The following is a 451,438-nucleotide window of genomic DNA, read 5'->3' as shown; positions in this document are numbered from 1 at the left end:
TGTCGTCCTGCTCGCGGGCGACGACGTGGCGCGACAGGCCATGGACCGCTGGTCCCTGCTCAGCCCGCCGGATCGGCTAGCGTAAACAGCGAAATGAGTACCGACCCCGACGAGATCCGCGCCCAGATCGCGGCGTTACTGGCAGATGTGCCCGACCCTGCCCAGGAGGGTTCCGGATTCGACCAGCTCGCTGAAGCCGACATCGATGCAGTCGCCGCGCGGCTCGAGGAGGCCCACGACCTGCTGGTACGTGCGCTGGAATCGGTCGAGAAGGGCTAACCGCACGTGACGCGGCGCGCTCGTGTTGACGCCGAGCTGGTGCGGCGGGGTCTCGCGCGCTCGCGGCAGCAGGCCGCCGAGTTGATCGGCGCCGGGCGTGTCTCCATCGACGGCATGCCGGCCGCCAAGCCCGCGACCGCGATCGCCGTCACCGCCGCCCTGACAGTGGAGGGCGATGAGGAACGTAACTGGGTCTCCCGCGGCGCACACAAGTTGATCGGCGCCCTTGACGCGTTCGACATCTCGGTCGACGGCCGTCGCTGTCTGGACGCCGGCGCGTCCACCGGCGGTTTCACTGAGGTGCTGCTTGACCGGGGCGCCCGCACGGTCGTCGCCGTCGACGTCGGATACGGCCAGCTGGCGTGGTCGTTGCGCACCGACCCGCGGGTGGTCGTGCACGAACGCACGAACGTGCGGGAATTGACCGCCGACGCGATCGGGGGACAGGTCGATCTCGTCGTTGCCGATCTGTCGTTCATCTCCCTGGCGACGGTGCTGCCGGCGCTGACGTCCTGCGCGTCAGAGAACGCGGATATCGTTCCTATGGTGAAGCCGCAGTTTGAGGTCGGTAAGAATCGAGTCGGTCCGGGAGGGGTCGTCTCCGACCCGGAGTTGCGCGCAGACGCGGTGCTTGCCGTCGCGCGCAAGGCCGCCGAACTCGCGTGGCACACGGTCGGCGTCACCGCCAGCCCGTTGCCCGGCCCGTCCGGCAATGTCGAGTTCTTTCTTCACCTGCGCACCACCACCGACTCTCCGCTGAGGGGTGAGCTGCTTGAACAGGCGGTGCTCAAGGCCGTCGCGGAGGGACCGCAATGACCTGTGAACGCACTGTCCTGCTGGTCGTACACACCGGCCGCGAGGAAGCCACCGAGGTGGCTCGCCGGGTCGAGAAAGTGCTGGGCGACAACAACATTGCGCTGCGTGTGCTTTCTGCGGAAGCCGTTGACCGCGGACCGGTGCACCTGGCGCCGGACGACATGCGGTCGCTTGGGGTCGAGATCGAGGTCGTCGACGCCGACGAACGCGCAGCAGAGGGCTGCGAACTCGTCCTCGTTCTCGGCGGCGACGGGACTTTTCTACGGGCTGCAGAGCTTGCGCGCAACGTCGAAATACCGGTGCTCGGTGTCAATCTCGGCCGCATCGGTTTCCTCGCGGAAGCCGAGGCCGATCACATTGACACGGTGCTCGAGCACGTCATCAAAAAGGACTACCGCGTCGAGGAACGCATGACGCTGGACGTCGTGGTGCGCGTCGACGGCAAGATCACTGACCGCGGCTGGGCACTGAACGAGGCGAGCCTCGAGAAGGGGCCGCGGTTGGGCGTGCTGGGTGCGGTGCTCGAGGTCGATGGACGGCCGGTGTCGTCGTTCGGCTGCGACGGGGTTCTGGTCGCGACGCCGACGGGATCCACCGCATGGGCGTTCTCGGCCGGCGGGCCGATCGTGTGGCCTGATCTGGAGGCAATCCTGGTGGTGCCCAACAATGCTCATGCGTTGTTCGCGCGGCCGATGGTCACCAGTCCGAACGCCGCGATCGCCATCGAGATCGAGGCCAGGGGCCATGATGCGTTGGTGTTCTGCGACGGGCGTCGCGAAATGATTGTTCCCGCAGGCGGCCGACTGGAGGTGACGCGGTGCGGCACCCCGCTGAAATGGGTGCGGCTGGACAGCGCGCCGTTCACTGACCGTCTGGTGCGTAAGTTCCGGTTGCCGGTCACAGGGTGGCGCGGACAGTAGTGCTATCCGAAATCCGCATCGAGTCCCTTGGCGCCATCAGCGCCGCGACCGCCGAATTCGATCGCGGGTTCACGGTGCTGACCGGCGAGACTGGTACCGGTAAGACGATGGTCGTCACGGGTCTGCATCTGTTGGGCGGCGGGCGTGCCGACGCCAACCGGGTACGTTCCGGCGCCGAGCGTGCGGTGGTCGAAGGACGTTTCACCACAACCGAACTCGGCGACGGAGTGGGTGCCCGTGTCGACGAGATACTGGACTCGTCGGGCGCCGAGCGTGACGACGACGGAAGTGTGATTGCCGCCCGGTCGGTCAGCCGTGACGGCCCGTCCCGCGCTTACCTCGGTGGCCGCAGCGTGCCCGCCAAATCGCTGAGCACGTTCACCACCGAACTGCTTGCGCTGCATGGCCAGAACGACCAACTACGGCTGATGCGTCCCGAAGAACAGCGTGGGGCACTCGACCGTTTCATCGACATCGAGTCACAACTCAAGCGCTATCGACGGGTGCGTGATGACTGGCTCGGCGCTCGCCGCGACCTGGCCGACCGTAAACAGCGGGCGCGCGAGCTTGCCCAGGAAGCTGACCGCCTCAAGTTCGGGCTCAACGAAATCGATACCGTCGCACCCGAACCCGGTGAGGACGTGGCGCTCGTCGACGACATCCGCCGACTCTCCGAACTCGATGCGCTGCGCGAGGCCGCGCAGACAGCACGGACGGCATTGTCGGGTTTGGACGACGACCCTTCGGCCGCGTCTGCCGCCAACGGGGTTGGACACGCCAAGTCGACGCTCGAGGCTACCGATGACTCAGCGTTGCGGATGCTCGCCGAGCAGCTCGCCGGTGCGTTGGCCGTCGTCTCCGACGTCTCGACCGAGCTCGGTGACTTTCTGGCCGGATTACCAAGCGATGCAAGCACTCTGGAAAACAAGCTGGCCCGTCAGGGTGAGCTGCGCACGCTGACCCGCAAGTACGCCCCCGATATCGACGGGGTGCTGCAGTGGGCGGCCGAGTCGCGCGAACGGCTTACGCAGCTGGATGTCTCAGAGGAAGCACTGGGCGAGCTCGAACGGCGCGTCGACGAGCTCGAGGCCAAAGTCGTCAGCGCCGCAATCGAACTCAGCAAGGCGCGAACGAAAGCGGCTAAAGGTCTGTCCAAGGCCGTGACCGCCGAACTCAGCGGATTGGCCATGGCCGATGCCGGTTTCAGTGTTTCGGTGGCCAATCTCGCGGCCCGCGCGGACGACTCAGCGCCGCTCAGGCTGCCGTCCGGGGAAACCGTTCATGCCGGACATGATGGCATCGACGCCGTTGAATTCGGCTTCGCCGCACACCGCGGCACCGACATGCTGCCGCTGAACAAGAGCGCGTCGGGCGGCGAGCTGTCGCGCGTCATGTTGGCGCTTGAGGTGGTGCTGGCGGCCTCCGCCGAGGGCACCACGATGGTCTTCGACGAGGTCGACGCCGGGGTCGGCGGACGCGCCGCAGTGCAGATCGGTCGCCGACTGGCCCGGCTGGCCCGCACGCACCAGGTCATCGTCGTCACGCACCTGCCACAGGTCGCGGCGTACGCCGACGTTCACCTGGTCGTCGACAGCGGAGGCCGGAACAAGTCCAGCGGTGTGCGCCGCCTCGACGATGGCGAGCGCGTCGCCGAACTCGCACGAATGCTGGCCGGGCTGGGGGAGTCCGACAGTGGCCGGGCGCACGCCCGCGAGCTCCTCGACGCGGCGCAGAGCGATCGCGCGGACTAAACACCGAGCACGGAGTCGACCAGACGCCTGATGAAGTCGGCGTCCGGCGCATCGGGGGTCATCAACCGCAGGTAGAACATCGCGCCCGCGAGCGCCGCCGAGGCCGCATCGGGGTCGACACGCGAAGGGAATTCACTGGTTTCGACACCCCCGGCAATCGCGTCGGTCAGTCGCCGGCGGCGTCGCGCCGAATAGGCGTGGTGGAAGTCGCGCACCGCGGGTTCTGTTTCGGCGGCGTGCACCAGCGCAGGCACGCAGGCCGACAACGGCGAGTCGCCGAGCGCGTCGGCGAGGTGGCGCAGGATCAACTCCACCCGCTCGCGGGCAGTCCCGTCGGCGAGTTCGCGGGCCGGATCCGGTTGCGCGTTGAGAGTCTCCAGCGCGTCGGCGATCAACGCCGCCTTGTTCGGCCAGTGCCGGTAGACCGTGCTCCGCCCGACGCCCGCGAGGGCCGCCACCGACTCCATCCGGAATCCGCTGTATCCCGCGTCCGCGAACTCCTTCAGCGCAGCGCGCAGAATCACGCGGCGAGACTGCTCGATGCGCGGATCCGGCCTGTACACACTCTGGGACACTTCTGTATCATAACCATCAGGAGGTGCAATGATGACCGAATTCAGTGTTCGCTACATCGTCGAGGACGTCGATGCGGCCGCAGACTTCTACACGCGTCACCTTCAGTTCGAGGTGGTGATGAAGCCGGGGCCGGGTTTTGCCATGCTCCGCAGAGACGGCCTCCGACTCCTGCTCAACACGCCGGGTGGTGGCGGCGGCGCGGGCCAGACCTTGTCAGATGGCTCGACGCCAGAACCCGGCGGCTGGAACCGATTTCAGCTAGCTGTCGAGGATCTGGACGGCACCGTGGACTCGCTTCGAGAAGCCGGCGTGGCCTTTCGCGGGGAAACCATCACCGGCCGCGGGGGTAAGCAGGCGCTCGCGGTCGATCCGTCAGGCAACCTCGTCGAGTTGTTCGAGGCCTATCAGGGCTGACACGAAAACCGTGTTGCAGTTGTGACAGAAAGGCACTTCTGGGGCTGATGTTACGGCGCGCCTCCGACGGATACGCGCAGTTCCTCGACAGAATCGGCCCCTATGAAGATGTCTGCGTTGCTTTCCCGTTCTGCCAGTTCACGGCCGGGCATCACCGGAACCGCGAGGGTTGACCGCGACATCGATCGGCTGCTGAGACGGATCACCCCTGGTGACATCGTCGTCATCGACGCACTGGATCTTGATCGGATCACCGCTGACGCACTCGTCGAGGCGAATGTCGCCGCCGTCGTCAACGCATCGCCATCGATCTCGGGCCGCTACCCGAACCTCGGGCCGGAGGTGCTGGTCGCCAACGGCGTCACGCTCATCGACGACACCGGGCCCGACGTATTCAAGAAAGTCAAAGACGGCGCGCGCGTGCGCCTGTTCGAGGGTGGCGTGTACGCCGGTGACCGGCAGCTGATCCTGGGCACCGAGCGCACCGACCACGAAATCCACGAGTTGATGCACGAAGCCAAAAGCGGCCTGGTGGCTCACCTCGAGGCGTTCGCAGGCAACACGATCGAGTTCATCCGCAGTGAGAGCCCACTGCTGATCGACGGCATCGGCATCCCCGACATCGATGTCGACGTCAATCGCAGGCACGTCGTGATCGTCGCCGAGGACATCAGCGCCGCCGCGGACCTGAAGGCCCTCAAGCCGTTCATCAAGGAGTATCAACCGGTACTGGTGGGTGTCGGAACCGGTGCCGACGTGCTCCGCAAGGGTGGCTATCGGCCGGCGCTGATCGTCGGCGATCCCGACAAGATGAGCGCCGAGGTGCTGCGCTGCGGCGCCCAGGTGGTGCTGCCTGCCGACGCGGACGGCCACGCTGCGGGTCTGGAGCGCATCCAGGATCTGGGCGTAGGCGCGATGACATTCCCCGCCGCCGGCTCCGCCGCGGATCTGGCGCTGCTGCTGTGTGACCACCACGGTGCGTCGCTGATCGTCACCGCCGGACACTCGGCCAGCATCGAGGAGTTCTTCGACCGGTCACGGCAGCAGAGCAACCCGTCGACGTTCCTTACCCGGCTCAAGGTCGGCGAGAAGCTCGTCGACGCCAAAGCCGTCGCCACCCTGTACCGCAGCCGAGTGTCCGGCGGGGCCATCGCGCTGCTGGTGCTGGCGATGCTCATCGCGGTGATCGCGGCGCTGTGGGTGTCACGTGCCGACGCCGCTGTGCTCGACTGGATCTCGGACTACTGGAATACCTTCTCGCTCTGGGTCCAGGGTTTGGTCACCTAGGACTCAGCATGATTTCCCTACGCACACACGCGATTTCGCTTGCAGCGGTTTTCCTTGCGTTGGCAATCGGCGTGGCGCTCGGGTCCGGACTGCTGTCCAACACGCTGCTGTCAGGGCTTCGTGACGACAAGCACCAACTGCAGAACCAGATCAACACACTCACCGACGACAAGAACGCGCTGAACGAAAAGCTCAGTGCAGCAGGTGAATTCGATGCCCAGATGTCGCCGCGGATTCTGCACAACGCGCTCGACGGCAAGTCCGTTGTGGTGTTCCGCACGCCCGACGCGAGCGACGACGACGTCGACGCGCTGACTCGGATGGTGGGCCAGGCCGGCGGCACGGTCAGCGGGACCATCGCACTGACCCAGGAGTTCGTCGACGCCAATTCCGCGGAGAAGCTACTGTCGGTGGTCAACTCGCCGATCGTGCCTGCCGGTGCGCAGCTGAGCACCAAGTCAGTGGATCAGGGCTCGCAGGCCGGCGACCTGTTGGGCATCGCACTGCTGATCAACAGGGATCCAAAGGTTCAGGTGGTCGACGACGCCCAGCGCGACACCGTGCTGGCGGCACTGCGCGACACCGGCTTTGTGACGTATGGCACCGAGCGCATCGGCCCCGCGAACACCGCGCTGATCGTGACGGGCGGCGGCCTCGGCGACGGTGCGGGCAATCAGGGCGCGACGGTCGCCAGATTCGCGGCGGGCCTCGCCCCGCACGGCTCGGGCACCGTGGTCGCCGGGCGTGACGGCTCGGCATCCGGCACCGCGGCGGTAGCGGTGACCAGGTCAGACGCCGGGCTGAGCGGCGCGATCAGCACCGTCGACGACGTCAACGCGGAGTCCGGCCGGATGACCGCTGTGCTCGCACTGGGCGAGCTGATCAACGGCGGACGGCCCGCTCAGTACGGCGTCGGCCAGGGCGCGTCATCGGTAACCCTGCCGCAATAGAAGCCAAGGGCGTGTCAGCGACGGCTTGTCGGCGTCGGTGTTAAGGTGAGATTCCGTGGGTCGGCAGGCCCCAGCTAGTTCAGCGATCCCCTGCCCGTCGTCACGGAGGTTGCTCTTGCCTGACCAGCCAGCACGGTTACGCAAGCACCCGCAAACCGCTACCAAGCACCTCTTCGTAACGGGCGGCGTGGTTTCCTCACTCGGTAAAGGCCTGACGGCGTCGAGCCTTGGTCAGTTGCTGACGGCGCGGGGCTTGCAGGTGACGATGCAAAAGCTCGACCCGTACCTCAACGTCGACCCCGGCACCATGAACCCGTTCCAGCACGGCGAGGTGTTCGTCACCGAGGACGGCGCCGAGACCGACCTCGACGTCGGGCACTACGAACGCTTCCTCGACCGCAATTTGTCCGGATCGGCGAATGTCACCACGGGACAGGTCTATTCGTCGGTGATCGCCAAGGAGCGTCGAGGCGAATACCTCGGCGACACCGTCCAGGTCATCCCGCACATCACCGACGAGATCAAGAGCCGCATCCTGGAGATGGCCGACCCCGACGTCGACGGAAACCGGCCCGACGTGGTGATCACCGAAATCGGCGGCACCGTCGGCGACATCGAGTCGCTGCCCTTCTTGGAGGCCGCCCGGCAGGTGCGTCACGAGGTCGGCCGAGAGAACTGCTTCTTTCTGCATTGCTCGCTGGTGCCCTTCATGGCGCCTTCGGGGGAGCTCAAGACGAAACCGACGCAGCACTCGGTGGCGGCGCTGCGCAGCATCGGTATCACTCCGGATGCCCTGATCCTGCGGTGCGACCGCGACGTGCCCGAACCGCTGAAGAACAAGATCGCGCTGATGTGCGACGTCGACATCGACGGTGTGATCTCCACGCCCGACGCGCCGTCGATCTATGACATCCCCAAGGTGCTGCACCGCGAGGAACTCGACGCCTATGTGGTGCGCAGGCTGAGCCTGCCGTTCCGCGACGTCGACTGGACGCAGTGGAACGATCTGCTGCAGCGGGTGCACGAACCCCAGGAGACGGTGCGAATCGCGTTGGTGGGCAAGTACATCGATCTCTCCGACGCGTATCTGTCGGTGGCAGAGGCACTGCGTGCCGGCGGCTTCAAGCATCGTGCCAAGGTCGAGATGCGCTGGGTAGCCTCCGACGACTGCGAGACCGAAGCCGGAGCGGCCGCGGCGCTCAACGATGTGCATGGCGTGCTGATCCCCGGCGGGTTCGGCATCCGCGGTATCGAGGGCAAGATCGGCGCCATCTCGTACGCGCGCAAGCGCGGGCTGCCGGTGCTCGGGCTCTGCCTCGGGTTGCAGTGCATCGTCATCGAGGCCGCGCGTTCGGTCGGGCTCACAGGCGCCAACTCCGCGGAATTCGATCCGAAGACGCCGGATCCCGTCATCTCGACGATGGCCGATCAGCGCGACGCTGTTGCCGGCGACGCAGACCTCGGCGGCACCATGAGGCTGGGTGCGTATCCCGCTGTGCTGGAGGCGGGTTCGATTGTGGCACAGGCCTATCAGGCCACAGAGGTGTCCGAACGACACCGGCACCGCTATGAGGTGAACAACGAATACCGTGACCGGATTGCCGAGAGCGGATTGAAGTTCTCCGGCACCTCTCCCGACGGACACCTCGTCGAGTTCGTCGAGTACTCCGCGGATGTGCACCCGTTCATCGTCGGCACCCAGGCTCACCCCGAGCTCAAGAGCAGGCCAACCCGGCCCCATCCGCTGTTCGTCGCGTTCATCGGCGCGTCGCTGGACTACAAGGCAGAAGAACGGTTGCCGGGCATGGACATTCCCGAGCAGCACGCGAATGGCGTCGAGCACGACGACAAGGTTTCGCAACTGCTGCAAGAGCCCGCGACCCGTGGCTGAGCACGAGTTCGACACGGTATCCAGCGAAACCCTATACGTCGGCAAGATTTTCGCGCTGCGCACCGATGAGGTCCGCATGCCGCACGGCAACACCGCGCGCCGCGAAGTGATCGAACACTTCGGCGCGGTGGCCATCCTGGCGATGGACGACCAGCGCAATATCGTGATGGTCTACCAATACCGGCATCCCGTCGGGCGGCGGTTGTGGGAACTGCCGGCAGGTCTGCTCGATCTCGGTGGTGAGGCGCCGCATATCACCGCGGCCCGCGAACTCGAGGAGGAAGCCGGACTGGCGGCCGCGCAGTGGCGGGTGCTTGTCGATCTGATTTCGGCGCCGGGTTTCAGCGACGAAAGCGTGCGGGTCTATCTCGCGACCGGAATAACCGATGTCGGCCGCCCGGAAGCTCATGATGAGGAAGCCGACCTGAAGGTGAAATGGTTCCCTCTCGAAGAGGCCAGGCAGATGGTGCTGGCCGGGGAGATCGTCAATTCCATTGCGATAGCGGGCATTCTGGCCGCCCATGACGTCGAAGATCCGTCGTCGCTGCGCACCGTCGACGCTCCCTGGATCGACAGGTCAAAGGCATTCGCGAGGCGGCAGGCCAACCCATGACCACTTTTCGGTCTGCCCTCGAGGACCAAGTGCAGGGCTACCTCAACCACCTCACCATCGAACGCGGGGTCGCTGCGAATACATTGAGCTCATATCGCCGCGATCTGCGCCGCTACGCCGAGCATCTGACGGGCCGCGGCATCGATGATCTGACCAAGGTGACCGAGTCGGATGTCAGCGACTTTCTGGTAGCGCTGCGCCGTGGCGATCCCGATACGAAAACCCTTCCGCTGTCTGCTGTTTCGGCAGCCCGCGCGGTGGTCGCCGTGCGTGGGCTGCACCGGTTCGCGGTAGCTGAGGGGCTGACCGAGGTCGACGTCGCGCGCGAGGTGAAGCCGCCGACCCCGAGCCGGCGACTGCCGAAGAGCCTGACGATCGATGAGGTGCTAGCGCTGCTCGAAGGCGCGGGCGGCGACAGTGAGGCCGACGGTCCGCTGACTCTGCGCAACCGCGCGCTGTTGGAGCTGCTGTATTCGACGGGCGCGCGCATCTCCGAGGCGGTCGGGCTCGACATCGATGACATCGACACTCAGGCACGGTCAGCGCTGCTGCGCGGCAAGGGCGGAAAGCAGCGGCTGGTGCCGATCGGTCGGCCCGCCGTAACGGCACTCGACGCCTACCTGGTGCGCGGCCGCCCTGAGCTGGCGCGCCGCGGCCGCGGCACGCCGGCGATCTTCCTCAACGCGCGCGGCGGCCGGCTGTCACGGCAGAGCGCGTGGCAGGTGCTGCAGGATTCCGCCGAGCGGGCAGGCATCACGGCCGCGGTATCGCCGCACGTGCTGCGTCACTCGTTCGCCACCCATCTGCTCGACGGTGGCGCCGACGTCCGGGTCGTGCAGGAGCTGCTCGGCCATGCGTCGGTGACGACGACGCAGATCTACACCATGGTCACCGTAAATGCACTGCGTGAGGTGTGGGCGGGAGCCCATCCGCGAGCGCGATAACTGATGCAGACGTCGGCTTCCATCGCGATGCGCTGGCGACCGACAGCCGTTGGCTGCCGATGTAGCCCTCTAGATCCTCCCGGGTCAGGAATCCGAGCCGAACCTGCAGATCTGTGAAGCTGAGTGTGAAGGCATCCGCGAGTCTGTGCAGTTCGTCGGCGTTGGGGAAGTCATCCTGCTTGACCCTGCGGTAGTAGCCGCTACTGGACATTCCGAGCGCTTGAGCGATCTGCTGGTTGGTCACCCGACCATCCATTAAATAACTGAGTAGGGCTCCGAGGTGGCGCCCGTTTTCGTCTGTGCGGGGCACCCGGTCACGCTACCGCGATCTGCTAGCTGTGTCTACGAAAGCGTCAATAAAGGTAAAGAAAGACGCGCGTTCGTACTGCGGCCCACGAAGGGCTTGTCCGCTGTTCAGGGGACGGGCGCTATCCGATTAACGATTGCGAGATCAACTGCAGCAATGTAGCCGATGCTGAGCAAATAGTTTGCTGGATAACAGGGCCCGCGGCGCACTTCCAGTGCAGCCGCGCTCGCACGCGCGGTCCAGGCGCACGTTGAACAGTCCGGATGTGATTCCGTTGGAATGGACATGTGTGACGTCGTGACGCTGGGACGCGCCCGGCAGGCTCAAGGTGGATTCGCTGATGCGCACCGCGAATGGCAAAGCGGATCGCTCGAGAGTTGTCAGTTGCCTAAGTATTCCGACTCCAGCACGAGGTCGGGCATCAGCGACTGATACTCGCCGTGCGTCTTGTGCTCAACCGTGTCGAACAACTTGCCCTGCTGCTGGGTCATGAACCCCCGGTATTTCGGTGAGCCGGGAATCAGGATGTTGTCGGCGACGACGATCGATCCCCGATGCAGCCAGCCCCGGTCGATGATGCTCTGCAGGTCGGCCAGATAGGCGGCCTTGTCGTGGTCGATGAACAACAGGTCCAGCTTCCCCGCGGCGAAGCCGTGCTGATCGGCAAGCGCGTCAAGCGTCAGACCGCCGTCGCCGATGGTGCCGACCACACACGTGACCCGGTCATCGACACCGGCATGAGCCCAAATACGCTGGGCCACTTCGGCATTGGCCTGGGAGAGCTCGACGGAAAACACCTTCGCCGAGGGCGCGGCGCGGGCGATCCGCAGCGAGCCGTAACCGCAGTAGGTGCCCAGCTCCAGCGCCACGCCGGGATTGGCGCGGCGGACTGCCGCGTCGAGCAGCTCACCCTTCTCGTCGCCGACGTTGATCAGGAACGACTTCTCGTATGCGAATTGGTCGACCTTGGCGATTACGTCGTCGATGTCGCCCTTGCGCGCGTTGGCGACCACAAATTCGGCGGCGGCTGCCTCGCGTCCGTCGCCGATCTGACCGGTCTTGGTGATGTTGCGCGCGCCGATCGCCAGCCGCCAAAACGACCAGCGCAGGAACGGTGCCCGCTGCTTCAGACTCATGGCGGTCAGCCTATTCGTGCGGCCACCGCGATTGGGTTCCACGTTGCCCGCGGGTCTGCCAGACCAGGCAGGTGCGCACCGTTAAACTTGCCCGGATGTTCGGAATGCCTTCAGCTTGGATGACCAGCGACGGTCGGGCATGACCGACGAAGGCGGAGGCTCCGAGTTCGGTCTGACCGGCCGCACGCCACGGACCATTCCCGAGCCCAAGCCGAAAAGCGTGCACGGGCCGGCCAAGGTCATCGCGATGTGCAACCAGAAGGGCGGCGTAGGCAAGACGACGTCGACCATCAACCTGGGCGCCAGCCTTGCCGAGTACGGCCGGCGTGTCCTTCTCGTCGACCTCGATCCGCAGGGCGCGCTGTCGGCGGGGTTGGGAGTGCCGCACTACGAGCTGGAACACACCATCCACAACTTGCTGATCGAACCGCGGGTCTCGGTGGACAACGTGCTCATCCACACCCGGGTGCCCGGCATGGACCTGGTGCCAAGCAACATCGACCTGTCAGCGGCGGAGATCCAATTGGTCAACGAGGTGGGTCGTGAGCAGTCGCTGGCCCGTGCGCTGTACCCGGTGCTGGATCGCTACGACTACGTGCTGATCGACTGCCAGCCGTCGCTGGGTCTGCTCACGGTGAATGGGCTGGCGTGTAGTGACGGCGTGATCATCCCGACCGAGTGCGAGTTCTTCTCGTTGCGCGGGCTGGCGTTGCTGACCGACACCGTCGACAAGGTCCGTGACCGGCTGAACCCCAAGCTCTCGATCAGCGGCATCCTGATCACCCGCTTCGACACCCGAACCGTCAACGCCCGCGAGGTGATGGCCCGCGTGATCGAGAGGTTCGGCGATCTGGTGTTCGACACTGTGATCACCCGCACGGTGCGTTTCCCCGAGACAAGCGTCGCGGGCGAACCGATTACCACATGGGCGCCGAAATCCGGTGGGGCCGAAGCATATCGGTCATTGGCGCGCGAGGTCATCGACCGGTTCGGCGCGTGAACGACGTCGAATCGTCGGAGGAGACACAGAGCGGCTTCCAGGTCCGGCTGAGCAATTTCGAGGGGCCGTTCGATCTGCTGCTGCAGCTGATCTTCGCGCACCGCCTCGACGTCACCGAGGTGGCGCTGCATCAGGTGACCGACGACTTCATCGCCTACACCAAGGCGATTGGTCCGCAGATGGAACTCGACGAGACGACGGCGTTCCTCGTCGTCGCGGCCACGCTGCTTGACCTGAAGGCCGCGCGCCTGCTGCCCGCCGGGGAGATCCACGACGAAGACGACCTCGCGCTGCTCGAGGTCCGCGATCTGCTGTTCGCCCGCCTCCTGCAGTATCGGGCGTTCAAGCATGTCGCCGAGATGTTCGCCGAACTCGAGGCAGCGGCGCTGCGCAGCTATCCAAGGGCGGTGGCGCTGGAGAAGCGCTACGAGGAACTGCTGCCCGAGGTGATGCTTGGCGTCGATGCCGAGAGCTTCGCCGAGATCGCCGCAGCAGTGTTCACGCCGCGGCCCGTGCCGACCGTCGGCACCGACCACCTGCATCAGGTGGTGGTGTCGGTGCCAGAGCAGGTCACCAATCTGATGAACCTGCTGGAGAGCCGCGGCATCGGGCAGTGGGCGTCGTTCTCCGAGCTGGTCGCCGACTGTGGGGCCTCGATCGAGATCGTGGGCCGCTTCCTGGCGCTGCTCGAGCTGTACCGTGCGCGGGCGGTAGCATTCGAGCAATCAGAACCGCTTGGTGTGCTCCAGGTTTCGTGGACCGGAGAGCGGCCCACCAACGAACACCTCGCGGCGGAAGTGGACCGATATGACTGAAGAAGTTCCGAACGACATCACCACCGACCTTCCCGCGGATCTCGACCTCGGCATCGACGTCGCGACGGCACCGGAGCTCGAGGATTCCGAGCTCGGCGCGGCGCTCGAGGCGCTGCTGCTGGTCGTCGACACCCCGGTGACGGTGGATCAGCTGGCCGCCGCGACCGACCAGCCGGCCTACCGGGTGGCGGCCAAGCTGCAGGTGATGGCCGACGAGCTGGCGGCCCGGGAGAGCGGCATCGATCTGCGCGAAGCCGCAGGCGGCTGGCGGATGTACACCCGCGCGCGGTTCGCGCCGTATGTGGAGCGGCTGCTGCTAGACGGCGCCCGGTCGAAGCTGACGCGGGCGGCGCTGGAGACGTTGGCGGTGGTCGCGTACCGGCAGCCGGTGACGCGGGCCCGGGTCAGTGCGGTGCGTGGCGTGAACGTCGATGCGGTGATGCGCACGCTGCTGGCGCGCGGGCTGATCACCGAGGCCGGCGTCGATCCGGATAGCGGCGCGGTGACCTTCGCGACCACCGAGCTGTTTCTCGAGCGCCTGGGCCTGACGTCGTTGACGGACCTGCCGGACATCGCGCCGCTGTTGCCCGACGTCGACGTGATCGACGATTTGAGTGAAACGCTGGCCGAAGAGCCACGTTTCATGAAGCTCAACGGCGGGGCGCCAGCAGCAGACGCGCCCATGTCGTTCGACGTAGACCAGGAGTGAGATGGTCGCCTCTGAGGGCGTGCGTCTGCAGAAAGTGTTGTCGCAGGCCGGAATTGCGTCGCGCCGCGTCGCCGAGAAGATGATCCTCGACGGCCGGGTCGAAGTCGACGACAGGATCGTCACCGAATTGGGCACCCGCGTGGACCCCGACGTCTCGGTGATCCGCGTCGACGGGGCACGGGTGAGCGTTGACGACACGTTGGTGCACTTGGCGATCAACAAACCGAAGGGTATGCACTCCACCATGTCCGACGACCGGGGCCGGCCCTGCGTCGGTGACCTCGTCGAGCATCGCGTGCGCGGCAACAAGAAGCTGTTTCACGTCGGCAGACTGGACGCCGACACGGAGGGGCTGATGCTGCTGACCAACGACGGCGAGCTCGCACATCGGCTGATGCACCCGTCGTTCGAGGTCCCCAAGACTTATCTGGCAACGGTCGACGGCGCAGTGTCGCGCGGGCTGGGCCGTAAGCTGCGCGACGGCATCGAGTTGGACGACGGACCGGCGCGCGTCGACGATTTCGCTTTGGTCGACAAGGTGCCCGGCAAGACGTTGGTGAGAGTGACGCTGCACGAAGGTCGTAAGCGGATCGTGCGACGAATGCTGGCTGCCGTCGGGCATCCGGTACTGGAGTTGGTACGCACCGATATCGGCTCGGTGTCGTTAGGCGACCAGCGCCCGGGCAGCATCCGGGTGCTGAGCCAAAAGGAGGTAGGGGAGTTGTACAAGGCGGTGGGCCTGTGAGCTCCTCACTCGTGGTCGCGGTCGACGGACCCGCAGGTACTGGAAAGTCTTCGGTGTCAAGAGGTTTGGCGCGATCGCTGGATGCCCGCTATCTGGACACCGGTGCGATGTACCGGATCGTGACGCTGGCGGTGCTTCGGGCCGGCGTGTCACTCGAGGACGTCGATGCCATAGGCGCAACGGCGGCTGCTGCGGATCTTGCCGTGGGTTATGACCCTGACGAAGACCGTTCTTACCTTGCCGGAGAAGATGTTTCGGCCGAGATACGCGGGGACGAGGTGACCAAAGCGGTGTCGGCGGTATCGGCGGTGCCCGCGGTGAGGACCCGGCTGGTGCAGTTGCAGCGCGAACTGGCGGCAGGGCAGGGCAGCGTTGTGGTCGAGGGCCGTGACATCGGCACGGTGGTGCTGCCCAACGCCGACGTGAAGATTTTCCTGACGGCTTCGGCCGAGGAGCGCGCGCGACGACGCAACGACCAGAACATCGCGTCCGGGCTGGCGTCTGACTACGACGCCGTGCTGGCCGACGTGAAGCGCCGGGATCACCTGGATTCGACGCGGGCGGTGTCTCCGCTGCGGGCCGCCGACGACGCTTTGGTCGTCGACACCAGCGATATGACCGAGTCGCAGGTCGTCGCGCATCTGCTGGAACTGGTCAAGCAGCGCGCCGGGGCTTCGCGATGAGCGATGGAACGTGGGCCGACGAGAGTGATTGGGAGCTAGGCGCGGAAGACGTCGCGGAGGCGATCGAGGAGGCCGCGGCTCCGCCGCCTGTGGTGGCAATTGTGGGTCGCCCGAACGTCGGCAAGTCGACGTTGGTGAACAGGATCCTGGGCCGTCGCGAAGCCGTGGTGCAGGACGTCCCTGGCGTGACGCGCGACCGGGTTTCCTACGACGCGCTGTGGTCGGGCCGGCGGTTCGTGGTGCAGGACACCGGCGGATGGGAGCCGGACGCAAAAGGCTTGCAGCAGTTGGTGGCCGAGCAAGCATCGGTGGCGATGCGCACAGCCGACGCGATCGTCTTCGTGGTCGATTCGACCGTCGGGGCTACGACGGCCGACGAGGCGGCGGCCCGGTTACTGCAGCGCTCGGGCAAGCCAGTTTTCTTGGCGGCCAACAAGGTTGACAATGAACGCGGTGAGGCCGACGCTGCCGAGCTGTGGTCGTTGGGCTTGGGGGAGCCGCATCCGGTCAGCGCGATACACGGCCGTGGCGTTGCCGATCTGCTGGACAAAGTCACCGAGGCACTTCCCGCGGTGTCGGAGATGGCGTCCGGCGGCGGCGGTCCGCGCCGAGTCGCCTTGATAGGCAAGCCGAATGTGGGCAAGAGTTCGCTGCTGAATCGGCTGGCCGGTGACGAGCGCTCGGTGGTGCACGATGTGGCGGGCACGACGGTCGACCCGGTGGACTCGCTGATCGAGATGGACGGCAAGGTCTGGCGTTTCGTCGACACCGCGGGACTGCGGCGCAAGGTCGGGCAGGCCAGCGGGCACGAGTTCTATGCCTCTGTGCGCACGCACGGTGCAATCGATGCCGCCGAGGTCGCCATCGTGCTGATCGACGCCTCGCAGCCGCTGACCGAGCAGGACCAGAGGGTGCTGACGATGGTGATCGAGGCTGGCCGGGCCCTGGTGTTGGCGTTCAACAAGTGGGACCTGGTTGACGAGGACCGGCGTTATCTGCTGGATCGCGAGATCGACTTGCAGCTGTCGCAGCTGCAATGGGCGCCGCGGGTGAACATTTCGGCGAAGACGGGCCGGGCCGTGCAGAAGCTGGTGCCTGCGCTGGAGACGTCGCTGGCGTCGTGGGACACCCGAGTGCCGACGGGGCGGCTGAACACCTTCCTCAAGGAGGTCGTGGCGGCGACGCCGCCGCCGGTGCGGGGAGGCAAGCAGCCGCGAATTCTGTTCGCCACGCAGGCGACTGCGCGACCGCCGACGTTTGTGTTGTTCACCACAGGGTTCCTCGAGGCCGGCTATCGGAGGTTCCTTGAGCGGCGGTTACGCGAGACCTTCGGGTTCGAGGGCAGCCCGATCAGGATCAACGTAAGGGTGCGGGAAAAGAGGGGCGCCAAGTCTCGATAGGGTTGGGCAAATGCCCGTCTCGCACATGATCCTGATCGCCCTGGCGGGCGTCGGGGCGGGGGCTATCAATGCGATCGTCGGCTCCGGCACGCTGATCACCTTCCCGACCCTCGTGGCGCTGGGTTACCCGCCGGTGACCGCGACGATGTCGAACGCGGTCGGCCTGGTGGCCGGCGGTGTGTCGGGGACGTGGGGATATCGGCGCGAATTGCGCGGCCAATGGCATCGACTGCGATGGCAGATACCTGCGTCCTTGGTCGGCGCGCTGTTGGGGTCATGGCTGCTGCTGCACCTGCCGGAAAAGGTGTTCGAGAAGGTCGTGCCGGTGCTCCTGGTGCTGGCGCTGGGCCTGGTCGTCATCGGTCCGAAGATCCAGGAGTGGGCACGGCGGCGAGCGGAGCTGTCCGGGCAGTCGCCAGAACATGTGAGCGCCCGGCGGATGGCGGCTCTGGTCTTCGGGACCTTTGCGATCGGGATATACGGCGGGTACTTCACGGCCGCACAGGGCATCATGCTGATCGCGGCGATGAGTGCGCTGCTGCCGGAAGACATGCAGCGGATGAATGCGGCCAAGAATCTGCTGTCGCTGTTGGTGAACATCGTGGCTGCGGTGGCGTACACGCTCGTCGCATTCGACCGGATCAGCTGGGCGGCGGCGGGATTGATCGCGGCCGGCTCGTTGATCGGTGGATTCCTCGGCGCGCATTACGGACGGCGGCTCTCGCCGACGGCGCTGCGGACAGCGATCGTGATGGTCGGCGCGATCGGGCTCTATCGACTGGTAACCGTTTAGGGGCGCGACGGCGGTCTGCGGTAGGCTTTCGACCTGCTGCCGGCGATCCCGGCAGCACCGCGGGCTGTGGCGCAGTTTGGTAGCGCACTTGACTGGGGGTCAAGTGGTCGCAGGTTCAAATCCTGTCAGCCCGACCAATGAGAAACCCGCCGGCGTCAGCCGAGCGGATTTTCTGTTGGGCGGGCGACATGATGCCGGGAGCCGGAGTGCCCTGCGCGTCAGCGGCGGTCATGACGGCGAACCCAGAAATGAGACCGTGTCGGGTCGAACCTGGCAATGGCGTCAAGGACGGCGGTCCCCATGCTGGGGCTGCCGGTGTGACCAGAGTCCTCGATGATCATCAGTTCAGCATCGGGCCAGGCCTGAGCAAGCTCCCATGCCGTAAGCAGTGGACAGGACAGATCGAGGCGTCCATGTATCAGAACTCCGGGGATACCGTTGAGGAGGTGGGCATCCCGCAGCAATTGCCCGTCATCTAGCCATGCTCCGTGGGCAAAGTAATGCGTACAAATCCGCACGAACGCCAGCTTCGCCGCGTCTGGCTTGGCGCTGTACTGACCGGGGCTGCCGAGGGCCTCGTGGGCGATCGTGGCGTCTTCCCATGCACACCAGTCGTGCGCCGCACGAACCCTCACGTCGATGTCGGGGTTCTCCATCAGCCGTCGGTAGGCCTCGACCAGGTTCCCGTCGCGGTCAGGCGCGGGCACCCCGGCCCGGAAGCGCTCCCATTCGATGGGCAACAGCAGACGTAGCCCGTGGTAGAGCCAGTCGGTCTCGCGTGGCCTGGTCATGGTGACCCCGACCAAAATGATGCCGATCACCCGGGCGGGATGACGTTGGGCGTAGGCGAGGATCAGCGTGGATGCCCATGACCCGCCATAAAGCAGCCACCGGTCTATGCCCAGGTGCTCGCGCAGTGCTTCCATATCGGCGAGCAGGTGTTCGGTGGTGTTGTGCGCCATTTCTGTTGCCGGATCAGCCGCATGCGGTTCACTGTCACCGCACCCACGCTGATCGAACAACACGATCTGGAAAACCTCGGGGTCAAACCCTTTATGGGCGCCACGTGGCCTCCCAGAACCCGGGCCGCCGTGCACAACCAGCGCTGGCCGGCCGTTCGGGTTACCCCTGACCTCCCAGTAGATGCGGTTGCCGTCACCGACATCGAGCAGCCCGTGCTCATAAACCTGTGGCTCGGAAAACGATCGACGGTCGGATGACACGACCAGTCACGCTACCGGCGGTCGAACCCAGGCTCTCTTCACCGATTCGAGACTGGAACTGATCACCTGCGAATCTCTAGTTCTGCGACGAGGACCTCGGGAGGCGCACGTTTGTGTGCGGCGCTCACGGAGAGGTTTGATCATCAGCGGTTCAGACGGTTGCGAAGATGCCGACTCCTCGCCAGCTCGGCCCGGGTGCTCGAAGCCCTAGGCGTCGTCCATTTGCGTTATCGCATCGTCCGATGACTTGGGTGTTGCGTTAATCGAATCCGCAGGCGGATCAGCGAAAGCGGGAATCACCTCGTTGGCAAAGGTTTCCGCGTACTTCGCGAACTGCTTGGCCGGAATGCCAGGTGGCAACATCATCATGAAGTGCTCGACGGGCGCTTTTGCGCGCATCGCGTTGAAGAGGTCGATGGCCGCCGCCGGCGTCAGGACCTGCAGTATGCGACTCCCCTTGAATTGCTCGAGCGTCATCGGTTTCAACATCGTGTCGCCGTCGATGCCCGTCGACTTCTTGTCCTCGCTCAGCCACTGCCCGTACGAGTTGTTGACATGGAGGTAAAACGGAGCAAGTTCCTCTGACGCTTGCTCTGGATCGTTCGCCACCACCACAAAGAGTCCCTGAATTCGGATACGGCCCGTTGCAGGATCTTTGCCGTGCGCACGCAGCTTCTCGTTGTACAGCTCAACGAACTCCATGTTGCCGAAGTAGCCGTCGCCGAACTTCGCCGTGCGCTCAATCGCTTTTTCGTTGAAACCCCCGAGATAGAGGGGAATTCGACCGTTCGGAGGTACCGGCATGATCTTGGCGTCCCGCAGCTGGAAATGCTTGCCGTTGACCGTGACGGATTCGCCTCGCCAGAGGCGCAGGAGAATCTCGAGGAATTCGTTTGTGCGGCTGCCGCGCGTTGTGAAGTCGACGCCGTAGCCTTCGGCTTCGCGCCGCCGATAGCCGACAGCAACGGACACATCGAGGCGCGCGTTGGACAGGATGTCGAGCACCGCGCACTCTTCGGCAAAGCGCACCGGGTGATAGAGCGGCGCCAGGGCGACCGCGGGACCGATCCGCATTCTCTTGGTACGAGCCGCAAGCGCCGCCAACATGACCATCGGCGAGGGTTGATAACCATCCTCGGCCGCGTGATGTTCAGGCACCCACGCGCCCTCGAAGCCCAGCGTCTCAGTCCACGTGGCGAACTCCAACGTCTCTGCATAGACCTCTGCCCATGGCCGACGCCACTGGGCGGGGTTCCGGAAATCGTAGAGGTAGCCGAACGTCAGTTTGCTGTTCATTAGTCGCGTTACTCGGTCCGGATGCCCTTATGTCCCAACGGGAATCGCTGCAGTCGCGGGGTAGCCGATCGGAAGGAGCACGTCGCCGGCCGTGGTGGGGTAGTAGACCTCCCACCGGTAGTAGCCGGTGAATGACGACGGGTCGGCCGCGAGCACCGCCGCATAATCGTTGACCGCGTGCACGTAGGCATCGGCGTTGTTGTAACGGTAGATCGCATGATCACGGTCCGTCGCAAAGCCGTTGGCAGCCAACATCCGCCCGGCCGCCATGATGCTGTCGTGCGGTGAGTGGATATCTCCGCCGTCTCCATACGCCGCGAACGTCGACGGCAAGAACTGCATCGGACCTTGCGCGCCCGCGGTGCTCACACCGTTGATCCGTCCGAAGCGTGTCTCGATCAAATTGATCGCCGCCAGGAAGTTCCATCCCACAGCCGAGGCCGACTCTGCCTCGCGGTAGTAATTCAGGAGGTCATCAGCCGGAGCAGGCGCTTCGATTCGCCACGCTGGCACCGCATCTGTGGCATGTGCCAACGTGTCGAGCTGGCGCCGTGCATCCACATTGAGGTCATAGACCTCCAGCATCGTCGCCGGGATGCGTCCTCGCGCCACTGCATCCCATTCGGGATGGTGCCCAATGGCGCGATAAGCCGCCTGCTGTCGGCGCGCCGCCTGCGTCAGCGCCGCCTCCGACGCCGAGGGGTCATGTAGAACCTGCTCGTCGGCGACCAGATCGTCGGCCAGTTGCGCCGGGTCTGCTGCCAGCCGCGGTTGCGCGGCCGCGGGTGCCGTTGTCTCGTCGAGCATGGTCGCGCTGACCGACGGGCTTTCAGCCGCCGTCTTCGGTGCGGCGACGTCCGTTGTCGACGTCGAACATCCTGCGAGCAAGGTCGCGGCGAGCATGAGGCCCGAAAGTTGTTGCAGCACAGTGGATCCTGTCAACTCGACCGTGTGATGCCACGAGCCACAGCGACGCACAGATCAGCGCACACCGCCGCCACCTCGCCCGTGGTCTCCTGCGGATTCTCCAGCCAGGCTCCGATGAGTTGATTGACACCGCCGACCATGAATACGGCACCTCGACGCAAGTCAGCGGGGTCCGGAGTCTCGCCGGTCAGGACGTCCGGAGCGTGCTGGATCACCAGATCGGTGATCATGTCCAAGATGTGCGTGCGGTGCTGCGCCAAACCCGGAACACTGCTCACGTCCCCGGTGGCGATGCGGTGCACGTGAGGATCGGCGGCAATCATGTCGAGGAACGCCGTCAGCGCCGACCGAAGTTTGTCGCCGAGCGTTCCAGGGGCGCCGATCCCGGCGACAACCAGCGCATCGAGCAGTTGATCGCGGACGTCGTCGGAGATGGCGAACAGCAGCGCCTCCCGGTTCGGGAACTGCTCGTAGAAGTAGCGCGAGGTCAGCCCCGCATCGGTGCAGACGCCGCGGACCGTCACCTCGGTGACTCCGGACTCGCCCCACGTACGCCGCCCTGCTGCCAGCAGCTTTCGACGGCGTTCGGCGCGGCGGTCGGTCGCGCTGATGCCGCCGTATTCGCGCACCACCTCCGCGCGCTTCATTGACAGCACGATACCCGCAACCTAAATTCTGACTACGGGCGTTATCCAATATGCTCAAAGGAGAGCAGCAATGAACATTCCGGCACGACACCCCGAGAGGCCGCTCGCCGTTCCTGCCGTGGTTCGGATGTTCGCCCACGTTATGGGTTTGCGCGAGCCGACACCGGAGCAGTGGCGCAGACTCGGCGAGCGGCTGACCGTGGGCGACGAGCCGATGGACAGCCTTGTCGAATGGATGTCGTCTGCAGGCATGCCGCAGATGCGCATCCTGTTCGATCGTGCAGCAGCCGAGGGCATCGACAACGTGCCCGAGGCACCAGAACCGTTGCGCGAGTTCTTCATTGCCGTCGAATCTGCCCCCGATTGGGTGGACTGGGACAAGGTGCGTAAAGGTCAACGCGCGCTGCGCAGAGGTGGCGCAGACGGCATGTACATCGCGCGCGACGTGTCACTGCTCGGCGGGTATCAGTTCTCCGGATTCAACAAGACGCTGCTGCGTACCGGCGCGTTGGAGAAGGGCTCGAACCAGCGCTTCGCTGAGACCATGCAGTGGGCGATGGACGTCATCGCCGACGGCGGTCTGACCCCGTTCGGAATCGGCTACCGATCCACACTGCGCGTCCGGCTGATCCACGCCTTCGTGCGCAGGCATGTGGTCGCGATGCCCGATTGGCGCAGTGATGAGTGGGGTTTGCCGGTCAACCAGACCGACATGGCCGCGACCCTGGTCGGCGCGCTGATCGCCCCACCCGTCGGTGCAATGGGAATGGGAATCCTGCCCGCGCCCGGCGACCTCGACGCCATCGCACACCTGACCCGCTATGTCGGCTGGCTGATCGGCGTGCAGGACGAATGGCTGCCGCACGACTTCCGTGACGGCATCCGCGTGCTCTTTCACACGGCTACCGCGCTGTCGATGCCCGACGACTCGACCCAGCAGCTTTCAGTGCCGATGGCCGAGGATCCGCTGTCGTGGCACTACCGGGGCGCGCGGGGACTGCGCCGCCGTCTGGCATGGGCCCAACACCTGTCGGTGACGAGCGGTTTCCTCGGACCGCGGGCGATGCGCACGCTCGGCCTGACCTACGTGCCGCCGTGGTACCCGCTGTTGCGGATCCCGGTCAACGTAGGCCGCAGTGTCGCGGCAATCGCGCTGCCCGGCGGCAGGGATCGTGCGGCGTCCCGTGGCCGACGCGAACAAGAAGCATTGCTGCGCACCATCATCGGCGACAGCCAGGCGACAATCGGCGACTCTGCTTCACACATGAGCAGCGTCGCGTAGCGCGATTCAAGAACGCATGGAGTCGAGGAAGTAGGCTTCTTTTCCCGTCGGATAGCCGCCGCCGTCGGTTGCGATGTGAACGTGGTCCATGTGGTTGGCGGTTTCGTTGCCGTAGTTCGCCGTCCAACTCGGCGCGGCTTGGGCCGGGTAGAAGCCCTGCCGCCAAATTACGTGGATCACGCCCCACGTCTTCGCCATCGCCAGCGCGTAGCCCGCGATCTGGTTGCCCAGCGCGATGCCCGCTTCGCTGTGATAGTCCGGGATCATCACGTCGATCGCCAACCCGTTGGGATGCCATGGCAACGGGTCCTGCCGATACCCGCCGATCGTCTTGATCTCCGGGAACATCACATTGATCGCACGCGCCACCCAAATTGTGTGGATCTGCAAGCCGTTCTCCGGCGCGATGCCGGCAGGCAACGCGAACTGGAAATCCTGGCCGGCCACCGGCGCACTCGCGGCCAACAAGTCCGCGGCCGAGGGGGTAGCAAGCTTCGTCGCGCTCGGCGGAACGGCTTCCTGCGTTGATGGCGGGACTGCCGCGTTCGCAGGGCTGTGCCGAGGCTCTGCGCCCTGCGCATAGAACATGCCGCAGGCAAGAACAACCGACGCGCCGAGCGCCAACCAGCGACCCCGGCCGTCGGCTAACAGGTTCTTGCCCACGGCCAGCACCCTACTGCCGGATCCGAGACGGAATGGCTACCTTCACCAAAGGTTGAGAGTTACGCAATCATCGGGTCGATCGCCGACCGGGGCACCAGCACCTGCGTCGCCCCTGCCGCCTCCGGCAGCAGTGTCCCCTGGTCGAAGAAGAAGATCACCCCGTCGTTGACGACCGCGAAGTTCTGGTAGTTGTTCGGGTTGTACAACGCCGCAGGAGCAATCGCGACGGGCGGTGGCGCCGCCACCGGCGGCGTTGTGGGCGCTGGGCTCGTGGTCGGCGTCGTCGCCGCAGGCGGGGTGGCCGGCGCGGCCGGCGGTGGAGGTGCCAGCTGCTTCTGCAGTTCAGCCTGCACGATCGGGCCGACGACCTTCAGCGGATCGTCGACTCGCCACAACGGTGTGTTGTTCTTATCGTCCGGTGCGGCCGTCCAGATGATCGCCTTGCGATAGCTCTGGTCCCAGTTGAACGCCTTGAACATCGTCTGCGGATGCGCGCCGCCGACGTTTTGGTACACCTTGAACACCACAGCTTGCGTCCCGCGCGGCGGCACTGCCGAGTTGTACTCCGTCGGCGTGATGTTCAGCTCGTACGGGGTGTCGCGCGGCGCACCGGATTTGGCCACGTTGAGGAACCCGTCGCGCGTCTGGGCAATGTAGTCAGCCACCGACTTCTGGTCGGGATAGTCCAGCGGGATGCTGATGTTGACGCTGTAGCCGGCGTCGGAGAGCTGGATCTCGCACGTCCGGCCGGTATTGCCGCCCTTGAGATCGGCGCAGTAGTCCTTTGGCGCGGCGGAGGCCACGCCGGAAGAGCCGAAGATGGCGACGGCCGCGACCAGCGCGGCCACATTGAAGATGCGCACCCGTATTCCCTCCTGGCAAACTGCGGCGTACGCCGCGGACGAGAGATTAGCGGGTAGTACTACTCATCCGCTAAATGCCCTGGCCGGGCATGCTTGTGTCATGTCGCTCAGCCAGCCCGCATCCGACAGCGGCACGGACGCCGTCACCACACCGGTCGGCCGCGACCGTGCTGTCGACGTCATCCGCATCGCCGCACTTGTCGTCGTGATGTTCGGCCACTGCGCGCTGCTGCTTGCCACCATCGACTCCGGTGGGCTGCGCATCGGCAACCTGCTCGGTGAGATTCCCGCGCTCGCCCCGATCACCTGGGTCGTTCAGGTGATGCCGCTGTTCTTTCTGGCAGGTGGCGCTGCCGGCGCCTACAGCTGGCGCGCCGGAAACCGTTGGGGGACATGGCTATTCACCAGGGCGCAGCGCCTGTGTCGGCCCGTGTTCTGGTACCTCGCGGCATGGTCGGCCGGTCTCGTGGTGGCGCGCATGACCCTTGGCGCCGAATCCGCAGAGGGGCTGGGGCGCGAGTGCGTCGCGCTGCTGTGGTTCCTCGGGGTTTACCTCGTCGTGCTCGCCTTCGTCCCAGGGCTCACAAGGCTTCAGACCGGTCGTGGCATCGCCGTCGTCGTCGCCGCATTGCTCGCCGCAGCGGCGGCCTTCGATGCGATCAGGATCGCCGTCGGCGCACCCATGTCCGCGGCAGCCAACTTCCTGATCGTCTGGCTGATCCCCGTCGCGATCGGGGTCGGATACGCGCGTCGGCTAATCAGCGTCCGCATGGCATGGGCCGTTGCGGTCGCGGCGCTCACCACGCAGGTCGTGGTGGCGATCGCGGGGCCCTACGAAGTGTCTCTGGTGGTCACCGGCACCGAGCGGATGTCGAACGTGACGCCGCCGACGTTCCTGCTCGCTCTGCAGTGCACGTGGTTGTCGTTCGCCTTCGTCGCTACCGCGAGTGTGATCCGGACATGGGCGGCCCGGCCGCGGGTTTGGCGGGCGGTTGCCGTCGGCAATGGGGGAGCGATGACCCTCTACCTTTGGCACATCCCGGCAATCGCAGTAGCCACCTTCACGCTGAACGCGTTCGGTCTCGACGCGTATGACGTTCACGCACAAGGGTTTTGGGCCCGCCTAGCGCTGCGGGCGGTCGTGTTCGCGGCGGTGATGGCCGTGGCTTTCCGACTGCTGTCACCGCTCGAGCATCGCCGGCTGCCGTGGTGGGATACACCGGCCGACGCCGACGGCGTCCGTGCCTACGCCGCCGGAGCGCTGGTTTGCGTCGCAGGCGTTGCGGTCCTGGTGCTCGCCAAGAACGGGCTTGCAGACGCCACCGGGTGGACGGCCCTCGGCGGCTTCGTCGCCGCCGCGGCCGCCGCGCGGATAGCCGCTACACCCCGAGCGCGGGTCCGATAGTGGTGTTCCAGGACTCCTGCATCTCCGACTCGAACAGCCCCCAAGTGTGGGAGCCCTCTGGTCGCACGACGTAGTTGATCGGCACCCCGGCCGCCGCCGCGGAGTCGGCGAACACCTTGGTGCTGTCGGCGACGATGCGTTCGATCAATCCGCCGGTGAAGTTGGGGCCGAAGCCCTCGGGCAGCCGGTCGACGGCACCGACTCCGCCGCTGGCCGATGCGGCGGCATAGACAGCCACTCCCTTGAGCTTGGATACGTTCTTCGACGGGTCGTGGGCCACCCACAGCGGGTCACCGGGCGGGCCCCACATCGCGTCGGCGCTGGCACCGCCACCGGCCAGGGTCAACGACACCTGCTGGGGCTGATCTGAGGGGTTGAGCAGCCCACTGTAGGAGCCGACGGCCCGATACAGGCCAGGCGCCTGCACGGCGTAATCCACGGCGGTGCCACCGGTGCTCGACAACCCGCCCACCGCGTTGCGGCCGTTGGTGTTGTACTGCTTGTTGATCAGCGGCGGCAGTTCTTGCGTCATGTAGGTCTGATACTGCTTGCTTCCGTCAGCGACCCAGTTGGTCCACCAGCTGAAGGCGCCGCCCAGTGGAGAGACCACGTTGACGTTCTTGTTCGCGAAAAACCCCTGAATGTCGGTCATGCCGAACCAGCTCTTGCCGCCGGGCGCGATGCCCCCGCCGGCAATGTCGTCGCCGCCGTCGATGCCGGGCAGCAGATAGAACGTGGGCGCGCCCGACTTGGGGGCCTTGAAGACGTCGTTGACGATGACGGTATTCATCGACGGCGAGTACACCGACACCTTGTCCCACCGGTCGTTGACGTGCTGAATGTCGGTGATGTGTGGACCGCCGCCCGGAGCCCCACCCGGCGGATCTGCCGCCGCGACCGGGACCGACAGGAACGGAAGTACCGAGATCAAGACGACGACGAACACACGGATACGACTCTTCAGTTGGGTCACGGGCTGATTATGTAGTTCAGCGAATCGACAGGCAACTCTTTCCGACTTCAAATGTTGCGTGTCGCTCGATCTCGCCGGCCCGCCCTGACCTGCGGTTCGTAAAATGAAAGTGGCTGTCATAAGACGCCAGTTCTGTTGCATCCCAATCGAAGAGAGCGCCGGTCGAGCTAACCGGATTGCCACTGACGGCAATTGTTGGGATCGGTAGCCGCCGAGGGCGTCTGTACTTATCGCGATGACGACGCCAACGAGGCTGCGCACCACGAAAGGACAACCGTAATGAAGCTCGTGCCCACCCAGCTCGAGGAACAGATCAACCGCGTCGACCGCAACACGGCGCTGGGGATCGGGATCGCAACCGGCCTGACCGCACTGTGGTGCGCATACCGGCTGATCTGGCTGATCTACACGGCAGTCACGTTCTCCAGCGTCGGCTGGTCACCGATTGCACTGGTCTTCCCGTTCGTGATCTGGGGCGTGATCGGTGTGGTCGCCGGGATCGCCGCATTCAGCTTCCTGACCCGCTACGCCAAGGGGACCTAACCCCAAACGACTAGGCCTGGCGCTTGTTCACGACGTGGGCGGGCGCCAGGCCTCGTTACGTCAGGCGAGGGGTGCAATAGGGGGTGCGGGGGGAGCCGCAGGACCCGGAGGAACCGGCGCGGCCTCCAGATGCGGTGCGGGACCGACAGTTCCCGCGGCGGGTATCGTCGGCGCCGCGCTAACCGCAGGCGCGGACAGCGGCGACGGCCCGGGCGTGGCCTGCGGTCCCGGTGCCGGGCCAGTGCCGGGTGGTTGCGCCAACGCGTCCGCGGCCCAACTCGCTTGCAGCTGATTGGCGACGAAAGTGGCTGCCTGATCGGTCATTCCGGCATCGATGTACGTGTTGTGTGCCGAGAAACTCCTGCCGCTGGTATCGCAGACGAGGTCGTTGTCGACACACAGGTCGATGGTCTTGCCCACGTACTGCGGCCCGATAGTGACGGCCGGGTCATTGATCGCACGCATAAAACGTGTCGACGGCTTGCCGAACAGGGCTACCGCTGCGACGTGGTTTGCCACCTCGGGGGGCATCGGTGCCGGCACCTCCGCCGGCGAAACCCCATCGGGCACAACGCTTGCGGTGACGAAGCCCATGACCGCCGCGCCCTGCGAGAATCCGCCGAGCACCATCTTGGTCTTCGGGCAATTCGCGGCAGTGGCGAGGATGTGTGTGCGTGCATCGTTGATGCCGTCGATGGCGGTGGAGAATTCGATGGTCGCCGGATAGTCGACCGCGTACACGCCAAGCCACTTCGGGGCGACCCGCGCGCGCAGTGCGTCGACGAACGCTTCCCCCGTCGGCCCTAGGCCCGGCGCTTCGGTGGTGCCCCGAGCGAACACGACTTCGGCGTCCGGGCACGGCTCGGCCTGCGCTGTCGGAATCGGTGCACTCTGCAGACCGCAAGTCGCCAGTGCCGCAGCGCCGATCGATACCGCGATGTGACGTGGCCTCACGGACCTATGCTTGCATACCTCGACAGGTGATGCGCGCCGAGCGGAAAGCCCTTCGCGCGCCCCGAGTTTGCCCCATTTTCCCAGCACAGCAGCAGTAGCGATGAACTGCAGCTTCGCCATGACTGACCTCCCGACTCGCAACGATGTCATCTATGTCGTGAGACAGCCGCCGAGTATTACGCGGAACCCAGATGCTGCCAGCCTGGCTGAAGTGGATTGCGGTGAATACTACGTAACTCACCGCCGAATACCTAGTCTCTTACCGCCTCCTTAGAGCTTGCTAATCGCACGCTAGCGAAGCGGCGCAAGATCCTCTGCACGCGTTGATGTTTCGCCTTCCTAGATCCGATTCGCCGCGAAAGTTGCGGCCTGATTGACCATTCCGGTCTCGATGTATGCCGTGTGGGCACGCATGTCTCCGCCGTCGGAACAGATGGGGTCGTTCGGCACACACAGGTCGATCGTTCTGTCCACGTACTGCGGAGCGATCGTTGGCAGTGGGCCGGGGGAGAGAGTGTCCGCGAACGCACTCCGCGGAGCGCCGAAGAGCGCGGCGGCCGCGACGTGATCGGCGATCTGGACAGGCGCGGCCGTGGTCGACAGGTCGATCACCGCTGCGCCTTGGGAATATCCGCCGAGCACCAACCGAGTATTGGGGCAATTCGCGGCCGTCGCTTGAATATGGGCGCTCGCGTCCTGTGCGCCGGCCGGGGTACTGGTTTCGAAGTCGCGGCTGGCGGGATAGTTCACCGCGTACACCCCGACCGTGCGTCCGCCCAGTTGCGACCGAAGTGAGTCGATGAAGGTCTGCCCGATGCCACCCGGACCTGGAGGCTCAGTCGTCCCGCGCGCGAACACGACCTCCACATCAGGGCATGGATCGGCGCCGGCGGCCGGGAGGTTGGCAAGAGGCAGTGCCCAGGCAGTCGTCGCCACTGCCGCGCCGACGGTGATTCGGTAGAAGCTCGACGTGCCCATGCTGGTATGTCGCCAGACGGCCCGCGGATGTCACATCAACGAACACATCAGCCCGGTCGGGTCGTATTGCCGACGGACCGCACCCAGCCGCTGTAGGTTCGCGCCGAAGTACAGCGACGGACGGGTGTCCGGCTCCGCATAGTTGACATAACGTCCCACCGAATGTGCTTGAACCGAGGTATGCGCGCTGGTCAGCCAGCGGTGCGCGGTGTCAACTCGGGCAGCCGAGGGTTCGGTGTACCACTGGACGCAGGCGGCCGCACGTCGCCAGGGAAACGCGGCATCACCCGGCCCACCGTCTTGGACAGCACCGGATAGTGACTCGATCACCGCAGTCGCCGAACCCGCGTCGAGCGGCCATGCAGTCGTCGCAGCGGCGATCGATTCCGCGGCTCCGCGCGTCATCTCCCCGATGATGTCGGATCCTGCGACGAACGCTCGCGGACGAGCCGCCTGACTGCCTCCTTCGAAGTACCGGACGAAGTCCATGCGCCCCAACGTTCGGGTGGTAGTGCTCGTGGGCTGCACACCAGCGGCGGCACTGAACTGACTGGCCCTGTGCGGCCCGTCGCCTGCCGGCGTCGCCAGCACAACGGTGCAACCCGCCGAGCCAGCTCCCACGGTGATGTTGACCATGCCCCAGATCGCGCGGTCGGCGCTCTGCAACCAGTCGTGCCAACCGAGGATCACGTCCGCGGTGGCATCTTCAGGGAACTCGACGGTGACGACGTCCCTTTCGGCGGTCGGAAAGGTCCGGAATGTCAATGAGGCGACGACGCCGACGGCTCCGCCGCCCCCGCCGCGCAGCGCCCAGAACACGTCGGCATGCTCATCTGCCGACGCGGTGATGACCTCACCACTGGGCAACACGACGACGGCCGATGCCAGGGCGTCGCACGTCAATCCGGCGCGCCGCGCATCCGACCCGAGTCCGCCGCCCAACGTCAACCCGGCGACGCCAACGGTCGGACAGCTACCACTGGGAATCGAAAGTCCCTCCGCGGCCAGGGCCGTCTGCACCGAATCCAGTTGTGCCGCAGCCGGAATCGTCACCAGCTCGCGGTCGTGGGTGGGCTCGCCGGGCAGTCGCCGTAAATCGATGACCATTGCGCCGTCGGCGGTCGAGGCGCCGATGTAGGAGTGTCCGCCGCTGCGGACGGTGACCTTGATGTCTTTTCGCGCGGCGAACTCGACGGCCTTGCGAATGTCATCGGTCGATTGCGCCGTGACGACGGCGGCCGGTGTCGAGTCGTCGAAGAGCGCGTTGAAAAGACTTTTCGCCGTGGCGTAATCGGGATTGGACGGGAGGAGGACGTGGCCCTCGATGGCGTCGTCGAGCGCCGCCCAGTTCTGCGGGCCGGAAGCCTCAGCCGGGCTCGGTGCGGCCGAATTCGTTGGTTGCACCTGCGGTCCGTGCACGGGTGTCCGGCACGAGGCCAGCGCAGTGGCCGCGGCAGAGCCGAGTGCACCGCGGATGAATACCTGACGTGAGATCTCCCGCGTCATGGCCGGATTACGGCTGGACTGTCAGGCAGCCTGTTCGAAGAGCGGCGTGACCCGCGCTGCCGTCTGCAGGACGACGCGTGGCGACCGCCGATTGCGCGTATGCAGCGTGACCAGTGAACCCGACCGTACGACGCCCAACGGCCCCTGACGTGCGAAACGCGAGATCGCGCTTGTCCGCACGGCCATCGCTGCCTTCGCCTGGCGGTATCCGAACCGAATGCCAGCTCCGGAGATGATCAGAAGCCCGGCGATGCCCGGCAGCGCGAACGCGGCGAGGGCCGTCAGGGAAGCGGGCGCCAGCACGGCCTTGACGGTGTGCTCGAGGAACGACAGGGCGTCGGTCGGGCCGGCGCCGCCAACCGCCAGCGGGGCGGTCCCGGACAGCGACAAGTCGGCGCTCAAGCCCGCGGCCGCAATTCCGCCGAGCGTTGCGGGTGCGATGACGTCGCCGAGCAGCGGCATGTCCCCGCTGGGAGTGAACGGAAGAATCGGGCCGGCGAACGGCGTCGTCGGTGATGTCAGGCCTGCACCTGCTGCAACCGAACGGCCGAGGCCGGAGGTGACGCCGACGGTTTCGACTGGCGTCGTCGCGAGTCCGACCATCAGCGAGTACAGATCGCCCGGCATCTGGGCGAGCGGCGCGACCGCGCCATTGACGGTCACCAGCATGCTCTGCAACGAAGTGATGACGTCGCCGAGCGGATCTTCTGACCCGGGAAGGCCAGCGAAGACGCCGGGCACGGTGAGCGCAACCCCGGCAACTGTTGCCACCGCGTTGGTCACCGGTCGGAACGCCGTCATGCCGGGCGCGACATTGCCCGATGGGGGAGGTCCGCCCGGATCCGCCGCGGCGGCGTCGGCGTTGAGCGGAGTCGCGGCGGGATCGCCGCCCTCCGAGTTTTCACCGGCCTCGGCTGGATCGGTGGTGATCGCGGCCGGAATGGCCTCTGAGGACTCGGTGTTGTCGGCATCGGGGTCGGGCGCAACGACATCTGGCGTCGGTTTCACCGCAACGGGTGGTTTCGGTGCCGGTTTGCCGAGCGAACGCAGCTTCTGAAGGACGCTTTGAAGGGTGGTGTTGAGCGAAGATTTCGGTTTATTAGCGGTGCTAGCGGTCGACGCGGTCGAACCGCCGGCGTCGCTCGATTCACTGACCGACTGGCTCGTGGAGGTGCTCGCACCTGTTGTTTCGGTGTCGGCTGTCGCGATCGCTCCACCGCCGCTCCCGATAAGGAGTCCGGTGGTGAGCACGCAGACACCCGCTGCGAGGCGCAGTTGCGTCGAAATCTTGGTCTCCTCCCACCAGCAAGCGATCTCGTCGGTAGGTAACGAGGGGCATTCTCGCACAGTTTCGGTCTTTAACTACCTCGATTCTGCAGTGAATCCGGCTCAAAAGAAATGGGCAGCAAACAATTTCTTGCAGGGACCCGAAAATGATCTTTGTCCGCACCGGCGCGGGGCGTACGAATTGGGTTTGCTGGCATCGGTTTACGCCGCGAGTTTCCCGGTGGACGCCGAGGTGGCGGGGCGAAAAGGCCGGTCCACCGACAACCCGATCACTCCGCATATGGTGGCGTTGCCGTCGCTTTGGTATTGGTGCATACCTCACGAGCCGCCGGCGGCCGAGGCGTCGTCTTTACGCGACTGAGTTTGCCGCGGATCTCGCGCCCGGGTTCGGCCCGGATCGCGGCGATGGCCGCGGGCTGGTCGGATCATTGCGAATTCAACTCTCGATCGCCCGTGCGAGGGTTGGTACGACTTCTGACCATGGCCTTCGTTCAGTTCAGCGGCGTGACGTTTCACGACCCCGACCTCGCCCACGGCAGTTACGTCCTGTACACCGCCGCCGACGGGATCAGTCGGTTGATCGACCTCGACGGCGTGGTGCGCAACGAGTGGCCGTATCCGGGCGTTCCGGCCAGGATCATCGATCCCGCCCTCAACGGCGGCCGGGTCGGCGATATCGGCGTTCAGCTCACGCAGCTGGCCGACTCGCCGGGCGGCATCTACGGCAATCGGACTGTCGGTCAGCTGTCGTGGTCGGGGGAGAAGGTGTGGGAGTGGGGTACCGAGGCGCCGGATGGTGCGGCCCGCCAGAACCACGATTGGGAGCTGCTCGGCAACGGCAACCGCCTCATTCTGGTGGCGATCCCGCGGGAGGTTCCAGCGCTGGGCCCCCACATCGTGGGGGATCAGGGCATTTACGAGGTGGCGCCGGACGGTCGAATCGTCTGGGAATGGAAGGCGGGCGACCACCTCGACGAATTCGGCTTCACCGCAGAAGGTTTCGAGTACCTACGGCGAAGTGTGGCGCGCCAGCCCGACAACATCTGGGGCTACCTGGAAATCAACAGCGCCAGCACGCTTGGACCGAACCGCTGGCACCGCGATGACCCGGACTCCGTCTTCCATCCCGACAACATCCTGATCAGCTCACGCAAGGCCAACATCGTCGCTCTGATCGACAGGGCCTCCGGTCGGATCGTGTGGCGGCTCGGTCCCCATTTCGATGACGCTCCCGGCGCCGAGCATCAACGCATCAACAGCCACGCGTTGCCGCGGCCACTCGATCAGATCTCTGGCCAGCACAACCCGCATTTCATCGCCGATGGGCTGCCAGGAGCCGGGAATCTGCTTGTGTTCGACAACCAGGGCGGCGCGGGCTATCCGCCTGCACCCCTTGGCATTTACGCCGGTTCGCGGGTGCTGGAAATCGACCCCGTCACCGAGCACATCGTGTGGCAATACACCGCGGAGGACTCGGGTCGCCCACCGTGGACCTTCTTCAGTTCGTTCGTCAGCAACGCGCAGCGCCTCCCCAACGGGAACACATTGATCACCGAGGGGATGCACGGCCGGATCTTTCAAGTCACGCCGTCGGGACAGGTGGTCTGGGAGTACCTCACGCCGTATGAGGACTACGCGGTTGCGGGTGAACCCGAGGTGAAGGTCCCTACCGTCGACGGTGTCGACCGCCCGACCTTGACGCGGATGATCTACCGGTCGCAGGCGGTGCCGTACGAGTGGGTGCCGACGGACACCCCACGGTCGTCGAACGCTGTCGACCTGCGCGTCGCTAGCAAACGGTAAACGGGGGCCGTCCGCGACACATCGAGGCGATGAACACAGCCGGGAACATGCGTGCAAGGTCGACAGTCGCGCCTGTTTCACAGGAGTTTCCCGATGAAACGTCAATATCGAACGGTGTACGACGTGGTAACACCGTCGGTGGCCGTTTCGATAAACGCCACGACGCCGGTGCTGTGCGCTTTCTCGTCTTCACGAGATGACGCGCAGGAGCGAGCAAACTATGCTCGCTTCGGGTGAGCGCCTGACCCGTAACGGCGACGTCGGTTACGCGACGAGAGTGAGGCATTACGTGCAAGCGGTGTTGGGGCTGTCGATGACATCCACCAGCGTTGGGTGGGTGCTTCTCGACGGACAAGGTCCCGATGCCGCCGTTCTCGACAACGACGCGTTCGACTTTCAGTCCGCCGACGGTGGCGCCGAAGGGGACACGTCGCCGCACATCGCGGCCGCCCGTGGCGCGCAGACGATCGCGACGGCCAGCGGTCACAAGGTCGACACCGTCCACGTCACATGGACCGACGACGTCGAGGCCGACGCCGTGACACTGCTGAAATCGTTGGCGGACTTGGGGTTTGACAATGTGCACTCGATCTCGCTGAGCAAAGCCGCGCAGGCGTGGGGGATCGAGGTCGGGCAGCAAAGTGAGCACGCCAAGACCGGGCTGTGCATCCTCGAGCCTCATCTGGCCACGGTCATGATCGTGGCCACCGGAGCGGGCACGGTGCGCACCGCCGTCACCGATACCCGCGAGTCCCCCGAGGACCTTGTCGAATGGCTGAGGACCGTGTTCCGCAAGGACGGCTGGCTACCGGAAAGTCTGTATCTCATCGGGGCGCATAGCGATCTGGATGAAGTGACCCAACCGATCGCCGACGCCCTGCCGATAGCGGTGACCGACTCGGCCGAAACGCAGATCGCGCTTGCCCGCGGTGCGGCACTGACGCCGGTCAGCCAGGGCGAAACGGCCCCGCCGCAGACTGTCGAGCCGACGTGGCGGGTGTCGCTGACGAAGAAGACAGCCGCCGCTGCGCCTGCGACAACGCAATTAGCCGCGACGGCCATCGACACGGCCGTCACACAGGAGATCGCGAAGCCGCGAAAACAGCCGAAGGCTGGTTCGTCGACGCGGCACCGGCCATGGCTGGTGGCGCATGCGAAGAAGCTGACCATCGGTGCCGCGGCGGTCGCGGTTTTCGGCGCGGCTTTGTCGCTCGCCGCCGGTTCGGCGCTCAACGTCGAGAACTCCGCCGCACAGGCCGCCGACCCGGCCCCGGAGGGTGCATCGGTCACCTCGGTGAGCATTCACACGGTTCCGCCGCAGCCCGTGCCAGAGCTTCAACCGATGGCCGCCGAACCTCCACCCGCACCACCGCCGCCACCGCCGCTGGAACCGCTGCCACCACCGGCAGAGCCGGTTGCATCGGTGGCGCCCGAACCGGTCGCGGTCCCTGTTCCCGAACCGGTGGTTACCGTTGTGCCCCACGCTGTTCCTGCGGCCGCTCCGGTTGCTCCGGTTGCGCCGCTGGCTGCGCCGGTTCCTCCGCCTGCCGCAGCGCCCGCTCCTGTCGCCCCGCCACCTGCGGCACCCGCACCGATCGCGTCGCCACCTCCACCGGGCGAGGGTGCAGAGCCGCCGCCGGCGGATCCGATTCAGCAGGTGTTGAGCCCGCTGTTCAGCGGGCTGCCCTGACCTCTAAGGCTTGACGCCGATGGTGATCAAGTCCGAAAGCACCTGCGTCCACGCGGGCCGGCGGACACGGTGTTGATCGCTGATCGCAAAGCCCGCATCCTCGAACAGCCTTCGCATCTCAGCGGGCGATGGGTTGTGCGAGGGGTTGAGCCGGTTGGCGGACAGCCGATGCAAGGGCAGTACCTGCCGCGGGCTCAAGGTTGCCACTGCGGCCAGACCGCCCGGTGCGAGCACGCGGTGGAAATCACGCAGTGCGGCGGGTTGGTCGAAGAAATGAAACGCCGATGTCGTCACGACGGCGTCCAGCGAACCGTCCTCGAAAGGCAGCTGCTCGGCAGGCCCCTTACGCCACTGCACATGTGAGGAGCGAGCCTTCGCCTGAGCCAGCATGCCGTCGGACATGTCGACCCCGTAGACCTCGTCGGGATGCAGTTCGGCGCCGATACGGGCCGCGAGAATGCCTGTGCCACATGCGATGTCGGCCACCCGGCGGGCGCGGCTGTCCTCGAGGGCAGCGATCACCTCGTCTTGCGCCGGGCGATATACCCACTGCTGAAGGAACGGCAGATCGTAGAGCGGCGCCGCGATGCTCCAGAACTGCGTTACCGCGTCGTTGAGAGTCCGGCGCGGCACCGACGTCACCAGGTCCAGACCGTGGGGTCGGTCGGCGGGTAGTTCATGCAGATGTCGGTGCCGTGTGCGGCGACGCCCTTGTTGTTGAAGAACAGCTTGGCCCAGTTGCCCCAGTGGGTGGCCATCTGCTCGTAGTAGACGTTGGTCGCGGTGTCCTCCGAGTACTGCCGGCGGCCGGCGTAGTCCAGGGAGAAGAACCAGTAGATGCGGTCGCGGGCGGCGTCTTGGACGTCGACGGGCCGGTTCTTGTAATCGGTCATGTAGCGCTCGTAGTAGACCGGTTCGACGTCGCGCACGGCGGCCATGTACTGATCGACGGTGCAGGTGGTCTTCAGGATCCGGTTCGGGATCGGGTAGTCGTCACTGGCATCGGCCGCCGCGACCGCCGGAAGTGCCATCGCCGCCACGCTCACCACAGCCGCCGCGACACTCGCCTTGATCCACATCATCTGACTCCTCACTGGTGGGCGGCCGCGTCGAGTACTGGCAGCTTATCGGGACAGTAGTAACGAAGCGATGCCCCGAGGAACTGCCATGCCTGTTCCGTTGTACTGCCTTTCGGCAGTTGAAGGAAGACGAACTTCGCCGACTTGTCGGCATCCTGGTCGAGCCCGTTGTACAGCCGCTTGCAGGTGATCTTGCCGATCCACGCGTTGTAGTCCTTACCGCCATAGATGCCGTACGTGTGGAGTTCGTTGGCGAAATCCGTGTCCGGATCAGCGTGCGCCGGCGCGGCGAAAACCAACGCAGGTGCTATCGCCGCCACGGCAACCGAAGCGAGTCTGAATCCCTTCATCACACACCTATCTGATTGGGCCCGTTGGGTTTTCATCAGCAGTACCGCCACTGCCGACGCTGACTGGGGTGTCGGCCGAATGCCGGGCCGGCTTCGGCCACGGCACCGGCTTTGGCCGGGTTCGCACGTTCTGCGGCCACCAGAACCAGCGGCCCATCAGCGCCGCGATCGACGGCGTCATGAACGAGCGGATCACCAGCGTGTCGAAGAGCAGGCCGAGCCCGATCGTGGTGCCGACCTGACCGACCACGATCAGATCGCTGACCACCATCGACATCATCGTGAACGCGAACACCAGGCCGGCCGAGGTGACCACTGCGCCGGTGCCCGCCATCGATCGGATGATGCCGGTCTTGATGCCGGCGTGTATCTCCTCTTTGAATCGGGACACCAACAACAGGTTGTAGTCGGATCCCACCGCCAGCAGGATGATCACCGACATCGCCAGCACCATCCAGTGCAGCGGAATACCGATGATGTGCTCCCAGATCAGCACGGACAATCCGAAGGATGTGCCCAGCGACAACAGCACCGTGCCCACGATGACCGCAGACGCGATCACCGCCCGGGTGAGCAGGAGCATGATGATGAAAATCAAGCAGAGCGAGGATATTCCGGCGATCAGCAGGTCCCAGTTCGAACCTTCCTGCATGTCCTTGTAGGTGGATGCGGTGCCGCCCAGGTAGATCTTCGAGCCCTCCAGCGGCGTGCCCTTGATGGCCTCGAACGCCGCGTTCTTGATCTGCGGGATCAGCTTGATGCCCTCTGGGGTGGCGGGGTCCGCTTCGTGAGAAATGATGAACCGCACGGACTTTCCGTCCGGCGAGACGAACATCTTCATGCCGCGTTTGAAGTCCGCGTTGTTGAACACCTCGGGCGGCAGGTAGAACGAATCGTCGTTCTTCGATGCATCGAACGCCTGGCCCATGGCGCCCTGGTTCTCCTGCATCGCCTTCATCTGGTCCTGCTGACTCTTCTGGCTCTGATACATCGTCAGCGAGATGTTCTTCATGCTCTGCATCGTCTCGATCATCGACGGCATCAGCGCGACCATCTGCGGCATCAGGGTGTCCAGCCGCTCCATGTCGGGGAGCAGGTTCTTGATGTCATCGGTCATCGTGTCGATGCCGTCAAGCGTGTCGAAGATCGATCTGATCGACCAGCAGACGGGGATGTCGAAACAGTGCGGTTCCCAGTAGAAGTAGTTTCGCAGCGGCCGGAAGAAATCGTCGAAATCCGCGATGTGGTCGCGCAGTTCCTCGATGTCGACCGTCATGCCCTTCATCTTTTCGACCATGCTGTGCGTGGTCGCCGCCATCTGCACGGTGATGCTCTGCATTCGCTGCATCGTGTCGATCGAGGTCTGCATGTCGTTGGCCTGCTTGAGCATGTTGGCCATGACTTTGTCCATGTAGTCCTGGTTCATCTGCTGGGTGGTGCCCTGCATGCTGATCAGGAACGGGATCGACGTGTGCTCGATCGGGGTGCCCTCAGGTCGGGTAATGGACTGCACCCTGCCGACGCCAGGAATGTGGAAGATGCCCTTGGCAATTCGGTCGATCACCAACATGTCCGCGGAGTTGCGCACGTCATGATCGGTTTCGACCAGCAGCATCTCCGGGTTCATCCGGGCCTGCGGGAAATGCCGGTCCGCCGCCGCGTATCCGACATTGGCAGGGATGTCTGGCGGCAGGAAGATCCGGTCGTTGTAGCTCGGTTTGTAGGACGGCAGCGCCAGCAGGCCGACCAGCGCCAATGCCACCGATGCAGCGAGAATCGGCCCCGGCCAACGCACTACGGCGGTTCCCATCCTGCGCCAGCCGCGGGTCTTCATCGCCCGCTTGGGGTCGAGCAGGCCGAACCGGCTGCAGATGGTCAAGAGCGCGGGCGCCATCGTCAGCGCGGCCGCGACCGCCACCAGCATGCCGATCGCCAGGGGAATCCCTAACGATTGAAAGTAGGGCAATCGGGTGAAGTGCAGGCAGAACGTCGCGCCCGCGATCGTCAAACCCGAACCCAGAATGACGTGAGCGGTGCCGTGATACATGGTGTAGAACGCGGTTCCGCGATCCTCACCGCTTTCACGCGCTTCGTGATAGCGCCCCAACAAGAAGATCGCGTAGTCCGTGCTCGCCGCGATCGCCAATGTGGTGAGCAGGTTGACCGCGAACGTCGACAATCCGATCAGGTCGTAAAAGCCAAGCGCAGCAACGATTCCGCGCGCGGCCGCCAGCTCGATAAACATCATCGCCAGCACGATCAGCACCGTGACGATTGACCGATAGACGAACAGCAGCATGATGAAGATGACGCCGATCGTGATGGCGGTAATCAGCTTCAGGCTCTTGTCGCCAGCATGGTGCTGGTCGTAGGTTAGCGGGGCCGGCCCGGTCACGTAGGCCTTGAGTCCAGGTGGCGCCGGGGTACTGGCCACGAGGTCGCGGACCGCTTGCACTGACTCGTTGGCCAGGCTCTCGCCCTGGTTGCCCGCCAGATAGACCTGAACGTAGGCGGACTTGCCGTCGGCGCTCTGCGCACCGGAGGCGGTCAGCGGATCGCCCCAGAAGTCCTGAATGTGCTCGACGTGCTTCTTGTCGGCCTCGAGCTTGTCGACCAGCCCGTCGTAGTACTTGTGCGCGGCGTCGCTGAGCGGCTGGTCGCCCTCGAGGACGACCATGGCCGAGCTGTTGGAGTCGAATTCCTGGAACGTCTTACCGATGCGTTGCATCGCCTGCATCGATGGGGCGTCGTTCGGAGCCAGCGACACCGAGTGCGCCTCACCGACTACTTCGAGCTGAGGGGCGATGACGTTGACGATCACCACCAGCGCGATCCAGCCCAGGAAGATCGGCACGGAGAACAGCCGGATGAACCGGGGGATGATCGGGTGCGCCCCGACATGTGTGTTGCTCACGCGGACTTCACCAAGCAAAAGGTCTGGGCGTTCACGCCGTCGGTGGTCCTCTCGTCCTTGACCACGCCGTCGACGGTGATGCGGCAGGTGATGGAGTTGCCGTCACTCTGGGCGACGATGTTCGGGCTAGCGGCGGGCGCCGTCGTGGTCAGCGTCAACTGCCACGGAATCGCGGTGTTGACCGCTTTCTGAGGCTGCGCGTCGAGGTCCAGATAGTTGATGGTGGCTGTCGCCCCGTCGCCGAAGATCTCGTACTTCACGACTTTGGGGTTGAAGGGCTCGGGGTCGTTGACCAGGCCGGCGCCCGGCTTCGTCAGCACTGTTTGTCCGAAGAACCCGCGGAAGCGGTCTACCACGAACACTGCGATGACCACTACGAGCAGGATCACCAACAGCACCCAAATGCGCTTGGCAAAACGCAACATCAGACGATTCGCTCCCGTGTCTCAAAGGCAGTCGAGGCTATAACTTAGCCGGTATAACTTCTCATCGCGAAACCATTACCTCAAGTGGTTGTGTTGCTGGTCACCTCCTGGTCGGCGGCGCGGGCCGGGTCACTGATCGGCTGCCCCCATGCGGGCATTTCGAACTGGTCGAGGCAGCGCTCGATGAATGCAAGCGCCTGGTCGTGTCCGCGCGTAATGCCGAGACCCTGCTCGTGGATCACCATGCGGGACAGCCCGCCCATGATCATCGACATGACCACCGGCGGGAACTGCTCGAGGTCGATGCCACGGGCCTTCATGGCCAGCGTCACGACTCCCTCTTCAAGGTCGCGGAAGCGCATTGCGTAGGCCGAGATCTCGCTTCGGATGGCCTTGCGATGGTTGGCCATCGCCAAGAACTCGGTGAACAACTGGGCGTCGGTCGCGCTGTTCAGCAGCCACAGCGCGTGCAGCGGTCGCACCTCGGCGATCGCCTCGCGCTGATGTTCCAGATTGCTCTCTGCCTTGTCGCGCAGCACCGCGACGAACAGGTCGTCCATGCTTGGGAAGTAGTAGTGCACCAACGCCGGCTTGACGCCTGCCTTGGCGGCGACGCGTCGTGACGTCGCTGCTGCATAGCCCTCTTCGAGCATGATTTGGGCAGTTGCCTCGATCAGTGCCTCGCGCGTCGCCTCCCGGCCAACTCGTGGCCGCTTGTCAGCGGGGCGCCTGATCATGAAGGCAGACTAACGGTTGGGCGACCGCCCAACAACCGCTACAGGTTTTCGGGCGCGGCGGGCGGCAGTAGCGACTCGAGCCGTCCGAGCGCATCGTCGAGTGCCGCCGCGCGTGGCACGCCGCCTGCGAGCGTTCGGCCGACCGCGCAGCCGATCACAAACGTCGAGAGCGGGGTCATCTTGCGTTCGACGCGGTGTGCGACGTCGCCGGCCGCGTCAAGCAGGCGGGTCATCTCGGCGGACGTCAGTGGTGCCTCACCGAGGCTGCGGGCAAGCTCGTCGATCCAGTTGTCCATGTTGTCTGCCTACTCCTCTTTCGAACTAGCTATTTTTGCTAAGATACGAACTTGTGAACTGGACACCACTTCCCGTTCCGTGGGCAGTCCAGGCTGTGGACCGGATACCCAAGCAGCGCTACTACGACGAAGAGTTCTACGCGCTCGAGGCCGAACTGTTTTGGCCGCGGGTGTGGCAGATGGCCTGCCGACTCGAGGAAATTCCGGCACGCGGCGACTTCGTCGAGTACGAGATCCTCGACCAGTCGGTGATCGTCGTGCGGGTGGACGACGACAACATCCGCGCCTTCTACAACTCATGTCGCCATCGCGGGATGAAGATCGTCGAGGGCTGCGGGTCTCGCCGCAGCTTCGTCTGCCCGTTTCACGGGTGGTGCTGGGGCCTCGACGGCGCCAACACGTTTGTGTTGCGCCCCGAGATCTTCGACGAGAAGAACCTCGACGCCGAGGATCTGAGCCTCGTTCCCGTCCGGGTTGAGCTGTGGGGTGGTTGCGCCTGGATCAATCTCGACGACACCGCGCCCCCGTTGCGCGAGTGCCTCGAGCCGTTCGCGTCCAGGCACGACGAATGGAAGGTGGGCGCACTGCGCACCGAGTGGTGGAAATCCTGCCTGCTGCCCGTCAATTGGAAACTGGCGGCCGAGGCCTTCATGGAGGGCTACCACGTCCCGCAGACACACCCGCAACTGCTGCCCTCGTCGCACAGCCCGGACACGTCATCCGTGCATCCCCTCATCGAGATGAGCCTGCACTTCATGCGCACCCTCGGCTCGGGTATGGGCGGCATGACGCACGAGAATGACGTCCGCATCGCCGAAGGGCTGCAACACATGTCGCTGCCCGACGATCCGGCGGAGGCGATGGCCGCGTGGCGTGGTGCGGTGAACGACGCGGTGACGAAATGGCACCGCGCCCGCGACTGCGATTTCCCGGACCTGAACGATCTGGACCGCCGCGGCGTTATCGACCCGATCGGCTTCTGCTTCCCGCACTACTTTCTGCTGCCGCAGTACAGCAGCGCATCTTCGTATCGAATCCGACCGCTCGGGCCAGAACAGACGCTCTTCGAAATCTGGTCGCTCACCCGCTATCCCGGCGACCGCTCACCCGGTAGGCCCACGCCGCCCGAACCGCTGGCACCCGACGACCCGAGTTGGCCGACCATCCCGGCGCAGGACTTCTCCAATCTGCCTAGGCAACAGAAAGGCTTGCACGCCAAGGGGTTCGACTTCATGCGGTTGTCGACGCAAGTCGAAGGGCTGATCTCGAACTTCGAGCGCGTGATCGACGGCTTTCTGGCAGGTGTGCCGTACGAGCGGCTGGTCGGAGCGATTCAGAAAACGAACACCACGATCGACGTCCCCGTCGCCGACCTCGAGCTGTCCGAAAGAGTCCAAGCATGACGAAGTGGGACAAGTCCGTCGACCTTCTCATCGCGGGAAGCGGCGGCGGGGGCATGGCTGCTGCGCTCGCCGCGCTGGACTCCGGAATCGAACCGCTCATCGTCGAGAAGCAAGCCCTCATCGGCGGCGCGACGGGGATGTCCGGCGGCATGCTGTGGCTGCCGAACAATCCGCTGATGCAGGCGGAGGGCGTCCCCGATTCTCACGAAGACGGATTGGCGTACTTCGACGACGTCGTCGGCGATATCGGTGAAGCGTCGTCGGTTGCGCGCCGCGAGATGTTCCTGACCGCCGGCAACGAGATGATCGACTTCCTCACCCGCAAGGGTGTTCGCCTGGTCCGATGCCCGGGCTACAGCGACTACTACCCGAATCACAAGGGCGGCAACACGGCCGGACGATCCATCGAGGGGATCCCGTACGACGCGGCCGCACTGGGGGACTGGAGCGAGAAGCTTCAGACGATGGACAAGAATTGGAACCGCGGCTTCGTGGTGAAAACCAGCGAACTGGTGGTCGTCGGATACTTCAACCGCTCGCCGCGAGCATTCGCGTTGGCCCTGAAGGTGTTGCTGCGTACCCAAGCCGCCCGGCTTCGTCGCCGCAAGGTCCTCACCAACGGGGCCTCGGTCATCGGGCAGATGCTCGAGGTACTGATGGGCCTCGCCGGTGGCCAGCCGCCGGTCTGGACGAACACCGCGATGGACGATCTGATCGTCGAGGACGGCCGTGTCGTCGGCGCCAGGGTCACTCGCGATGGCGCCTCGCTGAATATCGAAGCGCGCAAAGGGGTCCTGCTCGCAGCGGGAGGCTTCAGCCGCAACGCGGAAATGCGCCGTCGGTACAGCGGCGATCAGCCCAACGAAGCGAAATGGTCGCTTGCCAACCCCGGCGACACCGGTGAAGTGCTGCAGACCGCGATGCAACTCGGAGCGAAGACCGACTTACTGGATGAGGCCTGGTGGCTCCCATCGGTTTTCGTCGCCGATCCCCGTGCACGCGTCGTCGGTCAGGCTCGGCAACGACCGGGGGCGATCTATGTCGACGGGACTGGCAAGCGGTTCTGCAACGAGTCCAATTCCTATGTCGAGGTCGGCAAGGCCATGTACGCCAACAAGGCCGTGCCGTGCTGGCAGATCTTCGACGAGGGTTATGTGCGTCGCTACGTCTCCGGTGCGAACCCGTTCCAGAAGCGGCGACTGCCGGAGGAGGTGATCGAGACGGGCGCCATCATGCGGTCTGACTCGATCGCCGACCTGGCACGTCAGATCGATCTTCCTGCCGACACATTGGAGCAGACGGTCAAGCGTTTCAACGAGTTCGCCGCCAAGGGCCTCGACCCGGACTTCGGGCGCGGCCAGTCGGCGTACAACATCTGCCTCGGCGATCCGGGCCACAAACCCAATGCCGCATTGGGGCCGATCGATCGTGCCCCGTACTACGCCACACGGGTGTTCCCCGCCGATGTCGGCACCTGCGGGGGAGTGATAACCAACGAATACGCACAGGTGCTCAACGAGAACGACCAAGTCATCGACGGCCTCTACGCAACCGGCAACATCACCGCGACGGTGATGGGCCGCACTTACCTCGGCGCCGGCGGCAGCATCGCCCACACCATGGTGTTCGGCTACGTCGCCGCCCGCCACGCGGCCGGTGGGGCTTTGGGCGCGAGCGGGGCAAGTAGCCGCGCGAGCAGACGCAAAAAGCCCTGACACGCCGAAGAAATGGGGACTTTTACGTCTGCTCGCCGGAGGCAGTGTCACCCTGACCGACGAAATCCCTTGGCTTCAAGCCGGACTCGATGAGCGCTCGCCTTCGCTCCTGCACATCAGACGCGGCGCCGACCATATTGGTCAGGATGTGGCTGACCTGAAGGTGGACCCGCATCCCCATCAGCTCCCACGCCCGCTTCACGTTGTTCTTCACGGCCATCAGCGTGGTCATCGGGATCTGCCCGATCTTGCGGGCCATCTCCTCGACGGTGTCCTCGAGGTCTTCACGCGCAACCACCTTGTTGAGCAGCCCCCATTCCAGCGCCTCCTGCGCGGAAAGCGTTGGCGCCAACAGCAACCAGTCCATGGTGCGATGCCAGTTCATCATCAACCACGGCTCGATCATCGTGTGCCCGCCGGGCTCGCCGAGGCTTTGCGCCAGCGGCATCTGGAAATACGCATCCTCCGACGCGACACTGAAATCCGTCAGCAGCCCAAGGTAGATGCCGCCTCCCATGCAGTACCCGTGGATCGCCGAGATCGTGATCTTCGGAAACTCCCACAGATACAAGGTCGGCCACAAAAACAGGTCGGCGGTGCCCTTGTACAAATCCTCGAAGGTGTCGCCGAAATCCGGGTACGGATTTTCGTCGGGACCCCACCGCGCCACATGCCCGCCGCAGAAGCCTTTGCCGTTGGCCTTGAGGATGACGACCTTGATGTCCTTGTCGCGGTCGGCCTCGTGCAGGCAGGCGTCGACCTCCTCGACCAGTTTGGCGTCCTTGGTGTTGGCCCGGTCGGGCCGGTTGAGGATGATCCGCGCTATCGGCGGCTCCCGTTCATAGATGACCGATTCGAGCACGCGCTTCGTCATGGGACCTCCTAGAGAATCGCGCCGCTGTCCTTGGCCGCCGAGATGTCATCCCAGTCGAGATCGAGCTCCAACAGGATCTCCTCGGTGTGCTGTCCATGTTCGGGTGCACGCGCCGGACCCGGGGGAGTTTCGTTGAATTGCACTGGAGCCGCGACGATCTGGTACTCGACACCCTTGTCGTCGACATTCGGGATGGTCAGCCCGTTCGGTGCGACCTGAGGATCGTTCAACGTCTCCTTCGGCGTCGCGAGCGGTGCCCATACCCCTGGCTCGTCAGCGAGGGCCGTGCGCCAGTGTTCGAGGTCCTGGCTCGCGATCGCCTCCCCGACCAGTGCACACGCCTGCGCGGCGTTGGCGATCAGATGGCTCGACGGCACGAAGCGTTCGTCGGTGGCGAGTTCCGGCAGGCCGATCCGCTCGCAGAAGCCCGCCCAATACCGATCGGGTTGCAGGAAGACCAACTGAAGCCACCGGTTGTCTTTGGTTTTGTAGCGATTGACGAGCGGGTTGATCGCCAACCCCGGTGGGGCACCGGGTATACCGTCGATGCCGAACAGGTCGGCCACCGAGATCGACGGCGCGATCGACCACATCGCCTGAGCCAGCAGCGACGAGTCGACGACGGAGGGCTCACCGGTCCGTTCTCGATGGAACAGCGCCGCGCAGACGCCGCCCGCGAGCGTGATGCCGCCCTGCAGGTCGCCGAATCCCGGGCCCTGGACAGCCGGGGTCTCGGTGCCGAACGGAGTCATGGTGTAGGACACCCCGCCGCGGGACAGGTATGTAGCGGCGTCGAATCCACCCTTGTTCGCATCGGGGCCGCGCACACCGGTGCCGGTGCCGCGCGCGATGATCAGGTTCGGATTGAACGAGCGAAGGTCCTCAACGGTGAGCCGCGCACGCTCCAGGGGGCCCGGCAGCCAGTTGGTCAGAAACACATCCGCGGTGGCCAGCAGGCGGCCGAGATATTCGCGACCGGTCTCGGTCTTGATGTCGATGCCGATGCTGCGCTTTCCCCGATTGCCGATCTCGAGGATGAAGTCGACGTCGGCGCGCGCGTTCTGGCGAGTGAAGCCGCCAATCACCAGCGCCCTGCCGGGGTCGCCACCCTTGACGTCTTCCACTTTGATGACGTCGGCGCCCCAATCGGCAAGCGCCGCACCGGCGGACGGCACATATGTCCATGACGCCAGTTCGACGACACGCACTCCGCTCAGCACTCCCGTCATTGCTTCACCTTTCCGACAGCTCTGCCCACTTCTTGCAGATATCTATCCGAGCCGCCGGCGAATGCGCTCCAGCCCAGCAGCCGTTTCAGATAGAGGTGCGCGTCGTGCTCCCACGTGTAGCCGATGCCACCGAAGATCTGAATCGCGGTGTCAGCGACGGTGGCCAGTCGCCCGGCGAATGCCTTGGCACGCACTGCGGCCAGGTGGCGTTCGGCGGCCTGCGCGGCGTCGGCCGCCCACAACGCGTGCAGCACGCCGCTGCGTGCGAGTTCGACAGTCTCGTACATGTCGACGCACATGTGTTGGACCGCCTGGAAGCTGCCGATCGGCTGATCGAACTGCCGCCGCACCTTTGCGTATTCGATGGCGAGATTCATCACCGCGGTGGCGGCGCCCAGCGCGTCGGCCGCATAGGCGATCAGCACGTCGTCCGTGTGTCCGTCGATATCATCTGCCGACCCCAGCCACTGCGCAGCGACCCCGGCGAACCGAACGTCGAAATGTTTGCGCGTCGAATCAACGTGCTCCCGCTCGGTCACATCGACGGACTGGGCGTCGACGGCATAGAGTCCGATTCTGTCGCTATCCACGGCGAACACCAGGATGACGTCGGCGGCCCCCGCGTCAGGCAGCGCAGTGATCTCTCCGCGCAGTACGCCGTTTGCGACCACGGGTAACTCCCCGTTGAGGGGCCCCACGGTCGCAATGAGTGAACCATCGGCGATACCAGTCAAGATCGTGGGGGCGTCTGCCCCACTCCGTGTCAGTGCGCGTGTCGCGGCCACCGCACTCGACATCCACGGTCCCGGGTACAGCGCGGCGCCGAGTTCCTCTGCCACGACGCCCGCCTCGAGCATCGTCATACCCGCGCCGCCGAACTCCTGGGGCACCAGCACACCGGTGGCGCCGATGGCCGCCAACCCGTGCCACACCTCATCGGTGGTGCCCCTGGGGTCATCGAGCATCGGTCGCACATGAGTTGGCAGGCTTGCCTTTTCGGCCAGGTAGCTGCGGACGGTGTCGCGCAGCGCCAGCTGTTCGTCGGTGAGTTCGAGGTTCACTTCCGCGGCAGCCCTAGCACCCTCGTCGCGGTGACGCTCTTGTTGATCTGTGTGGTGCCGCCGGCGATGGTCAGTGAGCGCGACGTCAACCGATACTCCGTCCACCGCCGCGGACCGCCGAGCGGGCCGAGCACGTCAAAGGCCAACGCGGCGAGCTCCTGGCCGATCTCTGCCCACACGCTTTTGGCCAGACTCGCCGACCCCAGTGCGTCACCGCCGTGCAGCGTCGCCGAGATCGACCGCTGACACAGCACTTCCAGGTACTTGATCCGCACCGCCACCTCGCCGAGCCGGCGCAGGGTCACACCGTCCTCCATCAGGCCGGCGTCGGTGAGGTCGGCCACCAGGTCCTGCAGCTGCATCTCCAGCTGGGCATAGAGCCGAGCCGCGCCCGCTCGCTCGTGGCTAAGCGTGGTGGTGGCGACCTGCCATCCCGCGTTCAGTGGGCCGAGCAACGCGTCGGTGCGAACCCGGACGTCGGTGAAGAAGATCTCCGCGAAGTCGCTGGCGCCGTTGATCGTGACCAACGGCCGCACCTCGATGCCGGGCAGGGTCATGTCGACGATCAGACACGAGATGCCCTTGTGCTTGGGCACTTCGGGGTCGGTGCGCACATAAAGCTGACACCAGTCGGCACGGTGGCCCAGCGACGTCCAGATCTTCTGGCCGTTGACAACGAAGTGGTCGCCGTCGCGCAGCGCCCGGGTGCGCAGCGAGGCGAGGTCGGAGCCGGCTTCGGGTTCGGACATGCCCTGACACCAGATGTCGTCGGCGCGCACCATGCGGGGGAGCAGCTCGCGTTTCTGTGCATCCGTGCCGTACTGCATGATCGCCGGGGCGATGTTGTTCATCCCGATCACATTGAGCGGCACCGGCGCTCGCGCGTGAATGGTTTCCTCGGCGTAGGCGAGTTGTTCGAGCACGCCTGCACCGCGGCCGCCGTATTCCTGCGGCCACGACACCGCGCCCCAGCCCGCGTCGGCCAGCGTGGCGTCCCATGCGCGCAGGGTTTCGAAGGTGTCCGGATCACGGCCACGCCGACGACCGGCGGCCACCACCTCGTCGGTCAGGTTCGCGGCCAACCACGCGCGCAACTCCTTGCGGAACTGTTCGACCTCCGGCGGGTAAGAAAAGTCCACGGTGTCCTGTCGGGATCGTTTCTTTATAATTTTAGGTAGTATAGCTACTGCAACACGTTACAGTTGGGGTCGCCATATAAGTCTCCGGAATGGTCACTTCAGGGAGGTTCGGTCGTGGGCCGAGTAGCGGGGAAAGTAGCCCTGATCAGCGGAGCCGCTCGCGGCCAAGGACGATCGCACGCTCGATTGCTGGCCGCCGAGGGCGCCGACATCATCGCCGTGGACATCTGCGAAGACATCGAGACCAACGAGTATCCGCTGGCGCGGCCGGAGGACCTGGACGAGACGGCCCGGCTGGTCGAGAAGGAAGGCCAGCGCGCACACACCGAGATCGCCGACGTTCGCGACCGCGCGGCACTGGCGGCGGCGATCGATCGTGGCGTCGCCGAGTTCGGTCAGCTCGACATCGTGGTGGCCAATGCCGGCATCTGCCCGATGACGGCAGGGCTTCCGCCGCAGGCGTTCGTCGACGCGGTCGACGTCGACCTGCTCGGCGTCATGAACCTCATCCATGCCAGCATCAAGCACCTCCACGCGGGTGCGTCGATCATCGCGACGGGGTCCGTTGCCGCGTTCATGGCGACGGCCGTCAACACCGCGGGGATGGACGGCGGACCGGGCGGTGCGGGCTATGCGTTCGCGAAACAGGTTGTCGCACACTATGTCAACGACCTCGCCCGGACGCTGGCGCCCGAGCAGATCCGGGTGAACGCGATTCACCCGACCAACTGCAACACCGACATGTTGCACAGCCCGCCGATGTACAAGGCATTCCGGCCGGATCTGCAGAACCCGACCCGCGAGGAGGCCGAGGTCGTCTTCCCGATGATCCAGGGTTTCCCGATTCCGTACGTCGAGCCCGAGGACATCAGCGAGGCGGTGCTGTTCTTGGCCAGCGACGCCGCGCGGTACGTCACCGGCCAACAACTGCGCGTCGACGCGGGCGGCTTCCTGAAGATCAAGCCGTGGTCAGGGCCGTAGGAAAGGCGCAGGCATGCCAAAGGGAATCATCTACGTCGAGACGATGCCGGCCTCGCCGGACCGGGAAGCCGAGTACCACAAGTGGTACAACGACACGCATTTGGAGCAGATCCTGTCGGTGGACGGGATCGTGTCGGCCCGCCGGTTCGCGCCGACAAGCGGCGACGGGCCGTTCATCGCCATCTATGAGCTTGACTGTGACGACCTGGATGCGGCCGCGAAGCGGATGGGCGAGGTCAACCTGACCGGCCTCGACAACATCGCGATGGACCCCAAGCCGATCCCGCACGTCTACCGCGAGATCGGATCGCTTGGCCCATGACCTACCCCGCAGACGTCCAGCGGCGCATCTACGCGTTGATGGTGTTGATGAAGGCCGCCGACGATCGACTCTCCAAGGGCATCGGCACCGGCGAATTCATGTGCGTGTACTGGCCGTCGCGCGGCCAGGAGGCCGTTGCCGCGGCGATGGGTGTGTCGCTGCGTGACGACGACCAGTTGGTGACGACGTATCGCGGGCTACACGACCTGATTGGCAAAGGCGTTCCGCTGGAAGAGATTTACGGCGAGATGATGGGCCGCGTCGTCGGCGCGAGCCGCGGTAAGGGCGGCACCATGCACATCGCGAACCCCGACAAAGGCGTGATGCTCTCGACAGGAATCGTCGGGGCCGGACCGCCGGTGGGCGTCGGGCTGGCCATGGCGGCCAAGCGAAAGGGGCTCGACCGGGTCACCGTGGTCAGCTTCGGCGACGGAGCCACCAACACCGGCTCCTTTCATGAGGCGGCGAACATGGCCGCGCTGTGGGACCTGCCGGTCGTCTTCGTCTGCCAGAACAACCAGTACGCCGAGATGACGCCGACCACCGACACGATGAAGCTCGAAAGAGTCGCGGACCGGGCGGCCGGCTACGGCGTGCCGGGTGTCCGCGTCGACGGCAACGACCCGCTTGCCGTCGCGACAGTGCTGGACGAAGCGCTGAGCCGGGCCCGCCGCGGCGCGGGCCCCACCTTCATCGAATGCGTGACGTTCCGCTTCCGTGGCCACTATTTCGGTGACCGGACGCCGTATATCCCGAAGGAGCAACTGGAGGCGGCGATGGCAGCTGACCCGGTGCCGCGCTTCCGCCGGCTGCTGATCGACGACGGCGTCTGCAGCGACGAGGAGCTGAGCCGGATCGACGAGGGCGCACTCACCAAGGTCGAGATGGCGCTGAAGACCGTCATGGCCGCCGATGCCCCTTCGATCGACGAGCTGGATCGAGACGTGTACGCGACCCCGATCTCCTACCCGGTGTGAGGACGACGCGCATGGACGAGAAGGAAATGACGATGCGCGAGGCGCTGAACTTCGCGCTCGATGCGGCGTTGGCGGCCGACGAGCGGGTGTTTCTGCTCGGCGAGGACATCGCCGACCCCGGCGCGTCCGGTCCGACTGCGGGTCTTTCGACGAAATACGGGCACGACCGGGTCCTGGACACCCCGATTTCCGAGGCCGCGATTCTCGGTGCGGCGGTCGGCGCCGCGATCGACGGCCTACGTCCCGTCGCCGAGATCATGATCATGGACTTCATCGGCATCGCGGCGGATCAACTGATCAACAACGCCGCCAAGCTGCGGTTCATGACCGCGGGCAGGACGACTGCGCCGCTCACCGTCCGGACCCAGGTCTACGGCGGACTGGCCACCGGTGCGACGCACTCGCAGAGCCTCGAGGCGTGGTTCATGCACATTCCCGGGATGAAGGTGATCGTGCCGTCGACGCCGCGCGACGGTAAGGGGCTGCTGACGTCGGCGATCTTCGACGAAGACCCCTGCCTGTTCGTCGAGACCATCCGCTTGCAGGGCCAAAAGGGCATGGTGCCAACCGATCCCGGGTTCTCGATTCCGCTCGGGCAGGCCGACGTCAAGCGGCACGGTTCCGACGTCACGATCATCAGCTACGGGCGCAGCGTGCTCGATTCGTTGGCGGCCGCGAAGGTGTTGGAAGAAGAAGGGGTCAGCGCCGAAGTCGTGGACCTGCGCACGCTGGTGCCGCTCGATGTCGAGACGATGGTCGAGTCGGTGCGCCGCACGCGGCGCGCGGTCGTCGCACATGACGCCGTCCAATTCGCAGGCCCAGGAGCCGAAATCGTAGCGACCCTGCAGTCGGAGTGCTTCAGTGAGCTCGCCGCGCCGATCGAAAGAGTGGCGGCGCGATTCATTCCGACGCCTGCCGCCGCCGCGCTCGAGGCGCAGCTCTACCCGTCGCCTGCCCGCATCGTCGCGGCCGCGCAGCGCACCCTCCAAGAGGCGAGAGTTCGTGGCTGACTTCATCATTCGCATTCCGCGCGTCTCGGTCGCTGTGTCGGAAGCGGAACTCATCGAATTCCTCGTCGCCGACGGCCAGCACGTCGAAGAAGGCGCACCGATCTACGTGATCGCAACGGAGAAGGTGGAGCAGGAAATCGAGGCCGGTGCATCGGGCACCGTCCAATGGACCGGCGAAGTCGGCAACGTGTACGACATCGGCGTCGAAATCGGCGTCATCAAGTCATAGGAGAGGGAATGGATCTCAACGAGACCCGCGAACGGATCATCTTCGAAAAGAACGGTCCGATAGCGACGATCACACTGAACTGGCCGGAGAAGGCCAACGCTCAGGACCAGAAACAGGTCGAGGAGATCGACGACGCTTTGCGGGACGCCGACCGCGACTACGACATCAAGGTTCTCGTGATGAAGGCCAACGGGCCAGGGTTCTGCTCGGGACACGCGATCGGCAACAACGCCGTGGACTACCCAGAGTTCGTCGAGGGCTTCAAGGCGACCGGTATGCCGTGGAAGCCGCAGACCGACTTGTTCGTCAAACCGATCCTCAACCTGTGGGAGTTCTCGAAGCCGACCATCTCACAAATCCACGGCTACTGCGTGGGCGGTGGCACGCACTACGGTCTGGTCACCGACATCGTGATCGCTTCAGAGGATGCCTACTTCTCGTATCCGCCTCTTCAGGGCTTCGGCATGCCGTCGGGCGAATGTTCGATCGAGCCATGGGTTTTCATGAACTGGCGGCGCGCATCCTATTACCTCTATACCGCCGAAACCGTCGACGCGAAAAAGGCACTCGAGTACGGCCTCATCAACGAGGTGGTCAAGCGTGAAGATCTGGACGCGCGGGTGGAGTCGATCGCCCGTCACATCGCGCAGGCGCCACTGACCACACTGCTGGCCACCAAGGCAAACATCAAGCGGGCGTGGGAGATGATGGGCATGCGGGTGCACTGGCAGAGTTCCAATGACCTCGTTGCGCTCGCCTCAGTCAGCAGGGACGTCCAGGAGTTGATCCAGCGGGTGTTCGCCGACAAGATCCTGCCGTCCGAAATGGCCAAGCGCCAGGCGGCGGCATCCACCGACGGCAAGGCGACCTAGGCGCGTCGTGCACATTGCCGACCACGCGATCAGCGCCCCGCAGTCGGTGGCGCTGATCGTCGCGGATGGTCCGACAGTTTCATACGGCGACCTGTATGCGAGGAGTCAGCGGGTCGCGGCCATGCTCCACGACGCGGGGCTGCGGCGCGGCGACGGGGTCGCGCTGGTGCTGCCGAACCGGCCGGAGTTCCTCGAAATCACCTGGGCGTGCCAGCTTTCCGGGCTGTACTACAGCGCGATCAACACCCACTTCACCCCCGACGAGGTGGCGTATGTGATCGAGGACTCCGAGGCCAAGGCGGTGTTCACCGAGGCAGACGGGGAGATACGCATCAGCGTCGGCGGCAGGGTCAGCTCATACGAGGATGCCCTCGCCACAGCGGGCGACCCGCCGCCCATATCGGACGGTTCGGAGATGCTGTATTCGTCGGGCACCACCGGCCGGCCGAAGGCCGTGCGAAGGCCACTGCCGGAGGACGGCAACGGGTCATGGGCGCAAAAGGTGTTGGAGTACACGCTGACTCACCGTTACGGCATGACCCCGTCCAGTGTGTACCTGTCGCCTGCACCGCTGTATCACGCCGCTGGGGTCAACTACACGATGGCGGTGCACCGCGTCGGGGCGGGGGCGCTCATCATGCCGCGGTTCGACGCCGAGGCGGTGCTGCGGCTGATCGAAACCCACCGGGTCACCCATGCGCAGTTCGTACCCACCATGTTCGTGCGGATGCTGAAGCTTCCCGACAAGGTCCGTGAGTCTTACGACGTGTCGAGCCTGCAGTGCGTGATCCATGCGGCGGCGCCGTGCCCGGTGGATGTGAAACACCGGATGATGAAGTGGTTCGGCCCCATCATCCACGAGTACTACGGCGGCACAGAGGGATTCGCCGGCACCACGATCGATCCGCAGGAGTGGCTGGCGCACCCGGGTTCGGTCGGCAAACCCTTCACCGCGGTGCACGTCGTCGGCGAGGACGGATCGGAATGCGCCGTCGGCGAATCGGGGGAGTTGTACTTCGAGGGCGGTCCGGCGTTCGAGTACTTCAAGGATCCGGAGAAGACGGCGTCGGTTGCCAATGAACAGGGTTGGCGGTCGCTCGGGGACATGGGATATGTCGACGAGGACGGCTACCTGTATCTGACCGACCGGTCGACGTTCATGATCGTCTCGGGCGGGGTCAACATATACCCGCAGGAGGCGGAGAACCTTCTGGTGATGCATCCGAAGTTGGTCGACGCGGCGGTGTTCGGGGTGCCCAACGAGGAGTTCGGCGAAGAGGTCAAGGCCGTGGTGCAACCGGCCGCAGGTGTGGTGGCCGGTCCGGAATTGGAGGCCGAACTGATCGCGTACTGCAAGGCACATCTCGCGTCGTACAAGTGCCCTCGCACAGTCGAATTCGACCCCGATCTGCCGCGTGACCCGAACGGCAAACTCTACAAGCGGCGAATCAGGGAGCGCTATTGGGTAGGGCGATCGTCACGGATTCTCTGATACCGCGTGCGTCGTGGTTCGCGCACCCACAGTTCGCCATCACCGGCGGTCGGGCCTTGCGCGGCAAGCTCACGCTTGAGCACCTTGTGCGTCGCGGTGGTCGGCAGATCGGCGGTGATGCGCACGTACCGCGGCCACGCCTTCGGAGACAGGTCCGGCTGCTCGGCCAGAAACGCTTCGAAACCCTCAGGCGTCAAGGAAGATCCGTCGTGCAGCACCAACGCGGCCATGATCTGGTCGCCGACGTTCTCATCGGGCACCGCATACACGGCCACCCGGCTGATGTCGGCCAGCCGTATCAGGATTCGTTCGATCGGGGCGGCCGCGAGGTTTTCGCCGTCGACGCGCATCCAGTCAGCGGTGCGGCCGGCCAGGTAAATCCAACCGTCGGCGTCGCGATACGCCAGATCACCCGACCAGTACATGCCGCCGCGCATGCGTTCGGCCGTCGCGTCCTCGCTGTTGTAATAGCCGGTGAAGAACCCGGCGCCCGACGTGTTGACCAGTTCACCGACCGCTTCGTCGGCGTTGATCAACGCACCATCCGCATCGAAGCGGGCGACCGGGCACTCGGTGAGGGTGTCCGGGTTGTATATCGCGACACCCGGAAAGCCTTTGCCGAGCGAGCCTTTCGGGGTGCCTTCCTCACGGGTGATGATGACGGCGTTCTCGCTGGAGCCGAAGCCGTCCCACACCAGCGTGCCGAATCGGCGGCCGAACTCTTCGATGTCGCGGTCGCTCGCTTCGTTTCCGAACGCGACGCGCAGCGGATTGTCGGCGTCGTCGGGCTGCTCGGGCGTGGCCAGAATGTAGGCCAGCGGCTTGCCGACGTAGTTCATGTAGGTGGCGCCGTAGCGTCTGATGTCGGACAGGAACTGCGACGCGCTGAACTTCGCGGGCGCCATCGCAGCACCGGTCGCGATCGCCACCCCCCAACCCGCAACCAGCGCGTTGGAATGAAACAGCGGCATCGACAGGTAGCACGTGTCGTGGGCGGTGACGTCGAACCTCTGCACCAGGTTCGCCCCGGACATCAGCACCATGAAGTGCGACACCTTCACCGCCTTCGGATCACCGCTGGTGCCGGAGGTGAAGATCAGCATGTAGGGGTCGAGCGCGTCGACCTCGCGGTACGGAGACAACTCGCCTGCGGCGTCGAGCAAGCGCGCCCACTCGTCGCTGGAGGAGTCCAACACCGTGACGTCGTCGAGGTCGACACCGTCCAGCAGCGCCCGATGCTCCGCATCCGTCACGACTATCTGGCAGTCGGAGCGGCGAATGTCGGCGGCCAGCGCGGCTCCGCGTCTGGTGGTGTTGAGCCCGCACAGCACGTACCCACCGAGGCCAGCGGCCGCCATCTGATGGAGGAACTCGGGCGTATTGCCGAGCAGCACGCCGATGTGGACCGGCCTGTCACGGTCGACGAGCGCCAGCAGCGCAGCGGCCCGTGCGGACGCCTCGCTCAGGTGCTCCCGCCACGTCCACTGCCGGTCGCTGTACTTCACCGCAATCGCGTCGGAGGCAGCACGTTCTCGAAGCAATTGCTGGATGGTGTCGCTCGGCACCAGTTAGTTTTAGCAAACAGTCAGTGAGGTGGGATATGCGGATCATCGATGCCGACGGGCATGTCGCGGAGGGGCCATCGCTTGCCATCGAGGCGATGAAGCGCTGGCCCGAACACATCACGCCACGCGAAGACGGCAAGGCCTTGATGATCGAGGGCCGCAACTACCCTGAAGCCGACGGCCCCGGCGCCGGATGTCCGCGCGAGCACGGCTTGTCCACCGCAGACGGCATCGACTACTCGTCGGCGCAGGGCGTGCTCGGCGACGCCGATCGCGATCACATCGACACCATGGTGTTGTATCCCAGCCTGGGGCTGTGCGCACCGAGTCTCGAAGACCCCGAATTCGCAGCAGGATTCGCGCGGCTCTACAACCAGTGGATCGCCGACTACTGTGCCGAGTCCAACGGACGGTTGCGCGGCATCGCGGTCACCCCGATCGAGCACGGTGAGGTGGCTGTCGAGATCATGCGCGAGGCCAAGGACCTCGGCCTGGTTGCCACCCACATCCCGCCCGCACTGAAGACTCGCAACCTCGATCACCCCGATCTCGACCGGTTCTACGCGGCCGCCGAGGAAATGGACATGCCGCTGGGCATTCACGGCGCACCGGGCATGCACCTACCGAAGGTCGGGGTCGACCGCTTCACCAATTACATTCAGGTGCACTGCGTCAGCTTCCCGTTCGACCAGATGACCGCGATGACCGCGATGATCTCCGGCGGGGTGTTCGACCGGCATCCGAGGCTGCGCGTCGCGTTCCTGGAGGCCGGTGTCGGCTGGGTGCCGTTCTTCATCGACCGCCTCCACGAGCACTTCGAAAAACGCGGCGACTGGATCGAGAACGGGTGGAAGCGCGATCCGCAGGAATACCTTCAGGCGGGCAACATCTGGACCACCTGCGAGCCGGAGGAGCCGATCCTGCCGGGCGTCATCGACGTTCTCGGTGACGACTTCATCATGTTCGCCAGCGACTACCCGCACTGGGACGGCGAATGGCCAGAGAGCACCAAGCATTTGCGGTCGCGACCTGACATCAGCGAGCAGACGCGGGAAAAGATCGGCGGCACCAACGCCAAGCGCTTCTACAGCTTGAACTGATGTCGCCGAGCGGCCCACTCGGCCTTAATAGGCCCCTCAGTGGGCTGCCGTTCGCCGAAACTGCAGTTATCGTGCATCGTAGTCGCACTATTTCGCGATAACTGCAATCTCGCGACACGGTGGACGGGTGATGGTCAACTAGTCCAGGCTGAAATCGATGACGCCGCGGATGATTTCGCCGTTCAGCAGATCGCGGTAACCGTCGTTGATGTCGTCGAGTCGATAGCGTCTGGTGATCATCTCGTCGAGCTGCAACTGGCCTGCTTCGTAGAGCCGGGCGAACCGTGCGACGTCGACCCGCGGATTGCACGAGCCGTACACGGTGCCCTTGAGGCTCTTGTTCCACAGGATGAACTCCTGCAGGTTGATCGCGATGGAACTGGTCGTCTGCTTGGTCATCCCGGTCAGCACGCACGTGCCGCCCTTGCGCGTAAGGCTCAGCGCCGCTTGCACGTCCTGCTCTGAAATCAGCGAGGGCGAGACGATGACGGCATCGGCCATCACGCCATAGCTCAGCTCCCGAACCACCGCTGCCGCTTCATCGGTGCTGCCTGCGCTATGAGTAGCGCCGAACCGCAATGCGGACTTCTGTTTGAACTCAACAGGATCGACCGCGACGATGTGCGCGGCGCCGTTGATGCGTGCGCCCTGGATGGCTCCAGTGCCGATGCCACCCACGCCCACGACGACGACGGTGTCGCCGGACCGGACCTCGGCGCGGTTCTCTGCCGAACCGTATCCCGTCGGAACCCCGCACGACAGCAGGGCCATCGGGAGCAACGGCAGGTGCGGATCGATCTTGACGATCGAATCCGTCGACACCACAGTGTGTTTGGAGAACGCGCCGACCTTCGATAGATGGCCGAGCTGACGGCCGTCCGCGGTGTGATGGCGGAACGTGCCGTCGGTCGGCATGCCCGGAATCATCACCTGCGCGCCCATGTCGCAGATGTATTCCATGCCCGAGTTGCACCACCTGCACCGGCCGCACACCGCGACGAACGACGTCACCACGTGATCACCCGGCGCGAACTCCGTCACCCCCTCGCCGATGTCGACAACGACCGCCGAACCTTCGTGACCGCCGATCATCGGGAACATCGAGGGCAGGCCGAACGACTGCATCACCTCGTTGCTCGCGGACATGTCGCCGTTGAGGATGTGCTCATCGGAGTGGCACAATCCGGCAGCCACCATCTCGATCAGCACCTCGCCGGCGCGTGGGGGATCCAGCTCGAATTCCTCGACCGACCACGGGCCGCCCACATCGTGCAGGATCGCGGCGCGACTCTTCATGCGATACGACGGAATGTCACCGGCAGATGCTTCGGCGAGCGGAACGGCATACCGGTGATGTTGGTGTCGTCGTCCTCCAAGAGCTGCAGGTCGGTTACCCGGTCGAACAGGCTCGTCAGCATCGCCTTCGTTTCCACCCGGGCCAAATGCATGCCGAGGCAGCTGTGAATGCCGCCCGCGAACGAAATGTGTGCCCGCCGCGGCCGGTGAATGTCGAACACGTCGGGGTTTTCCCATCGCTTGTCGTCGCGGTTGGCCGCACCCATGCACAGATTGACCTGGGCGCCTTCCGGGATCGTGATGCCGTGCATCTCGACATCGCGGGTGGTGTTGCGGGTCACCAGAACAAGCGGCGTCTCATACCGGATGCCCTCTTCGATCGCAGCCGGAATCAGGTCGCGGTCCTGCTGTACCGCCGCGAGTTGGCCGGGGTGGGTCAGCAGCAGCTGCAGCAGGTTTCCCGACGACCGATAGGTGGTTTCAAGCCCTGCGGGCAACAGCAACCGCAGGAACGAGATGATGGCTTCGTCGGTGAGCTTTTCGCCGTCGATCTCCGCGCCGACGAGGTCGCCGATGACGTCGTCGGTGAGTTTCCGGCGCCTCTGGTCTACCTGTTCCTGGAAGTAGGTACCGAGTTCGACCGACGCGTTGAGGCCGGCCTCGATGTCCTCGGTGATCGAGATCAGTTGCAGCGACAGCCGCCGGAACATCTCCAGGTCCTGCTGCGGCAGGCCCAGCAGCGCCGCGGTCACCCGGGTCGGGAACTCGAATGTGACGGCCTTGACCAAATCGACTTCGCCTTGGTCGAGGAACTCATCGACCAGTTGATCGCAGATCGGGTCAATCACCTCGGGTTCCCACTGCGTCAGTGCGCTCTGCTTGAACGCCTTGCTGACCAGGCTGCGATGGTCGTGGTGCTGCTTGCCCGCCATGCCGAGAATCGTCGGGCCGAAGACGAGCCCGATGGTCTGGTTGTACATCTCCGAGGCGAACACCGTGTCCTCACGGAACGCGGTGAATACGCTCTCGAAGTCAAACAGGGTCCAGTTCTCGGGGTTCTTGAGCTCTTCGGGCATCAGGTCGCTCTCCATGAGCGTGCCTCGCCACACCGGCGCCGTATTGCGCATGTGGTTGAAGAATCCGTAGGGATCGGTCGCAAGATCTGGCGCGCTCTGCGAATCGGTGCTGATCGTCACCAGTGCCTCCCGGGGCAGCAGCATCTAGCGGCTCTGTCGCCCTATCTTTACTATTTTAGGTATTCTAGGTCAAGGAAACCGAAGGGACATGATGCAGCGGCGACCGGTGTGTGCCATCGAGGATCTGCCTCCGGGGAGCATGAAGCTGGTGCAGGCTGGCAAGTTCGGGGTGGGCGTATACAACATCGAAGGCGCGGTGTACGCGATCGCCAATTACTGCTCGCACGAGGGTGCACCGCTGTGCGCGGGATACGTCGTCGGCACCAATGAGTACGCGCCGGAGATGCCCGACCAGCTGCGCCGCGTCCGCGAAGGCCGCATCGCGCGCTGCCCATGGCACAACTGGGAGTTCGACATCACGACGGGTGTGAACCTCGCCGATCCGCAAAAGCGCGTTCGCACCTATGAGGTCGACGTGAGCGATGGGCAGGTGTATCTCACCGCATGAGCGAAGCTGTCGGCCCATGATCATCGATGCCAATGTGCAACCGCATTTCCGCTACAACGCGGAGATCCGGAAGTTCCTTGGGCCCGCGCACAAGTTGCGTTCGATCCCTGACGTCGAGCAGCAGTGGTACCAGGCGCCGGGCGGCGATTACCGCCAGGACCTGTACGGCAATGGCTACCCGGGATCCGACCCAGACGTCGTGGCAAGCCACCTGTTCACCGACGGGGGCGCAAGCCACGCGATCCTGAATCCACTCACCCGCGGCAACATCGCCGACTATCTGCTCAACAGCCGGATCTGTGCGGCCGTGAACGACTGGCTGCTGACGCGCTGGCTCGACTCCGATGACAGCGGCCGGTTCCTCGGCACCATTCGGGTCAACCCCGAGGATGTCAAGGGCGCGGTCGCGGAGATCGAGCGACTGGCCGGTCATCCGAAGATGGTGCAGGTCGGCGTTCCTCTGCAGTCGCGCGAACCGTACGGCAAGCCGATGTTCGAGCCGATATGGGAGGCCGCGGCCGCCCACAATCTGCCGGTGGCCGTGCACATCAACGGCGGCAACGGCGTCGACCATGCGCCGACGTTCGCCGGGCACGCCTACACCTATCCCGGATACGCCGCCTTCATGCCGCTGAACTCGTTCGTGCACCTGGCCACGCTGATCATCGAGGGCACGTTCGGGCGAATCCCCGGTCTGCGGTTCGTCTTCGCCGACGGCGGCTACGACATCCTCACGCCGTTGATCTGGCGCTTGGACACGTTCTGGATGTCGATGCGCGACCAAACCCCTTGGGTGGACCGGTATCCCAGTGAATACTTGCGTGATCACGTGCGGTTCTGCTCGTCAGCGTTCGACGGACCGACGGATGCCGGGCTGGCCGAGCGATGGCTCGATTTCAGCGACAAGGCAGACCTGCTGATGTACGGGTCGGGCTACCCGCACTGGTCGACCTCGCAGCCCGACGACGTGGTGGCCGGGCTCAACGCTGAGCAACGGGAAAAAGTGTTGTGGCGCAACGCAAGTGACCTATACGGCGTCACAGAGGGGAGTCTCACATGACGACCGTGGAGGAACGCGCAGACGACTTCGTAGCCCAGGACATCGCCGTGACCATCGTCGACACCGACGTGCACCCGCTGCCGGTGTCGGGTGAAGTGCTGAAGTCGTACGCGCCGGCGGAGTGGAAAGACAAGCTGTGGCCGACGGGTAACGCCGTCTCGCCGGTGCCACATTTCTACGACACCCCGGACTCGTACAAGACGATGTCGCTTCGGGTCGATGCCGCACCCCCGCGTGGCGGAGTCGCGGGCAGCGACCCCGAGTTCGCCGCCAAGCAGCTGCTGGTCGATGCCGGAGTCAGCATCGCGATGTTGGAGCCGATGTGTGATGCCCAGTTGCCGCACGCCGAGCACGTCCTCAAGGCCACTCACAACGACTGGCTGGCCGACGTGTGGCTCGGCGACAACAACTGGCACGGCCGCTGGCGTGGCGCGATCAGCGTCACCGCACAGGACCCGCACGCAGCCGCTCGCGAGATCGAGCGGTGGGCCGGGCACCCGTACATGGCCGAGGTGTTGATGACGCCGCAGACCCGCGGAATCCCGTTCGGCAGCCCGCATTTCGACCCGTTGTACGAAGCGGCCGCGCGCAACAACCTTCCGGTCGCCACGCATCTGATGGGTCAGACGCCGTTCGAGTTGATCCCGATCTACCCGGTGGGCAACCCCGCGCATTGGCACGACTTTTTCGCTTCGTGGCCGCTGCTGTATGTGTCGCATCTGATGAGCCTGGTGTTCGACGGCGCCTTCGACCGGCATCCCGACCTGCGGATCGTGTTCGTCGAGGGCGGCTTCACCTGGGCGATGCCGGTGATGTGGCGGATGGACCGGATCTGGCAACAGCGCAAGGGCGACCTGCCACACGTGCGCCGCAAGCCGTCGGACTATGTGCGCGAACACGTCCGGTTCACCACGCAGCCGCTGGAGGACGTCAACGTCGCGACGTACCGCGAGTACCTCGAGATGATGGATCTCGGTGACTGTTTGATGTTCTCGACGGACTACCCGCACTGGAGTTATGACTCGCCCGAGTGGGCCGTGCGGCGGTTCCCCGCCGATCAGCGTGAGCGGATCATGCGCGGCAACGCCACTGCGCTCTACGGCCTGCCCTCCACGGTCAAGGCGCTGCCGGGTGAACAGCCGCCCGCGACCTGACGTCCCTGACTTGGTCCGGGAGTACGACAAGTGTTGGTCGAGCCTGGATTTCGCCGGCCTTGCCGACCTTTGGGAGCGAGTCGATCCGCAGCCGATCTACGTCGGTGACGAGTACGCCGCCCCATTGATCGGGGCCGACGAGCTGGACCGGCATTGGGCTCGCGTCGCCAGCAGGCTCAAGGCGGCAATCGTGTCGTCGACGCTGCACGAGTGTGACGTGGTCGACGACACAGTGGTGCGGGCCTTGCTGCTCAGCCGTTGGACGTTGACGGGCAGGGAGTCCGACGTCGCGCGGACCGGTGCCAGCTGGGTCACGTGGTTGCTGGTCCGGCGCGGCGAGCGGCTGCGCATCTTTCACCAGATGGAGTCCGAGGTGTTTCTCAGTGACGGCGCAGGGGAGTAGGCCCGCGGCGCTCAACTTCCAACGGCACCACGGGTTCCCGGGCCGACGGGCCGCGGGTGATAGCGTGCAGCCGGATCTCGGGCACGTCCACCGATGGGTCGACGGTGTCCAGCCACGCGACGGCCTCGGCGACGTCCGCGGCCCGGATCGCATACATCTCGAACGGGACGTCCTGCAGCATCTCGGTTTCCACTGGCCCCGGTGTGACGATGTGGACGTTGATACCGTCGCGGTCGACCTCCTGCGCCAGCGCCAGCGCGAACGCGTTCATGCCCGCCTTCGACGCCGAATACGCTGTGCGCGCAGGCATCGGCTCGTGCGCGGCCGATGACGAGACGAACACGAACCGCGAACCTGCCTTCATATGGGGCAGGGCAGCCGACGTGACGACGAAACACGAGTCGAGGTTCGCCGACATCGTCGCGCGCCACTGCTCGAAAGTCTGTTTGCGCGCGTACGTTCCGCCGAGAATGCCCGCCGCGTGTACGACGAGGTCGATGTCACCTGCCGCCTGAACCGCAGGCTGGAATTTGTCCGGATCCGTGGCATCGGCGACGACGTAGCGCGCACCCATCTCCTCCGCCGCGGCCCGCAGCGGCTCCTCGCGGCGTGCGGTCAGCACGACGTCGTAGCCGAGCTCCGCCAGCCTACGGCCGCAGGCTTTGCCGATGCCGCCGCTGCCTCCGGTGATCAAGGCCGTTCGCACGCAACACCTTTCAGCGTTGACGCCGCGCAAGCGCCTGCGGGGAGAGTGCGACGATGCGCCGTTCGGGATCTTCTGCCATGAAATAGGCCTGGGTGTCCGCCAAATGGCGCGCGGATAGCTTGCGTGCGCGTTCGGCGTCGCCTGCCTCGATCGCCTCGGCGATCTTCGTGTGAATGCTCAACGCGATGCGGCGCTTGCTCAGCGCCGGGTACTCGCCTTTGGCAGCAGTCTCCTCGGCCCACCACTGCAGGTGACTGCTCCACAGCGTCTCCAGACTGCCGACCACGGCGATCATCGTGTGATTGCCGCAGCCTCGGACGATCTCGTCGTGGAACTTCCCGCCGATCTCGGTGAAGCGGGCACCGTCCTCGATGTGCTCGGCCATCGCGTCGTTGAGTTCCTTGAGCTTCGGAATCAACGTCTCGCCGCGGTCCGGACGCTTGGCCGCCAGGGCCGCACACATCGGATCGAGTTCCTGTAATGCGGTGCCGAGATCGGCCAACGGCACAGTGTCGCTTTGCAGCAACAGCCCGATCATGTAGGCCGCGCTGGCCTTGGCGGGGGCATGTACGACGGCGCCACCTCGATTGCCGCGACGCACGGACACCAGCCCCTCGGTCTCGAGGATTCGCAAGGCTTCGCGCAACGAGACAAGGCTGACGTTGAACTGTTCGACAAGCACCTCCTGGCGCGGCAGCAGGTCACCGTCGGAAAGCTCGCCGTCGATGATTTGCCGCCGAAGCTCGTCGGCCACGATCTCGGCTGTACGGCGCGCCGACAGCCTGCGGCGTGCCTCGGGGCCGATTCCCAGTGTTGTCATGTCTTGGCAATATTAACAGCGATTCGCCTGCTCGCAGGCACCGCTATCCGACAAAAGTTACTAAGATGATAAAGAAACCACGGGAGGATGTGCGGTTGACCGGCGATTCGCCAACCCCGCTGCATGATCTTCGCGTCGTCGAGATCAGCGACCGGATCGCCGGCGCTTACTGCGGCAAGTTGCTCGTCGCCGCGGGGGCCGATGTGGTGAAGGTCGAGCCTGTCGCGGGAGATGCGTTGCGCCGCTTCACCACAACCGGCGCCGTGCCTGCTGAGGGCATCGATTCGCCACTGTTCAGTTACCTCAATGCTGGGAAGCGAAGCGTAACAGCCGCATCCGAGGAACTGCTGGGCAGCGCGGACGTGTTGATCACCACCCAGAGGAGCGAGCTCGGCTCCACGTCCCCGCAGTGCGTAGTGGTGTCAATCTCCGACTTCGGCTTGACGGGCCCATGGTCGGACCGCCCGGCCACTGAGTTCACGCTGCAGGCCGTCTCGGGGCTGACCGGATTCCGCGGTGATCCTGCTGGCCCACCGATCTCGATCGGCGGGGACCTGGGGGAGTACATGGGCGGAGCCTGTGCCGCCTATGGGGCGTTGGCTCTGCGGCGCCGGGTCCGTCGCGGCGGGCGGGGCGGGCACCTGGACATGTCGATGCTCGAGGCGATCACGCTGATGCAGAGCAGCGAGTGGTTGCATTCGCAGCTACTGCAGGTACCGCCGATCAAGCGTTCGATCGAAGTCCCGTCGATCGAGGAAGCCGCCGATGGCTACGTCGGCATCAGCATGGTCACCGGCCAGCAGTGGCTCGATTTCGCCGCGATGGTGGATTGTCAGGAGCTGACTGAGATCCCGGAGCTTCGCTTCCAGATCGGTCGCTGGGATTACCGGGACTGGATTCGCGAACGCATCGGACCATGGATGCGCGAGCGCACTGTCGACGAGATCGTCGAACTCGGCCAGTTGTTCCGGCTGCCCATCGCCCCGCTCGGCAACGGCGCGACCATTCCCCAGATGGACCACCTGCGCGAGCGCGGTGTCTACCTCGACAACCCGACGGGCTTCCGCCAGCCGCGCGCCCCCTGGCTGATGTCGGCCGCAGCACCCGCCCCCGTGCGGCCGGCGCCGGCCGTAGGCGAAGCGGATGGCGAAACACTTTGGCAGCCAAGAGAATCCGTTGACGTGACCGCCTCCGACCTGCCGCTGGCCGGAGTTCGCATCGTCGATCTGACCGCGTTCTGGGCCGGTCCGGCCGCAACTCATGCACTGGCCGCGCTGGGCGCTGACGTCATCAAGATCGAGTCGATCCAGCGGCCCGACGGCATCCGCTATTCGGGTGGCATGCGCACTGACGTCGACGACTGGTGGGAGTACGGCTGGCTCTTTCAGGCGATGAACACCAACAAGCGGTCGGTGACACTGGATCTGGAGTCACAGGACGGCGTCCGACTCCTCAAGCAGTTGGTCAGTCAGTCCGACGCGGTGATCGAGAACTTCTCGCCCCGGGTGATGGACCAATTCGGCCTTGGCGCAGACGCGTTGCTTGCCATCAAGGCGGACCTGGTCGTGGTGCGGATGCCAGCCTTCGGCCTGACGGGGCCGTGGCGCGACCGCGTCGGTTTCGCGCCGACGATGGAGCAGATAGCGGGGTTGGCGTGGGTCACCGGCCTGCCCGACGGACCGCCGGTGCCACCGCGGGGCGCCTGCGACCCGTTGGCCGGTGTGCATGCGGCGTTCGCATTGCTGTGCGCACTGGAGTTCGCCGAGCGGACCGGCCGCGGCCAGTTGGTCGAGGTGCCGATGATCGAGACCGTACTGAACGTGACCGCCGCGCAGACAATCGAATACGAGGTGTTCGGCGAGATATTGGAGCGGCGGGGCAACCGAGGCCACGCCGGCGCGATTCAGGATCTGTACCGGTGCACGGGCGACGACAATTGGATCGCGATCTGCGCGCAAACCGATGCGCACAAGACGGCGTTGTCGGAATTGACGGGCGGCATCGAGCTGAGTGACTGGTTGGCCGGTCAGGACCTCGACGCGGCCGTTGATGCGCTTGCCCACAAGGGGATTCCGGCGGCCGCCGTCGTCTCCCCGTCGCTGGTGACGGAGAACCCGCAACTTCGGCACCGTGGATTCTTCGAGCGGCTCGACCATTCACGGACAGGCGAGGGTTGGTATCCGACACCACCGTTCACACTGCTCGACGGCAACGAAAGGTGGCTGCATCGCCCACCGCCGACGCTCGGGCAGCACAATGGTGAGGTGTTGACCGAACTATGCGGGCTGACCGGCGAGGATCTCGAGCGGCTGGCCGCCCAGGGTGTGATCGGCACCCGCCCGAAGGGCCTGTGATGGGAGCGTTCGACGTGCTTCTGAATGACGAACGCACCCAACTCGAATCGTTTGTTGAGGAGTACCGCGGCGCCATCGAGAACACACTTGATGGCCTCACCGAGGAGCAGGCTCGTCGTCGGCTCGTGCCCTCAGCGACGACGCTGCTCGGCCTGCTCAAGCACGTCACATGGATGCAGCGAGTGTGGTTCGAGGAGTGCATCGGGGGGAGGTCTCGTCGGGAACTCGGCCTGGTGAACACTCCAGAAGAGTCATTCCAACTCGCCGACCACGACACCATTGCCGCCGTCAAGGCGGCCCACATGCAAGCCTGCGCGACGGCCAGGGCTGCGGTGGCCAACCTCTCGTTGGACGCCGTCGTGACGGGTCATCGTGCGGGGCCCCGCACAGTGCACTGGGTGTACCTGCAGGTTCTGCGCGAGCTGGCGCACCACTGCGGCCACGCCGACATTCTGCGCGAACAGATTCTCGCCGGCTGACCTCTCCAGATCTGGTTCTACCGCGCCCGCAACGAGATCGGCATCGCGTCGAAGATCGACATGTTGTTGGTCAGGTTCGGGTAGGACACGGTCGGCTGGCCGAGTTCGATATCGTCTGCGCGACAGAGCAACTCGTCGAGCACAGCGCGAATCTCGGCTCGCGCGAGCATCGCGCCGAGGCAGTGGTGCGGTCCGCCGCCGCCGAACGTCACGTGCTGGTTTTCCGTACGGCTGATGTCGAATGTGAACGGGTCGTTGAAGACTTCCTCGTCGCGGTTGGCCGAGCGCAGCATCGAGACCACTCGCTCGCCCTTCGGGATGGTGATGCCATCCATCTCGACGTCGACCTTGGTGCTGCGTGTCCAGAACGCGACCGGCGTCGCCCAGCGCAGCACCTCCTCGACTGCACTCGACCGGATCGCCTCGTCGGCGCGGTACCGCTCAATCTCACCTGGATTGGCCACAAATGCCTGCAGCCCGAAGGCCAAGGCATTCTTCGTGGTGTCGCTGCCGGCGAAAGTGAGTACGTAGAAGAAGATCTCGAGCTCGTTGGCCGGAATGGACAGCTGCTCGCCGTTCTCGTCGGTGACGACTGCGGTGGCCAGGGTGCTCCAGATGTCATCGGTCGGGTTGCGCCGCTTTTCCGCGGTGAGTTCGAGCGCGTAGGTGAAGACCTTGCCGAACAGTTCGAGCTGCTCCTGTTCGGTCGCCGTCGCGTTTTGACCATTGGCCGACTTCAGGATCCGGTCCAACGTCTCGAAGATCTCCGGCCGGTCGCTGTCGGGGATTCCGATGATGTCGCCGATGACCGACATCGGCAGCACATCGGCGACGTCCTCGATCCAGTCACCACTGCCCGCCGCAAGCAACCCGTCGACCAACGACTTGGCCCGCGTCCGGATGCCTTCCTCGAGCCTGGCGATGGCCTTCGGAGTGAACGCATGCGACATCACCCTGCGCCGCTTCGTCAGCTCGGGTGGATCCATGTGAATGATCGTTGGAATGTCGGCCATCACGCCGATGGTCTGGATGAGCGGGCCGTCCGCCGCGGTGAACGAGTCGGTATCGCGATGAATCCGCTGGGCGTGCCGGTGTTTGGTCGTCATCCAGAAGTCGCGGTGGACGGATTTGGCGACGCCATCGGTGCGCTCGTGGTGGAAGATCGGGCGTTCGCGACGCAACTCTGCGAACAGATCATCGGGAAAACCGTTCTGCCACAACGCAGCATCGGAAAGATCGACCGGAGTCGTCGTTGGCATGTGAGCTCCTCGTTGGGTGACCTTGACCTAGAATGCCTAAAATAGTAAAAATAGGCAATGGACAGGCCCTGACCTGCCCGGTTGGCGTGCGGACGGAGAGAGCAGTGGCGGACACGGTTGCGGACACCACAGACCCGTCGGAACGCGAGTTCGGGCCCAGTGGCATCAGCCTGTCGAAGTACCGGTTCCCAACGGGATGGTTCATCGTCGGGTTCGCTTCCGAGCTGGCCGCCGGCCAGGTCAAGCGGGCGCACTACTTCGGTGAAGAGTTGGTGATCTTTCGTACCGAAGCCGGCCAGATCAACGTCCTCGACGCCTATTGCCAACATCTCGGCGCGAACATGGGCGTCGGCGGCACCGTGGAGGGCGAGCGGATTGTCTGCCCATGGCACGGCTGGCGCTGGAACGGCGACGGCACGAACGCGCTGATCCCGTACAGCAAGATCGGCTGCAAGCAGAACGTTCGGATCAAGGCCTATCCGGTGGCCGAGTGGTACGGCTTCATTCTCGTCTGGCACGAGCGCCATGGCCGCGCTCCGTATTGGCAGCCGCCGGTGCTGCCCGAGTTGGAGACCGACGAGTATTACCCGCTGCACCCGCACACCCGGATGGTCAACCGGGTCAAGGTGCATGCACAGATGATCATCGAGAACGCGGCCGATCCATACCACGTGCAATATGTGCACAAGGCGGCCAACCCGGCCAACACCGCCTCGTTCGAAGTCAGCGGTTACCACCTGCACGCCACGGTCAACGCCGATTTCGGTGGCGGACGGGCCAAGACCTGGCTGACACCCAACGGGCCCGTCGAAGCCAAGATCATCTACGACAACTACTCGTTGGGGCTGGGTGTCGTGCGCTTCCCGTCGGATCTGGTGGCGACCGTTCAGGTGACCGGCCAGACGCCGGTCGACGAGGACTACACCGACTACTTCTACACCCAGGCCTCGATCCGCGAACCCGGCGACACCGGCGACAAGCCCACCGGTCGCGCGGCGAGGTTCCTGCAACTGCAGCAGGAAGTCATCAAGCAGGACTTCTTCACGTGGGAGAACATGAAATACCTGGAGAAGCCCAACCTCGCTCCGGAGGAGGCGCACGACTACGCCGCCTTGCGGCGCTGGGCACACCGGTTCTATCCCGGTGAACAGCCGGCGGCGGGAGATTTCGGCTACACAGCCGACGGCGAGCCCGACCCGGCTGCAGCGAGGGTGTAATGCCCGACGCGGGCTTCACCGTCCCGGCAGTACTGGATCTGCGCGCACAGCAATTCGGCGACCGCGTGATGATGTCGATCGCCGGAACACCGGTCACCTTCGCGCAGATGCGAGACAGGTCCTGCGCCGCTGCCAATGTGCTCGTGGGTCTCGGCGTAAAGCGGGGTGAGACCGTGGCGCTCTTCACCGGAACGTGCCCGGAATGGGTGTACTTCTGGCTCGGGGCTGGCCGCATCGGCGCGGTCCCCGCGGCGGTCAACGCGGCGAGCAAAGGCGAGTTCCTGTCCCACACGCTGCGGCTGTCGCGCGCAGCGGTGGCCGTCACGGATGCTGATCGACAGGGTCGGCTTGCCGAGGTGGCCGGTGACGTGGACACCTTGAGATCGGTACTGGTGCAAGGTGATTCGCTCGCTGATGCGCTGAGCGCCGCGTCGACCGATCCGCCGTCGGGAGCCACCGCCGAACCCGACGACATCGCGCTGTTCTTCACGTCCGGCACCACCGGGCCGTCGAAGGCGGTAGTCACCACATGGCAATACCTGTTCACTGCGGCGGCCACCGTCGCGTCGACGTGGGAATTCGAGGCGGGTGACGTGCTGTGGACGGCCATGCCGCTCTTCCATCTCAGCGCGGCGCCGACGGTGCTGGCCCCAATGCTGGTCGGCGGGACGAGCGTGTTGGCAAGCGCCTTTCATCCGCGTGAGGTGTGGGACGAGATACGGGCGTGTGGCGCCGTGGGCTTCGCGGGGGCGGGCGCGATGGTGTCGATGCTGTGGAACCTGCCGCCCGATCGGCGCGACGCCGAGATCGGGCTTCGGTTCATCTCGGCGGCTCCCATTGCCGCCGACATGTATCGCGCCATCGAGGAGCGGTATCGCTGCCGCATCGTGACGATGTACGGCATGACCGAGGCGTTTCCGATCGCCTACAAGGCAGTGTCCGACGAAGGAAAGCCAGGCACCTCCGGTCAGATCAATCCGGATTTCGACGTACGGATCGTCGATTTGCTCGGCGAACCCGTACCCGAGGGTATGGTAGGGGAGATTGCCTGCCGGGCGCGGAAGCCACATGCGATCAGCGAGGGGTATGTGGCGTCGGCGTCCGGCGGGCCCCCACTGCAGGTCGAACCCCATCCCGAGTGGTTCCGGACGGGTGATCTCGGTTATCTGGACAGCGACAACAATCTGACATACGTCGACCGGGTGAAGGACTCTTTGCGGCGGCGCGGCGAGAACATCTCCTCGGTCGAAGTCGAACAGGCAGTGATGCGTCATCCGGCCGTGTTGGAGGCCGCAGCGGTTGGCATCCCGAGTGATCTTGGCGAGGACGACATTCTCGTCGTCGTGACGCTGCGGCCCGGCGCGGTCCTGGAGTACGCCGAGTTGCTCGACTTCTGCTCGGCGCGGATGCCGTACTTCTGCGTGCCGCGGTATCTGGAAGTCCTGGACGAGATTCCGAAGAACGTGATCGGGCGCGTGCGCAAAGACGTGCTCCGCGACAGGGGACTGGGCCAAGGCGCCTGGGACCGTGAGGCACACGGCTACGTGTTGAGCCGGTAGGACGGGAGACGACATGACGTTGACGTACCAACAGCAATTCGTGCTGGACGGGCTGGCGGGCCGGGCGGCAATCCTCAATCTGAACGCCCGCTATAACCGCGCGTATTCGGCAGGAGACCTGGAAAGCTGGATCACGACGTTCCGCCACGCGGGTGCCACGGTCGTGCGCGGCGGGGAGAGGTTCACCGACCTGCGCGCGGCCTTCAATGGCGGCGACGGCAAGCGCCTCGTCACCGTCGACCACGAGATAACGGTCGACGGGGTGGAAGCGACGCAGCGGTGCGTCGGCTTGGTGTTCGTCGGCGCCGAACTTCGCGCCACCGGCACATATACCGATCAGCTCATCTACGAGCGCGGTGGTTGGTACTTCACGTCGCGCGAACTCGAGTGGGATCTCGCGCCGCGGGAGAGCGCGTTGCCGGTGTGACCGCAGACCTGTCCTACGAATTCGCGTTCGGCACATACGAGGACGCACTTCGGATGGTCGGCACGCGAACGCAGCCGAGATTCGCAGGCACCGCCGTGAGTGGCGCGCGGATACAGCATTTCGCGTCGATGGTGCGCGACCCCAACCCGTCGTATTGGGATGTCGACTTCGCACGGTCGGCGTGGGGTGGTCTCGTCGCGCCACCCGCGTTGCTCATCGGTCTGCTGATGCCGCCGCCGTGGGTGCCCACCGGCCAGGCGCCGACGGCGTCGATTGCCGTCCGGGTCCCGTTGCCAGGCACGGCGATCATCAATGCGTCCAACGATGCCGAGTTTTTGTTGCCGGTGGTGGAAGGCGACATGCTCAGCGTGGTCGAGGAGGTCGTGTCGGTGTCGCCGGAGAAGAAGACCCGTGTCGGCACAGGGCATTTCATCGAGACGTTGGAGACCTACTACCGGGGCGACGGTGCGGTCGTCGCCAGGTGCACGAACTCGTTGTTTCGTTTCAGCCCCGCAGGTGACCGATGACGTGGGACGAGGTCACCGTGCAGGCGCAGCTGCCAGAGGTGGCCGACCCGATCAGCTACGAACGCGTGGTGATGAACGCGGGTACGACGTGGGACTACGTGCCGTGGCACTTCGACCCGGAGTACGCCAAAGAGCACGGGCACCCAACGATTTTCGTCAACACGATGCACCTCGCGGGGTTCATCGACCGGATCGCCACCGACTTCGGTGGGCCGTACAGCAGGGTGGTCAGGCGCAAGGTGTCACTGCTCGGTTCGATCTATGCGGGCGATTCGATGGTGGCGCGTGGCCGAGTGACCGGCAAGCGCATCGATACGTCCGGCGACGCGCCGCGGCACCTGGTCGACCTCGAGATCGGCATCTTCAATCAGCGCGACGAATTGTGCTGTCCCGCAGAGGTTACGCTCGAACTCCGGGGATAGCTTAGATTGGTCGAGTGGCCAACCGCCCTGAGATCCGCACGACCGCGGGTGTTGTCCGTGGCATGTGGGAGAACGAAGTTGCCGTTTTTCGGGGCATCCCGTACGCCGAGCCGCCGTTCGGCCCGCTGCGGTTCAAGGCCCCTGTGCCAGCTGCGTGGTGGGACGGGGTCCGTGACGTTGCCGAGTTCGGCCCACCGGTTCCCCAAGCGAGCCATACCGACTCCGACGACTGTTTGACGCTCAACATCTGGTCGCCGGAGCTCGCTGCCGCCGGGCTCCCGGTAATGGTGTGGATCCACGGCGGTACGTACCTCGAGGGCACCTCGGGCAATCCGCACCATGACGGTACGATTCTCGCCGGTTCGGGTGTGGTGATGGTCAGCATGAACTACCGCACCGGCTTTGAGGGTTTCGCCCATATCGCTGGGGCTCCGGACAACCGAGGTCTGCTCGATCAAATCGCGGCACTGCGCTGGGTACAGGAGAACATCGAAGTATTCGGCGGCGATCCGGGCAATGTCACGGTGTTCGGGCAGTCCGCCGGCGGCGGCTGCATCGCTGCGCTGCTTGCCATGCCGATGGCTGCGGGCCTGTTCCGTCGCGCGATACCGCAGAGCATGCCGGGCACCTATTTCTCACCGCGCCTGGCGGCCGCCATCTCGGCTGCGATTGCAGCGCAGGTCGATGTGGGTGCCACGGTCGAGGATCTGGCGCGAATCTCGCCGCGTGGGCTGATCGACGCGACGGCCGAGATCCGCGCAAGGATGCCGCAAGGATTCGACGTGTGGGGGCCGATGGCGTTGACGCCGACGCCGTTCTCACCCGTCGTCGACGGTGATGTCCTTCCGAGCGCTCCGTGGCGGGCGTTGGCCGGCGGTGCCGCGCGGGACATAGACCTGCTCGTCGGGCATACACGTGACGAGTACCGACTGTTCGCGTCAGGTCTCGGTCATCTGCCACCCTTTCCGCACGACGCTCATGCTTACCGCGCCGCGTATCCCGCAGCTGACCCCGCACAACTGCGCGAAATCATCAACTCCGACTGGCTATTTCGAATGCCCAGCCTGCACCTGGCCGACGCTGCGCATGCGGGCGGTGGGGACGTTTGGACCTACGAACTCTGCTGGGGCTTCAACCGCGACGAGGATGCGTCGCACAGCCTCGACTTTCTCCTTCTCTTCGGCACGTTGACCGCCGATGTTGTGCGCAACCATCCCGCCGCATACCCGAATGCCGCAGACGAGGCCAGCAGGATTTCCCGGCAGATGCGTTCTGACTGGGTGACCTTCGCGGCCACAGGGCAGCCCGGGTGGGCGCGCTACCACCCCGATACGCGTCTGACTCGCGTCTATACCGCAGAACCCACCACGCAGCCGTATCCCGAGGAGCGGTCGCGCCGGATCTGGGCCACGCACCGCTTCGGCACACTGGATCTGCAGACCTAGCGTCCGGTGAACCGCGGCGGGCGCCGCTCGCGAAACGCTGCGATGCCTTCCTTCGCATCGTCGGTTTCGAAGGCGGCGACTTGATGGGGCCACTCCAGTTCGAGCTGTGCTGGCAGCGAGTTGTCGAGTGAACGCGCTAGCGCTCGCTTCGTAAACTGCACCGCGATCGGTGGCTGTGCCGCAATCTGCTCGGCGTAGCTCATCGTCTCGTCCATCAAGCGGTCGTGGGGGAGCACACGCCGAATCATGCCCAGTGCCAACGCTTCCTCGGCATCGTGCAGACGTCCGGTGTACATCATGTCCATCGCCGCCTCGAGCCCGACGGCCCGCGGCAGCGTGTAGCTCAAGCCCATCTCGGCCACCAGCCCGATCCGCACGAACGCGGTGGTGAACGTGGCGCGTTCCGACGCGAGGCGAATATCATGGAGCATGGCCAGCGCGAAACCACCACCCGCCGCGGCACCGTTCACCGCAGCGATCAGCGGCTTGTCGAAGTCCTTGATAGCCAGCGTTTGCCGGCCGATGCCCAACCGGTCATACGCGCGATCTGCTGTGCTGAGAGTGTCTGTCAGCCCCAGGTTTTCGTGCATGAGCGCGTTGAGGTCCTGATTGCCGCTATCGAGGTCGTCCAGGTCGGCGCCCGCGCTGAACGTGTCACCCTCGCCGGTCGTGACAACGACGCGCACGGCGTCATCACGACGCGCCTCTTCGAGAGCGGCTAGATATTCAATGAGCAGTGTGCCGGTCAGGCCGTTTCGCTGCTCTGGCCTGTTGAGCCGCAGCGCCAAGACAGCGCCGCTTCGCTCCAGCGCTACCTCGCTCATCGCGCTCAGCGCAACTCTGGAAGCTTGTCCGCACTGACCGTCGATTGCAGTTCGACGTATTCGGACAGACCCTCAGCACCGAATTCACGTCCGATGCCGGACTGTTTGAACCCGCCGAACGGAGCGCTGGTGTCGAGTGTGTACATGTTGATGCCGTACGTGCCCGCCCGAATCTTGGCAGCGATCTCCAGCCCGTGGGCGGCGTCGGCGGTCCACACCGATCCGGCCAGCCCGTAGTCGCTGTCGTTGGCGATGCGGACCGCGTCGCGCTCGTCGGTGTACTTCAGCACCGTCAGCACCGGGCCGAAGATCTCCTCACGAGCGATCCGCATTTCGTTGTTCGCATCCGTGAATAGTGTCGGTCGGACGTACCAGCCACGATCGCGCGGTTTGTCGCTGCCGCCCAACACGATTCGTGCACCTTCATCGACGCCGGTCTTGATGTAGCCCTGCACGCGCTCCTGCTGCCGCTGCGCGACGAGCGGCCCGATGTCGGTGTCGTCGTCGGCGGGATCGCCGACCTGCAGCCCCGTCATCATCGCCGCGAGAGCGTCGACAACGTCATCATGGCGGCGCTCGCTGACCAGAATCCGAGTCTGCGCAACACACGCCTGCCCGTTGTTCATCAGGCTGGCCATCTTCAGATGCTTGACGGTGCGGTCGATGTCGGCGTCGTCGAGGATGATCGCCGCGGATTTGCCCCCAAGCTCCAGGCTCACCCGCTTGAGCTGTTCACCGCACAGCGCGGCGATCCGCCTGCCGGTGGCCGAGGAGCCCGTGAACGAGATCTTGTCCACCCCGGGATGGCGGACCAGGGCTTCACCGGTTTCGCGTCCGCCGGGAACGATCGAAACCACGCCCTGCGGCAGGTCGATCTCGTCGAGCATCTCGGCCAACCACATTGCGTCCAGCGGTGTTTCGGGCGCCGGTTTGACGACAACCGTGCAGCCGGCGATCAGTGCAGGGATGAGCTTGGGCATGATCAGGAACTGTGGCACGTTCCACGGCACGATCGCGCCGACGACACCGACGGGCGCCCGACGCACATGCACCTCGCCGAACAAGCCCTGCCGCCGCTCGGCCCAAGGGAATTCGCGTGCCGTTGCGAGGTTGAGATGTATCTGGGCCACCGCGCCTGCGGCCTGCCCCAGCCGGCTGAAGCTGCGCGGGGATCCCATCTCGGCGGTGATCAGGTCGGCCATTGCGTCGGTATGGGCGCTGTACACCGCCGCCAGCTTCTCGATCTTCTCCATCCGCTCGGCCGGCGTCATCCGCGGCCACGGTCCCTCGTCGAACGCGGTCCTGGCGGCGGTCACCGCCTTGTCGACGTCTTCGGGAGACGCTTCGGGCGTCTCACCGATCGGCTCTTCACTGTGTGGCGAGATCACCGAGAGTCGCTGTCCGGTGGCCGGTAGCTGCCAACTGCCACCGATGTAGAGCTTGTCGTAGACAAGGGATCTCACGGATACGCCTCCTCGTAGGATTGCCGCGCCCACGCGCGGAATTCGGTGATCGCGCCTTCGCCGCGGGCCAGCTGCGGACGGTCTCGATAGATCTTGTTCTCCCAGATCGGGATGTCCTGTTCGATCTGCCTGCAAAAGTCTCTGGCGAAGCCGAGGCCCATCCGCGTCATCTCACCCGTCTCCGGTTCGGTCTGCACGAAGAAGGTGTAGCGGGCATCGACGAACTCACCGTCGATCGGGGTGACGGTCAGTAGCGTGCATGACCGTCCGAGGCCGCGGTGTCGGACCACGTCGAGCCCCATGCCGAACAGTTCGGAGTCCACCGCACCCGAAACCGGACCGCGCGGCGTCTGAAACGTCACCTCGGCGACTGCCCGCAGCCGGTGCGCGTCCGTCTCCAGATCGAGGTTGCCGAACCCGGAAACGCCATGCACGGTCGCGAAATGCGCTATGTCAACGGTGTTTTCGAACACCTCTTGCGGATGGGACCGGAAGCGCCAGCGTGCTTCCTCAGGTGCGTGGAACGTGAACGCCGCATCTTCGCTCTCGGGGATCTTCGGCAGTTCCCAATCCGGTTGGGTCGATGCCTCGGAGTGCCAAACGAAGATCGCACCTGCCCGCTCGACGGTCGGCCATGCCCGCAACCGGGCGGTGCGATTGACCGTCTTCGCGTACGGAATCTCGACATTCGACCCGGCGCCGTCGAATCGCCAACCGTGAAACGGACACGTGATGCAGTCGTCTGTCACGGTGCCGCCGACGGCGATGTCTGCGCCGAGGTGCGGGCAGTACGCATCGAGCACGTACGGACTTCCGGATTCGCCGCGGTAGCAGATCAATCGTCGGCCGAAATAGTGCAGGCCGACGACCTGTCCGGCGTCGACGTCTCTGCTGTAGGCGACCTGAAACCAGCCCTTGGGGTAGGCGTCGAACGGAAAGCGCTTGCCGATGTCACTCATCACGGCGTCACCGCCCGTCTGGACCGCTAAAGTTGCTATTGCTGTAAACATAGCAAAAAAGGCAGGTGCAGTGGACAACCGTGATTGGCGTGCGTATCCGTTCGAGCTGGTGCCGACAGACCCACAGCTCAACTTCCCAGCCGCCGAAGGCAATCACCCCGATTTCGAGTCGGACACCTGGTTCATCGCGGGCGAACTGACCGCTGACAGTGGCCGCCGGTTCGCGTTCCTGACGATCTTCAACAAGAACCGACCAGGCCAGTCGATCGTCGCCGACTTTCACACCTTCGCGCTGTTCGACCTCGACAACGGCGAGTACGGCACCTACACCGATTACGACATGCCACCCGCCAACATGGCGCCGGGAGCGAGACCCAAGATGACGCTCGAGGATGGCCACCTCGGGTTGACGTATGACAGCGATGCGGGCCAGGCCGTGTGGCGAACGTGTCGCGACCCGCAGGGTGACTTGGTGCCGTACACCTACGACGTCACCTTGGTCGGCACGGATGCACGGGGCGACGCGATGCGACTGGACCTACATGTCACGCCGACGCGCGCCCCCGTCCCGCTGGGCGGCGCGGCGTACAACGGCAAGGTCGAGTGTTTCGGCCAGGCCGAGACGTATTCCTACTTCCAGACGCGGATGGCCATGACCGGCGCATTGCGCTGGGGAGCGGTGCAGGAACAGGTTTCCGGAAGCACGGGTCACGTCGACCGGCAGTGGTTTCCGCTGGTCGCCAACAGCGGCGGACCGACTGGCGATATCCGCTCACGGGCGCACGAGTGGCGCACGATCAACCTCGACAACGGCCTCGACCTGTCCATCTGGCGTCAGTTCGACCGCACCGATCACAATGCGCTGCAACCATTCTCGGGCGCGACCACATGTGCACCCGACAGTGACCCCGAATATGCCGACGACATCGAGGTCACCATCGACAGCTACGTGCGGTGGCCCGATGAGGTCAAGACGTTGGTCCCCCCACCATCGGCGGTGCGGTACATGCCCGACCGACACCGGCTGACGTCACGGCAACTCGACCTCGAGCTCACGGGTGAGCCGTTGGTGCCTGCGCCCGCACATGGGCTTCCGCTGGAGTACATGGAAGGCCCCTATCGATACCGCGGCACGTTCCGCGGAAAGCCGGTGAGCGGCTTCGCTTTCTACGAGCGGTCGCTGGCGCTCTACCGGGACTGGGAACTGGCCGAGATCGCCTCTTCCCACGTCTGATGGCGGTGTTGTAGCCCGGGTTCGTTACGCCCGAACACCAGGTGCTCGCGGGCGCCGGACTCGAGGTTGGCCTGAAGACCTGCCACAAGCGCGTAGTCCTCGTCGCGGACCGTGGCGTGCGCGTAATCGAAAACCGCTGCGGCACCGGCGGCCGTCGACTCGTCGGACAAGTCCAACGGCGTTGAGTTCTGGTGCACGGTGATCGACCGGCCCGGCACGTCGGTTGGGTAGACGCGGAACAGCTCGCCGTTGGCGATCGTGCAACTGAGGACCACATTGGGAAACAGCGCGTAGATGACGACCATGGCATGCAGCGGATCCCACTGCTCCTCGGGAACGTTCTCGAGATCGAGAATTCCGTTGAGAGGAAAGACAAGTCGGTGGTGCGGGCCGAACGAATCGAACACCGTGCAGTTGCTGCGCGCGATCGTCGCGAACGTGTTCTTGTGCACGGTCGCGAAGTGGTAGTTCTCGGCGAAAGTGTCAATCGCGAGCTTCCAGTTGATCGGGCAGTCGAGCACCTTCTCGCCCAACGGCGCCCATCGCCCGATACCCCAGGATTCCAGTTCGTCAGCCAGCGGCCCGAGGAATGCCGGGATGTCCAGCGTCGCGTCGCGATCCAGTGAGATCCACAGGAAGCCCGCACATTCGGCGGCCGGCAACTCCGTGAGTTTTCTGGCGCCCGAACCTGTTTCGGGGAATCCTTCTTTTCCCGGGATGCCGACGAGGTTGCCGTCGAGGTCGTAGGTCCATGAGTGGTAGGGACAGGCAAGCCGTCGCGCGGCCCCGCAACCCTCGGCGATGCGCGACTGGCGGTGTAGGCAGACGTTGTCGAACGCGCGCACGGTGCCGTCGGCGCCGCGAGTGAGCAGAACGGACCGCCCCATCACCGTCTTGGTGCAATAGGTGCCTGGCCGAGGGAGTTCGGAGACATAGCCGACGAGTTGGGGGCTGGCCAGCAGCATCGCGATGTCCCGCGCGTGGCGCTGCGGCGAGGTGTAGGTATCCGCGGCGACGATGTGCTCCGTCGGCGTGAGGTCAGTGGTCTTGTCGCGTGCGAGCTTGACCGCGCGACGCGTGAGATCGATGAGCTGGTCGCGATCCATACCGCCATTGTTGTTGTTTTTATAACAATTGCCAACCGTCGCCGAAAAGTGACTGGTGATGCTCCTGTTGCGCGTATCGTCCGCTCATCGGGGTCGGGGCCTGAACGAAGGGGCAGCCATGGCGTTCACGGGGTGGATGCGTCGATTCACGATCGCGGCGTTCGCGACTGCGCTGGTGCCGGGGTTGGTCAATGTCGCGGGGGACACCGCTTCGGCGCACGCGTTCTCGAACCCAGCGCTGCCGATCGAGTACCTCGAGGTCCCGTCGCAGGGCATGGGCCGCAACGTCAAGGTCGAATTCTTGGGCGGCGGTGCAACCGCCCACGCGGTGTACCTGCTGGACAGCATGGAGGCCGGTGACGACCTCAACGGCTGGGACATCAACACCCAGGCGTTCGACTGGTTCAACGGATCGGGCCTGTCGCTTGTGATGCCTGTCGGCGGCAAGTCGAGTTTTTACAGCGACTGGTACGCGCCCGCGGTCGGTAACAACGGCACCTACACCTACAAGTGGGAAACCTTTCTGACCCAGGAACTGCCGGCCTGGCTTGCCGCCAACAAGGGCACGCCGCAGACCGGCAACGCGATCGTGGGGTTCTCGATGGGCGGCTCCTCGGCACTGGTGCTCGCCGCCTATCACCCCCACCAGTTCAGCTACGCCGGATCGTTGTCGGGCTTCCTGAACCTCTCGGCAGATCCCGGCCAGGTCGGCATCGCGATGACGTGGAACGGCGGCTTCGGCCGCGACGCGATGTGGGGTCCACCCGGTGATCCGGCCTGGGCCCGCAACGACCCCACGCTCCAGGCGGGCAGGCTGGCCGCCAACGGCACCAGGTTGTGGATCTACTGCGGCAACGGCACCCCGACAGACCCCGCGTTGGCCAGTCCGGACGCACCCATCGGGGGTCTCGGCTTCCTCGAGGGCATGGCCACCGACTCCAACCATGCCTTCGCCGACGCCTACGTCGCCGCGGGCGGGAACAACGCCGTGTTCAACTTCCCCGAAGGCATCCACGCATGGGGTTACGCCGGCCAGCAGTTGCAGCAGATGAAGCCCGACATCCAGCGAGTGCTGGGCGCAACACCGGCCGCGCAGGCGTGAGTTGGTGGGTTGCGCACGCGGAGCGCACAGTGTCCGAGGAGATCCCGGCACCTCCCGATGCGGTCCGTGAGTTCTACGTCGACCTGGACAACATCAAACGGGTGCACCCCCTTGTGGTAGCAGTGTGCGTGACCGGTCAGCGCCAAACCGCGGATGGATACTTCACGAGCTACCGCGTGCAGGACCGGATTCCGTTGGGGCCGTTGAATTTACGGATAAACTACGTGGCACGGCTGCACGTTTCCGACGTCGGCGAAGTACTGGCCGAAGCGGATCAGTTTCCGCGGGTTCGGTTGCGTACGAAGGTGACTTTCGATCCGATCGACGTGGGAACGCGAATCACCGAATGCATGCACATCGAGGCGCCGCGCGTGTTGGCGGCGATGACGGTGCGTGAGGCCGTCAAGGCGCACACCACCATGCTGGCGGGGATGCGCCACTGTTTCGAATGACTACTCGGTGGCCTCAGGTGACGCGCTTTGGTTATCGCCGGCGTCGAGCACACTGACCGCTATGCCGTACGGCAGGAAGCGCACCTTACGGGCCGGGTCGGTGTTGTTCTTGTTCGCTCTGAGCGCATCCAGCTCGGTCGGATACACCTCTTCGATGTGGGCGCTGCCTTCGTCGTCGACGGAGTAAATCGCCCACACGCCGTCGCCGGTCTCGCCGGTGGTTTCGGGCTCGCTTCTGGGCCGCGTGTGCCGCGAGAACTCGTCGAAGATGGTCGCCCACCCGGCCCGCTCACCGGACGTGGTGAAGAACCTGCTGACTCCGTCGAGCGCGTCACGCAGGCCCTCACCGGCCTCGCGGACCACCCGATCAAATTCATCGGGGTCGAACCCGAACGGCCCGTTGCTGCTCATTGCGGTTCCTCCTGCTAGCCATGCCCCGCGACATTGCGGTAATCACAGTGTGCCTGCGCATCGTCAAGTAGTCGACTGAGGCCGGTGGCGAGTGGTAGGCAACCCATATGACCTTCACGCGTGCCGACATGCTGGCGACTGCCGAGCGTTCGCCGGCGGCCGCGGGCGCGCGCGATCGCATGGCTTGGGTGGGACTGTTCACCTCCGACGGCCGCGTCGAGGACCCGGTCGGGTCCACGCCGCACAGGGGAGTGGGAGCGATCGGCGCCTTCTACGACACATTCATCGGCCCACGGGTGATCCGGTATCACCCTGATGTCGACATCGTCGTCGGCCCGACCGTCATCCGCGACGGCGAGCTCGAGGTGACGATGGCCTCGACGCTGACGATGCGGGTGCCGGTATACATCCGCTACGACCTAGCCGACGAAGCGGGTCAGCTGAAAATTGCTGCGCTGTCGGCATTTTGGGAATTGCCGGCAATGGTCGGCCAATTCCTGCGCGCCGGAATCCGGGCAGTGCCGGCCGGCCTTCAGCTGTCAAACCTGCTGCTGCGCAACCAGGGTCTGGTCGGCACGCTCGGATTCCTCGGCGGGTTGCGGGGAATCGGCGGCGGGGCCAAAGGGTGCGTCGCGCGTTTCCTCGACGCGGCATGCGCGGGCGACGAGGTCGGCATTCGAAGGCGGCTCGCAGCCCAGGTGCACATCTCCAGCGGTGACGATGTCGTGCTGAGCGCAGGCGACCTTTTGAAACACCTCTCAGGGGCGCGCTGGCGCAAGCTCATCGGATCGGGCCACGCCGTCGTCGCGGCCACCGAGCGCGCCGGGCAGCGCAGCGTGATCTTTGCGGAAGTGGGTACTGAACCCGTAGCGATCACACGGATTCGCGTGTTCAGCGAGGCGGCTTGAGTAGGACGTGAGACGGTTAGGTCAACATGGACGCCGAAAACTACATGACCTATGAGCAGTTCGGGCGAAGGTTCTTCGAGGTCGCCGTCAGCGAGGAGCGGGTCTGCAACGCGATCGCCGCGATCGCCGGGGACGCCTTCGAGATGGGCCCCATGGGTCAAGGGCCGGGCAAAATCGCCAAAGTGACCGCCAAGGTCAGGATCATGGACCCCAGGGTGACCCGCACAGTGGCCGAAGAGATCACCTTCGACATCCGAATCCCGCTCGAGATCGACATGGTCGTCGACCTGCGCATCGACAAGCCGAAGTTCATGGTGTTCGGCGAGATCACACTGAGCGCTACGGCACGGGCAGCCGAACCGCTTCTGCTGATCCTCGATGTCGAGAAACCGCGGCCGTCCGACATCTCCATCCACGTGACGTCCAAGTCGTTGCGCGCGGAGGTGGTGCGCGTGCTCGGCAACATCGACGCCGAGGTCAGGCGGTTCATCTCGGCGCATGTCTCGGGCGAAATTGACAGCCCAGCTTCGCAAAAAGCCAAGGTCATCGATGTGGCGACCAGTATCGATGCGGCCTGGAGCGGGGTCTGACGCTACGCTTGCGCTGTGTCGCGCAAACGAATCGCCCTCGTCCTGTCCGCCGGTGTGCTGGCTTCCGGCCTGGTGTGGGCCGCTCCCGCGCAGGCCGACACCACCGATGACGCGTTCCTCTCTGCCCTGACCGACGCGGGGATCGGCGCCGTGGACCCGACGAATGCGGCCGCGCTGGGTCAGCAGGTGTGCCCGATGCTGGCCGAGCCCGGTCAGAATGCCGCCGACGTCGCCGCCAAGGTCGCGGACGCGGGCGGGATGTCACTGGGCCCGGCGACCATGTTCACCGGCATCGCGATTTCTCTGTTCTGCCCGACCGCCGTGTCGTCGATCGCCAACGGCGAGTCGCCGATTCCGTTGGGGCTTCTCGGCTTCTAGTTGCTCAGGCGGCGACGGACTGCAGCTGCGGCCGCCTGGGGCCGCGACCGTCACCGGCCGACCGTCCGCGAACGTGCCGCCACAACCACGGCATCAACATGTTCTGGGTCCACAGGGCCTGGGAGTACGCCTTCGAGCGCAGCGTCTGTCTGGCCGGTGCGGAGCCAAGCTCAGCCCAATCATGGTTGCTCCCAGGCAGATTCAACGCCTCGGCGGCCGCCGCGGCGAACAACGTATGGCCACGGGGTGAGCCGTGCACACGATCGGCGCTCCAGGTGGCCGGGTCTGTCATCGACGGGGCGTTGTACAGGTCGACAAGCCGGAAGTCGTACCAGTCTGCCGCACGTCTGATCTCGGCGTTGATTCGCAACACCCGCGCCTCGAGGACGCGGCCGATCGGCACGATCGCAGCGATGTCGGGGAAGGTGGTGGTGACCACGGTTGCCCCGGACACGGCGAGTTGAGCGTAGAGGTCCGCGAGTTCGGCGAGCGCGTCGTCGAAGTAGAGCCCCGGCCGCGTCACGTCGTTCATGCCGATGCAGACGGTGACGAGGTCAGGCCGCATCTCGAGCGCCTTGGGCAACTGATCGTCGAGGAGATCGCATATCCGCTTGCCGCGCACGGCGAGGTTGGCATACCTCAGCCCGGGGTGGTGCGTGTCGACCATCTCTGCCAGTCGGTCGGCGAATCCGCGTAGCCCGACGGAGTCGTCGCCGTCCCAGAGTCCCTCGGTCTGGCTATCACCTATCGCGACGTATCGGGTGTACCCGGTCACACCGTGACTCTAGCGGCGAAGCGCGGCTTCTACCTGCGACGCTCCTGCGGTGGCGGCGAATCCGCGGTGCCGGTCCGTGACGGTGGCGCCACCCGCACGCAGGATGTCGATGACGTCTGCGACCTCTTTCGCCCGGTAGCCGGAATAGCGCACGCCGACCGTGGCCCACCACGGCAACAGTGCATCGAGTCCCCGAGCGGCGTCGGCGCCCAGTTCGACCATCGCCGCGACCGTCGCGGGCAGAATTTGGCGGACCGCCTGCTCGATGGGCTGGGTGCCGCCAGGGGTTGCGGCGTCGATCGCCGCGCCGGCTCGTACGAGGGCGCGGACGATTTCGGGGTTCACGTTGTCGTTGGTGCCGTCGACGACGTGTAGCGGCGTGGCGCCGTCGGAGTCGGTCGCGCCTGGCCGCGTTCCCTTGGCGAGTGCGTGGGCGAGGGCGACAGGGCGGCCGAGTCGGACGATCTCGTGCACGATCGTCGTGTACTTCTCGCCTTGTGCGGACAGCTCGATGCGACGGCCCGCGTCGGCGCCTGCGTCGATCAGCGCGACGACGATGTCCGCCGACAGCGAGCGCACCCCGTACCAAAGCGGTGTCGCGCCACAGGGATCCACGGGATCGGGTTCGGCGCCCCACGCGAGCAGTTCGATGACTTCGGTGCTTCCGGCGCGGGCGCGATCGAAAAGGTCGAGGACTTCGTCGGGCAACGGGTTCGTCCAGTCCGGCCAGGCGACGCCGAGCGCATCGAGAACCATGAGGGCGCCCTCGCGCTTGTCGCCGAGGTCATACCACGGCCACGGGCCTTCGCCCTTGGCGACGAAGTCGGCCACCGCCATGCGGGATTCCTCGGTGATCGTTCTGCCGTAGTCGTCGTATGACGACGAGAACCGGAGTTCGTCGCCATCGCGGGACACGACGACACTCGACGGGCCCTCCTGATAGCGCGCCAGTTCGATCACGGCTACAGCATCACCCAAACACGAAGGCGGGACACCCAATTGGATGCCCCGCCTTGGCGGTGAGACTTACTTCACGTCTACGAAGACCGTCTTGCCGGTGACGGTGGTGTAGATGTCGTTGCCGGCACCGGGAACGCCGGTGTCCGTGCGCGAATATGTCTGGCCCGGCCGAACGGCGACGACGGCCGCCTGGTCGAGCGGTGCCGCGCCGAGTCGGTTGACGATCACGGTGTAACCCTGGGCCTGCAGCTCGTTGATCGTCTGTTGAGCGTTGCCGGGACCGCTCGGCGCAGCGGCTGCCGGAGCCGCCAGCCCGATGATCGCCGCCCCCGCGCCAGCGATCAGTGCTGTTGCGAGTCCGAACTTCTTCATGCGATTTCCTCTCGTAATGTCTAGACCTTTAAACGGGCTGGTCAGCCAATAAATTCCGGCTGCGCACACGTCGGTGACGACCATCACCTCCCGGCGTGGCGCGGCGCGGTTCGGCGGCCGGCTATTTCCAGGCGCTACTTGATCCACACACTGAGATAGGAGCCGAGGTTTCGTCGGGCCGGCGTCGGTGGGGGATTCGTGGTCGCAGCCGCCCCTGCGGTCAGTCTTGCTTTCGGGCGAGTTCCTTTTGCAGCGTCCCTGCAACGGCCGCTTCAGCGATCTCGTGGATGCGCCGCTGAGACTTACGCCAGCCGCGCTCCCGCACCTCGCCCACTTCTCTTCCGTTGCGCTCGACCAGGATGATCCACCGCACTCCGAACCACTTGGCAATGAACCAGGGGGGCCATACCACCGCCAAGAAGAACGTGTCGAGGTCACCGCCGCGGTCGGTATCGGGGAGGAAGGAGAGGTTCCAGTTGGGGAACCACCGGCGATACACCGTCCACTGCACCCCATTCGGACCGGTTACCTTCACCATGCCGCGCGCGAGTCGCCAGCGCTGGCGTAAGCCGGCTTCGGGGGCGCCCACTACTTGGGCCTGCTGACCTCGCGGCTCCTGCTCGGCGAACTGGCGGCCCAGCCCGGCGATGCGTTTCTCGGGGTCATCGTCGCCCACCAGCAAATGATCCCACGCCGCGGGCTTCGGGTGCAGCAAACAGCGCAGGTCCGCCAGTGGGCTATCGAGAGGCGACGGCAAACAGGCGCCACTCGCCGGGCACGCCCTTGAGCTCATGAATGCCACGGTCTTCGAACTCGAGCCCAGACCCGATCACCAGGTCGCGCAGCGTGCTGGACACCAGCACGTCATTTGGCCCGGATAGTGCCGACACTCGCGCGCCGATGTGCACGGCGATCCCGCCGATATCGTCGCCGCGGATCTCGCACTCACCGGTATGCAGCCCGGCACGCACCTGGATGCCGAGCGCCTGCACCGAATCGCGAATTGCCATGGCGCAGCGGATCGCTCGCTGCGGGCCGTCGAACATCGCGAGGAACCCGTCACCCGCTGTGCTGACTTCGCGGCCTCGAAACCGGGCGAGCTGCGACCGTACGACGGCGTCGTGCGCATCGAGCAGGGCGTGCCAGTCACGGTCGCCCATCTCGGCGGCACGCTGCGTCGAGCCGACAATGTCAGTGAACAACACCGTGGCGAGCACCCGATCCTCGGCTACGTCGGCCTGCTCGCCGGTGACGAACTTGGCGATCTCCTGGAAAGACTCGCGCCACGGTTCCACGAAGTGATACAGGTTGCGTCCAGGCAGCTCAACGTATTTCGCGCCTGAAATCTGGTCGGCGACGTACTTGCCGTGCGCGGGCAGGATAAATGGGTCGTCTCTGTGGTGGAGCGCGAGGGTCGGCACGCGGACTGCCGGAAGCACGGCCCGCACGTCGATTTCGGTCACCAGCGGTAGTACCAGCGCGAAAGCCGCTGGACTTGCTGCCAGGCGTTCCTCTCGCGCCCAGGCGGCCCGAATCTCCTCGTTCCATGGCATGTCGGGATTGATCACGTGCTGGAATTCGCCTGTGCCCCACATGGCGGTCATGGCCGCAGCGGCCTCGTGCGTGCTTTCACTCACCGGATCCGCATACCCCTCCAACACAACGAGCGCGGTAGTGCGAGATGGGTGGGTGGCGGCGAACAGCGCCGCTGGGGGCAACGCGCCCACCGACGCGAGCAGAACCGCCTCGGGACTTCCTAGCTCGTCGAGCACCGCGGTGATGCTGTCAGCCCATTGCTCCAACGTCGGCAGCGCGCCCGGGGCGAAGGAATCAGACGCTCCCGTTCCCGGCTGATCAAAGAAGATGAGCCGCCCAAGAGAAGCCATCGCCTCAACCCACTCCCGGAACGAGGCTAGCTCTGGCAAGAGTTCGCAACAGGTGAACCAGTTCGGGACGAACACAATGTCCCTCGCACCCTCGGGCGAGGCGCGATAGGCGACGCGCAAGTCCCCGTTCAACGCGTAGCGCGTCTCCGAGAACATTGCGGAAGTCTAAGCCGCGCACCGAGGCATCGCCGCCAAAAAAGGGCCGCAGAGATGCGGCCCTTTTGCGTTTTTGCGGTCGACGCTTCGGTCGGACGTCAGGGGTGCTTGGCGTAGCGCTGCAGGAAGGCGACGGCAAGGAAGGCACCGAAGGCAATGCCCGCAACCCATTTCACAAAGCTGACAATGAGCGTGCCCGTGGGCACCTCGACGATGGAGAACGGCGAAGCCGCGTACAGCACCACACTGAGCATGACAACGGACCACAGCGCGATGACGATGCCTGCGATTCCCTGCCAGAGGGCAATGTTGCGGGGGATGCGTTTGGTGTAGTTCTCGATGGGTGCGGGCACGATGTTCATTGTTGGGTTTCCTTTCAGATGCGCTGGCGGGCGCCTCTTGTAGTCGACGATCATGAATTGGTGAGGAAAGGATGAACCTGCCCGCTTGGGAAATTCTTGGAAGGAAACAGCCCGTACCTAGAAGAACCGGCCCACCCTGGCAAGATTCAGCGGAACGCCGACGACACTGAGCTGATTGATGATGTCCTCCAAGCGTTTTCGCGGGAGATCCATCCGCCACTCCGGCAGCGTGCCTTCCAGGCGCACCACCCCTGGCGCGAAGCTGATACCGGTCATGGTCAGGCCGTGCGGAAGCTCCGGCAACCGCACCGGATATGCGGGCGTCCGCCCAGGCAGCTTCCACTGCGACTGCCGAACCGCCACCCCGCGCGGCTTGAGCCACAGCGTCGACCCGTCCAGATGCGCCTCGACCTCCACGTGCCCCAGCAGCGGCCTGCGCGCCAGCCGCAGTCGCGCGATCCCGTCGGCACCCACCTCACCGGACAACCGTGGCACCGCCCACCGGAACAGGTCGTCGAGCACCGGCGCAGGGATCTCCAGCGTCAACTCGACGGGAGCGGCCACCAGCACCGGCGGTGCGGTCGGCTTCATGTGGACGTTGTGCAGCACCGCAGTCGCCCGGTCGAATCGATGCCCGTTCCAATAGATGTCACGTGCCGCGAGCCGGACATCGTTGAGCTGGCCCACTGACAACCCACGTACGTCGAGCCGCGAGTCGAATTCGGTGACCGTCAGCATCAGGTCGCCGTCGTCCAACCGAACCGTCAGCCGACGCCCCACGACCAGCCGGCGCAGCGTCATGAACAACGTCCGATAAGCCGCCGCCGCCCCGGTACTGACCGGCGCGACCGCCGCCGTCGACCACAGCGACGTCAGCATGTCGAGCGGCCGGAACGGGTCGAACCGGCGCAGCGGACGCGTCATGCGTCCACCATCCCTCATCCGCGGGGCGGAGTGAAGCTCGATAACAGTGTCCGCATCGACTTGGCGACTGCATGTCGGGTCTCCACCGGATCGGCCGAGTTGGCAATCAGCATCGCGCCGCGGGTCAGCGCGCCGAGCAGCAACCGAGTCACGGTTTCGGGGTCCTCGACCGTGATGGTGCCCGCGGCGGCGGCGGCCGTCAGCGAATGCACGATCGCCGCGTGCGCGTACCGCTCGTCGAGTTCGGTGTAGCGGGCGAGACCGAGCACGGCGGGCCCGTCGACGATCAGGATGCGTTGCATGTCCGGCTGCAGCACGCCGTCGAGGAACGCCTCGAAGGCACGGGCCAGCTCATCGACGCCATCCGTCGCTCCGTGCGCCGCCTTCGCGGAAGCCTTCATCAAGTCGGTGTGAGCCTGCACGAATACGGACTCGAAAAGCGCTGTCTTGGTGGGGAAGTGGTGATAGAGCGCTCCGGTTGTGACGCGGGCCTCGCGCGCAAGGTCGTCGACCGATGTCGCCCGGAAGCCGTGCTCACCGAACAGCCTGCGGCCCGCCGCGATCAGTGCCGCTCGCGTCTGCGCGACCTGTTCGGCGCGCAGCGTAGCGGGCTGATCCGACATCTGGTTTTCCTCCTCGTAGACCGAGAATACCCTATTGACATAGTGACATTATGTGAAATAGTTGCTCTATGACATCAGCCCCCGTGCATCTCAGCGCCCCGGGCGAGGACACCCGGCGCGCCTACAGCCCGACCCTGGCGGCGCTGCGCGGCGCCGTCGCACGCAGCGCCGACCTCTGGCGCAGCATCGACAAACCGGACGCGCCCGCGCCCGGCCTGATCTGGACCGCCGCGGAAACCGCCGCACACGTCGTCGGTGATCTTCGTGACTACACCCAGGCACTGACACGTCACGCAGGTGGCTATATGACTCACCTCAACCGGCCGACGGAATCGCCTTCTGCGCTCAGCGCGAAGGTCAACGCCCGTCACCTCGAGGAGGTGCGCGAGCGCAACCTGCACACGCTGGCCGACATGCTCGAGGTCGCCGCCGACGCCTACCTGACCGTGGCCGCCAACGCCGATCCGAGCGTCGAGATCCAGACTCCCAACGGGTTGGTGATCGGGCCCGCGACGATGGCCTCACTGCTGCTCGGCGAGCAGCTGATCCACGGGCTCGACATCTCGCGCACGGCCAAGCTCGAATGGCCGATCGACAAGGCCGACGCGTTTCTGGTGATTCCCGGCGTGTTGGCCGTTGCGCCGCAATACCTGCGGCCGCAGCGCGCAGCAGGCGCACGAATCAGCTTCGAGTTGCGAATGCGCGGCGGCCCCAGCTACCGGCTGGCCGTCGCCGACGGCACGGCGGTCGTCACTGCGGCCGGCGAGAGGGCCGACTGTGTGATCACCGCGGACCCCGTCGCTTTCCTGTTGCTCGGCTACGGCAGGATCCGGCAACTGTCACCCGTGCTGCGCGGCCAGCTACGCCCCGGCGGCCGCAAGCCCTGGCTGGCAATGAGGTTCGGCACGCTGCTCTACAGCCCGTAGCGCGTATACAGTTGTAGGCGATGGCCTCTGTGGTAATCGTCGGCAGCGGATTCACTGGCTTCGAGTGCGCTCGGCACCTGGCGAGGAAACTGCGCAGACATGATGCGTCGGTCGACATCTCGATCATTTCCCCTGTCGATTACATGTTGTATACGCCGCTGCTGCCCGATGTGGCCGGCGGCGTGGTCGACGCCCGCTTCGTCGCGATACCACTGGCCAATGCGTTGCGCGGAGTGCAGCACCTCCGCGGCAGGGTCGACGGCGTTGACTTCGACGGGCATACCGTCACCTACACCGACCCCGAAGAGCGGGCACGCGTCCTGCCATGGGATCGGCTCGTGCTCACACCGGGTTCGGTGACCAAGCTCTTCGATGTGCCGGGTCTCGCCGAACATGCGCGCGGTCTGAAGTCGACGGCTGAGGCGTTGTACCTGCGCGACCACGTGCTCGAGCAACTCGAACTCGCCGATGTCGACGATGACGCCGGTCGGGCCGCCGCGCGCAGGACGATCGTCGTCGTCGGCGCGTCCTATTCGGGCACCGAACTCGTCCTGCAACTGCGCGCCCTCGCCGACTCTGCGGCCCGACAGATGGACTTCGATCGGGCCGAGGTCAGATTCGTGTTGCTCGACATGGCCGAACAAGTGATGCCAGAGGTGGGGGAGAAGCTGGGCGCCGCGGCGATGCGAGTCCTGAAATCGCGTGGCGTCGACGTCCGGCTCGGCGTCACGCTGAAGGAAGTGCACGCGGAACACGTTGTGCTCAGCGATGATTCACTGATCCGCACCCACACCGTCGCATGGGTGACCGGCGTGACCGGCGCTCCGCTGATCGAGAAACTGGGCCTGCCGACAGAGAAGGGCAGGCTGACGGTCGGGACGAATCTCCAAGTCCCCGACCATCCCGACGTGTTCTCCGCGGGCGACGCGGCAGCCGTACCCGACGTCACGCAGCCGGGCAAGATCACCCCGCCGACCGCGCAGCACGCCATCCGGCAGGGAAAGGTGTTGGCGCGCAACGTCGCCGCGAGCCTCGGCTACGGAAAGCCGAAGAACTACAAACACCGCAACATGGGTTTGGTAGTCGACCTCGGACCGCGCTATGCCGTGGCCAACCCGCTCAACATTCAGTTGTCCGGGCTGCCGGCCAAGGCCGTCACCCGCGCCTACCACCTCTATGCAATGCCGCGCTTCGTCAACCGCTGGGCGGTGGCCCTGGCCTACCTCACCGACGTGTTCTTCGACCGATCGGTGGTGTCGATGGGGTTGGCGTCGGAGGAGGACGCGCAATTCCAGGCGAGCGAGGGCATCCCTATGCCGAAAGCAGACTGATTCAAGTCCGTCGAAGCGGGAACGCTACGGGCATGGCTACGTATCGAGTGTTGAACCCCAAGGGTGAGGTTGTCGACACCAAGGACATCGAAAGCGCCGACGACGCACATGCCTGGTTCGTCGACCAGAAGGCCGACCCAGAACTCGGGTGGCGCATGGAGGTCAAGGCCGACGACGGCGACTGGGCGTTCTTCGACAGCAGCGAGGGCGACCGCAAGTACTAGGCAGCAGCGTATCGGCTCAGTTCGAGGTGACTGCGGGCCCGCAATGGCTGGGTCGCGCTCTGCGGCAGACCCAGCACCCGAACGCAGGCATCCGCAACGTGTTCCGGTAGACCGGCCCGCTCCGGACCCGGCTGTTTGGTCCACATGTTGACCAATGACTCCACCAACCGGAACGGCAGATCGGCAGCGGCCTCATCCACGCCGGTGTCCGCGACGATCGCCTTGCTCACCGCCAGGTAGTGCAGGCGCAGCCGCTCCCGGTCCGACCAGAACGGCTCGAGGCGCGCCCACCGCAATTCGGGCTGCAGGTACAGCGCTCCGAGATTCCAGCGACCCTCCAGCAACTGCCGCCCATCGAACAGTGCCAACGCGTGCAAGTGCTCCGCCGCGGTCAGTGCAGGCTCCGCCGCCGAGAGACTGTCGATGATCGTCAGCGTCGGCGTGACGGTCTGGCTGAGCAGGGCGCACAGAATGTCGTCCTTGGTCTTGAAGTAGTGATAAAGCGACGCCTGCCGGATGCCGACGGCCTCGGCGATGGTGCGGGTCGACGTACCCGTATAGCCCAGCGTGGTGAAGAGTTCACCTGCGGCATCGAGGATCTCGTCACGGGCCGTGCTGCCAGGCCTTCGCTGCGTCGTCAGCCGTGGGCGGCCCGCACGAGTGATCGACATGGCCCCATCGTGGCCTACTGAACAGCAGATATGCGTTTCTGTCACACGACAGAAACGCGGGACACGAATCGGTTACGCAGCACCGTCGATTGGTTACGCCAGCGACACCCACCGCCTTCGCCCGCGCTGAAAACTGTCAAGTGACAGGCGGGGGTGGCAGGAGCGGTGCATGAGTAGTGCAGTGTCCGAGGTCGACGCGGATGCGTCGGCAGACCTTGCGCGGGTGGCGGCGATCACCGATCTGCACGTCACGTTCCGCCGCAACGGCAAAGACGTACATGCCTTGCGCGGCGTGTCCCTGGACATCGCGCCCGGTGAGATTCTCGGCCTGGTCGGTGAATCGGGATCGGGCAAGAGCGTCCTCGGCTTCACGCTGCTCGGCTTGTTGCCGAAGGCCAAGGTGCAGGGCTCGGTGACGGTGACTGGCACCGACATGGTCACCGGTGATGCGAAAACGCTGCGCAAGGTCCGCCGCCTCGACCTCGGCGCCATCTTTCAGGACCCGATGACGTCGCTGAACCCGACGATGAGAATCGGCAAGCAGGTTGCTGAGGCGGCGGGCAGCGACGAGGAAGCGCTCAAGCTGCTCACCGCGGTCGGGATCCCGGAGCCCAAGCGGCGATTCAGGGCCTACCCGCACGAGCTCTCCGGAGGGCTGCGGCAGCGCGTGATGATCGCGATCGCGATCTCAGGCAACCCTGAGCTGATCATCGCCGACGAACCGACCACGGCGCTCGACGTCACTGTGCAGGCGCAGGTACTGCGGCTGTTGCTGCAACTACGCGAAGAAATCGGCTGCAGCATTGTTTTCATCACCCACGACCTCGGTGTAGCCGCGCAGATCTCGGATCGTATCGCGGTGCTGTATGCCGGCCGGATCGCCGAAATCGGCCCCACCGCAGACGTTCTCGATAACCCTGCGCACCCCTATACGCACGGCCTGCTGCGCTCGCGGCTCACGCTGGACACCGCAAGGCACCGCAAGCTGGCCGCGCTGGCCGGGTCGGTGCCCAGTCCGGTGACGCCACTGCCGGGATGCGCGTTTGCGCCACGTTGTGTGCTCGCCACCCCGTCGTGTGAGGCGGCGCCGCCCGACCCAATCACGATCGCCCCAGGCAGGGTCAGCGCCTGCATCCTGCCGTTCGATGCGGTGTCCACGGAACTCGGCTCGCGCCTGACGACCACCACCGAAGACATCGAACCGGAAACGGCGGTCGCCGAGTCTTCCGAGCCGCCGGCAGTGGTGCTGCGCGAGGTGGTCAAGTCATTCGGCAAACTTCAAGCGTTGCGCGGCATTTCGCTGACCGTCGGGCACGGTGAATCCGTCGCGTTGGTCGGTGAGAGCGGATCGGGAAAGTCCACGCTGCTGCGGGTCGTCGCGGGCTTGGAGAAAGCTACTTCGGGGACCGTCGATCTGCAGGGCGGCCAAGGGCCGCAGATGGTTTTCCAGGATGCAGGCGCATCGCTGACGCCGTGGCTGTCGGTAGGCGAGCTGATCACCGAACGCCTGCGGGGAAACGGCTTGTCCCGCAGCCAAAGACAAGACGCGGTCGCCGAGGTGCTGCAGCGTGTCGGACTGCCCCTGGACATCGCGAAGTCACGGGCGGGCCAGCTGTCCGGCGGTCAGCGCCAGCGAGTGTCGCTTGCGCGCGCGACGGTCGTGCCGCCCGCGGTCTTGTTGTGCGACGAGCCGACCAGCGCCCTCGACGTTTCGCTGGCGGCCTCGGTTCTCAATCTCATCGGCGACCTTCGCCGCACGCTGGACATGTCGGTGGTGTTCGTGACGCACGACCTGTCGGTCGCGCGTGTGGTCGCCGACCGGATTGCGGTGATGTACCTCGGGCGCATCGTCGAGATCGGTCCAGCCGATGACGTCATCAACAATCCCGTCCACCCCTACACCCAAGCGCTCGTCGACTCCATCCCCGACCTCGGCCGCGAATCACGCGTGCTCCCAGGTGAACCCGCGAGTCCGCTGTCGCCGCCGTCGGGCTGCGCCTTCCATCCACGCTGTCCGATCGCCATCGACACCTGCTCAGAGAGTGAACTCGACGTCCGGCTCGAAGGGGCGCCGGGAAGCCCGCACCAAATCGCCTGTATCGAGCGGAAGGCGAGCTGAGATGGCCATCGCAATACCCGCGGGCACGTTGACACGAGGCCGGCTACGCGGCCTCTCACTGCCCAAATCCTCACCGATGCTGATGAATTGGGCGGCCGTGAGCCTGGTCCTGATCGTGACCATCGTCGCGGTCGCGGTGCCGATCATCTCGCCGCACGATCCGCTTGTGCCCGCGGGCATGCCGCTGCAGGCGCCCGGTAAGCCCGGCTTCTTACTTGGCAGCGACTCGATCGGCCGCGACATCTTGAGCCGCGTGTTGTACGGCGTGCGCGCCAGTTGGTTCGCGGCATTGGTGGTCGTCGCTGTCGGGCTCCTGATCGGAGGCCTGGTAGGACTGATCGCTGGGGCAGCGGGCGGATGGCTCGACAGTCTGTTGATGCGCATCACCGACGCGTTTCTCTCCCTGCCCGCCCCCGTGCTGGCGATCGCCGTCGTGGCCGCGCTCGGTCCCGGCTTCATCCACACGCTGATCGCAGTGTCGATCGTGTGGTGGCCGTTCTACGCGAGACTGGTGCGCGGCGAGGTGGCACGCCTCGCCGCCCGCCCGCATATCGAGGCGGCCCGGCTCGCCGGTGTCGGACCAATTCGACTGGCCAGCAGACATCTTCTTCCCGGCGCGGTGCCCAACGCATTGGTGGCGGCCAGTCTCGACATCGGCAACCTGATCCTCACCCTGGCCGCGCTGTCGTTCCTCGGCCTCGGCCAGGCCGCGCCGGCGCCAGAACTCGGTGCGGACACCGCGCGCAACCTGACGTACTTCCTTCAGCAGTGGTGGGTTCCGGTGATGCCGGGTATCGCGGTACTCGTCCTCGCCCTCGCCGCCAACATCGCAGGCGACGGCCTGCGCAACCTGATGAAGACAAGCTAGGTATCGGACATGCAGAAGTTCATCCTCTACCGGGTGGCGGCGATGGTGGCCATCCTCGTCGCGCTGATCGCGGTGATGTTTGTGCTGCAACATATTTCGCCGATGGATCCGGTGAAGGCGCAACTCGGTGCGAACGCCTCTGCCGAAGCGGTTGCCGCCCGCAGACACACTCTCGGCCTGGACCAGCCGATTATCAACCAGTTCTGGCACTACCTCACCGGAGCGGTTCAGGGCGACCTCGGCCAGTCGTTTCGCACCAGACACGCCGTCAGCAGCGACCTGGGCGACTTCTTTCCCGCGACGCTGGAGCTGGCGCTGTACGGGTTGGGGCTGGCACTGATCCTGGCCGGCCTGTTGGCCTTCGGCACGACGCTGAAATGGCCAGGGGCGAGCATATTGCGTGCGGTGCTGTTCACCGGCGCGTCCGCACCGATGTTCCTGCTCGGCATCCTCGGGCTGATCGTGTTCTACCAGAAACTGGGGTGGGTGCCCGCCAACGGACGCATCAGTGTGCCGAATCCGCCGACCGGACCGACCGGACTGCTGACTGTCGACGGACTACTCGCCGGGCGGTTCGACGTCGTGACGAACGCGCTGCACCACCTGATCCTTCCTGCCGTGGTGATCGCGCTTGGCCCCGCGGTGGCGATCGGCCGCGTGCTGCGATCCAGCCTGTTGACCGAAGCCGACAGCGACTACGCGAGAACTGCTCGGGCCAAAGGCCTTTCGGAGGGCCGGATCATGGCCGGGCACGTGCTGCGCAACTCCGTCGGCGGAGCGCTGTCGATGACCGGGCTCCAGGTCGGCCTGATGTTCTCCGGCGTACTGGTGATCGAGCAGGTGTTCGGCTGGCCGGGCATCGGCCAATACATCGCACAAAGCATTCCGGTCGCGGACTTTCCCGCGATCGCAGGCGTGACATTGATGCTCGGCGTGCTGTACGTCGCCATCAACACCGCGGTCGACTTCTTGCAGGCGGCGGCCGATCCACGAATAGCGGTAGGAGGAGGTTAAGTGCCAACACAGCCACTGATCGTGGGCAACCCCGTGCTGGTTGTCGTCGACATTCAACAGGGCGGCGCAATGCCCGTGGCGGACGTGGGAATTCCGCACATGCCCGGGCATGCCGAGCGCGTCGAGCGAGCCGAGAAGCTGGTGGCCGCGGCGCGCGCTGCCGGCGTCCCGGTGGTGTTCTTTCAGGAGGTGCACCGGCCCAGCGGTGTGGACTTCGGCCGCGAACTGGACGGCACCGAGGGTGTGCACTGCGTCGAAGGACAGCCGGGCACCGACCTCGAACCGTCGCTGCGGCCCCTACCGGATGAGTTTCACATCGTGAAGCGGCGCTATTCGGGCTTCATCGGAACGGATTTCGAGATCGTGCTGCGCGGACTGCGTGCGTCGACGCTGATTCTGATCGGCGGTCTGACCGACGTGTGCGTGCACTACACCTTCGCCGACGCGCATCAGCGCGACTATTACGTGCGCGTCGTCACCGACTGCGTCGGCGGGTCGTCTCAGTACCTGCATGACGCGGCGCTGGCCGCCATGGAGTACCTGCAGACCGGTGCCATGCGTACCACCGAGGAGATCCTCGCCGCATTCAAACAGCTCGAACAGCCCGTCCTCGAAGGAGCAGCACCATGAACAAACGACTACTCGCAGTGGCGGCAGCCGCGATGCTGACCCTATCGGCATGCGGCGGTTCGGATTCCGGTTCGAGCACTCCCAACGCGGCGCCAACCGACAAGGTGTTGCACCTGTCGTTCCTCCAGGACCCCGGCCAGCCGCCCGACCCGGACATCTACTACGCCGGACAGGGACTGCTGCTGACCACGAACCTGTATGAGGGTCTGCTGCAGTTCAAGGGCGGTCAGGCCAAGGCCGAACTCGAGCCGCTGCTGGCCTCGGAGTACACCGCGTCACCCGACAACAAGGTCTTCACCCTCAAGCTGCGCGAGGGCGTGAAGTTCCATGACGGGACGCCGTTCAAGTCGGACGCTGTCAAAGCGTCGTTCGACCGCCGGCTCGCCGTCAACGGTGGGCCCGCCTACATGGTCAAGGACATCGAATCGATCACCACACAAGGCGATTACGGCGTCACGATCACCCTGAAGAATCCGAACTCGGAGTTCCTCGATTACCTTGCGTCGCCGTACGGTCCGCGGATGATGAGCCCGACCGGTCTGCAGAAGAACGGCGGCACCGACTTCGCTCAGAACTACCTCACCACACACGATCTCGGCACCGGGCCGTACACACTGACCGACGCGCAGGTCGGTTCGCACTACGCGATGGCATCGTTCCCGGATTACTGGGGCGCCAAGCCGTATTTCGAGAAGGTCGAGATGCCCGTCATCACCGACACCTCGGCGCAGCAGCTGCAGTTCAACAACGGTCAGCTGTCGGCGATCCTGCATGACCTGCCGTCGTCAGCGGTCGAGCAGTACCTGAACAACCCGAAGTACTCGCACTACTCGCTGCCGACCATGATGTCGAACTTCCTCTACGTCAACCCGAACAAGGGCATTACGAAGGACCAGGCCACCCGGACTGCGGTGATCGACACCATCGACGTCGATCAGGTGGTCAAGCAGACCTTCTTCGGTCGCGGCAAAGTCGGCGCGCAGATGTACCCGCCGTACGTGCTGGCCGCCGAATACGGGAAACAGAATCTGACCCATGACCCCGCGGCGCTGACGAAGATCGTCGCCGGTCTGCCCGCCGATCAGAAGACGATCACGATCGGGTACGACACCAGCAACCCCGACATGCAGTTGGTCAGCAACCTGGTTCAGACGCAGCTGGCCGCGGCGGGCGTCACCGCGAAGGTGCAGGGCTATCCCACCTCGGAGATCTACGGCTGGATCGGCACGGACATGCAGGCGGCCCCGGAGATCCTGGCCAACACGGTGTGGCCTGATGCGCCGTCTCCGTACACCTGGGGCCACATCTCCTGGGACAAGGACGGCGGGATCAACTACCTGGGTTGCTCGTCGCCGCGGGTCACCGACGCGTTGGCGAAGGGGCTACCGACCGGTGCGCCGCAACCGTATTCGGACGCAGGCGCCGCTGCCGAGGAGACGGGCTGCTGGTTGAACGTCGCCGACATCGACGACTTCGTGGTCGCCCAGCCGTGGCTGAAGGGGGTCGAGCAGGCGCACGCGGTGTCTAATCCGAACTCGCTTCGAATCGCCGCGCTGTCCGTAGGTTAGGCCGATGGGCAAAGTACATCGAATCGTTCTGCTGACACTGGGCTGGGAAGAGCTGCCGAAGGCGGTGTCGGTCTACGGCACTCCACCCGAAGAGCGGCTGCGTGAACCGGTGCCGGGGGTGCTGCTGCAGACCGACGGTGGCTGGGTGCTGCTGGACACCGGGTTCAACACCGCGCTGATCCGGGATCCCGCGCTGTACCGGCGGTTCTACCCCACGGTGGAATACATCCCGGTGCTGCCCGGACCAGGAGAGCCGATCGAACAGTCGCTGCACGACATCGGTGTCGACATCGACGATATCCACACGGTCGCGGTCAGCCACCTGCACCACGACCACGCAGGCGGGCTGAAGTTGTTCGCGGGGAAGGTACCGGTGCACGCGCAGCGACGCGAGCTCGAATACGGGCTGTCGAACCATCCCGAACCCGAACACCACGCGATCGCCAGGATCGACTTCGACGACCCCCGCATCGAGTGGCGGCTGGCCGAGGGCGAAGCGGAGATCGCCCCGGGAATCACCGCGGTGCCGACGTACGGGCACACCCCCGGGCACCAGAGTTTCGTGGTGGAACTCGACGAATCGGTCGGTGGCGACGGCTTCGTGTTCGCGTTCGATGCCGCCGACCTTACGGAGAACATCGAGCACGAGTTGGCCATCGGAGGCTTCATCGGGGTGGAACCGGTGGAGACGATCGAGCCGATCCGCAAACTGAAGAAGCTGGCCAAAGAGAAGGGCTACCAACTGATTCCAGGGCACGATCCACACGTGTGGCCGGAGCTGACTCGTCACTTTCACGACAGATTCGCGTAGTGGATCTGGTCATCCGCGCCGAGAAGGCGGTGATCGACGGCCAGATCCGGACAGCCACCGTCGCCGTATCCGACGGCATGATCCGCTCGGTCGATGTGGATTCTCCGGGCGCGGAGGATGTGGTCCTCGACGGCTCGACGGTGCTGATGCCGGGATTCGTCGACACCCACGTGCACATCAACGATCCCGGCACCGAGTGGGAGGGCTTCGCAACGGCAACCGCGGCAGCGGCGGCGGCGGGCATCACCACATTGGTCGACATGCCTTTGGACAACTACCCGGTGACCACCAACGTGGCCGCTCTGCAGCTCAAACAGCAAGCGGCGCAGGGCAACTGCGCGGTCGATGTCGGGTTCTGGGGCGGCGTGATCCCTGGCAATCTCGATGAGCTCGCCGACCTCGCCAACGTGGGCGTGCGCGGCTTCAAGTGCTTTCTGAGCGACTCGGGCAACCCGAGCTTCCCACCCCTGGACGGCGATGAGTTCCGTCGCGCCGCCTTGCGGATCGCCGAAATGGATGCGGTGCTGCTGGTGCACGCGGAAAGCGATCACGTGATCGCGGACAGTCCCGCGCCATCCGGCCGAAGCTACGCGTCGTTTCTGCGTTCACGGCCCGACGCATGCGAGGAGGATGCCGTCGCCCTCGTCGTCAACACAGCCAGGGAGACCGGCGCACGAATGCACATTGTGCATGTCTCCAGCGGCCGGGTATTGCCGATGCTGGCCGAGGCCAAGCGTTCCGGTGTACGCGTCACCGCCGAAACATGCCCGCACTACCTGACGTTTGCCGCCGAGGACATCCCGGACGGTGCAACGCAGTTCGCGGCATGCCCGCCGATACGCAGCGACGACAACCGCGGACTGCTGTGGGATGGGCTGGCCGACGGCACGCTGGACATGATCGTCTCGGATCACTCGCCGTGTGCGCCGCCGTTGAAGGCAGGCGGTGACTTCGGCAGTGCGTTCGGCGGCATCAGTTCGCTCGAGGTTGGGCCACGCGCCGTGTGGACGCAGGCCGCCGCGCGTGGTTTCGAGCTCGCGCAACTGTGTGCCTGGATGGCGGAACGCCCTGCCGCGCTTGCCGGTTTCGCCGATCGCGGACGGATCGCGGTCGGTCAACGTGCGGATCTGTGCGCATTCGAGCCCGACGTCGAGCAGACGGTGCACGCGGCCGCGCTGCGGCACCGCCACGCCGTCACACCCTACGACGGTGCCGTGCTGCGCGGCTCTGTCGCGCAGACGTGGCTGGCTGGCAGGCCGATCTATGAACGAGTGGGCCAGCTGGCATGAAAATCCTTGTCCTCAACCCGAATACCTCGGAATCGATGACGGCCGAGATCGCCGCCGCGGCAGTGTCCGCAGCCAGCGCGGGCACCAAAATCGTCGCGCTGAACCCGCGCTTCGGCGCGGCGGCCATCGACTCCGCCGCCGAAAGCTACCTATCCGCAGTCGGGGTGATGGACCTGGTGGCGACGATGCTTGCCGCAGGCGAATTCGAGTATGACGCGGTGGTGCTTGCGGGTTTCGGTGAACACGGCAAGGACGCGCTGCAGGAGATGCTGACCGTGCCCGTGCTGGACATCGCAGAAGCCGCCGCCCACGTCGCACATCTGATCGGCAGGCGCTTCTCGGTGGTGACCACACTGGGTCGGTCGATACCACCGATCGAGGACAGGCTGGCACTCGCGGGCCTCGATGGCCACTGCGCGTCGGTGCGGGCCTGCGGGCTCAGTACGGCGGAGGTGGACGCCGATCCCGCGGGCGCGCTCCAGGCGATCGTCGAGGAAGCGGCGAAGGCGGTCGCCGAGGACGGCGCCGACGTCATCTGCCTCGGCTGCGCCGGAATGGCCGGTGCCACCGCGGCGGTCACGGCCAAGCTCGGCGTGCCCGCCGTCGACGGGGTGGCTGCCGCGGTCGGCTTGGCGCAGGCGCTGGTCGGTTTGCGGCTGAGCACCAGCAAGGCCGGTGCGTATGCGGCGGGCCCAGACAACCCACGCAGTCACTGGCCGCTGTCGACGTCATTGGGCCTGTGACGCATGAGTGTGGATCTGGCTTCGCGTGCCGTCGGCGGCAGTGTGGTGGCCGCCAGCGACGAATCGTTCGGCTTCAAGGAGTATTTGATCGAACCGAGCGAACCGGCCTTCGTGCCGGGCACTTATGACTTGCGCGGTGAGGTGGTCGACGGCTGGGAGACCCGGCGACACACCGGAAGCGACTGGGCAATCGTGCGGCTCGGGGTCGGTGGCAGGCTGCACGCGATCGACGTCGACACGCGCTTCTTCACAGGCAACCACCCGACCGGTTGCCGCATCGACGCATGCGTGCTCGATCCGGTCGCAGACCCCACCGCCGCAGCCGTGCCATGGACGACGGTCGTCGAGTCCGTCGCTCTGAAGTCCGACTCCCACAACGTCTTTGCCGTCGACGATCCCCGCCGCTACACACACGTTAGGCTGCACCTTGAATCAGACGGGGGAGTCGCGCGCCTGCGGGTGTACGGCGATGTCATTGCCGACCCCGTGCTGTGGGCGGGCGTCACCGTCGAGGTGTCGGGCGTCGAGCAGGGCGGTCGCGTCGAATGGTCGTCTGACGATTTCTATTCCAATGCATCGGCGCTGATTGCACCGGACCGGCCACGCACCATGGGCGACGGCTGGGAGACCCGCCGCCGCCGTGACATCGGTCCAGACACCCACGACGCGGCCGTCATCTCGTTCGCGGTGCCCGCCGATCTGGCGCGACTAGAGATCGACACCAGCCGTTTCGTGTTCAACGCCTCGCGAGAAGTGGCAGTGCTGGGCAGCCATCGGGTTGATGCGCCGTTCGACGTCGACGTGCTGGCCCGCACCCGTATCGCAGCCGACGCCCGGCAGGTGTTCGTGGTGAACGCCAACGACATCGCCGCGCTGCGGGTGCAGGCGTATCCGGACGGCGGTCTTGCCAGGGTCCGGGCGTTCGGCACAGCCACCGTCGACGGAATGGCCCAGCTGCAAACCAGATGGGAGGCATCGGCATGACCGTGCTGATGGCCGAATGCACCGGCTTGTGGCGACGCACTCTGCTGATCACGGCCGACGGCGCGCGCGACACCGGCACCGAAGTCGTTTGGTTGCAAGGCATCACCGGCTACGTCGACACCCGCGGTTTCGCAGGCCGACTCGGCCAGGCCGACGACGTGTTCGAATGGCAACGCCTCATCGACGTCGAGCCGCCTGGTCCGTTCCCCGATGCGGGGCGAATGCATTGGGAGGCAAACGTATTGATCGAAGTCGGCGTGCACGAGGACTACGTCGAACACTGGGTCCGCCAGGACGGTCCGGCAGAGCCGTGCTGGGCACTGTTCGCGACGGAGGCGACCCTGCTGCGCGCGGGCGCGCGGTTCGGCTGGGCGGATCGGCGCGGTGTGGTCGTCGGCACAATCGGAGACCCACAGTGGACGGCGCTCGATCCGCAGTTCGACGGAAGTGATCTGACGGCCAACGGTGTCCGGTGGTGCATTGAGGATAGCGAAGGAGAAGTGGATCTATGAGTGGCGCAACGTCATTCACGTCCGTGCCGATTGTCGACATCAGCGGACTGAGCTCGCCTGAGCAGGGCGAGCGCGAGCGGGTGGCCAGGGAGATCGGCAAGGCGGCGGCCGAAGTCGGATTCCTCTACATCAGCGGCGCCGGCGTCGACGACGCGGTGTTCGAGCGCATGCTCGCAGCGACGAAGCAGTTCTTCGCATTGCCGCTCGAGGAGAAGATGCGGCACTACATCGGGCTGTCGAAATGTCATCGCGGTTATGTGCCCGCCGGCGAAGAGGGCCTCGCGACCGGAATGCCGGAGATGAAAGAGGCATTCGACACCGCGCTGGATCTGCCGGCCGACGACCCCGACTATCTCGCGGGCAACCCGATGCTCGGCCCCAACACCTGGCCGGACCTGCCGGGGTTCGCCGACGCGGTCACCGCGTACTACCAAGCCGTGCTCGATGTCGGGCACCGATTGTTGTGGGCATTCGCGGTGGCGCTCGGTGAGGACCCCGACACGTTCGCCAAGCACGCGACCAAGACGCCGAGCCAACTGCGGCTGATTCACTACCCGTACAACCCCGAGGCCGTGGACGGCGAGGGGATCGGCGCGCACACCGACTACGAATGCTTCACGCTGCTCAAGCCCACCGCGCCGGGCCTGGAGGTGCTCAATGGCGCCGGCGAGTGGATCGATGTGCCACCGGTGCCCGGCACATTTGTCGTCAACATCGGCGACATGCTGGAACTGTGGACCAACGGTGCCTATGTCGCGACCAGTCACCGCGTCCGCAAGGTTGCCGAGGAGCGCTACTCGTTCCCACTGTTCTTCAACGTCGACTACCACACCGAGGTGAAACCGTTGCCGCAGTTCGCTTCTCGCGACGGCAAGGTCCGGCCAACTTTGCGCGCCGGTGAGCACCTGTTCGCTCAGACCGCCCAGACGTTCGCATATCTGCGCAACCGCGTCGAGGCGGGCGAACTGGTGTTGCCCGACGGCTCGCTGACAGTCGGCCAATTTGGTCAGGAAGCGCTGCAGAAACGGGCCTAGCGTTCGGTAGGTTCGCCATGTGCCTGAGCTGACGAACCGCCAGATCCTGCTGCGCCGCCGCCCGTCCGGTCTGGTACAGCCCGACGACACCGAGTTGGTCGCCACACCCGCACCCGAGCCTGGCGACGGCGAGGCGCTGCTGCGCACCACGTACGTCGGGATCGACGCGGCCGCGCGTACCTGGCTCGACGGGCAGCCGGGCTACCTGCCCGCGCTGCAACTCGGCGACGTGATCCGCGCGGCAGGCATCGGCGAGGTGGTGGCGTCACGTTGCGACGCGTTCGCCGTCGGCGACGTCGTCACCGCCCTGACCGGTTTCCAGGAATACGCGATCATCCGCGACGACGTCTTCGCCACCCCTATCCCCGGCGAGACCGACCAACTCGCGATCATGTCTGTCTATGGCCCGACGGGCGCCACGGCCTACTTCGGCATGACCGACATCGGCAGGCCCCAGCCGGGGGAGACCGTGGTGGTGTCGGCGGCCGCGGGGGCCACGGGGTCGGTGGCCGGGCAGATCGCCAAGGTCGCAGGCGCCCGGGTGGTTGGCATCGCTGGCGGACCGCACAAGTGCAAGGCAGTTGTCGAGGACTTCGGGTTCGACGCGTGCATCGACTACAAGGCTGGCGATGTCGCGGCCGCGCTCAAGGAGCACTGCCCTAAGGGCGTCAACGTGTATTTCGACAACGTCGGCGGGCCGATCCTCGACGCAGTGCTTGGCCGGCTGGCGCCCAAGGCGCGGGTCGTGCTGTGCGGCGTCATCTCGAGCTATCTGACCGGAGAACACCCCGGTCCGGCCAACTACGTCAACCTGCTGTCGAGGACCGCGACCATGCAGGGGTTCAACGCGCTCGACGAGTGGGGCCGCTTCGACGAGGCGTTCGCCGCGCTGCGCCAGTGGGAGGCCGACGGCAAGCTCGTGCACCGCCAGACCATCTTCGACGGCATCGAGTCGTGTGTGGACGCGTTGAACGGGTTGTTCACCGGCGCCAACATCGGCAAGACACTGGTCAAGATCAGCGAACCGACGCCTGCCTGATGCCGAAGCTGAGCGCGGGATTGCTGCTGTACCGAATCACCGACGATCAGGTCGAGGTGCTGATCGGCCATCCGGGCGGGCCGTTCTGGGCACGCAAAGACGAAGGGGCGTGGTCGATTCCGAAGGGGGAGTACGTCGTAGGCGAGGATCCATGGACCGTCGCGCAACGGGAGTTCGAGGAGGAACTCGGCAAGACCCCGCCCGACGGTGAGCGCATCGAGTTCGCACCGCTGAAGCAGCCGAGCGGCAAGGTGATCACCGCGTTCGCGGTGCGCGGCGACCTCGACCTCGACGGCACCTTCAGCAACACGTTCGAACTCGAGTGGCCGAAGGGGTCGGGCAACCTCCGCGAATTCCCCGAAATCGACCGTGTCGGTTGGTTTTCCATTGCCGAGGCCCACGTGAAGTTGTTGAAGGGTCAGCGGCCGCTGCTCGACCGCCTCACGGCTGCCCTCGAAGGCGGCGCACCGGGCGCGTCTCGATAGCGTTGATGGTCAGCGCGCGGCCGTGGATGCGCCACCCCGCGCGGGTGCGCAGATACTCGTCGTCGTAGCGCAGATGCCAGACCAGGTCGGTGATCTGCTCCCCGCTGACTGACCAATGGTGAGCGATGCACGTGATCCGCCCCAGCGCGTAGTCGCTGTCGTCATCCCTCGCGGCATAGACCTCGCCGACGATGGCATGCTCCGTTCGGTTCACCGCCGCAAGTGCGGCCATCGCTGCGCGCACACCGTCGCGCCCGTGCTGACGGCGCACCGGCTCGAGCGATCGGGGTGGGTCGGGCAGCCGTAGTTCCGCGGTGTCGGTGAACAGTTCGACGACATCGTCGAAGCGCCGGTCGTCGACGGCCGACGCGTACAGGTGCACGAGATCGGCCAGTGCGAGGCGGTCGAAAGCGTTGAGGCTCAAGGGATCAGCCCCAGCCGCTGCGCGCATGCCGTGTGCTCGACCACGACGATCGACTCGAAACCGCACACTTCGACGTGCCGGGCGAAGGCGGACATCCATTCCGGATCGGCGTGACGCCCGCTGCGACTGGCGCCATCACGGCGAACTTCACGGGACCGGGCAATGACATGGGCGAATAGTACAGAGGCGGCTGGAGATCCAGCGTCAGATGCGACCGGTGAACGAGGTGTCTGGTAGTGGTTGCCCGGCGCGATGGGTGGGTATACGTCAGCTTCATGGCGGGGATTGCAGACGTGCTCGGTTGGGCCAAGCAGCAGGTCGCGTCGCGGGTGCCGAGGGCCGACCTGGATCAACGCGACCCGGACTACATTCGCGAGCAGCTACCGGGCCTCTGGCTGCTGGCATCGCTGTATTTCCGCGCCGACGTGCGCGGCCTTGACCGCATTCCACGCGAGGGACCGGTGTTGCTGGTCGGCAATCACAGCGGAGGCAACCTTCCGCCCGACACGTTCGTCTTCACGCTGGCGTTCTGTTCGTACTTCGGTGTCGAGAGGCCCTTCTACCAACTCGCACACAATCTGGTCGTATCGATGCCAGGCCTCGGTTCGCTGCGCAAGTTCGGCACCGTGGCCGCCAATCATGAAAACGCCATGCTGGCATTGGAATCCGGCGCTGCGTTGCTGGTGTACCCGGGCGGTGACTACGAGGTCTTCCGGCCGTCGTGGGAGCGGCACGAGGTCGACTTCGGTGGTCGCAAGGGCTATGTGCGGTTGGCCCGCGACGCCGGTGTCCCGATCGTGCCGATCGCCAGCGTCGGCGGGCAGGAAGCGGCCCTTTTTCTCGACCGAGGGCAGTGGCTGGCCAGGCTGCTGATGGTCGACAAGCTCGCGCGCCTGAAAAGCGTCCCTATTCTGTTGGCGCCGCCGTGGGGACTGGTCGTCAGTGACATGGTGCCGCGACTGCCCCTGCCGACGAAGATCGCGATAGAGGTGCAGGAGCCGATTGAGGTCGATGGTGACGACGACGTCGTCCACAAGCAGGTGATGGAGAGTCTGCAGGCCGGCGTCGACCGGTTGGCGGCCGAACGTCGATTCCCGGTGATCGGCTGATGCGCGTCCAACGGCACTGCGTCATCGACGCCGACCGCGACACCGTGTGGAAGGCGGTCAGCGACCCGGACTGCTATCCGGAGTTCATGGCCAGCCTCGAGCGCTGGGAGCACGTCACCGAAGGTGCGGCCGACAAGGGCGCGCGGTACACCGTGCACTGGAAGATCGGCTCGGTCCCGATTGGCGGCGTGGTCGAAGTCTCGGAGTTCGACCCCGCCCATGACCTGGCGTGGATCGGGGTCTCAGGTGTCTCGCTGCGCGGCCGGTTCCGGATTCGCGACACCGGCGACGGTCGCACCAAGGTCGTGTTCCGGCTGGCCTACGAATCGGCAGGCAACCTGCTCGGCATCATCGCCGACCGCGTGGCCGCGCGTCAGGTCGGGCGCAACATGAGCCAGACGCTGAGAAACCTGAAACAGCTGGTCGAGTCTTAGCCCGGAGGAGTGCCAGCGCCCGGTGCGCCTTGGATCGGCACCACCGGGGTCGGGGTCACTGTGGTGACGCCGTTGGAGCCGACGGTCGGCCCACCGGACGGGCCCATGGCTGCGAGCTCATCGGCCGCCTTCTGGCTGCAGTCGAGCATCAAGAGCATGCGGCCGCCCGCGGTCACCTTCTGCTGATCCACCAGGCACTGTGCCTGCGGGAGCACGCTGCCGAACGAGCCGCCGAAGTACGCCTTCACGCCCTGGCTCTTCAGGACCTGCAATGCCTTGTTGTAGGGCTCACCGACCACGTTGAGCGAGCTACCGTCGGGTTGCCCCGGCTGTGAGAGGGCCACCCCGGCGCCGATCAGAGCGACCGAGCCTGCGGCCACGAGGCCACCGCTGAGCGCAACGAGCTTCTTCACGTGATCTCTCCCTAAGTCGGTGCGGTGCGAACATATCGCAGCCGTGACAATTGTGAAACCGGTGACGGACCGCGCAGCGTTACACCGGCGGGTGCACGATGTGGTTCATCGCCCCGGCGAGCGTCGCCGCCCGAGTATCGGTGAAAACGTCTTCCAGCTGCAGTTTCCGGCCGTTGGGCCCCCGCAGCGGCACCCGCCAATTCGGATACTCGTCGGTGGTGCCCGGCTGGTTCTGCGTGCGCAGATCGCCGACCGCGTCGGCAAGCGACAGGGCCAACAGCTTGGACGGGGTGCGGCCCAGATACCGGTGCAGCGCCAGCACGACGTCATCGACGCTGGGGTTGACGCCCGGGTCGTCGCCGAGCAGTCCAACCCGGCGCAATTCGGCGAGCCAGGCCGCCTGTTGAGCCTGGTCAGCGGCGAGTTCCTCCGAGGCGGGCCGGGTCAGCAGCCCGAGCTCTTCGCGTAGCCGCACATGCTCGCCCGCCAGATACCCCGGTGTCGGCGGCAGGTCGTGCGTCGTCACCGCCGACAAACAGAACTCGCGCCACTTCTCGGCGGGCAGCGGTCCGCCCGCTCCGTCGCGGTCAGCCTCGAACCACAGGATCGACGTGCCGAACAGCCCGCGTTCGCGCAGATAATCGCGGACCCAGGGTTCGACCGTGCCGAGATCCTCGCCGACGACGACCGCACCGGCCCTGTGCGCCTCGAGCGCGACGACGCCGATCATCGCCTCGTGGTCGTAGCGGACGTAGGTGCCCTCGGTCGGCGGTGCACCCTTGGGGATCCACCACAGCCGGAACAGCCCGATGATGTGGTCGATGCGAACGCCGCCCGCATGCCGCAGCACGGCGTTGACGAGCGCGCGGAACGGCCCGTACGCGTGGTTCACCAATTGGTCGGGACGCCATGGCGGCTGCGACCAGTCCTGGCCGAGCTGATTGAACTCGTCGGGCGGCGCACCAGCCGTTACGCCGAGGGCGAGCACATCCTGAAGCGCCCATGCGTCGGCGCCATTGGGGTCCACGCCGACCGCGAGGTCGTGCATGATGCCGAGTTCCATCCCGGTCTGGACGGCGGTGGCCTGCGCGGCGGTCAGCTGGTCGTCGAGCTGCCACTGCAGCCAGCGGTGGAAGTCGACGCTCGTGGCGTACTTGGCGGCGAACTCGGCGACCGAGGGGCTCGAAGGATGCTGTAGCTCCTCGGGCCATTGGTGCCAGTCGTTGCCGTAGTGCTCTGCGAGCGCACACCAGGTGGCGAAGTCGTCGAGGCTGCGGCCCTCGCGCGTGCGATAGGCGGCGTACGCGAGTTCGCGCCCGGCCGAGCGTTCGACCTTGTACACGGTTTGCAGCGCCGCGCGTTTGGCCTTCCATGCGGCGTCGCGATCGATCAGCTTGGCCTTCTTGGCCAGCGACTGCACCTCGATGCGGGCCTTGCGGATGCTGCCGCGCTGCCGGACATAGGCGAACTCGTCGATGGCCTCGACACGCAGATACAGCGGGTTGATGAACCGGCGCGACGTCGGTAGGTACGGCGAGGGCTCCATCGGCGGGGTAGGAGCAGCCGCGTGCAGCGGATTGACGAGAACAAAGCCCGCGCCGTGCTGCGACGCCGACCACACGGCAAGGTCGGTTAGATCGGTCAAATCGCCTATGCCCCAAGATCTTTGCGAGCGCACGCTGTAGAGCTGAGTGGCCAGTCCCCACGCGCGGCTCTGGCCGAGCTTTGCGGGCAGTTCCAGCGTCGCGGGGGAGACGATGACCAGGGTGCTGATATCGGCCCCACCGACCTGCAAGTGCAGCTGGTGATAGCCGAGCGGCAGATCGGCAGGCAGTTCGAAGGTGGCCTCGCCGACCATTCGGTCGCCGAGATCGTAAGGCGCCCTGTTGTTTTCGAGCTGTCGAAGACCGGTCCGCACACTGCCGTCCTCGAGTCGCAGCCACAGGCCGACGGAGTCGCCGTGCGTGACGTGCACCCAGAACGACGACGCCGTCCCCGAGCGGGCGATGATGGTCGGCGGCAGCGCGCGCTGCCAGTATTCGCGGTCGTGGGCAGCCAGTGCGGCGGTGCGCTCGTCCTCGGTGGCCGCGGGCACGCCGAGGGCGTCGAGCACCGCGATCAGCGTGGAATCGGCGACCACCGTGTGCCTGCCGGTCCAGTTCTCGTATTCGGTCGCCACGCCGTAGCGGCGCGCCAATTCGACGAGCGAGGCAGGCAGCTCAGTCATGCCGCCATCCTGCCCGCTACTCATCGACATCGCGCATCAACAGGTCGTCCCACGTGTCACGTCGCACCACGAGCCGGGCATACCCATTGCGGGCGAAGACAACCGGGACCCGGCGCGCGCCGTTGTACTGATTGGACATCGTGTAGCAGTAGGCACCCGTGACAGGCACGGCAAGCAGGTCACCGATCGCGGGCCGCTGCAGCGGGACGCCGTCGACCAGTTGATCGCCGGATTCGCAGTGCCTGCCCACGACGCTGACCATCTCGCCGCCGCCGACCCGGTTCACGATCGTCGCCTCGAACCGCTGCCCGGTCAGCGACACCTCCAGGTTGTCTCCCATGCCGCCGTCGACTGCCACGTGCGTCACCAGCCCGCGCTTGATCGTGGTGATCCGGTAGACCGTGCATGCGCTGTTGGCGACCATGCTGCGGCCCGGCTCGACGATGATGCGCGCGCCTGCGGGCAGCAACGCTTTGGCCTGGGTCACCATCGCCTCGGCGTAGTCGTCGAGGCCGGGCGGATGTTCGTCGTAGGTGTAGCGCACCCCGAGGCCGCCGCCGAGGTCGTAGACGTCGAAGGTGCCGAGCTTCGCGATGGGTTCGACCGCCTGCGCAAGCTGTTCGACGTTGAGCAGTTGCGATCCGACGTGGGTGTGCACGCCGTCCAGTCGCAGCTTGGCGCTGCGCTCGATGCGGCCGATCGCGTCGCGGGCGTCGTCGGGCAGCAGGCCGAACTTCGAGCCGGCGTGCCCGGTCGCCTGCGAAGCGTGGGTGGCGGCCTCGACGCCGGGAATGACACGGACGAGGCACGGCTGTTGATGTCCGGTTGGCACGATGCGCTCGAGCCTGTCGATGTCGTCGAAGTTGTCGACCACAACGAGGCCCACACCGTGTTTGACTGCGAGCTCGAGTTCTTCGTCGCTCTTGGCGTTACCGTGCAGCACCAACCTGCCCGGATCGGCGCCCGCCTTGAGCGCTGTCAGTATCTCGCCTCCGCCTGCGACGTCGAGATGTAATCCCTCTTCCACCATCACCCGCTGAACAGCGGTGCACGGGAACGACTTTGACGCAAACGCCACGTCGCAACGCGGCCAGCGGTCGCGGAACGCGGCCAGATAATTGCGCGCCCGCTGCCGCAGCGCATCTTCTGAGACGACGATGGCCGGCGTGCCGAACTGTTCGGCCAGCTCGTCGAGACGACATCCCCCGACCGTCAGCGTGCCGTCACTGTCGAGTGCGCTGCCCGGCGGGAACAGGCCGAGCAGTTCGTCGGTGGTCGCGTCGCCATGGACGGTCGGCTTTAGAGACACAGCTCAGCGTGCCACCGCTTGGACGAGCGCGCACTGGCTTCACGCGGGACGGCCTGCTACCGTCTGTCTGTAATGATCCCTACAGATGAACGACTCACCAAAAAGCAGCAGCAGGGCGCGCAGTCCCGCGAGCTGATCCTCGATGCCACCGAACGGTTGATGGCCACCCGTGGATACGCCGCAACCTCGATCAGCGACATCCGCAAGGCGTGCGGACTGCCGCCCAGCTCGATCTACTGGCATTTCGGGTCGAAGGAGGGCGTGCTCGCGGCGGTGATGGAACGCGGCGCCGACCGGTATTTCGCCGCGATCCCCACCGAGGCCGAAATCGAACGGCAGCTGGCCGCGGTGGTAGCGCTGCAGGAGCAGCATCCCGAGTTCCTGCGACTGTTCCTTCTGTTATCCCTCGAGCGCAGCCACGAGCCGGCGGTCGCCGAGGTGCTGCGCCGCGTCCGTGATCAGGCGATCACCCGGTTCCGCGACGCCATCGCGCAGCTGCTGCCCGACGACGTGGCACCCGCGAAGCGCCGGCGCGTGGTCACAGAACTGGCCGCAATCGCAACCGCCCTCTCCGACGGCATCTTCCTGGCCGAGCATCTCGAACCCGATGTGACTGACGTCGGCCGCATGTACCTGCGCCTGCACCAAACGGTGACGGCCTTGGTTCCGATTCTGTTGGAGGAGAAATGAATACCAGAACGGCCGTCATCACCGGTGCCAGCGCCGGCCTGGGTCTCGAGTGTGCCCGCGCTCTGCTCGCCGCCGACCCGTCGTGGCACATCGTGCTGGCGGTGCGTGACGTGGGGCGGGGATCCGACGCCGTGGCACAGCTCGGACTGCCGGATCGCTGCACGGTGTTGGAGGTCGATCTGGCCTCGTTGAGCTCGGTGCGCTCTTTCGTCGACGCAGTGCGCGCCGCCCCGCTTCCACCGCTGCAGGCCATCGTCTGCAACGCCGGTGTGCAGGTGGTTTCCGGCACCGAGAAGACGGCCGAGGGTGTGGAGATGACGTTCGGGGTGAACCACCTCGGCCACTTCGCTCTGGTGCGGGGACTTCTCGAAAGCCTGGCCCGGCCTGCCCGCGTCGTGGTCGTCAGCAGTGGCACACACGACCCGGCGAAGTTCACCGGTATGCCCTCGCCTGACTACACCAACGCCACCGATCTCGCGGATCCGGCCGACATCACCGATGCAGCCGATGGCCGCCGCCGCTACACCACCTCCAAGCTGTGCAACCTGCTGTTCACCTACGAACTGGACCGCAGACTCGGCCACGGCGCCCAGGGCGTCACCGTCACCGCGTTCGACCCCGGCTTGATGCCCGGCTCGGGCCTCGCTCGCGATTACTCCGCGGCCGGCCGCTGGGCATGGCGCTACCTGTTTCCGGCACTGCGAGTTCTTCCCGGCGTCAACAGCACGCGGACGTCTGGCCGCCACTTGGCCGCGCTTGTGCACGATGAGCGATTCGATGCCGTCACAGGCGCCTACTTCGCAGGCGGCAGGCAGGTTCCGTCGTCGAAGGATTCCCACGACCGCGCCAAGGCGCTCGACCTCTGGGAGACCAGCGAACGGCTGCTGGCACTCGCAACGAAGTAGCAGAAGGCATTTCGGTAGTGTCGGCTCAGTGACGCAGGAGCGGCGGGCGCGGGTCGCAGTCGCTGCACTGTTCCTGACCAACGGGGCGCTGTTCGCCAACTTGCTGCCACGCTATCCCGAGATCAAGACCGACCTGCATCTGTCCAACGCGGTTTACGGGGCGGCGATCGCCGCGTTCTCGGGCGGCGCGTTGGTCGCAGGCCTCGCCGCCGCAACGCTGATCCGCCGGTTCCACTCGTCGCGGGTCGCGGTGGTCGGAACCGTCGGCATCGCAACGTTCGTCGTGGTCGCCGGGCTGGCCACCTCGCCACTCGTGCTCGCCGCCGCGTTGTTCGTCGCAGGCGCCTCGGACGCGATCACCGATGTCGCCCAGAACGCGCACGGCCTTCGCGTGCAACGCATCTACGGCCGTTCGATCATCAACTCGTTTCACGCCGTGTGGGCGGTGGGCGCGATCCTCGGCGGTCTGATGGGAGCAGGCGCGATCGCGATACACCTGCCGAGGACCACGCATCTGCTGATCGCCGGTGTCGTGTTCAGCGCGGTGGTCGTGATCGCGTACCCGTATCTGCTCCGCGGCGCCGACCACGACGACCATCCCGCGGCGCACACGTCCGGCGGAGATCGGGTGGGCTTCGCGGTGTATGCGACTCTCGTCGCCCTCGTGGTGATCGCGATCGCGGGAGCAACCGTCGAGGATGCCGGAAGTTCTTGGGCGACATTGTATTTGCGCGACACTTTGGGCGCGCCGGGAGCGATCGCGGTGTTCGGCTACATCGCGTTGGTCGGGCTCATGTTCGTCGGAAGGACGATCGGCGACCGATTGGTGGACCGGTTCGGTGAACGCGCGGTGGTGCGGGCAGGCGGCTTCGTTTCTGCCGCGGGGATGGGTGCCGCACTGGCGTTTCCGAGCGTGCCGGGCACGATTGCGGGCTTCGCGGCCGCAGGGCTTGGTGTCGCCACGCTGATACCGGCCGCCATGCACGGCGCAGATCAGTTGCCCGGCATGCGCCCTGGCACGGGGTTGACGGTGGTGACGTGGCTGATGCGGGTCGGCTTCTTCGGTGCGCCGTTGCTGGTCGGTGTCGTCGCCGACGCGACGAGCTTGCGCGTCGGTCTGCTCAGCGTTCCGATCGCGGGTGTCACGGTGGTGGCGCTGTCCGGTGCGCTCAGCGGACGGCGCCTGCCATCTCGATCGTGAGGACCCCGGCGATGATGAACCCGATCCCGAGCAGCATCATCGGAGTCAGAGGTTCCTTGAACAGGTAGCGGGCGATGACGGCGACCAGCGCGACGCCGCATGCGGTCCATACGCCGTAGGCGATGCCGACCGGCATGCCAAGCGAGAGCGAAAGCCACAGCAGATAGAAGCAGGCGAGGTAACCCGCGATGACGGGCGCCATCCATGCCTTCTTGCGGAACCCGTCGGAGGCGCGCAGCGACAGCGTCGCGAAGACCTCGACGATGATCGCGGCGGCCAGCGCCAGCCACATCACGACTTGTCCGCGGCGGCTCGCTGCGACCCGAGCTCGACGAGCAGCACGCCAGCGATGATCAGCCCGATGCCAAGCACGACAGGCCAGGTGAACGGATCTCCGTAGATCGCGGCGGCCAGCACCGCCGTCGCCGCCGTGCCGCAGGCCCCCAGATCCCGTAGGCCACCCCCACTGGCATGCCGATCCGCAGCACCATCGTCAGCAGGATGAACGAACCGACATAGCCGACGGCCACGACGAGGAGCCACGCGGACTGATCTTGTGACGCTCGTAAGGACAGCGTTGCTGCCACCTCGACCGCGATCGCCGCGATGAGCAGCACCCATTTCCGCACGCAACGAACGTAACCGAGGGCGGTGACCCGGCGACACGTGAGGAGAATCTCCCGGTTAACCGCAATACCCCTGGGTAGCCTCGAAAGATGAGCACTGTTGTGAAAACCGCCTACGGACCCGTCCGTGGCGTCGACGACGGTGCCGTGACGTCGTGGAAAGGGGTTCGCTATGCGGCCCCGCCGAGGGGCGAACTCCGGTGGCGGGCACCGCAGCCACCCGAACCGTGGACCGACGTCGCCGACGGCAGCGCACTGGGACCGGTGTGCCCGCAGCCCGTCGATCCGCGGATTCCGATCGACCTCGGCGCTCCGCAGGGCGATGACTGCCTGACACTCAACATCTGGGCGTCGTCCGATGTCACAGACGGCGCCCGCAGGCCGGTGATGGTGTGGATTCACGGCGGTGCCTATGTGCTCGGGTCGGCCAACCAGCCGCTGTACGACGGGCGGGTGCTCGCCAAGAACGGTGACGTGATCGTGGTCACCGTGAACTACCGCCTCGGCGCGTTCGGTTTCCTGGACCTGTCGTCGTTCAGCACACCGGGCCGCCGCTTCGACAGCAATCTGGGGCTGCGCGACGTGCTGCACGCCCTGCACTGGGTGCGCGACAACATCGCCGCCTTCGGTGGCGATCCGGACCGCGTCACGGTGTTCGGCGAGTCTGCTGGGGCAGGCATCATCACCACTCTGCTGACGAGCCCGGCCGCAGAGGGGTTGTTCGCGGGCGCGATCGCACAGAGCTCGCCTGCCACCTCGCTGTACGACGTGAGCCGCGGTCGCCGGGTAGCCAAGCAGTTCCTCGCCGCACTTGGCTTGGGGGACAACGACATTGACCGCTTGACCGAGGCGCCCGACGCAGCGCTCATCGAGGCGTCACGCACGGTGTTCAACGAAGTCCCTCTGCAGACGCCCGGCACGTTGGCCTTCGCCCCCATCGTCGACGGCGATCTGGTGCCCGACCATCCGGTGAAACTGGCGCGCGAGGGACGGTCGCACCCCGTCCCGCTGATCATCGGCACGAACAAGCATGAGGCCGCGCTGTTCCGCTGGATGAAGTCGCCGCTGATGCCGATCACCCCCGAGGCGATCAACGCGATGTTCAGTCAGATCGCCGCCGAGCAACCGCATCTGAGGTTGCCGACCGACGACCAGATCAACACCGCCTACCCGGGGCTGAAGGGTAAGGCCCGCGGGATGGGCGTGGCCCGCGACGTCGGATTCCGGATGCCGTCGGTATGGCTGGCCGAGGGGCATAGCGCCGTCGCGCCCGTGTATCTGTACCGATTCGACTGGGCGACACCGATGTTGCGACTGCTGCGGCTGCACGGTGCGCACGCCACCGAACTTCCGTTCGTGTGGGGCAACCTGGTCGCCGGCCCCAAGGACCCCACGTTCCGGCTCGGCGGCATGAAGACCGGCAAGGTGGTTTCCGCGCGGATCCAGGAGCGCTGGCGCAATTTCGCTACGCACGGCAAGCCCCTCGGCTGTGACGGCGAGCCCGAATGGCTGCCGTATCAGGAAGCCGATCGGGCCTGCCTGGTGATCGACCGCGAAGATTCGCTCGTCAACGACGTCGACCTGCACATCCGGTCGACCTGGGGCAGTGAGGTGCTCAGCTTCCGGTAGCGACGGGTTGGCTAGACTCGTCGCGGAGGTGTCGTCGTGGACCTGGCAAAGGCATTTTCGGATGTGCTGCCGCCGCTCATGCACGACCCCGTCATGTACGCGGTCCCGTTCTTCATCCTGTTTCTGATCATCGAGTGGACAGCGGCGCGCAAGCTCGCACACATCGAGGCCGAGCGGCCGCCGGCGGGCGCATATCAGCGCGCCGACGCATGGGCCAGCATCTCGATGGGGCTGGTGTCGGTGGGGACCAGCGGAGTGCTGAACTTCGTCGCGCTACTGGGGTATGCGGCGCTCTATGCCTACGTCGCTCCGTGGCATCTGCCCGCGAACCAGTGGTACACGTGGGTGATCGCGATCGTCGGCGTCGACTTCCTCTATTACTGGTATCACCGGATGGCCCATCGGGTGCGCATCTTCTGGGCCACCCATCAGGCACACCACTCGAGCCAATACTTCAACCTGGCCACGGCATTGCGACAGAAATGGAATATCAGCGGCGACGTGTTTCTGCGAGCGCTGTTGCCGCTCTTCGGCGTTCCCCCGTGGCTGGTGTTCCTGTCCTTCTCGATCAACTTGGTCTACCAGTTCTGGATTCACACCGAGCGCATCGACAAGCTTTGGCGGCCAATCGAATTCGTCTTCAACACGCCGTCACACCACCGCGTCCATCATGGCATGGATCAGCAGTACCTGGACCGCAACTACGGCGGCATCTTCATTCTGTTCGACCGGGTATTCGGCTCGTTTCAGGAGGAGACCACGCGGCCGCACTACGGCCTCACCAAACAGGTGAACACGTTCAACATCTGGAAGCTCGAGACCTTCGAATACGTGGCGATCGCCCGCGACGTGCGCCACGCGAGGCGGTGGCGCGACCGGATCGGCTACATCTTCGGGCCACCGGGCTGGGAGCCCGCCGCGCGCAGGGATGCGACCGCATCGGCGGGGGTGCGCACCTAGCGTAGTGTCGCCGATGTGCAGACGGTGTTTGATGCCCACGTCGATCCCGCGCTGATCGAACGTTCCCTTGCGGCAAGCACCTTCGGTTCGATGTGGCTCGACATCCCGCGTCCCGAATACCCCAAGGCCAGCGGTTCGGTCATCTGTGATCTGCTGGTGGTCGGCGGCGGCTATACCGGCCTGTGGACCGCGTTGCACGCCGCCCAGCGAAATCCTCAGCAGCGCATCGTCCTGATCGAGGCAAACCGTATCGGCTGGGCCGCATCGGGTCGCAACGGCGGATTCGTCGACGCCAGCCTGACCCACGGTTTCGAGAACGGAAAGGCGCGCTGGCCCAACGAGATTCACGCCCTCGAGGCGATGGGTAGAGAAAACCTCGACGGGATGCAGGCCGATATCGAATCGCTGGGACTCGATGCGGAATGGCAGCGCACGGGCATGCTGACGGTGGCAACCGAACCGCATCAGGTCGACTGGCTGGCCGAGTCCGCCGCAGGAGAAGGGCAATTGCTCGGGCTGCGTGAGATCCGCGACGAGGTGCATTCGCCGACCTACCTCGCGGGCCTTTACCACCCCGACACCTGTGCGATCGTGCATCCGGCCAAGCTCGCGTTCGAAGTGGCGCGTGCCTGCCAGGAGGCCGGCGTGCAGATCTACGAGCACACCAATGCGCAACACCTCGACTCCGCGGGCGTCGCGCTGCACGTGCAGGCCGGCGATGCCGCCATCACCTGCCGCACCGCCGTGCTCGCGACGAACGTGTTTCCCAGCCTGCTGCGTCGCAACCGGCTCTACACCGTGCCCGTTTACGACTACGTACTGGCCACCGAACCGCTCAGCGATGCCCAGCTCGACCGAATCGGCTGGCGGCGCAGGCAGGGAATCGGGGACTGCGCCAACCAATTTCACTATTACCGGCTGACCATGGACAACCGGATCGTGTGGGGCGGCTACGACGCGGTCTACCACTTCGGCCGCAAGGTAGACCACCGCTACGAAGATCGGGCCGCCACTTACCAGCGGCTGGCCGCACACTTCTTTCTCACTTTCCCTGCGCTCGACGATGTCCGGTTCACCCACCGGTGGGCCGGCGCGATCGACACCAACACCAGGTTCTGCGCGCACTGGGGACTGGCCCGTGATGACAGGGTGGCCTACGTCAACGGGTTCACGGGCCTCGGCGTGGCGGCGACGCGGTTCGCCGCCGACGTCTGCCTCGATCTGCTCGACGGCAAGCCAACGGCGCGCACCGAATTGGAGATGGTGCGCAAGCGGCCCCTGCCGTTTCCGCCGGAGCCACTGGCCAGCATGGGTATCCAGGCGACGCGGTGGTCGCTGGACCGGGCCGACCACGCGGCCGGAAGGCGCAACGTCCTGCTCCGCACACTTGATGCGCTCGGCCTCGGCTTCGATTCTTGAGTCGTATCGCCCACGGGGACAGCCGAGATCACAGATCTCGGTTGTGTAACGTCGCAGCGCCGAAGCGCGATGACCAATTGCGTGTGCCGTTATCGCAGCTCAGCGGTACGCTTGACAGCCTTGGCACTTCAAGATCGGAGACGACAGTGCGCCGACCAGGCTTGCGAAGGCTCGCGGCGCTGGCCCCGATCTTCGTGCTCACGTTGGCCATCGCACCGGCACAGGCAACGCCAGGCGTGCTCGTCTTCCCCGGAATGGAAATTCGCCAAGGCACGAACGTCTGCACGCTGGGATACGTCGACCCGCAGATGCGGATCGCGTTCACCGCGGGGCACTGCCGGGGCGGCGGGCAGGTGACTGACAGAGACGGCAACGTGATTGGCAGTCTCTCGTTGTTCCGCGACAACACGCCCAACGGCGCCACGGTCGACACCAACCACCAGATCGCAGACTGGGAGGCGATCAGCCTCGCGCCCGATGTCGCAATCAACAACATCCTGCCGGGCGGGCGCGCCCTGATCGCCGATCCCGGCATTGCGCCCGTCGCCGGCCTGCCGGTGTGCCATTTCGGTGTCGTCACGGGGGAGAGCTGCGGAACCATCCAGGCCGTGAACAACGGCTGGTTCACCATGGCCAACGGCGTCGTGAGCCAGAAGGGTGACTCCGGCGGGCCGGTCTACAACCTCACCCCCGACGGCAGAGCCGCGATCGTCGGCATGTTCAACAGCACCTGGGGCCAGTACCCGGCGGCGGTGTCCTGGCAGGCCGCCAGCCAGCAGGCCCGCGAAGACGTGATCTCCGCCGCCGCGGGTAGCGTCGACGCCCCGCCGCCCGTCCCCTAGCGGAGCAGCTCGAACACCGGGATAGCCGGTGCAGCGGCACGCATTTCGTCGACCGTCGACTGCGGGGTCAACCCGCCCACGTGACCCTTGACCTCCCAGTACCACCGATCGAGGTAGCGCTTCAACAGCGGGGGCTTGTCGTCGTCGGCCACCTCGGCGATGCGCACGTCCCGGCTGCGCCAGCGCGGGCCCATCTCGACGACGCCGGCCGCGCGGGCATTGCGCGCCCATTGCGTGTTGCCTCGCGGCGACACGACATAGTCACGTCCATCGACGGTGAGCAGGTTGATCACCACCCCGCGGCGCTTGCCCGTCTTGCGGCCGCGCACCCGCAGTGCACGTGTCCCTGCGATGCTGAGGCCCGCCTCTGCCAGCCATCGGATCAGCTCGTTGCCTGTGCGGGCGGCAAGGTTGGGTTCGTCATAGCGGACGGTCATCGTGATTCCTTCCAATAATTCGAGAGCGGTGCTCTCTAATCAGGGTGGCACGCGTGCGTCGGGAAATCAAGAGCACTGATCTCGCTTTGTGTCACACTGGCCGCATGGGCAAGCGGCAGGAGTCGCGCGAGAAGATCGAGGCGCAGATCATCGAGCTCGGCAGGCGGCACCTGGTCACCGAGGGGGCGGCCGGGCTGTCGCTGCGGGCGATCGCGCGCGATCTGGGCATGGTGTCGTCCGCGGTGTACCGGTATGTGGCCAGCCGTGACGACCTGCTGACTCTGCTGTTGGTCGACGCGTACTCCGAACTGGCCGACGCGGTCGATGATGCGGCGACCGCCGTCGACGGGACATGGCGCGATCGACTACTGGCGATGACGCACGCCGCCCGCGCATGGGCTGTCGATCAGCCTGCCCGCTGGGCGTTGTTGTACGGCAGCCCGGTGCCCGGTTACCACGCGCCGAGCGCACGCACGGTCGGCCCTGGCACTCGCGTGGTCGGCGCACTGTTCGGCGCGGTCGCTGAAGGCATCGCGGCCGGCGAGATTTCACCGTCGAATGTTGCTGTGGCGCAACCGTTGTCGTCGGACTTCGACAGGATTCGGGACGAGTTCGAGTTTTCCGGCGACGATTCTGCGGTTGCGAAGTGTTTTCTGCTGTGGGCCGCCCTCGTGGGCGCGATCAGCCTGGAGGTGTTCGGCCAGTACGGCGCCGACACGCTGACCGAACCCGGCGCAGTGTTCGACACCCAGGCCCGGCTACTGATCGAGGCGCTGACTATCCTGAACTGACGAGGCCAGGAGATGAACCGCGAAGAGCTCTTCGCTTCGATCGTGGCTGCACGCCCCGATCGTGGGGACACCGTGTACCTGGAGCGCCGTGGCGATTCGTATACCTGGCGCGTACTTCCGCTTGACACCGCGGTGACCTCGGCGCCGTCGGACAACCCGGACGTCTGGATGTGCTTTTCTGCGCACTGGCCCGACGATCCGTCGCGGACGCGACCGTTTTTCGACGATCTGTTGACCGAACTCGAGTCGATGGCCGACCGCACCGACCGGTGTCGATGGCCGCTCGACGATCCCTGGCCGCACTCACACTGAGAGCACCCGTGGTTATCCGCATCGATCCGGGGCAGCGTGCAACCTTCAAACGCTGCCGCAGGCAATGGGATTTCGCATCGCGGCGCGGGCTCGAACCACTCGACAGCGCGAAACCCGTATTGGCCGCCGCGCTCAAGGACGCCCTTGCCGTCTATTACTACCCGGGCACCTGGGACTGGCAGCACGATCTGAAGCAGTCGCTGGTCCACAAGGCCGCCTCGCGGTCGCTCACCGAGGCGGCGGCAGACGAGCTCACCGCGTCTGCGGTGGCGGTGCTGGACTGCTATGACGCGTGGGCGCGCACAATAGACGACTTCGCCCCGGTCAAGATCGATCATGATGTCACCGGCATGATCGCCGATCCGGCAGAGCCCGCACGAGGGTTGTTGGCGCCCAACGGATCCGGCGTGGTCTACACCTGCAGGGTGGACCTGCTCGCGGTGAATCACGCCGACGAGTACTGGGTGGTGCGACACCAGATCGTCGACGACTGGCAGGACCGGGACGCGCTGACTCGCGACGAGGAGGCGCTCGCGGCGTGCTGGGCGTGGCAGCAGGACTACGTCGGCATGTCGATCGCAGGCACCATCCACAACGAGGTGCGCATCGGCGATCCGCTCGAGTTTCCCGCACCGGCGGCCGCCCGCCGCGAGCCCGTCGCACAGCACGAGGGCAGCGGAGGCGGCCGGTCGATCCCGCAGCACCAGCGCGAGTCGACGCGGGCAACACGTGACCAGGTCACGACCCGGGTCGAACAACACACGGCAGGGCCGGTACGCCGGACTCTGATCCGCCGCAGCCAGGAGGAGATCGCGTCGGTCGGCACGCAGCTCGCCGCTGAAGCGCTGGACATGATCCGCGATCCCGCTGTCTATCCGAACCCCGGAACACATTGTGCGGTATGCGAATTCGCGACCCCATGCGTTGCGATGTTCGAAGGCGCCGACCCCGAGCCGGTCTTGAACGCGGGGTTTCGTCGACGGTCGGCTGTTGAGCCAAGGCCGCGGCTCGGCCAAGCCACGTGGGGCTTCGGGCGGGGCGCAGCACCGCCGGGGTGGGACAAGAAGTAATAGACTTGACTTATATAAGTACATACTTCTATTTTGGAGACGTGCACGCGTTCGACGTCCTCGGCGATCCGGTGCGCCGTCGCATCCTCGAACTCCTTGCCGGCGGCGAGATGTCGGCGGGCGCAATCGGAGCGACCGTTCAGAGCGAGTTCGCGATCACTCAGCCCGCGGTTTCTCAGCATCTGAAGGTGCTGCGCGACAACGGCTTCGCCTCGGTGCGGCCCGATGGCCAGCGACGCCTGTACGCAGTGGACGGCACCGCGCTGCGCGACGTGGACGAGTGGCTCGACGGGTTCCGCCGGTTCTGGAGCCCGCATCTTGACGCATTGGCCACCGAGATCGCCAGGGGCAAACGGCAACGACGAAGGAAGGCAACATGACCGAGATCGACGTCGAGCATCAGATCAACACGGTTGCGCGCAACCTCGGCACCCGCACGATCGACATCGGGGACGCGCACGTCGTCACCGTCAGTCAGGCCTACGACACCGACCCGGCCGACCTCTGGGATGCGGTCACCAACATCGAGCGGATTCCGCGGTGGTTCCTGCCGATCTCCGGTGAGCTGCGACTCGGCGGTTCCTATCAGCTGGAAGGCCAAGCGGGTGGGACCATCCTGACGTGCGATCCGCCCAAGTACTTCACCGCGACGTGGGAGTTCGGTGGCAACGTCAGCTGGATCGATGTGAGCATCGAGAGCGACGGCCCCGACAGAGCGCGACTGGTGCTCGAGCACATCATGCCCGTGGCCGACGACGAGATCTGGCGGCAATTCGGCCCTGGCGCCGTGGGGATGGGCTGGGATTCCATGCTGCTCGGACTGGCTCTGCATCTGTCGACCGGCGAAGCCGTCGACCCGTCGTTCGGGCAGCAGTGGGTGGGTACCGCGGACGGTCGTCGCTTCATGACGCTTTCCGGCGAGGCGTGGCACGCGGTGAACGTCGCCTTCGGAACGGATCCGACAGCCGCGCGGACGATGACGGACCGCTGCGTGGCCGCCTACCTCGGCGAAGAACAAAACTAGAACACGTTCTAGCCACGGCCGCTACTCGGGGATATTCTCGGTGACGATGCCTGACCAGACACCTGTCCAGATTGCCTGGGTCACCCGTGACCTCGACGCCACCGAAAAGGCGCTGACCACGCTGTTGGGCGCCACAAAGTGGATCCGCATGCCCGGCGTCCACTTCGGCCCCGACGCGTGCACCTACCGCGGCGGCCCCGCGGACTTCGTCGCCGACATCTCGCTGTCCTATGCAGGCGACACCCAACTCGAACTGATCGCTCCGGTGTCCGGCGAGAGCATCTACACCGAGTTCCTGAACAGCGCAGGGCCGGGACTGCATCACGTCTGCATCGAGGCCGACGACGTCGAGCGCGCGGTGGCCGAGCGCGGCGCCGAGGTGGTGCAACGCGGTGTGATGCCAGGCGGCATGGAGTTCGCATATGTCACGGCCCAGGACGCCGGCGTGCCCTACATCGAGATTGCGTACATTCCGTCCGAGATCCGGGCGTTCTTCGACTACATCAAGCAGGAGCAGCAGAAGTGAGCACCCAAATCCCGGAGACCGTCAACGCCGCCGACGTGTCCGCGTGGTCCGACGAGGTCGACGTGGTGGTGGTCGGCTTCGGCATCGCGGGCGGTTGCGCAGCGGTCAGTGCTGCGGCAGCGGGCGCGAGAGTGCTCGTGTTGGAACGCGCTGCGGCCGCAGGCGGTACAACGTCGATGGCCGGCGGCCATTTCTATCTCGGCGGAGGCACCGCCGTGCAGCAGGCCACCGGCCACGCCGACAGCGCCGACGAGATGTACAAGTACCTCGTCGCGGTGTCGCGCGAACCCGAACACGACAAGATCCGGGCCTACTGCGACGGCAGCGTCGAGCACTTCAACTGGTTGGAGGACTTGGGCTTTCAGTTCGAGCGCAGCTATTTTCCCGGCAAGGCCGTCATCCAGCCCAACACCGAGGGGCTGATGTTCACCGGAAACGAGAAGGTCTGGCCGTTCAAGGATCAGGCGGTGCCCGCGCCGCGCGGGCACAAGGTGCCGGTGCCCGGTGACACCGGCGGGGCCAGCATGGTGATCGACCTACTGCTGAAGCGGGCAGAGCAACTCGGTGTGCAGATCCGCTATGAAACCGGGGCGACGGCGCTCGTCCAGGACGCCGGCGCGGTCGTCGGCGTCACCTGGAAGCATTTCAACGACAGCGGCGCGATCCGCGCGAAGGCGGTCGTGATCGCCGCAGGCGGATTCGTGATGAATCCGGAGATGGTCGCCGAGTACACCCCGAAGCTGGCCGAGAAGCCGTTCGTGTTGGGCAACACCTACGACGACGGCCTTGGCATCCGGCTGGGTGAATCAGCGGGCGGGGCAACCAAACACATGGATCAGGTCTTCATCACCGCGCCCGCGTACCCGCCGTCGATTCTGCTGACCGGGATCATCGTCAACAAGCACGGGCAGCGCTTCGTCGCCGAGGACTCCTACCACTCGCGCACGTCGGGATTCGTGATGGATCAGCCCGACAGCGCGGCATTCCTGATCGTCGACGAGGAACATCTGGAACGCCCAGAGGTGCCCTTGGTGCCGTTGATCGACGGTTGGGAAACCGTCGAGGAAATGGAAGCCGCCCTTGGCATTCCGAAGGGGAACCTGGTCGCCACCCTGAATCGCTACAACGAGCATGCCGCCCGCGGTGAGGACCCCGACTTCCACAAGCAGCCGGAATTCCTTGCGCCACAAGACAAAGGGCCGTGGGGCGCATTCGACCTGTCGCTCGGCAAGGCGATGTACGCGGGCTTCACGGTCGGCGGGCTCGCGACGTCCGTCGACGGCCAGGTGTTGCGGGAGGACGGCAGCGTGATCCCCGGCCTCTATGCCGCGGGCGCGTGTGCGTCGAACATCGCCCAGGACGGCAAGGGCTATGCCAGCGGCACCCAGCTAGGTGAGGGCTCGTTCTTCGGCCGCCGCGCCGGAGCGCACGCCGCCGCGAGCTAGACCGGCGCGAGGCGCCATTGGCCGCCGCCAAGCAGTTCCAGTCGCCGGTCGTGATGCTGCTCGACAGTGCTGCGGTGGCTGACGCTGACCACGATGCAGTCGGGCAAGGCCGCGCGCAACGACCGGTACAGCGCGAATTCCTGGCCCTCGTCCAGCGCGGAGGTCGACTCGTCGAGGAACACCACTTTGGGCTTTGCGAGCAGCACCCGCGCGAACGCGATGCGTTGCTGTTCACCCGGCGACAGCACCTTGGCCCAGTCGGCTGTCTCGTCGAGGCGGCTGGCGAGATGACCGAGCGCAACCGTATCGAGCGCGGATTGGATTGCCGCGTCGTCGAATTCGCCTGCGACGGCGGGATACGAGATCGCCGATCGGAGGTCGCCGAGCGGCATGTACGGCAGCTGCGACAGGAACATGGTGCCTTCGGCGGGACACCGCACCGTGCCCGACGTGAACGGCCACAGCTGTGCGAGGCTGCGCAGCAGCGTCGTCTTGCCGGTTCCCGAGCCGCCGGTGATCACCAACGATTCCCCGGAGTCGAGCCGCACGTCGAGCGGATCGAGAAGGCGTACACCTTGCGGGGTGCGGACTTCCACGCCGTCGAGTTCCAGCGAGCCGTCGGCAGTGGGCACAGTCGTCAAAACGGGCAGCTCCCTTGCCTGTTCGTTGGCCGTTACCAGGCCGTCGAGCCGGATGATCACGGCGCGGTAGTTGGCGAACGAGTCGTAGACAGCACGGAAGAATGCCAATGAATCGTGCACCGAGATGAAGGCGCTCGACGACTGTGTCACGTCACCGAGCTGGATTTCGCCTGCGAACAGCCGCGGGGCCTGCACCACTGTCGGCAGCGGGCTGACGATCTGGTTCATCGACCGGTTCCAACCAAGGAACACCAGGGTTCGGCGGACGAAGGCCCGGTAGTTCGCGATGACGGCGGCGAATCTCGTTGTCAGCTGACCTCTTTCGGCGCCCTCGCCGCGGTACAAGCCGATGGCCTCTGCGGCGTCACGCAGTCGCACCAGCGCATAGCGGAACGCGGCGTTGGTGAGCTCGTTGCGGAAGGACAGCCTGATCAGCGGCCTGCCGATCCAGAATGCGACGACCGTCGTGAGGAACACGTACACCAACGCCATCCAGAACAGTGCCTTCGGCACCGTCACACCGAGGATCGTCAGCGGGCCGGCCAGGCCCCACAGGATCGGCGTGAACGAGACGACGTTGACGATGGCGAAGACCGTGCCGAACACCAGGGTTTGGGACGTGCCGACCGTCGGCGTGTTGGTTCCCTCGCCCGTGCCGGTGGTGAACGCGTCGATGTCCTGCTGGATGCGCTGGTCGGGGTTGTCGATCGGCTGCTCGACGAAACGCCCCCGGTAGTAGGCGTCACCGTCGAGCCAGTCACGGGTGAGCCGATGTGTCAGCCACACGCGCCACCGGATGATGAACCGCTGCATCAGGTACACGTCGAGCAGGTTGCGGGCGATATCGGAAACGGCTAGGCCGACATAGAGCAGCATCGCCGCCCAAAAGACCTGGATTGCAACGTCTTTCGCGCTGCCTTGGTCGCTGAAGGCGGCTTGCAGCGCCGAGAACTGATCGTTGGACTGATAACTGAACAACACCCCGAGCCGCACGTCGATCATCACCGACGCCAGCAGCACGCCGAGCAACGACCAGACCGGAATGCTTTGGCGGCCCTTGAAATAATCGCCGGTGATCCGCCAGAACTGCCTGCCCCAGGTGGTGAACCGGGCAAGCAGCGCCAGCAGCAGCAGGGTGCACACCGCCGCGATCGCCCATGCCCGCGCCACCCACAACAGGGAGGTGATCAGCTCGTCGCCCCAATTCAGGGACGGCGTGAACGTTTCCATGCCGGGAAGCTACCCGGCGCAGCGTTAAACCGGGACGGGCTCGTCGCCTTGCACCCGGCCGAGTCGCCATTCGCCGTCGCCGAGCAGTTCGAGCTCGTGGGTGTGGTGTTGCTCGACCGTGCTGCGGTGGCTGACGCTGACCAGGATGGTTTCGGGCAGCTCGGTGCGCACCAGGTTGTAGCAGATGAACTCAAGCCCTTCGTCCAGCGCCGAGCTGGCCTCGTCGAGGAAGACGGCCTTCGGCTTGGTCAGCAGGACGCGGGCGAAAGCGATGCGCTGCTGCTCACCGGGGGAGAGCACCTTGGCCCAATCCAGCACTTCGTCGAGGCGGCCGACTAGGTGAGGAAGCGCCACTTTCTGCAGTGTCTGTTTGAGCGTGGCGTCGTCGATCGAGCCTTCCTCAGCCGGGTAGCTGACCACAGCGCGCAGGTTGCCCAGCGGCACATACGGCATTTGCGAAAGGAACATCGTCTCGTTGGGGCCGCATGGCCTGGTCAATGTGCCCGAGCAGAACGGCCACAACTCGGCGAGGCTGCGCAGCAGCGTGGTCTTTCCGCTGCCGGACGGTCCGGTGACCACCAGCGTGTCACCGATCTCCAGGCGCATGTCGAGGGGCTTGATGAGCTGCTTGCCGTCGGGGGTGCGCACTTCGACGTCATCGAGGACGACTGAGCCGTCCCGGCACGGAGTGGTCGTGACTTCTGGCAGCGCCCTGCCTTCTTCGTTGGCGATGACGAGGCCGTGCAGACGAATGATCGCGGCGCGGTATCCGGCGAATGAGTCGTACGCATTACGGAAGAACGACAGCCCGTCCTGAATGCTGCCGAACGCCGACGCCGACTGCGACATGGCGCCGAGCTTGATCTCGCCGGAGAGGAATCGCGGGAACTGCAGGATGTACGGCACGACCACGATGATCTGGCTCATCGACAGGTTCCAGCCGTAGAAGCCGATCATCCGGTTGACGTAATGCTTGTAGTTGGAGACGACAGGGGCGAACAGCCGTCGCAGGCCGGTGCGCTCGGCGATCTCGCCGCGGTAGAAGGCCACCGCCTCGGAGGCGTCGCGCAGGCGCACCAGCGCGTAGCGGAACGCCGCGTTGAACTTCTCGTTGTTGAACGCCAGCCAGATGATCGGCTTGCCGATCCAGAACGCGATGACCGTGGCAAAGATGACGTAGGTGATGAGTATCAAGAACATCGCCTTGGGCACCTGCCATCCGATGAGGGGCAGTGTGAGCGTGCCGGACAGGTTCAACAGGATCAGCGTGAAAGCTGACATCGACGTGACCGAGGAGACAGCGCCGAAGAGCAGGGTGGCCGCGGACGTGTTGTTGGGTGTGTTCGGCAGCGGTCCGACTCCGGCGGTGAAGATGTCGATGTCGGTCTGGATGCGCTGATCGGGGTTGTCGATGGTGTCGTCGATGAAGCGGGCCCGGTAGTAGGCCTTTCCGTCGAGCCAGTCGCCGGTGAGCCGGTCGGTCAGCCAGGCGCGCCACCTCAGCATGAACCGCTGCATCAGGAACAGGTCCAGCATCACGCGTGCGACGTGGATGGTGGCCAGGATGCTGAACACCAGAATGGAGAACCAGAAGCCGTCCTTGCCCGAATTCTTCACCGCTTCGTCGCCGGTGCTAAGGCCCGCCGCGACCGCCTGGAAGCTGCTCATCATGTCGTTGCCCTGGTAGGACAGCAGGACATCGATGCGGACGCCGGCAATTACTGATAGCAGCAGTCCTGCCAGCCATATCCAGACGATGACGCTGTCGCGCCCCTTGAAGTAGTCGCCTGTGATCCGCCAGTACTGCTTGCCCCACTTGGTGAACTGGACGATCAGGATCAGGATGAGCATGGTGATGACGGCGGCGATGGCCCACGCCCTGCCGACCCACACCACCGTCTTCCATAGCTCGTTGCCCCAGTCGAGCGTCGGGACGAACATGTCCGGGTTCATTCCGGCAAGGTACCTCCACAAGCTGCCGCGAGCGTTTTGGAGGGTCTAACTCCTGGTAGGAAGCGCGTCGAGGCGCCATTCGCCGTCACCGACCAACTCCAGGTGACGGGCGTGGAACTGCTCAACCGTGCCGCGATGGCTCACGCTGACCAAAACCGCGTCGGGAAGCTCGGTTCGGATCAGTTCATAGAGCATCAGCTCCAGGCCCTCGTCCATCGCCGACGTCGACTCGTCGAGGAAGATGGCGCTGGGCCTGGCGAGCAGAATGCGGGCGAACGCGATGCGCTGCTGCTCGCCGACCGAAAGCACCCTGGCCCAGTCGCGGGCTTCGTTGAGCCGAATGACCAGGTGCGACAGCGCGACCTGGGTCATGGCCTGCTGGATCTGCCGGTCACTGACCTCGCCTTCGCGGTGCGGATACGAGGCCACCGCCCGTAGGTCCCCGAGCGGGATGTAGGGCAGTTGGGGGACGAACATCGCCTGGCCGCGGCTCGACGGTAGGCGGATACGGCCGGATGCGAACGGCCACAGCCCGGCGAGGCTCTGCAACAGGACCGTCTTGCCGATGCCCGACGCACCGCTGATCAGCAGCGTCTCACCACGGCCGACGGTGAAGTCGAGTCCGCGCACCAGCGGTTCGCCTTCGGGGGTGCGGACTTCGACGGCGTCGACCTCGAGGGCTCCTTCGCCGGAGACGGCCGTCGTGATGCTGGAGAACGCCCGCGCCCGCGAGTTCTCGTCGACCAGCCCGTCGAGGCGGATGATCGCCGCACGGTAGCTGGCGAACTGGTCATAGGCGTTGCGGAAGAACGACAACGAATCGTGGATCGCGCCGAACGCCGTCGAGGACTGCCAGACGCCACCGAAGGAAATTTGGTTGGCGAAAAGCCGTTGCGCCTGAACCAGCCACGGTAGGGGATTGATGGCCTGACCCACCGACAGGTTCCAGCCGGTGAACAACACGACACGGTTCAGCCACTGCCGGTAGTTGTCCATCACCGACAACAGACGGCCGGTGAGGACGCTTCGTTCGACGTTCTCACCGCGATAAAGACCGATCGCTGCGCCGGCATCCCTGACCCGAACGAGCGCATACCGGAAGCTGGCATTGCGAAGTTCGTTGACGAAGCTCAGCCGGATCAGCGGCCTGCCGATCACGAACGCGATGACGGTCACCACGAACACGTAGGCGATGACGATCCAGAACAACGCCTTGGGAATCGTGATGCCCGCCAACGTCAACGGGCCGGACAGCCGCCACAGAATCACACCGAACGAAAACACCGACAGCACAGACTCAATCGCACCGAACAGCAACGTGTTACCCGAGTGGTTCGCGGGGTTGTTCGGCTGTCCACCCACACCTGCGGTGAAGATGTCGATATCCTGTTGGATGCGTTGGTCGGGATTGTCGATGGGTTGACGGGAAAACTGACTGCGGAAATAGGCATGATCACCGAGCCAGTCGCCGATGAAGCGGCGGCTCAACCAGATTCGCCACCGCATCAGAAACCGCTGTGTCACGTACAGGTCGGCGAGCAGTCGCACCACATAGCAGGTGGCCAGGATCGCGAACACACCCATGGTCGACCAAAACCCTTGTATGCCAGTAGTTCTGGCCGCATCGCCTTGGAAAGCGACCTGAAGCGCGGTGAACAGGTCGTTGACCTGATAGCTCAGCAGCACGCTGATCCGAACCGAAAGGATCGCCGACACCAGCAGCACTGCCAGCAGCGCCCACACCGGAAGGCTCTGCCTACCCTTGAAGTAGTCGCCGCTGACCCGCCAGAACTGGCGTCCCCATTCGGTGAACCGCCCGACGAGGATCAGCACCACGAGCACCCCTACGGTGCTGAGGACGAACATCTCCACCACCCACACGGCGGTGTGGAAGGCCTCGTCGCTCCAATCGATCGACGGCCTGAACGTGGTCATGGCCGCGATTATGCTGCGGCCATGAGCATCGACGCTCCAGTTACGGTCAATGCCGGACATCTGATCGCGCGAAGGCTGCGCGCGAGCGGCATCGACACGATCTTCACGCTGTCCGGCGGACATCTGTTCTCGATTTACGACGGATGCCGCGCCGAGAACATCCGGCTGATCGACACCCGCCACGAGCAGACCGCGGCGTTTGCCGCAGAGGGCTGGTCGAAAGTGACCAGGGTGCCCGGTGTCGCCGCGCTGACTGCGGGGCCCGGGGTGACCAACGGGATGAGCGCGATGGCGGCCGCACAGCAGAACCAGTCGCCGCTGGTGGTGCTGGGCGGGCGGGCGCCGGCGCTGCGCTGGGGGCAAGGGTCGCTGCAGGAGATCGACCATGTGCCGTTCGTAGCGCCGTTGACCCGGTTCGCCGCGACCGCGCAGTCGGCGGACGCGGTGAGCGCGTTGATCGACGACGCGCTGCGCGCCGCGGTTGGCGCGCCGTCGGGCGTTTCGTTCATCGATTTCCCGATGGACCACGTCTTCAGCGAGGCGCACGACGCAGGCGGTCCCGGTGCGCTGTCGACCCTTCCGGATGCGGCCGATGCGGACGGCAATGCGGTGGACGCGGCCGTGCGCCTGTTGGGCGACGCGCAGCGCCCGGTGATCATGGCGGGCACCAACGTGTGGTGGGGACATGCCGAGCAGGCGCTGCTGGAGTTGGCCGAGGCGTTGAGGATCCCGGTGCTGATGAACGGCATGGCGCGCGGCACAGTGCCGGCGGACCACGAGTTGGCGTTTTCCCGCGCGCGGTCAAAAGCGTTGGGGGAGGCCGATGTTGCGCTTGTCGTCGGAGTGCCGATGGATTTCCGGCTCGGCTTCGGCGGGGTGTTCGGCGCGCAGACCAAACTGATCGTCGCCGATCGCGTCGAACCTGACCGCGCGCATCCGCGCGAGGTCGCCGCGGAGCTCTATGGCGATTTGAGCAGCGCATTGAAGGCACTGGCCGCTGCGAGGACAGCCGAGCACGACGGCTGGATCGACGAACTGCGTGCCGTGGAGGACGCCGCGCGGGCCGCCGAGCAGGCGGAGTTGGACGATGACCGCACGCCGCTGCACCCGATGCGGCTGTACGCCGAACTGAAGCCGCTGCTGGACCGCGACGCGATCGTCGTCATCGACGCCGGTGATTTCGGTTCGTATGCGGGGCGGGTCATCGACAGCTACGTGCCGGGCGCGTGGTTGGACAGCGGCCCGTTCGGCTGCCTTGGCTCTGGACCCGGCTATGCGCTGGCCGCCAAGCTAGCGCGGCCGGATCGGCAAGTGGTGCTGCTGCAGGGCGACGGCGCGTTCGGATTCTCGGGCATGGAGTGGGATACGTTGGTGCGCCACGGTATTCACGTGGTTTCCGTGATCGGCAACAACGGCATCTGGGCGCTGGAAAAGCATCCGATGGAGATGTTGTACGGCTATTCGGTGGTCGCCGAACTGCGGCCGGGCACCCGCTACGACGAAGTGGTGAGCGCGCTTGGCGGGCACGGCGAATTGGTTTCGACGCCCGCGGAAATCCGGCCCGCGCTGGAACGGGCGTTTTCGTCGGGTATGCCTGCAGTGGTGAATGCGCTGACCGATCCCGCCGTCGCGTACCCCCGCCGCTCGAACCTGGCCTAGTTTTTACTACCGCGAGCGTGCGTGTTTGCACACGACACGCCGCGAGATTCTGTACAAACGTGCACGCTCGCGGGCCGTAAATCGGTGGACGCCTTAGCGATTGGTGGCCATCCTGGATGCATGGAGGTCAGGCTGCATCATTCGGTGGACGAGTTTCGCGACATCGCGGAACCGTTGTACCGACGCGACCCCGTCGTGCACACAATCGAGCTCACCCTGTTGCGGGCAGGAGCGTTTCCCGACGATTCGACGATGCTGACGATCTGGAACAACGGTGGCATCGTGGGCGCGGCCCTGCAGACACCTCCATATCCGTTGGCGTGCAGTGGAATTCCTACAGATACTGCGTCCGCGGTCGCATCGGCACTTGCCCGGTTGGACCCGTCGCTGCATGGCGTCCGTGGGGTCGAACACACCGCCGTCGCGTTCGCCGATGCGTGGCGTGACGTCACCGGACAGTGCGGCACGGTGACGTCTGGCGACAAGCTGTATCGGTTGGGTGCCTTGCTCGTTCCACAAGGCGTTGCAGGGTCGCCGCGGCTCGCGACCGACAGCGATCGCGCCCTGCTTGTGGACTGGGTGGAGCGCTTTTTCGCGGACGCCTTCGGGGATCCGCGCGATGACGACCCCGGTGAACGGTTCGTCGACAACGCCTGCCGCGTTGGTGATCGCTTCGTGTTGTGGGACGTCGACGGCTCACCCCGCAGCATGGCGATGCTGCGGGCTCCCGCCGCGGACGTGTCGCGGATCGGACCGGTGTTCACACCGCGCGACGAGCGCAGCCACGGCTACGGCTCGGCCGTCACCGCGGCCGCCGTACAACTGGCGCACCGCAGCGGCACGGCCGACGTCGTGCTGTTCGCCGATATCGCCAACCCGACGTCGAACGCCATCTACCGACGGATTGGCTTCGAGCCGGCCAACGACTGGGTGCGGATCAGCTTCGTCGCGCCCGACTGACCCCGAGCGTGCGCAGACTGCACGCATATCGCGGCGTGTCGCGGTGCAGACACGCACGTCCCCTACTCACGTGTGGGCCCACGCGGTAGTGGAAGGCGCAGGTACGGTAAACGTGTGGCGAAGACGAAAAACCGCACCTCAGGTCGTGTCAGCAACAGGTTCTGGAAGCTGCTCGGCGCCAGTACCGACCGCGACGAGGTGAAGTCGATGTCGCTCGTCGACAAGTCCTCGGACTTCGGCGAGAAGGCGGCCGACCTCGACGACGAGCAGCTGCGCAAGGCCGCCCGGCTGCTCAATCTCGACGACCTGGCCGAGTCATCCGACATTCCGCAGTTCCTGGCGATCGCCCGCGAGGCGTCCAAGCGGGCCACCAACCTGGAGCCGTTCGACGTCCAGCTGCAGGGCGCGCTGCGGATGCTGGCCGGCGACGTGGTCGAGATGGCCACCGGTGAAGGCAAGACGCTGTCAGGTGCGATCGCGGCCGCCGGCTACGCGCTCGGCGGACGCCACGTTCACGTCATCACCATCAACGACTACCTGGCCCGCCGCGACGCCGAATGGATGGGGCCGCTGATCGAGGCGCTTGGGTTGACGGTCGGCTGGATCACCGCCGAGTCCACTCCCGAGCAGCGCCGCGAGGCCTACAAGTGCAACATCACCTACGCGTCGGTCAACGAGGTCGGCTTCGACGTGCTGCGCGATCAGCTCGTCACCGACGTCGAAGACCTCGTCTCGCCGAACCCCGACGTCGCGCTGATCGACGAGGCCGACTCGGTCCTCGTCGACGAGGCGTTGGTGCCCCTGGTCCTCGCGGGCACCACCCACCGCGAGACTCCGAAGGTCGAGATCATCCGGCTCGTCGGCGAACTGATCGCAGGCAAGGACTACGACACCGACGCCGACAACCGCAACGTCCACCTCACCGAGTCCGGCGCGCAGAAGCTGGAAGCCAAGCTCGGCGGCATCGACCTGTATTCCGAGGAACACGTCGGCACCACCTTGACCGAGGTCAACGTCGCACTGCACGCGCACGTGCTGCTGCAGCGCGACGTGCACTACATCGTCCGCGACGACGCCGTGCACCTGATCAACTCTTCCCGCGGCCGCATCGCGCAGCTGCAGCGCTGGCCCGACGGGCTGCAGGCCGCCGTCGAGGCAAAGGAGGGCATCGAGACCACCGAGACCGGTGAGGTGCTCGACACCATCACCGTCCAGGCGTTGATCAACCGGTACCCGCGGGTGTGCGGCATGACGGGCACCGCGCTCGCGGCCGGCGAACAGCTGCGCCAGTTCTACAAGCTCGGTGTGTCGCCAATTGCGCCTAATACTCCCAACATTCGCGAAGACGAGACCGACCGCGTGTACATCACCGCGGCCGCCAAGATCGACGCGATCGTCGACCACATCAAGGAAGTGCACGAAACCCAGCAGCCCGTGCTGGTCGGCACCCACGACGTCGCCGAATCCGAGGAGCTGCACGAGCGGCTGGTCAAGGCAGGCGTGCCTGCGGTCGTGCTGAACGCCAAGAACGACGAAGAAGAGGCCCGCGTCATCGCCGAGGCGGGCACGCTTGGCAGCGTCACGGTCTCCACGCAGATGGCAGGCCGCGGCACGGACATTCGGCTGGGGGGCTCCGACGAAGCCAGCCATGATGAGGTGGCCGAACTCGGCGGGCTGCACGTCATCGGCACCGGGCGCCACCACACCGAACGGCTGGACAACCAGCTTCGCGGCCGCGCAGGCCGCCAGGGTGATCCCGGTTCATCGGTGTTCTTCGCCAGCTGGGAAGACGACGTCGTCGTCGCGCACCTCGAGCCCAACAAGCTGCCCATGGAGACCGACCCGGAGAAGGGCGACGGCCGCATCGTCAGCAACAAGGCCGCGACGCTGCTCGACCACGCGCAGCGCGTCGCCGAAGGCCGGATGCTCGACATCCACGCCAACAACTGGCGCTACAACCAGCTGATCGCCCAGCAGCGCGCGATCATCGTCGAACGCCGAGACACGTTGCTGCGCACCGCAACTGCCCGCGAGGAGCTCGCCGAGCGCGCACCCAAACGCTACGAGGAGATCGTCGAGACACTCGGTGAGGAGAAGCTGGAGAAGATCTGCCGGCTGATCATGCTGTATCACCTCGACCGCGGATGGGCCGACCACCTGGCCTACCTCGCCGACATCCGCGAGAGCATTCACCTGCGCGCACTGGGCAACCAGACCCCGATCGACGAGTTCCACCGGATGGCCGTCGACGCGTTCGCCTCACTGGCTGCCGACGCGATCGAGGCGGCGCAGCAGACGTTCGAGACTGCGCCGTCCATCGAGGACGAGCCGGGCATCGACCTGTCCAAACTCGCCCGCCCGACGTCGACGTGGACGTACATGGTGCACGACAATCCGCTGGCAGACCAGACCATGTCGGCGCTGAGCCTGCCAGGAGTCTTCCGATAGGTTTAGCCCATGGCGGGCCCTGCTGGCGACGTGCGCAACCGGGTGCTGACGGTGCCCAATGCGCTGTCGGCGCTGCGCCTGGTACTGGTGCCGGTGTTCCTGTACCTGCTGCTGGTGGCTCACGCCACCGGATGGGCCACCGGCCTGTTGATGTTCAGCGGCTTCTCCGATTGGGCCGACGGCAAGATCGCCCGGCTCGTCGACAACCAATCGTCACGGCTGGGGGAATTGCTCGATCCGGCCGTCGACCGCATCTACATGGTGACCGTGCCTGTGGCGCTGGCGATTTACGGCGCGGTGCCGTGGTGGATCGTGCTGACACTGCTCGGTCGTGACGTGATCCTCGCCGCGACGCTGCCGGTATTGCGCGGCCGCGGATTGACCGCGCTGCCGGTCACCTACATCGGCAAGGCCGCCACCTTCGCGCTGATGTCGGGCTTCCCGCTGATCCTGCTCGGCCAGTTCGATGCGCTCTGGAGCAGGGTCGTGCTCGCATGCGGCTGGGCCTTTCTGATCTGGGGCCTGGCCATGTACCTGTGGTCGGGGGTGCTGTATCTGATCCAGGTGTCCATGGTGGTGCGCCAACTGCCGAAGGTTGTGCGATGAGCGCCTGCGCGAAGAGCCGAGGACACGCGTGACGACATTGGGCGGCTACGACCCCCAAGCGGGCCGCAACGCTCACGAGGCCAACACGCCGACGCTGATCCCCGTGCCGTCACTGCTGAGATCGCTGCTGTCCGATCATCTCGATCCCGGCTACGCGGCAGCGGCCAAGGCGAAGGAGGCGGGAAGGCGCCGCAAGTGGTGGCAGGCGTGGGCCTGGCAGATCTGCGGTGCTTTTTTGATCGCCGTGGTGTTCGCCGCCGCCGTCGCGCAGGCACGTTCGACGGCGCCGGGCGTGCGCGAGTCGCAGCACGTGCTGGCGGGAAGCGTCAAGTCCGCTGAGGCCGCCGCCAACGACGCCAGCGCCAAGCGCAACGCGCTGGCCGCCCAGGTGGATGCCGAGCGGCGCAGCAGGCTCGCGGGCGACGAACGCGGTCAGCAGTTGCTGGGCAGTCTGGATGCGGCCAACTTCGCCGCCGCCACCACGGCCGTGATCGGGCCCGGCCTGACCATCACCGTCACCGACCCCGGGATGTCGAAAGACCTCAGCGACGTCTCCAAGGAGCGGCTGCCCGGCAGCCAGCAGGTGATCCTCGACCGCGATCTGCAGTTGGTGGTCAACTCGCTGTGGGTCAGCGGAGCCGAGGCCGTCTCGGTGGGCGGTGTCCGGATCGGCCCGAACGTGACCATCCGGCAGGCGGGCGGGGGCATCCTGGTCGACAATCAACCGATCAGCAGCCCATACGTCATTCTCGCGATCGGACCGCCGCACGCCATGGCCGACGTGTTCGACCGCAGCCCCGGCCTGCAGCGACTTCGCCTGCTGGAGACCAGCTATGGCGTCGGAGTCAATGTCAGCGCCGGCGATGGTCTCACCGTGCCCGCCGGTTCGTTTCGGGATGTCAACTTCGCCAAGCAGATTGGGCCCTAATGACGGGACACAAATGATCGGTATCGCCGCACTGGTCGTCGGGATCGTGCTGGGTCTGGTGTTTCACCCCAGCGTCCCCGAGGTCATCCAGCCCTACCTGCCGATCGCGGTGGTGGCCGCGCTCGACGCGGTGTTCGGCGGATTGCGGGCCTATCTGGAACGCATATTCGACTCGAAAGTGTTCGTGATCTCGTTCGTGTTCAACGTTCTGGTCGCCGCGTTGATCGTGTACGTCGGCGACCAACTCGGTGTCGGCACGCAGTTGTCCACCGCGATCATCGTGGTGCTCGGCATCCGGATCTTCGGCAACGCTGCCGCCTTGCGGCGCAGATTGTTCGGCGCATAAACCCATGTCCGATCAGCCCCCGCAGCATTCGGCCGAACCGGACCATCACGGCCGCCACGAGTTGCCGCCAGACGAGCCCGCGCCCGCGATCGGCGATCTGAACGCAGGCGGGGTGAAGGGCGTGGCGCGCCGGGGCCGATCGCAACTCGCCTTCGGCGCCTTGGCCGTCCTGCTGCTTGTGGTGCTCGGGATCGCGATCGTGACGCAGGCGCGACAGACCGAATCGGGCGACGCACTGGAGACAGCGCGGCCCGCCGATCTGCTGGTGCTGCTGGACTCGCTGCAGCAGCGTGAAGCCGCGCTCAATACCGAAGTGGCCGACCTGCAGCGCAACTTGGCGCAATTGCAGGCCTCCGGCAGCAGCGATGCGGCCGCGATCGAAAACGCGCAGGCGCGTCTGGCCGCGCTGTCGATCCAGATCGGCACCGTCGCTGCGACGGGTCCCGGCGTGACGCTGACGATCGAGGACACCACGCCAGGGGTGCCCGCTGAGACCATGCTCGACGTCATCAACGAGTTGCGGGCCGCAGGTGCCGAGGCGATGGAGATTCGGGGCGGGTCGACGTCCGTTCGAGTCGGCGTCGACACGTGGGTGGTCGGCAACCCCGGTGCGCTCGTCGTCGACAATGCGACGCTTGGCCCGCCGTATTCTGTTCTGGCTATTGGTGATCCGGCTACGCTGGCCGCCGCGATGAACATCCCTGGCGGTGCGATGGACAGTGTCGAGCGCGTCGGCGGCAAGATGGTGGTACAACAGTCCGACCGCGTCGACATAACCGCCTTGCGGCAACCGAAACCCCGCCAATACGCTCAGCCAGTCAAATGAAGCCACATGTTTGCCGCCGACAAATAGGAGCGCCGTGAGCCAAATCCCAGCCGACCTGTCCTACACCGAGGAACACGAGTGGGTGCAGCGCACCGGCGACGACACCGTCCGGGTCGGCATCACCGACTACGCCCAGTCGGCGCTCGGCGACGTGGTGTTCGTGCAGTTGCCCGACGTCGGCGCCGAGGTGACGGCGGGGGAGTCGTTCGGCGAAGTCGAATCGACGAAGTCGGTCTCCGATCTTTACGCGCCCGTCAGCGCGAAAGTCGTTGCGGTCAACGGAGATCTGGAAGCAAACCCGCAACTGGTCAACTCGGATCCCTACGGCGAAGGTTGGCTGGTCGATCTGAAGATCGAGGGCGGTTCGCTGGACGATGCGCTGTCGGGGTTGCTGGATCCGGACGGCTACCGCGCCACCGTGACCGAATGACGAGTTGTTAGGGTTTTCGCGACCAAAGTCCAACACAGGCCGATCCGGCGGTGGTGGACCCAATGATGTCTACTGCGCGGTACGGTCAACACCAGACGTGTAATGACGGCTGGGGGGCCCGGCCTGATATCGCCACAGCAGCCAGTGAGGAGCAGCGGGTGACGGAAAACCACAACTCTGGGGCTGACCAGTCCGAGGATGTCACTGTGGAGACGACATCGGTCTTTCGCGCCGACTTCCTCAATGAACTGGACGCTCCGCCCGCGGCAGGCGCCGAGGGTGCGGTCTCGGGTGTGGAGGGCCTGCCCGCCGGGTCGGCCCTGCTGGTCGTCAAGCGCGGCCCCAACGCGGGATCGCGATTCCTGCTCGACCAGCCCACCACGTCGGCGGGTCGACATCCCGACAGCGACATCTTCCTCGACGACGTCACGGTGAGCCGTCGGCACGCGGAGTTCCGGCTGGAAAGCGGCGAGTTCCAGGTGGTCGACGTCGGCAGCCTCAACGGCACCTACGTCAACCGGGAACCCGTCGATTCCGCGGTGCTGGCCAACGGCGACGAGGTCCAGATCGGCAAGTTCCGCCTGGTGTTCTTGACCGGGCCCAAAGGCGACGACGACAGCGGCCCGGGAAGCTGAGCGTGACCGCCCCCGACAGACCCGCATTGGCCGGGATGTCGATCGGAGCGGTGCTCGATCTGCTGCGACCGGACTTCCCGGACGTAACCATCTCCAAGATTCGTTTTCTGGAGGCCGAGGGGCTCGTCACGCCTGAGCGCACCCCGTCGGGGTATCGGCGGTTCACCGCCTACGACTGTGCGCGGCTGCGGTTCATCCTGACCGCGCAACGCGATCAGTATCTGCCGTTGAAGGTCATCAAGGCCCAGTTGGACGCCCAGCCCGACGGCGAGCTGCCCAGCAGCGGATCTGCTTACGGCGTACCGCGTTTGGTTCCGGTTGATGCGAACCCGGAGGATGACGGCGTTGCGGTGGCGCAGTCGCAGGTTCGGCTGCGCCGCGAGGATCTGCTCGCGCGATCGGGCATCGATGACGCGATGCTCAACGAGCTGGTCAAGGGCGGCATCGTCAAAACCGGCGCCGCGGGCTTCTTCGACGACCATTCGGTGGTGATCGCGCAGTGCGCCAAGGCGCTGGCCGAGTACGGCGTCGAGCCGCGGCATCTGCGGGCATTTCGCTCAGCAGCCGACCGCCAGTCCGATCTGATCGCCCAGATCGCGGGTCCGGTGGTCAAGGCGGGCAAGGCCGGGGCCCGCGACCGGGCCGACGATCTGGCCCGCGAGGTGGCTGCCCTGGCGATCACGTTGCACACGTCGCTCATCAAGTCCGCCGTACGCGACGTTCTGGATCGCTGAGGATTAGACTCGTTTTCAAGGCTTCTTAGCGGGCTTCTTTCGTGCGGAGGGCAGACACAAATGGGTGAGGTTCGTGTGGTCGGCATTCGCGTTGAGCAGCCGCAGAACCAGCCGGTGCTACTGCTGCGGGAAGCCAATGGTGACCGCTATCTACCGATCTGGATCGGACAGCCGGAGGCTGCTGCGATCGCACTCGAGCAGCAGGGACACGAGCCCGCGCGTCCGCTGACCCACGATCTGATCCGAGATCTCATTACGGCACTTGGTCATTCGCTCAAAGAGGTGCGCATCGTCGACCTCCAGGAGGGCACCTTCTACGCGGACCTGATCTTCGACCGCGACATCAAGGTGTCGGCTCGGCCGTCGGATTCGGTGGCCATCGCGCTGCGCGTCGGCGTGCCGATCTACGTCGAGGAGGCCGTGCTCGCCGAGGCCGGACTGCTGATTCCCGACGAGAACGACGAGGAGGCCGCCGGCGCGGTCCGCGAGGACGAGGTCGAGAAGTTCAAGGAGTTCCTCGACAGCGTGTCGCCCGACGATTTCAAGGCGACGTAGTTCCCGTAGGAGTACGGGCCCGGTCGCCTGGGGTTTTGTCACGGAAACGTCTCGTCGCGCTCGACACGCGGTGCGGGTTTCTTCGAAGTATGAATTGGGCAGCCATACTTGGTTGCGACGAGCAGTAATGGCTCGACGGGAAGCGTATGCTCGACACATTCGATCTTCGGCAAACGTGCGCCCATGCAGGTCACAGACGCGAGTTCGATCGGCGAGAGGATTGGCAGAGTGGGAGACACGCCACGTCAAGAGCAGCTGGATCTGTCCACCAGCGGGCCCGCCGAATCGCCGGCAACCGCCCCCAGCGAACCCGTGCAGGCCGGTCTGTTCCCCGATAACTCGGTGCCCGACGAACTCGTCGGCTACCGCGGTCCCAGCGCCTGCCAGATCGCCGGAATCACTTACCGGCAGCTGGATTACTGGGCCAGGACCTCGCTCGTGGTTCCGTCCATTCGCAGCGCGGCCGGGTCGGGTAGCCAACGCCTTTACTCGTTCAAGGACATCCTCGTCCTCAAGATCGTGAAGCGGTTGCTGGACACCGGCATCTCGCTGCACAACATCCGCGTCGCGGTCGATCACCTGCGCCAGCGCGGCGTCCGCGATCTGGCCAACATCACGCTGTTCTCCGACGGCACCACGGTTTATGAGTGCACGTCGGCCGAGGAAGTCGTCGACCTGCTGCAGGGCGGCCAGGGTGTGTTCGGCATCGCGGTGTCCGGCGCCATGCGGGAGCTGACCGGGGCCATCGCCGAATTCCCCGGCGAGCGGGCCGACGGTGGCGAGTCGATCGCAACCCCCGAGGACGAGCTGGCCTCGCGTCGTAAGCACCGCGACCGCAAAATAGGCTGACACGCCGCCCGTTCTGCCTGCCGAAATCGCCGCTGAGCGGTGGTGACGGTAAACTCGTCAGCGCATCGCCCTTGTGTGGGAGAGTTCCGTGACCGCCAGTCACGGACGCCGAAGGAGCAACACCTCTCCGTCAACCTCTCAGGCACCCAGGACCGCGCAAGGCCCCGATGCCTCTGGAGACGCCCAGCCGGGTTGACGACTGAGGGGGAGGAACGTTCCTCTCCGGGAGTGCACCTCAGTGTTCGATCACTACCAGCCCAACTTCGCCGATCGCCACATCGGACCGGACGCCGATGCCGTCACGACGATGCTCAAGACCATCGGAGTGGGATCTCTGGACGAACTGGCCGACAAGGCCCTGCCAGCGGGCATTCTCGACGCGCTGTCCGCCGACGGCGTCGCACCAGGGCTTGACCAACTGCTGCCCGCCGCCAGCGAGCACGAAGCGCTTGCCGAACTGCGCGAGATGGCCGACTCGAACACCGTCGCCGTTTCGATGATCGGGCAGGGCTATTTCGACACACTGACGCCACCGGTGTTGCGCCGCAACATACTTGAGAACCCGGCGTGGTACACCGCCTACACCCCGTACCAGCCGGAGATCAGTCAGGGCCGGCTCGAGGCGCTGCTGAATTTCCAGACGATGGTCGCCGACCTGACCGGGCTCGAGGTCGCCAACGCCTCGATGCTCGACGAGGGCACCGCCGCCGCCGAGGCGATGACGCTGATGCACCGCGCCGTGCGGGGACCGTCGAACCGACTCGTGATCGACGCCGATGTGTACAGCCAGACCGCCGCAATCGTGGCCACCCGCGCGGAGCCGCTGGGCATCGAGATCGTCACCGCAGACCTGCGGGCGGGCCTGCCCGACGGCGACTTCTTCGGGGTGATCGCCCAGCTTCCCGGCAGCAGCGGCGAGGTCGTCGACTGGGCCGAGTTGGTGGCCGCAGCGCACGAGCGTGGTGCGCTGGTGGCGATCGGAGCCGACCTGCTGGCGCTGACGTTGATCGCATCGCCTGGCGACATCGGCGCCGACGTCGCATTCGGCACCACCCAACGTTTCGGTGTGCCAATGGGATTCGGCGGCCCGCACGCGGGCTACCTCGCGGTGCACGCCAAGCATGCGCGCCAGCTGCCTGGCCGACTGGTCGGCGTGTCCGTCGATGCGGACGGGTCGCCCGCCTTCAGATTGGCGCTGCAGACGCGCGAACAGCACATCCGCCGCGACAAGGCCACCAGCAATATCTGTACCGCGCAGGTGCTGCTTGCGGTGATCGCCTCGATGTACGCCAGCTATCACGGCGCGGACGGCTTGACCGGCATCGCGCGCCGCGTGCATGCCCGCGCCGAGGCGATCGCAGGCGCGCTCGGCGAGGCGTTGGTGCACGAGAAGTTCTTCGACACCGTGCTCGCGAACGTTGCCGGTCGTGCCGACGAGGTGGTCGTGGCGGCCAAGGCCAACGGCATCAACCTGTGGCGCGTCGACGCCGACCACGTGTCGGTCTCGTGCGACGAGGCGACAACCGACGAGCACGTCGCCCGCGTGATCGAGGCGTTCGGGTTGGCGCCCGCCGAACCGCGTCGCTCCGAAATCGCAACGCGCACTTCGGAATTCCTCACCCATCCGGCGTTCACGCAGTATCGCACCGAGACTGAGATGATGCGGTACCTGCGATCATTGGCCGACAAGGATATTGCGTTGGACCGCAGCATGATTCCGCTCGGGTCGTGCACGATGAAGCTGAACGCCGCGGCCGAGATGGAGCCGATCACCTGGCCGGAGTTCTCCCGCCAGCACCCGTTCGCACCCGCGTCGGACACACCGGGACTGCGCAAGCTGATCTCCGATTTGGAGAGCTGGCTGACCGCGATCACCGGCTATGACGCGGTGTCGTTGCAGCCCAACGCCGGGTCTCAGGGGGAGTACGCCGGGCTGCTCGCGATCCAGGCGTATCACGCTGAGCGGGGCCAGCCCGATCGCGACGTGTGCCTGATCCCGTCGAGTGCGCACGGCACCAACGCGGCGTCGGCGGCACTGGTCGGCATGCGGGTCGTGGTGGTGGCGTGCCGGGCCAACGGCGATGTCGACCTCGACGACCTGCGCGCGAAGGTGACCGAGCACGCGGATCGGTTGTCGGCGTTGATGATCACTTACCCGTCGACGCACGGCGTGTACGAGCACGACATCGCCGAGATCTGCGCGGCGGTGCACGACGTCGGCGGCCAGGTGTACGTCGACGGCGCGAATCTCAATGCGCTCGTCGGGCTGGCCAGGCCCGGCCGGTTCGGCGGCGACGTCAGCCATCTCAATCTGCACAAGACGTTCTGCATCCCGCACGGTGGCGGCGGTCCCGGCGTCGGGCCCGTCGCGGTGCGCGAACACCTGGCCAAATACCTGCCAGGCCATCCGCTGGCCGAGGAGTTGCCCGAGAAGTACACGGTGTCATCGGCTCCGTACGGGTCGGCGTCGATCCTGCCGATCACGTGGGCGTACATCCGGATGATGGGCGCGGGAGGGCTGCGTGCGGCGTCGTTGACCGCGATCGCGTCGGCCAACTACATCGCGCGGCGCCTCGACGACTACTACCCGGTGCTGTATACCGGCGAGAACGGCATGGTCGCCCACGAGTGCATCCTCGACCTGCGGGGCATCACCAAGGACACCGGCGTCACCGTGGACGACGTGGCAAAGCGCTTGGCGGACTACGGTTTTCACGCGCCGACGATGAGCTTCCCCGTCGCGGGCACGCTGATGGTCGAGCCGACGGAGAGCGAGAGCCTCGCCGAGGTCGACGCGTTCTGTGACGCGATGATCGCGATACGCGGCGAAATCGACAAGGTCGGTGCGGGCACGTGGACAGTCGACGACAACCCGCTGCGCGGTGCGCCGCACACCGCGGAATGCCTGCTGGTGGCCGACTGGGAGCACCCGTACACCCGCGAGCAGGCGGCGTACCCGCTCGGCAAGGGCTTCCGGCCGAAGGTGTGGCCACCGGTGCGCCGCATCGACGGAGCCTACGGAGACCGCAATCTGGTCTGCTCGTGCCCGCCTGTCGAGGCGTTCGCCTGACCCAGGTCCGCCGAGTGTGGGCTCGACGCACGTTCCGCGGGCCCGAAGCGTGCGGGTAACCCACGTTCGGCGGCTAGGGTCCGTGGTGTGCTACCCCCAAGCGTGGCGAAGTGGCGTGACGGCGGCAGTTGGCTGACGACGGCTGCGGGCAGGCTGTTCGTTCGCTCGGCACCCGGCGATGGTCCGACGGTGCTGCTGCTGCACGGCTACCCGTCGAGTTCGTATGACTATCGCGGCGTCGTGCCGCACCTGGCAGGGCGGGCGTGGCTGACACTCGACTTCCTCGGCTTCGGCCTGTCGGACAAGCCGCGACCGCACCGCTACAGCCTGCTCGAGCAGGCCGACATCGTGGCTGACGTAGTCGCCGCAGAAGCACCGGGACCGGTGGTGCTCATCGCACACGACATGGGCACATCGGTGACGACAGAATTGTTGGCCCGAGATATCAAGGGCGCCTTACCGTTTGACCTGCAACGCGTCGTTCTCAGCAACGGCAGCGTGATCCTGAGCCGCGCCAGCCTACGACCCGTCCAGAAGCTGCTACGCGGTCCGCTCGGCCCGCTGGCCGCGCGGTTGTCCACCGGCGGCAGGTTCGTCAAGGAGTTCGGGCGTTTGTTCAGCGCGAACCATCCGCTGACCGCAGAGGAGGCCGACGCGCAGTGGGCGCTGATCGCCAACAACGACGGGCATCGCATCGCGCACCTGCTGATCTCGTACCTCGACGAGCGCGAACGCTACGCCGACCGCTGGCACGGCGCAGTGCGGGACTGGCCCAAACCGCTCAGCTTCCTGTGGGCCCTCGACGATCCGGTGGCCACCACGAACGTGCTCGACGGCCTGCGCGAATTACGGCCAGCCGCAGACGTTGTCGAGCTTCCCGGCGTCGGGCACTACCCGCAAGTGGAGGTGCCCGAGGTGTTCACCCGCGCCGCGTTGAGCCTACTGACGACGGCGTCGCACTAACCGATGAACTGCGTGATCGCGGCGGTCAGGTCGGGCGAGGCCGAGCTGCCAAGGTTCTGATAGCTGCCGCCGCTGGCCTGTGCGACGGCCTCCCATGTGGCGCGGTCGGGGTCGTTGCCGAAGTCGATCACGTTCACCGCGATCGGGCGTCCCTGATCGAAGGCGCCGCGAATGTACTGCTGCAGGCCGGGACCGTCCAGCGACTGGTCGGTGTGCGGGCCCGCCGTGATGAGCAGCACCGAATTACTTTGTCCCTGACGGTAACTCGCCTTCGCCTGGTCGTAGAGCATCCGCAGCGTGGTGAACGAAACCGCACCACCACCGGACGCGGTCTGCGCGTTGAGCGCACCGGTCAGCGCTGCCGAACGCGGCTGCCCGTTGACCTGATCCGACAGCGGCCCGGTGCTCACTTCGGACCTGCCTTCGACGCCGTCGAACGTCCACAACCCGACCGCAGCGTTGCCCGGCAGTGCCTGCACCCGGGCGTTGAGCGCAGCGACCACATTGGCCAGCCGCGACTTGCCGCCCTCGTCCGTCGGCATCGACTGGTCGAGCATGATCGTGACGGCGGGGGTCTCCGCCGGCGCGGTCAACGCGTTGGCCAGCGTCGCCCGCATCGAGGCGTCACCCACCGACAGCGGCGCCGACACCGGCGCAAAGCTCGTCACGTCGCTCTTCGGCGGCGCGCCGCCCTCGGTGCGGAAACCGGCCTTGGACAGCTGCGCGAGCTGCTCGGACTTGCGCATGAACCGCGCGAATTCGCTTGCCGCGCTGACCTGTTCCTGCGACAGCCAATTGCCGCTGAGCAGCACGGTCGGATAGTCGGCCACAGCCGTCGGACCTGGCGGCAGCCACGCGGCGAGCTTGGTCTTGGCGTCCGGTATCGACGCGGCCTTCTGGAACAACTGCTGCTCGGTGGTGACGACGGAGTGCACTGGTGCGGTCGCCGGATCAGACGAATTCAGTAGTGCGTCCATCGCGGTGGACCACTTGTTGTCGGCGAGCTTGGGCTGCGCACCGACCAGTGTGTTGACCGCTCCCGCTCCTGCGCTGGCCGGTTGGCCCGCGGGGGCCGACGCCGCCGCCACGGCCTCGGCCGCCAGATAGGAGGCGTCGCTGTCGCCGCTCAGCGGCAAGGACAGCCGCAACGACCCCCAGCCGGGCAGATTCAGCGCGTCCAACGCCGACTGATTGGTCTGCAGCCCCGGCAGCGTGCCCCAATTCTGCTGGGCCAACGCATCTTTGAGCTGTGGCCGGGTAGCGAGCAGAACCGGCGAGGTGACAAGGGAGCGGCTGTCGCTGACGGTCTGAGCGCCGGCCGCGGCCTCGAGCCGGGCTTCCGACACCGAGCTGGCCGGGATCCACAGCGCAGGCCGCTCTCCGAGTTCGGCGGGCCATTTGCCGATGAAGCCGTTGACGACCTGGTCGGAATCGGCGGGCCGGACACCGATCTTCACGCATTTGTCGGCGACGGGCGCCGCGCTCTTGTTGTAGGCATCGGCCAGCTTGTGCACCTCGTCTGCGATCGAGGGGTCCGCGACGACAGCGACCGCGAGTTCGCCGTCGACACACCGCGCGGCGAGCGCATCGCTGCGATGCGAAAGGGCGTCGCCGAAGAACCGCCACAGGATGAATCCACCGACTATCACCACCACGGCCACAAGTGCCGCGATTACGCCAACGCTGACACCGCGCCTGCGGGTTGTGATCGCGCGGTGGCTACCCGTCCACTCGCCGCCTTCCCATTCGCCGCTGTGCTTCTGTCCGGACCGAGGCGGCGGGACGGCACCCCGCGCGGACTCCGGTCGCTCATAGTCCTCTGCGGGCTCATCGAAGTCGGCTTGGCCGTAGTCGTGCCCGTAGTCGGGCTCGTCATAGCTCGGCTCGTCATAGTGCGAGTCGTCGTAACCCGGCTCTTCGAAGTCCCCGTCGGGATACGGGGTGGACGGGTAGGCGGGCTCGTCGTAGTCGGGTCGGTCATACCCGGCGGCGCGATAGCCATAGCCCGTACCTCCGGCGAAGTCGTCGGGTTCCGGCGGCGGCTGACGACTGAAGCGCTGAGTCGGCGGCTCCTCGGGCACGCCTTCGTCGGCCGAGTCCTCGGGATCGGGAGCGCTATGCCTTCCCACTTAACCCCTTGTGCTCACTGCGCTGCGGCCTTGTACTCGCGTCGACGTCGGTGCAGGATCGGCTCGGTGTAGCCGTTGGGCTGCGCGCCACCGGCCAGGATCAACTCCTGCGCGGCCTGGAACGCGATGCTGCCCTCGGGATCCGGTGCCATCGGGCGGAATTCGGGATCCTTTGCGTTCTGCTCGTCGACGACCGCGGCCATCCGGCGCAGGCTGGCCTTGACGTCCTCTTCGGTGATCACGCCGTGGCGCAACCAGTTTGCCAGCAGCTGGCTCGAAATGCGCAGTGTCGCACGGTCTTCCATCAACGCCACATTGTGGATGTCAGGCACCTTCGAGCAGCCGACGCCCGCGTCGATCCAGCGCACGACGTAGCCGAGGATCGACTGGCAGTTGTTGTCGACCTCTTCGCGGATCTCCTCTGGCGCCCACGCCAGCTCCTTGGCCAGGGGGACCGTCAGCAGCTGGTCGACGGTCGTGCGTCGCTTGCCTTCCAGCTCCTTGTGCACCGTGTACACGTCGACCTCGTGGTAGTGCATGGCGTGCAGGGTGGCCGCGGTCGGCGACGGCACCCACGCGGTGGTCGCACCCGCCTTCGGCTGACCGATCTTCTGCTCGACCATGTCGGCCATCAGGTCGGTCATGGCCCACATGCCCTTGCCGATCTGCGCGCGCCCGGAGAAGCCGGTGGCCAGGCCGACGTCGACGTTCTGATCCTCGTAGGCGGCGATCCACTGGGTGCTCTTCATCGCACCCTTGCGGATCATCGGCCCCGCCTCCATCGAGGTGTGGATCTCGTCGCCGGTGCGGTCCAGGAAACCGGTGTTGATGAACACGACGCGGTCCGCGGCCGCCTTCACGCAGGCCTTGAGGTTGAGCGTGGTGCGGCGCTCCTCGTCCATGATGCCGACCTTGAGCGTGTTCTGCGGCAGGCCGAGCACGTCCTCGACGCGGCTGAACAGCTCGCAGGTGTAGGCCACCTCGTCGGGTCCGTGCATCTTGGGCTTCACGATGTAGACCGACCCGCTGCGGCTGTTCACCAGCGGCCCGTTGCCCTCTCCCTGCTTCAGCCCGTGAATCGCGATCAGGCTGGTGAACAGGGCGTCCTGAATGCCCTCGAACACCTCGTGACCCTCGGCGTCGGTGATCGCGTCGTTGGTCATCAGGTGACCGACGTTGCGCACGAACATCAGGCTGCGTCCCGGCAGCGTCAGCTCACCCTCGCCATCGGGTGTGGTGTAGGTGCGGTCCTGGTTGAGGACGCGGGTGAACGTCTTGCCGCCCTTGGCCACCTCTTCGGTGAGGTCGCCCTTGTTCAGGCCAAGCCAGTTGCGGTAGCCGAGCACCTTGTCGTCGGCGTCGACCGCGGCCACCGAGTCCTCGAAGTCCATGATCGTGGTGATCGCGGACTCCAGCACGACGTCCTTGATGCCGGCTGCGTCGGTCGAGCCGACGGGGGAGTCGGGGTCGACCAGGATCTCGACGTGCAGTCCGTGGTTGCGCAGCAGCACCGACCACTGCGGCGAGCCCAGCTCGCCGGTGTAGCCGACGAACTGCTCCGGCGACGCCAACCCGGTCGACTCGTCGCGCAACTCGATGACCAGCTGACCGTCGTCGATCTTCAGCCCGGTGGCGTCGCTCCACGCCCCGGACGAAAGCGGCACCGCGGTGTCGAGGAACTTGCGCGCATAGGCGATGACCTTGTCGCCGCGCACTTTGTTATAGCTCGTGCCTTTCTCGGCGCCGTCCTCTTCCGAGATGACATCGGTGCCGTACAGCGCGTCGTACAGCGAGCCCCAGCGGGCGTTGGCGGCGTTCAGCGCGAACCGCGCGTTGAGGATCGGCACCACCAACTGCGGACCCGCGGTCGTGGTGATCTCGTCGTCCACGCCTGCGGTGGTGATGGTGAAGTCGTCCGGCTCGGGCTGCAGATAGCCGATCTCGGTGAGGAACTGCTTGTAGCCGTCCGGGTCGAGCGGCTCGATGACGTGCTGGCGGTGATATTTGTCGATCTGCGCCTGCAGGTCGTCGCGGCGCGCCAGCAGGTCCTGGTTCTGCGGGGACAGGTCGGTGACGACCTTGTCGACTCCCGCCCAGAAGCTGTCGGGGTCGATGTCGGTGCCCGGCAGCGCCTCGTTGTTCACGAAGTCGTAGAGCACCTGGGCGACGCGCAGGTTTCCCACCGTCACGCGGTCCGTCATATTTCCTCCCTAAAGCCGTCGATCCAGCTTACCCAGCGGTAACTGGGGCTATTCGCCAGCAGCCATGGTCAGCAGCAGGTCACACCGGTCGGCCAGGGTGGCCCGCAGTGGTGTGGCCCGCTCAGCAATGCTCTGCTGGGCACGGACATACTCGGCGCGACCGGCCGGCGTTTCGACGGCGATCGGCTCGAATCCGTAGTCGCGGAGATCATAGGGGCTCGCGCGCATATCCAGCGAACGGGCATCGGCGGCGAGTCGCAGACAGTCCATCACCAGGTCCGAGCAGACCAGCGGCCCGAGCTTGAACGCCCACTTGTAGAGATCCATCGCGGCGTGCACACAGCCGGGCTGCTCACTGGCCACCTGGCTGTCGCGGGTGAGCCGTTCGGTGTTGCGGCGGGCGGCCGGCTCGGTGAAGAACCGGAACGCGTCAAAGTGGCTGCAGCGCAACGGCATTGACTCGACGACGGCATCGGTCCCTGCCGCGCCCAACCGCAGCGGCACCTGGCCGTGGCGCACCGCGGGCGCTTGGTAGACCATCGCCCACTCGTGCATGCCGAAGCAGTTCATCCGCGCCGGGCGTGCGGCCGTCGCGCGCAGCAACCTGGCGATGAACCTCACCGTGTTGGCTCGCGACGCCATGTACGCGTCGGTGACGGTTACGCCGCAGCGCCCACGCCCGTAGCCGCTGCGCTGGAGATAACGCTCGGCCGCAGCACCGCCGAGGGCGGCGCCGAACCCGGGGTGCCAGATCCGCAACTGCCGCGGCCGCAGGCTGTAATAGGTGAACAGGAAATCCCAGACCGGGTGCGTTTGTCCGGTTCGGGCTCGCCTGCGATGAGGTTCACAAAAGTCGTCGACGCGTTCCTGGTGCAAGCGCTCGCGGGTGGTCCAGTCGGCTTCGTCGAGCACGACGACATCAGCCACCGTCGTGCAGACATCAGACACGGTGCGTCCTGTCGCGAACGGCGCCGACCACGTCCTCGACCAGGTCCTCGAGCGTGACCATCGCCGACACCCTGCCGTCGGCGGCGGTGACGACCGCGAGGTGGCTGTTGTTGCGCCGCAGCAGCGACAACGCGTCGGGTAGCGAGGTCGCGTCGGGCACCTCCGGCAGTGGTCGCACCGCCGTCGGGTCCACCACTGCATCGGGATCGCCGACGAGTGCAAGCACGTCCTTGATGTGCACGTAGCCGATGAACCTGCCCGCGGAATCGGCGACCGGGAAGCGCGAGTAACCGGTCTCGGCCAGCGCGCGCTGGATCGCCGCCACCGTGGGGCCCGACGCGTCATCGGCCGCCCGCACCGCGTGCACCGCGCTGAGCGGTACCGCCACGTCGCGGACCACTCGGTTGCGGATCTGCAGTGCCCGCGACAGGCGGTTGTGCTCCTCGGGGTCCAGGAGGCCCTCCGACACCGACTCGGCGATCATCTCGGACAGCTCGACGGTCGACACCGTGTTCTCCAGTTCGGTTTTCGCTTCCACCCCGAACATCCGCAGGATCACGTGGGCGCACCAGTCGTACACCGCGATGACGGGCTTAGCCGCGCGCACCCACAGCAGGTACGGCGGCACCAGCAGCATGGCCGCGGACTCGGGGCCGGCGATGGCGATGTTCTTCGGCACCATCTCGCCGAGGAGGACGTGCAGCACCACGACAATCGTGATCGCGATGACGAACGACACCGTGTGCAGCACGGTGTCTGGAATGCCGAACAAGTGGAACGGCCGCTCGAGCAGATGTGCCACCGCCGGTTCGCCGACCCGGCCCAGCAGGATCGAACAGATCGTGATGCCGAGCTGCGCGCCGGCCAGCATCAGCGGCAGGTTCTCGCCTGCGCGGATCACCGCGACCGCGCTGTGCTTGCCCTGTTCGGCCAGCGTCTCGAGCCGGTCGCGGCGGGCCGAGATCAACGCGAACTCCGCGCCGACGAAGAACGCGTTGGCCGCCAGCAGCACGAAAGTCAGGATGACGCCGAGGAAGTCACCCATCGGTACCCTCCGGCTCGTCCTCGCGCCTGCCAAGCTGTGTCAGCTCGAGCTGGTCGATGCGCCGCCCGTCCATCCGCACCACGGTGGCCAGCCAGCGCGCCGGATCGTCCAGCGGGGCGTCGGGGTCGAACGCGGTCAGCTCGACGGACTCACCTTCTTCGGGGATGTGGCCCAGTTCCTGAAGGACCAGACCGCCGATGGTCTCGTACTCGCCCTCCGACGCCCGAAATCCGGTGGCCGTCGCGACTTCGTCGATGCGCAACAGACCGGACACCTGCCAGCCCTGACCGGCCTGCACGACGTCGGCGGTCGGTTCGTCGTGCTCGTCGCGGATGTCGCCGACGATCTCCTCGATGACGTCCTCGACGGTCACCATGCCCGCGGTGCCGCCGTATTCGTCGACTACCAGCGCGGTCTGCAGGCCGTTGGCCCGCAGCTGCGCCATCACGTCGTCGCCGTCCAGCGTCGACGGCACTCGGGCGACGGGCTGGGCAAGGGTGGCCAACTTGGTCGTTTTGTGCCGCTCCGGCGGGATCTCGAAGACCTGCTTGACGTGGACGATGCCGGTGGTCTCGTCGAGATCGCCGTCGACGATCGGGAACCGCGAATACCCGCTGCCGATTGCCGCTTCCACCAGATCGGCGACGGTGTCGTCGACCTCGAGGGTGACGATCTCCGTACGGGGCGTCATCAGTTCCTCGGCGGTCCGCGAGCCGAACTGCAGCGAGCGGTCGACCAGCGTCGCGGTGACGGGGTCCAACGATCCGCGCCGCGCCGAGTTGCGCACCAGCGAAACCAGCTCCTGCGGTGAGCGCGCCGAGCGCAACTCCTCCGCGGGCTCGATGCCGAGCCGACGAAGAATCCAGTTCGCGGTTCCGTTGGTCAGGTGGATCAGCGGCGTGAACAGCGCCGAGAACAGCAACTGGGGGCCCGCCACCACGCGCGCCACCGGCAGCGGCTTGGCCACCGCCAGGTACTGGGCAACCAGCTCGCCGAACACCATCGACACCGACGTCGCAATCAGCAGCGCCAACGCCAGCGCCAGGCCGCCCGACACTTCGGGCGACAACGACGTCGCCGCGAACACCGGCTCCAGCAGATGCGCGACGAGCGGCTCGGCCAGATAGCCGGTGATCAGTGTGGTGATCGAGATGCCCACCTGGGCGCCGGAGAGCTGAAACGACAACGTCCGATGGGCCCGCTGCACCAGCTGGTCGCGGCGTCCGCCGCTGCGCGCGTTCGCGTCGACCGTGCTGCGCTCCAGCGCGGTCAGCGAGAACTCGGCGGAGACGAACACCGCGGTGCCCGCGGTCAGAATCGCGAACGCCAGCAGGGCAAGCAGGGTGTACACGACGCTCATCGCGTTCTCACCCTCGGGTCGCCGGGCCGCACGCCCGGCCGACTAGGGGACGGCTCGGCGTCGGGGGCGCCGCTCGCGGCGGAAGCCTCGTCGCTCCGCTCAGCCCGGAAGCCGACGGCCTCGACGGGTGCCTGCGGCACGGGGTCCCTTTCGCTTGGCTGGCAATGAATTCCCTATGTTAGCCGTCTAGGCCGCCGCAGGGCCTCACCATCCGGTCGGCAGCGGGTGGCCTTCGGCAAACCCCGCAGCGGACTGCACCCCGAGCACGACCTTGTCGTGGAGCTCGGCGATGCTCGCAGCGCCGACGTAGGTGCACGTGCTGCGCACTCCGGAGGTGATGTGGTCGAGCAGGTCCTCGACCCCACCGCGCGACGGGTCCAGCCCCATCCGCGAGGTCGAGATGCCCTCCTCGAAAAGCGCCTTGCGCGCACGGTCGAACGAGCTGTCGGCGGCGGTGCGGGCAGCGACGGCGCGCTTGGACGCCATGCCGTAGCTCTCTTTGTAGGGCTGGTTATCGCGGTCGCGCATCAGGTCGCCGGGCGACTCGTAGGTACCTGCGAACCATGAACCGATCATCACGTTGGCTGCCCCCGCTGCCAGCGCCAGTGCCACGTCACGCGGATGCCGCACACCACCATCGGCCCACACGTGGCCACCGAGTTGCCTTGCCGCAGAGGCACATTCAACCACCGCGGAGAACTGCGGCCTGCCAACGCCGGTCATCATGCGCGTCGTGCACATCGCGCCGGGCCCGACGCCGACCTTGACGATCGACGCGCCCGCGGAGATCAGATCGCGGGTGCCCTCCGCGGAGACGACGTTGCCCGCGGCAATAGGCAGCCCCAAGTCGAGCGACGACACCGACTTGATCGCTTCGAGCATCTTGAGCTGATGACCGTGGGCGGTGTCGATCACCAGCAGGTCGACACCAGCTTCGGCGAGCGAGCGGGCCTTGGCGCCGACGTCACCGTTGATGCCGACGGCCGCCGCGATGCGCAGCCTGCCCTTTGCGTCGACCGCGGGGGTGTAGATGCCGGCGCGGACCGCCCCGGTACGGGTCAGCACACCGGCGAGCGTGCCGTCCGGTTCGGTCAGCACCGCCACGTCGACGGGCGCGTGGTCGAGCAGGTCGAACACCTTGCGCGGGTCGGTGCCCGAGGGTGCGGTGACGAGTTCGGTTATCGCGATGTCGCGCACGCGGGTGAACCGGTCGACGCCCGCGCAGTTGGCCTCGGTGATCAGACCGATGGGACGGCCCTCGAACACCACGACCGCGGCGCCGTGTGCCCGCTTGTTGATCAGCGCCATCGCGTCTGACACCGAGTCGTCGGGGGACAGCACCACCGGCGTGTCGACTACCAGGTCGCGGCTCTTGACGAAGTCGACCGTCTCCTTGACCGCCGAAATCGGCAGATCCTGCGGCAGCACGACGATGCCGCCGCGGCGGGCGATCGTCTCGGCCATCCGGCGACCCGCCACCGCGGTCATGTTGGCCACCACCACCGGGATGGTGGTGCCGGACCCGTCGTGTGTCGAAAGGTCGACGTCGAAGCGGGACTGTACGTCCGAACGTCCGGGGACGATGAAGACGTCGTTGTAGGTCAGGTCGTAGGCCGGCGGATGGCCCTCGAGAAATCTCATGTCAGGTCGAGTCTAGTGGGTCACCGTCGTCCGGCGAGCAGACGCAAAAGTGCCCGAATCTGGCCGAAAAAGGGCACTTTTGCGTCTGTTCGGCGAAACCTAGGCGGGCACCTCGCTGCGGTCGCCGCTCCACAGGGTGTGGAACCGCGCGTCGCGGTCGGCGTCGATGCGGCCGTAGGTGTGGGCCCCGAAGAAGTCGCGAAGACCCTGGGTGAGTGCCGCGGGAAGCCGTTCGGTGCGCAGCCCGTCGTAGTACGACAGCGCCGACGAGAAGCCGGGGATCGGAATGCCCAGTTCGGTGGCGGTCACCACGACGCGGCGCCAGCTGTCGATCGCGGCCTCGATCGCCTCCCGGAAGTACGGGGCGGCGATCAGCGTCGGCAGGTCCGGGTTCTCGTCGAAGGCCTCCGTGATCCTGTTGAGGAACTTCGCCCGGATGATGCAGCCGCCACGCCAGATCCTCGCCATGTCACCGGGCGCGATGTTCCAGTCGTACTCGGCGCTGCCTGCCTGAATCTGGTTGAAGCCCTGTGCATAGGCGATGATCTTGGACGCGTACAGCGCCTTACTGACATCGTCGATGAATCGTGCTGCGTCGCTGGGCTTCTCGCCGAGATCGCCCGATGCCAGACCGGTCGTGGCCTTGCGCTGGGCCACCGAGCCTGACAGCGCGCGGGCGAAGACCGCCTCGGCGATGCCGGTCACCGGCACCCCGAGGTCCAGCGCCGACTTCACCGTCCAGCGGCCGGTGCCCTTCTGCTCCGCCTCGTCGAGGATGAGGTCGACGAGCGGCTTTCCTGTCTTGGCGTCGGTCTGACGCAACACCTCAGCGGTGATCTCGATGAGGAAGCTGTCCAGATCGCCGGAGTTCCACTCCGCGAAGATGTCCGCGATCTCGGGGGCGGTCTTACCCAGGCCGTCGCGCAGCAGCTGGTAGGCCTCGCCGATCAACTGCATGTCCGAGTACTCGATGCCGTTGTGCACCATCTTCACGAAATGCCCGGCGCCGTCGGGGCCGATGTGGGTGCAGCAGGGCACGCCGTCGACGTGGGCGGAGATCTCCTCGAGCAACGGGCCCAGCGACTCGTAGGACTCGGCAGGGCCGCCCGGCATGATCGACGGGCCGTTCAGCGCGCCCTCTTCGCCGCCGGAGATGCCAGCGCCGACGAAGTGCAGGCCACGCTCGCGCATCGCCTTCTCGCGGCGGATGGTGTCGGTGTAGAGCGCATTGCCGCCGTCGATGATGATGTCGCCCTCTTCCATCGCGTCGGCGAGCTCGTTGATGACGGCGTCTGTCGGGTCGCCCGCCTTGACCATGATCAGTACCCGGCGCGGCTTCTCAAGGGCGGCAAGGAATTCCGGAATCGTCTCGCTGCGAACGAATTTGCCCTCGGAGCCATGGTCGGCGAGCAACGCATCGGTCTTGGCGACCGACCGGTTGTGCAGTGCCACGGTGTAGCCGTGCCTGGCGAAGTTGCGTGCAATGTTGGAGCCCATCACGGCAAGACCGGTTACGCCGATCTGAGCGGTGCCGGTCGTGTCAGAGTTAACAGAGTCGCTCATTCAGGCGGCCTTCCGTTCTTTTGTTGTGGTGAGTTACGGCTACTTATCACTACGCGGTGAACAGCCGGTGTAATTCCGTCAGCCAGGGCACGGCCAGCGCCAGAGTAGGTATCACCAGCACGGCGGCCGCGGCGAGGTAGGCGCTCGCGGCGAGGGCGCGGCTGTTCGGCGCTCCGCCGAGTCGGCGGACCCGCAGCAGGGTCGTCGGACCGCCCGCGGCCAACGCACCCGAGGGGGTGCGCCCTGCGGCGCAGGCGACCAGCGCTCGGGCTAGGGGAGTAGGTCCGGCCGCGCGCACGGCGGCGTCGTCGGCGAGCATTTCGACGAGCAGGCGCACGGCGTCCAGCGCATTGCCGCTGCGGACGAACCGCGGGAACGCGGCGTGCACCGCGGTGAACATTTCCAGAACCAGGTCGTGACGGGCCCGCAGGTGCGCGCGTTCGTGGGTGAGAATCGCGTCAATCTCGCTGTCGGACAAGGATTTCAGTGTTCCCTCGCTGACCACCACACGGCTGCGCACGCCAGGCAGGCAATAGGCCAGCGGCTGCTTGACATCGAGGATGCGAAGACCGCTGGCCTTGGTACAGACCTGAGGCGGGTTCGACTCGTGTGACATGTCGAGGAGGTCGACCATCATCCGGTGATGGGCGCGCCTGCGCCGGGTGGCGATGGCAACCTGCACGACGGCGAACGTCAGCCGGGCCCCGATGACAAGGGTCAGCGCGAAGACGGCCACGAGGGCGCCCCACAGCGGCCAGCCCAGCGCCTCGATCTCACTGGTGACGGTTGCGGTCGGGCGACCGTCGGGCCCCGGCACGAACAGCCTGCTGGCGATTGCGATTCCGGCGGAGAATGCCGACAACACCGCGGCAAGTGCGATGGACTGCCACAGCACGATCGCGGCCCGCGGTGCGCGCTGCGGCCACGACGCCCGCGCCAGCATTGCCGGGACTGGTCCCGACAGGACCAGCGCGACGATGGTGAAGGCCAGCGCGGACACGCTGTCAGTATTTCTCAGCCGGTGCCCGGATTACCAGCGGGCGGGGATTGACTGTGTTTGCTTTCCAACTCGGCCAGCGCTCTGCGCAGTGCCGCGGCCTCGTCGGCGCCGACGCGTTCGACGAAGTGCACGAGCGCGGCTTCGCGGCTGCCGGAGTCCGACACCTGGTCGAGAGCGTCGACCATCAGCCCCGCGACCAGCTCGTCGCGGCCGTGCATCGGCGCGTATCGATGGGCGCGGTCGTCGCGATGCTGGACGACGAGGTTTTTCTTCGCCAGCCGCTGCAGCACGGTCATGATCGTTGTGTAGGCCAGATCGCGTCGAGCCGACAATGCCTCGTGGACCTGGCGCACGGTTTGGGGCTCGCCGGAGGACCACAGATGGTCCATCACAGCGCGTTCCAGTTCCCCAAGACGCGTCAGTTTTGCCATGTTCCGTTCATCTCCTACGGGCAGTAGATCCAGGGTACTACGGCGTTACTACGTTGCGTCGTATCGAACGCGTCAGCACAACGGCGCGGCCTCCCCGCCTTGTTCCGCCAGTGGTCATCAACATCGCCGCCTCGTCTTGTGAGTCGAGTCACAGGCGCTGGCCTCGCATCACCGCATGACTATAGTAAGGCTAACCTAACTGGACTTTGGGAGGTTCCCATGTCGGTGCTGATCGACGACCCGCTCATCTCGAGCATGACGATCAGGCAGACGCTGCCGCTACACGAATCCAGCGGCAGACTGCGCGCGCTCTACCCCGAATGCCCGCGGGTCTACGGCGTCGCCGTGATGGGCGACCTGTCGCGACGACGATGGTGGCCGCTGGCCGAGGCGGTGACGGCAGATCGACTGCAGGCGATGTACGACATCGCCGCGGCCGAGACCGACAGCCGGGCGGCCGTGGCCCAGCAGCTGGCCGCCACGCTCGCGCATGTCGTCGTGGGACGCGTCGTGCCGCTTCTGGTGGTCGAGGGCCGCGCATGGGACACCGGCCTGGAGAACCTCTGGGTGCACGTGGATTCCGAGGGCGCCATCGATTGGGTCGGCGTGGCCGATCCGCTGCTGCGGGCGCTGCCGGACGATCCGGATCTGGCCGGTCCCGGCATCGTCGCGTTGCCGAGCGAGGCGGCGCTGACGACGTGGGTCGCACACCGCTGCCACCGCGCACTCGATCCGCTGTTCGCGAGCCTGTACGAGGTGTGCGCCGGCGCCATGTCCGTCGCGTCGATGTGGCACATCGTCGGCGGCGCGGTCGTCAGCGCCGCAACACAGGTCCCGCTGCTAGCCGGTTCGAGCGAGTTGACGAGCATGCGGCGCGCGCAAGCCGTGCTCGACGCGCTGGTCGGCTTCGGCCTGCCGGTGCGCGGCACCAGCAGATCAAGTGCGCGGAAGGCCTTGCTAAATTAGGCAAGCCTTGCCTACTCTTAGCGAGGCTGCCAACCAAAGACCGAACCACCGGACCGCGCCGGAGTCCTGAGGGCTGCAGAGACTCCCGGTCCATTCGAAGGACGGGCCCCGCGCCATCGGCGTGGGGCCCGTCCGCTTTCATCGATCACTTGTCGACGGGACCGCCTGCCTCCGCCCAGTCCTTGAACGCACCGAGGTTGTAGACCTCGGCATAGCCCAGTTCCTTGAGCGCCTTGCCGCTCAGCGCTGCACGTCCACCGGACGCGCAGTACACAATCACCGTCTTGTCCTTCGCGAAACTCGGGTCGTGGTAAGGCGATTCGGGGTCGGCACGGAACTCCAGCATGCCGCGCGTGACGTGCACAGCGCCCGCCACTTTGCCGCTCTGTTCGACTTCCGGCGCGTCTCGAACGTCGACGACCAGGGCATTGCCCTTCGCGATCAGGTCCTGGGCCTGCTGTGGCGAGATCTTGGGGACGACTTCATTGGCAGCTGCGACGAGGTCTTTCGCGGTTTTGGCCATGCCCGACGATAGCCCCGGGCCGCTCGCATCGAAGTCGTCTGCGCCGTGTAGACAAAACCACGTGACGACAGACGTAGCCGGCCAGCTGGGCCAGGGATTCGACAATGAGCTCGGGCTGGAGTACCTCGAGCTCACGCCCGATGGGGGCCGGGCGCGACTGGATATCAAGGACAAGCTGTTGCAGCCGTGGGGCATCGTGCACGGCGGTGTCTACTGTTCGATCGTCGAAGGCGTCGCAAGCGTCTCCGCGCAGGTCTGGCTCCTCGAGAACGGTGGCGGTCACGTCGTCGGCGTCAACAACAACACCGACTTTTTGCGTGCGATCTCCTCGGGAACGGTCACCGCGGTATCGACGCCGATCCATCGGGGCCGCCGCCAGCAGCTGTGGCTGGTCACGATCACCGACGACGATGACCGCGTCATCGCCCGCGGCCAGGTGCGGCTCCAGAACATCCCCGCGGAGTAGCCCGATCTCGCGTGCGCTGCTGACTGCCGCGCTACGTGGCAATATCGCGCACTATGCGTCTGACCCCGCATGAGCAGGACCGGCTGCTCATCTCCTATGCCGCGGAGCTAGCTCGCCGCAGGCAGGCCCGCGGCCTGCAGTTGAACCACCCCGAGGCGGTCGCCGTGATCACCGACCACCTGCTCGAGGGCGCCCGCGACGGGCGCACCGTGGCGGAGTTGATGGTCAGCGGCCGCGAGGTGCTGTCGCGCGAAGAGGTCATGGAGGGCGTACCCGAGATGCTCTACGACGTCCAGGTGGAAGCCACGTTTCCTGACGGCACCAAGCTCGTCACCGTCCACCAGCCGATCCCGTGAAGCCGGGGGAGATCCTGTACGGCGACGGCGATATCGAGATCAACGCCGGAGCAGTGCGGTTGACCCTCGATGTGGTGAACTCCGGCGACCGCCCGGTTCAGGTAGGCAGCCATGTACACCTGCCGCAGGCCAACGCCGCGCTGCAGTTCGACCGCGATGCCGCATACGGTCATCGGCTTGATATTCCCGCAGGCACCGCTGTGCGGTTCGAACCCGGTGTGGCCCAACAGGTTTCGCTCGTTCCACTGAGTGGGTCGCGCGAGGTGCATGGGCTGACGCTCAATCCTCCTGGTCGATTGGACGCCTCATGACGGAGTTGTCGCGCGCCCGCTACGCGGCGCTGTTCGGGCCGACGACCGGCGACCGGATCAGGCTAGCCGACACCGACCTGTTGATCGAGATCACCGAGGACCGCAGCGGCGGCCCCGGCCTGGCAGGCGACGAGGCGGTGTTCGGCGGCGGCAAGGTTCTTCGCGAATCGATGGGCCAAGGCCGCGTCACCCGCGCCGACGGCGCCCCCGACACCGTCATCACCGGCGCGGTGATCCTCGACTACTGGGGAATCATCAAGGCCGACATCGGCATTCGCGACGGACGCATCGTCGCGATCGGCAAGGCCGGCAATCCGGACATCATGGACGGCGTTCACCGCGATCTGGTCGTCGGGCCGTCCACGGAGATCATCGCGGGCAACGGCCGCATCGTCACCGCGGGCGCCATCGACTGCCACGTGCACCTCATCTGCCCGCAGATCATGGAGGAGGCCCTCGGCGGCGGTATCACCACGATCATCGCCGGCGGCACCGGCCCTGCCGAAGGCAGCAAGGCGACCACCGTCACGCCAGGTTCCTGGCACCTGGCCCGGATGCTCGAAGCGCTCGACTCGTGGCCACTGAACATCGCGCTCCTCGGCAAGGGAAATACCGTCAGTGCGGAATCGATGTGGGAGCAATTGCGCGGCGGCGCAGCGGGATTCAAGCTGCATGAGGATTGGGGGACGACGCCTGCCGCGATCGACGCATGCCTTACGGTTTCCGAATCGGCAGGCGTGCAGGTCAACATCCACACCGATACGCTGAACGAGGCGGGCTTCGTCGAAGACACGCTGGCCGCCATCAAGGGACGCTCGATACACGCCTACCACACCGAGGGCGCCGGCGGCGGCCACGCACCCGACATCATCACGGTGGTCTCGCACCACAACGTGCTGCCGAGTTCGACGAACCCGACCCGGCCGCACACGGTCAACACGCTCGACGAACACCTCGACATGCTGATGGTGTGCCATCACCTGAACCCAAGTGTCCCTGAGGATCTCGCGTTCGCAGAGAGCCGCATCCGGCCGTCGACCATCGCCGCCGAGGACCTGCTGCACGACATCGGCGCGATCTCGATGATCGGCAGCGACGCGCAGGCGATGGGCCGCATCGGCGAGGTGGTGCTGCGCACCTGGCAGACCGCGCACGTGATGAAGCGCCGCCGCGGCGCACTCGAAGGGGACGGCAGGGCGGACAACAACCGGGCTCAGCGCTACGTCGCGAAGTACACCATCTGCCCGGCCGTCGCTCACGGCCTCGACGACCACATCGGCTCGGTCGAGGTCGGCAAGCTCGCCGACCTGGTGCTGTGGGAGCCTGCGTTTTTCGGTGTGCGCCCGCACGCGGTGCTCAAGGGCGGCATGATCGCTTGGGCCGCAATGGGAGACGCCAACGCCTCGATCCCGACGCCGCAGCCCGTGCTGCCACGGCCGATGTTCGGTGCCGCACCTGCAGCAGCCGCGGCCACGTCGGTGCATTTCGTGGCGCCACAGGCGCTCGAGGACGGATTGGCCGACCGGCTCGCCGTCAACCGGAAGCTGGTCGCGGTCTCGGACGTCCGCAAGATCGGTAAAGCCCAGATGCCGCACAACGACGCGCTGCCGCGCATCGAGGTCGATCCCGACACGTTCACCGTGCGCATCGACGGCGATGTCTGGCAGGAGCAGCCGGCAGCCGAATTGCCCATGGCGCAAAGATATTTCCTGTTCTGATGACCAACCTCTCGACGCTGCTGACGCTGACCGACTCGCGACTGCCAACCGGCGGGCACGTGCACTCCGGTGGTGTCGAAGAGGCGGTCAGCTCCGGGATCGTGGTCGACCTCGCGACACTGCGGGCCTACTTGAGCCGTCGCATCCGCACCGCCGGCCTGGTGACGGCGTCGCTGGCCGCCGCCGTGCATGCAGGCACCCTGACGATGTCCGATGCCGACCGCGAAACCGATGCCCGTACACCGGCTCCGGCGGCGCGGCAGGCGTCGCGGGCACAGGGCCGCGGTCTCGCACGGCTGGCGCGCCGGGTATGGCCCGACCATGACTGGCGCCCGCTCGGGACGACGCCGCACCTCGCCGTCGCCGCAGGCACCGTCGGCCACGCCGGCGGCTTGAACCCCGACCAGACCGCGCTTTCGGTCGTCTACACCACGATGACCGGCTCGGCGACCGCCGCGCAGCGACTGCTCGCACTCGATCCCGCCGACGTTGCCGCGCTGACGTTCGAGCTGTCGCCGCTGTGCGAGGCGACGGCCGCCGACGCCTGCAAGGAGCTTGCCGACCTGTCCGACCCGCTGCTCGACGTGCTGGCCCAGCGGCACAGCCAACGCGAACGCCCACTGTTCGTCTCCTGAAAGGCACAGGATCTTCGATATGCCACCGCATTACCTCGACGGCGAACCCCACGCACACACCGCGCGTCCGCGCCGCCAGCGGCAGCCGGGCGAACCGCTGCGCATCGGCGTCGGCGGTCCCGTCGGCTCCGGCAAGACCGCGCTCGTGGCGGCGCTGTGCAGGCAGCTGCGCGACGAGCTGTCGCTCGCGGTGTTGACCAACGACATCTACACCACCGAGGACGCCGACTTCCTGCGCCGCCACGCCGTGCTGGCCGACGAGCGGATCGCCGCGGTGCAGACGGGCGGCTGCCCGCACACCGCCATCCGCGACGACATCACCGCCAACCTCGACGCGATCGACGACTTGATCGCGCGCAATGACCGCCTCGACCTGATCCTGGTGGAATCCGGCGGCGACAACCTGACAGCCACGTTCTCCTCGGGTCTAATCGACGTGCAGATCTTCGTCATCGACGTTGCCGGCGGTGACAAGGTGCCGCGCAAGGGCGGGCCAGGGGTCACCTTCTCGGATCTGTTGGTGGTCAACAAGACCGACCTGGCGCCGTTGGTCGGCGCCGACCTCGACGTCATGCGCCGTGACGCGGCCAAGGTCCGCGGCGAGCGGCCGACGGCGCTGATCTCGTTGACGGAAGATCCCGCCGCGAGCGCGGTGTTGGCGTGGGTGCGCGAACAGCTATGCGTTCCGACGTCCTGATCGTCGCGCAGCGCGACCGCGCGCCGCGCATCGAATGCGGGGGAGGACTCGCGGCCCGCCGCACCGAACCCGATACCGTGCACCTGGTTTCGGCGGCGGCCACCCCGCTTGGCGGCGACGCGATCCACGTCCGGGTCGTGGTGGAGGAGGGCGCGCGACTGCGGGTGCGTACGGCAGCGGCGACCATCACGTTGCCCGGATCGGCGACGCCGGAGTCGCATGCGTTCTGGACCCTCGAAGTGGCGGGCGATCTCGACCTCGATCCGCAGCCGACCGTCGTCGCAGCCACGTCGCGTCATTTCACCTCGACCCGACTCGAGTTGGCCGCATCGGGCCGGATCCGCCTGCGCGAGCGCATCCAGATCGGCAGATCCGATGAGCGGCAAGGCTTTTGGTCCAGCTCGTTACACGCCGACGTGGACGGCTGTCCCTTGTTACGGCATCGCATCGAGCTTGGTCACGGCACAGTGGCCGACGACGCACTGGGCACGCCGATGGCATGCATCAGCGAATTCCACTATCCGGACAGCGACGTGCAGACCGAAGGGGTTGCGCTGGCGCTGGCAGGCGGGGGCTGCCTGTCGACCTGGCAGGGCGACAGGCTCTAACTGGCCGCCTTCTCTTTGTCCTGCACGGACGCCGCTATCTCCTGCAGCTCTTCAATCCTGGTGCGCGCGTAGGCCTGCTGCTCGGTGATGGTCAGGTTGCCGCGGGCCGTCGACAGGAACGTCACGGTCCACGACAGCAGCGTGGTGATCTTGGTCTTGAATCCGACGAGGTAGACCAGGTGCAGCACCAGCCACGCGAGCCACGCGATGAAACCACCGAATTCCAGCGGACCGACCTTGGCGACCGCGGAGAACCGCGACACAGTCGCCATCGAGCCCTTGTCGAAGTACTGGAACGGTTCGCGCTGCGTCCGGTCGGCGCCCTTCAGCTCGGCCTTGATGGCCTTCGCCGCGTACTTGGCGCCCTGGATCGCGCCCTGCGCCATGCCGGGCACCCCTTCGACAGCCGCCATATCACCGACAACGAAGACATTCGGGTAGCCCGGGATAGTCAAGTCCGGCAACACCTTGACGCGCCCGGCGCGGTCCAACTCCACCTCGGACTGCTCGGCGAGGTCGCGACCGAGCGGGCTCGCAGACACACCGGCTGACCAGACCTTCGTCGAAGACTCGATGCGGCGAATGCCGTTGGCGTCCTTGACCGTGATGCCGTTGCGGTCCACATCGGTGACCATCGCGCCGAGCTGAATCTCGACACCCATCTTCTCCAGCCGGGCCTTGGCCTTGTTGCCCAGCTTCTCGCCCATCGGCGGCAGCACCGCCGGTGCGGCATCGAGCAGGATCACCCGCGCCTGCGTCGAATCGATATGGCGGAAAGCCCCTTTGAGCGTGTGGTCGGCGAGTTCGGCGATCTGCCCGGCCATCTCGACACCGGTGGGACCGGCGCCGACAACGGTGAATGTCAGCAGCTTCTCGCGCCGGGCGGGATCGCTGGAACGCTCCGCCTGTTCGAACGCGCCAAGGATGCGGCCGCGCAGTTCGAGCGCATCGTCGACGGTCTTCATCCCCGGCGCCCACTCCGCGAAGTGGTCGTTACCGAAGTAGGACTGGCCCGCCCCGGCCGCGATGATCAGCGTGTCGTAGGGCGTGACGTAGTCGTGGCCGAGCAGCTCGGACTTGACCGTCTTGTTGGCCAGGTCGATGTGCGTGACGTTGCCCAGCAGCACCTGGACGTTCTTCTGCTTGCGCAGAATGATCCGGGTGGGCGGGGCGATCTCGCCCGACGAGATGATGCCAGTGGCCACCTGGTACAGCAGCGGCTGGAACAGGTGATGCGTGGTCCTGGCGATCATCTTGATGTCGACGTCGGCGCGCTTGAGTGCCTTGGCGGCGTTCAGCCCTCCGAACCCCGAACCGATGATCACTACCTTGTGTCGATCAGTTGCAGTGGCTCCGGGATGGCTCATTTTGGGCTCCTCGACGGACTACACGTGCAGTTATACAGACACTACGGTAGCCGCCCCGCATCCCGACAAAACGGTGAGATTTGCCACCCCGCCCGGGATTACCCGAGCAGCGGCTTCAACTTCTCGGCCACCGCCGTGATGCCGCCGGGCTGGTACCCGTTCAGGCTCGTCACCGGGCTGAGGATGACCCCGTCGACACCCGCGTCGATGACCTTGGACTGAATCTGGTCGGCCACCGACTCTGCGCTGCCCACCGCTGCACGGTCCTTGAAGTCGTCCGGTACCAGATCGGGACCGACCTTCTCATCGATGACCGCCATCACCAGCATGCTGGTTTCCAGCGTCGACGGATCGCGACCGATCTCCTCGCAGCGCTCCTTGACCACGGCGACTTTGCGCGGCAGCTCGCTGAACCCGGCGATGATGTTCAGGTGGTCGAAGTACTTGGCCGCCAATGGAATTGTCTTCTTCTCGCCGCTGCCGCCGATCATCAGTGGGATGTGGTCACGGAACCGCGGCTCGGCCATCGCCTCCTTGGTGCGGTAGTAGCGGCCCTCGAAGGTCGGCCGCTCGCCTTTGAGCATCGGCAGGATGATCTGCAGCGCCTCATCGAGCTTGTTGAAGCGGTCGGTGAAGGTGCCGAACTCGTATCCGAGCGAGTCGTGCTCGAGTTCGAACCACCCGGTGCCGATGCCGAGAATGGCGCGGCCCTGGCTCGCCACGTCCAGCGTGGTGATCGCCTTGGCCAGCAGCGTCGGGTTGCGGTAGGTGTTGCCGGTGACGAGCGTGCCGAGTTGGACGTTCTTGGTGACGGTAGCCAGCCCGCCGAGGGTGGTGTACGCCTCGAGCATCGGCTGATCAGGCGTGCCAAGACCGGGCAGCTGATAGAAGTGGTCCATCACGAAGACGGAGTCGAAGCCGGCCGCGTCGGCTTCTTGCGCCTGGGCGATGACGGTCGGGAAGAGCTGTTCGACGCCGGTGCCGTAGGAGAAGTTGGGGATCTGAAGTCCGAGTTTGATGGTCACGCCTTCACGCAACCACAATTAAGCGGGGCGGTCACCCCGTTTAGCTTCGGGCGAACGAGGGAATATTCAGCCGAACTGTGCCAGCGCGCCGTGACTGACGTGCAGTGTCTGGCCGGTGATGTGCCGCGCAGCAGGAGTGGTCAGGAACAACGCCAGCCGAGCGATCTCCTCGGCGACCGGAGCCGGGGTGCGGGAGAGGCCGTCGTAGCCGGGCTCGGCGTTGCGTCCGGAGGCCACCGCGTTGACGGTGATCCCGCGGGTGCCGAAGTGCGTGGCCTGGCCCGCGGTCCAATCGGAAATCGCGGCCTTCACCGCGGCCTCGGCGCTGCCCTCGCGGGGCTGCTCGGGGATGACGTTGACGATCGACCCGCCGGAACGCAGGTGATCGCCGAGGATCTGCACGGTCAGCACCGCAGACAACGCGGTCGAGTCGAGGGTGTTCCGCCATGCCGCGGCCAGGTCGGCCAGCGTGTAGGTGCGCGGATCGCCTGCGTCGAAGCGCGGCGCAGGCACGTTCACGATGGTGTCGAGGTGGTGGGGGAACTGGCTGCGCGCCTCTTCGAGGCTGACCGGGTCGGTGTTGTCGAACACGATCGCGTCGACGTCGAGCTCCTTGGCGGCGACCTCGAGGTCGTCGCGGCGGGCGCCTGCAATCACGACTCGGTGGCCTGCGTCGCGGAAGCCCTCCGCGACCGTGCGCCCAAGATCGGTATCGCCGCCGGTGACGAGCACCTCCATCACAAGGACCTCCCTGCCTTCGTTCAACGCTGAACCCCAGCGATCCTGGCTCATGTTACTGGACAGTAGCTAGGGCGTGAAATTCGACACGACAACAGTTCGGTGTACGTGTCATAGGGTCGGGATTTGTGCTGCCCCGCTGGATATACGTCCCCGCGGCGATGGGCGCGCTGTTCGTGGTCGTGCCATTGATCGCGGTCGCCGCCAAGGTCGATTGGCCGCGCTTCTGGTCGCTGATCTCCAGCGAGTCGTCGACCACGGCGCTGCTGCTCAGCCTCAAGACCGCGGCGGCCAGCACGCTGCTGTGCCTGCTGCTCGGCGTGCCGATGGCGTTGGTGCTGGCGCGCAGCAATGCCCGCGTGGTTCGGATCGCCAGGCCGCTGATCCTGTTGCCGCTGGTGCTGCCGCCGGTGGTCGGGGGGATCGCGCTGCTGTATGCGTTCGGCAGGCTCGGGCTGCTCGGCGAGTATCTCGACGCCGCGGGCATTCAGATTGCGTTCACCACGACGGCGGTGGTGCTGGCGCAGACTTTTGTCTCGCTGCCGTTCCTGGTCATCGCGTTGGAAGGCGCCGCCCGCACCGCGGGAGCCGACTACGAGGTGGTCGCCGCGACGCTCGGGGCCAAGCCGACGACAGTGTGGTGGCGGGTATCGCTGCCGCTGCTGGCGCCAGGGCTCATCTCCGGTGCAGTGCTGGCGTTTGCGCGGTCGCTGGGGGAGTTCGGTGCGACGCTGACCTTCGCCGGTTCCCGTGAGGGTGTCACTCGCACACTGCCTTTGGAGATCTATCTGCAGCGCGAGAGCGACGCCGACGCCGCGGTTGCGTTGTCCCTGCTTCTGGTCGCAGTCGCCGCGGTCGTCGTCGTCGGACTGGGCAGTCGGCGGCTGCGGGGCACCGATGCCTGGTAGCCGACGATGACCGGGGTTGCGTTGCGGGCAGTCGTCGAAAACCGCGGTGTGGACCTCGAATTCGACGTCGCCGCCGGCGAAGTGCTGGCTGTGCTCGGGCCGAACGGGTCGGGCAAGTCGACGGCGCTGCATGTGATCGCCGGCCTGGTGCGGCCCGACCGCGGGGAAGTGCGCGTCGGCCAGCGCGTGCTGACCGACACCGCGACCGGTGTACACGTGCCGACCCACGACCGCCGCGTCGGTCTGCTGCTGCAGGACGCGTTGTTGTTTCCCCATCTGACCGTCACCGGCAACGTCGCGTTCGCCCCTCGCAGTTCCCGTGCCGCCGCGGCACATTGGCTCGCCGAGGTCGACGCGGCCGAACTCGGCGACCGGATGCCGAGGCAGTTGTCGGGCGGACAGGCTCAGCGGGTGGCATTGGCGCGGGCGCTGGCCGCAGAACCCGACGTGTTGCTGCTCGACGAACCGCTGGCGGGCCTCGACGTCGCGGCGGCCACCGCGATGCGCAAGGTGCTGCGCCGCATGCTGGCCCGTGACGGCCGATCCGCCGTTCTGATCACCCACGACCTGCTCGACGTGCTCACCCTCGCCGATCGGGTACTCGTGCTCGAGGCCGGCCGGATTGTCGAGAGTGGTTCGGCTGCAACGGTTTTGGCTACCCCGCGGAGCCGGTTCGGCGCGCGCTTCGCTGGCGTCAACCTCGTCGGCGGCACCGCGGACGCCGACGGCGTACTGACGACGCAGTGGGGGACCTCCTGGCATGGCAGCCCGGGGCCGGACCTGGGGGCCGGTGAATCGGCGGTGGCGTTGTTCAACCCTGCCGCCGTCGCCGTATACCGCGACAAGCCGCATGGCAGTCCGCGCAACACCGTCGAGGTGACGGTCGCCGAACTCGACAGTCGTGGTGCGGTGGTTCGCGTACGCGCCGACGAGCAACCTGACGGCGCTCCGGGCCTGGCCGCCGACATCACCGCCGAATCTGCGGCCGAGTTACGTCTGGTGCCGGGCGATCGCGTTTACTTCTCGGTGAAGGCTCAGGAGGTCACCGTGCATCCGGGCCCGTAACGGACCGGCTGGCGGGCGCGATCAAAACGTTGCGAATCGGCCACAAAACCGGGGGCATCAGTGAGAACACACGCCCCGCGCGACGCGCGGGGGCCTCGCCATGCCAGCAATCATCTGAAATAGGTTCTCTCAGTAACTATTTGGTATACAGCAATCTTTCAGCTGAGCACTTTTTGAGCAACTCGCACTTGCGTCACGGCCGTAACACGGTAGTTTCTTCCACATGCTTGAGCCGGAACACCGCAAGGGCCTCTCGAAGACACTGGCGATCGCTGCGCTGACCGGTGCCTCCGTGGTGGTGCTGTCACTGCCGTCGGTGGCCAATGCCGATCCGACGACGCCGCCTCCGCCGCCACCGCCCTCGGGCAATACGTTCCTCAACGGGCCGCCTCCGGAGGCGCCTGCGCCGCCGCCGCCCGCCGATCCCAACGCACCTCCGCCGCCTCCCGCCGATCCCAATGCGCCGCCGCCGGATCCGAACGCGCCGGTGCCGGCACCCGCTCCACCGCCGGAGCCGGGTCGGGTCAACAACTCAGCGGGCGGCTTCAGCTATGTGGTGCCTGCGGGCTGGAAGGTGGCCGACGCCACCCAGCTGTCCTACGGGCAGGCACTGTTGAACAAGATCCCGCCGCCGGAGGCAGCCCCCGGTCCGAACGGGCAGCCGGCACAACCGCCCAGCGACACCAGCGTGCTGCTCGGCCGGCTTGACCTGAAGCTGTTCGCGGGCGCGGAGACGGACAACACGAAGGCAGCCCAGCGGCTCGCATCCGACATGGGTGAGTTCTTCATGCCGTTCCCCGGCACGCGCGTCAACCAGCAGACCGTTCCGCTCAACGCGGGCGGCATGGACGGCGTTGCGTCGTACTACGAGGTGAAGTTCACCGACGCGAACAAGCCGGTCGGCCAGATCTGGGCGGGCGTCGTCGGAGCACCGACCGCGCCCGGCACACCGCGCGGACAGCGTGCCCCTGAGCGCTGGTTCGTGGTCTGGCTCGGCACCGCCAACAATCCGGTGCCGAAGGACCAGGCCGTGACGCTGGCTCAGTCGATCCGGCCCTACACCGCGCCGCCACCGCCGCCGCCGGACCCGAACGCGCCTCCGCCACCCGCGGGCGGTACCACCGCGCCTGGGCAGAATCCGAACGTCGGCGTGCCGGTCCCGGTCGACCCGAACAGTGCGCCCGGGATGATGCCTGCGGGCTAAGCGCTAGCGGCGGTCGGCTGTTACGGGCCTACCCACGGCGGTTGGCCGTTCAGATTATTGGCGTCGACGACGAAGCAGGGCATGCTCCCGCCGAAACCCAAGACGCCGACGGTCTGGCAGCGCTGGAAGGTGCCGTCGGGTGCGATGGGTCCGTCGCATATCTCCCCGCCGCCCCACGGCGTCCATCCGCTCTGGCATCCAGCGTTGGCCGGAGCGGCCAACGCGACGCCGCTCGCTACCAACCCGCTGACCGCTAGTGCGACAAATGCTTTCATTGTTCACCCCTTATTTCGCTGTCCCCGGCCCGTTATATCCAGGTTATGCCGCCGTGACCGATTGCGAATCGGGATTTTTCCTACGGATTCCGCGGCGCTCGACGACCTGCGGAAACAATTGACGTTCTGGCCCATTTCGGGTCAGCAACCTTACCCGCGGCCGGGATACCGTCTATATCATGATTTGGCACGTCATCTGGATGCTCATTCTCGGATTGATTGTCGGCGCGATCGCTCGATTCATCGTGCCCGGCAAGCACGACATGGGCTTGATCCTGACAGCGCTCCTCGGGATCGTGGGCGGCTATGTCGGCGGCACGTTAGGCAGCGTTGTCTTTCCGCCGCACGAATTCACGGTCACCCCACCGATCAATCATTCCTTCCTCGGCGCCCTCGTTGGGGCAGTGATCCTGTTGCTGGTCTTCGGCTTCGTGAAGGGACGAACGTCTAAGACTTAGCCCGAGTCCCGACGGGCGCGCACCATAGGTGGATGGCCGCCCCAACCATGACCGCGTGGCGGGTCCGTCGACCGGGCCCGCTCATCGCTCGCCCGCTGGATCGCGTCACTGTCGGGATGCCCCGGCCGGGGCCGGGCGAACTCCTGGTCGCCGTGCACGCCTGCGGCGTGTGCCGCACCGATCTCCACGTGACCGAAGGCGACCTGCCGGTGCACCGCGCCGGTGTGGTCCCCGGCCACGAGGTGGTCGGGGAGGTCGCCGAAGTCGGCCCCGATGCCGGCGACGAGTTCACCGTCGGCGACCGAGTCGGCATCGCGTGGCTGCGCCACACCTGCGGGCAGTGCAAGTTCTGCATCCGCGGGCAGGAGAATCTCTGCCCAGAGTCTCGCTACACGGGCTGGGACGCCGATGGCGGATACGCCGAATTCGCCACTGTCCCTGCGGCTTTCGCGCATCATCTGCCCTCGGGGTATTCCAACACCGAATTGGCTCCATTGCTGTGCGCGGGCATCATCGGCTACCGCTCACTGCAGCGAGCCGAGCTGCCTGCGGGCGGCCGGCTCGGCATCTACGGGTTCGGCGGCAGCGCCCATCTCACTGCCCAGGTGGCCATCGCGCAGGGCGCAGAGGTACATGTCATGACCCGCGGCGAGCATGCCCGCGAGTTGGCGCTGTCACTGGGTGCGGCCTCGGCGCAGGGCTCCACCGACCGGCCGCCGGCGCCACTGGACTCCGCGATTCTGTTCGCGCCCGTCGGCGATCTGGTGCTGCCCGCGCTCGAGGCCCTCGACCGAGGCGGCACGCTGGCGATCGCGGGCATCTATCTCAGCGACATCCCGGCGCTGAACTACGAGCGCCACTTGTTCCAAGAGCGTCAGGTGCGATCGGTGACGTCCAACACCCGCAACGACGCCCGCGAGTTCCTCGCGTTCGCCGGTCAGCACCACATCGACGTGACCAGCCCGGAATATCCGCTCGCGCAAGCGGATACGGCACTGTCGGACCTGAGCGAGGGCCGCATCGCAGGCGCAGCGGTGCTGTTGGTCTAGAGCGCTGCCAGTGCCGCGCCGAGCCGGCCACGCAGGTCACCCTCGCCGTACCAGTAGAGCGGGCCGCTGCCGTCGGAAAGCACACGGCGCAGCCGCGCCATCCCGCGTGCGCACACCGGCTGAGGAGAGTGCAGCCGCAACGTGATCGTGTCGATCAGCTCTTCGGCCGCCGCAATGTTGCGGGCGTGCAACGGAATCCGCGATGAGAAGACGGCTCCGGTGTGGGAGTCATTCACGGCTGTCCGTAGCGACCGGGCAATGGCTTCGCGTTCGGCGGTCGACGTCAACCGTGCCTGATGCGCAGCGAGCGCGCTGCCGGCCGGAGCCGGAACGCCGACGGCAAGCTGATGGTCGAACGTGTCGGCACGCAACCGCGCGATCAGCCGAGCGACCAGCGACGGCCGCGACGCAGCGCTCCGCCACTCGGCGTCGCTCACGACGGAAAACAGATCGGGCGAAATCCTGTTGTTCGACATCTCCACTACCTCTTGCCTGGAAAACCGCGCTCAAACCTCGTGACTATCTAACACGCTATACCGGTCATGCATGACCAGTCAAGTTGATTTAACGGTCATGCGCGTCTAGACTGGCCGCATGACGAGAGCGCCTGGGCGCTGGACTGGCGACAACGAGGAGAGACCTGCGCCGGCCCCGCTCGATCGGATCCAGTCGCTGGTGAACACCATCGACATCGAGATCGGGCAGGACCGCCTGGCGGACCCCGACGATGCCCTGCCGTGGCTTGTCGACAACAACCTGCTGGCGCCGCGGGCCAACCTGTCGCAGGAGGACCTTGACCTCGTCCGTGCTGTGCGCGAGGCGCTACGAACAATGTTGGTACACAACGCGGGCGGGCCGCCACCGAATAAAACAGCGCTGGGCGTGTTGAGGGCCGTCGCGGACACCGGCAGCGCCCGCGCGGATCTCGGCGACGACGGTGAAATCCGCTTAGCGGCGGCCGGTGATTCGTTGCGCGAGCGACTGGTCGACCTGCTGCTGATCATTCGCGACGCTCAGCGCGACGGCAGTTGGGCGCGGTTGAAGGCCTGCGCAAACGACGAATGCCGGTGGGCGTTCTACGACCGGGCGCGCAACCACGGCGGCACCTGGTGCGACATGGCGGCGTGTGGAAACAAGTTGAAAAACCGAGCGTTTCGCGCCAGGAGCAAGGCGCGCTAGTCAGGTCGACAGGTGCCACACCAGGGCGGCGGCCAATGCGCCCAGCCCGTTGAGCGACCAGTGCAATGCAATCGGGGCGATCAGGCTGCCGCTGCGCCTGCGCAGCCAGGTGAACACGAAACCAGCGAACGCCGTCGCCGCGACCGCAAGCACCACACCCGCGACCGTGCCGAACACGCCACCGCCGAAGATCCGGGTGAAGCCGACGTTGCTGCTGGTCAGGCCCAGCGAGGTGGCGATGTGCCACAGGCCGAACAGCAACGAGCCCGCCGCCGCCACGCCCCGGAAGCCCCAGGCGCGGTTGAGTGCGCCGTGCAGAACGCCGCGAAACGCGAGTTCCTCGGGGATGACGGTCTGCAGCGGGATGATCACCATCGAGGCGATCAGCGCGCCCGACACCGTCGCGTAGTTGTTGTTCATGAACATCGGCCGGGTCCAGGGCAGCAGCATGCCGACCGCGATCACGGTCAACACCACCGCTACAGCGGCAACCGCGTAACCGGCGCCTGCCTTCCAGTGTTCGCGGCTCAGGCCGAGTTCAGCCCAGCCGAGACCACGCGAACGCACCAGGATCAGCAGGCCGACCGCGGCCGCGGGCACGGTGGCGATGCTGGCCCACGGCGTCGTGAAGTGCGCGATCACATTGGTCAGCGCCAACACCACCACGACCACGCCGATGTCGACATAGGTGCGCATGTGGTGCAACGCAGCCAACTGGCCCACGACGGGGGCAACCACCTGCTCGGACATTGCACCCGAGTATACGGGTGACCGCTGTCACCGCTCGAAGGCAGAATCCCAGGTCCAACCCGATATCTTCGGGTCGTCCTCGCCGTGCTCGCGGGTGTAGCGCCGGGCGGCCAACCGGGCATCGAGCATCCGCTGACGGAGCACTGCGGCGCGGTTGGCGAGCCCGGGCACCCGGTCGATGACGTCGAGCACCAGATGGAACCGGTCGAGGTCGTTGAGCATCACCATGTCGAAGGGTGTCGTCGTGGTGCCGCGCTCCTTGAACCCACGCACGTGCATCTGCGCGTGGTTGGCCCGGCGATACGTCAGCCGGTGAATCAGCCACGGGTAGCCGTGGTAGGCGAAGATCACCGGCGTGTCGGTGGTGAACAACGAGTTGAACTCGTGGTCCGAAAGCCCGTGCGGGTGTTCGGAATCCGGTTGCAGCCGCATGATGTCGACGACGTTGATCACACGGACCGCCAACTCGGGCAGTTCGCGCCGCAGGATGTCGGCGGCGGCCAGCGTCTCGAGCGTCGGGATGTCGCCCGCGCATGCCAGCACCACATCCGGCTCACCGGTGGCGCTGCTGGCCCACTCCCAGATCCCAAGGCCGCGGGTGCAGTGGGCGATCGCGGCGTCCATGTCCAGGTACGTCAGCGCCGGTTGCTTACCCGCCACGATCACGTTGACGTAGTCGCGGCTGCGCAGGCAGTGATCGGCGACCGAGAGCAACGTGTTGGCGTCCGGCGGCAGGTACACCCGTACCACTTCGGCCCGTTTGTTCGCGACGTGATCGATGAACCCGGGATCCTGGTGCGAAGCCCCGTTGTGGTCCTGACGCCAAACATGGGATGTCAGAAGGTAATTCAGCGACGCGATCGGCTGCCGCCATGGCAGTTCCCGGTTGCGGGTCAGCCACTTGGCGTGCTGGTTGAGCATCGAGTCGACGATGTGCACGAACGCCTCGTAGCAGTTGAACAGTCCGTGCCTGCCGGTCAGCAGGTAGCCCTCGAGCCAGCCCTGGCACAGATGCTCAGAGAGCACCTCCATGACGCGGCCTTCGGGCCCGAGGTTCTCGTCGTCGGGCCCGGTTTCCGCCAGCCACGCCTTGTCGGTCGCCTCGAAGACCGTCGCGAGCCGGTTCGACGCGGTTTCGTCGGGCCCCATCAACCGGAAGCGGTCGGGGTTGCGGGCGATCACGTCGCGAAGGAAGGCGCCGAGCACGCGGGTGGCCTCGGCGGTTGACGCCGCGGGGTTGTCCACGGCGACGGCGTAGTCGGCGAAATCGGGCAGATCGAGATCGCGCAGCAGCAGCCCGCCGTTGGCGTGTGGATTCGCACTCATTCGGCGCTGCCCGGTCGGTGCCAACGCCCGCAGCTCGGGCCGCAGCACGCCCTGCTCGTCGAACAGTTCCTCGGGCGCATAACTGCGCAGCCACGTCTCGAGTTGCGCCATGTGCTCGGGGTTGGTGTGCGTCTCGGACAACGGCACCTGATGCGAGCGCCAGGTGTCCTCGACCTTCTTGCCGTCCACCTCCTTCGGGCCGGTCCAGCCCTTGGGGGTGCGCATGATGATCATCGGCCACAGGGGCCTGCCCGCCTCACCGTCCAGCCGCGCCGCCTGCTGGATCGCGCCGATCTGATCGAACGCCTCGTCCAACGCGGTGGCCAGCTGCTGATGCACGTTTGTCGGATCGTCCCCGGCGACCGTGATCGGCCGGTAGCCGTATCCGTAGAACAGCGATTCCAACTCCTCCTGGGGGATGCGCGCCAGCACCGTCGGGTTGGCGATCTTGTAGCCGTTGAGGTGCAGGATCGGCAGCACCGCGCCGTCGGTGACGGGGTTGAGGAACTTGTTCGAATGCCAGCTCGTCGCCAGCGGACCCGTCTCGGCCTCGCCGTCGCCGATCACGCACGCCACGATCAGATCCGGGTTGTCGAAGGCGGCGCCGTAGGCGTGCACCAGCGCGTAGCCGAGCTCACCGCCCTCGTGGATCGAGCCTGGCGTCTCCGCGGCGACATGGCTGGGGATGCCACCGGGAAATGAGAACTGGCGGAACAACTTTCGCAGTCCGTCGACATCCTCCTCGATGCCCGAGTACACCTCGCTGTAGGTGCCCTCCAGATATGCGTTCGCAACCAGGCCTGGACCGCCGTGGCCTGGACCGGTGACGTAGATGACGTTGAGGTCGCGGTGCCGGATGACACGGTTCAGGTGCGCGTAGATCAGGTTCAGCCCTGGCGTGGTGCCCCAGTGGCCGAGCAGCCGCGGTTTGATGTGCTCGGCGACCAATGGGTCACGCAGCAGCGGGTTGTCGAGCAGATAGATCTGGCCAACCGACAGGTAATTGGCGGCGCGCCAGTAGGCGTTGATCAGTTCGAGTTCGCGATCGGACAGCGTCGGGGAAAGGGCTTGGGCGGTCACTTGGTTCATCATCGTCTCGGCGGGTGAACAGCAGTAGGGGCCTAGTACCCGAATCGCTGAACCTCAAGCATTAGCCTGACGGTCGTGCTCGGATTCGCGGTGCCGCAGTTCGGGGAGTCAGCCGCCTTGGCCGTCGGCGAGCTCGCCCGTTTCGCGTCGACAGCCGAACAACTCGGCGCCGACAGCCTCTGGGTCGGGGACAGGCTGCTGGCAGCGGTCAATCCGACCGTCGGCTACGTCGGCTCAGACACCGTGCCCGAGCAGTTCCGCACCAACCTGGATCCGTTCATCGCGCTGACGGTGGCTGCTACCGCCACCACCACGGCCCGGCTGGGCAGCAGCGTGTTCGTGGCGCCGTGGTACCCGCCGGTGCAGTTGGCCCGGCAGTTGACGAGCATCGACGTGATCAGCGGCGGCCGCCTGCTGCCCGGGTTCGGCATCGGCTGGTCACCCGAGGAGTACCAGGCCGCAGGCGCACCGTTTCGTCGCCGCGGCGCACAACTCGACGAACTCCTGGACACCCTCCATGCGCTGTGGACCGCCAATCCGGTTCGACATGACGGCGACCGGTGGGCCATCCCCGAATCATGGGTGAACCTCAAGCCGATTCAGCGTCCGCACCCGCCGATCTATCTGGGCGCGTTCACGCCCGCCGGTCTGGCCCGCATCGGCAGGCGCGCCGACGGCTGGATGGCCGGGGTGAACGTGCCGGCAAACGTGAGCCTCGACATGCTGCGCTGGCAGCGGCACACGATCGACGAGGCGGCCCGCGCCGCCGGCCGTGACCCTTCGACGATCCACACCTACGTGCGGGTCAACGTCGCCGAGGGCACACCGGTCGACACGGTCGCCGATGCCGTTGCGCTGCTGGCCGACAACGGCTATCCCGACGCGTTCGTCGACCTGCAGTACGTGGCGACCGACACCGACGCCCACTTGGCCTGGGTGGAACGGCTGCTGGCCCGGTGAGAAAAGGACTTCTCGAGGGCGTTCGGGTGCTCGACAGCGGCGGCGCGGACTCCGATGCAGTCAGCCGGCTGTTCGCCGACCTCGGCGCCGACGTGCTGAAAATCGAGCCCCCGCAAGGCAGTCCGGCGCGACAGGCGCTGCCCAGCATGGGCGGCGTGAGCATTCCGTTCGCGTTACAGAACGCCAACAAGCGCGGCGCGGTACTCGATCCAGGCGATGCCACCGATCGCGAACGGCTGATCGAGCTGGCAGGCTCGGCCGACATCGTGGTGGACGACGGGACGTTGGCCGCCTATGGCACCTCGTGTGCGGCGCTGGCCGAGCAGTTCGAGCAGCTGGTGGCAGTGTCGGTCACGGATTTCGGGGCAACAGGCCCGCACGCGTCGTGGCAGGCGACCGACGCGGTGCTGTACGCCATGTCGACCGCGCTGTCGCGCAGCGGTCCGACCTCGGGCACGCCGGTGCTGCCGCCGCTCGGAATTGCGTCGGCCACCGCAGCGGTGCAGGCCGCATGGGCCGCCCTCGCCGCCTTCTATCGCCGATTGCGTTGTGGCACAGGTGAATACATCGATTTCTCCCGATACGAGGCGGTGGTGCAGTCGCTCGATCCGCCCTTCGGCTCGGAGGGTCAGGCGGCTGTGGGGCTGAAGAAGTCCAACGAGTTGTGGCGTGGCAGGCCGCGAAATCAGCAGCTGTACCCCATCTTTGCGTGCCGGGACGGATATGTGCGCATCTGCCTGCTGTCACCACGGCAGTGGCGGGGCATGCGCGGGTGGCTGGGCGATCCCGAGCAGTTCGTCGACCCGAAGTTCGACACCATCGCGGCGCGATACGCGGCATCGCGCGAGTTGAACGAGGCTCTCGCGGATTTGTGCGCCGGGCAGACGATGGCCGACCTGGTTGCCGAGGGGCAGCGCCGCGGGGTGCCGATCGCAGCGGTGCTCACGCCCGCGCAGGCGCTGTCGTCCGAGCATTTCCAGGCCGTCGGAGCGCTGGTCGATGCCGAACCGGGCGTTTCGGTCCCGGTTGGGCCGTTCGTCGTCGACGGCGCACACGCCGGATACACCGACCCTGCGCCGTCGCTGGGAGCCGACGAAACAGCCTGGGCGACAGAGCGTCCCGAGAGGACAGCGGCCGATCCCATCACTCGGCCGTTCGAGGGAATGCGGATCCTCGACCTCGGTGTGATCGTGGCCGGCGGGGAGCTTGGCCGGTTGTTCGCCGACCTCGGTGCCGATGTCATCAAGATCGAGAGCGCCGCGTATCCCGACGGCTTGCGGCAGACCCCGCCCGGCATGGTGATGAGCAGGTCGTGGGCGTTGACCCATCGCAATGAATACAGCCTCGGCCTGGATCTGCGGCATCCCTCGGGTGGCGCATTGTTCGAGAAGTTGGTCGCAGGCGCCGACGCGGTGTTCGCCAACTTCAAGCCGGGAACGCTTGCGTCGCTTGGTTTTTCCTACCAGCGGCTGCGTGAGCTCAACCCGCGCATCGTGCTGGCGGAGAGCAGCGCGTTCGGGGCCACCGGCCCGTGGAGCGAGCGGATGGGCTACGGCCCGCTGGTGCGGGCCACCACCGGCGTGACCTGGCTGTGGACCTCGAAGGACGCACCGCTCGGCAGCTTCTACGATGCGACCACGATCTTCCCCGATCACGTGTCGGCCAGGCTCACCGCGGTCGCGGCATTGGCCGCGCTGATCGGCCGCGACCAGACCGGATCCGGCGCGCACGTACATATTTCACAGGCCGAGGCCGCGGTGAACCAACTGGCCACCTCCTATGTCGCCGACGAGGCCCGCGCCGCGGGCCAACCGATCGTCGACGATCCCGCGGTGCATGTGGTTTGCCCGTGCGAAGGCGACGACGAGTGGTGCGTGATCTCGCTGCGCGACGATTCCGACCGCGCGGCGCTGTCGGCGGTCACCGGCGGTCTGGAACCCGCTGACTGGACGCGGACCCGCGACAAGACGGACGTCGCGCATGCACTGCAACGCGCGGGCGTGCCCGCCGCCCCGATGTACCGGGCCGTCGATGTGCTGGCCGACCCACAGCTGACGCATCGAAACATGTTCAGCGACATGGCTCATCCGCTGTTCGACGCGCCGATGCCGACCGAGACCGGACCCGCGCCCTATATCCACATCCCACCCGCAGAACTGCGCCCTGCCCCGATGCCCGGCGAGCACACGCTCGAAATCTGCCAGAAGCTGCTGTCCCTCGACGCGGACGAGACCGATCGACTGCTCGCCGACGGAGTTTTGTTCACTCACCAGGAGAGACCAAACTAGACCCATGCCCATCGACCCAAGGACGCCGGTACTCATCGGCTATGGCCAGGTCAACCAGCATGACGACCACCCAGGCGTCGAGCCCGTCGACCTGATGGTGGCGGCCGCTCGCGCCGCGGCCGACCCCCGGGTGCTCGAGGCAGTCGACTCGATCCGTGTCGTCGACGTGCTGTCCTGGCGCTACCGCGATCCTGGGCTGCTGTTGGCCCAGCGGCTGCGCGCCAAGGACGCCGCGACCCGCTACACCGGGGTCGGCGGCAACGTCCCGCAGACGCTGGTCAACCAGGCGTGCCTGGACATCCAGGCGGGCCGCGCCGATGCGGTGCTGATCGCGGGCGCCGAAACCTGGCGCACCCGAACGAGACTGCGCGCCAGCGGCGCCAAGCCGGAATGGACCAGCCAGGACGAGTCCGTTCCGATGGCCGAGCGTCTCGACGAAGACATGCAGATGGCCGGGCCCGCCGAGCTTCGGATCAAGCTGGACCGACCGGCCTACGTCTATCCAATGTTCGAGCAGGCCCTGCGGATCGCGGCGGGGGAGTCAGCCGATGAGCATCTGCGGCGCATCGGCGCGCTGTGGTCGCAGTTCAGCGGGGTGGCCGCCAAGAATCCGCACGCGTGGAGCCGGGAGCCGCTGGCGCCACACCAGATCTGGCAGCCAAGCCCCCGCAATCGGATGATCAGCTGGCCCTACACCAAGCTGATGAACTCCAACAACATGGTCGACCAGGGCGCGGTGCTCGTGCTCACCTCGGCCGAGAAGGCGACCTACCTGCAAATTCCTTCCGAGCGTTGGGTTTTCCCGTACGCGGGCTCCGATTCGCACGACACGTATGCCATCAGCGAACGGGCCGAGTTCCACCGCTCACCCGCGATCAGGATCGCCGGGCAACGGGCCATGCAGCTGGCAGGCGTCGGCGTAGACGACCTCGACCTGATCGACGTGTACTCGTGTTTCCCCTCTGCGGTGCAGGTGGCCGCCAACGAGCTCGGGCTACCGCTCGGTGACCCCGGCAGGCCGTTGACCGTCACCGGCGGCCTGACGTTCGCGGGCGGCCCGTGGAACAACTACGTCACCCACTCGATCGCCACCATGGCCGAGCGCTTGGTCGCCAACCCCGGCCAGCGCGGACTCGTCACCGCCAACGGCGGATATCTGACCAAGCACAGCTTCGGCATATACGGCACGCAGCCGCCGCGCCACGAATTCCGTTGGGAAGACGTGCAATCCGAGGTCGACCGCGAACCGACGCGCGATGGGCTGGTCGAATGGGCTGGGGTCGGCACGGTCGAGGCGTGGACCACCCCGTTCAGCCGCACCGGCACCGCAGAGAAGGCCTTCCTTGCCGTACGCACACCCGAGGATGCCCGGGTGCTCGCGGTGATCGCAGAGCCTTCGGAGGCCGAAGCGACCATCCGCGACGACATCGCGAGTGCCAAGGTGCAGGTCAATGCCGACGGCACCGCGAGCCTGATCTAAACCAGATCGGCCAGCAAGCCTTCCACGCGCTGTTTCACCACCACGTCGGTGTGTAGGCCGACGATCGCGTGCACGCGGTCGGCCTCGACGGCCTCGATCGCGGCCTGGGCCACGATCGCGGGGCTGATCGCTCCTGCGGGCATTCCGCTGCCGTCGCCCGGTGTCGCGGCGGCATCCGGAGGCACCAGTCGGGCCGAGTTGGCGCCCAGCGGTGTGTCGACGAGGCCGGGGCACAGCACGGTTGCGCCCAAAAGGCTTGACACCGAGCGTAGTTCGGCGTTCAGCGTCTCGGTCAGTCCGACCACCGCGTGCATGGTCGCGGCGTAAGGCGCGAGCATCGGCAGCGCCATCAACCCGCCCGCCGAGGCGGTGTTGAGGAAATGCCCTGACCCCTGTGCGATGAACAGCGGTGCGAACGTACGGATCCCGTTGACGACGCCCATCAGCTTGACGTCGACGAGCCAGCGCCACGTCCCCGGTCGCTGTTCCCATGTCGGTGCCTGTTCGCAGACCACCCCGGCGTTGTTGCAGACGAGGTCGACGCGGCCGAACCGTTCGACCGTCGCATCAGCGAGGGCGTCCAGGGCGGCGTCGACGCTGACGTCTGCCCGCACCCCGGCGGCATGACCTGGCGAACCGGCCAGCGCGTCGACCGCGACGGGAATTGCGTCCTCACGGATGTCGGCGATCATCACGTTCACACCGCGAGCCACCAGCGCTTCAGCAATCGCAAACCCGATGCCGCTGGTTCCGCCGGTCACCACCGCGGTCTGTCCCGCCTCGATTTTCACGGCGCTCCTTCTGGCACGTCGGTGTATTGCGGTGTGAATCCGTCGGCGGAGAAGGTGAATCCCTTGCCGCTCAATTCACTCAGGCAGGACACGCCGGATTCCTGCACATTGCAGCGGAATCCGGCGGCAGCAAGAATTCTGTTGAACGGCAACGCCTTTGCCGGTCCGGACTCCAACGTGAATTCCGGTTGATCCAGTGTGACGAACTGCGGTTCGCCTTGTTCGTCGACGACGATCGCGTTCGTCGAGTCCGGCTCGCCCTCGACCCCAAGGCCGGATTGCCAGCTGCTCGACGCCTGGCAACCTGCCTTGATGCGAGTCAGGATCGCGCAGCGCCACTTACCGCTTGGCGTGGTGAAGTAGTAGCCCGTGATGTCGCCTGCCTGCCCGACGTAGTCGAACGCGTTGACGAGGTGTGCGTTGCTCGGCGCCGGCGACGACGCGACGGGCGCGGCGGCAGTCGGCTCACCCGACGTCTCGGAGGTGTTGACCACGGTCGCACCGGAACAACCGGCGAGCATACCGACCGCGGACAACGCGGCCATGATGTGGCGGATCAAGCGTCTCCCAACGGTTCACGGGACCGGATCAGCGACTTGATGTCGTCAAGCCCTTCCCAGATGTTCACATTCATTCCTGCCAGCACCCGGTCGTCGCCGTCGAGCCAGAACGCGGTGAACTCGCGCCTGGACAGGTCGCCACGGAAGACGACCCTTTCATAGCGCGGCGCGTGGCCGACGTACTCCATGCCGAGGTCGTACTGATCGGTGAAGAAGTAGGGGAGTTCGTCGTAGGACACCTGCTTGCCGAGCATGCCCGCGACGGCGATCGCGGGCTGCTTGAGCGCGTTGGCCCAATGCTCGGTGCGGATGCGGGTGCCGAACAGCGGATGCTCGGCGGCGGCGATGTCGCCGACCGCGAAGATGTCGGGATCGCTGGTGCGCAGCGACGGATCGACGAGTACGCCGCCGTCGGCGACGGCCAGGCCGGCTTGCTCGGCAAGCCCCGTGTTGGGCGCCGCGCCGACCGCGACCAGCACAGTGTCGGCGTCGACGGTGGAGCCGTCGCCGAGCGCGAGCCCGGTCGCCTTGCCACCCGTGGTGGTGATCTCCGAAACCGAGGCGCCGAGGCGGAGGTCGACGCCGTGTTCGCGGTGCAGGTCGGCGAAGACCTCGCCGACTTCGCGGCCGAGGGCGGCCATCAGCGGCAGCTCGGCCATCTCGACGACGGTGACTTTGACGCCGCGGTCGCGGGCGCCTGCGGCGACCTCGAGGCCGATCCAGCCGCCGCCGACGACGGCAAGCGAAGAACCTTCGACCAGTGCGGAATTCAGCGCGTCGGCGTCGTCAAGCGTGCGCAGGTAGTGGACACCGTCGGCGTCGGCGCCGGGGATCGGCGGCCTGCGGGGTTGCGAACCGGTGGCGAGCAGGAGCTTGTCGTAGCGCACGGTAGCGCCGTCGGGACGGGAGACGGTATGACCGGCCGGGTCGATCGCGGTGACCTCGGTGCCCAGCTGCAGTTCGATGTGGTGATCGCGATACCAGGCCGAGGAAGCCGGCGTGAAGTCTGAGACTTGTTTCTTGCCTGCCAGGTATTCCTTGGACAGCGGCGGACGCTCATAGGGCAGGTGCTCTTCGGCGGCGAACAACACCACGTGACCGTCGAAATCGTTGTCGCGCAATGCTTCTGCTGCCTTGGCGCCGGCGAGGCCACCGCCGACGATGGCGAATGTGGACGACGTTGTCATGTCATCCGACCCTACTCGCAGGCCGGTTCAGCCGACACGTGCCGCGAGCAGTTCCTTGAGGGTGCGTGAGTTGCGGATCGCGTGGCCGCCGAGGTCGTTGTTGAAGTAGACGAGCACCCGCCGACCCTCCGAATGCCATTCGGATAGCCGGTCGGCCCACTGCCGCAGCTCGTCGTCGGGGTACGAACCGGAATACATCGAATCCTGCGGCGGTCCGTGCATCCGGACGTACACCAGCGAGCTTGTCGCGCGGGGGACACACCGCAGCCCCGCGCCGCTCATCACCACATATGCGGCGTCGTGACGTTCCAGCAGCGCATAGACGGCCGGATCGTCCCAAGACGGATGCCGCAACTCCATTGCGACGGGAATCCAGTCAGGCATCGCGCTCAAGAAATGATCGAGTCGCTCGTCGTTGCGTTCCATCCCGGGATGCAGTTGAACCAGCAGCGCTTCGCGCCGATCACCGAGCGCGGTCCAGCACCGCTCGAATCGCTCGACCCACGGTTCGGGTGTGCCCAGCCGCCGGTAGTGCGTCAGCCCGCGATGGGCCTTGACCGACATCGTGAAGCCGGCAGGCAACCGCTCCCGCCAACCGGAAAAGGTGGCGTCTTTCGGCCACCGGTAGAAGCTGGCGTTGAGTTCGACGGTGTCGTACTCCTCGACGTAGCGGGCCAGCCTCTTGGCCACCGGCAGCCCGGGCCGATACAGCACATCCGCCCAGTGGTCATAGGACCAGCCTGAGGTGCCGATGCGGATCTCGTTACTTCGGCGGGAGGCTTTTCGCGTAGTCGACACCGCGGCTCACCCAGCCCGCAAGCTGGCGTTTCGTCTTGACACCGTCGATGGATACCCGAATCCAGCCGCGAGTCTCACGCCCCGCCATGATCATCGGTTCGACGTGGTCGCGGGCCACCAGCTTTTCCGTCTCGTCCGGAGGAACGCGCACCATCAGCCCGCCGCGGCCGCTGGCGGCCACCGACATGTTGCCGTTGATCAGGAACGCCAGCCCACCGAACATCCGCTTTTCCTCGACGCCGCGTTCGGCGGCGATGAGCTCACGGATCCGGTAGGCCAGGTCTTCGTCATAGGCCATGGGAGGACGTTAGCGCTCGGCCCCGACATTCGGCGTCCAGCTCAACTTCGGCCCCAGCTTCTCCGCCATATCCGTCACGATCTGGACATAGTCGTCCTCGTCGAACGTGAACGGCAGCGCGAACGCCACCTCGTTGGCACGTTGGAAGCCGGCGTGGTTGTACAGCGTCTCGGCAAGTTCGTCGGACGTGCCGACGTAATCGGGGGAGAACATCATGCCGCGCGGGCCCTGCGGTGACTTTGTGCGTTCGAAGCGGGACGCAGCGTACGCGCGGTACTTCTCGATCTGCGCCGGCGAAGCCGAGTCGGTCGGAATCACGACAAGGCCGTGTGACACGCGTCCCTCTGGATGATGCGCCAGGAACGCATCGATGTGCTCACCCTGAATGGTCGCGAAATCGCGGGACTCGGTGCCTTCGATGCTGACCACCGAACTGGTCATGTAGTTGATGCGCTGCTGGCCGGCCCAGATCGCGGACGACAGCCCGCCGCCGTACCAGACCCGCGAAGCCAGGCCGGATGAATGTGGCTGCACGTTGCGGGTGAATTCTTCGATGCCGACCTTGCCCTCGAAGTCGCTCACGGGGTCGCCGCGAAGGCACTCCAGCAGCCGCAGTACCCGATCCTTCGAAAAGTTCTCCAGCGCATGGGTTTCCGGGTAGAGACTGGTCTTGTAGTGGTCGTAGAGCATGGGCGTGCCAACCGAGACGCCGGGATTGATTCGGCCACCCGACAGGACGTCGACCGTCGCGAGGTCCTCGGCCAGCCGCAGCGGATTCTCCAGACCGAGCGGGATCACCGCCGTGCCCAATTCGATCCGGCTGGTGCGTTGAGTCGCTGCCGCCATGATTGCGACCGGCGACGAGATGCCCGGTTGCAGGTGCCGACACCGCAGCCAGACGCTGTCGAAACCGAGCGCTTCAGCGCGCTCGATCATCGACAGCGTCAGCTCGTGCCCGGGTCCTGGATCGGCCGCATCGAAACGGCCGATCGTCAGGAATCCGAGCTTGCGCAACGGCTTTCCGGGTGCGGGCATCAGGCGGCCACGGTAGCCGGACTGTCCGCAGGCTCAAGCGCCTGCGCGACGATGTCGGCGACGTCGGTCATCGGCTTGACGTCCAGCGACTCGAGGACATCGGCCGGGACCCCTCCATGTTCGGGGTCGAGGTCGGCCTCGTTGCGTTGTGGGATGAAAACCGTTGACAGCCCTGCCCGTTGCGCGGCAAGCAGCTTCTGCTTCACACCACCGATCGGCAGCACGCGGCCGTTCAACGTCACCTCGCCGGTCATGCCGACATCCGAACGCACCTGACGCCCGGTGGCCATCGACACCAGCGCGGTCACCATCGTCACACCTGCCGACGGCCCGTCCTTGGGCACCGCACCCGCAGGCACGTGCACGTGGATCCGGCGGTCCAGCGCCTTGGGGTCGACGCCCAACTGTGCGGCGTGACTGCGGACGTAGGACAGCGCGATCTGCGCCGACTCCTTCATCACGTCGCCCAGTTGACCGGTCAACTGCAGCCCCGGTTCTCCATCGGTGGCGCCGGCCTCGATGTAGAGCACATCGCCGCCGAGGCCCGTCACCGCCAGACCCGTCGCCACACCCGGCACCGCCGTGCGTTCCTCCGATTCCGGCCTGAAGCGCGGACGGCCAAGGTAGCCAACGAGATCCGGCTCATCGATGACGAGGTTGGTCGATCCCTCCGATGCCAGTTTCGTGGTCGCCTTGCGCAGCGCCTTGGCCAGCAACCGCTCGAACTGCCGAACCCCTGGCTCGCGGGTGTAGTCGGCCGCGATCTTGCGCAGCGCATCCTCGGTCACGGTGACCTCGTCGTCAGTCAGTGCGGCCCGCTCCCGCTGCCGGGGCAGCAGGAAGTCGCGCGCGATCGCGACCTTGTCGTCGGCGGTGTAGCCGTCGATCTGGATCAGCTCCATCCGGTCCAGCAGGGCCGACGGGATGTTCTCGATCACATTGGCCGTCGCGAGGAACACGACGTCGGACAGGTCCAGATCCAGCTCCAGGTAGTGGTCGCGGAACGTGTGGTTCTGCGCAGGGTCCAGCACCTCGAGCAGCGCCGCCGACGGGTCGCCCCGGTAGTCGGAGCCGACCTTGTCGATCTCGTCAAGCAGCACAACAGGATTCATCGACCCCGCCTCGCCGATCGCACGCACGATGCGACCGGGCAGCGCGCCGACGTAGGTCCGCCGGTGGCCACGGATCTCGGCCTCGTCGCGAACACCGCCAAGGGCCACGCGAACGAACTTGCGGCCCAACGCTCTTGCGACGCTCTCACCAAGCGACGTCTTGCCGACGCCTGGCGGACCGGCCAGCACCATCACGGCGCCGGAACCGCGGCCGCCGACGACCGCCATGCCGCGCTGTGCGCGACGGGCCCGCACGGCCAGGTATTCGACGATGCGATCCTTGACGTCCTCCAGCCCGTGGTGGTCGGCGTCGAGAATCTCGCGCGCCGACTTCAAGTCGGTCGAGTCCTCGGTGCGCGTGTTCCAGGGCAGGTCCAGCACGGTGTCCAGCCAGGTGCGGATCCAACCGCCCTCCGGACTCTGCTCGCTGGATCGCTCCAGCTTGCCCACCTCGCGCAGCGCGGCTTCGCGGACCTTCTCGGGCAGATCGGCTGCCTCGACGCGGCTCCGGTAGTCATCAGAAGATCCGGCCCCGTCTTCCGATTCCCCGAGTTCCTTGCGGATGGCCGCCAACTGCTGACGCAGCAGGAACTCCTTCTGCGTCTTCTCCATGCCTTCGCGGACGTCTTCGGCGATCTTGTCGTTGACCTCGACCTCGGCCAGGTGGTCGCTGTTCCACTCGATCAGCGCCCGCAACCGCTCGGCCACGTCGGGTGTCTCGAGCAGTTGGCGCTTCTGCACCTGCGTCAGGTACGACGCGTAGCCGGCCGTGTCCGCCAGCGCCGACGGGTCGGTCAGCTGGTTGACGAAGTCGACGATCTGCCACGCCTCCCGCCGCTGCAGGTAGGCCAGCAGCAGCTTCTTGTATTCGGCGGCCAGTGCACGGGTCTCGTCGGTCGCGGCGGGCTCGGTGACTTCGGTCACCTCGACCCACAGGGCAGGCCCCGGACCGTTGGCGCCAGCTCCGATCTGGGCGCGGCTGTTGCCGCGCACCACCGCTGCGATGCCCCCGGCGACCCGGCCGACCTGCACGATCGATGCCAGCACGCCATAGGACGGGTATCGGTCCTCGAGACGCGGGGCGATCAGCAGCTCGCCGGACTCGCTGGCCCGGGCGGCATCGACAGCGGCACGTGCCGCGTCATCGAGCTCGATCGGCACGACCATGCCGGGCAGCACGATCGAGTCGCTCAAGAACAAGACAGGCACGGATTTGGCTTCAGCCATAGCTCCTCCAAAGTTCAGTCAGATCGACTCAACCCTGGACGGCGCTCCTTTGTTCCCATCGCGCGTGCGCGCGGCCCCCGATCGCGAATGTGGCCGCCATCAGCACGCCGATCGTCGCCCAGGAGACGATCGAGGTCACACCGTTCGCGACGTCGACGGAGACCCTGGCGATGATCACCAGCCGCGCCGCGACCTCGATGAGCAGCCCGACGCCCCACATCGCGGACAGCAGAATGTGGACGCGACGGCGATAGGCCTCCGCGCCCGGTTCGTCCGTGCCTTCGTCGTCAGCCGGCCGGAACCGTTCGGCCACCACCTGCGTCAGTGGAGTCCCGATCACGCAGCTGCCGAGAAAGATCAGCCCGCTGATCCCGTTGACCGCCGTGTTGCCCGACAGGATGAGCTTCGGATCGGTGGTGGCCAGTGCCACGGCCAGGCTCAGCCCGAAGGTGAGCACCAGATAGCCGGCGAACGGATCCAGGCGCCGCGCCTTGACGGCGTCGTAGGCGACCTTCAGCCCGGACAGGATCGTGGCCGTCAGCAGTGCGACGTACTCGGATGCCCCTGCAGCGCGCAGGCCGTAATAGCCGATCAGCGGCGGGGCGATATCGAGCGCAATGCCGAGAAACATCGCGCGCCGCCGGGATTCAGTCATCGAGGCCACATTACTGAGATCGGAATAGCGAAGGGATGAGTGAGGTCGTAGCTCACATGACCAAGACCGTCATCGCCATCACCGGGGCCAGTAGCGGCATCGGGGAAGCCACCGCCCGCGTGCTCGCCGCTCGCGGCGCGGCCGTGGTGCTTGGCGCGCGCCGCACCGACCGGCTCGACCGCATCGCCGCCGAACTAGGCGGCGGCGGCGCCGAGGTGGCGACCGCCACGATCGACGTCACCAGACCCGAGGATCTGCAGCGCCTGGTTTCGACCGCGGTGTCGGAGTTCGGCCGCCTCGACGTGTTGGTGGCCAATGCCGGCATCAGTGTCATCGGGCCGACGGCCGACGCGGACCTGGCCGGCTGGTCGTCGATGATCGATGTGAACCTGCGCGGTGTGCTGAACGGAATCGCCGCGGCCATGCCGGTGTTCGTCTCGCAGGGCCGGGGCCATTTCGTGACGATCGTGTCGACCGCGGGCCTGAAGATCACGCCCGACATGGGCGTCTACGCCGGCACCAAGAACGCCGTGCGCACGGTGATGGAGGCGCTGCGGCAGGAGTCGACCGACGGCGCGATCCGGACCACGTCCATCTCACCGGGCTTCGTGCGCACCGAGTTGGACAGCTCGATCACCGACCCCGCGCTGCGGGCCCAGATACGTTCCAGCATGGACACTTTCGGGCTTGCGCCCGACGCCGTGGCCCGAGCGGTCGCGTTCGCCATCGAACAGCCCCACGACGTGGAGATCGGCGACATCACCATCCGCCCGACGGTCCAAGGCTGACGGCGACCCCCGAACGAGCAGGGAGCCTGCCGTTCGGGGGTGACGGCAGGCTCCCTGGTTGTGGGTGGTCGTTACGCGGACGCTTGCGCCCCCAGCACCCGCTGGATGTCCGGCAGCATCTGCTGCACCTGCTGGCCCCAGTAGGCCCAGGTGTGCGTGCCCTGCGACGGGAAGTTGAACACCCCGTTGCTGCCACCGGCCGCGACGTAGTTGTCCCGGAACGTGACGTTGGTCCGCAACGTGAATCCTTCGAGGAACTGCGCGGCCATCAGGTTCTCCGATGAGCTACCCGAGTCGAGATCCGACGGGGTGCCGGTGCCGCAGTAGATCCAGATCCTGGTGTTGTTGGCGACCAGCTGGGCCATGTTGACCATCGGGTCGTTGCGCTTCCACGCCGGGTCGGACGACGGACCCCACATGCTCTCGGCGTTGTAGCCACCGGCGTCGTTCATCGCCAGCCCGATCAGCATCGGCCACCATCCCTCGGAGGGGTTCAGGAAGCCCGACAGCGATGCGGCGTAGATGAACTTCTGCGGGTAGTAGATCGAGTACGTCAGCGCCGTGCTGCCGGCCATCGAGATGCCGACCACCGCGTTGCCGTTCTGCGAAACACCCTTGTTGGCCTCCAGCCACGCCGGGAGCTCCTGGGTCAGGAACGTCTCCCACTTGTAGGTGTAGTCCTGACCGTTGCCCCGCGACGGCTGATACCAGTCCGTATAGAAGCTGGACTGGCCGCCCACCGGCATCACGAGCGACAGACCGGAACCGTTGTACCACTCGAACGCCGGGGTGTTGATGTCCCAGCCGTTGTAGTCGTCCTGGGCGCGCAGACCGTCGAGCAGATACACCGCATGCGTTCCGCCACCCTGGAATTGGACGCGGATGTTGCGGTTCATCGCAGCCGAGAACACATCCAGATATTCGACGGGCAGACCCGGTCGTGAGAACGCATTGGCAGTCGCCGAACCCCCGACGAAGCCGATCAGTCCGGGCAGGATCGCCGCCGCAACGGCACCCACCGCCAGTCGGCGCGACCACTTGGTCCGAAACCTCTCAATTAACTTCATAACGGCAACCAACCCACCTTTCATTACGTGTCACAAAAGCAATTGCCGTCGCTTTCCTGCGTAATGAAACAGGCCGAGGCCGCGTGAGTGGTGGCGCGACACCGTGTTGTGAAGTCGCGGTTGGCTAACGATTCCGACTCGGCGCGGACTCGAGAACAGCCGATTTGGTGTGTGACCTGTGAGAACAGAGTTACAGCTGTGACTCGCCGTCGGCGCTTGGCGCGGCGCGCCCCATCCGGTACAGCTGTGTCACGTGGTGCGGCGTCAGCTCGTCGAGCGACGTCACACCGAGCAGCCGCATCGTGCGGATGACCTGCGCGGAGAGGATTTCGACGGCCCGGTCGACGCCTGCCTCACCGCCTGCCATCAACCCGTACAGATAGGCCCGCCCGACGAGCGTGAACCGCGCGCCGAGCGCGATCGCCGCGACGATGTCCGCGCCCGCCATGATCCCGGTGTCCAGCAAAATCTCCGTGTCGCGTCCGAGCTCCCGGGCGACGGCAGGCAGCAGGTGGAACGGGACCGGCGCGCGGTCGAGTTGGCGACCGCCGTGATTGGACAGCAACACGCCGTCGACACCGAGGTCGACGACAGCGCGGGCGTCGGCCAGGGTCTGAATTCCCTTGACCACCAGCTTGTTCGGCCATTGCGCCTTGATCCACGCCAGATCCTCGAACGTCACCGTCGGGTCGAACATGGTGTCCAGGTACTGCGCGACGGTTCCGGGCCAGCGGTCCAGCGACGCGAACGACAGCGGTTCGGTGGTCAGCAGGTCGAACCACCAGCGTGGCCGCGGCACCGCGTCAAGGATTGTCCGCATCGTCAGAGTCGGAGGAATGGACATGCCGTTTCGGGTGTCCCGCAGCCGCGCGCCCGCTACCGGAACGTCGACCGTCACCAGCAGCGTGTCGAAGCCAGCCGCGGCCGCGCGCTCGACCAAAGCCATCGACCGATCGCGGTCCTTCCACATGTAGAGCTGAAACCAGTTGCGCCCGTGCGGGTTTGCCGCCTTGACGTCTTCGATGGAACAGGTGCCGAGTGTCGAGAGAGAAAACGGAATCCCGGCGCGGGCCGCGGCGTGGGCGCCTGCGATCTCGCCCTCGGTCTGCATCAGCCGGGTGAAGCCCGTCGGCGCTATCCCGAACGGCAACGCGACGTGATCACCGAGCACCGTGCGGCCGGTGTCGACCTTCTCGACGTTTCGCAGAATCGACGGGTGGAACTCGATGTCGCGGAACGCCTGCCGGGCGCGGGCCAGTGACAGCTCGTCTTCGGCGGCGCCGTCGGTGTAGTCGAACGCGGCCTTCGGTGTGCGACGCTTGGCGATTCGGCGCAGGTCCTCGATGGTCAGTGCAGATTGCAGTCGGCGCTTCGTCACATCGAGCTGGGGTCGCCTGAAGCCGATCAGCGGGGCAAGCTCACCCGGTCTTGGCACGCGTCGCTTCATGACGCGGTCCCTAGTCGTCCGTGGCGGCCAACGCCCGCTGGATGCTGGCACGCCGTTGTTCGATGGTGCGGCCGATGTCCTGGAGTAACAGCGGCTTTCGGCCAACTAGTTCTTCGACGTATTCGCGGTCGATCTGCAAAACGGTCACCTCGTCGAGTGCGTAGGCGGTGGTGGCGGCGGGCTCCCTGGTGAGTGTCGTGCTGCCGAGGAAGTCACCCTCCTCGAGGGTACGCACGGGTATGACGGCGCCCTCGTCATCGGTGATGGCGAGCTGGACGTGGCCGTTGACGATGAACGTCATCCGCTTTGGCACCTGACCGGCGACCTGAACGTACTCGTCCGTCGCGTACCTGGTTAGGCGGGCACGGGGGAGCAATTCCTCTTGCTCTGCCTGCGTCAGTCGCAGGGTCGGCGAGATGATTTTTATCGACGCCTCCAGCCGGTCGCGGGTTTCGAACTCATCTTCCGCCTCGTCGAGATGCAGACCTGCGCGACGCGATGCGTACCAGACCCAGCGCAGGAACGTCGCCCGCGTGACGATGTCGTCGGCCGGTGACCGCAGCGGGATCACCGTGCGGTATTCCATTCCTCCTGCCGGCCGGCTGACCGGCGTCGAGTCAGGTCGCAGCTGCGGCAACGCCGACGCCACGCGGGTCAGCATCGCGCAGATGTCGTCGGGCGCGTCGTCGAAGCCGAACTGCGTGGTGACGACCAGCGAGTGGGTGCCGGGCGGTCGGCTGAAGTTGGTGAACGATGCCGCCGCGAGTACCGAGTTCGGCATGATCAGCAGCCCGCTGCCGGTGTCGATATGCGTTGCCCGCCAGTTGACTTCGACCACCCGGCCGCGTGCGGTCGGGGTTTCGATCCAGTCGCCCAATTGAAACGGTTGCTCGAATAGCACCAGCAGACCCGAGATGATCTGCCCGACGGAGTTCTGCAACGTGAGGCCGAGCACGATCGACGACACACCGAGCGCGGTGAACAAGCCACCGATGTGGGCGCCCCAGATGTAGGCCAGCATCAGCCCGACACCGATGGCGATCAGCGCGAACCGCGCCACGTCGAGGAAGATCGACGGAATCCGCTTGCGCCACGAGCCTTCCGGTGCACCCTGAAACAGCGTCGCGTTGGTGCCCGAGAGGAGCAGCACGAGGACCACGAAGCCGAATACCGTCGCCACCACACGGACCGGCGTCGTCTCGCCGGAAATCTCCATCGCCCCGACTAGCAGGACCAGCAGCGCGCCGAGGGGGAGCAGGTAATTGCGCACCAAATGCACGGGCCGCGCGAGAAAACTGCCGCGACGCCGCAGCGCGTTCTGGAGTTCTGTGAGCAGCACCAGGCAGACGGGGAAGGCGATCGCGACGCCGATCGCCCAGTAGAACCATGGTGCCGCCAGTGTCACGGCTGACGCTCCGCCAATCGCCAGATCGGCTCTGCCTCGCCGTCGACGGTGATCTCGCCCGCTGAGGTGAACGTGCGGGTGTCGCGCATCGCGTCGTAGACCCTCGAGGTGACGTAGACGCCACCCTGCGGCGATCCGCTCTGCACCTGATACGCCAGGTTGACCGCAGACCCCCACATGTCGTACGCGAGCGTGGAGCGGCCGACGAGACCACTCGTCACGGTGCCGGTGTCGATGCCTGCCCGCAACTTCAGGTCGTTTCCGGTCTCGGCGTTGAAACGGTCGATGGTGCGGTGCATCTCGATCGCGAAGTCGACTGTGCGCCGCACATTGTCAAGGCGCGGCGTACTCAAACCGCAGCTGGCGAGGTAGCCATTGTGCAGGGTCCGAACCTGTTCGACGCCCAGATTCTCTGCAGCAGCATCGAATTGGCGAGTCAGCCGATTCACGATCGTCAGCAGCTCTTCGGAACTCAGCTCGGCGGCCAGCTCGTCCAAACCGACGATATCGGCGAAGATCACAGTCACGTTCTGATGATCTTGTGCAATCGTCTCTTCGCCCTCGCGGTAGCGCTGCACAACCTGCTCGGGCATCAGCGAGCGCAGGAGGCGGTCGTTCTCGCGTCGCTGCTCGGCGAGCAACTCTTCCTTGATCGCCAGGTTGCGGCTCATGTCGTTGAACGCGACGGTCAGGTCGCCGAACTCGTCGCGTGATTTGACCGGCAGCGTGACGTTGTAGTCGCCTGCGCTGATCTGCTGAGCACCGGCTTCGAGCCGCCGGATCGGCCTGACGAACAGCCGCGCCAGCAACATCGCGGCCAGACAGACCACGAAAATGATTACCGCCGTTGAGATTACGAGAGTGCGGGTAAACGTGAACACCGGCTCAAAGGCCTCGGTCGAGTCGATCTTCGCGATCATCGACCAGTGCAGCCCGCGCAGGTCGACCGGCGCGTAGGCCTGCAGTGTCCGGTGCCCGAGATAGTCGTCCTCGATCAGGGTGCCGCGCTGCCCACGCTGCGCCAGCCGGGTTGCCTCGTTCTTCACCGGCTGCACGAGGGTGGTGCCATGCTGACGGATCGACTCCTGTGCCACGTCGGGCGGGGTGCCCGCGTTGATCACATCACGTTTGAACTGATCGGGGTTCTCCAGGAACAGCCGCGAGTCGGACCGCATCAGGTCATCCGGTCCCACCAGGTAGGTCTCGCCGGTCTTGCCCATTCCGGCGGCTTCCCACTTACCGTTCACCGTCATCAATGCGTTGATCTTCGATATCGGGAACTGCAGCGCCAGAACGCCTTCCGCCCGGCCCGGCGGGCCGACCGGCGACACCATCCACGCGGTGGGCTCATCGGCGGGCTGGTAGTCGCCGAAATCGGTGATCCCGACGTAGTCCACGGCGTGGGAGGCCAGCGCCTTCGAGTAGGCGTCACTCAGCTCGTTCTCGCGGTACGGGCCGTTGAGGATGTTGGTGCCGAGATCGACACCCTTGTAGGCGCTGTAGACCACGTTTCCGCGGGTGTCCAGCAGCAGCGCGTCCTCGAACTCGAAGCGCAGCACGATCTCTCGGAAGAAGTCGTTGAACCGCGCATTGGCGGCCGACCACGCGCTGCCGTCGCCCGCGTCTTCGAGACGTATCGACTGGTTCCAGTCCGTGAAACGCGTCGTGTAATTGGCCTGTAGATATTTCTCCGCATTCGAGGTCGGTAACAATCCGTTGATGTCGACTTGATTACCGGTCTGCGCCTCTTCGGTCTTCGCGAATTGGTTGCGGTAGTAGTCGACGACCGACTGCCATTGGGGCGGGGTAACGGTCGCACTGTTCAATTGGTCGAAGGCCGCGGTGAACCCCTCGATGGCCTCGGTCGTCGTCGCGCCCCTGGTGTAGATGACAAGAGAGTCCTCGAGGTCGTTGAACTTGGCCTCGAGTTGGCGCGCCTGCGATTCCCTGATCTCGGTCAGCCGGTCGAACGCCGATGCCCGCAATGAGGTCCGCCCGGAGTGAAACCCGATGGCGCCGACCACGGCAGCGCACACGACACTGGTCAGCAACAGCATCACCAGCAGCTTGGACTGGATGCTGATCCGGGACAGGGCGCGGCGACGCCAGCTTCGCGGCTTGGCCGCAGGCGCGGGCTCCGGCTCTGGTTCGACCGAGGATTCCGTGTCGGTGGTAGTCGTCATTGAATCCCGAACATTAGCTTGCAAAACTTGACGATGAAGTGACTGTAGGCAAATCGTTGTCCGCGACTGGTGCAGATCCGTTCGATCTGCATCGCTTTGTCGACGCGCAGCAGCGAATCTATGACACGGTGCTCGCCGAATTGCGCGCCGGCGCCAAGCGCAGTCATTGGATCTGGTTCGTGTTTCCGCAGCTGCGAGGCCTTGGTCGCAGCCCCACCGCGCAGCACTACGGCATTTCCACGCTCGACGAGGCGCGGGCGTATCTGGCACACCCTGTGCTGGGAGCCCGACTGCGCGAGTGCACGGAGTTGGTCGCGGCGATCGACGGCCGCTCCGTCGACGAAATATTCGGCTGGCCCGACAACCTGAAGGTGCGGTCGTCGATGACGCTGTTCGCGCGTGCATCCGACGAGCCCGGAACCGAGGCCGGTTTTCGGGCGGTGCTCGACAAGTTCTACGGCGGCGAAGAGGATCCGGCCACCGTGGAACTGCTCAACACGGCGCGATGATCAGCCAGCCGTGCGGCTCGATCACATGCTCGGTGACGACCTCCTGCGGCGGCGCGCCCGACCCCGCCACAAGCCGACCCTGCCCGAAGCCGAGCTCGCCAAGTGACACCCGCATCGGCGCGTCGTCGATGTTGAGAGCCACCACCAGCACGTCGGCGCCGTTACGGGTCGCGTAGGCGAATTGCCGATTGGTCAGCTGCAGCTTCGTCGTTCGTGCGGTGTGCAGCCACGGATGGCGGCGACGCAACCCGATCAGGTACTGGTGCAACCGATAGATGGCGTGGCCGTGTTCGTCGACACCCGCTAGGGGAGCGGTGAATTCGGGCCGCACGGCGTCGTCGCCGCCGAACCGTTCCTCCTTGACCCCGCGGTACGCCGCCTCGTCCCCGGCGTACACGCTCGGCGTACCCCCTGTCGTCAACAGGAGCACCAGCGCGTGTTCGAGGTGGCGGGTGTCGTCCAGCCGGCTGGCGATCCGGGTGACGTCGTGGTTGCCCACGAATGTCAACGGCACGAAATCGTCGAGAAACTCGTTGTGGCGCACCAGTGCCCAGTCGAGTTCGTGGAAGTTGCCGTCGTTGAGGCTGCTCCAGATCGCCTTCCACAGCTCGTATTGGGTCACGGAATCGAAGCCGGAGTTCCGCACCCGCGCGACGTAATCCCCGTGGATGACCTCTCCGACGAACCACGCGTCGGGAAACTGCGCGCGGACCCGGGGGAGGACGGCGGCCCAGAACCGGTCAGATACCGCGTAGGCGGCATCCAGGCGCCACCCGTCGGCGCCGCGGCGCAACCAGTGCGTCATCACGTCGACGGTGTAGTCGATGACGTCTGGGTTGTCGTGGTCGAGCGCGATCAGCTCGCCGTGGCCCTCGAAGGTGTCAAAGCTGTTGCCGCGCTTGCGAAACCACTCGGTGTGCGCGAAATCGGCGGCGACGTGGTTGAACACCCCGTCGAGCAGCACCCGCAGCCCGCGGCTGCGGGCCTCGGCGATCAGGTGGTCGAAATCGGAGTCGTCGCCAAGGCGTGCGTCGATGCGGTAGTGGTCGGTGGTGTCGTAGCCGTGCGTGCGAGACGCGAAAACGGGACCGAGAGCGACGCCCGACGCGCCGAGCGCGATGGCGTGGTCGAACCAGTCGGCGATGCGGCGCATCCGGTGTTCGTCGGCGGCAGGCGGCGGATCGGCCGGATAGGCGCCGACGAAGCCCAGCGGATAGACCTGCCACCAGATCGCGTGCTCGACCCAAGCCGGTTCTGTCATGCCCGGAACTTCGCCTCGTAGAGGGCTTTCATGGTCTCGGCGAGTTCGGGTGCGGGCCCGTCGACTGGCACCCTGGGCGCGACGGCGTTGATCGGCAGCGGCGCGACGGGTGACGGTGGTGCACCCCATTCGGTGCGCCATTGGGTCAGCTGCTCCGACGAGGTGGCGTAGACGATGCGGCCCAACCCGACCCACGCGTGGCCGGCCGCGCACATCGGACAGTGTTCACCGGAGGTGTAAACAGTGGCGACGGCGCGTTCGTCAGGCGTCAGGTTGTCGACGGCCCACTGCGCGATCGCGAATTCGGGGTGGCGGGTCTGGTCGCCGTCCTTGACGCGGTTGCGGTCCTCGAAACGGACGGCACCGTCACCGTCGACCAGGATCGAGCCGAACGGCTCGTCACCGTCGTCCAGCGCCACCTGCGCGAGTTCCACGCAGTGGCGCAGCCGTTCGAGGTCGTCGTCGCTGATCGCCACAGGCCGCAGTTTACGCAGTCAGTGACAGACCTCGAGTCGGCACGCGCATGACGCCGCGATCGGGACGTCGGCGCGCGCCTTCAGCAGGTCGAGTTGTTGACCGATGATCGCCGCCTCATCGGTACGGCCCAGCCGTTGCAAGCATTCGTGATAGCCGTGCAGGCTCCACACGTTGCCAGGGTGTTGACATGGCCGCGCCAGCGTGGGGTCGAGTCCCAGATCTGCGGCGTACACCTGTGCGGCCTGCTCGACGTGGCCCTGCTCCAGCAGCAGGGCGCCGTATGCGTGGCGCGTCGGTTGCATCCAGCCCCAAGGTTCGTCGTAGGGCAACGAATCGTCGAGTTCGATTGCCCGCCTTAGATGTTGAAATGCTTCATCAAACCGTTGCTCGCGGTAGGCGATCTCGCCGTCGAGCATCTCGGCAGCGATCGCCAGGATGTCTCGCGCGGTGTTGTTGAACAGGTAGCGGCTGTCGGGGATGCGGGTATACGCCTCTCCGAAGGCCTGTCGCTCGGCATGTGCCTGCGGCAGTTGGCCTTTGGCGGCGTGTGCGACGCCACGGCCGTAGTGGATGGTCGCGGCGGTGGTGCAGTACAACTGGACATCGTCGGGAAGAGGTTGCGCGATCAACTCGTCCCACCGACCGAAGCGCACCAGCACGTGAATCCGCAACGGCACGAACGCCTCCAGCCAGTCGGCCATCGGCGGCGACTCGATGGCCAGCAGGTCAGGCGTGAGCTGTGCTGCGAGTTCGTCGGCCGCCTCGAACGCCGCCCTCGAGTTGCCTTCGAACATCGCGGAGTAGACGATGAAGTGCAGGTTGTGCGCACGGTACAGCGAGTAAAAGTTCAGCGGTCCCTCGCGCTCGACGAACTGCCGATCGGCCTGCACCGCAGACAGATTCGCCACGACCGAGTCGCGGTAATTGCCGCACAGCACGTCGATATGGCTGGGCATGTGCTCCAGGTGACCCGCGTCCGGGACCAGACCGCGCAGCAGATCGGCCGCGGGCAAGGCGTCCTGCGGGGTGCCCGACATCTCCATCGTGTGCAGATACAGGTGCAGGACCCCGGGGTGCTCGCGGCCCGCCGCTGTTGCCAGCGCGCCATCGAGTATCCGCTTGGCCTCAGCCACCCGTGAGCCCGGTGCGGGCGCGCCGGTTCTGGTGTCCCACAACGCCCATGCGGTGATGTTGACCAGCGCGTCGGCCGTCAGCGCCTGCACGTCGATGTCGTCGGGGTAGGCCGCACCGAGCGCGACCATCGCGTCGGCGTACGCGGCGTGCCCGGCCTGTAGCGCTTCTGTGTCGTCGGGATCGTCGGTAGGAAAGCGGGCCAGCAGCGCCTCGATCAGAGCATGTTCGACGGCGGATGCGCGTCCTTTGCCGGCAAGGCCGAGTTCCATCCGCGCCCGCGCCAGCGACACGGACAGATCGACGGGGTCGAACGCCTCCCACGCCTTGTTGTAATTCGGCCCGATCGAGTAGGCGATGCCCCAGCGCGCGATCGACAGATCGGGATCGAGTTCAAGAGCGCGGTCGAAGCAGCGGATCGCCTCTTCGTGGTTGAACGCGTAGGCCCAGACCATCCCGCGGTCGAACCAGATCTGGGCCTGCGGCGAGGGCGTATCAGTCGGCCGGTGATAGGACCCCAGGTCGTAATACGGCTCGGTCGCGGACAGCGAGATGGTCATGGGTCGCACGATAATTCACCCGCGAGGCGGTCGCGGCGATAGCGAGCACGCAGCCCGCCGCACCCCAGATCGCCAGCGTCACAAGCGGCGCCTGCGCGCCGTTGCCGCCGAAGTAGGAGACGCTGCGCAGCAGCGAAACCCCGGAGCCCTGCGGCACGATCGTGGTGAACGTCGAATAGAAGCCCGACAGCAGCGGGCGGCCCACCGGACCAGCGGCCGCGGCGTTGCCGATCACGACCAGGAAGGCCGTCAGCGCCATCGACGCGACCGACCCGAACGCGGCCGCCACACCCGTGATTGCCCCGCCGACTGCCATCGCATACAACCACAACGCACCGAACACCTGCCAGGTGTGCCCGGTCAGCGCACCAAGAATCACGTCGACGTAAACGGTCACCGCGCCCGCCAGCAGCGCCGAGAACCCGGCCAGCGTCGCGGTCCGCAGCGCCAGCGTCAGCGGTGTGCGCACGGTGCCCATCAGGCGACCCAACACCGTGGCCCCGACGGACGCGCCGATCGAGATGAAGATGATCGCGTAGAACTCGACCGTTCCGGACGGGTCACCGGCCGATGCCGGCGCGACGTCCTCAACCGACGGGTTCAGACCTGCCTTGGCGGCGATGCTCCGGCCGACGGTCTCTGCTGCGGTGGCAACGCTCTTGCCGCCGCCGCCCGCGACGTAGATCTTCAACTCACCGGGCGCGGCGACCGCGTACGCGGCGTCGGTCTTGCGCTCGTAGACCTGCTGGCGCGCGGCCGCTACGTCGCCGACTTGGGTGACCGACAGCGTGTCCTGGCCGCGGATGCCGTCCACGAGTTGCTGTGGGCCCGCGACAGCGACGGACATGTGGTGCAACGTCGGTTTGGCGAACGCGCCGGAATAGCTCGCAATCATGGCGAGCACGAAGAGCGTGAGCCCGACCATAGCGAGTGCCACGGTGCGCACAGCGGCGCGATCGCGCACCGGGTGCCGCTCGGGGGCCTGATGCTTAGCCATTCTGGGGACCTTTCGAAGAAGTGGTGAGGCCGAGTAGGGCGTTGACGGTGTCGAGCGCCGCACTGGCGCGGCCGCTCAGGTCGGTCGAGTCGGGGTCTTCCATCCACGCCCGCAGCACCTCCATGAACCCGCCGACCAGAAATCGGCTGACCGATTCCGGGGTGAGGCTGGCGATCGGTGAGACCACCGGCATGCCGTTTGTCGCGATCTGGACGCACGCGGGCTGCAGTTCGGCGCGGAACGCCGTCACCACCCGTTGCGTCACCGCGCTGGGCACGATGTTGCGGTACATGGACCGGTGCTCGGAGGCGAAGTCGAACAGCCGCAGAATACGGGCGCGGGCGTCACCGTGAATGTCTGCGGTCGCCGCGGCGAACGCGACAGTGAATGCGGTCGAGATCGCGTCGTCGCGATCGGTGAAGTGTTGGTAGAAGACCTGCCTGCTGACCTGAGCGCGGGCGACGATGTCGCCGACGGTCAGCTCGTCGACCGGCCGCTCGTGCGCCAACGCAAACGCTGCCTCACGCAGGCGGGTGCGGACCCGTTCTGCGCGGGGATCGATGCTGTGCGCTCGTGCGGCCATACGAGCAGCGTAAGCGACTTCGTAGACAGCTGACTACGAAAGTTTAGGTAATCTAAGACACCTGTTTGATCAGGTGTGACGGCCGCTACTTCAGAGCGTGTGCAGTACGGCGGTGGCGACCGCGAGTGCGAGCCCGATCACGGCGGCCGACGTGTCCTTGACGCCATCGGAGGCCCGCAGATGAAACGCGATGGCCCCGATCGACAACAGCGCAAGGCCGATCGCGGCGGCGATCCCGATCGGGGCCCAGAGCAGACCGACGAGCGCGCCGGCCACGCCTGCCAGTTCGCACACCCCGATCAGCCGCCATTGCAGCGGTTTGACGCCGAGGTGGTCGCGGATGGCCAGCGACTGGGGGACACCGAGCAGTTTGATGCTCGCGGCGAATGTGAAGAGCACGGCGAGCAGGATCGTCACGACAACGGTGGCGGTGTCCATCTTCGAGCAGAGTAACTGACTAGCGTTCTTCGCGTGCTCCAGATAATCCTCAACTACGTAGGCATTGCGGTGTTCGCGGCGTCAGGTGCCACTGTGGGTGTTCGTAAGGGCTTCGACCTGTTCGGCATCGCAACGCTGGGGGTGCTCACCGGCGTAGGCGGGGGCGTGCTGCGCGATCTGCTGCTCGACAGACCGCCGTATTCAATTCAGCACTGGCCCAACATCACAGTCGCACTGCTCGCCGTCGCGGTCGCAACGCCGTTCGCCCATCTCGTGTTGCGGATGAACACCGCGGTGTTGGTCCTTGATGCGATCGGGATGGGCTTCTTCGCCACCTCGGGTGCGGCCATCGCGGTCGACGCGGGCGCCAGTTGGTTCGCGGCGGCCATCATTGGCATGCTCACGGCCATCGCGGGCGGCATGCTGCGCGATGTGATCGCTCGCGAGGTTCCCTATGTCATGGGTCCTGACGATCTGTACGCGCTGCCCGCGTTGCTCGGCGCCGTAACCTACGTGACGATCGACTATTTCGGGCCGCAGTGGGTGGGTGTTGCAGTCGGCAGCGCGCTTGCGACGCTACTGCGCCTCGCTGCATTGGCGTTCCACTGGCGGCTCCCGACCGGCCCACGCGAGTTGATCATGCCGGATGCCTAGTCAGTGGCCGGCGGCGACGTCCGCCTCGTCGACTACCACCGGCTCCTTGGCGCCGGGCAGGAATGAGTAAGCGACACAGACGATTCCGAAGGACACGTAGCCCAGCGCGACTTGCGGGTTGGCCGCCCACGCCACCTCGGGCGCGTGAATGAGACCGACGAAGGACAACACCGCGCCGACGAACGACGCGATCGCGGCATAGACGAACTTCTTTTCCAGAATGAAGGCCACCATGGTGCCGAGGACAAGGCCGACGAGGATGGCGCCCTCGCCGAGTGTCTGCAGCCCCTCATACACGACACCGGCCTTGTTCAGCGCGTCGACGCCGACCTTGGGCGCAGAGGTGCCCGCCGCATTCAACGCGTTGTCGATGAGTCCGCTGGCCCACTGGGCGAGGTTGGGCAGCAGCGCCGCGACGACAGCCACGGCGTGCAATCGCGGCACGGCCTGAAAGGCCTGGGCGCCGATCAACAGCCCGATGTAGAGCAGGATCGGCACGATTGCAGGCACCGGCAGCAGGCTGTCGAGCACCCCGAAAAGCCCTAGGAAACAGAGGATTCCGATCACCACGCCGCTGGCAAGTGAATAGTTGGCGCGCCCGCCTGCGTCCTTCCAGCCCGGGTGGCCGATGTAGACGGCTGGCGGAAACGGCGATCCGAACGCCGAGCCGATCACCGCGCCCGCCCCATCGGCGAGCAGCACGCTGCGCAGGTTGAAGTTGTCGCCCGCGGCGGCGGCGCTCTCCACGTTGCTCATCGCCTCGGTGAAGTTGTAGACGCCCAGCGGAATCGCGGTGCCCAGCAGGGGCGCCAAATTCGAAAGGCCGTGGAACAGCAGATCCAGCCGCAGATCCGGAATGCCGATCGCGATGTCGGAGATCGCCTTTCCCACATCGGGTGCCGACATGTAGCCGCCGATCCAGCCGATCGTGGTGCCGACGAGCAAAGCGGCAAGTCCGACCGGGATACCGAACGGCAGCTTCACGTCGGTGAAGAAGCCGACCAAGATGATGGCCATCACGGGCAGGCCGATCCACGCCGCCTCCCACATCTGCGCTGCGGGACGCATCGAGATGAATGTGATCGAAATTCCGGCCAGCGTCCCGAGCATCGCCGCGCGCGGGGTGAGCGCTCGGATGTAGGGGCCGACGAACGCGCCGATCATCACGATCACACCGATCATGAAGGCCCACGCCAGCCCGGCAGACCACGCTTGAATCGGGTCTTTTGTGTTGAGGTACACCGGCAGCATCACGACGAACACCACGATGAACATGTGCGGCACGCTTGGGCCGTACGGCAGTGCGGTCACGTCGTCGCGGTTCTCCCGACGGGCCAGCCGGCGCGCCAGAAACGTGTAATACAAGTTGCCGAGGATCAACGCCACCCCGAGAGCGGGCAACACGGTGCCGAGGACGTCGCCTGCGGGCACCGACACGACGCCGATCATCAGACCGGTCAGCGTCAGGACGTTGACCAGAATGTTGAACCCGAGCCCGAAGAACGCGTTGGTGTCGCCGCGGGTCCACGCGGGCAACGACGTTCGTGGCGGATCGACCGGCGGGTCGGCGGCTGGCTTCGTGACGTCGGTCGTCATTGAGAGTCCTTTCAGGCGGCGGCGGTGGTCAGTGCGTGCAGCGCAGGTATCACGGCGGCGGTGTCGGCGACCCATCCGAAGATGCCGCCCTGCGCCTTGATCATGTCGAGCCCGACGCGCTGGAACTCGGGGAAATACGAACCGACGCAATCGGATACGACGAGGCACTCGTAGCCACGGTCGTTGGCCTCACGGGTGGTGGTGTGCACGCACACCTCGGTGGTCACACCGGTGACGAGCAGCTGGGTGATGCCGGCTTCGGTGAGAATGTCCTGTAGTTCGGTGGCGTAGAACGCGCCCTTGCCGGGTTTGTCGATGACGACCTCGCCGTCGATCGGCGCAAGCTCGTCGACGATGTCGTGTCCGTACTCGCCGCGGATCAGGATGCGGCCGTATTTGCCGTCGTCGCCGATGCGTTTCGACGGGGCGCCGCGATTGAGCTTGGCAGGCGGGCAGTCCGAAAGGTCGGGCTCATGCCCCTCCCGAGTGTGTATGACCATGACTCCCGCGTTGCGGGCCGCGGCGATCAGGTCGGCCAGCGGAGGGACGACCTTGAGCAGCTGGGCGACGTCGTTGCCGAGGCTTTCGCCAAACCCGCCCGGCAGCAAGAAGTCTCGTTGCATGTCGATCACGATCAACGCGGTCTGGCCGGCAATCAGTCGAAACGACGAGGGTTCGGCCGGCACTTCGATGGGGCTCATACCCGCTCCTCGGTCATGGTCGTTGCGGCCGACGACGTTCGCGGCTCGTCGAGAATCTGCGCGGCGAGATGCAGAACGGTGTCGTCCGTGCCTGCCGCACCGAGAAGCATTGCGCTGTAGGGCCGCCCATCGCTGGTGAGGCCAAGGGGCACTGCCGCCCCCAGCAGGTCGAGCAGGTTGCCGAAGTGTGTGTAGTGGCCGAGCATCGTGTTGCAGTCGATCGGCGCGGCAAGCACCTGCGCGACGTTGAATGTGGTGCCGATGGTCGGCACCACCAGAACATCCATCCGCTGCCAGAGTCGCGCCGCGGCCGCCTTGAGTTCGGCCAGCCGCTGGAGCGCAGCGAACGCGTCGACCGCGGTGTACTTCTGCCCGCCCCGCAGAATCTCCCTGACCACGGGATGTATCGAATCCGGTTGGGCGGCAAGGAAATCACCGAACTCGACGAGCCGCTCGGCCACCCACGGGCCCTGGTAGAGCAGCTCGCCTGCCGCCAGGAATGGCTCCAACGAGACGTCGACGATGGTGGCGGTGCGAGCCAGGTGCTCGCGGAATCCCAGGTGGGCGCGGCACATCGGCTCGTCTCCGAAGAACTCGAGCTCGTCTGCGGGCGGTAAGCCGACCCGGATCGGTGAGCCGTCGTAGCGCGGCCCGCGATCGCGTGACCAGGCATCGTTGTCGTCGCGGGCCGCTACCACGTCGAAGACGCGGTCGACATCGTCGATCGAGCCCGCCATCAGACTGATGCAGTCCAACGACTTGCATGCGGGGACGAGTCCGACCGTGCTGATCACGCCCCGCGAGGGTTTGAATCCGACCACGCCGTTGAGAGCGGCGGGAACCCGGCCGGAACCCGCGGTGTCGGTGGCGACGGCGAACGGCACCTGGCCGAGCGCGACCGCCAGCGCGGAGCCCGAACTCGAGCCGCCGGAGATCATCTCGCCGCCGTAAACGCTGCGCGGGATCGGATAGGGCGTGCGGGTGCCGTTGAGTCCGGTCGCGAACTGATCCAGATTCGTCTTGCCGACGTACAAGGCGCCCGCGTCGAGCAGCCGGCGCACCACCGGCGCCGTCGTCGTCGCCACGTATGCGTAGTCGGGGCACGACAGGGTGGTCGGCACGCCCTCGACATCGATGCTGTCCTTGACGCCGAAGGGAACGCCGTAGAGCGGCAGAGTGCGTGCGCCTTCGCGCTTTTCGATCTCTTCGGCGGCGGCCAACAACTCATCCCTTGGCACCGTCGAGAGCCAAGTGCCGTCGTCACCACGGGCGGCGATCGCATCGGCCACCCGGGCCGCCGTCTTGGTTGGTGAACCGGTGCCGCCGGCATGTGATGCCAGTATCTCGGCGACGGATGGCCCGACGGACGGTCCATGCACGTTAGCTGCCATCCGGTAAATATTCGTGAGCTTGATGGCGATCGCGGGTCGAGCGTGTGTCGTTTGTGTTAGCTGTGCTGTTCGGGAACTCTCGGAACGCCACGGGCCGTTGTGTTCACCGTGGCCACTGCGGAGTCGTTGCTTGTCGTGCATCAGGATCTTGCCACCGCGTCGTCGCTGGCACCGCTGCTGCGCCTCAACGGCAAACCGGGCTTCGTGGTGGCAGACATGACCGACGTCGACGACTTCGCACCGATCCCGTCGGTGGTGTTGCCGGATGCGCCGCGCTATCTGCTGCGCGACCTCGACCGCGGTGATGCGATGGCCAACTGGAGTCCAGAGGAGGCGCTGCGCGCCATCGAGGACGCCGGGCGGACGCCGCTCACGCTGACCGAAGGATTGCAGTGGCTGCTGCAGCAGCCCGATGTGCTCGAGCGCAACCACTGCTTCATGACCATCGGATCACGCCGTCGCAAGCCCGACGGCTCCCTTGACCCCAGGACACCCGCGGTGTGGATCAGCAACGGCACCGGGCGCGACGGGCCTGCGAACCGCAACGCGCCGAAGGTCGGCTGGTGCTGGGCGGGCAATCGGCACACTTGGCTCGGATTCGCCTCTGCCGGCGGCAGATTCAGCGTCGACTGATCAGCGCCGTGTCGACGAAGGGTGTGACCGTGTCGAGCCAAGCCTGCGGCTCCGACGAGAACACCACGTGACCCGTCGGCAGTGTCGCCAACCGGGACCCCGGGATGGCCGCCTGCACCGCCTTGCCCCATCGCAGCGGCGCGGTGATGTCCTTGGCGCCCCAGGTGATCAGCACCGGCACGCTGATCTGGGCGGCCCGCCCGCGCAGGTCGTGACCGGGGTCGGTGAAGCTTCGCCACAACGCCGCCGCGGTGCGCGCACCGCCGTCCGTCTTGGCGCGCGCGACGACGCCGTCGACGACGGCCCTGTCGGTCGGGTTCTTCGCGCGCATGTACGCGCGGACAAACAGCGGGAACACGACCTTGATCACGGCGGGGTGACCCATCACGCCGCAGAAGAACCGGGTGAAGACGCTGTGCGGGGTGAAGCCGCCGTTGTTGATCAGCACCACACCGGCGACGCGCTCGGGCCGCTCCAGCGCCAGTCGGCATGCCGCGTAACCGCCGACCGAGTTTCCGACGACGACAGCGTTGGTGAGGTCCAGTCGATCCGCGAATTCGATGAGCAGATCGCCGAATTCGACTGCGCGCAGCGGGGTAGCGGGCAGGGGAGACTCGCCGTGGCCGGGCCAGTCGAGCGCGATGACACGCCGGCCCTTGCCCAGGCATTCGGTCACGGGGGCGAAATCGGTGCTGTCGTGCAGCGCCGCGTGGAGCAACACGATAGGCGGGCCGGAGCCCTCATCGGTGTAGGAAACGGTGCCGAGTGCGGTGTGCATGGTTGCCATCGCCGAACCTTTCATTGACCGGTCGGTCGGTCAGTTACACTATCGCATGTGGAAGTGGCGAACAAGAGAGTTGCCGCCGCGCAGCAGACCCGCGCGAAACTGATCGAGACGGGGCTGGTGCTCGCAGAGGAGCTGGGACTGGAAGGCTTGTCGGTGAACGCCGTCGTCGCGAGTGCTGGGGTGTCGAAAGGCACGTTCTTCCATCACTTTCCGGATCGGGTGTCGTATCTGGTCGCGCTGCATCGGCGCTTTCACGATGTGCTGTTCGACGAGGTGATGTCGGCCATCGCCGAGATGGCGCCGGGCAAAGACCGGCTCACCGCGGTGGCCGCCACCTATTTGGACGCGTGTCTGCGCGACCGCGGCGTTAAAGCGCTACTGCTGGAGGCGCGAGGCCATCTGCCGATCGCCGATGAGGTCATGCGCCGCAATCGAATGAACGTCGATGTGGTGGCTGCCGACTTCGAGGCACTCGGTGCGCGCCATCCCCGGGCATCGGCGCGGTTGTGGATCGCTGCGACGGCCGAGTGCGCGTTGATGGAGCTAGAACTCGGCCGTCGCGATTCGGCGGCCCGGGCAGCGCTCGGCGCGCTGGTGCGATGAGCCGCGGTCAGCAACTCGACAAGCTGCACTAGAACGTGTTCTAGTGCAGGTGTGCTGGAGTGGACCCTGGAGAACCTCAGTGCCGACGAGGTCGCACGGATGCGCTCGATATATGAGCCGCTCACCGAGTCCGTGCGCGCGCTGATCGACGCGACCATCCGCACCGAGGTCGGCGCCGAAGCGGTTGCCGCCGCCAAGGCCGAGATCGATGCGGCCACAGCGCGGCTGCGCAGTCAGCAGGTCGACGGGTCATATGGCATCCGGTTCACCGCAGACGGCGACCAAATGCCGTGGGGCAACGTCGTGATCGGTGTGCGCAATCCCGTGGCCCCACCCTTGGAGATCCTGCACAGCGACGACGGCGGCGCGTTCACCGACTTCCATCTGGGCGCTGCCTATGAAGGGCCGCCAGGACACGTGCACGGGGGAGTCGCGGCTCTGGTGCTCGACCATGTGCTCGGCGCCGCGGCCAGCAGCCAGGAGAAGCCACGCCTCACCGGCACCATCACGTTGCGCTACCGGCGACTCACCCGGCTCGGCGATCTGCACGCCGAAGCCAGGATTGCCCGCACGGACGGTGTAAAGACCTATGCCGTCGGCCATCTCGCCGACGACGAGGGCATCACCGTCGAAGCCGAGGGCGTCTTCATCCGGCCACGTTGGGCTCGCGACTGACCCGAAACCTGTTGATTCCCAGCGTTATTCCTCGTAGCCTGGTGGGTCGGGGTTGCCGTGTAGGAGTTCTTCGGGGTGGTGGGCGTGGTTGATCTCGGGTGCCGTGGTGCCGTCGGTCCAGGCCAGTCGGCCGTTGTGGGTGATGCTGGTCTGGTAGTGGCCGTTTGTGATGAGTTTGTGGTCGGGTCCGCAGGCAATGAACAGGCAATCGGCGTCGGTGCGGCCCTCGGGTGTCCAGTCCGGGCAGTGGTGGACCTCGCTGTGATAGCCCGGCCGGGTGCAGCCGCCGTCGCGCGCATAGCAGATGATCCGTTGATCGGCCGTGGCGATGCGAGTCTGGCGCCCGAGGTAAATGGGCCGTTCGGTGTGGTCGTCGAACACCGCCAGATAGTGGATCGAATCGGCGGCCAGCCGGATCACATCACGCATCGGCAGCACGCCCTGGCCGCCGGTGCGCGCCGGCGAGGGCATCGGGATATCGGGGTTGGTGACCGCGTGAGCGGCCTGGTTGAGTTCGGCCAGCGTGGTGCGCGCGATCACCGTCACCGGATGACCGCGATGGCTCCCAGCCCACCGGCAGCGATACCGGCCTTGAGCCCGAGTTTGACCCCGTCATGGCAGCGCTGAGGGCCACTGCGCTCATCGACGACCTCGGCCATGCGTCCGTCGGGTAAGTGGCGGCCGGGGCGCACCGCGGCGGTCACCGCCTCCACATAGGCTCGGGTTTCGGGGTCGATGTAGCCCGACAACCGTGACATCCCATCGCGGCCCTGCGGCCCCAGGAGCAGTCCGCGCCGCCGCTGCCGGTCGGCTTCATCGAAGTCACCGTCGGGGTTGAAGATCTCATCGATACGCCGCGCCAGGGCCCGCACGATCTCGGCGTCCTTCTTGGTGGCCTCGCGCACCAGGCTGGCCTCGACGTCCTCGCGATCTGTGCCCGACACCGCCGAGGGCAGCGTGTCGATGGCCCGCGCGATGACCCGCAGATGATCCTCACCGATCACCCCGGCGGCCAGCGCGTCGGCCACCTGGGGTAGTTCCGGTGCCAACGGCGGACCCGACAGACAGCGCCGCGGCACCAAACGGGCCGCAGTCTTCATCCGGCGTTTGACCTCAGCCGGCGCGATCCGCAGTCGCGCGGCCAGACTGTTGACCAGTGCAGGCACCATCGCGGTTTCATCGGGCGGATCAGCGATCTCACCGAAGAACCGATACATCAACCCCCGATTGGTGCGCTCCTGGGCCTCCAACCGCTCGGCGAGGGCCACCCGAAACTCGTTGCCCACCTCAGCCGACGACAACCCACGCATCTCGGCGTAGGCGGCGTCCACCGCATCAGCCAGCGCGTCAAACCGCTCCCGCGCCGCGTGTGCAGTGACGAATTCGCCCATGGCACAACACTATCGAACACCTGTGCCAAATCCCCGGCACTCAACTGCCACCTGTGGATGAATTCGCACCTGGGGACAACCCACCACCCACAGCCAAAAAATGTCAGACCCACATGCTAAGCCGTGAGCTGGCGCTGAGCCGCAATGCCGGCCAGGCTCCTGGTGATCGTCGCGACTTCAGCCACCAGCACTCGCGCACCAGCGTTGTCGGCGGCAAGCCGTGCCCCCTGCTCGCGCACTTGTTGATTCGCCGCGGTCAGCTCGTCGAGGTCAACCGTCCACGGCCTGGCCGGACTCGGCGGTGCGCCGCGCAGGGCGTCGACGTAATCATCAACGGCGGCAACGAATTCCGGGGTCAGCGCGGTCGCAGGCTCGCTGGTCAGACTGCTCTCCAGAGTCGTGCACGCGCTGGTCACTGCGTTCAACGCAGCGCGATACGACCGCAGCCAGCGCCGCAGCTCGCGGGAATCCGCCCGCGTCGCACCGGAGGCCGCCTCGAACGCCGCGCGGGCACGGAACGCTCGCTGCCAGGCCGCCGACAACGCCTCGGCGGGATGCTCCAGCTCATGCACGTATGCCTTCACAACCGCTGCGGCGTAATCGATTTCAGATTTCAGCAGTTCGCCCGCACGCTGGTGCAGCCGGATCAACGCGTGATCGGGCAGCATCACATGGGCGATGACGGCCAGCCCGCAGCCGATCACCACCGCGAACAACGAGTCCTTCAGGTCCCCGCCTGCTGACGCGGGGTTGATGTCGAGCAAGAACACCACCACCGCCGCCACTGCGGCGCTCACCGCGAGGTAGCCAAACCGGATGACCAAGTAGGCCAACGCAAGGAACACGACCGCCACCACCGCCGCAGGCGAACCCGTCGGCTGCCACACCAGAGTCACCACCGACGCGACCACGATTCCCAGCGCGATGCCGGCCGCCCTGCCGACACAGCGCGTGTAGGTGTGTGCGGTTTCGGGCCGCAGCACCATCAGCACGGTCAGTGCGATCCAGTGGCCGTGCGACACCGCACCGAAGCGATCCGCGGCCACCCCCAACGCGGCAGCCGACGACAACCGCACCGCGTGGCGCAGCACCGGTGAGGTCCACGTCAGGTGGTCGCGCGCGACGCCGACCGCGGCGAGCAGCGAGCCGACGAGGTCGGGGCGACGGAACTCGCCGAACCGGGAGGCGAAGGCCTCATGCATCTGTGGTGAAAACCGTTGCGCGGCGGCCGCATGCGGACCCGTGACGGCCGCAGCCGCAGCATCGACACGCGCCAGCGCGAATTCGGCGTCCCGTCGCGCGGTGTGGTGGTGGTTGGCGATCGCGTCCAAGAAATCGGCGGCGGGCGTCAGCAGCAACGCCACCGCCTCGTCGCCACCGCGCAGTGCGCTCAGTGTCGCGGCGATCCGCTCGGGCAGCCGGTAGCCGCCGTGGTAGGCCAGTGGGCGTCGAGTCGCATCGCTGTCGACGAACGCCTCGCGCAGCCAGGTGAGAGGGGCAGTGGTGGCCACGACGGCGTCCCGGTCGGCGGCGACACGGCGGGCATCGGCAGCGAGCCCGCGGTAGGCACGCGTCAGCGCATCGCGCTGCACCCGCCAGCGCTGCGGTGGCCACACCGCGATCAACGCCGCCTGAATGCAGCCGGCCGCCACGGTCAGCAACGTCGCAAACACGACGGCCGAAGCCGTCGGCGCCACCGGAGGCGAGATCACCAACAGCGCTGCTCCCGCGGCGGCCACCAGAGCCGGTTTGCTGCCGAGCGCCCACTGCATGCCAGCGGCGAAGCACCAGATCGCGACCGCGGCGATGAACACCGGCGCGTAAGACGCGGTCACAGCTCCGAGGAAGACGACGGCACCGAGTTCCAGCGAAACGACGATGACCAGCGAAACTCGCCCGGCGGGGCTGTCCTGCATCGCGATCGCCCCTGCGATCGCCGCGGCCCCCGAGGCCCACACGGCTGCGGCAGGCGACGCCGACGCCAGTGCGACCGCCGCTATCGCGAGGACCCCGAGCAGGCTGCGCGACACCGCGCCGATGTCCGGTGTCGTCTGTCGCAACGCACGGGTCCACGCCCCGCCCGGGCTGATCACCCCGCCGGTGGTCATCTGACCATTTTGACCCCACCAGTGTCACCAAACGGTCAGCACACGCGGCAATTTCGGAATTGAAATTTCGTCGCCGTCAAAAGCTTTGCGGCACAGCGCGTATCCGATTTGACCCCACGAAATGCGTTTGTGGCGGTACCGTCAGCTAACCGGATCAGTTCAGCGACGCTGGAGGTGCCGATGGCCGACGACGCGGTCGTCGATGACAGCGTTGCTGGTTTTTCTCGAATACTCCGGATCCCATCGAATTCGCGCCATTGTGCGCCATCCGTATTTTGCACAGTCAGTCCGAAAAGCGAAGGGGGCTCCCATGAGTACGGCCGCTGAGCGTGCAGCCCAACTGGAACTGGTCGCCAGGCTCAAGTCCGCCTATCCCGAGCTTCCCGATGCGCCGACGCCGGACATGTTGGACCACGACCGCATCACCGCCTACTTGAAGCCCGTCCACGACGTCGGCGGTGAACCGGACGCTCCGATGAAGTACGAGAACAAGCAGTACGAACTCTGGGAGCACATGACCTATGTGATCTGCGAGGTCCTCGGCTGGCGCGGCATCTGGCTCTCGGAGGAGCGGCGCCGAATCGGCAATGTCGACGTCGGGCGCGCCGAGTACCTGGGGCTGCCGTACTACGGCCGCTGGTTGATCGCCGTCGCCCGCGTCCTGGTCGAGAAGCACCACATCGGGCTCAGCGAATTAAGCGAGCGGATGGCCGAGGTCAAGACGCGTTACGCGGGCGGACTGGAGGGTAAGACGCTCGAGGCCGAGCCGAAGTCCGAGGGCGACGGGTCGAAAGTCAAACGCAACCAGCACGCCGAAGAAGCGCAAGGCAAGGGCGATCCGCAGTGCTACGCCGGTCAGGCAGGCGAGGCGAAGTTCAAGGTCGGCGATCCGGTGGTCGTGCGCGAGCTTCCGGTGATCTTTTACACCCGCACACCGGAGTACGTGCGGGGCGCCAAGGGCGAGATCGAGGCGGTCGCGTACGAAAGCCCGGCCGCCGAGGACGAGACCTGGGACCGTCCCGTGAAACCGGAATGGTTTTACGTCGTGAAGTTCAACATGGCCGAATTGTTCTACGGCTACACCGGAACGGCTCACGACGTGATCTCGACCGAAATTCCCGAACGTTGGCTGCAATCCGCGAAATAGGCTGCGCAGAAAGGGTTTTCCATGCCTGACCACGACCACGACCACGACCACGATCACGATCACGAGCGCACCGTCGCACCGATGGTCGACGAAATCACCGACTTCGAAGTGCTGGAGATCGCGCTGCGCGAGTTGTGCATCGAGAAAGGAATCTTCACCGCGGAAGAACACCGTCTGATGACCGAGTTCGCCGAGCAGATCGGTCCGACGCCCGCCGCGCATCTGGTGGCAAAGGCGTGGCTGGATCCCGAGTTCAAGAAACTCGCACTCGCCGAACCGATGACGGCGAGTAAGGAAGTGGGTGTCGATTGGCTGCACCCAACGGGGTGGGGGACACCAAGTGACTTCACTGCGTTCCAGATCCTCGCGGACACCCCGACAGTTCACAATGTGATCGTCTGTGCGCTGTGTTCCTGCTATCCGCGCCCGATCCTCGGCAACTCGCCGGAGTGGTACCGCACCCCCAACTACCGCAGGCGCCTGGTCAGGTGGCCCCGCCAGGTCCTCGCCGAGTTCGGGTTGTATCTGCCCGACGAAATCACGGTCCACGTCCAGGATTCCAACCAGAAGCACCGATTCATGGTGATGCCTCTGCAACCGGAGGGAACCGAAGACTGGTCCGAGGAACAGCTTGTCGAAATCATCACCCGCGACTGCCTCATCGGTGTCGCGCTGCCGAAAGCGGGTGTCACCACCAACGTCATCACCGACACCCGGCCTGCGATTCATCCGGGGAATGCGGGATGACCGAGCGAATCAAGACACTCGACGAGATCGTCGAGCGCAATCAGGTCTGGCCCGTGATGGCCGCCAAGTGGGGTGTGGAAAATCCCGTGCCGCCGTGGAAAACCAGCCTCGACGGTCTCTGCGATGCGCTCGACCGCGCCGCATGTGACGAGAACGTCCCCGACTTCAAAGCACGCCGCGACGAGGAGGATGCGCTGTCGGCATCCGTTTACGCGAACCTGCCGTACCCGGAGAACCAACTCGTCGCGCTGGCGCATTCGTTGGTGGCCCGCGGCGTCATCGACGAGGCAGAACTCAAACAACGGCTCGCCGTCATCCGCGAAAGGCTCGAGGCCTAGATTCGACTCGTGGAGAAAGTCATCCTCACCCTGCGGGGCGCCGAGGCCGACGACGCGTGGTGTCGCCGACTACGTGACGATGTCGCCGCCGAACTGCTCGACTCGGGTGTGCCCGGGCTTGCGGTCAATGTGCGCGACGGCGAGGTGCGCGACTCGCTGATGACGTTGACGACGCTACAGCCGCCGGTGGTCGGGTTCGTGACCGTATGGACGCAACAGTCGTACGGCGATCAGATGCGCTCGGCGATCACCCGACTGGAGAAGGAGTGCGACGATGTCGCGGGCTATCTGGTGACCGAATCGGTGCCGTTGCCGCCGCCGGAGACCGCCCCCGGCGAGCGCACCCCGGGACTGGCGAACATCGCGCTGCTGCGCAGGCCGGCCGACCTCGACGAGGCCACCTGGCGACAGCGCTGGCACATCGACCACACGCCGGTGGCCATCGCGACACAGTCGACATTCGGGTACACGCAGAACACCGTGGTGCGTCCGATAACCCCCGAGGCGCCCGTCATCGACGCGATCGTCGAAGAACTGTTTCCGATCGAGGCGACGTCCGACCTACACGCTTTCTTCGGGGCCGCCGACGACGATGAGCTGCGCGACCGGATGGAGCGCATGGTGGCCAGCACGGCAGCCTTCGGCGCGAATCGAGACGTCGACACGGTGCCGACGAGTCGGTATGTCTTCCGTACTCCGTTCGCGGGGAAGGGAATCCGATGACCACGCTGGACGACGCGGTCGCGCTGGCCTCCGACGAAAGCGGGCTCGCGGTGATCTCCACGCTGCGTGCCGACAACACCATCCAGGCCTCGCTCGTCAACGTGGGGAAGTTGCCGCATCCGGCCACCGGCGCAGACGTCCTCGGGTTCGTCACCTACGGCAAGGTGAAACTGGCGAACCTGCGGGCGCGTCCCCAGCTCGCCGTCACCTTCCGCAAGGGCTGGATGTGGGCGACGGTCGAGGGTCAGGCTGAGATTGCCGGGCCCGATGATCCGCAGCCGTGGCTTGCCGACGGCGAGCAGCTCCGGCTGCTGCTGCGCGAGGTCTTCACGGCTGCGGGCGGAACCCACGACGACTGGGATGAGTACGACCGCGTGATGGCCGAGCAGCGCCGCACCTTGGTGTTCGTCGCACCCACCCGGGTGTACAGCAACGGCTAACGCATACGCTTCTCGCGTGATCCTGCAGATCTCCGACGAGAACCGGGTGCGCACGCTCACCCTGAACCGGCCCGACGTCCTCAACGCGTTCAACGAGGAGCTGTATCACGCGACGGCGGTCGCGTTGGGTGACGCGGCGGCCGATCCCGATGTGGCGGTCGTGTTGCTGACCGGGGCGGGCCGGGCATTCTCGGCGGGCAACGACCTCAACGAGATGCAGAGGCGCATCACCGATCCGACGTTCAACAACCAGGGCAGCCACTTCTCCACGATGATCGAAGCGCTCGCCGACCTTCCCAAGCCCCTCATCTGCGCCGTCAACGGTGTCGGAGTCGGTATCGGCGCAACGATTCTCGGTTACGCGGATCTGGTGTTCATGTCCTCGACGGCGCGGCTGAAGACACCGTTCACCAGTCTCGGCGTCGCGCCCGAGGCGGCGTCGTCATATCTATTGCCGCAGTTGATGGGTCGGCAAAATGCTGCCTGGCTGCTGATGTCGTCGGAGTGGGTCGATGCCGACGAGGCCCAGCGCATGGGGCTGGCGTGGAAGGTGTGCGAACCCGACGATCTGCTGCCCGAAGCTCGTCGCCACGCCGAAGTCCTTGCCTCCCGGCCGATTTCGAGTCTGATGGCCGTCAAGCAGACCATCGTCGAACCAACCCGCGGGGAGATCGCGGCCGCCACCGCCAGAGAGATCGCGCACTTTGCCGAACTGCTCGGCGCGGCCGCCAACGCCGACGCGCTTGCCGAGTTCACCCAAAAGCGCACGAGCTGACATGGTGTCCCGTCCCGCAGCGGACGAGATTGCCGCGCTGCTAGAGCCGATCGTCTGCCAAAGGATCGCAGGTGCCGCGGACGCGCACATCACCAATTGGTGCGCCGCCGAGCGCGGCCTGTCCACCGAGACGTTCCTGTTCGACCTGGAGCGAGACGGCGACGAGGGCCCGACGACGTTGAAACAGTTGGTGTTTCGGCGACCGCCCGATGTCAATATCTTTCCCGACTACGACCTGACCCGTCAGGTGATGGTGATGAACCGGCTGCGCGACACCCCGATCAGCGTGCCGGCGGTTTACTGGCTGGACCGCGAAAGCGCCGACCTCGGCACGCCGTACTACGTGATGGAGCAGTTACCGACAATCGGCACCGCGAGCGACTTCCCGTCGTATCACTCGCAAGGCCTGTACTTCGAAGCCACGCCCGAGCAACGATCCACTATGTGGTGGGGCTGCGTGCAGGCGATCGCCGACGTGCACGCGCTGGATTGGCGCACGCTGCGGCTGGAGAAGCTACTGATGCCGCAGCGCGGTGACCAGCCGCTGGAACAGGTCGTGGAATACTGCGCCGAGTTGCTGAGGTGCTGGTCGGAGAGCAGACGCCAGGAACTGGTCGACGCCGTGGAGTGGTTGCGCGACAACATCTATGAGCCCGAGTACCTCGCGCTGTGCTGGGGTGACAGCCGGCTGTCCAACGTGCTTTACGGGCCGGACTACGAGGTCACCGCGGTGCTCGACTGGGAGCTCGCCTACATCGGCGATCACGAAGCCGACCTGGCGTGGCTGCTGTTCGTCGACTGGGCCTGCACGGAGTACCAGGGCATACCCCGCTTGGACGGCACCCCGTCCCGCGAGGAAACCGTCGACCGATACGAGCAGCTGTCGGGACGCGCGGTGCGCAATCTGCACTACAACGAAGTGCTCGCTGCGGTCGAGCTCGGCATCCCGGTATCCAGGCTGCAGTCCCGGCTGCGAAACCAGGGACTACTGATCGACGACATGGATCTGGCCGGGTTCTGTGTCGAGCGAATTCGCCAGCTGCTCGACTAGCGGCCGACGGATTCCACTGCGCGCCCGGCGTAGTGGGCTTCGATCATCGCCCGCAGTGTGCGCCTGCAACGCCCGCAATCGCCGCCGGCTCCGCAGGCCTCGGCGATCTGCTTGGAGGTCTTCGCGCCGTTCGCAACGACCTCGTTGACCACGTGGCTGGTTGTCCCTGTGCACAGGCAGACGAACATCAGACCGCCTCGCCAATGCTCATGAGGTGTGCGAACCTGCCGACGAACTGGGTGGGGTAGGCGCCGAAGCCTGCGCCCGACATCCACTCTGCGGCCGCGTCTGGGTGGTCGATCCACTGCCTGGCGCTGACCTCGTGGGCGATCTCCTGCAGGATCAGCACTTCGCGTCCGTCATCGAGTGCCTGATAGACCCAGATCTTTCGAACACCGCCGCCTTTGAACCGCTCCAGGCCGTCGTGCACCTTGTCCATCAACGACGGCACGTCGTCAACAGACGCCATCACGCCGACCACCACCCGGCCGACGTGGCCTTCGGGCGTCGGGCCGTCGAGGTCGATCTTCTCGACGACTTCACCGCCGAATATCGGCGGAATATCGTCGGCGCCGGAGATATCGAACAATTCGAATATCGCCGGGGAACGAAGTACTTCGCGCACGGATCCGGCCTGCCGAATGCCGATTGTCACCAATACCCGGTCGGGCTCCCAGATGGAGGTGTAGAGCACCACATGATGGGCGCCGATCACGGCCAGCGGCTCGCGATGTTTGTTCAGCCATTTCCACATCCGGTCGACATCGTCGACCCGGAAATCACAGGCCAGGATGAATGAGTGCAAGTCGTACTCACCCATCGATGTCCCTGTCTCGTCGAAGCAGCTGGAAGTGTTAGCGCAGTCTAACCTTACTTAGCCCGGGCGGTCCAGGCCGCCCGAAACACGCCTCTCTCAACGGCAAAGATGCGCTCGGTCGAGCGCGAGGCACTAGATTGGTGAGGCGCTACAGACAGCCCCAGCTTGATCCAGCCCCTCACGTTGCTTAGGAGCGACCATGCAAGGCGATCCGGATGTTTTGAAGTTGCTCAACGAGCAATTGACAAGCGAACTCACGGCGATCAACCAATATTTTCTGCATTCCAAAATGCAGGCGAATTGGGGATTCACCGAGATCGCAGAACACACCCGGAAAGAATCGTTCGAGGAAATGCAGCATGCGGAGGCAATCACCGACCGCATTCTTCTGCTGGACGGCCTGCCGAATTATCAGCGGCTTTTCTCACTGCGCGTCGGTCAGACCTTGCGTGAACAGTTCGAAGCCGACCTCGCCATCGAATACGAGGTGATGGCGCGCCTCAAGCCGGGCATCGTGATGTGCCGCGAGAAGGAAGACGCCACCACAGCGAACCTGTTCGAGAAGATCCTCGCCGACGAAGAGGAACACATCGACTACCTCGAGACCCAGCTGCAGCTGATGGACAAGCTCGGCGAGCAGCTCTACCTCGCACAGTGCGTGTCGCGGCCGCCGTCCTCGCTGTAGGCCCTGTTTCGCATCTGCCCGCGCGGTAACCCTGACTCCCGGACCGCGACTGTAACTTTCCTAGCTTAACTAACGATATGGCTGGAGAAGTTCAAGTCGTCCCAGGAGAGGCAGGTATGACAACAACGGCACCGACAGCCGCCGCCGCGGATCCCCAGTCCGGCGGCGCCCTGATCAGCCCTCAGCGCCGCAACGTGATCTTTGTTGCGGTGCTGCTCGGCATGCTGTTGGCCGCGTTGGACCAGACGATCGTCGCCACGGCGCTGCCGACGGTGGTGGCCGACCTCGGCGGCGCAGGCCACCAGTCCTGGGTGGTGACCAGCTATCTGCTGGCCTCGACGATCGTCACCGCCGTCGTCGGCAAGCTGGGCGACCTGTTCGGCCGCAAGGTCGTGTTCGCGGCGGCCATTCTCTTCTTCCTCGGCGGATCGGTGCTGTGCGGGCTGGCCGGGTCGATGACCATGCTGGTGGCGTCGCGGGCACTGCAGGGCATCGGCGGCGGCGCCATCATGGTGACCGCAACGGCGCTGATCGGTGAGGTCATCCCGCTGCGGGACCGGGGCCGGTATCAGGGTGCACTCGGAGCGGTGTTCGGCGTGACGACGGTGGTCGGCCCGCTGCTCGGCGGCTTCTTCACCGACCACCTCAGCTGGCGCTGGGCGTTCTGGATCAACGTGCCGGTGGCCGTCGTGGTGTTCTTCGTGGCGATCGCCGCGATACCTTCGCTCGGCCGGACCGGCCGCCCGTTGATCGACTACGCCGGCATCGTGTTCGTCGGCGTCGGCGCATCGGGTCTCACGCTGGCCACCAGTTGGGGTGGCACGGAGTACGCGTGGGGTTCGCCGGTCATCATCGGACTCTTCGTCGCGTCGATTGCGGCGCTGGCGGTGTTCGTGTGGGTGGAAAGCCGTGCGGCAGAACCCATCCTGCCGATCCGGTTGTTCCGCAGCCCGGTGTTCACCGTGTGTTGCGTGCTGTCGTTCATCGTCGGGTTCGCGATGTTGGGCGCGCTCACCTTCCTGCCGACCTTCATGCAGTTCGTCGATGGGGTGTCGGCGACGACGTCGGGTCTGCGGACGCTGCCGATGGTCGCAGGCCTGTTGCTGACGTCGATGGGCAGTGGCGTGCTGGTGAGCCGCACCGGCCGCTACAAGATCTTCCCCGTCGTGGGGACCGCGGTGATGGTCCTCGGATTCCTGCTGTTGTCGCGGATGGACGCCGCCACACCGATGGTGTTGCAGTCGCTGTATCTGTTCATCCTCGGCACCGGCATCGGAATGTGCATGCAGGTGCTCATCCTTATCGTGCAGAACACGTCGAACTTCGCCGATCTGGGGGTGGCCACCTCAGGTGTCACATTCTTCCGGACCATCGGAAGCTCTTTCGGCGCAGCCATTTTCGGATCGTTGTTCACCAACTTCCTCAACGCCCGCATCGGTCCCGCGTTGGCCGCAAGCGGGGCACCACCCGCGGCGGCCCAGTCGCCGCAGGTGTTGCACAAGTTGAGCCACGACGTCGCAGCGCCGATTGTCAACGCGTACGCGGATTCTCTTGGCACGGTGTTTCTGTGCGCTGCACCGGTGGCGTTCGTCGGGTTCATCGTGGCACTGCTTCTCAAAGAGGTTCCGCTGCGCGAGATGGACGCCGTGAACGCCGTCGATCTCGGCGAGGGCTTCGGCATGCCGAGCACCGACTCGCCGGACAAGGTGCTGGAGACCGCCATCGGCCGGATGATGCGAAATTCACCGGAGATCCGGCTGCGCAGCATCTGCGAACGGCAGGGCTGCGAGCTCGATGTCGCGCGTTTGTGGGCGCTGATCACGATCTATCGGCACAACCAGGTCTTCGGCTCGGCGCGGCTGACCGAGATCGCCGACAGGTTGCGGGTGCCGTGCGAGGTGCTCGCGCCGACGTTCGATCGACTGGTCGACACCGGTTACGCGCTGCGCACAGGTGATCTGCTGTGGCTGACTCAGCCCGGCGCCAAGCAAGTCGACGCGGTGTCGTCGGCGCTGATCAACCGGATCATCGAAAAACTCGCCTCGTCGCCGACCTTCGAGGGGCGCCCGGACCGCATCCAGGTCGAGGCCGCGCTGGAACGCATCGCACACCGCGTCCTGGTGCAGCGGGATTGGGACGACGAACACAAAGAGCTCGCCACAGCCGGCTGATCAGCGGCTTACGTGTGATTTCTAGAACGCGTTCCACTTTTGCCGCCGCCCGCGTACGATTCGGCCATGAGCCGAATTGGACCCTTCGCTGACGACGACGCGGCTGCCTGGGTGGCGAAATCCCCCGACATCGGGGTCGCCATGGCCGGCTTCACCAATGCGGTCTACCACAAGAACCGGCTGCCGATGCGGGTCCGCGAGCTGGCGCGGATGGTCATCGCCCTGGACAACGAATGCGTGGTGTGTCAGAACACGCGCGACTCCGATGGCATGGCTGCGGGTGTCGACGAGGACCTCTACGACCACGCTGCCGAATGGCGGACCTGGCCCGGCTACAGCGCGCAGGAGCGCATTGCCGCAGAGTTCGCCGAGCGCTTCGCCAGCGACCACACCGGCCTGCGCGACGACGAGGACTTCTGGGCCCGCTGTAGCGAACAGTTCAGCGACGAACTATTGACCGATCTGGCGCTGTCCTGCGCGATGTGGTTGGGCATGGGCCGGATGCTGCGCACCCTGGACATCGGTCAAAGCTGCAAGATCACGCTGTAGTTCCGACCGGCCACTGCAGAATGGCTGGGTGAGTTCTAGGGCAGCCAAACCCCTCGCCGCTGCGGCCATCGCCCAACTGGAGGCCGACGGCGTCACCACGCTGATCGGCACCGTCGTCAACCCGGCTGGGCTGATGCACGCCAAGACCGTGCCGCTGCGCCGAATGGGGACGTTTGCCGATCCGGGCCTCGGCGCCAGCCCGGTGTGGCACGTGTTCGCCATCGACCAGGTCGGTACCGTCTTCGGTGAGAAGACCGGCGTGGTGGGGGATCAACGGGTCCGTATCGACCTGAGCGGTCTGCGCATCTTGGGCGACGGGTTTGCTTGGGCCCCAGGCGCTTTCTTCAACCAGGACGGCTCACCCGACCCGTACTGCAGCAGGGGAGCGCTGAGCCGGGTCCAGCAGCGATTGCTCGATGCGGGCATCGAAACCGTCGTGGGACATGAAATGGAGTTCGTGCTCGTCGCGCCCGACGGCAGCCGGCTGCCTGCGCACATGTGGGCGCAGTACGGGCTGGCCGGCGTGCTGGAATTCGAGGGTTTCGTGCGCGACGTGACCAACGCCGCAACAGCTTCCGGCGTCGCGATCGAGCAACTCCATCCCGAGTACGGCCGCAATCAGTTCGAGATTTCGCTGTCTCCGCTTCCCGCCGTCGCGGCCGCCGACCAACTGGTGTTGATGCGCATCATCATCGGGCGGGTGGCGCGGCGATACGGGGTGCGCGTCAGCCTGTCCCCGGTGCCTTTCGCCGGTAGCGTGGGATCGGGTGCACACCAACACTTTTCGATGAAGCGCGGCGAGGCGCCGTTGTTCTCCGACGGCGACGGCGTCGCAGGGATGACAACGGACGGCGAGGCCGCGGTGGCGGGTCTGCTCGCGGGTCTGCCTGAAGCCCAGGGCATTCTCTCCGGATCTGTGGTGTCCGGCCTGCGGATGCATCCGGGACTCTGGTCGGGCGCATACGTGTGCTGGGGCACCGAGAACCGCGAAGCCGCGGTGCGCTACCTGATCGGCGGTCCGAGCAATCCGCAAGGCGCGAACGTCGAAGTGAAAGTCATCGACCCGTCGGCCAACCCGTACTACGCCACCGCAACGATTCTCGGCCTCGCGCTCGACGGCATCGAACGCAAGCTGCCGTTGCCACCCGAGACCACCGTCGACCCCGCCAAGCTCACCGACGATCAACGCAAGCAGGCAGGCATCAAGCTGCTGGCCTCGAGCCAGGCCGAGGCGCTTGCTGCCCTCGACCAATCGGCCTTGATCCGCGGCATTCTCGGCGACGAATCCGTCGACGCGGTGCTCGCGGTGCGGCGCTATGAACAGCAGCACTACGGCCACCTCGGCCAGGACGAACTCGCCGACAAGTTCCGGCTGGCCTGGAGCGTATGAGGTTGTCCACGCTGGCCGAGCACATCGAAAACGTGCCGCTGGTGGACCATCACGTGCACGGCTGCTGGCTGGGGACCCCTGGCCGCGCCCGGTTCGAAAACGGTCTGAACGAGGCCAACACCGAACCGCTCGCGGAATTCGATTCGGCATTCGACACCCAACTCGGGTTCGCGGTGCGGGCACACTGTGCGCCGTTGCTCGGACTACCACGCCACGCCGACGCCGACGCGTACTGGCACCGCCGCAGCCAGCACACCGAGGAGACGCTGGCGAGACTGTTTCTCTCCCATACCCGGGTATCGGACTGGCTGGTCGACACCGGATTCGCCACTGGGGTAGCAGATCTCGATACGTTCACCGTTCTCTGCGACGGGTATGTGCATGAGATCGTCCGCCTGGAGTCGGTCGCCGAAGAGGCGATCAAGCAATCCGATGACTATGCGACGGCGTTCGCCCGCCTTCTGGATGAACGGATGAAGACGGGCATCGCCACCAAGTCGATCCTCGCGTACCGCGGCGGGTTCGACGGCGATCTGTCCGAACCGACTTCCGCGGAGGTCGCAGATGCCGCGCAGCGTTGGCGCGACAGCGGAAGCGCCCGGCTGACCGACCGCGTGTTACTGCGTTTCGGTCTGTACCAGGCACTGCGCGTAGGCAAGCCACTGCAGTTCCATGTCGGCTTCGGCGACCGGGATTGCGACCTGGCCAGAGCGAATCCGCTTCAGCTGCTTGACTTTCTGCGAATTAGCGGCGACACCCCGATCATGCTGCTGCACTGCTATCCCTACGAACGCGAGGCCGGATACCTGGCGCAGGCGTTCAACAATGTGTACCTCGACGGCGGGCTGGCCATCAACTACCTCGGCGCACGGTCAGCGTCGTTCATCGGCCGACTGTTGGAGATGGCGCCGTTCCGCAAGATCCTGTACTCATCCGACGCATTCGGCCCCGCCGAACTGCACTACCTCGGCGCGCGGCTGTGGCGCGACGGAATGCGGGATGCGCTGCAACGCTTCGTCGACGCGCGAGAGTGGAGCGAGGCCGACGCGATCCGCGTCGTCAACCTGATCGCACACGGCAACGCGCACCGCGTCTACGGACTGGTGTGACTAGCGCACACCCCGGATCAGCCGCCCAGGCCGGGCGCCGGTGTCGACGCCGTGGCGGCGGGTGACCGCTCCGCTGACCACGGTGGCGTCGTAGCCCCGCGAGCCCTGGATCAGCCGACGACCACCGGCGGGCAGGTCGTAGGTCATCTTCGGCAACTCGAGGTTGAGCGCAGCCATATCGATGACGTTGATATCGGCCTTCTTCCCGACCTGGATCACCCCGCGATCGGACAATCCGAAAAGCGTTGCCGTGTCCAGGGTTTGCTTGCGCACAACGTACTCGAGCGAAAGCTTCGGACCGCGATGCCGATCGCGCGCCCAGTGGGACAGCAGGAACGTCGGATAGGACGCATCGCAGATCAGCCCGCAGTGCGCACCGCCGTCGGACAGACCCGACACCGCGGCCGGATGCGTCAACATCTCGTGGATCGCGTCGTGGTTGCCTTCGGCGTAGTTGTAGAACGGCAACATCAGCATCGCACCCGCGTCGGACTCCAGCATCAGGTCGTACATGGCTGCCATCGGGTCCTGGCCGCGGCGCTCGGCGATGGCGGCGACCGTCTGGTCGGGTGTCGGTTCGTAGTCCAGCGGAAAGCCGAGCGGATAGATCTTGTCGGCACTGTGTTGGATCAAGCCGTACATGGCGTCGAACAGCACCGCCGGGTCCGGCGGCAGATCCGGCTCGGCCAGAATCGCCGCGCGGACAGCGGGATCCGCCAGTCGGCGCGCCAACTCATCGCGATCCAGTTCGGCCTTCAGCCTGCGGAAGGTGGGCCGATGCGTGAACGCGTGGTATCCCGGGAAGCCGAACAGCATCCCGAACGGCCTGGCCGCGATCTGCGCGTAGACCTCGATGCCGTTCTCGACCGCCTTGCCCGCGCGATCCAGCATCTCCTTCCACAGATCCGGCGCGCCCGGCGTCTGGATCATCGCGAACGACACCGGACGCTCGATCTCGGCTGCCAGCTTGGTCATCCATTCGAGTTCGCGAATCGACGCCTCGGCCGGACTCTCACCCGCCACGCCCTGCGGTGCGACCTCGAACACCGCACGGCCACCGGCGGCCATCGCCCGGCCAAGACCGAACAGTTCCTGTTCGGCGGCGTAGGTCCCGGGCACGGCTTCGCCGTCGATGGCGCGGTGCCCCTCGGTGCGTGACGTCGAGAAGCCAAGCGCCCCGGCCTCGATGGCCTCCTGGACGATTCGGGCCATCGCCGCGATGTCGTCGTCGGTTGCCACCTCGTTGCGGGCGCCCCGATCACCCATCGCGTAGCCGCGCACCGCGCCGTGCGCGATCTGGGTGCCGAAATCGATTGCCAGCGGTCGCTTCTCGATCGCGTCGAGGTACTCGGGGAAGCTCTCCCATTGCCAGGTGATGCCCTCGGCCAGTGCGCTGCCTGGAATGTCCTCGACACCCTCCATCAACTCGATCAGCCACTGTTCGCGACCGGGCCTCACGGGTGCGAAGCCGACGCCGCAGTTGCCGCCGACCACCGTGGTGACGCCGTGCAGGCTTGACGGCTCCAGCAACGGGTCCCAGCTGACCTGCCCGTCGTAGTGGGTGTGGATGTCGACAAAACCTGGCGCGACGATGCGACCCGTCGCGTCGACGGTCTCGGCGGCGTCACCCTCGAGGCCGGTGTCGTCCCCGTTTCGCCGCCGCACCTCGACGATGCGCCCGTCCTTGATGCCGATATCGGCGGGGAACCGCTCGGCACCCGTTCCGTCGACGACCGTTCCGCCGGTGATCTTCAGGTCGAACATCGCTTCTCCTCAGACCAGGCCGGTCGCGTCGAACATCCACGACATGTCGGCGTTCATCAGATCCTCTTGCCACGTCGGCGGCGCGGAATTGGCCAGCGTCGCCATGTCCCAGTAGTCCTTCCACAGGGTGATCTTGCCGTTCTCGACCCGGTGCACGGTGACGAACCTGTTGATCGCGGATTCGCCTGTGGGCCAGTGCCATTCCTCATGGTGCTCGTACATGACGTCGGCCCCGTTGGTCAGCAACAGACCGTCGAAGTTCTCGTAGTCCGACAGGTGATCGAACGCGATCCTGATGCGTTTGACAATGTCTTCGGGGCCGCGCGCGGCCGCGGCGGGCCCAACCGCTACGTCGTAATATATGCAGTCGTCGGACAGGAACGGCTTCATCCCGTTCCAGTCCCGAGCCGACAGCGCCTTCCACATTCCACGAACGGTTTCTTCAACTGACACTTGCCAACTCGCTTTCCGCAATTGCAGGGGTCTGGTGTGCGGCGCGCAGGAAGCGGCCGGTGCGCTGCTTGCCGACGATGTCGGTGGCGTTGCCGTCGAGGAACACCGCGCGACCGCCGACCAGGACCGCGGTGACGGTGTCGTCGTTGCGGTTCACCATTCGCGACAGCCCGCCGTACCGCTCGACGCTGCTCTCCGCGTAGTCGTCCAGCGCCGCGTCGAGGCGTTCGGGGTCGATCACGACAACGTCGGCGCGGTCGCCGATGCGCAGATGGCCGGCGTCGATGCGATACCAGTCGGCCAACTCGCCGGTCAGCCGGTGCACGGCCTGCTCGACGGTCATGAATGGGCTGCCTGCCTTCTGCGCGTCGTTGACATGGCGCAGCAGTCGAAGGCCCATGTTGTAGAACGCCATGTTGCGAAGGTGCGCGCCTGCGTCGGAGAAGCCCATCTGGATACCGGGCTCGCGTGCGAGTTTCTTCAGAACCTCGGGACGGTGGTTGGAAATCGTGGTGCGCCAGCGCAACGCGGTGCCGTGCTCCAGCACGAGATCGAGGAAGGCGTCGACGGGGTGCAGGCCGCCGCGGTCCTGGCCGACCTCGCCGAAGGACTTGCCGATCACCGATGCGTCTGGGCAGTCGACGATTTCGGCATCGAAGAAGTCGCGCTGCCACACCCGCACACCGAATTTGCTCTCGTACTGCTTGCGGAATTCGCGGCGGTAGGACTCATCGCGCAGCAGTTCGTTGCGCTCCACCTCGTCGCGCAGATGCAGCGCCGCCGCGCCCGCGCCGAACTCCTCGAACACCACCAGATCGATGCCGTCGGCGTACACCTCGAACGGCACGGGCAGATGCTGCCAGCGGAAGTTGCCGCCGAGGCGGTTGATCAGCCTGGCCGCAGGCCCCATACCCCAGATGGCGTAGGGGTTCGACTTGACGTCGGCCGCCGACAGCAGGCTGGTCTTCAGAGGGTTTCGGAAGAAGCCGAGCGACTGTGCGAGTTGCGAGCCGAGGTTGACCGGGTTCGCAATATCGGGCCCCGACTGCAGGATCCGGCCTGCGCGCCGCAACAGCGACTTCAACCGGCGCAACTCGCGCGGCTTGGCATACGTCGACGGCAACGTGCGTGACCGGCAGATCTCACCGTCGAGCTTGTCGAAAAGCAGCTGTTGAGAAGACATTCCGACGAAGCCGGCCCGCAGCGCCTCTGCGAGCATCTCCTCCATCCGGGCCTGCTCGGTTCTGGTCGGTCGCACGCTCTTCTGCGTCGCCCGATCCAGGCCCATGGTGGCTGCCCGCATATCGGAGTGGCCGATGAACGCGGCCACGTTCGGGCCGAGCGGTCGCGCTTCCAGCGCCCGTATGTACTCCTCGGCGTTCGTCCACGACTTGTGCTCGTCGACCGCGGCGATGACGTGTTCGCGCGGGATGGCCTCGACCCTGCCGAAGATGTCGCCTGCGTCCTCGCCGTCCACGTAGATCGTCGACAACGAGCAGGATCCCAGCATCACGGTCGTCACACCGTGGCGGAGGGACTCCGACAGCGACGGACCGTTGAGCACCTCGACGTCGTAGTGGGTGTGGATGTCGAGCATGCCGGGCAGCACCCACTTGCCGGTCGCATCGATGACGCGTTGGCAGTCCTTGTCGTCAAGATCATCCGGTGAGATCGCCACGACGTGGCCGTCGCGGATGCCGACGTTGCGCACCGCCGAAGGGGCGCCGCTGCCGTCGAACCAGCGGCCGTTTCGGATGATCGTGTCGAAGCTCACCAAGTCATAGAACAGCCAAGGTCGATGGGTGTCAACGAAATCGGTGAACAGATTTCAGAAAATGTCTACTTTGGTTGCTGAGCTGGCCTTATACCTCGGCCCACCCGTCCGGCTGCTGGCCGTCGATGTCGGTGAACCCGTACTCGCGGGCCAGCTCTGCAGAGGTGATCGAGCACTGATTCCAGCGCGCGCGGTTCTCGTCGGCGGCGATGGCGGCCACGCCGCGTCCGACGAACCGCGGCGACTCCGAGACCGCGAATCCCGGGGGAGCGGTTGGGCCGTCGGACCGGTTCGGGTCCAGTGCGGTCTGCCAGTTCTCTTCGGTGACACCCCAGTTGTCGAGCATCATCTCCGAGCGCAGCCAGCCCGGCGTCACGGCGACGGCGGTGGCACCGAATTGTGCGAGATCGTGGCCGAGGCTGTACCCCAGCCTGTTCACCGCGACCTTCGACAGGTCGTAGAAGACCGAGATCCGATACTCGCGGTCGTTGTATTCCTTTGTGCCGTCAGTGACTTCGACGTGCAGGCCGCCTGGGCGCGCGATGAGCAGCGGCAGCAGACAGTGCGCGGTGATCAGATGGGTACCGACGCCCAGCGACAGTATTCGTAGGCCGTCGTTGAGGTCGTGCTCCCAGATGGGCCGGTTCCACGTCGGCGGGTGACCCTTGAGCACCTCGGCACCCCAGATGTCGTTGACCAGGATGTCGATGGCGCCGTGGTCGTTGCCGATCCGCTCGGCGAGCGCCTGCACTTGCGCGATGTCGAGATGGTCGACCTGGATCGGGATGCCGACGCCGCCGAGGGAGGTCACCAGTTCGGCTGTCTCTTCGATGGTTTCCGGGCGGTCGTAGTCGGACTGCGCGTTGCCCGCGACGCTGCTACGTCCGGTGCAGATCACGGTCGCGCCTGCTTCGCCGAGTGCCGCGGCGATACCGCGCCCGGCCCCGCGCGTTGCACCAGCGACCACCGCTACGCGCCCGCGCAGCGCATCCGCATCCGGCGTCCAGTTCATACAGGCATACTCGCCAATGTGACCCCGCTACAGCGCTATATCGCCGAAGAAATCGCCACGGATCATGTCGACGGTTTGTTGTCCAGACGCGAAGCCCTGCGCCGGCTGGCACTGCTCGGGGTGAGCACGGCTGCGGCCACCGCATTGATCGCCGCGTGCGGGGACAACAAGAAGACGACGTCGAACGCGCCGGTGACGTCGAGCGGGGCCGCGACGTCTCCTTCCGTGCCGCCGGGGTCGGCTAAGGCGCTGCCCACCAAGCCGATCACGTGGGCCGGCCCGCAGGGTCAGCTGCAGGCCGCGTGGGCGGAAGCGCCGAATGCCAAGGGCGGCATCCTGGTCATCCACGAGAACAAGGGCCTCACCGACTGGGTCCGGTCGGTTGCGGGTCGGTTCGCAGGCATCGGCTACTCGGGGCTGGCGATCGATCTGCTCTCCGGGCAGGGCGGAACCGCGAAGTTCACGGACCCGGCGGCGGCCACTGCGGCGCTGGGCAACATCCCGCCGCAGGAGTTCATCGCCAACCTGCAGTCGGGCATCGGCGAACTGGCGCGTCGCGTTCCCGGCAAAAAGCTGGCGGTCGTCGGGTTCTGCATGGGCGGCGGCTTGGTCTGGCAGCTGCTCGCGTCCGGTGCATCACAACTGGCTGCCGCATTCCCGTTCTATGGGCCAGCACCTGACAAACCTGACTTCCGCGGCTCGAAAGACGTTGCCGTGCTTGCATTCTATGGCGAGCAGGACCAACGGGTGAACGCCACCGAGCCGGTCGTCAGGGCTGCACTCGAGCAGGCCGGGATGGTGCACCAGCTCGTCACCGAACCCAACGCCAACCACGCGTTCTTCAATGACACGGGTGATCGCTACAGCGCCCCCGCGGCCGACGACGCGTGGCGCAAGGTACAGGAGTGGCTGACCCAATACGTGGGCTGAGTTTCCGCGCGAGCTGGGCCCACACCGCGAGCAGACCGAAAGTGCCCCTTTTTCCCGGCGTGTCGGGGCCTTTTGCGTCTGTTCGCCGTTAATTCGCCTGCCGGTTGATGTCGCGTTGTTGACCGAACACGCGTGCCGGTTCTGATTCATCACATGCGGGTTGTGCAGGTTGCCAATTTCTACGGCCCGCGCTCGGGGGGCCTGCGCACGGCCGTCGACCGACTGGGCGCCGAGTACTGCGCCGCGGGCCACGAGGTCTTCCTCGTCGTCCCGGGACGGTACTCGGAGTGGCGTGAGCTGCCGACCGGCGTCGTCCGTATTTCCTTGCCCGCCAGGCTGATCCCGTTCACCGGCGGCTATCGCGCGGTGCTGCCCGGTCCGGTCACCTCACTGCTCGGACGGCTGGCACCGGACGCGCTGGAGGTGTCGGACCGGCTGACCCTGCGGTCGCTCGGCGGCTGGGGCCGGCGACACGACGTTGGCACCGTGATGATCTCCCACGAACGTCTGGATCGCCTTGTCGGACAGATACTTCCGGCACGCATCGCGCGGTCGATCGCGATCGTCGCCAACCGCCGCACCGCCGCCAGCTACGACGCGATCGTCTGCACGACGGCGTTCGCCCGCGAAGAGTTCGACCGCATCCACGCGACCAACGTCATGACCGTGCCACTCGGCGTCGACCTCGACCAGTTCCACCCACGCAGACATTCAGCGGATCTCCGGCAGCGCTGGGCCCGACCCGGCCAGACACTGCTGGTGCACTGTGGTCGGCTCTCCGTGGAAAAGCATGCCCATCGCAGCATTGATACCGTTGCCGCACTGCGTGATTCGGGTGTCGACGCCAGGCTTGTGGTGGTCGGTGAGGGTCCGATGCGCGCCAGGCTCGAACGTCAGGCCGCCGGCCTGCCCGTTGACTTCACCGGCTTCATCGGCTGCCGCGACACCGTCGCGACCATCCTGGCCACCGCCGACGTAGCGCTTGCACCGGGACCGCACGAAACATTCGGGCTGGCGGCGCTGGAAGCGCTCGCTTCCGGCACACCGGCCGTGGTGTCCCGCACGTCGGCGCTCGCCGAAATCCTGACCACCGACAGCGGCGCCACCGCGGACAACGATCCCGACGCAATCGCCAGCGCCGTCACCTCGATCATCAGCAGGCCCGAAGCGCTGCGCCGCGACAGCGCACGCCGGCGCGCCGAACAGTTCACCTGGCCCCGGTCTGCGGCGGGCATGCTCAGCGCACTGGGCGCAAGCTAACGCTACTTTGGCCGGATGGCCGCGGACACCGAGCGCACGAGAAGCCTGTGGTTCGCGCTGCTGCTGACCCTGGCCAACGGGTTCCTCGACGCACACACCTACCTTGCGCGCGGCGGCGTGTTCGCCAACGTGCAGACCGCCAACGTGATCTTCGGCGCCATCGACACCTCGAAGCGGGAGTGGACCTTGGCGCTCGCCCATCTCTGGCCGCTGTTGGCGTTCATCGCCGGCGTCGGGTTGGCCTCGCATATCAAGTCCGGCCGCGCGCATCACTTCGTGGCGCGCCCGCTGGTGTGGACGATGGCTGTCCAGGTCGTCGCCCTCGCGGCGATCGGCTTCGTGCCGGCGTCGGTCCCGCACAGCTACGTCACCGTGCCGATCTCGTTTCTGGCCGCCATGCAGATCGGCCTGTTCCGCAACGTCGGTGAACTCGTCTATCTACCCGTGGCCACCACCGGCAACCTGATGCGGTTCGTCGAGGCCGGATACGACGGCTTCGTCGAGAAGCACGCGGAGTCGCGCCGGGCGTTCGGGGTGTACGGCACGCTGATCGTCGCGTTCGCGGCAGGGGCGCTGATCGGCGCGTTCGCCAGTCGGGCCTGGGGTGTGCACGCGATCTGGCTGCCCGCCGGGTTCCTTGCGGTCACACTATGTCTGTTCATCGTCGATGAACGGCACCTGCGGTGAACTACCATCCAGACATGTTCCGGTCGTCGATGGTCCTGTTCGCCGCGGTGACGGTGGGCCTCGCAACCGTCGCGCCCACCGCAACCGCCGAACCGGCCCAGCCGCCGTGCCAATACACGCTGTCCCCGCCGCACGTCTCGCCGCTCGGCAGCGGCACGGCCGTGACCGCGACACTCTCGCTCGCGGCGTGTGACCAGTCGGTCGGGTACATGACCGTGGCGTGCGTGCAGTTGCAGGGCGGCGACGGCCCCGGCCAGTGCGCACAGCAGAACGGGATTCTGACCGCGCAAGTGTTCTACCAGCCGTACCGGCCAGGCGCGACGTACATCGCGACGGGACGGGGCTGCGCGAACACCGGCAACCCGCCGCAACCGGTCTGCCGTTCGATGGGCCCGCTGACCGCGACCCTGTAAATCGTCAGGCGGCGAGGTATCGCACGCCGGGGGCCGGTTCGAACCGGTAGCCCCGACCGCGGATGGTCGTCAACACCCGCGCGTACTGGCCCAGCTTGGCCCGCAGTCGCCGGACATGGGTATCGATCGTGCGAACCGAAACCTCGCCACCGGGCGCCCTGTCTTGCCACACCTCGCGCATCAGCTCGGCACGTGCAACTGGGCGCCCAGGAAACTCCGCCAGATAGCACAGCAGCTCGAACTCGCGATAGGTCAGGCGCAGCCGCTCGCCGTCGAGACGCACCTCACGGTTGACCCTGTCGATCGTCAGGCCGGCCGACGGAAGGGTGGCCGTCCGCGTCGGGCCAGCCGTCACCACCGCCCGGTGGGCGCGCACGCCCGGCAGCGACTGCACGATCACGCGGCCGAACTCATCGGCCAGTTGCGCTGTGCGCCTAGACAACCCGGCAGAAGAGGCGGGCACGTCGAGCACCAGCACCACCCTGACGGTCTCGACAGACGGCCGTGCTGGCTGCGATGCCGCTTGGTACACCCGATCACTCTCGCGGGCCAGCACCCCAGGTGACAGGGTTAACGTCGCGCTGAGCGCAATTCAGAACGCCGCCAGCACCTGCCCGGCATAGGTGTTGGTGATGAACTCGCGGGTGGACTCGCAGTTCAGCGCCTCCGCCAGCGCGCGGACAGCCGGGCTATGGCAATTGTCCGGCCGCGCCACCAGATATTCCGCGTACGCCGGGTTTCCCCGGTCGCAATACAGCGCAGTGCCGGTGTCGACACCCCATTCCATCGCCTGGTTGCCGAACAGGAACACCACATCGAAGTCCCGTCGCACGTCGCCGAGCAGCCAACTGGTCAGCTCCTTGAACACCAGTCGCCGTGGATTGGACCGCACGTCACCGACGTTCGCCAGGCCCCGGTCGGCAGGCCGGCATTCGATCAGCCCCAACTCGTCCAACATCACGAGCGACCGGTCCACGTTGACCGGATCCGACGGCAACGCAACCTCGGCGTACTCGGGAATCGCAGCCAGCTCGGGAATCGTCGTCGAATACAACCCGAACGGTTCGATGTGAACCGGCGCCACCGGCACCAGCCCGTTGCCGGTGCGACGGTTGAAATCGTCGAGAAACGGCAGGTACTGAAAGAAGTTGGCGTGCAACCGGCCAGCGACCAGGAGATCGTTCGGCTCATCGAAACTCTCGAAGATCTCGATCTGCAGATCGATGTCTAACGCGGCGAGTGGCTCGCGAACGAAGTCCAGGATTTCGGCGTGAGGTACCGGCGTGGCACCAACCCGCAGCGGTCGCTTGCCCAAGCTGCCGACGGCACGCACCGAGCTGCTCACCGCCCGAACACTACCGACACACGCGCAGCCCGCAAGCCCGGCGAATGTGTCCAATTGTGACGACATATGACTCACGGTGACTCCAGATGTGGTGTCGCCCATGGTGTTGTCCCTATCGTCGGCTCAACTACCACCGACAGGACGGTCACCCATGTCCGAAACCACCACCACCCCAGAGGCTTTGGCGGAGCGTTCACCAACGCCGGTGCGCCAGCTGAAGGGCAACCTCGGCGTTGCGGCGATCGTGTTCATGGTCGTCGCCGCCGCCGCACCACTGGGCGTGATCGGCGGCGTGGTGCCGCTCGGTCTCGCTTCGGGAAACGGTGCAGGCTTCCCGGCGACCTTCATCGCCTCCACGGTGATCCTGCTGTTTTTCGCCGTCGGATTCACCGCGCTGACGCCGTATGTCGAAGATGCCGGCGCTTTCTTCTCCTACGTGCGTAAGGCATTGGGATTTCCCGCAGGCATCGGCATCGCGTTCGTCGCCCTGGTGAGCTACGTGGCGATCGAGGCAGGGGTCTACGGCCTACTCGGCCCTGCGGGCGCCGCCGTCGTCGAGCTGTTCGGCGGGCCTGCACTGCCGTGGTGGCTGTTCGCCGCAATCGCATTCGCGGCGACCACGTTCCTGGGCTACCGCAACATCCAGCTCTCCAGCCGGGTACTTGCCGTGCTGCTGACCGCTGAAATCGCGATCGTGTTGGTGCTCGACGCCGTCATCGTCGGGCAGGGCGGGGACCACGGCCTGTCGACCGGCATCGTCAACCCCGGCGCGATTTTCGGCGGCTCGGTCGGTATCGGTCTGCTCTTCGCGCTGATCAGCTTCGTCGGTTTCGAGGCAACCGCGATCTTCCGCGACGAGGCACGCACGCCTGAGCGCACCATTCCGCGGGCCACCTACGCCGCGCTGATCCTGATCGGCGTCTTTTATGCCGTGACGAGCTGGGCGCTCGTTTCCGGGTGGGGCGACGAGGCGGCGGTCAGCCGGGCCACCGATGCGGGCAGCACCTTCCTCTCCGACACCGCGCAGCGCTACATCGGCGTCGCAGGCAATGACATCATCACGGTGCTGTACTTCACCAGCCTCTACGCCTGCATCCTGTCGTTCCACAACGTCGCGTCGCGCTATGTCTTCGCGCTGTCACAACAAGACGTGCTGCCTGCGTCGCTGAGCTACCCGCACACCAAACACGGTTCACCGCACCAGGCTTCGCTGTGGATCTCCGGTGTCGTCGCGGTCAGCGTCGTTCTTGCGGTGATATTCAAACTCGACCCGGCAGCGCAGTTCTACACCTGGTTCGCCGGCGCGACGACGGTCGGATTCGTGGTGCTGCTGATCGCGACCAGCGTCGCCGTGCTGGTGTTCTTCGGCCGCGACAGGCGGGGGCATTCGCAGTGGCGCGTGCGCATCGCGCCGGCGCTAGGACTCGTCGGACTGGTCGGGTCGCTGGGCCTGATCCTGGCCAATCTCAAGGACTTGGTCGGCGGCTCGAGCATTCTCGCGTGGGTGATCATCGGCCTGCTGGTCGGATCGTTTGCCGCCGGGGCGGCTGTGGGCGCCAGGGCCACCCGGGTGACGGCATGACGCAAACCGACCTGCTGCAAGTCCTCGCCGACGGCTCGCTGACCGAGATCGAGGTGGCGTGGAGCGATCCGTTCGGCCACGCGCAGGGCAAGCGGATACCCGCGGGGCAGTTCCTCGACCGCGCGAAGGGGCACGGTTTCGCGTTCTGCGAAGCCTCGCTGGGGTGGAACGCCGACGGCACCGTCATCGACGGGTTGGGGTTGACCAATTGGGACGGCGGCTATCCCGACGTGTTCGCGGTGCCCGACTTCGCCACGTTCCGGCCCCTGCCGTGGCGGTCGGGTGTCGGCCACGTCATCGCGGATATCGTTGCCCACGACCGCAATCCGTCGCTACTCGATCCGCGGGCCGTGCTCAGGCGGGTGCTGTCCCGGCTGGCCGGGCTCGGCTACACCGCCAAGGTGGGCGTCGAGCTGGAGTTCTACCTGCTCAACGCCGACGGCACACCGTTCCAGAACGACATCCACGCGTACTCGCTGGAGAACGCCAACGCGCTCGACCCGCTGCTCACCGAGCTCAACGAAACCCTCGGCGCCTTCACGCGATTGGAGGGCATCCAGACCGAGTACGGCCCGGGCCAGGTGGAGACCAACCTGGTCTACACCGATGCGCTGGAAGCCGCTGACGACGCAGCGCGGTTGAAATACGCCGCGAAAGAGGTGGCGCGCAGGCACGGCAAGGTCGCCAGCTTCATGGCCAAGCCGTTCTCCGAGCACTCCGGCAGCTCCCAGCATCTGCACATCTCATTGTGGCGCGACGGCGAACCGGCCTTCGCCTCAGACGACGGCAACGAGAACGAGGTGGCGTTGCACGCGATCGCGGGGCTTCTCGAACACCTGCCATCCATCACCGTGTTCGGGGCGCATTCGGTCAACGCGTATCGGCGGTTCGTGCCCGACTCGTTCGCGCCAGCGACGGTGACATGGAGCCGCGACAACCGCAGCGCCGCAGTGCGATCGCTGATCGAGGCTGATCCGTCGGCAACCCGCATCGAACTTCGCAGCGGCGCATCGGATGCCAACCCGTACTGGTTGGTGGCCTCTGCGCTGGCGGCCGTCGTCGCCGGGCTGGAGGCGCGGCGTCCGCCGCCGCAATCCGAAGGCGGGAACCTGTACTTCACCGGCACGCCGTTGCCCGAATCCCTCGGCGTTGCGCTGGCGCTGGCCACCCAGGACGACACCATCCTCGACATTCTCGGCGAAGCGTCCGTCCGCGACTTCGCCGCCATCGCCGGCAGTGAATGGCAGCAGTACTCGAACCACGTCAGCGACTGGGAACGCCATCGCTACCTGACCAGTTCATGACGTCCCCGCGGTTCGGAGTGTGGGCACCGGTGTACGGAAACCACGGCGCGCGTGACCATCCGGCCGACGCGCCCGACGCGGGTTACCGGCGCAACCGCGACCTGCTGATCCGCGCAGAGCAGGCCGGATTCGACTCAACGCTGTTGGCGCAGCATGTCATTCACCCCAGCAATGTGGAGGACGACGTGCTCGAGACGTGGTCGACGCTGGCGGCGCTGGCCGAGGCCACCAGCCGCATCGAGTTGATCGGCGCCATCAAGCCGCTGTTGCTCAACCCGTTGGTGTTCGCCAAACTTGCGGCCAATGTCGCCGACATCTCGGGTGGCCGACTCGCGATCAATGTCGTCAGCGGCTGGTTTCTGCCCGAACTCGAGGCGCTGGGCCTTGACGCCACAGATCACGACGATCGGTACGCCTACACCCGCGAATGGCTGGAAACGGTACTGGACCTGTGGACTGGCAAGCAGGTGGACATCACGGGCCGCGGCGGCCAACCCGCCCTGATCCGTCCCACGCCCGAGGAAGCATTGCCGGTGTACTTCGGCGGCGAGTCCGAACCGGCCCGCGTGCTGGCGGCCCGACATGCCGATGTGTTCTTCATCAACGGCCGACCGCTGCCGGAGACGATCGACCTCATCGACGACTTACGGGCGCGGCCTCGCGACCGCGCGCCGTTGCGGTTCGGCTTGTCCGCCTTCGTGATCGCACGTGACACCGAGGCGGAAGCGCTAGCCGAGCTGCAGTATCTGCAGGCTCTTGTCGACGCTGAACGGCGGCCCGAGATCTCTTCGGGCACCGACCCCAACACCCAGATGTACAAGGTGCTGGCCGGCGCCAGTCGCGTCGGCTCCAACGGCGGGACACTCGCGGGGCTGGTCGGCAGTTACCGCCAGGTCATCGAACGCATCGAGGCGTTCAACGGCGCAGGCATCGAGCTGTTCATGTTGCAGTTCCAGCCGCTGGAGGCGGAGCTGGAACGGTTCGCGGACAACATAATCCGGCATTTTCGCTAAAGGAGACGACATTGACGCTTGAAGCGATCGGGGCCCGCCCCGCATTTTCTGCTCAGCCGCTCGGCGGCTCGATCGCTGAGCGGTTGGCGCGGTTGCCTGACATCGTCGACGAGTTGCGCCGCGCGGACGCCGACGCCGAGCGCGAACGCGTGCTGCAGTATGGCGCCGTCGAACGACTGCGCCACGCCGGGCTGCTGAGCCTGCGGGTTCCGGCCCGCTACGGTGGGCCCGGCGGGGCCGCGCGCGATGTGTTCACTGCTGTCATCCAGATTGCTCGCGGCAGTTCCAATGTGGCGCAATCACTTCGGGCTCACTACGGATTCTCCGAACGGTTGCTGAGCAACAGGGCTGCCGAGGCCGAACGTGAGCGCTGGTTCCCGAAGGTCAACTCCGGGTTGGTGTTCGGCAACGCGGTCACCGACGCCAACGGCAAGGCCCCCGGTAGTTCCGACACCACGCTGCTCGCCGACTCGGGCGGGGTGCTGCGGCTCAACGGCTACAAGTTCTACTCCACCGGCACCCTGTTCGCCGACGTGATCGCGGTCTCGGCCGTGGATGCCGATGGCAGGGATCTTCAAGCGATCGTGCCTGCCGACCGACTCGGCGTCGAACTCTACGACGACTGGGACGGTTTCGGCCAGCGGCTGACCGCCAGCGGGGGCACCCGGTTCACGGATGTTGTCGTCGAGCCTTTCGAGGTGACCACGGTGTCCGACGGCAAACATCTGGGCCACTCGACGGCTTTCCTTCAGCTCTACCTGGCCGCGGTGGCAGCAGGCATTGCGCACGGTGTGTACGACGATGCGGTCGCATACGTGCGGGACCGGGCCCGGCCCGCCTCGCATTCGCTGGCCGACTCCGCGTCGGGCGATCCGTTCATCCTCGCCGCGGTCGGCGATATCGCCGCCAACGCCGCCGCCGCAGAAGCCTTGGTGCTCACCGCCGCCGCGGCGATCGACGCAGTGGTCGACACCGGACGGCAGGCCGACCCCGAGACCCTGGCCGAACTGTCGATCACGATCGCCAAGGCGCAGCTGGTCGCCGAAAGACTCACGCTCGCGGCGGCCGAGCGGCTGTTCGAAACCGGGGGAGCGTCAGCAACCGCGCGCAAACTGAACCTGGACCGACACTGGCGCAACGCCAGGACGGTGGCGAGCCATAATCCGTTGGCCTACAAGGCTTATTCGGCGGGCAACTACGCGGTCAACGGGGTATGGCCGCCAGCCAACGGCTACTTCTGAGCCACTCGACGCCCAGGCGAATGTGAACTAAACCCACCGGGTACTCGTGTCTCTCCCGAAGGTCCGATCGAGAGGGGTCACGATGAAAAGATTCGGTTTGTTCTGCGCAGGCATTTGTCTGGTTGCAGCACTGGCCACGGCATGCGGCGGGTCGAGCGGTGGTTCCCAGGATTCGCAGACCGGCACGGCAACCGCCACCTCGAGTCCGTCGGGGGAGGCAACCAAGTCCAGCGCGCCCGCGGCGTCAACCGCAGCGACGATCACCATTGCGGACATGAACTTCGGCGCTCCGATCACCGTCACCGGCGGGGCGCAGGTCAACGTCAAGAACAACGACACCGTCGAGCATTCGGTGACCTCAGACGCCGCGGGTAAGTTCGACATGGATGTCGACGGCAAGGAGCAGGGCTCGTTCACGGCGCCGACCGAACCGGGCGAATACGCTTTCCACTGCAATTATCACCCGTCGATGCACGGCACCCTGATCGTCAAGTAGCCCTTGGGGAGAACCGCTCCCACGCCGACTGGCGGGTCATGCCCAGCGCTGTGCCGATACGCGCCCACGAAACGCCGCGCTCGCGCAGTTCCCCAACACGATCGCGAAGGCCCGCCTCGATGTTGGCGGCTGACGCAGCGATGAACGGAATACGTTGCAGCAGTTCGTCATCCGATAGCGTGGCCCACTCGGGCAGCGATGGCGGCTCTGTGTGCGTCGCCTCGGCCATGACGTCGACGCAGAGATTGACGCACTCATCGCAGATATAGACACCGGGCCCCGCGACGAGCTTGCCGACCTCTGTGTGCTGCTTGCCGCAGAAGGAACAGCGCAATTCGGACATCGTCGCCACCATGCGTGTCAGGCTACCCCTGACATGCCCGGTGATACGGGATTTCGGTTTAGGCGTGGGCCCGGTAGGGCATCCGGCGAATTAGCGGGTTCGTCAATCACGAAGCGGCCCGACCGACAGAAGGAGCCGACGTGGATAGCAACTCTGTTATCTGGATCGTTGTCGCCGTGGTGGCGGCGATCATAGTAATTGCACTGGTGGCTTTCCTGGCCCGCAGCGCCCGCAACAAGCGCAGGCATGCGCAGGCAGAACAGTTGCGTGAGGAGATCGGCCAGAAGAGCGAGCATGTCCAAAAGCGCGAAGCCGTCGCCGCCGAGACCGAGGCGAGGGCGCGCGCGGCCCAGGCCGAGGCCGAAGTCAAAGCCGCCGAAGCGGCGCGCCTGCAGGACACCGCGCGCACCCATCGCGACGCCGCGAGCGCCTCACGCGAAGAGCTGGAGGCACACCGGGAGCGGGCCGACGCCCTCGACCCCAAGCGCAGCGACGATCAGGGCCCCAAGGGTGAATTCGACGGCCCAGAAGGTGCCGAGACGCAGCAGGTTCGGACGCAGACGCCGACCACCAAGCGGCATCGGTTGTGACCTCGGGAGGCAACCGGCCAGCCGTGCTGTTCGACATCGACGGCACCCTGGTGGATTCCAATTATCTGCACGTGCAGGCGTGGTATCGAGCCTTTGATGAGGCCGGAGTCGACGTGCAGGCCTGGCGGATTCACCGGTCGATCGGGATGGACGGCTCCACGCTGGTGAAGACGCTGGCCGACGAAGCCGACGAGGACACCCGCTCGCGCCTGAAGGACCTGCATTCCCGGTACTACAAGGAGATGGTGCCGCTGTTGCAGCCACTGCCAGGGGCACGTGACCTGCTGCGGGCGGTCGACGGGCTCGGCCTGCAGGTCGTGTTGGCGACGTCGGCACCCGAGGACGAGCTCAAGATCCTGCGTGAGGTGCTGGCCAGTGACGGTTTGGTGTCGGCGGTGACGTCGTCAAACGACGTCGACACGGCCAAGCCCAAGCCCGACATCGTGGACGTCGCGATGGAACGCGCCGGCGTGGACGCAGACCACGCCGTGTTCGTCGGCGACACCGTATGGGACGTCGAAGCATGCAATCGCGCCAAAGTGCCCACCATCGCCGTCCTCAGCGGCGGCGTGTCACGCGGCGAGCTCGAAACGGCCGGTGCCCAAGCGGTTTTCGAGGACGCTCAGGAGCTGTGCGAGCACATCGGCGACACGCTGATCGCCAAACTGGCGAAGTAGTTCACCGCAGGGGGTGGGTTCTGGTTATCCGCCGAGCAGGCGTCGACACAGGTCTTCTGCCAACCATTCCTCGAATCTTTCAGCGGCCCAGCCGCGCATCCGAACCAGCCGGTCGAACAACGCCGGGTCCATCGCCAACCACACCAGGTCGACTGCCTCCTCGTAGGTGAGGTCGCCGGTCAACGCGTCGAGATCCCGCAACCGCTCGGCAACCCTGCGGGCATCGCGGAGGCGGCGGCGGTGCGACTGTTCGAGCACGGCACGCGCGCCGTGGTCGGTACCTGCGGCCGCCTCCAACGCGCCGTACAGCGGCGCGACACGGACGCTGATCGCGGTGAACGAGTGCGCCAATCCGGTCAACAGGATGCCGGGATCGCGCTGCTGCAGAAGTTGTCGCATCGTCGTTCGATCGGCGAGCGACACGGGCTCGTCGTCGCCGGCCACCGCCCAGTCCACCGCGGTGGTGAGCAGATCGAGTTTGCTTCCGACGGCGGTGAACACGGTCTTACGGCTGACGCCTGCGGCCTCAGCGACCGCATCGACCGTGGTGGTCCCGTATCCCTGCTCGACGAACAGCCGAGCCGCGCTGGCTACGATCCGCCGTCGCGTCTCGACCGCCTGGGCTGCCCGCAGGTGCGAGCGGTACCCCCGCTTGACAGGCGCCGTCATCTAGGTGACCCTGAGTGTATTCATTACACTCAATGATACCTCAATATGGAGGCGGATGTGCGGACAGTGGTCGTCGGGGCGGGGCCGACCGGCCTGTTCACCTCGATCGGGCTGGCTCGGCGGGGGCATGAGGTCGTCGTTGTCGACCGCGACCCGGGTCCGCCGTCGGGAGCGCAGACCGTCTGGCAACGCCGGGGCGTGATGCAGTTCGACCACGCTCACACATTCCGGCGCCAGGTCATCGATGCGCTGAGTGCCGAAATGCCCGACGTGCTCGACGGCCTCGTCGCTACCGGGGCGCGGATCGCCACTGTCGCCGAGAACCGGCCCGTCGCCCTGTTGTGCCGCCGGGCCGTTTTCGAGCGCGTGTTGCGGAACCACGCAACGACCGAACCGGGTGTGACGCTGCATTGTGGCCATGTCGACCGGATCGAACAGGACCGTGGCAGAGCAATCGGCGTCACGGTGGATGGGCGGACGGTGTCGGCGGACTTGGTGATCGATGCGTCGGGCCGGTCCAGCCGGTTCACCGACGGTATCCGGCCGAAGCCCGAAGGCGGTGACTGCGGCGCGGTGTACGTCACGCGGCAGTATCGGCTGCACGACGTTGATGACGCGGGGCCGATGAACTCGCCGATCGGCTTGTCGCTGAGCTTCTCCGGTTATCTGGTGATCGCGTTTCTTCACGACAACGGCACGTTCTCGATCACGTTCATCCATGACGGGATCGATAAGCGGCTACGGATGTTGCGGCATGACGAGGCGTTCGACAATGCGGTGCGCGCCATTCCGCAGCTCTGCGAGTGGATCGATTCGGCACGCGCACAAGCTGTTTCGCGTGCGCTAGCGGGTGGTCGGCTCTACAACACCTACCGCGGACAGTTCAATGGTTCGGGCCGGCCGGCCCTACCCGGTCTGCTCTCGGTCGGCGACGCGGTGTGCACGACTACACCGCTGGCCGGCCGCGGCGTCTCGTTGGCACTGATGCAGGCCCGCGAGCTAGTTGCCATCCTCGATCGTCCCCGCGCCGATATCGACACGGCGACAGCACAATTCGACAACTGGTGCGTTGGACACATTCGGCCGTGGTTCGATGACCACCAGCACGCTGACTCCGATCGGCTCCGCCGGTGGGCTGGCGGAGATGTCGATGTCAGCCGACGACTGCCCTCCGACTTGATCGTGGCAGCCGGCGCGGTCGATGCCACGCTGAACGACATCGTCGCCGGCTATGCCACGATGGACGCGCTGCCCGCCAGCCTTGCACCGGCCCACGCCCGCGCGCGCGAGATCTACGCGTCGGGCTGGCGCCCGCCCGTTGCGGACGGGCCGACGCGAGCAGAACTCAGCGAGGTGGTGTCCAGGACACCGGTAGCCGCTTGATGCCGTGAATGAACGCCGAGTGCAGCCGGTCCGGTTCTTCCGTGGCGGTGATGTCGGGAATCTGCCGGTGTAGTTCCTCGAACGCCAGCGTGATCTCGCGACGTGCCAGGTTGGCGCCGAGGCAGAAATGCGCGCCGCCGCCACCGAAACCGACATGCGGGTTGGGGTGGCGGCGCACGTCGAAAGTCCACGGGTCGGTGAACTTCGATTCATCGCGGTTGGCGGAGCCGTACCACAGCGTGATCTTTGCGCCTGCATCCAGTTTCACGCCGCCCAACTCGGTGTCACAGGTGGTGGTGCGACGCATGTAGGCCACCGGCGAGGCCCACCGCACGATCTCCTCGACGGCCGTCGGCGCGACCTCGTCGTAGCTGGAGAACCAGTCGTCGCGTTGCTCGGGATAGCGGCTCAGCGCAAGGATCCCGTGGCTGATCGCATTGCGGGTGGTCTCGTTACCCGCGACGACGAGCAGGATGAAGAAGGAAGCGACTTCCGCAGACGTCAGTCGCTCGCCGTCGACTTCGGCCTGCACCAGGCTTGTCGTCAGGTCGTCGCCGGGGTGGGCACGACGCTCGTCGGCAAGCGCCGATGCGAATGCCCCGATTTCGACCGCCACGTCGAAGAATTCGTTGGGGTCGGTCGCGATGTCGGGATCACCGAAGCCGAGGATCACATTCGTCCAGTGGAAGACCCTGTCATGGTCCTGTTCGCCGATGCCCATCATGTCGCAGATGATCTGCAGGGGCAGCGGACCCGCCAGCTCGGCGACCACATCGCCCGTGCCGTCCGGATGATCGCGGACCATCGCCTCGACCAGTCGGCGCGCACGGTCGCGCACAGAGTCTTCGATCAGTGCAAGCACCCGCGGCGTGAACGCGCTGCGGACGATGTTTCGTAGGCGGGTATGCCGAGGGTCGTCCATGGCGATCATCGAGCCGAAGTACTCGGCGAGCTCTGGATTCTGGTCGCCGATCACGATGCCCCTGGCAGAGCTGAAGATCTCGGGATGGCGACTGGCGTAGAAGACGTCGTCGTAGCGGGTGACCGCCCAGTGACCGGCGACGTGAACCGTCGGGTCTACGACGAACGCCGGATGGAAGGTGATCGGCGCCTCGCGGCGCAGCGTGGCGAAAGCGCCGTCCCGGATGTCGTCGTCGAGTGCCCAGAAGTCCCATGAGCCCAGGTTCACGTCGGAAAGCGGCACGTCCGGGGGAGCCGTCCCGTTCACCCGAGCCGCGATACCCACGTACCGAGCGTAGGTGGCGGCTCAGCCGTCGTCACGGATTTCTGAAACATGTTCCAATCGCCGATCCGGCGTGGTAGCACCGTCTGGTGCGTAACCCACATGCAGGGCAACCCTTTACGTCATCGGACGAGGAGATCGCGCAGGCACTGCTCGACGTCAGCATCCCGACGTTGATGTTGTCCCTGGTCCACATGTCCGGCGACCCCAGCCTGATACGGGGCGACCTGAAACCCGCTGGGCTGTTCCTCAACGAGGTGCAGGGCTACATGTCCGAGGAGGACAAGGCCGCCGCGCGCAAGATCGCGCTAGAGGTCATCGCGTCGTATCGCGATCGCGGCTGCCCCGAGCCCGAGCCGATCGGCCCCGAGCTGCTGCAGGAGATGATGCAATGGCTGGTCTGTGAGCCGGTGCCGCCCGAATACGTGCCGATGCTGCTGGAGGAGATGGAGCTCGACGGCAAAGATGCGCGCGCGGTTCGCGGCACCCCTGCGGACCTGCCGGTCGTCGTGATCGGATGCGGGGAGTCGGGTCTGCTGGCAGGCATCCGGCTGAAAGAGGCGGGCATCCCCTTCACGATCGTCGAGAAGAACGCCGGCGTCGGCGGAACCTGGTGGCAGAACGCCTATCCCGGTGCACGTGTGGATGTCGGCAACCACTTCTACTGCTACAGCTTCGAGCCGACCGACCAGTGGACGCACTTCTTCGCCGAGCAACCCGAGCTGCAGGCGTACTTCCAGACCGTGATGAACAAACACGACATCGGCAGGCACGTGCTGTGGGAAACCGAGGTGACCGAGGCCTGCTGGGACGACGACTCCGCCACGTGGACCGTGCACGCGCGCGACCGCCACGGGGTGGCGACGACGTTGTCGGCGCGAGCGGTGATCAGCGCCGTCGGGCAGCTCGACCGGCCGCACCTTCCCGACATCGACGGGCAACGGGATTTCACCGGACCGGCATTTCACTCCTCGGAGTGGGACCATTCCGTCGACCTGCGCGGCAAGCGGGTCGCGATGATCGGTGCGGGTGCCAGCGGATTCCAGATCGCACCGGCCATCGCGGAGACGGTGGATCACCTGACAGTGTTCCAGCGCACTGCGCAGTGGATGTTCCCGAACCCGAACTACCACGAAGCGGTCGGGCCGGGCGTGCAGTGGGCACTGCGGCACCTGCCGTTCTACGGCCGCTGGTACCGGTTCCTGCTGTTCTGGCCGGGGTGCGACAAGGGGCTTGAAGCCGCGTACGTCGACCCGGACTACCCGGATCAGCAGAAGGCGGTCAGCGAGATCAACGAGATCACCCGAATCATGTTCACCGAATGGATCACCAGTCAGGTTGGCGACGATGCGGAGCTGCTAGCCAAGGTGGTGCCCGATTACCCGGCGACGGGCAAGCGCACGCTGCAGGACAACGGCAGCTGGTTGCGCACGCTGACCCGTGACAACGTCGACTTGGTCCGGACCGGGATCGACCGCATCGAATCCGACGCCGTCATCACCGCGGACGGGGAACGCTATCCGGCCGATGTCATCGTGTACGCCACCGGATTTCAGGCGACGAAACTGCTCTGGCCGATGACGATCGTCGGACGTGGCGGCGAAATCCTGGCCGAGCGGTGGGGGGAACGGCCGTCGGCGTACCTCGGCATCACGGTGCCCGGCTTCCCGAACTTCTTCTGTATGTACGGGCCCGGTACGAATCTCGCAAGTGGCGGCAGCCTGATCTTTCACTCCGAGTGTCAAATGCGTTACATCACACAGTGTTTGGAGCTGCTGATCGACGGTGGGCACAAATCGATGGAACCGCGCGAGGACAAGACGGCCGACTGGCATGAGAGAAGCCAAGCCGAGATGCGCAGGCTGGTGTGGTCACAGCCGTCGATCAAGCACTCGTTCTACAAGAACAGCTTCGGCGAGGTGCACGGACTGAGCCCGTGGCGGCTCGTCGACTACTGGACCTGGACCCGCGAACCAGACTCGGGCGACTTCCTCATCCGTTAATATTTGAATTCGCAAAAGACTCCCTGTGAGGTTGCTGCGGTATAGGTTGGCGATCGTGGACTGGGGGAGCAGGCGCGCAGCATTCTTGGTGGCCATTGCGATGGCGCTGGTGTTCTGCGCGGGGTGCGAGTCAAGCCAACCGGCCCCGAACAACACATCGAGCGCCCAGGCATCGCCATCGTCGAGCACAGCGACCAGCACGCAGGCGCCAGCCGCACCGGCAGCGTGCAACGCCGGCACACGCGGCGCGCCCGACGTCGAGGACGTGTACTCGGGTCAATTGCCGAGCTATTTCGGGATCAGGGAAATCTGCGCCGGCGACGTCGGTCCCGGTCTCGCCGGCGCGGATGGCGTCGCTGGGCTGTCTGATCTGACCGCAGCCGAAATCACGGACACGTATCAGTCACCCGATGAGGTCGTCCTGAAAGCCCTTGTGGGTAAGGCCGAATCCGGTAATGGTGGCGCCTTCGCCGACGCGTTCCTGTCGCGGGTGGGTGAAACCCGCAATGACACTGTCACGCTCGACGGGCACACCGTGCGGTACTTCAACGCTCCCGGCGCAGAGGGCTACGCCTACGCCGAGGGGCCCACCGTCGTCATCGGCTTCATCACCCCCACCCCACCCGGGTTCGATCGGGCGGGGAATCAAGAGATTGGGAAAGAACTCTTCACCAGAGTGATGGCCGCGGCGACGGGCCGGCCGATCCCCGCGAACTCGAACGATCGAGCGCGCAGCGGCATCGAAGGTTATTCACCCGGCCGCGGCCGCTACACCACACCGGACGACCCGGGCTGGATCTTCTTCAAGACCGAGAGCATCAAGGGAGGGCCGTCGCACTTCTGCGGAATGGGGCCGGGCGGCACCGTGGCCGGTTGCGACCTCGTACCCGGCAAGGATGTGCCAGCCGGCATGAACCAGACCGTCGTCGAGACCGGCGCGCCGGCCCGTTACGTTCACTCCGACACACCGACATTCACCCGTGACGTCGACGCCCTGCTCGAGGGGCACCGCCTCGACAACGGGCAGGCGAGTTGCGGCCGGGGCTACCAGGGCACGATCCAATGCGTGATCGGTGCGCACAGCTTTGTCGTGTCAAGCGACTACGGAGTTCTCGAGTAATCCGTTACGCCAGTTCCCAATTCATGTTCTTGGCAAAGGTTTTCGCATCGTCGGAGATGGTGCCGAGTTCGTGGCAGCGCTTGATGTAGCCCTGGATCATCAGCATGAAGTTCATCGGGTTGTACGCGTCTTCCTCGTAGCTCCACTTGCCACCGCCGGCGTACTCGAGCACGGTGATGACCGCCGCGCCATGCACACTGCCGTCGCCGGGATCCTTCATGGTGTTGATGTTCTTGAAGATGACCCAGCCCTTGTCGGCGTCGATCGAGTACCACTCCACGGGGTACGACGGCATCTCGCTGCCGGGAAACATGTTCATGGTCGACACGATCCACTCGCGGATGTTTTCGCGGCCTTCCATGTTTCCCAGGGCGTGTTCGACGTACTTCGCATCCTCGGTGAAATGATCGGCGTAGCTTGACCAGTCCCAGGTCTTGCCGACGTCGATCACATCTTGCTGGTAAGCCTGGAATGCCTCTTCGAGTTCCTCGCGTGACCACTTACCCATAAGAGTCTCCTTCGGCTCACCGTGCAGAACTAGAACTTGTTCTACCAGCCTGGCGGCCGCAGCGGAGCGGATTCAGGACACCGTCAAAGTGCGCAACCGCGGCCAGATCACCTCCCACGACTGGCGTTGTCCCGTCAGCAGATACGCGCGCATATCGTCGCCGACATCGCTGACTGCGCGCACCTCGGAGAAGTAGGGCGACAGTGCGCTCGGGTCCCGCCCGACGTAGAGAACCGTGTCCTTGTCGTTCGGCGGCGGCGGGAAATAGCCGTAACTGCGGTTGCTGCTGTAGGCGATTGGCAAGTGGTATCGATCCGCGTACCGGTCGATATAGGCGGCGACGATGTAGGACTCACCCATGAGCACGGTGTGGTCACGCTGGTCGCGCGGCAATGTCCGGTAGGCATCGGCGGTGCGCTGCGCCATCTGTTCGACGACACCCGAGTTGACGGCCGCCACCGACACAATCAACGCGCCGATCGCGAGCGCGACACTCAGTGCGTACGCGGGCCATGCGAGCCATTTTCGCCGCACGCGGCCCGCTTCCCTGCGTCGCTGCAGCCCGAGCGCACCCATGGCAGCCAGCGGAGCGTAGGTCCCGATCAGGTAATACGGGCGGCCCGCGGCGATCACGAAAAGCAAATACATCGCGATGAAAGTGGCTGCGATGAAGCGGTATTCGCGCAGCTCGTCATCGCGGAACGACCGCCACAGCCCGTACAGCACGAGCACCACCCCGGCGACGCCGGCGTAGCCGATCAGCATCACGGCAATCCCCGGACGACCACCGGATAGTGCATCGGCCTCGCCCGCCACCACCCGCGTCATCTTGAGTTGGGGCCAGCCATTGGCGAACTGCCAGATCAGCGTCGGGGCCGCGAGCAATGCCGCGATGACCGCGCCCACCCACAACAGCGGACGCCGCAACAACGCTCGTGGGCCGAAGACCGTCACCGCCGCGAGCAGCATGACGCACAGCAGCAGCACCTGAAACTTCGTCTGCGCTGCGACGCCGACGATCACCCCTGCTGCGATCAGCAACCGATCGTCGCGCAGCCGGATCCAGCGCACCAGCAACCAGAACAGCACCAGCCACTGGACCGGTTCCAGCGTGTACGGGGTCAGCCAATGACCGGCAAACGTGGTCCACGGGCAGGTGGCCTGCACTGCGGCGGTCAAAACCTGTGCGCGACGGTCACATCCGAGTTCTCGGGCGATGAGCCCTGCCACAAGCACCGCGCATCCGGTCGCAAGGGCAGCGGGTAGCGCAAGCAGCACCTGAGAACCCGGCGCCAGCCAGTCCATCAACGCGGCCAGCGCGGGCGCCAGCGGCGGCTGATCGGCGGACCCCCAGTCGAGGTGGTTACGGCCGATCGCCAACATGTAGACCTCGTCAAACCAATGGTCTTTGCCCAATGTGCTTGCGACGCAATGCAAAAGTGTGACGACGGCTGCGATCGGAATGACGGCGGTGGCCGCGAACGGAGGGACGCGCCGATCGGTAAGCGTATCGATCGCGGTGTCTGCCACGTGTTCCCACGTTACTGTCGCAGGCATGGCACTCGGTATCGACGCGCAGGTGCAGGCGGGGCTCGCCCCCTTGATGGAAGCCGTAGGGCAGGCCGAAGCGCCGCCGATCGGCGACGTCGAAAGCCGCCGGACCAACGGCCACCGGATGTTCGACTACGTCGCAACGACGTGGCAACCGGTCGCCGGGGTCGAGGTCGACAAACACACCCTGACCACAGATGATGGCGCGACGTTGGACCTCACCTGGTACCACGTTGCGGAACGTCGGCCCGGCAGTGCGGTGTTGTACCTGCACGGCGGCGGCATGATCTTCAGCCTCGAACACCTCGGCCGCGTCTACGACCTCGCGGTGCGCGAATACGTTGCGACCTCGGGCGTACCGATGCTGATGGTGGACTATCGGGTCGCCCCCGAGCATCCGCATCCCACCCCCGTGGAGGACTGCTACGCCGCGCTTCGCTGGCTCGCCGACAACGCGTCGAGCCTGGGCGTGGATCCCGCCCGCATTGCACTGATGGGAGACAGCGCAGGTGGCGGCCTGGCGGCAGGGGTGGCCCTGCTGGCCCGCGATCGCGGCGGCCCGGTCGTCGCCGCGCAGATCTTGATCTACCCGATGCTCGATGACCGGGCGCAGACCCCAGATCCCGACCTGCTGCCGTTTCTGACGTGGACCTACGACGACAACATCACCGGCTGGGCGGCGCTGCTGGGCGAGAGCACGGGCACTGACGCCGTATCGGCCTATGCCGCCCCTGCGCGCGCGACGGATTTGACCGGGCTCCCGGCAACCTACATCGACATCGGCGACCTCGACATCTTCCGCGATGAGGACGTCACCTACGCACGCCGGCTGTCCGATGCCGGGGTGCCAACGGAGTTGCACCTGCATCCCGGTTGCCCCCATGCGTTCGAAGCATTGGCCCGCGAAGCCGACGTTTCACAGCGAGCAATCGCCGATCGCATCCGTCGCCTGCGCGCCCTCTGATTTCCGCAAAATCCTGATCCACCAACAACATCCGATTGGTAACGGCGTCGCCGCAACAGCCGATATCGGTGTAGGAGCAGACGTTTGCGTTTCTCCAGGTTGGGAATGAATAGTGACGTTCCGGCGTCGCATGCGACGATGGAACTTCAAGGTAGGAGTTAATTGACGATGGGGCTGTCGAAATTCGTGTCAGCAGCCATGATCGTCGGCGCGCTCGGCTTCGGGGTCATCGGACCCGGTGGGGCCGTGGCGTCCGCCGACCCGGTTGCGCCGGCACCACTGAAGCCGCACGACGATTTCTGCCCACCATGGTGCGGTGACGGCAATGGTCGCGGCAATGGCCATGGGAACGGCAATGGCAACGGCAACTACTGCCCGCCGTGGTGCGGCAACAACGGCGCCGATTGGAATGGCGACAAGGGGCCGTGGTGGGCCAATAACCGCCACGACTGGTGGGACGACCGCAATGGCCCGCCGCCGTGGGGCTGGGGCCCGCCGCCAGCGTTCCAATGGGACGGCGGCCCGCCGCATCCGTTCAACTACTGGGGCTACAACGTCAACCCGGTCTGGGATAACGGGTTCGGGCAGTGGGGCATCTGGCTGTTCGGCCTCTGGATTCCGATCTTCGGCATCGGCGTCCAATAAGAGTTAGCTAGCCACCCTCGGGCGCTTCGACCACAGCTTTGATGCGCTCGAGGGTGGTGCGCATGTCGCGCACGTTGCGCCGTCGGCGCAGTTGGCCGCCGAGTACGGAAAACAGCTTCGCGAAGAGGCTGTCCGGCATCCGGAACGACTCGGTGACGTCGGTGCCGCCCTCGGTCGGCGTCAGCTGGTAGTGCCACGTGTTGGCTACCGTGTCGCCGACCAGCACGTCGAAGCCGAATTCGCGGCCGGGCTCACACGCCGTGACCCTGCAGGTGGTCCAATACACCGGGCCAATCTCATTGCGCTTGACGTGTCCGCGGAACCGCGCACCCAACGCGGGCCCGGTCGCCCCGTCGAGCCATTCGGCCTCCATCACCTCCGGTGAAAACTTGCCGGTGTTGCGAACATCGGCGATCAGGTTCCAGATCTTGTCGGCGGGCGCCGACATGGACACGGACGCAGAACCTTGCATTTGTGTTCCTCTTTCAACGTGGCATCTGCGGACCAAGCGAGTAAACGTGGTCCGGCGTCAGCACTTTGGTGATCGCGGTTGCCAGCGTGGTGCTCGGTTTGCCGCCCCGATATTCGATATCCGTGTTGGTCAGGATGACCAACGAGGTCTGTTTCTGCGGCAGGTAGACCACGACGGCCTGATAGCCGGGAAGGCTGCCGTTGTGCCCGATCCAGCCGCCGAGGTTGAAGATGCCCAGCCCATATCCGTCCTGCGGCGGCATGCCGGGCGAACCGACCGTCTGCAGTCGCTGCTCCTGCATCTGCGGAGTCAGCAGCTTGCCAGTTGCCAAGGCGGGCGCCCAGATTCGCATGTCGTCGAGGGTCGAGATCATTGCTCCGGCCGCCCATGCCCACGACGGGTCCCAGTCGGTGGCGACGGCTTCCTTGCCGTCAGCCGTCTGCTTGGTGTAGCCCTGCGCGTGCGGTTCGGGAAAGGCGTTGGTGGTCGGGAAACTGGTGTGGCTCATGCCCAATGGGGCCAGGATGTGGTCATGGATGTAGGCGTCCAACGGTTGTCCGCTGACCTTCTGCACCACCATGCCGAGCAGCACCGTGTTGGTGTTGCAATATTCGAATCCTTGGCCCGGCGGGAACGTATTCGGCTGCGTGAACGCGAAATCGATCAACTCGTGGGGGGTGAACGGCCGGCGCGGATCGGTAAACATCGCCTTCTGGAACTCCGGAGTCGCGGTGTAGTTGACCAGCCCGGTCTGCATCCTGGCCAACTGGCGCAACGTGATCCTGTTACCAAGGGGAACCCCGTCGATGAATTCGGCGATCGCGTCATCGAGGCCGAGTTTGCCCTGATCTGCGAGTTGCAGGATAGCGGTGACCGTGAATGTCTTTGTCACACTGCCGATTCGGCTGTAGAAGTCGGTTTTCATGGGTGCCCTGGCGGCTTTGTCGGCTACCCCGAAGGCACGCACGTAGTCGCCGTCGGGCCCCCAGATACCCACGATGGCACCCGGCACGCCGGCCGCTGTCATGGCCTGGTCGACGGCCGCGTCGAGTCGCTTCGCGAGGGTGTCGTCGATCGGTTTGGTGATCGCGGGAGTGGACGGGGGAGCGGGCGTCGGCGATTGCGATACCGACTTCTCACCGCACGCGGACATCGTCAGCAGCAGTGCCGCCGCAGCGGCGTAGACGATCATCCGTGATTTCATCGCCCGCCAGGTTATGTCCTTCAGGCCTATCGCTCCGCGGATTCGTCCTCCGGAAGGTCGTGCCGCACAACCCGCACCTGACCGTGGGCCAGACACGCCGCGTAGCCATGTCGCTTGCCGTAGAGCTCCCACGCAGTGCGGCGCTCGTCGCTGTGCGCGTGGATCTCGTGGCCATCGGAGAACCCCAAATGCAGGCTGCCGTCCTCGTCCCAGCTCGCGTTGGTGCATATCGATCCGGCGAAGTCGAACAGCGCACGATGCTCGGGCCGCGCGATCATCGGATCGATGAGCACCGCCTCTTCCTCGTCGCGTGCGGTCTTGGGCAACGTGAAGTAGAAGGGCACCGAGATGACGAGTTCGTTGTCGTCGAGGCTGAGCTCCAAACCGCCGCGAAACATGATCCGCTGGACCACACAGCCCCGGATCCACGGTTCGCTCATATTTTCACTCTGGCCCGTGATGCAACGGCGCACAAGGGTTAGCGGACCGTTTCACCTAGCATCGGGTCGTGAAGATTCGCTTCGGCATCGGGCTGGGCGCGGACACAGGCCCTGAGCAATTGGCCGGCATCGTCGACCACCTGGAGGCGACGGGGGTCGATTCGCTCTGGTTCTCCGAATTGGTGTATTCGAAAGCCGTCGAGCCGTTCGTCGGGATGGCCTTCGCACTGGCCCGCACCACACACCTCAAGGTCGGCACCTCGGTGGTGGTGCTACCCGGCCGCCATCCCGTGCTGGTGGCCAAGCAGCTGGCGTCACTGGCCGCACTCGCACCGAAACGTGTGCTGCCGGTATTCGGTCTGCGGTCGGCGATTCCGGCGGAACGCGAGATCTTCGTGGTGCCCGATGGGAAGCGCGCCGGCGTGTTCGACGAATCGCTGCGGCTGCTGAGATCTGTTCTGGAACAGCAGGATGTCGCATTCACGGGCGACTATTTCACGGTCAGCTCCGCGGGGGTGCAGCCTCGGCCCGCCAAACCGCTCGACATCTGGCTCGGCGGGTCCGCACCGGCGGCCTTTCGCCGCATCGGCGCGTTGGCCGACGGCTGGCTCGGCAGCTTTCTCACCCCGGAGGAAGCGCGCAGGGGCCGCGAGCAGATCCAGCAAGCCGCCGCCGAGGCGGGCCGCGAAATCGAACCCGATCATTTCGGGATCAACCTCGCGGTCAGCGACGGTTCAGTACCGGACGCGCTGGTCGCCGCCGTGAAACGGCGCAGGCCCGACGTCGATCCCGCCGACCTCATCGCAGCAGGCTGGCCGCAACTGCACCGTCAACTCGACGCATATCTGGCCGCAGGTCTGACGAAATTCGTGATCCGGCCCGCCCTGCCCTCCGACGTGAGTCAATTCATCGATCGGTTCGTCGCGGAGTTGGTGCCGCGCCAGAACTGACATCGTGAACCGCGGTCGCGATGCCATCGTGTCTATGAGTGTGCAGCGAAGGAGACGACGGATGAGCACTCGATTCTCGCGACAGATCAGATCCCTCGTGGTTGGCGCGGCCGCCGTCGCGCTGGCGTTCGGGCTTGTCACTGCGCCAACGGCCGTCGCGGACGACCGACTGAACTTCACCGCCACCACGCTGTCCGGTGCGCCGTTCAACGGGGCGAGCCTCGGCGGCAAGCCTGCGGTGCTGTGGTTCTGGACCCCGTGGTGCCCGTTCTGCAATGCAGAGGCGCCGAGCGTCAGCCAGGTCGCTGCGGCCAATCCCAAGGTCACCTTCGTCGGTGTCGCCGCGCGCTCCGATGTCGCGGACATGCAGGGCTTCGTGTCGAAGTACAACCTCAATTTCACGAACCTCAACGACGCCGACGGGTCGATCTGGGCCCGGTACAACGTGCCGTGGCAGCCTGCTTATGTCTTCTACCGTGCCGACGGCTCGTCCACCTTCGTGAACAACCCGACCTCGGCGATGCCCCAGCAGGAGCTGTCCGACCGGGTGGCGGCACTGTCGTAGGCCGCAGCGCACTGTGGACCAAGACCTGGTGGGCTTGGCCTTCGGCGCTGGACTGGTAGCGGCGCTGAACCCCTGCGGATTCGCCATGCTGCCCGGGTATCTGGCGCTGGTCGTGCGGGGCGACGATGTCGGGCGGCGCGCGGCTGTCGGGCGCGCGGTGACGGCCACGGCCGCGATGGCCGTAGGCTTCATGATCGTCTTAGGTGGGTTCGGTGTGCTCACCGTTTCTGCAGCCTCGACGGTACAGCGCTACCTGCCGTACGTCACGGTCGTGATCGGGATTGTGCTTGTCGCCCTTGGTATTTGGCTGCTCGCCGGTCGCGAGATCGCGCCGCTGCGCGGTGTGGCGCGCGGGGCGCGGTGGGCACCGACGGCGCGGCTGGGTTCGATGTTCGGCTATGGGGTCAGCTACGCGATTGCATCGTTATCGTGCACGGTGGGGCCGTTTCTCGCGGTGACCGCGGCCGGACTTCGAGGCGGCTCGGTCGTGGGCGCCGCGACCGTATACGCGGCCTACATCGCGGGTTTCACGCTCGTCGTAGGCGTGCTTGCGGTGGCGGCTGCGCTGGCGAATTCGGCGGTCGTCGAACGAATGCGCCGAATTGTGCCGTATGTCAACAGGATCAGCGGGGCACTGCTGTTGCTTGTAGGCAGCTACGTCGGCTACTACGGGCTCTACGAGATCCGGTTGTTCGCCGGCAACGGCAATCCGCGAGACCCCGTGATCGCGGCCGCGGGCCGGTTGCAGGGCGCGATCGCGGGCTGGGTTCATCAGCACGGCGCTTGGCCGTGGTTGGCTGCGCTTGCCGTGTTGATCGTCGCGGCGGTCGCGTGGTGGGCTACTGCGCGCGCGAGATATCGCCGTGCAGGTCGGGCCACGGCGGGCGACGAACCATAGCGATGCCCGCGAACGCCGCCGATACCAGCCCGACCAGGATGCCCATCATCGCGATCCGTCCCCCGTCGACCGCCGGCACCCATGACGCCTCGCCGTCCTTGACCACGAACACGCCTGCGGGCTGGTGGGATCCGCCGCGCACCTTGGTGACCGGGATGACCGTCGTCCCGTCGGCGATCTCGTAGACCTCGCCGAACACGCGCGCTGCGGCGGGATCGGTCTCGAGCGCGCCGACGACTTGGCGTGCCTCACGAAGATTCATGGCTTCCTCGGTGTTGTGCGGTGACTTCGGACCCGAACTGCAGTCATACCAGGTGACGGTTCCAACCTATAGACGAAGGAGGTCCCCGGTGGTGATAGTCGCTGGACACCTCGTGATCGACCCTCAGGATCGCGACGCCTACCTGGCGGGATGCGTCGAGGTCGTGCGCCAGGCCCGCCGCACGGCAGGCTGCCTCGACTTCGCGCTGTCGGCCGACGTCGTAGACCCGGGCCGGGTCAACATCTTCGAGCGATGGGAGTCACAGGCGGCGGTCGAGGCTTTTCGCGGCAGCGGCCCCGGCGACGAGCAGGCCGCGTCCATCCGGGCCGCCTCGGTCACCGAATACGACGTCGAGGGCACCCGCAGGCTGATGTGATCATCAGCGAAATCTCAACTCCCACAATAGGAATGGGTGGAGAAGTCGAGTGCCTGCTGGTAAAGCGGATCCAGCGAGCGGGCGGCGGTGACCGCAGTCTTCGCGTCGGCGAGCAAGCGGCCGCAGTCGGGGGAGTGCAGCACGGCCCACTGCATCGCTATCTGGTCGACCATCTCCGAGTTCAGTCGATCGATGGTCTCGCGCGACGAGGTCAGGTCAGGCGCGACGCCTGGCGCGGCCGCCGGATCGAGCTTCCACTGCGCGAATCGGGAGTACTCGAGCGCTTCGGTGGCATGCACCTGGTCGGTGAAGACCCCTCGGACGTAGTCGGGTTCAACGCCTTTGCGAGTGGCGTCGGCGGCAACGGCGGTCAGTACTTGCTCGACACGCGGTGGATCCTCGATCGAACCACCGGTGAGCCATTTGGTCGCCGCCACCGGTTCTGCTGTCTGAAGCCGTTGGGTAGCGGCGTCGATGAGGGCGAAAAGCGGGTTGGCATCGTCACCATCCGCCTGCGCGGTCACCGGCAGCACCGCGAGGGCCACCACAGCGCCTAATCCGGTCGCGCAGCGTCGAATCCGATCGAGAGGGGCCATTCGTCCATCATTGAGCAAACCGCTCCGCAACGCCGCCGTCCGCAATAAAATCTGCGTATCGGGTGTCAAGGGGGACAGCCATGACGGTCACGACGGAACCGACCAGCCTGTCGGCGCTGCTGAGGGAACTGGGGCTCAAGCAGGTATCGGTCGACAAGCAATTGCCAGTGCTTCGCGGCTGGCTCGCCAGCCACGTGCCCAGCCAGCCATTGCGAATCAGCTTGTGTACCAACGGCTATGGGTTACTTCTGCGCGAGGAGTCGGTCGCGCACAACTGAGTTCGCGAGCGCCTGCGCCTAGGGCGCGCGGTGCCGCGCGTCAGCCGCTTCCTGTTCGGCCGGCGTGACGACGAGCGCATCCGGACCGGGGTACACGGTCGCGATGTGATCGCTGCTCAGCCACCGCACCACATACGGCGGCGACCCGTCATCCGAGCGGACCTCGGTGATCACTCCGCGCTGATCATGCTGCTCGACCGTGGTTCCTTTGACCACCAAGTAATCGCCCACTTTGGCCTTCATCGCCCGCCCCTTTCATTCGCCGGTCGCGGGTTACACGCGATTTCGATTGTCCTCTCGTTGCGGTGTAACTGAGTCCCGATGGCGCGCGATTAATCCGTTGTCGGGACGACCGAAGTAGGACAATGAACATTTCTCACCAGGCAACAAGTAAATGGGTCCGCCGACTGACGGCGGCTTTCTTCGCGGCGGCGCTGCTGCCGGCACTGATCGGCATCACGGGTGGGACCCCGACCGCCAAGGCGGCGGTCGAAGTTCTCAGCGTTCCTTCGCCATCGATGGGTCGGGACATCACCGTGCAGTTCCAGGGCGGTGGCCCAAAGGCCGTCTACCTTCTGGACGGGCTGCGCGCCCGTGACGACCGCAACGGCTGGGATATCGAGACCGGCGCGTTCAGTTGGTTCGACGGCTCAGGCGTGTCAGTGGTGGCCCCCGTCGGCGGTATGTCCAGCTTCTACACGGACTGGTATCGGCCCGCCGTTGGCAACGGCACCACGCAGACCTATAAATGGGAAACCTTCCTGACCTCTGAGCTGCCCGCGTGGCTCGCGGCGAACAAGGGCGTCAGCCCGAGCGGCAATGCCGTCGTCGGCCTGTCGATGTCGGGGAGTGCGGCGCTGATCCTCGCTGCCTATCACCCGGGCCAATTCGTGTACGCGGGGTCGCTGTCCGGATTCCTCAACCTGTCCCGCGGGCTGTGGCCCGTGCTGGTGGGCATCTCGATGGGTGACGCGGGCGGCTTCAACGCGCTCGATATGTGGGGGCCCTATGGCGGGCCCGCCTGGCAACGCAACGACCCGATGCTGCAGATCGGCAGGCTGGTGTCCAACGGCACCCGCATCTGGGTGTACAGCGGCAACGGCAACCCGACCGATCTGGACGCCGGGCTGGGTAATGCGCAAATTCCCGCGCAGTTCCTGGAAGGCCTGACGATCCGCACGAACAAGGACTTCCAGGCGGCCTACACGCGAGCAGGCGGCAGCAACGGGGTGTTCAACTTCCCGCCCAACGGCACGCACAGTTGGGGTTACTGGGGCGGACAACTGCAGGCCATGAAGCCGGACATCCAGCGGGTGCTCGGCGCCGGGCCCACCGCCTAGAGATCTCGCGACCAGTACTCGCCGACGAGGTCGCGGCCGAAACTGTGGTGGGGCTCGCGGCGGTCGCACTGAAAGCCGGCACGGTCGTATATGCGCCGAGCGGCTAGTAGAACGTCGTTGGTCCACAAGGTGATTCGCCGGTAACCGGCGCTCCTGGCAAACCGCAGACATTCGTCGACCAGCCTGGTGCCGACGCCGGCCCCGCGCGCTGACGGCTCGACGAGGAGCAGTCGCAGCTGCGCGGTGTCCGCAGCGGCGGGATCGCTGGCGGCGGTGCAGAACACGCAGCCGACGCGCTCGCCGTCCAACTCGGCGATCCACGCCGCCTCGCGTTTGATGTCACCGCGGTCAGCAAAGTCGGCGACGATCCGCGCAACCAGGGCCTCGAACGTCGTGTCCCAGCCGTACTCGGTCGCATATCGATAACCGTGTCGCTCCACCACCCATCCGAGGTCACCCGGGGCCGGCGGGCGAAGCACGAGACCACGAACCCGGGTTTCGTCGCCAAGGGCGCGGCGAATCCGTCCCATCGAGGCGACGAGCTCGGCGCGCTGGCCGTCGTCGAGTGGCGCCAGCATCGTCGAGATCGCACCGGCCTGCAATCGATCCAGCTCGTCGAAGGCGCGCCTGCCATCCTCGGTCAGGCGCACCACCTGGCGACGGGCGTCGGCTTGCGACTTCTCTCTGGCCACGAGTCCGGACTCGGTGAAACCCGACAGGATGCGGCTCAGATAGCCGGCGTCGAGGTCGAGGTCGCGGCGGAGGTCGGCGACCGCAACCTCATCGTGGTGCGCCAATTCGAACAGCACCCTGGCCTCGGTCAGCCCGAACGCCGATCCGGCCAGATCTGGCCTGAGCAGGCCTAAAACCCGGGTGTAGAAGCGGTTGAATCCGCGGACATCGTCGACCACACCAATCATGGTTGACAGCGTCAAACAATCCTTTGATTCTGTCAACTATCGGGCGCTGAACAGGTCCTGAGAACCGTTCACATCGGCGTTGCGTACACTGCCCTCACGACGGGGGTGGCTCTCGAAACGCGCGGAGCCCGGTCCAACTCAATTACAAAGCCAAAGGCTCACCTTGCCAGATACCACGAGCGACACCCAGAACTTGAAGCCTCACTTCGAAGACGTGCAGGCGCACTACGACCTGTCCGACGAGTTCTTCCGGCTCTTTCTGGATCCGACGCAGACGTACAGCTGCGCCTACTTCGAGCGTGACGACATGACACTCGAAGAGGCGCAGATCGCGAAGATCGACCTGTCCCTCGGCAAGCTGGGCCTGCAACCCGGCATGACTTTGCTGGACATCGGCTGCGGGTGGGGCGCGACGGTGAAACGAGCGCTGGAGCGCTACGACGTCAACGTCATCGGCCTCACCCTGAGCCAGAACCAGAAGGCCCATGTCGAGAAGGTCCTCGCCGCATCGGACAGCCCGAGAAGCAAGCGCGTGCTGCTTCAGGGCTGGGAGCAGTTCGACGAGCCCGTCGACCGCATCGTGTCGATCGGCGCTTTCGAACACTTCGGCCGCGACCGCTACGACGACTTCTTCAAGAAGGCCTACCAGCTGCTGCCCGAGAACGGCGTGATGCTGCTCCACACCATCATCAAGCCGACCGACGAAGAATTCGCCGAGTCCGGGTTGCCGCTGACCATGAAGCTGCTGAAGTTCAGCAAGTTCATCATGGATGAGATCTTCCCCGGCGGGGACCTGCCGAAGCCGACGACCGTGCAGGAACACGCCGAGAAGGTGGGCTTCGAACTCACGCGTGCACAACGGCTTCGGCTGCACTATGCGCGGACGCTGGAGATCTGGGCGGCTGCACTCGAGGCGCGCAAGGACGAGGCGATCAAGATCCAGTCCCAAGAGGTGTACGACCGGTACATGAAGTACCTGACCGGTTGCGCCGAGCTATTCCGCGACGGTTACACCGACATCTGCCAGTTCACGCTCGAGAAGAACTAGGCGCCGGCACCGATCTTCTCGATCGCGTCGATGACGGCCTCGGGCGCGTCCAGCGACACGAATGTGCGCGCCTTGGGCACCTCGATCAATGCGCAATTCGGGAACTGCGCGGCGAGCCGCCTGCCCAGCGCCGGAGTGAACGCGCGGTCGCCCTGGCCCCAGACGATCGTCACGGGCTTGGTGAAACGTCCGAGCCGGGTCGAGACGTCGACCAGGTCGGTCTTCGCCACGTTGCGCAGGAGGGCGGCGAGATTGCGGCGGATCCGGGCATCGGTGCGCCCAGGCTCCAGCCAGGAAGCGGTCAGTTGGGGATCCGGACGCACGAGCAGCCCGAAGCCCAGCGGAGAGTGCCGCAGCGCCTTGACCCGCATCTGCTCGAACAGCAGCTTGATCGACACCGGCCCGCGCAGCAGCGCGAAGACGAGTGTGAACGGGAACGGGGGGAACTTGTCGAACGCGTCGCAGTTGGTCAGTACCAACCGACCGATTTTATCCGGGTATGCGTCGATGACGAGTTGGCACAGGCCCCCGCCGGTGTCGTTGCCGACAAGCGTGACGTCCGACAGGCCGAGTTGGTCGACGAAATCGCGGATCATCGTGGCCACACCCTGGGGCGAGAGTGCGCGCTCATCGCCGACCGGAATGGTGTGCGAGCCCAGCGGCCAGTTGGGTAGATAACAACGAAATCCGCGCTGTGCCAAGCCTTCTGCCACCCGGTCCCATAGCCGGCTGTCGACGAGGATGCCGTGCACGAACAACACCGGCGGGTGGGGGGAGTCCTCGGGACCCAACACGCGGTAGTCGATCGTTGCCTGGTCCAGCGCGATCTGCGGCATCTTCGCTATCCTTCCGATCAGACTTACAAACACTTAGTATGAAAGTTACGTGCAGCCAGTATGAAAGTCAACGACGAGTCGGTCGTCGAAACCCCGGCCAGGCGCACCCAGGCCGAGCGCACCGCAGCAACCCGGGCGGTGCTGATCGATGCTGCACGAAAGTTGTTCGCCGACAAGGGATTTGCCGAGGTCTCCACGCAGGCGATCGTCGCGGCGGCCGGGGTGACGCGGGGTGCGCTCTATCACCAGTTCGACGACAAGGCTGCGCTGTTCGCGGCGGTCTACGAGGACGTCGAACGTGATCTGGTAGCCGACATCGCCCAGCAGATCATGGCAGAACAACCGCCGGACCCGTTGGCGGCCATGCGCCTTGGCGCGCGATTGTTCCTCGATCGGTGTTCGGCCCCCGACGTGCAGCGCATCGTCCTGATCGATGCGCCCGCCGTCTTGGGCTGGGATCAATGGCGTGCCGTCGGAGTGAAATACGGCCTCGGCGTGATCGAGGGAATGTTGGCGCATGCGATCGCTGAGGGCGCCATCCCCGAACAGCCGCTGCGCCCGACCGCGCACGTCCTACTCGGGGCCCTCGACGAAGCCGCGCTGTTCGTCTCGCGCGCCGCCGACCCCGATCAAGCCCGCGAGCAGATGGACGCGGTGTGCGACCGGTTGATCAGCGGGATCGCGGGGCGGTAGGCAGCAGCAGAGCGCTGTCGCCGAATTCGTGCCACAGATATCCGGTCGCGATCGCCGCCTGGTACGCGGCGCCAACCAGCTCGGGACCCGCGATAGCTTCCAGCAACAGCAGGTGCGAGGCGCCCGCGTCGTGCCAGCCGGTGATCAGCCCGTCGACGACTCGGGCAGGACGCTGCGGCCCGAGCACCAGATCCGTCCAACCCGATGCGGCGTGCACCATGCCATCGGCGTCGGTCGCCGATTCGATCGCGCGCGTCGCCGTGGTGCCCACGGCGATCACCCGCGCTCCTGACGCGCGCGCCAGGTTGATCAGTCGCGCCGTCGAAGGCGGCACCTCGAACGCTTCTGCCCCCGGTGGTTCACCCGGCTCTGCCGACGACACGCCGGCGTGAAGCGTGATCGGCGTGATCACAATACCCGCCGCGACGAGCGATGCGACCAGTCGCGCACTGAAAGGCCTTGCTGCGCTAGCCATTTCGGCACTTCCCTGCCGGCGCGCGAACACCGTCTGATAGCTGCTCAGCGGCCAGGCTCGGGGCACATAGCCATACTTGATGGGCCGGCCGTATCTGGCGAGAAATGACATGACATCGCCTTCGATCGCCAAACGTGCGGTCCACAGCCGACTGCCTGCGATGCCCCGCCGCGGATAGGACGCGAGCACCACGAGCGCGGCGCCGTCAGGCAGCACGATCCGCTCGCCGGGCTCGACATCCGGAAGATGGCCGGTCGCGCCGGCGGCAGGTCGCAGTTCGACGACCCACACGTGATCGGCCAGCGCCGTCGAGAAGTGCACGGCGACCGGCGTGTTGTTGCGCATGCCGTCGACCGCAGCGGGCAGCGTCGCGGAGTTGTTCACGATCAGCACGTCGCCAGGGACCAGGTGGTCTCCGAGATCGGTGAACAGCCGATGGTGGACAGCGCCGGGCGTCGCGATCATCAGTTTGACCCCGTCGCGGGCAACGCCGCGGGCCTCGGGAGGCTCGGCGGCGTCTGAGCCTGGTGGCCGCTCGAAGCGGTTGTGTGGCATCGGGATTCTCATGCGTCGGCTCCGATGGAAACCAACTCCTGCGCACGGTAGCGGCCCGACGCGGGCCGGGTATCGAGGAGGCGCAGCAGCGCGGGCACGACGGACTCCGGATCGGGACGATCGGAGATGTCCTCGCCAGGGAAGGCCGCCTGGTGCATCTCCGTCCGCATGTCGCCTGGATCGAACGCGTACACCCCAAGGGCCGGGTGTTCGGCCGCCAGGATGGCACTGAGATGGTCGAGAGCCGCCTTTGACGAGCCGTAGCCGCCCCACCCCTCGTATGGTTCGACGGCCGCGTCGGAGCTGATGTTGACGATCGCCCCGCGACCGGCTGTCAGCGCGGGCAGTGCGGGCTGGATCAACTGAAGGGGAGCGAAGACGTTCGCGTCGTAGACGGCACGCAGATCGGCCGCCGAATAGTCGGCGAGCCGCGGTTGCGGGCTCGGCCCGAGCCGACTGGCGTTGTTGACGAGCAGTCGAAGCGGTGCGGCGGCCATGGCGGCGGCGACCAGTGCAGCCCTGTGCGCGGAATCTGTGATGTCGCCTGCAACAGTGATCAGGCGCTCGGAGTTCAGTTCCGCCGCGGTCGCCGCGAGGTCCTCAGTGCGCCTGGCGTCGGTGACGACGGTCCAGCCGCGGCCGAGCAGGGCCGTGGCCAGCGCCCGGCCGAAACCGCGGGAGCCGCCGGTGATGATCGCGACAGAAGAGATGTGTTGGGAAACAGTCATACTGGCATACTGATAGTTGAAGTGAACTTCAAGTCAAGAGCTGAGGTGCGCGCGATGGAAAGCCGAGATCTGCTGACTGTCAGTGAGGTGGCCGAGCGCAGCGGTTTCGCGCCGTCCGCGATCAGGTTCTACGACAAGCAGGGCCTGATCAACGCCACCAGGACCAGTGGCGGCCAGCGACGCTTCGAGCGAAACATGTTGCGGCGGTTGGCGTTCATTCGCGCGGCCCGCAACGTCGGATTGACCCTCGACGAGATCGCGGCCGCGCTCGAGATGCTGCCGGACAGTCGTACGCCAACGCGCGCGGACTGGACCCGGCTGTCGAAGGATTGGCGGCAGCGACTGGACGAGCAGATCGCCGGACTGATGGCCCTGCGGGACAAGCTGGATTCCTGCATCGGCTGCGGTTGCCTTTCGTTGAAGCGGTGCGTGATCTCGAACCCCGCCGACAGCGCGTCGGTTGCCGGTCCCGGCGCGGTGTACCTCCCGAAATCGTTGCGCCATCCGGCGTAGATTCGGTGCGGGGCCGAAATGAAAACCTTGCGCCGTTCGCAGCGATACGTGGTGCTGACACTGGCAGCACTGATAGTGATGTGCGCGGTCGCGGGTGTCCTGCTGTGGTTCACCGATCGACACGCAGGCGAGGTGCATGTCCAGGGCGAACCGATGACCGATGCCCAGGCGGCAGGACAAGTCGTGGCGTCCGCCAAGCAGATCGTCAGTGTCGCGCAATTACGGGATACCTCGGGCGGCTACGCGTTCGTGTCCTGCCAGAATTCGAACGAACCGCCCTACCAGGCCGCGGTGTATCTGAACTTCCGGTTGCCGCAGGACAATTCGGTGAAGTATCTGCGCGACGTCGCCGCTTCGCTGACCGCGCACGGCTGGGCACCCGCAGCGTCGACCAGCGAACACTTCGGCCAGAAGCTGACCAAAGACGGCGTGACGGCGATCATCTATCGCAGCGTCGACCAGACCGACTTCGCCACCATGCGCCTCTACGGCGAATGCCGCAACACCTCCGACCACCGCAGCGACAACCCTGTCTGGCGTGAAGTCACCGACCAACTCGGCTGACGCGCGTCAGCACAGGGATCGCTGAAGGAGCACGGTGTCCAGCCACCGGCCATGCTTGAAACCGACGGCGGTCAGCCGTCCGGCATCGATGAATCCGCGATTGCGGTGCAGCGCGAGGGAAGCCGCGCCGTCGGCGTCGGCGATCACCGCGATGACCTCGCGGATACCCGCGCTGGTGCAGTCGGTCAGCAGCGCGTCGAGCAACCTGCCGCCGATCCCGCGGCCGACCGCGTCGGCAGCGAGGTAGATCGAGTCCTCGACGGTGTAGCGGTAGGCGGGGCGGGTCTTCCACGGTGCGCAGTAGGCGTAGCCGGCGATCCGGCCGTTTAGCGTCGCGGTCAGAAATGGCAGTCCACGATCGGTGACCGACTGCAGCCGGTCTCGCCATTCGGATTGATCGGGTGCGTCGATCTCGAAGGTCGCCACGCCCGTTTTCACGTGGTGGGCGTAGATCGCACCGACGTCATCGAGGTCGTCGAAAGTGGTGGGCCGGATCGTGATATCGGTCTGGGGCACACCATATTCCGCGTCTTCAGCAGGCAACGGGATGCGACTCGCAATACGGCGTGGTGCCGGGGAAGCGGTAGCGATGGTCGGCGATCCACCGGTACACGGCGTTCTGGATGGACCGGATGCCGGGAACGCGGTAGATCCGCAGCGGCAGCCGTGTGCCGAGCGCGACCGAGAGCGCCGCGTTGATCGCCTCCGCGCCGCCGTATACCTCGCCGGATTCGTCCAGCCACCAGGACATGTCGAATAGGTGCGACGGGTCCACACCGAGGCGTTCTGCAACACCTGGTGCCTGGAACGGCTCCGTATGCAGATTTCCCGTCCGGTCGAGCTTGATGAGGAAATAGACCGACCGCGTACACATCCCGCAGGCTCCGTCGAAGTACAGCACACCGTTCATGCCTTCATTGTTCACCGCGGCGTCAGGTCAGTCACTGCCTGCTGCGCAGATATGACCGACGTCATCCTCAGCACTGTCTCACCTGCATACAGCGCCATCCGGTCCACCATCGAATCGGGCATTCCCATCGTCGGCGCCATCGGCGAGAACATCGGTAGACCGGGCCGCTGCAAGCCGAGCAGCGGCGCGATCGCCCGATCAGGAAGCCTGGCGAACTTTCCGCTGCCCGCATTGATCAGTCTCGGAACGACCTTGGCGCGCCCGTCGTCGCCGCACCACCGCCGCGTAGCAGCGTTGGGTACCACCCGGTGCGGCAGCGGCCAACCGAGCCCGAACAGCGTCGTACGAAACGTCTTGTCCGCCTTGAGAATACGGCTGACATACTCCGGATGGGGGCGTGCCTCGTCGGTCAGCAGGAAGCGGGTGCCCGCCACCACACCCGCGGCCCCGGCAGTCATGGCCGTCCGGGTGTCGTCGGCGGCGGCGATACCACCCGCCAGCAGCACCGGTCGGCCACGCGCGATCTCGAGCACGCGCGGCAGCAACTCGAGCGCCGGCGTCTTGCCTGCGATGTGTCCGCCCGCCTCGCAGCCCTGGGCGATCAGCCCGTTTGCGCCGCACACGCACGCCCGGCGCGCCTGCTCCTCGGTGCCGACCATGACGAAGACGAAGACGCCCTGCTCGGACAGCCGACGCAACATATCCCGGTCCATGCCGAACGCGATGACCGCCACGTCGATGCGCGCCTGCACGCACACGTCGACGTGGCTGCGGCGGACAAACGGCATCAACAGGTTGACCGCCACCGAACGGTGGGGGACCGCGTCGCGCACCTGACGGATCGCCTCCCGCAAGTCCGGCGGCGGAAGCAACCCGAGCGTGCCAAGGGCCCCGGCGGCGGCGACGGCAGCGGCCAGCTCGGGGCCTGCAAGGCCACCGCCCATTCCAGCCTGTGCCACCGGAACGTCGAGGCGGAGCCGATCTAGCAGGTCCACGAGCGCACGCTAACAGGCCCGCGGCGTGCGCTAGCCGTAAAGCTTGGCGAGAATTTCGCCGGCTTCGTCGTCCTCGAGCACCGGCGTGGCTGAGATCTGCATGTACTCCTGCCACTCGGAAACCAACGAGAAGACGCCCTTCGGGTCGGTCGCCTCGACCACCGAACAGCCCGAGCCGTTCAAGCCGAACCACCGGCCCAGCTGCGTGACGCCCTCCGGCGGTTTGCCACCGGTCTCCAGGAACCGTTTTGCTGCGGCCCGAGTCCCATCGGGTTCCAGCGTCCATTGAACGAGATATTTCATGTTTCGTTACCCCCTATGGTGGCTCCCTTGCGCGAGCCCCTACAGCAGTATGCGACCAGGTTCGGGTGAAGTTCGGCGATTGGGCAAGCTGCGAAGAGGGTGATTCCCGTTGCAACGGTCAACGCCGTCAACGCGGCTCGCTCAGCAGCCAATTCCCTTGGAGCGCACGGGGATACGGTGGGTTGCGTCCTAGCGGGCGGGCGGACCGGGCTTCGCCTGTGCGGCGTCGCGGCGCCGGGCGGCCATCCCCGCAAGCGCTTCGAACACCACGCGGTGCGCGGCGTTCACGGTCAACTCGGCGTGGTCGTAGGCCGGTGCGACCTCGACCACGTCGACGCCTGCGACGTCGTGTTCGTAGCAGAGTTGGCGCACCATCCGCAGCAGGTCCGCGCTGGTGATGCCGCCAGGTTCGGGCGTGCCGGTGCCGGGCGCGTGCGCAGGGTCCAGTACGTCGATGTCGACCGAGACGTAAAGCTTGTCTGCCTTGGCCAGCGCCTCGCTGACCGCATCACGCATCACCGCCTTGAACCCGCGGTCCCAGATCTCCTGCATGGTGTGCCATGTCATGCCCTGTTCGAGCATCCACTCAAAGGTGTCTTGCGGAGGCCAGTAGCCCCGCAGGCCGACCTGAACGAAATGGGTGCCGGGCACCGCGCCCGACTCGATGAGTCTGCGCATCGGCGTGCCGTGGCTGGCCAGGTTGCCTTCGATCTCGTCGGCGGTGTCGGCGTGCGCGTCGAAGTGCACGATGCCGACGTTGCCGTAACCATGCACGTCGGCCACCGCCGTCGCGGCGGGCCAGGTGATCGAATGGTCCCCGCCGAGGATGACGGGAACGATGCCACGCGACGCCACAGCGTGCACGCGTTCGCGAATGTTGTTGTGCGACACCTCGGTCTGGCCGTGCGGGCAGTAGGCGTCACCGAAGTCGACAACTTCCAGCCAGTCGAAGATCTCCAAACCGAGATCCAGATGATAGGTGCCGGGTTCGTAGGCCGTCGACCGGATCGCCCTTGGCCCGAACCGGGCACCGGGCCGGTTGGTGGTCGAGATGTCGAACGGCGCGCCGACGATCGCGGCGTCGGGGCGCCACGACTCCAGCTGCTCGACTTCTGTCAGAAACGGGCGGTGCCCGAACGACACCATGCCGGCATAGGCCAGTTCGAGTTGCTCGGCCATGCCGGGCGGGAGGTCGCGCTGGTGATCATGGTCGTGGCCCATCCGACGACCGTACCGTCCGGCGGGCCCACGTGTCGCAGCGTCGGCCGACGAACACGGCGGCGGCGATCGACTCACGATCCAGCCGCGCCCCGGCACGAAAACCGTTGCCGACCAACTCCATCCTCACGACTCCGGGAACGAGTAGGCAGCCCTTGCTGCGCACGCTCCGACCCGATCGCCGGCCATGTCAGGTGTCGGCGGCGAGGGCGTTGCGCAGCACCTCGGGGACCGGTCGCTTGGCCCAATCATCCGTGGAGACAACGACGTAAACGTTGTGGCCACGCACCGCGGCTTGCTCAGCGGAGTCGCCGTTACGTCGTTGCACCGTGAATGCGAGCGTGAAGCTCGTCGACCCGATCCGGTCGCATTGCACCGCGACCCGCACCGAATCGCGCCACCGAACCGGTGTCAGGTAATCGATGTCGCTGTGAACGACCTGCACGTCGTGGCCGGTCGCGATCAAGCCCGGATACGTGACGCCGAGGTGGTCGAGGAATCCGGTGCACGCCTCGTCGAACCAGGTGAGGTAATGGCCGTTGAACACCACGCCTTGTTGGTCGACTTCCGCGTAGCGCGGCACCACAGGCAACGAATACGCGCTCACCCCATCACCCTAGCGAGTTTGCTGTAGCCGCCATCCGGGGCGGTGAGCGACGCTACGATCTTCGCGTGGCAGGCGAGCAATGGCAGGCGCCGGCCCCGGCCAGCGACGGGCGCCAGGCACGGCAAAAACCGGAAGACACCGTCGAGCGGCGGATCACGTGGTGGCAGAGGGCCTTGCGATGGATCGCGTGGCTGACGTTCCTCGGACTCGCGGTCTCCAATTCCGGGAGCGTGTCCTTCTCGGCGCGCGAATGGCTGGGGTTGATCGCCGCTATCGGGATCACCATCTGGTGCATGGCGAAGCCGCTGGGCGGACCGAAGTACGAGCTGCTGGAGCCGACGCACCTGCTCGGCGCGTTCGTCTCGCGAACCAGTTGGGGTCTTGTGCTGTTCGGCGCGATCCTCACCGTTGGTGGGGCAGCGGGCTCGATGGCGGCGATCTACGACGTCTCCACCGGGCGGGCCAGCGTCGGCGAGGTGTTCAAGGACATCGCGATCTTCATCGAGGGCTGGATCGCTGAACTGATCGCGCCCACCTATGACGCCGAGCTCGAAAAGACACGCGCCTACGCATTGTTCGTGCTGCTGATTCCGGGATTGCTGCTGCTGTTCTTCAACCTCGTCCCGTTCTTCAAGCGCGGCACGGAGTTTCAGGTCCACCCCGACGGGTCGGTGACGGTGCGCAGTGGGGACAGCTGGGAACCGCTGATGGAGTACCAGTACTCGACAGTCACGGCCGACGGCACGACCATCGAATTCACCCCGCCGCCCGACGGTCCGCCTGCGATCGTGCTGCCGCAGGACCGGGTGTTCTCGCGCGAGTACGGTGCACGGCTGCCCGCCAAGGTCAGCGCCGAGTTCTTCCGGCGGCTGCTGGCGGGCAGGGGATTCGGGGTGCAGTCGGCGCCGTCGAGCAGTAGCTTCACCGCACAACGGAAGTGACGAGCGTCCGGTCGGGCAGACTGGTCGCGTGCAGCTGGTAAGCATCGATGACATCCGCGCGGCCGCGGAGCTGATCCGGCCCTATGTCCTGCGCACGCCGCTGGTTCCGGCAGGTTGGGCCGACGACGAGCGGCCGCTGTGGATCAAGCCGGAGAACCTGCAGTCGATCGGGGCCTTCAAGGTTCGGGGCGCCTTCAATGCGATCGGACATCTCGACGAATCCGTGCGCACCCGCGGCGTCGTCGCCTATTCGAGCGGCAACCACGCGCAGGCTGTTGCGTACGCCGCGGCGGTGTACGCCGTGCCCGCCCATATCGTCATGCCTCGCGAGACACCAGGCATCAAGGTCGAGGCGACCCGAAGCCACGGCGCCGAGGTGGTGTTGTGCGGTGCGGGCCAACGCGAAAAGGTTGCCGCCGAGGTGGTCGAGCGCACGGGCGGCGTACTTGTCCCGCCCTTCGACCACCCCGACATCATCGCCGGGCAGGGCACCATCGGCCTCGAGATCGCCGAGGATTTACCCGCGGTCGACAACGTGCTGGTGCCCGTCAGCGGCGGCGGCCTCGCGTCGGGCATCGGCACCGCGATCAAGGCGCTCTGCCCCGACGCGCGCGTCTTCGGCGTCGAACCGGAATTGGCGGCCGATACGGCAGACAGCCTTCGGCTTGGCCGTCGGGTGGACTGGTCGATCGAGGACAGGAACCGCACGATCGCCGATGGCCTGCGGTCGCAGCCGTCCGAGTTGACGTTCGCGCACCTGCAGCATGTGCTGGATGGCCTGATCACGGTGTCGGAGAACGAGATTCGCGCCGCCGTGCGTGAACTCGCGCATCGAGCGCACCTGGTGGCCGAACCGAGCGGCGCGGTCGCGCTGGCAGCCTACCGGCAGGGCACGACGCCGCCCGGTCGCACGGTGATGGTCCTGTCCGGCGGCAACATCGAACCGCCGATGCTGCGAGAGATTCTGGCGGGCTGAGTCAGGCGGAGACCGGGATCACCAAGGGGACGGCGATCTCACATTTCTGGTGCATCGAGTGCACCCACGCGTCCTGCTCGGCCGCGGCCTTCAGACAGCGGCGGCGGCCCGTCCAGCCGCAAGAGCACGTGGCAGTCGAATGCCCGAACCCGAAATTGTGCACGGCCACCACGCCTTGCGACAGGACGTCGGGGCCCGGGAAGTGCCCGACGTCGATTACATCACTCGGTGCAGCTACCGACATCAGTGCGCCTCCTACGTCGACCCGACCTCGTTGTCCTGTCAGACGCGCGAACTCGCGATCCGGTTCCCATGCTGAACCGGGTTGTGGGCGAATTCGGTTTCGGCCGGATAACGACTTGGCCACGCCGGGTTAGTGGACGCCCTCCATCAGCCTGCTGATCCACGGCCCGAGCGCGAACACCACGACGCCTGCGAGAATTGCGACGCCCCCGATGATCCCGAAGTAGCCGAATTCGCGGGCCGGATCATAGTAGCGGGCCAGCACTCCCGACATGGAGGTGCCAAGGCCGACCGAGAAGAAGTACAGCGCCATCATCTGAGCCCGAAACGCCTCTGGCGCAAGCTTTGTCGTGACCGACAGTCCGATCGGCGACAGCAGCAGTTCCGAGATCGCGAACACCGCCATGATTCCGACGACCAGCAGGGCCGGCACCGTCTTGCCGGTCGAAGAAGACATCGGCAGAAACAGCAGGAACGCCAAGCCCATTCCGATCACGCCGTAAGCGAATTTTCGCGGTGTGGTCGGCGCGCGGTTGCCCAGTCGCGTCCACATCATCGCGAAAAGCGGTGAGAGGACGATGATCCAGACCGGCTCGATCGAACCGATCCAGTTCGACGGAGCGGTCCACCCGAAGATCGACCAGTTCATCCGCTCGTCGGAGTACACCGCCAACACCGTGAAAATCTGCTGAAACAGCGACCAGAACACGGCGTTTGCGATGAACAGCGGAATGAACGCGCGCACCCGGGTCCGCTCGACTGCTGCCACCTTCGAACTCGTCAGCATCACCGCGAAATACGTGATCGATGCGGCGATGATCACGCCCGTCGTCACCTGAGAAAGGTTGGCCAGCTTCACCAACCCGGTGGCGAAGGCCGCCGCGACGACAGCCACACCCACGACTGCGATCCCGGCGACCCAACCAATAGCGCTGCGGGGCAACGGATTCGGTACGGTGCGGCCGTGCGTACCCAGATTGCGCCGAAATAGCACGTACTGAGCGAGGCCGAGTGCCATGCCAACCGCGGCTGCGCCGAAGCCATAGTGAAATCCAGCGCGGGTCTGCAGCAGACCGGTGATCAACGGCCCGATGAACGCACCAAGGTTGATCCCGAGATAGAACAGGGTGAAGCCGCCGTCGCAGCGCGCGTCACCCTTCTCGTAGAGTGTGCCGAGCAACGACGAGGCATTCGCCTTCAACGCGCCGGAGCCGAGCGCGACAAGGACCAGGCCGACCGCGACGCCGGTCAATCCCGGCAGGATCGCGAGGGCGATATGGCCGCACACGACGACTACACCGCCGTAGAACACCGTGCGCTCCATGCCGAGGAGCCGGTCGGCGATCCAGCCGCCGAGCACCGTCGACAGGTAGACGAGCCCGCCATAGGCGCCGACGATGCCGGTCGCCGTGGCCTTGGGCAGCGCCAGGCCGCCCTCGGTCACCGAGTAATAGAGGTAATAGCCGAGGATGGTGAGCATCCCGTAGAACGAGAAGCGCTCCCATAACTCGACTCCGAAGAGGTTGACCAAGCCAACCGGGTGGCCGAACAGTGTGCGTTCGGCGGAGCCGCCTTCCGTCTGTTCAACTGCTGTCATGTGGGGGAGGATGCCACGCCGCCGATCGCTTCGTGGCCGATAACGTCCACCTATTCGTGGGCAAAGGGGGTACTAGGTGATGGGCAGGAGTTTCATGCGGCACAGCACATTTCGGCATCCGGATAGTCGGTCCGGGCGCCACGCCCGACGAGCCCCGACCAACGGGTGCAGGTAGTGTCACCCCGATAGGTGGACGTCCGAAGGGATGTGAGTGGACGCCGTACTCGGCTTATCGGTAACGCCGTCTGCCGTCGGCCTCGTTCTCGTCGAGGGGCAGGACGCCGACGGCGCCACCGTGGACCGCGATGCATTCGAGGTCGGGGTTCGCGGTCGGTGCAGTGCCCTGCAGACCTCAGAACAAGCGGCCGCAGCAGTATTACGCAGTGAGGCGATCGCCGCGACGCATGGTCACCGGCTGCATTCCATCGGTGTGACGTGGAGTGACGACGCCAACGCCGAGGCCTCGCTGCTGCTGAAGTCGCTGAGCGATTCCGGTTTCGACAATGTCGTCGCGGTGCGCCTCCCCGAGGCGACAGAGGCGTTGGCGCGCGGGATCGCCGAGGTCATCGGCTATGGCACCACCGCGGTGTGCGTGCTCGAGCCTGAGACGGTGATCGCGTTGATCGTGCATCTGCGCGACGGCTCGGTGCAGACCTCGGTCAACCGCAGGATCGTCACCGAAGAAGACCTGGTCCGGTGGCTGAGCACCCTGTTCACCCGCGCCGACTGGCAGCCAGAGGCCCTCGTGATGGTTGGGTCCGGCGGCGATGACGAGCTGATGCCGATCCTGGAACGGGCACTTTCGGTGCCGGTCTTCGCGCCGGCAGAAGCCCAGCTGGCCCTCGCGCGTGGCGCGGCGATGGCATCTGCGCAGAATGTCGAGTCCAGCTTCGTCGACGAGGCCCATCAGTTCGAGGCCCATCACTTCGAGCAGCAAAAACCCGAGGAGCGCCGGCGTCGGCCGCGGGGACAGACCGGCCCGCTGGCTCTACTGGTCGCGGGGGTGCTGACGTTCACCGTTTCGGCGTCGGTCGCGGTCAGCCTGCAGCTGGTGCCCAAGAAGGAGACGGCCTCCTCCGAACCGCAACCCGCGGCCAAGGTCTCTCCCGAGCCACCCGCCGTCGTCACTCAGATGCAGGCGCCGCTCCCGGTCACTCCACCAGTCGTCGAGCCCCCATCGGAGGTCGTCCCTGCGGAGGCACCGCCGACACCGGCCTCCAGCGAGACTCCGGTCGGCCTTCCCGACGTCACCGGCGCGGCCGCAGGCGAGCCGCCCGTCGAAGCTGTTCCTGCCGACCCTGCAGCGGCCCCGCCTCCTGAGAGCGCTCCGCTGGCGCCCGAGCAGCTGCCCCCGCCGGTGGCACCCGTGACGACCGAACGCCCCGGCATCATCAGCCGGATCAGGGACCGGCTGCATCGGGACGACGAGGGAGCCCCGGCTGCCGACGCCCCACTCCCGGCCGCGCCGGCAGAGCCGTTACCCGCGCCACCGCCTGGGGACGCCCCTCCGGTGCTGCCGCCCGGCTGATCGGCATACCGACGCGCGCTGTAGCTACGATGCGCCGGCGCGACATGCGGATGCGCGCTGACTTGCGGTTACCCGATGTCGCAGCACAAGCCATCTAGGATGAAAGCTTGCTGACCGCCCATCACGGAGGAATGTCAAAATTGCGTAGAGCCGTTCGAAATCTGCTTGCCGTGGTGGGCATTACAGCGATCGCGACCGCCGGGTCCGTCGCCACGAGTGCGGCCAGCGTCCCCACGCCTACCGAAGTGGTCAGCATTTCGCCGAAACCCGGCCAGAAGGTAGGGGTGGCGATGCCGGTGACGGTGACGTTCGCGCAGTCCATCGCCGACCGCGTGGCCGCCGAGCGCACCATCTCGTTCACCTCGCCCGCCACCCCCGCAGGCTCGTTCACATGGCTGAATGACCGTGTCGTGCAATGGAATCCGAAGGGATTCTGGCCCGCTCATTCGAATATCATCGTGACAGCAGGCGGCGCCAAGACGTCGTTTGAATCCGGGGCGGCCACCGTGGGCGTCGCCGACATCGATGCGCACACCTTCACCGTCAGCATGGACGGCCAAGTCGTTCGCACCATGCCCGCCTCGATGGGCAAGCCAAGACACCCAACCCCGATCGGATCGTTTTCTGCGCTGGAGAAGCAGGCCAGCGTGGTGATGGACTCGCGCACCATCGGCATTCCGCTGTCCGATCCGGAGGGCTACAGGCTGACCGTCAGCGACGCCGTGCGGGTCACCTGGGGCGGGGTCTACGTGCACTCCGCGCCGTGGTCGGTGGCCTCACAGGGCAATTCGAACGTCAGCCACGGCTGCATCAATCTCAGCCCCGAAAACGCCGACTGGTACTACAACACCGTCAACATCGGTGACCCGATCATCGTTCAGCAATAGCGTGCAGGTTCTTCGCGGTCGGTGAGGTCGCGACGGTCGCGATATCGGGGTAGGTGCCGAGCACGCGATCGGCGGTGCCCGAACTGGTGACAGTGAACCAGTAGTGCTCGTTCTTGTAGTGGTGATTGCGGTGGTTGCGCCAGATAGCGCGGTACACAGTGGTTTTCGGCTTGTAGTCGCTGTGGATGAGATAGTGGGTCCACTCGTAGACCATACCCATCGCGGCGATGATGACCAGATAGGTCAGCCCCATCCCGAGTCGTGGAAAAGCCAGCAGCGCAACGGCAACCGTAAGCGGAAGCACCCACGACACCAACGACTTCCAAGGGATGAAGATCAACGGAACGCTACGCGGGTCGACGTGATGCGCCCGGTGTTCACGGGAGAGCAGCGGATCGATGGTCAGCGGACCGAGACGCTTTGGGCGCCAATGCAAGACGAACACGTGAATGATCCACTCGAAGAACGGAAACACCGCGATCATCACCAGCGGCACCAACGCGTCGGTGATCTGCCAATCTCCGACCGCGACCCGCGCGGTCAGGGCCGCGACCAATACGGCGCCAATCATCCACGGGGACGGGTGTTTCCAGAATTCGCGGCCTGCGTCGGCGAGCGTGAAACCTCTGCGCGTGGACCGCTCGGACGTGGTGGTCAACGTTGCTCCTCCAGGTTGTCGATAACGGTAAGCAGCCCGACGGTCGCGGGCTCGAGTAGGTCCTGCGCGGCTTTGCGTGCCCGCGCAGGATCACCCGCCGTGATGGCGTCGGCGAGTTCGCGATAGGCCGCAGGTCGACCGACCTCGTCGGCCATCACGGTGGCCAGCGCGGCGAGGGCGGGCTCATAGGTGGCGCGAAGCGTGTTGTACATCAACCGAAACGCGATCGAGTCCGCGCCGTCGACCACGTGGTCCCAGAACACCAGCGCGAGCCGCTGTTGCTCGACGGGGTCCTTCTCGTCGGCCAGCTTCTGCAGCACGTCGTCGAACAGCGCAGCCAGTTGCGGGTCTCGCCGCGCTGCCGCGAGCTCGGCGACCTTGGGCCCGTTGTGAAGTCGCGTCTCCAGGATGCTGCGCACAACGGACAGGTCGAGCTCGCCGCCGCGGATCAGCAGGCGAGGGAGCAGGTCGAGACCGGCGTGGCGGCGAAAGTCGCGCACGTGCGTGGCGTCGCCCTGACGCACCTCCACCAGGCCGGCTGCAGTCAGCCGCTTGAGCGCCTCGCGCACCGCGGGCCGGGACACCCCGAGCACCTCGGCGAGCCTGCGCTCGCTGGGCAAGGTCTCGCCCGGCTGCATCTCACCGCTGAGCACCTCGGCGACGATCTGGTCGAAGACGTCCTCGGGCACGGATCGCCGGTTGACAGGTTGCAACGCCATACGGCCACCATGCCAGGCAGATGGCCAGGGGTCAAGTGGTCTTACCAGTTGCTGTTAGGCCCTGGCGAGCTGTGCCTTCATCGCCTCGGCCAGCGCGAGCATGCCGGACATCGGGCGCACCATGACCATGAGTTCGCTGATCGCGCCGTCCTCGTCGAGTTGGATGAAGTCGCATCCCTCGACGTGCCTGTCACCGACGCGGGTCTCGAACACCAGCGCGTGATCACGCGCATCCGCGGCGCCGATTTCGCGCGTATAGCGGAAGTCCTCGAACACCGCCATGACCGCCTCCAACAGCCGGCCCACTGCGTCGCGGCCCTGATACGGCTTGAAGACGGCCGGACTGCGAAACACCACGTCTTCGCGCATCAAGGCGACTGCGGCATCCAGATCACGGGCTTCGATTGCGCGACGGAAGGGGTGCACCACTTGACCACCTCATTAGTCAACAAGTTGAATAGGTGCAAACGATACTAAGCGTTGTCCGGGAGGCCGTCTAGATGGCGTTGCGTCACGCACTGCTCGCCGCGTTGCTGGAGGGCGAGGCCTCGGGGTACCAGCTCGCCAAGCGCTTCGACGTATCAGTCGCTAACTTCTGGTCGGCCACCCCGCAGCAGCTCTATCGCGAACTCGACCGCGTCGAAGCCGAGGGCCTGGTCCACGCCCGCCTGGTGCGCCAGCAGCGGCGGCCTGACAAGAGGGTGTTCACGCTGACCGACGCCGGACGGGCTGAGCTGCACCGGTACACCGCCGCCCCGGCCAAGCCGGTGGCGATGCGCGACGAGCTGCTGGTCAAACTGCAAGCCGTCGACGTCGGCGACGCGCCCGCTGTCACCAAGGAACTGATGGCCCGGCTAGAGCGTGCCCGCGCGAAGTTGGCCACCTACGACCGTCTGCTCGCCGACATGCTCGACGGCCGCGACGAACACGCGTTCACGCGCGACTCCGACCGGATCGGGCCCTATCTGACGCTGATGGGCGGGCGGATGTATGAGCAGACGAACATCAACTGGTGCACCGCGGCACTCGAGGTGCTCAGCACTGAGCGTCGATCCGGAACGTCGCGGTGACGTCCTTGCTCGGGTTGTCGGCGAAGTTGCCGTCGGCGGACCCGGTGATGGTGTACTTGCCGCCGGTGCCGCTCACCTCGGCCTTCCCGATGTCGCCCCATGAGGTACCGGAGAAGCCGCTGAAGTCACGGAAGTCGACCGACTTGACGCTGACCTTGTCGCCGGTGTCGATGACCGCGGTGAAACCCTTCGCTTTGTCGGGGGTTTCGATGGTCCACGCCCACCCCGTCTGAGAGCAGGTCACCGCGTGCGGGTTGCCGGTGTCCTTACCGTCGATCGTCACCTTCGCCGTCGTTCCGCCAAGCGCGGGCGGCTGCCCGCCGCAGCCGGCCAGTCCGAGAGCGAGCACCGCCGCGGTCACCGCAATGTGTCGGGTCTGCATGTGGCCAGACTCTATTACCCGCGCAGTGCTGCGGCGGTCGTTTCGTCCGCGGGAAGAAACGCCTCGATGCTCAGCTCCGCTGCGGTCAGGTCCAACGCGGTGCCGAAGGTCGTGACGGTACTCAGGAACGTGAGCACCTGCCCGTCGGCGCCGTAGAGCTCAAGAGGCACCGCGACGCCGCCGAGTTCGCGGGTCTCCTCGAAACCGCCCGGGTAGGACTCGATCTCGTCGAGCAGCCCAGACAGCTCGCTCGACCCGCTGACCGAAACCTCGCGACGCAGCCGCTCGATGAGGTGGTGGCGCCACTGGCCGAGATTGCGAATGCGCGGCGCCATCCCTTCGGGGTGCACCGCGATTCGCAACGCGTTCGGTCGCTCGAGCAGATGCGGGGCGACGCCATCGAGCAACACAGCGGCGCCTGCGTTGGCTTGCACGATCTGCCAGCCGCGGTCGACGACCACGCAAGGAAATGGGTTGTACGCGTTGAGGACTCGCTCGACGCCCGCGCGCACGGCGCCCATGTCGGGGTCGTCCAGCGGGCGTTCGCGGTAGACCGGTGCCAGCCCGGCGGCCATCAGCAGTTGGTTCTGCTCGCGTAGCGGCACGTCGAGCACGCCGGCCAGCCGCAGCACCATGTCGCGGCTGGGCGCCGACCTGCCCGTCTCGATGAAACTGACGTGGCGAGCCGATACGTCGGCCTCGATCGCGAGGTCGAGTTGCGAGAGCCTGCGGCGCTGCCGCCACTGACGCATCAGCGAACCGAACGGCGGGCTGGAGACTTGCGCGACGGTGGTCACGCGCCAAGTGTTGCGTACCGCGGGGGAGCGCAGCCACTACCTGAGAGGTAATTGCGGCGCCTACCTCAGCCCAGCACCGCGCGAGCCGCTGATCCGCAGGGAAAGCCGGCGGCGCTGTCCGCCCAGTGCCCCACCACCGGGACCAGGGACGGCCGGTAGGCAAGAACTGCTGCGGCGATTATCACGCCCATGTCGTGCTGAGAGACACGCTGCTCACCGGTACTGACTATCGAAGCCACACTGGCGTCGTCCTGCGGGGCGGCGCTCAGTTGGTCCACGAGCTCATGAGCCCAAGCGACCATCGCGTCGGGATTGGGGGAGGCCACGCCGTTCTGGTCGAGCAAGTGCAGATAGGACGCGTCGGCCGGGGTGTTGGGGGCGGCCGACGCCAGCACCGGAGCGCCGACCATCAGGCCGAGCACCGCTGCCAAGAGTGCTACCGCCGTTTTCAGAACAGTCATGGTGTTCTCCCTGATACCACCGTGCCAACATCGCGGGCGAAGCGCCACAGTCACTACGTCTCAGGTAATTGCGCCGCTTACCTCAGGGCAGGACAGTCAAGACATGTCCGATCAGGAGATTCCCCGGTGGTTGCGCTTCGTGCTGATCTCGGACCGCGCGGGATCGGCGTGGTACATCGGCGCAGGCTTCTTCTTCGCCCCGGCACTGGCCGTGCTGTCGCCGTGGCCGACGCTCACCGCGGCGTGCTGGGTGATGATCGGCCTGGCCGGGTTGTGGCTCGGACTGCTCGGCATCGCGATGGCCACCGGTCTGGCGATCGTGCTGCGAACCGGCGCCGAAATACCAGAGGACTACTGGCGGTCGATCATCGACTATCCGGCTAGTGCGCCATCGCGTGTTTCCCGGTGTAGTCCACCTGCCAGTGCTTGATTCCGTTGAGCCAGCCAGATCGGAGCCGTTCGGGCGGTGAGATCGGCGTGAGGTTCGGCATCTCGTCGGCGATCGCGTTGAAGATCAAGTCGATTGTCATCCGCGCCAGGTTCGCGCCGACGCAGTAGTGTGCGCCGGTTCCGCCGAATCCCACGTGCGGGTTGGGATCTCGCAGGATGTTGAACGTGTACGGATCGTCGAAGACGTCCTCGTCGAAATTGGCCGAACGGTAGAAGATCACCACACGTTGGCCCTTCTTGATCTGCACGCCCGAGAGCTCGGTGTCCTCCAGCGCGGTGCGCTGGAACGACGTCACCGGGGTGGCCCAGCGGACGATCTCGTCGGCCGCGGTCGCAGGGCGCTCCTTCTTGAAAAGCTCCCACTGGTCCGGGAATTCGGTGAACGCCATCATGCCCTGGGTGATCGAGTTGCGCGTCGTCTCGTTGCCTGCGACCGCAAGCAGAATGACGAAGAAGCCGAACTCGTCGTCGGTGAGCTTGTGTCCCTCGACATCGGCCTGGACGAGTTTGGTGACGAGGTCGTCGCCCGGATTCGCGCTTCGCTGCGCGGCCATCTGCATGCCGTACATGATCAGTTCGATCGACGCCGCCATCGGGTCGTTGCCGCCGAACTCCGGATCCTGGTCCCCGACCATCTGATTCGACCAGTCGAAGAGCTTCTTGCGGTCCTCCTGCGGGACGCCCATCAGGCCTGCGATCGCCTGCAGCGGAAGCTCAGCCGACACCTGCTCGACGAAATCACCGGAGCCCTCGGCTGCGGCTTCCTTGACGATGTTGTGTGCCCGCTCGCGAAGCTCGTCGCGCAGCGACTCGACGGCACGCGGGGTGAATGCGCGCGAGATGATCTTGCGCAGGTGCGTGTGGTGCGGCGCGTCCTGATTGAGCAGCACGACTTTTCCCCGCTCCAACGACTCGGGGTCGGCATCCTCGCGGTATCGCGGTAGTGCGGTCTGCTTGTTACTGGAGAACACGTCGCTGCGCAGCGACACCTCCTTGACGTCCTTGTGTTTGGTCACCACCCAATACCCGGTGTCGCCGAAGGCGCGATACTCCTCGCCTCGTTCGTGCCACCAGATCGGCGCCACCTTGCGCATGTGCGCCAATTCCTCGATGGGCAGGCGTTCGGCGTAGACGTCTGGATCGGTGAAATCGAAACCGGGTGGGAGGTCCGGAGACGGCATAGATTCACTCCTGGTGGTGAGATTGTCTAGTGCTCTAACGCATTGCTACACCACAGATAGGGAGCGGTGCGGCGGGTTAGGCGAATCTCCAAGTGAAACGTGTTCCCGAAACGGGAAAATCTAATTAACCGCTTCGTCACAGCAACCCCAGATGTAACAATTTTGTCAGCCAGACGGAAGCACCTAGTAGCAACGCGCTATCCGGAAGGGGGCACGGGTGAGGACGAAGAGCGGAGCAACAACCACGCTCGCTGTGGCGTCGGGCGCACTAGGAGTCATCGCAGCGATGACCTTCGGCGCGCCGACTGCGCTGGCCGACCCCGTCCCGCTCATTCCCGGACCCCCTCCGGCGCCGGCCGAACCGGCGGCCCCCGCGCCAGGACCGGCGCCTGGGCCGGCGCCTGATGCCACCGTGCAATCCGCCGCCGGCACGCTGCCGACCCCGCCCGACGGCATACAGCACCTGTCGAGCCCGGACAACCTGCCGCCCGGCACGACTGACGTCCCCGATCCGCAGCAGGGCGGTTCGTATCTTCGCGACCTCTGGCACGCGTACCAAACCCAGGAAATCACCGGGCGCGATGCGCTGCTGCTTCTCGCACAGCGACCGATGGCGTCGAATACGGCACCGCCCGCGGGCATGCCCGCGAATCCGGCCCCACCGCTGGCACCCGGCGCCGCGCCGCCGCCTGCACCGGAACCTGAACCGGCGCCTGCGCCGCCGCCACCGCTGTTCCCGTGGCTGGCCCCGGCGCCCGAGCCCGCGCCTACGTCCTGAGTCGCCGGCCGGCCTGAGCCAGGATGTCGCGCACGACGCGAACGTGCACCGGTTCGGTGACCGCCCATACCGCTCGCGCGATCAGATTGCGCTGCGCCACGAACGTCGCGAAAAGCAGTGCGTCGTCTTGTTTCCTGAGCAGCAACTCGCCGGGCATTCCAATGCGCGAGTCGGCGCCCAGAAGAACATGATCGGGCACTGAGCGGCGAACATCCCACCCGAGCACCGCACCCTGCGACCCGCTGCTCACCTTCAGCCCGATCGTCGACCACCCGGACAGCAGCTGAGTTCGGACGGCCAGCGAAGAACCCTCGAGAACTTCGCGGATCAAATCCTCGGCGTCCTCGTCGCGACGCGAACCGACATCGAATAGAAACGCGTCGCAATAGTCGATGCGGGGCAGCGTGCTCAACGCCCGTACCGAGGATGGCACATCGATTTGCCGGACTTCAGCGGTCATCGGTGTGCTCCTGCAACCGACCAGGCGCGCCCGATGTCGCGCAACATCAGCGGATAGACGACTAGGTGACGAAACGGGGCGATCGCCGTCAGATAAGCAGCCCCGAGAGCCCCGTTCGGTTTGACCAGGACTGCCATCTGGCCGCGGTAGCCACCTGTTTCGTCGGCCACCCAGCCGATGTGCATGAGCCCGTGCACGGTCTGGTTTGCCATCTCGAGCGCAAGCTCGTTGTGTGTGAGGTACAGCGGTGTGAACAGGTGGGCGTCCAAATCACTTGGGGGATCGGCTAAATCGGATGGCAGCCGATCGCGGAGGCTTCCGACCCGCACGCCCAGACCCGTTTCCTGGTCGTCGAGGCCGAACATGCGGCCCAGTGTCCAGCGGATCGCGAACAGCGCTCGCACCACGACGGATGTCTCGGCCGGATCGAAGTCAGTCATCAGCCGGACCAACCGCGGAAAGTCGTCCGGGCCGCCCGGCGTGGGCAAGGCCCATACGTCAAGGACGCGAAAGTCCTTGGCGATCTCATGAATTCGCCACGGCCGTCTGGTGTGCTCAGCGGTGGCCAGGTGCGTAGAACCAAACATACAGTACTGTATGCTTGACGACGAACAGCAGTCAAGCCCCCGATCGAAATGGGAGAGGTGATGGTCGCCCAGATCCGCACACCCCACAGCACGTGGATCGACGCCGGACTGCAGGCGCTGGCGGCGGGCGGCCCCGATGCGGTGCGGGTAGACCTGCTCGCAAAGGCCCTCGGCGTCACCCGCGGCGGCTTCTACCACCACTTCGCCGGCCGCCAAGTGTTCCTCGACGCGCTGCTCGACGCATGGGAACAGCGCTGCACCGACGACGTGCTGGCGCGTGTCGAGGAGGAGGGCGGCGACGCCAGAGCCAAGGTCCGCAGGGCAGGCATGCTGACCTTCTCGCGCGAACTGCTGCCGATCGACCTGGCGGTGCGCGACTGGGCCCGCCGCGACAAGTCGGTAGCCCGGCGGTTGCGGCGCGTCGACAACCGGCGCATGGATTATCTGCGCGCGCTGATCGGCACATTCAGCGACGATCCCGACGAAATCGAGGCACAGGGGATGCTTGCCTTCTCGCTGGCTATCGGCAGCCACTTCATCGCGGCCGATCACGACGGGCGCAGCCGGCAGGAGGTGCTGGAGCGGGCGACCCGGCGGCTGTTGGCCTAGTTACGATCGGCCCGATTTCGCGATCCGTGCGCAGTTTCGAGCGTCGGGACTAGAGGAAGGACTCACCATGCTCAAGGACGGTCGTGTCGCCACCCGACTGCCCGCCCAGGATCTCGAGCGGGCGCGGGCGTTCTACTCCGAGAAGCTAGGGCTCGAGCCGAGCGAGGAACGACCGGGCGGCCTGCTCTACAAATGCCAAGGCGGAGTGTTCGCGCTGTTCAAGTCGGCGGGCGCCTCGTCGGGAACCTTTACACAGATGGGCTGGGAGGTCGACGATCTGGCGGCAACGGTCGCCGAATTACGCAGCCGCGGAGTCGTTTTCGAACACGTCGACGTGCCGGGCCTGAAAACTGTCGATGACATCGCCACCGTGGATGGCAACTACCCGAGCAAGGGCTCGGGCGAAAAGGCCGCGTGGTTTCGCGACAGCGAGGGCAACATGCTCGGCATCGGGCAACCGATTCCGTGATTACGCCGTGCTGAGGACCGCCACCGGCTCGATGCGCGCCGGCACATGCTTGTGCCACGGAGTGCCCGCATAGGCGTCACGCCAGTCGCTTGACGTGAGCGCATTGGGCGCCACGCCAGGCACTGTCGCACGGCCATCGCCGTCGATGTAATCCAGGCCGAAGCCGTTCGGCAGTGATGCGTGACCCGGCAGCATCGTCTCGCTGATCTCGACGCTGGCCTCCGCGCTGCCTGCGGCGGTGGTGATCCGCGCACGCCCGCCATCGGTGAGGCCCAGCGCCTCGGCGTCCTCGACGCTGACACGCAGCGCGCCGTCGGCGTCGCGCTTGCGCCAGGACGGATCGCGGAAGATGTCGTTGGCGGTGTAGGCCCTTCGCTCACCGGCCGACAACACGATCGGGAACTCGGGCGTCGTCAACTCGGTCGGCGCGTCGGCCAGTGCGCGCATCTCGTCGAGCATTTCCGGCATCTCCAGGGCGATCTTGTGGTCGTCGTGTGTCACCAGCTGCCAGTCGTCCTCGTACTCATGCGCGGTGAACGTGACGCCGGACCGCCCGGCAAGGATCGCCTCGAACAGCGCATTGCCGTCGGCGTGGCCCGCCCGGCGCACAGCGTCGGGATAAGTCATGGCCGCCTTCTGCGCCAGACCCCACAGCGCCGCAGCGCCCGCGAGACCGTCGGGCAATGTCGGGCCGAGGGTCTCGTACAGCACGAACGGCAGCACCTTGTTCAGCATCGGATTGGCGCCGACCGCAGTCAGAAATGCTTGCGCATACGCATCCAGGCCTTGGCGTGCAGCATCACGCAGCGGCTGCAGCTCGGCGTCGTCGATCACGCCGAGTGCGCGCGTCAGCCGCGCCCAGATCTCGGGTTCGGTCAACGTGCCCTCGAGCGGCTCGAGCAGCGGGTGCCGAAGGTGGAAGGTGTTGTGCGGGAACTCCAGATTGAAGAACGTCGCCTCGGCCTTCTCGTACTGGCTCGCCGCGGGCAACACATAGGTTGCCAGCCGGGCCGTCTCCGTCATCGCGACATCGATGACCACCATCAGCTCGAGCGACGCGAAAGCCTCGCGGCAGGCCGCCGAATCAGCAAGGGAGTGAGCGGGATTGCTGCTCTCCACGATCATCGCGCGGAAGCGGTCGGGGTGATCTGTCAGCATCTCCTGGGGAACTGCGTTGCTCGGGATCAGTCCACCGACGATCGGCGCCCCGGTCACCGGGGTGCGGCCGACTCCGCGCGTGTGACGGAACAGCGGCCCGAACGACGAATGCAGGTGCTGCCCACCGCGTTTGGCGAAGTTGCCGGTCAGGATCCACAGCAGCTTGTTCAGGTAGGAGCACAGTGTGCTGTTCGGCGCCTGCTGGATACCGAGGTCCTCGAACACGGCCACACTCTCGGCTGCGCCGATACGTCGTGCCGCGGTCCGGATGAGTTCCTCATCGACGCCGCACCGCAGTGCGTATTCGTCGATGGGCACATCGCGCAGCGCGGCGCGCACCGGTTCGACGCCGTTGACGTGCTCGGCCAGAAACGCCTCATCGCAAAGATTTTCCTGCACCAGCACGGCGGCCAGTGCAGCGAGGCACCAGGCATCGGTTCCCGGCCGTACGCGCAGATGAATATCGGCCATCTTCGCAGTGTCGGTGATCACGGGATCGATGACGATCATCGAGCGAGCCGGATCCTTGGCGATCTCGTTGAGGACGGTGCGGGCACGGGGGAAACTCTGCGACATCCACGGGTTCTTCCCGATGAACACCGACACCTCGGCGTGCTCGAATTCGCCGCGGGTATGGCCGCCGTAGAGGTGCGCATCGACCCACGCCTCGCCGGTCTTCTCCTGCGCCAGCGCGTTTGAGCGGTAGTGCGAGCCCAGCACCTTGAGGAACGCTCCGCTGTAGGCGCCACCGAGGTGATTGCCTTGCCCGCCACCACCGTAGTAGAAGATCTTGTCCCCGCCGTAGGCATCTGCGATGCGCTTGAACCCCGCGGCGATCTCGGAAATCGCAGTGTCCCAATCGATTTCCTCATAGCTGCCGTCGGAACGTCGACGCATGGGGGAGGTAAGGCGGTTGCCGTTGTTCTGGTAGTGGTTGAGCCGCAACGCCTTGTTGCAGGTGTAGCCCTGCGAGGCAGGATGGTCCTTGTCGCCACGGATCTTGGCGAGGTTGCGGCCGTCGAGTTGCACGACGATGCCGCAGTTGCACTCGCACAGGATGCATGCCGTTGACTGCCATTCACCGACCATCGCTGGACTTCCTTTCCGACACTTCGGCCTGCAGCAGATCGCGCAGTTGGCCATGGACACTCTCGAGTGGTTCCAGCTCACGCGATGCGCGGGCCACGATCAGCGCGCCCTCGATCGCCGTGGTGCACAGCATCGCCAGGTCGCGGGCGCGTTTCGTGGACACGCCGTCGGCCACCAACCGCTGCGCTATGAGGTCGGTCCAGCGGGTGAACGCCGCCGCAGCGCGATCGATCACCGGCTTCGATTGGTCCTGCTTGGCGGGATCGCCCGCCTCTACGGTGACGGCGACGACGGGGCACCCGGCGCGGTAGTCGGAGCTCAGCAATTCCTTGCGGTAATACGCGACAAGCCCGTCGAGGGCGGCCAACCCGTTGTCGGCCCTTTCGATTTTGGCTGCGACATACTCACCTGCGTAATCGATTGCCTCACAGAGCAATTGCGTGCGGCCACCAGGGAAGTAGTGGTACGCCGAGCCACGCGGCGCGCCGCTGTGCTGCAGTACATCGGCGATCGCGGTTGGCTGCGCACCGCGTTCGCGGATCAGCAGAGCGGCAGAGATCACCATCCGCTCGCGGGGGCTTGGCATGAGGCTGGATCCCTTCGTCCGAGCCGGCTATGTATGTCACCTTACATAATTCCAAGGCGCACGCCTAGCCCCCGCCGCAACAGGGAGTGTTCGGCGACTCGTTACGCCGCGGTCATCCACAACGCGAGAAACGCCGACATCAGGACCAGGCAGACGATGTGGTCGCGGCAGATCGCCCTGGCCAATCGCGACTGCTCGGCCGGTGTGCCCGCGCGGTTACCCAGCGCGACGGCGTTGGGCACCGTTCGCGTCATCGCAAGCACGATCGGAACACCGGTCAGCAGGCCCGAAGCCGCCAGCAGCCACCACGGGTCAGAGGCACCAATAGCCCGAAAAGCAATGCTGCCCAACAGGATCGCCATCACCAGCGCGATCAGGTAACTCATCGGACGCGAGGTCGTCGTCGCGCGGTGGTAATAGCGCGAGATCGAGTCGAGCACCGGCTCCGGCAACTCGCCGCCGCCGCGATGGGGAAGAACCTGACTGTCGAAGATCAGGTCCATCCACAGCACGGCGAGCAGAAAGCCGGCGCAGGCGGCAGGTATCAGACGCTGGCGGCTTCGTTGAGCTCGTTAAGAGTGTTGGTCGCCTCGAGGTATTCCTGCACCCAGCGCTCGATCACCGCCGAAGACTTCTCCACCTTGGTGAACTGACCCACGACCTGACCGATCGGGTTGAACGCGACGTCCACGCTCTCATTGGGGTACTTGTGCGTGGCGGCGACCGCCATGCCCGACACCATGTACTGCAGCGGCATGCCGAGTGGCTTCGGGTTGTCCGGGTTCTCCCACGCGTCGGTCCAGTCGTTGCGCAGCATGCGCGCCGGCTTGCCGGTGAACGAGCGGCTGCGGACGGTGTCCTTGCTGGTGGCCTTCGCATACGCCGCGTGCTGCACGTCGGTGTGCTCAGATTCCTCGACCATCACCCACTGCGAGCCCGTCCACGCTCCCTGCGCGCCGAGCGCGAGCGCCGCAGCGATCTGCTGGCCGCTGCCGATACCGCCTGCGGCCAGCACCGGAACCGGCGCGACCTCCTTGACGACCTGCGGCCACAACACGATCGAACCGATGTCGCCGCAGTGTCCGCCCGCCTCACCGCCCTGGGCGATGATGATGTCCACGCCTGCGTCGGCATGCTTGCGGGCCTGCGACGGGGAGCCGCACAGCGCCGCGACCTTACGGCCGGTGTCATGGATGTGTTTGATCATGTCGGCAGGCGGCGTACCGAGGGCGTTGGCGATCAACGTGCACTTGGGGTGCTGCAGCGCCACCTCGACCTGCGGGGTCGCGGTGGCCTCGGTCCAGCCCAACAGCTGCAGGGCGTCGTCGTCGCTGTGATCGACGGGCACGCCGTGGTCGGCGAGGATCTTCTTGGCGAACTCGATGTGCTCCTCGGGCACCAGGGCGTTGAGCTGTTTCTTCAGCACCTCCGGCGACAGGTCGGTCGCGTCCATGCCCTCGTACTTGTTCGGGATCACGATGTCGACGCCGTACGGATGGTCACCGATGTTCTCGTCGATCCAGTTGAGCTCGATCTCGAGCTGCTCCGGCGTGAAGCCGACCGCACCGAGCACGCCGAAGCCGCCCGCCTTGCTCACGGCCACAACGACGTCACGGCAGTGAGTGAACGCGAAGATCGGGAACTCGATGTTGAGCTCGTCGCAGATGGGGGTGTGCATGCGTGCTCCTCCGGTGGGGCCATAGCCAAACTGAAACGTGTTCTAGTTTAGCTTAGACGCCAGGCCGTGATCCAGGAAGGACCCCCGGTGCTGCGACTTCGGCCATTCGCGTCCCGAGCGTAGGGAATATGACGAAATTCGGCCGAAATCGGTCACATATCCGACGCTCGGCGCGCTCAGCGACCTAGTCGTAGCCGACCAGCCTGCGCAGTGACCGTCGCCTGCGGCCGCCCGATCCGATCACCCTGAGCACCGGCCATCCGTTGGCGGCGGCCAGCGCGGCGAGGCCGGGTCGCGGGTTCACCGGACGGGGGCAGCCGACCAGCTTCATCAGCGCTGCGTCCTCGTCGCCGTCGGCGTAGAAGTAACTACGTTGCAAATCAACGCCATTGGCTTCGCTGAACTGCTGCACCGCGGACGCCTTGTTGCGGCCCCACACGACGGGCTTCGCGATCCGGCCGGTCAGACGGCCGGACTCGTCGAGCTCGAAGTGATTGCACAGCACGTGGTCGATCTCGAGGAAGCGCGCCACCGGCTCCGCATGGATCGTCATCGCCGACGAACTGAGCACCACGGTATGGCCGCGCGCCTGATGGGCTTGCACGATCTCGTGCATCGCGGGGAACACCCGCGAGGAAACACGTTCGACGAACAGTCGCTCGCCCAGCTCGTCGAGTTCGGCGAGCGATTCACCCTGTAGATAGCCCGCCGCCCTGGTCAGCAGATGCTCGAAACGCATTCTGCCGAGCCGGTAGCGCGCCGAGGCCTCGATGACGCCAAGCACCTCGCCGATGCGCGCTTGCCTGCGCCTGATTCGATCGCTGGCGTGTGCCGTCGCGGTGAATCCGTCGACCAGTGTGCCGTCGAGATCGAAGAACGCACCGACTTGCGGCCCGGGTGGGCTCGCGGCGATCTCCGCAATCGGGTCTGCTGCAGGCGCGCTCATCGCATCTAGCGTACTTAGCTGCGGTACAAGCCCTTACCGGTCACCAGCGGCATATCGAGCGTGGTCCTGATGCCCGGCGCCGCGGCCACCACATCGGGGATCGCGTTCACGATCCGGCCGGCCGCGGCGAGGATGGCCGCGTAGTTGTGGTCACCGTTGCGGCTCGTCGGGCAGATGTCCATCACGTACGACGGTTCGCCGGTGATCTCGACGCGATACGAGCCGCCCGGCTGAGCGGGTTGCGCCCAGTCCGGTCTCAGGTCGGGGCGCAGCCGGGTGACGTGTTCGACGACGATCACCGGCTTGCCCTTGACCATGCCTTCGATCTGGAAGCGCACGGCCGCCACGGTGCCCTTCTTGATGGTGCCGACGGCGACGTCGAAATCCTCGGGTGCCGGTTCCTGTTCGACGGCGTCCTTGATCTCGTCGACCTCGATGCCGAGGCCCGCCGCGAGCTGCCGGATCGCGGTGCCCCAGGCGATGCTCAGGATGCCCGGCTGGTAGAGCATCGGCAGATCGCCGATCTCGTTGCCGAAGCCCATCACGTCGAACATCACCGTCGCCCCGTCGTAGGTGGCGTAGTCGGCGATCTCCATGGTGCGCACCTGCTCGATGCGCTGGCACGTCCCCGCCAGCGCGAAGGGCAGTAGATCCGTCGCGAATCCCGGATCGACGCCCGTCATGAAGACGGTCGAATTCCCTTCTCGCGCAGCATCTTCGATCCGCTCGATGTATTTGTCGGGGATCACCTGCCAGGGATATTGCAATACGCCGAGCCCTGACCCGACCACGTCGATGCCTGCAGCCAGGATCTTGCGGACGTCGGCCATCGCGTCGGGCAATCGGGTGTCGCCCATCGCGCAGTACACGACGCAGTCGGGCCTGGCCGCGATGATCGCGTCGAGGTCATTGGTCGCGGCCACACCAGTCGTCGTGTCGAGCCCCGCGAGCTCGCCCGCATCGCGGCCCACCTTGGCGTCGGTCGACACCCACACGCCCACCAGATCGAAGCGCGCATCCTCGACGAGTTGCTTGAGCGCAAGGCTGCCGCAGTTGCCGGTGCCGATGAGCGCAACCCGAATCGCCATCCTGTTTCCCCTCGCCGACAACTGGAACAGGTTCTACTTGTAGCACGCACGCACGGTAGCCTGACCCCTCATGGGACGCGTGGACGGAAAAGTTGCACTTATCAGCGGCGGGGCCCAGGGCATGGGAGCCGCAGATGCCTGGGCACTCGTCGCCGAGGGCGCCAAGGTCGTGATCGGCGACATCCTCGACGACAAGGGCAAGGCGCTTGCCGACGCAATAAACGCGTCCACACCGGACTCTGTCCGCTACGTCCACCTCGACGTCACGCAGGCCGATGAATGGGACGCTGCCGTCGCCACCGCCATCGACGAGTTCGGCAAGCTCAACGTCCTTGTCAACAACGCAGGGACGGTGGCGCTCGGCCAGATCGGTCAGTTCGATATGACCAAGTGGCAGAAGGTGATTGACGTCAACCTCACCGGGACGTTCCTGGGCATGCAGGCATCGGTGGAGGCGATGAAGGCCGACGGCGGCGGCTCCATCATCAACATCTCGTCGATCGAGGGCCTGCGCGGCGCCGTCATGGTGCACCCCTACGTGGCGTCCAAGTGGGCGGTGCGGGGGCTGACGAAGTCGGCGGCGCTCGAACTCGGCGCCCACAACATCCGGGTGAACTCGGTGCACCCCGGCTTCATCCGCACCCCGATGACCAAGCATTTCCCCGACAACATGCTGCGGATTCCGCTGGGCCGGCCCGGTCAGCCCGAAGAGGTGGCGACGTTCGTGGTGTTCCTTGCCAGCGACGAGTCGCGCTACTCGACCGGAGCGGAATATGTCATGGACGGCGGCCTGACGAACGACGTGCCGCACAAGTAGCCCTTTGGGTGAAAGACTTCGGCCATGCACGAGGTCGACCAAACCACCGAGCAGATGGTGCGCAGTGTGCTCGCGTACGCCGAGAACCGGCTGCGGATGAACCCTGTGCCGCTCGACAAGGGCGTGCTGCCCGCCGAAGAGTTGTACGACCGCCTCGACGGCGTGATCCGCGATCAGCCACGGCCGCCCGACGAGGTGCTCGGTGTCTACACCTCGGTGATCGCGCCGAGCGTGATCTCGGCCGACAGTCCGCGGTTTCTCGGCTTCATTCCTGCCGCCCCGACCAAGGCCGCGCTGCTGTTCGACATGTTGGTGTCGTGCGCGTCGATACAAGGCATCTCATGGCTCGAGGCATCGGGCGCGATCGCGGCGGAGAACAGCGTGCTGCGGGTGATCGCGCACGAGGCAGGCCTGCCGACCACCTCGGGCGGATGCTTCGTGTCGGGCGGGTCGGCGGGCAACCTGTCCGCGCTGGCCGTCGCGCGCGAGACCGCCAAGAGACGCGGCGCGACGGGCAGGCTCCGCGTCGTCGTCGGCTCGGATGCGCACTCGTCGATCGTCAACACGCTGCGGCTGCTGGAGATGGACGCTCTGGTCGTCGACACCCCCGACCATCGGCTCACCGCCGATAGCGTCCGCGACGCGGTACCTGCCGACGCCGCCAACATCGCCGCGGTGGTCTGCACGTCGGGCACCACGAACGCGGGCATCGTCGACGACCTGGCCGGCGTCGGCGCGCTGGCACGCGACCGCGGCTGGTGGTTCCACGTCGACGGCGCCTACGGCGGATCCGGAATCTTCGCGCCCTCGCTGAAACCGAAGTACAAGGGCCTCGAGCAGGCGGACTCGTTCATCCTCGACCCGCACAAGTGGTTGTTCACCCCGTTCGACTGCTGCGCACTGCTCTATCGCGAGCCCGAACTGGCCCGCGCCACCCACACCCAGGACGCGTCGTACCTCGATGTGATCCATACGTCGGACGGCGAGTGGAACCCGTCGGACTACGCCTATCACCTGACCCGGCGGGCCCGCGGGCTGCCGCTGTGGTTCTCGCTGGCGGTGTACGGGTTGGATGCCTACCGGCAGGCCATCGAGGTCGCCGCGACGCTGGCGAAGCAGACCGCCGAGCTGATCAAGGCCGCCCCCCAGCTGGAGTTGATCCGCGAGCCCGACCTCGGAGTGGTGCTGTTCCGTCGGCTGGGGTGGAAACCCGAGGATTACGACGCCTGGGCGCAGCGGCTCCACCACGATCAGGTCGCGTTCATCCCGCCGACCAAATGGGAGGGCGAAACGGTGGGCCGATTCGCATTCCTGCATCCAGACACCACGCTGGAGCTGGTGCGGGAGGTGTTGGCGCGAACAGAGTGACCGACACCAATTCCGTTGCGCTGCTTGACTGAGCCTGCAACCGGGGCTGCAGGTACGGTGATCCGGTGGACGGGGAGCAGATGTCGGTTGAACGACGTCGGCACATCGTCTTGAGAATCTTGCTGTCGATGGCGCTGTTGCTGCTGCTCTGCGCCGCGGACTTCCCCGATTTCGCGAAGCCGGGGCCGCCGCCGGGCCAGATCGAGCTGGCACAGGGCTGGAGCCTGGTCTCCGCTCGCAATGTGGCTGCCGACGGGGCCGCGCTGTCCAAGCCGGACTACAAGGCCGCCGGCTGGCACGCCATCCCGCGGATGCCCGCGACGGTGCTGCAGACCCTCCAAGAGGACGGCACGTACCCCGACCTGTACTACGGCACCAATCTGGGCGCTGTCCCGCAGGACCTTTACCAGCAGGACTGGTGGTATCGCACCACATTCACTGCGCCTGCCGGCCACACCACCTACCAGTTGGAGTTTCCCGGCATCAACTACCGCGCCGAGATCTGGTTGAACGGCCACCTGATCGCGGGCAACACGCAGATCGTCGGCATGCACACCGCCCACGAACTCGACGTGTCGCGGTGGGTGAACCAGGGCGAGGCCAACGCACTGGCCGTGAAGATCACCCCGGAGCGGGCACTGCAGGACGTCAACGGCGTCGAGTTGGCCGACAGCTGGTATGACTGGATCAACTGGAACTACCTCGGCTACCAAGGACCGGGAAAGAACCCCGGCAACGGGAATTCCTTTGTCCCCGACCGCAATGCGGGCATCTGGAAACCCGTCTACCTCAAAACGTCCGGCGCTGTGGCCCTCGGCTCGGCCACCGTCAATTCCGAGTTGCCGCTACCGCGAACGAATTCCGCGAAGCTGACGATCTACAGCAACCTGCGCAACGCCTCCGCACAACAGGTCCGCGGGGTGCTGCGGGCGACGATCACCCGCCCCGGCAAGCCCGATGTGCAGCTCGAGCAGCCGGTCACTCTCGCGGCCGGTGAGCAGCGCGAAATCAGCTTCACTCCGGATAAGTTCTCGCAGTTGACCGTGGACAATCCAGACCTGTGGTGGCCGTACACCATGGGCAGACCCGACCTGTATGACCTGAACCTGGAATTCCGGCAATTCAATCGGTCGGTCGACACCCAGCATCTGCGGTTCGGCATCCGCTCCGTTCAGCAGTTCCGCGACCAGGACGAGCAGTTCCCTGAACTGGGTAAGGGCGGTAACTTCTACCTGAAGGTCAACGGGAAAGACTTCCTGGTCCGCGGCGCTGCGTACACCCCCGACCTGTTGTACGCCAACGACCCGAGCCGCGACGCTGCGATCCTGGGCTATGTAAAAGACCTCGGGCTCAACATGATTCGCCTCGAAGGCAAATTCCCCGGTGATCACATCGCCGAGATGGCCGACGAGATGGGCATCCCGTTGATGTACGGCTGGATGTGCTGCAACCAGTGGGAGAAATGGAGTCAGTGGGGCGACGAGGACAGCCGCGTCGCACAGGACAGCCTTCGGTCGCAGATCGAGGGGCTTCGTAGTCATCCCTCGGTTTTCGTGTGGGCCAACGGCAGTGACGGCAGGGCCCCCGAGAACGTCCTGTCCGAATACCACTCGATCCTGTCAGGATTGCACTGGCAGAACGCGACCGTCGACACCGTTTCCTCCCTGGCCGTCAAGGATTTGGGGGAGCGCGGCTGGGACGGCATCCAGATGGCGGGCCCGTACAGCTGGCGACCACCGAGCTACTGGTTCTCCGGCCGCTACCCGGCCACCCGCGGGTCGACGGCCGAACAGGGCGACAACGAGAGCATCCCGCCGTTCGCCAGCCTGAAGAAGTTCATCCCGCCCGACAAGCTCTGGCCGATCAACGACGCATGGTTCTTCCATGCCGGTTCCGATCCGAGAAACGCAGAGCTGACCAGTATTCGGCGCGCCGTCGACCGCAGGTACGGGGCGTCCGACGACGCGGAGGAGTTCACGCGCAAGGCGCAATTGGCCCACTACGAGTCGACGCGCGCCCAGTTCGAGGCGTTCGCCGCCGGCGGCTGGGACAACCACAAGATGACGATCTACTGGATGCTCAACAACCACTGGCCGTCATTCTTCGGGCACATCTTTGACTACTACCTTCGGCCCGGCGGCGCGTATTACGGCGCGAAGAAGGGACTGCTGCCGCTGTCCGTGGTCTTCGATTCGTACGCGACGGGCAACCACGACCACGCCAACCTCACCGTCGTGAACCAAACCCCAAGGCAGCAAACAGGTTTGACGGTACGGGTGCGGACCTACGACCTGCAGGGCCGGGTGCGCGACGATCGCAGCGCGGCCAATATCAACGTGATGCCCGGGGGAGCGGAACTGGCGCTGACGCTACCGCGAGTCGCCCGCGATTCCAGTGTGTACTTCGTGCGCGCGCAGTTGCTCGACTGGGCCGGAAAAGTCGTGTCCGACAACACCTATTGGCAATCCCAACAGCTCGACGACGTCGGCGATCCGCGCAACGATTCGGCGTTCGAGCTCAACCAGACCAGCTGGGCGAACATGACGGGGCTGAACTCCATGGCTCAGGTTCCGCTCGATGTCACCGCGTCGAGGTCGACTGACCCCGGCGACAATCGCGTGACGATCCGGCTGCACAACCCCTCGCAACGGGTCGCGTTCTTCGAGCGCGCCGAACTCACCCCCACACCCGAGGGCGACGAGATCCTGCCTGTCGAGTACAGCGACAACTACGTCACGGTGTTCCCCGGTGAGACGGTCGAACTGTCGGGACAGGCGTGGACCGGGGTGAGGCCGAACTGGGTGCGAGTGACGGGCTACAACACGCCGGCGCAACTGGTCGCGATCAAGTAGGGCTGCTAGTCCACCGCGGCGAAGTTGACCGTCGCCGTCGCACCGATCTCGTCGTCGTTGGCCCGGTAGATGTCCACCTGTACCACCACCGACCGCTTGCCGGTGCGCAGGATCCGCGCGACCGCGCGCGCTGGCCCGACCTTGATGGGCCGCAGATAGCGGATGAACAGGTCGGTGGTGGCGATGCGCATCCCGAATGGTGTGGCTCGCGCGGCCAGTTGGCCGGCCGTCACGTCGGCCATGGTCGCGACCAGCCCGCCCTGGAGGCCTCCTGCCGTGTTGACCGTTCGTTCGTCGACGGGCATCTCCATGGTCACGGTGCCGTCGTCCGACGGAACCTCCTGCAGGCCGAGCTGATCGAACAGCTCGCGGAGGGACTTCGGCGCCGTCATGGAGAACGACGTTACCGGGCTGCCGTAATGTCGGTGGACGTGAGTGCACGCGCCGGCATCGTTGTGACGGGCACCGAGGTGCTGACGGGACGAGTCCAGGACCGCAACGGCCCCTGGATCGCCGACCGGTTACTGGAACTCGGCGTCGAATTGGCCCACATCACGATCTGTGGCGACCGCGAGCGCGACATCGAGGCCCAGCTGCGCTTCCTCGCCGACGAAGGGGTCGACCTCATCGTCACCAGCGGTGGCCTCGGTCCGACGGCCGACGACATGACGGTGGCGACCGTCGCGAAATTCGCAGGCCTCGAGTTGGTGCTCGACCAGGCCCTCGAGGACCGCATCACCGACATCCTCAAGCGATTGATGGCGCGCTTCGACAACGTCGACATCGACGCAGTCCGGGTCGCCAACCGCAAGCAGGCGATGATCCCCGTTGGCGCCCATGTCATCAATCCGGTCGGGACCGCGCCCGGTGTCGTCGTGCCGGGCAAGCCCACGATCGTGGTGCTGCCGGGGCCGCCGCGCGAGCTGCAGCCGATGTGGCCGCTCGCCGTCGAAAGCGATGCGGTGCAACAGGCGATCGCCGGTCGCACCACGTACCGCCAAGAGATGCTGCGGATGTTCGGGTTGCCCGAATCCGGGCTGGCCGAGACGCTGCGCGAGGCTGAGCAGAGCGTCGACGGTTTTGACCGGCTCGAGATCACCACCTGCCTGCGGCGCGGCGAGCTCGAGATCGTCACTCGCTACGAGCCCGACGCCGCGGCCGTCTATACGAAGCTGATGGAGCTGCTCCGCGAGCGGCACGGGCGGGAGATCTTCTCCGAAGATGGCTCACTCGTCGACGATCAGATCGCACAACTGCTGGCGGGCAGGCGGATCGCGACGGCTGAATCATGCACCGGCGGAATGCTTTCCGCCCGCCTGACCGACCTGCCGGGTTCGTCGGCATACGTCGCCGGGGCCGTCGTCGCATACGCGAACGAGGCGAAGGCCGAGCTGCTCGGCGTCGCACCCGAGCTGATCGCCGAACATGGCGCGGTGTCCGAACCGGTCGCCGAGGCGATGGCCGATGGGGCCTTGAGCCGGTTCGGCGCCGACACCGCGGTCGCGATCACCGGAATCGCCGGACCGTCGGGCGGCACGGAGGACAAGCCACTCGGCACGGTGTGCTTCACCGTGAAATTGGCCGACGGCGACTCGTCCACCCGCACCCTGCTGCTGCCCGGTAATCGGTCCGACATCCGCGAGCGCTCGACGACGGTCGCGATGCACATGCTGCGCCGCGCGCTCAGTACACGACTTCCTGGGTGACGCTGTCCACGCCGTTTTCGCAGTCGATGGCCAGCTTCCACTTCGTCCCGGTCTGTACGCCGGGGAACCAGAGATCGTGAGTTCCGTTGGCCTGCAGGTAAAACGGGACTTTGTACACCGGCGCGGGCGGGACGACACCTGGGGGCACCTTGAACGGCACGGCGGTGTACGTGCACAGGCCGCTGCTCGCGGGTTGACCAAACGAATGGACGTGGACGGTCACGCCCAACGCATCGGTATTCGTGACTACGTAAGCCAGAGCGTGTGCGGATCCGGCGGCTCCGAACAACAACGCCGCCGTGGTCACGGCTGCAGCGCCCAGCGCGGCGGTCAACTTCTTCTTCATGATGTGCTCCTTCTCTGCGGTCGCGGCCCCGGTTGGGCCGCCTTCATGGGTAGGAGCCGGCAGCGGAGGTAGGTCTTACACATTTTTTGGGTATGCATTCGGCGCTATGACGTCAGAACGCCTTGCGCAGCAGCTCACAGCGGTCGGCGCCGGTGTGATGCGGCCCGCCGAACTCAACGCGTGCCTCGGCGTCGGCGACTCGGCATGGGCAGAGTTCGCGGCGCACTGGGACGACCTTGCCCCAGATCGCTATGCCGCGGACCTGGGCACCCAACGGCTGCGCCGCTACGGACACTTCATCTTCAGTCCGGCAGACGGGAACTTCGAACTGACGACGCACGACGCGTTCATTCAGCCAGAAGATTCGAACCCGCTGTACATCGGAACCGGCCGCCACTTCGAGCCGCTGACCGACGCATTCGCCAAAGACCAACTGCTGCACCGGATTCTGACGGTGCTGGGCGGGCTGGCCACCGCGTTGGCCGAGGCCGCTGAATGGGATGTGAAGGTGACCCCGTTTCGGGTGCTGGCCACGGCCGACGGCGCGGGCCAGCCGACGCCGGAGGGCATGCATCGCGACGGGGTCACGCTGGTCACCTCGCTGTTGGTCGGCAGGCGCAACGCCGCCGGCGGCGAAAGCACGGTCACGGATATGGCAGGGCGGCAGCTGCTGAAGACCACGCTGCAGGAGCCCGGCACGCTGCTCTTCGGCGATGACCGCAGGACCTTGCACGGCGTTTCGGCGATCCGGCCCCGCGATCCCTCGCAGTCTGCGCAACGCGACGTGCTGGTGGTTACGTTCGCGCCGTCAAGCTGACGAGATCGTCGACGACCCCTGCAAGTGATCCGCGCCCAGCCAGACTGGCGTGTTGCATCTCTGCACCGGTGCCGCGCTCGGCAAGCCGCCCCACGAGTCCGTCCACGATCGCGCGGTCACCGTGTCGCCGCAGTGCGGGCTCGAGTTGATCGACAAGGCCGGCCATTTGCACCGATGCAGGCATTACCTCGCCGGATACCGCGTCCACGCCGTGGCCGGTCCAACCGTCTCTGGCCGCCCGCCAATACGCGGCGCGGAGCACCTCACTGTTGGGTTGGGGACCGGGATCGCCGGCCAGCGCCTCGTCGGTTGAGACCGAGACCAGCGCGCGGATCAGCATCGCCAGAGCGACGGCGTCATCGATGTCGGCGACGACATCCATGCAGCGAATTTCCAGCGTCGGAAGTTTCGGGTTCGGCCGGATGTCCCAGAACGGTGTCGCGGCGTTCAGCATCGCACCCGAGTCCGCAATCATGGCCGCGAGTTCCTCGTGGTGGCGCAGGGATTCGGCGTATGGCGGCGGTCCGAGGCAGGGAAACCGGCTGCGGATCACTGCGCGCCAGTCCGCGTAACCGGTGTCATTGCCTTGGTGGAAGGGCGAATTCGCGCTCGCCGCGATCAGAAGCGGCAACCGGGGCCGCAGATGGTTGCTCACCCGCACGGCAAGCTCACGGTGCGGCAGGTATACGTGGACGTGCATCGAACAGACCATGAAGTCGTCGAGCATCGCACGGTACTGCGCCACACCGGCGCGATACCGCGGGTGGTCGGCGACGGGGGCGGGTTCTGGTGCGACGACGGGGGTCCCGGACGCGCACAGCCGCAAGCCTTCCGCGACGGCCGCTCTCGCGACCGCCGTCCGGAGCCGGGCGAGCTCGTCTCTCAGCTGACCGGCTTCGGTGCACGGTGCCGTCCTGACCTCGATCTGGCTTCTGGTGAACTCACCGCACACCTGGTCGCCCAGATCCGCTTCGGCTCCCGCGACGACGGCGGCCGCGGCCGGCTGCGGACGACCACTGTCGGGGTCGACGAGCAGGAACTCCTCCTCGACGCCAACGGTCGCGATATCGCCGGTCACTGTTCCAAAGCCGTGCAGAACGCCTGCTCGGCCTGGCCGCCGTGCACGGCGATCACCACCCTTTCGAGCGACCGGGGCTCATGGTCGCGTACCGCGTCGACCATCAGCCGTGCTGCCTCTGCAAGGGGGAAGCCGCCGACGCCGGTGCCGAACGCGACGAGAGCCAGCGACCGGCATCCGAGGTCATCAGCCTTCGCCAAACTCGAACGGGTCGCCTTGGCGATGATGTCTGCCGACGTCGGCCCACCCAGTTCCATCGTCGCGGCGTGGATGACGTAGCGCGCCGGCATGTCACCGGCCGTGGTTTCGACCGCCTCGCCGAGTTCGATCGGGGCCTTCTCGGTGGATTCGCGCTGTACCGCAGGACCGCCGGCGCGAGAGATCGCGGCAGCCACCCCGCCGCCGTGCCTGAGCTGTGTGTTGGCCGCATTGGTGATCGCGTCGACGTCGAGCCGGGTCACATCGGCCTGCTGAACCTCGATAGCGATCACCGCTGTATCGTCTCATCGATGACTGCAACCGACGAGCGGCAGACGCTGGCTGACCTCGCCGACTTGGGCGGGTGGGAACGTCGGGATGTCGAGCGCACCGACTATTACGCCAAGGGCATCGTCCGGGTGCAGGTGCTGTGGCACGGCAACGAAGCGATCAGCGGCGGCTCGCTCTACCACGATGACATCCTCACCGCGTACTCGCGGGATCTCAAAACCGTCAGAAGCTGGATCAAACGCTGATCAGCTGAGCGCGGCCTTGGCCTCCGCCAAGTTGTCGGCCGCCAGCACCAGACGGGTATTGGTCGCCAAGTAGGCGGTGGTCAAGTTGACCTTGGCGTCGCCGAGTTTGCGCGCCACCTCACCGAGGGCACCTGGCCGATCCTCCATGTCGAGCACGATCACCTCCTGCTCGGAGGCGATCTTGATGCCGGCGTCCTGTAACGCCTCGAACGCCGACGTGGCGTCCTGGACCAGGATGTGCACCTCGGCCTGCCCGCCGCCCGTGGTGAGCGCACACAACCCGCCGATGTTGGTACCGGCCTTGCCGAGGACGTCGCCGACTCGGGCCAACTCGCCGGGTTGGTCATCGAGGTAGAGCGTCAAATCGGTCGCCATGGCGAGCGCTCCTTCCGTGCAATCCAACGGTATCGGCTTGGCGAGAAATTCGGATGCGCTCGGGCAACGGGTTGTGGCACCGTCGAATTCTGTGCTCGCTTCCGCCACTTCGGCCTCAATAGAGATTCGTTCCGCCGCCGACGCCGACTGGCCGGCGATCGCGCTGTTGGACGCCACCAGCTTCGGCCGGTTCGGGCATCCCGAGTCGTTGGGCGCGTGGCGGTCGATGATGCCGCCCGAGGGCACGGTCCTCGCCTGCGATGACGGCGACATCGTCGGAATGGCGCATTACCTCGATATGCGACTGACCGTTCCAGGCGGTGCGGCGCTGCCGATGGCAGGCGTCACGATTGTCGGCGTCGCGCCCACGCACCGCCGGCGCGGCATTCTGCGAGCGATGTACCTCGAACTGCACAACCGGATCGCCGAGGCGCAGTATCCGTTCGCAGGCCTGACCGCCAGCGAGGGCGGGATCTACGGGCGCTTCGGATACGGGCCTGCGACTATCGAGCAGGAATTCACGGTCGACCGGCGCTTTGCCAGGTTCCGCGACGATGCTCCCGACCCCGGCGGTGTTCGGTTGATCAAGCCTGCCGACCATCGCGACGCGCTCGAGCAGATCTACGATCGCTGGAGGCAGCGCACACCGGGCGGTCTGATTCGCCCGAGCGCATTGTGGGATGAACTACTCGCTGATCGTGAGTCGGACCGCCGCGGGGGAACGGAGCTGTATGCGTTCCTGCATCCCGACGGTTACGTGATGTACCGCGTGTTCGGCGACCACCCGATGTATGTGCGCGTCCGCGAGTTCGTCACGGCGACCACCGAGGCCCGAATTGCCTTGTGCCGCGCGCTTTTCGGACTCGACCTCATGGAGACGGTGCACGTCGGTACGAATCCCGCCGACCCGCTGCCATACCTGCTGACGGATCATCGGATAGCCCGGCTGACCCACCAGGAGGACGACCTGTGGTTGCGGATCATGGACATCCCGGCCGTCCTCGAAGCGCGCAGCTATGCGGCGGACCTCTCCGCGGTGATCGAGGTGTCGGACGGGTTCCGCAGCGACGGCGGCCGATTCGCACTCGATGTGCGCAACGGCCGTGGCCGCTGCACACCGACAAGCGCAGAGCCCGACATTCGGCTTGGCCTCGACGTCCTTGGCAGCCTGTACCTGGGGACGCACAAGGCTTCGTCGTTTTCCGGCGCCAACCGGTTACACGCGAGTGTAAACAGCCTTATCGAGCGTCTGGACGTCTCGTTTAGCACTGATACGCCCGCGGTCCTCGGATACGGTTTCTAACCACGACGCCTCGGCGGTATGGAAGCATTCGGCGGTTGCATACATTATGAGATGCGAGGCCTAGTGGCTTGGGAACGGAGCTCGGATGGATCGACGGACGTTCGGCGCGGCGCTCACGCTCGGCAGCGCCGCCGTGCTTATCGGGGCGCAACGCGCGTCGGCAGCGCCACCGCCCAGCCCAATGCCGCAGGCCCGCAACGTGGTGCTGGTGCACGGCGCGTACGCCGACGGCTCGTGCTGGGCCGACGTCATCCCGTACCTGCAGGCGCGGGGGCTGAACGTGGCGTCTGTGCAGAACCCGCTGCGCACCCTGGACGAAGACTGTGAGTTCGCCCGTCGCACACTGGCTTTGATGGATGGCCCGACAGTGCTTGTCTGCCACTCCTATTCGGGCATGATCGCCACGGAGGTCGGGGTCGACCCCAAGGTGACGGCATTGGTGTACATCGCCGCCCGCGCGCCCGACGTCGGCGAGGACTACACCGCACTGGCGGCGCAGTACCCGACGCCGCCGGCAAGCGCGGGTCTGGTCAAGGCGCCCGACGGATACGCACAACTCTCGGAGGAGGCGTTCCTCAACGACTTCGCGCAGGACGTCCCGGCAGCCAGGGCCAAGGTGCTGTACGCCGTGCAGGGCAGAATCTCCGATGAGTTGTTCAACGGCCGCACCACCAACGCGGCCTGGCGCGACAAGCCGACGTTCTATGCGGTGTCGAAGAACGACCGCACGATCAATCCGGACCTCGAGCGGTTCATGGCGCAACGGATGAACGCCAAGACGATCGAACTCGATGCCAGCCATCTGTCGATCGTGTCGAAGGCCCGCGACGTGGCCAATCTGATCATCGAGGCCGCTGGCGGGTGACCGCGCAGACCTGGACCCGCCGCAGAGCCGACAAGCACGATCGGCTCTCGGCGGTCGCCGGTTACGTCGACGGCAAGGTGATCGAACCGAGGCGGTTGCGCGACACGTTGGAGGCGCTGCTGCGGCCGGGCGATCGCGTCGCGCTCGAGGGTGACAACCAGAAGCAGGCCGACTATTTGTCGCGCACACTCGCCCAGTGCGACCCCAGCGCGGTCAACGGCCTGCACATGCTGATCTCCTCGGTGTCCCGTCCTGAGCATCTCGACCTTTTCGAGCAGAAGATCGCCGCCACACTGGATTTCGCCTACGCCGGTCCGCAGAGTGTCCGCATCGCGCAGATGGTCGAGGACGGCCAGGTGCGTATCGGCGCGATCCACACCTACGTGGAGCTCTATGCGCGGATGTTCACCGACCTGACGCCCAATGTCGCGCTGTTGTGCGCGACGAAGGCCGACCGCGACGGCAACCTGTTCACCGGGCCGAACACCGAGGACACACCGACGATCGCCGAAGCCACCGCATTTCGCGACGGCGTGGTGGTTGTGCAGGCCGACGAGATCGTCGGCACCGGTGAGCTGCCGCGCGTCGACATCCCGGGGGACTGGATCGACCTCGTCGTCGAGGCCGACCGGCCCTTCGCACTGGAACCGCTGTTCACCCGCGACCCGCGACTGATCGGGCCGGTCGAGATTCTCAAGGCGATGATCGCCATCCGTGGCGTGTACCAGCGCCACGAGGTGACGTCACTCAATCACGGGATCGGATTCGACACGGCGGCAATCGAATTGCTGCTCCCGACCTACGGTGACCAGTTGGGGCTCAAAGGCAGGATCGCGAAACACTGGACGCTGAACCCGCATCCCACGTTGATCCCGGCGATCGAATCGGGCTGGGTGGAATCGATCCACTGCTTCGGCGGCGAGGCCGGGATGGAGCGCTACACCGCGGCCAGGCCCGACATCTTCTTCACCGGCCCCGACGGCTCGCTGCGCTCCAACCGGGTGCTGTGCCAACTGGCCGGCCAGTATGCGGTCGACATGTTCATCGGCTCGTCCTTACAGATCGACCGCGACGCCAATTCGTCGACCGTCACCGACGGCAGGCTGCCGGGGTTCGGCGGCGCACCGAACATGGGTCACGATCCGCACGGCCGCAGGCATTCGTCTGACGCATGGTTGAGCCTCGCGCACGGGGATGCCAACGCGATGCGCGGCCGAAAGCTGGTGGTACAGATCGCGCAGACGTTCCAGAAGGGTGGCATTCCGACGTTCGTCGAATCGCTCGACGCAGTCGAGGTGGGCAGGCACGCAGGGATGCCGATCCCGCCGGTGATGATTTACGGCGACGACGTCAGCCATGTCGTCACCGAAGAAGGCGTGGCGTATCTGTACAAGGCGCCGTCGCTGGACGACCGCAGGGCGGCGTTGTCGGCGATCGCCGGGGTGACACCGGTGGGTCTCGGCGCCGATGCCGCGCGCACCGACCAGCTGCGCCGCGATGGATTGGTCGCGTTCCCAGAAGATTTGGGTATCGCTGTGCGGCAAGCGGATCGGTCGTTGCTTGCCGCACGCAGCATCGAGGATCTGGTCGCATGGTCCGGCGGGCTCTACGAGCCGCCCGCACAGTTCCGGGATTGGTGAAGCTGATGACGACCGCTGTCCGTCTGCCCAGCGAACAGATCGCCGACACCGCCGTCGACGCCCTGCGCACCGAGGCGCTGCTGACACCGAAACCAGGGCTTGTCGACGCGGCCGACCGCCACAGCCATCCCGACATGAGCCTGGCCCTGCTGGCCTGCTCTGCCGAGACACTGCGAGAACCGTTGCGGCAGTGCGCGGACGCCGCACGCGATATGCCGCTCGGGCCCGGCCTACGGGCGCGCATCGGCGCCATCGGACGCGCGGGTGAGCGCCGCATGCTCGCCACCACCGGCGGCGTCAACACTCACCGCGGCGCGCTGTGGGCGCTCGGCTTGCTCTGCGCGGGTGTCGCGGGTTCAGAAACCACCACCGCCGCCGTTGCTTTCGCCGCTCACCTGGCGCGGTTGCCGGATCCCGCGCGCGGACATTCGCTGTCCCATGGCGAGCGCGCGCGGTTGCGCTACGGTGCAACAGGAGCGGCCGGCGAAGCGCAGCAAGGTTTTCCACACGTGGTCGCCCGTGGCTTGCCGATGCTGCGGTGCGGTCGACACAGCGGTATCTCCGATGATGCGGCGGCCCTCAATGCGCTGATGGCGATCATGGCGCGCCTGGATGACACCTGCGTGCTGCATCGCGGGGGTCGGCGCGGCCTGACCTTCGTGCAGCGTTCGGCGGCAGGCGTGCTCCGCAGTGGCGGCTGCGCAACGCCTGCGGGCAGACGGCGCCTCGAGCGGTTCTGCCGCGCGGCGGACCGGCGCGGTCTGTCGATGGGCGGCAGCGCAGATCTGCTCGCCGCGACGTTGTTCCTTGACTCGGTGGCGCCGGAAGGACCGATATGCAAACGCTGAGGTATCAATTCCCGGCCAGCCGAACCACGCGCAGGCGTACCCACATCGGCGTCGTGGCGTCCGGTGACCTGGAAGTGTTGCTGGAAGAAGCGTCCGACGCCGACATCGCAGAGGTCCGGGTTCGCACCAGCGTCGACGGCTTCGACACCGTGTGGCACGCAACGCTTGAACGCTTCTTCACTCACACCCCACTCGCCGGGCGTTGGGAGCTCAACGACTTCGGAGCCACTCCGGCCGTCGTCACGTTGCGACTGCGGCAGGCCGCCGAGGCGGCGCAATGACATCGGTCGCGTCGCGGGACTGGCAGCAGATCCTCGCCCGGCGCAGTTTCCTCGAGGGCGACGCGCTGCAGCGGGCAAGTGCGCTGCTCGACCCGGATAGCGTTGCGGTGCTGTGTGGTCCGTTCGACCGCATCGAATCACCGTGGCTGGAGCCACAGGGCATCGTGCCGCAGGCTGACGACGGCGTCGTGATCGCCCGCGGCACCCTCGACGGCCGACCCGCCGTGGTCGCGTCGATCGAACAGGGTTTTCAGGGCGGAGGCACCGGTGAGGTGTCGGGCGCCAAGATCAGCCAGGCTCTGCGACTGGCGGCCGAGTCCAGCCGCGCGGGGACGCCGACGGCGGCGGTGTTGTTGTTCGAGACCGGTGGGGTCCGGCTGCAGGAAGCCAACCTCGGTCTGAACGCGGTCGCCGAAATCTGCTCGGCCGTACTGGATCTGCGGCCGCTGGCTCCGGTGATCGGCCTGGTGGCCGGCGAGGTCGGGTCGTTCGGCGGCATGAGCATCGCCGCCGGGCTGTGCACGCGGCTGATCATCACTCCGCAGGGCAGGATCGGGCTCAACGGGCCCGCCGTCATCGAACAGGAGGCGGGCATCACCGAATTCGACGCCGCCGACCGTGCGTTGATCTGGAGCATCGACGGCGGCGTACAGCGGGCCGCAATCGGCTTGGCGGACAAGCTCGTTGACGACGATCGCGACCTGATCCGTGCTGCGATCATCGAGGCGGTCGCCGCCGGGGTGCCACCCGCGGGAACCCATCGTAGCGAACGCGTCGACGTTCTCGGCTCGCGGTTGGCCAGCATCGATCCGCGCAATGCCCCTGCACCGCAGGACCTTCGGCAGCTCTGGGGCCCGGCGTTCGAGCCGGTCGACGGCGCCGGGCCGGCGGCTGCCGCAACACCGTCGGCAACGGCCAGCCGGGGTCGGCTGTGGTTGACCGCTCTTGCCGGTGTCGAACCCGTCGCGGTCATTCCTTCTGTGCTCCGGGCCGACACCACCGATGCCACCTACCTGGCGGTCGTGCCGGATCCGGGCAACCCATTCCATCGTGCCCGCAACGGCGAGGTCGGCCTCACCGAATCCTGGGCCCTGGCCGCCGCGATCGACGATGTCATCGCGTCGAACACGAATCGCGCCATCGTCGCCGTAGTAGATCTGCCAAGCCAGGCATACGGTCGCATCGAGGAGATGGCCGGTCTGCACCAAGCCATCGCCACCGCCGTCGACGCCTATCACCGGGCTCGCAACGCCGGCCACCCGACGGTGGCGATCGTGGTCGGGCACGCGCTGTCCGGCGGCTTCCTCGCCCATGGCCTGCAAGCTCAGCAGATACTGGCCCTCGACGATCCCGGTGTGGAGATCCATGCGATGCACAAGGCTGCTGCGGCCCGGATCACGCTGCGCACCGTGGACGAACTCGACGAGCTCGCCAAAACGGTTGTGCCGCTGAGCTACAACGTTCGGGACTGGGCGCAGCTGGGACTCTGCGACGGACTGTTGAAAGTATCCGACGCTGAGCGGCCCACCGCAGAGGACGTCGACAGTGTGCGCAGTGCGGTCGACGTCGCGATCGCCGCCGCCCGCAGCGGCCCGCGGGATTTATCGAACCGCCTTGATTCGCCGGGTGCGCTGACAAACCGTAAGGCGTCACGTGCGGTCCGCGACGTGATGTCCGCGCAGTGGCCCAGCACCGAACGGCCATGACCGGACCGCGCCCGCATGACCTGGTGCGCATCAATTCGGTCGCCCGACTGTGCCGGATGGGCCCGGCGTGGGTGACGCCCGCGCTACGGGATGCGCCGTGGGTTGTCGTCCGGCGCGCCAGGTGCGCGCCCGGCTATCTGCCCGTGGGTGTTCGCGGTCCGACCCGATCACAGCGACATGCGACGTTGATCGAAAGGACCGCGGTGACCGAAGTCCAGTCTCCCGCGAATCTTGTCGACCGAGTCGATCGGCTGCCCGACCAACCTGTCACCGAAGCGCTCCGCGGGGCCGCAGCGGTGCTGGCACCGACCGGGTTGCGGTGGGGTCCCGGCGGAAGTGTCGGATTCAGCCTGGCGACAGGGGTTTTCGCGGCCACAGCGGCCAGCGACCTCGACCTGGTGATCACAGTCGACGACGTGCCACCGCTGACACTGCTCGCGGATCTTCGGGATGCGTTCCGCGAACTGCCTGCACGCGTCGATTGTCAGCTCGATCTGCCGATCGGCGGTGTCGCGCTCGACGACCTTCTCGGACAGGGCGACGAGGTGCTGGTACGCACCAACGACGGGCCATCGTTGATGAGGCTCGACCGGCTGGTGTCATGATCGCATTCCTGTATCCGGGCCAGGGTGCACAACACGCAGGCATGCTCGCAAACCTGCCGGACACCGCAGCAACGCGAAGAACGCTGGCAGAAGCGGCAGAGCTGCTCGGCCCGATCGACGAGCTGGATACCGCAGCATCGCTGGCGTCGACCACGAATGCTCAACTGGCCCTGCTGATCTCGGGTGTCGCGACGGCCCGGACGCTCGATGACGACATATCTCCCGACATTGTGGCAGGCCACTCGGTGGGCGCCTTCGCTGCCGCAGTCGGGGCCGGGGTGCTCACGTTCGCGGAAGCCGTTGCGGCGGTGCGACTCCGCGGAGACGCCATGGCGCAGGCGTGCTCGTCCGGTCAGTGGGGGATGGCGGCGCTCACCGGATTGCGGCTACGTGTGGTCCGCGACCTTATCTGTGGCAAGGCCGCCGAAGATCAGCTGTGGATTGCCAACGTCAACGCCGCCGACCAGGCGGTGCTCGGCGGGACGGTCGACGCGCTGGAGCTCGCACGACGGGCGGCGGAGCGGGCCGGCGCGCGCCGTTTCGAAATGCTCGACGTCGCCGTCGCATCACACGGGTCACTGCAAGGCGGCACCGCACGTGTTGTCGGCCAATATCTTTCGACCATTCCCCGGCGCGAGCAGCAAGTGGCCTACGTGACGAACGTCGGCGCCCGAAGGATTCGCAACGACTCCGCTGCGGTGCTCGACGACCTCGCCGCGGCTGTCGCCCATCCGGTGCGGTGGTTCGACATCGTGCGGCTGCTGCCGGAGCTCGGAGTCGTCGCGACCGTCGAGATGCCGCCAGGGCACGTGCTGAGCCGGCTCGTCACGGCTACGACACCGGCGGTCAGCGCATTCAGTATGAGCGACACCGGACTCCCGTCGGTCATCGCGCGGCTGCGGTCACTTCTGGTCTATGCGGTCCCACAACCCGAGCATGGAGTCGAGGATCTCCTCGGCCCGACCTAAGCCGGCCAGGTGGCTTTCCCCTGGCAGATGGGTCAGCTGCGCATCGGGCAGCCGGGACACCACGTGCTGCCCGTGCTCGAACGGGACGATGTGGTCGCGGTCGCCGTGCCACCAGCGCACCGGCACCTTCACCTCGTCGAGCCGGAAACCCCAATCGCGGGCGAACACCACCACGTCGGCGAACGGCGCGGCGAGTTGCTTGCGGCTGCCGTTGAGCAGGTCGTCCAGGAACATCGCCCGGAACTCGGGACGGACCAACAGTTGACGGTCGGCCGCAGGCGAGATGGCGGCATATGCATAAAGCGCCGGCTCGGCGACGGGCCGGATCAGCCGGATCAAGGTGCTCGCGGCCAGCCGCAGCGGCGCGCCCGCGATCTGGACCACCGGCGCCGCGGCCGAGATCAGTGTCGAGATGCCGCCGCTGATGGCGTCGACACCGCGCACCGGAGCCACCCCTCCGAGTACCCCGGCGGCCACCACTCGGTCGGGCATCGCCGCTGCACACGCCAGCGTGTAGGGACCGCCGCCGGAGAGGCCGATGACCTCGAACCTGTCGATGCCCAGCGTGTCGGCGATGGTGCGCAGGTCCTCGGCGAACGCGAAGATCGTGTCGTACTGATAAGGCGTGGACGAGCCGATGCCCGGCCGGTCGACCCCGATCAGCCGGATCTGCCGCTGCTCGGCGTAGACACGCGCCTCCACCGGGATCTGCCTGCGGGCGCCCGGCGTGCCGTGCAGCCAGAACACCGCGCGGCCCTGCGGGTCGCCGAACTCAGCAAACCCGATCTGACGGTCATCGCCGACGGCGATGGTGCCTTCCAGCTTCGGACGGGCAATTGCGACAGCCATGCCGAAAGTGTCTCATTGCGCCGATCGCAGCAGATACGACCCCACGGTCGTGACGCGGTCGCCGTTGCCCTCGTCGTACATGACGGTGCGGACTGCGACCGTGCCGTCGGCGCCGCGTATCGGTTCGGCCTCTACGCGAAACGGACCCGTCTTGGCGCGTGCCATGAACATCACGTGCGACGAAACCCCCTGGATGCGGTCGGTGCCTTTAGTCGCCGCGGCTGCAGCTTCCATGGCGGCGGTTTCGAGGATGACGAACTGCGGCCCGATGTGCAGTGCGGCGTCGGGCGAGGCCACCTCGACGGCGAGTTCGGGCAAAGCCCAGCGACCGTCGGGGCGGCGATGACCGCCGAACACCTGCCACAGTGGCGGCAGGTCGGGGGAGTCGACGACCTCGAGCGGATTGGCCGCCATCTTCTCCAGGCCGTCGGGCGGTGTGCCGATGCTGATGCCCTGGCCCTGGGTCAGCGCCAGCACGCGGTCGGGTCGGTCGGCGTCGACGATCTTCGTCCTGCTGTAGCCCATCTGGCGGCCGCGCTTGAGGTCCTCGGACACCATTTCGATTCGCTGCACGTCGCGGCCGGGGTCGAGGATCTGGCAGGAATGGATGACGGGGTTCGGCACCGCCTCGAGATCGGACATGTGGCCGCCTTCGGGCGAGGCGATGCCCAGCACGGCCAGCAGCAGTCCGCCCGCGCCGTTGCGCATGTCGCGGCGGATCGTGACGGTGTTGTCCTCCGGCCCGAGGTCCATCTGTGCATAACTACGGCCGATATAGCGGTAGCTCAGCAGCCCGCCCCACCGCCGGCGCAGCTCGTCGGCATAGGCCTCTGGCGAATCGGTCAGCTCACGAATGTCGCGCACCATGCAGCGACATTACATTCTTGGCCGCCGTTGTAACCATGGCGTCGCGGTTTCCAGCTGCGCGGCGAGCTGAAGCAGGATCGTCTCGTCGGGAGCCATCAACTGCACCCCGATAGGCAGGCCATCTCCCGTGACGCCCAGCGGCAACGAGATCGCGGCCCAGCCCGTGACATTCGCCAGCGATGTCCAGCCGGTGGTCGCGAACTCGACATCGAAGAACGCGCGCGTGGTACCGCGCGGTTGGTCCAGCAGTCGGTAGGGCGGCGGCGGCGTCAACAGCGTGGGCACGAGCAGCACGTCGTGTCCGGTCATTCCCGCAGCGAACCGGCGCGTCTGTGCGTGCACCGCGCCGATCGCCTCGGCGTATGCGAGACCGGTCGTGGTGAAGCCCTCGCGGACCATCACCCAGGTGCTCGGTTCGAACTCGTCTTCATGCGGTTCGCGCCCGAGATGGGCCGTCGCCAACGCGTGCAGTTGGGCATTGCTGACGTTGTGCAGTACGGCGATCGCGTCGGCGACGGCCTCGGCGTCGACAGTTGGCGCGCCCGACTCGACGATGTGTCCGAGGCCTTCGAGAGCCTTGCCCGTCTGTTCGACGGCCGCCACGACCGCGGGGTCGGTGACCGGACCGGGGAACGGCGATGCGGTCGCGATGAGGATGCGCACGGGTGCAGGTTCCTGCGTAATGGCTTGCAGGAACGGTGTTTTGGGCGCAGGTGCGGTGTACGGGTCACCAGGCGCCGACCCCGCGACGGTGTCCAACAGCGCGGCGCTGTCTCGTACGGTGCGGGTCAGCGCGTGCTCATTGACCAACCCCTCCAGTCCGTGGCCGGCGCTGGGCGCGAAGGAGGTACGGCCGCGTCGCGGCTTGAGGCCTACGAGGCCACAACACGATGCGGGCACGCGGATAGAACCGGTGCCGTCACCGCCCGAGGCCGCGGGGACGACCCCGGCCGCCACCGCGGCGGCCGATCCGCCACTGGACCCACCGGGTGTGATCGACGGCGACCACGGGTTCACCGTCGGCCCGAACAATGAGGGCTCGGTCGTGCAGTGATTGCCCCATTCGGGTGTGTTGGTCTTGCCGAACACGACGAGTCCGGCCGCGAGATAGCGATCGACGATCCACGCCGAGTCGGCCGCCACGTGGGTGCGCAGTGCCCGTGAGCCCATCGCCTCTGGCGCACCGGCAAGCGAGGCTCCAAGATCCTTGAGTAGGAAGGGAACTCCGGCGAGCGGACCGGAAGCAGTCAATGTCGCGGCCTGCTGCCGACCGCGATCGAACAGGTCGGCGATGACGGCGTTCAGGTGCCGCGTGGATTCGAGGCGCAGAATCGCTGCCTCGAGTAGTTCCGTCGCGGTCAGTTCGCCCGAGGCGACCAACTGCCCCTGGCCGATGGCGTCGACATCGGCGAGTGCGAAGGCATCGGTGGTGTTCATTGGGACGGATCATTCAACGGGCTTCAGGTCGCGGCAACTCGAAGCCAGTTCCAGGGCTGACAGCGACGACTGTGCGATTTCATACTCAACACACCGAAAGCGGCGTATGAATACGCACAATCAATCGACGGATGCCTCCGCCTGAGCGGTCACAGGATGGGGCGGCGGGGTGACCTTCCCATTTCATAGCCGGCGGGAAACGACATCTCGATGACCCGAAGCTGGTCGTTGGCCTTTGATTCCAGTTCCAGGACGACGCAACCGCCGCCGAGGACCTTGGACTCCAGAACGATGTAATGCGCACCGCCACCGTTGACGTCGGTGACGTGTTCCCCCGAGCGCAGCGCCTCAACGGGCACCAGCTCAGGGGCCTTTAAATGGTCTGGTTCCACCTTGGCAACCGTAGGTGAAAAGGCCGTGCCTGCGGGCCGGTTTGGCCCGACACGCGCTATCCGACGGCCATGGTGTACCCGACGACCCCCAGGCCGACGGCCACCACACACAACACCAGGGTGCCGACGGCGAACGGCCATGCCGCTTTGCGTCGATACAGCTGAATCACCGAGACCACCAGGCCGACGATTCCGATTCCGAGCGCGGCGAGCAGTGCGGTCCCGACCGCGGTGGCCGCGCCCTCCGCACTACAGCTTTCCGGCGGGCAGTAATCCAGGAATGCGAGCGAGAACAGCCCCATGAACGCGGCGACCAACCCGAACGCCACGGTGAGAACCAATGCTCCGATCGAGACCCACAGATCAGTGGTCGCGATCGGCGGTTTCGGCGGCGGGGGCGGCGGATAGCTGGGGTACGCCATGTCACGCGATGCTAGTGGTTATCGCCTGTTTAGCGGATTCTTGCCGATTGGCTGGCCGATCGACAATCATTGCCACGGGGGTGTGCACATGCAGAGCACAATGCAAGACTTTCCGCTTACCGTGACAGGGATTCTGCGGCACGGCACAGGGTGGTACTCGAATCGACGGGTCACGACGGTCACTGCCGACGGATATCGAGACATCAGCTACGGCGAGTTCGGCACGCGGGTGGCCCAGCTTGCTCACGGACTGCGTCAGCTCGGCGTGGCCCAAGGCGATCGCGTCGCGACGTTCATGTGGAACGACCAGGAGCACTTGGAGGCGTACTTCGCCGCCCCGTGCATGGGGGCAGTGCTGCATACGCTGAACGTCCGGCTGACCGCCGAACACGTCGCGTTCATCGCCAATCAGGCCGAGGACCGCGTTGTGCTGGTCGACATGTCGCTGGCGGCAGTGCTGGGTCCGATATTGCCGCTGCTGAGCACGGTGCGCACAGTCGTCGCTGTCGGGGACGGGGATGTCGCGCCTCTGTCCGCCCCCGGGATCACGGTCGTCCGTTACGACGACCTGCTGGACGGACAGCCACTCGAATACAGCTGGCCCGAACTAGACGAAAGAAGCGCCGCCGCAATGTGTTACACCAGCGGCACAACCGGAAACCCGAAAGGCGTGGTCTACAGCCACCGGTCGAACTACCTGCATTCCATGTCGGTGTGCTCGGCCAACGGTTTCGGCTTGCGTGACGGCGACCGCGTGCTGCCGATCGCGAACATGTTCCACGCCAATGCGTGGGGCCAGCCGTATGCGGCGGTGATGGCGGGGGCCGACCTGTTGTTGCCGAACCGTTTCCTGCAGGCGGACGCGCTGGTCAACATGATCGAACAACGCCGTCCCACCGTGGCCACGGCGGTTCCGACGATCTGGAACGACGTGCTGCAATACCTGAATGCCAATCCAGGCCACGACATCTCGTCGCTGCGGTTGGTGGCGTGCGGAGGCTCCGCCGTGCCGCTGGGGATGATGAAGACCTACGAGCAGACCTACGGCGTGCACATCCGCCAGGCCTGGGGGATGACGGAGACGTCCCCGCTGGCGGCGTTGGCGACCCCGCCGCCGGAGGTCACCGGGGAGGACCACTGGACGTTGCGTGCCACCGCGGGCCGGGTGGTCTCGGGGGTCGAGGTTCGCCTCGTCGACGATGCGGGCTGCGTGCTACCCAACGACGGTAAGGCCGTGGGCGAGATCGAGATTCGGGGGCCGTGGATCACGGCTTCCTATTATCAGAACGCCGATCCGTCGAAGTTCGACGACGGCTGGCTTCGCACGGGCGATGTCGGCCGGATCGATCCGCAGGGTTTCATCACGTTGACGGATCGCGCCAAGGACGTCATCAAGTCCGGTGGTGAGTGGATTTCATCAGTCGAGTTGGAGCTGCTGCTGATGGACCATCCGGCGGTGCTGGAGGCCGCCGTGGTTGCGGTGCCAGATGATCGGTGGCAGGAGCGGCCGTTGGCCGCGGTTGTCGTCAAGAAGGACGCGACGGTAACCGTTCAGGAACTACGAAAGCATCTGTGCGACAAGGTCGCCCGGTTCTGGCTGCCCGAGCGCTGGACGTTCATCGATGAAGTGCCGAAGACGAGCGTTGGCAAGTTTGACAAGAAAGTCGTCCGGTCGCAATATGCCGATGGCGCCTTCGATGTCCTCGAGTGTCACGACTGAGCCGAGTCAGCGCCCGCGGTCATCGCCCATCGGATACCGCCGACAACCACCCGTCCCGCGATCCGGATGACTGTGGCCTCGACTGGCGGAAAATAGGGCAGCAGCAACGGCATTCGCGCCCACGACGGCAACATCGACACCGACGCCGCGGCCAACAGCCCGTACGGCGCCCGTGCCGCGATCGGCAGCGGGGGAGTCAACAACAGGAACCGCGCGGCGTCGCGCGCCGCCGCGGTGCCGGCCAACTCGGGCCGGAACGCCTGAATCCGTTCGTGCAGTTCCCGTTCCGTCACCGGTGGGTCGACCACCCCGAGCGCCGCTGCGACGCGGGCGGTGTCGGCCACGTACCCGTCGCGGCCGCCTTGGTCGAGCGGATGGGCGCCGTAGAGCCGGTGCGCCAGAAGGAAGCTGTCGACCTCGGCGACGTGCACCCATTCGAGCAAGTGCGGATCCGTAGCGCGGTAAGGCCTGCCGTCGGGCGCGATGCCATGGACGCGCTGGTGGATTCCGCGCACCTTGTCGACCGCACGCTGTGCGTCGGCAGCGGGGCCGAATGTCGTCACCGCGAGGAACGTGCTGGTGCGCTGGAGCCGACCCCACGGATCACCGCGGTAATCGGAATGTTCTGCGACGCCAGCCATCGCCAGCGGATGCAGTGACTGCAGGAGCAGCGCTCGCAGGCCGCCGACGAACATCGAGGCGTCGGCGTGCACGTGGCGAATCGGACGGTCTTCGCCGAACCAGCGCGGGCCCGGGCTCTGGTGGATGCGCGCGCGGTTGGCCGGCCCGTCCGGCCCGGCAACCATGCCGAACAAGCTGCGGCCCAGGGTCTCGCGGACAACACCGAGGTCCGGCAACACCGTCATGCCTTCGACGGTACGCGAGCGGATCGGCGGTTTTGCCAGTCGAACTCCGCGTTAATTATTAATGTCGGTGGCACCTGGACACAGACCATGGGGGGCGCAATGAGGCGTCAGCGAGTTCGCCGCGTTTTGGCCGCAATGGTTGTGGCGATGCCGGCGGTTTTGACGATTGGAACCGGGACCGCGGCCGCCGACGGCCCGACCGGCGCCGGGGGGACAGCCGGGGGCGGAACCTTCGTCGCATTCACCCAGATTTTCAGGCGGTGCGACTTCAGTACCAAGACGCACATCGGGCCCACCGGATATGCGGGATCGAGCGCCGTGGTGCGCACCACGGGCTCCGAGGTGATCGCCGACGTGCAGGTCATCAGGGCGATCCCCGGCACGGTTTATGTCGTGGGGTTGGTCGAGATGCCGCACTCGTCGGCTGTGGGCTGCAATCCCGGCGATCCGGGCGTGATCTCTGGTGTGCTCACCGCCGATGACTTGGGCAACGGCAGCGTGACTCTTCGCGGACCGATTGCCTCTGGCGCCACGGGCGCGTGGATGTACGTCAGTAGACCTGGCTATCTGTCGCAGACACCCGACGAGTTCTACACGTCCGACTTCATCGTGCCGATCTAGCCTCGCGGCCCGCGGTAGTCGACCATCGGCTCCTGCCTGAGTACCGCGCCGCCGGCGGTGATGCGCAACTCGGCCGGTGAAATCGAGTAGGTGACGCTCGCGTTCTGCGCAATGAACTCGTGGGTCGGAGTGGTATGAGCAGCGGTCTTGAGTACCGCATCATCGCTGAGCCGCATGCCCCGGTAGCCGTAGCGACCCTCGCTGTCGCCACAGATCACCACAAGCGAACCCGGCGTTCGGCCGATCGCGATCGCGGTTTGGTTTCCATCGCATCGCGCACCGGTGTTGACGAAGCCTCTGTCGTCGACAGCGAACCGGACTCGCGTTGCGGGCGGTTGGATCGGCGGGCTGGGCGGTTCGGCCGCCGGTGGCGGCGGGTCGGCGGGCACGGTCGTCGAAGGCAAGGCGCTCGGCGGGGTGACCGTCCCGGGAGCTGCCCACTTCACGACGGCGCCGACCGAGACGATCAGCGTCGCGAGCAGGACCGCCGATCCGCCGAGCGCCAGTCGCTTACGCAGTAGATGTCGACCGGGAGGAGGCTGCTTTCGGTGTCGGCCGCGGGTTCGGGAAGTGCGTGTCAGATACCCCGAGCTGGTGACCAAGGTCGCTCCCGTCATGCAACTTCGTGCACTGGTTGTGCGGAACATTCTGCACGACAAGGCTTATAGGGAATGCCAAGGCCACCCGGTATTCGGCAGGCGCGAATCTTGTTGATTCACTGCGTAATTTGCTAGCTACGCTTTGACGGGGTCGCAAGTGTGGTTACGGTATCGGGGTGACCGTCTATGCCATGGCTGCGCTGAAGTTCACTGATCGCGATGCCTACGACCGCTACCAGGCGGCGTTCATGGAGGTCTTCCTGCGCTACTCGGGAACACTACTTGCGGCCGACGAGGCGCCACAGGTCATCGAAGGCGATTGGGACCGGGAAAAGGTCGTGTTGATGAGCTTCCCGCACGAGGAGGCGTTTCGCGAGTGGGCAGAATCGCCTGACTACCAACGTATTTCGGCAGACCGTCGCGCTGGCGCTGACACGGTGGTGGTGCTGGTGCAGGCTATCCGGGGATGACTACGGTGAGCTCGTTGCCCTGACGCTCAACCCGCATTCCGGCTCGCCGAGCGACGGCGGCCACCTGCGCTGCGTCGTCGGGCTCGGACTTGGTCGTCGCCAATGCGCGGGCCAGTCGGCCCTTGTGCGCCTTGTTGAAATGGCTCACCACGCTGCGCGAGCCGTCGGCACGCTCGGCCAGCACGTCGACCTTGACAGCACCGGGCAAGCGGCCGAGCGCGGCATACGAACCGGACCGCAGATCGACGACGAGCTCAGCAGACGCAAGGCGCGCGAGCACCGGCTCGAGCACGGGTCGCCATCGCGCGGCCAGCGTCGGCTGCCCTGGCAGCTTCGATGTCGCCGAAAGCCGATAGGCGGGCACTGGATCATCCGCGCGCAGTAGTCCGAACAACGCAGAACCGACCGCGAGTCGAGTTCGGGCACGGGCCGCAGCGGCACCACGCAGTGATCCGATATCCAGTGCGTCGTAGAGCACGCCGGTGTAGCGACTGATCGCGGGCATCGTCGGCGCAGTGCGCAGCACGGCGTTGCGCTCGATCTCGGCGTGCTGCGACGCGGAGATGCCGAGCGCCCGACGGCAGGCGTCATGGTCGGCTGCCAGCACGACGAGTTCGTCGATCAGCGCTTCACGCAATGGCCCGAGTTCGGGCGCACTGAGCGTCTCCAGCCGCAGGGGCGGGCCGTCACCCCCGACGTGCTTGGTCTCGGAGGGGGGCAGCAGCACGATCACGGTCGAGACGGTAGCCGAGGGCGGAAACCGTCACGAACGCCGAGTACTGCGTCAGGCCGGCGGCAGATCGGCGGGCGGCGGCGCGGAGGGATCGGCGGGCGGCGGCGGCGCGAACGGGTCGGCCGGGGGAGGCGGTGCCATCTCAGGAGCCGGGGCCTCCTGGGCCATCAACACGACCGGAGCCTCTGGGGCGGGCGGCGGCACCATCTCGGGCGAGGGCGGCATGAAAGGCATGCCATCGGGGGCGGCCATCGCGTCCGGCGCGGGCGGGGCGTCTTCGGGAGCGACCGGCAGATACATGTGGTGGCTGAACTGTCCCTGGAACGCGCCACCGCCGCCGATCCGCACGCCGCCGCCCTCACCGGAGGAGACAGGGGTGCCGTCGGGCAGCGTGGCGGCGGTGTGCCCGCCGTTCCAGCCGACGTTGAGGGCGCCGGGCTGCGTGCCGTACTTGAAGCCGCGCGCGAGCAGAGCCCTCTCGATGTTGCCGGTGTTGAACCGGTCGCCGTAGATCGGCCGACCAGTTGCCGCATTAGCGACCCACGAAACCAAGCCCGAGCAGTCCGTGCCCCTGGGCGAGTCTCCGCCGGAGATGTACGGTGTGCCCGAAACCGAGCTCACAAGCGTCAACAGCGTTACGGTAGCAAACATGCGGCCGGACGCTACTAGAGGTTTTTGTAACGCACCAAAATCTGTGATGCCCTTCACAACTCGCAGTTGGAGCGGGCCAGTTCACGAAATGTCACGGACTGCCAAGTGAACCAATCCGACAGCGCCGCTTCAGATTTCATACGAACATGCTGGTAGTCGCAGGTAGTTACACGCGCAATCACCTTTGTGCGACAGACATATAGATGTGCAAGCGTTGCGAATTCGTAGTCGATGCGCATCGGAAGAGGTACGTCGAACACGGCTGATGAGTGGCCGGTATCACATTTCAAGATCGAAAAATGTGGCCTGGGCCACAGCCGAAAGTCGTTTGAAATCGCGATCTAGCGGTACACCAGCGATACCGCAGGTATCGCAGTGCGCCTGACAGCTTCCCGGTCAAAGACTGGGAATGGGCCAATACCAGACATTTACATTGTCAATTCGATGTATTCGTATTCAAACGTGCTGTTGCACAGCCGAATACATCCCGCTGTAAGCGAAACCTACTGCGCTGCAGCAGATTTACTGGTCGTTGTACGCAAGTAGCAGAGGCACGCGCTGCTCGGCCGTCGTCAGCGAACCATGCTGACCAATCAGTGCCGACAACAGTGGCTCCGCGGTCCGCCGCATGACGCCCGCGGTGCCACGCGCTGCGGCGACAACGTCGCCGATGCGGAACCGCGCGGCGGCGCCGACTCTGTCGCCGAACCATCCCGCGGCGATCGCTTCGTCGCGGGACGCCACCCATGCCCGCTGTCCCAACGTCTCTCGCCACGCGGAGAGCACCGCGTCCGCCGCCCCATCGGCAACGTAAACGTGTCGAGCGCGCGGCTCGCCGGCGATCGCGTCGACCCCGTCCAGCATCGGCTCGCAGGCGTCGACATCGACAACCTCCGAAGCGTCGATCGACACCATTCCGTGGTCGGCGACGACTGCGAGCAAACCGCCGCGCGGCAGTCCCTCCACGATCGACTCCACCAGCCGGTCCACCTGGCGCAGCTGCATCCGCCATGCCGGCGAGCCGGGGCCGTAGACGTGTCCGAGCAGGTCTAGCTCCGAGTGATAGCCGTAGCAGAAGCCGCCGTCGGCGACCGCGGAGCGCACGCAGGCGGCCAAATCGCCCAGTGCGTGCACGCCGACATAACGGCCGCCGCGCAGCACGGCCCGGGTCAGCCCGGAGCCGCTGAATTCCGAGCCGGAAATGACGCTGACCGCGATCCCGGTCGCGGCGGCCCGCTCGAACGTCGTCGGCTTTGGTTGGACCTGCTCAGGCGGGAATTTCTCACGCAGATCACGCCCGGTCGGATGCGGTCGCCAGCCGAGGGCGTTGATCACGTCGGTACCGGGCAGCCGAAACGAGAGCCCGACCATCCCGTGCTCGCCCGAGCGAGCGCCGGTGCCAACGGCCGCCAGCCCGGACGCGGTCGTGGACGGGAATCCGACTTGAAGTGTCCGCCCCCGCAGAGCAGCCAGGACAAGTGCGTCTGCGGCATAGGTGTCCAGCAGTTCGGCGCCCAGTCCGTCGACGAGCAGCACGCACGCGCCTGCCACCTCACCAGGCAGTGGGATCGAGCCGTCGAATCCCGCGACGCCCATCGCCGCCAGCACCGATGGCACAACGTCTGCCAGGTGGGGAAGGTCGGGATCCGGTGTGGGCAGGTCCACAGCGCGAGCCTGCCACACCTCGGCGCCCTCCATCCTCGTGTCGCCCACGTGACGCAGTGCTCCGACATCGGCCGGATGTTTGACGACTCAACAAAACTGCTCCGGCTGGGCCTTTACTGCTTCTTGACCACGCGTTGAATCGCCCTTCTGACGATGGTCACGTGACTACGCTTCAAACGGTGGAGCTGGGGGTTCTGGGGACTCTGCAAGTCCGGCAGTATGGCCTGCCGGTCGCCATTCCCGGCGCCAAGCCCCGCGCCATTTTGACGATGCTCGGACTGCACGGCGGTGGCGTCGTCTCAGCAGACACACTCGTGGAACTGCTGTGGGGCGACGATCCGCCACGCACCGCCGCCAAGGCACTGCAGACCCACATCTCCTCGCTGCGGCGCACCCTTGGTGACGGCTTCGTGCTGACCGAGGGTGCCGGCTGGGTGCTCAACACCACCGAGACTGATGCCACGCGTTACAAGCTGGCCGCCAGGCTGGGCCGCGACGCGGTGGCCACTGGAGACCCGACTCAAGCGATCGCCCGCTTCGACGAGGCGCTGGCCCTCTGGCGCGGTGTCCCCGAACTGCCCGATGGCCCGCGGGGTGTATCGGAGAAGACACGATGGATCGAGGGCCACGCGGCCCTCGTGGAAGACCGCGCCGATGCACTGCTTGCGACGGGCCGTGCAGCAGAGATCATCGGTGAACTCGAAGCTGCCGTGGCAGACGCACCGCTTCGTGAAAGGCGTTGGGGCCAGCTGATGCTCGCCCTCTACCGCGCAGGCAGGCAAGGGGAGGCGCTTGGCGCTTACCAACGCGCACGATCCCTGCTGGCCGACGAGTTGGGCGTCGACCCCGGACCGGAGTTGCGTCGGCTAGAGGCCGCCATCATCACGCAGGATTCCGCATTGGAAGTCCCTGTGTCACAGCAACTCTCGGCGGTTACCCGGACGGTGACCTTCTTACTCACCGATATCGAGGGGTCGACCGCCGCGTGGGAGGCGGACGCCGAAGCGATGGCGGCGGCACTCGCGAGACACGACGAGATCGTCGAACAAGTTGTCACGGCGCGGGGCGGGCGCCTCATCAAGACGCGCGGTGAGGGCGACGCAACGTTCTCGGTCTTCGACCGGCCCTCGGCGGCCGCGACTGCCGCGATCGACTTGCAGGAAGGGATCTCTCACGAACCGTGGGAATTGGCAGAGCCCATGCGCATCCGCGTAGCGCTGCACACCGGCGAGGTCGAGCTGCGGAACGGCGACTACTTCGGCCGGGCGGTCAACCGGGCGGCCCGACTGCGGTCGCTGGCGGCCGGGGGCCAAATTCTATGTTCAGGCGCGACCGCCGAACTCGTCGTCGACTCGCTTCGAGACGACGTTGTGCTGGCCGACCTCGGGAGGCGTCAGCTCAAGAACCTTGCCCGTCCCGAACACGTCTTCGAACTTCGGCTGGATGCCGCTGACGAATCCCGTGCTCCCACAGCAGATACACCCATCGAACGGCCGGCGCTGCCAGCCGTTTTAGCCGGCTCCGGGCCGTTCGTCGGGCGGGCCAGCGAACTCCAGCAGCTGCTGTCGATTTGGCAGGCCACACTTGCCGCCGGCACGCGCGCGGTGATGATCGCCGGAGAGCCCGGCGTAGGTAAGACACGTCTGGCCGGTGAATGGTCCCGCCACGCTTACGACGGAGGTGCCGTCGTCCTCTACGGCCGTTGCGATGAGGACCTCGGCGCGCCGTACCAGCCGTTCGCGGAAGCCCTGCGTGCGGTCGTACCTAGTCTCGGCGCCAACCGGATTCGCGGGTTGCGCGGTGTCGAAGCACTGCTTCCACTGGTGCCGGCACTGAGCGAGTTGTTACCCGATCTGGCAGCGCCGCCGCGTGCAGACGCAGACACCGAGCGCTACGCGCTCTTCGATGCAGTCGTCGCACTGTTGGGCGTTGCCTCAGACGCCGCGCCAGTGGTGCTGGTCCTCGATGACCTCCATTGGGCGGCCAAGCCCACGCTTCTACTGTTACGACATCTCCTTCGCTTCGGCGAGCACGCCCGCGTTCAGATCGTCGGCACGTACCGCAGTACCGATCTCGACCGCTCCCATCCGCTGGCGGCCATGCTTGCCGACCTGCACCGCGACGGGTCCGATAATCGCCTTCAGTTGCGCGGGCTGGACGAGGACGATGTGAGCGCCTATGTTGCCGAAGCCGGGTACGACGATCAGGAGCTGGCCCGGGCGTTGGCGACCGTCACCGGCGGCAATCCTTTCTTCCTCATCGAGGCGCTGCGTCATGTGGACGAAAGTGGCGGGCGTTGGGACCCAAGCACTTTGCCGCAAGGTGTTCGAGAAGCTGTAAGCCGCAGACTTTCTCGGTTGCCGGAGGGAACGAACAAGGCCCTGGCGGCTGCCGCGGTGGTGGGCAGCCGGTTTGCCCTGGATCTGGTAGAGCGCGTGGTCGGGGATGATCTCGTCGACGCTTTCGACGAAGCGTCCAAAGCAGGCATCGTCATCGAAGAATCGGGCGGCCGTTACCGTTTCAATCACGCCCTCGTCCGGCAGTCGCTGATCGCCGAATTGGCATCGGTGCGCCGTATGCGATTGCACCAGCGCATCGCGGCGACGCTAGAAGCCGAGTCCGGCCCCGACGACGAACGACTAGCCGAATTGGCGTACCACTACTTCGAATGTGCGTGGGCGGGAAACGCCGCGAAGGCCGTCGAGTATTGCAGGCGTGCAGCGGAGCAGGCGATGGCCCGCCTCGCTTATGAAGGCGCGGCTGACCTGTACGACCGGGCACTGCACGCGCTCGAGGAGCTTGACGACGAGCTGCCCGACCGGGAGGACCAGCAGGCCGAACTGTTGGTGGCGCGGTGTGAGGCGCTGTTGGCGGCCGGTGATGTGGCGTCGGCGGCAGGCGCGGTATCGCAACTGCAGGAAGCCGCAGGCGATTCGGCCAGGCTCACGGCGTGGGGCACCTGTTTCGATGGCCAACTATCGATGCTCACCCATCCCGAGCGCCTGGACGACATCGAATCCGCGCTTGCCGTCGCCGCCGAGGAACTGGCCAGACTGGACGACGCGGCGGGGGAGGCCAAGGCCCACACCGTTCGCGCCGGATGCCTGGCACGCCTCGGTCGCATTGGGGACAGCGAAATGGCGCTGGATCACGCGCTGACCGCCGCGCGCCGCGCCCGTGACCACCGACGCGTGAACGCGGTACTGGCCGGGGCGCCACTAGCTGCGTTATGGGGTCCAAACCCGGTGCCGCGCGCGGGTGGACGGTGTCTCGATGTGGTGCGGCTGCTTCGCATCACGACGGGATCGGCCGTCGTCGAGGCAACGTCGACGCGATGCCAGGGCGTGCTGGACGCATTTCGAGGTCGCCCCGAGGCCGGCCGTCGCCTGATCGACTCGGCCCGGCGCGCGTTGAACGACCTTGGCATGCGCCACGCGTTACTCGAGGTCGAACAGTTCGCAGGCATAGTCGAACTGGTAGCCGACGAGCCCGCGGCTGCCGAGACGCACCTACGGCAGGCCTACGACGGATTCCGGCGCATGCGCCTCGATGCGGATACAGCCGAGACCGCCGCTTTGTTGGCGCGCGCTTGTCTGCTTCTCGATAGAGACGGCGACGCCGACGAATTATGCACGGAGAGTGAACGTCTCGCCGGGCATGCGCTGAAGGCATCGATGACCTGGCGGACGGTTCGGGCTCAGCTGTTGGCGCGAAACGGTGCTCACGACGCGGCCCGGCAGGTGGCCCAGGAGGCTGTCGCTATCGCTGCGGGCACCGACGCTCTGGTCGACCACGGCGATGCCTGCCTGGCGCTGGCCACAGTGTTGGATATCGTCGGCGACCTCGCCGGTGCACAAGCGGCCGCCACGCAGGCTGCCGAGTTGTATGAGCGCAAAGGCGCAGCGGCACTTGCGGACAAGGCCCGCCGCCTTCTCAGCGGACGTGATGTTCCGGCGCTCGCGCCCACCCTGGAAGCCCCGGCCGCGAAGCTCGACAACCTTTGCGTCCGGGTGATGCATGAGGTGGAATCTGCCTTCGAACGCGGGGACTGGGGCGAATGCGAGAAAACCTATGCACCCGACGTCTTCGTCGAGAGTCGCCGCAAGGTGGTCGGCTTCAGCCAGAACGATCTTCGGCCGGGTGACTGGCCACGAGTTGCCAGACATCTTCGCGAAGGATGGGCGTGGCAGCGATGGGCAGTCATCGCCGTCCGAGGCGAGCGCCTGGCCCTCACTCGACTCGACCTCGGTACCGACGATGCGAGCCCGGGAGCGCCGCACGAGGAGATGCTCTTGTTGTGCGGTCTCGACGAAGACGGTCGGATCGCGCTGCAGGTGATGTTCGATATAGATGACATCGACAGTGCGATGGCCGAACTGGAAGCCGCGCACGCGCGGTTTGAGGCCGCACGCCCACGGGCGTTGCTCGAAAATGCAGCGAGCCAAGTGGACGAACGCTTCTGGAGATACTTCCCGGCCCGCGATTGGGACACCATGGCGGAGATTCTGAGCGATGACTTTTCGCTTGATGATCGTCGTCGCACAGTGAGCGCCGGCGTCCGGCAGGGTCGCGATACCGAAATCGAGAACCTCAAGGCCATGGCCGATCTCGCCGACAGTGGGAACGTAACGTGCAATATCATTGCCATCCGCGGTGACCGCCTCGCCCTCCGTGTTCTTCGTTTCTCGGAGCAGGACCGACAGCGCGAGAGCTTCTGCAACGAGATGGTCGGCGTAGTCGAAATCAACGCCGACAACCGGCTTGCGTCGCACGTCGTGTTTGACCCCGACGACTTCGACGCTGCCTTCAACGAGCTCGATGCTCGCTATCTCGCCGGTGAGGCGGCACCGTACGCAGACGCCTGGCAGAGCGTGATGGATACGCTTGGTGAGGTGAATCGTCACGAGCTGGGACCCATCATGGGCGGACTCAGGTACGTCGATCATCGCCGGATTTCGTTCGGCTCTAATGACTTCGGGCGGGCGGTTGAGGAGCTGTGGGCACTCGTGCCCGATGCTCGGTATCGAGTGACGGCAATACATGCGCTTGACGCGCACGGCACCGTCGCCAGCCTCGTCATCGAAGGCACCGACACTCGTGGGAATGAACTGCAGTGGCCTCGCATCGTTGCGCTTGTTCCCGAGGAACAGCGGATGGACGTGTACGAAGAGAACGACCTCGACGCGGCGCTCGCCACGTTTGAACGGTTCAGCCATCCGACGACGCGCCTGCAGAATGCAGCAAGCCGAGCGTACGAGCGCGCGAAGAACGGCCTTGCGACCCGCGACTGGGCTGCGATTGCCGAAATCCTCGCCGCCGGTGTCGCTACCGAGGACCGTCGTCGAGTGGTGAATGCCGGCCGTCGGCAGGGAAAGGATGCAGCGCTCGCCGAATTCCGCGCCACCGCCGAAGTCATACAGGACTGGACGTCACAGGTCATTGCGACCAGGGGCGAGCGACTCGTGCTCAATCGTGCACAAGTCTCCGGTTTAGGTGTGGGTCCGGAGACATTCCGCGTCGACGTCCTCGACGTAATTGAGACCGACGACGACGGGCTTGCTGTCGGCCGAATCGTCTTCGATCCGGACGATTTCGAAGATGCGCTTGCAGAACTCGACGCACGCTATCTCACCGGCGAAGCTGCGGCTCACGCCCGCGTCTGGTCGCTCATAACGCAACGCCATGCCGCGGCACTGCATCGACACGAAATACACCCGACCCCGGCCGACTTCATCAACATCGACCACCGTCGCGGAATCGCATTCGCGCCAGGCGACCTTGTGGCGTACATCCACGCCACCTGGGATCAGATTCCGGATCTCGGCTTCTTCATCGAGGCTGTGCATCGGCTAAGCGACCTCGGGACCGTCTACACCCTGGTGCTGAGCGGAACCTCACGCGAGGGCTTGCACGCCGAGTGGCGGATCGTCGAAATGGTCACAGTTCAAGGTGATTTGATCAATCGCACCGAAATTTTCGACGAGACCGACCTCGACATTGCGCTCGCGACGTTCGATCAGCTCAAGCCTCCGCCGCCACGCGACCACAACGCGGCGGGCTCGGTGGCTGAGTCGTTGGCGACATGTTTCGCCGCGCGGGACTGGGACGCCGCGGCGGAGCTTCTCGCCGACGACTTTTCCATAGAGGATCGTCGACGCGTCGTGAACGCTGGGGTTCGACACGGTCGTGAGGCGGAGCTCGACGATTTGCGCGCGGCAGATGATGTAGGTATCGCGGACGTGACACCGACCGTCATCGCCACACGGGGCAGACGCCTCGTGCTGGCTCACGCCCGCTTCTCCGTCGCCGACCAACGACCCGACGCGTTCCAGAACGAGGGCCTCACTCTTGTCGAAATCGACTCCCAGGAGCGGGTCACCGATGTTGTCATGTTCGACCCCGACGACATCGACGCCGCCTTCGGGAACCTCGAAAGCCGTTATCTTGCAGGCGAAGCGGCGGCATACGAGCACACTTGGTCGCGGATTGTGGAGGCACATGCCGGGCTCAACCGGATGGAGCTGCCCGCGACGACTCCCGACTGGGTGAGCATCGACCACCGCAGAGGGACGGCGTTCGGCTCTGGTGACCTGTTCGCATACATCCGCTCCGCGTGGGAACTGATGCCCGACATTCATGGCCACATCGAGACGGTGCACCGATTGAACAGCCTCGGGGCGGTAGTCACTCACGTGATCACTGGCACTTCGCAAGACGACTTCGCCGCGTCGTGGCGGCAAATAAACGTCCTCACCGTCGAGGGTGATCTGTTCAATCGCATCGAGATTTTCGACGAGGCAGATCTCGACGACGCGATCGCAGCTTTCGATGAACTCAGTCAGCCGTCGCCCCAGCTGGAAAACGAGGCGAGCCGAGTCGTAAAGCGGTACGCGGCACTTTTCGCAGCTCGCGACTGGGACACCATGGCCGGCTTGGTGGCCGACAGCTTCACGACCGACGATCGTCGCCCGGTGGTAAGCGCGGGGATTCAACACGGTCGGGATGTCGAGATGGCGAATATGCGCGCCATCGCCGAGGTGGGGTTTGAAAGCATCACGACTACGGTCATCGCCATCCGAGGGGAACGCCTTGTGCTTTTCGGGAGCTCGTTCTCCGTTCCCGATTGGCCCGGCGAAGAATTCGCGGTGCTAGACCTGGCCGAGATCACTGCTGAGGGTCAGATTTCTAGACATGTAATATTCGAACCGGACGACCTCGATGCCGCATTCGCGGAACTCGAAGCACGGTACATCGCGAGCGAAAGGGCGGCCCGCGCGCACACGTGGTCAGTGATCGCGGCAGCCTACGTGGATCTCAACCGTCACGAAATCTACCCAGCGACACCGGACTTGGTGAGTATCGATCATCGGCGCGGCGCCATGGCATTTGCACCGGGCGAACTCATCACATACCTCAACGCTTCCTGGAATCAACTTCCGAACTTGAGCTTTCGCGTGGAAGCTGTGTGTCGGCTCGGCGATCGGGGGGCGGTCTATACGCAGGTGTTGAAGGGCACCTCGCAGGAAGGCTTCGCCGCCGAGTGGCGGATAGCCCAGATCATGATGGTCGAAGGCGAGCTGGTCAGTCGCGCCGAGATCTTCGATGAGACGGACCTCGATGCAGCGATCGCACGTTTCGACCAGCTCACCGCAGCGACATCGACACTGGAGAACGCCGCGAGCCGACTGAACAAACGATTCAACTCGTATTTTGCATTGCGCGACTGGGACGCCATGGCGAAGATGCTCGCCGATGACACGTCCGTGGAGGATCGGCGTCGGGTAGTGAACGCCGAGACACTCCGTGGCCGTGACGTCGAAATCGCAAACCTGCGGGCCATCGCCCAGCTCGGAAGCCAAAGCGTGACAGCGCTCGTCATTGCGACTCGTGGCGAGCGCCTCGCTCTCACTCGTACCCGCTTTGCGGGCGGCGACCAGCGTCCGGACGCATTCTGCACTGATGCGCTCGTCATTGTGGGGATCGACGCCAACGAGCTGATCACGGCTCGCGTGGCGTTCGACCTCGACGACATCGACGCCGCATTCGAAGAACTCGACGCGCGTTATATTGCTGGTGAAGCGGCCGCACATGCGCACACTTGGTCGATCATCCAGGGCGCCTACGCGGCGATCAACCAGGGTGAAATCCCCGTGATTTCGCCGAATTGGGTCAACGTCGACCACCAGCTGCGCGCGACGATCGAGGCAGGTGACTTGACCGCGTACCTGGGCGCCGGTTGGAATCTCACGCCAGGTTTCAAGATTCGCGTCGCGGCTGTGCATCGGTTGACCGATTTTGGAGCGGTGGTCACTCACACAGCATGTGGCATCTCGCAAGAGGGCTTCGAGGCAGAGTGGCAGATGATCGCCGTCCTGACCGTCGACGGCGACCAAATCGGCCGCTGTGAACTATTCGCCGAGACAGACCTCCACGCCGCTTTAGCCAGGTTCGACGAACTTTGCAGGACGGCACCACGATTGGAAAACGCAGCGAGCCGCGCATACGACCACTTCAACGTGCGCCTCGCGGCTCGCGACTGGGATGCCATGGCGCAGATGGTGACCGACGATGTCTGCGACGACGATCGTCGTCGCGTGGTGAGCGGTGGCGTCCGACGCGGCCGGGATGCCCAGATGGCGAACTTGCGCGCAGTGGTCGGAGTCGGTGTCAGAAATTACGAATCAACCGTTATCGCAACCCGCGGGGACAGGCTCGCGCTCACCCGTTCGCGCGTATCGGGCAGCGGCCAGGCTGCCGAGGCATACGCCCTCGAGATGCTCACGCTCATCGAAATTGACACCGACAACCGGATCTCAGCCGGCGTTGCGTTCGATCTCGACGACATCGATGCCGCATTCAGCGAACTCGAAACCCGTTATATCGCAGGCGAAGCCGCCGACCACGCCCGCATCTGGTCACTTGTCACGCGCGCCTTCGCAGCCGTCAACCGGCATGAGCTGGCAGCGCGGACGACAGATTGCGAATTCGTCGACCGGCGGCGGCTCGCGATGGTCGACACGAGAACGATGGGCGCGTCGTTCAATGTGGGGTGGGATCTCGCGCCGCAAGGCAGCATCTACATCGACACTGTTCATCGGCTGAGCGACCTCGGAGCTGTTGTCACTCACTCAATGCGCGCAACCTCGCAGGATGGATTCGACGTCGAGTGGCGATCAATCGATCTGTTGACGTTCGAGGGCGACAAATTGAAGCGCTCTGAAACCTTCGACGAGGCGGACCTGGATGCCGCACTCGAGCGCTTTGACGAATTACAGCCGACAGTTACGCGATTGCTGAACGCGGCAACTCGAGTGTACGAGCGTTTTTGGGCCTCCTACGATGCTCGCGACTGGGACGCTATCGGGAAGGCGTTGACCGAGGATATCTACACCGATGATCGACGTCGTGTCGTGAACGCCGGGATCCAGCGAGGACGCGATGGCGAACTCGCAAACATGCGAAGCCTCGCGGATGTCGGGGCAAACGTTACGTGGACCGCCGTTGCGACACGCGGGCAGCGCCTCGTCCTCAGTCGTTTCTCCTCGGCGAACCAGGATCTCCAGCACGGTGAGTTCGCTGTCGAGATGTTTACCGTGATTGAAGTCGACAGCGACGACCGGATCGTGGCGGCTGTTCTGTTCGATGTCGACGACATCATCGACGCAATCGAGGAACTCGACGCCCGTTACCTCGCAGGCGAGTCAGCAGCACACTCCCGTACGTGGTCGCTGATAATGCGCACCTTCGATGCGCTCAACAAACAAGAAGTGCCCCCGACGGCGCCACACTGGGTACACCTCGATCATCGACAGCTCGCCATGTACCAGGCGAACGATTTGCCCGCATACCTCGGGGCCACATGGGATCTCACACCAGAGTCCAGCACCTACGTCGAAGCCGTGCATCGGCTGACTGACCTCGGCGCGGTGCTTACCATCGCCTCGCAGGGGACCTCTTCAGACGGCTTCGAAGTCGAATGGCGAGAGGTCAGCCTGGTCACGTTCGACGACGACAAGATCAGCCGCGGCGAAGTTTACGACGAGGCCGACTTAGCAGCCGCACTCGCCCGGTTCGATGAGCTCCATCGGTCGTTGCCCCATCCAGAAAACGCGGCGAGCCAAGTAACTGAGCGCTTTTGGGCGTTGTTCTCCGCCCGCAACTGGACAGCAATGACGGAAATGCTCGCTGAGGGAACATCGTCGGACGATCGTCGCCGACTGGTGGGCGCGGGTTTGGTAGAAGGCAGAACGGCATGTATCGCGGACTTGCGAGCCATTGCCAGCGTCGGGGCGAAAAGCTTTGGATCAACGGTCATTGCGACTCGCGGGCAGCGGCTTGTGCTAGGGCACTTCCGCGTCAAGGGCCCAGAACAACAGCCCGAGGCCTTCGAGGTGGAAATGCTTGGCCTCATCGAGATCAACTCCGACGACCAAATCGTGGCACGAGTCGCATTCGACGTCGACGACATCGTCGACGCAATCGAGGAACTCGACGCCCGATACCTGGCCGGCGAAGCCGCCGCCGATGCGCGCACCTGGTCGCGCGTAGCGGCCGGCTACGCCGCCCTCAACCAGCGTCAACTACCGCCGACCACTCCTGACTGGGTCAACATCGATCATCGACGCCTCGTGACGATTGAGGAGGGCGATCTAGGTGCGTCGCTTCGAGCCGTCTGGGACATCACATCGCAGGCAACCATCTACGTCCAGGCAGTGCACCGACTGACTAGCCTCGGAGCCGTCGTCACCCACGCCGTACGCGGAACTTCGCAGGAGGGCTTCGAAGCCGAGTGGCGAGAGACCGCATTTCTCACGTTCGATGGCGAAAAGATCAGCCGTTGTGAAGTCTTCGACGAAGCCGACCTAGAAGCCGCGCTCGCACGGTTCGACGAGCTCAATCGCCAAGTGCCGCAATTAGAGAACGCGGCAACTCAGACCTGGACACAACTAGCCGATGCATTCAACCGCCGCGAGGTGGACGAATTTCAGTCGCTGATTACCGCGGACTGCCACGCGGAGGATCGGCGTAAAGGCTTGCGCGCCTCCTTCGAGAGGCTGGGACCGCGCGACGCCACGCAGGCGATGTTCGATGCCACCCCGAGCTGGCGATCGGAAGCGGACGTCGTCGCGATCAGGGGTGCGCGTTTTGCGTTGATGCGCAACCGTTTCCGTGACACGGCCGAGCCTGACGCGCCGATTGCCGCGGAGTACTTGACGGTTGTGGAAGTCAGCGACGACGGCCTTCTGCGCCGCTCCGCGCGGTTCGATCCCGATGACATCAACGAAGCGTTCACGGAGCTGACAGCTCGCTGGATCGCATCCGGAGAAGTCGAGCATCCGCAAGCCATTGAGTCGCACCTGAAGATTCTGCAGGTACTGAATCGCCATGACTGGAATACCTACCGGGCTAGCTTGGCGCACGCCACCGGCGTCAACCACCGCCAACTGGCAACAGGCACGACGGTCGCTGATTTCATCAAGTCCGTCGACACGGTGGCGTCGCTGATCCCGAATTTCTGGGTGGAGCCGACGAATATTCTTCGCTACTCGGCGTCGGGAGCAGTAGGTGACCTGCTGGCGAAAGGCACGTCGTCTGACGGAGTCGAGGTCGAGATCCCGATGGTGATGCTGGGCGTGTTCGACGGCGATCTCCTTACCCATTTCGAGTTGTTTGACCCTGACCAGCGGGACCTCGCGCTGGTCAGATTCGACGAGTTGAACCGACCAGCCTGAAGCGATTGACATGCAGCCGGACGGCTGCATATAGTCGGACATGCAGCCGATCAGCTGCATGTCAGGAAGAATGAGATGGACGAGGTATTCAAGGCACTGGCCGATCCGAGCCGACGTCTTCTGCTCGACAGCCTCAACGAGCGCAACGGGCAGAACCTGCAGGAGTTGTGCGCGCGACTATCGATGGCGCGGCAGTCGGTCAGCAAGCATCTTGCCGTCCTCGAAGCAGCCAACCTGGTCACCACCGTGTGGCGGGGGAGGGAAAAGCTGCACTACCTCAACGCAGAGCCGATCAATGCGATCGCCGATCGCTGGATCACTCAATACGACCGTGCGCGGGTACAGGCACTCGCGGACTTGAAAACAGCATTGGAGACCGAATCAATGAGCAGCAGTAAAGAATTCGTCTACACCACCTACATCCGCACCACGCCGGAGAAGCTGTGGCAAGCAATTACCGACCCCGCATTCTCGCACCGCTACATGGGCCACGCGATGGTGTCCGACTTCCAGAAGGGATCGACGTACGCCTGGGAGGACCACGGGCTGAAGATCGAACACCCCGAACAGGTGATCCTCGAATCCGACCCGTATCGCCGGCTCGCCTTCACCTTCCACACGTTCGTCCCCGAACTCGCTACTGCCGTCGAACAACTCGACGAAGAGACTGTCGCCACGTGCGCGGCCGAACGGCGCTCGAAGGTGTCCTTCGACCTCGAGCCCGAGGGCGACATGGTCAAGCTGACCGTGATCCACGACGACTTCGGCCCGGACAGCACGGTGCTCGGACTGATCTCCGGTGGCTGGCCGTGGAAGCTCTCCAACCTCAAAACAGCTCTCGAACAGTCATGACCGCGAAGCCCCGACTGGTCGATCGGGCCACGTTCCAGACCGAACTCGATGGGCTGCGAGTCCGCGAGAAAGCGCACACGCGTGAGGGAGACGCGATCGCCGCGGCGCGCCGACGACTGCCGATGGTCGAAGTGGACGCGACGACGCCGCTCGTCGGGCCCGCGGGAACCGTCACACTGCTCGACGTGTTCGACGGCCGCTCGCAGCTGATCGCGTACTACTTCATGTGGCACACCGGCCATCCGGCAGCCGAGCAATGCGAAGGGTGTACCTGGTGCACCACCCATGTCGCCGAGTTGTCCTATCTGCATTCCCGCGACATCACCTACGCCGTGCTGTGCCAGGGGCCGTTCGACGAGAGCAACCGCTACCGCGACTTCATGGGCTGGGAAATGCCGTGGTACTCGGCGCAGGATTCCCTCGAGACCCTGGTCGTCGGACGCCAGAAGGGCCTGATGCATCTGGTGTGCTACTTGCGCGACGGCGACCGCGTCTACGAGACGTACTGGACCAACTACCGCGGTGTCGAGGCCATGGACTACAGCTTCGCGCTGATGGACCTCACCGTGTACGGACGCCAGGAAGCGTGGGAGGACTCGCCACCCGACTGGCCGATACGCCCCGTTACCAACAACAGCGAGCGAGTGCGCATGAATGGGCGCCCGATCGCACAGTGGTCGCGCCTGGAAGCCGGGCGTTCCGACGCGCTGCGATGAGTGAAGAAGGGAGACAAGGCAAATGCAAACACCACCAATTGTGTCGTCGCAAGAATGGGACGCGGCGCTCAAGGAGATGCTCGTAAAGGAAAAAGAAGTGCAACGGGCGCGTGATGCGCTGGCCGCGCAGCGCCGCCGAATGCCATGGACGCCAATAGAAAAGCAGTACACATTCGACGGACCCGACGGGAAGGCGAGCCTACTCGACCTGTTCGAAGGTAGACGCCAATTGATCGTCTACCGCGCGTTCATCGAACCTGGCACGGGCGACTGGCCCGAACATGGCTGCACGGGCTGCTCTTTGATGGCCGATCATGTACCCAACCTCGCCCACCTCAATGCTCGGAACACCACATTCGTCTACGCATCCCTCGCATCGCAGCCCGAACTCGAACGGATGAAGGCGAAGATGGGCTGGCAGCACATCCCTTGGTACACAATGACCGACGATTTCGCCAAGGACTTCGGCGTCGACGACTGGCACGGCACGACGGCGTTCATCCGCGACGGCGACCGGGTGTTCAAGACGTACTTCATCAACGGCCGCGGGGATGAGGTGTTTGTCAACACCTGGAACCTCCTGGACATGACGGCCCTTGGACGCCAGGAGGATTGGGAAGACTCACCGGAGGGTTATCCACAGACCCCGCCGTACGAATGGTGGAGCTGGCACGACACCTACGCCGAGCACACCCCGTGGCGGTGGTTCGGCGATCCCGACCCTGATGACCCCAACGATCAGCGCCCGCCGCGCAAGGACAGCTAGGTGACGACCGCGGCGATCCGCGCGGCCACGTCGGCGGCCACTTCCAGCACGTCGGGATCCTCCGCCGCCAGATAGCGATCGTGAGTGCGGTCATATACCGCGCCTGCGATCGCTCCGTGGTCGGCGGCCAGCTCGACATATTCGACCGGCCACTCGTTGTCGTCAAGCGTCGCCGCGAACGACCGACTCACCTCGGCAGGCACCACATCATCGGCGGTGCCATGCAGCAGGGTGAACGCCGAGGGCTCCGGCGGCAACTTCGTCGGCAGCGGGGCCCCGGTGATCGGATTACGTGCAATGAACGCGCCGGCAAGGCAGATGGTATGGGCGACAGGCACATCGAGTCGGCGCGCGGATATGGCCAATCCGGCCGCTGCGGCACCACCCAGCGACCACCCGACCAGAACTAGCCCGCTGGAGCCGAGGCCCTCCCGCGTGAAATCAACCGATGCGAGCAAGTCGCTGCGTCCGCCGTCGTCGGCGTGTGAGTTCCAGTCCGGCACCGCCACTGTGAGCCCGTGACCGGCGACCAATTCGGCGAGCGGTCGCATCGCACCGCGGGCGTCGGTCTGCGCGCCGTGCCACATCAAGACAGAAGGCGCTCCCTCGCCGAACACATCGACGGCTCGGCCCGGGGCGTAATCCAGCGTCTGCATAGCCGGAGTCTGCCCACGCGACGCCGCCGTTAACCCCGCCGGCGGGTCTCCTGCGTGTAGGCGGCCCATGTCTGCGCCTCGCTGGGCAGTGGCAGGTAGGTGTGGCCGCATTCCAGGAGCCAGGCGCCAGGGCCAGCCATCCGGGTCAACCGGAAGCGATTGCAGTATCGACAGTGCGCCATGATCCAACTCCTTTCGTTCGGCGACGTGCTCGTGTGAAACCACGGTATGGAGCCGAAGGACCCGCCGAAACGGGCGATGAACCCCTCCTGCACGGACGCACCCGGGGCGTTCGCGTGGGCGCGACGTTGGGGGATTAGGGGATGTTATTTAGTGCCGAAGATGCGGTCCCCGGCGTCGCCGAGACCCGGAAGGATGTAGCCGTGCTCGTCGAGTTGGCGATCGATCGCGGCCGTGTAGATCGGCACGTCGGGATGGGCGGTCTGCATGGCGTCCAGGCCCTCGGGACAGGTGAGCAGGCAGACGAACTTGATCGACTTCGGGCCGCATTCCTTCAGGCGGTCCACCGCTGCCACGGCTGAGTTACCCGTGGCCAGCATCGGATCGACCACCACCACGTCACGTTCCTGGAGTTCACCGGGCATCTTGAAGTAATACTCAACGGCAACAAGTGTTTTGGGATCGCGATACAGGCCAATGTGCCCGACGCGGGCCCCGGGCACCACGGTCAGCATGCCGTCCAAAATTCCGCTGCCTGCCCGCAGGATCGAGACGAACACCAGCTTCTTACCGTCGATGACCATTCCGGTTGTGCTTTCCAGCGGAGTGTCGATCTCTATTTCGTGCATCGGCATGTCCCTGAGCACCTCGTAGGCCATCAAGGCCGAGAGCTCGTGCAAAAGCAGCCGAAAACTATTGGTGGAGGCGTCTTTACGACGCATCAGGGTGAGCTTGTGCTGAACCAGGGGATGGTCGATCAGATGAACGCCTGCCATGGCTTCAGAAAACCGTCCCGTCGCTTACGACCGACAGTGGGGGACGACCGTCCCGCAGGCGCGCGGCGATCGCGCGGCCCGCTGCCCATGTTCCGCCTTCGAGCACGCACGCCAGCGGCATCTGCTCAGCGTTCACGCCCAGGCGCTCGCGCACCAGCGGGGCCAGTTCGTCCAGAAGCGCCACCGTCAGGGCTCGCCACTCCACCACCAGTTCATCGCCGACATTCCAGGGCTGCTCCGCCCAGCCCGGGTCGCGCAGGTGCAACACACCGGTGTCGAGCAGCAGGCCACCATTGCGGTACTCAGGCAGGCCGGTCAACGCGTCCAGACTCTCGACGCGGACCCCCGCCCATTCGAAGGGCTCCAGCAGCGAGTACGTCAGCCACTGTGACAGCTTGTGGAACGGCATCCAACCCTGCGTAAGCCCCGGCCCGGGCAGCGCGTCATGGCGCCAGCAGTCGCCGAGCGCCTGGTCGCCAATGCTGTTGTCCGCCAACCAGATCCCTGACAGCGACGCGAGCACCCGACTGAGAATGTCGTGCGCGGCGATCCTGTTTCCTTCAGTGAGGTCGAACAGATCACTCGGCCGACCGTGTGGGCCCAGCGCATCGCCAAGCCTGTGCAACACCGACACCCGACCGTCCACACCGACCAGCGGATTCGTGGGTCGGCACTGGAAGGCCTCGGCCAGCCGCTCGGCCGTCACGCCGCGTAGGCCGGCGGCATCCGCCTGCGACGGCCGCGCCGCATCGGTGGAGAAAAGTCCGCTGCAGAACGCGTGCCAGCTCGCCACACCCAGCCCCTCGGATCGGTTGAAGCGCTGCCCGGTAGAGGTCTCCAGGTATGACCAATCCGGCCCGGCACCTGCGTCAAGCAGCACGCTGACGACGGTCAGATCGACCATGGCCGGGCCGTCCAGCTCGGCCTTGCGCTGCACGCCGCCGGCCTCGAAGTGCCGCCAGCGGCTGTGAAACGGGATGTGCAGATCCGGGTAGCGCGCCAGGGTCAGGTCGGCGACTTCGGCCGCCGCCCCGGCCAAAGAGCCGTCGTCGACCTCGAACCAGGGGGAGTCGCCTGCCCGCGCGCGGTGCAACAGGAACCGCGCGCGCTCACGGATCGCAACGCTGCTGCGCAACACCGCCGCCGCGCCTGCCGGCTTGCTTGTGTCGTGCTCGACGTCGACGCCCGCGAGGCTCATCCGTCGAGCTCCCGGCCCTTGACCTTGCGCAGTTCCTCGATGTCGGGCACCGGCCCGGGGGTGAAATAGCCGGCCGCCATCTTGGCGTCGATCTCCACCCGCGCGTCGGCGGGGATCAAGTCGTCGGGGATGTTCACCCGTTCACCAACCTCGATTCCGGAACCGGTGATCGCGTCGTACTTCATATTGCTCATCGAGACCAGGCGGTGAATCTTGCGGATGCCCAACCAGTGCAGTACGTCGGGCATCAGCTCCTGGAACCGCATGTCCTGGACGCCTGCCACGCACTCGGTGCGCGCGAAGTAGGCCTCGGCGGTATCGCCGCCCACTTGGCGCTTGCGGGCGTTGTAGACGAGGAACTTGGTCACCTCGCCCAGCGCGCGACCCTCCTTGCGGGAATAGGCCACCAACCCGACGCCGCCACGCTGGGCGCCCAGGATGCACTCCTCGATGGCATGCGTCAGGTACGGCCGGCAGGTGCAGATGTCCGATCCGAATACGTCCGAGCCGTTGCACTCGTCGTGCACGCGCGCGGTCAATTCCACAGTGGGGTCACCCAGGTCGCGGCCGTTGCCGAAGATGTAGATGGTCTGTCCGCCGATCGGCGGCAGGAACACCTCGAGGTCCGAGCGTGTGACGAGTTCGGGATACATGCCGCCGGTCTCTTCGAACAGCACTCGGCGCAGATCCGTTTCGCTGCAGCCGAATCGGTGGGCCACCCCGGGCAGGTACCACACGGGCTCGACAGCCGCCTTGGTGACCAGCGCGGCACCGGTGGGCAGCAAGATCCGGCCGTCGGGGACCAGGCGTCCCTTCTGAACGGCGTCGATGACCTCCGGCACGATCACATGTGCCTTGGTGATCGCGATGGTCGGGCGGATGTCGTAGGCCTCGGCCAAGGCCGGAGCGAATACGTCGGCCACCATCGCACCCCACGGATCGAGGCTGACGATCTTCTCCGGCTCACTCCACTGCGGGTACGGGCCGATGATGTCGGTGGGCGACGTGTCGGTGAGGTCCGCCTTGTGCTGACGCGACAACGCGCCTGAGGCCACCGCCAACGCCCGGTACACGCTGTAGGACCCGCTGTGCGTGCCGATCACATTGCGATGGGCACGCGTGGTGGTTGTGCCGATGAGCGGTCCGCGCTCGGCCGCGGTCGGCGCACCCCAGCGAATCGGTGGGGCGTCAAGACCGCCGCTGTGAGACGTCAGGCGGATATGGCCGGAGGCGCTGTTCGACTTGGCAGGCGACGGCGCGGCGGCGCCAGGTTCAGCAGACATAGTCGTCCTCCGTCAAGAAGGCGCAAGCATATCCACTCTGCCTGCTCGCCGCTGTTCTTGCAGATGCGCAACCGGCGGCAAACAATACGCGTACCATCGGCACATGCTGCGGGAGGACCTCTCCGGCCGGTTCGACTACCTGTTCGAGCCGCTGGAAGTCGACAAGTCGGCCGGTGACGGACTCGACGAGGATCCCAGCGCGCCCGCAACGAACGCCGACGAGGGTCGCTGGTCGCGCGTAATAGTGCTGACGGGCGTCGTCGTAGCAACTCTTGCGGCGGCCGCCGCCACGGCGGTCGTAATGCTTCAGCCGGCCCAGCCCGCCCCGCCGATCGTCACGCCGACCGACGCCACACCAATCTCGACACCGATGTCGACACCGACATCTCCGGTACTGCCCAGCCCCACGCCCGCCGCGACGGAACCGCCGGTTCCCGTCTTGCCTGCGACGGTCAGTACCTCCGCGGCGCAGGCGCCGACTGCGACTCCGACCGTTCAGCAGCCAGCCCCACCGCAGCCTGCGGAGCAGCCGACCACCATTGCCACCGAGCCTGCCGCCACGATGCCGCCCGCCCCGACGACGCGCGCCCCGATCAGCGTCAGCCCCGAAACGCGCACGCCGTTTCCGAATCAGCCGACGCCCGGCAACAACAACCAACGCGGCGGGCTACTCGGCGGACTGCTTTAGCTGACGGCCCGCGACACACCGGTTCGCAGGAATCGCACAGCATTCCGGTCGCGCGAATCGGGCGACCGCGCTGATATTCTGCCAAGCGCCGGTAGGTATAACTGCTGGCAGCCTGACCCGAAACTGCAGAGTCCCTCACGAAAAGAGTTTTGTGCGCACCGGAGAGATCAAAGCCCTATCCGGCTTGCGCATCGTTGCTGCAGTGTGGGTGGTGTTGTTCCACTTCCGGCCGTGGCTCGAGGTTTCGGCGCCCGGCATTCGATCAGCGCTCGCCCCGGTCATCAACTGCGGCGCACAGGGCGTCGACCTGTTCTTCATGCTCAGCGGGTTCGTGTTGACGTGGAACTATCTCGACCGGATGGGCGAGTCGTTCTCGATCAAGGCCACGCTGCACTTCCTGTGGCTGCGGCTGGCCAGGGTGTGGCCCGTTTACGTGGTGACCCTCCACCTCGCATTGGCGTGGATCATCTTCACGCTCTATGTCGGTCATCTGCCCTCACCGGTCGCAGACCAGCTCAGCGCCGTCAGCTATGCCCGTCAGGTGTTGCTCGTCCAGTTGTGGTTCCAGCCATTCTTCGACGGGTCGAGCTGGGACGGACCCGCCTGGTCAATCAGCGCGGAGTGGTTGGCGTATCTGCTGTTCGGGGTGTTGATTCTCGCGGTTTTCCGCATCTCGAGGGCGACCAGGGTCAGAGGCTTGCTATGGCTGGCCGTCGCCGCGTGCCTGCCACCCGCACTGCTCCTGCTGGCGACCGGTCACTTCTACACGCCATGGAGCTGGCTCCCTAGGATCGTCATGCAGTTCACCGCCGGCGCGCTGGCCTGCGCGGCGGTGCGCAAGATGGAGCTCTCGGACGCGGGCCGACGTCGAGCCGGCTACGTGTCGCTGGCGCTGTCCGTCGGCATCATCGGAATCCTGTACTTCCTCGACGCGCATCCAATCCCCAAGGTGTCCGATTCCAGCGGGCTCGTCGACGTGCTCTTCGTGCCGCTGGTGGCCTCATTGGCGGTCGGCATGGGCAGTCTGCCGAGGCTCCTGTCGACCCGAGTGATGGTGTACGGCGGGTACATCTCATTCAGCCTGTACATGGTGCACGAGTTGGTGCACACCGCGTGGAACTGGTTCACGGCGCAATTCGAGATCGTCCTGACGCCCGGCTGGTCGGCCAAGCTGATCATGGTTGGCGTGTTCGCCGTCGCCCTCCTCGGTGCGGTACTTCTGTACCACTTCGTCGAAGAACCGGCCCGCATCTGGATGCGCAGGATGGTCAAGGAGCGGCATCTTCCAGTTGCCGATCCGCACTCAGAGGCGCTCGACCCGGCGCAGAGCAAGCTGCAAACCATCCATGGCCCACGACAAGTGGCTGCCAACGCCGTCACCGCGCGCGCGGGCTGAGTCATGGTACAGAGCCCAATTCCGCTGTCCGCGATGACAATGCAGCAATTGAATAACGCCTTGCGTACGATTTCGTCCGCGCAGGCGTTTTTGGAAATTGGGCCGTAAGCTGTTCCGGTGAGTCGTCTGGTCACGTTCGCGGTCGCGATCGCTCTGCTCATCGGCCTTGTCAATGCCGGATCAACAACGGTGAGGCACAACGACATAGTGTCGTCGGACGCCTCGCTGAACCGCATCGCAGTGGTCGGGGACTCGTATACGACCGGTGGCGAACTCGGCGGGCTCGGCTCGAAAGGCTGGACCACGCGGGCCTGGCAGCTCTTGGCGCGCCAAGGCATAGCGGTTGCTCCCGACGTGGCCGCCGAGGGGGGAGCGGGGTACGGCACCCGCGGAAATCACGGCAGCGTGTTCGAGGACCTCACCGCCGACGTCGTCAAGCCCGACGATGCGCTGGTGGTGTTCTTCGGCTCCCGCAACGACCAAGGCGTCGACCCGACGCAGCTGTCGGTCCTGGCGTGGGGCACATACCAATTGGCCCGTCGCACAGCGCCATCGGCTAAATTCCTGGTGATCGGACCGCCGTGGCCGACGGCTGACCCGCCTGACGCTGTACTGCGGATCCGCGATGCCCTCAAATACCAGGCCGGCGTCGCGGGCGCGACGTTCATCGACCCGATCGCCCAGGGTTGGTTCGTCGGCAGGCCCGAGTTGATCGGCAAGGACGGTGTGCACCCGACCGACGCGGGCCACGCCTACATGGCCGAGAAGATCGCGCCGCTGATCGGCGCACAGCTGGCCCGACAGATTTAGAAAGAACAACACCCCGCAAGCCGGATTGACTTGCGGGGTGCTGTCTTTGGTTGATCAGGCCAGGTCGAACCGGTCGTTGTTCATGACCTTGACCCACGCGGCGACGAAGTCCTCGACGAACTTGTCCTTGCTGTCGTCCTGCGCGTAGACCTCGGCGATGCCACGAAGCACGGAGTTCGAACCGAACACCAGGTCGTTGGCGGTGGCCGTCCACTTGATCGCACCCGACGAACGGTCCCGTCCCTCGTACACGTTCTCCGACGTTTCCGACGGCTTCCATTCGGTGCTCATGTCGAGCAGATTGAGGAAGAAGTCGTTGGACAGAACGCCCGGCCTGTCGGTGAACACGCCGTGCTTGCTACCGCCGTGGTTCACGTTCAGCGCGCGCAATCCACCGATCAGTACGGCCAATTCAGGAGCCGTCAGGTTGAGCATGTAGGCCCGCTCGACCAAAAGCTGCTCCAGCGGCGCCTTCTCACCCGGCCGCGAGAAGTTGCGGAAGCCGTCCGCGCGCGGTTCGAGCACCGCGAACGAGTCCACGTCGGTCTGCTCCTGCGACGCGTCGGTGCGGCCTGGTGCGAAGTGCACGTCGATCTCGAAGCCGGCGTCGCGCGCCGCCTTCTCGACCGCCGCGGAGCCACCGAGCACGATCACGTCGGCCAGCGAAACCTTCTTGCCGCCACTTGCCGAGCTGTTGAAGTCCTGCTGGATCCTCTCGAGCACAGGCAGCACCTGAGCCAGCTCCGAAGGCTCGTTGGCCTCCCAGTTCTTCTGCGGCTCAAGGCGAATCCGCGCACCGTTGGCGCCACCGCGCTTGTCCGTGCCGCGGAAACTGGAGGCGGACGACCACGCCGTCTTGACCAACTGCTGCACGGTCAGGCCGGAGTCGAGCAGCTTGGCCTTCAGCGACGCGACGTCAGACTCGTCGATCAGCTCATGATCGACGGCAGGCACCGGGTCCTGCCACAGTTGCGGCTCTGCGACCCAGGGACCGAGGTAGCGCTCGATCGGACCCATGTCGCGGTGCATCAGCTTGTACCACGCCTTGGCGAACGCCTCGTTGAGCTCCTCGGGATGCTCGAGCCAGCGCCGGGTGATCTCGCCGTAGATCGGGTCGACCCGCATCGAGATGTCGGTGACGAGCATCGTCGGCTTGCGGTTCGGACCGCCGAACGGGTCGGGAATCGTCGCCTCGGCGTCCTTGGCCTCGAACTGCCAGGCACCGGCCGGGCTCTTGGTCAGCTCCCACTCATGGCCGTAGAGGATTTCGAGGTACGCGTTGCTCCACTTCGTCGGCGTGTTGGTCCACACCACCTCCAAGCCACTGGTGATCGTGTCACCGGCCTTGCCGGAGCCGAACGGGCACTTCCAGCCCAGGCCCTGCTGCTCGATGGGGGCGCCCTCGGGTTCGGGGCCCATGCCGTCGTCGGGGCCCGCGCCGTGCGTCTTGCCGAGAGTGTGGCCGCCGACGATCAGCGCCGCGGTCTCCTCGTCGTTCATCGCCATCCGGCCGAACGTCTCGCGGATGTCGTGCGCGGCTGCCAGCGGATCCGGCTTGCCTTCCGGCCCTTCGGGATTGACGTAGATCAGGCCCATGGTGGTGGCGCCGAACGGCTCGGCCAGCTTGCGATCGCTGTCGTTGGTCCCGCCATAGCGCTGGTCGGTGCCGAGCCAGGTGTCTTCCTGGCCCCACAGCATCTCCTCGGGCTCCCAGATGTCCTCGCGGCCGAACGCGAACCCGAACGTCTTGAAGCCAGCCGACTCGAGCGCGGCGTTTCCGGCGTAGGCGATCAGGTCGGCCCAGGAGATCTTGTTGCCGTACTTCTGCTTCACCGGCCACAGCAGCCGACGCGCCTTGTCCAGGTTCGCGTTGTCGGGCCAGCTGTTGAGCGGGGCGAAGCGCTGCGCGCCCTGCCCGGCGCCGCCGCGGCCGTCGAAGATCCGGTAGGTGCCGGCCGCGTGCCAGCTCATCCGGATGAACAGGCCCGCGTAGCTGCCGTAGTCGGCAGGCCACCAGTCCTGCGAGGTGTTGACCACCTCGATGACGTCGCGCTTGAACGCCTCGACGTCGAGCTTCTTGAACTCCTCGGCGTAGTTGAAGTCCTCACCGAGCGGGTTGCCTTTCTCGTTCTGCTTGTGCAGCACGGAAACGTCGACCTGCTCCGGCCACCAATCCCTGTTGGTCAGCGGAGCGTGCGTCTTCGGCTTCGGCGAATCGATAGCCGGGTTCTCGCTCTCGCTATGACTAGCCGTCTTGGCGTCGTCGTGCGGTGGGCGAGCGTCAGATGTATCAGATGACACAGCATTCCTTCCGGGGGTGGGTGTTACGGGCTGTGATCACGGGTGTGATCGCGCTGTTTGGGAAGCCGAGCAGTCGGGGCACAGCCCCCAGTAGATGACTTCGGCCTCGTCGAGCACGAAGCCGTCCAACGCGCCTTCGTGGTCTGACGGATTAAGGCACGGTGCCTCTCCGACCGCGCAGTCGACGTCGGCGATGACGCCGCACGACCGACAGACCACATGGTGGTGGTTGTCGCCGACGCGCGACTCGTATCGGGCGACGGAGCCCGACGGCTGGATTCGCCGGACCAACCCGGCTGCGGTCAACGCGGCGAGCACGTCATATACCGCCTGCCGCGACACGTCCGGCAAGCCCGACCGGACTGCGCCGAAGATCGACTCGGTGTCGGCATGCGGATGGGCGTGGACCGCTTCCAGCACCGCCAGGCGAGGGCGGGTCACCCGTAGATCAGCGGCACGTAGCTGATCCGCGTAATCGGGTGCCGGGGTCACGGCACCCAATATCGTCGCTTTTCTGGAACCAGTCAAGTCTTTCCGACGATGATTTCGCGAGTCGCGGCAAAGAAAGAATCGCGTCGATTCCATGGCTCCCACAGCGGACGTAGATACGGCATGGTGACCACAACATTTGCTGCACGCGAATCATACGGGCGCGCAAGGAATGACCGCGCGCCGACACATTCGACGTCCGTTTGGAAGGCATGCCATGGCCCTACTCGCCCCGCCGGCGCCCGTCGCCGCGCCGTCGCGTCCGCGCGACATATTTCTGCCTGGCGATGCCCGGCGACAGTCCCGGCTCGGCAGCCTGCGACGCCGACTGCGCTGGCCGCTGGGGATCTACACCACCCCGGTGGCAATCGTGTTTCTCTGGGAGATCCTCGCCCGGTCTGGTGTCCTCAAGCCGACGTACGCGCCCGCGCCATCCGACATCTTCAGCACGACCGTGGAACTGTGGCAGGACGGCGTACTCGGTCCCGATTTGACGATTTCATTGCAGCGGGCCGGGATTGGCCTCGGACTCGGCCTGGTCATCGGAATCGTGAGCGGCGTGCTCGGCGGCTTCCTGCGTACGGGCGAGTATCTGTTCAACGGTGTTGCACAGATACTCAACACGATCCCGCTGCTCGCGGTGTTACCGCTGTTTGTGGTGTGGTTCGGCATCGACGAACTGACGAAGGTCTTGTTGATTGCGTTCGGTGCCGGGGTGCCGATGTATCTGAACCTCTTCGCGGCGATCCGTGGCGTCGACCAACGCCTCATCGAAATGGCCCGCACCACCGGAGCAGGCCCATGGCGCATTGTCACCCGTGTGCTCGTACCCGGCGCGCTGCCCGGTTTCCTTGTCGGCCTGCGCTTTTCGCTGGCCTACAGCATCTTGGGCCTGGTCGCAGCGGAGACTGTCAACGCCGACGAGGGCCTCGGATTCTTGATCACTCAAGCCCAGACATATCTGCAGACCAACAAGGTTTTCGTCGGCCTGGTGATCTACTCGATTCTCGGCCTGCTGGCCGACCAGTTGGTCCGGATTCTCGAGCGGGTGTTGTTGCGGTGGCGGCCAAGCTATGAGGCGCGATGACCACCGCGCTGGGCACGCAGACGGGCGTCGTCGTCGAGCAGGTCGTCCGCAGATTCGGCGATCGCCTCGTCCTGGACCACCTCGACCTCGTCATCGACCACGACGAACTCGTCGTCCTCCTCGGGCCGTCCGGATGCGGTAAGAGCACCCTGCTTCGCCTGCTGGCGGGGTTGGACAAGCCAGACGGCGGTCGCATCGAGGTGCCCGTCAACCGTGCGATCGTGTTCCAGGGCGACCGACTACTGCCGTGGCAACGTGTGCTGCGCAACGTCACGTTGGGTCTTAGTGGCCCAGACGCCGACGAGCGGGCGCGCAAGGCACTCGCGGAAGTGAACCTTTCGGATCGTGAAAAGGCTTGGCCCAAGCAGCTTTCCGGCGGGGAAGCCCAGCGCGTCGCATTGGCCCGCGCGCTGGTCACGCAGCCCGAGTTGGTGCTGCTCGACGAGCCGTTCGCGGCCCTTGACGCGATCACCCGGCTGAGAATGCATGATCTGGTGCGCGCGCTGCGTCGCCAGCACCACGCGTCCATGCTGCTCGTCACCCACGACGTCGATGAAGCCATCGCGCTTGCCGACCGCATCGTGGTGATGAGCAACGGACGTATCGGCGATGCGCATGCCGTCCACCTCTCAGCCGCCGAACGGGAGGCAAGCGTCGCTCGCGAAGAGTTGCGCGCCGCGCTCTTGGTCGATCTCGGCCTCGCCAGCCGGCACTAATCCACTCACAGGAGAAGCTATGTCCCACAGATCTTTCCGTCTCACTGCCGCAGCTGTGCTGCTCACCGTGGCGAGTGTGCTTGCCGGCTGCTCTTCACCGAAAGGACCCGACGCACCACTGAGTAGCGCCGGAGGTTCGACGGCCGCCAACCATCCCGAGTGGAGCCAGTACACCTTCACCATCGGCGACAACGGCGGCGACGGTAACGAGGAACTGGCAAAGATCACGGGCGCGTTCAATGACGCGCCGTACAAGGTGAAGTTCGCTCGGTTCGACTACGGTCCACCACTCGTGCAGGCGGCGGCATCGGGCAATATCGACCTCGGGTCGGTGGGTGACGTTCCACCGATCACCGGCGCGGCAAAGCAATTCGGGTTCAAGATCATCGCCGTCCAGCGTGGTGCTGATGCCACCAAGGCGCCCGAGAACATCATCGTGCCGAAGGATTCGCCGATTCATACTCTCGCCGACTTGAAAGGCAAGCGGATCGCGGTCCCGCAGGGCAGCTCCGCTCACGGCTTGGCGCTGCTTGCACTGAAGAGCGCAGGGCTGACGCCAAAAGATGTTGAGTTCGTCTACCTCAGCCCGGCCGCAGGCGGTACCGCCTTCAACACCGGCAAGGTGGACGCGTGGTCGATCTGGAACCCGCAATCCGCGCTCGCCGTCAAAGACGGCGCCCGGATCATCGCCAAGGGCGTGCCGCCTATCGACCAGGTCAACAACTACTACGTGGCCAGCGAGAAGTCGCTCAACGATCCAGTGCGGCGCGCTGCACTGGCCGACGTGCTCACCCGCGTCGCCCGCGAATTCAATTGGGCGCAGCAAAATCCGGACCAATACGCCAAAGCGATCGCCAAGGAGACCGGTGTTTCGCTCGAGGATGGGAGGGCGACCGTCGACGCGTATCCCTTCAAAATCACGCAGTTCCTACCCGAGGACCTGAAGGCTGAGCAGGCGCTGTCCGACGCGTTCTTCGAGGCCGGCGAAATCACGAAACAGGTCGACGTGAACACCATCGCCGACAACCTGCTGCCCGACGGCTTCGACAGCTCGAAGCTGACATGAGCGGACGTCGCGAGCTTCATCTCAACGCGTTCCTCATGGAGGCAGGCCATCATGAGGCGGCGTGGCGACTCCCGCAGAGCAATGCGCGCGCCGACTTCGACCTGAGGCACTGGATCGAATTGGCCCGACTGGCCGAAAATGCGAAGTTCGACTCGCTGTTCCTCGCCGACGGTCCGTCCTTGACTGGCACCGGTGCGTTCCGGCCACCAGGACAACTCGAGCCGCTGACCCTGCTGACCGCGCTGTCGCAACACACCAGCCGGATCGGTCTCATCGCCACGGTCTCGTCGACGTACAACGAGCCGTACAACCTGGCACGCAGGCTCGCAACCGTCGACCATGTCAGCGCCGGTAGGGCCGGCTGGAACATCGTCACCTCGGCTACGCCGGAGGAGGCTGCGAACTTCGGCCTCGATGACCGCCTCGATCACGCGTCCCGTTATGCGCGGGCTGACGAGTTCCTCACTGTTGCAAAAGCGTTGTGGGACAGCTGGGAACGCGACGCGGTCATCGGCGACAAAGCCTCGGGCCGGTATGCGGACGTGACGCGTTTGCATGCCATCGACCATCGCGGTGAATATTTCAAGGTCGCGGGCCCACTGAACGTGGAGCGGCCGCCGCAGGGTCATCCGCTGCTTGTGCAGGCGGGGTCCTCGGAGGATGGAAAGGGCTTCGCGGCGCGGCATGCGGAGGCGATCTTCACCGCACACCAAACCTACGAGCGGGCCGCCGACTTCTACGGCGACATCAAGGCACGCACGAAGGCCGCGGGTCGCGATCCCGATGGTGTGCTGGTGCTGCCGGGGATCGTCCCGATAATCGGTTCGACCGAGCGCGAAGCCCAGGAGTTGGCCCGGGAATTGGACGAGCTTCGGGTTCCGGAATACGGACTGTGGCAGTTGTCGAACATCCTCGAGGTCGACGCCTCGGAGTTCGACCTCGACAGTCCATTGCCCGCAACGGTTTTGGCGCGCCCGCACCTCGAAGGTGCACAGAGCCGGGCAGACCTGATCATCGAATTGGCGAACCGCGAAAGCCTGACTGTCCGCGAGATCCTGTCCCGGCTTGGGGGCGGACGCGGCCACTTCACCTTCGTCGGCACGCCAGACCAGGCCGTCGACACGATCGTCGCATGGTTCGAAGGTGGCGCGGCAGACGGATTCAACATCATGGCCGCCGCGCTACCGTCGGGACTGCAAACCTTCATCGACCACGTGCTGCCGATCCTGCGGCGAAAAGGACTGTTTCGCGAAGACTACGCGGGCACAACCCTGCGCGAGCACTACGGATTGCCGGTGCCCGTCAATCAGTTTCACTGAGTACGGCGGCCGCTCGTTCGCGAAAGTAATGCCCTTCGTCCAAATCGTCGAGCAAGCCGACCTGCGTCGGCTGCCATCCCAACAGTTCCCGCGTCTGCTCGCTCGACGCCGGGACGTCCAGCGAGAAGAACGTGCCAAGCCAACCGAAGTGATCGAGCGCCTTTTCCGCCGGAACCGTGGCGACGGGCACGCCAAGGTGCCGGCCGATGGCGGCCGCAATGTCGCGGACTGGCACCCCCTCGTCATCGATCGCGTGCAACCGAGCGCCCGAGGGTGCTGCCTCCAGTGCCAACCGAAACAGCCGAGCCGCATCGAGGCGATGCACGGAGGGCCAGCGGTTGGTGCCCTCACCGGGGTAGGCGGCGACGCCCTTCTCCCTGGCGATGTCGATCAAGCGCGGCACGAACCCGTGGTCGCCTTCTCCGTGTACCGAGGGTGGCAGTCGCAGCACTGAGACTCGCACCCCGCGCGACGCGAACTCCAGCGCTGCGTGTTCGGAGAATCGGGGCGATTCGGGGGAGGCAGCGTCGTCCTCCGTCATCGTCCGGCCAAGTCCGAAGCCGGCCAGCCCAGAGGTGACAACCAGCGGACGGTCCGTCCCGGTCAGCACATCACCAAGGGTGTGGATGGCGCGCCTGTCGAGTTCGGCGGCGCCGGCGTAGTCCGTGAAGTCGTGTTTGAAGGCAAGGTGGATGACTCCGTCGGCGGACTGCGCCCCCGCACGCAAACTCGCCATGTCCTCGAGATCGCCTAGGTGAACCTGCGCGCCCGCCGCCTCCAGCGCCCGGGCTGAGGAGTCGGAGCGGGCCAGGCCGAGGACCTGATGACCTGCGGCGAGGAGCTCGGCGGTGACCGCCGAGCCGACGAATCCGGACGCTCCTGTGACAAACACGCGCATTGCAACCTCCCATTGATGTCAGTAGCTGTCATCACGATAACGTCGATGACAGTCGCTGTCATTCCCATAAGATCGCGGAATGAGTCGGTGGGAGCCAAACGCCCGCGGTCGCCTCGAGGAGGCGGCGCTGGATCTCTACACCGAGCGTGGGTTCGACCAGACGACCGTCGCGGAGATCGCCGAACGAGCGGGGTTGACCGAGCGAACGTACTTCCGACATTTCGCCGACAAACGGGAGGTGCTGTTCGGGGGGCAGGACGCGCTGATCGAGTTGGTCACGACGCACATAGCCGAAGCCCCTGACTCGGCATCACCGATCGAGATGGTGCGTGGCGCACTGCGTGGGGTCGGCGACATGCTTGCGGATCGCCGGGCGCACGCCCGTCGACGCCAAGCGGTCATCAACGCCAATCCCGGCCTGCAGGAGCGTGAGTTGATCAAGTTGGCTTCGCTCTCCGCTGCGATGGCGGAGGGTTTGCAACGCCGCGGCGTGACGGAACGGACCGCAGCGCTCATTGCCGAAACGGCGATCGCGGTCTTCAAAGTGGCCTTCGCACGGTGGCTGGACGCCGGACGGGACAGCGACCTCAGCGAAGTCATCGGCGACTCGCTCGACGACCTGAAGGCACTGACCGCCGGCGCATGACGGCCGGCGTCGCTCACGTCTGAATTTGTCCCGGTTACACCAGTCCAAACCGGGGTGCCGAGAGCCGTTGGTGTTTGCCCATCATCGATGACCGAATTCCGTTGACAACACAGGCAGTTCGCAGACTCGCTGACCTCTCCAAACACGCCATCGCACAGTATTGTTCTCGGGGATGCAGGGACCCACGCGCGCCGCACGCGCCGAGTTCGACGATCTGGCGAGTTCGCTGGGCTCGTTCGGCCGGATCGGATGCTTCGTCGTGCGGCGGCCGCTGGCCGTCATCGGATTGTGGCTCGCGCTGGCCGTCGCGTTGTTCATCCTGCTGCCGCCGCTGGCGAAGATCGCGGGGGAGAAGCAGCCCGAGTTCCTCCCATCCGACGCCCCTGTCCTTGTCGCCAACAACGCGATGATCAAAGCCTTCGACGAATCGGACTCGCAGAACAGCTTGTTGGTCGTGCTGAGCAACGACAACGGCCTGGGTCCCGAACAGGAGGCCGTGTACCGCAAGCTCGTCGACAACCTTCGCGCCGACCATCAATCCGTTGTGATGTTGCAGGACTTCATCACCACCCCGGCATTGCGCGACGTCGTCACGAGCAAGGACAACAAAGCGTGGTATCTACCGGTCGGGCTGGCGGGAGAACTCGCCACGCCTCCTGCGGCCGAGGCGTACAAGAAAGCCGTCGAAATCGTCAAAGCGTCGACGGCAGGCACCACGCTTACCGCACACCTGACCGGGCCGGCGGCAACGGTCGGTGACATGACGGCCGTCGGCGAACGCGACGTCCATGTGATCGAGATCGCCACCGCGCTCATGGTTTTGACCATCTTGCTGCTGGTCTACCGAAACCCACTCACCATGGCGCTGCCGCTGGTGATGATCGGCATATCACTTGTCGTGGCGCAACAGGTCATCGCGTGGCTGCTGGAGTTGGGCTTGACCATCTCGCCGCAGGCGATGGTGCTGGTCAGCGGAATGATGCTGGGAGCCGGCACGGATTACGCGGTCTTCCTGATCTCGCGCTACCACGAATATCTGCGGATGGGCGAGGAGTCGGACGCCGCGCTGGTGCTGGCGCTTGGCTCGGTCGGCAAGGTGATCGCGGCGTCCGCGGGGACGGTCGCGATCACGTTCATGGGCATGACGTTTGCGAAGCTGGGCGTGTTCTCGACCATCGGTCCCGCGTTGGCCGTCACCATCCTCGTCGGGTTTCTCGCTTCGATCACGCTGTTGCCCGCGATGCTTGCGCTCGCCGGACGACGCGGGCTGTGCAAGCCCAGACGCGAACTGACCAGCCGGCTTTGGCGGCGCTCGGGAATTCGGATCGTGAAACATCCGGTCGGCCATCTGGTGGCCAGCCTCATCGTGTTGGCCGTGCTGGCCGGGTGCGTCGGCGCGATCAAGTTCAACTACGACGACCGCAAGAATCTGCCTGCCGACGTCGACAGCAATGTCGGCTACGCAGTGATGGCGCAACACTTTCCGGTCAACTCGAGCATCCAGCAGTTCATTCTGGTGCAGTCGCCCCGCGATCTGCGCAGCCCGAAGGCGCTGGCCGACCTGGAGCAGATGGCCCGCCGCGTCAGCCAGGTGCCAGGGATCGCCGCCGTCCGCGGTATCACGCGGCCCACCGGAGACACCCTCGAACAGGCCAAGGCCACTTTTCAGGCGGGCGCCGTCGGCGACAAACTCAGCGAGGCATCGACCGAGATCTCCAGCCGCGATGCCGATCTCGATCGGCTCACCGGCGGTGCGCACCAACTCGCTGACGCGCTCGGCGACGTCCGCAACGGTGTGCTGGACGCGATGACGTCCGTCAGCGGATTGACGAATGCGTTGGTCGAAATGCAGGCCCGCTACGGTCCCAACACGACGATCGCTGACATTGACCAGTCCGCGAGACTGGTCAAGAGCATGCGCGCGATGGGTGATGCGTTGGGCGTCAACCTCACTCAAGTCGACGACGTGTATCGGTGGGCGGTGCCCATGATGGCTGCACTCAACTTCAACCCGGTTTGCTCGATCGATCCGGCCTGCCAGAACTCGCGGGCGATACTGCAGCGCCTCATCACCGCGCACGACGACGGCTCGCTTCAGTCGCTCTCCGATCTGGCGCATCAGTTGCAGTCCGCCGATGGCACTCAGCCGGTGAGCACCACCGTCGGCGAGCTCCAGCAGAAGCTCGAGGCCGCCACCGAGGCCGCGCAGAAATTGGGGCTCGACAAGCCCGACGGCATCAAACGCAAACTGGCTGAACTGCAGAACGGCGCCAACACGCTCGCCGACGCGAGTCGGCAACTCGCCGACGGCGTGCAGTTGCTTGTCGACCAGGTCCGCCAGATGGGGCCCGGTCTCGGTGATGCCTCGTCGTTCCTGATGGCCATGCGCAACAACGCCCGAGAACCGTCGATGGCCGGCTTCTACATTCCGCCCCAGATCCTGACCAACAGCGAATTCAAGACCGCGGCAACCATGTTCGTCTCGGCAGACGGCCACGCGGTGCGCTATCTCGTGCAGACCGACCTCGACCCATTCGGGACACAGGCGATGGACCAGGTCGGGCAAATCATGGACGCAGCGCGCAGCGCGCAGCCCAACACGGAACTGGCCGACGCAAAGATTTCGATCGCGGGCTTGCCCGCCGTGAACGCGGATATCCGCAACTACTACAACCACGACATGCAGTTCATCCTCACCATGACGATCCTCGTCGTGCTGTTGATCCTGATCGTGCTGCTGCGGGCCGTGGTCGCACCGCTCTATCTCATTGCCTCGGTGGCCATCTCGTTCATGTCGGCGCTTGGCATCGGCGTGGTCGTCTTCCAGTTCATCCTCGGCCAACACATCGCATGGAACGTGCCGGGTACGGCGTTCATTGTGCTGGTGGCAGTGGGAGCGGACTACAACCTGCTGTTGATATCCCGCATCCGCGACGAGGCCTCCCGCGGCATGCGTACGGCCGTGATCAGGACTGTCGGCGCGACCGGCGGGGTGATCACGTCCGCGGGCATCATCTTCGCCGCAAGCATGTTCGGCCTGACGTTCGGCAGCATCATGGGAATGGTCCAGGTGGGCTTCATCATCGGTGTCGGCTTGCTACTGGACACCTTCCTGGTCCGTACTGTGACCGTGCCCGCATTGGCGGTTCTGGTCGGCAAGGCGAACTGGTGGCCGTCTAAGAACCTCACCCCCCTGCACGGGGAGCTAAATCATTCTCGGCCCGCCAAAGCCGGGAACAGTGCCGATCGGGACGAGCGCAAGGACGATGACAAGACAGATGAAAAGCCGCAGCGCTTTTGGCGTCGGCGGATGCTCGATCTCTGGTCTGCGCGCCGCAAAAACCAGGTAGACGATCGCAACGTCATAGGAGATGACGACCAGCCAACGGGTCCAGTCGAAGCCGGTCAGGAACACCGGGACGACCAACAGCAGACCTGCGACCACCCATGCGAGACGGCCACGGAACTCGTCAACGAAGGCGCGCACCGGAACTCCTGACAGCGTGCTGATCCCGTAGACGGTGGTGAGAAGCGCCACTGCGCCGAACACCAGGGACATCGCGAGACCGACGACACCGATGTGCGCGACGATGCGCATCGCATCCACGATCCCGTAGTCGTAGATGGGCATGATGTTGCGGCACACCCAGTCGTGGTAGTCGGTCTGGCTCGGCTGTCCACCCATCACGTACTGCGCTAGCGTCGGCAGCGACGTAACCGACGCCAGCGGGTTCGGCATCGGGTGATGCGGTACCGCCGAACATAATTGGGAGGCGACGTCGTGACGGCCGAACGCCGCCACCACCACCGCCGTGAAAACGCCGGGCATGACGGCCAGCAGCACACCTCCACGCCGTGCGGACCCCAACGCACCACCTAGGACGACGATCGCCAGCACCGCGCCAAGCGCGAACTGCAGTCCGATCGCCTCGTGCACCAGCGTCAGAACCGCAATGACGACGCCGTAGGCCACACACCACGCCACCGCAATCGCCCGTGAGCGCGCGACCGCCACTGCCACGGTGAACACCGCCAGCGCGGCCGCACCGAACAGGTCAGGCCGCGCCGAGTACGCTGCGAACGGAATTCCGAAGGGCAGCAACGGAATCAGCATCGCGACCATCAGCCTGCGCTCGGACCGTCGCCGCGCGAACAGCACGACGCCCGTCACCAACGCCAGGCCGGCCAGGTAGACGGCAGTCGACAGCCAGCGCAGTCCGAGCGAAACCGTGAAGTAGTGTCCGGGCGCCAGGCCGACCAGTTCGCCTGCGAGGCCGCGACGGACGAAGCCGAATGTGTAGTCGACGGCGTAATACGACATCCAATACACGTCGAGCGGAACGATATTGATCGCGAAGCACAAAACTGCCGCCGACCAGATCGCGATCGTGACCGCGATGCCGACATACAGCAACGGATGCGCGCGCTGATTGGATTTGACGCTCAGGTTCACCATCACAATGCCCTAGTAGACGGTTGTTGCGGACAGATTCAGGTCGGCCAATGCGCCCTGCGCGAGCTCATGCGTCGATGCGGACGTGTTCGCCATGCCGCTGTCGTAGACCACGACGGTCAGAAACCGGTTGCCGTTGATTGTTCCTGTGCCGCAGAACAACTGGCCGTTACACTGCTCGACACGATTGCGGCTGATGCCCTGCTCGGCCAACCGCATGGAGACCTCGCAGGCGTCCTGTCCGTCAACGCGGCCAACCAGTACGTCGAGGCTACCAAGGTTGGAGCAGCCCGCGGGCAGCTGCGCGGACGCCATGGCGATGCCTTCGGTCTTGCGGACCAGCCACCGTGGCGTGAACGGGATGAGCGGAAGCCCCGCGAGCATTTCATTGGGTTGCTCGGCCAGCGACCTGAGCCGGGTCTTCACCTCTGCGCGCACATTCGTCATGTCGGCGGCCACCTTTTGGCAGTCGACGTCGAGCGTGATCGAGGTCAACGCATTCGCACGATCATCGTCACCACCGCGCTCGCTGACCGGGAGTACCACCGTCACGGTGCTGCCGTCTGGGTGCACCCTGCCGATTCGGTGGGCAAGCCGAGCGGCGAACGCGACGAAAAGCGTGTTGCTGCTTCCGTTCAGTTCACGCGCGCGGGCATCCCACAAAGCAGCGTCGGTCTGCATCGTCACCGATGGCAGCTCGAAATCGTCTCCAGCGACTTCGCGCGGCCGCGCCGCGGTGGAATGGCCCGCAGGAGGACTGAGTCTCAGCAGGATCAGCAGCGTCGCGATCAGGGCGCGAAGCACGGCAGGCAACGCCAGGACGGCATCGGCCAAATCCTCTGACAGCGCACGCCACCGATCGCGTGAATTCGGCTGGGAATACGCGAAATCGCGGCGCTCACCTTTGACGGCTTCAGCGATCGCCGTTGCCAGGCCGAGTCCGTCGGCGACGCAGTGTGACGCCACCAACGTGACCGCGCATCCGCCGTCATCAAGCGGCAGCAGGCCCAGGTGGAATGTCGGCCCCCACTCGGGGTCGACCTGCACCCGCGCACGCTGCTCGAGCCATGCGCCGATCTCGGCCCGCGGCCGCTGCGTTGTGAGGGCGATGTCAGGTGATCGATCGTCGAGCACCCATCGATGCCTGCCGAATGGCAGTGGTGAACGCTCGATCCGGCGACCGAGCAGTCCGTGTCCGAGATTGCGGTTGAAAGCGCGCAATTCGTCGATGTCGACGTCACGATCGTATGTCCACGTGCACTGAACCACGCTGCCCTGACCGGTGGCCCGCAATCGGAGGTACGCGGCCTGATCGAGCAGCGCGAGCCTGCTCACCGGCAGCCCGCCTCTGCGGCGGCCCGATAGCCGCGGACCGCCGTCGGCCCGAAGATCGCGACGAGCACCCCCGCCCACACCGTGGCCTGCGACAGCGGCCACAGCACCGGCCCGCCCTCTGCGAGCCCGCGCATCGCCTCGATCGTCGGCGACATCGGCTGAAGCCGCACCGCCGGCTGCAGCCACGAGGGGAACACTTCCGCGGGGGCCACCCCGGTGTTGAAGAACAACAGCACCACGCAACCCGCACCGAGCCATGTCACCATGGCCCGGCCATCCGCACGAACGGCGATCGCAACGACTGCGGTCGCGACACCGACCGAGATCAGCACGGGCACAAGCACAAAGGGCACGGAAGCCTGCCAGCCGCCCGCGAAACGCAGACCAAGCGCGACACCGAATGCGGTGAGCACGACGGCCGAAGCGATGGTGCGGGTAGCCTCGGCGAGCAGTCGACCGGTCAACGGGCTGGCCCGATGAATCGGCAGCACCCACAACCTCGTCAGCAGACCCGACTCCCGTTCGGCAGGCAATGCCAGGCCGGCGCCGAGCGTGCCGAAGACCGCACCGACCACCGCACACATCGGCACCAGACCGTAGAGGCTGTCGCTTCCCGTCACGGCGAGCACGGCCTTGCCGACGAGCAGCTTGTAGATCACCAGGAGAAAAGTCGGAAACAACAATGCCTGCACCGCGACGATCGGGTCGCGTCGCCAGCGCCGCAGCAGTCGTCCCGCCTCCAGCGCGCTCTGCCGAATCATCATGCGCGCCTTTGCATGCGCAGGGCGAGGCTGCCGAACACGGCCAACAGGGTCACGCACCAAGCCGATGTCACCGCCAAGCCGACGGCCGTGATATGCCCGGCCGCGAGCTCGCGCAGAGTCTCGGTGACTTGCGATACCGGCTGATAGCGGACGAACGGACCGAGCCAGGCCGGAAACGACTCGACAGGTGCGATGCCAGTGGAAAGCAGCACCAGCACCAACTGGGGCAGTAGCAGCACTTGACTGGAGGACTCCACCGAACCGATCCGTGAGCCGAGCGCATCGGCACCGAGGCAGACCGCCATCGCGAACGCCAACACGATGAGCACGAACAGCACGGCACAGCCAAGACCGCCGACCATCCGGAAGCCGAATATCGACGCGACGACCATGCCGGCGACCAACGCAATCACCGCGCGGATCAAGCAGTAGAGCATCCGCGCGGCCAACGGAATCATCGCCGAGATCGGAAGGGTGCGAAGCCGAACTCCGAACCCCGACAACCGATCCCGGGCGGCGCGATCGGCGGTTGTCATCGCGCCGAACAACATGGCCTGCACCACGACGACCGGAAGCACGTACTGCGGGTATGTGATGCCGCCGGTGTCGATGAGGTTGCCCAACGCCAGGGTGAACCCGAGGAAGCAACCGACAGGGGCCAGCACCGCGAACAGCAGGTCGGCGTCGCGCAGGGTGCCCGACATCGTGCGCAGTGTGAGTGCCGCCAGAGCACTCATACGGTGACCGCCGGTGACGTCAGACTGAGGAACGCCTCGTCCAGCGACGGTCTGCGCAGCGAGATGTCGACCAGTTCGATGCCCAACCCATCGAGGCGGCGGAACACCTCTCCGAAGGTCACCACACCGTCGGGCGCAGGCACGGATACCGCTGCCGCCTGCTGGTCGATCAGGGCATCGCAATCGGAGCCCGCGAAGTCGGCCAATGCCATTGCAATAGCGGACAAATGGACCGGATCAGCGGGAGTGACCTGGCAATAGCTGACGCCGACGCGGCACTTCAGATCATCGGCGGTGCCGCTGGCCACGATGCGACCGGAGTCCAGCACGATGATCGAGTCACTCAGGACGTCGGCCTCCTCGAGGTACTGCGTGGTGAGCAGCACGGTGACGTCCTGGTGACGCAAAGCCGATACCAAGTCCCACACTTCGCGGCGACTGCGCGGATCCAGACCGGTGGTCGGTTCGTCGAGGAACAGCACCCTGGGCGGAACGACCAGCGCGACGGCGATGTCGATGCGTCTGCGCATTCCGCCGGAGTACGTGGACACCCGTCGGTCGGCCGCGTGACCCATGCCAAACCGCTCGATGAGCTCGTCGGCCCGACGTCTGGCATGCCGGTGCCGCAGCCCGCGCAGCTTGCCGAACAGGGTCAGATTCTCACGGCCGGTGAGCAATTCGTCAAGCGCAGCGTACTGGCCCGTAACCCCGATGCACGCGCGAACCTCGCTTGACTGGCGCACCACATCGAATCCCGCGACGGCCGCGGACCCGGCAGTCGGCCGCAACAGCGTGGACAGGATGTTGATCGTTGTCGTCTTGCCTGCGCCGTTGTGACCGAGCAGCGCACAGACCGATGCCCGCGGAACCGTGAAACTCACACCTTGCAGCGCCGATGAAGTCTTGCCGAATGACTTTGCCAGCTCACGGCATTCGATCGCAGCGTCAGGCATGCGCGAGCTGCTCGACGCCATCGGCCACCCGGGTGAACTCGGTTCGCATCGCCTCGACATAGCGCAGGACCGATTCACGGGCGACGTCGGTGCCGGGGTAGGCGACCACCAACTGCGTCTTGTCGCGCATGCGGTTCACCCACATGCACACCGCCTCTGACAGGCGGTTGTCTCCCCAGATCCCTATCCGCAGTCCGTCCCAATAATCACTGAACGGCAGCTTGCGAATATCGATGTAGGACAGCATGGGAACCGGACGATCCGGCACTGCAAGCGGACCCGATGACGACGACTCCGGCATCTCGAGCAGATGGTAGTAGGGCACGGCGCCGAGAGTCGTGTTCAGGTCGAACGACGACTGCGCGGAGTTGACCACCTCTTCGAAGGGCGCGCCTGCCGTCGGAATCGCCAACGGCACGAAGCTCGCCAACCAGCCGACGGTGGTCGCGAATGCGGGGTCTCGCCGGTTGTCGAACGGCGTGAGCCCGAAGTACGTGCCCGCTCCGGTCAGTCGGTGTTCGGTGAGGGCCGCGCAGGCGAAAACGCCTCCGCTGAAGCGTGCGCCCGCGGCGCGGCAGGCCGCTTCGAAACGCCGTCCCTGGTCCTCGTCGATCAGGTCGAAGACGTCGATGGCTCCCGGTGTATCGGGAGTCGCCTCGCCGAGTTCCAGTGGAAAGGCCGGTAGCGCACCGCCGTTCGCGGCGACGAAATCTCGCCACGACCGGATCTGAGGTGACTGCTCGTCCAGAGCCGCGGTGTAGGCGCGCTGGTTGGTGCAGTAGTCGCGGTGGCTCGCCGCGGGCGTCAGCACGGCAGGTGCGCTCTGCAGGCTGGTGAAGTACGCCGTCTGGATGTCGAGGAAGATCACCCCTGCCGACATGCCGTCGGCTCGCAGGTGGTCGATCGCAATGTAGACGGTGAACCGGTCCTCGCCCTGGATGATGCCGAACGTGAAGCAGTCCCACTGCAGGGGATCGGGGGTGTCGAGCAGGAGCTTGCGGATCTGCGGGGGAGTCATCATGCCGTGATCGGTCGGGGCCAAGGTGATGGACTCGGGATCGTCGATGACGTAACGGTGAATCTCGTCGTTCTCGTCGAATGCGAACCGATCGTGGTAGGTGTCGTGCCGTCGCACATGAGTGTTGACGGCCTCGGTCATCGCGTGGATGTCACAGGTACCCGCGATCTCCCAGACACCGATGCACAACCGCGGGATGTCACGGCCAAGGCTCGTCTGTCGCCGGTAGTAGTGAAGGTGTTGCGATTGCTGATAGCTCGCGGGGGCCGGATGGCGTGCCGCCTGGGCGGCGCTCGCATAGCTCGCCGCGGTGGGGTACCAGGACACGACGGTGCCCTCGGCGGTCCAGTCGTCAACCGTGCCCAAGAACATGCGTTTTCCTTTCGTGTTCGTCAGCTCGTGACGACACTCCCGATGGCGTCGGCGTCACCGCAGAGGGTCTGCTGAATATCGTTGAGCGCCAGGGACAGTCGTTGTCCGCAAGGCAATGTCTGCCAGACCGCGCGAGCGAAGCCCGCCCGGCGATGCCACGCGGTGACCGTCAACCGGGCGCAGCCCCGCAATTGGCATGCGCGAGAAAATAGCAGGAATCAATCGCAATTGTGCAACTAGACATTGCAGATTCAGAGTTCAAACATTACCGGCTAATACAGTGCCGTTTGCTGGATTTACGCCATTGCAGAATGGCCGGTTCACACCAATTCTTGACGCGCCCGGCACTGCGATAACACGCGGCCGTCTGGTACGCAACAGCTATGCGGGCGAGATGTCGGAGGCGGTCAAAACCTTGCTGTCCAAGCGGATTTCAGCGACTTCATCAAGCTAGCGAGGCTAAGTTGACGCGCGTCACTATTGCCAACGACCGCGGTCGGTACTCCGGCGACCATGACATGCCCGGTTGTCGAATTCGTCCGCGATTGTAAACAGCATTATTGACGTTCAGCACAATTTTTGGAATGTGACCGTTATTTGCCGAATTGCGAGGCGCCCACGCGCGTCTCACCACACCCGAAAGATGCCAGTTGGGCACTTCAGCAAACTTTAGGAGATTTGTCTCCCGCGTGCGCGGTTCCGGCGTTTCGCGCGTGTGCGCGGGAGCCGCTGCGCCACAGTCGGATACGCGGTAGGCGACAGCCGTCGCCGATTCCTGCCTAGTCGAGCCGGATGTATCTCTCGGCGAACCGTCGCAGGATCGTCGGCGGATGCTCGACGCTCCGGTCGAGTGCTGCCAGCTTGAGCGACTCAGCGGTCTCCGGTGCGAAGTAGCCGTAGTCCTTGTAGACGTCGATGCGCGTGCAGATCCCGTCGGCGTCGAGTTCGGGGTGAAACTGCGTCGCATAGACGTTGTCACCGACGCGGAATGCCTGGATCGGACAGTCGGCCGAGTATGCGAGGGACGCCATATCCGACGGCAGCGCACTGGCACCTTCCTTGTGGCCGCCGTAGGCGTCGAAGACGTCGGGCAGATCCGCGAACAGCGGGTCGTCTCGTCCCTGCTCGGTGAGTGTCACCGTCATGGCGCCGACCGACTCGGGGTAGCTGCGGTCGACGGTCGCTCCGATGATCGAGCCAAGCGTGCCGACGCCATAGCAGCATCCGAGAAACGGGAAGTCCCGGTCGACGATCCGCGCCATCAGGGGGAGAAGTTCCGATTCGACCCGCAGCTGCGTCTGCGATTTCAACTCCGGTGGGTCGCTGACGTTGTACGGTCCGCCGCCGAGGATGATGCCGGACCAGTCGGCGAGGTCGATCTCGCCAAGGGGTCGATGTGTCAGCCGGATGCGCTGCATCCCGTCGGTGTCCAGACCGGCGAAGCGCATCATCGCCGCGTACTCGTCGTCGGCCGCTGCATCTTCGGCGCGAATCGACAACAGCAAGAACGGGGCGTGTCCGGCGTCGATTGACATGGTTCGCTAAATCTAGCGGCAGAAGTATGGGTGTTCATCGTTCTGACGGCGGGTACACCCTCATGTCGCGCATGCGAGCGATCACCGCTGTGCCGGTGATCCGCTGAGGCTGCATCGGGCCCGTTCGGGGTTTGCTGAAAATTCTTAGTTGATCAGCAATACCGCCTTGCGCAGTGCTGCGGGGTTCCAAATATCGAAGACCGGCCAGTTTCTGCCAGCAGTTCTACACATCAGTTAATTAGCAAGCCGTTCTAGCCGCCACTTCTTAGAATTTGGTGTGATTTTGCTCTCGATGGTGGGTACCTCCGTCTCACAGGTAAAGAAGGGCTGACTCGGCGCCACGAGCACCGGGATCTGACGCAAGACGGAGACAGAGAAATGAGTCACGAAGGACTGACCCCCGACGAACTCCAAGCCGAGATGGGCATCGCACTGCCGGCCAAGGAGGTCGTATCGATCATCGATGTCAACGCCGACATCAACGTCGGCATCGACGCCGCGTCACCGATCGACTTGTCCGCGGCCGCCAACCTGAACGTGGCGGCGCCGATCCAGGCTGCCGCCGGCGCCAACGTGCTGACGTACGGCTCCGATGCCGATTCCACCGCAACACATTCGACGGGCGGCGGCATCGTCATCACGCAGACCATGGGCGATGTAACCGCCGACGCAACCTCGGTCCAGGACAGTGGCATCGATCAGTCCGGCGACACCAGCGACTCCGGTACTGGCACGGATACGGGCACCGGCACCGGCAACGGCACCGGCACCGACACTGGTACCGGCACCGATACGGGCACCGACACCGGGACCACCGTCGATACCAGTACGGCAGGGTTGACCGAGGGCGCTCTGCTGAACGTCGATGTGAACGTCGACCTCAACGCCGATCTCGCCGCGCCTATCGCCGGCGCAGTGGCTGCCAACGCGAACGTGGCGGCACCGATCAACGCCGGCGTCGCCGCCAACATCGGCTCGATCGACTCGACCGCCAACGCCGTGACCATCCAGGACGCCACCATCACGCAGACGATGACCGACGTCCATGCCACGGCGGATTCCGATCAGACATCGAACATCGCACAAGGCTCGGATACGACGGGCGGCAGCACCGCTGGTACGTCGAGCGCTGGCACCAGTGGTGGCACCTCGAGCACCGGCACTTCCGGCAGCGGCGCGTCAGCCGGCTGACGCTGACACGAACCGTCCATGCTGCCAACAAGACTGGGAGCACGAGCGTGACTGCGACGACCGAGCATGCCGGGCCATCGGGGGCGGTGCTGCGCCATGCCGACGGTGTCGAGCTGATTGGGGAAATGGCGGGATCTGGTTACAAGGTTCCGCCTTCCCTGGTCCGCCGCGCCGACGGGCAGACCATCCAATTGACCCCGCTGCTGTACGCGACGTTGCGGGAAATCGACGGCGAGCGCACCGCGGCCGAGGTGGCCGATTCGGTTTCCGAGTCAACCGGCCGAACGGTGACCGAGGACAACGTTCGGCACCTCGTCGACAAGCAACTGCGGCCGCTTGGCCTCTTGGTGGCCGAAGACGGCAGCCAACCGAAGACGAAGGTGCGAAACCCGTTGCTGGGCCTACGGTTTCGGTATGCCGTCACCGAACCCGAGCGCACGCGCCGGCTCACCGACCCGTTTCGATTCCTGTTCCGGCCGTGGATGGTCGTGCCCGTCCTCGCCGCGTTCGTCGGGGTGTGCTGGTGGGTGTTCTTCCGGAAAGGGTTGGCGCACGCCGCTTATGACGCCTTTGAGCGCCCCGGCCTGCTGATCCTCGTCTTCGCGGTCACGATCCTTTCGGCGGGCTTCCACGAATTTGGGCACGCCGCCGCGGCGCGCTACGGCGGTGCGACACCGGGAGTCATGGGCTTCGGTGTCTACCTCGTCTGGCCGGCGTTCTACACCGACGTCACCGACACGTATCGACTGGGGCGCGGGGGACGGGTACGCACCGACCTCGGTGGGCTCTACTTCAACGCAATCGTCGCGGTCGGCATCACCGGCTTGTGGTGGTGGTTGCAGTACGACGCACTGCTCCTGGTCGTGGCGACGCAGATCCTCCAGATGGTCCGTCAACTCGGTCCGATGGTGCGGTTCGACGGCTATCACGTGCTGGCGGATCTCACCGGCGTGCCGGATCTCTACTCACGGATCAAGCCGACGCTGCTCCTACCGTGGCGGTGGGGCGACCCGCATGCGCGGATGCTCAAGCCATGGGCCCGCATCTTGGTGACCGTGTGGGTGATGCTCGTCGTGCCACTGCTGCTGTGCACGCTCGCGGGCGCCGTTCTTGCACTGCCTCGACTGATCGGCAGCGCGTGGTCGGCACTTGGCAAGCAAGCAGATGTGTTGACCACGGCATGGGCGGACGGCGACATGATTCAGGCCACCGCACGGGTGTTGGCGATCGTCGCGATCCTGATCCCGGTCGCAGGCGTCATCTACATGATCGTCCGGACAGCGCGACGAAGCGCGCTGTCCGCCTGGCAGGGCACGGCCGGCAAGCCTGTGATGCGCACTCTGGCAATGCTTCTCGGCGCGGTGGTGGTGACTGGTATCGCGTATGCGTGGTGGCCGGGTGAGGGCAATTACCGGCCTATTCAGCCGTGGGAGCGCGGCACGGTCGGAGACATCGCGTACGCGTTGGGCGTTGAGCGGCTGGGCCACCGGCAGGCCACGGCCACCCCGAGCCCTGCCGCGGCTTCTCGGCAACTCGTCAAGGGGCAGCGCGGCGTCATCTCATCTGTGTGGGACACCCGTACCCCGCCGCCGACATTCACCCAGCCTCAGCTTGCCGTCATCCTGATCCCCAAGGCGGTGCCTGGCGCTCAGGTCGGCGGCGGTGGCGGCAGCGTCGCGACCCCGACTACGACGGCCGACCCCGGCTGGGTCTTCCCGGTCAGCAAGCCCTTGGCTCCCGGGCCAGGTGACACTCAGGCATTGGCGGTCAACACGACCGATAACACCGTCGATTATGAGGCCGCCTTCGCCATGGTCTGGGTCGACGACAACGCCGACGCGATGAACGTCAACGAAGCGCAGGCCTACGCATCATGTGACTCGTGCGCGGCGGTTGCCGTTGCCTACCAAGTGGTCTTCGTCATCGAAAGCGACGAAACGGACAACAACGTGGCGGCGCCGGAAAACCTCGCCGGTGCACTCAACTACAACTGCGTCAACTGTCTGACCTACGCGCTCGCCGAGCAGGTGTTCATCACGCTCGACCGGCCTCTGACAGACGAGGAGATGGCAAGACTCGACGAAGTCTGGGCGAAGATCGACGACCTGGAGGCACGAATCAACAACGATCAGTTGACGCTGGACCAGATCGACACGATCGATGACGAACTCGCGTCGTACACGACGCAGATCAAAGAGATCGTCGCGCCTGCGATGGCGACGTCGACCGCCCCGTCGACCGCGGTTCAAACAGCTGCACAGACGGCGGTCCAGTCTGCTCCGAGCACGGCGTCGACGGTGTCTGGAACCACGACGCAGCCGTCGACCGCCGTCACCACTGCGGCGCCCAGTCCCTCGCCGACCGTGTCATCGACCGCTACCTCGAGCCCCTCGCCGACCTCGTCGACAAGCGCGCCGACATCGAGCGCGGTCTCGTCAGCGCCATCGAGCACGAGCGGCCCGACGGCGTCGACGGATCCGACGTCTGGTGCAACCTCTGGCTCCACCACCAACGGCACGACATCTGGCGGGTCCACATCTGGTGGGTCGACTTCTGGTGGAACGGCTTCGTCGCCGTAGCGGCAGAACTAATATTTTCGTTTGTGACAACCTCGTCACAGCACCTTCTGACGCACGATCGGGCACTGACCCGCGGGCAGGCCCGACGCATGAGCCGGCGCTTCGGGGATGTCGGCGTCGTGATTCCGGCGACGCGACTGCGGCAGATATCCGCGGGGGCGCGTGCGGGCGAGGCTGAACTCACCGACGTCAGCTTTGCGATCGCGGCTACAGAGATACAGCGCGAGGAGCGGCAGGCCAAGCTGAAGCGCAACCAACGGCGGCTCGTGCGGTGGCTCATCGTCGCGGGCTTGGTGCTGCTCCTGCTCAACGCGCTGCTGTGCATGGCCTACGTGTTCTTCAGCATGGCCCTGCACGCCTATCCGTACTAGGGCGTTGAGGATCCACCAAGGGCGTCAGCGAATTCTGTGTGAGACACAGCAGCAGAAACTCTCATACGCAAGGAATTTCGGATGCCAACCACGACACCGCCGCGCCGGGCCGGTGCGAACTATGTCCATCTACGCGGTAGGTCCCTGGCGGCCATCACCACAGCCAGTCACTCGAGGTCCTGGATCAGTCACACTGGCAAATGGCTACCGGCACGGCTTCTGTTCGTCCTGACGTTGTCGGGGATGCCGATACTGGCGATCGCGGTAGACGTATTCGGCATTGTGCCACAACGTATTTCGGCGGTTGTTATCGTGGCGATGCTGGCAGGCGTGTTCGCGATCATGGCGATCTGGCCGCACCGCACCGACGTGATCGTTGGTCGGGCGCTCGTCGCAGGCATGGTGGCGTGCGCGGTGTACGACGCATTCCGGCTCTTCGCGGTGCACATCCTCGGTTGGATGGGTGACTTCATTCCAGCGATGGGCTCCTGGATCACCGGCGACGGGGACACGGCGGGCAGCGCCATCGTGGGTTACGTATGGCGCTACCTCGGTGACGGCGGCGGACTCGGCGTTGCGTTCTACCTCGTTGCGCTCGCAATTGGCCTTGACCGCTACCGTGCGCGCACCATCGTGCTGGCGGCCGTGGGCTACGCCGTGTTCCCGGTATGGGCCGGGCTGATCGCGACCGTGGCGCTCGCACCGCGCGGCGAGGAGCTGATGTTTCAGCTGACGCCGACCACGCTCACCACCACGCTCATCGGACATCTGATCTTCGGTGTCGTCCTCGGGTTTGCCTTCGTTCGCACGCAGCGCGATCGGCAGGCGGTCGGTTGGCCGTGGCCGCCGCTGCGCGAGCTGCTGGGCCTCTATCGGGCGCGCCGTCTGCCGGTAGCATCACGCGGCCGACGGGCGACAACGAATTGAGAGATACCGCGCAAATCCTGCTCGATGTCGATGAGTCCGGCGGCAGTGAAAAACGTTGGGACAGTGCTGCGGTCGAAAACGCGGACCCCGCAGATGGTAGCGCCGAGTTCGAGTCCCTTGCGCAGCAGGAAGGATTCGCGGCCATAGGTTGTCATGACCGCGATGCGACCACCGGGGGAGAGTACCCGAACCATTTCATGAAGCACGGCGAGCGGCTCGGGCATCAGGTGCAGAGCGGCAAAGCAGCTGACCGCGTCGAATGCGTGGTCGTTGAACGGGAGATCGAGCGCATCACCGCGCATGTAGACAGCGCGCGAGCAGGCGTTGTCCCGCGCCGCGCGTTCCATCATCGGCACCGAGTTATCCAGGCCGACGACGAACCCGTCCCCGGCAAGTTGTTTCGCAAAGAACCCGGTGAAGTTGCCGGGACCGCAGGCGACGTCGAGAACTCGCTGCTGGCCTTTCAGACACAATGCAGCAGAGGCCCTTTCGCGCTCTGCGTCGATGGAGATCCCGTGCAAACTCAACGCCGCGACCATGATCGGGCGCCAGAGGTGTTGATAGATCGCGGCCACCGCCGGGCTGTTCATTGCGCGTTGCGCGAGGCTGCGCCCGGCGGGGGCGCTGCGCCCCAGCAGGTCGGTATAGCCGTCGCAATATCGCATCGACCGCAGCGCATCGTGGCGGATCAGTCCGCGCGCGAGCGCCGGTACCCATACTGCATCGGCTTCGGTTTCCGCCCCCGACCGTTCAACGGTCATAGTTGTGTCACGCAGCAGGTCGCCGAAAAGTTCACCGCATCGCGTCGTCGACTTTCGCAGGCCACCAAATTCGCGGGCCTATCACCGTGAACAGCGCCGGGATCAACACCGTGCGCACGACGAAGGTGTCGAGGAGGATGCCAAGTCCGACAATGACTCCCAGTTGTGTGAGCACTATCAACGGCAGCACCCCCAGCACGCAGAACACCGCTGCCATCACGATGCCTGCGCTGGTGATCACCGGCCCCGTGGCAGACACTGCCCGGATGATCCCGTCACTAGTCCCGTACTTGGGAGTCTCTTCCCGCGCACGGGTGACGAGAAAGATCGTGTAGTCCACACCGAGTGCGACGAGGAACAGCGCCGCGAAGAGAGGAGTGGTGTAGTCCAGCGCAGGCATGCCGAGCAGGTGCACACACGTCCAACCGCCTACTCCGAGAGCCGAAAGCGCGCTGAGCGCCATCACCGCGACCAACACCAATGGCGCCAAAGCCGCACGCAGTAGCGCATACAGCACGATCAGCACGACGGCGAGGATGGCCGGGATCAGCACGCGACGGTCGCGCAGGGCGGCGTCCCTGGCGTCAAGCGCCTGGGCGTCGGAGCCGCCGACCAGCGTCGTCGGTTCCACCGTTCTGACCGACTCCCGCAGCGCGGCAATCGTTTTGAATGCATCTGGCGACGCAGGGGCGGCGGCGACGATCACGTCCCATTGCGTCAGCCCCGCAATCGACGCCCCCGCCTCACTGACTGAGACCACTCCCGGCGACGTCGCGATCGCATGCGCAATCGCCTCGGCGCGATTACTGGCGCCGATCACCCGGGTTGGGTCGGTCAGGCCGCTTGGGAAGTGCGCCGAAAGCACTTCGTAGCCGGTGACCGATTCGGCCCGGACCCGGAATTGCTCGATCTGCGACAGACCGATCGGCAGACCGACCACACCCACGCCCAGCAACACGAGCACCGCACAGGTCACCACCGAGACGCGACCGGCGTGATCTGCAACCCAGGCCGCGGTGCGGTGCCAGACGCCGGTGGTGACAGCAGAAGGGTCTCCGCCGCGCGGGATGAACGGCCAGAACAGCCGACGACCGAACACCCGTAACAACGGCGGCAACACCAGCAGCACGAACAACACGGCGATCAGGAGTCCGCACGCGGCGTGCACTCCGAGGCTGCGTGTCGCCGGGGCGACACCGAAGACCAGAACGAGCAGCGCCAAGACGACCGTGGCGTTGCTGGCGACGATCGCGGGCCCGGCGCGGCTGACCGCGGCGCGCAGCGCATCGGCGTGATCATCGGTCTGCCTGAGTTCCTCCCGATAGCGCGAGATCAGCAGCAACGCGTAATTCGTGCCCGCGCCGAAGACCAGCACGCTGGTGATGCCGGACGTGGCTCCGTCGAACGGCAATTCGGTGAGGCGTGACACGACGGTGCCGACCGATGTCGACAATCCGTCGGCAAAACCTATGACGGCCAACGGAACAAGCCACAGAACCGGCGAGCGATAGGTGACGATCAGCAGCACCGCAACCACCGTCGCCGTGACAGCGAGCAGAGTGATGTTGGCATTGCTCATCGCGTCGGTGATGTCGGCGATGAACGCCGGGCCGCCGGTCAGGTGGACGGCGAGATCCCCCGGAGTGCCGGCCGCCGCGGCAGTACGAAGCGCGGTGATCATGTCGCGCAGCGCGAATCCGGAAAACCCTGCAGCAAGGGGGACGGGCGTGACCGCGGCACTGCCGTCCTGCGACGTGGCAAGCGGCGGACCGACGGGGACCCCGGCACGCAACAGCACGCGCTGTCGCGCAGCTGCTGCGGCCGCCAAGTCCGAAGCACTCAGTCGTGCACCATCGCGACGAGATATCACCAGAATCGCCGGCGGTTGGTCTTGGCCGGGAAAGGCCGCCAACAATGCTGCCGCCCTGGCTGATTCGGCAGACGGCGGGAGTTGCAGCGGCGGCTTGTCGGCACCGGCGTTGGCCCCCGCGAGTGCGATGAAAACCCCGCCGCCGACCGCGATCAGCAGCGCGATCATCCAAGAGCGTCGGTGTGTGACGACTGCGGCCACGCGATCCCACCCGGCCATAGCTGAACGGTAATGGACCGAGCTGCTCGCATCGGTGAACCTCGCGCCGGCGCCTGCCGTATCAGAGGTATGGACGCTTGCGACGCGACCGGCGCTGACGGACGCGCCAGCGTAACCGTTGACCGCAAAGGCATCATCCGGAAGTGGGGCGAGGCGGTCACCGATGTCGTCGGCTACTCAGCCGACGATGCGCTCGGCCAAAGCCTGGATGTCGTGATCCCACCGGCTCTTCGGCCCATGCACTGGTGGGGTTTCGACCAGGCCATGAAGTCAGGCCGGCTGAACAAGGAACTGTTCAAGGTCCCTGCCGTGTGCAAGGACGGACGCATCATCGTTGCGCACGCAACCATCGACTTGATCGCCGGCAAGGCCGGCACCGAAGGCGCTGTGGTGACCTTCGTCGGCGTCGGGTCTCCCTGGCAGGGCAGGGCATGGCAAGCCGCCCTTGCGCCCGTCGATGCCGCACGCCGCCTCTGGCGCCGGGTGCGGCCCAGCCGCTAGTCCTCCTTGCGGATCAACCGGCCCAGCGCTTGGCGATCCGGCGCGAGCAGCTCGTCGATCCGTGGTTGGTTCACGTCGGCGACGATGATCTCGCCGACCTCCTGGTACACATCGCTGAAGATGCCGTGCGACTTCATCTTCTCGGTTTGGTAGATGTTGTCCTCGGTCGGCGTGACGTAGTAAACGATTTCCGGCTTGAAGCGGTGGATCAGCCACAGATGGATGACGTCCATCAGGCGCTTCTTGCGCAGCTTCTCGGCGAACGTGTTCTGGTCGCGCACAGTCAGAATGCTGCGACCGTGCCGGTCCTTGATGGGGTCGACGATCACGTTCGCGAGCTTCTCGTCCTCGCCGCCTTCGCGTTCTCCGAAGATGCCGAGTTCGAGGACGTCGGAACCGGGACGCGTCGGCCGCAACTGCACACGTAGCTTCTCGCCGATCTGGTTGTGCTCGCCCCACATCGCCAGCCACTCCTCGAGCAGCTTTTTGGGCACCTCGGTTTGCACCAGATGCTGATGCTGGGTTGAGCCCTTGCCCATCGCCTTGGTGGTCGCGGTGCGGCCGGACGACGCCGCCAGCGCGGCATCGCTGCGCGGCCCACCGACCAGGGTTTGCGGTGTCCGATAAGGCGATTCGACCAACCGCATCTTGCGCTGCAGACGCGCCAGCGCGAGCATGCCGTCCTGCCGCAGCGCGGTGGCGAACTCCTCGGAGGCGACACCGTCGACCTGGTGGCCGCCGTAGGTGATGAAGTTGAAGACGAAACCCATCTTGCCGAGTTCCTCTGGGAACGCCCGCATTTCGTCGTCGGTCATGCCGGTGGTGTCCCAGTTGAACGACGGGGAGAGGTTGTACGCCAGCATCTGGTCGGGATACACGGCGTGGATCGCGTCGGCGAACTCGCGGGCATCCGCGAGATCGGCGGTCTTGGTCTCCATCCAGAGGATGTCGGCGAACGGCGCGGCCGCCAGCGACTTGGCGATGGCGTACGGGATACCGCCGCGCACCTGGTAATAGCCCTCGGGCGTCTTGGCGAGCTCACAGTCCCAGCCCACCGCGGCGCCGAGTTCCCTCGCCTTTTCGCGGGCGGTGTACATCGGCGCCCGCTGTGCGAATTCTCGCCATTCGGCGACGCTCATCGCGGGCGGCTCGCCTTCACTCTCGCGGAACTCGAGCAGCTCGGCGACGGCCTCGCCGTAGGTCATCAGCCCGGCATCCACCTGCCAGGCGTCGACGAACTCCGACTCGACCTTGTCGAAGAGCGCATCGATCGAATTGTCGGCGCGGTCCTGGTAGGCCGAGGCGGCCTCGCTGACCGCGGCCGCGATGCCGTGGCGTTCCAGCCACGCGTCGGCGGCCGCGTATTCACCTTCGGGCAGCGCGTAGAGCAGGTGACCGTTGATCTCGCTGACGCCCTGGTCGTAGAACCGCCGCACCATCGCCAGGAAGCAGGCCTTGTACGACGGAATCTTCAAGTTGGTGACACCCAGCAGGAAGGGCTGGTCGCGTTCATCGGCACGGCTGTCGGTGAGGTTGGCCGCCTCGGCGTCGGTGCGCGCGACGATGATGCCGGGCACCCTCATCACATCGAGCTGGAACCGAGCGGTGTTGAGCCGCTTGATCTGTTCGTCCGACGGAACCAGCACCTTGCCGCCCTGATGTCCGCACTTCTTGGTTCCTGGCCGTTGATCCTCGATGTGGTAGCCGGGCACGCCCGCCTCCACGAAGCGACGAATCAGGTTGCGCACGTGAGGATCTCCGCCGTGGCCGGTGTCGGCATCGGCGATGATGAAGGGGCGGAAGTCGGTCGCGGGCGTGGTGGCACGCTGCTCGTCGGTCATCTGCAGGCGCAGGTACTGCTGATTGCGATCGGCGGTCAGAAGTGCGCGCACCAAGCCGGCTGCTTCCTCCGGTACCTGGCTCAACGGATAGCTGGCCAGATCGGGACCCGGATCCTCGGTCGTCGACCCCTTTGCGGAGGTGGCCCAGCCGCCGAGGTAGATGCCCTCGATACCCATTCGCTTCATCGCCACTGCCTGGCCCGGCGAGTACGGGCCGAAGGTGGTGATGCTCTTCTTCTGGGCGAACAGTTCACGCAAGCGGGGATAGAAGGCTTCTGCGGCCTCCCGCGCCACCGTGTAGTCGGTGGGAATGGTGCCGCGTTGCTCGACTACCTGGCGTGCCGAATAGAGACGAATGATCCCCTCGAACCGCGGGCTGTCGAAGTAGCGCTGCGTCTCGGCGACGGCGCGCTCGTAGGGTGTCTGCGGTGCTGCGTCCGCTTCGATGATGGCCATGGGTAAATGCTCCTCTTTGAGCCAGTTCGCATCGCCGGCCCCCCGGTGGGCCGCTACAAGACCTGACGATACGGTGCGGCTTTCACCGGCGATGCGGTAATCAGCAAGCGCTGACTTCCGGCAAGATGGCAGACATGTACGGTCCGGCGCGGCGAGCGTCCTAGTGCAACGCGGCCAACTGCAGAATCTGCTGCTGACGCGCGTGCTCTCGCTGCGCATCATCGTCATCGTCGCGGCGCTGTCCGTCGTCGCCCTGGTCATCACGCTCGGCGCGTGGGTCTGGATCGGGGTGACCAACGACCAGTACAGCCAACTGGACCGGCGGCTCGACTCGGTGAGCAGTCTCGGCGACATCAGCAGCCTGCTGCGTAGCGCCCAGAACCAGACGCCCGACCAACTCACCCCGAACGGGGCTCTGGTGCGGACCGCACGCGTCGGGCGCGCCACGGTGTCGGTCCCGAGCGACATCGTGTTACCGCAGTTCGACAACGGCTACGCCAACACCACGATCAACGGCGTCGAGTACCGCGTCCGAACCTTCAACGCGGGGGTCGCCTCGATCGCCGTCGGTGCGCCGCTGGCCGAGACGCAGCACCGCATCGACGATCTTCACCGACGCGTCTTGTTGATCTGCAGCAGCGTGATCGTGGGCACCATCCTGGTCGGCTGGGTGATGTGGTTGATCATGATCAATCCGTTCCGGCTGCTGGCGCAGCAGGCGCGCGCCATCAACGCCCAGTCCAAACCCGACGAGGTGCAGGTGCGCGGCGTGCAGGAAGCAGTCGAGATCGCCGAGGCCGTCGAGGGAATGCTCGCCCGCATCGGTGACGAACAACAGCGCACCAGGGCTGCCCTTGAATCCGCCAGGGACTTCGCCGCGGTCGCCTCGCACGAGCTGCGCACGCCGCTGACGGCGATGCGCACGAACCTCGAGGTGTTGTCGACGCTTGACCTCAGCGATGAGCAACGCAAAGAGGTGGTTGGCGACATCATCCGGACGCAGAGCCGCATCGAAGCGACGCTCACGGCGCTCGAACGGCTCGCGCAAGGCGAGTTGACCACGGTTGACGACTTCGTCCCTGTCGACATCACCGAACTGCTCGATCGTGCCGCGCACGACGCGATGCGCAACTACCCGAATCTGCATGTGTCACTGGCCAGTTCCACCACCGTTCTCATGGTGGGGCTGCCCGCGGGCCTGCGGTTGGTGATCGACAACGCGATCACCAACGCCATCAAACACGGCGGCGCCACCGAAATCCGGCTGAGCGCTGAGAGTTCCAGCGACGGCGTCGAGATCGCCATCGACGACAACGGCGACGGGGTGCCCGAAGATGAGCGAGCCGCGGTGTTCGAGCGGTTCTCGCGAGGGTCGACGGCGGCACGCTCGGGCTCGGGGCTCGGACTCGCGCTGGTGGCCCAGCAGGCCGAATTACACGGCGGCACTGCGGCATTGGAAGCCAGCGCGTTGGGCGGGGCGCGTCTCGTGCTGAGGTTGCCGGGTCCCAAGTAGCGACCTCAGGCCTGGAGCGCGTCCAGGTCACGCTCGGCATACAGTCGGTGGTGCCATTCCTCATTGAGCACGATGAGAAGGCATTCCTTCAGCGGGAAGTCCGCCAACCGCGGCCATCCGGGCTCCGAGCGTGTCACTTCGGTAGCAAGCTGCGCGTCGGTCAGTGATTCGAGCAGCCGCCGGACCATGGCCTGGCGTTCGCGGCGGACGGTGAGGACTTCCTCGAGTGAAGGTTGAGCTTCGCGGTCCCAAGGGATTCCGTCCCAGCCGGGTGCATCGTCCCATGGCAGATCGAGCGGATGCCACGGCGAGGCGTTGCCGAGCGCCATCCGGCCTACCCAGGCCGCGCTGGCGAAGTTGAGGTGGCGCAACGTCTGAATGAAGGACCACTCGTCGTCGACGTTGTCGTGCAGCATGGCTGCCGGAAACGTCTTCGCCCGCGCCACGGTGCCCTTCCACAGTTGTTCGAGGATGGCCCACGCCTCGCGAAAGCCGTCGCTGTCGTCGGGGCGCATCTTCGCCCGCTGCGGCATGCGGCGATTCAGTTCGGCCTCGACGAGCGGGGCGATGTCGACGCCGTTGACGACGACGTTTTGCACCTCGCCGCTGATGTCGACGTCGACGAGTTCGACGCCGCGCATCCGGCAGCCGCTGAAGTCGACTGCCCTCATCTCGGCGTTACGGAGACTGACGCGCTCGAATCGGGCTCCCGTCAGGTCCTGGTCGTGGAACGCGATCATGCACATCACGCTAGTGCGTGAAACAGCAACTACCTGAGCAATATTCGGCGATCGGTCACGGATCGTCACCGGGGTGGTCACGGTAGGGCAAAGAATCCCTGGCCGAGCTGGGAAGAAGCTGGGAGGTGGGAATCTTCTGTTGCAAGAGTGAATATAGTGACTGGTGTTAATTAGATAGTCGCCGCGGTCATGGATGCCCGCAAACCGCATATACGAGTTGGATGTGGCAGCCACGCCACAGGATGAAGGAAGCACGAATGAAACGCATCTGCGCCGTGATGATCGGGTTGGCATTGCTGATCGCGACGCCAGGTGTCGCGACTGCCGACACAACGCATCAACAGGCGATCAACATCGTGATCCAGCGGGCACTTTCACAGCGGGGAGTGCCGTTCGCATATGGCGGAGGCAACGTCTCGGGCCCCAGCCTCGGCACTGTCGCGGTGGATGCCGCGGTCGATCCCGCCGCACCCGCCCTCGGGACCGCTCCGCTGACCGCGGCCACCCCGGCGCCCGCCACCGCGCCACTGCCCGCGAACGCCGGGGCCACGGGCCTCAGCCTTACCCCTGTGACGACTCCTGCACCTGCCGCTGAACAGCGGGTGAGCCGTGTCGGTTTCGATGCCTCCGGGCTGATCGTCTACGCATTCGCGGGCGCCGGAATCAAGATGCCGCGGTCCTCGGGCGAGCAGTACAAGGTCGGCCAGAAGGTGCTGCCGTCTCAGGCGCTTCCGGGCGACTTGCTGTTCTACGGACCCGACGGCAGCCAGAGCGTCGCGCTTTTCATCGGCAACGGTCAGATGGTCGAAGCGACTGACGCCGGGGTCGCGGTGTCGCCGGTCCGGACCAACAACATGGCTCCGTATCTGTCGCGGATCATCGCCTGAGGCGGGCCTTACCGCTTCTCTGTCTGACCTGACGCAACGGCATCCGCCGCTTTCGTCGCAGCGGCGCCTGCGAGTCGGCCCGAGATCTCCGGCGCCATCATCGCGAGGCGGGCCAAGACGCGCTGACGAAGCGGGGCCACTGAGATCTCTGACCTGTCGTGCTCGATCGCACGGACGACGGCGTCGGCGACCTGCTGCGGCGTCCCCGTGCCGAGGCCGGGCGGCGCTGCGGCGCCGCTTTCGGCGAACATGCCTGCCTCGCGAATCAACCCCGGCGTGATGACCGAAACGCCAACACCGCTGCCGCGCAGGTCTTCTCGTAGATTCAGCGCGAAGCCACGCAGGCCGAACTTCGTGGCGGCGTATAGGGACGCCCGCGGCATGGCCGCGAAGCCCGAGATCGACGAGACGAACACGAAGTGCCCGCTGCCCCGCTCTTGCCAGCGGGGCAGCAACTCGCGTGTCATGCGCACCGGCGCCTCGAGGTTCACCCGAAGCGCGCGGCTGATGTCGTACTGACTGAAGCCATCAAGGCGCCCGGACGCGGGCAGTCCCGCATTGGCGACCAGCACGTCGATATCGCCGGCCTGCTCGAGCAACGACAACGACGCACCGTCGTCCGCGAGGTCAATCGCGATCGTGGTGTGCCCGCCTCCGGGTAGAGATCGCGCAAGCTTCACCAACTCCTCGGCCTTGCGAGAACTCAAGATGAGCCGTGCACCCCGCGCCGCCAACGCAGTTGCGATCGCCCTACCCAAACCGCCGGTCGCACCGGTCAGAAGTGCAGTTCTGCCCCCAAGGTCCATGTAGGTGAACCTACCTCCGGGCGACCGCGGATTCACAGGTTCAACAGCAGCACAATGGCTGTCGTCGCAAACACCAGTACCAGCGCGGCGACGGCGAGGAGGCCGACGACCGTCGCGGGCCGCAGCCGTCGCCGCGGTCGCGGCGCTGGCTCGGATAGACCCGACGTCTGCGCCGAATCCGGGGGAGTGGCACCGGGTGCGACGCCGCCGCCGGGCTCGAGACCGGGGGTTCGTGCCGGATCGGGGTCCGGGGGTTGGGCAGTCATACGACGACCGCATACCCCGTCGCACTTCCCCTACACCTGAGACCTCGGATTGCCTCTTACGCGAGGTGCGGCTCCAGTTCGGCAACCAGCTTCGCCTTGCCGCCGAAGCCGATCACCCGGTGGATCTCCTTGCCGTCCTTGAACATGATCATGGCTGGGATGCCGCGGAAGTTGAATCGCTCCCAGATGCCGTCGAACTGGTCGACGTCGATCTTGCGTACCACGATCCGTCCGGCCCATTGTTCGGCGAGCGCGGCGAGCACCGGTGTCACCATGCGGCACGGCCCGCACCACTCAGCCCAGAAGTCGACAAGCAGCGGCACGCCGGTCGAGCTTTCTGCAGGGATGTCCTCCGGCGTGATGGGCGCCAACTGGTCACGGGCTACCAAGTACGCCTGCTTGTCCTTGGCCTCCTGCGCCAGAACGTCGGCCGGTACCGGCTCACCGTTCGAGCGCACCCAGCTCGTGATCTCTTCGAAGCGCGGGCCCGGTGCATCGGGCACCCCGCAGGCCTCGTTGATGGCGGTGTTGAGGTTTTGCAGTGCCTGGCCGAGTCGCTGACCGCTGCCTTCCAGCCCGAAGGCGCGAACGGCGACGGTGCCGCCGGCCCGGTGCACCTCGGCGTCCGCGAACAGCCGGATCATGTACTGCTCGTCGTCCGTCAGGGCCCACCGGATCGACATTTCGCGCAGTTGCGCCAACTCCCTGGCTGCTGCCTCGTCTTCCGACAGCCGTCTGCCATGCTCGCGCACGTACGCCGCAAACGGCTCGAATTCCGAAGACCCTGGACCCGCACCCAACTGCTCCCGCAGACCTCCGAGGAGCTGTTGGTAGATCTCGTCCTCGTTGGCGCCCTTTGCATCCAGGCTGAAGGCGGGCCAGTGGCCGACGACGACGCCGTCTCGTCGTTCGATCTGCACGCCCTCGAGCAGTTTGATCACGTACGAACCGTCACCGGTCAGTTGGACGGTGAACTCGTGATTGCTCTCCATGCGGACCTCCCCGAAGACAGTCCCAACCCAGCGTGCCAGCCAATACCGATTTGGGCAAAGATCAAATCGCCATGGGCACCCTTGCCGATCGGCGCCGCCAATATCGGCGCCTGCGTGCAAACCGTTGGGGCACAGTCGTTTCTAGTGAGAATCACTGCCCGCTGAGGATGAGCGCCAGGGCCTAACGACCTGTTAGCAGCTTCATCTCGGCCAGGTGCCGCGGCAGCGCGTCGATGTACTCGGCGAGCGCGGCGCGCTCCATCGAAACCACCGGCAACAGTGCATCGATGAGCGCATCGCGATCACGTGTGCCGTCCAGCAGCGGCAGCACGTGGCGGTCCAGCGGCGACAACAAATGTGTCTCGTGCCAAATGTTGAATGTCGAGGCCTGGGTCTCAGTGTCGCTCAGTTCCACCATCCGGCGCGCCGTCTCGTCGAGCCGCAGCGGTTCCGACGCCGGAGTCGGCGAGACCGGATCAAGCCGGTACCGCGACTGGCCCTGCAGGATCAGCACGCCCATCAGATTCTCGACGACGTCAGACAGGCCGTCACTCGGGGTGAGGCCCGCGTCGACCAGCCGGCTGTGCACCGCATCGACGAGCTCTTGGCGTGACAACGTTGACGGCCACCGCTCGCTGAGCGCGTCGAGGGCAGCCTTGATGCCTGGGTCGTTGGTGAACAGCGTCGCACCGTCGGCTTCGCGGAACTCCTGTCGGGAGTTGTCGAGGCGAGTCGGCCCGTCGACGGGAGGAACCCACGCCGCGATGTGCAGGTCGCGGATGCGAGTTCGGTCGGGGTTGTACCGGATCTGCTGCTCACGTTCGGCGTGGACGAGCAGCGATTCCCGGAACATTCGGTTGACGACGAAATCGATGTACTGCTCCACCAGTACCTGCACCCCGCCGCACTTTTCGAGCAGGTGCTCTTCGACCTTGGGGCCGTAGTTGCCGGGAAACATCGCTTCGGGTCTGGCTTCTCCGAGGAACGCCAGGCCGTGCGCACGGGCACGCGCCAGCATCTCGGAGAAGTAGCACGGCGAGTTGAACGTCTCGAGTTCTTCGTGCAACAGGTACGAATCTCCGAAACCCTCTGAGTGGGAACGGAATTCGGCAACAACTCGCGACAATACACCGTCGGAGGGCGCCACCTCCTCGAGGAAGTCGACCACGCCGCGCGCCTCGCGCGCCTTCTCCGCGGGAGAAGTGGCGCCGCCGCTGGCCAGCAGCATGGCGTCGCGAAGGACCTCTTTGGTCTTCCATCCCGGATACACGTTGTAGCTCATGTAGGCCACTCCGTCGGGCGCCAGCAGCGTGCGGAAAGCCGCCAGCAGAGCTTCCTGCACGTCTTGGGGCACCCAGCTGTACACGCCGTGGGCGATGATGAAGTCGAACTGGCCCAAGGTCGTCAGGTCCATCTGCGCGATGTCACCCGCGACGAATTGCACATTGTCCAGGCCCAATGCGTCGACCTTCGCGCGGCCCAAGTCGACCTGCACCTGGGAGAGATCCAGCCCAACGACACGTGCTTGCGGATGCGCAGCGGCAAAGGGAATGATGTTTCCGCCTGTGGCACAGCCGATTTCGAGTACTCGGGCGGTGGATACGTCGGGTGTTGCCAAGCCGAAGAGATGCGCTACCGCGGCCAGCTGGCCCGGTGCGGACGGCGGAAACGAGACCGAGGTGTACGGCGTTGTGTCGTAGTCGGCACGTAGCCGGTCGATAGCGTCGTCGACGTCGTCAGTTGGTTGAAGCACGCCAACATCGGATCACAGCCGTCTTAACAACAGGTGACGCGTCAGTACGCCCGGGCAACGTAGGCGAGGGCACCCGCATCGTTATCGGCGTCGGGTAGGGACCCATCGGCGCGCTGCAGGCATCGCACAGTGAGGCCGCTGGCGGCCAGGTCCTGCTCACCAGCCGTGCCGACCAGCTCCCACGGCAGCCGAGCGACGCCCGTCTGCGCGACCTCGCGCACCTGCTCGAACGAGGCGCAGTCCGTGATTGCGGCTTCGCGGCGCGCCGTCGCCGCCGCGAACATGTCGTCCTGAATCTGGGACGTCAGCCGTTGTACCTCGTCTGCGACCTTGTCGATCCCGACCTTGACCTTCTCGCGGGTGTCGCGCCGGTAGCACAAGGCGGCGTTCTCGGCGACGTCGCGCGGCCCGATTTCCACCCGGATCGGTACACCTTGCAGGTCCCAGTCGGTGGCGCGCCACCCGAACGCCTGATCGGTGTTGTCATCCAACCGGGTGCGCACTCCGCGGCGGGTGAGCTCCTCGACCACGACGGAAGCGGCGCGACTGACGTCGCCATCGGTGTCCTTGACCACCACCACGACCGCCTGCACGGGTGCCAGCGCCGGCGGCAGCACCAACCCGTTGTCGTCGCCGTGGCACATGATCAGCCCGCCGAGCATCCGGGTGGACGCACCCCACGACGTGGTCCAGCACAACTGCGCCGCGCCTTCGGCATTGGAGTAGCTGATATTGAACGCGCGGCTGAACCTCTGGCCGAGCTCATGTGAGGTGGCCATCTGCAACGCCTTACCGTCGCGCATGATGCCCTCGCACGTCATCGTGTTCTCCGCGCCTGCGAAGCGCTCCTTGGCAGTCTTGCGGCCAACGATCACCGGCATCGCCAACACGTTGCGCAGGAAATCCTGATACACGTCGTGCAGGATGCGGCGGGCATACTGCCGCGCATCGGCCTCCGTAGCGTGGGCGGTGTGGCCTTCCTGCCAGAGAAATTCGGTGGTGCGCAGGAAGATTCGGGGCCGCAGCTCCCATCGGACGACATTGGACCACTGGTTGAGAAGCAGCGGTAGATCGCGGTAGCTGTCCACCCATTTGGCCAGGTATTCACCGATGACGGCCTCGCTTGTCGGGCGGATGGCCAGCGGTTCGGTCAGCTCCTTGCCGCCGCCGTGCGTGACGACCGCGAGCTCAGGGCTGAAGCCCTCGACATGCTCGGCCTCGCGCTCGAAGAAGTTCATCGGAATCAGCAGGGGGAAGTAGGCATTCAGCGCGCCCGCCGCCTTAATGCGCCCGTCGACCTCGGCCTGCATCCGCTCCCATATCCCGTAGCCGGTGGGCCGGATCACCATGGTCCCGCGGGCTGGGCCGTTCTCAGCCAGCTTCGCCTTGGTCAGCACATCTTGGTACCAACGCGGGAAGTCGTCACGCTGAGGAGTCAGGACCGCCATACGCCAAGACTAAGGGCGGGGGAGAAGCGATATTTTCTGCCAGATCTTGTCGGAGAGCTCGGTCGTAAGGGTCTCGATGTAGGAGATGGTTTCGAGCACCACGCTGTCGGTGCTGTACTCGCCGCACAGCGCGGCGGTTTTGGCGGTGAGGCTCAGCATTTCCGAGCAGTAGCCCAGATAGTGGTAGAGCTGGTCGGCGTCGAGACCGTGCACGATGCTCTGTTCGGTCGGCGTGTAGGTCGGACTGAGCTGCTCCGGATCCTTGGACAGCTGGTGCATGTCGATGACATGGGCCAGTGATCGCATCCGGTGTAGCAGGCGCAGCATCGTGCGCCGCTCCAAACGCTCGGGGAAGGCCCACAGGAAAACGACCGCGATCGCCGCGAACACCAGATCGTTGATGATGCTTTCGACGAGCGGCACCCAGTCCGCAGTGCGAGCCAGTCCGTCGATGACGACTGAGCGCAAGCTGTAAACGAGCGCCGCCAACGTGACCGCGACGATCGTGATGCTCACCGCGCGGGCCACCAGCGTGGTGCGTCGAAGTCGGTCGTGTGACTCTTCGGCCTGGCGCTGGACCGAAACGACCAAGTGTCCGAGGTCGCGGGCCGCCTTGGTCAAGCCCCGCTCGCCGAACCGCGCTTGGATGCGGCGTTCCAGATGGCCGACGGTCGCCGCGACATGGTCAGCGGCTAGCTGGACCTCGTCGCCCGCCGGGCTCGTACGCGCCACGTCATGACTGTAAAGGGGCAGTAGCCTTCGTGACGTGAATCGTCGGCGGTGGTTCCCGTTCGCATTGGCGCTGATCGTTGCCACCGCGGGGGTGACCGCCGGACAGGCGGGCGCCGATCCGAACGCACTGTGGACGATCGTTCACGACCAATGCGTCCCTGATCAGCAGGCCAGCGGCAACCCCGGCCCCTGCTCGCAGGTGAACATCGTCGCGGGGGAGCAGCGCGGGTATGCGGTACTCAAGGACCTCGTCGGCCCGACGCAATTCTTGCTGATCCCTACCGAGCGGATCCCCGGTATCGAGAGCCAAGTGCTTCTCGAGCCAGATGCGACCAACTACGTCGCATCGGCTTGGGATGCAAGGAGTTTCGTCGACGAGCGGGCAGGCGTCGACATTCCGCGCGACTGGATCAGCCTCGCGATCAACTCTGCGGTAGCGCGGTCGCAGAACCAACTGCACATTCATATCGACTGTGTGCGCGCCGACATCCGGGACGCCGTGAAACGCCGGATCTCCGATGTCGGCCCGGATTGGGCGTCGTTTCCCGAACCACTGCGCGGACATCCATATCAGGCGATGGTCATTGACGGTGAGACGCTCGATTCAGCCAATCCGGTCCAGCTACTCGCGAAACACGCCGACGATATGGGACTCGAGACCCTTGTTGTGGTCGGCGCATATCTGCCCGATGGAAAACCGGGGTTCGTCCTGCTCGCAAGTCGCGCCGACCCGGCTGCGGGAAATCCAGGGGCAGGCGAGGAACTGCAGGATCACGCCGCCTGCCCGCCGCGCGGCCTATGGGGCAAGTAGCCGACGACGGTGACTGAACTGTGCGGCCCTGCCGAACGTGCCTTACGTGCAGGGTCCGCCACGACCGCGGACCCGGGACGGAGTTCACCGATGTCTTGGAAGATCGTCACGGCCGTCTGTTCGTCCGGCCTGATCATCGCCGGCGCCGCGGCGCTGGGAAGCGTGCCGGGAAATACGGGACCGCCGCTGTCGAACTCGACCACTACCACGAGCACAACGACCCCGCCGAGCACCATGCAACACTCGCCGGGATACATGGGCGGCTACTGACGGAGCCGCCAGTTGGACTACGCCAGCCGCGTGACGCGACCGGCGAAGCCCAGCGCGTGCTCATAGGTGTCGAGGTTGTCGCGTGAGATCTTCGCGTGGACAGGACGTTCCAGCAGGAACCGCAACACCGGGTTGTAGGCGTAGTACGTCTCGTGGAACGTGAGAATTGTTGTGCCGTCGGGTTGTTCCTCGAGTTCGTGATAACCCTCGGCTCGCGACCACAGCGGCTTGCCCACCGCGGTGTAACGCGACAGCCTGTTCAACTTCGCTTCGGTCACTGTTTCCCACGACCGGCCCTTGCCGCCGGACAGCAGATATTTGGGCACCTCGAAAATGCAGGTGCGCACCAAACCCTCACCCGCCTCGTCACCCTCGTTGAGGATCTCCATGCTGCCGGTGGGCCATTTGAGCACCCGCGGCTTCGGGGCGTTCGGCGGTACCGGGGGATGCAGTACCCGCCATACCCGTTTCGGGGGTGCGTCGATGTGAAATCGCACTGTGTAGGACTGCATTACGGTTCTCCCCAAGTATTCCAGAACGTGATGCTTTCCGCGGGCGGCCGCGCAGCCGGCCGGAAATCGGTGCCGATCGTGTAGGCAACCGGGAACAGCGCCGCCTGGGTCACGGTGTCGGGTATCCCGAGCAGATCGCCTACCTCGCGCTCCTTGGCCAAGTGCATTGTCGTCCACACCGATCCCAGACCGCGTGATCGCAGGGCCAGCAGGAAACTCCAGCCGGCAGGAATGATCGACGCCCATGCCGAGGCCGCCACAAGTTGGTTGGTTCCGTCGAAACGGGTTGTCAAACAAGGAATTACATGGACAGGTACCTTGGCCAGCGTCTCGGTCAGCCCGAACGCGCTCTCATACACGCGCCGGGTCTGGGCATCCGATGCGGTCGAGGCGGCCTGAGCCAGGTACTCGGCTCCGATGCTGCGGTAGATCTCGGCGATGGCGGCGCGCTTGTCCGCGTCGGTGACGATCACCCAGCGCCAGTCCTGCGCATTGCTCGCCGTAGGCGCCTGCATCGCGAGCCGCACGCACTCCAGGATCACGGCACGATCGACCGGCCGCGTCAGGTCGAGGCGCTTGCGCACCGACCGCGTGGTGGTGAGCAGTTCGTCGACCGAGGCGATGTCCACCGGTCAGACGTCGATCGGACAGGATTGGTCGACGCCGAGCACGGTCAGTGACCGCCCGAGGCCGAGGAACACGGCGATGCACAACGTCAGGTCGAGGATCTCTTCGTCGCTGAACGACTCCCGTACTCGCGCGAAGAAGGCGTCGTCAATCGAGGCGTGTGCGGTGGCGAACCGCTCGGCATACTCGATGGCCAGGCGCTGCCGCGACGTGTAGCTCGGATAGGTGGCGTAGTCGGCGACATTCTCGTAGAGATCGGGTGCGATGCCCGCGTCGAGCACGGAAGGCGCGCGGAAGTCCGAGCATGCGACGCAGTCGTTGATTTGGGCTATCCGCATCCTGGCGAGCTCGCGTTCATCGGCCGGAAGAATGCTTTCCTGGTACGCCCCGCGAATCATCCGCTCGACCATCGCGCCGAGCTGCGGCCGCAGGGTCCAGATCATCGCGGCTTCACCGCCGGGACCATCCGGCACATCAAGCCTTGCCATGAGCGAACTTCCTGCGCGTGAGGACCGTTACCCTTTTGAGGAAACCAGATTCTCAGCGTCGCTGTCCAGATGCAGCGGCTGCCCTTGGAGGTCTCGGCAGTGTTGTTCATGCATGAGGTGCACCACGTACGCGGGCGCACGGAAGACGCATTCGAGGCCGCTTACCGCGAGGGCTGGATGCCGCTGCTCGCCGCCGGGGAGGACGCCCGGCTGCTCTGGTACGCCAACCACGCCCACGGCAGCGGGCCCGCCTACACCGTCGTCACGGTGACCGCCGTCCGCGACGGCGCGTCATGGGAGCGTCTGGCCTTGCGGATCCAGCAGGGCGACCTTCGGCAATGGATGCGCGACCTCGACGAACTCCGCTACGACGTCGACGCGAAATTGCTTGTCCCGCTTGACTGGTCACCGATCAGGGACGTCGACTTCGACGAAGTACCGGTCGACGGCCGCGAACACGAGCTCACTTTGTACATGGAAGACACGATGTGGCCGTTTCCGAACAGGGTCGGCGAATACATCGAGCGCTGCGGCGAGGTGTACTCCAAGAGCCTGGATCGGCCCAACCCGCTGCTCACCATCGAGGCGGCGTTTCAGCCTGCCCTCGGCAGCCAGCGTCGCCGGGAAGTGTCCCTGATGCAGCGAATCCACGACCCCCAGGCCCTTCTCCGGCTGCTGCAGACCGACATTCCACCCGAATACCGTGGACCGGGAACGTGGATGCACGACGCACTCGAATTGCGCGACCAGTGGACCAGCCGGCTGCTGCGGACATCGTCATGGTCACCCCTGCACTGAGGCACCCATGAACATCGGAACGATCATCGACGCGGCCGCAGCAGGCGATCCCGGTCGCAGCGCGCTGATCATCGACGAGCGCGTCATCAGTTACCGGGAACTGGCCACCGCCACCGAGAACTGTGCCGCGCGACTGGCCGACGAGGGATTGGCGGGCGAGCGCGTCGCCGTCGTCGACACCGGAAGCCTCCTGTCGATCGCGACGATGCTCGGCGCTGCGCGGATCGGCGCTGCTGCAGCACTGATGAACCCCGCCCTGACGCCGCCGGAATTACGCGCGCTGGTGTCGAACGCCGGTTGCGCCACGGTGGGCGTCGCGGGGGAACCATTTGCCGACCGACTCGTCGGGGCGGGCGTCTCCACGGTGTTCACCGCCATTGATCTGCTGGGTGACGCCGACACGACACCGGTCGCCGTGGACGTTGATGACGTCGACGCGCTGGTCCTGTTCACCAGTGGCACGACGGGGCTGCCGAAATCCATCGCGATCTCGCAGCGCCAGCTGAGCGCCCGAATCACCGCAATCACCACACCTTTTCGCCCAGATGCGCCACCCACTGTCAGCATGATGAGCGTCCCGTTCTTCCATGTCGGCGGTGCCATCGGGGTGCTCGGCAACTTGTATGCGGGCAACACCTATGTGATACAGCAGCGGTTCGACGCCGGACAGTGGCTGCGTCTGGCGCAGACACACCGGGTCACGACGACGTTCATGGTGCCGACGATGCTGCAGCGGATCCTCGACCATCCCGACTTCGACTCCACGGATTTGTCATCGTTGACCGCAATCGCATACGGAGCTGCCGCTGCACCTGTCACGTTGGTGCGCAGGGTGATGGCGGCGCTGCCGAATGTGGGGTTCGCCAACGTGTTTGGTCAGACTGAGACCTTGGGCGCCTACACGACGCTGCTGCCAGACGACCATCGCGACCCCAACCGGGTGGGGTCGGTGGGTCGGCCGTTGCCAGGCGTCGAGGTTCGCGTGGTTGACCCGGACACGGGAATCGACGTCGAAGCGGGCGGGGTCGGAGAGTTGTGGGTCAACACGACAGCACATGTCGGTGAAGGTTGGCTACACACGGGCGATCTCGCGCGCCAGGACACGGATGGCTACATCTATCCCAGCGGCCGGTTGAAGGACACCATCAATCGTGGGGGAGAGAAGTTCGGGCCGATCGAGGTCGAAGATGCCATTCGGACCCACCCCGCCGTCAGCGATGTTGCGGTCGCAGGAATCACCGATCACGAGATGGGCCAACGGGTAGGCGCCGCGGTGGTGATTGACTCCCCGCTGACGCTCGAGGAGCTGCGGTCGCATTGCCGCGAGTTGATCGCCTACTTCAAACTGCCGGAGCGGCTGAAGATCGTCGACCACATCCCGTACAACGACACCGGCAAGGTCAACCGCCGCCAACTCGCCGCGCTGATCGCCGACGAAACCTGAGGACCGGCAATGCTGTTCATTCATGAAACCCACAAGGTGGTCGGCACGCGCGAAGACGACTTCGAGGCCGCCTACCGCGACGGCTGGATGCCGACGCTCGCTCGCGACGACGATGCGCGACTTCTGTGGTACGCCAACCACGCTCACGGGTCCGGGCTGTCCTACAACGTCGTCACCATCACGGCAGTCACCGACGGCTCAGCATGGGAGCGGCTAACTCACCGCGTTCAATCGGGAGATTTGCAACCGTGGATGCGCGAGCTGGACACCATGCGCCACGATGTCACCGGCAAGATCCTGCTGCCCGTTGAGTGGTCACCGCTGCAGGAGGTCGACTTCGAAAGCGTGCCAACGGATGGGTCGACTCATGCGTTGAGTCTGTTCATGGAGGACACCGGCTGGCCCGACGTCGCGCTGGACGATTACATCCGGTCGTGGGACGAGATCTACTACCGGCCGCTGTCCAAGACGTCGCAGATACTCGACATCCAAGCCTGCTTCCAGGTCGCGCATGGCAGCTACCGAAGGCGGGAAGCGATGCTGTGGCAGAAGATTTCGCCGGCCAATAACTACGCCACTCTCGTGCACCTGCTGACCTCTGACATCGCGCCCGAACACCGCGGCCCGGGCAGCTATATGTACGAGGCGCTCAAGTTCCGCGACCAGTGGGAGAGTCGGCTACTGCGGACCTCGGCATGGTCGCCTCTCTATTAGACGCAGAGGTTGAACAAGCAGACGCCGCCTGCGGGCTCCCACCCGCCGTTCCAGCCGCCTGGAATCGGGCCGCCCTGCCATGCGGGCGGCGCCCATCCGCCAGGACCCGGTCCGCCCCAGCCTGGTCCGTTCTGCCAGGGAGGCGGCGGTCCCTGGTGCCAGTCGACAGGCACCGCGCCCGGGCCGGGGTCAGCATTCGCGACACCCGCGCCGATTCCTACTGCGCCAGCGGCAAGTCCGCCCGCGATCGCCAGGCCGGCCACGATCTTCACATGTTTCATCGTCACTCCTAGTGCTTGCTCGGTTAGGACACAAAGACGATGTTCGTCAGCGAACTTAAGCTGCGACTGTGCGCGGATTCAGCATCTGCTATCTAATGCGGGCTGATTGTCGTAACATTGGTCGCGGTGACCTGAACTGCGCGAACCAACTATCGAGGTCCCCGACTTTCGGGGTATGCAGGCGCTCAACGCCTGGCTTGTCGGGCACGACCACGGGCTGCTACTGCAGGGCCCCGATCCCGACAGCGCCGAACCCATCATGCATGGCATCGTCGTCGACCAAGAGCCTGAGCCGAAAAGTCTTCTGCGCCGCTGGGATCCAGTGACGGTTTGGATCGAGCCGCCTCCCGATGACGACAGTGGTGTGCGCGAGCCCGTGCGGCCCGTGCCGCCGCTGCTGTCGAATCACGGCTATTTCGATGACGATTCGTGATTTCGCCGTCATCCGAGAATGATCGGCAGCCTCACAGCGAGATCGCCGAGCGCAGCCGACTCTGCATCAGTTGGTGCACGACGGCCGGTCCCGATCAACAGCGCATCGGTGTCGGAGAACGACGGCGGAAACACCGCAGTGGTGATCTTCTCCAGCATCTTTCGTGACCTCGCAAGGCCCTCCGCAGGTGGTCTGGGCGCGTGGGGGAGGTAGGCGATCAGGTCGAGGTGATGCAGCGTCGACTCCATGACATAGGCGGAGAGGTAGTCGGCCGCGGTGAGAACTTGATCGCGGGTGATGACACGACCGGCGGGATCGGCGAGGCCGGCAGCGCGCCCGGCAGCGGCGCCGACGTCGTCGAAATGGAACTTGAGCAGCCAGGGCTCCTGGTACGCGCCGGCCAACCGGACCGTGAGCGCATCGAGCGGGTCATCCCCGCGCGGCGGCTCGTCGGCGATGTCCCAGTAGGTCACTTCGTCGCGGGTGGGTTCGGCATCGGTCGGCGTCGCAAGTGTGATCAGCACATCCTGCGCGTCAATGATCAAGTGGCACACCAGGTCCCGTACCAGCCATCCGGTGCAGCCCGACGGCTGCGTGAAGTCTTCGTCCCCGAGTCCGGCGACCACCGCGAGTAGCGCCGTCCATGACCTGGAGAAGTCGGTTACCTGTTGCACAGCGGGCAGCACCGGGCGTCGTCGACGTTGAGGTTGTGGAGATAAACCGCATGCCGTTGGCACATGGCGCGATCGGACCGCAGCCCGAGCGTCGACCACGCCGACCCCAACGGTTCCTGCGGACATGCCGAAGCGGGAAATCGTTCAATGAGTTGGCGGAATTCGGCGAGGCATGGCAGCAGGCGGTCGGTGCGCGGCTCGTAGTCGAGGACGTCCCAGCGCTGGCCTGCGATGGCACCGTCGACCGTCTTCAGAAGGAAGCGTTTGTGGTCATCGAACCGTTCGGCCGTCCACCCGAGGTCGGAAACGTCGAATCCGACGATGCCCAAACCGACTATGGACTGATCTCGTTCGGCGAGCGAGACAATGGTGGCGACTTCGGAGTCGGAGCGGGCCAGATCGGAGCCGCTCAGCAGCAGGACGTCCAAGAACACTGAGGTCAGGCCGTTGCTCATCATCACGTCGCCGGCGACCGGGTCGTGATCGGCGCTGATGATGTTGCCCACGTCCACCATCCAACACGAATCCTCAACAGGCTCTCCAGTAACAACAGTGGCCAGTCGCCGATACTCCAGGGGAGGGCCAACCAGGTGACGTCGAACGCGGCGAGGCGCTAGCCTTGCTCGGAAGTCGGGTCCGGCGCTTCACGTGCTGCTCCTGAACGGGTGCGCGCAGGGCGCCACCAGAGAGGACTACCGGGTTATATGACCGAACGAATCCGCGTCACATCGGCGCCCAAAGTCTTGCGGACCGCCGTCGCGGGCGTATTCCTCGCCGGAGGAGCGCTGGCGATAGCCGGACCTGCCGCAGCCGATCCCGCGCCGCCCTGCTCGACGCCGACGCCATCTGGTCCGTGCACCCCGGCTCCCGGCCAACCGGTACTGACAACGGATGTACCGATCGCTGCGCCGCCACCCGCGCCCGCAGGCCCACCAACCGTGCCGGAGATCCAGAACCCGGTGTACGGCGCAGGACAGACGCCCGGGCAGCTCGGATACCTGCGGGATATTTGGCACACCTTCCACAGCGGTAATCCGTTGGAGAACCTGACCGCCCCGGTCGAAGAGGCACCCGGGCCGCCGCCGGGCGCCGGTCCAGCGCCGCAGCTGCCGCCGGGATACATCTCGATTAATGCGCCGGAGTCGAATGGCCCACCGCCGCAGGGACCAGCGACCGGCGGGCCACCGCTGCCGCCGGGCTACTATCCGCTGAACGGGCCGCCGCCCCCGGGGTATCTCGACGCGCCGCCACCGGCCGATCCGGCCGCGCCGTCCACGATCCCGCCGGCTCCGCCGATCCCCTGACCGTGCAGGCGCGCTAGTCGCCCGTCCGCTCGAAGGTGTCTGTGAATGCGCCGCCGCCGGTGCATCCACCTCCGGCCGCGACGGTCTGATTGCCGCGCCCGGTCAGCACCGAGAGCGGATCGTCCAACTGTGCGGGCATCGGGTACTCCGCGGTGATGGTCACCTGTGCCGTACCGCCTGCCCCGCACATCGTGGTGCCCTGTTCGTCGCGAGTCCACTTGTCGTTTGCGAACATCAGCGTGACGGCGCCGTCGGGATTGTGAAACAGGCTCATGCACCGATCACCGGTGCGCAGGCAGTACGTGTTGGCGGTGAGAACGCTTCCGGGAGTGGCGTTGCCGTTCGCGAAGGTGGTCGTCTGCCGGTAGCTGCCGCGAAGTGCTTCGGCGGGGCTGACCGACCGCGGCGGTAGGACCCCCGGATCCGGAACCTTGTTGAGGTCAGGATCGCCGATCCGAGTGAATTTCACCGTCCGTTTGGCGGCACAGGCGCTGTTGGTGGACGCTCTGACCGACTCGCCGGACAATGTCCCGTCGGGTTGCGGTTGCAACGTGAACACCACCCAGAGCTCAGCCGGTGCATCACCGCATTGTGCAGACGCCAGCCCTACGGCCACCCAAGTGCCGCCCACGCGATCGAAGGTGAGATTCGACAACAGCGCCATGCTGGCGCCGCTGACGTTGGCTGCGGTCGCCGTGCAACCGCTGGCGCCGCAGGCTGATCGGACGCTCCAATTACTGGTGGTTGCAGGTGCATTCGGGACCGGCTTGCCTTCAAGATCGCTGCCAGGTCCATAGTCGGCTCGATACGTTCCGGCGAAATCGTTGCCGTCCGTGGCTGCCGCCGGTGGTGCGGTGGTCTTGGGTTCGTTGTGCCCGGTGAGTGCGACGACGGCCACCACACCGCCCACAACGACGAGCGTCACGATGAACACCAGCGCTCCTATCAGCACGCCATAGCGCCGGCCTGGCCGCTTCGCAGGTGGAACAGGCGGCGGCACATGCAGATTCGGGGCGCTCAACTGAGTCGGCATGAACCGCGACGGTCCGCTGTCGGGAGGGGGCGGGTATTGAGACCAACCGCCATGGCTCGGTGGAGCGGGCGGCATCGGGGGAGCGATGTTGGGCTGACTGGACGAAGCGATGACTTGTCTTGCGGCGGCGGCCATTTCAATCGCAGTCGGATAGCGGTCGGCGGGTTGCTTGGCGAGGCCGGTCGCGATCACCTGATCCAGAGCGGTGGGAACCGTTCGGCTCTTCTCCGAGGCTCTCGGCGGCGCGGTGAATATGTGGCCGCTGGCGACTTGCTCGAGGGTCTTGCCAGGGAAAGGTTGTTGTCCGGTGAGGCATTCGTAGAGCACGCACGCCAGCGCGTAAATGTCCGAGCTGGGGTGGATTTCGCCGGTGTTGAAGCGTTCGGGTGCCATGTAAGCCCATGTGCCGATCGCCGCACCGGTCACGGTCAGCCCGGTTTCCTCGGCGGTGCGGGCGATTCCGAAGTCGATGAGATAGGCGAAGTCATTCTCGTCGATCAGGATGTTGGAGGGTTTGACGTCGCGGTGCACCAGCCCGGTTCGGTGCGCTCGTTGTAGCGCGGACGCGATCTGCTCGATGATCGCCACAGCGCGGCGCGGTTCGAGCGGGCCGGACTCGAGCAGGGTGTGCAGGTCGGTGCCTGCGATCAGCCGCATGGTCACATACAGCCGGCCGTCGATCTCGCCGACGTCGTATATGGGGACGACGTGCGGATCGTCGAGGCGTGCGGCCGCGCGGGCCTCGCGTCGGAACCGCTTTTCGTAGTCGGGGTCTTGGCTTATCTGAGGGAGCAGCATTTTCAGCGCGACGATGCGGTCGATTTCGCTGTCGTAGGCGCGCCATACCTCGCCCATCCCGCCGCGGCCCAGCAGTTCGATCAGCCGGTAGCGGCCAAATGGCGTCCCCTCCACGGGCTCACGATAACGGTCAGCGGGGTAGCTGTGGCGCGATAGGGATCGGTCAAGGGGCAGCCAGGTGCTGTCCTCGGACTCTCAGGAGCGACGCAGAATCCGGTCCTACCATCGCGGTAATGAAGATCGTTGGTCTGGAAGAACACTTCGCGATACCTGAACTGATCGACGCCTGGCAGGCGCTGGAACCGCAATGGCAGGACGTCGGCATCCCCGATAGGGCTGACGACGAGCTCGGTCGGCGGCTGGTGGATCTCGACGGCGAACGGATCGCCGCGATGGACGACACGGGCCTCGACGTCTCTGTCGTCTCGATGACGACACCGGGATTGCAGAACCTCGAGCCGCGCGATGCCGTGGCGCTACAGGGCGTCTGCAATGACAGGCTCGCAGAAGCGATCCGTCGCCATCCCGATCGGCTGCAGGGTTTCGCGACGCTGGCGACGCCGACTCCGGATGCGGCGGCTGCCGAACTCGACAGGGCGGTACGCGAACTCGGGTTCAACGGCGCCATGTTGTATGGACGCACTAGAGAGCGCAATCTCGATCACCGCGACTTCTGGCCGATCTTCGAAGCGGCCGAAGCGCTCAAAGCGCCGTTGTATTTGCATCCGCAGCCGCCACCGCCTGCCGTGCGGGCGGCTTATTACAGCGGATTGGGCGACGAGGTCGACGCGGCGTTGGCCACACACGGGTACGGATGGCATTACGACGCCGGCCTGCAACTGCTTCGGCTCATCCTCGGCGGGGTGCTCGACCGGTTTCCCGGTCTGCAGCTCATCCTGGGGCACTGGGGTGAAGTGATGCTTTTCTATCTCGACCGCATCGACAGGATGACGGGCATCGCCGGCCTTGACCGGCCAGTGTCCGACTATGTCCGCGACAACGTCTTCGTAACGCCGGGAGGGGTGTTCAGCCAGCGCTACTTGCAGTGGACACTCGACGTCATCGGCGCCGACCGCATCCTGTTCGCCTCGGACTACCCCTATGTGATGGTGCCCGACGGGGGCAGCAGACGATTTCTCGATGAGGCCGCGATCAGCGAAACGGATCGAAAAATGATCGCTTCCGGCAACTGGGAGAAACTCTGCGCTGACATCCGACGGTGAGGACAAGCAGCCGGCACCAACGCAGGACGATCCGTTAGGTAAGGTGATTAAGTCGGCTAAGGATCCGTCTCAACCCTGGAGTCATGCTCATGACCTCGATCAAGACCACGCTGTCCGTCCTCGCGCTCGCGGGCGGGATCGCCGCAGCCGGCTTGGGCGGCGCTGCGCTCGCAGGCGCTGAGCCGCCCCCGCCGCCACCTGCGCCCGTCCTGGGTGAGGAGCCGCCTGCCTGGGCGCCGCCAAAGCCTGCTGAGGTTTGGGACGGTCAGCCCGTTGTGTGGTACTCGGGCTGGGGAGGTCGCTGGGGGGTATGGATCAACGGCGGCTTCATCCCGCTGACGTCAAACCCCGTCACCGGCGGCGGCTAAGGGCAGGGGGAGGGCAGGCTAGATCTGCCAATCCTCGGTGCCGTCACCTTGCGTGGCCGGAACCGAGTTCGTGATCACGATCGGATCGCCGACACCGAAGTTGTCGTAGAACCATTTCGCGTCCGTCGGGCTGATGTTGATGCAGCCGTGGCTGACATTGCGGATGCCCTGATCGGCCACCGACCACGGCGCACTGTGCACGTAGTTGCCACTGTTGTCGAACCGCACGGCGAGCTGAACATGAACCCGATACCCGTCCGGCGACGAGTTCGGAACTCCATACGTTGCGGAGTCCATCACGACATCCAGGGACTTGTCCTGAACGTAGTAGGTGCCGTTGGGGGTATCGCGGCCAGGCTTGCCCATGGACATCGGGAATGTCTGTTCCACGATTCCGTCGCGGGTGACGGTCAATTGGTGAGTCTCGTTGTCGGCGACGGCCATTAGCGCATCCCCGGTGGCAAAACTCGACCGCGTACCACCCGCGTCGATGTTGACCGTCGTGTGGGCGGGCCAGAAATCGAAGGGCCGCCACCGCACTTGGGAGTCGTTCATCCAATAGAACTTGCCGGGCACAGGCGGATCCGAGGAAATGTGTATCGCTTGTTCGGCCATCGCACGGTCGGCGACGGGCGCATTGAAGCTGATCACGATCGGCTTGGCAATGCCAACGGTGGCGCCGTCGCTGGGTGAGACCGTCGGCGGCTCAAAAGGAGCCGCGCCGACGAACGGCGTCGGGTCTTGCCCCTCGGGCGTCCCGAAGGGGATCGCGAATGGAATCGGGACAGGGGCCGCCTCGGGCTCATCCGATAACACCATGTGCTCGAGGACCTCAGGAGTGGGCATGGGATCGACCGGCGCAACATCGTCGGGATCGGCCAGCGCGCGCGGCACGGCGCCGGACGCGAGCAGCACCGCGACTGCGATCATCACAGTTGCGGTGCGGACACGAGCGGGCCCAATCGTCATAGACACTCCACACAGGGTTACGAACTTGTGCCACAGCGACGTCAAGGGCCGGTCTCGGTTCGGCAGCAAAGGTCGCCACTGACCACGAACCTGCCGCGGGAGTGCCTGCGCGCCTATGCGAACGGGCTTAGTCGGGCGCGAGGATTCGGATCAGAATCAAGTAGTGGAGTACTCGGTTCACAGCAGACGTCCAGAAGTACTGTTTCTTTGCACCGTCAAGAGCAACCAGCGCTACGCCCAACGGCGGTAAGGAGATTCGATGAGCGCGTCAGGTCAGCTCGGCCGCATCATTCATCACGACCCCAAGTCACGCGAGCACGCCTTCACCGCGGCCGCGGGGCGGCCGAAAAGCCATGTCCGGCATGCACTCAACGCGCCGCACGTCGACCAGTTCTTTCTGTCGGGCTGCGTCGGCTTCAGTGGTACGAACATGCTCAACACCACCGCGGGGATTCGCAGCCGTCGCAAGTTCAACGCCATCGTTCCGATCGGAAGGGCGGGCTCGAGCTACCTCGGCAACGACGACGGGATCCGCAACTACCACGAGGCCACGCTGCGTGATCCGTACCCCGGCCAGTACCCGCCCGACGACGAAGGCTCCAGCGCAATCGGATTGATGAAGTGGTGGAAAGCCGCCGGGATCATCTCGAGCTACGCCTGGACGTTCACATTCGACGCTTTCCTCGCGGCGCTGTGGCGGCAGCCGGTTCTGTGCGGAACCAATTGGTACGACGACATGATGTCCACCGGATCGGACGGCATCATCCACAGCACCGCGTCGGGCGAGAAGAGCGGCCATGAATACCTCGCCACCGAGATCATCCCGTCGAAGAAGCTGCTGGGCTTCGAGCAGAGCTGGGGCGAGCATCCGCACGGATTCGGCGACGGCGGGGGCCGCTTCTACATGTCGTATGACTTGGCGGAGGAACTCATAATTCACCAAGAAGGCGACGTCGCTGTACCGAAGCTCCTCTGAGGTCAGTGCTGCGCCGCCGTCAAGCGCCGCTTGACGGACTTGTAGTTGTCAAGTGATCATTGACACGTGCCTGATTCATTCACCGCGACGGGTCAGCAGCTTCATCGCCAACTCGGCCAAATGCTCGCCGCCCCCGTCCTGCGCGGCGATAACGATCCGCTCGAACGGGTCCGGGCAGCACACGAGGTTCAGGACCGGGCGGAGGCGTTGCTGGCCGCGGCCGTCCAGCACGCACGAGAGGCAGGCCGAACGTGGCAGGAGATCGGCGACGTGCTCGGGGTATCGCGTCAGGCCGTCTTCCAGCGTTACGGCAAACCCATCGATCCACGAACCGGAGAAGTCATGAATACAAGCTCACTTCCTGGAGCCGACCAACTCGCGACGAGTGTCATCGATGATCTCGCTGCGGGCCGGTGGCCTGCTGTCACCGCACGCTTCGACGCCACGATGCGCGAACGGCTCACCGACGAAGGGCTCGCCGAGGCATGGGCTCATATTGCGGGATTGGCTGGTGCCTACGAGAGCCACGGCGAGACCGACGTCGTGCGCGCCGGCGACTTCACCATCACCAACACGCCATTGATGTTCGAGGCTGGTGATTTCGTCGCCCGCATCACCTTCCGTGACGATCGGACAATTGCCGGGCTGTACATTCTCAACCCCGATGTTGCCGGCGGCGCTGGTGGACCCGGCGCTAAGTGAGTCCGGGTGAGTCACTCAGTATTTCACTCGGAAGTTGCCGACCAGTTGGATCTTGTTGTTGTCGGGGTCGGTCACTGGGCAGAGTCGTACCCCTTTGTTGGCGGTGATGATTTCAGCCGCGTTGATCCCCAACTCGCGGAGTTCCCTAGCCCCGTCATCGATGTCGGACACGGCGAGGTTGAGCATCCCGTTGCCGGCACGCTGAGGATCCTCGGTGACCTGCACCCAGCCGCCGTTGGTGACCTGCCATTCGATGAGGTTTGGCATCGGATTGTTGTCAGGTTCGCGGCCGAATAGCTTTGTGTACCAGGATTTGCCGACCTCGATGTCGCTCACCGCGACGACTGCCAGCACGTAATCGACGTGAGCCATGATCAGTTCTCCTTAGCGGTTGTGGTGAACTCCGCGGCCAGGGCGTCCAGTTGCTCGGCGGTTCCGTGCTCACGCCAAGCCGGTTGCTCTTGGTCGGGGAGGTAGATGCCGTGCTCGGTCAGCACGAGCAGAGTGCCGGCGTCTTCTTCTCGGAATTCGACGCTGGTGACCGAGACTGTCGACAGTCGGTCTCCGGTATGCAGGGTCGACGTCGTGAGAATCCGTTCATTGGTTGCGATCTCGGCGTAGCGCGCTTCGTAGATCAGCGGGCGGCCCTGCGGGTCGAATCCCTTGACGGTCTCGAGGCCGCCGACCGTGAAGTCTTGCGAGTGTTCTGCTCCTTGGGCCATCCATCGCTTGCGTGCCTCCGGATTTCCCCATGCTTCAAATACTTGCTCGATCGGGGCGGGGTAGCGGCGTTCCAGCGTGAACGTCGAGTGCGTTACTTCCATGATCACTTTCCCTTCAGGTAGTCGTCGAGTTGATCAAGTTGCCGTTCCCATTCCGTGCGTTGACTGCTGAGCCAGCGTTCGGCGTCACGCAGCGCCTTCGGTTCGATCCGGCAACTGCGTACTCGGCCGACTTTCTCGGTGACGATGACGCCCGCGTCTTCCAGGACCTTGAGGTGCTGCATGACCGCAGGCAGGGACATCGCGAGGGGTTGGGCCAATGCCTTGACCGGCGCCGGCCGTTCGACGAGACGTTCCACGATCGCCCGACGGGTCGGGTCGGCAAGCGCATGGAAAACGCGGCCGACCTGGTCAAACCCGGATTGGTTAGGCACATGCTTAACTATTGTCGGCGATCGGAAGAAAGTCAAGCATTTACTTAACCATTCGGGCGAGGTTGGCCATCCACCCCGGCTGGCGCAATCGCGGCGGATCGTTGCATCCGGCGTGTTTGCCAGGTGCTGAGTGGGGGTACTTGGGAGCAGCGGCGAAAGCGGCAAAAGCCGACTTGTGCCAAAATCACGTCCGTGTAATTCATCCCCATTGTGGAGAACAGTTGGGGATAAGCGTTGCGTTCGGTTGAGTAGCGGGCGGCAGCAGCCCGGAGCAGCGACGCCTGGCGACTGTCGGTGGGATAATTGCTGCGTGGCGCGCATGGAGAAATATGTGCCGGAGTCTGAGACCGGGACGGATGGCGTCGTACCCGGTGACCTCGATAAGGCCCTGCTTGGCGGAACGCCGCAGCGGGTGGGGCGGTTCGAATACCGGTATGACACCGACAGTTGGATCTGGTCAGACACGGTTGCCCGTATGCATGGCTACGAACCCGGCGAGGTTGTCCCGACGACCGAGCTAGTGCTGCGCCATAAGCATCCCGACGACCTCGTCAGGGTGAAGGCGTTGCTCAAACGCTCGTCGGCGCCATTCAGCAGTCGGCATCGCATCCGGACCGTCTCCGGCGAGGTCCGCAGCGTCGTAGTCGTGGGCGAGATCGTCACCGACACCGACGGTGACGTAGTCGCCACTCGCGGGTTCTACATCGACGTCACAGAGTCGGTTGACGAGGAGTTGCAACGCGAACTGGGGGACAAGCTTGATGTGATTGTGGCCGATCGAGCCGTCATCGAGCAGGCCAAGGGCATGTTGATGGCCGTCTACAACGTGGATGCCAACGCGGCGTTCGACATTCTCCGTTGGCGGTCGCAAGAACTGAACATCAAACTGCACCACGTCGCCAGGGGAGTTGTTGAGAAAGTCCCCGCACTGCTGACTGACTCATCCCGCGGCCCGGTTGACCACTTTTTGATGACGATGAACTCCGACTGACTGATTTGAGTTTGACGCTGCAGTTGGTGGGGCAGGCTGTCCGCAGCGTCGGCGCTGTCGGTAGGTCACACCAAAGGTCCGGTGCGAGGCGTTCGGCGGGGTGACCCCTGGTTCAGCAGAGAGCCAGGCTTGTCGTCCGCCGACCTCGTTGACGATGGTTCCCGTGTTCACACTTTGTCGGCAGCAGCGCTGTTTAGGGGTTGGTCGCCCCACCCCACCAGATCGAAGAATGTGATGGATGGAGAGCCGTTGATCAACTCGTGTAGGTGAGCAGGAAATGAGAAGGGAGGGGCCTTCATTGGGTTGGCTTGTGCATCTTGAGCGATCAGTCCGGCGATCGCGTAGCCAAGACTGTGACGTGGCCATGTTTGGTGGACCCGTGCTGCGAAGCCTGGTGGGAGTAGGTGCTTTTCCATCCCGTTGACATCCAGGCTGATGCCGAAATGTGCGACGGCTTGGTTGGGACCGAACCGGTCGGCCAAGCCGACACTCGTGTGCAGAGCGATCGTTTCCCACACCGTGCGAGTTCGACCATCGGAAATCCCGCGCTCGCTGAGGAAGCGCGCCGCGACATCGGCTCCGTCGACCTCGAACCGCTGGTCGCCGCGACCGTAGTCGGTGACGCCGAGGTCATGCAGGATGCAGCCGAGGAAGACCAGTTCGTCGTCATAGTCGACGCCTCTACGCAGGCCTTTAGCGGCTGCCAGTTCGCGGCCGAAAAGGTAACTGCGGACGCAGTGGTTGGCGAGGAAATCGGGGGAGACGGCCGACACCAACTGCAGTGCTGCTGAACAGATTTCGGAGTCCGGGAGGTCCCAGCTGGACGGATTGCGGGGATCGCTTTGAATTGGGCCTTGCTTCAGGTTGCTCATACCGACACATTTCCGAAACGCGACCGGGTGGACTAGTGGCTAAATGGTCATCATGCGCACGATTTCGGACATACCGGAAAACTTCACCGACTCACTTAGCGTGACAGCGCAACGGGCGCCGGACCTCAGTTGTGGATGACATGTTTTCACGCGATTGCGGACACCTTGGCCCGCGTGGGTTGCTATGACGTTAATGCGGCGAGCGGCATGCGGTTTGGCTTCCGCGCGGCGGCCCGGCGCGGATCTGGTCGGGGCGGGATGACGCCGACTGCTGCTGTGGGTTGTTGAAGGGTGCGCGCCTACGGGAATTGAGCGACCGTGTCTTAGTTGGGCGGAGCTAGGTCGAACGCGCGGCTCGTCCAACCGTGCGTCGGCTCGGAGACCTCGCGACCATCATGTGACAAGACAAACGTACGCACACGCCGATACCGTTGCGGCGGATCGTGAAAGGGCAACAGATCATCGCGGCGCGGGTCCGAGCTGCCGTGGGTAAGGAAGTTGGCGCGGCCCTGTGTCAGGCTCACGTCGTGGTTGGGTCCGCCGACTGTCTCGGCGTCGTCGTTGTCCGTGCCGTCGTCCTCCCACCAACAGACGTGGCATATGTCGCTGCACCCGCGCGCGTCCAGCGTCGCGTAGCCACAGCATGGGCACGCTTCGGCCGCCGGTGGCTCTCCGACGACCTCATCTACTGCGTCTACTGCGATTCCCAGTGTTCGCGCGTAGTCGCGCAGGAAGTCGTTGGTTGTGAGCCGATAGCGGGTGCGAAGCCACATCAGCAGCGCGCCGTCGTAGCGTGACGAGGAGGCCGGATGTTGCAACTCGCCCTCTTCGAGCTCTCGGCGAACGTCGTGGGACAGCGCCGACCAGGCGGAGTCCTCGCTCCAGTTCTCACCGCAGATCGTTTCGAGCTGCTCTTGGCGTTCGGCGGCGCTCAACCCGCCGAGCTCGATCTGGGCGATGTGCTCGATGATTGCATCCCTGGCGATGGTTCTCATATCTAGGCGACATCTGTTTCGGCTGATTCCCCCGGCGCGGTGGGTGTGATGTCAACTTGGCGTCCAAGGAGCTTGCCTTTGTGGAATATCGCACCGGCGCGGACCAGGGCGACCAGGTGCGGTGCGTTCACTGCACGCCACCGGGTTTGCGCAGTCTCAATCGGCTTGTAGGCCATAGCGATTCCCGCTGCACGGGCGTAACGCCGCTGCCAACATCGCCCTAGCGCCATCGCGGACGATCTCGTCAAGCAGCGACCGGCCGTCGTCAGTGTTGCCTGTGGACTGATCCACATCATGAACTACCGTATCGAGATCATCCTCGGGAAGGTGCGCCTCTTTCACATCATCCCACCCCGCGGGTCATCCACAACATCTGATCATTGCTCCGGACCTCATCGCCTAGCTCTGTCTTCGAGTTTCGAGGTCAGGCCGAAAGTCTCGACGAGTGTCAGCCAATCCGCGGCCGAGACCCAATATGCGGGTGGTTCTTGCCAATCCAGCGTTCCGACGCGCCATGCAAAGCGATCCGAACTCTCGCGCGGGACCCGCCCCCAACCCAGGCCGCGGGCAACGGGACATCCGATGCTCAGCATCTCCATATCCGGAATGCGCAGCACCAGCGCGACCCGGGGAAAGCGGCTGCCCTTCTCGCCTTCTCGAAAGATCCAGTGTGCGGGTTGTGCCCTCACCTGGCCGAGCCGAGCCGAGCCGACAGAAGCACTGTTGTTGAGGTGAATCACCGAAATCGCATCTCTGCCGACGTCGACGGCAATTCTTGGGCTCGGTAGCGAGGCACTGAACCCGTACGACGATTTTGGAATCAGCAGACACCGGGTGGGCACCTCGGGTTCAGGCGTGCGCGCATCCGGCCAATATCGCGGGCCGATCATCGCGAGAAGTGCTTCGAAATCTTCAGGCCACATCCATGCTTGGACACTGTTCGTGGGCGGGGCTTCGCGTCCTGTTCGCGCGTCCATGCGGTGATCCCGTCCGCCGAGAACAAAGCTCTCGGCGTCGCGCCACAGGTGAAGCGCGGTGCCCGCCGTCATGCCGCTCCAGAAATCCCATGGGCCCAGCTGCGCATCGCCGAATGAGCGAACTTTTCCGCGACTGGGAGTGATGGTCAGTTGGTCGCCGGTCACCGAAATGACAATGTTCCGGCGAGGCGCTCGCCCGACGAGGTCGGGGAAGCCGAAATAGAGCACACACCCGCCGACCGCCCAGATGCCGATGGAGATTGCCAAGCTCGCATTCGCGTAGGTGTGGGGGACCACGGCATGCACAGCGACCGGCAACAACATCGACACCGCCCACATCCCGAAAACGAAAGCCACCATACGCCCGGAGCCCGCCGGGGCAGCGAATGCCAGGAACCGGGCGGACGTAGGCGCGACGTCGGGGCTAGCGGATGGCAGATCTGTACCGCGCCGCCGCTCAGCAAGCTGATGCTCGAGGTCGGCGATGCGTTTCTCGGAGTCGTCCGCGTCCATCAAAAAACGGTCCCCTCAACTCGTCCGCCCTGAACAAAATGGTGCTGGCCACGCATCGAGGGCGATCTAACCAACGCGCCAATCATGAAGATTCCCATGCAAATAACGCCAAGCGATGCCACGGCCGCAGTAATCCTCAACAAGGGCGAGGGCAATCAGGGCCCCTTGAGTTCGACGATGCGGTGGTTGCCGTCGTCGACGACATACACCTCGCCCGCTTCGGTCACTGCGACGCTGATCGGATGGCTCAGCCCGTCGAACGGCAGCACGGCGGGTTTGTCTGCGCCAGCCGACAGTCTCATTACTTGATTGCGTTGTCCGTCAACCACATACACATCGCCAGCGCTATCGACCGCGATATCGCTCACGCTCTGAAGGTCTGTGAAGGGTAGTTCCGTCGGACTGGTCGCCCCTGTGGGCAACGCCAGCACGCGTTTGCGGTTGTTGTCACCCACATACAGCGTGCCCGCACTGTCGGTCGCCATGCCCCCGAGGCCGTCGATATCCTGAAATGGCAGTACGTGAGGCTGGGTCGACCCTGGTGCGTCCTTCACCACGTGAACGGGAATACAGCAGCCGCCGCCACGCACCTCGCCACCGCCGATGACGCCGTATACATTCCCTGCGTCGTCCAGTGCCAGAATGTCGCCCCGAATACCGATATCGGGCATCGGCAGCACGGTCTGCTGGTCCGAAACGGGCGCCAACTTCACCAGACGACCGTGCAGCGGCCCGTCGCCATTGACCCATACCGCGCCGGAGGGCCCAGCGAGCAGAGTGCTGCGCGTAAACGGCAGTGTCTTTTGGGTTTTCGATGCGGCCTCCCACTTGATCAGCCGGTTGCTCGTCGAGCCTTCGCCCGGCGAGATGTCGGTGACGTACACATTGCCCGCCGAGTCCACCACGACTTTGTCGGGCCGTTCCAGGCCCGTGAACGGGATCACGCTCTGCGCGGGTGCGGGATCGGGCGCAGGTGTGGGTGCCGAGGCGGACGCGGGTGTAGACGACACCGTCGACGGGGCGCTGCACGCTGTCGCGCCCAGAGTCCCAACGGCGAACACCAAGACCGCCGTGATCACGCGGTGCATCAGCTTGTCGCCAACTTCACGACCTGACCGAAGCCGCTGTTGTCGACGACGTACACGTTGCCGGCGCCATCAACTGCCACATCTTCGGGTCCGTAGAGGACGGTGGACGGCACCGCGCTCTGGTCGTTCGATCCGGCCGCGACCTTCACCACTTGACTGTTCTTGCGGTCGATCACGTAGACGTCGCCTGCGGTGTCCACCGCGATACCGTCGGGGTATTCGAGGCCGGTCAACGGCAGGACAGTCTGAACGGTCGATCCAGCCGCCAACTTCACCACCCGATTGTTCGGGCCGTCGTTGACATAGACGCTGCCTGTGCTGTCCACCGCCACGGCGTTGGCCGACGTGATACCGGTGAAGGGCACAGTCTGGTCGTTCGACCCAGCCGCCAACTTCACCACCTGGGTATCGCCGCCCCTGCTGTTGTTGGCGACGTACACGTTGCCGGCGGTATCGACCGCCACATCCTGAACGTGACTGAGGCCGGTGAACGGCAACACCGTCTGCTCGTTCGATCCGACCGCCAACTTCACCACACGGCTGTTGGGGACGTTGAACTCGGTAGCGGCGGTGACATAGTCGGTGATGTAGACGTTCCCACGGGAGTCCACCGCAACAGCACCTGGGCTGTGCAGGCCGGTGAACGGCAGCACCGTCTGGTCGTTCGACCCGGCCGCCAACTTCAGCACCCGGTCATTCCCGGTGTCGGTGAGATACACGTTGCCGGCCGCGTCCACTGCCACGCTGGTCGGATAGGTGAGGCCGGTGAACGGCAACACAGTTTGTCGGGCCGCAGGCGCATTCGAAGGAGTCGTTGCCTGCTTCGATACGGTAAAGGGCAGGTCCGCCTTGCCGATCTGAACAAGGTCATCGGGCACTACTGCGGTCGCCTGTACAGCGCCCTTGCCGTCGGTCATCGAAACGTCGAGCGCAACGCGGTATTTCAGCTTCACTTGCTTGCCCTTGGCCAGCGGCTGCATGTCGGTGAAGCCGCCGAGGTAGTCCGCGCCGGTGGTGATGACCGGATGCTCCAACGGGATCCAGCGCCCGGTGGCCGGGTCGTAGTGGTCGGCTGTCCCCTTAGGGAGCCCGCTTGGGTAGATCGCGCAGCTGCACTGCGTCAGCACGAAAACGACGCCGACCTTCGGGTAGTCCACCGGCGAGTTGTTGCACAACGTCACCTCGACCTCGGCCGGTTGGTCGCCGGGCTTGATGGTGCCCGACGGAATGCCGCTCAGCGATACAGAGATTCGGGCGTCCGGCGACACCGGGCGGTATTTCTCGGCGGTCGGCACCGGCTGCGTCTTCTGGTTGACCGTGCACTCACCGCCTCGCGCGGCTGAAGATGTGGTCGGGCTGCTCGATGCTGCCTGTTGGTGACTCGTCGAGCATCCCGCGAGTGCAACGGTCGCCGCGACAGCAACGCTTAGCGCGAGCCGCGAACGGCTCCTACTCATGGCCGCCTCGTTCACCGAGCAAGCCCGTGCCGGCGTTGACACCGACACTGCCGGCTGCAGCACCGCACGCCCGGTATCCACACCGCTGGTTGGCTTTTCGCCCCGCAGTAGACCAGTCCCGGGCCGGCGGCATCAGCGCACCGACGCGGCGATAGTCAGTGAAAGCCAGCCACCCGATCGGCCATGGCGGCTCAACACGTACTACCGCCGCCCCCACAGTCGCGATCACACTTTTGTTCATATGCGTACTGTGCCCGAGCAAGCCCGCCTCGGCCTATGGGGCGTTTGCCTCATATTTCGAGAGGATTGCGAAGGCGGAGGTAATCCGCCGTATTCCGGGCGGCGGGGGACAGGTGACATATCTGTCAAACGTTGATTTCCAGTACCGAGCCCGCTGGGCGATTTCATGATTGGGTCAGGCTCGAGTTCGACCATCGCGGAGTGTGGTCAACCCACACATCAAGAGTCCAGCAAGCCTTCGAGGAAAATCTCCGTCATGCGTTCGTTGAATGACGACGTTTCGCCGGGCACCGGTTGGCATATGAGGGCAATCGTGGTCAGCACATCGCGTGCCGACACGGTGTCGCGGCTTCGCGCGCTCAAAGGTGCCCGTTCGAGTAGCGAGTCCAAGACCGGCTCGAGACGGTCCAACAGAGTCTGGGCTAGACCCGCGTAGGCGGGATCGCCAGAATGCAGCGCGTTCGCAAGGCCGTGTTTGGTGCGCACGAAGTCGGCGAATCGGTCGACCCAGGCTTTCAACGCCTCGCGGGGTTCCAAGCGTGCGGTCAACTCGTGCGCGGCCTCGATGCAGTCACCGATCTCGTGCTCAACGACGGCCAGGATGAGATCAGATCTGCGTGGAAAATGCCGGTATAGAGTCCCGATACCGACACCGGCCAGGTCGGTGATGGTCTTGGCCGGAACATCGACACCGCGAGTCGCAAAGGTTGTCTTCGCCGCCTCCACAATCGCAAGGACATTGCGATGAGCGTCGCTCCGTTGGCGACGTCCAACGCCAACGGAGGCGGATGCCGTGGTCGTGCGCTCAGATCGACTCGACATTGGCCTAGCTTATCTGGAAAAGTTTTCCGTATATTAACCGGAAAGCGGTTCCGCTTGAACCGTGCGATCCAGCAGGCTCGTAGGCACCACCAGAAACGGAGTTACGCCATGAGATACCGACCGCTCGGCCGGACCGGCATCCAGGTGAGCACCCTCGGCCTCGGCGCGATGATGTTCGCTACCCGCATGGGCAATTCAGAGCAAGAATCGATCAACGTGATTCATCGCGCACTCGACGCCGGCATCAACCTCATCGACACCGCCGACGCTTATGAAGACTCCGAAGACATCGTTGGCCGCGCCCTCAAGGGCCGCCGCGACGATGTCGTCCTCGCCACCAAATTCGGTAGGCCGGTTGACGACAATCCCAACCATCGCGGCGGATCGCGGCGATGGATCCATGCCGCGGTGGAGAGGTCGCTACGCCGTCTGCAGACCGACTACATCGATGTGTACCAACTACATCGCCCCGATCCCGAAACCGACCTCGAGGAAACACTGTCGGCTCTGACCGACCTCGTCCGCAGCGGGAAGATCCGGACTTTCGGGACTTCGAACCTGCCAGCCTCGAACCTTGTTCAGGCGCAATGGATCGCCGAGCGACGGGGATACGAGCGGCCGCACACTGAGCAGCCACCGTACTCACTCCTGAATCGCGGTATCGAGCGCGAAGTACTGCCGGTAGCCCAGCAGTACGGTCTAGGTGTCCTCGTATGGGGTCCACTGGGGCAAGGCATGCTCACCGGGCGTGTACGCCAGGGTCGCGATACCGACGTCATTCGCGCTCAACTGCTCTCGTCGTTTCACGACCAACGCCGTCTTGATGCAGTCGAGCGCCTCATTGCCGTTGCCGCACAGGCGGACCTGAGCATGCCGCACATGGCTATGGCATTCGCGATCGCGCATCCGGGCGTGACCAGCGCACTTGTGGGCGCGCGGACTATGAGCCACCTCGAGGATCTGCTCGACGGTGCCGATACCCTCCTCGGCGAGGATGTCCTGGACGAGATCGACGACATCGTGCCTCCGGGGACCGACGCTGGGCCCCTGGACCAGGACCACGTTCCACCTGCCATACAAAAGGCCGCACTTCGTCGACGCCCGCTCGCTGACCGTGCCGCAGCATGATTTCCAACGCACTATAGAGGGCATGAAATCGTGCTTCTCGCAACGGATTCGATAAAGGAGTAGTCGATGAGTGGCGAGCCACTTGCCGAGGCCTACCGTCGGTACCTTCGTTGCCTCAACGAGAGGCGGTGGGATGATCTCGGCGAATTTGTGTCCCATGACGTGGTCCACAACGGCAGGCGCCTTGGACTCAGCGGTTATCGGGCAATGCTGGAGGCAGACGTCGCGGCAGTACCGGATCTCATGTTCATCACCGAATTGATTGTGACTCAAGGTGATGTCGTTGCCTGTCGGCTGGGCTTTCAGTGCACCCCGCAACAACAATTTCTGGGTTTCGATCCGCCCGGAACACTGATCTCCTTCGCCGAGCACGCCTTCTACCGGTTCTGCGACTCGAAGATTGTCGAGGTGTGGTCCGTCATCGATACCCAAGCCATTGCCGCACAGACCGCACGTTGAATACCGATCCCTAGTTGCCCTCACCTGAGCCGGGGATTGGCACACAAACACCGACATACTGTTGTCGCGGCAGTGTCTGATGCTGGTGGCATGAACGAGAACACTGACATGTTGGAGACGAACTGCGCTGCGGCAGACGCGGCGCTCGCGGTGTGGCTGGAGATGTGGAACACCGGCGGCGAGATTGCCCGTCGGATTTGCAGTGAGGACTTTCTGATTCACTTCTTGAACTCCGAGACGGACGGGTCGAATCCGGGCGACGACGTGCTGGGCGCGGAAAGTTTCGCTCAATTCCTGGATACCTATCGCGAGCTGCATCCGGGCGTGGTGTTCACCGAGGTGGCGCGGGCCGTGGACGGTGCGCACGGGCGGATGCTGTGGAATGTGCGCGATGGGGACGCTGCCGCGGGCGGGGTCGACGTCTTCGACTTCACCGAGGATGGGTTGATCCGCGAGGTCTGGTCCGTGGGCGGGACGCGCGCGCACCTGACCTGATATCGGGGGAGACTCGCAGTCATGAGGCGAGCCGAGAGGTTGTATGCGCTGGTCGATCTGCTGCGGGGATCGCGCCGGCCGTTGTCGGCCGCTCGACTCTCGGAAGAGTTTGAGGTGTCCAAGCGCACGATCGAGCGTGACATCCAGTCGCTTCAGCTTGCAGGGGTCCCGATCTATGCCCACCACGGGGTGTCGGGCGGGTACGCGATCCTGCGGGAGCATTCCTTGCCGCCGCTGAATCTGACGGCGCCGGAGTCGCTGGCGGTGCTCGCCGGGCTTGGCCTACTGGAGACGTCGCCGTATGGTGCGGCGGCCCGGCGGGCCCGCGCGAAGGTGCTTGCGATCAGCCGCGAAGATCAGCTCGCGCCAATCGATGAGGCGTTGGCGTCCATGTACGTCATCGACGCTCCGGCACCCTCGGAGGCGGCGACCTCGCTTCTGCCCGAGGCGATCGCCGCCCGCCGGGTCGTACGGTTGGCGTACACCTCCGAGGACGGCCAGACCCGCACCACCCGGGACGTGGAGGCGATGGGTCTGCTGCGCGGAGGCGATGCGTGGGTGTTCGTGGGATGGTGTCGGCTGCGCGCAGGCATCCGCGGATTTCACCTCGATCGCATCCGGCACCTGGAGATCACCGAAGAGGTCTTTCCCGAACGGGACCCTGCGTTGCTCGACGCGGATCTGTCGCGGTGGCGCACTCGGCGGCTCGGGTGAAGAACGTGGAGGCAATTCGACCAACTCGACCTAGCGCGTCGGGCGAGGGCCGCGGCGACCTTAAGTTGACATAATGTGGCTTATCGGTGTTCGGGGGTCTGAGGTGCGTTACGTGAAGGTGCTGGCACCCCACCGACGAACTGCATTGGCGCAAGGCCGCTGAGACACCGCGGCGGGCCACGCAGATGTTCGGAATATCCGTCGCGCGTGGTTGCATGTATGTGCGCCAATGATTGCAGTTGGGTGAACCTTGAGCGTGCCAGCTGTCCAGTCGCCCTGAGATCCGCTTTCGACGACCGCTCCTCCCTCCGACGCATCCCCGTCGATACGTCACGGTGACGAAATAACTTGGGCCACAGTGCTATTGGTATCGGGCGCCGGTCGGGTCCGGGATCGATCTCGACGACTGCGAGCACGCGCCATTCAGGTCGGCGGCCGGGGCCCCGCCGCACTTGCCCAATCGGGCAGCCGGAACTGCCCTACCGTCTGTTCCCCCGCATCGCCACCGATACGTCACGGTGACGAATTAACCTGAGGTGCAGGGCTTTTCAAACTCTGAGTTGACGGCACCACCGAGTCGTACCTTCTCGCTTGGTAGTTCGACGGTAGCGAAAACGTTACGGTGTTCAGATGCCGAGCAGCGATGAAACCCATCCGGACAATTGCCCGGGCGACCGCTACGCGGGCCTCGACGACGACGAACGTGCGCAAGCGGTCGCCCATGAAGCCGAACGGCGCGATGGTCAGCGGCGCGGATGGCTGCTTTACGGTGAAGTGCCGACCCAACCCGGAACGGTTCTGACCTACCGTTCGATATGGGGCGCTGTGGCTGTCGTCGTAATGGCGTTCTTCGTGTTCGGTGCCGTCGTCCAGAATGCTCCGTTGATCGCCGCCGCCGGCGCCGTCTTAGGTATCGCGATGTTCGCCCGCGGCCGCGGACCCGCTCGGCGTATCGAAGTGTCCGAGCACGGCGATCTGATCATCTACGGCGGGCTTTGGGGGCGAACGGTTCGCCTGACCGACTTCAACTGGGTGCGGGCCTACAAGACACTGCGCGGTGGGGCAACACCGTATAGGCCAGCATCAACGGTGGTGTTAGAGCACCGACCGGGACGCCACGTGTTCAGCAAAACCATTGGGGTGTGGTTTCCAACGGTCTCCAGCCGCCGAGCCACCATAGTGCTGGCGTCGTTATGGCGTTGTCCCGCAATGGGACAACGAGTCAGTGACGACGCCCTGGTGGAGTTCATTCGGACCGCATGCCGCGACTCCGGCATGCGCGTCGCTGCGGGCAGCGGAGGGAAAATCTGGACCGCCGAAAGACCGGTATGAGCGGAGACTGGTTGTGCCGCGCCCATAATCATCGCTGTGCCCGCCGACGGGCGGACAACGTCATCACGCCGAAGGCGATACCGCCAAAGAGAAAGGGGGCGCCAAAGGCGCCGAAGGCGGTAGGCAGAAACCATATCTGCCAGTACTGGTCGATTCGCGCGTCCTGCGGGTTGGCCGGGTCGTAGCGGACCCGCACACGTTCTCCGACACTGAACGCCGGCGGGTTGGAGCCCAACTGGCTGGTGAACCGGGCGGGGCTACCGCTGGCTGGCCGGAATTCGACGATCGGAGCATAGCTTTTGCCGGTATCGGTGATGTCGACGACCGTGCCGTCGGCGTATCGGTCCGCCGAGATTGATTGGGCTATCACTGCAGCACTGATGCCACTGGCCAAGCCTGACGCCAGTCCGATCGATGTGAACACGACAGCCAGAATCGCCCTGGCACTGCGGCGCTTTCGAACTCCCCTCTGCACGTCCCATTCCAGTTCCCGCAAGGAACTCGCCAATGATCCTCCGGCCGCTATGGGTTGGGCGCCGACGGTACTGAGGCTTGCGATCCAGGCAGCATTGTCGCCGACGAAAAAGCCGATATCGCCGGATCCCGTCTCGATGATCAGGTATTGCCGGCCGACCGTCCTGGTCGTCTTGAACACTTTGGCTTCCCGCACACCGGTGATGTCGGTGACAGGTACCTCGATCACCTTGCCGGTCAAGGTATGAAAGATCAGTCGCTTATCTGAGAGTGCGATCATCCCGTCGTTGTTCACGATCGGATAACCATCGATGGTCGCACCCCGGTAATTGCCCGGTTCAGGTGAACGGATCGTCGTCTCGTCCGCCAACTCGGACTCCAGCCGACTGGCAATGACCCGGCGCCGGCGCCGAATCCACACGAGGACAGAACTCGACACCATCATCAGCGCAGCCAGAATTCCAACGACCAGCACAACGACAAACACGCCTGCACTCATCTGTGCCGCCTCTATCGGTTGTCCCTGCCGTGACCAATTCCCACCATGCGACGACGGCCTTGGCAAATCCTCAAGACGGGCGGCGATCCTGAATCTATTGACCGCCGTGTCCTCCGACGCCGACTTGGGTGACCTCGGCACTGGAAGAAGCCGGAAAAGAGCGGTGCAACCTGATCCAGTTCCGGTTCGCTGGATACCACTGCTCGTCTTAGCGTGTCGTTAGTGTTGGCTGTGTGTCAGCACTGTCCCCCGCGCGCGCAGAATAGTTTGCTACTGAATCTCCTTTCGTAGCGAAGCAATGTCGTCTTCCACAATATAGTGAACACAGATTGGCTAGAATGGGATTGCTGGGTGGTGTCGCGTCGGCGAGCTTGATTGACGCCATATGCACGTTGATGGACGAGAAATAAACGCGGAGGCCGCTTTGCTGGCAGGTACGAGTAGCTTCGCGGTGTTTGCCCGTCTTGTCGGCCAGTGGTGGAACGCGCCTGTGGACTATGCCGCGCAGGTGCAGTACTTCGCCAAGCGTTCGATGGCCGAGGCGATCCGCGTGATGATCGGGGTGGGCAACGGGATGACCGTTGTGATCTCCCTGGCGGTTCTGCTTCCCTGGGTCAGCTCGGACGGCCTCGCATCGCAGGTCGTCGTGGCATCGTTCGCAGTTCTGACGATGTTTTGGTCGATCGCATGGTGTTGTCGCCCGTGGCCGTCTCGGCGGATGTCCCTTGCGTTTGTCATCTCGTGCGATATCGGCATCGCCGTCGTGGCTTTGCACGACCCCACGTGGCTCGTGGGCCTGTACGCTTTCAACGCATTTGCGGCCATCTCGGTGTATTTGCTGTTCTTCGACGGGCCGAAGCTGCTCGCCCTGCACACGCTGTGGATATTGGTTTCGACGACCGCGTTCGCCGTGCCGATGGGCGCGGCCGCGCACTTCGACGGTGTTGCCTTCGCTGCCAGCACCTTGGCCGCGGTGTCACCGGTGGTCGCGACACCCTTGGGAATTCAGTTCGGGATCTGGACGCTACGTAACGACGCCAACGACGCGGTCACCGATCCGCTGACCGGCCTACTCAATCGACGGGGTCTGCACCTTCATTTCACCGAATTGGTGCGTGCTCATCCCGCCCGTGGCGGGCACCTTGTCGTGATGGTCGTGGACATCGACCGGTTCAAGGACATCAACGACACCTTCGGTCACGCGACCGGCGACGATGTCTTGATACGCACCGCCCGACGGATCGAATCTGCCGTGCGCGGCAGTACGTTAGTGGCTCGAGTCGGCGGAGAAGAGTTCATCGTCATCGACGTCACCGAACCCGGTCACACACAACGAATTGCCGAGCGAGTCAGGCGCGCGATCGCCGCGCCGGCCGATCATGCGCCAGTCACCGCCAGCGTCGGCGTCACTCACGCCGCGCTCCGCATCTTCACCGCACCAGAGACTGATCCCGTGGCTCTCCTCGACACCAGCATTGTCACTGCCGACCATGCGATGCTCGACGCGAAACGCAACGGCGGCAATACCACGATCCACAAACCACCGGTTCAAGGGAGCAGTTGGGGTTAGCTGCACCTCGAGCGCCCATCCCCCTCGCGGGTCACCTGTGGTAGGCGACGTAGGGTGGCGCTTGCGTTGCGGAGGCGTAGGCGGCGTGCCCGCCTTTAGCGCAAATCGCAGACAGGGCCGTCGGTGCGCGGCATGGTTAGTAAATGACGAGCCACAAGGTTCCGACCCCAAAAGAGATCAAGGCCGCCGCACAAGCAGCCGCCGAGACCGCGCAGTCGGTCGCCAGCGGAGCCATGCGCATTCCGCCCGCGTCGATTCAACTAGCCGGCCAATTGCCGGACCTCATCGAGAATCTGGCGGTCGCCACGGAACGCCTCAACACTGCGATCGACCGCGCAGAACGATATCTGGCGCTGGCCGATCCGATGATCCGAACGATGGATGCATTGCTGCCTCAGCTCGAAGCGCTCGTCGCGACGGGCAATGACGTATACAACGCGGTGTCGTCACTGCCCGGCGCCTCAACCATCAGTCGATTTGCGACCGCAGGCGCATCATCGGTAAGAAAGAAGCCGACACGAGCTCGAACCACCGACAAGAAGGGTTGAGCCTGCCCCGTAACAGGGTGCGCCGTCAGACTTCTCGGTCCGTTGTGCTCGCCTCGCCTAAGCCGTCAACTGCGTCGTAAAGGGCGGCGGCGAACCGTGTTTCGGTGAACTGCTCGGCGTGCTTGCGGATGGTGCCTGCGTCGAAATCCATTGTTTCAAATCGGTCGAGCGCCTCGGCAATCGCAGCCGGTTGCGGCTCGTCGAAATAGATTCCGGTGACAAGTTCGTCGACAGTGTCGAGGTAACCACCCCATCGCAGCGTTACCGACGGCTTTCCTTGGGCTGCGGCCTCGATCGGGGTCAGCCCGAAGTCTTCGTAGCTTGCCGCGATGAGGGCCTGGCACCGCCGGTAGAGCCAAGTGATTTGCGCATCGCGGAGTCCGGACAGCATCAACACATTCGGGGACGCGAGCGCGCTCAGGCGTTTTTCCTCTGGACCCGCCCCGACCACAATGAGCCGACGATCAGTCGCCGCGAACGCCCGAATCACGCGGTCGACGTTCTTGTACGGCAATAGCCGTGCTACACAAAGATAGAACGTGCCATCGGGCTGCGACCAACGTCGAACGTCGTCGATTGGCTCCGCCGTGTCGCTTGCGTCTGCAACCGGCGAGTGCAGAATGTCGGCGCGGCGACCGTAGGCGCGTTCGATTCGGCGTTGTGTCAGAGTCGAATTCGCCAAGTAGACGTCCGCGGACAGCGCTGCGCGCCGATCCCATCGTTTGAGGTAGGGCGACATCGTCGTCAAGCCGATGCGTTCCGTCCAAGGCGCCGACTCACCCAGATACTCTGCGGCCATGTAAAGCCAATGCGCGGGCGTGTGGCAGAACACGAGCTTGCGACCCCGGGTCTGCATTCCGTGCGCCCAGCCGCTAGTGCTGATCACGACGACGTCGGCGTCGATGAACATCGATTGCGCGGCTGTCGCGAGGACTGGAAGCGCAACGCGGTGATGCCTGCGAAAGGGCGTAATCGAGTTCAGTCTCGACACACGGATGTCGCGCTCGGCGAACTCGGGGTAGGTACGGGGCGGGTCGTAAAGCAACGTGTAAATCGGAGCGTCGGGGAAGGCGCGGCTCATGGACAAGACAACCCGCTCAGCACCGCCGCGCTGTGTCAGGTAGTCATGGGCGATCGCCACCCGCGGGCCGTCGGCCCCGTTGTAGCGGCGAGGTGAATTCACGCCTAATGCGAGACTCGATAGTCCGCCAGCGCCGGCGTCGTGCATCCGACGCGCCGTGCCTTTGGCGCGCCGAAACGGACAGCGGCCTTCTCGACGACAAACGCCTCGGCATACCTGCCGCGGCACTGGACCCCACGAAGCCTCAATATCGACAGGAACGCCATCTCGTCCCACCAGTCTCGGAAAGCCTGAGAGGGGTAGTGCTTTTCAAGCAACCGCACTTTGTCGTGGACGGTGGCGTCATCGAGCGTATGGAACACCGTTGGCGCCGGAGTGTCGACATCGCACTTGACGATCTCGTATCCCATGACGAGGTGGTCGCGGAACTCCCCCGGTATCAGTTCGGCAAGTGTGCGGTGATCCGGGTGTGCGTCACGGCGTTGCGGCGCGAAGACGATGTCGGGTTCGCAACCCGCACGAAAACTCCTGACTGCGTTCTTCGTTCGGTCCCAATGGGCTTGCACCCGGGTATCGGGAAGGTCGAGCACTGAAACCGAGATCGAAGCGCCGGGACAAAAGGCGGGCAGCGCCGAAAGCTCTTCGTCTTCGCGTTCCGTGCCTGCGCCCGTCAATACCAATGCGTGGACCGAGAGCCCGGGATTAGCTCTGGCCAATGTGAGCAGTGTGCCGCCCATGCCCAACGCAATGTCATCACAATGCGCGCCGAGCACGGCGATCTGACGTGTTTCACCCGTGAAGAGGTCTATCACTGGCAACGTTCCTGATCGAAGAAGGCTGTCTATCTGATGATTTCGGGTTTCTGTAGACAGACTTAGCACACTCTGTGCCGCGCCGCGGCAACTTCGGCGAGCATGACGGCAACCCTGTGAGAAAGCTGCGAGCGGTGTTGCGGGCCCGGAAGTGTTCACTGTCAAGCGATTTGGTAAAACGAGACGCGGTCCTGGTACAACAGCAAAATTAACGAAGAGGCTTCAAAACTATGCAGCAGGCTCTGCTCATGTTGAGGTACGGGTTGGCAAACAGGGTGCCGTCAGCCGAAGTCGATTCGCACGATTGCACTGTCCGGCCAGACATTTCGATGGCGCATACGTCGCAGCTTCTCACCGAGCGTCAGATCTTCGTGAACGTTGGTGACACCCGGGATCTTGAACATCGGGACGACGTTCCACTGCCAGCCATAGCGCCGATGCAATGCCCGGTTGGCGGCTTCGGCCTCACCACCGGACAGAATCGTCGCTCGGCCTGCGAACGTCCGCGCACCGCCGCGGACGCCACCGCGATGATCGCATGCAGTCAATTCGACGTCCGGATGCGCTGCCATGCGCTTGGTCTTTGGCCCGACCTTCGTTCTGAACACGACTGAACTCCCTTCGACTTCGAACCAGATCGGAGTGTCTACCGCCGTCCCGTCTCGCCGATAGGTCCGCAGCAGCGCATAGCGGGCGCCGGCCAACTCGCCAAGGACATCAACTTGATGAGGGTTCTTCTGCATGGTTCCAGTCAACGACTTAGAGTTGGCTCTAAGTCAAGCCCGATTCAAAGGAATAGCCATGACCGCCAGCCTGACGATCGGTGAACTCGCGCTCCAGGCCGACGTGGCAGCGACCACGCTGCGCTACTACGAGAAAATCGGCCTCATCCACTCTCCCGCCCGCGTCGGCGGTCAACGCCGCTATGACGGCTCCATCGTCGCGCGCCTCGATGTCATTCGGCTGTGCAAGGCCGCCGGGTTCGCGCTCGACGAGATCCAGCTGTTGTTCGCCGACGACGCTCCCGGCCGGCCCGCCAGCCGGGCACTCGCCGAGACCAAGCTCGCCGAGATCGACGCACGAGTCGCCGAACTGAAACGCGCCAGGGAGATCATCGAATGGGGCATGCGATGCACATGCCCCTCGATCGACGACTGCACGTGCGGCATCCACGGCAACAAGGCCGTCAACGCTACGAGTTAACGCGGCGCCGGGCCAGTTCCTTGATCTCGTCGGGCAACGCATCGGCTTCGAGGACCAACGGCAATAACTCCGGTTCCAGTGTCAGCGCGCGGAATACCAGGCCGACCGTCACATCGTGATCCGGCCGATCGACCACCACGATGGGGTCTCCCGCCCGTACCGTTCCGCTTTCGATGACCCTGAGGTAGGCGCCTGGCGTCGCCGCCTTCGTGAACGTCTTGACCCACCCTCGAATCGACAACCAGGTTGCGAACGTCCGGCACGGGATACGCGGCCGCGTCACTTCGAGCACCAGGCCATCGTCGCCGACCAGCCACCGCTCTCCGACGCGAGCGCCGGTGACGTCGAGCCGTTGCGTGGTGAAGTTCTCGCCGAACTCACCGTTTTTGAGGTTGCGCTGTAGCTCTCGTTCCCAGGCGTCGAGATCCTCGCGGGCATACGCATAAACGGCTTGGTCGTCACCGCCGTGGTATTGCTGGTCGCCGATGAAGTCGCCGAGCAGACCACTGCCGAGGCCGCCGTGCATCGGTCCGGGGGCGCGGACGGTGATCGCGTCGTCGGTCGGCCGCTTGTCAATGCCGGTCCGCAATGACCCCTTGTCCGCATTCGGCCGCGGGTAGGCCAGATTGACCGTCAACACGTTCGCCACGGCTGGAGCCTACTTACCGACCCAGTCGCCCGCACATTCAATTTCGGCTACGGGCCGTTGTGAACCCAGTCGCGCGGACGTAGCCGCCATGTCGCTCGCGCATAATCGAGTTCCGAATACGGCCATTGGGTGACGATCCGGCCGGTGGGCGAACGGTAATAGCTGTCGCACTGCGTCCAGATGGTGCGCTCCAGATCGGAGTTGACCTCTTCATTGAAGCGTTGCTCGGCTTCTGGACGCACGTCGATGAAGCCACCTCTGCGCGCAAGTCGGCTGACCGCACTGGCGACCAGGCGTGCGCCGGCCTCCAGGATGTAGATGATCGAATTCGCACCCTGGTTGGTGTTCGGGCCGTACAGCATGAAGAAGTTCGGAAATCCGCTCACCGCAACGCCGAGATACGCGCGAGGATCCGAACCCCAGCGCTGGTGCAGCCGCTGGCCGCCGATGCCGATGACCTCGAGACCTGAGAGGTAGTTGCTCGTTTCGAACCCCGTCGCCAACACAATCGCGTCAACGTCGACCGCACCGCGGGATGTGATCACCGATGTGGCGGTGATCCGGTCGATCGGATTTGCCACAAGGTCCACATGTGCGTGTTGCAGTGCCGTGTAATACTTTTCGCCGAGCAGCACGCGTTTGCACCGGAACGGATAGTGCGGTGTCAATGCCTCTCGCAGAGAGTCGTCCTCGACGTGGCGCCGCAGGAAGTTCTCCGAAATCTTCTGCACCGTGGCCAACCGCGGATGACCCGGTGTCAGCGCCGTGTTGTCGTGTTGCAGCTTCCACAGCCGCCAGCGTTCACGCAACGCCGCCCGCGGGTGCCTGCGGAAGCGTGCCAGTTCCTCAACCGTGTACAGGCGGTCCTCCTTGGGCACCATCCACGGCGGAGTGCGCTGAAAGACTGTCAATTGCGCGGCAGTGGCGGCAAGTTCGGGAACCACCTGCACGCCGCTGGCACCGGTGCCCACGACCGCCACGCGCTTGCCGGTCAGGTCGACGCTGGCGTCCCACTCAGCGGTGTGCATCAAGTCCCCGGCGAAATCGGTCAGCCCCTCGATAGCGGGATACCGCACGGCACCGAACAATCCGACCGCGCTGACGACGACATCGGCGGCGATGGTTCTGCCGTCGGCCAGTTCGACTCCCCACCGTGACACCTGTTCGTCCCAGACCAATCTGTGCACGCGCGTGCCGAGCATCAAGTGCCGGCGCAGATCGAAGTCGTCGGCGACTTTTTCCAGATAGGCGAGGATCTCCGGCTGGTAAGCGTAGGTGCGTGTCCAACCGCGGTTGGGGGCGAACGAGAATGAATACAGGTGGCTCTGGATATCGCAGGCCGCGCCGGGGTAGATGTTCTGCCTCCAGGTGCCGCCGACGCCGTCGGCGCGTTCAATGATCAGCAGATCGTCGATGCCCTTGCGCCGCAATGCGACTGCAGTCGCCAGTCCACCGAAACCCGCACCGATGATGACCACCTTCGGCGAACTGCGGTGGCGCAGCGCCCGCGCTCGACCGGCGAGGTATCGGCGGCGCGAACTCATCGAATCTCGAACCCCTCCGGCGTGCCGGTTGCCCTCGACGCCTCCAGGATGCTGGCGTACTCCGTCGGAGCACCGTAAAAGAAGCTGCCCTGGCGCGTCACGGCGTTCGCGTGACCCTCCCGGTTGTAGTACCCGGGTGTGCAGGCCTTGGCCCGCCCGGCGCTGGCCGCCGAACGGTCGATCACCGTTTGGACCCAAGCATCCTCGGCGTCGGACGAAGCCTCCATCTCGGTCACGTCGTGGCTCAGTGCCCAGGCGATCACCGCTGCGGTGTGACGCGCTTGCACGTCAAGCAGATACGGAAAGTTCACGGTGAAGCCAGCCTGAGCGATGCTGAGCACGAAACAGTTCGGGAAGCCGTTGACGCTCAGCCCGTGCAGCGTGCGAATCCCGTCGCGCCATTTGGCCGTGAGCGACAGGCGGTCTCGGCCGATGATCTCGAAACCGGTGCGTCGCGCGTAATCGGTGCCGACTTCGAAGCCGGTCGCGAAGATGAGGCAATCCACCGCGTGCTCGACGCCGTTGACGACGACACCATCGGGGGTGATCTTCTCAACACCCTTGCCCTGGGTGTCGACCAGTGTGACGTTGGCGCGGTTGAACGTGTGTAGATACGCATCGTGAAAGCACGGCCGTTTGCAGAAGTACCCGTACCACGGTTTGAGCGCTTCGGCGGTCGCACGGTCGGCGACGATCGAGTCGACTCGCGCCCTGATTTCCTCCATCTTGGCGAAGTCGGCCATTTCCACTGTGTGCAAACGCTGTTCGTCCGACATTCCTTCGATGCGGGTCTGCCGCATCACGAACAGCTTCTTGACGATGCTGGTCCACGCGTCGTCGACGAGATCCTCCTCGGCGGAACCGCCCGCCGTCAGCAGCTGAAAGTTCTCGATGCGTCGCTGCTGCCAGCCATCGCCCAGGCTCGCCGACCAGTTCGGATCGGTCGGCCGATTGCCACGGACGTCGACGGTAGACGGCGTGCGCTGAAACACCAGAAGGTGTTCCACCGCATTGGCAAGGTGCGGCACGCACTGGATGGCGGTGGCGCCGGTCCCGATGATTCCTACGCGCTTATCCGACAGCTTCGCCAGATCGGCCCCGGTGTAGGAGTAGTCCCACCGGCTGGTGTGAAACGCATGTCCCCTGAAGTCGGAGATGCCGTCGATGCCAGGAAGTTTCGGCTTCTGCAGGTACCCGTTGGCCATCGCCACAAATCGCGCTCGGATTGCGTCTCCGTGGTTGGTCGAGATGATCCAGCGGGAACGTTCTGCCTCCCAACGAATTCCGTTGACCTCGGTCTGCAGGCAGATATCGCGGTACAGGTCGTAGTGTTCGGCGATGCGTCGACAGTGAGCGAAGATCTCGTCACCCTTGGCGTACTTCTCCGTCGGGATGTAGCCCAACTCCTCGAGCAGCGGCATGTACACATATGACTCGACGTCGCACGCGATGCCTGGATAGCGGTTCCAGTACCAGGTGCCGCCGACGTCGGCGGCCTTGTCGATCAGCCTGATGCTCTGCACACCCAAGTCGCGCAGTCGAGCTCCGACAAGCAGCCCGCCGAACCCGGCGCCGACGATCGCGACGTCAACGTCATCAGACAACGGGTCGCGGGTGAAGTCCGGATCGCTCCAGGGGTCCTTCGCAAATCCGGCAAACGGGCCCGCGATCTCGACGTACTGCGCGATCCCGTCGGGCCGTAATCGCCGGTCCCGTTCAAAGGCGTATTTCTCCCGCAGAGCATCTGCGTCGAATGCCACGCGGTGTCCTCCACCAGGGTCCAGCTAATTACCGTTCCTGGGCATCTTCAATCACATCGGCAGCCCTGGCAAGAGTCCTACGCTTGTTCTATGTCGCCTCGGCTGGTGGTGCTTGCGTTCGCGCTGCTGGTGCTCGGCGGAGAGGGGCAGGCTTCGGCGGCGCCACCGGATCAGCCTGCCCCCACGATCCCGCTGCCCGCCGAGATCCCGACCGTCCAGCTGCCCGCGGATGTCCCCGCGCTGCACCTGCCCGCCGACGTTCCGCCTATCCAGCTTCCGGCGCCGATTCCCCCGGGCTTGTTGTAGCTGTCAGGCCCCCGACGTACTCGGCTAAGTGCTCGCCCGTGAGGGTCGAACGGTCGGCGACGAGGTCGGCAGGGGTGCCCTCGAAGACGACGCGCCCGCCGTCGTGGCCGGCACCAGGGCCCAGGTCGATGATCCAGTCCGCGTGCGCCATCACCGCCTGATGATGTTCGATCACGATGACCGACTTACCTGAGTCCACGAGCCGATCGAGCAAGTCGAGCAGCTGCTCGACGTCGGCGAGGTGCAGGCCGCTGGTCGGCTCATCGAGGATGTACAGCTCCCCTTTATCGGCCATCTGCGCGGCGAGCTTGAGCCGCTGACGCTCGCCACCCGACAACGTGGTCAGCGGCTGGCCCAGTGACAGGTAGCCGAGGCCGACGTCGGCGAGTCGCTCGAGAACCTTCTGCGCGGCAGGCACTTTCGCGTCCCCCTCACTGAAGAAGGCCAGCGCGTCGGTCACCGACATCGCGAGCACCTCACTGATGTCGCGACCGCCCAGCTTGTACTCGAGCACGGATGCCTCAAACCTCTTGCCGTCACACACATCACATGGTGTCGCAACCCCGGCCATCATCGCCAGATCGGTGTAGACGACGCCCGCGCCGTTACAGTTCGGGCAGGCGCCCTCGGAGTTCGCGCTGAACAGGGCCGGCTTCACACCGTTTTGTTTGGCGAACGCCTTGCGGATGGGCTCTAGCAGTCCCGTGTACGTCGCGGGATTGCTGCGTCGGGAGCCACGGATCGGCGTCTGATCCATCGCGACCACACCATCCAAGCCGGCGACAGATCCGTGGATCAGCGAACTCTTGCCCGAACCCGCAACGCCTGTCACGACGACCAGCACGCCCTGCGGGATGTCGACATCGACCTCCCGCAGGTTGTGGGCGCTCGCACCGCGGATCTTCAACGCGCCGTTGGGTTTCCGCAACGACTTCTTCAGCGTGGCGCGGTCGTCGAGGTGTCGTCCGGTGAGTGTGCCGCTGCCCCTCAGCCCCTCGACGGTGCCTTCGAAAACCACCTCGCCGCCCGCAGCGCCGGCCCCGGGGCCGAGGTCGACGACGTGGTCGGCGATCGCGATCGCCTCCGGCTTGTGCTCGACGACGAGCACGGTGTTGCCCTTGTCCCGTAACTGCAGCAGAAGGTCGTTCATCCGCTGAATGTCGTGCGGGTGCAGGCCGATCGTCGGCTCGTCGAAGACGTAAGTGATGTCGGTCAACGCCGACCCGAGGTGGCGAACCATCTTGACGCGCTGCGCCTCACCGCCCGACAGCGTTCCCGACGGCCGGTCGAGCGACAGGTAGCCGAGCCCGATTTCGACGAACGAGTCGAGGCTGTGTTGCAGCGCTGCCACCAGCGGCGCGACTCCGGGGTCATCGAGGCCCTTGACCCATTCGGCGAGGTCGCTGATTTGCATCGCGCAGGCCTCAGCGATGTTGGTGCCGTTGATCTTCGAAGACCGCGCCAGCTCGGAGAGCCGGGTGCCGTCACACTCCGGACAGGTGGTGAACGTGATCGCCCGGTCGACGAAGGCGCGGATGTGCGGCTGCATCGCGTCGACGTCCTTGGACAGCATCGATTTCTGGATCGTCGGGATCAGACCCGAATACGTCAGGTTGACGCCTTCGACCTTGATCTTCGTCGGCTCCTTGTACAGCAGGTCGTTCAATTCCTTCTTGGTGTACTTGCGGATCGGCTTGTCGGGATCGAAGAAGCCGCAGCCGCGAAAGATCCGGCCGTACCACCCCTCCATGCTGTAGCCGGGGATGGTCAGCGCGCCGTCGTTGAGCGACTTGCTGTCGTCATAGAGCGCCGACAAGTCGAAATCGTTGACCGCGCCCCGGCCCTCGCAGCGCGGGCACATGCCTCCGGTGATGGAGAAGCGTCGCCGCTCCTTCACGGTTTTGCCGCCCTTTTCCAGCGTGACGGCGCCCGCGCCGCTGATCGAGGCGACGTTGAACGAAAAGGCCTGGGGTGAACCGATGTGCGGCTTGCCCAGCCTGCTGTACAGGATGCGCAGCATCGCGTTCGCGTCGGTCGCGGTGCCGACAGTCGAACGAGGGTCAGTCCCCAGCCTGTCCTGGCCGACGATGATCGCTGTGGTCAGCCCGTCCAGAACGTCGACGTCGGGTCGCGCCAGCGTCGGCATGAAGCCCTGCACGAACGCGCTGTAGGTCTCATTGATCAGCCGCTGCGACTCCGCGGCGATCGTGTCGAATACCAACGAGCTCTTGCCCGACCCCGAGACGCCGGTGAATACCGTCAGGCGGCGTTTCGGGATCTCGATGCTGACTTCCTTGAGGTTGTTCTCGCGGGCGCCATGCACCCGGATCACTTCATGACTGTCAGCGGCATGCAGTGCAGGCGAGCGGGTGGACTTCGTTGCCATGCGTCAGCGCAGCTCCTGGATTCGGACCATGTTTCCGGCGGGGTCACGCAGCGCGCAGTCGCGAACGCCGTACGGCTGCTCCGTCGGCTCCTGGACCACCTCGACATCGCCGGCCTGCACGCGCTCGAATGTCGCGTCGAGGTCCTTGGTAGCCAGGTTGAGTTGGCCGTACGTGCCCTTGGCCATCATCTCTGCGATGAGGCGGCGCTCGTCGTCGGTGAGGCCCGGCGTGGCGGCGGGCGGGTAGAGCACGACATTCGTGTCGGGCTGGTTGGGCGGGCCGACGGTGATCCAGCGCATCTTGTCTCCTCCGACGTCGAGGCGGACCTCGAAGCCGAGGACGTCGCGATAGAACGCCAGGGATTCTTCCGGATCGTCGTGCGGCAACATGCTGGAGTGAATGGTGATGTCCATGTGCCTCACGGTAGATGCAGCCGAGCGGCGGGCGCTTCTCGATTCCTGATCGGTCTGGTGACCTGTTTCTCCACACATGACGGCATCCCGGGCGTCACGCCCGCGGTCTGTTCCCGATAAGCACTGGGCGGCATCCCGACCAACTCGGTGAAGCGGGTGCTGAACGTGCCCAACGACGAGCAGCCGACGGCGAAGCAAATCTCAGTCACGCTCATGTCGCTGCCTCGCAGCAGTGCCATCGCACGCTCGATGCGGCGCGTCATCAGATAGGAATACGGCGACTCCCCGTACGCGAGCTTGAACTGGCGCGACAGATGACCCGCCGACATGTTGACGCCGCGCGCCAATGCCTCGACATCCAATGGCTGTGCGTACTCGCGGTCCATCCGATCGCGGACGCGGCGCAGCAGTTTGAGGTCGCGTAGCCGCTGCGCATCCGGGGTCACACCCGGATCGTAACCTCGGGTGCGCTACGTCCAGAATTCGTTCATGGGTTGCGCGTAACGGTCGTTGTCGGTCAGCGGCGGCAGTCCGAGTGAATCCTCGATGGTGCGCAGCAGGCTGTAATGGTCATAGCGGTCATCGGCGACGAACGCACCGTCGCGCATACCGCTAGCGACGGCGCCGGGCGACGGGATGACGATCGTGACGATGTGGTTGCCTTCGTTGCCGTTGCCCAGCGAGAGGTTGTTGTAGTCCTCGTCGAATGTGAGGAAGATGGCGCTCTTCTGCGTGGGGTCGTTCCACGTATCCGAATTCATGATGATGGGCAGCGTCTCCTGCAGCCATGCGTCGCCTGCCGCGACGTTGTACTGGTGTCCGCCAAGGAATTTCGGCGTGAGCTGGCTCAGCGCCCACTGGATGACTCCAGGCAGGGTGGTGGTTGGACCTTCCATGTTCGTCGCGTCGTCGGCGGCGAACCAGGCGAAGTTGGGAGCCGAAGCGGGATAGGCGAGGTCGGTTGCCATCTCCGACAGGTCGAACAGGTGGCTGTTCACTCGGCTCGGGTCGTCGTAGATGTCGTGGAAAGCGAGGAACGGCAGCCTGTCGGTGGGGGTGCTGTAACCGCCGCCACCCTCCATGTAACCGGCCCAGGTCTTGTGCGCCAACTCGATGTTGTCAGCCAGGTTCAGCGCGGGATCAAAGCAGTCGGCCGGGCAGTTGTAATTGAGCCCGAAGTCCGAACCACCAATGATCGGATAGTAATTCGGGTCGCTCGGGTGAGTCAGCGCGTAGTAGTTCGAGGCCAGTCCGTAGCTGTCGATCAGGGCGTTCAGGTACGGCGCGTTCGGGCTACCGACGATGTCGCTGAAGCCCTTGTTCTCCATGTAGACCATGAACACGTGATCGAGCGGGCCGACGTTCGAAGCCGGTCGTGTGAGTGGCGCCGGCGCCAGTCCCGCCGCACCGACTGTGAACGACAGGTTGTCGGCGTAAGCGTTGTTGTAGTTGCCCAGCACCGGGTTGCAGTCCTTCAGCGTCACCACCACACGGGCGGCGCGGGTGCCCACCGGCACGGTGCCTGCGGTATCGCGTTCGAGGAATCTGGTCAGGAACAAGCGATCGAGCACGCCTACCGGCCGGATCCCGCCGGTACCGATCGTGTCCCCGTTGGCATTCAGGAACTCGACGCGGACAGACGCGGCGGAGGGGTCGATGGTGAAGCCGCCGAGATCTCCGCTCAGCGTGTAAGGCACTGCGCCACCGTCGATCTCGGCTGCCGCGGCACTGAGATTCACGGTCTGGCTGAGCGTGGACGTGGCAACGGGCCCACCGCCGAAGAATTGCTCACCGCTATCGGGTGGCGCGCAAGCCGCACTGGGGAATCCGAGAAATGCCGGGAACGTCGGCCCCGGAGAGGACGTCGGCCACGGGAAGCGGCGCGCAGTGCCGTATTCGATGACCGTCGGCGTGCCGGTCACCGTCCAGCCTGGCACGGTGACCGAGCTGTATCCGGACAACGAAGGGTCACCGAGTTCGGCGCCCGGATTCACCAGCAAGTTCGGGCCTACGACCGGTTGTACGGCGACATGCTGGGCGGCTGTCGGCGAAAAGCCGAGCAGGGTCTGCTCGATCTCGCGTCGCGCGAACGCCAGCAGCGCCCACAGCGCCGGCTCGTGAACGGGCGCAACGGGACCGGCGGTCATCGATGGCCCCAGCCCGGCCCACCCAAGCAGAGACGAGACGATATTCGTGACCACATTCAACGGCGCCAGCGGCCCGCTGAACGGTGCGGGATGCGGTTGCGGCGGAATCGTTGCGATTGAGTTGGCTGTCACCGTGATTGGCGACGCCACCGTGGTTGGTGCAGCGAGGCTCGAGGTGCGGACGTCGACGGTCGGCACCGTGCTGGTGAGTCGAATTGCGCTCGGTGACTGCACTGTCGAGGTCGCTGCGACCGAGAGTTCTTTCGGCAGAGAGAATGTCGAGGCTGCCGTCGTCGTGCTTCGCGACGATGGCTTGACCGTCTTGCGGGTGCCACCTTTGGAGGACGTCGGGGGCGTGGTCGGAGCATCGTCGTCGCCGGCGGATGGGCTGCTCGTGGCCGCGGCGGGCTCGCCTTCGACCGTTGTCTGCGCCTCGGGCGTCGGTGCCTTCTCCGAAGACGTGGCATTCGACTCCGTCGACGAGGTCGACTCGACCGGCTTCGTCTTGTCCGTTGTCGAGGTGGACGAGGAATCGGCCGCACCAGTCGAGGCCGACGACGTGGTACTCGAGTCTGTTGGCTCTGCCAACGCCACCGCGGGCGTGGTGGCTACCGCCCAACCCACTCCCAGCGCGACAGCCAATGCGCCGACCCGGCCGACATAGGTGACGTGACCCATCACCGCTCCTTGTTCGATAGGGCAGTTCAGCGTCAAGAAATGTACGCCGCGGCCGATCAACGAGGGGCCGAACTGAAGCAATCGGAGGGCTTACCCGCCCGATCCCCTGGCGAAGATGCCGATAATCCGTCGGCAGTTCCGGCAAATATCGCTTTCATAGCCCGCGCACAGATGCCGTCCAGCGCAATTGTGGGGTGGCTCACTCGATCGATTCACCCACACGACATCGGTTCAAGATCACGTATGCTTCTGCGACCATGACGCAGCCGATCATCGAATATGGCGACCCACGCCTAATCGCCGAGCAGTTGGACGAATCCGGAGTGGTGTGTCTCGAGGATGCGGTTCCGCACGAATGGCTGGCTCAAGCGCGCGCCGACGTCCAGGATCGGCTGCTGAACCACGGCGTCCACGACCAATTCATTCGGTCGCCTCAAGGCGAAGAACACAGCGCCGCAGAGGCTTTCATCAACAGCTCTTCGGTGCTGTCGCTGCTGACGGACATTGTGCGCACCCGCTTCCCGGAAGGACCGGCCGAGCTGGAGCTGACCGGCTCGGCCCTGCGCGTGATCGCAGGCCCGCGCGGCGAAGGCGACGCGTATTGGTTTCATTACGACGCCAGTGTGGTCACGATGGTCGTCCCGATATTTCTGCCGAATGCCGAACAGGGCAACTCCGGGGAATTAGTGGGACTTTTCAATAAGCGCCCTTTCCGACGCTTTGTTCTCGCGAACATCATCGACAAAGCCGTCGGGCAAAGCCAGTTTTATCGCCGTCATATCTTGCGCCGTCTCGACGACAGCGACTATCTGCACAGAGTCGATATGGAAGTCGGCAATCTCTACCTGTTCTGGGGCTATCGCAGCCTACATGGCAACATGCCGTGCGAATCGGGCGCCCTGCGCGCCACTCTGCTACTGCATTTCGGCCGCCCGCACGGCTCCAGCGACGCGTTGACGGCCGCGGTGCGGATCGGGCAGTCGCTGCGGACCCTCGGACAGAAGCGTGCAGGCACGGAGGTCACGGTCGGCGCGTACTGACCCCGATGAAAGCCGTTGACCTCGCGTGATTTGCCGCTGTCTCGCACGTGAGCGATAGCATCGAGGCGTGACTGAGCGCGAAGCCCCGCCGGATTGGGGCTTCGATCACCCGCAGGACCCGTACGACGCCGACGGGTGGTTCGGTGGTGGGCAGGTAGCCGAGCCAACTTTTGTGGACGACGTTCCCACCCCACCGCACGGTGAACCCGCAGTCCCGACCGTCGAAGCACCGTATAAAGCCCCGAGCGAGGCCACTCCGCCACCTCCTCCGCAGCCAGTGCGACGGGCTCCTTCCTCGACGGTCAACACGTGGACAGTGAACGGTCAGCTGCGCGCATCGGATACCAGCACCTTGACCTTCCGGGCTCCCCCGGAGCCGTGGTACCGCGCCAGACAGGCCAGGATCGCGCTGACCGTCGTCGCCGCCGCCGCAGTCCTTGCGCCCGTTGTCCTGCTCGCGTGGCCCGATAGCTCGTCGACGGCCCCCGGCCCGTCGACCTCGGTCGCACCTGCGCCATCAACCACTGCGCCTGCCATCAGCAGTGCTGCACCCTCACCGATCAACCTTCCGCCGCCACCACCACCCCCGCCTCCCCCGCCACCACCACCGCCGGAGCAAACCGGTTCGGCCCCGTCCTACAACGAGCCGTACTGGAGGCCGTCCGCTCCGGAGCCAACCAAGGGGCCGGACGTGGATGTGACCCGCGCACCGATCAGCGTGGCGCCAACGCCGCGACAATCACCGGGCACCAACTCGGCCAATCCCGGCGACGGCCGGAAGGGCTTCCACTGTGGCGGCTGGTGCTGACCGCCGGTCGCTATTCGTAGTTGAGACCCTTCAACAGCGTTCTCTGGGTCGAAAAGTCTATCTGCGCAGCGGGATTGGCTACTGCGGTGACCATGCCCGAGCCGAAGGCGCCTTGGGAGTCGAAAAGCGTCGCCGTGCCGACCGAAATCCCATCCGCCGTCCAGTGCGAATCCGCTTGGATGGCGATCCAATCGTCAACAGGCAGCCGGGCGAGCGCAGCCGTCAGGTCACCGTTGATATAGCCGATGCCCTGCGTGCCGAGGTTGGTCACCAGACTCGTCGCTTCGGCGATCATCACGGCGCGGACGAACGGAGAATTCTCCTCTCCCGCAAGAACTTTGATGCCGTCGTTGAAGAAGCGCTTTCGGGAGTCGTTCTGATGGGCCGCCGGCGACCGTGTCCAGCCCGCTTCGTCGCTTCCGACAAAGGGAAGTACTGAATCGTCGGGCGGCGGCGGCGCTACGAGCGAGACGGGCGCCGTCCACTCACGACCGGGTGGCGCGGTTGAGCGTCGGTACTGCACCAGCGTGGCCCGAGTCACGGTGCGGCCCTCCTGCACTACATCGCATTCCGCGCTGCGCACCCGCCTTCCGTCGCGGACCACTCGCACGTCGATCGTCGTCGGCACATTGCGTGCCGCACGGAACAAATCTGCGGTGAATCGTGTCGGCATGAATTCCGGTGATCCGCAATTATTCTCGAGTTCGCGGGCGGCCAACCCGACGACCGCTGGCCCATTCAGATGATCGTCGCCCCAATGACTCTGCGCGAACGGCGTTGGCACGTACGCGCCGCCCTCGGCCAATGTGAAGTGCGCCGGCTCGTTCGACATCCGAACATCGTCGCATAGCGCCTGATCGGCTACGTGTTGCGCCCGCCGTTGACGCCCAGAATCTGCCCCGTGATGTAACCGGCCTCATCAGAGATCAGGAAAGCGCATGCGGCAGCGATGTCTTCGGGTTTTCCCATCCGGCGGACTGGCGTCGCGTCGATCGTCGCTTGGACATTGCCGAGCCTGCCGCGAAATTCCGCATTGCGCAGCATCGGCGTATCGATGAAGCCCGGCGGCACGGCATTCACCGTGACGCCCGCCGGTCCGTACTCCAGGGCCAGTGACTTGGTCAACCCGTTGACCGCCGACTTCGCTGCGACGTAGTGCGACATGTACGCAGTGCCGGAATGGGTGCTCGACGACGAGATGTTGACGATCCGCCCCCAGCCCGCGTCGATCATGTCGGGCAGGACCGTCTGGATGCAGTGGAACACCCCGTTGAGGTTGACGTCCACCACCTTGCGCCACTCATCGAACGTGATGTCGGTGAAGCGCTTGAAACCGTCCAGGCCTGCCGCGTTGACCAGGATCGTGATCGGCCCGAGCTGCGCGCGGATGGCCGCCAACGCCTGATCGACCTGGGAGCGATCGGTCACGTCTGCGGTCTGTGCGAACTCCTCATCGGAGGCGGTCAGGTCGATCGTGGCCACGTGGTAGCCGTCGGCCCGCAGCCGTTCCGCCACCGCCCGGCCGATACCCGAACCGCCTCCTGTCACGACAGCCGTCTTCATCGATGTCTCTTCCTTCCCGAAATCGCTTGAATATCTTGGTAGTTGATGTCAACTGCGTCGTGGCGCCCGCAGGCCCAGCGTGCGACGGCCCGCATCCACCAGATGCTCTTGCAACGCCGCGTCAGCGAAAGTGCCCCATGTCGGCCCCGCCGCGCCTGCCATTCCGGCGAAGACCATGGCCGCCTTCACTTCGCCGGCGGGTCCCGGATCGACATCGGCCAGCAGGGCCAGCTGTCGCTTGATCAGATCGCCCCATTCTTCGCGCTCGATGAGCACTGCTGCGACGCTCGGGTCCGCTGCTAGCACCGCAACCAGTCCCCTGTTGCGCACCGTCAGCGCCGCGTAGCCGCTCAGCATGTGCTCTGCCCGTGAGTGCGCGGTACGCCTCGTCTCGGCAGAGTCCACGATGGTCCGCAACTCGGCGAGGATCGGTTCAAGGACAGCGGCCAGCAGTTGCTCGCGGGTTCGAAAGTGGTGGTAGATAGCAGCTTTCGTCAATCCGAGTTCATCGGCGATCATCTGCAGCGAGGTGCCCGCGAAGCTGTGTCGGGTGAACAGGTCGACTGCGACCTCGATCAGTCGCGTCCGGGTGTCGGTGGTCTCCAACGCCGCTGTCGCCATCGCCAGCTCCTCAGGTTCGGCTTTACGATCGTATGGTACTGTACCGTCCATTCGTAAAGCTAGCTCCTTTACGATCGACTAGGCTCCACGAGCATCCCCCTATGAGCGACTTCCGGGCCTCGAACTCATCACTAGCCTGCGCGCCTGAGATGCCGGCCGAAGAACGGGCGCGCATCTTCGGTCGCGAAACTGGGTACCTGGCGATGCCCTCCCGGGAACGCACGCAACAGTTTCTCTTTCGAGGCGAAGGCGTCGAACAACGCCAGACCGTGTTCGCGGCCGATCTCCTGGTCATCCCACGGCAACAGGAACTCTATGGGCGCGGTGATCTGCTTCGCCGCTGCCCTCAGCGCGTCAGATTCGAACATCGCGCCGAAAACCGCAGCGGCGATGCGTGGTTCGGCTGCCGCCAACGGAATTCCGATGGCGGTCGCCAGCGTCATGCCGCAGTAGCCGACGCCGGATTCGGCGCCGATCTCTGGCAGAGTCAATAGGGCGTCGATGGTCGCCCGCCACTCCGGAACGGCACGTTCAGCCAGCGACGCGTTGAAGTCGATCACGATCGGGCCGATTGGTTCTCCCGCCGAACGGGCCTGACGAAGCGCGGCGACCCACTGGTTGTCCTCGGCGTTTCGCGGCCGCTCACCGTGTCCGGGGGCATCGATTGCGGCCACCGCGAATCCACCGGTGGTTACCCAATAGTGAGCGCGGGACACTAGTCCGGGTGCCTTCTTGTGAAGACCCCCACCATGACCCATCAGGATCAAGGGCGCACCGTCGGATGACTCAGCGGGTGACCAGAGCACTCCGGTGACGTCGTCCAGGATGAAATCACGCTCGACGATGCCGTTCGACGAAGTCTGTGAGTTGAAATGCATAGGTAGTTGCCTTTCGGGATTGCCTTGTTGTCCAGGCGCTCCCGGCGACCACCTACCTCAATCGCCTGACCGTGGAAAGACGAGGAGCACCCATTTCGGTACCGCATGCATGGGTTCTCACCTCCTCGATCGACGTCACGGTGTCCGAGAGGCTACCAACCGCTGTCCTTGCCCGCCAATTCTTTTTCGGCTACGCAGCGACGGTGAGTACGCCGTCGGCCGTGGCCTCGACGCGCGTTCCGAAACTGCTGCTCATCTCTACGATGCTGGCGTGCAACCACGCAGCGTCCCGCTCAGGCGCACGCTCGAGCCGCATCCTTCGCATTCTCACCGGCACCATGCGCAGGACACTGTCCGACTTGTCGACAGAAGCGAAATGCAGCAGCCGCAACTCGTGGCGAAACGTTTCGTAGGTGGAGATGCCCTCGTAGTCGTCGATGGTGTCGCCACATCCGTACATGATCAGCTTTCCGCGGTATATCTCGATTGGCCTCGGATGGTGCGACGAATGGCCGTGCACCAGGTCGACGCCGGCCTCAATCAGCCTGTGCGCGAACCTGATCTGTGCGCTGTCGACGACATAGCCCCAATTCGAGCCCCAGTGCAGCGAGACCACCGCGACGTCGTCGGGTCCCGTCAAGGCTGTCACTCGATCAGCGATCAGGTCGGCGCTGTCGTCGGTCATGTCCGGCACGTACGCAACTCCGGGCCGGTGTGCCGTCGCTGCCCACCCCGGTGGAATGCCGCTCGAACTCATGCCGCAGGATGCGATCACCACCCGCCCGACGACAGCGGGGCGCTGCGCACTTTCGGCATCCAAACCCGCACCAGCACTGCGTATTCCGGCACGGTCGAGCGTTCGCAGTGTGTCGGTCAGTCCCTGATACCCGAAGTCGAGGATGTGGTTGTTGGCCAGCGCACAGACGTCGGGCCGGATTGCCGTCAGACAGCCGATGTTGTCGGGATGCATCCGGTAATGCACCGCCTTTCCGCGGGCGAACTCACCGCCTGTGGTGATGCTCGTTTCCAGGTTCAGCAGTCGGACGTCGGGCGCGAACTGCTCGACGATTTCCAAAGCGTCGCCCCACGGCCATGAATACTCGATCGGCGCCGGGATCGGACCGTTTGTCTGCTCGGCAAGCGAAATATAGGTTCGCGCATCGGAAACCACGGATTCGCACAGAGTCGGATCACCGGGATGCGGCAACAGTTGATCGATCGCACGGCCGGTCATCACGTCGCCGGTGAGGAAGATGACCGTCACGACGACTCAGCGAGTGCCGGCCTGAGCGAGGTCGGCAACCGAGTTGATATTGGTCTCGTCGACGAACGACGGCCCCGTCAAAGTCGGCTGACCACCACCGATCACGTTCTTGTTGGTGAAGTACAGCCAAAGCGAGTCGACCGCGAGATATCCCTGCAGGAACGGCTGTTGGTCGATGGCCCACTCGATCCTGCCGTTCTTGATCGCGTCGACGACACCGGCGTTGGTGTCGAACGTCGCCACCTTGGCATAACTGTTCACTTCGGCGACAGCCTCCAAGGTGGCCAGCGCCACTGGGGCGCCGAGCGTGAGGACACGGTCGATGCTGAAGTCCTGCTGAAGCTTTGCCATCACCGCGCTCTTGACAGCGTCCTTGTCCACGCTGTCGACGTAGAGCTTCTGTGTCTTGCCCGCGAATCCGCTTGTCAGCCCGTCACATCGGGCTTCGAGCCCCACATGCCCCGGTTCGTGAATCACACAGAGCGCGTTCTGGGCGCCTTCGTGGGTGAAGCGTTCGCCCGCCGCCCGGCCGGCGATCGTCTCGTCTTGCCCGAAGTACTCCATCACGCCAAGCGCTTTCCAGTCGGCGATACCGGAGTTCACGACGACCAACGGAATGCCCGCAGCGATCGCGGCCTGGACCGCGGGCGTCATCACCACAGGGTCGGCCAGGGTGACCGCGATGCCTGCCACCTTTGCGCTCACCGCCGCCCGCACCAGGTTGGCCTGGGCCGCCGCGTCGGGATCGTGCGAGTACTGAAGTTCGACGTTGTCCTTGGCCGCTGCCGCCTCGGCGCCCCGACGGACCAGGTCCCAGAACGTGTCGCCAGGCGCCTGATGGGTGATGAGGGCGACGGTCATGCGGGCCGAGGTGCCGTTGTGAGCACTAGAGGTGGGCGGCGTCGAGCCATGTTCACCGCCGGAACAGGCCGCCACCGCAATCATCAGCACCGAGAGGATGTACGCAAACGACGTTCGGGCCATTGATTCGCCCCTCCCACGCGAGCCGGTGCGAGCCCGCCGCGCGACAGCAGGTCGCTCCCCAATCGTCGCAGCTAATCGGGCCGGCGTGGCGGGATTACCGAGAGCGATTCAGCTGCCAGATGCGGGTGGACAGCAGCGTCGCGAACGCACACCACGCTGGATAGGCGGCGAGAACACCGGCACGCGGACCACACGCCGCGACGGACCGTCGCGTGAGATCGGCACTGCTCACCGTCAGCGCGGCCGCCGCCACGGCCGACGTCCCGAGTTGGCGACGTGTGAAGAACAGCCACGTCCAACCGGCGTTGAGCGCGAGGTTGACGGCCAGCAGCCCGGCATAGGTGCGGGCCTGCCTGCGATCCGCGGCGCCGAGGTGGTCCAGCGTCGAGGCCGAAACGGCAGCGATGTCCGCGTAGAGCAAGGGCCATACGACAGGAAAGGCCTGCCGCGGCGGCTGAAAGCTCGGCTTGTGCAGGCCGGCGTACCACGCTGACTGCGCGGGTCGGCTTGCCAACCCGCCTACCAGTGCCGTGACGAATGTAGCTGCAGCGGTGCTGACCAGTGTCTTCAAGCGCATGGCGAAATTTACCCCGAAGTCGATGTCACGAATCGCGGCGCTGTTTGCGTCTGGTGCATATCAACCGCCGACAAGAAAGGCAGAACGATGACCGAGATCCTGATTCTGGGCGCCGGTTACACCGGGATGGCCGCCACCGCCGGGTTGGTGGGCCGCCTGAAGGGTCGCGACGACGTTTCCATCACGATCGTCAACCCGCAGACCCGGTTCACCGAACGCCTGCGCTTGCATCAGACCGCCTCCGGGCAGACCTTGGCCGATCTGCAGATTCCAGATCAGCTCGAGGGCACCGGCGTCGACTTCGTCCAGGGCTGGGTGACGGGCATCGACGCCGACGCGCAGACCGTCCGCATCGATGACGCCTACCCGCTGCGCTACGACACGCTGATCTACGCCCTCGGCAGCGTCGCCGACACCGAAACGGTTCCCGGCGTTGACGAATTCGCCTACACCTTGAACAGCGCGCAGGACGCGATGCTGCTCGCCGACCATCTGCACCGCCTCACCGACGGCACCGTCGTCGTGGCAGGCGGCGGGCTCACCGGCATCGAGTCCGCGGCGGAGATCGCCGAACAGCATCCACAACTCGACGTCGTGCTGCTGAGCCGCCAGGTCCCCGGTTCGATGATGGGCGACAAGGCGCGGGCCCGACTGCACGCAGGCCTGGAGCGGCTTGGTGTGCAGGTGCGCGCCGGTGTCGACATCGTCAAGGTGATGTCCGACGGTGTGGCGCTGGACGACGGCGAGGTCGTCAATGCGCAGGCGGTGCTGTGGACGACGGGCGTGCGGGTGTCGCCGATCGCCGCGGCCGCCGGCTTCGACGTCGACGACCGTGGCCGCATCGTCACCGACGAGGCGCTGCGTTCGGTGTCACATCCCAACGTCTACGCCGTCGGGGACGCCGCCGCGATCCAGCAGGGCTACGGTGTCATCCACGGCACCTGCCAGAGCGGTATCCCGACCGCACTGCATGCGGCGGCATCGATCGTCCGCGAGCTTAAAGGCAAGCAGCCCAAGAGGTTCCGCTTCGGTTACGTCCATCAGCCCGTCAGCCTGGGCCGCAACGACGGCGTCATCCAGTTCACCCACGCCGACGACACTCCGGGGCGGTTCTACTTGGCCGGCAGGTTCGCCGTCGCGTACAAAGAGACGGTGAGCTCCAGCCCGTGGACCACATACCGCCTGCTCAAGGTGCTGCCAGCGCTGGGGGCGGCGACGTGGCGGCGCGGCGGCCGGAAGACTCGATGAACGCCGACCAGCAGACGTTCGCCGACCACAGGACCTTGTTGTTCTCGATCGCCTACCGGATCCTCGGCTCGGCCGCGGATGCCGAGGACGTCGTCCAGGACGCCTGGTTCAAGTGGTCGGCGGACGACCGGTCACAGGTCTCCGATCCGAAGGCCTACCTTGCGCGCATCGTGTCGAACTTGTCGATGGAACGGCTGCGGTCCACCCGCCACCAACGTGAAACATACGTCGGCCCATGGCTTCCCGAGCCCATCCTCACCCAACCCGACGCCGCAGAGGACGTCGCCACCGCCGAATCCGTTTCGATGGCGATGCTCGTGGTGTTGGAGACACTGAGCCCGTTGGAGCGCGCGGTGTTCGTGCTCAAGGAAGTGTTCGCCTTCAGCTACGCCGAGATCGCTCACGCCGTCGAGCGGTCGGAATCTGCCGTGCGTCAGGCCGCCCATCGCGCCCGCGAACACGTGCAGGCACGCCGGCCCCGCTTTCAGGCCGACCGCGTCAAGAAACGCGAGGCCACCGAGCGGTTCTTCGCCGCCATCACCGGCGGTGACATCAACGAACTGATGGAGTTGCTCGCACCGGAGGTCACGCTGTGGACGGACGGCGGTGGCAAGGTCCGCCAGGCGATGCGACCGATCGTCGGTATCGACAACGTTGCGCGCTGGATCGCCGGTGCGAGTGCACGGCCCTATGAGGGGGTCGAAATCGCTGATATGGCAGCAGAAGTCGTCGAGATAAACGGCGGCCCCGGCATCCTGTTGACCGGTGCCGGTCGCGTCATCGCCACGCTGACCGTCGACCTGGACGCAGCCGGCCGCATCGTCACCGTGCACAACGTCGCCAACCCGGACAAGCTGCGTGCGGTCGCCGACGGGGTGAAGCACATCTAACGTGGCGTCGTGACCGAATGGCAGGTGCGCACCGGAAGCGCCGCGGATTTGGACCTCGTGGGACCGCTGTGGGTGGCGGTTCATCATCAACACGCGCAGGTCATGCCGCACTTGGGGCCGTATGTCAGCGACGACGAGACCTGGCGCGTCAGGCGCGCGTTGTATGAGGAGTTGCTCGCCAAGCCCGACACCCTGCTGCTGCTCGCGTTGGACGGCGATACGGTCGTCGGCTACGGCCTCGCCCACGTGATGACGGTGGACGATAGCTGGATCGCGGACACCTGGGTCACCGGCACACGGATCGGTGAGATCGAATCCCTCAGTGTGCTACCGCAATACCGCGGCAGCGGGTTGGGTTCGGCGTTCCTGGAGCGGCTCGAGCAGCACCTGCAGGCGATCGGCGTCGAGGACATCATCCTGGGTGCACTGCCCGGCAACACCGATGCCATCCGACTCTACGAGCGACGCGGCTATCAGCCGACCTGGCTCTATCTGTCACGCTTCAAGGCCGGAACTAACATGAGCCGGACAACGGCAGAGGGGGGAATCGGTGACCGCTGAACTCAAGTACCTGGAACTGCACGGCGACCGCATCGCATACCGGGATGCGGGCACCGGCGAGACCATCCTGTTGATCCACGGGATGGCGGGAAGTTCGGACACCTGGCGGGCGATGATCCCGCAGTTGGCCAAGAAGTACCGCGTCGTGGCGCCCGACCTGCTCGGTCACGGCCGATCGGACAAGCCGCGCGGGGACTACTCGCTTGGCGCGTTCGCGGTGTGGCTGCGGGATCTGCTCGACGAACTGGGTGTCACGCGCGCGACGATCGTCGGCCAGTCGCTCGGCGGCGGCGTGGCCATGCAGTTCGTGTATCAGCATCCGGACTACTGCCAACGGCTGGTGCTCATCAGCAGCGGCGGTCTCGGCCCCGACGTCGGATGGACGCTTCGGCTGTTGTCGGCCCCAGGCGCCGAACTGATCATGCCGATCATCGCGCCGCCGCCTGTGTTGAAGGCCGGCAACAAGCTGCGCTCCTGGTTCAGTTCGGTCGGTGTCCAGTCCCCGCGCGGCGCCGAAATATGGAGCGCCTACTCATCTTTCGCGGACTCACAGACGCGGCAAGCGTTCCTGCGAACGCTGCGGTCGGTGGTCGATTATCGCGGTCAGGCCGTGAGCGCGCTCAACCGGCTACACGTGGCGTCCGAGTTGCCCATCATGGCGATCTGGGGTGACAAAGACCAGATCATCCCGGTCTCTCATGCTTACGCGGCCCAGGAGGTGCGGCCGGAAAGCCGACTCGAGGTCCTCGAGGGCGTCGGCCACTTTCCCCAAGTCGAGCGGCCCGCCGAAGTGGTCGACCTGCTCGACGACTTCATCACCTCGACAAGCGAGACCGCGAACGAACCAATCGATAGCAGCCGTACAGCAGCGCAGCCACCGACAGATTGACGAAGTACGCGATGTCGGCGCCGTGCCACGCCTTGGCGATCGGCCCCTCGAACAGGGGTGCCGTGTTCATGAACGGAATCGCCACGGCGTAGGCGAGCACGAACGCGATCACCGCGGCCACCGCATCGCGGCGGTCGGTCGGTTCGGAAGCGGGGTCGACGATGGCTCGTCCGCGTACCCGAAGCAGCCAGTCGATCACCACCACGGCGACGAACCCCGGAATCCAATAGCTGACCAACAACAGCACGTTCTGAAAGCGGGTGGCCGTGTCGGCGGCGTTCAGCCAGAGAATGAGCGGATAGGCCAGGGCCGCGACGATCACCGCTGATACTGGTCGCCGCACCCGCACACCGATCGTCTGAAGCGCCAGCGAGCCGCTGTAGTCGTTCATCACGCCCGAACCGATCGACGCCAGCGCGATGATCAGCAACGCCAGCCCGCCAAGCAGGCCGCCTCCCATCACCGTTCGGACACCCTCGGCCGTCTGCTCGGAAACGACGTTGCCCGCGGCGACGCCGATGCCCTGAATGAAGGTGTAGGCCAACACGATTCCGGCGAAGGTGAACCCGAACACCCTCGCGCGCGACGAGTCGGCAGGCAGGTAGCGGCTGAAGTCGGCGGCGTAGCTGGCCCACGACACGGCCAGGCTGAAGGCGATGGTCACCTCGAAAACGAACGCACCCGCGAGGTCTGCGCCTGTGACACTGGCGGGTGTGACGATCTGCTGCCCGGCAATGAGTTTCACTGCAAACACGACGAACGTGGTGAACAGCACGACGGTCAGCACCGCCTGCATCCGGTGGATGACCTCGTAGCCGAAGAACCCCGCAACGGCCTGCACGCCGAGCACGATCAGCACCGCGAGCCAGAACGGGATTCCGAGCAGCAGCGACAGCGCCTGACCGCCGAACAGGCCGACGAGTGCGTCCCACGCGATGGTGCCCAGCCATTGCAGTACGGCGGGCAACACCACCCCGCCGCCGAATGCCATCCGTGAGTTCGGCAGCTGACCGGTGCCCGTGCGTGGGCCCCACGTCGACAGGTATCCGACGACGAGTGAACCGAGAACGGTCCCGATCACCATCGCGAGCAGACCGAGCCAGAAGCCGAGCCCCAGCACGATCGCCAGCGCGCCGGTGAACACGCCGGTCATGTTGACCTGCGGCGCGAACCATACCGTGAACAGCCGGGCGGGCGACCCGTAGCGCTGGTCTGCCGGGATGGGCGCGATGCCGTGCGTCTCGACGGACAGGTCCCCAGCCGCAGATGGTCGGTGGCCGGCGAACGTCGGCTCGGTCAAAGCACTGGAACTCATCCGTCCATTCGATCACGACCCCCGTCGCGCTGACGCACTACTGTCGCCTGCATGCCGGAGCAGCGATCGATATGGGGTGGCGGCGTGGCTGGCTGGGGCGGCGGCGCCTACGACTTCGCCGTCGAACGCGAATGGCTTGCCAGGCCGGGCGGAGTGGTGCTGTGGGGCACCGACACCCGGATGCTCTACGACAGCTTCCACACGATCGGCGAGCTGGCCGACGGTGCCGCGGTTCTCGACGTCCCGTGTGGTGGCGGGGTCGCGTTGCGCGGGCTGCGACCAGACCAGGGCGTGCGCTACGTCGCCGCCGACATCTCCCCCGAGATGCTCGCGCGGGCTCGCGCCCGCGCCGCCGGCTTCGGGCATGACGACGTCGAGTTCGTGGAAGCCGATATCGAGCGAATGCCGTTCGACGACAACGAGTTCGACCTCTGCGTGTCGTTCAACGGTTTGCACTGCCTTCCCGACCCGGCCGCCGCAGTTCACGAAATCGCCCGCTGCCTGAAGCCGGGGGGTCGGCTGGTCGGCGACTCACTCGTACGCGGCGCCGGGTGGCGTCAGGACGTAGCGCTCAAGATCGGGCGACGGCTCGGGGTCTTTGGCGCCGGCGGCACGGTCGATGAACTGCGCGGTTGGCTCACCGACGCCGGCTTGAACGTCGACCGTATGGATCTTTCCGGTGCGATCGCACATTTCACCGCGACGGCCGCATGACCACGCCCCAAACCCACACCACCGACGGCCGGCCGCGGGCTCGCGGGCTCGGCATCGACCTGCAAGGCCGGCCAGGACCGCTCAACGCGATCACCGACGTCCCCGGCATCGAGGTCGGCGTGACGACGTTGATCGAGGAATCGTCGGTGCGCACCGGAGTCACCGCGATCCTCCCCCGCGGCCGCGACGGTGTCGGGCAGCCCTGTGCGGCGGGCTGGTATTCGCTCAACGGCAACGGCGAGATGACCGGCACGACGTGGATTGACGAGGCCGGATCGTTCAATCTGCCTGTGGTGCTGTCGAATACGCATGCCGTCGGCGCCTGCCATACCGGCGTCATCAGCTGGGTCAACCGCGTCAACCCGCGGCTCGCCAAGCAATGGCTACTACCCGTCTGCGCGGAGACGTGGGACGGCTACCTCAACGACATCAACGGCGGCCACGTCCGCCCCGAACACGTCCAGGCGGCACTCGACACAGCGACCGCAGGCGCGGTGGCCGAGGGATCGGTCGGTGGCGGCACCGGGATGAACTGCTATGAGTTCAAGGGCGGCAACGGCACCGCGTCGCGACAGGTCACCTACGGGCGGCGAACGTTCACGGTCGGAGCATTTGTGCAGGCAAACTTCGGCTCCCGGTTCGAATTGACCGTTGCCGGAAGGCATTTGGGTCGCGACTTGCTCGACGACAATCCCCTGACTGACGACTGGTTCGAGGTCGACCTCGGCTTGAAGCCACCACCCGGTGCAGGGTCCGTCATCGCAATCGTTGCCACCGACGCCCCGCTACTGCCCGGCCAGTGCAAGGCCCTGGCGCGGCGCGTTCCGCTGGGCCTTGCCCGCACCGGGACAGCGGGCAGCCACTTCTCCGGTGACATCTTCCTGGCGTTCTCCACTGCGGAGGTGCCCGGCCTGGCCAGTGCGTTCCCGGTCGGGCCCGCCGGCTCCCCCGGCCAGGACGAGTTCGGCACGCTGAGGTTCGTACCGTGGGGCCGGATGGACGACCTCTACACCGCGGTGGTGCAGGCCGTCGAGGAAGCGGTGCTCAACGCGTTGGTGGTCAACCAGGACATGGTGGGCCGCGACGGACACCGCTCGCCGGCCCTTCCCCATGCTCGGCTGAAAGCGCTCTTGGCCCTCGGTCCATAATCGGAAGAACTGCTAACGATCGGAGCCGGGCGTGGTCGAGACCGACGCGAAACGCACCGCCTTCGATCACCGGCTCGGGCGGCCCACGCTACTGGTGGCGGGGCTCAGCGTCGTCGTTCTCACCGTCGCGGTCCTGCAGACCGCGGTCGTTCCGGTGCTCGGCATCATCGCCCATCAACTGAACGCGTCGACCGTTGCGGTCAGCTGGGCCGTCACCGCGAACCTTCTCGCCGCGGCAGCGGCCACCCCGCTGATCGGCCGGCTCGCTGACCTCCACAGCAAGAAACGCGTGCTGCTGACCGTGCTCGTGATCGTGCTTGCGGGCTCGGTGCTGGCGGCGACCACGACGTCGCTAGCGCTGCTGATCGTCGCCCGGGTATTGCAGGCCGCGTCGTACGGTCTCTACCCCATCAGCATCGCGATCCTTCGTGAGGAGCTGCCCGAGGAGCGGATGGGCTCGGCGATGTCGGTGCTCTCCGGGACGCTGGGCTTCGGCGGCGGCACGGGCCTCGTGGTCGTCGGCCTGCTGATGAGCGGGCACGCCGGATATCACCGCGTGTTCTGGCTGACGACGGCGTTCACCGTCATCGTCATTGCGATCGCCGTGCTGGTCGTGCCCGCGCGGGAGCGCACTTCGACAGGAACCATCGACTGGCTCGGCGCTACCGGGCTGGCACTGGGTCTGTCGGTCGTGCTGCTGGCGATCACCCAGGGGCACTCGTGGGGCTGGACGTCGCCGGCCACGCTGGCGTGCGCGGTGTGCGGCGTCGTCGTGCTCGGCGCCTGGTGGTTCTGGGAGCGACGCGCCACGCAACCGCTGGTGTCGACCGAGATGATGACCCGGCGAGCGATCATGCTCACCAACCTCGCGACCGTTTTCGTCGGCATGGGGCTGTACTTCGCGTTCCTGGGGCTGACGCAATTCGTCCAAATCCCCCATGCCGCAGCGGGATACGGCTTTGGTGCCACCGTGCTCGAGGCCAGTGTCGTCTATCTGCTGCCGGGCGCGGTCACCGGCTTTCTGGTGGCCTTGGTCAGCGGCCGCTTCATCGACCGGTACGGGGCCCGGCCAGTGCTGATGACCGCGGCGGTGGCGGGCATCGCGGGCTTCCTGTTCATCGCGCTGGCTCACCATGCGCCGTGGCAGATCATCGTGGCCAGCATTCTGGCCAACGTTTACTTCGCGCTCGGATACGGCGCGCTGCCCGCGCTCGTCGTCGCGGAGGTTGACGCCGGGGAGACGGGCGTCGCCACGAGCATGAACGCGATCGCCAGGACCGTCGGCAGCTCACTGGCCGCGGCGATGGTCGCGGTGCTGCTCGGCCGGACCTCTCACGGCGTGCCGATGGAGAGCAGCTTCGTCGCGATCTTCGTCGGCGGTGCGGCGACCGCAACCCTGGCGATGGTGTTGATCGCGTTCACGCGTCCGCGGCGCAGAGCTATCGAATCAGTTGAGGCGCGCTACGAATCTCGTGCCATGAACCACGAGTGGGGTTAACCGAGTGCCGCGAGATTCTCGACGGACTTGCGCACATCGGATTCCAGCACCTTAGCGACAAGTCGGCCGACGGGCGTGCTGAGCAGACCGCCGGATAGATCGGCGACGACTTGGAATGTCGACCCCGGCTTGTTGTCGCGCACGCAGAGCGTCAGCGCGATGCGGATACCGGGCCTGCCCCGGCCCACAATCTCGATCAACTTCGGTTCGTCGTACCGCGTGACGCGCCAGTGCACGGTGTTGCGGAAACCCTTGACTTTGATGCACGAGGATACGCAGGTACCTACCTCGATCTGCGGAGGAACCTCGCTGCGCCAGCCCGCGAAGATGGTGAGCCATTCATCGAAGCGACTCAGATCGGACGCCAAGGCCCATGCCTTTTCCGGACTGACAGCCGACGAGACCGAGACATCAACCTTTGCCATCTCACAGCACTACCCGAAGACGCGGGCCGGGTAAACGGCGTCGTCGGTTTCCACTGATCGCGGCCGCGCGGGCTGGGAGACTGGAGGCAATCGTCCCAGCGCATGTCCAGCCTCCTGTCAGTAGCCAGGCGGTGGCGGACGACGCCCGATTCAGCGGATTTTCTCGGTCTCAGGCGTGGATGACGAAGGATTCCATTGTAAAAATGTAAATTCGTTGCGGAATCGCTTGCGCAGGACCGCCCGATCCGCGAAGGTTTACCCCACAGCTGCACGGCTGTGTCTTGAGGAGGATTCGCCCTGACCGGCATACACACCACACCCGTCGAGCAAGCGGCGGGATCTGACGGGACCACCCGCCCCAAGGGCGGCCCAGTCATCGAGATCGACCACGTCACCAAGCGCTTCGGCGATTACGTCGCGGTGGCCGAAGCCGACTTCTCCATCGCATCGGGTGAGTTCTTCTCGATGCTGGGCCCCTCGGGCTGCGGGAAGACGACCACGCTGCGGATGATCGCCGGGTTCGAGACGCCCACCGAGGGTGCCATCCGGCTGGAAGGCGCCGACGTATCGCGGGTGCCGCCGCACAAGCGCAACGTCAACACGGTGTTTCAGCACTACGCGCTGTTCCCCCACATGACGGTGTGGGACAACGTCGCGTACGGCCCGCGCAGCCAGAAGAAGGACAAAGCCGAAGTCAAAAAGCGGGTCGACGAACTGCTGGAGATCGTGCGGCTGACCGACTTCGCCCAGCGCAAGCCCGCCCAGCTCTCCGGTGGCCAGCAGCAGCGGGTCGCGCTGGCCAGAGCGTTGGTGAACTACCCCAGCGCGCTTTTGCTCGACGAACCGCTGGGCGCCCTTGACCTCAAGTTGCGCCAGGTGATGCAGTTCGAGCTCAAACGCATCCAGCGCGAGGTCGGAATCACGTTCATCTACGTGACCCACGATCAAGAAGAAGCACTGACGATGAGCGACCGGATCGCGGTGATGAACGCCGGCAACGTCGATCAGATCGGCACGCCGACCGAGATCTATGACCGCCCGTCGACGGTGTTCGTCGCCAGCTTCATCGGACAGGCCAACCTGTGGGCCGGTAAGCAAACCGGCCGCACCAACCGTGACTTCGTCGAAGTCGAGGTGCTCGGGACAACGCTGAAGGCACGCCCGGGCGACACCACGATCGAGCCGGGTGGTCAGGCGACGTTGATGGTCCGGCCGGAGCGGGTGCGGGTCTCGATGGATGCGCCCACCGGTGATGTCGCCACTGTGCGTGCGACGGTGAGCGATTTGACGTTCCAGGGCCCGGTGGTGCGGCTGTCGCTGACGGCGCCCGACGAGTCGACGATCCTCGCGCACATCGGCGCCGAGCAGGATCTGCCGATGCTGCGGCCCGGCGATGAGGTGCATGTCAGTTGGGCGCCCGAGGCGTCGCTGGTGCTTCCAGCGGCCGACATCCCCACCACCGAGGATCTCGAGGAGATGCTCGACGACTCGTAAGCCTTGGCTGTAGTCAGTCCCCCTCCCCCCTTCATCGAAAGGCACAGTCGCCATGCCCCCCAACGAGTTTGATCCCCAGGTCCTCAATCGCCTTGTCGCCAACCGGACTTCGCGCCGGCGCTTCATCGGCGGCGGTGCCGCGGCCGCTGCCGCGCTGGCCGTCGGCGGATCGTTCCTGGCCGCGTGTAGCTCGGACAACAAGTCCGCCACCGGCACCACGTCGACGCAATCGGGTCCGGCAAGCGGCACGCTGCGGATCTCCAACTGGCCGTTGTACATGGCCGACGGCTTCGTCGCCGAGTTCCAGAAGGCCACCGGCATCACGGTGGACTACAAGGAAGACTTGAACGACAACGAGCAGTGGTTCGCGAAGGTGAAGGAACCGTTGTCGCGTAAGCAGGACATCGGCGCCGATCTGGCGGTGCCGACGACGTTCATGGCCGTGCGCCTGCATGGCCTCGGCTGGCTCAACGACCTCGGTGACATTCCGAACAAGAAGAACATTCGCCAAGACCTTCTCGAGGCGAGCGTGGATCCGGGCCGCAAGTTCAGCGCGCCATACATGTCGGGCATGGTCGGGCTGGCCTACAACAGGGCCGCCACCAAACGCGACATCACCAAGATCGAGGACCTGTGGGATCCCGCATTCAAGGGTCGGGTCAGCCTGTTCTCCGACGCCCAGGACGGCCTCGGCATGATCATGATGTCGCAGGGCAACTCCATCGAGAACTCGAGCATGGAGACCGTCCAGAAGGCAATCGACGTAGTCAAGGAGCAGAAGGAGAAAGGCCAGATCCGCCGGTTCACCGGCAACGACTATGCCGACGACCTGGCGTCCGGCAATGTCGCTATCGCCCAAGCGTATTCGGGCGATGTGGTCCAACTGCAGGCCGACAATCCCGACCTTCACTTCGTCGTTCCGGAGGCGGGCGGGACCACGTTCGTCGACACGATGGTGATTCCCTACACCACGCAGAACCAGAAGGCTGCCGAGGCGTGGATCAACTACGTCTACGACCGGCCGAACTACGCCAAGCTCGTCGCTCACACCCAGTACGTGCCCGTGCTGTCTGACATGACCGACGAGCTGAACAAGATAGATCCGAAGCTGGCATCCAATCCGCTGATCAACCCGTCGAAGGAGACGCTGGCCAAGCTGAAGGGCTGGCCCGCACTCACCGACGAGCAGACCAAGCAGTACAACGACGCCTACGCCGCGGTCACCGGCGGCTGATCGATGGCAGGTGCAGCAACCAGCAATAGACAGCGGAGCAAGCTCGCCCCGTACTTGATGATCCTGCCCGCGCTGGTGTACCTCGGGATCTTCTTCGTGGTGCCGTTCTATTCGCTGGCGCGCACCTCGCTGTCGTCCTCGGGCGGCTCGGTGTATCTGCCGACGCTGGAGTTCAATTGGGACTTCGGCAACTACCTGCAGGCGTTCAGCCACTACCAGGATCAGATCATCCGGTCGTTCGTGTATGCGACAACCGCGACTCTGCTCTGTCTGCTGTTGGCGTTTCCGCTGGCGTACGTGATCGCATTCAAGGCGGGCCGCTACAAGAACCTGATCCTCGGATTGGTGATTCTGCCGTTCTTCGTGACCTTCCTGATCCGCACCATCGCGTGGAAAACCATTCTGGCCGACGACGGTTGGGTGGTTCAGGCGCTCGGGTCGGTGGGGTTGCTGCCCAGTGAGGGACGGCTGCTGTCGACCAGTTGGGCGGTCATCGGCGGCCTGACCTACAACTGGATCATCTTCATGATCCTGCCGCTGTATGTCAGCTTGGAGAAGATCGACCCGCGGCTGATCGAGGCGTCCAAAGACCTGTACTCGACGAACCGGCGCAGTTTCACGAAAGTGATCCTGCCGTTGGCCATGCCCGGTGTGCTGGCGGGCAGCCTGTTGGTGTTCATTCCCGCCTCGGGCGACTTCATCAACGCCGACTATCTCGGCAGTACCCAAACCACGATGATTGGCAACGTCATTCAGAAACAGTTCCTTGTCGTCAAGGACTACCCTGCCGCTGCCGCGCTCAGCATGGTCCTGATGTTGATCATCCTGGTCGGTGTGCTGCTTTACACCCGGGCTCTCGGCACCGAGGACCTGGTATGACAACCCAGGCAATGGCCGAGGTCGGCACCGCCGAGCCGAAAAAGGTCAAAGGCAGCCCCAAATGGGGCGACCTGCTGTTGCGAATACTCGCGGGCCTGGTGCTGCTTTATCTGTTCCTGCCGATCTTCGTGATCGTGCTGTTCTCGTTCAACGACCCGAAAGGCAAGTTCAACTACTCCTGGCAGGGCTTCACGCTCAAGAACTGGGCTGACCCGTTCAAGTACCCGCCGTTGACCGACGCGTTGAAGCTGTCGTTGAACGTGGCGGCGGTTTCGACGGCGGTCGCGTTGGTGCTCGGCTCACTGGTGGCCATCGCGCTTGTGCGCCAACGCTTCCGGGGCCAGACCGCGGTGGACACATTCTTGGTGATCCCGCTCACCGCTCCCGAGGTCGTGATGGGCGCGGCGCTGCTGACCCTGTTCCTCGACTTCGGCTGGGAAGCCGGATACACCACCATCGTCATCTCGCACATCGCCTTCGAGATCAGCTTCATCGCGATGACGGTGCGCGCGCGGATGCGCGGGTTCGACTGGACACTCGAGGACGCATCCATGGACCTCGGCGCGAGCCCCGGCCGCACCTTCTTCAAAGTGACTCTGCCGCTGATCGTTCCGGGCATTGTGGCCGCAGGCATGCTGTCGTTCGCGTTGTCGCTCGACGACTTCATCATCACCTACTTCGTCAGCGGCTCGACGGTGACCTACCCGCTGTACGTCAACGCCGCCGTCAAGGCCGCGGTGCCCCCGCAGATCAACGTGCTGGCAACCGCGATCCTCGGCATCAGCCTGCTCCTGCTGGCCGTCGGAACGCTCTACCGACGCAAGCGAATCGAGGGTTGACCCTCACACGTCGTATCGGTGGATGTCGAACTTTTCCTGCGGCGGCGGCGGGTCGCTACTCGACCTTCGAATAACGCTGCGCGAGAACATATATTGCGACCAGCACTGTGGCAGACTCGGCGAGGACCGCGACCACGCCAAGGGGTTCAAACCAGTTGCCGACGTCGTCGGCAAGGCCCGGAAATCTGACCGCTCTGGTCGCGATATAGGTGGCCACCGCCAAACCACAAGTGATGGCGGCGACGGCATACAGCGCGGTGCTGTCCCAGGCCGGGGCCGCGATCGCGATGAGTAGGCACGCGACGATCAGCACGATGAATTCCACCCCGATATAGGGCACCTCGTGCAAGTGTTCGCTCAACACAGGTAGGTGGGCGGCTGCGCTGATCACCGATAGCCCGGCAAGCGGCCACCGCAGCGAGGACCGCAAAGGGGCCCAGAAGAATTCGTCGGTCACATTCCCTCCATATGCAACGCGAACGCGTGCGCCAGATCGTTGTCGGGGACGAAGAACACGTGCATCATCAACGCCTGGCCGAGAAGCTTGTCGTGATAGTGCCAACGCATGATCGGGCCGCCGGGATCCGGCGGCGCCTGCGGATAGACCTCGTTTGCCGTGAACATCACGCCGACGACCTTCCACGCATTGTGGCCCTGGTACTCGTACATCAGCACCTCGGGTGCGGACGGATCGAGCACCTTGCCATCGTGGAGGTTGGCCTTGTTGGCGACGTGCACCATCGGCATCCGTTTCGGCTGCTGCCCCGCATCAACCGCCTGGATGAGCGCCGCGAGCCGGGGCTGCATCTGTTCAGCGTGCGCGATGCCGGCGTCGAGATCGAAACCAGCCGCCTTAGCGGCCGTGATGTCCGAATAGGCTGCGGTCGCAGACTCGCTGCGCGACAACAGATCCGCCGCCGCTGCCTGTTGCTCGGGGCTTGCCGACGCGACGTCGGGCAGATTGGGCAGCGTTGAGAATGCCTGACCGTATTGCTGCGCCCACGCTTTATGCGCCGGATCGGACTTACCCATCGAGGCGATCGCGGTGTGGTCGTGGTTGCCCTTCGTCGACTGCATTTGTGTGACGTCGCCGGCGATCTGATGCATATCTCCCCCACTTGCCGTGGCGGACATGCCGATTCCCACTCCCGCAGCGACGAGCAACGTCGCTGCGGTGCCCATGACGGCGAATCGGGCGCCCCGGCCCAGGGTTCGTGGCGGCGGAGGCGTGACGGGAAAGGAAGTTGTCGGGTTGTCGTCCTGGTACGGGTCCATGGCGTCGACCATCGGCGCTGCACCTGAAGACGACCTGAAGTCGCGGGCCGATGCGGCAGATCCTCAGTCGATCTTCAGGTTCGGTCAGGAAGCCAGAGGACGAACACCGCGCCACCACTACCTCGGGGCGGCGATTCACAGGTGACATCGCCACCGTGTGCCCGTGCGATGCCACGGGCGATGCTCAACCCCAGGCCGGCGCCTCGGCTTGTTCGATCCCGAGCGGTGTCGAGTCGGACCAGGCGGTCGAAGATCCGCTCCCGGTCGGCGAGGGGTACGCCTGGTCCCCCATCATGCACGGCGACACGCACACCGCCCGACCGCCGAGAGAGCACGACCCGAACTGTTCCCCCGGCTGGAGTGACGGCGCAGGCGTTGTTCAGCAGATTCGCGACGACCTGGCCAATCCGTGCCGCATCCACGGTCGTCGTGGTCGGTGGACCGTCGCAGAACAACGACAGCTCCGGATGCAGCAATCGGGCTCGCTCGACTTGTTCGGTGGCGATCTTCTGGATGTCGGCGGTGTCGTAGTGCAGGCTCAGGCCGCTGTCGATGCGAGCCATGTCCAACAGGTCGTCGATCAGACGACCGGCGTGGCGGGATTCGCGGCCGAGGACAAGCAACAGCCTCTGCCGAGTCTCGGGATCGGTGTCGACGGGTTGCTGCAGCACAGCCTCCGCTGCCGCCCCGATCCCTGCGATCGGGGTGCGCAATTCGTGTGCTGCGTCGGAGACAAACCTGTGCATGCTGTCCCTTGCCGCCAACGCACGCCGTTCGGCGCCTTCGAGCGCATCCAGCATGTCGTCGAAAGCCGTTGCAGTACGGCCGAGTTCGGTATCTGCCGGGGCAGGCCATAGCCGTTCACCGCGTTGTCCGCCCGCGACACCGCGAGCCAACCGCGTCATGGCGTCCAGCGGAGCCAGTGCGAACTTGGCCACCAATGGCACGATGACAGCGACGGCAACAAGTGCCGCTGCCGCGACGATGAGCAGGACACCCATCACGCGGGCGCGGGCCCCGGCGAGGAGCCGGCCGTCGGTTTCGAGAGTCAGCTGCGAACCGTTCAGCGGGCCACGTGGAGCTGACAGTTCGATGGTGACCTTCCGTGCCGTCTGCTCAATCTGGGCGCGGGCCGGCTGACCCAGGACACGACCGTCGGGCAGCACCAAGCTCGCGCGGACCGAACGTGTCTCGAGCCGATCTATCAACTCCTGCGGGGGCGTGTCGTGGGCGGCGAGTTCGCGCGCATATTGGGCCTGTTCCTTCAGCAGAGCGGTGACGGACCTGTTGACGATGATCGAGAAGGCCCCGTTGACGACGAGGATCAGCGCAACGAGAACAACGACGAACACGGCGATGACCGCGACGGTCACCCGCCGGCGCAGCGACACCGTGCCGAGACCAGAAGCGCGTCGCGCCGTCACGAGGCGCCGTCCCGCAACACATAGCCCATGCCTCGGACGGTGTGCAGCAGCCGTGGACCGTGCGCCTCGAGTTTGCGCCGCAGCGCGCTGATGAAGACTTCGACGAGATTCGGGTCGTAGGCGTCGAAACCCCATACCGCCGAAAGGATTTGTGTCTTGCTGAGGACCGATCCGCGGTGCTCGGCGAAATAGCACAGCAGCTTGAATTCGGTCGCCGTCAGTCCGATGGACACCTGACCGCGTCGCACCGTGACAGCGGCAGGGTCGATCACGAGATCACCGACGGTGAGGGCTGCGGGAATGCGCCCCATCCGTCGCAGCAGGGCATTGACGCGTGCGACGAGCTCGGCGAGGACAAACGGCTTGATGACGTAATCGTCGGCACCCGTTGTCAATCCGCGCAGCCGGTCTTCGACACCGTCGCGCGCGGTGAGCATGATGACCCCTGCGCTGGTTCGCGATCGAACCGTTTCCAGCAAGGCGAAACCGTCACGGCCCGGCAGCATCACGTCGAGAATCACGACGTCGGGCCGAAACTCGTCGAGATGCTGTTCCAGGTGTGCGCCGTCGGGACGCGTCAGGACGTCATGGCCGTCGGTGGCCAGTCCGGACTCCACCGCGATCCTGATCGCTTCCGCGTCCTCGATCAGCAGGACCCTTGTCATGCCCAGAGGCTAGTGCCTAACTGTCGAGGGTCACCGCGACCTTGACGCGGCCTCTCTCGTCCCGGCTGGCGATCGCGTGGCCCGTGCGGTCTTGGCCGTCGAGCTTGAGCAGCGTGATCGGGGCGCCTTCACCGAGGAAGTTGCGCCACCACGTCTTGTTGTCCGGCGACATCACGTTGATGACGATGCCGCGATCGCCGGAGCGCTGGTAGCCGACCGGCGTTTGAATCGTCTTGCCCGAACGACGTCCGACGTAGCGGATGTTGATCAGGCCGCGACGCACGACTGGCCCAACGAGGGGCGCGTCGATCAAAGAGACGAACAGCTTGTTGACGATTCCGACGATGGGCGAATCGAAGATTCCAGATGCCATGAGGCCCAGCCTATGTCAGCCGACCTCGGCGGGCACCGGCTGCGTGCGGGCACCGGTGCGCGCTGCACCGATGCCTGCGGCTACCACGAAGCAGATGCCGACGGTGCCCGCCGGGCCGGGGATCTGGTGCAACACGATGAGTCCGACGATCATCGCGAATGCGGGTTCGAGTGCCATCAATGTGCCGAACGCGGCGGTGGTCAGCCGCCTCAACGCCATCAGTTCCAACGCGAACGGCACCACCGGAAGCAGGATCGCCAGGCCGATGCCGATCAGAAGGATGTCCGGTGTGATTCGGGGCAGCACTGCAGGGCCGACGACGATGGTCGCAACCAGACCGGCGACGGGCATCGAGACGGCAAGCGCGTTGATACCGGAGACCTCATCGCCGGCGCGCTGGGTGAGCAGGATGTAGCCCGCCCAGCAGGCCGCCGCGCCGAGTGCGAACACGACACCGATCGGGTCGACGGTGCCGGCCCACGGTTCGGTCAACAGCACGACGCCGACGGCGGCGAGCCCCGGCCACACGAAGCGGTGGCTGCCTTTGCCATGTGCCACCGCGACGCCGAGCGGGCCGAGAAATTCCAGCGCGCTGGCCGTACCGAGCGGGATGCGATCGACCGCGGCCATGAAGAGCAGCGTGACGGCCGCGGTCACCAGGCCGAGCAGCACGCACACGCGGAAGGTGGCCCAGGTGAACGACGCGAACCGCGGTCGGACGATGACGAGCATCAACACGCCGGCCCACGCGAGTCGCAGCCACGCCGCACCCTCGACGCCGATGCGGTCGATCAGCGTCACGGCGATCGCGAGGCCGACCTGCACGCACAGCATCGACCCCATCGCCATCATGGCGCCGGTGCGGGCTTGAGTCGCGGCCATTCCTGCATTGAACGGGACGGCGACCGTTCACGTCCACTTAATTTTTTTGGACATACCGTTCACAAATCGTGAACAATCTCTGGGATGGACACCCGTCGCCTGCAGCTGTTGTTGTCGCTGTCCCGCTTGGGTTCGATGCGGGCGGTCGCCGAGACGCACCACCTCACGACGTCCAGCGTGTCGCAACAGATCGCCGCTCTTGCGAAAGAAACCGGTGCCCAGTTGATCGAGCCGGAGGGACGACGCGTGCGGCTCACCCCGGCGGGGCAGCGATTGGCCGATCACGCCGTGACGATCCTGGCGGCCGTCGA

The 451,438-nt window shown here is 65.5% G+C and carries 461 protein-coding genes, 1 tRNA gene, 5 pseudogenes and 1 riboswitch (2 of these 468 running past the window's edge); of the genes and pseudogenes, 242 read left to right on the top strand and 225 right to left on the bottom strand.

Annotated elements, in window-relative coordinates; translation table 11 throughout:
* The 5 genes in view from J3E61_RS32450 to recN are tightly spaced (at most 8 nt apart) and all read left to right on the top strand, a layout consistent with a single transcriptional unit that may run on beyond the window.
* Window positions 1-85 carry the final stretch of an HAD-IIA family hydrolase gene (locus J3E61_RS32450; RefSeq protein WP_192722502.1) on the top strand. Its footprint begins 938 nt before the window's first position, so the window shows 85 of its 1,023 coding nt (coding positions 939-1,023); its start codon lies beyond the left edge, outside the window; the stop codon is at window positions 83-85.
* Window positions 86-93: 8 nt separating this feature from the next.
* Complete coding sequence (locus J3E61_RS32445; RefSeq protein WP_210086681.1) at window positions 94-279, top strand: hypothetical protein; 186 nt, start codon at window positions 94-96, stop codon at window positions 277-279.
* A gap of 6 nt (window positions 280-285) precedes the next feature.
* A complete protein-coding gene (locus J3E61_RS32440; RefSeq protein ID WP_210086680.1) occupies window positions 286-1,095 on the top strand; it encodes a TlyA family RNA methyltransferase in 810 nt (269 codons plus the stop codon).
* Window positions 1,092-2,015, top strand: a complete 924-nt coding sequence (locus tag J3E61_RS32435; protein WP_192722505.1) for an NAD kinase — start codon at window positions 1,092-1,094, stop codon at window positions 2,013-2,015. The genes J3E61_RS32440 and J3E61_RS32435 overlap by 4 nt, the downstream gene beginning before the upstream one ends.
* The gene (gene recN / locus J3E61_RS32430; protein WP_192723832.1) at window positions 2,015-3,766 is read left to right on the top strand and encodes a DNA repair protein RecN; all 1,752 of its coding nucleotides are present in this window, start codon (window positions 2,015-2,017) and stop codon (window positions 3,764-3,766) included. The genes J3E61_RS32435 and recN overlap by 1 nt, the downstream gene beginning before the upstream one ends.
* Here recN and J3E61_RS32425 read toward each other — a convergent pair.
* Window positions 3,763-4,341: a TetR/AcrR family transcriptional regulator gene (locus J3E61_RS32425; RefSeq protein ID WP_210086679.1), complete on the bottom strand. Its 579-nt coding sequence runs from the start codon at window positions 4,339-4,341 to the stop codon at window positions 3,763-3,765. The genes recN and J3E61_RS32425 overlap by 4 nt on opposite strands.
* 31 nt (window positions 4,342-4,372) lie before the next feature.
* Here J3E61_RS32425 and J3E61_RS32420 point away from each other — a divergent pair, with 31 nt between their 5' ends.
* The 6 genes from J3E61_RS32420 (at window position 4,373) to xerD (ending at window position 10,441) form a co-directional block, all read left to right on the top strand.
* A complete protein-coding gene (locus J3E61_RS32420; protein ID WP_210086678.1) occupies window positions 4,373-4,756 on the top strand; it encodes a VOC family protein in 384 nt (127 codons plus the stop codon).
* A 102-nt stretch (window positions 4,757-4,858) separates the two neighbouring features.
* Window positions 4,859-6,043, top strand: coding sequence for a thiamine pyrophosphokinase (locus J3E61_RS32415; protein ID WP_192722508.1), 1,185 nt, complete (start codon window positions 4,859-4,861; stop codon window positions 6,041-6,043).
* An 8-nt stretch (window positions 6,044-6,051) separates the two neighbouring features.
* A complete protein-coding gene (locus J3E61_RS32410) occupies window positions 6,052-6,993 on the top strand; it encodes a copper transporter (protein ID WP_192722509.1) in 942 nt (313 codons plus the stop codon).
* A gap of 115 nt (window positions 6,994-7,108) precedes the next feature.
* Window positions 7,109-8,884 carry a CTP synthase gene (locus J3E61_RS32405; protein ID WP_210086677.1) on the top strand — a complete coding sequence of 592 codons (1,776 nt, stop codon included), beginning with the start codon at window positions 7,109-7,111 and terminating at the stop codon, window positions 8,882-8,884.
* Complete coding sequence (locus J3E61_RS32400) at window positions 8,877-9,497, top strand: NUDIX hydrolase (protein WP_210086676.1); 621 nt, start codon at window positions 8,877-8,879, stop codon at window positions 9,495-9,497. Before J3E61_RS32405 ends, J3E61_RS32400 begins: the two co-directional genes overlap by 8 nt.
* Window positions 9,494-10,441, top strand: a complete 948-nt coding sequence (gene xerD / locus J3E61_RS32395) for a site-specific tyrosine recombinase XerD (RefSeq protein ID WP_210086675.1) — start codon at window positions 9,494-9,496, stop codon at window positions 10,439-10,441. The genes J3E61_RS32400 and xerD overlap by 4 nt, the downstream gene beginning before the upstream one ends.
* Here xerD and J3E61_RS32390 read toward each other — a convergent pair.
* On the bottom strand, window positions 10,386-10,751 hold the full coding sequence (locus J3E61_RS32390) for a winged helix-turn-helix transcriptional regulator (RefSeq protein WP_192722513.1): 366 nt from the start codon (window positions 10,749-10,751) through the stop codon (window positions 10,386-10,388). The genes xerD and J3E61_RS32390 overlap by 56 nt on opposite strands.
* Window positions 10,752-11,128: 377 nt before the next feature.
* Window positions 11,129-11,884, bottom strand: coding sequence for an O-methyltransferase (locus J3E61_RS32385; RefSeq protein ID WP_210086674.1), 756 nt, complete (start codon window positions 11,882-11,884; stop codon window positions 11,129-11,131).
* A 139-nt stretch (window positions 11,885-12,023) separates the two neighbouring features.
* Here J3E61_RS32385 and J3E61_RS32380 point away from each other — a divergent pair, with 139 nt between their 5' ends.
* The 8 genes from J3E61_RS32380 to J3E61_RS32345 all read left to right on the top strand — a co-directional run bounded on the left by J3E61_RS32380 (window position 12,024) and on the right by J3E61_RS32345 (window position 18,166).
* Window positions 12,024-12,884, top strand: a complete 861-nt coding sequence (locus J3E61_RS32380; protein WP_210086673.1) for a ParA family protein — start codon at window positions 12,024-12,026, stop codon at window positions 12,882-12,884.
* A complete protein-coding gene (locus tag J3E61_RS32375) occupies window positions 12,881-13,699 on the top strand; it encodes a segregation/condensation protein A (protein ID WP_210086672.1) in 819 nt (272 codons plus the stop codon). Before J3E61_RS32380 ends, J3E61_RS32375 begins: the two co-directional genes overlap by 4 nt.
* Window positions 13,692-14,408: an SMC-Scp complex subunit ScpB gene (gene scpB, locus J3E61_RS32370; RefSeq protein ID WP_210086671.1), complete on the top strand. Its 717-nt coding sequence runs from the start codon at window positions 13,692-13,694 to the stop codon at window positions 14,406-14,408. Before J3E61_RS32375 ends, scpB begins: the two co-directional genes overlap by 8 nt.
* A gap of 1 nt (window position 14,409) precedes the next feature.
* Window positions 14,410-15,153, top strand: coding sequence for an rRNA pseudouridine synthase (locus tag J3E61_RS32365; RefSeq protein WP_210086670.1), 744 nt, complete (start codon window positions 14,410-14,412; stop codon window positions 15,151-15,153).
* Entirely contained in the window at window positions 15,150-15,836 is a 687-nt protein-coding gene (locus J3E61_RS32360) for a (d)CMP kinase (RefSeq protein ID WP_210086669.1), read from the top strand. Before J3E61_RS32365 ends, J3E61_RS32360 begins: the two co-directional genes overlap by 4 nt.
* A complete protein-coding gene (gene der, locus J3E61_RS32355; protein WP_192722520.1) occupies window positions 15,833-17,236 on the top strand; it encodes a ribosome biogenesis GTPase Der in 1,404 nt (467 codons plus the stop codon). The genes J3E61_RS32360 and der overlap by 4 nt, the downstream gene beginning before the upstream one ends.
* A gap of 10 nt (window positions 17,237-17,246) precedes the next feature.
* Window positions 17,247-18,029 (top strand): sulfite exporter TauE/SafE family protein, encoded by a 783-nt coding sequence (locus J3E61_RS32350; protein ID WP_210086668.1) that lies wholly within the window; start codon window positions 17,247-17,249, stop codon window positions 18,027-18,029.
* Between the two features lie 60 nt (window positions 18,030-18,089).
* Window positions 18,090-18,166, top strand: a tRNA-Pro gene (locus tag J3E61_RS32345).
* Window positions 18,167-18,247: 81 nt separating this feature from the next.
* Here J3E61_RS32345 and pip read toward each other — a convergent pair.
* From pip to J3E61_RS32325, 4 genes are all read right to left on the bottom strand, one after another.
* The gene (pip, locus tag J3E61_RS32340; RefSeq protein WP_210086667.1) at window positions 18,248-19,252 is read right to left on the bottom strand and encodes a prolyl aminopeptidase; all 1,005 of its coding nucleotides are present in this window, start codon (window positions 19,250-19,252) and stop codon (window positions 18,248-18,250) included.
* A gap of 207 nt (window positions 19,253-19,459) precedes the next feature.
* The gene (locus J3E61_RS32335) at window positions 19,460-20,548 is read right to left on the bottom strand and encodes an LLM class flavin-dependent oxidoreductase (RefSeq protein WP_210086666.1); all 1,089 of its coding nucleotides are present in this window, start codon (window positions 20,546-20,548) and stop codon (window positions 19,460-19,462) included.
* A gap of 27 nt (window positions 20,549-20,575) precedes the next feature.
* Window positions 20,576-21,451 (bottom strand): lytic transglycosylase domain-containing protein, encoded by an 876-nt coding sequence (locus J3E61_RS32330; protein WP_210086777.1) that lies wholly within the window; start codon window positions 21,449-21,451, stop codon window positions 20,576-20,578.
* Between the two features lie 35 nt (window positions 21,452-21,486).
* Entirely contained in the window at window positions 21,487-22,122 is a 636-nt protein-coding gene (locus J3E61_RS32325) for a TetR/AcrR family transcriptional regulator (RefSeq protein ID WP_210086665.1), read from the bottom strand.
* Between the two features lie 70 nt (window positions 22,123-22,192).
* On the opposite strand from J3E61_RS32325, the gene J3E61_RS32320 reads away from it, so the two are divergent.
* A complete protein-coding gene (locus J3E61_RS32320; RefSeq protein ID WP_210086664.1) occupies window positions 22,193-23,404 on the top strand; it encodes a DUF2236 domain-containing protein in 1,212 nt (403 codons plus the stop codon).
* A 6-nt stretch (window positions 23,405-23,410) separates the two neighbouring features.
* Here J3E61_RS32320 and J3E61_RS32315 read toward each other — a convergent pair whose 3' ends face one another.
* Together J3E61_RS32315 and J3E61_RS32310 are read right to left on the bottom strand one after the other, a co-directional pair.
* Window positions 23,411-24,076, bottom strand: a complete 666-nt coding sequence (locus J3E61_RS32315; RefSeq protein ID WP_210086663.1) for a glycoside hydrolase — start codon at window positions 24,074-24,076, stop codon at window positions 23,411-23,413.
* A gap of 50 nt (window positions 24,077-24,126) precedes the next feature.
* On the bottom strand, window positions 24,127-24,936 hold the full coding sequence (locus J3E61_RS32310) for a DUF3298 domain-containing protein (protein ID WP_210086776.1): 810 nt from the start codon (window positions 24,934-24,936) through the stop codon (window positions 24,127-24,129).
* Between the two features lie 94 nt (window positions 24,937-25,030).
* Here J3E61_RS32310 and J3E61_RS32305 point away from each other — a divergent pair, with 94 nt between their 5' ends.
* Window positions 25,031-26,335 carry an acyltransferase gene (locus J3E61_RS32305; protein WP_210086662.1) on the top strand — a complete coding sequence of 435 codons (1,305 nt, stop codon included), beginning with the start codon at window positions 25,031-25,033 and terminating at the stop codon, window positions 26,333-26,335.
* On the opposite strand, the gene J3E61_RS32300 is transcribed toward J3E61_RS32305, so the two are convergent.
* Window positions 26,310-27,308: an esterase family protein gene (locus tag J3E61_RS32300; protein WP_210086661.1), complete on the bottom strand. Its 999-nt coding sequence runs from the start codon at window positions 27,306-27,308 to the stop codon at window positions 26,310-26,312. The two genes, J3E61_RS32305 and J3E61_RS32300, sit on opposite strands and share 26 nt — an antisense overlap.
* A 279-nt stretch (window positions 27,309-27,587) precedes the next feature.
* Between J3E61_RS32300 and J3E61_RS32295 the strand changes: the two genes are divergently transcribed.
* Window positions 27,588-27,851 (top strand): hypothetical protein, encoded by a 264-nt coding sequence (locus tag J3E61_RS32295; protein ID WP_192722532.1) that lies wholly within the window; start codon window positions 27,588-27,590, stop codon window positions 27,849-27,851.
* A gap of 60 nt (window positions 27,852-27,911) precedes the next feature.
* On the opposite strand, the gene J3E61_RS32290 is transcribed toward J3E61_RS32295, so the two are convergent.
* The 4 genes from J3E61_RS32290 to J3E61_RS32275 form a co-directional block, all read right to left on the bottom strand.
* A complete protein-coding gene (locus tag J3E61_RS32290) occupies window positions 27,912-28,925 on the bottom strand; it encodes a cutinase family protein (protein ID WP_210086660.1) in 1,014 nt (337 codons plus the stop codon).
* A 219-nt stretch (window positions 28,926-29,144) separates the two neighbouring features.
* Entirely contained in the window at window positions 29,145-29,783 is a 639-nt protein-coding gene (locus J3E61_RS32285) for a cutinase family protein (protein ID WP_210086659.1), read from the bottom strand.
* Between the two features lie 30 nt (window positions 29,784-29,813).
* Window positions 29,814-31,289, bottom strand: coding sequence for an FAD-binding oxidoreductase (locus J3E61_RS32280; RefSeq protein WP_210086658.1), 1,476 nt, complete (start codon window positions 31,287-31,289; stop codon window positions 29,814-29,816).
* Between the two features lie 21 nt (window positions 31,290-31,310).
* Window positions 31,311-32,297: a hypothetical protein gene (locus J3E61_RS32275; protein ID WP_210086657.1), complete on the bottom strand. Its 987-nt coding sequence runs from the start codon at window positions 32,295-32,297 to the stop codon at window positions 31,311-31,313.
* A gap of 64 nt (window positions 32,298-32,361) precedes the next feature.
* On the opposite strand from J3E61_RS32275, the gene J3E61_RS32270 reads away from it, so the two are divergent.
* The 3 genes from J3E61_RS32270 to J3E61_RS32260 all read left to right on the top strand — a co-directional run bounded on the left by J3E61_RS32270 (window position 32,362) and on the right by J3E61_RS32260 (window position 36,069).
* Complete coding sequence (locus tag J3E61_RS32270) at window positions 32,362-32,937, top strand: hypothetical protein (protein ID WP_210086656.1); 576 nt, start codon at window positions 32,362-32,364, stop codon at window positions 32,935-32,937.
* 119 nt (window positions 32,938-33,056) lie between these two features.
* A complete protein-coding gene (locus J3E61_RS32265; RefSeq protein ID WP_210086655.1) occupies window positions 33,057-34,379 on the top strand; it encodes an aryl-sulfate sulfotransferase in 1,323 nt (440 codons plus the stop codon).
* Window positions 34,380-34,599: 220 nt separating this feature from the next.
* The gene (locus tag J3E61_RS32260; RefSeq protein ID WP_210086654.1) at window positions 34,600-36,069 is read left to right on the top strand and encodes a hypothetical protein; all 1,470 of its coding nucleotides are present in this window, start codon (window positions 34,600-34,602) and stop codon (window positions 36,067-36,069) included.
* 3 nt (window positions 36,070-36,072) lie between these two features.
* Here J3E61_RS32260 and J3E61_RS32255 read toward each other — a convergent pair whose 3' ends face one another.
* The 7 genes from J3E61_RS32255 to J3E61_RS32225 form a co-directional block, all read right to left on the bottom strand.
* Entirely contained in the window at window positions 36,073-36,711 is a 639-nt protein-coding gene (locus tag J3E61_RS32255) for a methyltransferase domain-containing protein (protein ID WP_210086653.1), read from the bottom strand.
* On the bottom strand, window positions 36,708-37,148 hold the full coding sequence (locus J3E61_RS32250; protein WP_192722539.1) for a DUF5078 domain-containing protein: 441 nt from the start codon (window positions 37,146-37,148) through the stop codon (window positions 36,708-36,710). The genes J3E61_RS32255 and J3E61_RS32250 overlap by 4 nt, the downstream gene beginning before the upstream one ends.
* An 11-nt stretch (window positions 37,149-37,159) precedes the next feature.
* Window positions 37,160-37,498 carry a DUF732 domain-containing protein gene (locus J3E61_RS32245; RefSeq protein WP_192722540.1) on the bottom strand — a complete coding sequence of 113 codons (339 nt, stop codon included), beginning with the start codon at window positions 37,496-37,498 and terminating at the stop codon, window positions 37,160-37,162.
* 7 nt (window positions 37,499-37,505) lie between these two features.
* On the bottom strand, window positions 37,506-40,412 hold the full coding sequence (locus J3E61_RS32240) for an MMPL family transporter (RefSeq protein WP_210086652.1): 2,907 nt from the start codon (window positions 40,410-40,412) through the stop codon (window positions 37,506-37,508).
* On the bottom strand, window positions 40,409-40,837 hold the full coding sequence (locus J3E61_RS32235; protein ID WP_192722542.1) for a hypothetical protein: 429 nt from the start codon (window positions 40,835-40,837) through the stop codon (window positions 40,409-40,411). The genes J3E61_RS32240 and J3E61_RS32235 overlap by 4 nt, the downstream gene beginning before the upstream one ends.
* 80 nt (window positions 40,838-40,917) lie before the next feature.
* On the bottom strand, window positions 40,918-41,574 hold the full coding sequence (locus tag J3E61_RS32230) for a TetR/AcrR family transcriptional regulator (protein ID WP_210086651.1): 657 nt from the start codon (window positions 41,572-41,574) through the stop codon (window positions 40,918-40,920).
* A 38-nt stretch (window positions 41,575-41,612) separates the two neighbouring features.
* The gene (locus J3E61_RS32225; protein ID WP_210086650.1) at window positions 41,613-41,870 is read right to left on the bottom strand and encodes a molybdopterin-guanine dinucleotide biosynthesis protein MobA; all 258 of its coding nucleotides are present in this window, start codon (window positions 41,868-41,870) and stop codon (window positions 41,613-41,615) included.
* Between the two features lie 53 nt (window positions 41,871-41,923).
* Between J3E61_RS32225 and J3E61_RS32220 the strand changes: the two genes are divergently transcribed.
* A complete protein-coding gene (locus J3E61_RS32220) occupies window positions 41,924-43,273 on the top strand; it encodes an aromatic ring-hydroxylating dioxygenase subunit alpha (RefSeq protein ID WP_210086649.1) in 1,350 nt (449 codons plus the stop codon).
* On the top strand, window positions 43,270-44,988 hold the full coding sequence (locus tag J3E61_RS32215; protein ID WP_210086648.1) for an FAD-binding protein: 1,719 nt from the start codon (window positions 43,270-43,272) through the stop codon (window positions 44,986-44,988). The genes J3E61_RS32220 and J3E61_RS32215 overlap by 4 nt, the downstream gene beginning before the upstream one ends.
* Window positions 44,989-45,010: 22 nt before the next feature.
* Here the strand turns inward: J3E61_RS32215 and J3E61_RS32210 are convergent, their stop codons facing one another.
* The 4 genes from J3E61_RS32210 to J3E61_RS32195 are packed head-to-tail and all read right to left on the bottom strand — an operon-like array spanning window position 45,011 to window position 49,291.
* Window positions 45,011-45,862 carry an enoyl-CoA hydratase/isomerase family protein gene (locus J3E61_RS32210; protein WP_210086647.1) on the bottom strand — a complete coding sequence of 284 codons (852 nt, stop codon included), beginning with the start codon at window positions 45,860-45,862 and terminating at the stop codon, window positions 45,011-45,013.
* An 8-nt stretch (window positions 45,863-45,870) separates the two neighbouring features.
* Window positions 45,871-47,091: a CoA transferase gene (locus J3E61_RS32205; RefSeq protein WP_210086646.1), complete on the bottom strand. Its 1,221-nt coding sequence runs from the start codon at window positions 47,089-47,091 to the stop codon at window positions 45,871-45,873.
* Window positions 47,088-48,152 (bottom strand): acyl-CoA/acyl-ACP dehydrogenase, encoded by a 1,065-nt coding sequence (locus J3E61_RS32200; protein ID WP_210086645.1) that lies wholly within the window; start codon window positions 48,150-48,152, stop codon window positions 47,088-47,090. Before J3E61_RS32200 ends, J3E61_RS32205 begins: the two co-directional genes overlap by 4 nt.
* Entirely contained in the window at window positions 48,149-49,291 is a 1,143-nt protein-coding gene (locus J3E61_RS32195; RefSeq protein WP_192722550.1) for an acyl-CoA dehydrogenase family protein, read from the bottom strand. Before J3E61_RS32195 ends, J3E61_RS32200 begins: the two co-directional genes overlap by 4 nt.
* A 114-nt stretch (window positions 49,292-49,405) precedes the next feature.
* Here J3E61_RS32195 and J3E61_RS32190 point away from each other — a divergent pair, with 114 nt between their 5' ends.
* Genes J3E61_RS32190 through J3E61_RS32160 form a run of 7 tightly spaced genes read left to right on the top strand, consistent with a single transcriptional unit; the run spans window position 49,406 to window position 55,174 of the window.
* Window positions 49,406-50,272 carry a mycofactocin-coupled SDR family oxidoreductase gene (locus tag J3E61_RS32190; RefSeq protein ID WP_192722551.1) on the top strand — a complete coding sequence of 289 codons (867 nt, stop codon included), beginning with the start codon at window positions 49,406-49,408 and terminating at the stop codon, window positions 50,270-50,272.
* A 13-nt stretch (window positions 50,273-50,285) separates the two neighbouring features.
* Window positions 50,286-50,594 carry a hypothetical protein gene (locus tag J3E61_RS32185; protein WP_210086644.1) on the top strand — a complete coding sequence of 103 codons (309 nt, stop codon included), beginning with the start codon at window positions 50,286-50,288 and terminating at the stop codon, window positions 50,592-50,594.
* Window positions 50,591-51,571, top strand: a complete 981-nt coding sequence (locus tag J3E61_RS32180; protein ID WP_210086643.1) for a thiamine pyrophosphate-dependent dehydrogenase E1 component subunit alpha — start codon at window positions 50,591-50,593, stop codon at window positions 51,569-51,571. Before J3E61_RS32185 ends, J3E61_RS32180 begins: the two co-directional genes overlap by 4 nt.
* 11 nt (window positions 51,572-51,582) lie before the next feature.
* Window positions 51,583-52,581, top strand: a complete 999-nt coding sequence (locus tag J3E61_RS32175; RefSeq protein WP_210086642.1) for an alpha-ketoacid dehydrogenase subunit beta — start codon at window positions 51,583-51,585, stop codon at window positions 52,579-52,581.
* On the top strand, window positions 52,574-52,810 hold the full coding sequence (locus J3E61_RS32170) for a dihydrolipoamide acyltransferase (protein WP_192722555.1): 237 nt from the start codon (window positions 52,574-52,576) through the stop codon (window positions 52,808-52,810). Before J3E61_RS32175 ends, J3E61_RS32170 begins: the two co-directional genes overlap by 8 nt.
* Before the next feature lie 8 nt (window positions 52,811-52,818).
* Entirely contained in the window at window positions 52,819-53,682 is an 864-nt protein-coding gene (locus tag J3E61_RS32165; protein WP_192722556.1) for an enoyl-CoA hydratase/isomerase family protein, read from the top strand.
* 7 nt (window positions 53,683-53,689) lie between these two features.
* Entirely contained in the window at window positions 53,690-55,174 is a 1,485-nt protein-coding gene (locus J3E61_RS32160) for an acyl-CoA synthetase (protein WP_210086641.1), read from the top strand.
* Here the strand turns inward: J3E61_RS32160 and fadD1 are convergent.
* Complete coding sequence (gene fadD1, locus J3E61_RS32155; RefSeq protein WP_210086640.1) at window positions 55,141-56,739, bottom strand: fatty-acid--CoA ligase FadD1; 1,599 nt, start codon at window positions 56,737-56,739, stop codon at window positions 55,141-55,143. The genes J3E61_RS32160 and fadD1 overlap by 34 nt on opposite strands.
* Window positions 56,740-56,774: 35 nt before the next feature.
* Here fadD1 and J3E61_RS32150 point away from each other — a divergent pair, with 35 nt between their 5' ends.
* On the top strand, window positions 56,775-57,839 hold the full coding sequence (locus tag J3E61_RS32150; RefSeq protein ID WP_210086639.1) for an amidohydrolase: 1,065 nt from the start codon (window positions 56,775-56,777) through the stop codon (window positions 57,837-57,839).
* A 138-nt stretch (window positions 57,840-57,977) separates the two neighbouring features.
* On the opposite strand, the gene J3E61_RS32145 is transcribed toward J3E61_RS32150, so the two are convergent.
* Both J3E61_RS32145 and J3E61_RS32140 read right to left on the bottom strand, forming a co-directional pair.
* Window positions 57,978-59,135 (bottom strand): Zn-dependent alcohol dehydrogenase, encoded by a 1,158-nt coding sequence (locus J3E61_RS32145; RefSeq protein WP_210086638.1) that lies wholly within the window; start codon window positions 59,133-59,135, stop codon window positions 57,978-57,980.
* Window positions 59,132-60,331, bottom strand: coding sequence for a cytochrome P450 (locus J3E61_RS32140; protein WP_192723835.1), 1,200 nt, complete (start codon window positions 60,329-60,331; stop codon window positions 59,132-59,134). Before J3E61_RS32140 ends, J3E61_RS32145 begins: the two co-directional genes overlap by 4 nt.
* 91 nt (window positions 60,332-60,422) lie before the next feature.
* On the opposite strand from J3E61_RS32140, the gene J3E61_RS32135 reads away from it, so the two are divergent.
* Genes J3E61_RS32135 through J3E61_RS32120 form a run of 4 tightly spaced genes read left to right on the top strand, consistent with a single transcriptional unit; the run spans window position 60,423 to window position 63,396 of the window.
* The gene (locus tag J3E61_RS32135) at window positions 60,423-60,779 is read left to right on the top strand and encodes a Rieske 2Fe-2S domain-containing protein (RefSeq protein WP_192723836.1); all 357 of its coding nucleotides are present in this window, start codon (window positions 60,423-60,425) and stop codon (window positions 60,777-60,779) included.
* Window positions 60,780-60,795: 16 nt separating this feature from the next.
* On the top strand, window positions 60,796-61,839 hold the full coding sequence (locus tag J3E61_RS32130; RefSeq protein ID WP_210086637.1) for an amidohydrolase family protein: 1,044 nt from the start codon (window positions 60,796-60,798) through the stop codon (window positions 61,837-61,839).
* Window positions 61,836-62,993: an amidohydrolase family protein gene (locus J3E61_RS32125; RefSeq protein ID WP_210086636.1), complete on the top strand. Its 1,158-nt coding sequence runs from the start codon at window positions 61,836-61,838 to the stop codon at window positions 62,991-62,993. Before J3E61_RS32130 ends, J3E61_RS32125 begins: the two co-directional genes overlap by 4 nt.
* Window positions 62,971-63,396 carry a hypothetical protein gene (locus J3E61_RS32120; RefSeq protein WP_210086635.1) on the top strand — a complete coding sequence of 142 codons (426 nt, stop codon included), beginning with the start codon at window positions 62,971-62,973 and terminating at the stop codon, window positions 63,394-63,396. Before J3E61_RS32125 ends, J3E61_RS32120 begins: the two co-directional genes overlap by 23 nt.
* Here J3E61_RS32120 and J3E61_RS32115 read toward each other — a convergent pair.
* Window positions 63,374-64,102, bottom strand: coding sequence for an SDR family NAD(P)-dependent oxidoreductase (locus tag J3E61_RS32115; protein ID WP_192722564.1), 729 nt, complete (start codon window positions 64,100-64,102; stop codon window positions 63,374-63,376). The genes J3E61_RS32120 and J3E61_RS32115 overlap by 23 nt on opposite strands.
* A 10-nt stretch (window positions 64,103-64,112) precedes the next feature.
* On the bottom strand, window positions 64,113-64,922 hold the full coding sequence (locus tag J3E61_RS32110; protein WP_192722565.1) for an FCD domain-containing protein: 810 nt from the start codon (window positions 64,920-64,922) through the stop codon (window positions 64,113-64,115).
* Between the two features lie 65 nt (window positions 64,923-64,987).
* Between J3E61_RS32110 and J3E61_RS32105 the strand changes: the two genes are divergently transcribed.
* Together J3E61_RS32105 and J3E61_RS32100 are read left to right on the top strand one after the other, a co-directional pair.
* On the top strand, window positions 64,988-67,276 hold the full coding sequence (locus J3E61_RS32105; protein WP_210086634.1) for a CoA transferase: 2,289 nt from the start codon (window positions 64,988-64,990) through the stop codon (window positions 67,274-67,276).
* Window positions 67,276-67,755 carry a DinB family protein gene (locus J3E61_RS32100; RefSeq protein ID WP_210086633.1) on the top strand — a complete coding sequence of 160 codons (480 nt, stop codon included), beginning with the start codon at window positions 67,276-67,278 and terminating at the stop codon, window positions 67,753-67,755. Before J3E61_RS32105 ends, J3E61_RS32100 begins: the two co-directional genes overlap by 1 nt.
* A 17-nt stretch (window positions 67,756-67,772) precedes the next feature.
* On the opposite strand, the gene J3E61_RS32095 is transcribed toward J3E61_RS32100, so the two are convergent.
* Entirely contained in the window at window positions 67,773-69,014 is a 1,242-nt protein-coding gene (locus J3E61_RS32095) for a cytochrome P450 (RefSeq protein WP_210086632.1), read from the bottom strand.
* A gap of 86 nt (window positions 69,015-69,100) precedes the next feature.
* On the opposite strand from J3E61_RS32095, the gene J3E61_RS32090 reads away from it, so the two are divergent.
* The 6 genes from J3E61_RS32090 (at window position 69,101) to J3E61_RS32065 (ending at window position 74,611) form a co-directional block, all read left to right on the top strand.
* Window positions 69,101-70,231, top strand: a complete 1,131-nt coding sequence (locus J3E61_RS32090; RefSeq protein WP_210086631.1) for a Rieske 2Fe-2S domain-containing protein — start codon at window positions 69,101-69,103, stop codon at window positions 70,229-70,231.
* The gene (locus tag J3E61_RS32085; protein WP_210086630.1) at window positions 70,231-71,790 is read left to right on the top strand and encodes an AMP-binding protein; all 1,560 of its coding nucleotides are present in this window, start codon (window positions 70,231-70,233) and stop codon (window positions 71,788-71,790) included. Before J3E61_RS32090 ends, J3E61_RS32085 begins: the two co-directional genes overlap by 1 nt.
* A 13-nt stretch (window positions 71,791-71,803) precedes the next feature.
* Window positions 71,804-72,217 (top strand): nuclear transport factor 2 family protein, encoded by a 414-nt coding sequence (locus J3E61_RS32080; protein ID WP_210086629.1) that lies wholly within the window; start codon window positions 71,804-71,806, stop codon window positions 72,215-72,217.
* Window positions 72,218-72,270: 53 nt separating this feature from the next.
* Complete coding sequence (locus J3E61_RS32075) at window positions 72,271-72,744, top strand: MaoC family dehydratase N-terminal domain-containing protein (RefSeq protein WP_210086775.1); 474 nt, start codon at window positions 72,271-72,273, stop codon at window positions 72,742-72,744.
* Complete coding sequence (locus J3E61_RS32070) at window positions 72,741-73,166, top strand: hypothetical protein (protein WP_210086628.1); 426 nt, start codon at window positions 72,741-72,743, stop codon at window positions 73,164-73,166. Before J3E61_RS32075 ends, J3E61_RS32070 begins: the two co-directional genes overlap by 4 nt.
* A gap of 62 nt (window positions 73,167-73,228) precedes the next feature.
* Window positions 73,229-74,611: a carboxylesterase/lipase family protein gene (locus J3E61_RS32065; protein ID WP_210086774.1), complete on the top strand. Its 1,383-nt coding sequence runs from the start codon at window positions 73,229-73,231 to the stop codon at window positions 74,609-74,611.
* Here J3E61_RS32065 and J3E61_RS32060 read toward each other — a convergent pair.
* Genes J3E61_RS32060 through J3E61_RS32050 form a run of 3 tightly spaced genes read right to left on the bottom strand, consistent with a single transcriptional unit; the run spans window position 74,608 to window position 77,857 of the window.
* Window positions 74,608-75,435 (bottom strand): enoyl-CoA hydratase/isomerase family protein, encoded by an 828-nt coding sequence (locus tag J3E61_RS32060; protein ID WP_210086627.1) that lies wholly within the window; start codon window positions 75,433-75,435, stop codon window positions 74,608-74,610. The genes J3E61_RS32065 and J3E61_RS32060 overlap by 4 nt on opposite strands.
* A 5-nt stretch (window positions 75,436-75,440) precedes the next feature.
* A complete protein-coding gene (locus tag J3E61_RS32055) occupies window positions 75,441-76,898 on the bottom strand; it encodes an aldehyde dehydrogenase (protein WP_210086626.1) in 1,458 nt (485 codons plus the stop codon).
* Window positions 76,895-77,857 carry a Rieske 2Fe-2S domain-containing protein gene (locus tag J3E61_RS32050; RefSeq protein WP_210086773.1) on the bottom strand — a complete coding sequence of 321 codons (963 nt, stop codon included), beginning with the start codon at window positions 77,855-77,857 and terminating at the stop codon, window positions 76,895-76,897. The genes J3E61_RS32055 and J3E61_RS32050 overlap by 4 nt, the downstream gene beginning before the upstream one ends.
* On the opposite strand from J3E61_RS32050, the gene J3E61_RS32045 reads away from it, so the two are divergent.
* A complete protein-coding gene (locus J3E61_RS32045) occupies window positions 77,847-79,091 on the top strand; it encodes a secreted hydrolase (RefSeq protein ID WP_210086625.1) in 1,245 nt (414 codons plus the stop codon). The two genes, J3E61_RS32050 and J3E61_RS32045, sit on opposite strands and share 11 nt — an antisense overlap.
* Here J3E61_RS32045 and J3E61_RS32040 read toward each other — a convergent pair.
* Window positions 79,046-80,197, bottom strand: coding sequence for a Rieske 2Fe-2S domain-containing protein (locus tag J3E61_RS32040; RefSeq protein ID WP_210086624.1), 1,152 nt, complete (start codon window positions 80,195-80,197; stop codon window positions 79,046-79,048). The two genes, J3E61_RS32045 and J3E61_RS32040, sit on opposite strands and share 46 nt — an antisense overlap.
* A 118-nt stretch (window positions 80,198-80,315) precedes the next feature.
* Here J3E61_RS32040 and J3E61_RS32035 point away from each other — a divergent pair, with 118 nt between their 5' ends.
* Complete coding sequence (locus J3E61_RS32035; RefSeq protein WP_210086623.1) at window positions 80,316-81,299, top strand: esterase family protein; 984 nt, start codon at window positions 80,316-80,318, stop codon at window positions 81,297-81,299.
* Window positions 81,296-81,751, top strand: coding sequence for an SRPBCC family protein (locus J3E61_RS32030; RefSeq protein ID WP_210086622.1), 456 nt, complete (start codon window positions 81,296-81,298; stop codon window positions 81,749-81,751). The genes J3E61_RS32035 and J3E61_RS32030 overlap by 4 nt, the downstream gene beginning before the upstream one ends.
* Here the strand turns inward: J3E61_RS32030 and J3E61_RS32025 are convergent, their stop codons facing one another.
* Window positions 81,752-82,162, bottom strand: a complete 411-nt coding sequence (locus J3E61_RS32025; RefSeq protein ID WP_210086621.1) for a hypothetical protein — start codon at window positions 82,160-82,162, stop codon at window positions 81,752-81,754. It lies immediately after the preceding gene.
* 107 nt (window positions 82,163-82,269) lie between these two features.
* Here J3E61_RS32025 and J3E61_RS32020 point away from each other — a divergent pair, with 107 nt between their 5' ends.
* Genes J3E61_RS32020 through J3E61_RS32010 form a run of 3 tightly spaced genes read left to right on the top strand, consistent with a single transcriptional unit; the run spans window position 82,270 to window position 84,038 of the window.
* Window positions 82,270-83,070, top strand: coding sequence for a hypothetical protein (locus J3E61_RS32020; RefSeq protein WP_192722579.1), 801 nt, complete (start codon window positions 82,270-82,272; stop codon window positions 83,068-83,070).
* Window positions 83,071-83,096: 26 nt separating this feature from the next.
* On the top strand, window positions 83,097-83,660 hold the full coding sequence (locus J3E61_RS32015; RefSeq protein WP_192722580.1) for a hypothetical protein: 564 nt from the start codon (window positions 83,097-83,099) through the stop codon (window positions 83,658-83,660).
* 15 nt (window positions 83,661-83,675) lie between these two features.
* The gene (locus J3E61_RS32010) at window positions 83,676-84,038 is read left to right on the top strand and encodes a DUF732 domain-containing protein (RefSeq protein WP_192722581.1); all 363 of its coding nucleotides are present in this window, start codon (window positions 83,676-83,678) and stop codon (window positions 84,036-84,038) included.
* 4 nt (window positions 84,039-84,042) lie between these two features.
* On the opposite strand, the gene J3E61_RS32005 is transcribed toward J3E61_RS32010, so the two are convergent.
* The 8 genes from J3E61_RS32005 to J3E61_RS31970 form a co-directional block, all read right to left on the bottom strand.
* A complete protein-coding gene (locus J3E61_RS32005) occupies window positions 84,043-84,813 on the bottom strand; it encodes an SGNH/GDSL hydrolase family protein (protein ID WP_210086620.1) in 771 nt (256 codons plus the stop codon).
* 9 nt (window positions 84,814-84,822) lie between these two features.
* Window positions 84,823-85,773, bottom strand: coding sequence for an ankyrin repeat domain-containing protein (locus J3E61_RS32000; RefSeq protein WP_210086619.1), 951 nt, complete (start codon window positions 85,771-85,773; stop codon window positions 84,823-84,825).
* A 66-nt stretch (window positions 85,774-85,839) separates the two neighbouring features.
* Window positions 85,840-86,145, bottom strand: coding sequence for a hypothetical protein (locus J3E61_RS31995; protein WP_192722584.1), 306 nt, complete (start codon window positions 86,143-86,145; stop codon window positions 85,840-85,842).
* A gap of 220 nt (window positions 86,146-86,365) precedes the next feature.
* Window positions 86,366-86,683 (bottom strand): hypothetical protein, encoded by a 318-nt coding sequence (locus J3E61_RS31990; RefSeq protein ID WP_210086772.1) that lies wholly within the window; start codon window positions 86,681-86,683, stop codon window positions 86,366-86,368.
* A 199-nt stretch (window positions 86,684-86,882) separates the two neighbouring features.
* Window positions 86,883-88,187 carry an adenylate/guanylate cyclase domain-containing protein gene (locus tag J3E61_RS31985; protein ID WP_210086618.1) on the bottom strand — a complete coding sequence of 435 codons (1,305 nt, stop codon included), beginning with the start codon at window positions 88,185-88,187 and terminating at the stop codon, window positions 86,883-86,885.
* Between the two features lie 98 nt (window positions 88,188-88,285).
* Window positions 88,286-88,540, bottom strand: coding sequence for a hypothetical protein (locus J3E61_RS31980; protein ID WP_192722586.1), 255 nt, complete (start codon window positions 88,538-88,540; stop codon window positions 88,286-88,288).
* Window positions 88,541-88,666: 126 nt separating this feature from the next.
* Window positions 88,667-89,473: a hypothetical protein gene (locus J3E61_RS31975; protein ID WP_192722587.1), complete on the bottom strand. Its 807-nt coding sequence runs from the start codon at window positions 89,471-89,473 to the stop codon at window positions 88,667-88,669.
* Between the two features lie 14 nt (window positions 89,474-89,487).
* Window positions 89,488-90,096, bottom strand: coding sequence for a TetR/AcrR family transcriptional regulator (locus J3E61_RS31970; protein ID WP_210086617.1), 609 nt, complete (start codon window positions 90,094-90,096; stop codon window positions 89,488-89,490).
* Window positions 90,097-90,164: 68 nt separating this feature from the next.
* On the opposite strand from J3E61_RS31970, the gene J3E61_RS31965 reads away from it, so the two are divergent.
* From J3E61_RS31965 to J3E61_RS31955, 3 genes are read left to right on the top strand one after another with little or no spacing between them, the layout of a single operon-like run.
* Window positions 90,165-91,022 carry a maleylpyruvate isomerase N-terminal domain-containing protein gene (locus tag J3E61_RS31965; RefSeq protein WP_210086616.1) on the top strand — a complete coding sequence of 286 codons (858 nt, stop codon included), beginning with the start codon at window positions 90,165-90,167 and terminating at the stop codon, window positions 91,020-91,022.
* A 20-nt stretch (window positions 91,023-91,042) separates the two neighbouring features.
* Window positions 91,043-92,353: an NAD(P)/FAD-dependent oxidoreductase gene (locus J3E61_RS31960; RefSeq protein WP_210086615.1), complete on the top strand. Its 1,311-nt coding sequence runs from the start codon at window positions 91,043-91,045 to the stop codon at window positions 92,351-92,353.
* 32 nt (window positions 92,354-92,385) lie between these two features.
* On the top strand, window positions 92,386-92,577 hold the full coding sequence (locus tag J3E61_RS31955; protein ID WP_192722591.1) for a hypothetical protein: 192 nt from the start codon (window positions 92,386-92,388) through the stop codon (window positions 92,575-92,577).
* Here the strand turns inward: J3E61_RS31955 and J3E61_RS31950 are convergent.
* On the bottom strand, window positions 92,574-93,248 hold the full coding sequence (locus J3E61_RS31950; protein WP_210086614.1) for a TetR/AcrR family transcriptional regulator: 675 nt from the start codon (window positions 93,246-93,248) through the stop codon (window positions 92,574-92,576). The two genes, J3E61_RS31955 and J3E61_RS31950, sit on opposite strands and share 4 nt — an antisense overlap.
* Window positions 93,249-93,417: 169 nt before the next feature.
* Here J3E61_RS31950 and J3E61_RS31945 point away from each other — a divergent pair, with 169 nt between their 5' ends.
* From J3E61_RS31945 to J3E61_RS31885, 13 genes are read left to right on the top strand one after another with little or no spacing between them, the layout of a single operon-like run.
* Window positions 93,418-95,367: an ABC transporter ATP-binding protein gene (locus tag J3E61_RS31945; RefSeq protein ID WP_210086613.1), complete on the top strand. Its 1,950-nt coding sequence runs from the start codon at window positions 93,418-93,420 to the stop codon at window positions 95,365-95,367.
* A gap of 1 nt (window position 95,368) precedes the next feature.
* Window positions 95,369-96,235 (top strand): ABC transporter permease subunit, encoded by an 867-nt coding sequence (locus J3E61_RS31940; protein WP_192722594.1) that lies wholly within the window; start codon window positions 95,369-95,371, stop codon window positions 96,233-96,235.
* A gap of 9 nt (window positions 96,236-96,244) precedes the next feature.
* Complete coding sequence (locus J3E61_RS31935) at window positions 96,245-97,249, top strand: ABC transporter permease (RefSeq protein WP_210086612.1); 1,005 nt, start codon at window positions 96,245-96,247, stop codon at window positions 97,247-97,249.
* Window positions 97,250-97,879 (top strand): cysteine hydrolase, encoded by a 630-nt coding sequence (locus J3E61_RS31930; RefSeq protein ID WP_210086611.1) that lies wholly within the window; start codon window positions 97,250-97,252, stop codon window positions 97,877-97,879.
* Window positions 97,876-99,447 carry an ABC transporter substrate-binding protein gene (locus tag J3E61_RS31925; RefSeq protein WP_210086610.1) on the top strand — a complete coding sequence of 524 codons (1,572 nt, stop codon included), beginning with the start codon at window positions 97,876-97,878 and terminating at the stop codon, window positions 99,445-99,447. The genes J3E61_RS31930 and J3E61_RS31925 overlap by 4 nt, the downstream gene beginning before the upstream one ends.
* Before the next feature lie 4 nt (window positions 99,448-99,451).
* Window positions 99,452-100,258 carry an N-acyl homoserine lactonase family protein gene (locus tag J3E61_RS31920; protein ID WP_210086609.1) on the top strand — a complete coding sequence of 269 codons (807 nt, stop codon included), beginning with the start codon at window positions 99,452-99,454 and terminating at the stop codon, window positions 100,256-100,258.
* Complete coding sequence (gene allB, locus J3E61_RS31915; RefSeq protein WP_210086608.1) at window positions 100,258-101,547, top strand: allantoinase AllB; 1,290 nt, start codon at window positions 100,258-100,260, stop codon at window positions 101,545-101,547. Before J3E61_RS31920 ends, allB begins: the two co-directional genes overlap by 1 nt.
* Window positions 101,544-102,290 carry an Asp/Glu/hydantoin racemase gene (locus J3E61_RS31910; RefSeq protein ID WP_210086607.1) on the top strand — a complete coding sequence of 249 codons (747 nt, stop codon included), beginning with the start codon at window positions 101,544-101,546 and terminating at the stop codon, window positions 102,288-102,290. The genes allB and J3E61_RS31910 overlap by 4 nt, the downstream gene beginning before the upstream one ends.
* Before the next feature lie 3 nt (window positions 102,291-102,293).
* The gene (locus J3E61_RS31905; RefSeq protein WP_210086606.1) at window positions 102,294-103,274 is read left to right on the top strand and encodes an allantoicase; all 981 of its coding nucleotides are present in this window, start codon (window positions 102,294-102,296) and stop codon (window positions 103,272-103,274) included.
* A complete protein-coding gene (locus tag J3E61_RS31900) occupies window positions 103,271-103,786 on the top strand; it encodes a hypothetical protein (RefSeq protein WP_210086605.1) in 516 nt (171 codons plus the stop codon). Before J3E61_RS31905 ends, J3E61_RS31900 begins: the two co-directional genes overlap by 4 nt.
* Window positions 103,783-104,820 (top strand): isopenicillin N synthase family oxygenase, encoded by a 1,038-nt coding sequence (locus J3E61_RS31895; protein WP_210086604.1) that lies wholly within the window; start codon window positions 103,783-103,785, stop codon window positions 104,818-104,820. The genes J3E61_RS31900 and J3E61_RS31895 overlap by 4 nt, the downstream gene beginning before the upstream one ends.
* A 19-nt stretch (window positions 104,821-104,839) precedes the next feature.
* Window positions 104,840-105,859: an NADP-dependent oxidoreductase gene (locus J3E61_RS31890; RefSeq protein WP_210086603.1), complete on the top strand. Its 1,020-nt coding sequence runs from the start codon at window positions 104,840-104,842 to the stop codon at window positions 105,857-105,859.
* Window positions 105,859-106,344: an NUDIX domain-containing protein gene (locus tag J3E61_RS31885; RefSeq protein WP_210086602.1), complete on the top strand. Its 486-nt coding sequence runs from the start codon at window positions 105,859-105,861 to the stop codon at window positions 106,342-106,344. The genes J3E61_RS31890 and J3E61_RS31885 overlap by 1 nt, the downstream gene beginning before the upstream one ends.
* Here J3E61_RS31885 and J3E61_RS31880 read toward each other — a convergent pair.
* Window positions 106,301-106,768, bottom strand: coding sequence for a nuclear transport factor 2 family protein (locus J3E61_RS31880; protein WP_210086601.1), 468 nt, complete (start codon window positions 106,766-106,768; stop codon window positions 106,301-106,303). The genes J3E61_RS31885 and J3E61_RS31880 overlap by 44 nt on opposite strands.
* Before the next feature lie 29 nt (window positions 106,769-106,797).
* Window positions 106,798-106,919 (bottom strand): annotated as a pseudogene (locus J3E61_RS31875) (LLM class F420-dependent oxidoreductase); the annotation flags it as partial.
* Between the two features lie 124 nt (window positions 106,920-107,043).
* On the opposite strand from J3E61_RS31875, the gene J3E61_RS31870 reads away from it, so the two are divergent.
* Both J3E61_RS31870 and J3E61_RS31865 read left to right on the top strand, forming a co-directional pair.
* Window positions 107,044-107,877: an acyltransferase family protein gene (locus J3E61_RS31870; RefSeq protein ID WP_210086600.1), complete on the top strand. Its 834-nt coding sequence runs from the start codon at window positions 107,044-107,046 to the stop codon at window positions 107,875-107,877.
* The gene (locus tag J3E61_RS31865; protein WP_192722608.1) at window positions 107,877-108,311 is read left to right on the top strand and encodes an SRPBCC family protein; all 435 of its coding nucleotides are present in this window, start codon (window positions 107,877-107,879) and stop codon (window positions 108,309-108,311) included. Before J3E61_RS31870 ends, J3E61_RS31865 begins: the two co-directional genes overlap by 1 nt.
* Here J3E61_RS31865 and J3E61_RS31860 read toward each other — a convergent pair.
* From J3E61_RS31860 to lysA, 3 genes are all read right to left on the bottom strand, one after another.
* Window positions 108,308-108,724, bottom strand: a complete 417-nt coding sequence (locus tag J3E61_RS31860; RefSeq protein WP_192722609.1) for a hypothetical protein — start codon at window positions 108,722-108,724, stop codon at window positions 108,308-108,310. The two genes, J3E61_RS31865 and J3E61_RS31860, sit on opposite strands and share 4 nt — an antisense overlap.
* A 79-nt stretch (window positions 108,725-108,803) precedes the next feature.
* Entirely contained in the window at window positions 108,804-110,951 is a 2,148-nt protein-coding gene (gene malQ / locus J3E61_RS31855) for a 4-alpha-glucanotransferase (protein WP_210086599.1), read from the bottom strand.
* Between the two features lie 16 nt (window positions 110,952-110,967).
* Complete coding sequence (gene lysA / locus J3E61_RS31850) at window positions 110,968-112,260, bottom strand: diaminopimelate decarboxylase (protein WP_210086598.1); 1,293 nt, start codon at window positions 112,258-112,260, stop codon at window positions 110,968-110,970.
* Between the two features lie 72 nt (window positions 112,261-112,332).
* On the opposite strand from lysA, the gene J3E61_RS31845 reads away from it, so the two are divergent.
* Genes J3E61_RS31845 through J3E61_RS31835 form a run of 3 tightly spaced genes read left to right on the top strand, consistent with a single transcriptional unit; the run spans window position 112,333 to window position 115,056 of the window.
* Window positions 112,333-112,950, top strand: coding sequence for a TetR/AcrR family transcriptional regulator (locus J3E61_RS31845; RefSeq protein ID WP_210086597.1), 618 nt, complete (start codon window positions 112,333-112,335; stop codon window positions 112,948-112,950).
* Entirely contained in the window at window positions 112,947-113,855 is a 909-nt protein-coding gene (locus J3E61_RS31840) for an SDR family NAD(P)-dependent oxidoreductase (protein WP_210086596.1), read from the top strand. The genes J3E61_RS31845 and J3E61_RS31840 overlap by 4 nt, the downstream gene beginning before the upstream one ends.
* A 28-nt stretch (window positions 113,856-113,883) precedes the next feature.
* Window positions 113,884-115,056: an MFS transporter gene (locus J3E61_RS31835; RefSeq protein ID WP_210086595.1), complete on the top strand. Its 1,173-nt coding sequence runs from the start codon at window positions 113,884-113,886 to the stop codon at window positions 115,054-115,056.
* On the opposite strand, the gene J3E61_RS31830 is transcribed toward J3E61_RS31835, so the two are convergent.
* Both J3E61_RS31830 and J3E61_RS31825 read right to left on the bottom strand, forming a co-directional pair.
* Complete coding sequence (locus J3E61_RS31830; protein WP_210086771.1) at window positions 115,025-115,348, bottom strand: multidrug efflux SMR transporter; 324 nt, start codon at window positions 115,346-115,348, stop codon at window positions 115,025-115,027. The genes J3E61_RS31835 and J3E61_RS31830 overlap by 32 nt on opposite strands.
* Window positions 115,348-115,685 (bottom strand): annotated as a pseudogene (locus J3E61_RS31825) (QacE family quaternary ammonium compound efflux SMR transporter). Before J3E61_RS31825 ends, J3E61_RS31830 begins: the two are co-directional and overlap by 1 nt.
* An 87-nt stretch (window positions 115,686-115,772) precedes the next feature.
* On the opposite strand from J3E61_RS31825, the gene J3E61_RS31820 reads away from it, so the two are divergent.
* The 4 genes from J3E61_RS31820 (at window position 115,773) to J3E61_RS31805 (ending at window position 120,532) form a co-directional block, all read left to right on the top strand.
* A complete protein-coding gene (locus J3E61_RS31820) occupies window positions 115,773-117,311 on the top strand; it encodes a carboxylesterase/lipase family protein (RefSeq protein WP_210086594.1) in 1,539 nt (512 codons plus the stop codon).
* A gap of 36 nt (window positions 117,312-117,347) precedes the next feature.
* Window positions 117,348-118,271, top strand: coding sequence for a sterol desaturase family protein (locus J3E61_RS31815; protein ID WP_210086593.1), 924 nt, complete (start codon window positions 117,348-117,350; stop codon window positions 118,269-118,271).
* Window positions 118,272-118,286: 15 nt separating this feature from the next.
* A complete protein-coding gene (locus J3E61_RS31810) occupies window positions 118,287-119,690 on the top strand; it encodes an FAD-dependent oxidoreductase (protein WP_210086592.1) in 1,404 nt (467 codons plus the stop codon).
* A gap of 146 nt (window positions 119,691-119,836) precedes the next feature.
* A complete protein-coding gene (locus J3E61_RS31805; RefSeq protein ID WP_210086591.1) occupies window positions 119,837-120,532 on the top strand; it encodes a hypothetical protein in 696 nt (231 codons plus the stop codon).
* On the opposite strand, the gene J3E61_RS31800 is transcribed toward J3E61_RS31805, so the two are convergent.
* A complete protein-coding gene (locus J3E61_RS31800; RefSeq protein ID WP_210086590.1) occupies window positions 120,529-120,969 on the bottom strand; it encodes a nitroreductase family deazaflavin-dependent oxidoreductase in 441 nt (146 codons plus the stop codon). The genes J3E61_RS31805 and J3E61_RS31800 overlap by 4 nt on opposite strands.
* Before the next feature lie 104 nt (window positions 120,970-121,073).
* Between J3E61_RS31800 and J3E61_RS31795 the strand changes: the two genes are divergently transcribed.
* From J3E61_RS31795 to J3E61_RS31765, 7 genes are read left to right on the top strand one after another with little or no spacing between them, the layout of a single operon-like run.
* On the top strand, window positions 121,074-121,760 hold the full coding sequence (locus J3E61_RS31795) for a WHG domain-containing protein (RefSeq protein WP_192722622.1): 687 nt from the start codon (window positions 121,074-121,076) through the stop codon (window positions 121,758-121,760).
* A gap of 42 nt (window positions 121,761-121,802) precedes the next feature.
* Complete coding sequence (locus J3E61_RS31790; RefSeq protein WP_210086589.1) at window positions 121,803-122,072, top strand: hypothetical protein; 270 nt, start codon at window positions 121,803-121,805, stop codon at window positions 122,070-122,072.
* Window positions 122,073-122,080: 8 nt separating this feature from the next.
* Window positions 122,081-123,142 (top strand): hypothetical protein, encoded by a 1,062-nt coding sequence (locus J3E61_RS31785; protein ID WP_210086588.1) that lies wholly within the window; start codon window positions 122,081-122,083, stop codon window positions 123,140-123,142.
* A 41-nt stretch (window positions 123,143-123,183) separates the two neighbouring features.
* Window positions 123,184-123,522 (top strand): metalloregulator ArsR/SmtB family transcription factor, encoded by a 339-nt coding sequence (locus J3E61_RS31780; protein WP_192722625.1) that lies wholly within the window; start codon window positions 123,184-123,186, stop codon window positions 123,520-123,522.
* A complete protein-coding gene (locus J3E61_RS31775) occupies window positions 123,519-124,166 on the top strand; it encodes an SRPBCC family protein (protein WP_210086587.1) in 648 nt (215 codons plus the stop codon). The genes J3E61_RS31780 and J3E61_RS31775 overlap by 4 nt, the downstream gene beginning before the upstream one ends.
* A gap of 46 nt (window positions 124,167-124,212) precedes the next feature.
* The gene (locus J3E61_RS31770; protein WP_210086586.1) at window positions 124,213-124,692 is read left to right on the top strand and encodes a VOC family protein; all 480 of its coding nucleotides are present in this window, start codon (window positions 124,213-124,215) and stop codon (window positions 124,690-124,692) included.
* Complete coding sequence (locus J3E61_RS31765; RefSeq protein ID WP_210086585.1) at window positions 124,689-126,137, top strand: FAD-binding protein; 1,449 nt, start codon at window positions 124,689-124,691, stop codon at window positions 126,135-126,137. Before J3E61_RS31770 ends, J3E61_RS31765 begins: the two co-directional genes overlap by 4 nt.
* Here the strand turns inward: J3E61_RS31765 and J3E61_RS31760 are convergent.
* From J3E61_RS31760 to J3E61_RS31750, 3 genes are read right to left on the bottom strand one after another with little or no spacing between them, the layout of a single operon-like run.
* Window positions 126,134-128,008, bottom strand: a complete 1,875-nt coding sequence (locus tag J3E61_RS31760; protein ID WP_210086584.1) for an ABC transporter ATP-binding protein/permease — start codon at window positions 128,006-128,008, stop codon at window positions 126,134-126,136. The genes J3E61_RS31765 and J3E61_RS31760 overlap by 4 nt on opposite strands.
* Window positions 128,009-128,032: 24 nt before the next feature.
* Window positions 128,033-129,961, bottom strand: a complete 1,929-nt coding sequence (locus tag J3E61_RS31755) for an ABC transporter ATP-binding protein/permease (protein WP_210086583.1) — start codon at window positions 129,959-129,961, stop codon at window positions 128,033-128,035.
* A gap of 45 nt (window positions 129,962-130,006) precedes the next feature.
* Window positions 130,007-131,896: an ABC transporter ATP-binding protein/permease gene (locus tag J3E61_RS31750; protein ID WP_210086582.1), complete on the bottom strand. Its 1,890-nt coding sequence runs from the start codon at window positions 131,894-131,896 to the stop codon at window positions 130,007-130,009.
* Window positions 131,897-131,917: 21 nt separating this feature from the next.
* On the opposite strand from J3E61_RS31750, the gene J3E61_RS31745 reads away from it, so the two are divergent.
* The 14 genes from J3E61_RS31745 (at window position 131,918) to J3E61_RS31680 (ending at window position 146,905) form a co-directional block, all read left to right on the top strand.
* Window positions 131,918-133,555 carry an acetolactate synthase gene (locus J3E61_RS31745; RefSeq protein WP_210086581.1) on the top strand — a complete coding sequence of 546 codons (1,638 nt, stop codon included), beginning with the start codon at window positions 131,918-131,920 and terminating at the stop codon, window positions 133,553-133,555.
* Between the two features lie 120 nt (window positions 133,556-133,675).
* Complete coding sequence (locus J3E61_RS31740) at window positions 133,676-134,515, top strand: GNAT family N-acetyltransferase (RefSeq protein WP_210086580.1); 840 nt, start codon at window positions 133,676-133,678, stop codon at window positions 134,513-134,515.
* A gap of 114 nt (window positions 134,516-134,629) precedes the next feature.
* Window positions 134,630-136,963: an accessory Sec system translocase SecA2 gene (secA2, locus tag J3E61_RS31735; protein WP_192722634.1), complete on the top strand. Its 2,334-nt coding sequence runs from the start codon at window positions 134,630-134,632 to the stop codon at window positions 136,961-136,963.
* A gap of 9 nt (window positions 136,964-136,972) precedes the next feature.
* The gene (locus J3E61_RS31730) at window positions 136,973-137,569 is read left to right on the top strand and encodes a CDP-alcohol phosphatidyltransferase family protein (protein WP_192722635.1); all 597 of its coding nucleotides are present in this window, start codon (window positions 136,973-136,975) and stop codon (window positions 137,567-137,569) included.
* A gap of 28 nt (window positions 137,570-137,597) precedes the next feature.
* Complete coding sequence (locus tag J3E61_RS31725) at window positions 137,598-138,497, top strand: DUF881 domain-containing protein (RefSeq protein WP_210086579.1); 900 nt, start codon at window positions 137,598-137,600, stop codon at window positions 138,495-138,497.
* A gap of 13 nt (window positions 138,498-138,510) precedes the next feature.
* Window positions 138,511-138,843: a small basic family protein gene (locus J3E61_RS31720; protein ID WP_067800834.1), complete on the top strand. Its 333-nt coding sequence runs from the start codon at window positions 138,511-138,513 to the stop codon at window positions 138,841-138,843.
* Between the two features lie 4 nt (window positions 138,844-138,847).
* Complete coding sequence (locus tag J3E61_RS31715; protein WP_192722637.1) at window positions 138,848-139,669, top strand: DUF881 domain-containing protein; 822 nt, start codon at window positions 138,848-138,850, stop codon at window positions 139,667-139,669.
* A gap of 34 nt (window positions 139,670-139,703) precedes the next feature.
* Window positions 139,704-140,099, top strand: a complete 396-nt coding sequence (gene gcvH, locus J3E61_RS31710; protein WP_192722638.1) for a glycine cleavage system protein GcvH — start codon at window positions 139,704-139,706, stop codon at window positions 140,097-140,099.
* A gap of 158 nt (window positions 140,100-140,257) precedes the next feature.
* A complete protein-coding gene (locus J3E61_RS31705) occupies window positions 140,258-140,734 on the top strand; it encodes an FHA domain-containing protein (protein WP_192722639.1) in 477 nt (158 codons plus the stop codon).
* Window positions 140,735-140,736: 2 nt separating this feature from the next.
* On the top strand, window positions 140,737-141,468 hold the full coding sequence (locus J3E61_RS31700) for a MerR family DNA-binding transcriptional regulator (RefSeq protein WP_192722640.1): 732 nt from the start codon (window positions 140,737-140,739) through the stop codon (window positions 141,466-141,468).
* Window positions 141,469-141,528: 60 nt separating this feature from the next.
* Window positions 141,529-142,023, top strand: a complete 495-nt coding sequence (locus J3E61_RS31695) for a bifunctional nuclease family protein (protein ID WP_015307149.1) — start codon at window positions 141,529-141,531, stop codon at window positions 142,021-142,023.
* Window positions 142,024-142,251: 228 nt separating this feature from the next.
* Window positions 142,252-142,872, top strand: coding sequence for a MerR family transcriptional regulator (locus J3E61_RS31690; RefSeq protein ID WP_192722641.1), 621 nt, complete (start codon window positions 142,252-142,254; stop codon window positions 142,870-142,872).
* A gap of 66 nt (window positions 142,873-142,938) precedes the next feature.
* Window positions 142,939-143,037: riboswitch (glycine riboswitch) on the top strand.
* Between the two features lie 73 nt (window positions 143,038-143,110).
* Window positions 143,111-145,942 carry an aminomethyl-transferring glycine dehydrogenase gene (gcvP, locus tag J3E61_RS31685; protein ID WP_210086578.1) on the top strand — a complete coding sequence of 944 codons (2,832 nt, stop codon included), beginning with the start codon at window positions 143,111-143,113 and terminating at the stop codon, window positions 145,940-145,942.
* Between the two features lie 87 nt (window positions 145,943-146,029).
* Window positions 146,030-146,905: an alpha/beta hydrolase gene (locus J3E61_RS31680; RefSeq protein ID WP_210086577.1), complete on the top strand. Its 876-nt coding sequence runs from the start codon at window positions 146,030-146,032 to the stop codon at window positions 146,903-146,905.
* Here the strand turns inward: J3E61_RS31680 and J3E61_RS31675 are convergent.
* The 9 genes from J3E61_RS31675 to J3E61_RS31635 all read right to left on the bottom strand — a co-directional run bounded on the left by J3E61_RS31675 (window position 146,902) and on the right by J3E61_RS31635 (window position 159,223).
* Window positions 146,902-149,034, bottom strand: a complete 2,133-nt coding sequence (locus J3E61_RS31675; protein WP_210086576.1) for a hypothetical protein — start codon at window positions 149,032-149,034, stop codon at window positions 146,902-146,904. The genes J3E61_RS31680 and J3E61_RS31675 overlap by 4 nt on opposite strands.
* Before the next feature lie 14 nt (window positions 149,035-149,048).
* Window positions 149,049-151,235, bottom strand: a complete 2,187-nt coding sequence (locus J3E61_RS31670) for a malate synthase G (RefSeq protein ID WP_210086575.1) — start codon at window positions 151,233-151,235, stop codon at window positions 149,049-149,051.
* Window positions 151,236-151,283: 48 nt separating this feature from the next.
* Window positions 151,284-152,162 (bottom strand): 3-methyladenine DNA glycosylase, encoded by an 879-nt coding sequence (locus J3E61_RS31665; RefSeq protein ID WP_210086770.1) that lies wholly within the window; start codon window positions 152,160-152,162, stop codon window positions 151,284-151,286.
* A 13-nt stretch (window positions 152,163-152,175) separates the two neighbouring features.
* Entirely contained in the window at window positions 152,176-153,228 is a 1,053-nt protein-coding gene (locus J3E61_RS31660) for an HlyC/CorC family transporter (RefSeq protein ID WP_210086574.1), read from the bottom strand.
* The gene (locus tag J3E61_RS31655) at window positions 153,221-154,588 is read right to left on the bottom strand and encodes an HlyC/CorC family transporter (protein WP_210086573.1); all 1,368 of its coding nucleotides are present in this window, start codon (window positions 154,586-154,588) and stop codon (window positions 153,221-153,223) included. The genes J3E61_RS31660 and J3E61_RS31655 overlap by 8 nt, the downstream gene beginning before the upstream one ends.
* Before the next feature lie 204 nt (window positions 154,589-154,792).
* The gene (locus tag J3E61_RS31650) at window positions 154,793-156,229 is read right to left on the bottom strand and encodes a GuaB1 family IMP dehydrogenase-related protein (protein ID WP_192722648.1); all 1,437 of its coding nucleotides are present in this window, start codon (window positions 156,227-156,229) and stop codon (window positions 154,793-154,795) included.
* 99 nt (window positions 156,230-156,328) lie between these two features.
* Entirely contained in the window at window positions 156,329-157,792 is a 1,464-nt protein-coding gene (gene gndA, locus J3E61_RS31645) for an NADP-dependent phosphogluconate dehydrogenase (protein ID WP_192722649.1), read from the bottom strand.
* A 49-nt stretch (window positions 157,793-157,841) separates the two neighbouring features.
* Window positions 157,842-158,792: a M48 family metalloprotease gene (locus tag J3E61_RS31640; protein WP_192722650.1), complete on the bottom strand. Its 951-nt coding sequence runs from the start codon at window positions 158,790-158,792 to the stop codon at window positions 157,842-157,844.
* Between the two features lie 14 nt (window positions 158,793-158,806).
* Complete coding sequence (locus tag J3E61_RS31635; protein WP_192722651.1) at window positions 158,807-159,223, bottom strand: BlaI/MecI/CopY family transcriptional regulator; 417 nt, start codon at window positions 159,221-159,223, stop codon at window positions 158,807-158,809.
* Between the two features lie 219 nt (window positions 159,224-159,442).
* On the opposite strand from J3E61_RS31635, the gene J3E61_RS31630 reads away from it, so the two are divergent.
* Window positions 159,443-160,189 (top strand): iron reductase, encoded by a 747-nt coding sequence (locus J3E61_RS31630; protein WP_210086572.1) that lies wholly within the window; start codon window positions 159,443-159,445, stop codon window positions 160,187-160,189.
* Window positions 160,190-160,334: 145 nt separating this feature from the next.
* On the opposite strand, the gene J3E61_RS31625 is transcribed toward J3E61_RS31630, so the two are convergent.
* Window positions 160,335-160,712, bottom strand: coding sequence for a rhodanese-like domain-containing protein (locus J3E61_RS31625; RefSeq protein ID WP_210086571.1), 378 nt, complete (start codon window positions 160,710-160,712; stop codon window positions 160,335-160,337).
* A gap of 61 nt (window positions 160,713-160,773) precedes the next feature.
* Between J3E61_RS31625 and J3E61_RS31620 the strand changes: the two genes are divergently transcribed.
* The 7 genes from J3E61_RS31620 to J3E61_RS31590 are packed head-to-tail and all read left to right on the top strand — an operon-like array spanning window position 160,774 to window position 165,503.
* Complete coding sequence (locus J3E61_RS31620; protein WP_210086570.1) at window positions 160,774-161,178, top strand: PaaI family thioesterase; 405 nt, start codon at window positions 160,774-160,776, stop codon at window positions 161,176-161,178.
* Between the two features lie 53 nt (window positions 161,179-161,231).
* Window positions 161,232-161,534, top strand: a complete 303-nt coding sequence (locus J3E61_RS31615; protein WP_210086569.1) for an urease subunit gamma — start codon at window positions 161,232-161,234, stop codon at window positions 161,532-161,534.
* Window positions 161,531-161,845: an urease subunit beta gene (locus J3E61_RS31610; protein ID WP_210086568.1), complete on the top strand. Its 315-nt coding sequence runs from the start codon at window positions 161,531-161,533 to the stop codon at window positions 161,843-161,845. Before J3E61_RS31615 ends, J3E61_RS31610 begins: the two co-directional genes overlap by 4 nt.
* Window positions 161,842-163,563, top strand: a complete 1,722-nt coding sequence (locus J3E61_RS31605) for an urease subunit alpha (RefSeq protein WP_210086567.1) — start codon at window positions 161,842-161,844, stop codon at window positions 163,561-163,563. Before J3E61_RS31610 ends, J3E61_RS31605 begins: the two co-directional genes overlap by 4 nt.
* Entirely contained in the window at window positions 163,563-164,198 is a 636-nt protein-coding gene (locus J3E61_RS31600; RefSeq protein WP_210086566.1) for an urease accessory protein UreF, read from the top strand. The genes J3E61_RS31605 and J3E61_RS31600 overlap by 1 nt, the downstream gene beginning before the upstream one ends.
* A 19-nt stretch (window positions 164,199-164,217) precedes the next feature.
* Window positions 164,218-164,895 (top strand): urease accessory protein UreG, encoded by a 678-nt coding sequence (ureG, locus tag J3E61_RS31595; RefSeq protein WP_210086565.1) that lies wholly within the window; start codon window positions 164,218-164,220, stop codon window positions 164,893-164,895.
* A complete protein-coding gene (locus tag J3E61_RS31590) occupies window positions 164,877-165,503 on the top strand; it encodes an urease accessory protein UreD (protein WP_210086564.1) in 627 nt (208 codons plus the stop codon). Before ureG ends, J3E61_RS31590 begins: the two co-directional genes overlap by 19 nt.
* Here the strand turns inward: J3E61_RS31590 and J3E61_RS31585 are convergent.
* The 3 genes from J3E61_RS31585 to J3E61_RS31575 form a co-directional block, all read right to left on the bottom strand.
* The gene (locus tag J3E61_RS31585) at window positions 165,500-166,870 is read right to left on the bottom strand and encodes an FAD-dependent oxidoreductase (RefSeq protein WP_192722661.1); all 1,371 of its coding nucleotides are present in this window, start codon (window positions 166,868-166,870) and stop codon (window positions 165,500-165,502) included. The genes J3E61_RS31590 and J3E61_RS31585 overlap by 4 nt on opposite strands.
* Window positions 166,871-166,968: 98 nt before the next feature.
* Window positions 166,969-167,895: an LLM class F420-dependent oxidoreductase gene (locus tag J3E61_RS31580; protein WP_210086563.1), complete on the bottom strand. Its 927-nt coding sequence runs from the start codon at window positions 167,893-167,895 to the stop codon at window positions 166,969-166,971.
* Between the two features lie 66 nt (window positions 167,896-167,961).
* A complete protein-coding gene (locus tag J3E61_RS31575; RefSeq protein WP_210086769.1) occupies window positions 167,962-168,633 on the bottom strand; it encodes an SDR family oxidoreductase in 672 nt (223 codons plus the stop codon).
* Between the two features lie 161 nt (window positions 168,634-168,794).
* On the opposite strand from J3E61_RS31575, the gene modB reads away from it, so the two are divergent.
* From modB to J3E61_RS31560, 3 genes are all read left to right on the top strand, one after another.
* Entirely contained in the window at window positions 168,795-169,541 is a 747-nt protein-coding gene (gene modB, locus J3E61_RS31570) for a molybdate ABC transporter permease subunit (protein WP_210086768.1), read from the top strand.
* A gap of 6 nt (window positions 169,542-169,547) precedes the next feature.
* The gene (locus tag J3E61_RS31565; protein WP_210086562.1) at window positions 169,548-170,606 is read left to right on the top strand and encodes an ATP-binding cassette domain-containing protein; all 1,059 of its coding nucleotides are present in this window, start codon (window positions 169,548-169,550) and stop codon (window positions 170,604-170,606) included.
* A gap of 223 nt (window positions 170,607-170,829) precedes the next feature.
* Entirely contained in the window at window positions 170,830-171,810 is a 981-nt protein-coding gene (locus J3E61_RS31560) for an alanine and proline-rich secreted protein Apa (RefSeq protein WP_210086561.1), read from the top strand.
* A 20-nt stretch (window positions 171,811-171,830) separates the two neighbouring features.
* On the opposite strand, the gene J3E61_RS31555 is transcribed toward J3E61_RS31560, so the two are convergent.
* Window positions 171,831-172,085: a hypothetical protein gene (locus tag J3E61_RS31555; protein ID WP_210086560.1), complete on the bottom strand. Its 255-nt coding sequence runs from the start codon at window positions 172,083-172,085 to the stop codon at window positions 171,831-171,833.
* A gap of 179 nt (window positions 172,086-172,264) precedes the next feature.
* Between J3E61_RS31555 and J3E61_RS31550 the strand changes: the two genes are divergently transcribed.
* Together J3E61_RS31550 and J3E61_RS31545 are read left to right on the top strand one after the other, a co-directional pair.
* Window positions 172,265-172,543, top strand: coding sequence for a GlsB/YeaQ/YmgE family stress response membrane protein (locus J3E61_RS31550; protein WP_192722666.1), 279 nt, complete (start codon window positions 172,265-172,267; stop codon window positions 172,541-172,543).
* A 32-nt stretch (window positions 172,544-172,575) separates the two neighbouring features.
* A complete protein-coding gene (locus tag J3E61_RS31545; RefSeq protein WP_210086559.1) occupies window positions 172,576-173,592 on the top strand; it encodes a zinc-binding alcohol dehydrogenase family protein in 1,017 nt (338 codons plus the stop codon).
* On the opposite strand, the gene J3E61_RS31540 is transcribed toward J3E61_RS31545, so the two are convergent.
* Window positions 173,589-174,068: a hypothetical protein gene (locus J3E61_RS31540; protein ID WP_192722668.1), complete on the bottom strand. Its 480-nt coding sequence runs from the start codon at window positions 174,066-174,068 to the stop codon at window positions 173,589-173,591. The two genes, J3E61_RS31545 and J3E61_RS31540, sit on opposite strands and share 4 nt — an antisense overlap.
* A 118-nt stretch (window positions 174,069-174,186) precedes the next feature.
* On the opposite strand from J3E61_RS31540, the gene J3E61_RS31535 reads away from it, so the two are divergent.
* On the top strand, window positions 174,187-174,771 hold the full coding sequence (locus tag J3E61_RS31535; RefSeq protein ID WP_210086558.1) for a CGNR zinc finger domain-containing protein: 585 nt from the start codon (window positions 174,187-174,189) through the stop codon (window positions 174,769-174,771).
* Here J3E61_RS31535 and J3E61_RS31530 read toward each other — a convergent pair whose 3' ends face one another.
* Entirely contained in the window at window positions 174,772-175,521 is a 750-nt protein-coding gene (locus J3E61_RS31530) for a CPBP family intramembrane metalloprotease (RefSeq protein ID WP_210086557.1), read from the bottom strand.
* Window positions 175,522-175,548: 27 nt separating this feature from the next.
* On the bottom strand, window positions 175,549-177,936 hold the full coding sequence (locus J3E61_RS31525) for a phosphoketolase family protein (RefSeq protein WP_210086556.1): 2,388 nt from the start codon (window positions 177,934-177,936) through the stop codon (window positions 175,549-175,551).
* A 75-nt stretch (window positions 177,937-178,011) separates the two neighbouring features.
* On the opposite strand from J3E61_RS31525, the gene J3E61_RS31520 reads away from it, so the two are divergent.
* From J3E61_RS31520 to J3E61_RS31510, 3 genes are read left to right on the top strand one after another with little or no spacing between them, the layout of a single operon-like run.
* Window positions 178,012-178,896, top strand: a complete 885-nt coding sequence (locus J3E61_RS31520; RefSeq protein ID WP_210086555.1) for a TIGR03619 family F420-dependent LLM class oxidoreductase — start codon at window positions 178,012-178,014, stop codon at window positions 178,894-178,896.
* A complete protein-coding gene (locus tag J3E61_RS31515) occupies window positions 178,893-181,184 on the top strand; it encodes a CoA transferase (protein ID WP_210086554.1) in 2,292 nt (763 codons plus the stop codon). The genes J3E61_RS31520 and J3E61_RS31515 overlap by 4 nt, the downstream gene beginning before the upstream one ends.
* 4 nt (window positions 181,185-181,188) lie before the next feature.
* Complete coding sequence (locus J3E61_RS31510; protein WP_210086553.1) at window positions 181,189-182,664, top strand: acetyl-CoA acetyltransferase; 1,476 nt, start codon at window positions 181,189-181,191, stop codon at window positions 182,662-182,664.
* On the opposite strand, the gene J3E61_RS31505 is transcribed toward J3E61_RS31510, so the two are convergent.
* Genes J3E61_RS31505 through J3E61_RS31470 form a run of 8 tightly spaced genes read right to left on the bottom strand, consistent with a single transcriptional unit; the run spans window position 182,661 to window position 190,303 of the window.
* Window positions 182,661-183,455, bottom strand: coding sequence for an SDR family NAD(P)-dependent oxidoreductase (locus J3E61_RS31505; protein WP_210086552.1), 795 nt, complete (start codon window positions 183,453-183,455; stop codon window positions 182,661-182,663). The two genes, J3E61_RS31510 and J3E61_RS31505, sit on opposite strands and share 4 nt — an antisense overlap.
* Window positions 183,452-184,000: a hypothetical protein gene (locus J3E61_RS31500; RefSeq protein WP_192722676.1), complete on the bottom strand. Its 549-nt coding sequence runs from the start codon at window positions 183,998-184,000 to the stop codon at window positions 183,452-183,454. The genes J3E61_RS31505 and J3E61_RS31500 overlap by 4 nt, the downstream gene beginning before the upstream one ends.
* A gap of 11 nt (window positions 184,001-184,011) precedes the next feature.
* Window positions 184,012-185,202 carry an FAD-dependent oxidoreductase gene (locus tag J3E61_RS31495; RefSeq protein WP_210086551.1) on the bottom strand — a complete coding sequence of 397 codons (1,191 nt, stop codon included), beginning with the start codon at window positions 185,200-185,202 and terminating at the stop codon, window positions 184,012-184,014.
* 27 nt (window positions 185,203-185,229) lie between these two features.
* Window positions 185,230-186,000 (bottom strand): DUF72 domain-containing protein, encoded by a 771-nt coding sequence (locus tag J3E61_RS31490; RefSeq protein WP_192722678.1) that lies wholly within the window; start codon window positions 185,998-186,000, stop codon window positions 185,230-185,232.
* Window positions 185,966-186,298: a TfoX/Sxy family protein gene (locus J3E61_RS31485; RefSeq protein ID WP_192722679.1), complete on the bottom strand. Its 333-nt coding sequence runs from the start codon at window positions 186,296-186,298 to the stop codon at window positions 185,966-185,968. Before J3E61_RS31485 ends, J3E61_RS31490 begins: the two co-directional genes overlap by 35 nt.
* 9 nt (window positions 186,299-186,307) lie before the next feature.
* Window positions 186,308-187,333 (bottom strand): LLM class flavin-dependent oxidoreductase, encoded by a 1,026-nt coding sequence (locus tag J3E61_RS31480; protein WP_210086550.1) that lies wholly within the window; start codon window positions 187,331-187,333, stop codon window positions 186,308-186,310.
* The gene (lon, locus tag J3E61_RS31475) at window positions 187,333-189,672 is read right to left on the bottom strand and encodes an endopeptidase La (protein WP_210086549.1); all 2,340 of its coding nucleotides are present in this window, start codon (window positions 189,670-189,672) and stop codon (window positions 187,333-187,335) included. Before lon ends, J3E61_RS31480 begins: the two co-directional genes overlap by 1 nt.
* Before the next feature lie 28 nt (window positions 189,673-189,700).
* A complete protein-coding gene (locus J3E61_RS31470) occupies window positions 189,701-190,303 on the bottom strand; it encodes a hypothetical protein (RefSeq protein WP_210086767.1) in 603 nt (200 codons plus the stop codon).
* Window positions 190,304-190,383: 80 nt separating this feature from the next.
* On the opposite strand from J3E61_RS31470, the gene J3E61_RS31465 reads away from it, so the two are divergent.
* Window positions 190,384-191,115, top strand: coding sequence for an SDR family oxidoreductase (locus J3E61_RS31465; RefSeq protein WP_210086548.1), 732 nt, complete (start codon window positions 190,384-190,386; stop codon window positions 191,113-191,115).
* A 71-nt stretch (window positions 191,116-191,186) separates the two neighbouring features.
* Here the strand turns inward: J3E61_RS31465 and J3E61_RS31460 are convergent, their stop codons facing one another.
* From J3E61_RS31460 to J3E61_RS31445, 4 genes are all read right to left on the bottom strand, one after another.
* Entirely contained in the window at window positions 191,187-192,182 is a 996-nt protein-coding gene (locus tag J3E61_RS31460) for an esterase family protein (protein WP_192722683.1), read from the bottom strand.
* A 190-nt stretch (window positions 192,183-192,372) separates the two neighbouring features.
* Complete coding sequence (locus tag J3E61_RS31455; RefSeq protein WP_210086547.1) at window positions 192,373-193,629, bottom strand: alpha-hydroxy-acid oxidizing protein; 1,257 nt, start codon at window positions 193,627-193,629, stop codon at window positions 192,373-192,375.
* A gap of 10 nt (window positions 193,630-193,639) precedes the next feature.
* Window positions 193,640-195,034, bottom strand: coding sequence for a mechanosensitive ion channel (locus J3E61_RS31450; protein ID WP_192722685.1), 1,395 nt, complete (start codon window positions 195,032-195,034; stop codon window positions 193,640-193,642).
* Window positions 195,031-197,217, bottom strand: coding sequence for a HAMP domain-containing protein (locus J3E61_RS31445; protein ID WP_210086546.1), 2,187 nt, complete (start codon window positions 197,215-197,217; stop codon window positions 195,031-195,033). Before J3E61_RS31445 ends, J3E61_RS31450 begins: the two co-directional genes overlap by 4 nt.
* A 56-nt stretch (window positions 197,218-197,273) precedes the next feature.
* Here J3E61_RS31445 and J3E61_RS31440 point away from each other — a divergent pair, with 56 nt between their 5' ends.
* Window positions 197,274-197,726: a DUF1810 domain-containing protein gene (locus J3E61_RS31440; protein ID WP_210086766.1), complete on the top strand. Its 453-nt coding sequence runs from the start codon at window positions 197,274-197,276 to the stop codon at window positions 197,724-197,726.
* On the opposite strand, the gene J3E61_RS31435 is transcribed toward J3E61_RS31440, so the two are convergent.
* The 6 genes from J3E61_RS31435 to J3E61_RS31410 all read right to left on the bottom strand — a co-directional run bounded on the left by J3E61_RS31435 (window position 197,710) and on the right by J3E61_RS31410 (window position 203,173).
* Window positions 197,710-198,987 carry a DUF3459 domain-containing protein gene (locus J3E61_RS31435; protein WP_210086545.1) on the bottom strand — a complete coding sequence of 426 codons (1,278 nt, stop codon included), beginning with the start codon at window positions 198,985-198,987 and terminating at the stop codon, window positions 197,710-197,712. The two genes, J3E61_RS31440 and J3E61_RS31435, sit on opposite strands and share 17 nt — an antisense overlap.
* Window positions 198,984-199,463 carry a nucleoside deaminase gene (locus tag J3E61_RS31430; RefSeq protein ID WP_192722688.1) on the bottom strand — a complete coding sequence of 160 codons (480 nt, stop codon included), beginning with the start codon at window positions 199,461-199,463 and terminating at the stop codon, window positions 198,984-198,986. Before J3E61_RS31430 ends, J3E61_RS31435 begins: the two co-directional genes overlap by 4 nt.
* Before the next feature lie 18 nt (window positions 199,464-199,481).
* Window positions 199,482-201,155, bottom strand: a complete 1,674-nt coding sequence (locus J3E61_RS31425) for a tetratricopeptide repeat protein (protein WP_210086544.1) — start codon at window positions 201,153-201,155, stop codon at window positions 199,482-199,484.
* The gene (locus tag J3E61_RS31420) at window positions 201,091-202,152 is read right to left on the bottom strand and encodes a hypothetical protein (RefSeq protein WP_192722690.1); all 1,062 of its coding nucleotides are present in this window, start codon (window positions 202,150-202,152) and stop codon (window positions 201,091-201,093) included. The genes J3E61_RS31425 and J3E61_RS31420 overlap by 65 nt, the downstream gene beginning before the upstream one ends.
* Window positions 202,145-202,735 carry a TetR family transcriptional regulator gene (locus J3E61_RS31415; protein ID WP_192722691.1) on the bottom strand — a complete coding sequence of 197 codons (591 nt, stop codon included), beginning with the start codon at window positions 202,733-202,735 and terminating at the stop codon, window positions 202,145-202,147. Before J3E61_RS31415 ends, J3E61_RS31420 begins: the two co-directional genes overlap by 8 nt.
* 90 nt (window positions 202,736-202,825) lie before the next feature.
* Entirely contained in the window at window positions 202,826-203,173 is a 348-nt protein-coding gene (locus J3E61_RS31410; protein ID WP_210086543.1) for a DoxX family protein, read from the bottom strand.
* Window positions 203,174-203,206: 33 nt separating this feature from the next.
* Here J3E61_RS31410 and J3E61_RS31405 point away from each other — a divergent pair, with 33 nt between their 5' ends.
* Window positions 203,207-203,827 (top strand): TRIC cation channel family protein, encoded by a 621-nt coding sequence (locus J3E61_RS31405; protein ID WP_210086542.1) that lies wholly within the window; start codon window positions 203,207-203,209, stop codon window positions 203,825-203,827.
* Here J3E61_RS31405 and J3E61_RS31400 read toward each other — a convergent pair whose 3' ends face one another.
* The 3 genes from J3E61_RS31400 to J3E61_RS31390 are packed head-to-tail and all read right to left on the bottom strand — an operon-like array spanning window position 203,828 to window position 207,515.
* Window positions 203,828-205,423, bottom strand: coding sequence for a regulator (locus J3E61_RS31400; RefSeq protein ID WP_210086541.1), 1,596 nt, complete (start codon window positions 205,421-205,423; stop codon window positions 203,828-203,830).
* A gap of 11 nt (window positions 205,424-205,434) precedes the next feature.
* A complete protein-coding gene (locus J3E61_RS31395; RefSeq protein WP_210086540.1) occupies window positions 205,435-206,124 on the bottom strand; it encodes a cysteine hydrolase in 690 nt (229 codons plus the stop codon).
* Window positions 206,121-207,515, bottom strand: coding sequence for an allophanate hydrolase (locus J3E61_RS31390; protein ID WP_210086539.1), 1,395 nt, complete (start codon window positions 207,513-207,515; stop codon window positions 206,121-206,123). Before J3E61_RS31390 ends, J3E61_RS31395 begins: the two co-directional genes overlap by 4 nt.
* Before the next feature lie 99 nt (window positions 207,516-207,614).
* On the opposite strand from J3E61_RS31390, the gene J3E61_RS31385 reads away from it, so the two are divergent.
* The gene (locus tag J3E61_RS31385) at window positions 207,615-208,148 is read left to right on the top strand and encodes a hypothetical protein (protein ID WP_210086538.1); all 534 of its coding nucleotides are present in this window, start codon (window positions 207,615-207,617) and stop codon (window positions 208,146-208,148) included.
* Here the strand turns inward: J3E61_RS31385 and J3E61_RS31380 are convergent.
* Window positions 208,135-208,935 (bottom strand): alpha/beta hydrolase, encoded by an 801-nt coding sequence (locus J3E61_RS31380; RefSeq protein WP_210086537.1) that lies wholly within the window; start codon window positions 208,933-208,935, stop codon window positions 208,135-208,137. The two genes, J3E61_RS31385 and J3E61_RS31380, sit on opposite strands and share 14 nt — an antisense overlap.
* A 48-nt stretch (window positions 208,936-208,983) precedes the next feature.
* On the opposite strand from J3E61_RS31380, the gene J3E61_RS31375 reads away from it, so the two are divergent.
* A complete protein-coding gene (locus J3E61_RS31375; RefSeq protein WP_192722698.1) occupies window positions 208,984-209,538 on the top strand; it encodes a TetR family transcriptional regulator in 555 nt (184 codons plus the stop codon).
* A 51-nt stretch (window positions 209,539-209,589) separates the two neighbouring features.
* The gene (locus J3E61_RS31370) at window positions 209,590-210,213 is read left to right on the top strand and encodes a PaaI family thioesterase (protein WP_210086536.1); all 624 of its coding nucleotides are present in this window, start codon (window positions 209,590-209,592) and stop codon (window positions 210,211-210,213) included.
* A 24-nt stretch (window positions 210,214-210,237) separates the two neighbouring features.
* Here the strand turns inward: J3E61_RS31370 and J3E61_RS31365 are convergent.
* Together J3E61_RS31365 and J3E61_RS31360 are read right to left on the bottom strand one after the other, a co-directional pair.
* Window positions 210,238-211,604: pseudogene (locus J3E61_RS31365) on the bottom strand (13E12 repeat family protein).
* Window positions 211,605-211,720: 116 nt separating this feature from the next.
* On the bottom strand, window positions 211,721-213,712 hold the full coding sequence (locus J3E61_RS31360) for an FUSC family protein (RefSeq protein ID WP_210086535.1): 1,992 nt from the start codon (window positions 213,710-213,712) through the stop codon (window positions 211,721-211,723).
* Window positions 213,713-214,022: 310 nt separating this feature from the next.
* On the opposite strand from J3E61_RS31360, the gene J3E61_RS31355 reads away from it, so the two are divergent.
* The 7 genes from J3E61_RS31355 to J3E61_RS31325 are packed head-to-tail and all read left to right on the top strand — an operon-like array spanning window position 214,023 to window position 218,933.
* Window positions 214,023-214,859, top strand: a complete 837-nt coding sequence (locus J3E61_RS31355) for a nitrile hydratase subunit beta (RefSeq protein ID WP_210086534.1) — start codon at window positions 214,023-214,025, stop codon at window positions 214,857-214,859.
* A 21-nt stretch (window positions 214,860-214,880) separates the two neighbouring features.
* Window positions 214,881-215,606 carry a thiocyanate hydrolase subunit gamma gene (scnC, locus tag J3E61_RS31350; protein WP_210086533.1) on the top strand — a complete coding sequence of 242 codons (726 nt, stop codon included), beginning with the start codon at window positions 214,881-214,883 and terminating at the stop codon, window positions 215,604-215,606.
* Entirely contained in the window at window positions 215,603-215,944 is a 342-nt protein-coding gene (locus tag J3E61_RS31345; RefSeq protein WP_192722704.1) for a thiocyanate hydrolase, read from the top strand. The genes scnC and J3E61_RS31345 overlap by 4 nt, the downstream gene beginning before the upstream one ends.
* Before the next feature lie 9 nt (window positions 215,945-215,953).
* On the top strand, window positions 215,954-216,667 hold the full coding sequence (locus J3E61_RS31340; protein WP_210086532.1) for an EthD domain-containing protein: 714 nt from the start codon (window positions 215,954-215,956) through the stop codon (window positions 216,665-216,667).
* Window positions 216,664-217,107 (top strand): PPOX class F420-dependent oxidoreductase, encoded by a 444-nt coding sequence (locus J3E61_RS31335; RefSeq protein WP_210086531.1) that lies wholly within the window; start codon window positions 216,664-216,666, stop codon window positions 217,105-217,107. The genes J3E61_RS31340 and J3E61_RS31335 overlap by 4 nt, the downstream gene beginning before the upstream one ends.
* 16 nt (window positions 217,108-217,123) lie before the next feature.
* Window positions 217,124-217,882 (top strand): enoyl-CoA hydratase/isomerase family protein, encoded by a 759-nt coding sequence (locus J3E61_RS31330; RefSeq protein WP_210086530.1) that lies wholly within the window; start codon window positions 217,124-217,126, stop codon window positions 217,880-217,882.
* A gap of 1 nt (window position 217,883) precedes the next feature.
* Complete coding sequence (locus J3E61_RS31325) at window positions 217,884-218,933, top strand: phosphotransferase family protein (protein ID WP_210086529.1); 1,050 nt, start codon at window positions 217,884-217,886, stop codon at window positions 218,931-218,933.
* Here the strand turns inward: J3E61_RS31325 and J3E61_RS31320 are convergent.
* Both J3E61_RS31320 and J3E61_RS31315 read right to left on the bottom strand, forming a co-directional pair.
* Window positions 218,930-219,121 (bottom strand): (2Fe-2S)-binding protein, encoded by a 192-nt coding sequence (locus J3E61_RS31320; protein ID WP_192722709.1) that lies wholly within the window; start codon window positions 219,119-219,121, stop codon window positions 218,930-218,932. The genes J3E61_RS31325 and J3E61_RS31320 overlap by 4 nt on opposite strands.
* Complete coding sequence (locus J3E61_RS31315) at window positions 219,121-219,753, bottom strand: fatty-acid--CoA ligase (protein ID WP_210086528.1); 633 nt, start codon at window positions 219,751-219,753, stop codon at window positions 219,121-219,123. The genes J3E61_RS31320 and J3E61_RS31315 overlap by 1 nt, the downstream gene beginning before the upstream one ends.
* 196 nt (window positions 219,754-219,949) lie before the next feature.
* Here J3E61_RS31315 and bfr point away from each other — a divergent pair, with 196 nt between their 5' ends.
* The 5 genes from bfr (at window position 219,950) to J3E61_RS31290 (ending at window position 225,654) form a co-directional block, all read left to right on the top strand.
* Window positions 219,950-220,435, top strand: coding sequence for a bacterioferritin (gene bfr, locus J3E61_RS31310; RefSeq protein WP_192722711.1), 486 nt, complete (start codon window positions 219,950-219,952; stop codon window positions 220,433-220,435).
* Window positions 220,436-220,551: 116 nt separating this feature from the next.
* Window positions 220,552-222,606 (top strand): MFS transporter, encoded by a 2,055-nt coding sequence (locus J3E61_RS31305; protein ID WP_210086527.1) that lies wholly within the window; start codon window positions 220,552-220,554, stop codon window positions 222,604-222,606.
* Between the two features lie 66 nt (window positions 222,607-222,672).
* Window positions 222,673-223,155 (top strand): carboxymuconolactone decarboxylase family protein, encoded by a 483-nt coding sequence (locus J3E61_RS31300; protein WP_210086526.1) that lies wholly within the window; start codon window positions 222,673-222,675, stop codon window positions 223,153-223,155.
* A gap of 28 nt (window positions 223,156-223,183) precedes the next feature.
* The gene (locus tag J3E61_RS31295; protein ID WP_210086525.1) at window positions 223,184-224,545 is read left to right on the top strand and encodes a glutamine synthetase; all 1,362 of its coding nucleotides are present in this window, start codon (window positions 223,184-223,186) and stop codon (window positions 224,543-224,545) included.
* Complete coding sequence (locus J3E61_RS31290; RefSeq protein ID WP_210086524.1) at window positions 224,542-225,654, top strand: amidohydrolase family protein; 1,113 nt, start codon at window positions 224,542-224,544, stop codon at window positions 225,652-225,654. Before J3E61_RS31295 ends, J3E61_RS31290 begins: the two co-directional genes overlap by 4 nt.
* Here the strand turns inward: J3E61_RS31290 and J3E61_RS31285 are convergent, their stop codons facing one another.
* From J3E61_RS31285 to J3E61_RS31270, 4 genes are all read right to left on the bottom strand, one after another.
* Entirely contained in the window at window positions 225,655-227,418 is a 1,764-nt protein-coding gene (locus J3E61_RS31285) for an amidohydrolase family protein (RefSeq protein WP_210086523.1), read from the bottom strand.
* A 9-nt stretch (window positions 227,419-227,427) separates the two neighbouring features.
* The gene (locus J3E61_RS31280; protein ID WP_192723845.1) at window positions 227,428-227,844 is read right to left on the bottom strand and encodes a nuclear transport factor 2 family protein; all 417 of its coding nucleotides are present in this window, start codon (window positions 227,842-227,844) and stop codon (window positions 227,428-227,430) included.
* Between the two features lie 16 nt (window positions 227,845-227,860).
* The gene (locus tag J3E61_RS31275) at window positions 227,861-229,645 is read right to left on the bottom strand and encodes an amidohydrolase family protein (RefSeq protein ID WP_210086522.1); all 1,785 of its coding nucleotides are present in this window, start codon (window positions 229,643-229,645) and stop codon (window positions 227,861-227,863) included.
* Window positions 229,646-229,733: 88 nt separating this feature from the next.
* On the bottom strand, window positions 229,734-230,657 hold the full coding sequence (locus tag J3E61_RS31270; RefSeq protein ID WP_210086521.1) for an SDR family oxidoreductase: 924 nt from the start codon (window positions 230,655-230,657) through the stop codon (window positions 229,734-229,736).
* An 18-nt stretch (window positions 230,658-230,675) separates the two neighbouring features.
* On the opposite strand from J3E61_RS31270, the gene J3E61_RS31265 reads away from it, so the two are divergent.
* The 4 genes from J3E61_RS31265 to J3E61_RS31250 all read left to right on the top strand — a co-directional run bounded on the left by J3E61_RS31265 (window position 230,676) and on the right by J3E61_RS31250 (window position 233,947).
* Complete coding sequence (locus J3E61_RS31265; protein ID WP_192722719.1) at window positions 230,676-231,587, top strand: dienelactone hydrolase family protein; 912 nt, start codon at window positions 230,676-230,678, stop codon at window positions 231,585-231,587.
* Window positions 231,588-231,740: 153 nt separating this feature from the next.
* Entirely contained in the window at window positions 231,741-232,847 is a 1,107-nt protein-coding gene (locus J3E61_RS31260) for a glycosyltransferase (protein ID WP_210086520.1), read from the top strand.
* 15 nt (window positions 232,848-232,862) lie between these two features.
* Window positions 232,863-233,534 (top strand): DUF1275 family protein, encoded by a 672-nt coding sequence (locus J3E61_RS31255; protein WP_192722721.1) that lies wholly within the window; start codon window positions 232,863-232,865, stop codon window positions 233,532-233,534.
* 14 nt (window positions 233,535-233,548) lie between these two features.
* Window positions 233,549-233,947 (top strand): hypothetical protein, encoded by a 399-nt coding sequence (locus J3E61_RS31250; protein WP_192722722.1) that lies wholly within the window; start codon window positions 233,549-233,551, stop codon window positions 233,945-233,947.
* A gap of 4 nt (window positions 233,948-233,951) precedes the next feature.
* Here J3E61_RS31250 and J3E61_RS31245 read toward each other — a convergent pair whose 3' ends face one another.
* Both J3E61_RS31245 and J3E61_RS31240 read right to left on the bottom strand, forming a co-directional pair.
* On the bottom strand, window positions 233,952-234,503 hold the full coding sequence (locus J3E61_RS31245) for a winged helix-turn-helix domain-containing protein (protein ID WP_192723846.1): 552 nt from the start codon (window positions 234,501-234,503) through the stop codon (window positions 233,952-233,954).
* A 36-nt stretch (window positions 234,504-234,539) separates the two neighbouring features.
* Window positions 234,540-235,367, bottom strand: coding sequence for a metal ABC transporter substrate-binding protein (locus J3E61_RS31240; RefSeq protein ID WP_192723847.1), 828 nt, complete (start codon window positions 235,365-235,367; stop codon window positions 234,540-234,542).
* A gap of 76 nt (window positions 235,368-235,443) precedes the next feature.
* On the opposite strand from J3E61_RS31240, the gene J3E61_RS31235 reads away from it, so the two are divergent.
* The 5 genes from J3E61_RS31235 to J3E61_RS31215 all read left to right on the top strand — a co-directional run bounded on the left by J3E61_RS31235 (window position 235,444) and on the right by J3E61_RS31215 (window position 240,928).
* Window positions 235,444-236,874 carry an APC family permease gene (locus J3E61_RS31235; RefSeq protein WP_210086519.1) on the top strand — a complete coding sequence of 477 codons (1,431 nt, stop codon included), beginning with the start codon at window positions 235,444-235,446 and terminating at the stop codon, window positions 236,872-236,874.
* Complete coding sequence (locus J3E61_RS31230; protein ID WP_210086518.1) at window positions 236,871-238,178, top strand: glutamine synthetase; 1,308 nt, start codon at window positions 236,871-236,873, stop codon at window positions 238,176-238,178. The genes J3E61_RS31235 and J3E61_RS31230 overlap by 4 nt, the downstream gene beginning before the upstream one ends.
* Entirely contained in the window at window positions 238,175-239,191 is a 1,017-nt protein-coding gene (locus tag J3E61_RS31225; protein ID WP_210086517.1) for an LLM class flavin-dependent oxidoreductase, read from the top strand. The genes J3E61_RS31230 and J3E61_RS31225 overlap by 4 nt, the downstream gene beginning before the upstream one ends.
* An 11-nt stretch (window positions 239,192-239,202) precedes the next feature.
* Complete coding sequence (locus J3E61_RS31220) at window positions 239,203-240,432, top strand: acyl-CoA dehydrogenase family protein (RefSeq protein WP_210086516.1); 1,230 nt, start codon at window positions 239,203-239,205, stop codon at window positions 240,430-240,432.
* Window positions 240,433-240,514: 82 nt separating this feature from the next.
* A complete protein-coding gene (locus J3E61_RS31215; protein WP_210086515.1) occupies window positions 240,515-240,928 on the top strand; it encodes a cupredoxin domain-containing protein in 414 nt (137 codons plus the stop codon).
* Here the strand turns inward: J3E61_RS31215 and J3E61_RS31210 are convergent.
* The gene (locus J3E61_RS31210; protein WP_192722728.1) at window positions 240,921-241,283 is read right to left on the bottom strand and encodes a hypothetical protein; all 363 of its coding nucleotides are present in this window, start codon (window positions 241,281-241,283) and stop codon (window positions 240,921-240,923) included. The genes J3E61_RS31215 and J3E61_RS31210 overlap by 8 nt on opposite strands.
* Before the next feature lie 128 nt (window positions 241,284-241,411).
* On the opposite strand from J3E61_RS31210, the gene J3E61_RS31205 reads away from it, so the two are divergent.
* Complete coding sequence (locus tag J3E61_RS31205; RefSeq protein ID WP_210086514.1) at window positions 241,412-241,861, top strand: hypothetical protein; 450 nt, start codon at window positions 241,412-241,414, stop codon at window positions 241,859-241,861.
* 23 nt (window positions 241,862-241,884) lie between these two features.
* A complete protein-coding gene (locus J3E61_RS31200; RefSeq protein ID WP_210086765.1) occupies window positions 241,885-242,538 on the top strand; it encodes an HAD family hydrolase in 654 nt (217 codons plus the stop codon).
* A gap of 24 nt (window positions 242,539-242,562) precedes the next feature.
* On the opposite strand, the gene J3E61_RS31195 is transcribed toward J3E61_RS31200, so the two are convergent.
* Window positions 242,563-243,207: a TetR/AcrR family transcriptional regulator gene (locus tag J3E61_RS31195; protein ID WP_210086513.1), complete on the bottom strand. Its 645-nt coding sequence runs from the start codon at window positions 243,205-243,207 to the stop codon at window positions 242,563-242,565.
* 57 nt (window positions 243,208-243,264) lie between these two features.
* On the opposite strand from J3E61_RS31195, the gene J3E61_RS31190 reads away from it, so the two are divergent.
* The gene (locus J3E61_RS31190) at window positions 243,265-244,590 is read left to right on the top strand and encodes an FAD-dependent monooxygenase (protein WP_210086512.1); all 1,326 of its coding nucleotides are present in this window, start codon (window positions 243,265-243,267) and stop codon (window positions 244,588-244,590) included.
* Here the strand turns inward: J3E61_RS31190 and J3E61_RS31185 are convergent.
* A complete protein-coding gene (locus tag J3E61_RS31185) occupies window positions 244,553-245,836 on the bottom strand; it encodes a cytochrome P450 (RefSeq protein WP_210086511.1) in 1,284 nt (427 codons plus the stop codon). The two genes, J3E61_RS31190 and J3E61_RS31185, sit on opposite strands and share 38 nt — an antisense overlap.
* An 86-nt stretch (window positions 245,837-245,922) precedes the next feature.
* On the opposite strand from J3E61_RS31185, the gene J3E61_RS31180 reads away from it, so the two are divergent.
* Together J3E61_RS31180 and J3E61_RS31175 are read left to right on the top strand one after the other, a co-directional pair.
* The gene (locus J3E61_RS31180; RefSeq protein WP_210086510.1) at window positions 245,923-247,836 is read left to right on the top strand and encodes an NAD(P)/FAD-dependent oxidoreductase; all 1,914 of its coding nucleotides are present in this window, start codon (window positions 245,923-245,925) and stop codon (window positions 247,834-247,836) included.
* A gap of 55 nt (window positions 247,837-247,891) precedes the next feature.
* A complete protein-coding gene (locus tag J3E61_RS31175; RefSeq protein ID WP_210086509.1) occupies window positions 247,892-248,956 on the top strand; it encodes a hypothetical protein in 1,065 nt (354 codons plus the stop codon).
* Window positions 248,957-248,960: 4 nt separating this feature from the next.
* Here the strand turns inward: J3E61_RS31175 and J3E61_RS31170 are convergent, their stop codons facing one another.
* Window positions 248,961-249,464: a nuclear transport factor 2 family protein gene (locus J3E61_RS31170; RefSeq protein WP_210086508.1), complete on the bottom strand. Its 504-nt coding sequence runs from the start codon at window positions 249,462-249,464 to the stop codon at window positions 248,961-248,963.
* Between the two features lie 72 nt (window positions 249,465-249,536).
* Window positions 249,537-251,021, bottom strand: coding sequence for a glycosyltransferase family 39 protein (locus J3E61_RS31165; protein WP_210086507.1), 1,485 nt, complete (start codon window positions 251,019-251,021; stop codon window positions 249,537-249,539).
* Between J3E61_RS31165 and J3E61_RS31160 the strand changes: the two genes are divergently transcribed.
* Both J3E61_RS31160 and J3E61_RS31155 read left to right on the top strand, forming a co-directional pair.
* Window positions 251,020-251,979 (top strand): alpha/beta hydrolase, encoded by a 960-nt coding sequence (locus J3E61_RS31160; protein WP_210086506.1) that lies wholly within the window; start codon window positions 251,020-251,022, stop codon window positions 251,977-251,979. The genes J3E61_RS31165 and J3E61_RS31160 overlap by 2 nt on opposite strands.
* Before the next feature lie 168 nt (window positions 251,980-252,147).
* Window positions 252,148-252,624: a hypothetical protein gene (locus tag J3E61_RS31155; RefSeq protein ID WP_210086505.1), complete on the top strand. Its 477-nt coding sequence runs from the start codon at window positions 252,148-252,150 to the stop codon at window positions 252,622-252,624.
* 7 nt (window positions 252,625-252,631) lie between these two features.
* Here J3E61_RS31155 and J3E61_RS31150 read toward each other — a convergent pair whose 3' ends face one another.
* From J3E61_RS31150 to J3E61_RS31140, 3 genes are read right to left on the bottom strand one after another with little or no spacing between them, the layout of a single operon-like run.
* Window positions 252,632-253,096, bottom strand: coding sequence for an SRPBCC family protein (locus J3E61_RS31150; protein WP_210086504.1), 465 nt, complete (start codon window positions 253,094-253,096; stop codon window positions 252,632-252,634).
* A gap of 13 nt (window positions 253,097-253,109) precedes the next feature.
* Window positions 253,110-254,324, bottom strand: a complete 1,215-nt coding sequence (locus J3E61_RS31145) for a beta-lactamase family protein (RefSeq protein WP_210086764.1) — start codon at window positions 254,322-254,324, stop codon at window positions 253,110-253,112.
* A 2-nt stretch (window positions 254,325-254,326) separates the two neighbouring features.
* Window positions 254,327-254,740, bottom strand: a complete 414-nt coding sequence (locus J3E61_RS31140; RefSeq protein ID WP_210086503.1) for a hypothetical protein — start codon at window positions 254,738-254,740, stop codon at window positions 254,327-254,329.
* Between the two features lie 68 nt (window positions 254,741-254,808).
* On the opposite strand from J3E61_RS31140, the gene J3E61_RS31135 reads away from it, so the two are divergent.
* From J3E61_RS31135 to J3E61_RS31125, 3 genes are all read left to right on the top strand, one after another.
* Complete coding sequence (locus J3E61_RS31135; protein ID WP_192722741.1) at window positions 254,809-255,690, top strand: TIGR03854 family LLM class F420-dependent oxidoreductase; 882 nt, start codon at window positions 254,809-254,811, stop codon at window positions 255,688-255,690.
* A gap of 61 nt (window positions 255,691-255,751) precedes the next feature.
* Window positions 255,752-256,255, top strand: coding sequence for a protein disulfide oxidoreductase (locus J3E61_RS31130; protein WP_210086502.1), 504 nt, complete (start codon window positions 255,752-255,754; stop codon window positions 256,253-256,255).
* A 13-nt stretch (window positions 256,256-256,268) separates the two neighbouring features.
* Complete coding sequence (locus J3E61_RS31125) at window positions 256,269-257,153, top strand: cytochrome c biogenesis protein CcdA (RefSeq protein ID WP_210086501.1); 885 nt, start codon at window positions 256,269-256,271, stop codon at window positions 257,151-257,153.
* Here J3E61_RS31125 and J3E61_RS31120 read toward each other — a convergent pair.
* Window positions 257,095-257,415, bottom strand: a complete 321-nt coding sequence (locus tag J3E61_RS31120; protein ID WP_192722744.1) for a hypothetical protein — start codon at window positions 257,413-257,415, stop codon at window positions 257,095-257,097. The two genes, J3E61_RS31125 and J3E61_RS31120, sit on opposite strands and share 59 nt — an antisense overlap.
* A gap of 88 nt (window positions 257,416-257,503) precedes the next feature.
* Here J3E61_RS31120 and J3E61_RS31115 point away from each other — a divergent pair, with 88 nt between their 5' ends.
* A complete protein-coding gene (locus J3E61_RS31115) occupies window positions 257,504-257,791 on the top strand; it encodes an antibiotic biosynthesis monooxygenase (protein WP_210086500.1) in 288 nt (95 codons plus the stop codon).
* Between the two features lie 14 nt (window positions 257,792-257,805).
* Here J3E61_RS31115 and J3E61_RS31110 read toward each other — a convergent pair whose 3' ends face one another.
* On the bottom strand, window positions 257,806-258,387 hold the full coding sequence (locus tag J3E61_RS31110) for a chorismate mutase (RefSeq protein WP_210086499.1): 582 nt from the start codon (window positions 258,385-258,387) through the stop codon (window positions 257,806-257,808).
* A gap of 80 nt (window positions 258,388-258,467) precedes the next feature.
* Between J3E61_RS31110 and J3E61_RS31105 the strand changes: the two genes are divergently transcribed.
* Window positions 258,468-258,665, top strand: coding sequence for a hypothetical protein (locus tag J3E61_RS31105; RefSeq protein WP_192722747.1), 198 nt, complete (start codon window positions 258,468-258,470; stop codon window positions 258,663-258,665).
* Window positions 258,666-258,683: 18 nt separating this feature from the next.
* Here the strand turns inward: J3E61_RS31105 and J3E61_RS31100 are convergent, their stop codons facing one another.
* Window positions 258,684-258,908: a DUF1918 domain-containing protein gene (locus J3E61_RS31100; protein ID WP_192722748.1), complete on the bottom strand. Its 225-nt coding sequence runs from the start codon at window positions 258,906-258,908 to the stop codon at window positions 258,684-258,686.
* A 122-nt stretch (window positions 258,909-259,030) separates the two neighbouring features.
* Between J3E61_RS31100 and J3E61_RS31095 the strand changes: the two genes are divergently transcribed.
* Window positions 259,031-260,005, top strand: coding sequence for an esterase family protein (locus J3E61_RS31095; RefSeq protein WP_210086498.1), 975 nt, complete (start codon window positions 259,031-259,033; stop codon window positions 260,003-260,005).
* On the opposite strand, the gene J3E61_RS31090 is transcribed toward J3E61_RS31095, so the two are convergent.
* Window positions 260,002-260,925, bottom strand: coding sequence for a MarR family transcriptional regulator (locus tag J3E61_RS31090; RefSeq protein WP_210086497.1), 924 nt, complete (start codon window positions 260,923-260,925; stop codon window positions 260,002-260,004). The genes J3E61_RS31095 and J3E61_RS31090 overlap by 4 nt on opposite strands.
* 163 nt (window positions 260,926-261,088) lie before the next feature.
* Here J3E61_RS31090 and J3E61_RS31085 point away from each other — a divergent pair, with 163 nt between their 5' ends.
* Window positions 261,089-261,973 carry a class I SAM-dependent methyltransferase gene (locus J3E61_RS31085; RefSeq protein WP_192722751.1) on the top strand — a complete coding sequence of 295 codons (885 nt, stop codon included), beginning with the start codon at window positions 261,089-261,091 and terminating at the stop codon, window positions 261,971-261,973.
* On the opposite strand, the gene J3E61_RS31080 is transcribed toward J3E61_RS31085, so the two are convergent.
* The gene (locus J3E61_RS31080; protein ID WP_192722752.1) at window positions 261,970-262,809 is read right to left on the bottom strand and encodes an alpha/beta fold hydrolase; all 840 of its coding nucleotides are present in this window, start codon (window positions 262,807-262,809) and stop codon (window positions 261,970-261,972) included. The two genes, J3E61_RS31085 and J3E61_RS31080, sit on opposite strands and share 4 nt — an antisense overlap.
* 60 nt (window positions 262,810-262,869) lie before the next feature.
* Between J3E61_RS31080 and J3E61_RS31075 the strand changes: the two genes are divergently transcribed.
* The gene (locus J3E61_RS31075; protein ID WP_210086496.1) at window positions 262,870-263,502 is read left to right on the top strand and encodes a TetR/AcrR family transcriptional regulator; all 633 of its coding nucleotides are present in this window, start codon (window positions 262,870-262,872) and stop codon (window positions 263,500-263,502) included.
* Here the strand turns inward: J3E61_RS31075 and J3E61_RS31070 are convergent.
* Window positions 263,480-264,544: an S-adenosylmethionine:tRNA ribosyltransferase-isomerase gene (locus J3E61_RS31070; RefSeq protein ID WP_210086495.1), complete on the bottom strand. Its 1,065-nt coding sequence runs from the start codon at window positions 264,542-264,544 to the stop codon at window positions 263,480-263,482. The genes J3E61_RS31075 and J3E61_RS31070 overlap by 23 nt on opposite strands.
* On the bottom strand, window positions 264,541-265,260 hold the full coding sequence (locus J3E61_RS31065; protein ID WP_210086494.1) for an SDR family NAD(P)-dependent oxidoreductase: 720 nt from the start codon (window positions 265,258-265,260) through the stop codon (window positions 264,541-264,543). The genes J3E61_RS31070 and J3E61_RS31065 overlap by 4 nt, the downstream gene beginning before the upstream one ends.
* 54 nt (window positions 265,261-265,314) lie before the next feature.
* Between J3E61_RS31065 and soxR the strand changes: the two genes are divergently transcribed.
* The gene (gene soxR / locus J3E61_RS31060; RefSeq protein WP_192722756.1) at window positions 265,315-265,773 is read left to right on the top strand and encodes a redox-sensitive transcriptional activator SoxR; all 459 of its coding nucleotides are present in this window, start codon (window positions 265,315-265,317) and stop codon (window positions 265,771-265,773) included.
* A gap of 18 nt (window positions 265,774-265,791) precedes the next feature.
* Window positions 265,792-266,337 carry a hypothetical protein gene (locus J3E61_RS31055; protein ID WP_210086493.1) on the top strand — a complete coding sequence of 182 codons (546 nt, stop codon included), beginning with the start codon at window positions 265,792-265,794 and terminating at the stop codon, window positions 266,335-266,337.
* Between the two features lie 6 nt (window positions 266,338-266,343).
* Here J3E61_RS31055 and J3E61_RS31050 read toward each other — a convergent pair whose 3' ends face one another.
* The 6 genes from J3E61_RS31050 to J3E61_RS31025 form a co-directional block, all read right to left on the bottom strand.
* Window positions 266,344-266,853 (bottom strand): N-acetyltransferase, encoded by a 510-nt coding sequence (locus J3E61_RS31050; protein ID WP_210086492.1) that lies wholly within the window; start codon window positions 266,851-266,853, stop codon window positions 266,344-266,346.
* A gap of 16 nt (window positions 266,854-266,869) precedes the next feature.
* Complete coding sequence (locus J3E61_RS31045; protein WP_192722759.1) at window positions 266,870-267,247, bottom strand: DUF393 domain-containing protein; 378 nt, start codon at window positions 267,245-267,247, stop codon at window positions 266,870-266,872.
* Between the two features lie 11 nt (window positions 267,248-267,258).
* Window positions 267,259-268,242, bottom strand: a complete 984-nt coding sequence (locus J3E61_RS31040) for a nitronate monooxygenase (protein ID WP_210086491.1) — start codon at window positions 268,240-268,242, stop codon at window positions 267,259-267,261.
* A gap of 30 nt (window positions 268,243-268,272) precedes the next feature.
* Window positions 268,273-268,545 carry a DUF3303 family protein gene (locus tag J3E61_RS31035; RefSeq protein ID WP_192722761.1) on the bottom strand — a complete coding sequence of 91 codons (273 nt, stop codon included), beginning with the start codon at window positions 268,543-268,545 and terminating at the stop codon, window positions 268,273-268,275.
* A gap of 189 nt (window positions 268,546-268,734) precedes the next feature.
* Window positions 268,735-269,766: an agmatinase gene (speB, locus tag J3E61_RS31030; protein WP_192722762.1), complete on the bottom strand. Its 1,032-nt coding sequence runs from the start codon at window positions 269,764-269,766 to the stop codon at window positions 268,735-268,737.
* 187 nt (window positions 269,767-269,953) lie between these two features.
* Window positions 269,954-270,370 (bottom strand): acyl-CoA thioesterase, encoded by a 417-nt coding sequence (locus tag J3E61_RS31025; protein WP_210086490.1) that lies wholly within the window; start codon window positions 270,368-270,370, stop codon window positions 269,954-269,956.
* 65 nt (window positions 270,371-270,435) lie between these two features.
* Between J3E61_RS31025 and J3E61_RS31020 the strand changes: the two genes are divergently transcribed.
* Both J3E61_RS31020 and J3E61_RS31015 read left to right on the top strand, forming a co-directional pair.
* The gene (locus J3E61_RS31020) at window positions 270,436-271,311 is read left to right on the top strand and encodes a hypothetical protein (RefSeq protein ID WP_210086489.1); all 876 of its coding nucleotides are present in this window, start codon (window positions 270,436-270,438) and stop codon (window positions 271,309-271,311) included.
* A 28-nt stretch (window positions 271,312-271,339) separates the two neighbouring features.
* Complete coding sequence (locus J3E61_RS31015; RefSeq protein ID WP_210086488.1) at window positions 271,340-272,287, top strand: threonine/serine dehydratase; 948 nt, start codon at window positions 271,340-271,342, stop codon at window positions 272,285-272,287.
* Window position 272,288: 1 nt separating this feature from the next.
* Here the strand turns inward: J3E61_RS31015 and J3E61_RS31010 are convergent, their stop codons facing one another.
* Together J3E61_RS31010 and J3E61_RS31005 are read right to left on the bottom strand one after the other, a co-directional pair.
* Window positions 272,289-272,531, bottom strand: coding sequence for a hypothetical protein (locus J3E61_RS31010; protein WP_210086487.1), 243 nt, complete (start codon window positions 272,529-272,531; stop codon window positions 272,289-272,291).
* A 129-nt stretch (window positions 272,532-272,660) separates the two neighbouring features.
* The gene (locus tag J3E61_RS31005; RefSeq protein WP_192722767.1) at window positions 272,661-274,127 is read right to left on the bottom strand and encodes an MFS transporter; all 1,467 of its coding nucleotides are present in this window, start codon (window positions 274,125-274,127) and stop codon (window positions 272,661-272,663) included.
* 211 nt (window positions 274,128-274,338) lie between these two features.
* Here J3E61_RS31005 and J3E61_RS31000 point away from each other — a divergent pair, with 211 nt between their 5' ends.
* Together J3E61_RS31000 and J3E61_RS30995 are read left to right on the top strand one after the other, a co-directional pair.
* The gene (locus J3E61_RS31000) at window positions 274,339-275,655 is read left to right on the top strand and encodes a hypothetical protein (protein ID WP_192722768.1); all 1,317 of its coding nucleotides are present in this window, start codon (window positions 274,339-274,341) and stop codon (window positions 275,653-275,655) included.
* Between the two features lie 140 nt (window positions 275,656-275,795).
* A complete protein-coding gene (locus J3E61_RS30995; RefSeq protein ID WP_192722769.1) occupies window positions 275,796-276,542 on the top strand; it encodes a L,D-transpeptidase family protein in 747 nt (248 codons plus the stop codon).
* On the opposite strand, the gene J3E61_RS30990 is transcribed toward J3E61_RS30995, so the two are convergent.
* Genes J3E61_RS30990 through J3E61_RS30980 form a run of 3 tightly spaced genes read right to left on the bottom strand, consistent with a single transcriptional unit; the run spans window position 276,526 to window position 278,348 of the window.
* Complete coding sequence (locus J3E61_RS30990; RefSeq protein ID WP_210086486.1) at window positions 276,526-277,200, bottom strand: sterol desaturase family protein; 675 nt, start codon at window positions 277,198-277,200, stop codon at window positions 276,526-276,528. The genes J3E61_RS30995 and J3E61_RS30990 overlap by 17 nt on opposite strands.
* Window positions 277,197-277,919, bottom strand: a complete 723-nt coding sequence (locus J3E61_RS30985) for a GntR family transcriptional regulator (RefSeq protein WP_192722771.1) — start codon at window positions 277,917-277,919, stop codon at window positions 277,197-277,199. Before J3E61_RS30985 ends, J3E61_RS30990 begins: the two co-directional genes overlap by 4 nt.
* A gap of 54 nt (window positions 277,920-277,973) precedes the next feature.
* Entirely contained in the window at window positions 277,974-278,348 is a 375-nt protein-coding gene (locus J3E61_RS30980) for a nuclear transport factor 2 family protein (protein WP_210086485.1), read from the bottom strand.
* Between the two features lie 71 nt (window positions 278,349-278,419).
* Here J3E61_RS30980 and J3E61_RS30975 point away from each other — a divergent pair, with 71 nt between their 5' ends.
* Complete coding sequence (locus J3E61_RS30975) at window positions 278,420-278,989, top strand: PadR family transcriptional regulator (protein ID WP_210086484.1); 570 nt, start codon at window positions 278,420-278,422, stop codon at window positions 278,987-278,989.
* Here J3E61_RS30975 and J3E61_RS30970 read toward each other — a convergent pair.
* The 3 genes from J3E61_RS30970 to J3E61_RS30960 form a co-directional block, all read right to left on the bottom strand.
* On the bottom strand, window positions 278,955-279,371 hold the full coding sequence (locus tag J3E61_RS30970; RefSeq protein WP_192722774.1) for a lipoprotein LpqH: 417 nt from the start codon (window positions 279,369-279,371) through the stop codon (window positions 278,955-278,957). The two genes, J3E61_RS30975 and J3E61_RS30970, sit on opposite strands and share 35 nt — an antisense overlap.
* 14 nt (window positions 279,372-279,385) lie before the next feature.
* On the bottom strand, window positions 279,386-280,123 hold the full coding sequence (locus J3E61_RS30965) for a helix-turn-helix domain-containing protein (protein WP_192723850.1): 738 nt from the start codon (window positions 280,121-280,123) through the stop codon (window positions 279,386-279,388).
* 110 nt (window positions 280,124-280,233) lie between these two features.
* Complete coding sequence (locus J3E61_RS30960) at window positions 280,234-280,629, bottom strand: DUF732 domain-containing protein (protein WP_210086483.1); 396 nt, start codon at window positions 280,627-280,629, stop codon at window positions 280,234-280,236.
* A gap of 103 nt (window positions 280,630-280,732) precedes the next feature.
* Here J3E61_RS30960 and J3E61_RS30955 point away from each other — a divergent pair, with 103 nt between their 5' ends.
* Window positions 280,733-281,059, top strand: a complete 327-nt coding sequence (locus J3E61_RS30955) for a hypothetical protein (protein WP_210086482.1) — start codon at window positions 280,733-280,735, stop codon at window positions 281,057-281,059.
* On the opposite strand, the gene J3E61_RS30950 is transcribed toward J3E61_RS30955, so the two are convergent.
* Entirely contained in the window at window positions 281,010-282,260 is a 1,251-nt protein-coding gene (locus tag J3E61_RS30950; protein ID WP_210086481.1) for a cytochrome P450, read from the bottom strand. The two genes, J3E61_RS30955 and J3E61_RS30950, sit on opposite strands and share 50 nt — an antisense overlap.
* 217 nt (window positions 282,261-282,477) lie before the next feature.
* On the opposite strand from J3E61_RS30950, the gene J3E61_RS30945 reads away from it, so the two are divergent.
* A complete protein-coding gene (locus J3E61_RS30945) occupies window positions 282,478-283,038 on the top strand; it encodes a hypothetical protein (protein ID WP_192722778.1) in 561 nt (186 codons plus the stop codon).
* On the opposite strand, the gene J3E61_RS30940 is transcribed toward J3E61_RS30945, so the two are convergent.
* Both J3E61_RS30940 and J3E61_RS30935 read right to left on the bottom strand, forming a co-directional pair.
* Window positions 283,028-283,498, bottom strand: a complete 471-nt coding sequence (locus tag J3E61_RS30940; protein WP_210086480.1) for a hypothetical protein — start codon at window positions 283,496-283,498, stop codon at window positions 283,028-283,030. The two genes, J3E61_RS30945 and J3E61_RS30940, sit on opposite strands and share 11 nt — an antisense overlap.
* Window positions 283,495-284,085, bottom strand: coding sequence for a DUF2867 domain-containing protein (locus J3E61_RS30935; RefSeq protein ID WP_210086479.1), 591 nt, complete (start codon window positions 284,083-284,085; stop codon window positions 283,495-283,497). Before J3E61_RS30935 ends, J3E61_RS30940 begins: the two co-directional genes overlap by 4 nt.
* 60 nt (window positions 284,086-284,145) lie before the next feature.
* Here J3E61_RS30935 and J3E61_RS30930 point away from each other — a divergent pair, with 60 nt between their 5' ends.
* Together J3E61_RS30930 and J3E61_RS30925 are read left to right on the top strand one after the other, a co-directional pair.
* Window positions 284,146-284,694, top strand: coding sequence for a helix-turn-helix transcriptional regulator (locus tag J3E61_RS30930; protein ID WP_210086478.1), 549 nt, complete (start codon window positions 284,146-284,148; stop codon window positions 284,692-284,694).
* Window positions 284,695-284,761: 67 nt separating this feature from the next.
* A complete protein-coding gene (locus J3E61_RS30925; protein ID WP_210086477.1) occupies window positions 284,762-285,163 on the top strand; it encodes a VOC family protein in 402 nt (133 codons plus the stop codon).
* On the opposite strand, the gene J3E61_RS30920 is transcribed toward J3E61_RS30925, so the two are convergent.
* The 6 genes from J3E61_RS30920 to J3E61_RS30895 all read right to left on the bottom strand — a co-directional run bounded on the left by J3E61_RS30920 (window position 285,164) and on the right by J3E61_RS30895 (window position 291,708).
* Complete coding sequence (locus tag J3E61_RS30920) at window positions 285,164-287,410, bottom strand: molybdopterin-dependent oxidoreductase (RefSeq protein WP_210086476.1); 2,247 nt, start codon at window positions 287,408-287,410, stop codon at window positions 285,164-285,166. It abuts the gene before it with no gap.
* Window positions 287,400-287,996: a TetR family transcriptional regulator gene (locus J3E61_RS30915; RefSeq protein ID WP_192722784.1), complete on the bottom strand. Its 597-nt coding sequence runs from the start codon at window positions 287,994-287,996 to the stop codon at window positions 287,400-287,402. The genes J3E61_RS30920 and J3E61_RS30915 overlap by 11 nt, the downstream gene beginning before the upstream one ends.
* A gap of 101 nt (window positions 287,997-288,097) precedes the next feature.
* Window positions 288,098-288,499 (bottom strand): hypothetical protein, encoded by a 402-nt coding sequence (locus J3E61_RS30910; RefSeq protein WP_210086475.1) that lies wholly within the window; start codon window positions 288,497-288,499, stop codon window positions 288,098-288,100.
* Window positions 288,500-288,540: 41 nt separating this feature from the next.
* A complete protein-coding gene (locus J3E61_RS30905; RefSeq protein WP_192722786.1) occupies window positions 288,541-289,674 on the bottom strand; it encodes a nitronate monooxygenase in 1,134 nt (377 codons plus the stop codon).
* A gap of 184 nt (window positions 289,675-289,858) precedes the next feature.
* Window positions 289,859-290,620, bottom strand: coding sequence for an HAD-IB family hydrolase (locus J3E61_RS30900; protein ID WP_192722787.1), 762 nt, complete (start codon window positions 290,618-290,620; stop codon window positions 289,859-289,861).
* A 14-nt stretch (window positions 290,621-290,634) separates the two neighbouring features.
* Window positions 290,635-291,708 (bottom strand): diacylglycerol kinase, encoded by a 1,074-nt coding sequence (locus J3E61_RS30895; protein WP_210086474.1) that lies wholly within the window; start codon window positions 291,706-291,708, stop codon window positions 290,635-290,637.
* A 70-nt stretch (window positions 291,709-291,778) separates the two neighbouring features.
* On the opposite strand from J3E61_RS30895, the gene J3E61_RS30890 reads away from it, so the two are divergent.
* The 3 genes from J3E61_RS30890 to J3E61_RS30880 all read left to right on the top strand — a co-directional run bounded on the left by J3E61_RS30890 (window position 291,779) and on the right by J3E61_RS30880 (window position 296,745).
* Window positions 291,779-292,525 carry a glucose 1-dehydrogenase gene (locus J3E61_RS30890; RefSeq protein ID WP_210086473.1) on the top strand — a complete coding sequence of 249 codons (747 nt, stop codon included), beginning with the start codon at window positions 291,779-291,781 and terminating at the stop codon, window positions 292,523-292,525.
* Between the two features lie 24 nt (window positions 292,526-292,549).
* Window positions 292,550-293,893, top strand: coding sequence for an aspartate aminotransferase family protein (locus J3E61_RS30885; RefSeq protein ID WP_210086472.1), 1,344 nt, complete (start codon window positions 292,550-292,552; stop codon window positions 293,891-293,893).
* A 128-nt stretch (window positions 293,894-294,021) separates the two neighbouring features.
* The gene (locus J3E61_RS30880; protein WP_210086763.1) at window positions 294,022-296,745 is read left to right on the top strand and encodes a glycoside hydrolase; all 2,724 of its coding nucleotides are present in this window, start codon (window positions 294,022-294,024) and stop codon (window positions 296,743-296,745) included.
* Between the two features lie 5 nt (window positions 296,746-296,750).
* Here the strand turns inward: J3E61_RS30880 and J3E61_RS30875 are convergent, their stop codons facing one another.
* Window positions 296,751-297,137 carry a hotdog fold thioesterase gene (locus J3E61_RS30875; protein WP_192722791.1) on the bottom strand — a complete coding sequence of 129 codons (387 nt, stop codon included), beginning with the start codon at window positions 297,135-297,137 and terminating at the stop codon, window positions 296,751-296,753.
* A gap of 39 nt (window positions 297,138-297,176) precedes the next feature.
* Here J3E61_RS30875 and J3E61_RS30870 point away from each other — a divergent pair, with 39 nt between their 5' ends.
* Window positions 297,177-298,451: a competence/damage-inducible protein A gene (locus J3E61_RS30870; protein WP_210086471.1), complete on the top strand. Its 1,275-nt coding sequence runs from the start codon at window positions 297,177-297,179 to the stop codon at window positions 298,449-298,451.
* Here J3E61_RS30870 and J3E61_RS30865 read toward each other — a convergent pair.
* A complete protein-coding gene (locus J3E61_RS30865) occupies window positions 298,429-298,797 on the bottom strand; it encodes a hypothetical protein (RefSeq protein ID WP_210086470.1) in 369 nt (122 codons plus the stop codon). The genes J3E61_RS30870 and J3E61_RS30865 overlap by 23 nt on opposite strands.
* Window positions 298,798-298,903: 106 nt before the next feature.
* On the opposite strand from J3E61_RS30865, the gene J3E61_RS30860 reads away from it, so the two are divergent.
* Window positions 298,904-299,614, top strand: a complete 711-nt coding sequence (locus J3E61_RS30860) for a 2OG-Fe dioxygenase family protein (protein ID WP_210086469.1) — start codon at window positions 298,904-298,906, stop codon at window positions 299,612-299,614.
* On the opposite strand, the gene J3E61_RS30855 is transcribed toward J3E61_RS30860, so the two are convergent.
* Both J3E61_RS30855 and J3E61_RS30850 read right to left on the bottom strand, forming a co-directional pair.
* Window positions 299,592-300,692: a glutamate--cysteine ligase gene (locus J3E61_RS30855; RefSeq protein ID WP_210086468.1), complete on the bottom strand. Its 1,101-nt coding sequence runs from the start codon at window positions 300,690-300,692 to the stop codon at window positions 299,592-299,594. The genes J3E61_RS30860 and J3E61_RS30855 overlap by 23 nt on opposite strands.
* The gene (locus tag J3E61_RS30850; protein ID WP_210086467.1) at window positions 300,689-301,183 is read right to left on the bottom strand and encodes a macro domain-containing protein; all 495 of its coding nucleotides are present in this window, start codon (window positions 301,181-301,183) and stop codon (window positions 300,689-300,691) included. Before J3E61_RS30850 ends, J3E61_RS30855 begins: the two co-directional genes overlap by 4 nt.
* An 18-nt stretch (window positions 301,184-301,201) precedes the next feature.
* Here J3E61_RS30850 and J3E61_RS30845 point away from each other — a divergent pair, with 18 nt between their 5' ends.
* Window positions 301,202-301,426, top strand: a complete 225-nt coding sequence (locus J3E61_RS30845; protein WP_192722797.1) for a hypothetical protein — start codon at window positions 301,202-301,204, stop codon at window positions 301,424-301,426.
* Here J3E61_RS30845 and J3E61_RS30840 read toward each other — a convergent pair whose 3' ends face one another.
* The gene (locus J3E61_RS30840) at window positions 301,427-301,801 is read right to left on the bottom strand and encodes an amino acid-binding protein (RefSeq protein ID WP_210086466.1); all 375 of its coding nucleotides are present in this window, start codon (window positions 301,799-301,801) and stop codon (window positions 301,427-301,429) included.
* Between J3E61_RS30840 and J3E61_RS30835 the strand changes: the two genes are divergently transcribed.
* From J3E61_RS30835 to J3E61_RS30800, 8 genes are all read left to right on the top strand, one after another.
* Window positions 301,800-303,104 (top strand): enhanced intracellular survival protein Eis, encoded by a 1,305-nt coding sequence (locus J3E61_RS30835; RefSeq protein WP_210086465.1) that lies wholly within the window; start codon window positions 301,800-301,802, stop codon window positions 303,102-303,104. The two genes, J3E61_RS30840 and J3E61_RS30835, sit on opposite strands and share 2 nt — an antisense overlap.
* Window positions 303,105-303,189: 85 nt before the next feature.
* Window positions 303,190-303,969 (top strand): alpha/beta hydrolase, encoded by a 780-nt coding sequence (locus J3E61_RS30830; protein ID WP_210086464.1) that lies wholly within the window; start codon window positions 303,190-303,192, stop codon window positions 303,967-303,969.
* Window positions 303,966-305,609 (top strand): malonate decarboxylase subunit alpha, encoded by a 1,644-nt coding sequence (gene mdcA / locus J3E61_RS30825; protein ID WP_210086463.1) that lies wholly within the window; start codon window positions 303,966-303,968, stop codon window positions 305,607-305,609. Before J3E61_RS30830 ends, mdcA begins: the two co-directional genes overlap by 4 nt.
* A 5-nt stretch (window positions 305,610-305,614) precedes the next feature.
* Complete coding sequence (mdcB, locus tag J3E61_RS30820) at window positions 305,615-306,457, top strand: triphosphoribosyl-dephospho-CoA synthase MdcB (RefSeq protein WP_210086462.1); 843 nt, start codon at window positions 305,615-305,617, stop codon at window positions 306,455-306,457.
* Window positions 306,445-306,738: a malonate decarboxylase acyl carrier protein gene (gene mdcC / locus J3E61_RS30815; RefSeq protein ID WP_210086461.1), complete on the top strand. Its 294-nt coding sequence runs from the start codon at window positions 306,445-306,447 to the stop codon at window positions 306,736-306,738. Before mdcB ends, mdcC begins: the two co-directional genes overlap by 13 nt.
* Window positions 306,735-308,444 (top strand): biotin-independent malonate decarboxylase subunit beta, encoded by a 1,710-nt coding sequence (gene mdcD, locus J3E61_RS30810; RefSeq protein ID WP_210086460.1) that lies wholly within the window; start codon window positions 306,735-306,737, stop codon window positions 308,442-308,444. Before mdcC ends, mdcD begins: the two co-directional genes overlap by 4 nt.
* Complete coding sequence (locus J3E61_RS30805) at window positions 308,441-309,049, top strand: malonate decarboxylase holo-ACP synthase (protein WP_210086459.1); 609 nt, start codon at window positions 308,441-308,443, stop codon at window positions 309,047-309,049. Before mdcD ends, J3E61_RS30805 begins: the two co-directional genes overlap by 4 nt.
* Window positions 309,046-310,017 carry an acyltransferase domain-containing protein gene (locus J3E61_RS30800; RefSeq protein WP_210086458.1) on the top strand — a complete coding sequence of 324 codons (972 nt, stop codon included), beginning with the start codon at window positions 309,046-309,048 and terminating at the stop codon, window positions 310,015-310,017. The genes J3E61_RS30805 and J3E61_RS30800 overlap by 4 nt, the downstream gene beginning before the upstream one ends.
* On the opposite strand, the gene J3E61_RS30795 is transcribed toward J3E61_RS30800, so the two are convergent.
* The 5 genes from J3E61_RS30795 to J3E61_RS30775 all read right to left on the bottom strand — a co-directional run bounded on the left by J3E61_RS30795 (window position 309,952) and on the right by J3E61_RS30775 (window position 313,984).
* The gene (locus J3E61_RS30795) at window positions 309,952-310,866 is read right to left on the bottom strand and encodes an alpha/beta hydrolase (RefSeq protein WP_210086457.1); all 915 of its coding nucleotides are present in this window, start codon (window positions 310,864-310,866) and stop codon (window positions 309,952-309,954) included. The genes J3E61_RS30800 and J3E61_RS30795 overlap by 66 nt on opposite strands.
* 12 nt (window positions 310,867-310,878) lie before the next feature.
* Window positions 310,879-311,733 carry a hypothetical protein gene (locus tag J3E61_RS30790; protein WP_210086456.1) on the bottom strand — a complete coding sequence of 285 codons (855 nt, stop codon included), beginning with the start codon at window positions 311,731-311,733 and terminating at the stop codon, window positions 310,879-310,881.
* Between the two features lie 9 nt (window positions 311,734-311,742).
* Window positions 311,743-313,170 (bottom strand): amidase, encoded by a 1,428-nt coding sequence (locus J3E61_RS30785; RefSeq protein WP_210086455.1) that lies wholly within the window; start codon window positions 313,168-313,170, stop codon window positions 311,743-311,745.
* 149 nt (window positions 313,171-313,319) lie between these two features.
* On the bottom strand, window positions 313,320-313,562 hold the full coding sequence (locus tag J3E61_RS30780) for a hypothetical protein (protein ID WP_192722810.1): 243 nt from the start codon (window positions 313,560-313,562) through the stop codon (window positions 313,320-313,322).
* Window positions 313,563-313,618: 56 nt separating this feature from the next.
* Complete coding sequence (locus J3E61_RS30775; RefSeq protein ID WP_210086454.1) at window positions 313,619-313,984, bottom strand: hypothetical protein; 366 nt, start codon at window positions 313,982-313,984, stop codon at window positions 313,619-313,621.
* An 88-nt stretch (window positions 313,985-314,072) separates the two neighbouring features.
* On the opposite strand from J3E61_RS30775, the gene J3E61_RS30770 reads away from it, so the two are divergent.
* Window positions 314,073-315,704, top strand: a complete 1,632-nt coding sequence (locus tag J3E61_RS30770; RefSeq protein WP_210086453.1) for a fatty acid--CoA ligase — start codon at window positions 314,073-314,075, stop codon at window positions 315,702-315,704.
* Here J3E61_RS30770 and J3E61_RS30765 read toward each other — a convergent pair.
* On the bottom strand, window positions 315,695-316,570 hold the full coding sequence (locus J3E61_RS30765; RefSeq protein ID WP_192722813.1) for a DUF2236 domain-containing protein: 876 nt from the start codon (window positions 316,568-316,570) through the stop codon (window positions 315,695-315,697). The genes J3E61_RS30770 and J3E61_RS30765 overlap by 10 nt on opposite strands.
* 165 nt (window positions 316,571-316,735) lie before the next feature.
* Between J3E61_RS30765 and J3E61_RS30760 the strand changes: the two genes are divergently transcribed.
* Window positions 316,736-317,191: a hypothetical protein gene (locus J3E61_RS30760; protein ID WP_192723852.1), complete on the top strand. Its 456-nt coding sequence runs from the start codon at window positions 316,736-316,738 to the stop codon at window positions 317,189-317,191.
* Here the strand turns inward: J3E61_RS30760 and J3E61_RS30755 are convergent.
* On the bottom strand, window positions 317,188-317,808 hold the full coding sequence (locus J3E61_RS30755) for a hypothetical protein (protein WP_192722814.1): 621 nt from the start codon (window positions 317,806-317,808) through the stop codon (window positions 317,188-317,190). The two genes, J3E61_RS30760 and J3E61_RS30755, sit on opposite strands and share 4 nt — an antisense overlap.
* A 158-nt stretch (window positions 317,809-317,966) precedes the next feature.
* Here J3E61_RS30755 and J3E61_RS30750 point away from each other — a divergent pair, with 158 nt between their 5' ends.
* On the top strand, window positions 317,967-318,260 hold the full coding sequence (locus tag J3E61_RS30750) for a DUF1330 domain-containing protein (RefSeq protein WP_192722815.1): 294 nt from the start codon (window positions 317,967-317,969) through the stop codon (window positions 318,258-318,260).
* Here J3E61_RS30750 and yaaA read toward each other — a convergent pair.
* The 3 genes from yaaA to J3E61_RS30735 all read right to left on the bottom strand — a co-directional run bounded on the left by yaaA (window position 318,247) and on the right by J3E61_RS30735 (window position 321,309).
* Entirely contained in the window at window positions 318,247-318,993 is a 747-nt protein-coding gene (yaaA, locus tag J3E61_RS30745; RefSeq protein WP_192722816.1) for a peroxide stress protein YaaA, read from the bottom strand. The genes J3E61_RS30750 and yaaA overlap by 14 nt on opposite strands.
* A gap of 51 nt (window positions 318,994-319,044) precedes the next feature.
* Window positions 319,045-319,644, bottom strand: a complete 600-nt coding sequence (locus J3E61_RS30740; RefSeq protein ID WP_192722817.1) for a C40 family peptidase — start codon at window positions 319,642-319,644, stop codon at window positions 319,045-319,047.
* A gap of 522 nt (window positions 319,645-320,166) precedes the next feature.
* Complete coding sequence (locus tag J3E61_RS30735; protein ID WP_210086762.1) at window positions 320,167-321,309, bottom strand: alkaline phosphatase family protein; 1,143 nt, start codon at window positions 321,307-321,309, stop codon at window positions 320,167-320,169.
* 179 nt (window positions 321,310-321,488) lie between these two features.
* Between J3E61_RS30735 and J3E61_RS30730 the strand changes: the two genes are divergently transcribed.
* The 4 genes from J3E61_RS30730 (at window position 321,489) to J3E61_RS30715 (ending at window position 335,375) form a co-directional block, all read left to right on the top strand.
* The gene (locus J3E61_RS30730; protein ID WP_210086761.1) at window positions 321,489-333,041 is read left to right on the top strand and encodes an AAA family ATPase; all 11,553 of its coding nucleotides are present in this window, start codon (window positions 321,489-321,491) and stop codon (window positions 333,039-333,041) included.
* A gap of 75 nt (window positions 333,042-333,116) precedes the next feature.
* Entirely contained in the window at window positions 333,117-333,893 is a 777-nt protein-coding gene (locus tag J3E61_RS30725) for a metalloregulator ArsR/SmtB family transcription factor (protein WP_210086452.1), read from the top strand.
* Window positions 333,890-334,609, top strand: a complete 720-nt coding sequence (locus J3E61_RS30720) for a DUF899 domain-containing protein (protein ID WP_210086451.1) — start codon at window positions 333,890-333,892, stop codon at window positions 334,607-334,609. Before J3E61_RS30725 ends, J3E61_RS30720 begins: the two co-directional genes overlap by 4 nt.
* A gap of 22 nt (window positions 334,610-334,631) precedes the next feature.
* Window positions 334,632-335,375 (top strand): DUF899 domain-containing protein, encoded by a 744-nt coding sequence (locus J3E61_RS30715; RefSeq protein WP_210086450.1) that lies wholly within the window; start codon window positions 334,632-334,634, stop codon window positions 335,373-335,375.
* Here J3E61_RS30715 and J3E61_RS30710 read toward each other — a convergent pair.
* The 5 genes from J3E61_RS30710 to J3E61_RS30690 form a co-directional block, all read right to left on the bottom strand.
* A complete protein-coding gene (locus J3E61_RS30710; protein ID WP_210086449.1) occupies window positions 335,372-336,031 on the bottom strand; it encodes an alpha/beta fold hydrolase in 660 nt (219 codons plus the stop codon). The two genes, J3E61_RS30715 and J3E61_RS30710, sit on opposite strands and share 4 nt — an antisense overlap.
* A 29-nt stretch (window positions 336,032-336,060) precedes the next feature.
* Window positions 336,061-336,213: a hypothetical protein gene (locus J3E61_RS30705; RefSeq protein WP_210086448.1), complete on the bottom strand. Its 153-nt coding sequence runs from the start codon at window positions 336,211-336,213 to the stop codon at window positions 336,061-336,063.
* A gap of 144 nt (window positions 336,214-336,357) precedes the next feature.
* A complete protein-coding gene (upp, locus tag J3E61_RS30700; protein WP_192722822.1) occupies window positions 336,358-336,987 on the bottom strand; it encodes a uracil phosphoribosyltransferase in 630 nt (209 codons plus the stop codon).
* 4 nt (window positions 336,988-336,991) lie between these two features.
* Window positions 336,992-338,185 carry a URC4/urg3 family protein gene (locus tag J3E61_RS30695; RefSeq protein WP_210086447.1) on the bottom strand — a complete coding sequence of 398 codons (1,194 nt, stop codon included), beginning with the start codon at window positions 338,183-338,185 and terminating at the stop codon, window positions 336,992-336,994.
* Complete coding sequence (locus J3E61_RS30690; protein WP_210086446.1) at window positions 338,182-339,468, bottom strand: GTP cyclohydrolase II; 1,287 nt, start codon at window positions 339,466-339,468, stop codon at window positions 338,182-338,184. Before J3E61_RS30690 ends, J3E61_RS30695 begins: the two co-directional genes overlap by 4 nt.
* 103 nt (window positions 339,469-339,571) lie before the next feature.
* Between J3E61_RS30690 and J3E61_RS30685 the strand changes: the two genes are divergently transcribed.
* From J3E61_RS30685 to J3E61_RS30675, 3 genes are all read left to right on the top strand, one after another.
* The gene (locus J3E61_RS30685; RefSeq protein WP_210086445.1) at window positions 339,572-340,156 is read left to right on the top strand and encodes a hypothetical protein; all 585 of its coding nucleotides are present in this window, start codon (window positions 339,572-339,574) and stop codon (window positions 340,154-340,156) included.
* Window positions 340,157-340,307: 151 nt separating this feature from the next.
* Entirely contained in the window at window positions 340,308-341,552 is a 1,245-nt protein-coding gene (locus tag J3E61_RS30680; RefSeq protein ID WP_210086444.1) for an acyltransferase, read from the top strand.
* Window positions 341,553-341,669: 117 nt separating this feature from the next.
* Window positions 341,670-342,362 (top strand): SGNH/GDSL hydrolase family protein, encoded by a 693-nt coding sequence (locus J3E61_RS30675; protein ID WP_192722827.1) that lies wholly within the window; start codon window positions 341,670-341,672, stop codon window positions 342,360-342,362.
* 54 nt (window positions 342,363-342,416) lie between these two features.
* Here the strand turns inward: J3E61_RS30675 and katG are convergent, their stop codons facing one another.
* Together katG and J3E61_RS30665 are read right to left on the bottom strand one after the other, a co-directional pair.
* Window positions 342,417-344,663, bottom strand: a complete 2,247-nt coding sequence (gene katG, locus J3E61_RS30670; RefSeq protein WP_210086443.1) for a catalase/peroxidase HPI — start codon at window positions 344,661-344,663, stop codon at window positions 342,417-342,419.
* A gap of 36 nt (window positions 344,664-344,699) precedes the next feature.
* Window positions 344,700-345,155, bottom strand: a complete 456-nt coding sequence (locus tag J3E61_RS30665) for a transcriptional repressor (protein WP_210086442.1) — start codon at window positions 345,153-345,155, stop codon at window positions 344,700-344,702.
* 214 nt (window positions 345,156-345,369) lie between these two features.
* On the opposite strand from J3E61_RS30665, the gene J3E61_RS30660 reads away from it, so the two are divergent.
* The 4 genes from J3E61_RS30660 to J3E61_RS30645 are packed head-to-tail and all read left to right on the top strand — an operon-like array spanning window position 345,370 to window position 349,340.
* On the top strand, window positions 345,370-346,239 hold the full coding sequence (locus J3E61_RS30660; RefSeq protein ID WP_210086441.1) for an ABC transporter permease: 870 nt from the start codon (window positions 345,370-345,372) through the stop codon (window positions 346,237-346,239).
* The gene (locus J3E61_RS30655) at window positions 346,236-346,955 is read left to right on the top strand and encodes an ABC transporter ATP-binding protein (RefSeq protein WP_210086440.1); all 720 of its coding nucleotides are present in this window, start codon (window positions 346,236-346,238) and stop codon (window positions 346,953-346,955) included. The genes J3E61_RS30660 and J3E61_RS30655 overlap by 4 nt, the downstream gene beginning before the upstream one ends.
* A 19-nt stretch (window positions 346,956-346,974) precedes the next feature.
* Window positions 346,975-348,021 (top strand): ABC transporter substrate-binding protein, encoded by a 1,047-nt coding sequence (locus J3E61_RS30650; RefSeq protein WP_210086439.1) that lies wholly within the window; start codon window positions 346,975-346,977, stop codon window positions 348,019-348,021.
* Window positions 348,018-349,340, top strand: a complete 1,323-nt coding sequence (locus J3E61_RS30645; RefSeq protein WP_210086438.1) for an LLM class flavin-dependent oxidoreductase — start codon at window positions 348,018-348,020, stop codon at window positions 349,338-349,340. Before J3E61_RS30650 ends, J3E61_RS30645 begins: the two co-directional genes overlap by 4 nt.
* Here the strand turns inward: J3E61_RS30645 and J3E61_RS30640 are convergent.
* Window positions 349,324-350,238, bottom strand: coding sequence for an SDR family oxidoreductase (locus J3E61_RS30640; RefSeq protein ID WP_210086437.1), 915 nt, complete (start codon window positions 350,236-350,238; stop codon window positions 349,324-349,326). The two genes, J3E61_RS30645 and J3E61_RS30640, sit on opposite strands and share 17 nt — an antisense overlap.
* Window positions 350,239-350,317: 79 nt before the next feature.
* Here J3E61_RS30640 and J3E61_RS30635 point away from each other — a divergent pair, with 79 nt between their 5' ends.
* Both J3E61_RS30635 and J3E61_RS30630 read left to right on the top strand, forming a co-directional pair.
* Entirely contained in the window at window positions 350,318-350,884 is a 567-nt protein-coding gene (locus tag J3E61_RS30635) for a TetR family transcriptional regulator (RefSeq protein ID WP_210086436.1), read from the top strand.
* 172 nt (window positions 350,885-351,056) lie between these two features.
* Window positions 351,057-354,383 (top strand): RND family transporter, encoded by a 3,327-nt coding sequence (locus J3E61_RS30630; protein ID WP_210086435.1) that lies wholly within the window; start codon window positions 351,057-351,059, stop codon window positions 354,381-354,383.
* Window positions 354,384-355,349: 966 nt separating this feature from the next.
* On the opposite strand, the gene J3E61_RS30625 is transcribed toward J3E61_RS30630, so the two are convergent.
* The 6 genes and pseudogenes from J3E61_RS30625 to J3E61_RS30600 form a co-directional block, all read right to left on the bottom strand.
* Complete coding sequence (locus tag J3E61_RS30625) at window positions 355,350-356,672, bottom strand: hypothetical protein (protein WP_210086434.1); 1,323 nt, start codon at window positions 356,670-356,672, stop codon at window positions 355,350-355,352.
* Window positions 356,669-357,436: an ABC transporter permease gene (locus J3E61_RS30620; protein WP_210086433.1), complete on the bottom strand. Its 768-nt coding sequence runs from the start codon at window positions 357,434-357,436 to the stop codon at window positions 356,669-356,671. The genes J3E61_RS30625 and J3E61_RS30620 overlap by 4 nt, the downstream gene beginning before the upstream one ends.
* Window positions 357,433-358,173 carry an ABC transporter permease gene (locus tag J3E61_RS30615; protein WP_210086432.1) on the bottom strand — a complete coding sequence of 247 codons (741 nt, stop codon included), beginning with the start codon at window positions 358,171-358,173 and terminating at the stop codon, window positions 357,433-357,435. The genes J3E61_RS30620 and J3E61_RS30615 overlap by 4 nt, the downstream gene beginning before the upstream one ends.
* A 14-nt stretch (window positions 358,174-358,187) precedes the next feature.
* A pseudogene (locus J3E61_RS30610) lies at window positions 358,188-359,126 on the bottom strand (ATP-binding cassette domain-containing protein); the annotation flags it as partial.
* Window positions 359,119-360,516: a hypothetical protein gene (locus tag J3E61_RS30605; RefSeq protein WP_192722840.1), complete on the bottom strand. Its 1,398-nt coding sequence runs from the start codon at window positions 360,514-360,516 to the stop codon at window positions 359,119-359,121. The pseudogene J3E61_RS30610 and the gene J3E61_RS30605, both read right to left, overlap by 8 nt.
* A gap of 779 nt (window positions 360,517-361,295) precedes the next feature.
* Entirely contained in the window at window positions 361,296-362,051 is a 756-nt protein-coding gene (locus J3E61_RS30600; protein WP_210086431.1) for a glutamine amidotransferase, read from the bottom strand.
* Between the two features lie 378 nt (window positions 362,052-362,429).
* Between J3E61_RS30600 and J3E61_RS30595 the strand changes: the two genes are divergently transcribed.
* The 4 genes from J3E61_RS30595 to J3E61_RS30580 all read left to right on the top strand — a co-directional run bounded on the left by J3E61_RS30595 (window position 362,430) and on the right by J3E61_RS30580 (window position 367,119).
* Window positions 362,430-363,242 (top strand): peptidoglycan-binding protein, encoded by an 813-nt coding sequence (locus J3E61_RS30595; RefSeq protein WP_210086430.1) that lies wholly within the window; start codon window positions 362,430-362,432, stop codon window positions 363,240-363,242.
* A 47-nt stretch (window positions 363,243-363,289) separates the two neighbouring features.
* Window positions 363,290-365,821 carry a hypothetical protein gene (locus J3E61_RS30590; protein WP_210086429.1) on the top strand — a complete coding sequence of 844 codons (2,532 nt, stop codon included), beginning with the start codon at window positions 363,290-363,292 and terminating at the stop codon, window positions 365,819-365,821.
* Between the two features lie 23 nt (window positions 365,822-365,844).
* A complete protein-coding gene (locus J3E61_RS30585; RefSeq protein WP_210086428.1) occupies window positions 365,845-366,192 on the top strand; it encodes a hypothetical protein in 348 nt (115 codons plus the stop codon).
* Window positions 366,193-366,273: 81 nt separating this feature from the next.
* A complete protein-coding gene (locus J3E61_RS30580; RefSeq protein WP_210086427.1) occupies window positions 366,274-367,119 on the top strand; it encodes a hypothetical protein in 846 nt (281 codons plus the stop codon).
* On the opposite strand, the gene J3E61_RS30575 is transcribed toward J3E61_RS30580, so the two are convergent.
* On the bottom strand, window positions 367,062-367,880 hold the full coding sequence (locus J3E61_RS30575) for a methyltransferase domain-containing protein (RefSeq protein ID WP_192722846.1): 819 nt from the start codon (window positions 367,878-367,880) through the stop codon (window positions 367,062-367,064). The genes J3E61_RS30580 and J3E61_RS30575 overlap by 58 nt on opposite strands.
* A gap of 31 nt (window positions 367,881-367,911) precedes the next feature.
* The gene (locus J3E61_RS30570; protein WP_210086760.1) at window positions 367,912-369,918 is read right to left on the bottom strand and encodes an MMPL family transporter; all 2,007 of its coding nucleotides are present in this window, start codon (window positions 369,916-369,918) and stop codon (window positions 367,912-367,914) included.
* Between the two features lie 120 nt (window positions 369,919-370,038).
* On the opposite strand from J3E61_RS30570, the gene J3E61_RS30565 reads away from it, so the two are divergent.
* The gene (locus J3E61_RS30565) at window positions 370,039-370,470 is read left to right on the top strand and encodes a PAS domain S-box protein (RefSeq protein WP_210086426.1); all 432 of its coding nucleotides are present in this window, start codon (window positions 370,039-370,041) and stop codon (window positions 370,468-370,470) included.
* Here J3E61_RS30565 and aceA read toward each other — a convergent pair.
* Window positions 370,467-372,767, bottom strand: coding sequence for an isocitrate lyase ICL2 (gene aceA, locus J3E61_RS30560; protein ID WP_210086425.1), 2,301 nt, complete (start codon window positions 372,765-372,767; stop codon window positions 370,467-370,469). The two genes, J3E61_RS30565 and aceA, sit on opposite strands and share 4 nt — an antisense overlap.
* Window positions 372,768-372,930: 163 nt before the next feature.
* Between aceA and J3E61_RS30555 the strand changes: the two genes are divergently transcribed.
* Window positions 372,931-374,280 (top strand): HAMP domain-containing histidine kinase, encoded by a 1,350-nt coding sequence (locus J3E61_RS30555; protein ID WP_210086424.1) that lies wholly within the window; start codon window positions 372,931-372,933, stop codon window positions 374,278-374,280.
* Between the two features lie 5 nt (window positions 374,281-374,285).
* On the opposite strand, the gene J3E61_RS30550 is transcribed toward J3E61_RS30555, so the two are convergent.
* Window positions 374,286-375,020, bottom strand: a complete 735-nt coding sequence (locus tag J3E61_RS30550; RefSeq protein ID WP_210086423.1) for a DinB family protein — start codon at window positions 375,018-375,020, stop codon at window positions 374,286-374,288.
* A gap of 257 nt (window positions 375,021-375,277) precedes the next feature.
* Here J3E61_RS30550 and ripD point away from each other — a divergent pair, with 257 nt between their 5' ends.
* Window positions 375,278-375,907, top strand: coding sequence for an NlpC/P60 family peptidoglycan-binding protein RipD (ripD, locus tag J3E61_RS30545; protein WP_210086422.1), 630 nt, complete (start codon window positions 375,278-375,280; stop codon window positions 375,905-375,907).
* 8 nt (window positions 375,908-375,915) lie between these two features.
* Here the strand turns inward: ripD and J3E61_RS30540 are convergent, their stop codons facing one another.
* From J3E61_RS30540 to J3E61_RS30515, 6 genes are all read right to left on the bottom strand, one after another.
* The gene (locus tag J3E61_RS30540; protein WP_210086421.1) at window positions 375,916-376,713 is read right to left on the bottom strand and encodes an SDR family NAD(P)-dependent oxidoreductase; all 798 of its coding nucleotides are present in this window, start codon (window positions 376,711-376,713) and stop codon (window positions 375,916-375,918) included.
* A 32-nt stretch (window positions 376,714-376,745) separates the two neighbouring features.
* On the bottom strand, window positions 376,746-376,979 hold the full coding sequence (locus J3E61_RS30535) for a hypothetical protein (RefSeq protein WP_210086420.1): 234 nt from the start codon (window positions 376,977-376,979) through the stop codon (window positions 376,746-376,748).
* Window positions 376,980-377,035: 56 nt separating this feature from the next.
* A complete protein-coding gene (locus tag J3E61_RS30530) occupies window positions 377,036-377,623 on the bottom strand; it encodes a hypothetical protein (protein WP_210086759.1) in 588 nt (195 codons plus the stop codon).
* A 529-nt stretch (window positions 377,624-378,152) separates the two neighbouring features.
* Entirely contained in the window at window positions 378,153-379,724 is a 1,572-nt protein-coding gene (locus tag J3E61_RS30525) for a class I SAM-dependent methyltransferase (RefSeq protein WP_210086419.1), read from the bottom strand.
* 41 nt (window positions 379,725-379,765) lie between these two features.
* A complete protein-coding gene (locus J3E61_RS30520) occupies window positions 379,766-381,172 on the bottom strand; it encodes a proline--tRNA ligase (RefSeq protein WP_210086418.1) in 1,407 nt (468 codons plus the stop codon).
* 9 nt (window positions 381,173-381,181) lie between these two features.
* Entirely contained in the window at window positions 381,182-381,904 is a 723-nt protein-coding gene (locus J3E61_RS30515) for a hypothetical protein (RefSeq protein WP_210086417.1), read from the bottom strand.
* A 34-nt stretch (window positions 381,905-381,938) separates the two neighbouring features.
* Here J3E61_RS30515 and J3E61_RS30510 point away from each other — a divergent pair, with 34 nt between their 5' ends.
* Complete coding sequence (locus tag J3E61_RS30510) at window positions 381,939-382,715, top strand: CDP-diacylglycerol diphosphatase (RefSeq protein ID WP_210086416.1); 777 nt, start codon at window positions 381,939-381,941, stop codon at window positions 382,713-382,715.
* Between the two features lie 90 nt (window positions 382,716-382,805).
* Window positions 382,806-382,985: a hypothetical protein gene (locus tag J3E61_RS30505; protein ID WP_192722857.1), complete on the top strand. Its 180-nt coding sequence runs from the start codon at window positions 382,806-382,808 to the stop codon at window positions 382,983-382,985.
* Window positions 382,986-383,002: 17 nt separating this feature from the next.
* Here J3E61_RS30505 and J3E61_RS30500 read toward each other — a convergent pair whose 3' ends face one another.
* The 3 genes from J3E61_RS30500 to J3E61_RS30490 are packed head-to-tail and all read right to left on the bottom strand — an operon-like array spanning window position 383,003 to window position 384,612.
* Window positions 383,003-383,497 (bottom strand): SRPBCC family protein, encoded by a 495-nt coding sequence (locus J3E61_RS30500; RefSeq protein WP_192722858.1) that lies wholly within the window; start codon window positions 383,495-383,497, stop codon window positions 383,003-383,005.
* On the bottom strand, window positions 383,497-384,126 hold the full coding sequence (locus tag J3E61_RS30495; protein ID WP_192722859.1) for a nitroreductase family protein: 630 nt from the start codon (window positions 384,124-384,126) through the stop codon (window positions 383,497-383,499). The genes J3E61_RS30500 and J3E61_RS30495 overlap by 1 nt, the downstream gene beginning before the upstream one ends.
* A gap of 3 nt (window positions 384,127-384,129) precedes the next feature.
* Window positions 384,130-384,612: a carboxymuconolactone decarboxylase family protein gene (locus J3E61_RS30490; protein WP_192722860.1), complete on the bottom strand. Its 483-nt coding sequence runs from the start codon at window positions 384,610-384,612 to the stop codon at window positions 384,130-384,132.
* 99 nt (window positions 384,613-384,711) lie between these two features.
* Between J3E61_RS30490 and J3E61_RS30485 the strand changes: the two genes are divergently transcribed.
* From J3E61_RS30485 to J3E61_RS30475, 3 genes are read left to right on the top strand one after another with little or no spacing between them, the layout of a single operon-like run.
* A complete protein-coding gene (locus J3E61_RS30485; RefSeq protein WP_210086758.1) occupies window positions 384,712-385,410 on the top strand; it encodes a hypothetical protein in 699 nt (232 codons plus the stop codon).
* Between the two features lie 7 nt (window positions 385,411-385,417).
* Window positions 385,418-386,854 carry a long-chain fatty acid--CoA ligase gene (locus tag J3E61_RS30480; protein WP_210086415.1) on the top strand — a complete coding sequence of 479 codons (1,437 nt, stop codon included), beginning with the start codon at window positions 385,418-385,420 and terminating at the stop codon, window positions 386,852-386,854.
* A gap of 9 nt (window positions 386,855-386,863) precedes the next feature.
* On the top strand, window positions 386,864-387,568 hold the full coding sequence (locus J3E61_RS30475) for a hypothetical protein (protein ID WP_210086414.1): 705 nt from the start codon (window positions 386,864-386,866) through the stop codon (window positions 387,566-387,568).
* Here the strand turns inward: J3E61_RS30475 and J3E61_RS30470 are convergent.
* A complete protein-coding gene (locus J3E61_RS30470) occupies window positions 387,565-387,849 on the bottom strand; it encodes a hypothetical protein (RefSeq protein ID WP_192722863.1) in 285 nt (94 codons plus the stop codon). The genes J3E61_RS30475 and J3E61_RS30470 overlap by 4 nt on opposite strands.
* A 175-nt stretch (window positions 387,850-388,024) precedes the next feature.
* On the opposite strand from J3E61_RS30470, the gene J3E61_RS30465 reads away from it, so the two are divergent.
* Entirely contained in the window at window positions 388,025-388,282 is a 258-nt protein-coding gene (locus J3E61_RS30465; protein ID WP_210086413.1) for a hypothetical protein, read from the top strand.
* An 8-nt stretch (window positions 388,283-388,290) separates the two neighbouring features.
* Here J3E61_RS30465 and J3E61_RS30460 read toward each other — a convergent pair whose 3' ends face one another.
* Complete coding sequence (locus J3E61_RS30460) at window positions 388,291-389,082, bottom strand: maleylpyruvate isomerase N-terminal domain-containing protein (protein WP_210086412.1); 792 nt, start codon at window positions 389,080-389,082, stop codon at window positions 388,291-388,293.
* 578 nt (window positions 389,083-389,660) lie between these two features.
* Between J3E61_RS30460 and J3E61_RS30455 the strand changes: the two genes are divergently transcribed.
* Window positions 389,661-390,260: a hypothetical protein gene (locus J3E61_RS30455; RefSeq protein ID WP_210086411.1), complete on the top strand. Its 600-nt coding sequence runs from the start codon at window positions 389,661-389,663 to the stop codon at window positions 390,258-390,260.
* Window positions 390,261-390,273: 13 nt separating this feature from the next.
* Here J3E61_RS30455 and J3E61_RS30450 read toward each other — a convergent pair whose 3' ends face one another.
* A complete protein-coding gene (locus J3E61_RS30450; protein ID WP_210086410.1) occupies window positions 390,274-392,205 on the bottom strand; it encodes a serine/threonine protein kinase in 1,932 nt (643 codons plus the stop codon).
* 119 nt (window positions 392,206-392,324) lie between these two features.
* On the opposite strand from J3E61_RS30450, the gene J3E61_RS30445 reads away from it, so the two are divergent.
* Window positions 392,325-393,314, top strand: coding sequence for an amidohydrolase family protein (locus tag J3E61_RS30445; protein WP_210086409.1), 990 nt, complete (start codon window positions 392,325-392,327; stop codon window positions 393,312-393,314).
* A gap of 89 nt (window positions 393,315-393,403) precedes the next feature.
* Window positions 393,404-393,682, top strand: a complete 279-nt coding sequence (locus J3E61_RS30440; protein ID WP_192723859.1) for a hypothetical protein — start codon at window positions 393,404-393,406, stop codon at window positions 393,680-393,682.
* Between the two features lie 18 nt (window positions 393,683-393,700).
* Here the strand turns inward: J3E61_RS30440 and J3E61_RS30435 are convergent, their stop codons facing one another.
* Window positions 393,701-394,651: a L,D-transpeptidase family protein gene (locus J3E61_RS30435; protein ID WP_210086408.1), complete on the bottom strand. Its 951-nt coding sequence runs from the start codon at window positions 394,649-394,651 to the stop codon at window positions 393,701-393,703.
* 259 nt (window positions 394,652-394,910) lie between these two features.
* Here J3E61_RS30435 and J3E61_RS30430 point away from each other — a divergent pair, with 259 nt between their 5' ends.
* Both J3E61_RS30430 and J3E61_RS30425 read left to right on the top strand, forming a co-directional pair.
* Complete coding sequence (locus J3E61_RS30430) at window positions 394,911-395,627, top strand: hypothetical protein (RefSeq protein ID WP_210086407.1); 717 nt, start codon at window positions 394,911-394,913, stop codon at window positions 395,625-395,627.
* A 120-nt stretch (window positions 395,628-395,747) separates the two neighbouring features.
* The gene (locus J3E61_RS30425) at window positions 395,748-396,329 is read left to right on the top strand and encodes a DUF3887 domain-containing protein (RefSeq protein ID WP_210086757.1); all 582 of its coding nucleotides are present in this window, start codon (window positions 395,748-395,750) and stop codon (window positions 396,327-396,329) included.
* Between the two features lie 15 nt (window positions 396,330-396,344).
* On the opposite strand, the gene J3E61_RS30420 is transcribed toward J3E61_RS30425, so the two are convergent.
* The 3 genes from J3E61_RS30420 to J3E61_RS30410 are packed head-to-tail and all read right to left on the bottom strand — an operon-like array spanning window position 396,345 to window position 397,485.
* A complete protein-coding gene (locus tag J3E61_RS30420) occupies window positions 396,345-396,701 on the bottom strand; it encodes a VOC family protein (protein WP_192722872.1) in 357 nt (118 codons plus the stop codon).
* 2 nt (window positions 396,702-396,703) lie between these two features.
* Window positions 396,704-397,153, bottom strand: a complete 450-nt coding sequence (locus J3E61_RS30415) for an SRPBCC family protein (protein ID WP_210086406.1) — start codon at window positions 397,151-397,153, stop codon at window positions 396,704-396,706.
* 2 nt (window positions 397,154-397,155) lie between these two features.
* On the bottom strand, window positions 397,156-397,485 hold the full coding sequence (locus J3E61_RS30410; RefSeq protein ID WP_210086405.1) for a helix-turn-helix transcriptional regulator: 330 nt from the start codon (window positions 397,483-397,485) through the stop codon (window positions 397,156-397,158).
* Between the two features lie 310 nt (window positions 397,486-397,795).
* Here J3E61_RS30410 and J3E61_RS30405 point away from each other — a divergent pair, with 310 nt between their 5' ends.
* Window positions 397,796-398,476, top strand: coding sequence for an ANTAR domain-containing protein (locus J3E61_RS30405; RefSeq protein ID WP_210086404.1), 681 nt, complete (start codon window positions 397,796-397,798; stop codon window positions 398,474-398,476).
* A 167-nt stretch (window positions 398,477-398,643) separates the two neighbouring features.
* On the opposite strand, the gene J3E61_RS30400 is transcribed toward J3E61_RS30405, so the two are convergent.
* The 7 genes and pseudogenes from J3E61_RS30400 to J3E61_RS30370 form a co-directional block, all read right to left on the bottom strand.
* Window positions 398,644-399,348 (bottom strand): HD domain-containing protein, encoded by a 705-nt coding sequence (locus J3E61_RS30400; protein ID WP_210086403.1) that lies wholly within the window; start codon window positions 399,346-399,348, stop codon window positions 398,644-398,646.
* 323 nt (window positions 399,349-399,671) lie between these two features.
* Window positions 399,672-400,343: a hypothetical protein gene (locus J3E61_RS30395; protein WP_210086402.1), complete on the bottom strand. Its 672-nt coding sequence runs from the start codon at window positions 400,341-400,343 to the stop codon at window positions 399,672-399,674.
* A gap of 2 nt (window positions 400,344-400,345) precedes the next feature.
* Window positions 400,346-400,540 (bottom strand): annotated as a pseudogene (locus J3E61_RS30390) (IS256 family transposase); the annotation flags it as partial.
* A gap of 195 nt (window positions 400,541-400,735) precedes the next feature.
* Window positions 400,736-401,833 carry a hypothetical protein gene (locus tag J3E61_RS30385; RefSeq protein WP_210086401.1) on the bottom strand — a complete coding sequence of 366 codons (1,098 nt, stop codon included), beginning with the start codon at window positions 401,831-401,833 and terminating at the stop codon, window positions 400,736-400,738.
* Between the two features lie 155 nt (window positions 401,834-401,988).
* Window positions 401,989-402,912 (bottom strand): hypothetical protein, encoded by a 924-nt coding sequence (locus tag J3E61_RS30380; protein ID WP_210086400.1) that lies wholly within the window; start codon window positions 402,910-402,912, stop codon window positions 401,989-401,991.
* Between the two features lie 8 nt (window positions 402,913-402,920).
* Entirely contained in the window at window positions 402,921-404,378 is a 1,458-nt protein-coding gene (locus J3E61_RS30375; RefSeq protein WP_210086399.1) for an SMP-30/gluconolactonase/LRE family protein, read from the bottom strand.
* Between the two features lie 459 nt (window positions 404,379-404,837).
* Window positions 404,838-405,440 (bottom strand): TetR/AcrR family transcriptional regulator, encoded by a 603-nt coding sequence (locus J3E61_RS30370; RefSeq protein WP_210086398.1) that lies wholly within the window; start codon window positions 405,438-405,440, stop codon window positions 404,838-404,840.
* 108 nt (window positions 405,441-405,548) lie between these two features.
* On the opposite strand from J3E61_RS30370, the gene J3E61_RS30365 reads away from it, so the two are divergent.
* The 5 genes from J3E61_RS30365 to J3E61_RS30345 all read left to right on the top strand — a co-directional run bounded on the left by J3E61_RS30365 (window position 405,549) and on the right by J3E61_RS30345 (window position 409,568).
* Window positions 405,549-406,568 carry an aldo/keto reductase gene (locus tag J3E61_RS30365; protein WP_210086397.1) on the top strand — a complete coding sequence of 340 codons (1,020 nt, stop codon included), beginning with the start codon at window positions 405,549-405,551 and terminating at the stop codon, window positions 406,566-406,568.
* Between the two features lie 66 nt (window positions 406,569-406,634).
* Window positions 406,635-407,027 (top strand): ester cyclase, encoded by a 393-nt coding sequence (locus J3E61_RS30360; RefSeq protein ID WP_210086396.1) that lies wholly within the window; start codon window positions 406,635-406,637, stop codon window positions 407,025-407,027.
* Between the two features lie 90 nt (window positions 407,028-407,117).
* Entirely contained in the window at window positions 407,118-407,522 is a 405-nt protein-coding gene (locus tag J3E61_RS30355) for a nuclear transport factor 2 family protein (RefSeq protein WP_210086395.1), read from the top strand.
* Between the two features lie 21 nt (window positions 407,523-407,543).
* A complete protein-coding gene (locus J3E61_RS30350) occupies window positions 407,544-408,236 on the top strand; it encodes an HTH domain-containing protein (protein WP_210086394.1) in 693 nt (230 codons plus the stop codon).
* Between the two features lie 630 nt (window positions 408,237-408,866).
* Entirely contained in the window at window positions 408,867-409,568 is a 702-nt protein-coding gene (locus tag J3E61_RS30345) for a hypothetical protein (RefSeq protein ID WP_210086393.1), read from the top strand.
* Between the two features lie 28 nt (window positions 409,569-409,596).
* Here J3E61_RS30345 and J3E61_RS30340 read toward each other — a convergent pair whose 3' ends face one another.
* Window positions 409,597-410,541: a DUF3592 domain-containing protein gene (locus J3E61_RS30340; protein ID WP_210086392.1), complete on the bottom strand. Its 945-nt coding sequence runs from the start codon at window positions 410,539-410,541 to the stop codon at window positions 409,597-409,599.
* A gap of 385 nt (window positions 410,542-410,926) precedes the next feature.
* On the opposite strand from J3E61_RS30340, the gene J3E61_RS30335 reads away from it, so the two are divergent.
* Both J3E61_RS30335 and J3E61_RS30330 read left to right on the top strand, forming a co-directional pair.
* Window positions 410,927-412,111 (top strand): GGDEF domain-containing protein, encoded by a 1,185-nt coding sequence (locus J3E61_RS30335; RefSeq protein WP_210086391.1) that lies wholly within the window; start codon window positions 410,927-410,929, stop codon window positions 412,109-412,111.
* Window positions 412,112-412,254: 143 nt separating this feature from the next.
* Window positions 412,255-412,659: a hypothetical protein gene (locus J3E61_RS30330; RefSeq protein ID WP_210086390.1), complete on the top strand. Its 405-nt coding sequence runs from the start codon at window positions 412,255-412,257 to the stop codon at window positions 412,657-412,659.
* A gap of 25 nt (window positions 412,660-412,684) precedes the next feature.
* Here J3E61_RS30330 and J3E61_RS30325 read toward each other — a convergent pair whose 3' ends face one another.
* From J3E61_RS30325 to J3E61_RS30315, 3 genes are all read right to left on the bottom strand, one after another.
* Window positions 412,685-413,887, bottom strand: coding sequence for a glycosyltransferase (locus J3E61_RS30325; RefSeq protein WP_210086389.1), 1,203 nt, complete (start codon window positions 413,885-413,887; stop codon window positions 412,685-412,687).
* Window positions 413,845-414,552, bottom strand: a complete 708-nt coding sequence (locus tag J3E61_RS30320) for a PIG-L family deacetylase (protein ID WP_210086388.1) — start codon at window positions 414,550-414,552, stop codon at window positions 413,845-413,847. Before J3E61_RS30320 ends, J3E61_RS30325 begins: the two co-directional genes overlap by 43 nt.
* A 281-nt stretch (window positions 414,553-414,833) precedes the next feature.
* Complete coding sequence (locus J3E61_RS30315) at window positions 414,834-415,295, bottom strand: PPOX class F420-dependent oxidoreductase (protein ID WP_210086387.1); 462 nt, start codon at window positions 415,293-415,295, stop codon at window positions 414,834-414,836.
* A gap of 58 nt (window positions 415,296-415,353) precedes the next feature.
* Between J3E61_RS30315 and J3E61_RS30310 the strand changes: the two genes are divergently transcribed.
* A complete protein-coding gene (locus J3E61_RS30310; RefSeq protein WP_210086386.1) occupies window positions 415,354-415,755 on the top strand; it encodes a MerR family transcriptional regulator in 402 nt (133 codons plus the stop codon).
* On the opposite strand, the gene J3E61_RS30305 is transcribed toward J3E61_RS30310, so the two are convergent.
* From J3E61_RS30305 to J3E61_RS30295, 3 genes are read right to left on the bottom strand one after another with little or no spacing between them, the layout of a single operon-like run.
* A complete protein-coding gene (locus J3E61_RS30305) occupies window positions 415,745-416,404 on the bottom strand; it encodes an MOSC domain-containing protein (RefSeq protein ID WP_210086385.1) in 660 nt (219 codons plus the stop codon). The two genes, J3E61_RS30310 and J3E61_RS30305, sit on opposite strands and share 11 nt — an antisense overlap.
* A 47-nt stretch (window positions 416,405-416,451) precedes the next feature.
* Window positions 416,452-417,948 (bottom strand): NAD(P)/FAD-dependent oxidoreductase, encoded by a 1,497-nt coding sequence (locus tag J3E61_RS30300; protein WP_210086384.1) that lies wholly within the window; start codon window positions 417,946-417,948, stop codon window positions 416,452-416,454.
* Complete coding sequence (locus J3E61_RS30295) at window positions 417,945-419,708, bottom strand: NAD(P)/FAD-dependent oxidoreductase (RefSeq protein ID WP_210086383.1); 1,764 nt, start codon at window positions 419,706-419,708, stop codon at window positions 417,945-417,947. Before J3E61_RS30295 ends, J3E61_RS30300 begins: the two co-directional genes overlap by 4 nt.
* A gap of 90 nt (window positions 419,709-419,798) precedes the next feature.
* Here J3E61_RS30295 and J3E61_RS30290 point away from each other — a divergent pair, with 90 nt between their 5' ends.
* Window positions 419,799-420,014, top strand: a complete 216-nt coding sequence (locus tag J3E61_RS30290) for a hypothetical protein (protein ID WP_210086382.1) — start codon at window positions 419,799-419,801, stop codon at window positions 420,012-420,014.
* Here the strand turns inward: J3E61_RS30290 and J3E61_RS30285 are convergent.
* From J3E61_RS30285 to J3E61_RS30270, 4 genes are read right to left on the bottom strand one after another with little or no spacing between them, the layout of a single operon-like run.
* Window positions 419,974-422,400, bottom strand: a complete 2,427-nt coding sequence (locus J3E61_RS30285; protein ID WP_210086381.1) for an excinuclease ABC subunit UvrA — start codon at window positions 422,398-422,400, stop codon at window positions 419,974-419,976. The two genes, J3E61_RS30290 and J3E61_RS30285, sit on opposite strands and share 41 nt — an antisense overlap.
* A gap of 3 nt (window positions 422,401-422,403) precedes the next feature.
* Entirely contained in the window at window positions 422,404-422,814 is a 411-nt protein-coding gene (locus tag J3E61_RS30280) for a VOC family protein (RefSeq protein ID WP_192722897.1), read from the bottom strand.
* A gap of 5 nt (window positions 422,815-422,819) precedes the next feature.
* Entirely contained in the window at window positions 422,820-423,260 is a 441-nt protein-coding gene (locus J3E61_RS30275) for a helix-turn-helix domain-containing protein (protein WP_192722898.1), read from the bottom strand.
* Between the two features lie 24 nt (window positions 423,261-423,284).
* The gene (locus J3E61_RS30270; protein WP_210086380.1) at window positions 423,285-424,961 is read right to left on the bottom strand and encodes a phosphoesterase; all 1,677 of its coding nucleotides are present in this window, start codon (window positions 424,959-424,961) and stop codon (window positions 423,285-423,287) included.
* Between the two features lie 46 nt (window positions 424,962-425,007).
* Here J3E61_RS30270 and J3E61_RS30265 point away from each other — a divergent pair, with 46 nt between their 5' ends.
* The 3 genes from J3E61_RS30265 to J3E61_RS30255 all read left to right on the top strand — a co-directional run bounded on the left by J3E61_RS30265 (window position 425,008) and on the right by J3E61_RS30255 (window position 427,487).
* The gene (locus J3E61_RS30265) at window positions 425,008-425,625 is read left to right on the top strand and encodes a hypothetical protein (RefSeq protein ID WP_210086379.1); all 618 of its coding nucleotides are present in this window, start codon (window positions 425,008-425,010) and stop codon (window positions 425,623-425,625) included.
* A gap of 271 nt (window positions 425,626-425,896) precedes the next feature.
* Window positions 425,897-426,679 carry a hypothetical protein gene (locus J3E61_RS30260; protein WP_210086378.1) on the top strand — a complete coding sequence of 261 codons (783 nt, stop codon included), beginning with the start codon at window positions 425,897-425,899 and terminating at the stop codon, window positions 426,677-426,679.
* A gap of 67 nt (window positions 426,680-426,746) precedes the next feature.
* Window positions 426,747-427,487 carry a hypothetical protein gene (locus J3E61_RS30255; RefSeq protein ID WP_210086377.1) on the top strand — a complete coding sequence of 247 codons (741 nt, stop codon included), beginning with the start codon at window positions 426,747-426,749 and terminating at the stop codon, window positions 427,485-427,487.
* Between the two features lie 10 nt (window positions 427,488-427,497).
* On the opposite strand, the gene J3E61_RS30250 is transcribed toward J3E61_RS30255, so the two are convergent.
* The 7 genes from J3E61_RS30250 to J3E61_RS30220 form a co-directional block, all read right to left on the bottom strand.
* Window positions 427,498-428,319, bottom strand: coding sequence for a thioesterase family protein (locus tag J3E61_RS30250; RefSeq protein WP_210086376.1), 822 nt, complete (start codon window positions 428,317-428,319; stop codon window positions 427,498-427,500).
* Window positions 428,320-428,348: 29 nt separating this feature from the next.
* Entirely contained in the window at window positions 428,349-429,050 is a 702-nt protein-coding gene (locus J3E61_RS30245) for an SDR family oxidoreductase (RefSeq protein WP_210086375.1), read from the bottom strand.
* Window positions 429,051-429,098: 48 nt separating this feature from the next.
* Complete coding sequence (locus tag J3E61_RS30240; protein WP_210086374.1) at window positions 429,099-429,671, bottom strand: TetR/AcrR family transcriptional regulator; 573 nt, start codon at window positions 429,669-429,671, stop codon at window positions 429,099-429,101.
* A 131-nt stretch (window positions 429,672-429,802) separates the two neighbouring features.
* The gene (locus tag J3E61_RS30235; protein WP_210086373.1) at window positions 429,803-430,549 is read right to left on the bottom strand and encodes an alpha/beta hydrolase; all 747 of its coding nucleotides are present in this window, start codon (window positions 430,547-430,549) and stop codon (window positions 429,803-429,805) included.
* A gap of 190 nt (window positions 430,550-430,739) precedes the next feature.
* Window positions 430,740-431,813: a CapA family protein gene (locus J3E61_RS30230; protein ID WP_210086372.1), complete on the bottom strand. Its 1,074-nt coding sequence runs from the start codon at window positions 431,811-431,813 to the stop codon at window positions 430,740-430,742.
* A gap of 6 nt (window positions 431,814-431,819) precedes the next feature.
* Window positions 431,820-432,797, bottom strand: a complete 978-nt coding sequence (locus tag J3E61_RS30225) for a substrate-binding domain-containing protein (protein ID WP_192722908.1) — start codon at window positions 432,795-432,797, stop codon at window positions 431,820-431,822.
* A 94-nt stretch (window positions 432,798-432,891) separates the two neighbouring features.
* Window positions 432,892-433,374 carry a tryptophan-rich sensory protein gene (locus tag J3E61_RS30220; protein ID WP_210086371.1) on the bottom strand — a complete coding sequence of 161 codons (483 nt, stop codon included), beginning with the start codon at window positions 433,372-433,374 and terminating at the stop codon, window positions 432,892-432,894.
* Window positions 433,375-433,461: 87 nt separating this feature from the next.
* On the opposite strand from J3E61_RS30220, the gene J3E61_RS30215 reads away from it, so the two are divergent.
* Genes J3E61_RS30215 through J3E61_RS30200 form a run of 4 tightly spaced genes read left to right on the top strand, consistent with a single transcriptional unit; the run spans window position 433,462 to window position 436,962 of the window.
* Window positions 433,462-434,622 (top strand): FAD-dependent oxidoreductase, encoded by a 1,161-nt coding sequence (locus J3E61_RS30215; protein WP_210086370.1) that lies wholly within the window; start codon window positions 433,462-433,464, stop codon window positions 434,620-434,622.
* Window positions 434,619-435,512: an RNA polymerase sigma-70 factor gene (locus tag J3E61_RS30210; protein ID WP_210086369.1), complete on the top strand. Its 894-nt coding sequence runs from the start codon at window positions 434,619-434,621 to the stop codon at window positions 435,510-435,512. The genes J3E61_RS30215 and J3E61_RS30210 overlap by 4 nt, the downstream gene beginning before the upstream one ends.
* Before the next feature lie 9 nt (window positions 435,513-435,521).
* Window positions 435,522-436,073, top strand: a complete 552-nt coding sequence (locus tag J3E61_RS30205; protein WP_210086368.1) for a GNAT family N-acetyltransferase — start codon at window positions 435,522-435,524, stop codon at window positions 436,071-436,073.
* Window positions 436,063-436,962 (top strand): alpha/beta fold hydrolase, encoded by a 900-nt coding sequence (locus J3E61_RS30200; protein ID WP_210086367.1) that lies wholly within the window; start codon window positions 436,063-436,065, stop codon window positions 436,960-436,962. Before J3E61_RS30205 ends, J3E61_RS30200 begins: the two co-directional genes overlap by 11 nt.
* Here J3E61_RS30200 and J3E61_RS30195 read toward each other — a convergent pair.
* Window positions 436,889-438,277: a cytosine permease gene (locus tag J3E61_RS30195; RefSeq protein ID WP_210086366.1), complete on the bottom strand. Its 1,389-nt coding sequence runs from the start codon at window positions 438,275-438,277 to the stop codon at window positions 436,889-436,891. The genes J3E61_RS30200 and J3E61_RS30195 overlap by 74 nt on opposite strands.
* Window positions 438,278-438,328: 51 nt before the next feature.
* Between J3E61_RS30195 and J3E61_RS30190 the strand changes: the two genes are divergently transcribed.
* Genes J3E61_RS30190 through J3E61_RS30180 form a run of 3 tightly spaced genes read left to right on the top strand, consistent with a single transcriptional unit; the run spans window position 438,329 to window position 441,637 of the window.
* Window positions 438,329-438,991, top strand: a complete 663-nt coding sequence (locus J3E61_RS30190) for a class I SAM-dependent methyltransferase (RefSeq protein WP_210086365.1) — start codon at window positions 438,329-438,331, stop codon at window positions 438,989-438,991.
* Entirely contained in the window at window positions 438,988-440,139 is a 1,152-nt protein-coding gene (locus J3E61_RS30185; RefSeq protein WP_210086364.1) for a P1 family peptidase, read from the top strand. The genes J3E61_RS30190 and J3E61_RS30185 overlap by 4 nt, the downstream gene beginning before the upstream one ends.
* Before the next feature lie 31 nt (window positions 440,140-440,170).
* Window positions 440,171-441,637: an MFS transporter gene (locus tag J3E61_RS30180; RefSeq protein ID WP_210086363.1), complete on the top strand. Its 1,467-nt coding sequence runs from the start codon at window positions 440,171-440,173 to the stop codon at window positions 441,635-441,637.
* Here the strand turns inward: J3E61_RS30180 and J3E61_RS30175 are convergent.
* Window positions 441,634-442,062: an SRPBCC family protein gene (locus J3E61_RS30175; RefSeq protein ID WP_192722918.1), complete on the bottom strand. Its 429-nt coding sequence runs from the start codon at window positions 442,060-442,062 to the stop codon at window positions 441,634-441,636. The genes J3E61_RS30180 and J3E61_RS30175 overlap by 4 nt on opposite strands.
* A 375-nt stretch (window positions 442,063-442,437) precedes the next feature.
* Between J3E61_RS30175 and J3E61_RS30170 the strand changes: the two genes are divergently transcribed.
* The 4 genes from J3E61_RS30170 to J3E61_RS30155 are packed head-to-tail and all read left to right on the top strand — an operon-like array spanning window position 442,438 to window position 446,508.
* Window positions 442,438-443,556: an ABC transporter ATP-binding protein gene (locus J3E61_RS30170; RefSeq protein WP_210086756.1), complete on the top strand. Its 1,119-nt coding sequence runs from the start codon at window positions 442,438-442,440 to the stop codon at window positions 443,554-443,556.
* A 52-nt stretch (window positions 443,557-443,608) separates the two neighbouring features.
* Entirely contained in the window at window positions 443,609-444,790 is a 1,182-nt protein-coding gene (locus tag J3E61_RS30165; RefSeq protein WP_210086362.1) for a spermidine/putrescine ABC transporter substrate-binding protein, read from the top strand.
* A 3-nt stretch (window positions 444,791-444,793) separates the two neighbouring features.
* Window positions 444,794-445,669, top strand: coding sequence for an ABC transporter permease subunit (locus J3E61_RS30160; protein ID WP_192722920.1), 876 nt, complete (start codon window positions 444,794-444,796; stop codon window positions 445,667-445,669).
* A complete protein-coding gene (locus J3E61_RS30155; protein WP_192722921.1) occupies window positions 445,666-446,508 on the top strand; it encodes an ABC transporter permease subunit in 843 nt (280 codons plus the stop codon). Before J3E61_RS30160 ends, J3E61_RS30155 begins: the two co-directional genes overlap by 4 nt.
* A 55-nt stretch (window positions 446,509-446,563) precedes the next feature.
* Here the strand turns inward: J3E61_RS30155 and J3E61_RS30150 are convergent, their stop codons facing one another.
* The 6 genes from J3E61_RS30150 to J3E61_RS30125 form a co-directional block, all read right to left on the bottom strand.
* Window positions 446,564-446,965, bottom strand: coding sequence for a hypothetical protein (locus tag J3E61_RS30150; protein ID WP_210086361.1), 402 nt, complete (start codon window positions 446,963-446,965; stop codon window positions 446,564-446,566).
* On the bottom strand, window positions 446,962-447,795 hold the full coding sequence (locus tag J3E61_RS30145) for a hypothetical protein (RefSeq protein WP_210086360.1): 834 nt from the start codon (window positions 447,793-447,795) through the stop codon (window positions 446,962-446,964). The genes J3E61_RS30150 and J3E61_RS30145 overlap by 4 nt, the downstream gene beginning before the upstream one ends.
* A gap of 62 nt (window positions 447,796-447,857) precedes the next feature.
* On the bottom strand, window positions 447,858-449,207 hold the full coding sequence (locus J3E61_RS30140) for a HAMP domain-containing histidine kinase (RefSeq protein WP_210086359.1): 1,350 nt from the start codon (window positions 449,205-449,207) through the stop codon (window positions 447,858-447,860).
* On the bottom strand, window positions 449,204-449,872 hold the full coding sequence (locus J3E61_RS30135; RefSeq protein WP_192722925.1) for a winged helix-turn-helix domain-containing protein: 669 nt from the start codon (window positions 449,870-449,872) through the stop codon (window positions 449,204-449,206). The genes J3E61_RS30140 and J3E61_RS30135 overlap by 4 nt, the downstream gene beginning before the upstream one ends.
* 16 nt (window positions 449,873-449,888) lie before the next feature.
* Window positions 449,889-450,245, bottom strand: coding sequence for a nitroreductase family deazaflavin-dependent oxidoreductase (locus J3E61_RS30130; RefSeq protein WP_210086358.1), 357 nt, complete (start codon window positions 450,243-450,245; stop codon window positions 449,889-449,891).
* 15 nt (window positions 450,246-450,260) lie between these two features.
* The gene (locus J3E61_RS30125) at window positions 450,261-451,127 is read right to left on the bottom strand and encodes an EamA family transporter (RefSeq protein ID WP_210086357.1); all 867 of its coding nucleotides are present in this window, start codon (window positions 451,125-451,127) and stop codon (window positions 450,261-450,263) included.
* 84 nt (window positions 451,128-451,211) lie between these two features.
* Between J3E61_RS30125 and J3E61_RS30120 the strand changes: the two genes are divergently transcribed.
* On the top strand, window positions 451,212-451,438 hold the 5' end (the start) of the coding sequence (locus J3E61_RS30120) for a LysR family transcriptional regulator (protein WP_210086356.1). 694 nt of this gene lie beyond the right edge of the window; the window shows 227 of its 921 coding nt (coding positions 1-227); it begins with the start codon at window positions 451,212-451,214; its stop codon lies off the right edge, out of view.

It is taken from the genome of Mycobacterium sp. OAE908, assembly GCF_017872775.1.
Classification (GTDB): Bacteria; Actinomycetota; Actinomycetes; order Mycobacteriales; family Mycobacteriaceae; genus Mycobacterium.
The sequence above is the reverse complement of the archived record's forward strand: the minus strand, read 5'-3'. Positions and strand labels throughout refer to the sequence as shown.

Coding starts and splice junctions, on each gene's coding strand:
- J3E61_RS30740 (WP_192722817.1), bottom strand. CDS start 319,644: ATGTTTGCTACCGTAACGCTGTTGACGCTTGTGAGCTCGGTTTCGGGC.
- J3E61_RS31045 (WP_192722759.1), bottom strand. CDS start 267,247: ATGAACGGTGTGCTGTACTTCGACGGAGCCTGCGGGATGTGTACGCGG.
- mdcB (WP_210086462.1), top strand. CDS start 305,615: ATGACGACCGCTGTCCGTCTGCCCAGCGAACAGATCGCCGACACCGCC.
- malQ (WP_210086599.1), bottom strand. CDS start 110,951: ATGACTGAGCTGCCTGCCTCGCTCGTCGAATTGGCGCGCCGCTACGGC.
- mdcD (WP_210086460.1), top strand. CDS start 306,735: ATGACATCGGTCGCGTCGCGGGACTGGCAGCAGATCCTCGCCCGGCGC.
- J3E61_RS30445 (WP_210086409.1), top strand. CDS start 392,325: ATGAAGATCGTTGGTCTGGAAGAACACTTCGCGATACCTGAACTGATC.
- J3E61_RS30690 (WP_210086446.1), bottom strand. CDS start 339,468: ATGTCTGCTGAACCTGGCGCCGCCGCGCCGTCGCCTGCCAAGTCGAAC.
- J3E61_RS31715 (WP_192722637.1), top strand. CDS start 138,848: ATGTCCGATCAGCCCCCGCAGCATTCGGCCGAACCGGACCATCACGGC.
- J3E61_RS30145 (WP_210086360.1), bottom strand. CDS start 447,795: ATGGTCGACGCCATGGACCCGTACCAGGACGACAACCCGACAACTTCC.
- J3E61_RS31655 (WP_210086573.1), bottom strand. CDS start 154,588: ATGAGCGTCGTGTACACCCTGCTTGCCCTGCTGGCGTTCGCGATTCTG.
- J3E61_RS30775 (WP_210086454.1), bottom strand. CDS start 313,984: ATGGCGTACCCCAGCTATCCGCCGCCCCCGCCGCCGAAACCGCCGATC.
- J3E61_RS31410 (WP_210086543.1), bottom strand. CDS start 203,173: ATGGACACCGCCACCGTTGTCGTGACGATCCTGCTCGCCGTGCTCTTC.
- J3E61_RS31390 (WP_210086539.1), bottom strand. CDS start 207,515: ATGGCAGCTAACGTGCATGGACCGTCCGTCGGGCCATCCGTCGCCGAG.
- J3E61_RS31865 (WP_192722608.1), top strand. CDS start 107,877: ATGCGCGTCCAACGGCACTGCGTCATCGACGCCGACCGCGACACCGTG.
- J3E61_RS31300 (WP_210086526.1), top strand. CDS start 222,673: ATGAGCCGAATTGGACCCTTCGCTGACGACGACGCGGCTGCCTGGGTG.
- J3E61_RS32295 (WP_192722532.1), top strand. CDS start 27,588: ATGAAGCTCGTGCCCACCCAGCTCGAGGAACAGATCAACCGCGTCGAC.
- J3E61_RS30395 (WP_210086402.1), bottom strand. CDS start 400,343: ATGAGAACCATCGCCAGGGATGCAATCATCGAGCACATCGCCCAGATC.
- J3E61_RS31335 (WP_210086531.1), top strand. CDS start 216,664: ATGACCACGCTGGACGACGCGGTCGCGCTGGCCTCCGACGAAAGCGGG.
- J3E61_RS31525 (WP_210086556.1), bottom strand. CDS start 177,936: ATGAACCAAGTGACCGCCCAAGCCCTTTCCCCGACGCTGTCCGATCGC.
- J3E61_RS30345 (WP_210086393.1), top strand. CDS start 408,867: ATGCCGAGCAGCGATGAAACCCATCCGGACAATTGCCCGGGCGACCGC.
- J3E61_RS31305 (WP_210086527.1), top strand. CDS start 220,552: ATGACAACAACGGCACCGACAGCCGCCGCCGCGGATCCCCAGTCCGGC.
- J3E61_RS32025 (WP_210086621.1), bottom strand. CDS start 82,162: ATGAGCAGCAACGGGCCGTTCGGGTTCGACCCCGATGAATTTGATCGG.
- J3E61_RS31065 (WP_210086494.1), bottom strand. CDS start 265,260: ATGACTGTTTCCCAACACATCTCTTCTGTCGCGATCATCACCGGCGGC.
- J3E61_RS31995 (WP_192722584.1), bottom strand. CDS start 86,145: ATGAAGAAGTTCGGACTCGCAACAGCACTGATCGCTGGCGCGGGGGCG.
- J3E61_RS30955 (WP_210086482.1), top strand. CDS start 280,733: ATGTCCGATCAGGAGATTCCCCGGTGGTTGCGCTTCGTGCTGATCTCG.
- J3E61_RS30400 (WP_210086403.1), bottom strand. CDS start 399,348: ATGAGCAACCTGAAGCAAGGCCCAATTCAAAGCGATCCCCGCAATCCG.
- J3E61_RS31550 (WP_192722666.1), top strand. CDS start 172,265: ATGATTTGGCACGTCATCTGGATGCTCATTCTCGGATTGATTGTCGGC.
- J3E61_RS30215 (WP_210086370.1), top strand. CDS start 433,462: ATGACCGAGATCCTGATTCTGGGCGCCGGTTACACCGGGATGGCCGCC.
- J3E61_RS30250 (WP_210086376.1), bottom strand. CDS start 428,319: ATGTCGAACGAGCCGGCGCACTTCACATTGGCCGAGGGCGGCGCGTAC.
- J3E61_RS32280 (WP_210086658.1), bottom strand. CDS start 31,289: ATGACGCGGGAGATCTCACGTCAGGTATTCATCCGCGGTGCACTCGGC.
- modB (WP_210086768.1), top strand. CDS start 168,795: ATGGGCGCGCTGTTCGTGGTCGTGCCATTGATCGCGGTCGCCGCCAAG.
- J3E61_RS30480 (WP_210086415.1), top strand. CDS start 385,418: ATGAACATCGGAACGATCATCGACGCGGCCGCAGCAGGCGATCCCGGT.
- J3E61_RS31100 (WP_192722748.1), bottom strand. CDS start 258,908: ATGAAGGCCAAAGTGGGCGATTACTTGGTGGTCAAAGGAACCACGGTC.
- J3E61_RS31800 (WP_210086590.1), bottom strand. CDS start 120,969: ATGACCGTCCGCTATGACGAACCCAACCTTGCCGCCCGCACAGGCAAC.
- J3E61_RS31315 (WP_210086528.1), bottom strand. CDS start 219,753: ATGGGTGAGTACGACTTGCACTCATTCATCCTGGCCTGTGATTTCCGG.
- J3E61_RS31585 (WP_192722661.1), bottom strand. CDS start 166,870: ATGAGCCATCCCGGAGCCACTGCAACTGATCGACACAAGGTAGTGATC.
- J3E61_RS30910 (WP_210086475.1), bottom strand. CDS start 288,499: ATGGACCTGATCTTCGACAGTCAGGTTCTTCCCCATCGCGGCGGCGGC.
- J3E61_RS30260 (WP_210086378.1), top strand. CDS start 425,897: ATGACGCAGCCGATCATCGAATATGGCGACCCACGCCTAATCGCCGAG.
- J3E61_RS30985 (WP_192722771.1), bottom strand. CDS start 277,919: ATGGCGTTGCAACCTGTCAACCGGCGATCCGTGCCCGAGGACGTCTTC.
- J3E61_RS31795 (WP_192722622.1), top strand. CDS start 121,074: ATGGGCAAGCGGCAGGAGTCGCGCGAGAAGATCGAGGCGCAGATCATC.
- J3E61_RS31530 (WP_210086557.1), bottom strand. CDS start 175,521: ATGTCCGAGCAGGTGGTTGCCCCCGTCGTGGGCCAGTTGGCTGCGTTG.
- J3E61_RS31460 (WP_192722683.1), bottom strand. CDS start 192,182: ATGAAGTTAATTGAGAGGTTTCGGACCAAGTGGTCGCGCCGACTGGCG.
- J3E61_RS31470 (WP_210086767.1), bottom strand. CDS start 190,303: ATGTTTCTCGGCATTGCGCTCGATATCGCCCCGCCGCTGATCGGCTAT.
- aceA (WP_210086425.1), bottom strand. CDS start 372,767: ATGGCCATCATCGAAGCGGACGCAGCACCGCAGACACCCTACGAGCGC.
- J3E61_RS31120 (WP_192722744.1), bottom strand. CDS start 257,415: ATGAATCTTCGTGAGGCACGCCAAGTCGTCGGCGCGCTCGAGACCGAT.
- J3E61_RS32230 (WP_210086651.1), bottom strand. CDS start 41,574: ATGATCAGGCGCCCCGCTGACAAGCGGCCACGAGTTGGCCGGGAGGCG.
- J3E61_RS30385 (WP_210086401.1), bottom strand. CDS start 401,833: ATGGACGCGGACGACTCCGAGAAACGCATCGCCGACCTCGAGCATCAG.
- J3E61_RS30235 (WP_210086373.1), bottom strand. CDS start 430,549: ATGCATTTCAACTCACAGACTTCGTCGAACGGCATCGTCGAGCGTGAT.
- J3E61_RS31900 (WP_210086605.1), top strand. CDS start 103,271: ATGACCGTGCTGATGGCCGAATGCACCGGCTTGTGGCGACGCACTCTG.
- J3E61_RS31215 (WP_210086515.1), top strand. CDS start 240,515: ATGAAAAGATTCGGTTTGTTCTGCGCAGGCATTTGTCTGGTTGCAGCA.
- ureG (WP_210086565.1), top strand. CDS start 164,218: ATGCCACCGCATTACCTCGACGGCGAACCCCACGCACACACCGCGCGT.
- J3E61_RS31005 (WP_192722767.1), bottom strand. CDS start 274,127: ATGACAGCAGTTGAACAGACGGAAGGCGGCTCCGCCGAACGCACACTG.
- J3E61_RS30830 (WP_210086464.1), top strand. CDS start 303,190: ATGGATCGACGGACGTTCGGCGCGGCGCTCACGCTCGGCAGCGCCGCC.
- J3E61_RS30685 (WP_210086445.1), top strand. CDS start 339,572: ATGCTGCGGGAGGACCTCTCCGGCCGGTTCGACTACCTGTTCGAGCCG.
- J3E61_RS32150 (WP_210086639.1), top strand. CDS start 56,775: ATGCGGATCATCGATGCCGACGGGCATGTCGCGGAGGGGCCATCGCTT.
- J3E61_RS32095 (WP_210086632.1), bottom strand. CDS start 69,014: ATGCCAACGACGACTCCGGTCGATCTTTCCGATGCTGCGTTGTGGCAG.
- J3E61_RS31600 (WP_210086566.1), top strand. CDS start 163,563: ATGACCAACCTCTCGACGCTGCTGACGCTGACCGACTCGCGACTGCCA.
- J3E61_RS32290 (WP_210086660.1), bottom strand. CDS start 28,925: ATGGCGAAGCTGCAGTTCATCGCTACTGCTGCTGTGCTGGGAAAATGG.
- J3E61_RS30845 (WP_192722797.1), top strand. CDS start 301,202: ATGACTGCAACCGACGAGCGGCAGACGCTGGCTGACCTCGCCGACTTG.
- J3E61_RS31035 (WP_192722761.1), bottom strand. CDS start 268,545: ATGAAATATCTCGTTCAATGGACGCTGGAACCCGATGGGACTCGGGCC.
- J3E61_RS31845 (WP_210086597.1), top strand. CDS start 112,333: ATGATCCCTACAGATGAACGACTCACCAAAAAGCAGCAGCAGGGCGCG.
- J3E61_RS30195 (WP_210086366.1), bottom strand. CDS start 438,277: ATGAGTTCCAGTGCTTTGACCGAGCCGACGTTCGCCGGCCACCGACCA.
- J3E61_RS30210 (WP_210086369.1), top strand. CDS start 434,619: ATGAACGCCGACCAGCAGACGTTCGCCGACCACAGGACCTTGTTGTTC.
- J3E61_RS30285 (WP_210086381.1), bottom strand. CDS start 422,400: ATGGCAACGAAGTCCACCCGCTCGCCTGCACTGCATGCCGCTGACAGT.
- J3E61_RS31105 (WP_192722747.1), top strand. CDS start 258,468: ATGACGGTCACGACGGAACCGACCAGCCTGTCGGCGCTGCTGAGGGAA.
- J3E61_RS31140 (WP_210086503.1), bottom strand. CDS start 254,740: ATGAGCGAACCGTGGATCCGGGGCTGTGTGGTCCAGCGGATCATGTTT.
- J3E61_RS31235 (WP_210086519.1), top strand. CDS start 235,444: ATGTCCGAAACCACCACCACCCCAGAGGCTTTGGCGGAGCGTTCACCA.
- J3E61_RS31990 (WP_210086772.1), bottom strand. CDS start 86,683: ATGGTGAAGGTAACCGGTCCGAATGGGGTGCAGTGGACGGTGTATCGC.
- J3E61_RS31695 (WP_015307149.1), top strand. CDS start 141,529: ATGGGTGAGGTTCGTGTGGTCGGCATTCGCGTTGAGCAGCCGCAGAAC.
- J3E61_RS32415 (WP_192722508.1), top strand. CDS start 4,859: ATGAAGATGTCTGCGTTGCTTTCCCGTTCTGCCAGTTCACGGCCGGGC.
- J3E61_RS31355 (WP_210086534.1), top strand. CDS start 214,023: ATGAGTACGGCCGCTGAGCGTGCAGCCCAACTGGAACTGGTCGCCAGG.
- J3E61_RS30220 (WP_210086371.1), bottom strand. CDS start 433,374: ATGCGCTTGAAGACACTGGTCAGCACCGCTGCAGCTACATTCGTCACG.
- J3E61_RS30655 (WP_210086440.1), top strand. CDS start 346,236: ATGACCACCGCGCTGGGCACGCAGACGGGCGTCGTCGTCGAGCAGGTC.
- J3E61_RS30660 (WP_210086441.1), top strand. CDS start 345,370: ATGGCCCTACTCGCCCCGCCGGCGCCCGTCGCCGCGCCGTCGCGTCCG.
- J3E61_RS30535 (WP_210086420.1), bottom strand. CDS start 376,979: ATGACTGCCCAACCCCCGGACCCCGATCCGGCACGAACCCCCGGTCTC.
- J3E61_RS31605 (WP_210086567.1), top strand. CDS start 161,842: ATGACGGAGTTGTCGCGCGCCCGCTACGCGGCGCTGTTCGGGCCGACG.
- J3E61_RS31895 (WP_210086604.1), top strand. CDS start 103,783: ATGAGTGGCGCAACGTCATTCACGTCCGTGCCGATTGTCGACATCAGC.
- J3E61_RS30165 (WP_210086362.1), top strand. CDS start 443,609: ATGCCCCCCAACGAGTTTGATCCCCAGGTCCTCAATCGCCTTGTCGCC.
- J3E61_RS31560 (WP_210086561.1), top strand. CDS start 170,830: ATGCTTGAGCCGGAACACCGCAAGGGCCTCTCGAAGACACTGGCGATC.
- J3E61_RS30185 (WP_210086364.1), top strand. CDS start 438,988: ATGACCACGCCCCAAACCCACACCACCGACGGCCGGCCGCGGGCTCGC.
- J3E61_RS30425 (WP_210086757.1), top strand. CDS start 395,748: ATGCTCGCCGCCCCCGTCCTGCGCGGCGATAACGATCCGCTCGAACGG.
- J3E61_RS31380 (WP_210086537.1), bottom strand. CDS start 208,935: ATGGCAACCATGCACACCGCACTCGGCACCGTTTCCTACACCGATGAG.
- J3E61_RS31670 (WP_210086575.1), bottom strand. CDS start 151,235: ATGACGGACCGCGTGACGGTGGGAAACCTGCGCGTCGCCCAGGTGCTC.
- J3E61_RS32060 (WP_210086627.1), bottom strand. CDS start 75,435: ATGAGCGAGGTAGCGCTGGAGCGAAGCGGCGCTGTCTTGGCGCTGCGG.
- J3E61_RS30915 (WP_192722784.1), bottom strand. CDS start 287,996: ATGCCAAGCCCCCGCGAGCGGATGGTGATCTCTGCCGCTCTGCTGATC.
- J3E61_RS32225 (WP_210086650.1), bottom strand. CDS start 41,870: ATGGACAACTGGATCGACGAGCTTGCCCGCAGCCTCGGTGAGGCACCA.
- xerD (WP_210086675.1), top strand. CDS start 9,494: ATGACCACTTTTCGGTCTGCCCTCGAGGACCAAGTGCAGGGCTACCTC.
- J3E61_RS30420 (WP_192722872.1), bottom strand. CDS start 396,701: ATGGCTCACGTCGATTACGTGCTGGCAGTCGTCGCGGTGAGCGACATC.
- J3E61_RS30300 (WP_210086384.1), bottom strand. CDS start 417,948: ATGAGTTCGCGCCGCCGATACCTCGCCGGTCGAGCGCGGGCGCTGCGC.
- J3E61_RS31485 (WP_192722679.1), bottom strand. CDS start 186,298: ATGGCCTATGACGAAGACCTGGCCTACCGGATCCGTGAGCTCATCGCC.
- speB (WP_192722762.1), bottom strand. CDS start 269,766: ATGGGCCACGACCATGATCACCAGCGCGACCTCCCGCCCGGCATGGCC.
- J3E61_RS31195 (WP_210086513.1), bottom strand. CDS start 243,207: ATGACGGCGCCTGTCAAGCGGGGGTACCGCTCGCACCTGCGGGCAGCC.
- J3E61_RS31420 (WP_192722690.1), bottom strand. CDS start 202,152: ATGGCTAAGCATCAGGCCCCCGAGCGGCACCCGGTGCGCGATCGCGCC.
- J3E61_RS30805 (WP_210086459.1), top strand. CDS start 308,441: ATGACCGGACCGCGCCCGCATGACCTGGTGCGCATCAATTCGGTCGCC.
- J3E61_RS32435 (WP_192722505.1), top strand. CDS start 1,092: ATGACCTGTGAACGCACTGTCCTGCTGGTCGTACACACCGGCCGCGAG.
- J3E61_RS32130 (WP_210086637.1), top strand. CDS start 60,796: ATGATCATCGATGCCAATGTGCAACCGCATTTCCGCTACAACGCGGAG.
- J3E61_RS30880 (WP_210086763.1), top strand. CDS start 294,022: ATGGCGCTGTTGCTGCTGCTCTGCGCCGCGGACTTCCCCGATTTCGCG.
- J3E61_RS30790 (WP_210086456.1), bottom strand. CDS start 311,733: ATGGTGCGCGACATTCGTGAGCTGACCGATTCGCCAGAGGCCTATGCC.
- soxR (WP_192722756.1), top strand. CDS start 265,315: ATGGAAAGCCGAGATCTGCTGACTGTCAGTGAGGTGGCCGAGCGCAGC.
- J3E61_RS30965 (WP_192723850.1), bottom strand. CDS start 280,123: ATGCGTCAGTGGCGGCAGCGCCGCAGGCTCTCGCAACTCGACCTCGCG.
- J3E61_RS32385 (WP_210086674.1), bottom strand. CDS start 11,884: ATGAGTCTGAAGCAGCGGGCACCGTTCCTGCGCTGGTCGTTTTGGCGG.
- J3E61_RS30360 (WP_210086396.1), top strand. CDS start 406,635: ATGAGTGGCGAGCCACTTGCCGAGGCCTACCGTCGGTACCTTCGTTGC.
- J3E61_RS31830 (WP_210086771.1), bottom strand. CDS start 115,348: ATGTGGCTGGCGCTGGCCGCCGCGATCATCGTCGAGGTCTTCGCGACG.
- J3E61_RS30785 (WP_210086455.1), bottom strand. CDS start 313,170: ATGAACACCACCGATGCCTTCGCACTCGCCGATGTCGACGCCATCGGC.
- J3E61_RS30710 (WP_210086449.1), bottom strand. CDS start 336,031: ATGCAGACGCTGGATTACGCCCCGGGCCGAGCCGTCGATGTGTTCGGC.
- J3E61_RS31650 (WP_192722648.1), bottom strand. CDS start 156,229: ATGAGATTTCTCGAGGGCCATCCGCCGGCCTACGACCTGACCTACAAC.
- J3E61_RS30375 (WP_210086399.1), bottom strand. CDS start 404,378: ATGAGTAGGAGCCGTTCGCGGCTCGCGCTAAGCGTTGCTGTCGCGGCG.
- J3E61_RS30840 (WP_210086466.1), bottom strand. CDS start 301,801: ATGGCGACCGATTTGACGCTCTACCTCGATGACCAACCCGGCGAGTTG.
- J3E61_RS30885 (WP_210086472.1), top strand. CDS start 292,550: ATGCACGAGGTCGACCAAACCACCGAGCAGATGGTGCGCAGTGTGCTC.
- J3E61_RS30540 (WP_210086421.1), bottom strand. CDS start 376,713: ATGGACCTTGGGGGCAGAACTGCACTTCTGACCGGTGCGACCGGCGGT.
- J3E61_RS30575 (WP_192722846.1), bottom strand. CDS start 367,880: ATGACCGTTGAACGGTCGGGGGCGGAAACCGAAGCCGATGCAGTATGG.
- J3E61_RS31080 (WP_192722752.1), bottom strand. CDS start 262,809: ATGCCGCAGATCGCGCTGGACCAGGCAACGATCGACTACCGCGTGTTG.
- J3E61_RS30325 (WP_210086389.1), bottom strand. CDS start 413,887: ATGCACGACGCCGGCGCTGGCGGACTATCGAGTCTCGCATTAGGCGTG.
- J3E61_RS32215 (WP_210086648.1), top strand. CDS start 43,270: ATGACGAAGTGGGACAAGTCCGTCGACCTTCTCATCGCGGGAAGCGGC.
- J3E61_RS31970 (WP_210086617.1), bottom strand. CDS start 90,096: ATGTCGGATCAGCCCGCTACGCTGCGCGCCGAACAGGTCGCGCAGACG.
- J3E61_RS30570 (WP_210086760.1), bottom strand. CDS start 369,918: ATGATCGCGCTGCTGATCGCGGTCGGCGGCGGGGTTTTCATCGCACTC.
- J3E61_RS31280 (WP_192723845.1), bottom strand. CDS start 227,844: ATGTGGAAGGCGCTGTCGGCTCGGGACTGGAACGGGATGAAGCCGTTC.
- J3E61_RS31985 (WP_210086618.1), bottom strand. CDS start 88,187: ATGTTCTCGGAGACGCGCTACGCGTTGAACGGGGACTTGCGCGTCGCC.
- J3E61_RS31905 (WP_210086606.1), top strand. CDS start 102,294: ATGAGTGTGGATCTGGCTTCGCGTGCCGTCGGCGGCAGTGTGGTGGCC.
- J3E61_RS32265 (WP_210086655.1), top strand. CDS start 33,057: ATGGCCTTCGTTCAGTTCAGCGGCGTGACGTTTCACGACCCCGACCTC.
- J3E61_RS30475 (WP_210086414.1), top strand. CDS start 386,864: ATGCTGTTCATTCATGAAACCCACAAGGTGGTCGGCACGCGCGAAGAC.
- J3E61_RS31870 (WP_210086600.1), top strand. CDS start 107,044: ATGGCGGGGATTGCAGACGTGCTCGGTTGGGCCAAGCAGCAGGTCGCG.
- J3E61_RS31750 (WP_210086582.1), bottom strand. CDS start 131,896: ATGACCACGTTCAGGCCGTCGATCGATTGGAGCGACGAGGCCTTCCAC.
- J3E61_RS32045 (WP_210086625.1), top strand. CDS start 77,847: ATGTCACTCATCACGGCGTCACCGCCCGTCTGGACCGCTAAAGTTGCT.
- J3E61_RS30455 (WP_210086411.1), top strand. CDS start 389,661: ATGACCGAACGAATCCGCGTCACATCGGCGCCCAAAGTCTTGCGGACC.
- J3E61_RS30310 (WP_210086386.1), top strand. CDS start 415,354: ATGACCGCCAGCCTGACGATCGGTGAACTCGCGCTCCAGGCCGACGTG.
- J3E61_RS30430 (WP_210086407.1), top strand. CDS start 394,911: ATGAGCGCGTCAGGTCAGCTCGGCCGCATCATTCATCACGACCCCAAG.
- J3E61_RS32445 (WP_210086681.1), top strand. CDS start 94: ATGAGTACCGACCCCGACGAGATCCGCGCCCAGATCGCGGCGTTACTG.
- J3E61_RS30490 (WP_192722860.1), bottom strand. CDS start 384,612: ATGGCAAGGCTTGATGTGCCGGATGGTCCCGGCGGTGAAGCCGCGATG.
- J3E61_RS31285 (WP_210086523.1), bottom strand. CDS start 227,418: ATGTTCGACCTGAAGATCACCGGCGGAACGGTCGTCGACGGAACGGGT.
- J3E61_RS30705 (WP_210086448.1), bottom strand. CDS start 336,213: ATGGCGCACTGTCGATACTGCAATCGCTTCCGGTTGACCCGGATGGCT.
- J3E61_RS31510 (WP_210086553.1), top strand. CDS start 181,189: ATGCCCATCGACCCAAGGACGCCGGTACTCATCGGCTATGGCCAGGTC.
- J3E61_RS31545 (WP_210086559.1), top strand. CDS start 172,576: ATGGCCGCCCCAACCATGACCGCGTGGCGGGTCCGTCGACCGGGCCCG.
- J3E61_RS31360 (WP_210086535.1), bottom strand. CDS start 213,712: ATGACCACCGGCGGGGTGATCAGCCCGGGCGGGGCGTGGACCCGTGCG.
- J3E61_RS31755 (WP_210086583.1), bottom strand. CDS start 129,961: ATGAACCCGGACATGTTCGTCCCGACGCTCGACTGGGGCAACGAGCTA.
- J3E61_RS30460 (WP_210086412.1), bottom strand. CDS start 389,082: ATGTCCGCAGGAACCGTTGGGGTCGGCGTGGTCGACGCTCGGGCTGCG.
- J3E61_RS30890 (WP_210086473.1), top strand. CDS start 291,779: ATGGGACGCGTGGACGGAAAAGTTGCACTTATCAGCGGCGGGGCCCAG.
- scnC (WP_210086533.1), top strand. CDS start 214,881: ATGCCTGACCACGACCACGACCACGACCACGATCACGATCACGAGCGC.
- J3E61_RS32075 (WP_210086775.1), top strand. CDS start 72,271: ATGGTCGGCACGCGAACGCAGCCGAGATTCGCAGGCACCGCCGTGAGT.
- J3E61_RS30925 (WP_210086477.1), top strand. CDS start 284,762: ATGCTCAAGGACGGTCGTGTCGCCACCCGACTGCCCGCCCAGGATCTC.
- J3E61_RS31290 (WP_210086524.1), top strand. CDS start 224,542: ATGAGGTTGTCCACGCTGGCCGAGCACATCGAAAACGTGCCGCTGGTG.
- J3E61_RS31575 (WP_210086769.1), bottom strand. CDS start 168,633: ATGGAGGTGCTCGTCACCGGCGGCGATACCGATCTTGGGCGCACGGTC.
- J3E61_RS32080 (WP_210086629.1), top strand. CDS start 71,804: ATGACGTTGACGTACCAACAGCAATTCGTGCTGGACGGGCTGGCGGGC.
- J3E61_RS30900 (WP_192722787.1), bottom strand. CDS start 290,620: ATGAGCGCGCCTGCAGCAGACCCGATTGCGGAGATCGCCGCGAGCCCA.
- J3E61_RS32100 (WP_210086633.1), top strand. CDS start 67,276: ATGGGAGCGTTCGACGTGCTTCTGAATGACGAACGCACCCAACTCGAA.
- J3E61_RS30725 (WP_210086452.1), top strand. CDS start 333,117: ATGGACGAGGTATTCAAGGCACTGGCCGATCCGAGCCGACGTCTTCTG.
- J3E61_RS31165 (WP_210086507.1), bottom strand. CDS start 251,021: ATGCCTGCGACAGTAACGTGGGAACACGTGGCAGACACCGCGATCGAT.
- J3E61_RS31935 (WP_210086612.1), top strand. CDS start 96,245: ATGCAGAAGTTCATCCTCTACCGGGTGGCGGCGATGGTGGCCATCCTC.
- J3E61_RS32335 (WP_210086666.1), bottom strand. CDS start 20,548: ATGAACAGCAAACTGACGTTCGGCTACCTCTACGATTTCCGGAACCCC.
- J3E61_RS31070 (WP_210086495.1), bottom strand. CDS start 264,544: ATGAGAATCCCGATGCCACACAACCGCTTCGAGCGGCCACCAGGCTCA.
- J3E61_RS30330 (WP_210086390.1), top strand. CDS start 412,255: ATGACGAGCCACAAGGTTCCGACCCCAAAAGAGATCAAGGCCGCCGCA.
- J3E61_RS31770 (WP_210086586.1), top strand. CDS start 124,213: ATGCCTGACCAGACACCTGTCCAGATTGCCTGGGTCACCCGTGACCTC.
- J3E61_RS30895 (WP_210086474.1), bottom strand. CDS start 291,708: ATGGCGATTCGGGTTGCGCTCATCGGCACCGGCAACTGCGGCAGCCTT.
- J3E61_RS31095 (WP_210086498.1), top strand. CDS start 259,031: ATGAACATTTCTCACCAGGCAACAAGTAAATGGGTCCGCCGACTGACG.
- J3E61_RS30175 (WP_192722918.1), bottom strand. CDS start 442,062: ATGGCAAAGGTTGATGTCTCGGTCTCGTCGGCTGTCAGTCCGGAAAAG.
- J3E61_RS31950 (WP_210086614.1), bottom strand. CDS start 93,248: ATGTCGATCACTCGTGCGGGCCGCCCACGGCTGACGACGCAGCGAAGG.
- J3E61_RS31630 (WP_210086572.1), top strand. CDS start 159,443: ATGTCGGTGCTGATCGACGACCCGCTCATCTCGAGCATGACGATCAGG.
- J3E61_RS31395 (WP_210086540.1), bottom strand. CDS start 206,124: ATGAGCCCCATCGAAGTGCCGGCCGAACCCTCGTCGTTTCGACTGATT.
- J3E61_RS32325 (WP_210086665.1), bottom strand. CDS start 22,122: ATGAAGCGCGCGGAGGTGGTGCGCGAATACGGCGGCATCAGCGCGACC.
- J3E61_RS31745 (WP_210086581.1), top strand. CDS start 131,918: ATGAGCATCGACGCTCCAGTTACGGTCAATGCCGGACATCTGATCGCG.
- J3E61_RS31965 (WP_210086616.1), top strand. CDS start 90,165: ATGACATCAGCCCCCGTGCATCTCAGCGCCCCGGGCGAGGACACCCGG.
- J3E61_RS31480 (WP_210086550.1), bottom strand. CDS start 187,333: ATGCCCGCACCCGGAAAGCCGTTGCGCAAGCTCGGATTCCTGACGATC.
- J3E61_RS30225 (WP_192722908.1), bottom strand. CDS start 432,797: ATGGCCCGAACGTCGTTTGCGTACATCCTCTCGGTGCTGATGATTGCG.
- J3E61_RS30770 (WP_210086453.1), top strand. CDS start 314,073: ATGCAGAGCACAATGCAAGACTTTCCGCTTACCGTGACAGGGATTCTG.
- J3E61_RS30720 (WP_210086451.1), top strand. CDS start 333,890: ATGACCGCGAAGCCCCGACTGGTCGATCGGGCCACGTTCCAGACCGAA.
- J3E61_RS30620 (WP_210086433.1), bottom strand. CDS start 357,436: ATGATGATTCGGCAGAGCGCGCTGGAGGCGGGACGACTGCTGCGGCGC.
- J3E61_RS31155 (WP_210086505.1), top strand. CDS start 252,148: ATGGGGCTGTCGAAATTCGTGTCAGCAGCCATGATCGTCGGCGCGCTC.
- J3E61_RS30505 (WP_192722857.1), top strand. CDS start 382,806: ATGTCTTGGAAGATCGTCACGGCCGTCTGTTCGTCCGGCCTGATCATC.
- J3E61_RS30960 (WP_210086483.1), bottom strand. CDS start 280,629: ATGACTGTTCTGAAAACGGCGGTAGCACTCTTGGCAGCGGTGCTCGGC.
- J3E61_RS31820 (WP_210086594.1), top strand. CDS start 115,773: ATGAGCACTGTTGTGAAAACCGCCTACGGACCCGTCCGTGGCGTCGAC.
- J3E61_RS30520 (WP_210086418.1), bottom strand. CDS start 381,172: ATGGCGGTCCTGACTCCTCAGCGTGACGACTTCCCGCGTTGGTACCAA.
- J3E61_RS31160 (WP_210086506.1), top strand. CDS start 251,020: ATGGCACTCGGTATCGACGCGCAGGTGCAGGCGGGGCTCGCCCCCTTG.
- J3E61_RS31565 (WP_210086562.1), top strand. CDS start 169,548: ATGACCGGGGTTGCGTTGCGGGCAGTCGTCGAAAACCGCGGTGTGGAC.
- J3E61_RS30600 (WP_210086431.1), bottom strand. CDS start 362,051: ATGTCAATCGACGCCGGACACGCCCCGTTCTTGCTGTTGTCGATTCGC.
- J3E61_RS32210 (WP_210086647.1), bottom strand. CDS start 45,862: ATGACGAAGCGCGTGCTCGAATCGGTCATCTATGAACGGGAGCCGCCG.
- J3E61_RS31010 (WP_210086487.1), bottom strand. CDS start 272,531: ATGTCGGTAGCTGCACCGAGTGATGTAATCGACGTCGGGCACTTCCCG.
- J3E61_RS30290 (WP_210086382.1), top strand. CDS start 419,799: ATGTCGCCTCGGCTGGTGGTGCTTGCGTTCGCGCTGCTGGTGCTCGGC.
- J3E61_RS31555 (WP_210086560.1), bottom strand. CDS start 172,085: ATGAAAGCATTTGTCGCACTAGCGGTCAGCGGGTTGGTAGCGAGCGGC.
- J3E61_RS32205 (WP_210086646.1), bottom strand. CDS start 47,091: ATGACGGGAGTGCTGAGCGGAGTGCGTGTCGTCGAACTGGCGTCATGG.
- J3E61_RS30875 (WP_192722791.1), bottom strand. CDS start 297,137: ATGACGGCGCCGAAGTCCCTCCGCGAGCTGTTCGATCAGCTCGGCCTG.
- J3E61_RS31775 (WP_210086587.1), top strand. CDS start 123,519: ATGACCGAGATCGACGTCGAGCATCAGATCAACACGGTTGCGCGCAAC.
- J3E61_RS32175 (WP_210086642.1), top strand. CDS start 51,583: ATGGACGAGAAGGAAATGACGATGCGCGAGGCGCTGAACTTCGCGCTC.
- J3E61_RS31270 (WP_210086521.1), bottom strand. CDS start 230,657: ATGAACTGGACGCCGGATGCGGATGCGCTGCGCGGGCGCGTAGCGGTG.
- J3E61_RS32180 (WP_210086643.1), top strand. CDS start 50,591: ATGACCTACCCCGCAGACGTCCAGCGGCGCATCTACGCGTTGATGGTG.
- J3E61_RS30755 (WP_192722814.1), bottom strand. CDS start 317,808: ATGACGGGAGCGACCTTGGTCACCAGCTCGGGGTATCTGACACGCACT.
- J3E61_RS30550 (WP_210086423.1), bottom strand. CDS start 375,020: ATGATCGCGTTCCACGACCAGGACCTGACGGGAGCCCGATTCGAGCGC.
- J3E61_RS32320 (WP_210086664.1), top strand. CDS start 22,193: ATGAACATTCCGGCACGACACCCCGAGAGGCCGCTCGCCGTTCCTGCC.
- J3E61_RS31730 (WP_192722635.1), top strand. CDS start 136,973: ATGGCGGGCCCTGCTGGCGACGTGCGCAACCGGGTGCTGACGGTGCCC.
- J3E61_RS31400 (WP_210086541.1), bottom strand. CDS start 205,423: ATGACGACCGACGTCACGAAGCCAGCCGCCGACCCGCCGGTCGATCCG.
- lon (WP_210086549.1), bottom strand. CDS start 189,672: ATGGCTGAAGCCAAATCCGTGCCTGTCTTGTTCTTGAGCGACTCGATC.
- J3E61_RS30935 (WP_210086479.1), bottom strand. CDS start 284,085: ATGTTTGGTTCTACGCACCTGGCCACCGCTGAGCACACCAGACGGCCG.
- J3E61_RS31425 (WP_210086544.1), bottom strand. CDS start 201,155: ATGACCATCTCGCTGTCCGCGACCGAGCCGTATTACGACCTGGGGTCC.
- J3E61_RS32050 (WP_210086773.1), bottom strand. CDS start 77,857: ATGAGTGACATCGGCAAGCGCTTTCCGTTCGACGCCTACCCCAAGGGC.
- J3E61_RS32135 (WP_192723836.1), top strand. CDS start 60,423: ATGCAGCGGCGACCGGTGTGTGCCATCGAGGATCTGCCTCCGGGGAGC.
- J3E61_RS31535 (WP_210086558.1), top strand. CDS start 174,187: ATGACGAGAGCGCCTGGGCGCTGGACTGGCGACAACGAGGAGAGACCT.
- J3E61_RS30645 (WP_210086438.1), top strand. CDS start 348,018: ATGAGCGGACGTCGCGAGCTTCATCTCAACGCGTTCCTCATGGAGGCA.
- J3E61_RS30500 (WP_192722858.1), bottom strand. CDS start 383,497: ATGCAGTCCTACACAGTGCGATTTCACATCGACGCACCCCCGAAACGG.
- J3E61_RS30865 (WP_210086470.1), bottom strand. CDS start 298,797: ATGAAGAAGAAGTTGACCGCCGCGCTGGGCGCTGCAGCCGTGACCACG.
- J3E61_RS32245 (WP_192722540.1), bottom strand. CDS start 37,498: ATGAAGGGATTCAGACTCGCTTCGGTTGCCGTGGCGGCGATAGCACCT.
- J3E61_RS32285 (WP_210086659.1), bottom strand. CDS start 29,783: ATGGGCACGTCGAGCTTCTACCGAATCACCGTCGGCGCGGCAGTGGCG.
- J3E61_RS31445 (WP_210086546.1), bottom strand. CDS start 197,217: ATGACGACTACCACCGACACGGAATCCTCGGTCGAACCAGAGCCGGAG.
- J3E61_RS31975 (WP_192722587.1), bottom strand. CDS start 89,473: ATGACGCGTCCGCTGCGCCGGTTCGACCCGTTCCGGCCGCTCGACATG.
- J3E61_RS32015 (WP_192722580.1), top strand. CDS start 83,097: ATGGACGCCGAAAACTACATGACCTATGAGCAGTTCGGGCGAAGGTTC.
- J3E61_RS31740 (WP_210086580.1), top strand. CDS start 133,676: ATGGAGGTCAGGCTGCATCATTCGGTGGACGAGTTTCGCGACATCGCG.
- J3E61_RS31540 (WP_192722668.1), bottom strand. CDS start 174,068: ATGTCGAACAACAGGATTTCGCCCGATCTGTTTTCCGTCGTGAGCGAC.
- J3E61_RS32105 (WP_210086634.1), top strand. CDS start 64,988: ATGATAAAGAAACCACGGGAGGATGTGCGGTTGACCGGCGATTCGCCA.
- J3E61_RS32380 (WP_210086673.1), top strand. CDS start 12,024: ATGACCGACGAAGGCGGAGGCTCCGAGTTCGGTCTGACCGGCCGCACG.
- J3E61_RS30650 (WP_210086439.1), top strand. CDS start 346,975: ATGTCCCACAGATCTTTCCGTCTCACTGCCGCAGCTGTGCTGCTCACC.
- J3E61_RS30240 (WP_210086374.1), bottom strand. CDS start 429,671: ATGGCGACAGCGGCGTTGGAGACCACCGACACCCGGACGCGACTGATC.
- J3E61_RS31910 (WP_210086607.1), top strand. CDS start 101,544: ATGAAAATCCTTGTCCTCAACCCGAATACCTCGGAATCGATGACGGCC.
- J3E61_RS30765 (WP_192722813.1), bottom strand. CDS start 316,570: ATGACGGTGTTGCCGGACCTCGGTGTTGTCCGCGAGACCCTGGGCCGC.
- J3E61_RS30595 (WP_210086430.1), top strand. CDS start 362,430: ATGAGTCACGAAGGACTGACCCCCGACGAACTCCAAGCCGAGATGGGC.
- J3E61_RS31075 (WP_210086496.1), top strand. CDS start 262,870: ATGAAAGTCAACGACGAGTCGGTCGTCGAAACCCCGGCCAGGCGCACC.
- ripD (WP_210086422.1), top strand. CDS start 375,278: ATGAAACGCATCTGCGCCGTGATGATCGGGTTGGCATTGCTGATCGCG.
- J3E61_RS31110 (WP_210086499.1), bottom strand. CDS start 258,387: ATGGCCCCTCTCGATCGGATTCGACGCTGCGCGACCGGATTAGGCGCT.
- J3E61_RS32365 (WP_210086670.1), top strand. CDS start 14,410: ATGGTCGCCTCTGAGGGCGTGCGTCTGCAGAAAGTGTTGTCGCAGGCC.
- J3E61_RS31255 (WP_192722721.1), top strand. CDS start 232,863: ATGGCCGCGGACACCGAGCGCACGAGAAGCCTGTGGTTCGCGCTGCTG.
- J3E61_RS31210 (WP_192722728.1), bottom strand. CDS start 241,283: ATGGTGGCGACGATGTCCGAATTGCGCTGTTCCTTCTGCGGCAAGCAG.
- J3E61_RS32350 (WP_210086668.1), top strand. CDS start 17,247: ATGCCCGTCTCGCACATGATCCTGATCGCCCTGGCGGGCGTCGGGGCG.
- J3E61_RS31590 (WP_210086564.1), top strand. CDS start 164,877: ATGCGTTCCGACGTCCTGATCGTCGCGCAGCGCGACCGCGCGCCGCGC.
- J3E61_RS31495 (WP_210086551.1), bottom strand. CDS start 185,202: ATGACAACGTCGTCCACATTCGCCATCGTCGGCGGTGGCCTCGCCGGC.
- J3E61_RS30190 (WP_210086365.1), top strand. CDS start 438,329: ATGCCGGAGCAGCGATCGATATGGGGTGGCGGCGTGGCTGGCTGGGGC.
- J3E61_RS31250 (WP_192722722.1), top strand. CDS start 233,549: ATGTTCCGGTCGTCGATGGTCCTGTTCGCCGCGGTGACGGTGGGCCTC.
- J3E61_RS30155 (WP_192722921.1), top strand. CDS start 445,666: ATGACAACCCAGGCAATGGCCGAGGTCGGCACCGCCGAGCCGAAAAAG.
- J3E61_RS30970 (WP_192722774.1), bottom strand. CDS start 279,371: ATGCAGACCCGACACATTGCGGTGACCGCGGCGGTGCTCGCTCTCGGA.
- J3E61_RS32070 (WP_210086628.1), top strand. CDS start 72,741: ATGACGTGGGACGAGGTCACCGTGCAGGCGCAGCTGCCAGAGGTGGCC.
- J3E61_RS31955 (WP_192722591.1), top strand. CDS start 92,386: ATGGCTACGTATCGAGTGTTGAACCCCAAGGGTGAGGTTGTCGACACC.
- J3E61_RS31760 (WP_210086584.1), bottom strand. CDS start 128,008: ATGGAAACGTTCACGCCGTCCCTGAATTGGGGCGACGAGCTGATCACC.
- J3E61_RS30340 (WP_210086392.1), bottom strand. CDS start 410,541: ATGAGTGCAGGCGTGTTTGTCGTTGTGCTGGTCGTTGGAATTCTGGCT.
- J3E61_RS31625 (WP_210086571.1), bottom strand. CDS start 160,712: ATGGCCAAAACCGCGAAAGACCTCGTCGCAGCTGCCAATGAAGTCGTC.
- J3E61_RS31660 (WP_210086574.1), bottom strand. CDS start 153,228: ATGGGTGACTTCCTCGGCGTCATCCTGACTTTCGTGCTGCTGGCGGCC.
- J3E61_RS31090 (WP_210086497.1), bottom strand. CDS start 260,925: ATGATTGGTGTGGTCGACGATGTCCGCGGATTCAACCGCTTCTACACC.
- J3E61_RS32035 (WP_210086623.1), top strand. CDS start 80,316: ATGGCGTTCACGGGGTGGATGCGTCGATTCACGATCGCGGCGTTCGCG.
- J3E61_RS30530 (WP_210086759.1), bottom strand. CDS start 377,623: ATGATCCGGCTGTTCGCGGACGCCGAGGTGCACCGGGCCGGCGGCACC.
- scpB (WP_210086671.1), top strand. CDS start 13,692: ATGACTGAAGAAGTTCCGAACGACATCACCACCGACCTTCCCGCGGAT.
- J3E61_RS30795 (WP_210086457.1), bottom strand. CDS start 310,866: ATGGCTGTCGCAATTGCCCGTCCGAAGCTGGAAGGCACCATCGCCGTC.
- J3E61_RS31925 (WP_210086610.1), top strand. CDS start 97,876: ATGAACAAACGACTACTCGCAGTGGCGGCAGCCGCGATGCTGACCCTA.
- J3E61_RS31435 (WP_210086545.1), bottom strand. CDS start 198,987: ATGACAGAACCGGCTTGGGTCGAGCACGCGATCTGGTGGCAGGTCTAT.
- J3E61_RS30370 (WP_210086398.1), bottom strand. CDS start 405,440: ATGTCGAGTCGATCTGAGCGCACGACCACGGCATCCGCCTCCGTTGGC.
- J3E61_RS30640 (WP_210086437.1), bottom strand. CDS start 350,238: ATGCGCGTGTTTGTCACAGGAGCGTCCGGATTCGTCGGCTCGGCGGTC.
- J3E61_RS31635 (WP_192722651.1), bottom strand. CDS start 159,223: ATGGCAAAACTGACGCGTCTTGGGGAACTGGAACGCGCTGTGATGGAC.
- J3E61_RS30715 (WP_210086450.1), top strand. CDS start 334,632: ATGCAAACACCACCAATTGTGTCGTCGCAAGAATGGGACGCGGCGCTC.
- J3E61_RS30130 (WP_210086358.1), bottom strand. CDS start 450,245: ATGGCATCTGGAATCTTCGATTCGCCCATCGTCGGAATCGTCAACAAG.
- J3E61_RS30135 (WP_192722925.1), bottom strand. CDS start 449,872: ATGACAAGGGTCCTGCTGATCGAGGACGCGGAAGCGATCAGGATCGCG.
- J3E61_RS30695 (WP_210086447.1), bottom strand. CDS start 338,185: ATGAGCCTCGCGGGCGTCGACGTCGAGCACGACACAAGCAAGCCGGCA.
- J3E61_RS32165 (WP_192722556.1), top strand. CDS start 52,819: ATGGATCTCAACGAGACCCGCGAACGGATCATCTTCGAAAAGAACGGT.
- J3E61_RS32305 (WP_210086662.1), top strand. CDS start 25,031: ATGTCGCTCAGCCAGCCCGCATCCGACAGCGGCACGGACGCCGTCACC.
- J3E61_RS30950 (WP_210086481.1), bottom strand. CDS start 282,260: ATGCCGTCTCCGGACCTCCCACCCGGTTTCGATTTCACCGATCCAGAC.
- J3E61_RS32185 (WP_210086644.1), top strand. CDS start 50,286: ATGCCAAAGGGAATCATCTACGTCGAGACGATGCCGGCCTCGCCGGAC.
- J3E61_RS30335 (WP_210086391.1), top strand. CDS start 410,927: ATGCACGTTGATGGACGAGAAATAAACGCGGAGGCCGCTTTGCTGGCA.
- J3E61_RS30975 (WP_210086484.1), top strand. CDS start 278,420: ATGGCGTTGCGTCACGCACTGCTCGCCGCGTTGCTGGAGGGCGAGGCC.
- J3E61_RS30940 (WP_210086480.1), bottom strand. CDS start 283,498: ATGACCGCTGAAGTCCGGCAAATCGATGTGCCATCCTCGGTACGGGCG.
- J3E61_RS31325 (WP_210086529.1), top strand. CDS start 217,884: ATGGTGTCCCGTCCCGCAGCGGACGAGATTGCCGCGCTGCTAGAGCCG.
- J3E61_RS31415 (WP_192722691.1), bottom strand. CDS start 202,735: ATGGCCGCACGAGCGCACAGCATCGATCCCCGCGCAGAACGGGTCCGC.
- J3E61_RS32145 (WP_210086638.1), bottom strand. CDS start 59,135: ATGAAGAGTCGCGCCGCGATCCTGCACGATGTGGGCGGCCCGTGGTCG.
- J3E61_RS30565 (WP_210086426.1), top strand. CDS start 370,039: ATGGACGCTTGCGACGCGACCGGCGCTGACGGACGCGCCAGCGTAACC.
- der (WP_192722520.1), top strand. CDS start 15,833: ATGAGCGATGGAACGTGGGCCGACGAGAGTGATTGGGAGCTAGGCGCG.
- J3E61_RS30580 (WP_210086427.1), top strand. CDS start 366,274: ATGCCAACCACGACACCGCCGCGCCGGGCCGGTGCGAACTATGTCCAT.
- J3E61_RS32110 (WP_192722565.1), bottom strand. CDS start 64,922: ATGACAACACTGGGAATCGGCCCCGAGGCACGCCGCAGGCTGTCGGCG.
- J3E61_RS31225 (WP_210086517.1), top strand. CDS start 238,175: ATGACGTCCCCGCGGTTCGGAGTGTGGGCACCGGTGTACGGAAACCAC.
- J3E61_RS31885 (WP_210086602.1), top strand. CDS start 105,859: ATGCCGAAGCTGAGCGCGGGATTGCTGCTGTACCGAATCACCGACGAT.
- J3E61_RS30315 (WP_210086387.1), bottom strand. CDS start 415,295: ATGCAGAAGAACCCTCATCAAGTTGATGTCCTTGGCGAGTTGGCCGGC.
- J3E61_RS30355 (WP_210086395.1), top strand. CDS start 407,118: ATGAACGAGAACACTGACATGTTGGAGACGAACTGCGCTGCGGCAGAC.
- J3E61_RS32085 (WP_210086630.1), top strand. CDS start 70,231: ATGCCCGACGCGGGCTTCACCGTCCCGGCAGTACTGGATCTGCGCGCA.
- J3E61_RS32420 (WP_210086678.1), top strand. CDS start 4,373: ATGACCGAATTCAGTGTTCGCTACATCGTCGAGGACGTCGATGCGGCC.
- J3E61_RS31455 (WP_210086547.1), bottom strand. CDS start 193,629: ATGAAGCGACGCGTGCCAAGACCGGGTGAGCTTGCCCCGCTGATCGGC.
- J3E61_RS32260 (WP_210086654.1), top strand. CDS start 34,600: ATGCTCGCTTCGGGTGAGCGCCTGACCCGTAACGGCGACGTCGGTTAC.
- J3E61_RS31500 (WP_192722676.1), bottom strand. CDS start 184,000: ATGGCCGCGTTGTCCGCGGTCGGTATGCTCGCCGGTTGTTCCGGTGCG.
- J3E61_RS31945 (WP_210086613.1), top strand. CDS start 93,418: ATGAGTAGTGCAGTGTCCGAGGTCGACGCGGATGCGTCGGCAGACCTT.
- J3E61_RS30835 (WP_210086465.1), top strand. CDS start 301,800: ATGGCGAGCGCTCCTTCCGTGCAATCCAACGGTATCGGCTTGGCGAGA.
- J3E61_RS31150 (WP_210086504.1), bottom strand. CDS start 253,096: ATGCAAGGTTCTGCGTCCGTGTCCATGTCGGCGCCCGCCGACAAGATC.
- J3E61_RS30470 (WP_192722863.1), bottom strand. CDS start 387,849: ATGAAACATGTGAAGATCGTGGCCGGCCTGGCGATCGCGGGCGGACTT.
- J3E61_RS30930 (WP_210086478.1), top strand. CDS start 284,146: ATGGTCGCCCAGATCCGCACACCCCACAGCACGTGGATCGACGCCGGA.
- J3E61_RS32065 (WP_210086774.1), top strand. CDS start 73,229: ATGTGGGAGAACGAAGTTGCCGTTTTTCGGGGCATCCCGTACGCCGAG.
- J3E61_RS31920 (WP_210086609.1), top strand. CDS start 99,452: ATGGGCAAAGTACATCGAATCGTTCTGCTGACACTGGGCTGGGAAGAG.
- J3E61_RS30605 (WP_192722840.1), bottom strand. CDS start 360,516: ATGTTCTTGGGCACGGTTGACGACTGGACCGCCGAGGGCACCGTCGTG.
- J3E61_RS30465 (WP_210086413.1), top strand. CDS start 388,025: ATGCAGGCGCTCAACGCCTGGCTTGTCGGGCACGACCACGGGCTGCTA.
- J3E61_RS30920 (WP_210086476.1), bottom strand. CDS start 287,410: ATGGTCGGTGAATGGCAGTCAACGGCATGCATCCTGTGCGAGTGCAAC.
- J3E61_RS32125 (WP_210086636.1), top strand. CDS start 61,836: ATGACGACCGTGGAGGAACGCGCAGACGACTTCGTAGCCCAGGACATC.
- J3E61_RS30615 (WP_210086432.1), bottom strand. CDS start 358,173: ATGAGTGCTCTGGCGGCACTCACACTGCGCACGATGTCGGGCACCCTG.
- J3E61_RS31940 (WP_192722594.1), top strand. CDS start 95,369: ATGGCCATCGCAATACCCGCGGGCACGTTGACACGAGGCCGGCTACGC.
- J3E61_RS30635 (WP_210086436.1), top strand. CDS start 350,318: ATGAGTCGGTGGGAGCCAAACGCCCGCGGTCGCCTCGAGGAGGCGGCG.
- J3E61_RS30365 (WP_210086397.1), top strand. CDS start 405,549: ATGAGATACCGACCGCTCGGCCGGACCGGCATCCAGGTGAGCACCCTC.
- J3E61_RS30270 (WP_210086380.1), bottom strand. CDS start 424,961: ATGACCGCCGGTCCCGTTGCGCCCGTTCACGAGCCGGCGCTGTGGGCG.
- mdcC (WP_210086461.1), top strand. CDS start 306,445: ATGCAAACGCTGAGGTATCAATTCCCGGCCAGCCGAACCACGCGCAGG.
- J3E61_RS31720 (WP_067800834.1), top strand. CDS start 138,511: ATGATCGGTATCGCCGCACTGGTCGTCGGGATCGTGCTGGGTCTGGTG.
- J3E61_RS32020 (WP_192722579.1), top strand. CDS start 82,270: ATGACCTTCACGCGTGCCGACATGCTGGCGACTGCCGAGCGTTCGCCG.
- J3E61_RS30440 (WP_192723859.1), top strand. CDS start 393,404: ATGACCTCGATCAAGACCACGCTGTCCGTCCTCGCGCTCGCGGGCGGG.
- J3E61_RS31170 (WP_210086508.1), bottom strand. CDS start 249,464: ATGGGTAAGTGGTCACGCGAGGAACTCGAAGAGGCATTCCAGGCTTAC.
- J3E61_RS30350 (WP_210086394.1), top strand. CDS start 407,544: ATGAGGCGAGCCGAGAGGTTGTATGCGCTGGTCGATCTGCTGCGGGGA.
- J3E61_RS31230 (WP_210086518.1), top strand. CDS start 236,871: ATGACGCAAACCGACCTGCTGCAAGTCCTCGCCGACGGCTCGCTGACC.
- J3E61_RS30160 (WP_192722920.1), top strand. CDS start 444,794: ATGGCAGGTGCAGCAACCAGCAATAGACAGCGGAGCAAGCTCGCCCCG.
- J3E61_RS30245 (WP_210086375.1), bottom strand. CDS start 429,050: ATGAAGACGGCTGTCGTGACAGGAGGCGGTTCGGGTATCGGCCGGGCG.
- J3E61_RS31260 (WP_210086520.1), top strand. CDS start 231,741: ATGCGGGTTGTGCAGGTTGCCAATTTCTACGGCCCGCGCTCGGGGGGC.
- J3E61_RS30630 (WP_210086435.1), top strand. CDS start 351,057: ATGCAGGGACCCACGCGCGCCGCACGCGCCGAGTTCGACGATCTGGCG.
- J3E61_RS31320 (WP_192722709.1), bottom strand. CDS start 219,121: ATGTTCGTCTGCCTGTGCACAGGGACAACCAGCCACGTGGTCAACGAG.
- J3E61_RS30435 (WP_210086408.1), bottom strand. CDS start 394,651: ATGACGATTGGGCCCGCTCGTGTCCGCACCGCAACTGTGATGATCGCA.
- J3E61_RS32330 (WP_210086777.1), bottom strand. CDS start 21,451: ATGCTCGCCGCGACCTTGCTCGCAGGATGTTCGACGTCGACAACGGAC.
- J3E61_RS31615 (WP_210086569.1), top strand. CDS start 161,232: ATGCGTCTGACCCCGCATGAGCAGGACCGGCTGCTCATCTCCTATGCC.
- J3E61_RS31960 (WP_210086615.1), top strand. CDS start 91,043: ATGGCCTCTGTGGTAATCGTCGGCAGCGGATTCACTGGCTTCGAGTGC.
- J3E61_RS31130 (WP_210086502.1), top strand. CDS start 255,752: ATGAGCACTCGATTCTCGCGACAGATCAGATCCCTCGTGGTTGGCGCG.
- J3E61_RS30125 (WP_210086357.1), bottom strand. CDS start 451,127: ATGGCCGCGACTCAAGCCCGCACCGGCGCCATGATGGCGATGGGGTCG.
- J3E61_RS30415 (WP_210086406.1), bottom strand. CDS start 397,153: ATGGAAGTAACGCACTCGACGTTCACGCTGGAACGCCGCTACCCCGCC.
- J3E61_RS31055 (WP_210086493.1), top strand. CDS start 265,792: ATGAAAACCTTGCGCCGTTCGCAGCGATACGTGGTGCTGACACTGGCA.
- J3E61_RS30860 (WP_210086469.1), top strand. CDS start 298,904: ATGACGTCAGAACGCCTTGCGCAGCAGCTCACAGCGGTCGGCGCCGGT.
- upp (WP_192722822.1), bottom strand. CDS start 336,987: ATGGCAGGCGTTCATCTGATCGACCATCCCCTGGTTCAGCACAAGCTC.
- J3E61_RS30280 (WP_192722897.1), bottom strand. CDS start 422,814: ATGGACATCACCATTCACTCCAGCATGTTGCCGCACGACGATCCGGAA.
- J3E61_RS30905 (WP_192722786.1), bottom strand. CDS start 289,674: ATGCACACCCCCATCTGCGACGAGCTCAACATCGAGTTCCCGATCTTC.
- J3E61_RS32250 (WP_192722539.1), bottom strand. CDS start 37,148: ATGTGGATCAAGGCGAGTGTCGCGGCGGCTGTGGTGAGCGTGGCGGCG.
- J3E61_RS32410 (WP_192722509.1), top strand. CDS start 6,052: ATGATTTCCCTACGCACACACGCGATTTCGCTTGCAGCGGTTTTCCTT.
- gndA (WP_192722649.1), bottom strand. CDS start 157,792: ATGAGCGACTCTGTTAACTCTGACACGACCGGCACCGCTCAGATCGGC.
- J3E61_RS30800 (WP_210086458.1), top strand. CDS start 309,046: ATGATCGCATTCCTGTATCCGGGCCAGGGTGCACAACACGCAGGCATG.
- J3E61_RS32235 (WP_192722542.1), bottom strand. CDS start 40,837: ATGTTGCGTTTTGCCAAGCGCATTTGGGTGCTGTTGGTGATCCTGCTC.
- J3E61_RS31345 (WP_192722704.1), top strand. CDS start 215,603: ATGACCGAGCGAATCAAGACACTCGACGAGATCGTCGAGCGCAATCAG.
- J3E61_RS32040 (WP_210086624.1), bottom strand. CDS start 80,197: ATGGATCGCGACCAGCTCATCGATCTCACGCGTCGCGCGGTCAAGCTC.
- bfr (WP_192722711.1), top strand. CDS start 219,950: ATGCAAGGCGATCCGGATGTTTTGAAGTTGCTCAACGAGCAATTGACA.
- J3E61_RS31465 (WP_210086548.1), top strand. CDS start 190,384: ATGACCAAGACCGTCATCGCCATCACCGGGGCCAGTAGCGGCATCGGG.
- J3E61_RS31840 (WP_210086596.1), top strand. CDS start 112,947: ATGAATACCAGAACGGCCGTCATCACCGGTGCCAGCGCCGGCCTGGGT.